Source organism: Paenibacillus sp. FSL W7-1332 (assembly GCF_037969785.1).
Taxonomy (GTDB): domain Bacteria; phylum Bacillota; class Bacilli; order Paenibacillales; family Paenibacillaceae; genus Paenibacillus_AQ.
Window position 1 is genome coordinate 3,660,889 of sequence record NZ_CP150209.1, and the last position, 461,373, is coordinate 4,122,261.

General features: G+C 47.1%; 396 protein-coding genes, 16 pseudogenes and 1 riboswitch (1 of these 413 only partly in view). Of the genes and pseudogenes, 80 read left to right on the forward strand and 332 right to left on the reverse strand.

What is annotated here, in order from left to right; all coding sequences use genetic code 11:
• Nucleotides 1-533, forward strand: the 3' portion of a protein-coding gene (locus MKX98_RS16305; RefSeq protein WP_113061840.1) for an SDR family oxidoreductase. It extends 223 nt beyond the left edge of the window; 533 of the gene's 756 nt are visible here — the last part of the coding sequence; the start codon falls outside the window, past its left edge; it ends in the stop codon at nt 531-533.
• Between the two features lie 293 nt (nt 534-826).
• Here MKX98_RS16305 and MKX98_RS16310 read toward each other — a convergent pair whose 3' ends face one another.
• Entirely contained in the window at nt 827-1,735 is a 909-nt protein-coding gene (locus MKX98_RS16310) for a DMT family transporter (RefSeq protein ID WP_074961910.1), read from the reverse strand.
• Between the two features lie 101 nt (nt 1,736-1,836).
• Between MKX98_RS16310 and MKX98_RS16315 the strand changes: the two genes are divergently transcribed.
• Nucleotides 1,837-2,727 (forward strand): LysR family transcriptional regulator, encoded by an 891-nt coding sequence (locus MKX98_RS16315; protein WP_113061842.1) that lies wholly within the window; start codon nt 1,837-1,839, stop codon nt 2,725-2,727.
• 477 nt (nt 2,728-3,204) lie between these two features.
• Here MKX98_RS16315 and MKX98_RS16320 read toward each other — a convergent pair whose 3' ends face one another.
• On the reverse strand, nt 3,205-3,891 hold the full coding sequence (locus MKX98_RS16320; RefSeq protein WP_194542710.1) for a TetR/AcrR family transcriptional regulator C-terminal domain-containing protein: 687 nt from the start codon (nt 3,889-3,891) through the stop codon (nt 3,205-3,207).
• Between the two features lie 136 nt (nt 3,892-4,027).
• Here MKX98_RS16320 and MKX98_RS16325 point away from each other — a divergent pair, with 136 nt between their 5' ends.
• Nucleotides 4,028-5,380 carry an MATE family efflux transporter gene (locus tag MKX98_RS16325; RefSeq protein WP_339224128.1) on the forward strand — a complete coding sequence of 451 codons (1,353 nt, stop codon included), beginning with the start codon at nt 4,028-4,030 and terminating at the stop codon, nt 5,378-5,380.
• Between the two features lie 409 nt (nt 5,381-5,789).
• Here MKX98_RS16325 and MKX98_RS16330 read toward each other — a convergent pair whose 3' ends face one another.
• The 6 genes from MKX98_RS16330 to MKX98_RS16355 form a co-directional block, all read right to left on the reverse strand.
• Nucleotides 5,790-6,329, reverse strand: coding sequence for a redoxin domain-containing protein (locus MKX98_RS16330; RefSeq protein ID WP_339224130.1), 540 nt, complete (start codon nt 6,327-6,329; stop codon nt 5,790-5,792).
• 68 nt (nt 6,330-6,397) lie between these two features.
• A complete protein-coding gene (locus tag MKX98_RS16335) occupies nt 6,398-7,147 on the reverse strand; it encodes an ABC transporter ATP-binding protein (RefSeq protein ID WP_194542712.1) in 750 nt (249 codons plus the stop codon).
• Nucleotides 7,140-7,961 carry an ABC transporter permease gene (locus MKX98_RS16340; RefSeq protein WP_339224132.1) on the reverse strand — a complete coding sequence of 274 codons (822 nt, stop codon included), beginning with the start codon at nt 7,959-7,961 and terminating at the stop codon, nt 7,140-7,142. The genes MKX98_RS16335 and MKX98_RS16340 overlap by 8 nt, the downstream gene beginning before the upstream one ends.
• Complete coding sequence (locus MKX98_RS16345; RefSeq protein WP_339224134.1) at nt 7,958-8,536, reverse strand: nitrous oxide reductase accessory protein NosL; 579 nt, start codon at nt 8,534-8,536, stop codon at nt 7,958-7,960. Before MKX98_RS16345 ends, MKX98_RS16340 begins: the two co-directional genes overlap by 4 nt.
• Complete coding sequence (locus MKX98_RS16350) at nt 8,533-9,813, reverse strand: NosD domain-containing protein (RefSeq protein ID WP_339224136.1); 1,281 nt, start codon at nt 9,811-9,813, stop codon at nt 8,533-8,535. The genes MKX98_RS16345 and MKX98_RS16350 overlap by 4 nt, the downstream gene beginning before the upstream one ends.
• A 44-nt stretch (nt 9,814-9,857) precedes the next feature.
• Entirely contained in the window at nt 9,858-10,229 is a 372-nt protein-coding gene (locus tag MKX98_RS16355; protein ID WP_113060841.1) for an Ig-like domain repeat protein, read from the reverse strand.
• Between the two features lie 278 nt (nt 10,230-10,507).
• On the opposite strand from MKX98_RS16355, the gene MKX98_RS16360 reads away from it, so the two are divergent.
• Nucleotides 10,508-11,137, forward strand: a complete 630-nt coding sequence (locus MKX98_RS16360; RefSeq protein WP_339224140.1) for an SCO family protein — start codon at nt 10,508-10,510, stop codon at nt 11,135-11,137.
• Between the two features lie 93 nt (nt 11,138-11,230).
• Here MKX98_RS16360 and MKX98_RS16365 read toward each other — a convergent pair whose 3' ends face one another.
• The 4 genes and pseudogenes from MKX98_RS16365 to MKX98_RS16380 form a co-directional block, all read right to left on the reverse strand.
• Nucleotides 11,231-11,554 carry a cytochrome c gene (locus MKX98_RS16365; protein ID WP_339224142.1) on the reverse strand — a complete coding sequence of 108 codons (324 nt, stop codon included), beginning with the start codon at nt 11,552-11,554 and terminating at the stop codon, nt 11,231-11,233.
• A gap of 927 nt (nt 11,555-12,481) precedes the next feature.
• Nucleotides 12,482-13,123 carry an FMN-dependent NADH-azoreductase gene (locus MKX98_RS16370; RefSeq protein WP_339224144.1) on the reverse strand — a complete coding sequence of 214 codons (642 nt, stop codon included), beginning with the start codon at nt 13,121-13,123 and terminating at the stop codon, nt 12,482-12,484.
• Nucleotides 13,124-13,140: 17 nt separating this feature from the next.
• Nucleotides 13,141-13,290, reverse strand: coding sequence for a hypothetical protein (locus tag MKX98_RS16375; RefSeq protein ID WP_009593844.1), 150 nt, complete (start codon nt 13,288-13,290; stop codon nt 13,141-13,143).
• Nucleotides 13,291-13,389: 99 nt separating this feature from the next.
• Nucleotides 13,390-13,587 (reverse strand): annotated as a pseudogene (locus MKX98_RS16380) (carboxymuconolactone decarboxylase family protein); the annotation flags it as partial.
• 224 nt (nt 13,588-13,811) lie between these two features.
• Between MKX98_RS16380 and MKX98_RS16385 the strand changes: the two are divergent.
• Complete coding sequence (locus tag MKX98_RS16385) at nt 13,812-14,678, forward strand: sigma-70 family RNA polymerase sigma factor (protein WP_339224148.1); 867 nt, start codon at nt 13,812-13,814, stop codon at nt 14,676-14,678.
• A 357-nt stretch (nt 14,679-15,035) separates the two neighbouring features.
• Here MKX98_RS16385 and MKX98_RS16390 read toward each other — a convergent pair whose 3' ends face one another.
• Entirely contained in the window at nt 15,036-15,524 is a 489-nt protein-coding gene (locus tag MKX98_RS16390; RefSeq protein ID WP_339224150.1) for a YrvL family regulatory protein, read from the reverse strand.
• A 1,177-nt stretch (nt 15,525-16,701) separates the two neighbouring features.
• Here MKX98_RS16390 and MKX98_RS16395 point away from each other — a divergent pair.
• Nucleotides 16,702-17,415 (forward strand): DUF421 domain-containing protein, encoded by a 714-nt coding sequence (locus tag MKX98_RS16395; protein ID WP_194542720.1) that lies wholly within the window; start codon nt 16,702-16,704, stop codon nt 17,413-17,415.
• 299 nt (nt 17,416-17,714) lie between these two features.
• Here the strand turns inward: MKX98_RS16395 and MKX98_RS16400 are convergent.
• Nucleotides 17,715-18,011 (reverse strand): annotated as a pseudogene (locus tag MKX98_RS16400) (transposase); the annotation flags it as partial.
• 57 nt (nt 18,012-18,068) lie between these two features.
• Here MKX98_RS16400 and MKX98_RS16405 point away from each other — a divergent pair.
• Nucleotides 18,069-18,751, forward strand: a pseudogene (locus MKX98_RS16405) (transposase); the annotation flags it as partial.
• Between the two features lie 188 nt (nt 18,752-18,939).
• Here MKX98_RS16405 and MKX98_RS16410 read toward each other — a convergent pair.
• From MKX98_RS16410 to MKX98_RS16435, 6 genes are read right to left on the reverse strand one after another with little or no spacing between them, the layout of a single operon-like run.
• The gene (locus MKX98_RS16410) at nt 18,940-19,548 is read right to left on the reverse strand and encodes an ATP-binding cassette domain-containing protein (protein WP_339224152.1); all 609 of its coding nucleotides are present in this window, start codon (nt 19,546-19,548) and stop codon (nt 18,940-18,942) included.
• Nucleotides 19,467-19,739 (reverse strand): ATP-binding cassette domain-containing protein, encoded by a 273-nt coding sequence (locus MKX98_RS16415; RefSeq protein WP_339224154.1) that lies wholly within the window; start codon nt 19,737-19,739, stop codon nt 19,467-19,469. The genes MKX98_RS16410 and MKX98_RS16415 overlap by 82 nt, the downstream gene beginning before the upstream one ends.
• A complete protein-coding gene (locus MKX98_RS16420; protein WP_339224156.1) occupies nt 19,732-20,535 on the reverse strand; it encodes an ABC transporter ATP-binding protein in 804 nt (267 codons plus the stop codon). The genes MKX98_RS16415 and MKX98_RS16420 overlap by 8 nt, the downstream gene beginning before the upstream one ends.
• On the reverse strand, nt 20,536-21,321 hold the full coding sequence (locus MKX98_RS16425) for an ABC transporter permease subunit (protein ID WP_194542724.1): 786 nt from the start codon (nt 21,319-21,321) through the stop codon (nt 20,536-20,538). It lies immediately after the preceding gene.
• Between the two features lie 14 nt (nt 21,322-21,335).
• Complete coding sequence (locus MKX98_RS16430) at nt 21,336-22,271, reverse strand: ABC transporter permease (protein WP_339224158.1); 936 nt, start codon at nt 22,269-22,271, stop codon at nt 21,336-21,338.
• Nucleotides 22,272-22,282: 11 nt separating this feature from the next.
• Nucleotides 22,283-23,878, reverse strand: a complete 1,596-nt coding sequence (locus MKX98_RS16435) for an ABC transporter substrate-binding protein (RefSeq protein WP_339224160.1) — start codon at nt 23,876-23,878, stop codon at nt 22,283-22,285.
• A gap of 151 nt (nt 23,879-24,029) precedes the next feature.
• Between MKX98_RS16435 and MKX98_RS16440 the strand changes: the two genes are divergently transcribed.
• Nucleotides 24,030-24,785, forward strand: a complete 756-nt coding sequence (locus tag MKX98_RS16440) for a class I SAM-dependent methyltransferase (RefSeq protein ID WP_339224161.1) — start codon at nt 24,030-24,032, stop codon at nt 24,783-24,785.
• An 866-nt stretch (nt 24,786-25,651) separates the two neighbouring features.
• Here MKX98_RS16440 and MKX98_RS16445 read toward each other — a convergent pair.
• The 6 genes and pseudogenes from MKX98_RS16445 to MKX98_RS16470 form a co-directional block, all read right to left on the reverse strand.
• On the reverse strand, nt 25,652-25,831 hold the full coding sequence (locus MKX98_RS16445) for a DUF2197 domain-containing protein (protein ID WP_108992314.1): 180 nt from the start codon (nt 25,829-25,831) through the stop codon (nt 25,652-25,654).
• Between the two features lie 22 nt (nt 25,832-25,853).
• Nucleotides 25,854-26,483: a TetR/AcrR family transcriptional regulator gene (locus tag MKX98_RS16450; RefSeq protein WP_339224165.1), complete on the reverse strand. Its 630-nt coding sequence runs from the start codon at nt 26,481-26,483 to the stop codon at nt 25,854-25,856.
• A gap of 703 nt (nt 26,484-27,186) precedes the next feature.
• Nucleotides 27,187-27,429, reverse strand: a complete 243-nt coding sequence (locus tag MKX98_RS16455) for a hypothetical protein (RefSeq protein WP_339224167.1) — start codon at nt 27,427-27,429, stop codon at nt 27,187-27,189.
• Nucleotides 27,426-28,286: an aminoglycoside phosphotransferase family protein gene (locus tag MKX98_RS16460; RefSeq protein WP_339224169.1), complete on the reverse strand. Its 861-nt coding sequence runs from the start codon at nt 28,284-28,286 to the stop codon at nt 27,426-27,428. The genes MKX98_RS16455 and MKX98_RS16460 overlap by 4 nt, the downstream gene beginning before the upstream one ends.
• Before the next feature lie 210 nt (nt 28,287-28,496).
• Nucleotides 28,497-28,919, reverse strand: coding sequence for a DoxX family protein (locus MKX98_RS16465; RefSeq protein WP_259445689.1), 423 nt, complete (start codon nt 28,917-28,919; stop codon nt 28,497-28,499).
• Between the two features lie 234 nt (nt 28,920-29,153).
• Nucleotides 29,154-29,539: pseudogene (locus MKX98_RS16470) on the reverse strand (RidA family protein).
• 52 nt (nt 29,540-29,591) lie between these two features.
• Here MKX98_RS16470 and MKX98_RS16475 point away from each other — a divergent pair.
• Nucleotides 29,592-29,738: pseudogene (locus tag MKX98_RS16475) on the forward strand (winged helix-turn-helix transcriptional regulator); the annotation flags it as partial.
• 94 nt (nt 29,739-29,832) lie between these two features.
• Here MKX98_RS16475 and MKX98_RS16480 read toward each other — a convergent pair.
• Nucleotides 29,833-30,282: a MerR family transcriptional regulator gene (locus MKX98_RS16480; RefSeq protein ID WP_220684473.1), complete on the reverse strand. Its 450-nt coding sequence runs from the start codon at nt 30,280-30,282 to the stop codon at nt 29,833-29,835.
• A gap of 175 nt (nt 30,283-30,457) precedes the next feature.
• On the opposite strand from MKX98_RS16480, the gene MKX98_RS16485 reads away from it, so the two are divergent.
• The gene (locus MKX98_RS16485; protein WP_339224173.1) at nt 30,458-31,309 is read left to right on the forward strand and encodes an aldo/keto reductase; all 852 of its coding nucleotides are present in this window, start codon (nt 30,458-30,460) and stop codon (nt 31,307-31,309) included.
• A 438-nt stretch (nt 31,310-31,747) separates the two neighbouring features.
• On the opposite strand, the gene sigJ (MKX98_RS16490) is transcribed toward MKX98_RS16485, so the two are convergent.
• From sigJ (MKX98_RS16490) to MKX98_RS16560, 15 genes are all read right to left on the reverse strand, one after another.
• The gene (sigJ, locus tag MKX98_RS16490; RefSeq protein WP_339224175.1) at nt 31,748-32,560 is read right to left on the reverse strand and encodes an RNA polymerase sigma factor SigJ; all 813 of its coding nucleotides are present in this window, start codon (nt 32,558-32,560) and stop codon (nt 31,748-31,750) included.
• A gap of 40 nt (nt 32,561-32,600) precedes the next feature.
• Nucleotides 32,601-33,917: an FAD-dependent oxidoreductase gene (locus MKX98_RS16495; RefSeq protein WP_339224177.1), complete on the reverse strand. Its 1,317-nt coding sequence runs from the start codon at nt 33,915-33,917 to the stop codon at nt 32,601-32,603.
• A 170-nt stretch (nt 33,918-34,087) separates the two neighbouring features.
• On the reverse strand, nt 34,088-34,846 hold the full coding sequence (locus MKX98_RS16500; protein ID WP_339224179.1) for an ABC transporter permease: 759 nt from the start codon (nt 34,844-34,846) through the stop codon (nt 34,088-34,090).
• Nucleotides 34,843-35,592, reverse strand: a complete 750-nt coding sequence (locus MKX98_RS16505) for an ABC transporter permease (RefSeq protein WP_339224181.1) — start codon at nt 35,590-35,592, stop codon at nt 34,843-34,845. The genes MKX98_RS16500 and MKX98_RS16505 overlap by 4 nt, the downstream gene beginning before the upstream one ends.
• Nucleotides 35,589-36,311, reverse strand: a complete 723-nt coding sequence (locus MKX98_RS16510) for an ATP-binding cassette domain-containing protein (RefSeq protein WP_339224183.1) — start codon at nt 36,309-36,311, stop codon at nt 35,589-35,591. Before MKX98_RS16510 ends, MKX98_RS16505 begins: the two co-directional genes overlap by 4 nt.
• Before the next feature lie 83 nt (nt 36,312-36,394).
• Nucleotides 36,395-37,405 (reverse strand): HAMP domain-containing sensor histidine kinase, encoded by a 1,011-nt coding sequence (locus MKX98_RS16515; RefSeq protein WP_339224184.1) that lies wholly within the window; start codon nt 37,403-37,405, stop codon nt 36,395-36,397.
• Entirely contained in the window at nt 37,402-38,079 is a 678-nt protein-coding gene (locus tag MKX98_RS16520; protein WP_194542751.1) for a response regulator transcription factor, read from the reverse strand. The genes MKX98_RS16515 and MKX98_RS16520 overlap by 4 nt, the downstream gene beginning before the upstream one ends.
• A 565-nt stretch (nt 38,080-38,644) precedes the next feature.
• The gene (locus MKX98_RS16525) at nt 38,645-39,415 is read right to left on the reverse strand and encodes a nucleotidyltransferase domain-containing protein (RefSeq protein ID WP_194542752.1); all 771 of its coding nucleotides are present in this window, start codon (nt 39,413-39,415) and stop codon (nt 38,645-38,647) included.
• Between the two features lie 484 nt (nt 39,416-39,899).
• Complete coding sequence (locus tag MKX98_RS16530; RefSeq protein ID WP_339224186.1) at nt 39,900-42,491, reverse strand: AraC family transcriptional regulator; 2,592 nt, start codon at nt 42,489-42,491, stop codon at nt 39,900-39,902.
• A 144-nt stretch (nt 42,492-42,635) separates the two neighbouring features.
• Nucleotides 42,636-44,150, reverse strand: coding sequence for an extracellular solute-binding protein (locus MKX98_RS16535; protein ID WP_339224188.1), 1,515 nt, complete (start codon nt 44,148-44,150; stop codon nt 42,636-42,638).
• Between the two features lie 52 nt (nt 44,151-44,202).
• Nucleotides 44,203-45,081, reverse strand: coding sequence for a carbohydrate ABC transporter permease (locus MKX98_RS16540; protein ID WP_220685240.1), 879 nt, complete (start codon nt 45,079-45,081; stop codon nt 44,203-44,205).
• Between the two features lie 57 nt (nt 45,082-45,138).
• The gene (locus MKX98_RS16545; RefSeq protein WP_339224470.1) at nt 45,139-46,065 is read right to left on the reverse strand and encodes a sugar ABC transporter permease; all 927 of its coding nucleotides are present in this window, start codon (nt 46,063-46,065) and stop codon (nt 45,139-45,141) included.
• Nucleotides 46,066-46,552: 487 nt separating this feature from the next.
• Nucleotides 46,553-46,774 carry a hypothetical protein gene (locus MKX98_RS16550; protein ID WP_339224191.1) on the reverse strand — a complete coding sequence of 74 codons (222 nt, stop codon included), beginning with the start codon at nt 46,772-46,774 and terminating at the stop codon, nt 46,553-46,555.
• Nucleotides 46,775-46,791: 17 nt separating this feature from the next.
• A complete protein-coding gene (locus MKX98_RS16555) occupies nt 46,792-47,907 on the reverse strand; it encodes a glycoside hydrolase family 88 protein (RefSeq protein WP_339224193.1) in 1,116 nt (371 codons plus the stop codon).
• 30 nt (nt 47,908-47,937) lie between these two features.
• Nucleotides 47,938-49,083 (reverse strand): DUF2264 domain-containing protein, encoded by a 1,146-nt coding sequence (locus tag MKX98_RS16560; protein WP_194544794.1) that lies wholly within the window; start codon nt 49,081-49,083, stop codon nt 47,938-47,940.
• Nucleotides 49,084-49,194: 111 nt separating this feature from the next.
• Here MKX98_RS16560 and MKX98_RS16565 point away from each other — a divergent pair, with 111 nt between their 5' ends.
• Nucleotides 49,195-49,983: an AraC family transcriptional regulator gene (locus MKX98_RS16565; RefSeq protein ID WP_260068920.1), complete on the forward strand. Its 789-nt coding sequence runs from the start codon at nt 49,195-49,197 to the stop codon at nt 49,981-49,983.
• A 592-nt stretch (nt 49,984-50,575) separates the two neighbouring features.
• A pseudogene (locus MKX98_RS16570) lies at nt 50,576-51,934 on the forward strand (IS1182 family transposase).
• A gap of 333 nt (nt 51,935-52,267) precedes the next feature.
• Here the strand turns inward: MKX98_RS16570 and MKX98_RS16575 are convergent.
• The 4 genes from MKX98_RS16575 to MKX98_RS16590 all read right to left on the reverse strand — a co-directional run bounded on the left by MKX98_RS16575 (nt 52,268) and on the right by MKX98_RS16590 (nt 55,363).
• Nucleotides 52,268-52,525: a hypothetical protein gene (locus MKX98_RS16575; protein WP_339224198.1), complete on the reverse strand. Its 258-nt coding sequence runs from the start codon at nt 52,523-52,525 to the stop codon at nt 52,268-52,270.
• A gap of 12 nt (nt 52,526-52,537) precedes the next feature.
• A complete protein-coding gene (pssA, locus tag MKX98_RS16580) occupies nt 52,538-53,059 on the reverse strand; it encodes a CDP-diacylglycerol--serine O-phosphatidyltransferase (protein WP_339224200.1) in 522 nt (173 codons plus the stop codon).
• Between the two features lie 275 nt (nt 53,060-53,334).
• A complete protein-coding gene (locus MKX98_RS16585) occupies nt 53,335-54,663 on the reverse strand; it encodes a HAMP domain-containing sensor histidine kinase (protein WP_339224202.1) in 1,329 nt (442 codons plus the stop codon).
• 7 nt (nt 54,664-54,670) lie between these two features.
• Entirely contained in the window at nt 54,671-55,363 is a 693-nt protein-coding gene (locus tag MKX98_RS16590) for a response regulator transcription factor (RefSeq protein WP_339224204.1), read from the reverse strand.
• Nucleotides 55,364-55,521: 158 nt separating this feature from the next.
• On the opposite strand from MKX98_RS16590, the gene MKX98_RS16595 reads away from it, so the two are divergent.
• The gene (locus tag MKX98_RS16595) at nt 55,522-56,274 is read left to right on the forward strand and encodes a TVP38/TMEM64 family protein (protein WP_339224206.1); all 753 of its coding nucleotides are present in this window, start codon (nt 55,522-55,524) and stop codon (nt 56,272-56,274) included.
• A 79-nt stretch (nt 56,275-56,353) separates the two neighbouring features.
• Nucleotides 56,354-56,902: a GNAT family N-acetyltransferase gene (locus tag MKX98_RS16600; RefSeq protein WP_339224208.1), complete on the forward strand. Its 549-nt coding sequence runs from the start codon at nt 56,354-56,356 to the stop codon at nt 56,900-56,902.
• A 276-nt stretch (nt 56,903-57,178) separates the two neighbouring features.
• Here the strand turns inward: MKX98_RS16600 and MKX98_RS16605 are convergent, their stop codons facing one another.
• Nucleotides 57,179-58,996, reverse strand: coding sequence for an ABC transporter ATP-binding protein (locus tag MKX98_RS16605; protein ID WP_339224209.1), 1,818 nt, complete (start codon nt 58,994-58,996; stop codon nt 57,179-57,181).
• A complete protein-coding gene (locus tag MKX98_RS16610) occupies nt 58,983-60,725 on the reverse strand; it encodes an ABC transporter ATP-binding protein (protein WP_339224210.1) in 1,743 nt (580 codons plus the stop codon). Before MKX98_RS16610 ends, MKX98_RS16605 begins: the two co-directional genes overlap by 14 nt.
• Before the next feature lie 132 nt (nt 60,726-60,857).
• Here MKX98_RS16610 and MKX98_RS16615 point away from each other — a divergent pair, with 132 nt between their 5' ends.
• Complete coding sequence (locus tag MKX98_RS16615; protein WP_339224212.1) at nt 60,858-61,685, forward strand: MerR family transcriptional regulator; 828 nt, start codon at nt 60,858-60,860, stop codon at nt 61,683-61,685.
• Between the two features lie 148 nt (nt 61,686-61,833).
• On the opposite strand, the gene MKX98_RS16620 is transcribed toward MKX98_RS16615, so the two are convergent.
• On the reverse strand, nt 61,834-63,051 hold the full coding sequence (locus tag MKX98_RS16620; protein ID WP_339224214.1) for a MalY/PatB family protein: 1,218 nt from the start codon (nt 63,049-63,051) through the stop codon (nt 61,834-61,836).
• 236 nt (nt 63,052-63,287) lie between these two features.
• On the opposite strand from MKX98_RS16620, the gene MKX98_RS16625 reads away from it, so the two are divergent.
• The gene (locus MKX98_RS16625; RefSeq protein WP_339224216.1) at nt 63,288-63,998 is read left to right on the forward strand and encodes a helix-turn-helix transcriptional regulator; all 711 of its coding nucleotides are present in this window, start codon (nt 63,288-63,290) and stop codon (nt 63,996-63,998) included.
• 68 nt (nt 63,999-64,066) lie between these two features.
• Here the strand turns inward: MKX98_RS16625 and MKX98_RS16630 are convergent, their stop codons facing one another.
• From MKX98_RS16630 to MKX98_RS16650, 5 genes are read right to left on the reverse strand one after another with little or no spacing between them, the layout of a single operon-like run.
• Nucleotides 64,067-66,988 (reverse strand): insulinase family protein, encoded by a 2,922-nt coding sequence (locus tag MKX98_RS16630; protein ID WP_339224218.1) that lies wholly within the window; start codon nt 66,986-66,988, stop codon nt 64,067-64,069.
• A gap of 25 nt (nt 66,989-67,013) precedes the next feature.
• Nucleotides 67,014-67,331 carry a thioredoxin family protein gene (locus MKX98_RS16635; RefSeq protein WP_339224220.1) on the reverse strand — a complete coding sequence of 106 codons (318 nt, stop codon included), beginning with the start codon at nt 67,329-67,331 and terminating at the stop codon, nt 67,014-67,016.
• Complete coding sequence (locus MKX98_RS16640; RefSeq protein ID WP_339224222.1) at nt 67,332-68,279, reverse strand: hypothetical protein; 948 nt, start codon at nt 68,277-68,279, stop codon at nt 67,332-67,334.
• A gap of 14 nt (nt 68,280-68,293) precedes the next feature.
• A complete protein-coding gene (locus MKX98_RS16645; RefSeq protein WP_339224224.1) occupies nt 68,294-70,030 on the reverse strand; it encodes an ABC transporter ATP-binding protein in 1,737 nt (578 codons plus the stop codon).
• 14 nt (nt 70,031-70,044) lie between these two features.
• Nucleotides 70,045-71,763, reverse strand: coding sequence for an ABC transporter ATP-binding protein (locus MKX98_RS16650; protein ID WP_339224225.1), 1,719 nt, complete (start codon nt 71,761-71,763; stop codon nt 70,045-70,047).
• A 494-nt stretch (nt 71,764-72,257) separates the two neighbouring features.
• Between MKX98_RS16650 and MKX98_RS16655 the strand changes: the two genes are divergently transcribed.
• The 3 genes and pseudogenes from MKX98_RS16655 to MKX98_RS16665 all read left to right on the forward strand — a co-directional run.
• Nucleotides 72,258-72,923: a PAS domain-containing protein gene (locus MKX98_RS16655; protein ID WP_339224227.1), complete on the forward strand. Its 666-nt coding sequence runs from the start codon at nt 72,258-72,260 to the stop codon at nt 72,921-72,923.
• Between the two features lie 95 nt (nt 72,924-73,018).
• Nucleotides 73,019-73,213 (forward strand): transposase, encoded by a 195-nt coding sequence (locus MKX98_RS16660; RefSeq protein ID WP_339224229.1) that lies wholly within the window; start codon nt 73,019-73,021, stop codon nt 73,211-73,213.
• A 339-nt stretch (nt 73,214-73,552) separates the two neighbouring features.
• A pseudogene (locus MKX98_RS16665) lies at nt 73,553-73,750 on the forward strand (transposase); the annotation flags it as partial.
• A gap of 509 nt (nt 73,751-74,259) precedes the next feature.
• Here MKX98_RS16665 and MKX98_RS16670 read toward each other — a convergent pair.
• Nucleotides 74,260-74,919 (reverse strand): TetR/AcrR family transcriptional regulator, encoded by a 660-nt coding sequence (locus MKX98_RS16670; RefSeq protein WP_220685227.1) that lies wholly within the window; start codon nt 74,917-74,919, stop codon nt 74,260-74,262.
• A gap of 120 nt (nt 74,920-75,039) precedes the next feature.
• On the opposite strand from MKX98_RS16670, the gene MKX98_RS16675 reads away from it, so the two are divergent.
• From MKX98_RS16675 to MKX98_RS16685, 3 genes are all read left to right on the forward strand, one after another.
• A complete protein-coding gene (locus tag MKX98_RS16675) occupies nt 75,040-76,608 on the forward strand; it encodes an FAD-dependent monooxygenase (protein WP_339224231.1) in 1,569 nt (522 codons plus the stop codon).
• Nucleotides 76,609-76,707: 99 nt separating this feature from the next.
• Nucleotides 76,708-77,634, forward strand: coding sequence for an ABC transporter ATP-binding protein (locus MKX98_RS16680; protein WP_339224233.1), 927 nt, complete (start codon nt 76,708-76,710; stop codon nt 77,632-77,634).
• Complete coding sequence (locus tag MKX98_RS16685) at nt 77,631-78,341, forward strand: ABC transporter permease (protein ID WP_339224234.1); 711 nt, start codon at nt 77,631-77,633, stop codon at nt 78,339-78,341. Before MKX98_RS16680 ends, MKX98_RS16685 begins: the two co-directional genes overlap by 4 nt.
• 85 nt (nt 78,342-78,426) lie before the next feature.
• On the opposite strand, the gene MKX98_RS16690 is transcribed toward MKX98_RS16685, so the two are convergent.
• The 12 genes from MKX98_RS16690 to MKX98_RS16745 form a co-directional block, all read right to left on the reverse strand.
• Nucleotides 78,427-79,143 (reverse strand): hypothetical protein, encoded by a 717-nt coding sequence (locus MKX98_RS16690; RefSeq protein WP_339224236.1) that lies wholly within the window; start codon nt 79,141-79,143, stop codon nt 78,427-78,429.
• Between the two features lie 115 nt (nt 79,144-79,258).
• Nucleotides 79,259-80,641 (reverse strand): HAMP domain-containing sensor histidine kinase, encoded by a 1,383-nt coding sequence (locus MKX98_RS16695; RefSeq protein ID WP_339224237.1) that lies wholly within the window; start codon nt 80,639-80,641, stop codon nt 79,259-79,261.
• Between the two features lie 41 nt (nt 80,642-80,682).
• Nucleotides 80,683-81,390, reverse strand: a complete 708-nt coding sequence (locus MKX98_RS16700; protein WP_113061273.1) for a response regulator transcription factor — start codon at nt 81,388-81,390, stop codon at nt 80,683-80,685.
• Between the two features lie 252 nt (nt 81,391-81,642).
• Nucleotides 81,643-82,809, reverse strand: a complete 1,167-nt coding sequence (locus MKX98_RS16705; RefSeq protein ID WP_339224240.1) for a S41 family peptidase — start codon at nt 82,807-82,809, stop codon at nt 81,643-81,645.
• 309 nt (nt 82,810-83,118) lie between these two features.
• Nucleotides 83,119-83,580, reverse strand: a complete 462-nt coding sequence (locus MKX98_RS16710) for a GNAT family N-acetyltransferase (protein WP_339224242.1) — start codon at nt 83,578-83,580, stop codon at nt 83,119-83,121.
• A gap of 286 nt (nt 83,581-83,866) precedes the next feature.
• Nucleotides 83,867-84,346, reverse strand: coding sequence for a hypothetical protein (locus MKX98_RS16715; RefSeq protein WP_339224244.1), 480 nt, complete (start codon nt 84,344-84,346; stop codon nt 83,867-83,869).
• Between the two features lie 256 nt (nt 84,347-84,602).
• A complete protein-coding gene (locus MKX98_RS16720; RefSeq protein ID WP_339224246.1) occupies nt 84,603-86,924 on the reverse strand; it encodes an S-layer homology domain-containing protein in 2,322 nt (773 codons plus the stop codon).
• Between the two features lie 94 nt (nt 86,925-87,018).
• Nucleotides 87,019-88,110, reverse strand: coding sequence for a DUF4855 domain-containing protein (locus tag MKX98_RS16725; RefSeq protein ID WP_339224248.1), 1,092 nt, complete (start codon nt 88,108-88,110; stop codon nt 87,019-87,021).
• 96 nt (nt 88,111-88,206) lie between these two features.
• Nucleotides 88,207-92,553 (reverse strand): discoidin domain-containing protein, encoded by a 4,347-nt coding sequence (locus MKX98_RS16730; RefSeq protein ID WP_339224250.1) that lies wholly within the window; start codon nt 92,551-92,553, stop codon nt 88,207-88,209.
• Between the two features lie 330 nt (nt 92,554-92,883).
• Nucleotides 92,884-93,315, reverse strand: a complete 432-nt coding sequence (locus tag MKX98_RS16735; RefSeq protein WP_339224252.1) for a universal stress protein — start codon at nt 93,313-93,315, stop codon at nt 92,884-92,886.
• A 5-nt stretch (nt 93,316-93,320) separates the two neighbouring features.
• A complete protein-coding gene (locus MKX98_RS16740; RefSeq protein ID WP_194542768.1) occupies nt 93,321-94,553 on the reverse strand; it encodes an MFS transporter in 1,233 nt (410 codons plus the stop codon).
• A gap of 207 nt (nt 94,554-94,760) precedes the next feature.
• Nucleotides 94,761-95,321, reverse strand: a complete 561-nt coding sequence (locus MKX98_RS16745; protein WP_194542769.1) for an XRE family transcriptional regulator — start codon at nt 95,319-95,321, stop codon at nt 94,761-94,763.
• A gap of 243 nt (nt 95,322-95,564) precedes the next feature.
• Between MKX98_RS16745 and MKX98_RS16750 the strand changes: the two genes are divergently transcribed.
• The gene (locus tag MKX98_RS16750; RefSeq protein WP_063477462.1) at nt 95,565-96,830 is read left to right on the forward strand and encodes an IS110 family transposase; all 1,266 of its coding nucleotides are present in this window, start codon (nt 95,565-95,567) and stop codon (nt 96,828-96,830) included.
• 636 nt (nt 96,831-97,466) lie between these two features.
• Here the strand turns inward: MKX98_RS16750 and tnpA (MKX98_RS16755) are convergent.
• The 5 genes from tnpA (MKX98_RS16755) to MKX98_RS16775 form a co-directional block, all read right to left on the reverse strand.
• Nucleotides 97,467-97,940, reverse strand: a complete 474-nt coding sequence (tnpA, locus tag MKX98_RS16755) for an IS200/IS605 family transposase (protein WP_339217207.1) — start codon at nt 97,938-97,940, stop codon at nt 97,467-97,469.
• Nucleotides 97,941-98,184: 244 nt separating this feature from the next.
• The gene (locus MKX98_RS16760) at nt 98,185-99,630 is read right to left on the reverse strand and encodes an erythromycin esterase family protein (protein ID WP_339217209.1); all 1,446 of its coding nucleotides are present in this window, start codon (nt 99,628-99,630) and stop codon (nt 98,185-98,187) included.
• A gap of 258 nt (nt 99,631-99,888) precedes the next feature.
• Nucleotides 99,889-101,025: a choline esterase gene (locus MKX98_RS16765; RefSeq protein WP_339217211.1), complete on the reverse strand. Its 1,137-nt coding sequence runs from the start codon at nt 101,023-101,025 to the stop codon at nt 99,889-99,891.
• Nucleotides 101,026-101,445: 420 nt separating this feature from the next.
• Nucleotides 101,446-101,640 carry a TetR/AcrR family transcriptional regulator gene (locus MKX98_RS16770; protein ID WP_339217213.1) on the reverse strand — a complete coding sequence of 65 codons (195 nt, stop codon included), beginning with the start codon at nt 101,638-101,640 and terminating at the stop codon, nt 101,446-101,448.
• Nucleotides 101,641-101,848: 208 nt separating this feature from the next.
• Entirely contained in the window at nt 101,849-102,445 is a 597-nt protein-coding gene (locus MKX98_RS16775; RefSeq protein WP_194542783.1) for a TetR/AcrR family transcriptional regulator, read from the reverse strand.
• 318 nt (nt 102,446-102,763) lie between these two features.
• Between MKX98_RS16775 and MKX98_RS16780 the strand changes: the two genes are divergently transcribed.
• Together MKX98_RS16780 and MKX98_RS16785 are read left to right on the forward strand one after the other, a co-directional pair.
• A complete protein-coding gene (locus MKX98_RS16780; protein WP_339217218.1) occupies nt 102,764-103,645 on the forward strand; it encodes an ABC transporter ATP-binding protein in 882 nt (293 codons plus the stop codon).
• A gap of 23 nt (nt 103,646-103,668) precedes the next feature.
• Nucleotides 103,669-105,282, forward strand: coding sequence for a tetronasin resistance protein (locus MKX98_RS16785; protein WP_220685201.1), 1,614 nt, complete (start codon nt 103,669-103,671; stop codon nt 105,280-105,282).
• 435 nt (nt 105,283-105,717) lie between these two features.
• On the opposite strand, the gene MKX98_RS16790 is transcribed toward MKX98_RS16785, so the two are convergent.
• On the reverse strand, nt 105,718-105,897 hold the full coding sequence (locus MKX98_RS16790) for a hypothetical protein (protein ID WP_194542786.1): 180 nt from the start codon (nt 105,895-105,897) through the stop codon (nt 105,718-105,720).
• 219 nt (nt 105,898-106,116) lie between these two features.
• Entirely contained in the window at nt 106,117-107,118 is a 1,002-nt protein-coding gene (gene gap, locus MKX98_RS16795) for a type I glyceraldehyde-3-phosphate dehydrogenase (RefSeq protein ID WP_339224472.1), read from the reverse strand.
• A gap of 107 nt (nt 107,119-107,225) precedes the next feature.
• On the opposite strand from gap, the gene MKX98_RS16800 reads away from it, so the two are divergent.
• The gene (locus MKX98_RS16800; RefSeq protein WP_339217221.1) at nt 107,226-108,080 is read left to right on the forward strand and encodes an AraC family transcriptional regulator; all 855 of its coding nucleotides are present in this window, start codon (nt 107,226-107,228) and stop codon (nt 108,078-108,080) included.
• A 235-nt stretch (nt 108,081-108,315) separates the two neighbouring features.
• Here MKX98_RS16800 and MKX98_RS16805 read toward each other — a convergent pair whose 3' ends face one another.
• Nucleotides 108,316-109,107: a phytoene/squalene synthase family protein gene (locus MKX98_RS16805; protein ID WP_233354940.1), complete on the reverse strand. Its 792-nt coding sequence runs from the start codon at nt 109,105-109,107 to the stop codon at nt 108,316-108,318.
• 598 nt (nt 109,108-109,705) lie between these two features.
• Here MKX98_RS16805 and MKX98_RS16810 point away from each other — a divergent pair.
• Nucleotides 109,706-110,074: an AraC family transcriptional regulator gene (locus MKX98_RS16810; RefSeq protein WP_339217225.1), complete on the forward strand. Its 369-nt coding sequence runs from the start codon at nt 109,706-109,708 to the stop codon at nt 110,072-110,074.
• Between the two features lie 712 nt (nt 110,075-110,786).
• Here MKX98_RS16810 and MKX98_RS16815 read toward each other — a convergent pair.
• The 12 genes from MKX98_RS16815 to MKX98_RS16870 form a co-directional block, all read right to left on the reverse strand.
• A complete protein-coding gene (locus MKX98_RS16815; protein ID WP_339217227.1) occupies nt 110,787-111,491 on the reverse strand; it encodes a hypothetical protein in 705 nt (234 codons plus the stop codon).
• A gap of 173 nt (nt 111,492-111,664) precedes the next feature.
• Nucleotides 111,665-112,135, reverse strand: coding sequence for a hypothetical protein (locus MKX98_RS16820; RefSeq protein ID WP_339217229.1), 471 nt, complete (start codon nt 112,133-112,135; stop codon nt 111,665-111,667).
• A gap of 186 nt (nt 112,136-112,321) precedes the next feature.
• Nucleotides 112,322-113,392, reverse strand: a complete 1,071-nt coding sequence (locus MKX98_RS16825) for a serine hydrolase domain-containing protein (protein ID WP_339217231.1) — start codon at nt 113,390-113,392, stop codon at nt 112,322-112,324.
• 379 nt (nt 113,393-113,771) lie between these two features.
• Nucleotides 113,772-113,993, reverse strand: coding sequence for a copper amine oxidase N-terminal domain-containing protein (locus tag MKX98_RS16830; protein ID WP_233354942.1), 222 nt, complete (start codon nt 113,991-113,993; stop codon nt 113,772-113,774).
• Complete coding sequence (locus tag MKX98_RS16835) at nt 113,942-114,169, reverse strand: stalk domain-containing protein (RefSeq protein WP_339217234.1); 228 nt, start codon at nt 114,167-114,169, stop codon at nt 113,942-113,944. The genes MKX98_RS16830 and MKX98_RS16835 overlap by 52 nt, the downstream gene beginning before the upstream one ends.
• A 113-nt stretch (nt 114,170-114,282) precedes the next feature.
• On the reverse strand, nt 114,283-115,701 hold the full coding sequence (locus MKX98_RS16840) for a stalk domain-containing protein (protein ID WP_339217236.1): 1,419 nt from the start codon (nt 115,699-115,701) through the stop codon (nt 114,283-114,285).
• A 434-nt stretch (nt 115,702-116,135) separates the two neighbouring features.
• A complete protein-coding gene (locus MKX98_RS16845; RefSeq protein WP_339217238.1) occupies nt 116,136-116,795 on the reverse strand; it encodes a hypothetical protein in 660 nt (219 codons plus the stop codon).
• A gap of 729 nt (nt 116,796-117,524) precedes the next feature.
• Nucleotides 117,525-118,007 carry a dihydrofolate reductase family protein gene (locus MKX98_RS16850; protein WP_233354944.1) on the reverse strand — a complete coding sequence of 161 codons (483 nt, stop codon included), beginning with the start codon at nt 118,005-118,007 and terminating at the stop codon, nt 117,525-117,527.
• A 296-nt stretch (nt 118,008-118,303) separates the two neighbouring features.
• Nucleotides 118,304-118,879: a dihydrofolate reductase family protein gene (locus MKX98_RS16855; protein WP_113059855.1), complete on the reverse strand. Its 576-nt coding sequence runs from the start codon at nt 118,877-118,879 to the stop codon at nt 118,304-118,306.
• Between the two features lie 313 nt (nt 118,880-119,192).
• Entirely contained in the window at nt 119,193-119,603 is a 411-nt protein-coding gene (locus tag MKX98_RS16860; RefSeq protein ID WP_194542804.1) for a hypothetical protein, read from the reverse strand.
• A gap of 282 nt (nt 119,604-119,885) precedes the next feature.
• Complete coding sequence (locus MKX98_RS16865) at nt 119,886-120,983, reverse strand: MBL fold metallo-hydrolase (RefSeq protein ID WP_339217244.1); 1,098 nt, start codon at nt 120,981-120,983, stop codon at nt 119,886-119,888.
• 304 nt (nt 120,984-121,287) lie between these two features.
• Nucleotides 121,288-121,989, reverse strand: a complete 702-nt coding sequence (locus tag MKX98_RS16870; RefSeq protein WP_339217246.1) for an NAD(P)-binding oxidoreductase — start codon at nt 121,987-121,989, stop codon at nt 121,288-121,290.
• Between the two features lie 205 nt (nt 121,990-122,194).
• Here MKX98_RS16870 and MKX98_RS16875 point away from each other — a divergent pair, with 205 nt between their 5' ends.
• Complete coding sequence (locus MKX98_RS16875; RefSeq protein ID WP_220685185.1) at nt 122,195-122,806, forward strand: TetR/AcrR family transcriptional regulator; 612 nt, start codon at nt 122,195-122,197, stop codon at nt 122,804-122,806.
• 81 nt (nt 122,807-122,887) lie between these two features.
• On the opposite strand, the pseudogene MKX98_RS16880 reads toward MKX98_RS16875, so the two are convergent.
• Nucleotides 122,888-122,995: pseudogene (locus MKX98_RS16880) on the reverse strand (winged helix-turn-helix transcriptional regulator); the annotation flags it as partial.
• Nucleotides 122,996-123,111: 116 nt separating this feature from the next.
• Between MKX98_RS16880 and MKX98_RS16885 the strand changes: the two are divergent.
• Nucleotides 123,112-123,474: a helix-turn-helix domain-containing protein gene (locus tag MKX98_RS16885; protein ID WP_339217249.1), complete on the forward strand. Its 363-nt coding sequence runs from the start codon at nt 123,112-123,114 to the stop codon at nt 123,472-123,474.
• 106 nt (nt 123,475-123,580) lie between these two features.
• On the opposite strand, the gene MKX98_RS16890 is transcribed toward MKX98_RS16885, so the two are convergent.
• Both MKX98_RS16890 and MKX98_RS16895 read right to left on the reverse strand, forming a co-directional pair.
• Nucleotides 123,581-124,510 (reverse strand): MFS transporter, encoded by a 930-nt coding sequence (locus tag MKX98_RS16890; RefSeq protein WP_339224474.1) that lies wholly within the window; start codon nt 124,508-124,510, stop codon nt 123,581-123,583.
• A 346-nt stretch (nt 124,511-124,856) separates the two neighbouring features.
• Entirely contained in the window at nt 124,857-126,272 is a 1,416-nt protein-coding gene (locus MKX98_RS16895; RefSeq protein WP_339217251.1) for a hypothetical protein, read from the reverse strand.
• Between the two features lie 326 nt (nt 126,273-126,598).
• Here MKX98_RS16895 and MKX98_RS16900 point away from each other — a divergent pair, with 326 nt between their 5' ends.
• From MKX98_RS16900 to MKX98_RS16910, 3 genes are all read left to right on the forward strand, one after another.
• Nucleotides 126,599-127,309, forward strand: coding sequence for a response regulator transcription factor (locus tag MKX98_RS16900; protein ID WP_194542814.1), 711 nt, complete (start codon nt 126,599-126,601; stop codon nt 127,307-127,309).
• A 4-nt stretch (nt 127,310-127,313) separates the two neighbouring features.
• Nucleotides 127,314-128,381, forward strand: coding sequence for a HAMP domain-containing sensor histidine kinase (locus MKX98_RS16905; protein ID WP_339217254.1), 1,068 nt, complete (start codon nt 127,314-127,316; stop codon nt 128,379-128,381).
• Nucleotides 128,382-128,462: 81 nt separating this feature from the next.
• Complete coding sequence (locus MKX98_RS16910) at nt 128,463-129,554, forward strand: hypothetical protein (RefSeq protein WP_339217256.1); 1,092 nt, start codon at nt 128,463-128,465, stop codon at nt 129,552-129,554.
• A 301-nt stretch (nt 129,555-129,855) separates the two neighbouring features.
• Here MKX98_RS16910 and MKX98_RS16915 read toward each other — a convergent pair whose 3' ends face one another.
• The 3 genes from MKX98_RS16915 to MKX98_RS16925 form a co-directional block, all read right to left on the reverse strand.
• Nucleotides 129,856-130,026 (reverse strand): hypothetical protein, encoded by a 171-nt coding sequence (locus MKX98_RS16915; RefSeq protein ID WP_194542817.1) that lies wholly within the window; start codon nt 130,024-130,026, stop codon nt 129,856-129,858.
• Nucleotides 130,027-130,110: 84 nt separating this feature from the next.
• A complete protein-coding gene (locus tag MKX98_RS16920; RefSeq protein WP_339217258.1) occupies nt 130,111-130,308 on the reverse strand; it encodes a hypothetical protein in 198 nt (65 codons plus the stop codon).
• 18 nt (nt 130,309-130,326) lie between these two features.
• A complete protein-coding gene (locus tag MKX98_RS16925) occupies nt 130,327-130,917 on the reverse strand; it encodes a TetR/AcrR family transcriptional regulator (RefSeq protein WP_194542818.1) in 591 nt (196 codons plus the stop codon).
• Nucleotides 130,918-131,634: 717 nt separating this feature from the next.
• On the opposite strand from MKX98_RS16925, the gene MKX98_RS16930 reads away from it, so the two are divergent.
• Nucleotides 131,635-132,819 (forward strand): MFS transporter, encoded by a 1,185-nt coding sequence (locus MKX98_RS16930; protein WP_339217260.1) that lies wholly within the window; start codon nt 131,635-131,637, stop codon nt 132,817-132,819.
• 410 nt (nt 132,820-133,229) lie between these two features.
• On the opposite strand, the gene MKX98_RS16935 is transcribed toward MKX98_RS16930, so the two are convergent.
• Both MKX98_RS16935 and MKX98_RS16940 read right to left on the reverse strand, forming a co-directional pair.
• Nucleotides 133,230-133,637, reverse strand: coding sequence for a peptidase M56 BlaR1 (locus MKX98_RS16935; RefSeq protein WP_339217262.1), 408 nt, complete (start codon nt 133,635-133,637; stop codon nt 133,230-133,232).
• Nucleotides 133,638-134,034: 397 nt separating this feature from the next.
• Nucleotides 134,035-134,892: a serine protease gene (locus MKX98_RS16940; protein ID WP_339217264.1), complete on the reverse strand. Its 858-nt coding sequence runs from the start codon at nt 134,890-134,892 to the stop codon at nt 134,035-134,037.
• Nucleotides 134,893-135,163: 271 nt separating this feature from the next.
• Here MKX98_RS16940 and MKX98_RS16945 point away from each other — a divergent pair, with 271 nt between their 5' ends.
• Nucleotides 135,164-137,140: an ATP-dependent DNA helicase gene (locus MKX98_RS16945; protein ID WP_339217266.1), complete on the forward strand. Its 1,977-nt coding sequence runs from the start codon at nt 135,164-135,166 to the stop codon at nt 137,138-137,140.
• A 330-nt stretch (nt 137,141-137,470) separates the two neighbouring features.
• Here the strand turns inward: MKX98_RS16945 and MKX98_RS16950 are convergent, their stop codons facing one another.
• The 5 genes from MKX98_RS16950 to MKX98_RS16970 form a co-directional block, all read right to left on the reverse strand.
• Nucleotides 137,471-138,133: a DUF998 domain-containing protein gene (locus MKX98_RS16950; RefSeq protein ID WP_220685180.1), complete on the reverse strand. Its 663-nt coding sequence runs from the start codon at nt 138,131-138,133 to the stop codon at nt 137,471-137,473.
• Nucleotides 138,126-138,557: a hypothetical protein gene (locus MKX98_RS16955; protein ID WP_194542822.1), complete on the reverse strand. Its 432-nt coding sequence runs from the start codon at nt 138,555-138,557 to the stop codon at nt 138,126-138,128. Before MKX98_RS16955 ends, MKX98_RS16950 begins: the two co-directional genes overlap by 8 nt.
• Nucleotides 138,554-139,369, reverse strand: a complete 816-nt coding sequence (locus tag MKX98_RS16960) for an alpha/beta hydrolase (RefSeq protein WP_339217270.1) — start codon at nt 139,367-139,369, stop codon at nt 138,554-138,556. The genes MKX98_RS16955 and MKX98_RS16960 overlap by 4 nt, the downstream gene beginning before the upstream one ends.
• A gap of 12 nt (nt 139,370-139,381) precedes the next feature.
• Nucleotides 139,382-139,705: an SRPBCC domain-containing protein gene (locus MKX98_RS16965; RefSeq protein ID WP_339217272.1), complete on the reverse strand. Its 324-nt coding sequence runs from the start codon at nt 139,703-139,705 to the stop codon at nt 139,382-139,384.
• A 302-nt stretch (nt 139,706-140,007) separates the two neighbouring features.
• Nucleotides 140,008-140,772 carry a metalloregulator ArsR/SmtB family transcription factor gene (locus tag MKX98_RS16970; RefSeq protein WP_194542824.1) on the reverse strand — a complete coding sequence of 255 codons (765 nt, stop codon included), beginning with the start codon at nt 140,770-140,772 and terminating at the stop codon, nt 140,008-140,010.
• A 184-nt stretch (nt 140,773-140,956) separates the two neighbouring features.
• Here MKX98_RS16970 and MKX98_RS16975 point away from each other — a divergent pair, with 184 nt between their 5' ends.
• The 5 genes from MKX98_RS16975 to MKX98_RS16995 all read left to right on the forward strand — a co-directional run bounded on the left by MKX98_RS16975 (nt 140,957) and on the right by MKX98_RS16995 (nt 145,417).
• Nucleotides 140,957-141,517: an NADPH-dependent FMN reductase gene (locus tag MKX98_RS16975; RefSeq protein ID WP_339217274.1), complete on the forward strand. Its 561-nt coding sequence runs from the start codon at nt 140,957-140,959 to the stop codon at nt 141,515-141,517.
• A gap of 190 nt (nt 141,518-141,707) precedes the next feature.
• On the forward strand, nt 141,708-142,877 hold the full coding sequence (locus tag MKX98_RS16980; RefSeq protein WP_339224476.1) for an SGNH/GDSL hydrolase family protein: 1,170 nt from the start codon (nt 141,708-141,710) through the stop codon (nt 142,875-142,877).
• Between the two features lie 47 nt (nt 142,878-142,924).
• Complete coding sequence (locus MKX98_RS16985; protein WP_113059839.1) at nt 142,925-143,272, forward strand: ester cyclase; 348 nt, start codon at nt 142,925-142,927, stop codon at nt 143,270-143,272.
• Between the two features lie 70 nt (nt 143,273-143,342).
• Nucleotides 143,343-143,744, forward strand: coding sequence for an ester cyclase (locus MKX98_RS16990; protein WP_194542827.1), 402 nt, complete (start codon nt 143,343-143,345; stop codon nt 143,742-143,744).
• A gap of 407 nt (nt 143,745-144,151) precedes the next feature.
• Nucleotides 144,152-145,417 (forward strand): IS110 family transposase, encoded by a 1,266-nt coding sequence (locus tag MKX98_RS16995; RefSeq protein ID WP_063477462.1) that lies wholly within the window; start codon nt 144,152-144,154, stop codon nt 145,415-145,417.
• A gap of 458 nt (nt 145,418-145,875) precedes the next feature.
• On the opposite strand, the gene MKX98_RS17000 is transcribed toward MKX98_RS16995, so the two are convergent.
• The 7 genes from MKX98_RS17000 to MKX98_RS17030 form a co-directional block, all read right to left on the reverse strand.
• The gene (locus MKX98_RS17000) at nt 145,876-146,763 is read right to left on the reverse strand and encodes a sugar phosphate isomerase/epimerase (protein WP_194542828.1); all 888 of its coding nucleotides are present in this window, start codon (nt 146,761-146,763) and stop codon (nt 145,876-145,878) included.
• A 246-nt stretch (nt 146,764-147,009) separates the two neighbouring features.
• Nucleotides 147,010-148,668 carry an ABC transporter substrate-binding protein gene (locus MKX98_RS17005; protein ID WP_339217280.1) on the reverse strand — a complete coding sequence of 553 codons (1,659 nt, stop codon included), beginning with the start codon at nt 148,666-148,668 and terminating at the stop codon, nt 147,010-147,012.
• A 53-nt stretch (nt 148,669-148,721) separates the two neighbouring features.
• Complete coding sequence (locus MKX98_RS17010) at nt 148,722-149,642, reverse strand: carbohydrate ABC transporter permease (protein ID WP_077566713.1); 921 nt, start codon at nt 149,640-149,642, stop codon at nt 148,722-148,724.
• A 24-nt stretch (nt 149,643-149,666) separates the two neighbouring features.
• Nucleotides 149,667-150,641: an ABC transporter permease subunit gene (locus MKX98_RS17015; protein WP_339224478.1), complete on the reverse strand. Its 975-nt coding sequence runs from the start codon at nt 150,639-150,641 to the stop codon at nt 149,667-149,669.
• A gap of 276 nt (nt 150,642-150,917) precedes the next feature.
• Complete coding sequence (locus tag MKX98_RS17020; RefSeq protein ID WP_339217286.1) at nt 150,918-153,233, reverse strand: helix-turn-helix domain-containing protein; 2,316 nt, start codon at nt 153,231-153,233, stop codon at nt 150,918-150,920.
• A 378-nt stretch (nt 153,234-153,611) separates the two neighbouring features.
• The gene (locus MKX98_RS17025; RefSeq protein WP_339217288.1) at nt 153,612-154,880 is read right to left on the reverse strand and encodes a glucuronoxylanase; all 1,269 of its coding nucleotides are present in this window, start codon (nt 154,878-154,880) and stop codon (nt 153,612-153,614) included.
• A gap of 68 nt (nt 154,881-154,948) precedes the next feature.
• Nucleotides 154,949-155,773 (reverse strand): sugar phosphate isomerase/epimerase family protein, encoded by an 825-nt coding sequence (locus MKX98_RS17030; RefSeq protein ID WP_339217290.1) that lies wholly within the window; start codon nt 155,771-155,773, stop codon nt 154,949-154,951.
• A 134-nt stretch (nt 155,774-155,907) separates the two neighbouring features.
• Here MKX98_RS17030 and MKX98_RS17035 point away from each other — a divergent pair, with 134 nt between their 5' ends.
• The gene (locus MKX98_RS17035; RefSeq protein ID WP_339217292.1) at nt 155,908-156,690 is read left to right on the forward strand and encodes an AraC family transcriptional regulator; all 783 of its coding nucleotides are present in this window, start codon (nt 155,908-155,910) and stop codon (nt 156,688-156,690) included.
• A gap of 89 nt (nt 156,691-156,779) precedes the next feature.
• Here the strand turns inward: MKX98_RS17035 and MKX98_RS17040 are convergent, their stop codons facing one another.
• The 14 genes from MKX98_RS17040 to MKX98_RS17105 all read right to left on the reverse strand — a co-directional run bounded on the left by MKX98_RS17040 (nt 156,780) and on the right by MKX98_RS17105 (nt 177,120).
• Nucleotides 156,780-158,174 (reverse strand): extracellular solute-binding protein, encoded by a 1,395-nt coding sequence (locus MKX98_RS17040; RefSeq protein WP_339217294.1) that lies wholly within the window; start codon nt 158,172-158,174, stop codon nt 156,780-156,782.
• 350 nt (nt 158,175-158,524) lie between these two features.
• Nucleotides 158,525-160,423 (reverse strand): family 43 glycosylhydrolase, encoded by a 1,899-nt coding sequence (locus tag MKX98_RS17045; RefSeq protein ID WP_339217296.1) that lies wholly within the window; start codon nt 160,421-160,423, stop codon nt 158,525-158,527.
• 197 nt (nt 160,424-160,620) lie between these two features.
• On the reverse strand, nt 160,621-162,489 hold the full coding sequence (locus tag MKX98_RS17050) for a beta-L-arabinofuranosidase domain-containing protein (protein WP_339217297.1): 1,869 nt from the start codon (nt 162,487-162,489) through the stop codon (nt 160,621-160,623).
• 37 nt (nt 162,490-162,526) lie between these two features.
• On the reverse strand, nt 162,527-162,886 hold the full coding sequence (locus MKX98_RS17055; RefSeq protein ID WP_339217298.1) for an ABC transporter permease subunit: 360 nt from the start codon (nt 162,884-162,886) through the stop codon (nt 162,527-162,529).
• A gap of 125 nt (nt 162,887-163,011) precedes the next feature.
• The gene (locus tag MKX98_RS17060) at nt 163,012-163,173 is read right to left on the reverse strand and encodes a hypothetical protein (protein WP_339217300.1); all 162 of its coding nucleotides are present in this window, start codon (nt 163,171-163,173) and stop codon (nt 163,012-163,014) included.
• A gap of 418 nt (nt 163,174-163,591) precedes the next feature.
• A complete protein-coding gene (locus MKX98_RS17065; protein WP_339217302.1) occupies nt 163,592-165,805 on the reverse strand; it encodes an ABC transporter ATP-binding protein in 2,214 nt (737 codons plus the stop codon).
• 23 nt (nt 165,806-165,828) lie between these two features.
• A complete protein-coding gene (locus MKX98_RS17070) occupies nt 165,829-166,350 on the reverse strand; it encodes a DUF1854 domain-containing protein (RefSeq protein ID WP_339217304.1) in 522 nt (173 codons plus the stop codon).
• 2 nt (nt 166,351-166,352) lie between these two features.
• Entirely contained in the window at nt 166,353-168,650 is a 2,298-nt protein-coding gene (locus tag MKX98_RS17075; protein ID WP_339217306.1) for an ABC transporter ATP-binding protein, read from the reverse strand.
• 69 nt (nt 168,651-168,719) lie between these two features.
• On the reverse strand, nt 168,720-169,490 hold the full coding sequence (locus MKX98_RS17080; protein WP_339217309.1) for an alpha/beta hydrolase-fold protein: 771 nt from the start codon (nt 169,488-169,490) through the stop codon (nt 168,720-168,722).
• An 87-nt stretch (nt 169,491-169,577) separates the two neighbouring features.
• Complete coding sequence (locus MKX98_RS17085; RefSeq protein ID WP_339217311.1) at nt 169,578-171,320, reverse strand: SGNH/GDSL hydrolase family protein; 1,743 nt, start codon at nt 171,318-171,320, stop codon at nt 169,578-169,580.
• 47 nt (nt 171,321-171,367) lie between these two features.
• On the reverse strand, nt 171,368-173,071 hold the full coding sequence (locus MKX98_RS17090; RefSeq protein WP_339217313.1) for an RICIN domain-containing protein: 1,704 nt from the start codon (nt 173,069-173,071) through the stop codon (nt 171,368-171,370).
• A 36-nt stretch (nt 173,072-173,107) separates the two neighbouring features.
• Nucleotides 173,108-174,631 (reverse strand): glycoside hydrolase 43 family protein, encoded by a 1,524-nt coding sequence (locus tag MKX98_RS17095; RefSeq protein ID WP_339217315.1) that lies wholly within the window; start codon nt 174,629-174,631, stop codon nt 173,108-173,110.
• Nucleotides 174,632-174,675: 44 nt separating this feature from the next.
• On the reverse strand, nt 174,676-175,716 hold the full coding sequence (locus MKX98_RS17100; RefSeq protein WP_339217317.1) for an endo-1,4-beta-xylanase: 1,041 nt from the start codon (nt 175,714-175,716) through the stop codon (nt 174,676-174,678).
• A gap of 99 nt (nt 175,717-175,815) precedes the next feature.
• The gene (locus tag MKX98_RS17105; protein WP_339217318.1) at nt 175,816-177,120 is read right to left on the reverse strand and encodes an endo-1,4-beta-xylanase; all 1,305 of its coding nucleotides are present in this window, start codon (nt 177,118-177,120) and stop codon (nt 175,816-175,818) included.
• 308 nt (nt 177,121-177,428) lie between these two features.
• Here MKX98_RS17105 and MKX98_RS17110 point away from each other — a divergent pair, with 308 nt between their 5' ends.
• The gene (locus MKX98_RS17110) at nt 177,429-178,202 is read left to right on the forward strand and encodes a helix-turn-helix domain-containing protein (protein ID WP_339217320.1); all 774 of its coding nucleotides are present in this window, start codon (nt 177,429-177,431) and stop codon (nt 178,200-178,202) included.
• A gap of 110 nt (nt 178,203-178,312) precedes the next feature.
• Here the strand turns inward: MKX98_RS17110 and MKX98_RS17115 are convergent, their stop codons facing one another.
• The 13 genes from MKX98_RS17115 to MKX98_RS17175 form a co-directional block, all read right to left on the reverse strand.
• A complete protein-coding gene (locus MKX98_RS17115) occupies nt 178,313-179,977 on the reverse strand; it encodes a glycoside hydrolase family 43 protein (RefSeq protein ID WP_339217322.1) in 1,665 nt (554 codons plus the stop codon).
• 171 nt (nt 179,978-180,148) lie between these two features.
• Nucleotides 180,149-181,771 (reverse strand): response regulator, encoded by a 1,623-nt coding sequence (locus MKX98_RS17120; RefSeq protein WP_339217324.1) that lies wholly within the window; start codon nt 181,769-181,771, stop codon nt 180,149-180,151.
• Nucleotides 181,764-183,515 (reverse strand): histidine kinase, encoded by a 1,752-nt coding sequence (locus MKX98_RS17125; RefSeq protein ID WP_339217326.1) that lies wholly within the window; start codon nt 183,513-183,515, stop codon nt 181,764-181,766. Before MKX98_RS17125 ends, MKX98_RS17120 begins: the two co-directional genes overlap by 8 nt.
• Nucleotides 183,516-183,600: 85 nt before the next feature.
• The gene (locus MKX98_RS17130) at nt 183,601-185,286 is read right to left on the reverse strand and encodes an extracellular solute-binding protein (protein ID WP_339217328.1); all 1,686 of its coding nucleotides are present in this window, start codon (nt 185,284-185,286) and stop codon (nt 183,601-183,603) included.
• 164 nt (nt 185,287-185,450) lie between these two features.
• Nucleotides 185,451-186,395, reverse strand: a complete 945-nt coding sequence (locus MKX98_RS17135) for a carbohydrate ABC transporter permease (RefSeq protein ID WP_339217330.1) — start codon at nt 186,393-186,395, stop codon at nt 185,451-185,453.
• Nucleotides 186,396-186,410: 15 nt separating this feature from the next.
• Nucleotides 186,411-187,328, reverse strand: coding sequence for a sugar ABC transporter permease (locus MKX98_RS17140; protein WP_339217332.1), 918 nt, complete (start codon nt 187,326-187,328; stop codon nt 186,411-186,413).
• Entirely contained in the window at nt 187,325-189,883 is a 2,559-nt protein-coding gene (locus MKX98_RS17145; RefSeq protein WP_339217334.1) for a DUF5696 domain-containing protein, read from the reverse strand. The genes MKX98_RS17140 and MKX98_RS17145 overlap by 4 nt, the downstream gene beginning before the upstream one ends.
• Before the next feature lie 12 nt (nt 189,884-189,895).
• The gene (locus MKX98_RS17150) at nt 189,896-190,522 is read right to left on the reverse strand and encodes a Yip1 family protein (protein WP_007130191.1); all 627 of its coding nucleotides are present in this window, start codon (nt 190,520-190,522) and stop codon (nt 189,896-189,898) included.
• Complete coding sequence (locus MKX98_RS17155) at nt 190,519-191,976, reverse strand: NHL repeat-containing protein (RefSeq protein WP_339224480.1); 1,458 nt, start codon at nt 191,974-191,976, stop codon at nt 190,519-190,521. Before MKX98_RS17155 ends, MKX98_RS17150 begins: the two co-directional genes overlap by 4 nt.
• Nucleotides 191,977-191,996: 20 nt before the next feature.
• The gene (locus MKX98_RS17160) at nt 191,997-192,860 is read right to left on the reverse strand and encodes a carbohydrate ABC transporter permease (protein ID WP_181469880.1); all 864 of its coding nucleotides are present in this window, start codon (nt 192,858-192,860) and stop codon (nt 191,997-191,999) included.
• A 14-nt stretch (nt 192,861-192,874) separates the two neighbouring features.
• A complete protein-coding gene (locus MKX98_RS17165; RefSeq protein ID WP_339217339.1) occupies nt 192,875-193,834 on the reverse strand; it encodes a sugar ABC transporter permease in 960 nt (319 codons plus the stop codon).
• 20 nt (nt 193,835-193,854) lie between these two features.
• Nucleotides 193,855-196,746: an extracellular solute-binding protein gene (locus MKX98_RS17170; protein ID WP_339217342.1), complete on the reverse strand. Its 2,892-nt coding sequence runs from the start codon at nt 196,744-196,746 to the stop codon at nt 193,855-193,857.
• Nucleotides 196,747-196,843: 97 nt separating this feature from the next.
• Nucleotides 196,844-198,241: an extracellular solute-binding protein gene (locus MKX98_RS17175; RefSeq protein WP_339217344.1), complete on the reverse strand. Its 1,398-nt coding sequence runs from the start codon at nt 198,239-198,241 to the stop codon at nt 196,844-196,846.
• A 295-nt stretch (nt 198,242-198,536) separates the two neighbouring features.
• Between MKX98_RS17175 and MKX98_RS17180 the strand changes: the two genes are divergently transcribed.
• Entirely contained in the window at nt 198,537-199,232 is a 696-nt protein-coding gene (locus MKX98_RS17180; protein ID WP_339217346.1) for a helix-turn-helix domain-containing protein, read from the forward strand.
• Between the two features lie 74 nt (nt 199,233-199,306).
• On the opposite strand, the gene MKX98_RS17185 is transcribed toward MKX98_RS17180, so the two are convergent.
• The 5 genes from MKX98_RS17185 to MKX98_RS17205 all read right to left on the reverse strand — a co-directional run bounded on the left by MKX98_RS17185 (nt 199,307) and on the right by MKX98_RS17205 (nt 206,421).
• Complete coding sequence (locus tag MKX98_RS17185) at nt 199,307-200,950, reverse strand: response regulator (protein WP_339224482.1); 1,644 nt, start codon at nt 200,948-200,950, stop codon at nt 199,307-199,309.
• On the reverse strand, nt 200,937-202,703 hold the full coding sequence (locus tag MKX98_RS17190) for a histidine kinase (protein ID WP_339224484.1): 1,767 nt from the start codon (nt 202,701-202,703) through the stop codon (nt 200,937-200,939). The genes MKX98_RS17185 and MKX98_RS17190 overlap by 14 nt, the downstream gene beginning before the upstream one ends.
• A gap of 104 nt (nt 202,704-202,807) precedes the next feature.
• Nucleotides 202,808-203,728 (reverse strand): carbohydrate ABC transporter permease, encoded by a 921-nt coding sequence (locus MKX98_RS17195; protein ID WP_339217348.1) that lies wholly within the window; start codon nt 203,726-203,728, stop codon nt 202,808-202,810.
• Between the two features lie 13 nt (nt 203,729-203,741).
• The gene (locus MKX98_RS17200) at nt 203,742-204,641 is read right to left on the reverse strand and encodes an ABC transporter permease subunit (RefSeq protein ID WP_339217350.1); all 900 of its coding nucleotides are present in this window, start codon (nt 204,639-204,641) and stop codon (nt 203,742-203,744) included.
• Between the two features lie 70 nt (nt 204,642-204,711).
• A complete protein-coding gene (locus MKX98_RS17205; protein ID WP_339224486.1) occupies nt 204,712-206,421 on the reverse strand; it encodes an extracellular solute-binding protein in 1,710 nt (569 codons plus the stop codon).
• Nucleotides 206,422-206,952: 531 nt separating this feature from the next.
• Between MKX98_RS17205 and MKX98_RS17210 the strand changes: the two genes are divergently transcribed.
• Nucleotides 206,953-207,162 (forward strand): hypothetical protein, encoded by a 210-nt coding sequence (locus tag MKX98_RS17210; protein WP_071219080.1) that lies wholly within the window; start codon nt 206,953-206,955, stop codon nt 207,160-207,162.
• A 653-nt stretch (nt 207,163-207,815) separates the two neighbouring features.
• On the opposite strand, the gene MKX98_RS17215 is transcribed toward MKX98_RS17210, so the two are convergent.
• The 10 genes from MKX98_RS17215 to MKX98_RS17260 all read right to left on the reverse strand — a co-directional run bounded on the left by MKX98_RS17215 (nt 207,816) and on the right by MKX98_RS17260 (nt 218,947).
• Entirely contained in the window at nt 207,816-208,289 is a 474-nt protein-coding gene (locus tag MKX98_RS17215; RefSeq protein WP_339217353.1) for an HIT family protein, read from the reverse strand.
• A gap of 148 nt (nt 208,290-208,437) precedes the next feature.
• A complete protein-coding gene (locus tag MKX98_RS17220; protein ID WP_339217355.1) occupies nt 208,438-208,914 on the reverse strand; it encodes a GNAT family N-acetyltransferase in 477 nt (158 codons plus the stop codon).
• A gap of 65 nt (nt 208,915-208,979) precedes the next feature.
• Entirely contained in the window at nt 208,980-209,573 is a 594-nt protein-coding gene (locus MKX98_RS17225; RefSeq protein WP_194542861.1) for a GNAT family N-acetyltransferase, read from the reverse strand.
• A 7-nt stretch (nt 209,574-209,580) separates the two neighbouring features.
• The gene (locus MKX98_RS17230) at nt 209,581-210,192 is read right to left on the reverse strand and encodes a TetR/AcrR family transcriptional regulator (RefSeq protein ID WP_339217357.1); all 612 of its coding nucleotides are present in this window, start codon (nt 210,190-210,192) and stop codon (nt 209,581-209,583) included.
• A gap of 388 nt (nt 210,193-210,580) precedes the next feature.
• Nucleotides 210,581-212,455, reverse strand: a complete 1,875-nt coding sequence (locus MKX98_RS17235) for a sensor histidine kinase (protein ID WP_339217359.1) — start codon at nt 212,453-212,455, stop codon at nt 210,581-210,583.
• The gene (locus tag MKX98_RS17240) at nt 212,448-214,088 is read right to left on the reverse strand and encodes a response regulator (protein ID WP_339217361.1); all 1,641 of its coding nucleotides are present in this window, start codon (nt 214,086-214,088) and stop codon (nt 212,448-212,450) included. The genes MKX98_RS17235 and MKX98_RS17240 overlap by 8 nt, the downstream gene beginning before the upstream one ends.
• 25 nt (nt 214,089-214,113) lie before the next feature.
• The gene (locus MKX98_RS17245) at nt 214,114-215,370 is read right to left on the reverse strand and encodes an FAD-dependent oxidoreductase (protein WP_113059797.1); all 1,257 of its coding nucleotides are present in this window, start codon (nt 215,368-215,370) and stop codon (nt 214,114-214,116) included.
• Nucleotides 215,371-215,439: 69 nt separating this feature from the next.
• Complete coding sequence (locus tag MKX98_RS17250) at nt 215,440-216,954, reverse strand: extracellular solute-binding protein (RefSeq protein ID WP_339217363.1); 1,515 nt, start codon at nt 216,952-216,954, stop codon at nt 215,440-215,442.
• Between the two features lie 156 nt (nt 216,955-217,110).
• Nucleotides 217,111-217,986 (reverse strand): carbohydrate ABC transporter permease, encoded by an 876-nt coding sequence (locus MKX98_RS17255; RefSeq protein ID WP_113059795.1) that lies wholly within the window; start codon nt 217,984-217,986, stop codon nt 217,111-217,113.
• A 13-nt stretch (nt 217,987-217,999) separates the two neighbouring features.
• Nucleotides 218,000-218,947, reverse strand: coding sequence for an ABC transporter permease subunit (locus MKX98_RS17260; protein ID WP_339217366.1), 948 nt, complete (start codon nt 218,945-218,947; stop codon nt 218,000-218,002).
• A gap of 215 nt (nt 218,948-219,162) precedes the next feature.
• On the opposite strand from MKX98_RS17260, the gene MKX98_RS17265 reads away from it, so the two are divergent.
• The 4 genes from MKX98_RS17265 (at nt 219,163) to MKX98_RS17280 (ending at nt 220,665) form a co-directional block, all read left to right on the forward strand.
• Entirely contained in the window at nt 219,163-219,375 is a 213-nt protein-coding gene (locus MKX98_RS17265) for a helix-turn-helix domain-containing protein (protein WP_339217368.1), read from the forward strand.
• A 130-nt stretch (nt 219,376-219,505) separates the two neighbouring features.
• A complete protein-coding gene (locus tag MKX98_RS17270) occupies nt 219,506-219,838 on the forward strand; it encodes an IS3 family transposase (protein WP_339224488.1) in 333 nt (110 codons plus the stop codon).
• 13 nt (nt 219,839-219,851) lie between these two features.
• Nucleotides 219,852-220,127 carry an MBL fold metallo-hydrolase gene (locus MKX98_RS17275; protein WP_339217370.1) on the forward strand — a complete coding sequence of 92 codons (276 nt, stop codon included), beginning with the start codon at nt 219,852-219,854 and terminating at the stop codon, nt 220,125-220,127.
• Between the two features lie 154 nt (nt 220,128-220,281).
• A complete protein-coding gene (locus MKX98_RS17280) occupies nt 220,282-220,665 on the forward strand; it encodes an MBL fold metallo-hydrolase (RefSeq protein WP_339224490.1) in 384 nt (127 codons plus the stop codon).
• A gap of 155 nt (nt 220,666-220,820) precedes the next feature.
• On the opposite strand, the gene rarD is transcribed toward MKX98_RS17280, so the two are convergent.
• The 6 genes from rarD to MKX98_RS17310 form a co-directional block, all read right to left on the reverse strand.
• Nucleotides 220,821-221,699 carry an EamA family transporter RarD gene (rarD, locus tag MKX98_RS17285; RefSeq protein ID WP_339217372.1) on the reverse strand — a complete coding sequence of 293 codons (879 nt, stop codon included), beginning with the start codon at nt 221,697-221,699 and terminating at the stop codon, nt 220,821-220,823.
• Nucleotides 221,700-221,910: 211 nt separating this feature from the next.
• Complete coding sequence (gene sigJ / locus MKX98_RS17290) at nt 221,911-222,765, reverse strand: RNA polymerase sigma factor SigJ (RefSeq protein WP_339217374.1); 855 nt, start codon at nt 222,763-222,765, stop codon at nt 221,911-221,913.
• 82 nt (nt 222,766-222,847) lie between these two features.
• Nucleotides 222,848-223,672, reverse strand: coding sequence for an SDR family oxidoreductase (locus tag MKX98_RS17295; RefSeq protein WP_339217376.1), 825 nt, complete (start codon nt 223,670-223,672; stop codon nt 222,848-222,850).
• A gap of 93 nt (nt 223,673-223,765) precedes the next feature.
• Nucleotides 223,766-224,386: an FMN-dependent NADH-azoreductase gene (locus MKX98_RS17300; RefSeq protein WP_113059788.1), complete on the reverse strand. Its 621-nt coding sequence runs from the start codon at nt 224,384-224,386 to the stop codon at nt 223,766-223,768.
• Nucleotides 224,387-224,724: 338 nt separating this feature from the next.
• Nucleotides 224,725-225,369, reverse strand: a complete 645-nt coding sequence (locus MKX98_RS17305; RefSeq protein ID WP_113059787.1) for a LysE family translocator — start codon at nt 225,367-225,369, stop codon at nt 224,725-224,727.
• Nucleotides 225,370-225,425: 56 nt separating this feature from the next.
• Complete coding sequence (locus MKX98_RS17310) at nt 225,426-225,758, reverse strand: antibiotic biosynthesis monooxygenase (protein ID WP_113059786.1); 333 nt, start codon at nt 225,756-225,758, stop codon at nt 225,426-225,428.
• Nucleotides 225,759-225,872: 114 nt separating this feature from the next.
• On the opposite strand from MKX98_RS17310, the gene MKX98_RS17315 reads away from it, so the two are divergent.
• Complete coding sequence (locus MKX98_RS17315) at nt 225,873-226,754, forward strand: LysR substrate-binding domain-containing protein (RefSeq protein ID WP_339217380.1); 882 nt, start codon at nt 225,873-225,875, stop codon at nt 226,752-226,754.
• 5 nt (nt 226,755-226,759) lie between these two features.
• On the opposite strand, the gene MKX98_RS17320 is transcribed toward MKX98_RS17315, so the two are convergent.
• The 6 genes from MKX98_RS17320 to MKX98_RS17345 form a co-directional block, all read right to left on the reverse strand.
• Complete coding sequence (locus tag MKX98_RS17320) at nt 226,760-227,188, reverse strand: hypothetical protein (protein WP_339217382.1); 429 nt, start codon at nt 227,186-227,188, stop codon at nt 226,760-226,762.
• A 45-nt stretch (nt 227,189-227,233) separates the two neighbouring features.
• Nucleotides 227,234-227,572 carry a hypothetical protein gene (locus tag MKX98_RS17325; RefSeq protein ID WP_339217384.1) on the reverse strand — a complete coding sequence of 113 codons (339 nt, stop codon included), beginning with the start codon at nt 227,570-227,572 and terminating at the stop codon, nt 227,234-227,236.
• Nucleotides 227,573-227,856: 284 nt separating this feature from the next.
• Nucleotides 227,857-228,225, reverse strand: a complete 369-nt coding sequence (locus tag MKX98_RS17330) for a DoxX family protein (RefSeq protein ID WP_194542876.1) — start codon at nt 228,223-228,225, stop codon at nt 227,857-227,859.
• A 296-nt stretch (nt 228,226-228,521) separates the two neighbouring features.
• On the reverse strand, nt 228,522-229,388 hold the full coding sequence (locus MKX98_RS17335) for an AraC family transcriptional regulator (RefSeq protein WP_199341199.1): 867 nt from the start codon (nt 229,386-229,388) through the stop codon (nt 228,522-228,524).
• Between the two features lie 425 nt (nt 229,389-229,813).
• A complete protein-coding gene (locus MKX98_RS17340; RefSeq protein WP_194542877.1) occupies nt 229,814-230,047 on the reverse strand; it encodes an XRE family transcriptional regulator in 234 nt (77 codons plus the stop codon).
• Between the two features lie 105 nt (nt 230,048-230,152).
• The gene (locus tag MKX98_RS17345) at nt 230,153-230,641 is read right to left on the reverse strand and encodes a DUF6022 family protein (RefSeq protein WP_220685132.1); all 489 of its coding nucleotides are present in this window, start codon (nt 230,639-230,641) and stop codon (nt 230,153-230,155) included.
• A gap of 154 nt (nt 230,642-230,795) precedes the next feature.
• Here MKX98_RS17345 and MKX98_RS17350 point away from each other — a divergent pair, with 154 nt between their 5' ends.
• Entirely contained in the window at nt 230,796-231,494 is a 699-nt protein-coding gene (locus MKX98_RS17350) for a MerR family transcriptional regulator (RefSeq protein ID WP_220685131.1), read from the forward strand.
• A 109-nt stretch (nt 231,495-231,603) separates the two neighbouring features.
• On the opposite strand, the gene MKX98_RS17355 is transcribed toward MKX98_RS17350, so the two are convergent.
• The 7 genes from MKX98_RS17355 to MKX98_RS17385 form a co-directional block, all read right to left on the reverse strand.
• Nucleotides 231,604-231,951, reverse strand: a complete 348-nt coding sequence (locus tag MKX98_RS17355; protein WP_339217391.1) for a hypothetical protein — start codon at nt 231,949-231,951, stop codon at nt 231,604-231,606.
• A 44-nt stretch (nt 231,952-231,995) separates the two neighbouring features.
• Nucleotides 231,996-233,270 (reverse strand): Gfo/Idh/MocA family oxidoreductase, encoded by a 1,275-nt coding sequence (locus tag MKX98_RS17360; protein WP_339217393.1) that lies wholly within the window; start codon nt 233,268-233,270, stop codon nt 231,996-231,998.
• Nucleotides 233,271-233,366: 96 nt separating this feature from the next.
• The gene (locus tag MKX98_RS17365) at nt 233,367-235,049 is read right to left on the reverse strand and encodes a response regulator (RefSeq protein ID WP_339217395.1); all 1,683 of its coding nucleotides are present in this window, start codon (nt 235,047-235,049) and stop codon (nt 233,367-233,369) included.
• 12 nt (nt 235,050-235,061) lie between these two features.
• Entirely contained in the window at nt 235,062-236,792 is a 1,731-nt protein-coding gene (locus MKX98_RS17370; protein WP_339217398.1) for a histidine kinase, read from the reverse strand.
• 40 nt (nt 236,793-236,832) lie between these two features.
• On the reverse strand, nt 236,833-237,717 hold the full coding sequence (locus MKX98_RS17375; RefSeq protein ID WP_009590106.1) for a carbohydrate ABC transporter permease: 885 nt from the start codon (nt 237,715-237,717) through the stop codon (nt 236,833-236,835).
• Between the two features lie 37 nt (nt 237,718-237,754).
• The gene (locus MKX98_RS17380) at nt 237,755-238,660 is read right to left on the reverse strand and encodes an ABC transporter permease subunit (protein ID WP_009590100.1); all 906 of its coding nucleotides are present in this window, start codon (nt 238,658-238,660) and stop codon (nt 237,755-237,757) included.
• 116 nt (nt 238,661-238,776) lie between these two features.
• Nucleotides 238,777-240,441, reverse strand: a complete 1,665-nt coding sequence (locus MKX98_RS17385; protein ID WP_339217403.1) for an extracellular solute-binding protein — start codon at nt 240,439-240,441, stop codon at nt 238,777-238,779.
• Nucleotides 240,442-240,749: 308 nt separating this feature from the next.
• On the opposite strand from MKX98_RS17385, the gene MKX98_RS17390 reads away from it, so the two are divergent.
• Both MKX98_RS17390 and MKX98_RS17395 read left to right on the forward strand, forming a co-directional pair.
• Nucleotides 240,750-241,610, forward strand: a complete 861-nt coding sequence (locus tag MKX98_RS17390) for an AraC family transcriptional regulator (RefSeq protein WP_339217405.1) — start codon at nt 240,750-240,752, stop codon at nt 241,608-241,610.
• Between the two features lie 95 nt (nt 241,611-241,705).
• Complete coding sequence (locus MKX98_RS17395) at nt 241,706-243,088, forward strand: ADP-ribosylglycohydrolase family protein (protein ID WP_339217407.1); 1,383 nt, start codon at nt 241,706-241,708, stop codon at nt 243,086-243,088.
• 218 nt (nt 243,089-243,306) lie between these two features.
• On the opposite strand, the gene MKX98_RS17400 is transcribed toward MKX98_RS17395, so the two are convergent.
• Complete coding sequence (locus tag MKX98_RS17400; RefSeq protein ID WP_339217409.1) at nt 243,307-243,870, reverse strand: histidine phosphatase family protein; 564 nt, start codon at nt 243,868-243,870, stop codon at nt 243,307-243,309.
• 446 nt (nt 243,871-244,316) lie between these two features.
• Between MKX98_RS17400 and MKX98_RS17405 the strand changes: the two genes are divergently transcribed.
• Both MKX98_RS17405 and MKX98_RS17410 read left to right on the forward strand, forming a co-directional pair.
• Complete coding sequence (locus tag MKX98_RS17405) at nt 244,317-245,165, forward strand: helix-turn-helix domain-containing protein (protein WP_339217411.1); 849 nt, start codon at nt 244,317-244,319, stop codon at nt 245,163-245,165.
• Nucleotides 245,166-245,177: 12 nt separating this feature from the next.
• Nucleotides 245,178-246,116, forward strand: coding sequence for a hypothetical protein (locus MKX98_RS17410; protein ID WP_339217413.1), 939 nt, complete (start codon nt 245,178-245,180; stop codon nt 246,114-246,116).
• Nucleotides 246,117-246,208: 92 nt separating this feature from the next.
• Here the strand turns inward: MKX98_RS17410 and MKX98_RS17415 are convergent, their stop codons facing one another.
• Both MKX98_RS17415 and MKX98_RS17420 read right to left on the reverse strand, forming a co-directional pair.
• Complete coding sequence (locus MKX98_RS17415) at nt 246,209-247,183, reverse strand: NADP-dependent oxidoreductase (RefSeq protein ID WP_339217415.1); 975 nt, start codon at nt 247,181-247,183, stop codon at nt 246,209-246,211.
• 197 nt (nt 247,184-247,380) lie between these two features.
• Entirely contained in the window at nt 247,381-248,088 is a 708-nt protein-coding gene (locus MKX98_RS17420) for a DNA alkylation repair protein (RefSeq protein WP_339217417.1), read from the reverse strand.
• A gap of 266 nt (nt 248,089-248,354) precedes the next feature.
• Here MKX98_RS17420 and MKX98_RS17425 point away from each other — a divergent pair, with 266 nt between their 5' ends.
• Genes MKX98_RS17425 through MKX98_RS17440 form a run of 4 tightly spaced genes read left to right on the forward strand, consistent with a single transcriptional unit; the run spans nt 248,355 to nt 250,886 of the window.
• Nucleotides 248,355-248,813 (forward strand): LytTR family DNA-binding domain-containing protein, encoded by a 459-nt coding sequence (locus MKX98_RS17425; RefSeq protein ID WP_071219056.1) that lies wholly within the window; start codon nt 248,355-248,357, stop codon nt 248,811-248,813.
• Nucleotides 248,810-249,220 (forward strand): DUF3021 domain-containing protein, encoded by a 411-nt coding sequence (locus tag MKX98_RS17430; RefSeq protein WP_220685116.1) that lies wholly within the window; start codon nt 248,810-248,812, stop codon nt 249,218-249,220. The genes MKX98_RS17425 and MKX98_RS17430 overlap by 4 nt, the downstream gene beginning before the upstream one ends.
• 17 nt (nt 249,221-249,237) lie before the next feature.
• The gene (locus tag MKX98_RS17435) at nt 249,238-250,149 is read left to right on the forward strand and encodes an ABC transporter ATP-binding protein (protein ID WP_339217422.1); all 912 of its coding nucleotides are present in this window, start codon (nt 249,238-249,240) and stop codon (nt 250,147-250,149) included.
• Nucleotides 250,146-250,886 (forward strand): ABC transporter permease, encoded by a 741-nt coding sequence (locus tag MKX98_RS17440; RefSeq protein ID WP_339217424.1) that lies wholly within the window; start codon nt 250,146-250,148, stop codon nt 250,884-250,886. The genes MKX98_RS17435 and MKX98_RS17440 overlap by 4 nt, the downstream gene beginning before the upstream one ends.
• A gap of 95 nt (nt 250,887-250,981) precedes the next feature.
• Here MKX98_RS17440 and MKX98_RS17445 read toward each other — a convergent pair whose 3' ends face one another.
• The 6 genes from MKX98_RS17445 to MKX98_RS17470 form a co-directional block, all read right to left on the reverse strand.
• Entirely contained in the window at nt 250,982-251,530 is a 549-nt protein-coding gene (locus MKX98_RS17445) for a GNAT family protein (protein ID WP_339217426.1), read from the reverse strand.
• Between the two features lie 298 nt (nt 251,531-251,828).
• Nucleotides 251,829-252,725 carry an AraC family transcriptional regulator gene (locus MKX98_RS17450; RefSeq protein ID WP_339217428.1) on the reverse strand — a complete coding sequence of 299 codons (897 nt, stop codon included), beginning with the start codon at nt 252,723-252,725 and terminating at the stop codon, nt 251,829-251,831.
• A gap of 1,315 nt (nt 252,726-254,040) precedes the next feature.
• Nucleotides 254,041-254,316, reverse strand: coding sequence for a hypothetical protein (locus MKX98_RS17455; RefSeq protein WP_339217430.1), 276 nt, complete (start codon nt 254,314-254,316; stop codon nt 254,041-254,043).
• A gap of 17 nt (nt 254,317-254,333) precedes the next feature.
• On the reverse strand, nt 254,334-254,537 hold the full coding sequence (locus MKX98_RS17460) for a hypothetical protein (protein ID WP_339217432.1): 204 nt from the start codon (nt 254,535-254,537) through the stop codon (nt 254,334-254,336).
• Between the two features lie 2 nt (nt 254,538-254,539).
• Nucleotides 254,540-255,967: a response regulator gene (locus MKX98_RS17465; RefSeq protein ID WP_339217434.1), complete on the reverse strand. Its 1,428-nt coding sequence runs from the start codon at nt 255,965-255,967 to the stop codon at nt 254,540-254,542.
• A gap of 5 nt (nt 255,968-255,972) precedes the next feature.
• A complete protein-coding gene (locus tag MKX98_RS17470) occupies nt 255,973-257,724 on the reverse strand; it encodes a histidine kinase (RefSeq protein WP_339217437.1) in 1,752 nt (583 codons plus the stop codon).
• A 348-nt stretch (nt 257,725-258,072) separates the two neighbouring features.
• Between MKX98_RS17470 and MKX98_RS17475 the strand changes: the two genes are divergently transcribed.
• From MKX98_RS17475 to MKX98_RS17485, 3 genes are all read left to right on the forward strand, one after another.
• Nucleotides 258,073-259,773, forward strand: a complete 1,701-nt coding sequence (locus MKX98_RS17475) for an extracellular solute-binding protein (RefSeq protein WP_194542899.1) — start codon at nt 258,073-258,075, stop codon at nt 259,771-259,773.
• A 96-nt stretch (nt 259,774-259,869) separates the two neighbouring features.
• On the forward strand, nt 259,870-260,760 hold the full coding sequence (locus MKX98_RS17480; protein WP_339217440.1) for an ABC transporter permease subunit: 891 nt from the start codon (nt 259,870-259,872) through the stop codon (nt 260,758-260,760).
• A gap of 64 nt (nt 260,761-260,824) precedes the next feature.
• Nucleotides 260,825-261,715, forward strand: coding sequence for a carbohydrate ABC transporter permease (locus MKX98_RS17485; RefSeq protein ID WP_194542900.1), 891 nt, complete (start codon nt 260,825-260,827; stop codon nt 261,713-261,715).
• Nucleotides 261,716-262,017: 302 nt separating this feature from the next.
• Here the strand turns inward: MKX98_RS17485 and MKX98_RS17490 are convergent, their stop codons facing one another.
• The 53 genes from MKX98_RS17490 to MKX98_RS17750 form a co-directional block, all read right to left on the reverse strand.
• Nucleotides 262,018-262,398, reverse strand: a complete 381-nt coding sequence (locus MKX98_RS17490) for a RidA family protein (RefSeq protein WP_216533372.1) — start codon at nt 262,396-262,398, stop codon at nt 262,018-262,020.
• 57 nt (nt 262,399-262,455) lie between these two features.
• A complete protein-coding gene (locus MKX98_RS17495; protein ID WP_339217445.1) occupies nt 262,456-263,352 on the reverse strand; it encodes an effector binding domain-containing protein in 897 nt (298 codons plus the stop codon).
• A gap of 290 nt (nt 263,353-263,642) precedes the next feature.
• A complete protein-coding gene (locus MKX98_RS17500; protein WP_339217447.1) occupies nt 263,643-265,385 on the reverse strand; it encodes an ABC transporter substrate-binding protein in 1,743 nt (580 codons plus the stop codon).
• A 90-nt stretch (nt 265,386-265,475) separates the two neighbouring features.
• Nucleotides 265,476-266,378: a carbohydrate ABC transporter permease gene (locus MKX98_RS17505; RefSeq protein WP_339217449.1), complete on the reverse strand. Its 903-nt coding sequence runs from the start codon at nt 266,376-266,378 to the stop codon at nt 265,476-265,478.
• Nucleotides 266,379-266,449: 71 nt separating this feature from the next.
• Complete coding sequence (locus tag MKX98_RS17510) at nt 266,450-267,430, reverse strand: ABC transporter permease subunit (protein WP_339217451.1); 981 nt, start codon at nt 267,428-267,430, stop codon at nt 266,450-266,452.
• A 205-nt stretch (nt 267,431-267,635) separates the two neighbouring features.
• Nucleotides 267,636-269,876: an AraC family transcriptional regulator gene (locus MKX98_RS17515; protein ID WP_339217453.1), complete on the reverse strand. Its 2,241-nt coding sequence runs from the start codon at nt 269,874-269,876 to the stop codon at nt 267,636-267,638.
• 403 nt (nt 269,877-270,279) lie between these two features.
• Complete coding sequence (locus MKX98_RS17520) at nt 270,280-272,439, reverse strand: amino acid adenylation domain-containing protein (protein ID WP_339217455.1); 2,160 nt, start codon at nt 272,437-272,439, stop codon at nt 270,280-270,282.
• A gap of 205 nt (nt 272,440-272,644) precedes the next feature.
• Nucleotides 272,645-272,739: riboswitch (cyclic di-GMP riboswitch) on the reverse strand.
• A 574-nt stretch (nt 272,740-273,313) separates the two neighbouring features.
• On the reverse strand, nt 273,314-276,097 hold the full coding sequence (locus MKX98_RS17525) for a hypothetical protein (protein WP_339217457.1): 2,784 nt from the start codon (nt 276,095-276,097) through the stop codon (nt 273,314-273,316).
• A gap of 478 nt (nt 276,098-276,575) precedes the next feature.
• The gene (locus MKX98_RS17530) at nt 276,576-277,136 is read right to left on the reverse strand and encodes a methyltransferase domain-containing protein (protein WP_194542906.1); all 561 of its coding nucleotides are present in this window, start codon (nt 277,134-277,136) and stop codon (nt 276,576-276,578) included.
• A 7-nt stretch (nt 277,137-277,143) separates the two neighbouring features.
• Nucleotides 277,144-277,344, reverse strand: coding sequence for a hypothetical protein (locus tag MKX98_RS17535; protein ID WP_194542907.1), 201 nt, complete (start codon nt 277,342-277,344; stop codon nt 277,144-277,146).
• 21 nt (nt 277,345-277,365) lie between these two features.
• Entirely contained in the window at nt 277,366-278,598 is a 1,233-nt protein-coding gene (locus MKX98_RS17540; RefSeq protein ID WP_194542908.1) for a glycosyltransferase family 4 protein, read from the reverse strand.
• A complete protein-coding gene (locus MKX98_RS17545) occupies nt 278,595-279,326 on the reverse strand; it encodes a glycosyltransferase (protein ID WP_220685103.1) in 732 nt (243 codons plus the stop codon). The genes MKX98_RS17540 and MKX98_RS17545 overlap by 4 nt, the downstream gene beginning before the upstream one ends.
• Nucleotides 279,327-279,361: 35 nt before the next feature.
• Complete coding sequence (locus MKX98_RS17550) at nt 279,362-279,958, reverse strand: hypothetical protein (protein WP_162487533.1); 597 nt, start codon at nt 279,956-279,958, stop codon at nt 279,362-279,364.
• A gap of 314 nt (nt 279,959-280,272) precedes the next feature.
• Nucleotides 280,273-280,962, reverse strand: a complete 690-nt coding sequence (locus MKX98_RS17555) for an alpha/beta hydrolase (RefSeq protein ID WP_339217462.1) — start codon at nt 280,960-280,962, stop codon at nt 280,273-280,275.
• 271 nt (nt 280,963-281,233) lie between these two features.
• Nucleotides 281,234-281,761 carry a GNAT family N-acetyltransferase gene (locus MKX98_RS17560; RefSeq protein WP_339217464.1) on the reverse strand — a complete coding sequence of 176 codons (528 nt, stop codon included), beginning with the start codon at nt 281,759-281,761 and terminating at the stop codon, nt 281,234-281,236.
• A 23-nt stretch (nt 281,762-281,784) separates the two neighbouring features.
• On the reverse strand, nt 281,785-282,141 hold the full coding sequence (locus MKX98_RS17565) for a hypothetical protein (protein WP_339217465.1): 357 nt from the start codon (nt 282,139-282,141) through the stop codon (nt 281,785-281,787).
• Between the two features lie 374 nt (nt 282,142-282,515).
• Complete coding sequence (locus MKX98_RS17570; RefSeq protein WP_339224492.1) at nt 282,516-283,502, reverse strand: aminoglycoside phosphotransferase family protein; 987 nt, start codon at nt 283,500-283,502, stop codon at nt 282,516-282,518.
• Between the two features lie 380 nt (nt 283,503-283,882).
• Nucleotides 283,883-284,965 (reverse strand): Gfo/Idh/MocA family oxidoreductase, encoded by a 1,083-nt coding sequence (locus MKX98_RS17575; protein WP_260067754.1) that lies wholly within the window; start codon nt 284,963-284,965, stop codon nt 283,883-283,885.
• An 18-nt stretch (nt 284,966-284,983) separates the two neighbouring features.
• Complete coding sequence (locus MKX98_RS17580; protein ID WP_339217469.1) at nt 284,984-285,967, reverse strand: Gfo/Idh/MocA family oxidoreductase; 984 nt, start codon at nt 285,965-285,967, stop codon at nt 284,984-284,986.
• 130 nt (nt 285,968-286,097) lie between these two features.
• The gene (locus tag MKX98_RS17585; RefSeq protein WP_259445249.1) at nt 286,098-287,789 is read right to left on the reverse strand and encodes an extracellular solute-binding protein; all 1,692 of its coding nucleotides are present in this window, start codon (nt 287,787-287,789) and stop codon (nt 286,098-286,100) included.
• A 56-nt stretch (nt 287,790-287,845) separates the two neighbouring features.
• Complete coding sequence (locus MKX98_RS17590) at nt 287,846-288,766, reverse strand: carbohydrate ABC transporter permease (RefSeq protein ID WP_194542918.1); 921 nt, start codon at nt 288,764-288,766, stop codon at nt 287,846-287,848.
• Nucleotides 288,767-288,798: 32 nt separating this feature from the next.
• Nucleotides 288,799-289,749 (reverse strand): ABC transporter permease subunit, encoded by a 951-nt coding sequence (locus MKX98_RS17595; protein ID WP_113059358.1) that lies wholly within the window; start codon nt 289,747-289,749, stop codon nt 288,799-288,801.
• 512 nt (nt 289,750-290,261) lie between these two features.
• Nucleotides 290,262-291,404 carry a GntR family transcriptional regulator gene (locus MKX98_RS17600; RefSeq protein ID WP_194542919.1) on the reverse strand — a complete coding sequence of 381 codons (1,143 nt, stop codon included), beginning with the start codon at nt 291,402-291,404 and terminating at the stop codon, nt 290,262-290,264.
• A 354-nt stretch (nt 291,405-291,758) separates the two neighbouring features.
• Nucleotides 291,759-292,955, reverse strand: coding sequence for a hypothetical protein (locus MKX98_RS17605; RefSeq protein WP_339217476.1), 1,197 nt, complete (start codon nt 292,953-292,955; stop codon nt 291,759-291,761).
• A 98-nt stretch (nt 292,956-293,053) separates the two neighbouring features.
• Nucleotides 293,054-293,980 carry a DUF2268 domain-containing protein gene (locus MKX98_RS17610; RefSeq protein ID WP_220685093.1) on the reverse strand — a complete coding sequence of 309 codons (927 nt, stop codon included), beginning with the start codon at nt 293,978-293,980 and terminating at the stop codon, nt 293,054-293,056.
• A gap of 234 nt (nt 293,981-294,214) precedes the next feature.
• Nucleotides 294,215-295,924 carry an iron ABC transporter permease gene (locus MKX98_RS17615; RefSeq protein ID WP_339217479.1) on the reverse strand — a complete coding sequence of 570 codons (1,710 nt, stop codon included), beginning with the start codon at nt 295,922-295,924 and terminating at the stop codon, nt 294,215-294,217.
• Entirely contained in the window at nt 295,921-296,949 is a 1,029-nt protein-coding gene (locus tag MKX98_RS17620) for an ABC transporter ATP-binding protein (RefSeq protein ID WP_339217481.1), read from the reverse strand. The genes MKX98_RS17615 and MKX98_RS17620 overlap by 4 nt, the downstream gene beginning before the upstream one ends.
• An 87-nt stretch (nt 296,950-297,036) precedes the next feature.
• Nucleotides 297,037-298,155: an extracellular solute-binding protein gene (locus MKX98_RS17625; RefSeq protein WP_220685091.1), complete on the reverse strand. Its 1,119-nt coding sequence runs from the start codon at nt 298,153-298,155 to the stop codon at nt 297,037-297,039.
• A gap of 41 nt (nt 298,156-298,196) precedes the next feature.
• Nucleotides 298,197-299,015, reverse strand: coding sequence for an MBL fold metallo-hydrolase (locus MKX98_RS17630; RefSeq protein WP_339217484.1), 819 nt, complete (start codon nt 299,013-299,015; stop codon nt 298,197-298,199).
• A 39-nt stretch (nt 299,016-299,054) separates the two neighbouring features.
• Nucleotides 299,055-300,206 carry a GntR family transcriptional regulator gene (locus MKX98_RS17635; RefSeq protein ID WP_194542925.1) on the reverse strand — a complete coding sequence of 384 codons (1,152 nt, stop codon included), beginning with the start codon at nt 300,204-300,206 and terminating at the stop codon, nt 299,055-299,057.
• A gap of 372 nt (nt 300,207-300,578) precedes the next feature.
• Nucleotides 300,579-301,373, reverse strand: a complete 795-nt coding sequence (locus tag MKX98_RS17640) for a sugar phosphate isomerase/epimerase (protein ID WP_339217486.1) — start codon at nt 301,371-301,373, stop codon at nt 300,579-300,581.
• Nucleotides 301,374-301,387: 14 nt separating this feature from the next.
• On the reverse strand, nt 301,388-302,386 hold the full coding sequence (locus tag MKX98_RS17645) for a phytanoyl-CoA dioxygenase family protein (RefSeq protein WP_339217487.1): 999 nt from the start codon (nt 302,384-302,386) through the stop codon (nt 301,388-301,390).
• 104 nt (nt 302,387-302,490) lie between these two features.
• Nucleotides 302,491-303,375 (reverse strand): AraC family transcriptional regulator, encoded by an 885-nt coding sequence (locus tag MKX98_RS17650; RefSeq protein ID WP_339217489.1) that lies wholly within the window; start codon nt 303,373-303,375, stop codon nt 302,491-302,493.
• Nucleotides 303,376-303,636: 261 nt separating this feature from the next.
• Nucleotides 303,637-304,866, reverse strand: coding sequence for a serine hydrolase domain-containing protein (locus MKX98_RS17655; protein WP_220687402.1), 1,230 nt, complete (start codon nt 304,864-304,866; stop codon nt 303,637-303,639).
• Between the two features lie 97 nt (nt 304,867-304,963).
• Entirely contained in the window at nt 304,964-305,632 is a 669-nt protein-coding gene (locus MKX98_RS17660; RefSeq protein ID WP_194542928.1) for a pentapeptide repeat-containing protein, read from the reverse strand.
• A gap of 117 nt (nt 305,633-305,749) precedes the next feature.
• Nucleotides 305,750-306,415 (reverse strand): TetR/AcrR family transcriptional regulator, encoded by a 666-nt coding sequence (locus MKX98_RS17665; protein ID WP_220685084.1) that lies wholly within the window; start codon nt 306,413-306,415, stop codon nt 305,750-305,752.
• Nucleotides 306,370-306,747, reverse strand: a complete 378-nt coding sequence (locus MKX98_RS17670; RefSeq protein WP_339217493.1) for a hypothetical protein — start codon at nt 306,745-306,747, stop codon at nt 306,370-306,372. The genes MKX98_RS17665 and MKX98_RS17670 overlap by 46 nt, the downstream gene beginning before the upstream one ends.
• Before the next feature lie 39 nt (nt 306,748-306,786).
• Complete coding sequence (locus MKX98_RS17675; RefSeq protein ID WP_339217494.1) at nt 306,787-307,722, reverse strand: aminoglycoside phosphotransferase family protein; 936 nt, start codon at nt 307,720-307,722, stop codon at nt 306,787-306,789.
• An 88-nt stretch (nt 307,723-307,810) separates the two neighbouring features.
• Nucleotides 307,811-309,097: an FG-GAP-like repeat-containing protein gene (locus tag MKX98_RS17680; RefSeq protein ID WP_339217496.1), complete on the reverse strand. Its 1,287-nt coding sequence runs from the start codon at nt 309,095-309,097 to the stop codon at nt 307,811-307,813.
• A gap of 28 nt (nt 309,098-309,125) precedes the next feature.
• The gene (locus MKX98_RS17685; protein WP_339217498.1) at nt 309,126-309,923 is read right to left on the reverse strand and encodes a polysaccharide deacetylase family protein; all 798 of its coding nucleotides are present in this window, start codon (nt 309,921-309,923) and stop codon (nt 309,126-309,128) included.
• Nucleotides 309,924-310,098: 175 nt separating this feature from the next.
• Entirely contained in the window at nt 310,099-312,366 is a 2,268-nt protein-coding gene (locus MKX98_RS17690) for a rhamnogalacturonan lyase (protein WP_339217499.1), read from the reverse strand.
• A 29-nt stretch (nt 312,367-312,395) separates the two neighbouring features.
• Nucleotides 312,396-313,430, reverse strand: a complete 1,035-nt coding sequence (locus tag MKX98_RS17695; RefSeq protein ID WP_233355112.1) for a glycoside hydrolase family 88 protein — start codon at nt 313,428-313,430, stop codon at nt 312,396-312,398.
• Nucleotides 313,431-313,520: 90 nt separating this feature from the next.
• On the reverse strand, nt 313,521-314,255 hold the full coding sequence (locus tag MKX98_RS17700; RefSeq protein ID WP_194542935.1) for a DUF1961 family protein: 735 nt from the start codon (nt 314,253-314,255) through the stop codon (nt 313,521-313,523).
• Nucleotides 314,256-314,349: 94 nt separating this feature from the next.
• A complete protein-coding gene (locus tag MKX98_RS17705; RefSeq protein WP_339217501.1) occupies nt 314,350-316,926 on the reverse strand; it encodes a hypothetical protein in 2,577 nt (858 codons plus the stop codon).
• Between the two features lie 259 nt (nt 316,927-317,185).
• Nucleotides 317,186-319,510 (reverse strand): helix-turn-helix domain-containing protein, encoded by a 2,325-nt coding sequence (locus MKX98_RS17710; protein ID WP_339217502.1) that lies wholly within the window; start codon nt 319,508-319,510, stop codon nt 317,186-317,188.
• Between the two features lie 333 nt (nt 319,511-319,843).
• Complete coding sequence (locus MKX98_RS17715) at nt 319,844-321,439, reverse strand: extracellular solute-binding protein (protein ID WP_339217503.1); 1,596 nt, start codon at nt 321,437-321,439, stop codon at nt 319,844-319,846.
• Between the two features lie 125 nt (nt 321,440-321,564).
• Nucleotides 321,565-322,449: a carbohydrate ABC transporter permease gene (locus MKX98_RS17720; protein WP_071219006.1), complete on the reverse strand. Its 885-nt coding sequence runs from the start codon at nt 322,447-322,449 to the stop codon at nt 321,565-321,567.
• A gap of 24 nt (nt 322,450-322,473) precedes the next feature.
• A complete protein-coding gene (locus MKX98_RS17725) occupies nt 322,474-323,436 on the reverse strand; it encodes an ABC transporter permease subunit (protein WP_194544812.1) in 963 nt (320 codons plus the stop codon).
• Between the two features lie 255 nt (nt 323,437-323,691).
• Nucleotides 323,692-324,525, reverse strand: coding sequence for a nucleotidyltransferase domain-containing protein (locus tag MKX98_RS17730; protein WP_339224495.1), 834 nt, complete (start codon nt 324,523-324,525; stop codon nt 323,692-323,694).
• A gap of 91 nt (nt 324,526-324,616) precedes the next feature.
• A complete protein-coding gene (locus MKX98_RS17735) occupies nt 324,617-324,940 on the reverse strand; it encodes a hypothetical protein (RefSeq protein ID WP_339217504.1) in 324 nt (107 codons plus the stop codon).
• Nucleotides 324,941-324,955: 15 nt separating this feature from the next.
• Nucleotides 324,956-325,684: an NAD(P)H-binding protein gene (locus tag MKX98_RS17740; RefSeq protein WP_339217506.1), complete on the reverse strand. Its 729-nt coding sequence runs from the start codon at nt 325,682-325,684 to the stop codon at nt 324,956-324,958.
• A 315-nt stretch (nt 325,685-325,999) separates the two neighbouring features.
• Nucleotides 326,000-326,332, reverse strand: coding sequence for a helix-turn-helix domain-containing protein (locus MKX98_RS17745; RefSeq protein ID WP_339217508.1), 333 nt, complete (start codon nt 326,330-326,332; stop codon nt 326,000-326,002).
• A gap of 151 nt (nt 326,333-326,483) precedes the next feature.
• Nucleotides 326,484-326,855, reverse strand: a complete 372-nt coding sequence (locus tag MKX98_RS17750; RefSeq protein ID WP_194542942.1) for a helix-turn-helix domain-containing protein — start codon at nt 326,853-326,855, stop codon at nt 326,484-326,486.
• Between the two features lie 246 nt (nt 326,856-327,101).
• Here MKX98_RS17750 and MKX98_RS17755 point away from each other — a divergent pair, with 246 nt between their 5' ends.
• Nucleotides 327,102-327,680 carry an NAD(P)H oxidoreductase gene (locus MKX98_RS17755; protein WP_339224497.1) on the forward strand — a complete coding sequence of 193 codons (579 nt, stop codon included), beginning with the start codon at nt 327,102-327,104 and terminating at the stop codon, nt 327,678-327,680.
• Between the two features lie 48 nt (nt 327,681-327,728).
• Here the strand turns inward: MKX98_RS17755 and MKX98_RS17760 are convergent, their stop codons facing one another.
• On the reverse strand, nt 327,729-328,325 hold the full coding sequence (locus MKX98_RS17760) for a DUF1349 domain-containing protein (protein ID WP_194542943.1): 597 nt from the start codon (nt 328,323-328,325) through the stop codon (nt 327,729-327,731).
• Between the two features lie 247 nt (nt 328,326-328,572).
• Here MKX98_RS17760 and MKX98_RS17765 point away from each other — a divergent pair, with 247 nt between their 5' ends.
• Nucleotides 328,573-329,031 (forward strand): DinB family protein, encoded by a 459-nt coding sequence (locus MKX98_RS17765; RefSeq protein WP_220685075.1) that lies wholly within the window; start codon nt 328,573-328,575, stop codon nt 329,029-329,031.
• A gap of 156 nt (nt 329,032-329,187) precedes the next feature.
• On the opposite strand, the gene MKX98_RS17770 is transcribed toward MKX98_RS17765, so the two are convergent.
• The 10 genes and pseudogenes from MKX98_RS17770 to MKX98_RS17815 form a co-directional block, all read right to left on the reverse strand.
• Nucleotides 329,188-330,336 carry an enolase C-terminal domain-like protein gene (locus MKX98_RS17770; protein ID WP_339217511.1) on the reverse strand — a complete coding sequence of 383 codons (1,149 nt, stop codon included), beginning with the start codon at nt 330,334-330,336 and terminating at the stop codon, nt 329,188-329,190.
• A 165-nt stretch (nt 330,337-330,501) separates the two neighbouring features.
• Nucleotides 330,502-330,852 carry a DUF1048 domain-containing protein gene (locus MKX98_RS17775; RefSeq protein WP_071218998.1) on the reverse strand — a complete coding sequence of 117 codons (351 nt, stop codon included), beginning with the start codon at nt 330,850-330,852 and terminating at the stop codon, nt 330,502-330,504.
• Between the two features lie 10 nt (nt 330,853-330,862).
• The gene (locus tag MKX98_RS17780) at nt 330,863-331,210 is read right to left on the reverse strand and encodes a DUF1048 domain-containing protein (RefSeq protein ID WP_194542946.1); all 348 of its coding nucleotides are present in this window, start codon (nt 331,208-331,210) and stop codon (nt 330,863-330,865) included.
• Between the two features lie 328 nt (nt 331,211-331,538).
• The gene (locus MKX98_RS17785; RefSeq protein ID WP_339217512.1) at nt 331,539-333,236 is read right to left on the reverse strand and encodes an NPCBM/NEW2 domain-containing protein; all 1,698 of its coding nucleotides are present in this window, start codon (nt 333,234-333,236) and stop codon (nt 331,539-331,541) included.
• 22 nt (nt 333,237-333,258) lie between these two features.
• The gene (locus tag MKX98_RS17790; RefSeq protein WP_220685072.1) at nt 333,259-334,314 is read right to left on the reverse strand and encodes a LacI family DNA-binding transcriptional regulator; all 1,056 of its coding nucleotides are present in this window, start codon (nt 334,312-334,314) and stop codon (nt 333,259-333,261) included.
• Nucleotides 334,315-334,601: 287 nt separating this feature from the next.
• Nucleotides 334,602-334,697: pseudogene (locus MKX98_RS17795) on the reverse strand (acetyltransferase); the annotation flags it as partial.
• A 104-nt stretch (nt 334,698-334,801) separates the two neighbouring features.
• Nucleotides 334,802-335,026 (reverse strand): hypothetical protein, encoded by a 225-nt coding sequence (locus MKX98_RS17800; protein ID WP_194542950.1) that lies wholly within the window; start codon nt 335,024-335,026, stop codon nt 334,802-334,804.
• A gap of 175 nt (nt 335,027-335,201) precedes the next feature.
• On the reverse strand, nt 335,202-335,687 hold the full coding sequence (locus MKX98_RS17805; protein ID WP_194542951.1) for a DinB family protein: 486 nt from the start codon (nt 335,685-335,687) through the stop codon (nt 335,202-335,204).
• A 184-nt stretch (nt 335,688-335,871) separates the two neighbouring features.
• Nucleotides 335,872-336,684 carry an arsenite methyltransferase gene (locus MKX98_RS17810; RefSeq protein ID WP_339217514.1) on the reverse strand — a complete coding sequence of 271 codons (813 nt, stop codon included), beginning with the start codon at nt 336,682-336,684 and terminating at the stop codon, nt 335,872-335,874.
• Nucleotides 336,685-337,054: 370 nt separating this feature from the next.
• Entirely contained in the window at nt 337,055-337,504 is a 450-nt protein-coding gene (locus tag MKX98_RS17815; RefSeq protein WP_194542953.1) for a MarR family winged helix-turn-helix transcriptional regulator, read from the reverse strand.
• Between the two features lie 250 nt (nt 337,505-337,754).
• Between MKX98_RS17815 and MKX98_RS17820 the strand changes: the two genes are divergently transcribed.
• From MKX98_RS17820 to MKX98_RS17835, 4 genes are all read left to right on the forward strand, one after another.
• The gene (locus MKX98_RS17820; protein WP_339217517.1) at nt 337,755-338,708 is read left to right on the forward strand and encodes an ABC transporter ATP-binding protein; all 954 of its coding nucleotides are present in this window, start codon (nt 337,755-337,757) and stop codon (nt 338,706-338,708) included.
• Nucleotides 338,709-338,710: 2 nt separating this feature from the next.
• The gene (locus MKX98_RS17825) at nt 338,711-339,544 is read left to right on the forward strand and encodes an ABC transporter permease (RefSeq protein ID WP_194542955.1); all 834 of its coding nucleotides are present in this window, start codon (nt 338,711-338,713) and stop codon (nt 339,542-339,544) included.
• 292 nt (nt 339,545-339,836) lie between these two features.
• A complete protein-coding gene (locus MKX98_RS17830) occupies nt 339,837-340,271 on the forward strand; it encodes a hypothetical protein (protein WP_339217520.1) in 435 nt (144 codons plus the stop codon).
• A complete protein-coding gene (locus MKX98_RS17835; protein WP_339217522.1) occupies nt 340,192-340,554 on the forward strand; it encodes a GNAT family N-acetyltransferase in 363 nt (120 codons plus the stop codon). The genes MKX98_RS17830 and MKX98_RS17835 overlap by 80 nt, the downstream gene beginning before the upstream one ends.
• A gap of 14 nt (nt 340,555-340,568) precedes the next feature.
• On the opposite strand, the gene MKX98_RS17840 is transcribed toward MKX98_RS17835, so the two are convergent.
• From MKX98_RS17840 to MKX98_RS17935, 20 genes and pseudogenes are all read right to left on the reverse strand, one after another.
• Nucleotides 340,569-340,880 carry a hypothetical protein gene (locus MKX98_RS17840; protein ID WP_339217523.1) on the reverse strand — a complete coding sequence of 104 codons (312 nt, stop codon included), beginning with the start codon at nt 340,878-340,880 and terminating at the stop codon, nt 340,569-340,571.
• A 51-nt stretch (nt 340,881-340,931) separates the two neighbouring features.
• A complete protein-coding gene (locus MKX98_RS17845; protein ID WP_339217525.1) occupies nt 340,932-341,060 on the reverse strand; it encodes a hypothetical protein in 129 nt (42 codons plus the stop codon).
• Nucleotides 341,061-341,106: 46 nt separating this feature from the next.
• Entirely contained in the window at nt 341,107-341,529 is a 423-nt protein-coding gene (locus MKX98_RS17850) for a DoxX family protein (RefSeq protein ID WP_339217527.1), read from the reverse strand.
• Nucleotides 341,522-342,010, reverse strand: coding sequence for a phage tail protein (locus tag MKX98_RS17855; protein WP_339217529.1), 489 nt, complete (start codon nt 342,008-342,010; stop codon nt 341,522-341,524). Before MKX98_RS17855 ends, MKX98_RS17850 begins: the two co-directional genes overlap by 8 nt.
• A gap of 86 nt (nt 342,011-342,096) precedes the next feature.
• Nucleotides 342,097-342,343 (reverse strand): annotated as a pseudogene (locus MKX98_RS17860) (effector binding domain-containing protein); the annotation flags it as partial.
• A 301-nt stretch (nt 342,344-342,644) separates the two neighbouring features.
• Complete coding sequence (gene tnpA, locus MKX98_RS17865) at nt 342,645-343,118, reverse strand: IS200/IS605 family transposase (RefSeq protein ID WP_339217207.1); 474 nt, start codon at nt 343,116-343,118, stop codon at nt 342,645-342,647.
• Nucleotides 343,119-343,302: 184 nt separating this feature from the next.
• Entirely contained in the window at nt 343,303-344,571 is a 1,269-nt protein-coding gene (locus MKX98_RS17870) for a cytosine deaminase (protein WP_339217531.1), read from the reverse strand.
• Nucleotides 344,540-345,817 (reverse strand): cytosine permease, encoded by a 1,278-nt coding sequence (codB, locus tag MKX98_RS17875; RefSeq protein ID WP_194542961.1) that lies wholly within the window; start codon nt 345,815-345,817, stop codon nt 344,540-344,542. The genes MKX98_RS17870 and codB overlap by 32 nt, the downstream gene beginning before the upstream one ends.
• 661 nt (nt 345,818-346,478) lie before the next feature.
• Nucleotides 346,479-347,486, reverse strand: a complete 1,008-nt coding sequence (locus tag MKX98_RS17880; RefSeq protein ID WP_339217534.1) for an SGNH/GDSL hydrolase family protein — start codon at nt 347,484-347,486, stop codon at nt 346,479-346,481.
• The gene (locus tag MKX98_RS17885; RefSeq protein WP_339217536.1) at nt 347,483-348,859 is read right to left on the reverse strand and encodes an FAD-dependent oxidoreductase; all 1,377 of its coding nucleotides are present in this window, start codon (nt 348,857-348,859) and stop codon (nt 347,483-347,485) included. The genes MKX98_RS17880 and MKX98_RS17885 overlap by 4 nt, the downstream gene beginning before the upstream one ends.
• A 39-nt stretch (nt 348,860-348,898) precedes the next feature.
• On the reverse strand, nt 348,899-349,912 hold the full coding sequence (locus MKX98_RS17890; RefSeq protein WP_194542964.1) for a glycoside hydrolase family 130 protein: 1,014 nt from the start codon (nt 349,910-349,912) through the stop codon (nt 348,899-348,901).
• Nucleotides 349,913-349,946: 34 nt separating this feature from the next.
• Complete coding sequence (locus tag MKX98_RS17895; RefSeq protein WP_220685061.1) at nt 349,947-350,849, reverse strand: carbohydrate ABC transporter permease; 903 nt, start codon at nt 350,847-350,849, stop codon at nt 349,947-349,949.
• Nucleotides 350,850-350,991: 142 nt separating this feature from the next.
• Nucleotides 350,992-351,891: a sugar ABC transporter permease gene (locus MKX98_RS17900; RefSeq protein WP_339217539.1), complete on the reverse strand. Its 900-nt coding sequence runs from the start codon at nt 351,889-351,891 to the stop codon at nt 350,992-350,994.
• A 72-nt stretch (nt 351,892-351,963) separates the two neighbouring features.
• Nucleotides 351,964-353,370 (reverse strand): sugar ABC transporter substrate-binding protein, encoded by a 1,407-nt coding sequence (locus MKX98_RS17905; protein ID WP_339217541.1) that lies wholly within the window; start codon nt 353,368-353,370, stop codon nt 351,964-351,966.
• A gap of 130 nt (nt 353,371-353,500) precedes the next feature.
• The gene (locus MKX98_RS17910; RefSeq protein ID WP_339217543.1) at nt 353,501-355,126 is read right to left on the reverse strand and encodes a response regulator; all 1,626 of its coding nucleotides are present in this window, start codon (nt 355,124-355,126) and stop codon (nt 353,501-353,503) included.
• Nucleotides 355,113-356,876, reverse strand: a complete 1,764-nt coding sequence (locus MKX98_RS17915; protein ID WP_339217545.1) for a sensor histidine kinase — start codon at nt 356,874-356,876, stop codon at nt 355,113-355,115. Before MKX98_RS17915 ends, MKX98_RS17910 begins: the two co-directional genes overlap by 14 nt.
• 181 nt (nt 356,877-357,057) lie before the next feature.
• The gene (locus MKX98_RS17920) at nt 357,058-360,132 is read right to left on the reverse strand and encodes a family 16 glycoside hydrolase (protein ID WP_339217547.1); all 3,075 of its coding nucleotides are present in this window, start codon (nt 360,130-360,132) and stop codon (nt 357,058-357,060) included.
• A gap of 348 nt (nt 360,133-360,480) precedes the next feature.
• On the reverse strand, nt 360,481-361,311 hold the full coding sequence (locus MKX98_RS17925; protein WP_339217548.1) for an isocitrate lyase/phosphoenolpyruvate mutase family protein: 831 nt from the start codon (nt 361,309-361,311) through the stop codon (nt 360,481-360,483).
• Nucleotides 361,312-361,501: 190 nt separating this feature from the next.
• Nucleotides 361,502-362,065 (reverse strand): YdeI/OmpD-associated family protein, encoded by a 564-nt coding sequence (locus MKX98_RS17930; protein WP_339217549.1) that lies wholly within the window; start codon nt 362,063-362,065, stop codon nt 361,502-361,504.
• Nucleotides 362,066-362,143: 78 nt separating this feature from the next.
• Nucleotides 362,144-362,608, reverse strand: coding sequence for a VOC family protein (locus MKX98_RS17935; RefSeq protein ID WP_194542971.1), 465 nt, complete (start codon nt 362,606-362,608; stop codon nt 362,144-362,146).
• A 98-nt stretch (nt 362,609-362,706) separates the two neighbouring features.
• Here MKX98_RS17935 and MKX98_RS17940 point away from each other — a divergent pair, with 98 nt between their 5' ends.
• On the forward strand, nt 362,707-363,627 hold the full coding sequence (locus MKX98_RS17940; RefSeq protein WP_339217551.1) for a YafY family protein: 921 nt from the start codon (nt 362,707-362,709) through the stop codon (nt 363,625-363,627).
• A gap of 19 nt (nt 363,628-363,646) precedes the next feature.
• Here the strand turns inward: MKX98_RS17940 and MKX98_RS17945 are convergent, their stop codons facing one another.
• From MKX98_RS17945 to MKX98_RS18030, 18 genes are all read right to left on the reverse strand, one after another.
• On the reverse strand, nt 363,647-364,141 hold the full coding sequence (locus MKX98_RS17945; protein ID WP_339217553.1) for a DUF4358 domain-containing protein: 495 nt from the start codon (nt 364,139-364,141) through the stop codon (nt 363,647-363,649).
• Between the two features lie 4 nt (nt 364,142-364,145).
• Entirely contained in the window at nt 364,146-365,285 is a 1,140-nt protein-coding gene (locus MKX98_RS17950; RefSeq protein WP_339217554.1) for a DHHW family protein, read from the reverse strand.
• Between the two features lie 12 nt (nt 365,286-365,297).
• A complete protein-coding gene (locus MKX98_RS17955; RefSeq protein ID WP_339217556.1) occupies nt 365,298-366,704 on the reverse strand; it encodes an MBOAT family protein in 1,407 nt (468 codons plus the stop codon).
• Nucleotides 366,705-366,739: 35 nt separating this feature from the next.
• Nucleotides 366,740-367,423: a GDSL-type esterase/lipase family protein gene (locus MKX98_RS17960; RefSeq protein WP_339217558.1), complete on the reverse strand. Its 684-nt coding sequence runs from the start codon at nt 367,421-367,423 to the stop codon at nt 366,740-366,742.
• 10 nt (nt 367,424-367,433) lie between these two features.
• A complete protein-coding gene (locus tag MKX98_RS17965) occupies nt 367,434-368,135 on the reverse strand; it encodes an N-acetylmuramoyl-L-alanine amidase (RefSeq protein WP_339217560.1) in 702 nt (233 codons plus the stop codon).
• 180 nt (nt 368,136-368,315) lie between these two features.
• Nucleotides 368,316-370,136: a HAMP domain-containing sensor histidine kinase gene (locus tag MKX98_RS17970; protein WP_339217561.1), complete on the reverse strand. Its 1,821-nt coding sequence runs from the start codon at nt 370,134-370,136 to the stop codon at nt 368,316-368,318.
• Nucleotides 370,133-370,810 (reverse strand): response regulator transcription factor, encoded by a 678-nt coding sequence (locus tag MKX98_RS17975; protein ID WP_113058367.1) that lies wholly within the window; start codon nt 370,808-370,810, stop codon nt 370,133-370,135. Before MKX98_RS17975 ends, MKX98_RS17970 begins: the two co-directional genes overlap by 4 nt.
• 411 nt (nt 370,811-371,221) lie before the next feature.
• On the reverse strand, nt 371,222-372,673 hold the full coding sequence (locus MKX98_RS17980; protein WP_194542980.1) for an extracellular solute-binding protein: 1,452 nt from the start codon (nt 372,671-372,673) through the stop codon (nt 371,222-371,224).
• 92 nt (nt 372,674-372,765) lie between these two features.
• The gene (locus MKX98_RS17985; RefSeq protein ID WP_339217565.1) at nt 372,766-373,794 is read right to left on the reverse strand and encodes an alpha/beta fold hydrolase; all 1,029 of its coding nucleotides are present in this window, start codon (nt 373,792-373,794) and stop codon (nt 372,766-372,768) included.
• Nucleotides 373,781-375,688 carry a hypothetical protein gene (locus MKX98_RS17990; RefSeq protein WP_339217566.1) on the reverse strand — a complete coding sequence of 636 codons (1,908 nt, stop codon included), beginning with the start codon at nt 375,686-375,688 and terminating at the stop codon, nt 373,781-373,783. Before MKX98_RS17990 ends, MKX98_RS17985 begins: the two co-directional genes overlap by 14 nt.
• Nucleotides 375,669-376,907 carry a DegT/DnrJ/EryC1/StrS family aminotransferase gene (locus tag MKX98_RS17995; RefSeq protein WP_194542982.1) on the reverse strand — a complete coding sequence of 413 codons (1,239 nt, stop codon included), beginning with the start codon at nt 376,905-376,907 and terminating at the stop codon, nt 375,669-375,671. Before MKX98_RS17995 ends, MKX98_RS17990 begins: the two co-directional genes overlap by 20 nt.
• A gap of 23 nt (nt 376,908-376,930) precedes the next feature.
• The gene (locus MKX98_RS18000; protein ID WP_339217567.1) at nt 376,931-378,634 is read right to left on the reverse strand and encodes a hypothetical protein; all 1,704 of its coding nucleotides are present in this window, start codon (nt 378,632-378,634) and stop codon (nt 376,931-376,933) included.
• Nucleotides 378,635-378,759: 125 nt separating this feature from the next.
• Entirely contained in the window at nt 378,760-380,355 is a 1,596-nt protein-coding gene (locus tag MKX98_RS18005; protein WP_260067807.1) for an extracellular solute-binding protein, read from the reverse strand.
• Between the two features lie 88 nt (nt 380,356-380,443).
• Entirely contained in the window at nt 380,444-381,319 is an 876-nt protein-coding gene (locus MKX98_RS18010) for a carbohydrate ABC transporter permease (protein WP_339217569.1), read from the reverse strand.
• A 33-nt stretch (nt 381,320-381,352) separates the two neighbouring features.
• Nucleotides 381,353-382,315 (reverse strand): ABC transporter permease subunit, encoded by a 963-nt coding sequence (locus tag MKX98_RS18015; protein WP_220685041.1) that lies wholly within the window; start codon nt 382,313-382,315, stop codon nt 381,353-381,355.
• Complete coding sequence (locus tag MKX98_RS18020) at nt 382,303-384,807, reverse strand: heparinase II/III family protein (RefSeq protein ID WP_339217571.1); 2,505 nt, start codon at nt 384,805-384,807, stop codon at nt 382,303-382,305. Before MKX98_RS18020 ends, MKX98_RS18015 begins: the two co-directional genes overlap by 13 nt.
• 276 nt (nt 384,808-385,083) lie before the next feature.
• Nucleotides 385,084-388,113 carry an Ig-like domain-containing protein gene (locus MKX98_RS18025; protein ID WP_339217572.1) on the reverse strand — a complete coding sequence of 1,010 codons (3,030 nt, stop codon included), beginning with the start codon at nt 388,111-388,113 and terminating at the stop codon, nt 385,084-385,086.
• Between the two features lie 331 nt (nt 388,114-388,444).
• On the reverse strand, nt 388,445-389,353 hold the full coding sequence (locus MKX98_RS18030) for a LysR family transcriptional regulator (RefSeq protein WP_220685038.1): 909 nt from the start codon (nt 389,351-389,353) through the stop codon (nt 388,445-388,447).
• A gap of 152 nt (nt 389,354-389,505) precedes the next feature.
• Between MKX98_RS18030 and MKX98_RS18035 the strand changes: the two genes are divergently transcribed.
• Nucleotides 389,506-390,525 (forward strand): alpha/beta fold hydrolase, encoded by a 1,020-nt coding sequence (locus MKX98_RS18035; RefSeq protein WP_220685037.1) that lies wholly within the window; start codon nt 389,506-389,508, stop codon nt 390,523-390,525.
• A gap of 170 nt (nt 390,526-390,695) precedes the next feature.
• Here the strand turns inward: MKX98_RS18035 and MKX98_RS18040 are convergent, their stop codons facing one another.
• The 4 genes from MKX98_RS18040 to MKX98_RS18055 form a co-directional block, all read right to left on the reverse strand.
• A complete protein-coding gene (locus MKX98_RS18040) occupies nt 390,696-391,055 on the reverse strand; it encodes a DUF6463 family protein (protein WP_194542990.1) in 360 nt (119 codons plus the stop codon).
• A 532-nt stretch (nt 391,056-391,587) separates the two neighbouring features.
• Entirely contained in the window at nt 391,588-391,983 is a 396-nt protein-coding gene (locus tag MKX98_RS18045; protein WP_339217576.1) for a VOC family protein, read from the reverse strand.
• A 23-nt stretch (nt 391,984-392,006) separates the two neighbouring features.
• Nucleotides 392,007-392,402 carry a DinB family protein gene (locus MKX98_RS18050; protein ID WP_339224499.1) on the reverse strand — a complete coding sequence of 132 codons (396 nt, stop codon included), beginning with the start codon at nt 392,400-392,402 and terminating at the stop codon, nt 392,007-392,009.
• A 269-nt stretch (nt 392,403-392,671) separates the two neighbouring features.
• The gene (locus MKX98_RS18055) at nt 392,672-393,562 is read right to left on the reverse strand and encodes a chromosome condensation regulator (protein WP_339217578.1); all 891 of its coding nucleotides are present in this window, start codon (nt 393,560-393,562) and stop codon (nt 392,672-392,674) included.
• Nucleotides 393,563-393,942: 380 nt separating this feature from the next.
• Here MKX98_RS18055 and MKX98_RS18060 point away from each other — a divergent pair.
• From MKX98_RS18060 to MKX98_RS18070, 3 pseudogenes are all read left to right on the forward strand, one after another.
• Nucleotides 393,943-394,029 (forward strand): annotated as a pseudogene (locus MKX98_RS18060) (gamma-carboxymuconolactone decarboxylase); the annotation flags it as partial.
• A gap of 71 nt (nt 394,030-394,100) precedes the next feature.
• Nucleotides 394,101-394,460: pseudogene (locus MKX98_RS18065) on the forward strand (SDR family NAD(P)-dependent oxidoreductase); the annotation flags it as partial.
• Between the two features lie 159 nt (nt 394,461-394,619).
• Nucleotides 394,620-394,883, forward strand: a pseudogene (locus MKX98_RS18070) (LysR family transcriptional regulator); the annotation flags it as partial.
• Between the two features lie 67 nt (nt 394,884-394,950).
• Here MKX98_RS18070 and MKX98_RS18075 read toward each other — a convergent pair.
• Together MKX98_RS18075 and MKX98_RS18080 are read right to left on the reverse strand one after the other, a co-directional pair.
• Complete coding sequence (locus MKX98_RS18075; protein WP_339217580.1) at nt 394,951-395,334, reverse strand: VOC family protein; 384 nt, start codon at nt 395,332-395,334, stop codon at nt 394,951-394,953.
• 300 nt (nt 395,335-395,634) lie between these two features.
• Complete coding sequence (locus MKX98_RS18080; RefSeq protein WP_339224501.1) at nt 395,635-396,549, reverse strand: ArsR family transcriptional regulator; 915 nt, start codon at nt 396,547-396,549, stop codon at nt 395,635-395,637.
• A gap of 170 nt (nt 396,550-396,719) precedes the next feature.
• On the opposite strand from MKX98_RS18080, the gene MKX98_RS18085 reads away from it, so the two are divergent.
• The gene (locus MKX98_RS18085) at nt 396,720-398,210 is read left to right on the forward strand and encodes a glycoside hydrolase family 43 protein (protein ID WP_339217582.1); all 1,491 of its coding nucleotides are present in this window, start codon (nt 396,720-396,722) and stop codon (nt 398,208-398,210) included.
• Between the two features lie 51 nt (nt 398,211-398,261).
• On the opposite strand, the gene MKX98_RS18090 is transcribed toward MKX98_RS18085, so the two are convergent.
• From MKX98_RS18090 to MKX98_RS18115, 6 genes and pseudogenes are all read right to left on the reverse strand, one after another.
• Entirely contained in the window at nt 398,262-399,356 is a 1,095-nt protein-coding gene (locus MKX98_RS18090) for an alpha/beta hydrolase (RefSeq protein WP_339217583.1), read from the reverse strand.
• 140 nt (nt 399,357-399,496) lie between these two features.
• Nucleotides 399,497-399,619: pseudogene (locus tag MKX98_RS18095) on the reverse strand (IS5/IS1182 family transposase); the annotation flags it as partial.
• A gap of 20 nt (nt 399,620-399,639) precedes the next feature.
• Nucleotides 399,640-401,145 carry a dienelactone hydrolase gene (locus tag MKX98_RS18100; protein ID WP_339217584.1) on the reverse strand — a complete coding sequence of 502 codons (1,506 nt, stop codon included), beginning with the start codon at nt 401,143-401,145 and terminating at the stop codon, nt 399,640-399,642.
• Between the two features lie 261 nt (nt 401,146-401,406).
• Complete coding sequence (gene vat(I), locus MKX98_RS18105) at nt 401,407-402,039, reverse strand: streptogramin A O-acetyltransferase Vat(I) (RefSeq protein WP_339217586.1); 633 nt, start codon at nt 402,037-402,039, stop codon at nt 401,407-401,409.
• A 415-nt stretch (nt 402,040-402,454) separates the two neighbouring features.
• Entirely contained in the window at nt 402,455-403,099 is a 645-nt protein-coding gene (locus MKX98_RS18110; protein WP_339217587.1) for an arginine deiminase-related protein, read from the reverse strand.
• The gene (locus MKX98_RS18115; protein WP_259445240.1) at nt 403,062-403,196 is read right to left on the reverse strand and encodes a hypothetical protein; all 135 of its coding nucleotides are present in this window, start codon (nt 403,194-403,196) and stop codon (nt 403,062-403,064) included. The genes MKX98_RS18110 and MKX98_RS18115 overlap by 38 nt, the downstream gene beginning before the upstream one ends.
• A 169-nt stretch (nt 403,197-403,365) precedes the next feature.
• Here MKX98_RS18115 and MKX98_RS18120 point away from each other — a divergent pair, with 169 nt between their 5' ends.
• Nucleotides 403,366-404,274 (forward strand): NAD(P)-dependent oxidoreductase, encoded by a 909-nt coding sequence (locus MKX98_RS18120; RefSeq protein WP_233354965.1) that lies wholly within the window; start codon nt 403,366-403,368, stop codon nt 404,272-404,274.
• A 159-nt stretch (nt 404,275-404,433) separates the two neighbouring features.
• Here MKX98_RS18120 and MKX98_RS18125 read toward each other — a convergent pair whose 3' ends face one another.
• From MKX98_RS18125 to MKX98_RS18160, 8 genes and pseudogenes are all read right to left on the reverse strand, one after another.
• Nucleotides 404,434-405,852 carry an FMN-binding glutamate synthase family protein gene (locus MKX98_RS18125; RefSeq protein WP_339217589.1) on the reverse strand — a complete coding sequence of 473 codons (1,419 nt, stop codon included), beginning with the start codon at nt 405,850-405,852 and terminating at the stop codon, nt 404,434-404,436.
• Between the two features lie 385 nt (nt 405,853-406,237).
• The gene (locus MKX98_RS18130) at nt 406,238-407,041 is read right to left on the reverse strand and encodes an undecaprenyl-diphosphate phosphatase (protein ID WP_220685027.1); all 804 of its coding nucleotides are present in this window, start codon (nt 407,039-407,041) and stop codon (nt 406,238-406,240) included.
• 121 nt (nt 407,042-407,162) lie between these two features.
• Nucleotides 407,163-407,939 carry an NAD(P)-dependent oxidoreductase gene (locus MKX98_RS18135; protein ID WP_339217591.1) on the reverse strand — a complete coding sequence of 259 codons (777 nt, stop codon included), beginning with the start codon at nt 407,937-407,939 and terminating at the stop codon, nt 407,163-407,165.
• Between the two features lie 246 nt (nt 407,940-408,185).
• Nucleotides 408,186-409,553 (reverse strand): annotated as a pseudogene (locus MKX98_RS18140) (FAD-binding oxidoreductase).
• Nucleotides 409,554-409,800: 247 nt separating this feature from the next.
• Nucleotides 409,801-410,220, reverse strand: coding sequence for a VOC family protein (locus MKX98_RS18145; RefSeq protein WP_220685024.1), 420 nt, complete (start codon nt 410,218-410,220; stop codon nt 409,801-409,803).
• Between the two features lie 256 nt (nt 410,221-410,476).
• Nucleotides 410,477-413,134, reverse strand: a complete 2,658-nt coding sequence (gene ppsA / locus MKX98_RS18150) for a phosphoenolpyruvate synthase (RefSeq protein WP_339217594.1) — start codon at nt 413,132-413,134, stop codon at nt 410,477-410,479.
• Nucleotides 413,135-413,642: 508 nt separating this feature from the next.
• Nucleotides 413,643-414,107: a phage tail protein gene (locus MKX98_RS18155; RefSeq protein ID WP_194543003.1), complete on the reverse strand. Its 465-nt coding sequence runs from the start codon at nt 414,105-414,107 to the stop codon at nt 413,643-413,645.
• Nucleotides 414,108-414,183: 76 nt separating this feature from the next.
• Nucleotides 414,184-414,663, reverse strand: a complete 480-nt coding sequence (locus MKX98_RS18160) for a GyrI-like domain-containing protein (protein ID WP_339224503.1) — start codon at nt 414,661-414,663, stop codon at nt 414,184-414,186.
• Between the two features lie 112 nt (nt 414,664-414,775).
• On the opposite strand from MKX98_RS18160, the gene MKX98_RS18165 reads away from it, so the two are divergent.
• A complete protein-coding gene (locus tag MKX98_RS18165; RefSeq protein ID WP_194543004.1) occupies nt 414,776-415,738 on the forward strand; it encodes an HTH domain-containing protein in 963 nt (320 codons plus the stop codon).
• Between the two features lie 25 nt (nt 415,739-415,763).
• Here the strand turns inward: MKX98_RS18165 and MKX98_RS18170 are convergent, their stop codons facing one another.
• The 3 genes from MKX98_RS18170 to MKX98_RS18180 form a co-directional block, all read right to left on the reverse strand.
• On the reverse strand, nt 415,764-416,705 hold the full coding sequence (locus MKX98_RS18170) for a hypothetical protein (protein WP_339217597.1): 942 nt from the start codon (nt 416,703-416,705) through the stop codon (nt 415,764-415,766).
• Between the two features lie 83 nt (nt 416,706-416,788).
• Nucleotides 416,789-417,931: a DNA polymerase III subunit beta gene (gene dnaN / locus MKX98_RS18175; RefSeq protein ID WP_220685021.1), complete on the reverse strand. Its 1,143-nt coding sequence runs from the start codon at nt 417,929-417,931 to the stop codon at nt 416,789-416,791.
• Nucleotides 417,928-418,182: a hypothetical protein gene (locus MKX98_RS18180; protein WP_071218935.1), complete on the reverse strand. Its 255-nt coding sequence runs from the start codon at nt 418,180-418,182 to the stop codon at nt 417,928-417,930. Before MKX98_RS18180 ends, dnaN begins: the two co-directional genes overlap by 4 nt.
• Nucleotides 418,183-418,454: 272 nt before the next feature.
• Here MKX98_RS18180 and MKX98_RS18185 point away from each other — a divergent pair, with 272 nt between their 5' ends.
• Nucleotides 418,455-419,201 carry an EcsC family protein gene (locus tag MKX98_RS18185; RefSeq protein ID WP_194543007.1) on the forward strand — a complete coding sequence of 249 codons (747 nt, stop codon included), beginning with the start codon at nt 418,455-418,457 and terminating at the stop codon, nt 419,199-419,201.
• Nucleotides 419,202-419,348: 147 nt separating this feature from the next.
• Here MKX98_RS18185 and MKX98_RS18190 read toward each other — a convergent pair whose 3' ends face one another.
• The 5 genes from MKX98_RS18190 to MKX98_RS18210 form a co-directional block, all read right to left on the reverse strand.
• Nucleotides 419,349-419,873, reverse strand: coding sequence for an N-acetyltransferase (locus MKX98_RS18190; protein WP_339217602.1), 525 nt, complete (start codon nt 419,871-419,873; stop codon nt 419,349-419,351).
• 24 nt (nt 419,874-419,897) lie between these two features.
• Nucleotides 419,898-420,350, reverse strand: a complete 453-nt coding sequence (locus tag MKX98_RS18195; protein WP_339217604.1) for a MarR family transcriptional regulator — start codon at nt 420,348-420,350, stop codon at nt 419,898-419,900.
• 157 nt (nt 420,351-420,507) lie between these two features.
• Nucleotides 420,508-421,359, reverse strand: a complete 852-nt coding sequence (gene sigJ, locus MKX98_RS18200; RefSeq protein ID WP_339217606.1) for an RNA polymerase sigma factor SigJ — start codon at nt 421,357-421,359, stop codon at nt 420,508-420,510.
• A 45-nt stretch (nt 421,360-421,404) separates the two neighbouring features.
• Nucleotides 421,405-422,595 (reverse strand): FAD-dependent oxidoreductase, encoded by a 1,191-nt coding sequence (locus MKX98_RS18205; protein WP_339224505.1) that lies wholly within the window; start codon nt 422,593-422,595, stop codon nt 421,405-421,407.
• A 122-nt stretch (nt 422,596-422,717) separates the two neighbouring features.
• Complete coding sequence (locus MKX98_RS18210; RefSeq protein ID WP_339224507.1) at nt 422,718-423,401, reverse strand: DUF6273 domain-containing protein; 684 nt, start codon at nt 423,399-423,401, stop codon at nt 422,718-422,720.
• Between the two features lie 319 nt (nt 423,402-423,720).
• Here MKX98_RS18210 and MKX98_RS18215 point away from each other — a divergent pair, with 319 nt between their 5' ends.
• Nucleotides 423,721-424,062 carry an MmcQ/YjbR family DNA-binding protein gene (locus MKX98_RS18215; protein ID WP_220685016.1) on the forward strand — a complete coding sequence of 114 codons (342 nt, stop codon included), beginning with the start codon at nt 423,721-423,723 and terminating at the stop codon, nt 424,060-424,062.
• Here MKX98_RS18215 and MKX98_RS18220 read toward each other — a convergent pair.
• The 3 genes from MKX98_RS18220 to MKX98_RS18230 form a co-directional block, all read right to left on the reverse strand.
• On the reverse strand, nt 424,040-424,627 hold the full coding sequence (locus MKX98_RS18220; protein WP_259445238.1) for a dihydrofolate reductase family protein: 588 nt from the start codon (nt 424,625-424,627) through the stop codon (nt 424,040-424,042). The two genes, MKX98_RS18215 and MKX98_RS18220, sit on opposite strands and share 23 nt — an antisense overlap.
• A gap of 223 nt (nt 424,628-424,850) precedes the next feature.
• Nucleotides 424,851-425,645 (reverse strand): SDR family oxidoreductase, encoded by a 795-nt coding sequence (locus tag MKX98_RS18225; RefSeq protein WP_339217611.1) that lies wholly within the window; start codon nt 425,643-425,645, stop codon nt 424,851-424,853.
• Nucleotides 425,646-426,123: 478 nt separating this feature from the next.
• The gene (locus tag MKX98_RS18230; protein WP_339217613.1) at nt 426,124-432,048 is read right to left on the reverse strand and encodes an S-layer homology domain-containing protein; all 5,925 of its coding nucleotides are present in this window, start codon (nt 432,046-432,048) and stop codon (nt 426,124-426,126) included.
• Between the two features lie 528 nt (nt 432,049-432,576).
• Between MKX98_RS18230 and MKX98_RS18235 the strand changes: the two genes are divergently transcribed.
• Together MKX98_RS18235 and MKX98_RS18240 are read left to right on the forward strand one after the other, a co-directional pair.
• Nucleotides 432,577-433,203 (forward strand): class I SAM-dependent methyltransferase, encoded by a 627-nt coding sequence (locus MKX98_RS18235; protein WP_194543015.1) that lies wholly within the window; start codon nt 432,577-432,579, stop codon nt 433,201-433,203.
• 85 nt (nt 433,204-433,288) lie between these two features.
• On the forward strand, nt 433,289-433,462 hold the full coding sequence (locus tag MKX98_RS18240) for a hypothetical protein (RefSeq protein ID WP_181469777.1): 174 nt from the start codon (nt 433,289-433,291) through the stop codon (nt 433,460-433,462).
• Between the two features lie 102 nt (nt 433,463-433,564).
• Here MKX98_RS18240 and MKX98_RS18245 read toward each other — a convergent pair whose 3' ends face one another.
• The 8 genes from MKX98_RS18245 to MKX98_RS18280 form a co-directional block, all read right to left on the reverse strand.
• Nucleotides 433,565-433,999 (reverse strand): SRPBCC family protein, encoded by a 435-nt coding sequence (locus MKX98_RS18245; RefSeq protein WP_220685013.1) that lies wholly within the window; start codon nt 433,997-433,999, stop codon nt 433,565-433,567.
• Nucleotides 434,000-434,001: 2 nt separating this feature from the next.
• Nucleotides 434,002-434,502 carry a MerR family transcriptional regulator gene (locus tag MKX98_RS18250; protein ID WP_339217617.1) on the reverse strand — a complete coding sequence of 167 codons (501 nt, stop codon included), beginning with the start codon at nt 434,500-434,502 and terminating at the stop codon, nt 434,002-434,004.
• A 244-nt stretch (nt 434,503-434,746) separates the two neighbouring features.
• Nucleotides 434,747-435,340: a YdeI family protein gene (locus tag MKX98_RS18255; RefSeq protein WP_339217619.1), complete on the reverse strand. Its 594-nt coding sequence runs from the start codon at nt 435,338-435,340 to the stop codon at nt 434,747-434,749.
• A gap of 220 nt (nt 435,341-435,560) precedes the next feature.
• Nucleotides 435,561-436,658, reverse strand: a complete 1,098-nt coding sequence (locus MKX98_RS18260; protein WP_339217621.1) for a hypothetical protein — start codon at nt 436,656-436,658, stop codon at nt 435,561-435,563.
• A complete protein-coding gene (locus MKX98_RS18265) occupies nt 436,550-437,110 on the reverse strand; it encodes a pyridoxamine 5'-phosphate oxidase family protein (protein ID WP_194543019.1) in 561 nt (186 codons plus the stop codon). The genes MKX98_RS18260 and MKX98_RS18265 overlap by 109 nt, the downstream gene beginning before the upstream one ends.
• Nucleotides 437,111-437,146: 36 nt before the next feature.
• Nucleotides 437,147-437,278, reverse strand: coding sequence for a hypothetical protein (locus MKX98_RS18270; protein ID WP_339217623.1), 132 nt, complete (start codon nt 437,276-437,278; stop codon nt 437,147-437,149).
• A gap of 273 nt (nt 437,279-437,551) precedes the next feature.
• On the reverse strand, nt 437,552-437,956 hold the full coding sequence (locus MKX98_RS18275; RefSeq protein ID WP_339217624.1) for a nuclear transport factor 2 family protein: 405 nt from the start codon (nt 437,954-437,956) through the stop codon (nt 437,552-437,554).
• 111 nt (nt 437,957-438,067) lie between these two features.
• Entirely contained in the window at nt 438,068-438,538 is a 471-nt protein-coding gene (locus MKX98_RS18280; protein ID WP_339217626.1) for a DinB family protein, read from the reverse strand.
• 193 nt (nt 438,539-438,731) lie between these two features.
• On the opposite strand from MKX98_RS18280, the gene MKX98_RS18285 reads away from it, so the two are divergent.
• Together MKX98_RS18285 and MKX98_RS18290 are read left to right on the forward strand one after the other, a co-directional pair.
• Nucleotides 438,732-439,634: a LysR substrate-binding domain-containing protein gene (locus MKX98_RS18285; protein ID WP_339217628.1), complete on the forward strand. Its 903-nt coding sequence runs from the start codon at nt 438,732-438,734 to the stop codon at nt 439,632-439,634.
• A gap of 173 nt (nt 439,635-439,807) precedes the next feature.
• Nucleotides 439,808-440,731 (forward strand): LD-carboxypeptidase, encoded by a 924-nt coding sequence (locus tag MKX98_RS18290; RefSeq protein WP_339217630.1) that lies wholly within the window; start codon nt 439,808-439,810, stop codon nt 440,729-440,731.
• 333 nt (nt 440,732-441,064) lie between these two features.
• Here MKX98_RS18290 and helD read toward each other — a convergent pair whose 3' ends face one another.
• The 14 genes and pseudogenes from helD to MKX98_RS18360 form a co-directional block, all read right to left on the reverse strand.
• The gene (helD, locus tag MKX98_RS18295; RefSeq protein ID WP_339217632.1) at nt 441,065-443,482 is read right to left on the reverse strand and encodes an RNA polymerase recycling motor HelD; all 2,418 of its coding nucleotides are present in this window, start codon (nt 443,480-443,482) and stop codon (nt 441,065-441,067) included.
• Nucleotides 443,483-443,769: 287 nt separating this feature from the next.
• A pseudogene (locus tag MKX98_RS18300) lies at nt 443,770-444,250 on the reverse strand (aldo/keto reductase); the annotation flags it as partial.
• 60 nt (nt 444,251-444,310) lie between these two features.
• Nucleotides 444,311-444,748: a DUF2269 family protein gene (locus MKX98_RS18305; RefSeq protein WP_339217634.1), complete on the reverse strand. Its 438-nt coding sequence runs from the start codon at nt 444,746-444,748 to the stop codon at nt 444,311-444,313.
• A gap of 42 nt (nt 444,749-444,790) precedes the next feature.
• Nucleotides 444,791-445,405 carry an NAD(P)H-binding protein gene (locus tag MKX98_RS18310; protein ID WP_339217636.1) on the reverse strand — a complete coding sequence of 205 codons (615 nt, stop codon included), beginning with the start codon at nt 445,403-445,405 and terminating at the stop codon, nt 444,791-444,793.
• A 24-nt stretch (nt 445,406-445,429) separates the two neighbouring features.
• A complete protein-coding gene (locus MKX98_RS18315) occupies nt 445,430-445,891 on the reverse strand; it encodes a MarR family transcriptional regulator (protein ID WP_233355114.1) in 462 nt (153 codons plus the stop codon).
• Between the two features lie 311 nt (nt 445,892-446,202).
• Entirely contained in the window at nt 446,203-448,146 is a 1,944-nt protein-coding gene (locus MKX98_RS18320) for a family 20 glycosylhydrolase (protein WP_339217638.1), read from the reverse strand.
• A gap of 100 nt (nt 448,147-448,246) precedes the next feature.
• Nucleotides 448,247-450,472, reverse strand: coding sequence for a glycoside hydrolase family 3 C-terminal domain-containing protein (locus MKX98_RS18325; protein WP_339224510.1), 2,226 nt, complete (start codon nt 450,470-450,472; stop codon nt 448,247-448,249).
• A gap of 35 nt (nt 450,473-450,507) precedes the next feature.
• Nucleotides 450,508-453,054, reverse strand: coding sequence for a beta-glucosidase BglX (bglX, locus tag MKX98_RS18330; RefSeq protein ID WP_339217640.1), 2,547 nt, complete (start codon nt 453,052-453,054; stop codon nt 450,508-450,510).
• A gap of 47 nt (nt 453,055-453,101) precedes the next feature.
• Nucleotides 453,102-453,986, reverse strand: coding sequence for a carbohydrate ABC transporter permease (locus tag MKX98_RS18335; RefSeq protein ID WP_194543030.1), 885 nt, complete (start codon nt 453,984-453,986; stop codon nt 453,102-453,104).
• 12 nt (nt 453,987-453,998) lie between these two features.
• A complete protein-coding gene (locus MKX98_RS18340; protein WP_339224513.1) occupies nt 453,999-454,868 on the reverse strand; it encodes an ABC transporter permease subunit in 870 nt (289 codons plus the stop codon).
• 397 nt (nt 454,869-455,265) lie between these two features.
• Nucleotides 455,266-456,780, reverse strand: coding sequence for an ABC transporter substrate-binding protein (locus MKX98_RS18345; protein WP_339217642.1), 1,515 nt, complete (start codon nt 456,778-456,780; stop codon nt 455,266-455,268).
• 95 nt (nt 456,781-456,875) lie between these two features.
• Nucleotides 456,876-458,495, reverse strand: coding sequence for a response regulator (locus tag MKX98_RS18350; RefSeq protein ID WP_220685002.1), 1,620 nt, complete (start codon nt 458,493-458,495; stop codon nt 456,876-456,878).
• A complete protein-coding gene (locus tag MKX98_RS18355) occupies nt 458,470-460,254 on the reverse strand; it encodes a histidine kinase (protein ID WP_220685001.1) in 1,785 nt (594 codons plus the stop codon). The genes MKX98_RS18350 and MKX98_RS18355 overlap by 26 nt, the downstream gene beginning before the upstream one ends.
• Nucleotides 460,255-460,339: 85 nt before the next feature.
• Nucleotides 460,340-461,338, reverse strand: coding sequence for an alpha/beta hydrolase (locus MKX98_RS18360; protein ID WP_339217645.1), 999 nt, complete (start codon nt 461,336-461,338; stop codon nt 460,340-460,342).
• Between the last annotated feature and the right edge of the window lie 35 nt (nt 461,339-461,373).

Here is a 461,373-nt window from a genome sequence, read left to right on the forward strand (position 1 = left end):
GTTCGACCCTGCGGTCAACGTGGGATAGTGACACTTTCGATCATTTAGTGAATAATGCCGGCCACGGAGAAATGATAGACTATGCCGAAACTACTGAAGCTCAGTTCGACGGCCTGTTCAATGTGCATGTCAAAGGCGTATTTTTCTTGACCCAGGCTCTTCTGCCGCTTCTTGCAGATGGTGGTCGTATCGTGAACTTCTCATCGGGACTCACTCGCGTTTCTTATCCTGGCTTCTCTGCCTATTCCGCCGCAAAGGGTGCGGTCGAGATTCTAACCATCTATTTGGCCAAAGAACTTGGTCACCGAGGTATAACCGCCAATACTATTGCACCTGGTGCAATCGAAACCGATTTTCTAGGAGGTTCTGTACGCGACATACCTGCTTACAATGACACGTTTGCCTCGATGACTGCCCTTGGTCGAGTCGGCGTACCCGAGGACATTGGTCCTGCAGTCGCCAACCTACTTGGATCCGACAATCGCTGGATTAATGCACAGAGAATCGAAGTTTCGGGTGGTCAGAATATCTGATCGCAAGTAATAGCTGCAAAGACAATCCGTGAAACTAGAGCTGTTGCCGAACGAATACGACCATATTGTGTGTCTAAGGATAGTGTCAGCTATGCTTCCTATGATCCACTCTATTCCAACTATTCTATCCTTAGTTCAAGAAGCAAAGGCAGCCGATCTCTTGGTCGACTGCCTTTGCTTCTTTAGGGGTATCTTTTCCTGATAATTCAATAAACCGTAATTCACTTGGTTAAGCCAATAGATCAATAATCAATATCATGAGTAATAACGATTTTGCGTTACCCCTACCTTGCCTACATATCCACCTTTTGCATATTGCCGCGCTTTTGCAGTGATTTCATTTTGAGGTTTACAAGTGCAATACCTATGATAATTAGAATAAGTCCCACCACCATCTTGGTCGTAATCGTTTCTCCCAAAAAGAGAACGCTGATCACGATCGCAATGAGCGGGACCAGAAAATTAAACGATCCGATTTTGCCGGCTTCGCCCGATCTGACAAGCAGAAAGAAAACGAGCCAGGTCAAGGCCGTACAGAAGATTGCAATAACCGATAAAGTCGAGATAAACGTTTGGTTCCAAGCGATATCCGTCCAGTTTTCAACGGTAGTACCCGCTATCAACAATACAATTCCACCAAAAATCATCTGAAGGGTAGTCAACCAGATTGCATCGACTTTAGTAGATGTTTTCTTCATATAAATCGTACCGAATGTCCAAGTAATCGTGCTGGCTAAACCAAGCAAGATACCAACGGTCGAAATATTTCCAGAGCCATCGTTTATGCTGATAACAGCGACTCCTATAAAGCCTAGAACCAAGCCGACTATTTTGAAAGCGTTCATGGATTCGCCTAACCACAACCAAGCTCCGATTCCGAGAAGAACGGGCTGCATGAACACGATCGTCGAAAATAGACCGGCAGGCATCATATTCAATCCGAACGTTTGAAAACCGAAAAAGAGAATGATATTCAGTAATCCGGAGATTAGGTAAATATGCCAAGTATGCTTCAAATTAAGATATCTATAACGCGGCAAAGCGAAAAGAAGCAGAATGAGACCTCCGATCGTGATCCTCAAGCCGGCAAAAAGCAATGGGGGTGCAAACTCGAGTGCATATTTGGACAACGGCCAGTTCACTCCCCACATTGCGACTAAAAAGGTTAACAGGATAACAGTAAGTGTTCGCGAAAGTTGCATTTATCTTCAGCGCTCCTTTGTGTAATGTTGATTACCATGGTACAATAGATCAACTTATAAATAAAATGCATGTTTATTATGAAGGAGATATCATAATTGTTATGACACATTCGCAATTGATGTTGTTTGTGAAAATAGTCGAGACTGGTAGCTTTACCAAAGCCGGTGAGCAATTAAATATGACACAACCTGCCGTCAGCCGAGCCATCTCAACGCTTGAATCGGAATTAGGAGTCACTCTCATGATTCGTGAACGAAAAAGCGGGGTTATCCTCACCGATATCGGCTTGCGCTTGCTTGCCATATTCAGAGAGATTTTGCATGGATACAATAAGGTAGAGCAGGAGGTAACCGCTGAAAAAGGGTTTGAAGTTGGCACCGTTCGTGTCGGGGTGTTCCCGATTGTGTCCGCGCACTTCTTGCCGAAATTATTGCGAATCATTGGGGAGAAGCATCCGGGGCTGACATTTGAACTGTTTGAAGGAACCATCGAAGAGATTAAAAAATGGCTAGAATCCAGAATAATCGATGTCGGTTGGATTATACCGCCGGGCAACGAGCTTGAAACGATTCCGTTCTTTCGAGATGAATTATGCCTGGTCCATCGGGATGATCATCCCTTGCAAAGCCGCCAAACCATTCATATTACGGATCTGGATAATGAACCTATGATTGTGTGCAAAGGCGGGTTTGTAACGCCGATTTTTGAGCTATTTAAGCAATTCCGAACCACGTTGTACGCCAAATATAACGGTCACAACATAAATACGGCGTTGAGCATGATTCAAGAAGGCTTGGGAATCTCGATCGTATCGAAAACTTCTTTGTCGCTATCTACACTGCCACCTAATGTCCGCATCCGGACCATTAATCCGCAGCCCTATAGAGACATTCACTTGGCAGTTCCTTCATTAAAGGAGGCTTCACACGGGGTGAAACTGTTCCTCCAGACTGCAAAGGAGCTTTATTTATCCGGGGATCGGTTCCACTAATGTTCAATTATCGCGCTTGGCAGAAGATTCAGTTCCCCAAATAATTAGTATTTTTAAAATCCTCAGCAATAGTTCTTTCTGTACTAGTTCGATTTCGAATATCAATGCTTAAGACATCTTGTTCTATTAGCATTTTGTTCAGCATTTAAAGGCAAAAGCATAGATGTAGCTGTAGCGATGAGGGGTTCATAGTTGATTACAAAGGCCAAAGTAGATGAAAATTAGAGGAACAAACCGTTTAAACAAGACATTCCCTCCAGCATTTTGTGTATTATACCCTTGTTTTATATTAGCGACTTTCAATGGGAACATGATCCTGTCCCCCGACATAAATCTTTCTCTCCACCCCACTGAACAAAAATTTTGCCCTACTTCTGGTAAGGTTCCCCGTATCATCTATAGCGCAGTTTGGTGCGACTAAACGGTAAGCCTATTCGAAACCGCCCATCCGATCACCGGATGGGCGGTTCTTAGTTCCTACTTCTCCTGCTCCTTTATCACCTGCTCAATCCCGAGCAGAATCAACTTCAAGCCGAACTCGAACGCCTTGTCGGTCCCCATCAGTTCGAACAGCCCGTTCGTGAACATTCTCCGGAACAGTCCCGCATCCGTCTCGCTCATAGAATCCAGAAGGCGAGTCATTTCCTCACCCGGAAGCGCCCCCGCTCCATGGTCCTTAAGAATCGCGGAGACATTGCGCTGGTGCTCATAATCATCCAGAACGAAGTTGAAGACATAATTCATAATCGTAAGTACCGTTTGTATTTTTTGCTCTTGCTCAAGCGGCGTCGATTCCACGCAGAGCAGCATACGGTTGGTGAACCGGATGATGTCCGGTTCGTGGGGCAGCGTCGACATCATGAGCTGCGTGGAGCAGGGATACCGGCTGAGCACGCTTCGGACCGTTACCGCAAGTCCCTTCAGTTGCTCCTTCCAGTCCCCCTCGGAGCGGTACTCATCCAGAATGATTTTTGATACCTGGTTGGCCAGTCGCTGGTAGAGATTCTGCTTGCTCTTAAAGTACCAGTATATAGATGGAGCCTGAATCCCTAGCCTAACGGCCAATCGTCTCATGCTGAATTTCTCGATCCCCTCCTCACCAAGTAACTCCCACGAGGCTTCCAAAATCCTATCCTCCGAAATCTGAGGTTGCTGTTTTTTCATCGTTATCCGCCCTTTATCTAACAGTGTAAGTTTATACTTTACAGGTTCATAGGATCATGATATCATCTAACACTGTAAGGTTCAATCTAACACTGTAAGATTGAACCCAAAATAAATAAAGAAAGTAGTGACCCGCATGGATGCAGAAAACTTCCATTACTTTGAAAAAGCCCCGGTCGCAAAAGCCGTAGCTCATTTCGCTGTACCTATGATGCTAGGCACGTCAATGAGTGTCATCTATTCCATCTTGAATGCCTATTTCCTTGGTACACTTCACAATACCGCCATGTTAACCGCACTCGCGTTAACCTTGCCGTTATTCGCAATTATTATGGCGCTAGGCACCTTGATTGGCATGGGTAGCGGTACATTCATCTCCCGTTTGCTCGGTGAGAAAAAATATGATGATGTAAAGCAAGTATCTTCATTCGCTTTTTACAGCAGTTTGGTTCTCGGTCTAATTGTGATGGCCGTCGGTCTTCCGTTGATCGATCCTATCATTTATGGCCTGGGGGCAACGCTTGACTCCTTTGGATTCACGAAGGACTATGTCACGATTATGCTTATCGGTTCACCAATCGTCGTATTATTCTTCACGCTCGAGAATATCGTGCGCTCGGAGGGTGCAGCGATCACATCGATGATCGGTATGATTCTCAGTGTGGTCGTCAATATTATTCTCGATTCGTTCGTCATCTTCGTGTTTCATTGGGATGTGATTGGCGTTGCGTCTGCTACGGTCATTTCCAACTTGGTTGCGAGTGCATTCTACGCCTTCCATATTGGATACAAGAGCCAGTTCTTAACCGTCTCCGTAAAATGGTTCAAGGCTTCCAAGGAGATTCTGAGCAATGTATTCAAAATCGGAGTTCCCGTCTTTATTATGAGTATCTTTTTGGGTGCAATGTCGCTCATCTTAAATCGTTTTCTTATTGAATATGGAGATCCGGCCGTAGCGGCTTACGGAATTTCATCACGTTTATTGCAATTTCCTGAGTTTGTTTTGATGGGCTTATGCGAGGGAGTCGTGCCGCTCATTGCCTTTTCCTTTACAGCGAATAAATTACGGATGAAGCAAACCATTGGATTTACAATCAAAACGATTGTGGCGTTAGCCATCGTATTCGGTGTCATCGTCTATCTGATTTCCGACCACTTAATCGGTTTATTTGCGAATGACCCGCAATTAATTGAAATGGGCAGCTACATTTTGCATGTGACATTCTTATCCTTATTCATTACAGGAATGACCACGTTGTTTACGGGGATTTTCCAAGCAACAGCGCAAGGAACGGCCGCGTTTATTATGTCCGTTATTCAAGGAGTTACTCTGATTCCTGTGCTCTATATCGCCAATTGGATGAACGGCTTCCACGGGGTGATCTGGTCGCTCGTCATTGCAGATGCCGTCGCATTCCTTGTCGGCGCCATCATGCTGTATGTTTTGCGGAACAAATTGCAGCCGGATTTGGATCGTTTAGTACAGTAAATCCAATACCTTAACACGCAAGAAGGCAGGATAAAGGCAACTCATGCTCCTGCCTTTTCTGGATAAGGTGAAGCAGAAAGTTTCGCCTTCACATGTAGTAAAGCTCAACGAGTTTGATCTTCAATTATCCTGCCCGTTAGCTTAATGAAATTGCATGTGAACATAGTTAGATACTTATCTAATCGGTAATAGGCTCATGTTCTTGTCCATTACGGCAATCGGTACAAGCTCTTGTCTTTGGCGAACCTTAGCCTAGCAAAGGTTTTTCCTTTTCTTTCATGATTTTATATCAGCTTCCAATTCTAAGATGTTTTACATTCTACTGCCCCTATGGTTGCTCTATATGTTTCAACACAACCCAAAATTCCGCTAAGAAGCTATGCTTGATAATCTACAGGTTTTTGTTACCTTACTCCTGTTTGATCCGATTCATTAAATTCAAAATATCCTCCATTTCGGTCAGTTCACCTTCATGTCTGTCAATAATTGTACCCTCCTCATCGATCAGCAGTGTTAGCGGCATGCCGACCACTTGATATGCTTGTTTAATTTTGAGGTCGCTGTCCATGACGATAGGAAATTCGAGTTCATAACGTTCAACGAATTTTTGAACTGCTCCTGATTTCTCACCAACGTTAACTGCAAGCATATCAACGCCTGCAAGCTTATATGCCTCGTTCAGTAGCGGCAGTTCATTGACACAAGGATTACACCAAGATGCCCAGAAATTGATTAATACGCGTTTACCTTTATAATCCGTTAATCGTACTTGTTTCCCCTCAAGATCCATTGAGGAAAACGGCGGTGCGATATCCCCCACACCGGCATGACTTTGGGGAGCGTCTTGGAATCGGAATACTGCATATACTCCACCGAGTAGGATAACAACCAATAACAAATACTGAATGATTCTGCGTATTATAATATTCAATATAAACTCCTCGCCCACTATGTAGACAAACTCCTTGAACTTTTATCTCCTAATATAAAGCCTTAGAAAAAGTGGAATTGTCACTACTATAATTTTTCTTCGTGTCTGGAGAATCCTCCAGAGATCCCAAACAACTCTCTAAATACTTCCTGCATCCCCTCGGTTTCGTTTGTTAGGTGGATGTCATCCCTCTTTCTGTCTAGAATCACGTTCCCATCCCGTAAAAAAACGATGCGATCCGCCAATGCTTCCGCAATTTCCAATTGATGCGTTGAAAAGAGAAGCGTTTGCCCATTAGATACTGCTTGACGCACAAGCGTTATGAAGGTGTTCATCCAGTAAGGGTCCAGACCGTTGGTGGGTTCATCCAGAACCACCAGTGGTGGTTCTGCTAACAGCGCTTGTGCAAACAACACCCGCTGCCTCATGCCCTTGGAGAAGGAAGCTACGGGTTTACTGCCTGTATCCGATAAGCCGACCATCGAGAGCACCTCTTTGGCGCGAGTATTCCCAAGACCGCGAAGCCTTGCCCAAAACAGCATAGTCTCCATGGCTGTTAATCCTGGACTAAACCGATAATCATCCGGCATATATCCAATTTGCCGAGCATAATTTTGTCTGTTTTCCTGCCAATCGTGACCGTTTACGGAGATGGATCCCCTCGTCGGACGTAGAATACCGGCCACCATGCGAAGCAACGTGCTTTTTCCCGCACCGTTCCCCCCGCACAGAGCAACGGCCTCCCCTTGTCTGATATGCAGCTGTAAATCCTCAATGACCGTCTTTCCCTTAAACGATTTGTGAACCCCATCGAACCGAACCAGATGATTATCCACGACTTCTTCCCCTTTCCCATAATCCAAAAGAGATGGTCAACATGGTGCCGATCCAGAGCAACATCACGCCAATAAACACCGGGGTACCCCAAGTGGAACGAATCCATACCATCCAATCGTAATACTCCGGCCCGTGCGTCGAGCCTCCACCTAATTTGACGACGGTAAACAGACGCGTCAATTCTGCAGGATTAAGAAATGTCAATGTAGTGACGGCCGGTTTGATCCAGGGGTATGGCATCATGCCGAGCAATGCAATGAGAATAGATGGCCATGCAATGATGGCAAAAAACCAGACACCCACCGCGATCGTAAGTGCTTGCCAACGATTGCGGGCGAGTGTACCGATCAGCATGGCCAATCCGAGGAAAAACAGGGATAAACCTATTGAAAAGACCAGAAGCTGCTGATAAGTCAAAAAATCAAAACCACTACCCGAAAGCCAGCTGGCTGCTCCCGACAATCCAAATCCAAAGGAAACAATGGATAACAAGACGATGGAAAGCCCGATATACTTGCCAGCCAGAAAAGACCAGGTACCCAGCGGATAAGTTGAGAGAAGCTCCCAGTTGCCCTCTTCCTTCTCGCCTGTTAAGGAAAAAGAGCCCAACATCAGCGCCATCAAAGGAAGCAAATATAAGGCCAGGTTTAACATGGTGCCGCTAGTGCCGGAATATCCGCTTACATAACCTTGCGAGTTAATAATCAATAAACTTACCATAAACATGGCGAAAAGGGCCATGAATGAATAGGCCCATGGATTTCGAAAGCCAATTTTCATTTCTCTTACAGCTACATAACCCATTTCACTCACAAGCCGTGTCCTCCGGTTGCTGGTTGCTCATCGGCGCTGTGGTCAGGCATATCATCACCAGGCTCCTGATCCGGTGCATGATCATGACCGTGCTCCCCTCCCATATCCATCATATCCCGATTGACTTCCCACGAGTGATTGGCGAGATCTTCTGCCGTCATGAGTTTACCTTTGCCTTGTTCTTCAATATAAGCTGTGGCATCCGCCTCTTGTTCAAACGAGACGATTCCATAAGCCATTGGTGTTTGATATGAAGGATCATAGGCATAGTATGCTTTTTCATAACGGAGCCATTGTTTGCTGTTAAAATCTCGGACGAATTCTGCGCCGATCGTATCGGTTCCGTTCTCTTTCTTCCACGTATTTAAACAGCCGATATCATCAAATTTGAGAGATTGACCGTCCTTTGTTATAATCTGAGTCGCATATTGGTCGTCTTTGACGGCCATCTTGCAGATGACACATACATCCGTATTTTCGTTGATAGCCTGCGGCTCATACTTCTCTCTTCCGCAAGCAGATAGTATCATCAAGATAGCAACCATAATTAAGGTTAGTTGAATCCCTTTTCTCATGTATTTCGTCTCCTCATCGATAAAATTAAAATGGCTGTACAGCCTAGCAGTATGAACCCCATAAGTCCGGTCTTTATTAAACCTACCTGGTCTCCGCCTCGATCATCGTTACCGGGCGGAACCATTAGCGGGGCCTTATCCATAGTCCAGCGATCTCGATCCGTCTGGTAGAGTCCTTCCAGGAATACCATGCCCGGTGATTGAAAAAACAATTGAAATGCTGGTCGCTTTTTTGTGAGTCCCTGGAAAAACGGATTCATTCCATATGTTATATCGCTGATCCCGTCTCCATCCGCATCGATACCCCGAAAATTGTCCCAATAATTCTCTGTAATCCGATTTTCCTCACTGCCTCGTGCCTGTGCATCCGACACATTACTAATAAATTGGTTGCCTTTGATAGAATTGGCACTTGACTCCAGCAACTGCATACCGACAAAATTGTAACTTACTCTGTTGTTCTTCAAGATATTTCCGGTTGATAGTTCCACATACAGGCCAACCCGATTGCCCTCAACCGTATTATTTGTCACGGTCGTCTCGTGTGTGTCATATAGCAGAATTCCTTGCGAATTTACGTTCTGGCTTTGCTTCGTGAACACATTCCCGACAACAGATACTTGCCGAGCAGTCATCACCATGGCCCCTGTCACATTTAGGTTGCCTATGTTCCGCTCGATGATGGTCCGATTTGTGTACATGCAGTGAACGCCATAACGAGAGCGTTCGATTACATTACCTGAGACGAGGATATCATCGCTGCTTTCCATATAAATGCCGTCATGTACATCACGAATCGTATTGTCGGTTATTTTCCAACGATGCCCATTGAATATATCTACGCCATTGCCTTTGTCGGCCATTTTCACGCCATCTGCCATCCAATCGATTGTATTATTCGTCAAGCTACCTTCGTTTGCGTCACGTACTGATATTCCATCTCCACCAGTCTGGATATGCAGCCTATCCACGACAGCTCGATGACCCTTGACGAGCACAGTCGGCGTTTCCTTGACCATGACATCGGTGATGCGGAGTCCGGCAATCGTTGTATTGTCAGCTTCTATCGTGATGGCCGGTAGGTCACTCATATTACTCAGTTCTATCGTGCCACCTTCTTCCGGTCGTATCGTCAACTGCTTGTTAATGGTAATCGGGCCATGGTAATTGCCGGATTTCAATATAAGCGTATCTCCTGGCTTGGCTTGGTCCAATAAAGCTTGCAAATTAAGCCATTTGTCTTCTGCTCTTACTGGACTGCTATTCAATAACGCCAAAAAAAACCAGAGTAAAAAAAGGGGCATCATGTTTCTTCTGACTGTCATTGCACTTCTACCTGTTTCTTCTTAGTAATATGGATATCGTCCTCATACAAGTGTATAAAAATCGTCTGGTTCCCCTTTTCAGCAAAAGTAAACGAACCGCTAAATACACCATCCCCTTCATTCACAGCTTCAATGAGTATCGGTTTATCCCCAATCCGGAAATCAAAGGTAGCCTGTGCCTTGCCAGATACATTCATTCCAGTGAACAAAGCTTGTAAATCGACCTGGCTTCCCGCTATAACGGTTTCAGGTTTTGTAGACAGCTCTACTTCTACAGCTTCCAAATCGACGGATTCCTCGCCTGAACATGCCGTTACGATACCCAAAAGGATAACCACTGCCATAAATGAAACCAATTTTTGCTTCATTCCATCACTCCCTCCAACCCGGTTGTCAGTCTTTCACATTTTAGCAATTCAAATGCTTCTGTCCTATAACTCTATGGAGCCATTTCAAAGGTTGAAAATCGACAGATTTGTGACATGCAGAAGAAAACGAGATATACTCTATGATTGCTGAAGATGTAGAAGTGAAAGATCACGGTAATCAAATGCATGACATAGCTCAATAGAGTCATAGAAACCATCCCTGATATTCGATACAATAAAAACCGCAATTTACCAATATATAAAGAAGGAGAAAAAGTATGATCCCTGTTCGCAATGCTTCAAAGCGCTCTTATATTATTTTAGCTATAATCATTATTATCATTGCCATCGGTTACTGGTTATTTGCCTCCTTTTACAAACCTGCTCTGCCAGTTAAAATGAATTCCCCAGCTTTTTCTTTATCTGATTTACATGGAGAGACTGTAACTGAAGCACAATTTGACGGGAAAATACGATTAACGTCATTTATTTTCACCCGATGTCCGGATATTTGCCCTGCTACAACCGCTAATATGGTTGCACTCCAAAGTGAGCTTCAGAAGCAAGGACAGTTTGGCAATGAAGTCGAGTTCGTTTCCATTACATTTGATCCTGAGAATGATACACCTGAGGTATTGCAACAATATGCGGAGCGGATGGGAATTGATCAGAGCGGATGGACGTTGCTGCGAGGAGATGAAAACAAAGTAAAGGATTTGGCTTCTCAGTATAATCTATCGATTGTGCGCCTCGATGATGGATTGTTTGCGCATTCCATCACCTCATTGCTGTTAATCGATGGTAAGCAGCGTGTGCGCCAGATCTACCGGATGGGTGAAGATATGGAGAATGAACAGATTATCACAGATATCAAGACATTATTAAAAGAACAGCAGCGGGATTCCTAAGTCCTGCTGCTGTTCTTATTTATTTATGAAGTTTCCTACGACATTCCTTTAGCTGGAGCGGGTGATGGAAGAATATCATTAAGCTACTTCCTTTTATTTTTGTTCCGACAACCATACAGAAATGGATGCAATCTCGTCTTCATCTAAACGCTTACCGAAGGCTGGCATGCCTCCTTGCCCCTTGGAAATAATGGTCGTGATTTCTTCCTCGGTAAGTTGGCTTCCTACTGTTTGCAAACTGGGTCCGTACTTTCCTTCGAGCTGGCTTCCGTGGCAGGACAAACAGTTTTGTTTGTAAACCGATGTTATCGAATTCTCAGTTGTTGCTGAGTGCTCTTTAGTAGTTTCACTGCCACATGCTGTCAGTAATCCAACTAGAATTAATGCGCCCACATATTTACCAAGATTTTTTCTCATCGTGCCCTCCATACCCATACTTTTCAGTTCCAATCGATTGTTTTCTTATTTTCTCTCAATTATAAATAGATTAAAATGCCTCCTTGGGGCTATATGTAAAATAATTAATAGTTCAATTTGGAGCAGCCTTTATAAATTCACTAATCTAATTATCGCTGCTTCAACTTTATTAGATCACTCAACAATAGAGTTTATATTCAATGTGAATTAATAAACTGCCACTTTCCATTCAACCCTTTTTCCTTTTTACCTAAGCACTGGTTTCCCTAAAAAAGTAAGCGAACTTCTATCAAGAAAGTTTAGAAGGACTTTTTAGACGAATCGGAAGTAAACTTGCGTTGAACTGCCCGTTGATTGATCTTTACCACCCGTTGAGGCGGATGGTTTGCACTTGGGATATACCCCCACCACTCATCTTTTAACACTCATAATCCCACAATGTGGCCACTTTTGTGCATTTTTTGATGACACAAATTAATCTGCATAAAAATAAAAAAGCCTGTAAATCAAGCTTTTCTAAAATAATTAATGTAGACGCTTTTGTGTCATTAGACAATGGTCCCAGCTAGGAACACTAGTTTCTTGACTTTTCTTCCCTGCAATACTCAATCACGCCTCCAACCCGTTCAGAGTGAGCAATGAGATCTGGGTGTTGGCTCCCAAAGACATAGTGAACCTCCTTACAGAATTCACATATGTATTTGCCGGTGTAATCCGCTAACCTGCCCGTAAGTTGAGAAAAAGCAGCCGATCATAAAGCCGGCTGCTTCATATAGTCTCATTGAGCTATCGTCCCCCGTTCTCGCTCCTCTAGTATGAACTCTTCTTGAGGATAAGAGTTCGATTTCCTCAAAGGTAAGATATGCTGTCTATCGATGAGAATGTATCAATTCCTGCTGTCTGCTTTATGATATATTTAATACAAACTTAGAAATTTAAAGCGATTTCGCACGCTTGTTGTATCGCCTTTACTTTAATCTCAGGTTCCTGATCGGTTTTTTCAGCCATTCCCTCAACAAAAATCCCCTCAAAACTAGGAATCCCAATGAAATCCATAATGACTTTCAGGTGGCGATGACCCATTTCTAGGTCTGCATCATCTGAGCCTGGTGACAAGAAGCTACCGCTAGCTTGGATATGGACGGCTTTTTTATCACTCAACAAGCCGATCCGGCCAATATCTGGTAAATATTTGAAAGTCTTGCCTGCTATACAAATGGAGTCAATGTATGACTTCATAACGGGTGGATACGAATAATTCCAAACTGGAGTAACAAATACATATTTATCTGCAGCAACAAATTGATCAGCCAATTCATTGATTCGGCTCAGTTTCGTTTTCTCTGCTTCGGTCAATTTTTCAAATGTAGTGCCCGCCTTCAGTTTGTCCCATCCGTTAAAAACATCAGTATCAAGTTGTGGTATATCCATTTTATATAGATCAAGATGAATTACCTCATCATTCAAATTGGCAGATCGATAAGCCTGTACAAACTCATTACCTACTAACATGCTGTATGATTTTTCATGATCGTGAGGATTTGCCGTAATATACAAAACTGTTGCCATGATGACAATACCCTCCTTCAATATTTGCCCTCGGAAACTGTTACGATCTGCCTTGTAGAGACGTTTAGTCTATTCCAGAGATTGGCCGTAGCAATCCCGGCGATCAGCGTGGCCAATGCCTGCACATCGAAGTGTCGGGCTGCCTCGTTAAAGATCTCATCCGACACTGGGTCCACTCGGTCATTGAGTCGGGTAACAGCTTCACTGAGCGCAAGTGTAGAACGCTCGGAGTCATTGAAGTATTGCGTCTCACGCCATGCCGACACTGCCAACAGTCGCTCTACAGATTCACCTGTCGCCAATGCATTACGCGAATGAAGTTCGACGCATACGCTATCCCCATTAATTTGGCTTGCCCGAAGATATCCGAGAAAAAGCGTGCGCTTTGGAATACCTGTTTGCTCTGCGGATACAAACAGCGCTTTGCCAAGGGCTTGTAAGGCTTGAGTCGCATCGGGTACGATATAGCAGGGCTATCCATTCTTGATTTCAAATGAAACACTCCTTTAATTAAGATTAGAACCGGTTTTGGTTCTCCAATATGCTGACGGATCGGACCTTGGGATGTGTGACAATATTTCTTGAGAAATGTAAAAATCAGTTGAATGCGACGTCTTGTCACATTGTTCAGCGTTCATTCGTCAGTACTTATAGTGGTTAATTATTTTAGTACGAGGGAGTTTGAAGAATGAGTGAACAGGATTGGTTGGCAAATACATTCGAAACGCATCGGAAGAACCTTCAAGTTGTTGCTTATCGAATGCTTGGATCATTAAGCGAGGCGGAAGACGCGGTACAGGAGTCTTGGTTGCGTCTTAGTCGCGTGGATGCAAGAGGCATTGAGAACTTGGGAGGATGGTTGACCACCGTTGTTTCGCGTGTATGTCTCGATATGTTACGATCGCGTAAATCTAGGCGCGAAGAATCGATCGAAGCTCATTTGCCCGATTCTTTCAACAGCCAAGAGAATATAAGCGACCCTGAACAAGAGGCCATATTAGCTGATTCTATCGGTGTTGCACTATTAGTCGTGCTCGATAATTTGAAACCTGCGGAACGCATTACGTTCGTGCTGCACGATGTTTTCGCCATGCCTTTTAATGAAATTGCTCCTATTGTAGGAAAATCGGAAGCCGCGACAAGACAGCTTGCGAGCAGGGCACGTCACCGGGTTCGAGGGGTGAAAGCATCGGAAGTCGACATTGCTCATCAACGCAAAGTTGTTCAAGCTTTTCTTGCTGCAGCGCATGCAGGCGATTTCGATACGCTAATAGCTGTGCTTGATCCGGACGTTATACTTCGTGACGATCGTCTAACTGAATCTTCAAGAGTAACGCGTGGAGCGATCGCTTTAGCAAAACAAGTATCGAGACGTGCACAGAAAGCAGCCCAACTAGCCTTGGTGAATGGAACCGTAGGAATCATTGCGGCCCCTCAAGGAAAATTGCTCTATGTACTCAAATTTACGATGAGTCATGGGAAGATTGCCGAGGTCGACCTGATCTCCGATCCAGAACGCGTACGCCAGCTTGATCTGGCGGTGTTGAGAAATTGAGCCTTAAACTCAGCATCGAGGGTGTTAAAGACATAATCCCTCGGATAAAATATAACAGTTATTAAAACCATAACACGCTCAAGCGGCACCCAAAGGGTGCCATTGTCTTTTTAATGTCCTTTTGTATCGCTTATTACATACAGGTTTACATACGAAATCAAACCCAACTTGCAATTCCCTGAATGGTACCATGTTCTTGTCCATTACGGCAATCGGTACAAGTTCTTGTCCTTGGCTCGGGACAAGAACTTGTACCGATACCATAAAAAAGCCGCTAAAATAGCGACTCTTAATGGGAACAAGATCTAGCCCCGCGACAAGTATATATATTTAATTCGTTCAGCTTTTGACAAATCTCTAAAATTCAGACGTACTTCGTTGATCATTTTTCTTAGTCTTCATTGCGCTTTTCACTTTTTTGAGTTCATTACTATCCATGACGAGAGGCTCCCTTTCTCTCTCTTTCAATTTTCTACTGATGAGTCCAGTAATTAACGAGAATATAATAGCTCCTTGCCATGTTATCGAAATATCCCTTATCAAGGCATCAAGTAAAATGATTAAAACAAATTGTAATCCTGTATCCAAAACAATTGGTAACCATCCCTTACTGGTTTTAATTATACCAACAGATCTTAACGCTTTAGGCAAGGCATCTGTTATCAATGAAAGAGGTATTTCCAGAAATAGATACAGAACAAAGAATAATATTAATGCACCCGTTGATTTATAATGTAAACCCAGCAAATGTAACGCAAAAAATTCCAATATGGATATTCCAACTAAGACAATGAGAACAATAACTAAAGGAATAATTATTCTTTTAATTTTTTTTATATGTACCACTTCCTTGACTATCAATTATAGACGAGTACATATATTATATAAGATCACTATTAACTCATTGTAAAAAATAATAAACCTAATTTATGGGGTATTTGAACTATCTGCACGTTAGCTCAATGAAATTGTATGGATACATAGTTAGATACATCGGTAATCGACTCATGTTCTTGTCCTCGACTCGAACGGCCAACTCTGTAAGCCCTTGCTCATGGACCATGATCTTAGTTAGGAAGCGGCCAACCCCTGCGATCCACACTTTACCCGCTGCAGTCACGGAGCTTGAGAAGAAGACAATACTATACAAGAGTGGAGTTATGAAGCATATGCACAGAAACCGGCGTTATTCATAAAAGCCAATTATTGAGTTGAGTTGGTTTCTATAATGGATGTACGACACACGCCAACGTTATGCCCTTTCTCTGCTGTATTCCTGCCCCGTTCCTCTATTCGTCCACGATCAATAAACAACGCCTTAAATGGGCTTAGATTTCGTGGTTTGAGAGTAAAAGAAAAAGCACCCCAATGGATGCTATTTCTCCAATACAGGTCCCATATATTCCGCTTTACATGCATCACATGACCAATAGAATGGATTGGGTTGATCTTGCTTAACTTCACCATCACATTTGTGACACCTGTACGAATTTTCTGAAACCTGAGTTAATTTAACCAGAGTATGTGAGAGACCCTGCCTAAGAGTAAAATGCCGCTCGTGGAACATTTGAGAACCCCCAATCCTACCTGATAATTTTCCTAGAGGATATAGATTGCTCAGAAATAATCAATTTCGACATCAGGGAGGATTTTACCTCTTTATGGCACTTAGGTCGAGAACAAAACTGCTTCGTGCCTGTCCATTTACCCCACTCGCACCAATTACATTTATCCTGCTGTTTCGGCTTATACCGTGGTCGTTGTAGCTTATTACGTTTTCCGGCCATGTCGTCGTTGCTCTCGATTTCGTGGCGAGCTGCCCGATGTCACTTTAACCAACCATTCGCTTTCGAAACGTTGCCTCATGGAATTTTCCTTTTCACTACACAATTCAGTAAGTAACAGAAAAAAAGCGAGATCGCACAGCACAGACCACAGTTTATCTGTCATCCCTATTGGATATAGTAGTATTAAGCTGTTTATAGGCGTCAGAAATCAAATCTAAAAGGCAGGTTGAGCACCGTTGGAATTAGTTAAAGATCTTCTTCTAGTTACAGGACGAATTGTAACCATCTTTCCCCTACTGCTGGCGATAGCACTTTTCATGGGAAAAAGATCGATCGGAGAGCTGCCCGTTTTTGATTTTCTGGTTGTTATTGCCTTAGGTGCCGTTGTTGGTGCTGATATTGCCGATCCAAAGATTGAGCATATTCATACGGGCTTTGCGATCATCTTAATCGGATTCATTCAGAGAATCGTCTCCATATTGGCAATAAAATATAGGAAATTCGGAAAATTGATTACCTTTGAACCAACGGTAGTTGTTTCGAATGGAAACTTACTCGTTCAAAATCTTCGTAAAGTCCGTTATTCCATTGACAACATCCTTCAGATGCTGCGCGAAAAAGACATATTTCATTTGGACGAGGTCGAGCTTGCTGTATTAGAGGCAAACGGCAAGTTGACGGTTTACAAGAACCCCATGAAAACGGCTGTAACCGTGGAGGATCTGGGACTGTCGATACCCCCTAAGGGCATAGCGTACCCCTTGATCCTTGATGGAACTATTTCCGAAAAAGTATTGTCGTACCTTAACAAGGATAAAGCTTGGCTGGAAGATCGTCTGCGTGCCAAAGGAATCAAAAAGGAGGAAATATTTTACGCATCAATAGATGAGAACCTTGAATTGCGGGTTTCTCAACCATCTTCAAATAACATTCCTCCAATTCAGCACTGAGCTATCTATTGAGTTGCTTTATTATTTCGGTATGGCTCCCCCATGTCCACGATTCGAATCGGACCTTGCATCTCTTCCAGAACGAAATAACCATCTTCTCTTTAACAGGTAGCTCTTCTGTTGTTAATTGAGCTCCAAGTCTAGCCAGTATAATTCTAGAAGCGAAAGGGTACAAGCTCTTTTCGCTGTCCGGCAAGTGTATATTCCCTGCTTGAGTGCATCCAGATCCATTACGGGATCAAGTAATAGGGAGGGATTCAGCTCTTGCATTGATCATTTTGCATCCTATTTTGACGTCCTTAGCCCAAAAAAGGGACTAGCCCCCATCTATAACCTTCAAGCTTACGATGCTTCTTTTTGCTCCAATTGTTGCTGAATGGATCTTCATACTCTTTTACACTCAGTTTATCTATCGCTTGGTCATGTGCTTCTTTTTCACGAATGTATTTTGCTACGCTTGCTTCGTTCAAACCCACTGTGCTGACATAATATCCCTCTGCCCAAAATTTTCGATTCCCATATTTATACTTTAATTGCGCATGCTTCTCAAGGATCATTAGCGCACTTTTCCCCTTCAGATATCCCATGAAGGATGATGGAAATTTTGAGTGGGGTACCATGTTCTTGTCCCTCGACAATTCCCGTCCAGGTCTGGTCTTAGCCAACTGCTAGATGTCGTTTCAACTGTACAGGATACAGCAGACAAAGCCCCAGTTGTGATTCTGGAATCGACAGGACATTACCATCAAGCTGTAATTCAGTTTCTAGAAGAACACGGTATCCTATTCTTAGTTGTGAATCCTCTCATTTCACACCAAGCCAAAAAGTCAAGTCTACAGAAAGTGAAACAGATTCAGTCGATGCCTATCGGCTCTGCAAGCTGTACTACAAAGCTTGAATTTGAAGACCATATGCAACGAGGGGTTCAACTACTAATTCTTAGGCATCTAACGCGTCAGTTTGACTTGCTCACACAAATGTATGTACAGGTTAAGCTTCAGTTTCAGGCCGTTCTAGATCTAGTCTTTCCGGATTATAGAGGTATTTTCGGTGACCTTTATTCAAAAGTTTCGTTGCTGCGCTGATAGCTTTCGCAGGAATTGACCCTAGCGTCTACTCTTCTGGTAAGCTGGTAAGTTCACAGCGACAACCAATCGCATTGCCAAACGCGGGTCTAAGAAGCTGCGTCATGCCCTATATCTCGCTGTACTATCGGGACTAAAAAAGACCGGAAAACAAGAGGTTACGTGAATATTACGATAAGTAACGCGAAGCCGGAAAGCCTTACCCGGTTGCCCTCGTTGCCTGCGTCAACAAGCTCCTTCACTGGATTTAAGCCCTTCTAGTGAAGCAAGAAAGGTTTGTCGATTTAGATTAGTTAACACATTTTTCATCCGGAAGTATAGCCTTCCAGCATGTACAGAGAAGGTTATTTATTGCAACTTGAATATGATCAAAGAAGATGTTTTTAGACAATCACACCAAAGAGTTGTTTTCTTTACTGCAAACCATAGCTCAACGAAATTAAGTCTCTTGTAACTTCAAATTCCATTCCATCGACCTATTCGTCCATGCTGTTTCAAACATCTTACTTGAGTTTAATAACGTAACGGTATATGGATCCCTCTCTGCTTCGTCATAGAGCGCAGAAGTACTGAAAAGTTCAACCTGTTTTCCCTCTTTCAAAACCATAATATTCGAACATAGTCCTGGTAACAGCGTGAGGTCATGAGTAATGAACAGAAGAGTTAAGCCTTGTTCCTTCTGAATGGATATGAGCAGCTCAATCATCTGCTGTTGTAATAAGACGTCGAGGTTGGAGACTATTTCGTCACAGATTAACAGTTTGGGACGAGTTAACAAAGCTTTGGCGAGACAAGCTCTTTGATACTGCCCACCACTCAGTTTTCCGGGGCGATTTCGAAGAAGGTTCTCATTCAGGCCTACTTTTCCCCAATATTCAAGGACTTTATGCTTGCGCTCGGCTCTATTATAACGGGTAAAATTAATTAAAGGTTCTTCCAGGCACTGAAACAAGCTCATTGCGGGATTTAATGTGGAGCCAGTATTCTGAAAAACAATCTGTATATCGCGATACCATTCTCTATATGATAATATTCCTTTGTTGGGCAAGGGCCGCCGTCAAAGAAAATATGGCCGGAGGTTGGTTGTTTTAAAGCCATGATAAGCTGGGCAAGCGTGGATTTACCACTACCACTCTCCCCCACAATGGCCAGAGATCCTCCATCTTCTATTTCAAAATGAATATCTTCCAGAATGGGTCTTCCGTGAATTTCCTTATACAGTCGCTGGATTTCAAGCATAAGATATCTCTCCTTTTCCAAGCAACCTTTGAGAGCAATGCCTGCATAACTCTTGGGTGTATTTATGTTCAGGTGCGCTTAAAATGTTCTCCTTACTGCCCTGCTCTATTATTTTCCCTTCCCGCATAACACCAATCGTGTCCGCAAGATAGCCGGATATAAGTATGTCGTGGGTAATAAACAACATGCTCATATCCGTGTCCAGGATGAGCTCTTTCAAAAGGAATATGATCTCAGCCTGTGTTTTGACATCAAGTGCACTCGTTGGCTCGTCGGCTATCAGGATTTTCGGCTTTAACAGAAGCGCCATCGCAATCATGACTCGTTGATTCATTCCACCGCTTAACTCATGAGCATAACTGCTCATCACATGGGACGTGTCCTTTAAGAGAACTTGGGACAACATTTTTTTTGCTTGCTTCTCAGCCTCATGTCTTGAAACAGGCAAGTGACTGCGCATCAGATCAACGAATTGCCTGCCAATCGGAATCGATGGATGCACGGCCTGTTCCGGATGCTGGAAGATGGCACCGATCTGGCCCCCTCTGATGCTGCGCCAGCGCTTCCTTGATAATTGCTGCAGATGTTCACCCTGTAACACGATGTCACCTGACATGTGCAGATGAGCAGGCAGCATACCCAAGATAGCCTTACTTGTCAGCGTTTTACCGCTGCCGCTTTCTCCAATCAATGCATATGTTTTCCCAGTGTCGAGAGAAAAGCTGCTATCATGCACAAGCGATTGACCTTCCTTATTTCTGATATTTAGATTTTTGACTTCGAGCAAAGTCGTCATCTAGCGTTCCCTCCTCAGTCGCTCACCTATAATTTGGAACGAAGCAGCAGTCAGAAATATCATAAAGCCTGGAAAGAAGCCCATCCATGGGGCGACCTGCAAATAATTCTTTCCGTCCAATAGCATGACACCCCATTCTGGAGAAGGAGGCTGTGCACCAATACCCAAAAAGGATAAACCGGATAAAGTCAGGATCACCTTACTCACGTCCAGAATGAGCATCGTTCCAATCTGAGGCGTGATATTCGGAATCATATGTCTGGTTATTATTCTAAGTCCAAATGCCCCGCTTACCCTGCTGGCGGTAATATAAGGTTCCTTTTTCACATCATGAATTAGCCCTCTGATGATTCGTACGTACTTGGCCCACCAGGAGAGGATCACCGCAAAATATACATTTTCCATGCCAAAGCCAAGGAAGCCAACGACCACAATGGTAAGTAGCATACTCGGTAATGCTGTGAAAATGTCGGTTAGGCTCATCATAAGCATGTCCAGCTTGTTCCCCAAAAAAGCACTCCATGTCCCCACCAGAAGACCAATCAACATCACAACACTAAGTACAATAAAAACAGGAAATACCGATTCACTAATCCCGTGTATGACCCGGCTTAACAGGTCTCTTCCCAAATAATCCGTTCCAAATGGATGAGCAACGCTGGGAGGAAGAAGCTTCTGTTGATGATTCGTATCGAACGGATCATAAGGTGAAATCCACGGGGCCGCAAGTCCTGTAATAATAAGTAGGATGATATATAACAACGCTGCCGTTGGCAGTTTATTCACTCGGATGATACTGATCAAACTTCCCACCTCTGTTTGTCAAGATGAACACGCGGGTCCGCAAGGAAATACAACAGGTCGGTCATAAAATTAAAAATAAAAATAAATGCTGCCACGAAGAGTGCGCTCCCTTGAATGACTGGAAAATCACGGCGAAAAATAGCTTCAAGCATGTATTTACTGAATCCCGGAAAACTGAAAATCGTCTCGGTGATAATCGAAGCCCCAAAAAAGCTGGGTAGACTCGTCGTGATTAATGTCAGGATTGGGATGAACATGGAGCGCAGTAAATAAGAGGGATAAAAGATGCTCGGCCGCAATCCCCTAGCTTTTGCAGCCTCAATGTACGAGAACTTGCTGTACTGGATCGTATAGGATCGAACCATCCGAATAAAGTAAACACTTTGCACCAGCGTCATGGCTGTTACCGGCAAAATATAATGCCGTGTGGTCGAACTGCCTACAACAGGCAGGACGGGCCATATCACCCCTAAGGCATACATAAGAAGAATAGCAAGCCAATATAAAGGGATCGACAACCCCAAAATGGTCATTGAATAAACCACTCGATCTGCCATTGTGCCTTCATTCAATCCCATCCAGATTCCAATCGGTATGGATATGAAGAGGGTTAATAAAAAAGAGCTTGCAATGAGTTTCGACGTTGAGCCTAAACGTTCAATCATTTCACTTAATACGGGTTCTCCGGAAGAAAAGGAATGCCCTAACTCTCCTTGAAATACGTGATGTGCCCATGCTAAATATTGCTGAATGAACGATTGATCCAGTCCCCATTGTTTCTGTAAATCAGCTACGATGGATTGCTCCGGTACGGCTCCGATTTCCAGTAGCAGCATCGACGCCGGATCACCCGGCGCCAAACGCATTAATGTAAAAACAAACAAGGAAAATAAAACAAACGTGACTATCAACATGAACAGACGATGAATCATAGAGCGGAGCATTACTTCGCTTCTTTCTTCAGGTAATGCCACTTCAACGGGTCGTCCTCAATAGCATTGAACCTAAAATCAACCACTTGGCTTGAATGAACAAAGGTTTGCTTGGGGTAGTATATCGGAACAGACATGGCTTCCTCATGCATACGGAGGAACACCTGATTGAACAGCTTTTGCTGCTGCTGAGTGGAAACCGTAGCCGCGATTTGATCCAGCAAATCGGATAAAGGCTTGTCCTGATACGCAACTCCCGGTGAGGATGGCGAATCATAGAATAAGGAGGACAGGAATCGATAAGGTAATTGAGCATCAGTGTATGTCCGATACATAAGCAGATCATATTCCTTCGTGCTCCACAGGGTATCGTAGTAAGCTGCCCGTTCCTGATTCACAATATGGATTTGAATGCCGATCTGTTTCATGTTGTCTTGAAAAATTTCAGCCATCTCTTTCCATTCCGGATATTCCTCAGATTGAATGACCAGACGAAGTTGCAATACTTGTCCATCTTTTTCATAGAGCTGCTTGTTCTTATTCCATTGGTAGCCCGACGCTTCAATCAGCTGTTTGGCTTTTTCGGGATTATACGGATAGGAAGGCTGATTACTGTCGGATATAAATGCAACCTTCTCTTGGAACAATCCTCTGACTGGCTCCCCGCTACCGCCTGCATACTTGCTCGTATCATTGCCATAATTGATAGCTTGGCGGATATTCTTATCAGCTAGAGAAGTATTGTGTTGGTTGATAACCATAAAGTAGGACATTGTACTGCTTCCGGTTTCGATTACGTAGTTGTCGTTGTTCTGAAATACAGGGAGACTTTCCATGGGGATATTACCAAGTTCCCCACCCGCGAGATCCACCTCTCCAGATTGCAATGCCATTACCCTCGCCTGAGGATCTGTAATGACTTTGAAAACAAGTGAATAGTCGGATGGTTGTTCTAACCAGTAATGATCATTCGGGATTAGAACAGTCTGAATCCCTGGTTGATACTCTCCTATTTTCCAGGCACCCGTTCCGATCGCTTTTTGAAAAGTACCATTCACATCTCCCTTAGGGGTTACCGAGTTCGGACTCATAATCCGATATGGTCTTGCCTGACTAAGCTCGTACAACACTTGCGTTGCTGTATCCTTAAAGGAAAGTACGACTGTTTGATCATCAGGTGCTTCAACTTTTTGCAATAAACGGGATATTTCAAGCGAAGCATTCTCGTCCCTGCTTACCGCTCTTTCTAAAGAAAACTTCACGGCTGCTGAATTCAGTGGACTGCCATCCGAGAACATGACCTGATTTTGCAGATGTAAAATGTAAGTCCTGCCATCATCAGATATCTCCCATGACTCCGCCAGGCTGGGCGCAAATTCACCTTTTCCTTTATAGTCTACAAGGGCATCATATATAGCCGCATGCGTATGTCTGGAACCATTGTAAGTCGAGGCGTCAAGTTTGTCTGCTTCAGTATCCTGCGTGACTGCGACCACAATGTTCTTGTCCTCCTCTGCTGCAGAGGGTGAGCTCACATGTTGTGAACACCCCATAACGAACAACAATAAGACAACAGCAATTACTCCAAATCCAGATCTTCCAAACATCCCTACTCCTCCTATTCCTCTTTTAAGCTGTTTATGATTGCATAGCTGTTATTCTCATGAATACTTGCTAGATGAACAATCTTTGTATATTATTAATCGTAATCATTACGTTTAGCAAGGAAATTTTTTATATAACAAGGAGTCGATGTTAGTGAGTAAGCATAAACTTGTACAACAATATCGGGATTATTGGGACAAAGGAGCAGCTGTCTATGATGAAATTGTGGATGCCGAATTTACGTCCAACCGATATGATCAATGGAAGGGAATTCTGAGTCATTTTTTGTCCGGGAAAAGTAATTTAAAAGTGCTCGATGTAGGTACGGGGCCTGGTTTCTTTGCGGTTCTGCTCAGCCAGATGGGGCATCAGGTTACTGCTATTGATTCTTCTCCGGAGATGGTGGCAAAGGCTAATCAAAACGCCCATAAATATAATTGCAGTGTCCAGGTTATTGAGACAGATATTATAGAATATAAGACAGAAGAAAAATATGATATCATCATTTCACGAAATGTGACCTGGTTCCTGTACAATCCTGTAGCTACATATCAAAATTGGCATGGAATGCTTAATGACGGAGGCCAGGTTATTATTTTTGATGCGAATTGGAATTTATTTTTAACTGATCCGAAGGAGGCAGAGCTTTTTCAAAAAGACAAGGAGGAGGCTGCCGCAAAAGGGTACATGCCGTACCGCTCAGAGAAGGATGTCGAAGAAGGAGACCAACTGGCGCTTACTTTGCCATTGAGCTATGTAAGAAGACCTGAATGGGACAGCGAAATGCTTCGTTCAATTGGCTTTGCCCAAATCCAAATTCATCAAGGATTCGATGTGGAACTGTATCATATAGGTGAACAAGTTCTGAATCGACACAGACCGATGTTTGCGATCGTTGCCAATAAATAACTCAACATTCGCAGCCTCGAACACTTTATAACTCCGTTTATGCGGGCATCAGCTTTACGCACTCGGTTCTTCTTTCGACCCTGCTCCGCCACGTATTATAAAATGTTAAAAACTACATTTGTAATGAGTTCCTTACCAACCACGGTTAATCATATATGTTCATGTCTTTTTCGGCAAACGATGTATGTTCTTGTCATCTTGCATTAATTCAATTTGCGATGTTCAACCAAAATGCTTCTCCTGTCGGCTCCAACATACGATGAAGTGTGGGAGTGACGACAAACAATCCGCCTTCAAAATCTATCAGGCTGATAAGTGAATCCACTGTTATCATTAAAAGCGTACGAATATGATTTTCTTTGAACTAACCTGCCCGTTAGCTTAATGAAATTGCATGGGTACATAGTTAGATACTTATCTAATCGGGAATCGGCTCAAGTTCTTGTCCTTTACGATAAAACAAAAAAGCCGCTGATAGCAGCTTTTCCATATGGTTAAGACCGTTACCTATTAACTTTTGGTTCAAAAAAATTATTTAGTTTCCATATACCATAGAGAATCAGAAATATTGATGTGAACAATCCAACAAAATTTTTTTTTTAATATTTCACGCCCCCATCCCTACTGATATTAAAGTAACGCGGTCATTAAGATAATAAACAGATAATACCACATATTGGAACTAAACTGCTTGAACAAAGGCAGCCGATAACAATGACCGGCTGCCTTATTGTCTTTATTCAACTAATGTTTCCCGTTAGCTTAATCCCTCATAAGAAAAATTCGTAAAGACGGAGTTACTCGGTTTAATTGTGCCGCGACGTTTTAGTGCAATATTTGAAGATAATCGTTGAGAAAATCAAAAATTAAAAACGATTAATCCCGCGCATAAAATTCAAAATTGCTTCAATGCGTATTTTATCAGCACAATCTTCGCAACAAAAAATCTTAACCTTTCTTTCCTTAGCTTGTTTATATTTTAGTGAACCTTCGTATACCCTGAATGTTTTTTTACAATTATAGCAAAGTACATCATAGTAAAACATTGGCAACCTCCTTGGTGACACATCAATTCTTAGTTGATATATCGAAGATTGTAACCAGTTCTCTCGTATATTCCTGAACATCTAAATGAGGCTTTCTCATTAATTCAATGGTGAACCCGTCAATGGCATTTCTTATTGTTAGCGCCATCACCCTTGCCGATGGCTTGGTAAATTCTCGGAAAATTCCTTCTTGCATCCCTAGGGTCAGAATATTTTCAATTGGAAGTAAAACAGCTTCATCATGGTCTGCTGCAAACTGAAGTTTACCATCAGCAGTTATCCTATTAGAAAGCAATTCAATAACAGCGAAAACATGCTGCCGATTTTCATCTACGAATGTAAGATTGGATTCAATATACACTCGAAGCATTTCTTTAGGAGATTTTTGAGCTTCTATTCGTGGAGCAATATATGATTGCCAAGCCATATAGTATTCGATAGCTACTTGCTCCAATAATTCCTCTTTATTTTCAAAGTGATAAGAAATAACCCCCTTACTGATTTTCGCACGTTTTGCAATCTCTCCTAAAGAGGCTTTAGTGTAACCTACTTCTGCGATTGTCTCAATCGCACATTCCACTATTTGAGCTCTACGGGCTTTTTCGATGAATGACATTTGTTTTTGGTTAGTTGGTTTATTTTTTTTACTCATGTTCTTATTTTAGTACAGTCGTACAAAAAATTCAAACAAAAAAACCATAGATGAATATGAATATTATCTAAATGGTTTTTGAACCCCATAATAGAAACTAACCTGCCCGTTAGCTTTTAATGAAGTAGCATTGGGATTACTTAGATATTCTTCTAATCGGTAATCGGACTAAGTTCTTGTCCTTAACGGCAATCGGTACAAGTTCTTGTCTTTGGCTCGGAACAAGAACTTGTACCGTTAAAACAAAAATAGCCGCTATTAGCGACTTTCAAAGGAACATGTTCTTGTCCCCCGACATTTAATAATGTAGCGTTAGCTCGACGAACATCCTTGAATAAAGCCATCCACCATTCAAGATAGTGTAAACGAAGATATTCAGTAATCTGGCTTTTGGAGAGAAGATCAGCCTCCTTCCACTCCTTTTTGGATCTTTGGAAGTTATTATAATCATTTCTCTTGACCCACCGAATTGTGGTCTCGACCATTCCTTTACTGTTATTATCATAGGAGTATTTAACATACGTCTTCTCACATTCCGGACAGTGAAGAATTACCTCATTCTCCCATCGTCCCCAATCATCAGATCGGCTAACCGAATGCACATAACCCTGACCACAAGGGCATGGTTTTCGGTGATCTCGGACTGTCTCCCAACTCATCCTACGTCATCCTTTTATGACTAAAAGATACTTATCCCCTAGGGTTATTTCAATGCTTCTCTATAATCTTCTATCATCTGCGTGAGGTCTTCAATCCATTCCATGACATTGTATCCACTTAGAATATAGTGGTCTAATAAATCTAAATCTTTAGCTGCTAAAAGCCCCCCAAAAAGGATGTCTCCTAATCGAGACATCCTTTTTTGCTTACCTTTATAATTATTCAACTCTCGGATTCGATCTCCATGACACCATTGATACTTAACAGCAAGATTATCAAGCATCATTCTGACAATACTAGGTTGAGCCAGGATTTCGCCTCATGGTACAGAACTGGATTGTTTTCTGGCGTGTAGTAAGCCAGCACTGCCACCGCCTGCGATACGACCCATCCGCGGGCTCTTGCCCAAGTAGCGTCATCCGTAGGAAGATATTTGCGGAACGCGTCACGTGCTGCCGGCGAGTGTAACTTCCATGCGACCATGACATCGCATGCAGGATCGCCAACGCCCATTGTATCCCAATCAATCACACCGGTGATTCTTTTATTTCGCACAAGCCAGTTACGCATGTCAAGGTCGCCGTGATGCCAAACAGGTGGGCCGCTCCACGGAGGCGCGGCAAGTGCCGATTCCCATACATCAGACACCGCAGCAACATCGCCATCGAACTGTGCCAACCAGTATCGGAACCCCTCATCCCTTTGAGCCAATGGAATGCCGCGTCCCTGCGGCCCACCCGATGAATCGATTTGTTGCAGCGCTGCAACGAACTCCGCAAGATCACGAGCGGCCTGAATCGCGTCAATCTCCTCTATCGGCACCGTCTCGCCCTCAACCCATGTGTGTATATACCAAAACCACGGATATTCGCTATTCGGGTGCCCTAGAGCGACTGGTACAGGAGCTTCAAGCGGAACCAATGGAGCAAGCTTAGGCAGCCAAGTAAACTCACGACTTTCTGGTGTCGTAGGCCCTTCCCGCCGCGCGAGCCGAACTGAATATTCGTTGCCTAGCCGAAAGATGGCGTTCACTGTGCCAGCCGGCTCGATCCGTCGCAGGGATAGATCCGCCCAATGGGGAAACTGGGCAACAAGCAGACGACGAACGAGCGCTTCATCAAGTTCCTTTTCGTCGACGTGCATTTTCTTAACCATGAGTCGCTACCTCCTCGGTGTTACCATCACATATTTAACAGGGTATCAAAGAAATAATGGAATAGACAGATAATACCTAATTATAGTTAAAGTATACCGCTAATCAGCGGTATCATTGGCACGTAAACCAGCTAGTTCTACTACTTCAATCAACATTTTATAGAATATTATCATATCGCCTCTAATCTCTTTATGCCATCAGAGTCTGCGGCTTTTCGGACGCAACGCCCAGGAAGCGATGCCAAGCGCAGCATAGACAAGCGGAAGAATGATATGGAATCCGTAATCGCCGTAATCATTAGCAAACGCATGAGATAAAGCCGCACCCGTCATGAGAAAAAAGATACCGCTATAGGCCCATTCCTTAAGCCGGGGCAAACCTGGCATTATAATCGCAATGACTCCAAGCAACTTCCAAGCTCCAAGAATGTTCGTGACATATAACGGGAAACCAATATTGGTCACTAAATCAACATTTCCCCCATAGCGCATCAGCTGTCCGATCCCGCTTAATGCCATTGAGAATGCAAGTATAATGGTAACAGTCCAATAAGCGGCCTTCCGTCCAATAGAGCGGGATTCTACCTTCTTGTTTTTTTCATTTCCAATGGTCGCACTCATTTTCATCATAAACACTCCTTTTTTGATTTGGTCAAATGCCTCTTCCTATTTGATGTGTTTATCATAATCACTAATCATGTCAATTTATGATACTGTTTTAGGAAAACAACACCATCACAAAAAATCCCCCTAGAATCCATCTCTAAGGGGATAAATATATACGGTATCTTTCTCCGCTATCCGAACAATTCTCTCACCTCTCAAGCAGGCTCAATCCGTCAGCGTTGACCTCGTTCATTCGTTCGTGTGAGCGACAGCGCTGATTTCAATCAATTGCTCAGGGGACGCCAGCGCTGTCACGCCAATGAGACTGCCGGCGGTGCGGTGCTGTCCCATATATTCTTTAAACAACTGGATGCAAGGCTCGAAATGCTCCTTTACGTCTGTCAGGTAAATCTCAACATATGCAAGGTTTGACTTCGTGACACCGAACCCCGCCAGTACGCGATCTAGATATTCAAGCATCTACCCAGTTTGCGCCTCGATGTCTCCCGCACCGACGATTGATCGAGGGAAAATTGACCCGAGACATAGATCGTGCCGTTAATCGAATAACCCTGGGATATGCCGCTCCCTTCCTCCCTTGCAACACCGTGATCAAACGTTTTTGCTACCCTCATTTTTATTCTCATTTTCAAAATATGGTTATAAGATAATGGCAAACAATAAAGGGTCGAACGGAAAGAATATCCCCAAATCCCCCCTAAGGTTGAGTACCGACTTACAGATAAAGCTAAAGCCTTACTCCCTATTCTAGAAGGATTATGTGAGTGGGGAGCGCAACACCGATCTCCCAATATAATAAAAGAAGACATATGACAATGGTCTGTCATACATCTTCATTTCAATCAGGTCAGATGAGCACCTGTCCGTTATACATGTTCTTTCTACTCCATCACCCATTGTATTTCCCTCAAACTTTCCGAATAGATGGCGAATAAAATACGTCACTATGCATATGCAGAATTCTGTCCCAGTTGCCGGGATTCGTTGTGTCTGGAGAGCGGTGTTCTAGAATGTCCTGATATAGGGTTGTTTTTTCCTCCAAATGGGCAACGTGCAGTTTCGCTTCCTCGAGCTTAGCAAGCGCCGCCTCTTTATGCTCCATCATGAGTTTGTAGCGCTGAGGAATGGTCGAATCCCCTTCGAGGCATAAATCGACGTACCTTTTAATGAGTTCAATTGGCATTCCGGATTGCTTGAGGCATTTAATGCCATGCAGCCAGTTAATCGATTCTTCATCGAACATCCGGATATTATTCTGATTGCGCTGTACGCTTGGCACCAGACCTTTATCTGTGTAAAAGCGCACGGCATGCTCGGTAAGTCCTGTTATCTGGGCGGCTTCTTTAACCGTATGCATGTGAAATCCTCCTAGAAAAATAATTGTTAAAAAGACAGCTTGACTTCGTGTAACACGAAGGTTATAAGCTGATTGTAATGCAATTCGGCTATAAACGGAATCTCCGTTCTGCAGTACCGTCCCCGGGATTCGCAGCCATTTGCTGTTATTCATTTGAACAATAGGAGGAATCACAATGCAAACCGTAACGTTGAACAACGGAGTGAAAATGCCGATCATCGGCTTTGGTGTCTACCAGATTCCTGATGCCGAGGAATGCGAGCGCGCAGTATATGAAGCACTAATGAACGGTTACCGCCTGATCGACACGGCCGCCGGTTATCTGAACGAGGAAGCGGTCGGACGCGCGATTAAGCGCAGCGGCGTACCGCGTGAGGAGCTGTTCATCACGACCAAACTTTGGGTTCAGGATGCCAGCTACGAGAGTGCCAAGCTGGCGTTTGCTAAATCCTTGAAGAAGCTGCAACTCGACTATCTCGATCTGTACCTTATTCATCAGCCGTTCGGCGATTACTATGGTGCTTGGCGCGCAATGGAAGAGCTGTACCGCGAAGGGAAAATTAAAGCTATCGGGGTCAGCAACTTCCTGCCCGACCGTCTGATGGACCTCATCGTGCATAATGAAATCGTGCCCGCCGTCAACCAGATTGAAACGCACCCATTCTACCAGCAGATGGAAACCACCGCTTTTATGAAAGAGCAGGGAGTTCAACACCAGTCGTGGGCGCCGTTCGCTGAAGGACGGGGCAACATGTTCGACAACAAACTGCTGACCTCAATTGCTGTTAAACACAACAAGTCCGTCGCCCAAGTCGTGTTGCGCTGGCTTGTTCAGCGCGAAGTCGTTGTCATTCCAAAATCGGTACGCAAAGAGCGGATCGTAGAAAACTTTGATATTTTCGACTTTGAGTTAAGCACGGACGACATGGAACAAATTTCGACCCTCGATACTCGGGAAAGCCTCTTCTTATCGTACCGCGACCCAGAAGTCGCCAAGATGATGGGCAACTGGAGAGTCGATCTGTAAACCTCCGCTGAAACACAATCATTAGGCGTATATCTCCATCTATTAAGAAAGTATAGGGCTGACGCCCTGTACTTTCTTGGATTATATAACGAATTAGCTCTACTACTTCAATCAACGATATAGAACATTTTCATCTCGCCTCTGGTCCATTAGAGTCTGTGGCTTTTCGGACGTAACGCCATGGAAAATCCCTCTAGAATCCATCTCTAGGGGATAATCATATGCAGTATCTTTGTCCGCCTGCTAACAGAAAAACTTCGCCCTATCACTTACAGTAGCAGAAGCCGTCGTGATCCTGGTTCGCATGCTGCATGACAAACCATAAAACCATATCAAAATAGAAAGCTAAACGCCCCGGGGCTATCTAACTTTTAAAGGTTAGCCCTGAGGCGTTTTTATGCGTTATTCTCTTTTAGCATCAATTGCCTTGAAGATCGATTACTTCATCCTATTAAAATGCGACAGCTTTTCCGGATTCATCACGACATAAACGTTTGAAAGCTGATTCTGCAAATAATCAAATGTAACCACTGCAAAAGTCATTTCACCTATTACTAGCCGTATTCCAGGCATACCGTTGATTTCACAAGTTACACATCGATATCCAGGCGGAAATTCGGGTGCAACGGCGACAAAAAAACGGATAATTAAGTCTGAACCCTTTATTGGCCGGAGTGCAGCTTTTACTTTGCCGCCTCCATCCTGGTATAGTACAGTTTCCGACGATAAAAGTTCAATAAGCAATTCAATATTTGCGGTCATGAGCGCCTCGGCAAATCGTTCAGCTAGTGCCGCTTTTTTCTCAATGACTTCCGGGCTTCGTTCAGGCAAATTGCCGAGGCTCTTCTTCGCTCGGTGAAAAATTTGACGGCAATTCACCGTACTTTTGTCGACGATCTCGGCTATTTCATCAAAACGGTAATGAAACACTTCATGAAGCAGGAATACAATTCGCTCAATCGCGGAGAGCTGCTGCAGTAATAACAAGCCAGCTGTTGAAAGGGATTCTTTCCATACGATACTCTCCATTGGATCGTACTCTTGAACATAGGTTGTATCAATGGGCTCGGGCAGCCATGGCCCGACGTATCTTTCCCGGTCTCTACGGGGCGATCGAATATAATCAACACAGCGATTATGAACCATCTTGCACAAATAGGCTTTGGCATCGCATACTTGATGCGGCGGTTTCTCTTCCCACGAGAGGAACACATCGTGAACAATATCTTCCGCTTCAGCGATGCTTCCCATCGTATGATATGCTAATGACACAAGCAAAGGTTTCAATTCGTTATATAACGTTCCCCTGTCCAACATTCTCCCCCTTAAACGAATATTGCTTGGTTATGATCGCTTGCGCCGCTCGCTTGGCGCTGGCAAATGCAGCATCAGCTAATAATTCGCCATGTCCCGTCCAATCTCCCGCTACATAAAGTCCTTTTATTCCCTGAACCGAGGGGCCGGGGAAATTGCCACTTTTGTCCACCGTGATAAAATCATGTGCGACGGTCAAGTTAGGTAAAAACTGTCTGGCTATTTCCTCTTTCCGCCAGCCGGGTTGAACGAGATCCATGGCTTTTTCCAACTGCAACAGATCCGTCTCGGGGCGACTTTCATTCATTCCTAGGTGTTTGACCAGATGAATGACGACAGAGCCATCTTCACTGAGCTTTGTTACAGTGGACGGTGAGTTATAGAAGATCGGTTGATCCAGCCAAAATCCTGCAATGAAATCGGAGCCGCCATCAGGAAGTCGGCGCAGGATGAGATCAAGACACGCTGCGTGAATCGGTTTTATGTTATCGTTCCATTTTTCAAGAGATGTGCTATCCAAATTCTTGACCAGATCGTATGCTTCTTTCGGACCCGCAGCGATCACGGCATTAGGAGCGTCAATAAGCTCGCCATCTTTAAGGCGGATACGTCGAACCGTTCCGTCATGTACGATTTCGACCGCTTTTTTCTGATTCATTATCGTGACGCCTGCGCGAATAGCCTGATCTCTTAAATCGTCGATTAGCCTGCCCCATCCCCCCTCGATGTAGAAGGCTTTTCCGCTAAATGTTCTTTGAAGCTGCCGTACTGCCGGACCCGCAAGATGAAGCTCTGAGTGAGGAACGAAAGAATTCGCTCGGCTCACCGAATATATAACGTGTCTAAGCATCGGATGGCGAATTTCCCGCTCTGCCCACTCCTTTAAACTGATTCGTTCGATTCGATTGGCGTCGATCTTGCCCAGATTGAGTATGAACCGGGTAAGCTCCATCTTTTCCGAAAATGAAAACAGTTTGGATGCGATCAGTTGAAATGGTTTTGTCGGCAGCGTATAAATCCGGTCATTCCACATCACACCTGCCGAGGCAGGCGGGTTAGCGCCTTTCGGCCTCACGCCCAATTCGCGCAAAATTCCCTCCGCTGCCCCGTCTTGATAAAACGCATGTACACCCAGATTGAGTGATACTCCCTTTTTGTTAACAGACTGCGCACGACCGCCAAGTTGATTTGCCTTATCCAATACAATGACCGATAGGCCTGCTCTTGCCAAACAAATCGACGCGGTTAATCCGGTAAGTCCGCCGCCGATGATGGCGACATCGTAATGTCCCATGTTAGCCACCTCACCTCATGTTATTTACGAACAAGACGTTTTCGGAGCGTAAAACGTGACACTTTAACATCTATAGAGAGAAATCAAAAAGGCACCCCCATCAGGTGCCATTCTTCTTTGATGCATCTTTACTCGCTTAAGATTATATGTTTGAATGATGAAACCTAAACTCAGGCATCTCGTTTACGGTAAAATACAATAGCTACTGTAATAAAAATCAGTGTCCATATCATTATAATCCCTGTCCCTTGCATTGGTGTAAGGACAGTTATTTCATCAGAGGAAGGCGGCGTATACATATAATATCCTGCCGTATCGGGAAAATAATTTTTAATACCAGGTAGAAAATCTCTCGACAATGGACTGACAATGAAATAATAACCAAGCAGTACCACTAAAGCAGGAGTGGTTCGTCTAAATAAAGCACCAATAGCTGCACTCAGAAGTGTGGTTAACGTTAGATAGCCTGTTGCACCTGCTAATGCTTCTATCGTTGTGTCTATATCAATCACTGCTGCTGTGTCTCTCATCATCATAAAAGTATATAGTACACCTGATGCAGCAATAATAAAGGCCGCGGGAACGGTTATGATTGCCAATGCCAAATGCTTCATGGATAATTGAATCCCACGCCAAGGTATCGTAACTAACGTCGTTCGAATCTGTCCACCGGTATACTCCGAACAAGTAGCTATGATCCCAAGAATAATGAATCCTGCTTGAAGATATCCCATAGAAGCTAGCCCTATATTCAGTATACTTTGGTTCCCTGCTGCCCCTTGTAGACCAATAGAAGTAAAAGCTGCGGCTAATAGTAAATTAAGAATGAATGTACCCATAAGGGTGAGCCATATCAATGGTAATGTTACTAATTTATCCAGTTCAGCACGAAGGATTTGTGTAGTCTTTCTACTAGAAGGGACACTCATCCTGCAACATCCCTCCTATGGAATACAATAGCTGCAGCAATGAAAAAAACGACTACCCAGGCAGACATGACTAAGCCGCCTGTGAACGGGGTGAGAAATCTGTCGCTCAGAAACATAAACATTTCAAGGCCAGCCCGATCCGGTAAGTATAACGCTAACTTTGTAACCTTAGAAAGCAAGAAACTAAATGATACAACGGATGTATTTATGATGAGCACGGCAAGCGGAATAGTGCCATTCTTAGTTAGAACAGTAATCCCAAATGCTAAAAGAGCAGTGAATGTCCAGTAACAAACTGCACCGAGCAGTTTAGACCATTCAAATGCAGGGGTATACTGACCAAGAACAAGATGCGTGGCTGACACAGTTGTCATTATAGCAACAATACAAAGCAGTATACTGATTACTGTCACAGCGCCTGCTTTTGCCAGCAAAAAATGCAGCCTTGATGAAATAACCGTTAAACTTGTTGTAATCTGTTGTCCTCCACCAGATTCACTGCTCTCTGTCAAATACTCGCTACTGACAGCAAGCACACCAAGAATGATGACACCTTGTACACCAAGAGCTAATCCAATATAGCCAACTTCCAATAGCCGTGTGCTAATTCCAGCTATAATATCCTCTTTTTGTGCTATGCTGTCTAAGGCAGCTATGACCGCAGGGGCAAATGCTCCAATAAGAAAGGCAAGCCAAATGCCCGGCAGGGAGAACAATTTAGATAGTTCCGCGTTGAATGCTCTCATACAACATCACCTGCATGTTCAGATGTCCGGGCAAAAAAAGCTTTCTCCAGCGTGGAATGGTTACCTATTACTTCATCCAATGTTCCATCTGCAACGATTGTTCCATGCTTAATAATGACCACATCATCAACCGTCTCTGCAAGCTCTCCTATTAGATGACTGGATAGTAACACCGTGTTACCTGACTCAGCACGTTCACGTAAAAATGTCCGGATCCAACGAATTCCTTCGGGGTCGAGCCCATTTACGGGTTCATCTAGAACCAATATTGGGGGATTACCCAGTAGTGCAGCCGCCATTCCAAGTCTTCTCCCCATACCAAGCGAATAATTCCCAACTCTTTTGTCAGCTGCATTACTAAGACCTACGATTTCCAGAACTTCCTCAACACGTGAACGAGGCAATCCTGCGGCACGAGCAATCCAACGTAAATGGGCCCTTCCTGTTCGCCTGCGATGAGCTCCAGATCCATCCAGTGCGGCACCTACTGTTGCTAGAGGATTATGTAATTCTGCGAATGGCTTGCCATTAATGAGTGCACTCCCTGAGGTGGCACGATCTAATCCAAGCAGGATGCGTAGTGTAGAACTTTTCCCAGCCCCATTCGGACCTAAAAAACCAGTCACTCTACCAGGTCTTGCTTTAAAACTGATACCTGTTAAGATTTGTTGAGTTCCGCGATATTTGACTAAGTTATTAATGGTAAGCAACCATAACACTTCCTTTCTGTTATGGTTCCAATTATATAGAAGCAAAGTTACATCACAGATATCATGTGGTTTAATTCTGGATTACCTTTAGGTTAAGCCCTAGCAATAGCTACTCTTGTGCCATTTTCATTTGATGTAAAGTTCGCTTTCAGATTCATTTTTTTCAACATATAATGACAAGTCGATAAACCAATCCCCGCCCCACGCTCATAGGAAGAGTGATCCAAACCGGGACCTCTGTCTGCAACAATGATCTGTTCTTTTTCTACATCAACTACAATGTTTGCATATTTCCCCTCTGCTGCATGGCGAAGAATATTCTGAAATAAATTATCCAAAACCCGTGTTATCCAATTAGGATCTGCTTGCCAATAAAAAGTCTCCTCTGCCGGTAAATCAACATCGAGCTGAATTTCTTTTTCTTCAAACACAGGATACCACGCAGCAACAGATGCTCTTACTAAACGTACAATATCTGTTGAAACGGGCCCAAAAGGATGTTTCCCTGATGTAAGCAATGTATAGGACAGTAAATCATCCATTAGATCTCCGACTCTTGTAATCGTATGGTTGATCTCTGTTAACGAGTGTTGTCCTTCTAAACTCATGGACTCTTTATTTAAACGGGTGACATGTCCTCTCAAAATGGTAAGTGGCGTTCGTAAGTCGTGTGATAAATTCGCAATGAGTCGATGTCGTAATAACTCTTCTTCAAATGTTCGCTTGCGACTGTCTTCAAGCTGCTGAATCATCCAATTAAAAGACATTCCTAACTGGTCTATCTCATCCATACGATCCGATTGAACAGATATGGGTTTAGGAAATGAATTATTTTTAGCTGAAAATGACATGGCTTCCTGTAAGCGGGCGAGACGTTTTTGAAGTTTCAAGAAGAACAGCCAAGATAAAATAACAAATGCGACAATAATAAACCCAAACAATAGCACGGTAACGTAAAACAGATTTAACGCATTCAGATTTTTTCCATTGTTATCTGAAATCCCAAAAAACGCACTGACGAAAACAAGCACAATGGGAGGTAAAAAGATAAATAGAAAATGCACTTTTAGAAAGCGACGAAATAATGACCTAGTCTGCTTCATAGTTTCACCCGATAGCCTATTCCCTTCAACGTTTCAATAATCTCTGGGGAATCCGGATGACGTTCCAGCTTTTGACGCAGTCGATGGATATGCACCATTAATGTTTTATCACCTGTTATATAAGCTTCTTCCCAAATAGCTTCATAAATTTGTTCTTTTGGTAAAACTTGATTAGGGTGGCGTAAGAAGTACATTAAGATTTGATGCTGTTTCCCTGTTAATATAATTTCTTCTCCAGTGCGTTTGTCAAATATCATTTGACCTTCTGGATCTACTTCAATCTGATTTCCTAATGAAATGCGTTCGGATTTTGTTCCACCATTACGACGGAATAATACTTCTAATCTCGCAACTAATTCATCCGTATGGAATGGTTTCGTTAAGTAGTCATCAGCAAATTGTAAACCATCTACTTTATCATCTATCGATGTTCGAGCAGTTAACAGCAAAATAGGAATAGCAGGAGCTGCCTTCTTTAATCGTCTTCCCACAGTAAATCCGTCTAAACCGGGTAACATGATATCCAAAATAACGATTTCATGCTGATTCACTTCTCTTTCGGCTCCTTCACCAGTTAGCAGCCACTGAACTGAAAACCCTCGCTGTTCCAATTCTTCTTTTACCCAACTGCCAATTTTCTCATTGTCTTCAATGTAGAGTACGTTTCTTTTCAAGTAACATCCCTCTCTCTAAATGGAGTTCACTATTAGACAGATTAACACAATATAAAAATTAGTTTCCAATTAATACAATTTTATCGTTCGTAAATAGAGTTTTATATAAAAGAGGCCGGTCTAACTGATTGGCTCTTTCTGTTCCTAAATAAATTAATCATGAATACCTCCTAACACTGAGAAACTAATATAATATACACCGAAAGCAAATAAACCCCCTCCTACTTCGCTCCAGGATATTCCCCTTCTCAAGAAATAAACCGTCTTCCAGCTCATTCGAAAAAAGGTAACTAAACAACAAACAAATAATATCAGGTTTCACTGCGTCCTGCCCGTTACCTTAATGAAATTGTATGGAAATCTAATTAGATACTTATCTAATAGGTAATCGGTACAAGTTCTTGTCCTCTTCTCGGGACAAGAACTTGTACCGATAAAACAAAAAAGCCGCTGAATTAGCGACTTTCAATGGGACCATGATCTTGTTCCTCGACAGATGTCCCCCATTTGGTAAAAAAGAGACAGCTTTTATGCTGTCTCCGATATTCAACTAACGTACCTGGTGTTAGCCGGAGGAAGTTCTGGAAGCAGCCATTGCATTTAAGGTGTTCTCAAAATAGCTATATACTTCATCTGCAATTCCCAGAAACTCTTCAACAAGTACATTATTACCATCCAAGTAACAAGCATACAGATAATCAACTAAAGCGGAGTCAATCTCACAATAGTTTAATATGGCATTCTTCATCTTAATAATGTCATCTTGCCATACACCTGTATCTTCTAAAACCAAAGAGTATAATGCACGAATTAATCTCTTAGAGTAACCTTTAATATATCTAGTTTTCATTGTGTTATCACTAGCATTAGAAAGTAAACGATATATACGATCTACTTCCTCCTTGGTCTCTGTATTTAAGTCTAAAATGAACGCTGGAGAAATAATTATCGGTGGTACTTTTTCACCAACGTCATCACCATATATGCAAACACAAATTATCTTAACCCAAAAACCCCACTCATTTGGTTTACTTAATACATCGTCAATCGAGCAAATTGTCGTATCAATCTTAGTTAATACTGGATATTCTTTTAAAAGCCTGTCTTTAATATTTGACAATCTTTCGTAATCAATATCTTTGGGATTTACACATACAATAGTAAAGTCTGCATCTGACTTAAAAGGTTTAGCCGTTCCTTTTGGAATCGAGCCACACATATAAATGCTATGAATCTTACCTTTAAATTCGGTAAGTATATTATCTATATACTTATCAACAAAATCCTTATATTCACTTTGTATTACAATTCTATTTATAACTTTTTCTAATATCATTTAGACTCCTCCTAAACTAAGAACTTCTTTCGACTGACGTCTTATCTACGAACTTCGTAAATAACTTCATATGTAGAGTATTCGCGAAATCAATAAACTCCCCTGCCTGTTAGCTTAATAAATTTAATTAATAGTTCAATGCTTATCTAATCGGTAATCGGTACAAGTTCTTGTCCTCGACTCGGTACAAGAACTTGTACCGATAAAACAAAAAAGCCGCTAAATTAGCGACTTTCTATGGGGCCGAGTTCTTGTCCCTCGACACAAATTGCTCCATCTATTGCCTCTTACATTCTCATATACTTTTCGTATGTATACTAGATATTTATAGTATTTTAATGGTATTTCATTTGCTCGCCTACATGAAAAGAAATAGACCGCCCGCACTAAGGTAACGGTCTTATTTCTCGTACTAACTTCTGTGGCCGACTGCTCTTTATGCAGTTATTCTGCTTAGGAGTCGTGTTCCAGCACGACGCTTTACTTATCCGTTTTTCTTCATTCGGTATTGCCCGGGCGTCATGCCTTTCTGCTTGCGGAATAGCCGGATAAAATACGAGGGATGATAACCGACCGACTCGGCGATCTCGTTCACTTTGAGATCGGTCGTGCACAGCAGCTCACAGCCCCGTTCAAGACGAAGTTCCATGACATAATCGACGAAGTTTTTCCCGTGGGCTTGCTTGAATGAGCGGCTGAGCGTATAAGAACTGACGCCAAAACGTTCCGCACAGCTCTCCAGAGAGAAATCTGCCGTATAATCACGTTCGATCTCCTCCTTGACTCTTTCGGCGAGACGATCAGTATACAGCCGATCGCTACCATCGATCTCGCGGCCATAAGGTTCCAATACCTGTGTACGCATAAAGGCGGCCATTGCTTTGGGCTGGCGTATAGTGGCAAGACGTTCATACAGACCCATAAAGTCGACGTGCTCGGATGGAGCACCGTTCTCCATCATCGTGTGGAGCAGACTGCCGAGCAGATGCAAAGTCAGATTACGCATTTCTGGCTTCGAGGCCGCTCGGCGTGCCAGCTCATCGATAAATTCATCCGTCAGCCGGGCCGCTTCCTCGATTTGGCCAAGCTTGACACTGCGGAGAAGCTCACGTTCGAGCTCGAATGGATAAGTGCTCTGCTCATCAAGATCCGGCATCCATTCATCCAGATGCAGAACCCGACAATCTTCGTCATGCTGAATATGACGCAGCGCAGCTCGCAGAGAATGAAGCAGCTCCGGCACTTCCAGAATTCCGGAAGCACTGCCTGTGCACACTAGGGTCTGCAGCCGCAGCACAGAGCGTATCGTACCTGCCAACTCTCCCGCCAGCGCTTTCCCCAGTACGTTCAACCGCTGTACAGCGCCCTCTTCATTTGCAGTATCACCTTGGATCTTATCGGCTGAACTTTGCAAATCGTACGTACGTTCTCGATCCGTCTCGGCTGTCACGCCGCTTTCACCCATGGAATAAGGAATCAGCACGGCAGCGGTCGAATCCTGAAAATTTACAACGATTGCCCGTTTTGTATGCTGCTCCACAAATTCACGGGCTACGTTGGCGGCAGCGAACGTCATCAGAAGTTCATCTTCTTCGCGGAACTTCGATTCCGGCGGCGATAGCACGCCGACCTGCAGCAAGAAAACTAACATCCGCTCGTCGGGATGGATCGACCATCCGAATCTTTCCATTCGCGACAGCAGTTCTCGCTCGCTCAATGTCTGATAATGTCCCTGCATCAGCTGCATCAAAAAGGCCGATCTCAATTCGGGATACGTGTGTTCGAGCCGGGCTTCGGCTTCTCTTTTGGCATCGGATAGACCGCGCCAACTCGTCTCGATATAGTCCAGCTCGTCGTAGGGATGCATATTGTTCTCTATTCCGGTACCGTCAGGTCCGTTTTTGGAACGCTGGCTTATGCTGATTTTCCGCAGCAGTCCGCTCAGGCCTTTTTCTTGTTCAGGTGTTTCTGCCGTCCCGACGGCCCTGTCCCCTGAAGGCTGACCGAGCGCCGGTGAAAACTGGCTGCCTAGGATTTGTACCAATCGACCTATCGGCCGGTGCAATCGATGCGAAGCCAACCAGGCGATCAGCAGCGCCAGCAGCATACCGGCCAAACTCACGGCGAGCAGCGAACGTGAGAGCAGCACGACAGGACGAGTTAGCGTTTCTAAAGGCGACACCGTCACATAAGTCCATTCGACCCCCGGACGATGTAATTGGCTATGGGAAACGGAGTAGGTTTTGCCCTGCCATTTGAACAGATAAGAGTCCGGTGTGTCCGAGACCTGAGTTCGAAGCTCCTCACGCAGCGCGGATTCGAAAGTCGGGGTTCGCATCGGATCATCCGACGGCACATCCGACATGCGGATTATGGGTGGTCCGGAACTTGCATATAGAAACGAAGCGCCTTTATCATCGAACGATACCTGGCGCATCCGTTCTTCAATTTTATCTCTGTCCATGTTCAATAGAAGAGCTCCATAAGGATCTCCGTAAGCAGGCAGCTTCCGGACTAATACGACCTCTCCGTTCTCGGAAGCCGTCCACCGAAAATTATCCAGCCAATACAAAGCGGACGGGGCATCAACAATACTCTGAAACCGCTTACTATCTTCTGCGATCGAGATTTTCCTTAACCCTTCCGTATCCGACAGCAAAAGCGGTTCGTTACGAGCAAGCAGCAGCTTTGCGTCTTTCAGCTCCGGATAAGACGCTTTCATCAGTCCCAGAAAGCGATACAGCTCCTGGGTTCTCTGGTATTCCATACGAAGATTTGCTCTTCTAAGATCACCGTCAAGTCTCGGATCTAGCGCCCAACGGGCCGCAGACTGTTCCACCTGCACGAACAGTTCGTCCATGCTTTCTGCCGAGCGTTTAACGAGTGCCCGGTGGCTGCTCATCACCTCGCGTTCGATGTGCTGCGTACCGAGCACATAAGACGAGAAGCCGATAACCGCTGTTGGAATACTCGACATGCACAGTGCCAGGATCAGGCTGTAACGATAAAAGCGTCCTCTTCCTTCCCGGCTTCGACTCGTCCACCGAAAATTTAGCCAGCTTCGAATATCAGTCACTCCTGCTCCCCCTTTTCTCTATACACTATTAACAGTCTACATACTACATCATTTTATAAGAAAGGGAACATATACAATAGAGCCCCCGCTTCCGGAGACTCCCCTGTTTACATGCACCTTTTTCGGAATAATTCAGCCAGCCGCTTATTGCTCCGCTTGACGGTCGGCATAAGCCTGATTCAGCTCGTCCGTAATTTTTTGCAGATCTGAATCATTTTTCAATTTCTCAACAAATTGGTCCCAGTCCGACAGCGACAGCTTGCCGAGTATAATCTTGGTTTTCATATCCTGAATATTCTTCGCCAGCTCAGGTCCCACCGAAATATTCGTTTCCGAATACAATCCAATCGCTCTGTCAGGAACACTTATTTCTGCACGATCGTCGATGATCTTTTTGTTCCGCTCAAAAATCTCCAGCGGCATACCGCCCCGATACGCGCGCATATATTTGTCATAATTCATGAAGATTTGACCAAGCGCCTGCGAGCCGACGATATCGGTCTTGGCCTTATCCGTCGCCATCTTGATTCCGTTCTCTTCCGTATAATGAACACCTTCCAGACCGTAGCTGGCCAGCGTTCCGCCTTCTTCCGACGCGCCATAGTCCATCAATTCAAGCAGTTTTTTCATTTTTTCTTCCGATACCGTTTTGGGAATCACAAACATCCCGAAGAATCCGCCGTCTTTGTTGGTCCAGCCGTTCATGGAGACAAGCGGCAGAAAATCCGCGTCCGGGTTGCTCTTCAGATTCGCTTCCATTGGCTCCCACGCCGCTTCGACCGTGTTAACGGCGGCGCCTGCACGGCCCGCATTCAGCTGATCCTTGGTCTGGCTCTCTTTCAGAACAGCGAGATCTTCCGAGATCAACCCTTCAGCATAAGCTTTGCTTAACCATTCCAGAGCATCGCGCATTTCCGGCAACAGGTTAACGTTGACCAGCTTGCCGTCGACATCTTTCCAATCTCCGGTATTTTGCGTGAATGCGCTGACGATTGCCCCATAGCTGCCCATATTACTTTGATTGACCAATCCTGTGAATCCGATCGTATCGTCTTTACCATTGCCGTCCGGGTCGTTTTTCGTAAATGCTTTGAGCACTTCGTAAAATTCGTCTGTCGTTTCCGGAATCTCCATGCCCAGATTGTCTAGCCAGTCTTTACGTAGGAACAGGAATGGGCCTCCTTCGACCGGACGCACCCGAGGAATCCCATAATTTTTGCCGTCGGCCTGCTTGGTGTTGATCCAGGACTCTTTCGGAAACCCAGACAGGTTAGGGTAGTCTTGAAGATAAGGCGTCAGATCCCAGAACGCACCCTGCTTCACCATAGTACGTACCTGAGCCGAGAAAGGATCATCGACCAGCATCAGATCGGGAATCTCACCCGACGCCAGCGTAACGTTTACCTTGTCGCCATAGCTGTTTGGTGATACCCACGTGATATTGAGATCGGTATTCGTTCTCTTTTCGATCTCTTGAATGATCACATTGTCTTCTCCGGGCGGTTCAGGTGTAAAATACATCGACATGATACTGACCGGCATCGGCTTTCCATCTTCCGGCACACCGTTTTCCGCGTTTTGACTGCTGCAGGCCGCTGTAACCAGAGACAGAGCCATAATGGATGCAAACCCCAATTTCGCTCCTATTTTTTTTCTCACTTGAATCTCCCCTTTTATTCGGATATATAAATCAGCTTGCCTGTACCTGCGCTTACTCTTTCACCGAACCGACCATCGCGCCTTTTGCGAAATGTTTTTGCAAAAATGGATATACCATGAGGATCGGAACAGTTGCGATTACAACGGCGGCCATTTTCAATGTTTCCGACGGAATCTGCTGCTCCGCGGTTATCTCGACCGCTGCCGTTCCTCCTGAAGCCGTCGACGAGTCGATCAGCATGTTTTGCAGTAGGACTTGAAGAGGCTGCTTGTTGAAATCGTTGATATAGAGCAGCGCGGTGAAGAAGGTGTTCCAGTACGCTACAGCGTAAAACAGGCCAAATGCCGCCAGCGACGGCAGTGACAGCGGCAAAATGATACGCCACCAGACTCCGATATCGTTGCAGCCGTCAATACGGGCCGCTTCTTCCAGGCTGGACGGGATACTGTCAAAGAAACCTTTCATCAATAATACATACCATCCGCTCGTTAGCACCGGCAGAATCAACGACCAGGTACTGTTGATCAAATGGAGATCGCGGATTAACAGGTACGGTGGAATAATACCGGGATTGAAGAGCGTTGTCAGCAGAATCAGCAGCAGCATCACCCGCCGTCCCTGCAGTCGTCTCCGAGACAGGGCATAAGAAAGACAGGATGTTACAAATAAGCTGAGCATTGTGCCGACGGTAGCCAGAAACGCACTGTTGCCCATTGCACGCATAAAAGAATTGGTGGACAACAAATACCGGTAAGAATCGAGACTCCACTTTTTCGGGAAAAGCGTCGCTTTGTTGCGAATGAATTCTGCCGGGTCGCTGAACGACACGACCAGCACGTAATACAAAGGAAACAACGTGACCAGACCGATTACAGTTAGAAAAAACAGATTAGTTGCATTGAATAGACGATCCATTTTGGACTGGAGCATAGGAAACCCGCCCTCCTTTCTTTTCTTTACTCCGGTTGAAACCTATGAACCTTCCTTTTAATAAACACCGTCTTCGCCGAATTTCTTGGCTAGCTTGTTCGCTCCGATAACGAGGATCAGGCCTACCAACGATTTGAACACGCCGACGGCAGTACTGAAACTGAGTTGTCCCTGCTTGATACCTAGCCTATACACATAAGTATCGAATACATCTGCGACTTCGGATACGGCACCGTTCATCATCAGGAAGACTTGCTCGAAGCCGACGTCCATAATATGTCCAATCCGCAGAATAAGAAGGATGATGACGACCGAACGGATGCCCGGCAGAGTAATATGCCAGAACTGCCGCAAGCGTCCCGCTCCGTCCATCTTCGCTGCTTCGTTCAACTGCGGATCGATCCCGGCCATCGCGGCAAGGAACAATACCGTACCCCAGCCTGCATCTTTCCATATCGACTGGACGGTCAACAGAACCCAGAAGTAATTGGGATTGGTCAAAAAGTCGATCTTGTTCAGACCGGCTGCCACTAGAAGCTGATTGACGATGCCTTCGCCGGTAGACAGAAGAAGAAACGTAATACCGACGATAATGACCCAAGACAGAAAATGCGGCAGATAAACAATCGACTGAATCGTTTTGCGGAACTTGTTGCCGCGCAGCTCATTCATCATGACCGATAACAAAATGGGCAGCGGGAAGAAAAAGATGAGTGACAGCAAATTGATCGCCATCGTGTTTCGGAACAAGATCAGAAAGTCGGGATTCGAAAAGAAACGGATGTAATGTTCGAAACCGATCCACGGACTTGCCCACATCCCCTGATAAGGCGAATAATCTTGAAACGAGATCAAGATTCCCCACATTGGCACATACTTAAATAGGATAAAGAACACGATGCCCGGTAGCGCAAGCAGATACAAAAAGCGATCGCGCTTTACGCCTTTCCAGATACTTCGTCTTCGTTCCGTAGCCTGGCTCATCTTGTAATCGCTTTCTATTTTTCTATGGCCGGCTGTGTCCATTCGGGAAGCCATCCCCCACACCTCCATCTGCTGGTTTACCGTTCACCCGGATCATCCGTGTTCCGGTCTGCTCGGGAGCGGTTAATGTCAGCATAGGGGCTGGGGCAATTTCCGGCAATCAACGCTTTTTGCAGCAATCTATTTAACGAAGTAAAGGCGTATCATATGTTGTGTGCGCTAAAGAAAACCAAGAAGGAAAAGTTCAAAAAATAAGCTGACCCTGATAAGAATTTCCGGGAATTGACTTTTCTTGCAAGCGCAATCAATTCGCTCAACGACGCGGATTACGGCATCTTTTCACCTCTAAGGTGCCCATATAAAGTTTTTGGCTTTCTTCATTTAAGTGACAGCACGAAGCCAGTACTCATTGACGCGGTAAACGTTACGACAGGCATCGGGAATAAAATTCTAGCATTATCTTTCATCATGTAAGCCAGTCTGAAATTCACAGCAGATTCTTCCGCGGCCATACGAATGGCCGGCTGCGTTTGACTAACGGCATGAACAGTAGCGTCATTACGAGATGCTCAGGAACAACGACAGGACCGAAAGCGCCGGTAGTTAGCGGTGCGGCCTTAACGGGCCAGTAGAACGGGAACTTCTCGATGATCGAAAATGAGCAATAAAAAAACTCATGTTGGCTTTGCTTCTCAGCAGAAACCAACACAAGCCTATTTATTTGCTTTACCAGAAGCGATCTCGGTTACCCATCAATAAGGAGATTCCTTCCGTAAAGTAATAATCTCCGTAAATCAATGGGACATCGACATTTTGTTTTTCGGGGTAATGACTCGTTCCATGTAAAATAAGACCTTCCTCCGTTTTCGATTCCCAGGCTCCATAATTTGTATACAATGAATGCAGTATTTTTTTCGCGCTTTCCCTATAGATCCTTGCCTCATCTCCGTCAACCTGTTCTGCTAAAAGCAGAAGCCCACAAGCTGCGCAGGCTCCAGCCGATGAGTCACGGACCGTACGGCCCTCTTCAGACGAACGGAAATCCCAAACAGGAACATAATCTTGTGGTAGATTGGCTAAGAAAAATTGAGCTGTTTTTTTGGCGCCATTCAAGTATTGTTGGTTGCCTGTGTAATGGTAGCTCAGGCTCATTCCATAGATCGCCCATGCTGCTCCACGTGACCATGCTGATTCAGGTGAGTAGCCTTGTCCTCCCTTCACTTCAAGCTTTTCTCCGGTTTCAGGGTCAAAAGATACAATATGGGCAACCGATCCATCAGTCCGATAAAAATGCTTTAACACGGTATCCGCATGATTGGTTGCGACGTGCTTGTATCGCGGATCTCGTGTTGTGTTTGACGCCCAATACAGCAGTGGCAGATTCATCAGACAGTCGATAATGGCCCAACCTGCAACATCTTTACCATTCCACGCACGGATGAATTTCCCTTGGACGTTAAAACGCGCAGCGAGAAGGTTGGCGGCAAGTAAAGCCCTTCGTTTCGAATCATCTGATCCTAAAATTTTATATCTTGCTACGCTTGTTAAAGTCCACATGAAACCAATATCGTGATCTATTTTATTCGAATCGGTTAATAATACATCCAGCTGGCGTTCGCATGATTCTGCGGATGCTTTCAAATCCTCATCTTGCGTATCCTGATAAATAAGCCACAGCAATCCAGGCCAGAAGCCAGCAGTCCACCAGGAGGCTGGTTCCAATCGGTATTCTCCATTTTGACTTGCATGTGGGAATCCATCTCCGATACGCTGATGAACATGCTTCACTTTTGCCTTCGTTTGATTCCATGCTTCTTGCACCCAATTTGATTCGACCGTCATCCTTAATCTCTCCCCTCCTATTGTAAACGCCTACATTTCTCCCGAGATTGCTTTATCTATTTGAATTGTTCCACCAGACCATGCTTTCAGCGCAGTCCACTCTGCCTCTCCTTGCCAGAATTCAGCTTCCGGTGATAGCCCCAACGCTAGAAATACCGTCGTACACAGATATAAACTGCCTGTCGAAATATACCCTTCTCCAATTTCAGGTTGACTGCCGGCAAAGCCAATGCGAAGCCAGCCGGAATCATCGAATGTACCCGGCATCTGAATCTGCTTCCTGATGACGGCCGTAAGTGCGCAACGGACTTGAGCTGGTAACAGTCCTTCCGGGAGCTCCTCCCTAAGAGACATTAAAGACAGATGCTGGAATGCCCCGAAACGATAAGCAAGTGATCTGCCCAGTGGCGGGAAGGTCCCTTCAGGTGATATTAACCGTTCCAAAATGGCTGCATAACGTACTGCTCTTTTCAACACCTTGACTTGTAGTGCAGCCCAATCTTCAAATTGATCTCCTATTGCATCCAATATATCGACCAACATGGGTTGAATGACAAAGCTGTTGTAATAATCCCAGTGGAACGAAGGCCCATCTCCGTACATACCGTCCCCTTTGTACCATTGCTGATGTTGTCTTAAAGCATAATCTACACGCATACGATCCCAATCTTCTACGCCCATTCGGAACAGAGCGGCTTCAATCATGGCACTAAATAAGAGCCAATTGCTAAAAACCGGACGGATCACACGCGTAGATCTCAAAGCTGAAATCAGATTTGCTTTCACTTTATCATCAAGCACTGCATACAGTTCGTTTGGAGCACGGAGAACGGCGTTGGCAAGGAAGGCTGCGTCAACTAAAGGCTGTCCACCTTTTGTGAAATTCATATAATCCGGGGAAGTTGGATCCGTAGCCGCCTCGATGGCTTGCCTCGCCATAACGGCCATGTTAGATCGAATTTCTCCTTCCTCTCCAGAACGTGTTCCACGTTCGAGCCATGGTGCCATTCCGGCTAAGGTACGTCCTAATGCTTCCAAGTATGTGTAATTGGACCGATCACCTTCTCTCGCTTCGATAGGCATATCCAACACCATCCGACGTTCCGATAATGAATGTAGAACAGGCTGCGTAATTCGAACTAAGGTATCCACCCAATACTTCCTATCGTCCCCCATGTGTTCCCCTTTCATCAAGATGTAGTTTATATTAGTATAGGTCGTTGTATAATCCCCCACAATAAACTATAATCATCAAAAACTGACCTATTGTGCTGGGAGCGTGAACGGATGCTGAAATTAATTTCATGCGGTTTTCATACCATCCACCATGAAGGAATTATTAGAAATCGTCCGAAAGGTTCTGGTCATTACACTTTTGTATTCTTTAATAGCAATGCAGAGTTGAAGTTGAATGGGCAAACGATGATCGTCGAAAAGAATACTTTTGTCTTTTTTCAACCCGAGACTCCCCATGCTTACTGCGAAATAAAGAGCCCTTTCATTAATGACTGGTTTCATTGTTATGGCGAAAATATGAATGAATTTCTTACAGAACTAAACTTCCCTCTGGACACTCCAATTGAAGCATCTGATCCGCTACTGATTTCCAGGTCCATCAAGGAACTACAGAATGTGAACCGGCTTAACGGAACGTTGCGTGAGCGTATCATAGACTGCGATCTTCGGTCCTTTTTCATGAAATTAAGTGATTTGCGGGAACGAACGGCTCCTCATCAACTGAATCATTATTACATCCGATTTAACGAATTACGTAATGAACTCTATCGCTCTCCTCACCAGAACGTTTCTGTAACTGAACTGGCTGCACGTTTAAGTTTGAGTAAATCTTATTTCCAACATATCTACAAGCAGTTATTTGGTTGCTCTGTAATGACCGATATGATTAACGGGAGGCTAGAGCACGCCAAATATCTTTTAGATCACAGCGAGATGTCAATAAATCAAATTGCTAGTACCTGTGGTTACGAAAATGACACTCACTTCATGCGCCAATTCAAAAAGTTTGTTGGCATTACACCAAGGCAATATCGATTTAGAGATGTCCCTGTCAAGTAGATTCTCAGACTCTGTAACTGGGCCTGGCGTACCGGCCCTGACACATCGTTTGCAATATACGATTTGCTTGGTGCCAAGTATGTGCAGGGCTCGATATGTTTGACCGAGCCACTGTCACGTATCATATCGGCTTGTCTTGTGAGGCCAAGGATCTTGTCCAAATCACGCAGGAGGCGCTAATGTAATGCCAGTTGTTTGAGGCCGAGAAGCCCGTCATCCGTACCGACAACGGACCGCAGTTTATTAGCCACAAATTCGCAGATGCCTGAGAGCAATTTAGAGCAAATGAAAAGCAGCACCAACAACTAAAACGGTACCTTCTTGTAGTTGATTGGCATTTCGATATTCGGAAGATTACATCAAGCATTGTCGTCTCCTCCTGTTAAGTAGCTTATTTTGCTGAGAACCCTGCTTTTATAGGTGTCACCTGTTAGCGTTACTTGAATTCACTTTAAAAAAAGCCGCATATAATGCGGCTTTCCAGGCTGTCGAGAAAGTCTCGACAGCTATTTTTTTGTGTATTTAATTCAACACGACACCGCGTTAATATTATATAAAATTAGTAAGTAAACCGTTCGGAAGGGTGTTAAATATGTTGCGTTCTAACCGAGAAAAACAGCAGGCTTACGAGTTTGTTTCGATTGAAGAATTGGTTCCTCAAGATCATCTGCTCCGTAAAGTGGACAAGTATATCGATTTCTCTTTCATCGACGAAAAGGTCCGTCCGCTTTACTGTGCTGATAATGGGCGACCAGCCATCGATCCTGTCGTGTTATTTAAGATGATTTTCCTCGGTTATTTTTACGGCATCCGTTCAGGTCAACTGGAACGCGAAATTCAGACGAATCTGGCATACCGTTGGTTTCTTGGTTTGGGATTGACAGACAAAGTTCCGGACCATACCACCATTAGCTGGAACTGACGGACTCGTTTCAAAGACACTAATATCTTTCAAGATATCTTCGATGAGATTGTGCTGCAGGCAATCCAGCATCGCATGGTCGGCGGACGAGTCCTGGTTTCGGATTCCACGCATGTGAAGGCCAATGCGAACAAGCACCAGTACACCAAGCAGCAGGTTTTACATAACACACGAGATTACATGGACGAACTCAACGGTGCGGTAGAAGCCGACCGGAAGGCGCATGGAAAAAAGCTTTAAAATCCAGAGAGGATGTGGTCGAGAAGAAAGAAATCAAAGTGAGTAAAACCGACCCGGATAGCGGTTATATGATTCGCGATGGCAAACCGGAAGGATTCCTTTATTTAGATCACCGGACCGTTGATTTGAAGTACAATCTGATTACCGATGTCCACGTCACGCCGGGAAACGTTCATGATTCTGTACCGTATTTGTCGCGTTTGAATCGCCAACGAGAGCGATTTGGTTTTGAAGTTGAAGCCGTTGCCCCTGGATTCAGGCTATTTAACAACCCCCATCTGCAAAGGATTGCAGGAACGGGGGATCTTTGGCGTGATTGCTCACCGGAGATTTCATCCGACCCAAGGCTTGTTTCCGAAGTGGAAGTTTACCTATGATGCCGAGCGTAACCGTTATATTTGTACGCTCCAGCATGAATTGTTGTATCGCACCACGAATCGAGAAGGATACCGGCAATATGCCTCGGATCCGAGGCACTGCAAGACTTGCCCGAAGCTGGAGCAATGTACCCGTTCACGGAATCACCGCAAGATCGTCATGCGCCATGTCTGGGAGGACAGCAAGGAATGGGTGCGAAACAACCGGCTCAGCCGATCCGGCAAGTATTTATACCGAAAACGAAAAGAAACGATTGAGCGAAGCTTCGCGGATGCCAAAGAGCTCCATGGGTTTCGCTATTGCCGGTTGCGCGGGTTGCAAAACGTCAGGGAACAAGCTCTGATGACAGCAACCTTGCAGAATATGAAGAAGATGGCGATCCACTTGGATCGCCTGGAAAACAGGGGGTAATCCCCCCATTTCCCCTCTTGAAGTGACCACTTAAAAAGGGAGAAACCCTGTACTTTGAAAAAATGCAGGGTTTCTCGACAATCTGAACCCTTGAATTCTCAAGGGTTTTTCTTCGTATGGAGCCTAGGGGGAATGAACCCCCGATCTCATCGCTGCCAGCGATGGATAACGCTTGGGATCAAGTGGTTTCATGAGATCTGCAGAGCGATAGCGATTAAAAAAACGCATTGGCAGCTAAAGCATCTTTCCCCAAAACTGCTTACGAACTTCATTGACCATGTTATTTCTAACATAAGCTAACAGATAGTATGAAACCCCACTCGATACAGCTTGCTAAATAAAGATTAGAATAAGCTGTATAATCCTTATTCCACTCAATAATTCCAAACGAAATGGATCAATCATATTTCCCGTAACTAACGGAACAATTAATCCAGATAAAGAGCTGACAATACTTAAAATAAGGGCTATACATAGAACCAGCTTAGGAACTCCAGTTGAAAATAAAAGCTTCGCTAAATAGAGTAAGCCAGTTTTATTTAAAGGTTTATCACAGTCTTGATTATTTGTATAATAATGTGGATTACTCATAATTACTCCTTATTATATTTTTTTGAATTTTATATTTGATACCATTAAATAGGATAGAGTTAGCAATGTAATTACGGATATAAGTGATAAACTATTCGTGCTTGGAGCGATCACCGAGCATGTGGAGAGAATCAAACCTGCCACGGTTATTGGAATTCCACTGAAGGTACCTTCAAATTTTTTTATATTAAAAAGCGCTAACCTATACGAACCACTAATGATATAGAACAATAGAGCAACTATACTCACAAGCTTCATCAAGCCAAGATCAGCAAAATTGAATTTAACATAAACAAGCAGTGCTGGAGCAATACCAAAGGAAACCAAATCGGCTAAGGAATCCAGTTCTTTTCCGAATTCACTGCAAACATCTAATCGTCTAGCGATTCTTCCATCGTATCTATCTATAAATGCTGCAATAATGATATACATTGCACTTGCGAAGTAATTTTGATTAAATACCTCGACAATTGAAAGTACTCCGAAAGACAAATTTACAAAGGTAAGCAAATTGGGAATATTCTTTATTAACATATTTTCTCCTCACTAATATTGAATTTCAGTATTATTCATATTGTTAAATTGTTGTTTTTTGCTCTGTACTCTACCCTCTCCTGTTTGCTTATGATTTATAAGATTAAGTGAGATTTCTTAAGATGGGGGGTACATATATCTTAAGAATTCTTAAGTCGCATAGTATACTGCAATTTATGGGTAACTAATTTAGTAATGGTAAAACTAAAAAAGCCGCTAATAGCGACTTTTTTTGCGTGCATCTTGGTTTCTTTGACTAGTTGGAGGCCAAAATATCATTCAAAAGCCTGTACTGTTTTATTTAAAATGACAGGTAACGTAATCTGAAGTGAAAAAGTATCTTTACGTACCGATACGGCCAATGTCCCGTTGTGCTGCTGTATTATTTTCTGGCAACTAACGAGTCCAATTTTGTTGCTATCTTCCTTTTCAGCCTCACGTAAAATCTTATTCTCGACCCCAAGTTCGACCCATTGTTGTTTCAAAGAAATCTGAATACGAACGGGATGCGTTGGATCTGCATACTTTCGAATATTTGAAAATATGTTATCGAATACACGGCGTATAGCGACCAAATTGATTTCCAGCAAAAATTTCTCATGGTTTGGATCCGCCTGAACTTGAACATCTACATTTTCCAAAACCACCAGTTGCTCATCAATGAGTTGATCGATAAGCGCTCTGCCCTCATAAATTTCAAATTCCACTTCCTCTTCTTCAGCGGCAGAGGATACCGTGAAATATTCGAATAGTTTGTCCGATAGTGCTTTGATTTGATAGGCCTTCTCCCGGCTATTATGGATATACTGCAGCAAATCCTCATGGGTCTTATACTTGTTCAGCTCTATGATATCCATATAGCCTAAAAGAATGGTGAGTGGAGTACGCAAATCATGTGATATTGCCGTGATTAATTCACGATTAGCCATCCTCACCCTTTCCTCACTGCCGAGTCGCTCAACAAATGATTTCCTCATCTCATCAATACTCTGTGCCAACGATGATAGTTCATCTTTTCCAGATATCGTAATGGAATAATCCAAATTTCCACCTTCAAGTATCTTGATCTCTTGTTCAAGCACGCCAATATAAGATGTCTTCTTATTAATTATCAGTAAAAAGGAAACAATGAAGGTAGCGGCTGCTATGAAAACACTGATAACCAAAATGAGATTGTAGTATTGATACTCATAGAAGCCTACCAAGTAGATCTGGGCATCCTGATCTGCAAAATGGATGGTGGTGATGGGTATTTCCGAAGGCACAAATTGAGTTAATAGCTCTTCGTTAATAGCAGGATCAACCTCTGTATTTGAGGAGAAAATCAATTTTTCTTTTGCAAAAATATACAGATTCAAGTATCGTTCATGACTTATCCATGCAGATAATTGCTCATAATCACGAGTAGACACGTTTTGACTATTCACGAACTCTTCGAATTGTTTAAGCGCGTCTTGCTGCCTATTTTCCACATAAGCGGATTTGCTTAAATAATTATTTAACACAGTCTCGCCTAAGACTTGTAAAATGACGAATACACTTATAGAAATAACTAAAGAAATTAATACGGCAAGAATCAGCTTAACCTTCAGCTTTTTCCCCATTAGTAATCTATTCAATTTTGTACCCCTTCCCCCAAACTGTCTTTACATATTTAGGGTTTTGTGGGTCATCTTCGAGTTTGCTTCTCAAATTACGAATATGGACCATGACCGTGTTATTACAGGTATAAAAGTAAGGTTGCCCCCAGACACTTTCATATATGTTTTCAGCCGAAAACACCTTACGTCGTTTCTTAGCCAACAGCAGCAAAATCTGGTATTCAATTTCAGTCAAAGCGAGTTCCTTCTCCCCAACAAATACAGTTTTTGCATCCTGGTGAATCGTAAGATCTTTAATGATAATATGCTCCGTTTCCTCAGTCTTCTCTTTGCCACGATAGACATAATACCTCCGCAGTAAAGCCTTCACTCTCGAAACGAGTTCTGTGTAAGAAAAAGGTTTGGACAAAAAGTCATCACTGCCTGAAGAGAAGGCCAATTGTTTGTCAGAATCCTGCGATTTCGCAGTAAGGAACAGAATCGGTGCACTTGTTTTTTCACGAATCTCCAAACACGCCTTCAATCCTGATTTATTAGGCATCATCATATCTAAAATAATGAGATCCGTCTCTTCATTTACTTTATCAATCGCATCTTGACCATCTATCGCTTCAATCACTTCATAACTCTCGCTCTCTAATAAAATTCTTACAATTTCACGAATTTCACTGTTATCGTCAGCAATTAAGATTCGCTTGTTCATCTGATCACCCCATCTAACACCAGTATAATAAGTGTTTTGTGCAACTACCAGTAAATACAGTCGACTTAAGAATTCTTCAGAAGTTATGTAGGTAACTCTTAATTTGTCCAATCTATACTACAAACATGTAGAGATCATTGTATAAAGGAGTTTTAGCTATGCCACAACTTTCGAAAAAAACAGTCGTAAACATACTATTAGGTCTAACCCTCCTATTGTCTATTGGTTTACTGATCTATTATTCCCCTGCCCTTATTGAGATTATGTCGTCCATGGACCATTTTAGCGCATATATTCGCTCAACAGATCATTGGGGTCCAGTTATGTTTATACTATTCCAGATTCTTCAGATAGTAGTTGCGCCTATTCCAGGAGAAGTCGTACAAATTGCAGGCGGTTATATTTACGGGGTTACACTTGGGTCCTTGTATACTACACTAGGGTTAATATTAGGCTCAGCGATTGCTTTTTATTTCACTCGGTTTATCGGCCGCGATTATATCTCAAAGATACTCCAAAAGAAAAAGTATAAGTGGATGACGTTCATTTATGATGAGAAAAAGTTTTCAGTTTTTCTATTTATCTTTTTCGTGATTCCAGGTTTACCGAAAGATTTGCTTGTATTTGTTGCTGCTCTTACATCCATGGGTTCGTTCAGATTTTTCTTGATCCTCATCGTTGGTCGTCTGCCGTGGATCATCGCATCTGCCGCTGTGGGGTCAACCATTCAAATGCAGCAATACAGCATAGCGATTATTATATCTGTTATTGCTGTTATCGGTTTTGTGCTCGGATATATCTATAAAGATAAATTGATAAAATGGTTCTCCGCTGTGGAGAAAACAAAAGGGAGAGCTCATTCCGCCAAACCCAAACCCAAGGTAAACCACAACCTTAATACTAAAGATTAGCGTTTATTAACACAAAAAGGTAGATATATTTATATATGAAACGATTGTTCTTTAAAGTTCAACATTGGAGGTATTACTCATGCAAACACTTGAAACAAACCGCTTGATATTAAGAAATTTTGTCGCAACGGATGCACCCGATTTATTCGAATACACTGCCAATCCAAGAGTGAACTGCTTTCTGGACCACAATGTCTCGACATTGGAGGACGCTGTAATAGAGATTGAGAAACGCAGCATTGCAGACGAGTATATCGCAGTCTGTCTGAAAGAGAGCAACAAACTTATAGGAGAGCTGTTTAATATGAAGGAAGAACCGGATACTTATAGTATCGGGTGGAATTTTAATGCCAGATATGAAGGGAAAGGCTATGCAGGTGAGAGCGCGAAGGCCTTCATGGAGTATCTCTATATGAAGCAAGAGGCCAGAAGATTGTATGCGTACGTCGAGGATGATAACTTCCGCTCGCAGAAGCTGTGTGAGAAATTAGGCATGCGCCAGGAAGGCCTATTCAAAGAGTTTATTTCCTTTACCAAACATGAGAACGGAACACCTAAATATGAAAATACATTTCAATATGCATTATTGAAAAAAGAATGGCTCGCGCAACGTGCAAACCAGAAATGATCTTATCATCACATCTGTTCTAACAAAAAACAGTCGATCGCTAGTGACAACTGCCGTCTCCTGGTCGCTGAATGGCTTCCTATACTCTTACACGGGCAGTGGTGGAGAAATTAGAGCACTCAAATGTGCACATGAATCAGACAATAAAGAGCCATGCAAATATGCACGGCTCTTTATTGTCTCACTTGTTTTGTTACTTACTCCTCTTTATCGTTGCATTGATGTGTTGGATGAATTTGATGCATTGATGCATGAGTTGATACTTGAATCTGTCCGTTAATCCCACTCAAAGGCACCTGTGTACAATTGATAATAAATCCCTTTAGCTGCCAGAAGTTGCTCGTGATCACCGCGTTCCTTGATGTGGCCTTTTTCAAGAACCAAAATGGCATCGGAATTTCGTACGGTAGATAAACGGTGGGCGATCACAAACACGGTTCGGCCCTCCATCAGGTTATCCATCCCCTTCTGGACCAGCGCTTCTGTTCGTGTATCGATGGATGAGGTTGCTTCATCCAGAATCATGACGGGCGGATTGGCAATCGCTGCTCTGGCAATCGCCAGCAGTTGACTCTGTCCCTGTGACAGTCCATTGCCGTTGCCGTCAAGCCGGGTTTCATACCCGTCAGGCAAACGTTCAATAAAACTCGCCGCATACGACAGCTTCGCAGCCTGAATTACCTCATCGTCACTGGCTTCCAGCCTTCCATATCGAATGTTCTCAGCTACCGTACCCGAGAACAGATGGGTATCCTGCAGGACAATCCCCAACGAACGCCGCAAATCAGCTTTTCGAATACGTTGAATGTTAATGCCATCATAGATGATCTCGCCTTCTGTAATATCGTAGAAACGATTGAGCAGGTTGGATACGGTAGTTTTGCCCGCACCCGTTGCACCTACGAACGCGAGTTTCTGTCCGGGCATGGCATACAACGTAATATTCTGGAGCACTTGTTTCTTTTCATCATACGTAAAGCTGACGTCCTTAAACTCCACTTTTCCTTTCAGAACAACGCTTGTTCCGTCTTCCAGTTTCCAGACCCATCCGGCCTGATCCTGATTTTTCTCCAAGGTCACACGACCTTCATCTGCTTCAGGCTGTTCATCCATCATGTTAAATATCCGCTGAGCCCCTGCAAGAGCTACGACAAACATGTTGACCTGCGAGGAAATCTCGGCAATGGGCATTGTGAAATTACGGGACAAGCTCAGAAAAGCTGCGATAATTCCCAGACTCAGACCGGCGTTCCAGCCCGATATGGACATAGCTCCACCTGCAATGGCCACAAGCACGTAGATTAATGTGGCCAGATTCGCATTGATCGGCATCAGAATATTGGAATATTTATTGGCTGTCGCCGAGTTATCAAACAATTTATCATTCAGATGTGCAAATTGTTCCATCGCTTTTTGCTCGCGACCAAACACCTGCACCACCTTTTGTCCATGAATGATCTCTTCGATATATCCATCCACTACCCCGATGGACTCTTGCTGCTGAAAAAAGTGCTCGGTTGCCTTGGTGCCCACGATTTTGGTAATCCAAAGCATGACGAGTGCACCTAGCACAACCACGATCGTTAACGGCACATCCAGATATAACATCGTACCGAGAACGACCACCACTGTCACCGCGGTGGACAACAGCTGCGGCAATCCATCCGTCAGCATCATGTTCAGCGTATCCACATCGTTCGTGTAATGACTCATAATATCCCCGTGGGCTTTACGGTCAAAATATTTAATCGGCAGCTTCTGCATGTGATCGAATAAGCGGTCACGAATCCTTTTCATAATCTGCTGTGAGACGGTAATCATCAGCCGTTTCGAGACAAATGTACTGATGACTCCAGCAGCGTAGATTACAGCCAGAATGATTAATGCCTGTAACAAGGCGTCAAACACTGGATTCTGATTTCCAAGTAGCGGTGTAATAAAGTCGTCGATCAGCAATCGCAGAAAGGCCGCTGAAGCGACAGAGACGGCGGAACTAACCAGAACCAGAGTTAGCGCCAATGCTGTTCTGAATTTGTAATATTTAAAATAGGCTAGCAGACGTTTTATCGTCTGACCATAATTAATGTGTTCCATCCAGTGCTTCACCGCCTTTCGTCTGTGTATTATAAGCCTCTTGATAAATGGTATTTCTGCCCAGCAGTTCCTGATGAGTTCCGATATCTACCATTTTGCCTTCATCCAGCACGACAATCTGATCCGCATCTTCAACAGATGCAATACGCTGGGCAATAATAATTTTGGTTGTATCCGGTATGCTTTCTTTGAAAACGTTGCGGATTAACGCGTCGGTCCGTGTATCTACAGCGCTGGTGGAATCGTCCAGAATCAGAATCTTCGGTTTTTTGAGCAAAGCTCTGGCAATACATAGTCTCTGCTTCTGACCTCCCGAAACGTTCGTACCGCCTTGTGCCAAATGAGTGTCATATCCATCCGGAAACGTGGAAATAAACTCATGTGCCTGCGCTGCTTTGCACGCTTCAAGCAACTCTTCATCGGTCGCATGTTCATTGCCCCAACGCAGGTTCTCCTTAATCGTGCCTTCAAACAGGACATTTTTTTGCAATACCATCGCAACCTGGCTGCGAAGCAAACTTAGATCGTAATCCTTCACATTGACCCCACTGACAAGCACTTCACCCTCACTGGCATCATACAGACGTGGAATCAGCTGTACCAAGGTGGATTTTGCACTGCCCGCAGCTCCAATAATACCGATTGTCTGTCCCGAAGCTATCCGCAGATTAATGTCAGACAGGGCATAATTCTCGGCTTTATTAGAGTAACGGAAGGATACATTACGGAATTCAATCTCTCCATTCTGCAGCTCTGTAACTGGCGATTCGGGGCTGGTAATGTCCGGCTGTTCACTTAACAGCTCATGAATCCGTCCCGCCGAAGCACGAGCAATGGCAACCATAATGACAACAATGCCCAGGGTCATCAAACTCATTAGAATTTGCATCGAATACGCGAATACACTCGTAAGCTCACCGGTAGTCATGCTTCCACCCACAACCAGTTTGGCGCCAATCCATGAGATGATCAGCATCACGGCATACAGCACAATTTGCATCAGAGGAAGTTCGTACGACAGAATGCGTTCTGCCTTAACCATCTGTGCAAATATCCGCTGGGATACGGCCTGAAACTTGGATACCTCACGCTCTTCTCGCACATAGGATTTCACGACCCGAATGCCGCGTACATTTTCCTGAACAACTTTATTCAGATCATCGTAACTGCCAAAGGCTCGCTCAAAAATCGGAAAAGAATACTTCATGATGATGATCATGCCAATGGCCAGCACAGGGATAACAATCATGAACCAAGAAGCAATGGACGGGCTGATGCGATACGTCATAATCGTCGCAAAAATCATCATCACCGGACTGCGAAAGGCAATCCGGATAATCATGAGAAATGCATTTTGCACATGCGTAATATCCGTCGTCAGCCTGGTGACGATACCTGAGGTTGAGAATTTATCCATATTGGAATACGACAGCTGCTGCACATGACGGAACAGGTCATAACGCAAATTTTTACCAAACCCCGACATGGCAATCGCAGAATGCTTACCCGCCAGCGCCCCAAAGACCAGAGACACAAGGGCAAACAACACCAGAATCAAGCCGTACTTCATCACCTGATTCATCTGCCCCCCCGTGATCCCCTGATCAATTAATTCGGCCATAAACAGCGGGATAATGACTTCCATGGCAACTTCACCAAGTAAAAACAAAGGCGTCAGCCACGTATCTTTTTTATATTCCCGTACACTTTTCAGTAATTTCCTTACCATAAGCATTCTCCTCATCTAGAAATAAACACACTGATCTGCGATCTAAAAGCAGACTGGCGATCAGAACAGATGCTATTATAAACTGTATAGTAACTATACAGTCAATTCACTTTTTTTGACCTGGGGGTACTTATGCATCCAAATGAAATGTTGTCCATTAGTGCTTTTTCCAAGCTGTCCGAGCTTTCGCGTAAAACCCTCATTTATTACGACCGCATCGGTCTATTGAAACCTGCCTATGTGGCGGATAACGGTTATCGCTATTACAGCCACAGCCAGTTTGAAACGATCGGCGTTATTCATATTTTCAAAGAGCTGGGCATGTCCCTGGAGGAAATTCAGCAGCATCTCGGTGAACGTTCACCGGAAACTACCCTTCAACTGCTGCGTAAACAGGAGGAAAATCTGCAGCTGCAGATTGCCAAACTGACTCAGGCGAAACAAATGATTATACAGCGTGCAGAAAATATTGAGCAATCCATGCATCTGGACACCAGCCAAATGCATGTCATCTGGCAACCCAAAACCCCGTTGCTGCTGAGCCGCCGCATTTACTCATCCAAAAAGGAGTTTCCTGAGGAACTTTGGGAGGATTTTCGAGTGCGTTTGAACAAGGAACATGCACCACTCGGTTATCCCGGCGGCGTCATCATTCCCAAAGCTGATCTGCTGCGAAAGGATGGAGATATGATTTCTCATATGTACAGCTACATGACTACAGAGCATCATGAACAGGCATATATGCCGGAGGGATTTTATCTCGTGTCTTATGCCCGGGCAGATTATGGGGATACCGATAAGATCTATACACAAATCTTTGAATATATCAAGAAGAAACGGTACGTCATTAAGGGGGATGCTTACGAGGATTACATGCAGGATGAGATCGTGTTGCAACATGCAGAGGATTATCTGGTTCGGGTAATGGTGCATATTGAGGAACCGGTAGATGAAAACTAAACTCATTGTATAGTTGCTTTAAGGTAACTTCCTACTTCATCCTATCAAGGGAATCCATTATGGGTACTAACCTGCCCTCTAGTTGGAACTAGGCAGCCAATCCTGTGGATTTGCTGCCTCTTTGATTATATAGAGCTATCGTTTCCCGTTAGTTGAATCTCAAATTCGCATAATAGCTGTTCAGGAATGCAGCGATTCGCTCCAGCCCCTCCTTCAAAATCGCTCTCGGGCATGCCAGATTAAGACGGATATACCCCTGGCCGTTATCCACGAACATGCTTCCATCCTCCAGAAGCACACCTGCTTGGGAAGCGAAAAGGCCCTTTACGTCTTCCTCTCCCGAAATGTATTTACTAATATTGATCCACGCCAGATAAGTGGCCTCAGGGATTGTAAATTCAGCTTCAGGCAAGTGTTTACGTAGAAACTCAGCCGTAAACTTGAAGTTTCCGTCCAGATATTTTAACAATTCCTGATGCCATTGCTGACCATGCTCATAGGCTGCTTGAGTGGCCGCAATGCTCAACGGATTTTTGAAGGAATAGTGACGACGAAGCCATAATTCCCGAAGCTCCTGGTTAGGAATAATAACATTAGAGAACATCAGACCCGCCATGTTAAACGTTTTGCTAGGAGCCATGCAGGTAACAATGCGATCCGATTGCGGAAACAATTTGGCAAATGGCGTATGAGAAAGGCCGCTCCGGAGCAAATCGCAATGGATTTCGTCCGAAATGATCCAGACCTTGTTTCTTAGACAGATTTCGCCGACTTTCCGCAGTTCCTCTTCTTTCCAGAGCCGACCCGTTGGGTTATGCGGATTACAGAAGATGCATAACGTGACCTTCGGATCCTTCGCTTTGGCTTCAAGATCGTCATAGTCTATCGTATAATGCCCGTTTTCAATTTTAAGTTTTGAACAAACCAATTCCAGGTTATTAAATCCCGCAGCGGATTGGAAAAAGGCGTAAGAAGGCGTTAAAATTAATACTTTTTCATCCGGTTTGCAAATGTACTCACACAACTCATACAGGGCAGGGATAATGCCTGGAGAGGTTACCAGTTGTTCCTTGGGGAACGTCCAATCGTACATACGCTCTGTCCAATTCGATAGGGCCGCATAATAATTAGGATCAAATACTTGGCTATAGCCGAAGATGCGCCGATCAAGCCTTTTCTGTATCGCCTCAATAATTTCGGGAGGAGTCGCAAAATCCATATCCGCGATCCACATCCGTATCAATTCGTCATCCTTGTAAGGAAAACTCAAGTTCTCCCTCCCTTTGAACATGTACTCACGAAAGCCGTCCGTATTCATCGAGTTCGTATTTTTGCGATCAATGATTTCATCAAAATTATACTTCATGACGTCGATCCTCTCTTCTTTCCACGATGTTCAAGCGTTCCTTTTTTGTATTATTTCACATGGAAAGTAATCCGCTCAAAACGGCAATATTCTCGTCAAACGAAACATGATGTTTAATTTGTTTCGTAATAATAAATTTTTAATTCGAATTATGCTATAATTATGACAAACACAATCAAATTGACTTGTTATCACCGCTTTGTCTATTCGTAAGAAACATCCGAAGGAGAGATCACGTGGCATCTTCAATCAGCCGGGAAGTGGGCAAAAAAATCCGAAGCATACGTAAATATAAGGGGATATCCGTGGAAGAGCTGGGGAAGATCATTTACAAAAGCAAAGCCACCATTTCAAAATATGAAACCGGAGATATCGCACTCGATATCGATACCCTTTATGCCATCGCGCTTGCATTAAACGTACAGGTAGAGCAATTATTATACTCCGAGCCTATCAAACCGTCGCCATTATTGGAGAACATGCCCAATACCTTTTTCAAGAACTCCAACCGCTTCTACTCCTATTTTTACGATGGCAGAATCAACAAGCTGATCCGATGCGTCGTTGATATTTTCCCTCAAACCCAGGACGCCGGCTACAAAACGATGCTATATATGAACGTTCGGGATTTCGACCAATACTGGCAATGCGAAAATTCGTATTCGGGCCATACCGAGCATTATGACACACTGACCACCCTTATTTTAACGAATCAAGCTACGCCGCTTGAAAAATTGACGATCAATATTCTGGCCTCTTTCCTTGAATCGGAACAAAAGTGGGGATTGATGTCCGGAGTTTCTTTTCGCCCGTTTATGCCGATCGCTCTCAAAATGTTGTTCTCCAGATGTCCGTTAACCGAAAATCAGGAGCTCATCAATGAACTCAAAATATCCAGGGACGACATACGGAGAATGAAAATGTACAATATGTTTGCGATTACTTAAGTTAGGTTCAGCACGAAAAAAGGCCGGGGTCGAATGACTTCGATCCCGGCCGTCTTACAAAAACCATTTTATAAGTCCACAAGTTCATGGAACAAACCTTTGTCGCTTTGGAGTTTCCCTTCATTCCCTACTACGCAAATGTATCGGTCTTCCAACATGGCTTCCACCATGGAAGCCAGGCTCACGATTTCTTCCGCGCTGGCAGATAAAATTTCACTCCGTTCTCGTTGCACATCCTCATTCGAGAACCTGCACAGATAACGCGCCATCGCTTCATAGCCGGCATCTGCCGGACTTCTCGGAACATCCAGTTCACGAATGGATCCAATGATATAACGTGTCATATTCTGCTCGTCGGCGTGGAACTGACGGATAAAATTCGGTATATTCATAAACACATCGTAACTTGCTTTCAGGTTCGGATCGCGATACGTCGATAAGGTCATGTCGCCGTTTCTTTGAAAATTGCTGTTCGTCCCGTATGCTCCGCCCTTCACGCGGATTTCATGCCACAGATACTCATACGTCAGTATCGTCTTAAGCACTTTTAGCGCTCCATGGTAAGCATATCCTTTGGACAGGAAATTACTTGACTGCGCAACGTATTGAACCTGTGTTGCAGCCACCAATCCTTCATTTTTTTGCGCTGGTGTAAATCCAATTACTCGATCCTCTGCTGAAGCATCGACATGCAAACCCGATTTTATGCGCTGCACACGGGATTCCAGTAAGGTAAAGCCTTCCGCATCTGAAGTATAGCTGATCATCATGTTCTCAGGTCGGAAAATAGCCTTGCAAAGCTCCTGCAATTTGCTGATTAGTAAGTCTTTGCTCTCCTCAAAATCGGTTTCCAGTTGACTTACCAGTTGGTAATGGGCAACTCCACTAATTAAATCTCGGAAATAACCTGACTTGGAATGATAAGAAAGCGCCCGATTCTGAGCGGTGATATGGCCTGAAGACACGAAATACATCTGCATATCGGATTTCATTTCCCGTATAATCTCGTATAAACGCTCAGAATCGTTCAGTTTGGAGCGCAGCATCATTTCTTCAATCATATCGAAAGCAAAATCCAGCTTATCGTATAAGATTTTCGCCGAAAACTCAAAGGCAGGCTTGAATGCATCCACCTGTTTCGTGCTTGCATATACGGCTAAGCCGGTGTAAATCCCTCCGGAATGAATGCCAACCTGGTTGGACAACGTGCTATACTCATAATTTTCGGTATCCACATGACCAAGCGCATGTTTCAAAATGCCGGCATATTTCAACAGTTCCTCCGGGATATTCCCCAGGTCGAACAATATTCGCAGGTATCCGATCCCGTTCGTATACAGTTCCTGATGCAGAACCAATGTGTTATCCACGAAATGTTCGTGCTGGTTGATGTAACTTGTATGGGTTGCGATCTCATCCCTGGTCAACATAGGGATTTTGTCCAACTGCTCTTTCGTTGACGGAGTATTTTTATACTCTTTTAATGCCTCCGTCCGCTCGATAAGACGTTGAATTTCATGATCACTCAAGCTTTGTTGGTAGTCACGCGTTTTGGCTTTCAATGCTTCCTCTTGAATTTGGCCAAGTCCTCTTCGCGGTTTGAGCACGACAACCGATGAATGCGGGTTATTCAGGAGATACTGTTCAATAAGTTCTTCGAAATAACGTGTAGACAATCTGGCACGTAAGCGTTCAAATATTTGATTGGTTTCCACACTAATAAACGGGTTGTCTCCTTCATGAATCAGGCTATTCATGATTTGGATACCGTAGTGAAGTCCTTTCGGGAAATGACCAAAGTCAGCTTCACGATAATTAAATTCGTAAGTATTTAGGCCTGCAAGTAAAAAATCGCGATCCATCCCCTCCGTCGTGATTTGACGAAGGGTGTCATGAATTGTATCCATGAACACAGACAATTGCTCCGTGTTGCTCTGCATAGCCGTTATGCTGAATACGGGTTGAAATATACTGTTCATGTAGGTTCCAACCATGTTCTTCGCGATTCCTGTCTTTAGCAGTGCTTGTCGTAACGGAGCCCCTGGAGCCCCGATGAGCGCATAATGGAGAATTTGGAACGAGATGCTGAGTTCCCTGTCCAGATGGGTGCCGATAACGGCATTGTAACTAAGAAAGGCGTTGTCTTCCTCCGATTCGTGCGTATTGATCGAATATTCATTCTCCACGTATGTCTGTTTTCGGAATGCGGGTTGTCGATCGATTCGCGAATCGATGTCCAATCGCTCAAACGCACTCAAGTATTCCCGGTCCAGCCACTCCAATTTTTCCGCCATATCCATGTTCCCGTACAAGAAGATATAGCTGTTCGAAGGATGGTAATATTGGGTATGATAGGCCAGCAAGTCCTCGTATTTCAACTGGAGAATCTCTTCCGGAAGACCGCCGTACTCTTTTGAATAAATGGAATCTGGAAACAGCGAGTTTAATTGTTGTCTGTACAGCACGCGTTCCGGCGAGGAAAACTCGCCTTTCATTTCATTATATACCACTCCGTTATATTGAAGCTCTGCATCGACCGACTCCAAGTAATAGCTCCACCCCTCTTGGCGGAAAATTTCCTCTTTCTGATAAATATTCGGATAGAGCACCGCATCCATATAAATATCCATCAGATTTTGGAAATCTTGGTCGTTCTGGCTGGCAACCGGATAGATCGTTTTTTCGGCAAAGGTCATGGCATTCAGAAATGTATTCAGCGAACCTTTAAGCAGCTGCGAAAACGTATCCTTAGCCGGGAATTTCCGGGAACCGCACAATACGCAATGCTCCAGAATGTGGGCAACACCGGTGTTATCCGAGGGAGGCGTTCTAAACCCGATGCTGAACACTTTATTTTCGTCCTCATTGGATAACAGAACCAGACGTGCGCCGGTCTTCAGATGTTCCAACACGATCCCTTCCGATTTCAGTTCTTCTATGTTTCTAGTTTCAAGAACCCGATAGGACTTCAAATCCGTTAGTGTTTGCATAATACCTCCGCTAATCCAGAAAAATTTAGTACATGTATGATCCGATTTTTTCTTTCAATTGATCGGTTGGAATGACACCGACATGGCGTTCAAGCAGCTCCCCATCTTTATAGAAGAAAGTAGTTGGAGTGGCCATGATTTGATTTCTATCGCCCAGTTCAGGATATTGCGTCGCATTTACTTTCACGATGTTTACGAATGGGAGCTCAAATTCAATGGAATCCAAGATTTTGGAGAATGTCTTGCAAGGGGCGCAGGTCTCCGTATAAAAATCAACAATGACAAATCCTGCTTTAACCAATTCGTCATAGTTATCTGATGTAGCGGTGTGAATGGCCATCATTTAAACCTCCTGTAATTGGGTTGTATAATAAGTTCTAATTTTCTCATTAAAGTATTCTAAGTACTCCTGGCTTGCATAGTTGTCGAAATCAAGGCGCTGTCTGACTTCCTCAATATCGAGTCCCGGGAATGATTCAACCATATTTGCAATATACTCTTTATAACCTTCAGCTGTCGGTGTGAAATGATCTTCTTCGGCATGTTTCATGGCAATTAAGAGAACCGGTAATTTCGTTTGATTCAATGAAATAATCATATTCAAAAACTCTTCATATGACTTCACCGGTATACGCCCCTGAAACTGCTCTTCGGTCATTTCTTCAAGCACCAGACCGTCACTTTGAGCCATAAGTCGAACTCGCTCCAGCTCCATATCGATGAGTAGATCCAGATCCTCTTGAATAAGGTTGTATTTTCCCTTATCGGCCATTTGCCGGTTTACACTTTTGATGAGGTAGAACATATTCGCCGCGACTATGTTGTCTCGCATTTGTTCCTTAAGATGGGCTTTCAATTCTTCCAACGTAGAAACACCGTCAATCCGTTCTTCAGCAGCCATAACATCTGTCCACGGTGGAATAACGCTCCGGACAATGCTGACAATTTGAACATGGACCTTGTGACCTTGGACATGCAAATCAACGGCTTCTTGACTTCTACTTCCAATCAATTGCTCCTCTAATTCTTTACTGAATAATCCTAAACCAATGCTAATCGTCAAATTTTCCCGATTATATTTCTTCTCTTCGCTGGTCAGATTTAACGTAACGCTATCTCCATTCCGGACATCCTCCACTTCAACCAATTGTCTGTGTTTCTTTTGGATTCTTTGCAGTTCTTCTTCTATGGCATGTTGATCAATCGAGTATTGAAGCCAATTCGGATTCACGTCCATTTGTCGAAAATCCGGCTCATTAATAATCGATGATTTGAGTTTTTGTTGTAACATGTAATTCTCCCTTTCTAGCCTTTTTGTAATTCAATAAATGTCTTGAATGATTCGCATTGTTCAAGCAGCTCTTTATAAGTTCCTTGGCTCTCAACGGATCCTTTGTTCATTACGATGATGTGGTCCGCCTGATGGACCAGCTCCATATCATGCATAATCATAATAATGGTGCGGCCTTTCATTGCTTGTAACAATGCTTGCATCACCTCCCTTTGGTTAGCGTTATCCAGATTGCTGGTTGCCTCATCCAGAAGCAGGATATCCGGATTCTTGATGATGGCGCGGGCAATGGCTATCCGTTGTTTTTGACCGCCGGATATATTGGTTTGAGAAATGGAAAGCGGTGTGTCCCACCCATCTTTTAACTCCGTTATGAATTCCAATACGTTGGCTATTCGGGCAGCACGCTCGAGCTCTTCTTCCGATGGTGTAGATACCGCACCGTAGACCACATTTTCGCGCAAGGTACCCGGGATCATCGGGCTATTCTGGGATACATAACCGATTGAATTCCTCCACTCATCCATGTACAGATCCGATAGTCTCTGCTGGCCGTACTTGATCTCTCCTGCACCGGGTTCATAAAAGCGCGAGATCAATTTAAGAATGGAGCTTTTTCCGCTTCCGTTCTCCCCGACGATAGCCGTTACTTTGCCATGCGGAATCGTCATGGAAATATCGCTTAGAACCTGATGCTCTCCATCATAGGTGAACGAAACATGATCGAACTGAATATCGGATGGGTCTTTGTCTGCGGCGAATTTGCCTTTAAGCAATTCATTCTCCATGTTCATCAAAGCAGCGATTTTGTAGGTTCCGCCGTGGGAGCTTTTTATATTTTGCCATTGCGAAACAATCTCGAAAAAGGAAGGCAGCAGGATCATGGAGTAGGAATAGAACTCCACCAGACCCTTGATTTGCATCTCCCCGCTCCGCACATAGGAAGCACCGCCGGCAAAAACAATAATCATGATGGCATATTGAACCGAAAGCCCGATGGGCGTCTGCAGTGTCCCGAGAATGGCATTAAGCACATCTGCCTTGTACTTGATCTGACTCGCCTGAATGCCGCTCTGGTACTCCTCATTTTCAACGTTTGCCGTTTTGATATACTGCATATTGGCCAGACGCTCTGCAAAAAAACTGGTCATCCGGGAGTAAGCTTTATTGATGGCGAAGTTCATCCGGTACTGTAATTTCCCAATGATAAAAATAATGACAAAGGCAAAGGGAATCACGAACAGGATCAGAAAAGCCAGCTTGTCGTATATTTTGCTCATTTCCAGATAGGCCATGACGAGCCCGTAACAGGAAGCAAAAAAGCTCGCTACACTCGTTGGAGCGGAAACAGCGCTTTCCGTATCTGAGGTTATACGCGAAATGAGAGACTGCGGCTGTTCTTTGTCATAAGTGGAGATGGGAAGCCTTAAAATTTTACTCCACAGGTTCCTCTGCGTGTTTCGGATTGCAATGATTCGCACGAAACCGGATACGAGCTGGAACGCAAACGTAACTCCCGCATAGGTTACACTCCACAGGATAAAGCCTTTCAGAAAATTTGCCTCTGTAATACCTCCCTCATAGATTTTAGCCGTATACGGCACAAGCAAGAGGTTGACCTGAGTCATTGAGAAGCTCAAAATCACTGTGGCAATCAACAAGTGCCACGGAAACTTGATTTTTGCATAAAATGTAAGAAACGTCTTCCAGGAGGTCTGCTCCGTTTTTCCCACAGTTACCTTTTGATCCAAACCCATCATCCCCCTTACCGGTTCATCATACTTTGGTAGAATGAATTACTTACCATCATTTCCGAATGCGATCCCGATGACACACTGCGATCTTTGTTAAGCACGATAACATGATCGGTAGGTCGGATTACGGTAGAGTCGTGCGTAACAATAATGACAGTCCGATTTTTTTTCAGGTTTTCCAGCCCATTCAATACCTCTGATTTGGCAATGGCATCTAGGGCTGTTGTTGGCTCATCAAGCACTAATATTTTGGGATTTTGCAAAATAGCCCGTGCGATCGCGATGCGCTGACGCTGCCCTCCCGACAGTTTTGAACCAGATTGTCCAACCTGTGTCTCATATCCGTCAGGCATTTCAGTAATAAATGCGTGTGCATTCGCCAAAGTAGCTGCCACAACAATCTCTTCATTCGAGACTTTGTGTTTCAGCCCGAATAGGATGTTTTCCTTGATCGTTCCGGACAATAAGGGGACCTCTTGGGGTACATAAGCAATGTCCTTGCGCCACCTTCGGATATTGAAATCATGGATGCTGCTCCCGTTCAGAACGATGCTGCCGCTAGTTGGTTCGTACAGACGTTCCAATAATTTAAGGATGGTCGTTTTACCTGCCCCGCTTGGCCCGATAATCACACTCGTTCGCTGGAAAGGAATCGTAAAGGTTGCATCGCTTAGCACCTCCGAACCGTCGTCGTAGCGGAAAGAAACCTTGTTGAAATGAATATCGCCGCTCTCCATTGCCTCTTTGGCATAGGGAACCATGCCTTCTTCCGGACTTTTGAGGACATGCGCTACCCGAAACAAGGAACCCTGCGTCGTTTTAATGGCATCCCATTGTCCACCTTTATTTCCCACCATATTCAACAAATTGATTGCAAACATATAGAAGGCGTACCATGTGGCCACATCCAATCGACCATCCCGCAAGAGAGGAATGCCTATGAGCAATAGAATTACCGTTTGAGTCAAAGTGACGAGACTGTTGATGGGGAATTGAAATAGTCCGATATAAAGCAATTTTTTTTGCGCATCATACAATTGATGAATAGCTTGATTACCACGCTTACTTTCAAGCTCTTCCTTGTTGAACGCCTTGATCACGGGGAAGCTGGAGATCAGTTCGCTTATAAATTGGGTCAGGCCGGCTAACTTATCCTGAACCTGAATCGATGCTTTCATAAACAAGCGGCCAAAAATAAAAGATACGATCATAACTACGGGGATGAGGGCTAAAAGAAGATAGGTCAATGATGGATCATAATTCGAAATTTGTGTTAGGGTAGCGTAAAACACATAGATGCCGAGCAGCTCTGCAACGAGAACTCGTATGATGAAGTTCCTTAGATTCTCGGTGTCCCGCGTTATTCTGCTAATCAAGCTGCTTGCAGGGAATTTGTCAAAATAATCGGGTTTTAGCTTAAGCACTTTATCCCATATGACATTTCTGAAATTTCGGTCAATCCTGGCTTTGGCAAGACTTTCAAATAAGCCGTTAATCTGGCCGATCAGGCTCATGGCAATCTGGGAAACAATAATGACCGTGATGAGCTGTACCGATACATTGCCTGCAAACAGCTCGCCGGTTTTGCTCGGGATCAGAAGATACAATTTCGTGTTAAATATGCTGATTAAACAATAAACGATAATCCAGACATAGGGCAGTTTAGCTTTCAAGCACAATTTCAAAAAAAGCTTCCATATCCCTTGGTTCGGATTTTCAGGTTGTTTCAACCTGGGGCTTAGATTAACCTCTACTTTTCCTTCCATTACATTTCGTTCCCCCTTTTTGCCATCCAAAGCATGATAACTTGATTCTCATGAGGTGCAGTGAACATGAGGTGGTTTTCAAAATTGGGCAATGATCAATTATATAATTATAAAATCTTTTTTGTATTATAATAAATTTTCATCATACAGTCTACACTCTTTTTTCATAACTTCGGAATGAAATTGACATGAGTTGTTAGATAAATGTCAGGAGATGAGGCATTCTACTATATTCCTTTATGCATGCCCTAGTCGATTGTGCTGCCAAGCTTAACAAAAGCCGACTTTATTTTGAATTAACGTCGGCTTTTGTTAAGCTTCAACATATATTGAGGAACAAGTTGTTAACGCTGGTTTTAAACAAAATCTATTTTTTTAAATTAAGGTAGTGAATGAAATCGCAATAAACTATATACTTATATTGGTCTTAGACCATCATATGAAGGGTAGGAGGACTAATGTTGTCTAACAACCAAACGATTCTGAATAAGTATATTTCCATGGTAGATTTCTTGGCCCATATTTTAGGAGAAAACAATGAAATTATGCTTTTTGACGCAACTAACCCTGAGCATTCCATCATGGCAATAAAAAACAATTATATTAGTGGCCGAGAAATTGGTGGGCCAGTGACAGATTTTGTTTTACAAATCTTAAAAGATCATGGGGATAATGCTGACTTTGTGACCAATTACGAGGCCGTATCGAAATCCAAAATTAGATACCATTCTTCAGCATACTTTATTCGCAATGAAAGTAACGAAGTTATTGGGGTACTCTGCATTAATACTGACCTGCAGCCTTATCAAAACATTATGGACGCCGCTCATTATGTTGCTCGACATCTACTTGGAGATCCGAAAAAACATAGTGCCTTGGGTTCGTTTAATGTGGATCCTTTAAACTTGCCTATAGAAGATTTAACGCTGAGCTCCGTTTCACGAGTGATTTCAGCCAAAGGGATCCCGCCGGAACGTATGAATCAAGAGGAAAAAATCGAGGTCGTAAACGAACTAAACAATCTAGGTGTTTTTCTATTAAAAGGAGCTGTTAGCGAAGTAGCCGAACAATTAAAAACATCAGAAGCAACTATATACCGTTACCTTAAAATTGTTCAAAAGTAAGGTATCGTTATAGAGCACAAACGTGCGTTCAGGTATCCTATAATGCTCCCATAGATTGAGACACGTGAGGGGAAAAAATAAGATATAATAAAGCCATGGAAAAATGGAACCGATATACCGCAGAGTTTAAGACAAAAGTCGTGCTGGAAGTGCTCCGCGAGGAGCAGACAGTGAATGTGATTGCCGCTAAATATGAGCCTAGCCCCGTGATGATTAGTCGCTGGAAATCGGAGTTTTTAGAGCGTGCCAACACGGTTTTTGAGGAGAAGACCAGTGAAGTCGAAAAGTAAAAAAGGAGTATGAAAGTAAGCAAGAGCATCTAGAAAAGCTAGTTGGCCAACTCACAGTGGAGGTCGACTGGCTCAAAAAAATTTGGCCTTAAATGAGCCTCTAGAAGCTCGTAAAGGTATGGTCGAGCGAGGCAACGCCGAAATTAATATCAAACGTCAGGCAGATCTTCTAAGCATCAACAGAACAAGCATATACCGTCCTGAAAAGGAGCATTGTGAGAGCGAAGTCAATGTGTAAATCATGCATCAGATCGATGAGATCTACACCAAACACCCTTACTTTGGCTACCGACGAATGACCTGGTTCCTTCGAGAGCTAGGCTATGAAGTCAATCGCAAACGGCATGTTTAGATTATGAGAAATATGACCGTGCAGGCGTAAACTCAGGAAACTCTCGAAACGGCAGCTATACACGCACGCTGCACACCGAATATGGAGATCTGAAACTCAACCCGAGATCGCAACGGAGAGTTTAACAACAAACGGTCGCTCCGTACAAGCGCTCCAATGACACTCTGGAGGCCTTCGTTATTCACAGACTTCCCCGCGCTGCTCCTTCACACTGCCGTGTTCGACGAAGTAATCAGGTATGCCTATGATTTTCACGTTCATACCATGAATTTCTCTTTGAGAGTAAAACTCAAGTACCTGACAAATTGACCGCCGCCTCCTTAATCTGCCTCATAAAAAGCATAATTTTACTTGGGAACAACCTCCAGTAGGCCAGCAATCTTGGCTGACCCTGGTTCGAGCTTAAGCTTTACCAAAACTAACTTTAACTCCATACAAATTACAGCTGCAGGGGCCACAGCAGACACGGCCGCGACAGGCGAGATCTGTATCACCCCACGCTATCGGGTATAAAAAAAAGAGCGATCCCTCCAAATGGGACTTCGCTCTGTTTTTATATTGGATCCGCCAACATTTTCTAAACAATAGCGGTCATTCACTTGGAAAGCAGTTTTGAAATGCCTACACGTCCATAGCGTATATTTACGTTAAATTGGTGGCCCCACCAGTCTTTTATCGTTAAGCAAAATCGCAATCAGTTTGATGGTTGATTTTCGTTTTGAACGGTGTGTTTTCCATAAGCGCAAAGAAAGACGCGTACGCCTTCAATGATGATACGTTTGGTTTGTTCCTCCTCTAATGTCCCGGTTTTTCTCGGTTGATCAAATACCAATAAAAACGTTAAGGCAGCGAAGTGCTTTGTAGCCATTACAGGATCGGGCACATCGAGCAGTCCGGTTTGTCCAAACTCGGTAAACCTCCTGATAATCCCCTCTTCCGTTGCGTTATCCAGCTTTTCTAAAAACGAGGCTGGCAGGTTGGCGGCTTCCATTGTAACGAGACGCATCAGAGCGCTGTAATCGGACGAACCTTTCGCAGAAGTTACGAATTGTTCGCAGAATAAGATGAGCGCCTGCTCCAGATCCTCGAATTCCCAGAGGTAGTCTGATATCCCTTGCTTGATCATGTCCAGAACCGCCCGACTGGTTTCTTCCACAACAGCAAGCAGCAAGTTCTGTTTGTCGCCATAATAATCATAAACGGTCCTTTTGGAAACCCCCGCTTTAGCTGCGACCGCATCGACGCTGGAGCGATCAAACCCATCTGAAAGAAACAGATCCCGTGCCGCTGCAATAATTTTAGCTCGTTTGTCTGAAGAGCCTTTGCGGATTTTTTTGTTTTCCGTATTATCCATGCTTACGTTCCCCCCTACAGGTATACTATCAAAAATGAGTTCCACTTCACAAACTACACTGCACGGTGTAGTATAATCAATGCAACATATCAAAATCCATGATCAAGGAGGATTTTATCCATGAAAACCGTGCAGTCTTTTGTTGATGTTCTCATTGTCGGGGCCGGACCAACAGGGCTTACACTTGCCTGCGACCTTGCCCGTCGAAACGTCGACCATCGTATTATTGAACGAAGCGCCTTATATAACGTTGCATCTCGCGCTAAAGGAATCCAGCCTCGCTCGCTTGAAGTCGTCGATGATTTAGAGGCCGTTCACTACATTATTGACACAGGTGTTGTGGATTTGCCTGTTCGTTATTATACCGCAGATGGCGGGAGTGTGGACAAGCCAGCTATAACCGTTGCAGCCAGCGCCGAACTTGAGACACCCTATCGTGATCCGGTCTGGATTGCTCAATTTGATGTTGAAAAAGCATTGCGCGACCGATATGCAGTGCTTGGCGGTCAAATTGAGTTGGGCATGGAAGCAGTTGGGCTTATTCAGGATTTGGACGGGGTAACGGTAACCGTGAATACACCACATGGAGAAGAGCAGATTCGCGCTCGTTATTTCGTCGGCGCTGACGGGGGCAAAAGCAATATCCGCAAGTTTATTCGCTTGCCGCTGATTGGGGAAACACACGATCATGAGCGATGGTATCTTGGCGATGTACGATTGGAAGGGTTAGATCGTGACCATATCCATATCTGGACATCTTCGGAGGGGATGGTCGGGGTGACACCGCTGCTGAAATCCGATATTTGGCAACTGCAGGCTACAATTCCAACAGACATCGAAGAACCAGAGCAGCCGTCGCTAGAGGCGTATCAAGCCATGTTTGACCGTCGCGCCGGGGCCGGACGTGTTCGGCTCACGGATGCCTCCTGGCTGTCTATCTACCGGGTCAACGTCCGTATGGTTGAATGTTACCGCAACGGCCGGGTTTTCCTTGCCGGCGATGCCGCTCATGTTCATTCGCCAGCCGGCGGCCAAGGCATGAATACGGGGATGCAGGACGCATACAACCTCGGATGGAAGCTGGAAGCCGTCGTACGCGGAGCTGACACCAGCTTGCTCGACACGTACGATGAGGAGCGCCGCCCCGTAGCTCAAGCCGTGCTCGAGGACAGCACGAAAAAAATGGGAGGGGTCGTAGAGACGGCCACTGAACGCGGAGCGTTATCCCAATCCTTGAGCACCATATCCGACGATCTGACGAGCGGGCTTCTCATTTCCTATCGGTCAAGTTCTCTTACCCACCCGTCTGCTCGAACGAATGTTACCCGTTCATTGCCCGGGGATCGTGCTCCTAATGCCGTGGGTCTGCAAGGTACAGGGTTTGCAGGAAGTGTATTTGACCTGTTGCGCGGCCCACACTGGACGCTTTTGGCTTTTGTAAACCGCACAGATCATCTTTCTTTGAAGAACTTCACCTACGACGAACTCCATGTGCATTGCATCCTGCCATCGCATGTGGAGGGAGCGGAAGGCATATTCGACACAGCAGGGAATGCCTATCGAATTTACGATGTGGCAAGCGAAGAAATCGTATTGATTCGTCCCGACGGTTACATCGCACTGCGTACCTCCATTGATGACACCGCATCGATCTTGAAGTACTTGAATTTCATTTATCGCGAAAACTGATTTGGAAAAGCCGTCGGCGATCGTTTACAACATCTCAGGTGACCGCCGGCACTTTTTATGAACTGAGTTTAAATTGATGATACGGGAAGGACTGTTTTTATGGAAGAAATTATTCGAACCGTTAACCTGACAAAGCAATACGGAAATAAAGTCATTGTAGATCGCGTTTCGATTTCCGTTAAAAAAGGAGAAATCTATGGGTTCCTGGGTTTGAATGGCGCAGGGAAAACGACAACCATTCGAGCTCTTCTCGGAATGAGTAAGCCTTCTTCCGGAGAAGTGTATTTGTTTGGTCAGCGCTGGGCGAATGGGAATCCCAATTTGTCGAGACGAGTAGGTTATATGGTGGAAGTTCCTTATGCCTACCCTAACTTTACGGTTAGGGAAAACTTGAGTTTGATGGCCAGGTTGCGAGGATTACCGGTTCCGAGGGCAGTTAACGAAATTATGGAGCAATTGAATCTGACCCAATATGCGGATAGTAAGGCAAGAGATTTGTCACTTGGTAACGCGCAGAAGCTTGGATTGGCCAAAGCGTTAATTCATAAGCCGGACGTTCTGATTCTTGATGAGCCAACCAATGCGCTTGATCCAGCCGGAATTGTCGAGATAAGGGAAATGCTGAAAGCTCTAGCTTCTCAACAAGGGGTTACCGTGTTTATATCGAGCCACATCCTTGAGGAAATGTCCAAAATGGCTTCTCGAATCGGCATTATTCACAAAGGCGTATTGCTTGAAGAACTGACAACAAAAGACTTTGAAACCATCCGTCGAAAGCAGTTGATGATCGGAGCGAAGGATGCTCGGAAGGCTCAAGCTATTCTTTCAGACTCCGGGTATGCGGTACATTCGACTTCGAATAACTGCCTTGCACTACCGGATGATCATGCCGTGAAGCATCCCGAACATATTGCGAAATTGCTTGCTCATCACGAAGTGCCGCTCACCATGCTTAACATTGAAGAAGAGAATTTGGAACATTATTTTCTCAAAGTAATCGAAGCCCAGGAGGGAAAACGAAAATGAGACCATTGTTGACAGCCTGTAGCGTTGAAGTTTATAAATTGCGTCGATCCTTTGTTTTATGGGGCACGCTTCCGTTTATAATGTTTGTCATCACGTTGTTTTTGGGGCAGCCCGATTGGCCTTCTTTTTTTGAACGGACTGCGTTTTTGTATGCATCCGTGTTTGGGCTGCTGGGGTTTGGATTGGTGACAAGCTGGACATTTGGCCGTGAGTATTCTGAGCGGACGCTCAAAGATTTGCTCGTTTTGCCCATATCGCGCGGTAAAATAGCGATTGCCAAATATGTCGCAATTATATTTTGGTGTTTTGTAATGATGTTGATCAGCTTTGCTTATGCCTTAGTACTTGGTTTTGCTATTGGACTTCCTGGCTTTTCGTTTGCGATTGTACAACATTATTTGTTCCTAATACTTATCATTGGCTCTCTTCACCTATTATTAAGTGCCCCTCTTGCCCTACTGGCCTGTATATCGCGCGGTTATCTTGTGCCGATCGGCTTTGCTTTTACAACTTTGATGTTGGCACTGGTATTCGGGCCTACTACCATTGGCACTTATCTGCCCTGGTCTGTACCTGCTTTGCATTTGCAGGAAAACGGCGTCGCATCATTTCCCTTGGCAGGTATCAGTTATTTTCTGGTATTGTTAATTGGCCTAGCAGGTTTCATTGGAACGGTTAAATGGTTGCAAAACAGGGAGCAACGATGATTAACTAGAAAATACCTGCCCCTCTCCCGGGCAGGTACTTAAAGGTGAATCGTATGAATGGCTTACCAACATCGATCACTAAATATTAGTCCAGAAGGCTGTAGATCTGAATGCTCTCCACCTTGGCATCCTTGATATGAAACGACATCACATCCACATAATTGGATGGCTCGTAACGGAAGTCATCCTCCTCATTAGGGGCTCCATCACCAAGCAGTTTCCCCTCAGGGTAGGCGTTTTTGAGTGTATCCAGGCTATCTCCTGCTTTAATGTTTCGCACTGTCGCGTACTTAGGATCTGTAATTTCGATATGAAAGATGGAGTCTTGTTTCCCCTCCGGTATACTGATTGTTTTAATCTCCAGACCAGGATACGTATAAACCTTTTCTGTAAAACCGATTAACGTATCCATGTTTGTTCCATCGCCGGCACTGTACGTATGAGATTTCAGGTTATCCGGTTTGCCCAGCATCTGTTCCATCTGATCTTCATTCGCTGTATCCGAAATCGCAATGGTGTGCTCATTATAGACAAAAGCAAGTTCCTTCAGCACCACATTGCCTTCCTTCTCCATCGAACCTTCCTTAATAGCTTCAGCACTCTGTCCTTCCGAATTTTCTGAAGCAGGCGCAGTAGGATTTGATGCTCCTTCGCCTTTGGCCTGTTCGTCGGGCGTGTTTTTTTCAGCCGAGTTCTGCGCCGCTTCTGGCGTCTTGGCACCATTGGACTGACAGCCCGTCAGTGCCATCGTGAGTAAAATACTCAGCAGGATAACAGCTGTCGCTTTGTTAATCAATTTCATCGTGATCCCTCCATAAATGTGTGATTTCTTCTTATGAAGTGATTATAAAAAAAGCATTTGTTAGTCTCATAACAGAATTGTATTAATCTTGTAACGTAACTATTTACGCGCGTGTTTACGCACGGGGTAACACAATCGTAACGGTCGTTCCTTCCCCGATTTGACTTTCTATGTCGATATATCCATTAAACCGCTCTACAATCTCTTTGCAAATAGAAAGTCCAAGACCTGAACCGTTCGCTGTGCTTGCATTTTTCGCCCGGTAGAAGCGTTCCTGCACTCTCTCCAGCTCATCGCCCGCGATACCGATACCTTGATCACGTATCCGTATAACTACCTCGCTTGGCGTATGTGTAAGCTTCAATTCGATTAGCGATGGACTGCCTGAATATTTGATGGCATTGTCCACAAGGTTGGCGATCGCATGGGACATCAGCATTGGATTCACGTTGGCGTGGACTCTCGTCAGAAGCTTATCCTCCGGTTCCGCTTCCGCCTCCCTGAACATAATCTCGATTCCTTTATCTTTGGCCTTGCCACCCATACTCGTTGCGACTTGCTGAATCAGTTCGTTCATTTCCGTCTTCCGGACTTCCAGTTCGTTAGAATCAGCCTTGTCGAATCGGGATAGCAACAACAGTTCATTAATCAAGCGCGTCAGCCGGTCCGATTCCTGCAGCAGATGAGCATAGATTTTTTGCAGCTCCTTGTTCTCGTTCTCCCCTTCATACAAGTATTGAGAGAAACCACGAATTGCTGCCAGTGGTGTTTTTAACTCATGAGATACGTTGGAGACAAATTGTTTCTGGTACTGAATGTAATCATGAAGCTGCCGCCCCATGGAATCCAGCCCATCTGCCAGCATGCCCAGCTCATCCTTCCGGTTTAGATGAACTCTCCGAAACTCCTGTCTAGAGAAACTTTGCGCAGCCCCAAGCAACAGCTTAATCGGCTTGGTTGTGTTGCGGGCAATCCACAGACTGGATAACGTAATCAGTACAATAAATCCGCCTGCACCCGCAAACAGGATATAACGAATTTGATCCATAATTGCATAAAAGTAGGAAATGTCCTCCACGAACTCATACACATAAGCGTTTTGGTAGTATTGATCCTGAATGGGAGTGGCAAAATAAAGCAGATGATCTTCCGTTACGGTGTAGGCATAACTGCCGCTCAGGGCTTTCTCAATATTCTTTTCAAAAATAAGAGGTTTGCCATCATTAATGATGATGCCATCCGCAGCCAAGCCCAGCAACTGCTTGGAGCTATCATAGATACGTACTTCCTTGCCTGAAGCTTTCAGCTTCTCCAGAGCAAGTCTGACGATTTCTTTTGTCTGCGGCTCTCCTGTCGATGATCTATGCTGTGCCAACACCTCACGGAAGGACAACTCGGACAGATCCGCCTTCTCCCTCATCTGTTTTTCAATGGTAATGAAGCTGTAGTAATCGATGGCTTTATTCACCGCAAAAATAATGATGCCAAAGGACAGCACGGAGAAAAATAAATAATTCAGCAGTAACCGGGTTGCATACTTCAGGCCTCGCCACCTCCAAGTTGATAGCCAAATCCATAGATCGTCCTGACATACTTCGGTTCGTCCGCGTTATCCTCCAGCTTCTTCCGTAATCGCATGATGGTCATATCCACACTGCGACTGTCTCCCATAAAGTCATATCCCCATCCGATCTGCAGCAGCTCATCCCGGGTGAAGATTTTGTCTGGCCTTTTGAGTAACGTTTCCAGAATTTTAAACTCTTTGGCCGTTAAAGACACGGGTACATCGTTTTTCAGCACCCTTCGGCTTTCCAGATCAAATGTCAGCTCTTCATGAATGATGCGTGTAGATTTCACTTCTGTTCCTTCACTTGATTCCTCCTTGCTCTCGTTTCTTCTCAGAATCACCTTGATCCGAGCGAGCAATTCACGATTGTCAAAGGGTTTGGTCATGTAATCTTCCGCCCCTAGCTCTAGTCCCAACACCTTGTCGATTACCTCATTTTTGGCAGAGAGCATGATCACAGGAACGGCACGTTTCCCGGTGATTTCCTTGCACAGGTCATATCCGGAGCAGTCAGGCAGCATCAAGTCAAGCACCACCAGGTCCGGCCCAAAAGCATCCAGCAGCTGCAGGGCTATTTTACCGTTTTCAGCCGTTTGAACGACGTAGTTTTCTCTTCTCAGTACGAGCTCAATTAAATCTCTGATTGCGACTTCATCGTCAATGACAAGTATTTTCTTCAATGTGCACCCCTTCTAGCCTTGTTCCCCAGCTTGAATCATCATTTACCCTCATCTTAGCACAGACACTTGAGATTCCTCCACCAACTGGAAGATGAGGTTTTTTCCACTGAGCCCAACGTTTCTTGTACCGATAAAACAAAAAAGCCGCTAAATTAGCGACTTTCAATGGTTCCATCAAACCGGGTTTAAAAATTCAATTTTTTAACTTATAGTTCAAACGATGAATTTCTTGTCTATGTAGGAGAAAATAGTTTAATAACCATTTTTAATTATTTCAACGGCTTTCTCAACATACTCGTCCCTACCTTCCATAATTCCTTCAATGGTTGGATCAAGACGAATATCAGGCTGCACTCCTATTCTTTGCGTTGGTTTTTTATCTGGATAAAATATACCGATTCCACTTATGCCAGTTTTTATATTTCCTGGGAGAGTAATTCTAAATAAATTGCCATCCGCTCCAGCAGTTGGCCTCCCAAGAACTATTGAATTTTCTGTTTTTCTCAGCAACATCGTTGTAAACTCACCGTTACTCATAGTATGTTCATTGATTAAAATCACAACTTTCCCTTTATAAACCTCGTCATCTGTCCGTGGAGGCTCCCCTGAGGTAAGTGGTTCAAAATAATATTCACCTGGTACTGCACGATTAGGAAGTGACGCTTTGGCAAACTCTTCCTCAGAAGGGATCAGATATTGGGCCAATTTATAGTCAACTGAGCTAGAAGGGTAGTTTCTAAGATCAACAATCAGACCTTTAGTGTCCCACCATCTTTTCATGATGCTATCAATCTCGCCATCTACCGACAGACCGGCATTAATATAGTAGATCTCTCCGTTCTCCATTGCTTGTGATTTCGTATAAACAAAGTAATTAATCTCTTGTAGGCTGCTCGTCGCACTTATGTTCATCGTTTTTCCCTGTCGAATTACAGTAACGTCCATATTCTTTTGATGAGTTCGGAATAATGCATTAAAGAAATGACCAGACGTGTCTTCTCGTGATTGTGAGATGTAATTTCTTCTAGCTTCTAATAATTCATCAATATTATTGTCACCTACTTTTAATACTATGTCTCCGACCTCAAGTCCACATTTGTTATAGACTGTACTTATAACAATCTGATTGTTAATTTCGACAAAGTTTACGGGAAGCCGATATATTCCAAAATACTCAGTAATGGATTCTCTATTTTTGCCACCCAAATAAACATGAGAATCATGTACTCTAGTTGTTAGTTCTGCTAAGGTCATGAAATAGGATTCATAATCAGACCCATCTATCATTTTAGGAATAAACTCTAGAAGCACTTGATCCCAATCCTCTCCTATGACATCTTTATAAGGAAAATAGTATTCGATAATATTCCAATAGCGGAATAAACCAAGCAACCTGTAGCCGGTGTCATCAAATTTCATATTAGTATAAGCGTTGTCCGGTCCTTTTCGTTCATATAATACACCAAATAATGGAAAGTGTACAATTCTGCCCGTTACTTCAACAAAAGCAGCTGATCACATTGATCAGCTGCTTTCTTATTTTGATCGTGCTATCGTTTCCGCTAGTTTAATTGAAAATTCAATTTGCCTTCACTGCTTTGTTTTAATTAAGCATTTCTTAATAGGGCATTATACTACAATAATTGATACCCCGACTTCTTTCGAAATCACTCATAATATTTACACGAAAACCCATTTCCTGAAATATTTAATAGCACAATTTAGGTTTCAGTAATTTGAAGTGTCAAACGAAAAATGAAATGTTTTAGTTTGTTCTCCTCCGATTTTTTTATAGAATTTTATAGCATGTTGATCAACGCTATCCGCTTGAACAAACAATTCCTTAATGGATTTTGATTTGCAATATTCAATCATTTCATATACTAACCTACTACCAATTCCTTTTCTTTGACATTTATTAATGACCGCTAGATCATAAATGTACATCGAAGATCCCTCACGGTCATACATCTCTAATTCGAATCCAGTTAATCCTCCTACAACTTTGCCATCGATGGTTGCCACAAAGCAGACAAAGTTTGGATTTTTCAATAGTTTTTCAATATTATCTAAATTTACATAATTCGGATTCGACGATTCAAACTCTACATTAAACAACAATACTAGCTCATAAAACTTTGAATTGTCTCTAATTTTCAATTTTGTGTACTCTACAACACTCTTATTCATTGAAATTCTCCCCTATCTTTGTCTTGCTTAAAGCACTCTACTATAAATACTTTATTAATTTGTATTTCACATTGCTCTTGAACTCTCGGGGATTTCTGTTAGCGTCTTATTTGCGTACTTCGCAAATCATTCTATATGTAGGGTATTCTCTAAGCTTTTGAACTATCCTGCCCCGTTAGCTTAAAGAGACAACTGATCGCTCTGACCAGCTGCCTTCTCTTCTTTATTCAACTATCGTTTCCAGTTTGTTTAATGCACTAATGCGATTTGGTTTTCACTATGCGTATTACCATCTACATTGCTTTAGGGTTTCCCTTTCTGATACATTGCTTTTTTTTCTAACTTTAATGATTTTTATTTCATTCTCAGGTGTATCGATTAATGTGAAAATGACCCTATCATATGAAGGAGCGTGATGTCCTGAATAGTTTAATGCACTTGCAATAACTAAATGTCTTCGCTTATCGCCTTTAATTCGCTCAACGCTATCTATCCTTGGACACATTATAAAATCAGGAAAATCTTTCTCGATTACAGAAAAGTATCTTGTAAACAATGTTTCCTCCAGAAGTTCTTCTTTAGTTGGTCCAACAGGTTCATACTTCCAGCCTACATTGATCCAATCATAAAGCTCTTGCGAGGTAAATCGGATTTTATTTTTGTTCTTTGTAAGTACAATTTCACCATCAACGGGAGTGCATCTCTTGATAAGACGACCCTTACAGTTATATGCTGGTTCTAAAGTTATTAGATTACCGTTGGTCATGTTTATTTTTAAAAGCAATGGAACTTTATCAGCCTCTAACTCGGTTGCCTGTTCGCTTGGACTTGAAAAACTTGTACCGATAAAACAAAAAAGCCGCTAATAAAGCGACTTTCAATGGGTCTATGTTCTTGTCTACCGACAGAAGTTACTAGTAAGATCCGTCCATTTACGAAGTTTTATTCTGTATCGTCGAAAAAGCACATCCCGGGCGCGTTGCCGCGCTAATCGGAATGTGCTTAAATCAATTGTTCCGCGTCTACTGCTGTTGCCCCTCGATTAATTGAAGAACGCGATACAAGAACGTCGCCGCTTCAGCCCTGCTGGTCGTACTCTTCGGCTTCATGTAGCCGTTAGAGCCCGTAACCAGCCCATACTCGAACATCGTTGCCACGCTGTCCGCAGCATATGGCGCAATCTGGCTCGCATCACGGAAGCCCACAAGCGTTGAACCGGGTGCGGACGGCTTTATTGCCCCCGTCGTTTGCAGCGCTCGGGTCAGCATAACCATAGCATCCTGGCGGCTGATTGAATCTCGAGGAGCGAAGTTAACTTCGTTCACTCCCGAAGCGATTCCCAATTGCTTGGCGATGGATACCGCATCGTAGTAATAATCACTCGGCTTCACATCGGCGAACGTCGAGGCGATTTCGGCACGCAGGTCAAGCATGTTCACCAGCATCAAGATAAAATCAGCTCGCGTTACCTGATTTGCTGGGCTGAAAGTGCCCTTTTCGATCGAGGTGCCTTTGACGATGCCTCTTTCGGCCAGCATCTCGATCGCCTCGCGCGCCCATTCATGCTTGCTAAGGTCGGTAAATGCAGCCGGTTTCTTGCCGCCGATCGCATAGACGCCGACATGGTCGATGGAGAATCGCAGCATATCCTTGTCTTTGTCATACGACGCGCCATTAATTGCCGCCGCGCTGTCTCCCCTCAGTTCGAGAGCTTGCAGATCAACAGCTTGCTCTCCCGCTTGAAGCGAATACGGAATCGCAATCGAAATCGGTGCCTTCGCATTTTTCCAAGACAGAGCTTCACCGTCCAGTTGCAATGCAACTTCCACGATTGGCCTGTTGCCGATCCGCCCGGCCGCTTCGTTACTGCGATACTCGCCCGCATAATCGCTTACGATTACGAGCAGCTTTCCGGCATTCTCCTTGACTCCTGCCAGCATGTCGCCAGTCAAAACAAGCTGAGCGTACGGCGTGGAGATATGCAGAATCAGATTAGAATGGTTCGTCAGTTTAGCCGCCGGAAGCTCCAAAGCATAGCTCCCAGCCGCATTCCACGACTTCAATTCAAGATGAACATGTTTATTACCTTTGCTGTCGGCCACTGCCCTCTGAATGGCGGCATTCAGATCCGACGTCCCCACCGCAGCGGCAGCCTGCTGGCCGTTAATCGTCGGGACAAGCACGGCTTTGACTGAACCGTCCGCCTGCAACGAATACGGATTATGCGCCGGACCGCCTCCACCGTTGCCTCCGCCGTTGCTACCACCGCTGCCACCAGCGTTGCCTCCGCCGCTGCCACCACTGTTGCCACCACCGCCGCCTCCATTGCCTCCACCACTCGTAGGCGGCTTGCGGTATTCGAAGGTGACCAGCTCGGGAGTCGTCATGTGATCCGTTTCAAGCTCGACCGTATACTTCCCTTGCTCTTCTCCGGACAACGTAAAGTCGATGTGGAAGCTTCCATCTTCCTCAGTGCCCGTCTGACCGGTATATTGAATGTTGCCTTTTGGGTCTAGCACTTTCACATACAAATGTTCTTTCTTGCCGTTCATGACCAGGCCGTCAATCGTGACTTTCTTCGTGGAAGCGTCCACAGCGGCTTGTATGCCGTCCAACGTCTTTAGCTCTTGCTGCAGGGCAAGATCGTACACGCCGAATTCATAGAAGGAATAACCGTAAAACGTTGCCCGATTCAATCCCTCAAACTTGATGTATCTTGCCGTCGTTGCCGGGAATACCAGGGTGTTCTTGCCGTCAGCAGCTTTAACCACGCCGTTGTTGCCGACTTTCAAGGGCTCCCACGTTTGCTTATCATCCGAGACGCTCAGACGGTATTGGTCCGCGCGCGCATATTCCCAATCGATGCGGATCGTATCGAAGGTTTGCTGGCTGTCCAGATCAACCTGGAACCAAGCCGTATCGCGCACTTCGCTCGCCCAACGGGTGGCCGGTGCGCCGTCGAGCGCCTTCGCAGGCTCCAGACCTGCGGCCTCCGTCGAGGATGCCTCTGCTTCTTTGTCTTGTGAGATGCTGCCAGCCTCGTAATACACGCCTTCCTTCAGCGCCGTATAAGCGCCTTCCGTTACAAACTCAAGGCCTTTAGCTTCTTCCAGCTTCGCATTGAACGCCAGCAAATAGTCCCTGGCTTGCTCAGGGTCGCTCTCTTGCGTACGCTCCATCATGATCAAGGCGTTGCGCAACGCGCGTTCCGTATCGGCATTGCTTAGCTGCTTGTTGTCCGCGTACTTATCAACAAGAGCCAATAGCCCTTCAGCGCCCAAACGAGCTTCTATTACGAATTTAACCGTCTTGGATTTGGCAGCGGCCACCGTCAGCTCCAGCACATGCTTACCCGGCTTACCCGTCAGATCTACAACAGTTCCTTCCGTATAAGGCTTGCCGTCATACTTGGCCGTAACTTTAACGATCCCGCTCCCGTCATCTCCCGGAATGGTCCAGGTGAATGCGGCCTGTGTCGTCAGGCACGATCGTATGCTCCGAGATCGGCTGCCCGTTCATGAGCGCTACAACATCAGGCGGAGCAGCGTCTTGCTTCTGATAAGTGCCTTTCGAGAATTGATACAGCCAATCGTAAAGCACGCGGGTAGCAGGGTCTGCGCTTTTCGCCGCGTTGTATACTGCGTTGTTGCCTTGATAGTAAGCTTTATATCCTTGCTGCATCAGACCGGTATCCACGCCGCTGTTCAAGTACTCGATGAACCGCTCGCGGAAGACGGCGTCGTTGATCATCCGGTCGTCGAATTCCAGCTCCAGCGACATGCCGTACCGCTTCGCCATATCCGCTGTATCCTCCAGACGCGAAGGGTCCAGTTTCTCGAAGAAATAGTTCGGCTGCAAAGATACGGCATCCATGCCGACATCCTTCCACATGAATGCCTTATAGGCCATAAAATGAGGAATCCAGAACAGCTTTAGGCCTGCGTTATGAACGATGTCGCTCGCTCTCTTGACCATCTCCGGTCCGGTCGCATGCGTGCTGATTTGTTCCTCCAACCAATACATGCCGACGAGCTCCAGGTTCGAGTAGCCCGCAGCCGTCCATCTGTCTTGCACTTCATCGACCCACCACTGAATCGCTTTGGCCCGGTTATCCAGCGAGGCGGCATCGCCGACCGCACCTACATCGAAGTTCAGATCCTCGCCGTCAATGCTGCCGAAGTCGGACTGATACTCGCCCGGTTCTGGAATCATCAGAACAACCTTCGTCTTATGGTCAGGCTCGCCAAGCTTCACGCCTGCCCAGGCCGTCGCCTCGTTCAACGCGCTCATATCGCCGCCAGCGTTAAACGTTTTATCCAAATACCATTCCCATTCCTGTTTTCTGGCTTTGCCGGCCGCTTCTATCGCTCCGAAGCCTCTGCCGTTATCCGATGTCAAGCCCAGATACAGCACGCCGTCGAACAGCCAATCGACAGGCTCTCCCTGCTCGTTCACATAACTGATATTAGGGATAACCCGTTCCTTCGTCCAATTTCCTGTGCCGTCCGCGTAGTGTCCGTTATACAGCAAGCCCAGGTTTTGAATCCCGCCAGTAGCATCTCCAGGCTGCAGGAGGGCATAAGGCTCAGGCTGTACCGGCTGCGCTCCGGCGATTTCTATGCATAATTAGTTCTGCTCCTGTTCCTTCAACTCCGCAAGCGCATCAAGCATATTCAGAATAACGGTCACTGCTTCAGCTCTCGTCGCCGAGGCGGCAGCAGCGAACCGGTTGTCCCCGCGACCGTTCATCACTCCCGCCTCCTGGGCTGCTGCCACGTACGGCTTCGCCCAAGCTGGGATATGATCCGCGTCCGCGTAAGAGAGCTCATGCCCTTCCGCAGTCTTCAGACCCAAGCTGCGAACAATCATTGCTGCCAGTTCTGCTCGACTGATCGAAACCTTTGGTCGGAATGTCCCATCCGCATAGCCGCTGATCAGGCCGGATTCCAAGGCTAGCGCAATATAAGGCTTCGCCCAGGTTTGAATCGAACCTGCGTCCGCGAAGTCTAGCGAACTGTTCGCACCTTGCAGCTTCAACGCTTTGACCAGCATGACGACGAATTCGTCTCTGCTGACCGTCTTATTCGGCTTGAACGTCTTGTCGGTGTAGCCCGCTACGAATCCAAGCTCAACCGCCCGTTTGATGGACGCTTCTGCCCAATGGCTCGCAATATCGTTAAGCCGAACGGTTGTCGATCTGCCGGACTCCCCGCCATTGCCGCTGCCGTTCTCATTGCCGCTGCCGTTCTCATTGCCGCTCCCGTTCTCATGGCCATTGCCTGGATCTCCGCCACCCGGATTTGAACCGCCGTTTTGGCCTTTTTCCGGACCTGGGGTTACTGGAGTCGGAAACCATCCTCCGCCACCGGAGCTAGGCAGCGCTTTGATTTTGATCTTGAACGTTTTCTCCGCGGATGCAGCTCCCTTGCTGATCGTCGCGGTCAGCACGACCTCCATGTCGCCTGACCCGCTTGACGGACGTTTCAACAACTGTCCATTCGCATTCAGGTAGTCGGGTTTTGAACTGCTCCAGACGATGCGCGTACCGAGCTGCCCTTTCTGCGGGAGGTAAAGGTTGGATGTGATACTTCCGTTTACATTAAGCTCGATCAGACCCATTACGTCTTCGATCGTTAGACGATCACGCGCAACGCTCAGCGTTGCATACGCCTGTTCGGCCTCAGGACGAGACAGCTGGGCGGTTTGAATAGCCGCAGTCGCTTGCCCAATCGCTTGCTGAAGCTGTGCCCAGCCCTCGGGAGAGTAATTGTCCTCCACAAGCTTGTCGGCCTCGATAGCCGTCAACAGGTCGATAATCGGCCGTAGATTGCCGAGTTTATATTCCTCGCCGTACACTTCAAATTCCTCAATGGAATAGCCGAACATAGTAGCTCTGGACACGCCTTCGAACTTCACGTATCTGGCTGGAGTGCTCTGGAAGGTAGTCACGACTCGTCCCGGCTTTCCGTTAATCTCCCCATTGTTGTCTTTCACAATGTTCGTCCAGTTCTCCTTGTCCTCGGACACGAGAATGCGGTACTTCGAACCATAAGCCGTTTGCCACAAAATAGATACCGCATCAATGTACTTCACTTCACCTAGATCCACCATGTACCAGGTATCGTCCACCCAATCGCTCGACCATCTGGTATCCCCTCTGCCGTCCACCGCTTTATCCGCCGTGTAGGACGAGGATTCCGGCTCTGAGGATTCAGCTTGCTTATGCAAAGCCAGATTTCCATGCAGGTCCAAGTAGGTGTTCCTTACGATGAGTTCGTCAATCAAGCCTTTAAAAGCATTCGTTTCGCTGCCGATTTTGGCTACCGGCAGAACGAATGTTTCCAGCTTGGAGCCGTCTTTGAGAGTCGCCGTATATTCACTGCCGTTAATGAAGATGGAGGTCCCCGTGTCGTCGCCGATCATAATGACATGGGTCCAGCGATCGGTCGGCAGCTTATAATTGAATTCGCTGACGTAATTTTCTTTGGTGATGGCGATTTTACCGCTGCCCCCAATGTTGTATTTCAGCTGTCCGTCCGGAGATTCCAGCAGCACAACTCCTTGCGGGTTGTCAGCGTCCGGTTTGATCCACATGGACATCGTCCAGCCGAAACCAAGCGTGCGAAGCGGGGTTTCCACGTAGCTGGCCCCGCCGTTTAGCCTCACGGCTTGACCGAAGATTCCCTTCTCTGTGCCTGCATTCACCGCGTTGCCGTCAAAGCCGTTCCCCGAACGGTCCGCGAAGCCTCCGTCGAAGGTATAATCCAGCACGAGATGCCGCTCATTGTCGATTTGAAGCTTGTGTGACTGATGAACACCCGGCGGGTCCACGTACCTTGAGGCATCCGCCTGGAAGCTTGCGAAGTTCCGATCGATGCGGTTGCCTCTCCACAGCTTTTCCGCCAGCACTTGCATGGAAGGCAAGATCCGCTGATGCGAGTCCGCCATGGATACGCCTTTCTCTACGGACACATCGTTCCAGAGCGCGAACATGCCGCCTTTGACCTGCGGATGCGCATAAGGAAGCCTCGTCTCCAGCCAATCGTTAGGCTCCCACTCGTTGTAAATAAAATCGTAATTCAAATAGCTGCGGTACAGCTGCGGAACGATGTAGAGCAAATTCGTATTGGTATTGATAATATTGTAGCCGAGCTCCACGGCCTGCTGAGCGCTTCCGTACGGCTCATACCAGATGTCCATCGTCGCATGGTTGCTGACCGGCGTCGTGCCGTCGTATGCGGACAGACTGCCCCATAGACGGGCGCGTTTGCCTTTGCTGTTAATGTGGTTAAGGAGCATATCCACGTACCTGCGGAACGCTTCCTTGTCGTCGCCGAAATATTCATCCGTGCCGACGTGCACATCCGGGCCGACGAAGGTCGGATTGCTGCCGTCGAGATACTCGTCAAAGAGTGCTTTAATGAAGTCGAGCGTCTCAGGACGATGGATATCCAGCTGATTGTTGCTGCCCAGTCGAGAATCGTACGCGATGAACGCGCCGGAGTGGCCCGGCGTATCAATTTCCGGCACGACGTTTACGCCGTATTCCATCCCAAGCAGCTGCAGGTCTCTGAATTGCTGCTTCGTATAATAGCCGTCCTTGCTCGTCACTCCCGGAAATTTCTCGCTCTCCAGACGGAAATAACCGACATCGCCGACATCATCGTTCAGGTGAATCTGGAACCGGTTCATCTTATAGTAGGACATCAGCTTGACATAGTCCTGCAAAAACTCGATCGTATAAAACTTGCGGCCCACATCGAGCATAAAGCCCCGATCCGGGTATTTAGGATAATCGCGCGATTGCCCCTTAGGCATCGCCTTATGATCGGCAGCGTGGCCGAGCAGCTGCAAAATCGTTCTCGTGCCGAACATGACTCCCGTCTGCTCGGACGCAGCAACAGAAGCATACTCGCCGATATTCAGCTCATATCCCTCTTTCCCTAATCCCGCTTGCGCGGCATCCAGCATCAAATAGATATCTCCCTCTTGAGGAAAACCAACCTTAACGGTCAGTGACAACTTCGTTAAATCCAATAAGTCCTGCTGCAAAATGTCAGCCGTCCCCCGCAGAGCCCCTTCATCATCTGCACGAATGACGATTTTGGATTTGTCCGACAAGCGGAACTCCCCGGTTGCGCCCAGCCACTCACGCAAAGAAGGAATGACACGCGGCTCCGGGTTCCGATCGCTCGTCTGCTCGTAGAGACCGGGTACGGTGACTAGCGCATTATCCGTTAAGAGATATGTCGGATCGCTGTCGCTCTGGATTTGCAGCAGCAGCTGAACCTGAGTATCGACAAGCGGCGCATGAATATTGCCCTGCACGTCGATCACCGGCAAGCTATCCGTGTTCACCAGCGTCAGCGTATAACCTTCCGGTACAGCGGGCAGATTCAGCAGGGTATCCCCTTCGGAGACGACGATGCTGTTTTTCACCGCGTCCATGATTGGCTGCAGTTGCGGTCTGCCTTTGTATACCTCGATTTCCCAGAAGGAGTATCCGTAATAAACGCCCTCAATAGGACGTCGCGTCTCCCCTTGAAACTTGACGTATTGCGCCACTGTCGGCTCGAAATCGATCGTATCTTCACCCGGCCCGGACGCGACGAGCACGCGGTTGTCCGCGAATACGTTCCGCCAGGATACCGCATCGTCGGATACGAGAATTTGATATTGCTCCGCCGGAGTCTGCCAGTTGATGATGACTCTTCCGATTTCAACAGGCTCGCCCAGATCAACGTAAAACCACTGATCGTCCGTTCTTTCCGAAGACCAGCGGCTTGCATTTTCGGTGCCCCCATCGACCGCTTTCTCAGGTCCGAAATAATCCACTTCGTTCGACGACGAATAAGCCGTTTTCCCTAGAGCCAAATTCCCTGTTGCGGCATTGGACATCTCCCAAAGGGTGGTCACCATTATGAAAGCGGTAACAAAAATGACTAAAAAAATAACCCTCTGCCGTAAACCCACGAATATCCCTCCCGTCGTAATTTGCACGAATTACCACAAGCAACTCGCATGACCTTCCATGCTATTTGCTGCGGCAACTTCATTATAAGTAGAGGGCAATCAAGCATCGATATACATGTGTTTACATTCCATATACAAATGTGGACATTTGGCCTTCTACGGTGAATCAAGGCTAAGCATGCCAGCATTTCGATCATATCTGGTGCCGTCAGCATTTGAGCAGCTAAAGGGATATAGAAACAGCGGCATTGTAGGACACAAATATCCTAAAATGCCGCTGCACGTATCCCGTTATTATAACAATGCATCATCTCTGCAGTTCCGAAGGAGTTAATGTACAATGAGGACTGGGCAACTTGATAGCTGTGAAACCTTGTGGCTGACACTACCAAGCATCATTTCTTTTATGCCCGTTAGCCCACGACTTCCGATAATAATAAGTTGCTGTTCGGCATCCCTTGCATACTTTAATATTTCATGTCCAGGATCTCCCTTAAGATGAACTGTTTCCGAGTTAATCCCTGCAGATTGTAATTTAGATTTGGCTTGTTGCAATTGTTCCAAACTCGCTTTCTCCATTTCGTTCAATATATCTTCCAAGAAATTCTCTGGTACATATGTCATGCCATTCGGCACATATTCCTGGATGACATTAACCAAGGTAACTTGAGTTTGTTTGTTTCGGACTATTTCAACGGTTGCATCGAGGAGTTTGGTTGTTATTTCAGCTTTATCAATGGCCACCATAATTTTGTCAAACATATTTATCATCCTTTCCGTGGCAGCTCGTAACTAGTGCGGCTACCTACAAAACGGTTTCTTGCTGCTCCTATACCAACTAAAAAGAGTAAGACCGAAGCGCCAAGCAGAATGAAAAGTGGCAGATTCCAACTATTTGTCGCATCATGCAGATATCCTATGAGGGCAGGACCGATTGCGGCAAGAAGATATCCGATCGATTGGGCCATGCCAGATAGTTCCGCTGCTTGATGCGCATTTTCAGTACGTAACCCGAAAAACATCATCGACAAACTAAAGGCGAAACCTCCACCAATTCCAAGTAGGATGATCCACAACAGAATGATATTGGAGCTTCCGTAAAGAAGTCCGAGCGTTCCCGTCAATAGCAAAATGGTTGTGATGACCACTAACAAACGTTGACTAGACATGCGCCCGGCAATAACGGGAACAATAAAGGTAAATGGAAGCATCGCTAACTGCATGATCGAGAGGTACCATCCTGATTGGTTGGAGTCAATTCCTTGCTGCTTTAAAATTTCAGGCAACCAAGCGATCAACACATAGAAAACCATGGACTGTATACCCATAAACAAGGTTACTTGCCAGGCAAGCGGGGATCGCCAAACATTCACATCGTAGCTGACCATCCTTTGACTTGTCGTGGCTGTTTCCTTCGCTTGATTTCTTAATTGGGGTAGCCAACAGAGGATCGATACAAAGCTTAAAATCCCCCATATTCCCAATGCTCCCTGCCATTTTAGACCTGCGTTCACGGCTAGAGGAACACTGATTCCCGATGCGATTGCTCCACATAAATTCATTGAAATGGAGTAAACACCTGTCATGGAGCCAATTTTATCTGGGAAGTCCCTTTTGATTATACTTGGCAATAATACATTACATACGGCAATTGCGAATCCAAGAACTGCTGTCCCAATAAACAGATTAACTGCGCCAGATAATGAACGTATTACAATACCTGCAGTCAGAAAGATTAGGGCAATCAAAATGATACGCTCTACCCCATATCTTCGTCCTAATTTTGGTACAAGAGACGATAATAAAGCAAAGGCGAGCAAGGGTACCGTTGTGATCAGGCCTGCTAATGTATTTGAAATATGAACGTCATCCCTTATAAGACTCACTAAAGGACCGACTGAGGTTAAGGGAGTACGTAAATTAGCTGCAATAACAATAATGCCGAGAATGATCAGCCCTATAGAGGATTGCACGAATTTTTTATTATGTTTTTTCGGCATTCTTCTTTTCTCCTTCCAGAATTCATACTAATGATTTGTTTCTATATGAGAATAACATCCGCGCGAACAATAAAAGTATATTATGATATATTAAATTTAACAATAAATATTTTAAGATATACTGAAACTTATCCAAACAATAAAAATACAACTCTGAATTCCCACCATGGATTCGGAGTTGTATTTATTAAGTGGATTTTTCGACTGTTAGAAACCATATTTTAAGGATATATGGAGCACTGTTTCGCTATTCGTACGATTGGTATAAGAGTGAGGACAATCTGCACGAAAACTAATCGTATCATATTGATTCAATGTATAAATCTCTTCATTGACTTGAATTTCAATGGAGCCAGTCATTACTGTCGCGATTTCAGTTGTATTCACATGATGACCTTCGGGGTGATACGAACTATTTGGCTGTAGGTATGCCCGACACATTTCAATATCGTTGCTTTTAAAGACTGGTTCAATGACCCAATTTTTTTCATCATTAGAAAACCGTAATCCTTCGCTTGCTCGATACAAACTAACAGGGTTATCTGATCTGAACAAAGCCAATAGCGGTAAAGATATGCCTTTTGAAATTTTCCATATAATTGCCAAAGTCGGATTTGTCTCGCCACGTTCGATATTTCCCAGCGTAAGTTTGCTTACACCAGTTAATTCCGCTAAGTCGTCTAAGGTCATGTTTTTTTCTTTTCTGTACTTTTTCAAGGCACCGCCGATTTGTAATACCATTTGTTTTGATTCATCGACTTCATCCATTTAAAATTCACCTCAACTAATACTTTATAGCTAGTATATTGTTTATTTAGACTCTTTTCCATATGATTAGTATTTGATGGTAGTCTACACTCCTATGCAAAATTCTGACGTCTATGTAATCTGCCCGTTAGAATTCCTGTAATACGAATATTTTGGAGATTGAACAAAAACGAGCGCCTCGGTACGATGGGGTTACACACGAGGTCATTGCCTCAAAAAGCCCATCCAGGAGGTCGCTCTACTATGAAGTTTAAAGCACAAGATAAGCAAAATCAACTCATTGAAAACATTACCGCTCATCATCTGGTCGTCGGAGTAGACATTGCTCAAGATACTCATGTTGCCCGGGCCGTCAGCTTTCGCGGGATTGCTTTAGGTGCACCGCTGGAATTCGGTAACCATCTTGAGGGTTTCAAGCTATTTGGACGCTGGATCCAGGATCTACTCCAAACCTACAAGCTTAACAAAGTCATTATAGGCATGGAACCTACAGGTCATTACTGGCTGAATCTTGCGCGCTGGCTCTCTTCTCAGCGCATTGAAGCCGTTCTCGTTAATCCCCATCTCGTTAAAAAGAATAAGGAGAACCGTGACAACTCGCCATCTAAAAGTGACCGCAAAGATGCTCTTGTCATTGCAGACATGGTCAAAAACGGGTACTACTCCCCTGTTCGTTTTCATCCAGAAGCCTACGAAGAACTGCGAATTCTCATGGCTAACCGAGACACGGTTACAAAACGGCTCAACAGTGCTGTTAACCAAATTCATCGATGGGTTGATATCGTGTTCCCTGAGCTGCGCCAGGTCTTTAAAACCCTTACCTGTACCAGCTCTATTGCTACGCTCAGACTCTTTCCCTTACCGGAGGAAATTAGTAGATTAACCACAGAAGAGGTTCTTACCGGTTGGAAACAATATGTAAAGCGTCATGCTGGAGTTAAACGAGCGGAACAGCTCATTGAACTAGCAAAATGCAGCATTGGCGCCACGCAGGCACTCCAAGCCTACAAGCTTCATCTGAGTCAACTACTAGAGGAATATGACTTGGCTCAGCGCCAACTTGAACAAATTGAGCATGAACTTCATCTCATCTTGAGGCGTATCCCCTATGCACAGAAACTGCTCGATATTCAGGGTTTGAATGCAACGAGCTTGGCTGGCATTCTAGGAGAAGCTGGAGATCTGAGCGGCTATGTACATGGAAATGCTTTATTACGACATGCCGGCCTCAATTTAACTGAAGCCAGTTCCGGAAAGTGGCGTGGTAAAATGGCGCTTAGCAAACGCGGCCGCCCTCGTCTCCGACGTTTTCTCTATCTCATGACGATGTGCATGGTCATGACCAATCCGGATATTAGAGCCCTGCACCACCATAATGTCGATGTGAAAAAACTCAAGAAAATGAAATCTATAATGAAATTGTGCGGTAAAGTCGCCCGTATGCTTGTTGGTCTGGCCAAAAGCAGTGAAGCTTACGACTCGACTAAAGTGTTTCCGCAAGCAGCTTAAGCAGTTTTTCTCACCAGCTCATGCATTCGCAGGATGACAAGAAGCACGAGGTATCGGGAGATATTAAACAAAAGGGCTCGGACCCGTTCCGTTAGAAAGACCGACCTCCACCCCTTAGTTAGATGTGACGAAGGAATGAAAGGGCTAAGACCCGTTGAGACATGGGAGTGAGAATCACTAGGGCAAAGTGGAGACGTGCATGATATGGAACAAAGTGGGTATTGGACACAACACCCTTGTTCCCGCATGCCCTTTCTACTGTCCCCAGCCACCGACTCCCCTGGATTCTCTTCTTTCATGTTTAGCTCAGGGTGAAATCCTGCGAATTCATGAGTTTGAGTGAGGAAATTGAATCACTTCGAGGGAGCTTAATGAAATAGCTGCAGAATTTTAATTAGATATGTATTCATCGGTAAACGGATTAAGTTCGTGTCCCTTTCGGCAATCGGTACAAGTTCTTGTCCTTGGCTTGGGACAAGAACTTGTACCAATAAAATCATGACCACCCGTCCAACGGGTGGTTTGCTCTTGGGGTATAACCCCTTGTTGCCAAACTGCGCCTAAAGACGCTAGCCTGACCATAACTCTGTTCAGGCTCATTGTTATTTGTCACTTTCACTTACCAGTTAAACTGGTTTATTTCTTTTTGCCCCTGTTGCTGTTGAATGGATCTTCGTACTCTTTTACACTCAACTTATCCATGGCTTGATCATGTGCCTCTTGTTCACGAATGTACTTCGCTACTGTTGCTTCATTCAAACCTACTGTACTCACATAATATCCTTCTGCCCAAAATTTTCGATTCCCGTATTTATATTTTAGTTGTGCATGCTTCTCGAAGATCATTAACGAACTTTTCCCCTTTAGATATCCCATGAATGATGAGACTGAAATTTTCGGCGGGATAGCCACCAACATATGGACATGATCGGGCATCATGTGGCCTTCTATAATTTCTACTCCTTTGTACTTACATAAGCGTTTGAAAATTTCTATTAAGTCTCTTCTTACTTGATTATAGATCTCTTTCCGTCTATACTTCGGGGTAAATACAATGTGGTATTTGCACATCCACTTTGTGTGAGCTAGGCTGTAGCTCTTGGTTGCCATTTGAGACCATTCCTTTCTTTGAGCCTGAACATCTCAATTTTATTGGAATGGTCTCAGTGGTCAAACCCTCAATCCCTCCACCCGCATAGCGGGTGGTTTTTTGTTTCGCGCGTTTCACGCACTCAACTGGCTAAAGCCATAACAAAAAAGCCGCTAAATTAGCGACTTTGAATGGTACCATGTTCTTGTTCCTCGACAATAGCTACGGGTTATTAATTGAAGCTGATTTTTCCATTTTTATTAATTACCTTTCATAAGGTGTGAATACGTTTACCTTGCGAAAATGAATTAATGCATCAAATGACTCATCTAAAATCATGCCTGAATAGTAGTTTTCTATCTTACGATGATTTGGATCATTCAAATCAACACCATTCAGGCTACCTACATATGGCATCTTTAACTCATCCTTGGAGATTAGCCGGTTTAACTGCTCATCTTGCTTCGCACGATCAAAATCCAAGAAATAACGATCCGCCGGCAAATCCTTCAATGAATTTAGTAATAAATTATCACTATGAATAGTGAAGGTAGGCGGATTTGGATCCGTTATAATCTTTGAGTCTGCTGCTAATACGCCGTCATTAAAGGATGTTCCGATAGCATAATAAGCATCGCCATAACTTTCCTCCAGAAGCTCACCTATATATGTAAGTTTAAGCATTTTGCTATCTACATTAATATTTTGCTCTTTTGCTGCATTAACAAAACTATCAGCGGCAGCTCTATTCTTTTTCGAAATATGACCATTATGACCTGCAATTAGAATGGGTCCATTCGCCTGGTTTAAAATCCAGTCTACCTTTTCCTTCATGGCTTTATCACGATGGTTTGCGGAAGAAACAAAGTGAAGATACCCATTTCCCTCGCTAAAATCTCGAAGCAAAGAGTCATTCATCACTGAGTAGGTAACATAAATAGACTGGATATTCTGCATTGCGGCCTCATACATTTGTTCATCTGATTTGGCGATAAGAAGATCAGCATTCATCGTCATCCGGTGTATTAATCGTTCAATAAGCTGAATATCCTTTTGGATTAGTGGACTCCATTGTCGTTGCAGCTGTTTATAATCACTTTTAGTCCATGCACGCTCACTGTTTGGAGTAAAGATATTGCCGAGTAACTGATTCGATATTTCCCACAGGTCACTACTGCCGACCTGTAAACGGTTAAGCTCTTTAGAGAGTTCACGATCCACCTCTTTTAAATAATTATCAAGTGCAGGTATCATCAGTTCTGATCGCTGAACATCCATGCCCCAATATTGAAGCTGTTCTTCACTAGATGCGGAACGGTTATATTCTCGCATCCACTCAAATAATTCAGCCATTTCTTGTGTATGGTAGAAGGGAAACCATTTTTCCCATGCTTCTTGCAGCTCGATATCCTCGCCCGATAGATACCGATTCATTAATTCTGAATTAGCAAAATCCTCTTCTAATACGAATGTTCGAACCCCATACTTTTCAACAAGCACCTTAAATACATCAAGCCGTACAGACTGAAATTCACCATTGTTATGAGTTGCTTCGCCTAAACCAATTATTTGGACACCATCGGGTATTGTCAATTGATTAACGGGTACAGCATATTTCTCTAGTGTATTCGTTAGATCAACTGGTTGACTAGAACAAGCAGTAAGTAATATCGATATAACGCTTACCAATACTAAAATAAAGCGCTTCATTGCTGTAACTCTCCTCTCCATAGTAAATAAGTGATTGTAACATAAAATCCCATAAAAGGAATTCTATTATTCTATTGTGTAACCATTCCTGCTAGTTGTACAAAAAGCAGCTGATTATGGGAAAACACCGCTTATCATCTCAAATAGAAAACAATGCCTGAAAAATGAGAGAGCCGATAACCGCGTAATAGGGTTATCGGCTCTGTATCTGTACGGCTAGCTCTTTGACATGCGTTTATCAGCAACCTCTCGGTTATGTCACTTGTTGCTGGTCTTCTTGACCAAGTCCACGCCATCGTATGCCAGACTTTCCACACTTGCAGCCTTCTGCAGTATGTATTGATCAAAAAAGTTCTTCGTATAGTCTGTAACAAGATTTCGCATCTCCATAGCATCCCGTTCGCCTCTGAGTTCCTCATTAACACTGGTAAACACGATGTCGCAGTAATCTAAATGCGCAACACGATCAACAGAGAAATAATAGGTTTGCATGCTATTGTTAGCGCCAATTATCGCATTCATGTTATAGTTAGGTTCACAATAAAGCAGCAAGAAGGGTTTATTAAGGTCGCTGCCCTGAAGGCCGAACGCAGCGCTATCCAGGCCAATCCCGCAGGCAAACCGGTCGTCGTCCCGACAAACAATCGCCGTCGTAGGCCCTCCATAAGAATGTCCGACTATGCCCATGCCGATGTCAAGCAACAATCTGCCCTTGAAGATGGAATTCAGCTCTCCAGAGTCCATTTTGTAAAGATAATCGGCTACATACCTTACATCCTCTGCCTGTAATTCACTATACTCTGTTATCTTGGCAAGTACCGGCAGTGTAAGCACCTTGAGGCACATCTCGATGGCAGTTTCATCGTCAGGCCGCATCTCCATCTTACCAGCCAACGCCACCATCTCCGGATCTTCAGAAAACGCCATAATGACATCCGAAAAACCCTTTGATACATTAAACAGGCGCCCATCCTTACGCTTATACATCGTGCTATTCTGATGGCCGATGCTTACCACGACATATCCCAAACTTGCCAAGTCTGTACTGATCACGGTACCCCATTCTGGAGAACCGCCCCCGCCGCAAACATAGAATAACACCGGATAGCGCTTTTCCTTCCCGGAGAGAGCAAGGTCGTCGTAACACTGGGTCTTGATATCTATGGAGTAAGCATCCTTCAACGCAGTGAGAAGTGGCTGCTCATCAAGCATTTCGTAAACTTCAGGAAACATGTACGTTGATGTAGTCTTACCTTCGCTACTGTCGGACGGATAGTACACAAACGCCGTCAGTTCTCTTTTTGAGTGATCTGATGCCGTATACTCAAAATCCATCTGGGTTCGACCGACAATATAGCTGCCGATTGGTTCTGGAAATGCTTCAAAAGTTTTCATTTTCTTCTTCCCCCTTAATTAATAAAAGTGGCGAATGTGAAATACAGTAAATCATATCTACTCCTTGGCTTTCTTGAGATCGCTACATTTTCAGAATGTATATGATCTTCAAGCAGCCCATGACCCATAAAGTCAGCAAAGTACTTGCTAATCTTATGTTGCAGCTTAGAGTCTTTAATATCGAATTCCCTAAAAAAAACAGGACTAAATTAAACTGCATTGACTCAAACATAAAAAAAATCAGGTCGTCGTCAATATCAGGTCGGAGATATCCTTCAACCCTCATTCGGCGTAAAATGTCCTTGATTAAGGGGAATGACTCGCCCTTTAGCACATTCAGATATATTTTAAGCAAAATGTTCTCAGGAATGTATAAAAGTGTTTCAGTGAGTTTGATTTCCAACTCATTCAGTGGCTCGGTCACAATGCCATTACGTTACCAAATAAGCCAGTAAGGAAAAACTGGAAAAGGGAATCTTCATTACTGTTATTAAAATACGCAGCTCTTTTCTGAGTCACATTACGTATTAAGAGACAATAAAGGTCATCTTTGTCTTCAAAATACCGATAAAATGTTCCGGGGTGCATGGACAGACTATCCATAACCATCTTCATAGTTATATCCTCGTAAAGATTTTCAACGAAAAGATGCACTCAAACCTGGAGTCTCGGCCTCAACTTACGCAGGTCAATTTACTTCCGTACAACGGTATATCCTTTAACCTCCAGCAGCGCCACCGGAAATTAGCAGGCAACATGAAGGTTTTCAATGGTTTGACTGCTAGGATGAAAGATCTCTTTCATGCAGGAATATTTATGTGCTTTATTTGCTTGGCGCAATACCTTTTATCAGCAATTCCGTCCATTGTGCGGTATAAGGGAGAATCTTTGGGTAGATATGCGGGCTGGAGATCCCTTCAACCAGGGCCTGGAAATAAATCAGAAGAAATTCATCCGAATATTTCAGATCAACCTTGCCTTCTTTACGCCCGCGGTGAAACAAATCCAACATAAGACTGTAGCTTTCCTTGACGTATTGCTGCATCATCAGAGATAATCCATCATCATCTTTCTTTGTAAAATAATCCATTAAATCCAAATAAAATTGTTTGTTGATTTTTTCTAGATAATTGATTTTGTTCTGACTCATAGCAATGATCGTTTCTTCGAAAGGTTTATTTTCGGCCATGATTTCTCGGGCGGTTTCCCCCATTTGAGTTAAAAAATACTTAAAAACCTCATGGACCAGGTTTTCTTTGCTCCCAAAATACTTAAAAATCGTCGTTTTACCGACATTGGCATGTCTAGCAATCTCATCGACTGTTACATTTTCGATGCCGATTTCGGTATTAATCAATTTAAAAGTTGCTTCTAGAACTTGATTCTTCTTCTCTTGCGTCCTCTTTTCAAAGCCGTTCATTCCTTATTCCTGCTTTCTAACTTAGTATGACTAAAAAAATATTTTAAGAAGGATTTAGTTCGTATTTTCCCTTCCTATTTATTATATAGCGATAATTATGAATTATCAAACATACATTAGTTCTAAACTTATATATTTTTGCGTTGACTATGCGGATAATCGGGTGTATAACTGAAATTGTAAATGAACTTTGGTTTAAAACAAAGTAAATAGTCAGAACTTACGAACTCTATATCGATTATTAGTTCGCTATTTATCAGCTTTGCTTTAAACTGGAAAGCACGTTACTAAAACTGGTCTAGAAGGAGTTTTAGTGCTATGACAAACATTGTAGAAGTGCAAGGCTTGCAAAAAAGATTCGGGAAATTCAAAGCGCTGCATGACGTGTCATTTGCGGTAAATGCCGGGGAAGTAGTCGGCTTTATCGGACCGAATGGCGCGGGGAAATCCACAACGATTCGCATTTTGCTCGGAATCATCCATCGGGATGCCGGAGATGCAAAAATCTTCGGCAAGGATGTATGGAAAGATAGCCTTGAGATTCATAAACGAATTTCTTATGTACCTGGGGACGTGGCTCTTTGGGGCAGCTTAACAGGCGGCGAAATCATTGATTTATTTATGAAATTGCATGGCGGCGGAGACAATAATAAACGCGACTATTTGATTAAACGGTTTGAATTGGATCCTAAGAAGAAAGCCAAAGGCTATTCCAAAGGAAATCGGCAAAAAGTCGGCTTGATCGCGGCTTTATCCGTTGACTCCGATTTGTATATTTTCGACGAACCGACTTCCGGCCTTGATCCGTTAATGGAAGCCGTCTTCCAGGATGAGGTCGAAAAAATCAAGCTTGCGGGAAAAGCCATCTTGCTGTCCTCTCATATTTTAAGCGAAGTGGAACGACTGGCCGATAAAGTAGTTATCATTCGCCAAGGCAAAGTGGTTGAAACCGGAACATTGGATGAGCTGCGTCATTTAACGCGTTCTACAGTAACTATAGTAACGCAAGGCAATGTGGCTATAATGGCATCCGTTAACGGTGTTCATGATTTCAAGCAATCCGGCAATCAAGCGACATTCTTTGCGGATAACGAATTTATCAATGAGATTTTGTCCGAAGCGGCAAAATTGGGGGTCAAGAAGTTTGAGTCCGTGCCGCCTACGCTAGAAGACTTATTCATGCGTCATTATGAAGTCTAAGAGCGGAAACGGAGGAGATTATAATGCAAGAAAAATTTGCGCGTTCGCGAGTACTATTCGTCCAATACCTGAAACGTGATTGGAAAAAAATCATCATCTGGGTTTTAGGTTTAGGCTTGTTTTCAGCCGGATTTGTTCCGGCTTTTGAAGAAATGGGCAAGGGCCAAGGTTTGCAGGGAATGTATGAAACCTTGCAAAATCCTGCTATGATTTCCATGGTTGGTCCTACACCGATTGAGAACGCAGCGGATTATACTTTGGGTGCAATGTATGCGCACGAAATGTTGTTATTCTGCGGTTTGTTTGCGATGATTATCGCTGCTTTGCATGTGGTAAGCCATACTCGCAAAGAAGAAGATCTTGGGCTTACTGAACTCGTACGCTCCTTTCAAGTAGGCCGTCAAGCCAATTCGCTTGCGGTGATTGCCGAAGTCGTCATGATCAATATTCTATTAGCCCTCGTTATTGGCGGAATGATGACTAGCTTTGGCGTAGATACGATTTCGGCCGAAGGATCCTTTTTGTTTGGCGCATCCATTGGAATGGCCGGGATCTTGGGAGCCGTAATTGCCTTAGTTATGGCGCAAATTATGCCGACTTCATCCGGTGCAACCGGTTCATCGCTCGGAATTGTAGGCTTGCTCTATATTGTCCGAGCCGGAACGGATGTGTCGAATGTTGATTTTTCCATGATCAATCCGATGGGTTGGACTTATCTGACTTATCCATTTACAGAAAACAATGGGGTCCCCCTGATTTTGGCTATAGTCTTCAGCGTTATTGTCGTGATCATCGCTTTTGTCCTTGAAGGCGGTCGAGATATGGGTGCCGGTTATTTACCAGAAAGAGATGGCCGGGAGTCGGCAAAAAAATCATTGCTGTCCGTACCCGGCCTGTTTACAAAGCTGAACAAAGGCGTAATGATCAGTTGGTTGATTGCTTTCGTCGTCATGGGAGCAGCCTATGGTTCGATTTATGGAGATATGCAGACGTTCCTTGAAAGCAATGAAATCATGAGTCAAATGTTTACGATATCCGGCGTTTCCATCGAAGAAGCCTTCACCGGGACCATTATGATGGTCATGATTGGATTGGTTTCCATTTTGCCGATTGCGATCGTGAACAAACTTTTCTCGGAAGAAGCGCGACAGCATTTAAGCCAGCTTTATGCAACAAAAGTGACTCGAGCTCAGCTCTATTGGACGAGTGTCATTTTGGCGATTGTTGCTGGAATCGTTGGCATTTTGCTAGCTTCAAGCGGACTTGGCGGGACGGCCATTTCTGCCCTGGGTGACGGCTCGTCCATGAATATGAGGGATTTTTTGGCCGCTGGCTATAACTTCCTGCCTTCCGTGTTGTTCTTTATTGCACTTGCCGCTTTGGCTTTAGGTTGGGCACCAAGACTAGGCAAAGCCGTATATGCGTATCTTGGCTATTCTTTTGCATTAAACTATTTCGGCGGCATTCTCGATTTGCCGGAATGGTTCTCGAAAACAGCCGTTCAAAGTTGGATTCCGCGGATGCCGGTAGATTCGTTTGATGCAGCAACCTTTATTACGATCTCAGTGATCAGTGTTGCTTTGATGATTATGGGCTATTTGGGATATCGCAGACGGGATATGGTGGAAGGAGCTTAGCAGGAAAAAAGATTCGTGATTTACATTATACTTTGAAATGATAAGCAAAAAACGGGCTGAAAGGTATAATTTCGGCCCGTTTTTCTGCATTTTATAGATGGCCACTCACCGGTTTGGTGTCTAATCAAAACGAACTTATGCATGTCTCTCCCATCTTTGATATGAAAATGCTCATGATCAACCGCATTCATCCCAACCAACTTACCTCTCTTTTTGTGATAATATGTGAAGTTATGATTTAGCGGAATTCGAAGCAATTGATAATTGTGGTCTCTTGGCAAGCCCTTGATTTCATTCACGGCTAACTCACGAATGACATATACACCTATTGATCATCTTAAATAATAAAACTGAACACTGATTTATTTCTAATTTAATCAGTAGGTTCGATAGAGCCAAGATTTCTGATTGCATAGTTCATAGCTGTATGCCTATTTACACACTCACTGATATAATTGATCCAACCCTCTGAAGAATCAACAATCCGTTATCGATACTCTCAATGAAGTACTTCTTATCATCTAAAACCACAACATCACTTTCCTTCAATTTGACTTCGCTTTTAAAATAAATGAAGTTATCTGATCCAGGTACTGCTCCTTTGTAGTAATTCATGCTGTTCTCAACTCCTAATAAAACTTTTACCGAGTATAGTCTCCTAATATTTTATCATGGATTAGTCATGTAACCTTTGGATGAAAGGCAAATATAAAAATAAAGAATGGCAAGCTCTCTCCCATTCTTTATTTGTTGAAATATTTCTATGTTTTCGATGTTATGTTATGTTCCCAGTCATGCGAACAATTTGCGGACAGCCCCTTTTCCCGTAAAACCTTATAATTTTGCTAGGTACTTTGCGGTGCGTATTAACTGGCTGGTAAAGGAGTTCTCGTTATCATACCACGCAGCAATTTTCACTAATGTATCTGTTCCTAGCTCTGTTACCTTTGTCTGTGTGGCGTCAAACAAACTGCTGTAAGTCATGCCGATAATATCAGACGAAACAAGCTGTTCATCTGTATACCCATATTCTTTCGACTGGGACTGTTCCATCTTCTTGTTGACCTGCTCTACTGTCACGGAGCCGCCTACCACTGCGGTTAATTCTGTCAGTGAGCCCGCCATGACCGGCACTCTTTGCGATGTTCCATCCAGCTTGCCATCCAAGGACGGGATCACTAGCCCGATTGCTTTTGCTGCTCCGGTCGAGGTCGGGATGATGTTGCCCGCCGCAGAACGCGCCCGCCGCAGGTCGATCTTAGGATGGGGTCCATCCAAGGTGTTCTGGTCGTTTGTGTAAGCGTGTATGGTGGTCATAAAGCCCTTTTTGAGTGGTGCAAGCTCGTTCAAGAAATACGCCATTGGCGCGAGGCAGTTCGTCGTACAGGAAGCTGCCGAAACAATGGTATCGTTCTTAGCCAACGTATGTTCATTGATACCGAAAACAATAGTGGGAACATCCTTCCCGGCTGTGGTGGAGATCAGCACCTTTTTGGCACCTGCTTCAATATGTGCTGCTGACGCTTTTTTCGATGCGAAGAAGCCAGTGCATTCCAGAACAACGTCAATTTGCAGTTCTTTCCACGGGAGCTTTCCTGGGTCTTTTTCGGCATAGATCGGAATATCCACACCGTTCACGTTCAAGCTGTTTTCGCTATAACCAATCTTGGCATCATAACGTCCTTGCGTGGTGTCGTGCTTCAGCAGGTGCGCAAGCATCTGCGGACTTGTAAGATCATTGATGGCTGCAACTCTATATCCATCAGTATCAAAAAGCTGCCGAAATGCAAGTCTGCCAATTCTGCCAAAACCGTTAATTGCGATGTTGATTGCCATCATCATAACCACCTTTCTTTGTCAACATCCAAATTATATCCCTTGAAATTTTGTGATACACTGTCATAAGTGAAGCATTTAACTATACTATCTGTCAGGTGAGTACCATGCCACAAATTGACCGCCATAAAAACAGAACGGTACATATCGAATTTGTAGCTTTCGAGGATTTTGCACAATTCCCCTACCCAGAGCGTTATACTCTTGTTTTTGTTACGAGTGGAAGTATAAAAGGGATATTGAACGAACGCCCAGTCACCATTTCAGCACCAGCAATTCTTTGTTTGTCTGCAGAGGATACGATACAAGTATTAGAAAAGCACAACGCTTCTGCATCATCATTTTGTTTTCATCCGGATTTTCTTAACTCAACTCCTCATGCTGAAACAGCAGATTACTTTCCGACCGATTTGAAAATACAAACAGGTCTTTCGCTGTTTCGTAAGTCTCCTGAACGAACGGGCATACCTCGCATAACCGAGAAGGCATATCCACAATTATTGGAGTGGTTTTTTGTGCTTGGCACGGAAGTGTATGCGCAAAGCGATGCACTCTGGGCATGTAGAATAAAAAAATATTTTATTCAAATCATGGGAGTGCTTGAAGATTTAAACCGTCACAGTGAACAATCACCTGTGGATTTGGTTCTGGAATATATACACACCAATTATTCGAACAAAATCACCCTGGAAGATTTAACAAAGTGCGCGTACTTGAACCGCGTTTCGCTCAATAAGATGTTTCAGGAAAGATGCGGGTCCACAGCGATGGGCTACTTAATGTCGCACCGCTTGAAGGTTGCGGGGAATCTTCTGACTCATACCGACATGAGCTTAAATGAAATTGCACGAGCTACCGGATTTGAGTATGACACTTACTTCATTAAACAATTTACGGCTAAAAAAGGCATGTCACCAACAGCATATCGGGAAATTTCCCGCAAGTTCTCTGCTGCCCAATAATGAAGGAAACTTTGACTGGCTTGGGCGCATAATTCAGCTGCTTGCTGAGGCTGTAGGTGAGAAAAAATAAATGAGTGCCAGGATCAGGTAATGCTCCCAAATGCGGTAATATTGCCCGGACATCGCTGAACTTGTACCGATAAAACAAAAAAGCCGCTAAATTAGCGACTTTCAATGGGACCATGATCGTATCGCCCGACAAACGATGAACAGTAATAAATATGGACAATTAAATTTATCCAGTCACACGATTCACAATTTTTAGAACCGCATCCCTCGTTAATTTATTTCCACCTGAAGCGATGAGGTTGACTGTAGCATGGGCTAACGCTAATGGAATCTTGCAAAACTTTAATGCTGGGCCATCCTTCAGCTCTGCGATATAAGAGTCGGCAATCTGTAGATTGCGGTGTGTGTACTGTTGCATCTCCTTATATCCCCAACCATCAGGAAAGAAGTCAACGCCACGTTTAAGATCCTCTTCTCTATTACGGAGGATATTTACCGCTTGTAGACCTCGTCCGAAAGCAATCGCTTTCGTTAGATCTGATCGAGTTCCGTCATACCAATACCAAAGCTCCGATAACATCTCTCCAACCATACCTGCCACGCTATAGGTATATCGGTCCAGATCCTCTTCTGTATGAATGCTCCACCCGTTTTGAACCCATTCAGCCATATGTAACGCCATCTTTGAGATGTACCGATATACGATATCGGCACTGGAAGACGGACATAGAAGGGCCCATTTACCTATTTGCATCGTAACTGCTGGTAATACCGTCCGATGAGGAGATAGTATGAATTGGGTTTCCATAACATCCTGAGTTTTAAATGTTTCATAAATCTCAAGAAGTAGTTCCACCTTCAGTTCGTCAGCGAGTTCATTGTGGTCCTCGATTTCATCTATGGCCCGCATACATAAATAGCCTGATGCAACAGCTTCCCTTAATCCTGAATCCAAATAACTTATTGGTATAAAAAAAGTGCGGCTCGTTTTCTTTAACATGGACATTGCTTCTTTCATTGCGATGTTATTAATGAGTGCTCCCTCCAAATAGTATCTCAGCTTTAAATGACGTATTGCTTTACTGCGATAATAACATACTCTACCGCATTTTAACCAAAAAGTATCCCACAGTAACGGATGTGTTGAAAAAACACCCTTATGAATCCACATAAAGATTGGGCATCTAAAGGTCATACTTCACAAAAAAATGGCTGCCAATCTACTCAACGGCTGGTGAGATATTCTAACATGGATCGAATTTTATTTTAGGATTCATTCATTAAATCCATACGAATGTAACATTATTATTAGGTATTTTATATCGCTTAACTTAATCATCTAAAGGGAGAAGCCAGTACAAAATCATCCTCTTCTCCGATTATACAAAGATGAACATCAGGGATTTCTTCACTTACAGAGCTTTTCGGCAATGAGGTCTACTTCCGATAGGTTCCTGATGAACTCATTCCTCGCATTCCACTTATTTATGTCTTGAAAAATGATCTTGGATCTTTTTCAGTCTTTCAAGGTGTGGTTTCAACTTCCCTAGCATCAACGCTTTATAATTCTCCGCTAGATAAAACATGTGAGCTGCGTCGATATTTGGCTGTTTTGTTTGCAGTCGATAGCGGCCGGCGTGGTTGACGAAGACAAAGAACCTGCCGATCCTCTGATGGAACAGGCACGGCTCTATATCCAGCAGAACGCCTATAAGGACATGAGCATGCTGGTGCTTGCGAACGAGCTGGGCATCAGTCCCGTTCAGCTCACCCGCAGATTCTCCCGAATCGTGGGGATGACTCCTTCGCGCTATTTAAGCCATATTAGGCTGGAGCAAGCAAAGTCCTTGCTCGTCGATACCCAGCTGAATTTAGAGCAGATCGCATTGGCTTGCGGCTTCAACAATGGCTTCTACCTCAGCCGCGTGTTCACAAAGCTAATGAAAGTCAGTCCTTCCGCTTACCGGAAAACGAACCGGGTCTAATGCCTGCCACAATCCCCTCTATACAATAGTCGGAAGCGAAAGAACAAATACGCTTCCTTGTTCCGAGCTTCCCCTAAGCGTTAGCTGCCTGCCTTAAGCTTGCGCCAGCAACCTGCTGAACGTATGGCCAAGGCCAGGCCGCGATGTGCTTCTTGTTATCGCTGCGGATGAACCGCTCGAAGATGATCTTCCTGTTCCGGCAGTGGTAGGCCTGGCCTTGTCGGACACCACGAATTGTCTCTCTCGCTTAGGGAGACGGGGATGCTAAGCGGCCGATCCGGATGACGGGACCGTACGATATTATTGAGTAAATTCATCATAATTTGTACATATCAATGATGTTTTGTTTGTATTTTAAAATCTCTTTACTGTTCAATTGTAAATTCATAGAATATATTAGAAAAACAACTAGAATTATAACTACAACTGCTATTATAGTTATGATATTTTTAGATTTATTCAGGTCCTCTACTTTATGCTCTATTCAGCTTTCGGCTAACGTTCAGGCATTCACGAACCCTCACTACCCTTAAGTGACCAAAGGGAGCAGCCGCGATGCGGTTAGGTGGTGCGGGTGTGTCCGGCTGATTCCGCTTCCCTGCAACTGAAATACCTCTCTGAATCCGCTACTAACTTCGTGCCGGACCGAGGGCGAATGTCCGATGCGTGAACATGGTGTTATAAGATGTCCCCGCCTTCGAAGCCTTACTCACTAGTTCTTTCGTTTTGTAAATTGTAACGGTGTTCCTTCGGTTTGCATCTTGTCGTCATCAATGTGTCTAATTTCTTGTGCAATATATTTCCCCTCGCGAAAAGCATACTCCACTTCCAAATAACCGGCATATTGTTCTGTTCTGCCATCACCAATTCTCATACCACCAATTAACTTCCTATCGACCACTTTATAGTTTATCCAAGCGTCATAATATGCCTTTAAGTCACCATACTTTGATGATTCATATATCAAGCTATCTCCTAAATAAACTTTTCTTCCTGAAAATGTTACATTCTCTTTGATAATATCTTGTATAGGTTCAACGATGGCTTCGACCGAATTGATTGATATTACATGCGCTTCCGAAAGTATAATTCCAGTTCCATGATCTAAAATGTTGATAAAGACGATTTCATTTTGATTATCTTGATTAATATCTTCAATGTAAATTATCGGATCTCTCAACGAACTTTGGATCCATTGAAACGGGCCAACTTCACCCTTATTATATCTAATAACAAAATCTGAAATCTTATCACCATGTTCTGATAATCTCCCATAAACATAAATATCATGGTCATCGTTAATGAATTCAATTGTTTTGCTCTCTTTAGTCACTTGTTCAGGTTCAAATGTTTCTCCATTACATCCAACTAGAATAAGAAGAATTAAAAGTACAAATAGAAATTTATTATTCCCCATTCAAATAATCACTCTCATCGATTTGGTTTTTTTTGTTTTGCGGTGATTTCTTATAACGTTCCTGTATTCACGACCCCGCGAATGCTGGGTGTCCGGCGAACGCTGGACCGAGGACGAATGTCCGACGCGTGAATATTGTGTTAGGCGAAGGGTATAGACTTCCACGAGTACACTCACGAATGCTTTCTAAATAAAATAGTCTCATCATTTTTTGAATCAATCCCTATATCTTCATATCCAATAATTTCAGTCATTTTTATAGGTACTATTAATCTTTCATATTTGTACCGGTCATTAATCAACATATAGAAAGCCATTAAAACTCCTTTTGTCATGTTACTGTCCTTTGGTTCTCGAATTAACAATTCAGTTACGACAACCTCTTTATCATACCTAGAACTGTTTACAGCAACGTGGTAATCCCAAAATGGAATTGCACTTTTACTTCCTGATTTGCACACTATAGGATAGTCTGAGCCAATGAATTTATCGAGTAGATCGTCCAGTTTTTCGAATTCAAATCTCTCAGCTATACTATTTATATTTGCTATACCGCTATGAATTACATAATGATATTCAGTGTTGATGAGATGCTCTTTAAACTTATTTATTAATTCACCTCTTAGAAATACCGGGCCAATCATGTTTTGACCTCCTTTTATGAAAATTTCTATACTTTCGCCTAACGTCTTATTCACGAACTTCGTAAATAAACCATATGTAGGGTATTCGCGAAAACCATTGAACTACCCTGCCCGTTAATTGAGGAAAAAGCAGCCGGCTTTGGGGTCGGCTGCCTTCAAATGTCTTCATTAAGCTAACGTTTCCCGTTACTTTAATGACTTTTCTCTACACATGATTGCTTCAAATATTTTTTTACCTGTAGAGTCTATCATAGTTCCCTGAGAAGGCTCTTTTTTAGTAATCCATTTTATGAATTGAGCAAAATAATAATCCATAAGAGAATTCGAGAAAAAAGAATAATTTGATAGCAATACAACTCCTACACGGAGTTCCTTGTTGAAAGCCAGATAACTATTAAAACCAGCTGAACCCCCGTTATGCCAGAGGATACCTTTATCTAGAAGTTTATCCTCACCCCAGCCAAAATAATGGTTTGAATTTCCGTTCCATATAGGGAGATGACTTTTTTGTAGCGTAGAGGCTATCGGATTATCATCATATAGATTGGCTTGGACAAATAAACTCAAATCGCTAACAGATGACTTAATACCCCCAGCTCCTTCATGTATAGAAAGATCCCAATGAGGGACTCTTTTACCAGTTGAAGCATGTCCATTCAGAAACCTGCCATCCTGTTCTGAATCAAGCATAACGGCTGTCTCATTCATCTTTAATGGGCTCGTAATATATTTTTTTAATAGTTCGTCATACTTGCTTCCTGACACCTTACATAGAATGTTTCCCAGTAAGGCCACACCGATATTGGAATACCCAAACGAACCAATGCTATCCGTGTAGTCAGCATCAGATAAAAAAGCAGTTAGATCTTCCTCGGTATACATTGAATATGGATTCGATCTTTTTTTAGCTAATATGTGGTTTGTTGCCAATATAGGTAATCCTGAGGTATGAGTAGCAAGACTTTTCAAGGTAATCTTATTCAAATAATCGTTTTCAACGTTTTGCACGAACTTACCAACCATGTCATCCGAGGAAAGCAGTTTTTCCCGTTCCATTTCTAATAGAAGTATGGATGTGAAAACTTTGGTTATGGAGCCGATTTCAAACAACATATTTTCAGGAGGGATCATACTTTTCTTTTTATTATTACTAAATGAATGGTATTCAATATCTTTCTCCCTAATAATCCCGATAACAAGATGTAAATGTTTCTTATCTTTCGTGTAATCTGAAACAATAATTTCTAAATCCTCCATTGTAAAAGTTACTCCTTTTAAATTTATGATTCATACATTATTCGAATGTAAAATCACATTCAATTAACATGTTTTGGAAATTATGTAATCGTTTCCAATTCTCAATAGTCCGGCCCGTTATATCAATGAGAAGCAGCAGCTGAGCATTATGGCAGCCTACCGTAGTGTCCAGCTTTTACACTATCGCCTGCCAATACAATATGTGTAGGAAACGACATTTCTTAACCTCCTAATAATGATAATTTGTATATTTATTCCACGCATTTCATTTACTTCCCTGCTTTCATGAATTTATATGCTTGTAATTTGAAATCGGCAGCATTTTGTTTTTTGTTCATTTCAGCATCTAAAGGAAAAAGCATTGGTGTAGCTGTCCGTATTATGGCTCTATAATTTGTCTGCCCACGCCGGACCACAGTGCTGTTCCGCCAAAAGCTTCAGCAAAAACACGTGCGGGTACATAAGTTGTTCCATTATCGATTTTTGCTGGCACATCAAGGCTGAAAGCGGCGTTATTTAATAAAGCTGTTCGAGAATTCACACGCAGCACTAGCTCTCGTTTGCCACGAATAATCGTAATGCTTTTTTTGCCTGGTTCCAAGTTACTTCTGAATTGAATCTCTCTGAAACAGCACGTAATGGAATCAGCATTCGTCCATTTTCGATTTTTCCATTGTCAATCGTATTCGAAACATTATTGGCGAAGCTTATCGCTGGACTACCGATTAGTAAGGTGCACACTAAAGAACGAGTTAGTGCGATTATTGTTTTTTTCATAGATGATTCCTCCCGCGGTTCGATTATATCCTTGACCTAACTCAATCCTTGTTTTTTTAAAATAAAACCCTCCAGCAAATGATGCCGGAGGGATCACGCAGTACGTAATGAAGCTATTTTTGCTCAAATATGAGTACCGTTTTGGGATTCGCCATGTATTCTACGGGAGATCCTAACAGCTCGGACACGAAGCGTACGGGTATAAACGAACTATTCTTCTTCAACAGTAACGGCGCATCAAATGAAACGGTTCTTCCATTCACGATTGCCTTCTTATCATTCACTTTCCAACGGATCGTCGTGTTGTCTTTGCTGATCGTTACCTCTTGTTTGCTTTGGTTCCACCCTACCTTCGAACCCAATCGCTCGGATACAAATCGAAATGGGACATAAGTGCGGCTCGATGCAATAAACGGGGCTTCGCTTAACTTAAAGGAACTATCTCCTACGTAAGCAGTTCTACTCCCTATCACTAATTGCTGGGCTTTCAGTTGGTGGGATCCATCTCCACCGAGCTTATTGAGAAGTTGATACGTTTGGGTCGTACTTCTTAAATCCAAATAGTTACCGCTTAAATCCAACGCGTATCTAATTGCTCCCGTGTCAAAATGAGGAGGATCGAACGTATGATTTCGAATGGGATCCAAATTCCATACACGGTTATCCGCTAGATGTAAATAATGAAGTTCGCTTAGGGATTTCAAAGGTTCAAGATTGTAAACCAAATTAGAGTTTAAATTCAAGGAAGACAGGTTAGACATTTTTTTCAATGGATCTAGTTTCTTGATCTGATTGTTTTCCGCGGAAAGAGCCCTCATTAGCGTCATCCCTTCAAGCGCACGGAGATCCGAAATTCGATTGCTTCCGATGTTAAGGCTCATTAAACTTTTGGCCAGCGGCTTAAGTGGGCTCAGATCCGAGAATCGATTGCTCGCTAGTTCCAAATTCTTTAGCTTGGGTAATCTGCTCAAGGGCTGAATTTTCGCGATCTGGTTCCCGTTCAGTTGTAACCATGTTAATTCTGTGGCCGACGATAATGGCGTAATGTTCGAGATTTGATTATCGTTCGCTTCGAATGTATGCAGACGCCCAAGCTGCTTGATCACATCAATCGACGAAATTTGGTTCCGGTTTACGATCAACATTTCCAAATCCGTCATGGCGGACAAATCCTGAATTGAAGCGATCTGATTGTCCGCAATATCAAGTTCGCGAATCTTAGTCAATGGCTTGAGTGGCATAATATCGTCAATTTCATTATTGGACAAGTCAAGATATTTCACATTGGAAGCATATTGCAAGCCTTGAATGCTTTTAATTCCTCGATTTGAAAGATCAACCAAGGTTAATGATTGCATATCTTTCTGTGTAACGGCTGCACTTTCATCCTTTTTTAAAATCTGCTTTATTGCTTTCTCCAACTGCTCGTCCTGAAAGCTTACATCCAGGGGAGCCTGCTCCATATATGCTTTTCCTGGCAAGCTAATCATCATTACCAAAACTAATACTAGCCCAGGTAAAACCTTATTCATTTTGTTTCTATCCCCTCTTCTACTGGTGTCAAATGATAATTACGCTTATAACTGATACAAAGTTGCGCTCCCATTTTTTTCTCTGTTACGACTCTAAATGAATAAGTGATACTTCCATGGACGCAGAGTTGCTGATGAAAATTAATTAGATTTCTGTCTAATCGGCTATCGGACCAAGAACTTGTCCTTGACTTGGGACAAAGAACTTGTACTGATAAAACAAAAAAAGCCGCTAATAGCGACTTTCAAAGCGTCCATGTTCTTGTCGCCCGACATTTTAGAAAAGGACACGTTTTGCATCGACGTGTCCTTATTGTCGTACAAGCTCGATTGGACGTGTGATTGCGAGGTGGTGAAAAAAGAATATATATTTGTTCTCTACTTACAGTAGATACGTAAACCTCCACACGGAAGAACTCTCATGGGGAGCATGTTCAGAGAGCTAGTCTCTTTGCAAAGAATCTAAAAGATTTCTCAGAGCAAATTTCGGACAATTCCGATTTCAACCGAATCCTCGCATCATCGACGAGCACATCGTCACTTCTTGCCTGAATCGAGCTCAACCATAATTCCGAAGGTTGGTAGCACATACTGTTCCAGCCTGAATCATCTTCATTTTGTTTTGCTGCTCCAGTGATGACGACATCACCATAATTCTGTAGTTCAACCAGTGACTTTTCGTATTCTTTTTTGTTCTCTTTTTTATCCAAACCGATCAATTTCCGCAAATTCCGCGAATCGATATTTCCATGCTCGCACAAGACATTATAGATATGATACGCAGTTCTTGATATCTGACCGTCATTATATCGTACCTCAATGGTTTTGCCGGATGACAGGATGAACCTGACTGTGGGAAAAAAATCGGTTTGAATGAAACAGGCCTTATCACTAAAAAACTTTCCATATGCAGCAACACCGTCTTGGACAATCCGAATGCGCCACAACCACGGATCCGAACCGGTTCCTGAATGCCAATCGTTATTATCTGCTGCAGTTGTCAGCGATGGATAATCTGGTATAAACGCTGCGAACGGAAGAATCTTATATTTTTCTACTAATTGGACAAATTCTTCATAATTTATAGTACTCATTCAATACACCCCCTACTCCATTGGAATTTCATTATACAACTCGATTAAGTTTCCTGCTGGATCTCAGAAAATTTATGCTTCTAATCCCATATTACCTTTTTCGAAATAAAGCGGAAATAAATCCCTTTTTCCCATTCACTCCATTATTTTAGTTATGGGTAGTAAGATGAACGAGAATCTAAAATTATTATAGATTATGATAGTGACAACTTCCGTCATAGTTATTATGTTACGGAAGATTAATGAGCCTGTAAACGTTATTCCGCCTATCGCCGTGCCGGTACCGCACTTAATGATCCCAAAGAGGGACTCTTTTCCCAGTAGAAGTGTGTCCGTTCAATAATCTGCTTTTCTGTACCAAGGATAACGGCTGTCTCACCCATCTTTAATGGGCTCGTTATATATAAACGAATCAATGCTATCCGTGTAGTCAGCATAAGATAAAAAGGCAGATAAATCATCCCCAGTAAAATTTGAATAAGTATTGTATCTGTTGTTAGACGAAATGTGAATTGTTGCCAATATCGGTAATCCTGAGGTATGAGTTGCAAGATTTTTCGTTGTTGATATGACGCCGTTATAGAGTTGGAAAGTCGTCAGCATTTAAAAAATAAGTTCTAGACTAACACACAGTAACCCAAACAGCGGCAAGAATGAAAAAATAAAGTCATTGATTGCCACTGTTTTATTGAACTATCGCCCCTTTAGGTCGCTGGGTCAACCGCAAAACTAGGCTGGAACGTAGGTCAACCTGATCACCTGCTCGCCAATTCGATCGCTTGCCACGAGTCGCAGTGGCGGCCGTGGACCGACGAATAACGGCTTGCCGTCACCCAGCACGACTGGATGGAGATAGAGTCGATACTCATCAACGAGACCGAGCTCCGTTAGACTGTGCGCCAACTCTGGCCCGGCAACTTCAATCTCCCCTTCATGCTGAGCCTTCAGCCCACGTATGGCCGCCGAGAGGTCGCCCTCGATCAGAGAAGCGTTCGGACCGACGGACTTTAACGTCCTCGACACCACCCACTTTGGTTTGCTTTGCCACGCAGCTGCGTATTCCCGTTCCGGCTCATCCCATTCAAAATGGTCTCCGTCCCCGTCCCAATACCGCATGGTCTCGTACATGCGGCGCCCGTACAGGCAACCCGTTAGACCGCGCACGTCTTCGATGAAATGACGGAATAGCACGGGGTCGGGCTGAAATGCCATATGGTCGACGAACCCGTCCAGAGACTGGTTTAACGCAAAAACAATCTTTGCCATGCGACTGACTCTCCTTCCTGGTTTTCTCGCACATTCATCATCAGAATTATACGTTTCATATGCAGCCTCCTCTAGGTCTACATTTTATCATCCAACAGCATGACCGGTTTCTCATGGATTGCTAATGTGCACAACCCGATAGAATACAACGAAAAAAGCAGCCGATTTGAGGTCGGCTGCCTTCAAAGTTTTTGTCTCCAAAAGTAGATTGTGCTAAGGGGACACGATATCTAAATGAAAGGTCATCTAACCGTCTGGTAAACGAGGCCTATGGCTCCAGAATCAAAGGTCTTGTTTTCGATAAGTTTTAGATTGATCTTCTCCTTGAGACCTTGGAATAACGGCAACCCGCTGCCGATTAGGACGGGAGAAACCGTAATTTTATACTCATCTATTAAATCAAGCTGCATAAGGTAGTGTGCGAATCTAGGACTACCGAGGATGACCATATCCGCGCCTGGCTGCTGTTTGAGGTTCTTGATCTCTTCCTCGACATCTTCTTTCACCAGTCTGGAATTGTTCCATTCGACTTTCTCCAGCGTCGTGGAAAAAACGATTTTGGCTGTCTTTTCGATCCACTCGGCATGATTCCGTTCATGCTGCGAAGCTGATGGGTTCGAAGGCACAGATGGCCAGTAACTGTGCATCATCTGATAAGTCCCACGGCCCCAAATGACAGTGTCGGCAGTACTCAGAATTTCTTTTGCGTGTTTCTCCAAATCAGCATCGTAGGAAACCCAGCCAATGTCCATTTCACCGTTAGGCCCTTCTACAAAGCCGTCAAGCGATGCGTGCAAAAATAGAACGAGTTTTCTCATCTTTAGTACTCCTTTGTTCATAAGAGATATCTACATTAACTACATTATAGGACATTTCTACATGGGTTGTTTCTTACGGATTGCTAATCACGATGTCATTAATGCAGAGGGATTTCTATTAATGTTTTTCCAACTTATAAAGAACAGGGGAATACTTCGAGTCGAGGTGTATTTGCTTATTTTACTGTTACTTATGATAGAATTCCAAGAGGGAATCTAGCTGACTATAAATTAATATTTCACTGTCTAATACAACCTATGTGTAGGTGAATCTGGTAAATCTTTTCGAAATTGCCCTTTATTATGTATAATGCTAGCCAATTGGTTTCAAAAGTATATTTTCTTCGTACTCATTTCCTCTTGAATCGTTCCAAATAATATTAACTGTTTGTGGTTCATTACTAGTCACAGAACTCTTTGTTCGATTCATTGGAATTTCTATTGTTCTGGTTGTAAGCCCTGTTTCTTCTAATATTACTTTACCATCATTAATGTCGATCTTATATACTTGAACATCATCCCAGTCTTCATCTTTATAAAACAAGGTATACATTCCTGATTCGTCTTGACCTGTTATACTTGAGTTTAACTCGCCTTTCCAGTGAATGCTTTCTCCTTTTAGCGTTATTTTAGTGTTCTTGTCTACACATCCTGTCGAAATCATTATAAACACCACCAGGATAAACATCGCAACAAACTTGAAAACATTTGGATTTTTATACATTGTTGCCTCCGTCTTTTTTGCTGTGATTATACAATAAAAAATTCGATTTTTTATATTATTTAGCAATTTATTGTATAAATTCCTCTGCCATCGTGAAACGAACAGTAAAATAGGCCAACCAGTAAACACTGGTTGACCTATAATAATGCCTTAAAGAAATTGTCGTTTGAGGGGGTGCGACTTTCCGCACTGACAACGTAACATTGATCGCCCCTACTTCATTTTTAACCGACTGCAACAGAAGTTGGTGCGACATCCGTCGATCGGCAAAGTCTCCTCAACTTAACTTCCCCACCAAGCTGAAAAAGGAACAGTAACCTCTCCAGTTAATGAAACAGTTTCGCCAATTTTAGGAGTAATTAAATTAACATTTGCTTCGTTTGCCTTTTGTAATGCTCGTTCCACCGGTTCAGTCCAAGCATGATAAGCAAGGGTAAAAGCCCCCCAATGAATTAACATCATATTTTTCCCATTTACGTCTAAATGAGCCTGAACAGCTTCTTCTGGTGTCATATGTACCCAAGCCCATCGTTTGTCATATTGACCGCCTTCAATTAAGGTCATATGAAATGGTCCGTATTTCTTGCCTATCTCCTTAAAATGTGAATCGTATCCTCCATCTCCGCTGGTATAGACCCGTGTGTTCTTCCCAAGAATAACCCATCCACCCCATAAGGTAGTATCGCGATTGAAAATTCCTCTACCGGAGAAATGTTTCGAAGGAGTTAAAGCAACCGTTAAACCTTGAAACGCAATCTCATCCCACCAATTGAGTTCTATAACTTTTTCCTTTGCAACTCCCCATCGATTAAGATGGGCACCTACTCCATGAGGAACAAAAAAATGACCTACCTTACTTTTCAGTCTTTGGATGGAAGAATAATCCAAATGATCATAATGGTCATGTGTAATAAAAACAGCGTCTAAAAATGTCATTTCATCAATAATATGCAGCATATTATTTCCGTATCGTTTGCTGCCCGCGAAGGAAACCGGTGAAGCAACGGGTCCTAACATAGGGTCCACCAATAACTTTTTATTATCAATACTCAATAGGAAAGCAGAGTGCCCGAACCACGTTAAACTATCTTTTTCGCTGTTTATTTTGTTCCAATCCATGACTGATTCCTGAATGGGCCCGCTAGGGCTACGATCTTTTCTTCCAGCAATAAAATCCTTTATCATGGAGAGGAGATCCATAGCACTCATGCTCATCTTTGTAGGAACCTGATTGACAAATTTCCCATTGGAAAAATTATCAAACTTACTATACGCCGTTTTTTGTTTTTTCATTGCGTTGCCGCCAAAGGTTGGGTGTATGCCTATAAACAATAAAACGATAAGAGTGACGACGACGAAAAAGAGGAACAAATAAAACATGATTTTTTCATTCCTTCCTGAGGTGTAAAAGCATTACTTGCTGAACAGTAAACTACAATCCGTATGAAAAACTGCGAATAAGTGCACGAAGAATGGAGAGGCCGCCTTCCGATGCTGGTTTTGAAGTTAAAGGCGTTAATATTCGGCGAAAAAAAATCCACCGCTTCTTTGTACCCGACCACTCTGGTTGGGGATATGATCATAGGTCCATTCCCTTTTCTGCCATAATCATTCCTCCTTATTCGTATTAGATTCGCATTCAGCTCCAAGCTATGCTGCCCATGCTTCTAATCCAATCAACATGTCATCGTCCAACATTGACGATCTTCCTGACCCATGCTTGCTCACTCGTCGCCGCCCGCAATAGGCAGTCGGCACAGTCCATAAAGGGTAGCGGCTGGAGTGGGGCGATGCGAGCTGATGGGCCTGCTGTATATTTTAGAGTGCCGTCTGCGTATTTAAGCACTGACGCTCGTACAATGACCCAATCCAGTTCGCTCTGTATTACCGCATGCTCAGCAATCGCCTTATCCTCGATCGCTTTCCAATAGATGCGGCGCATCATGCTTACTGCCCAGCGATTTACAACAGAAAGTTCTTTTCCATTGCTCAAATTAATGCCGCTCTGCATGACTAGACGCTTAATGCCAGTCCGCTGACAGGCCGCAAGGATATTCGGAATTCCCTCCGACATGACGGTACCCGGTGAGAAGTTTGCCGCCATGACACTCTTTGCTGCCATGATATTCAGGAATCCCTTCTTTGCGGTACCCGGCGAGAAGTTACTGGGTGGACCGATACAGCTGATTACCGCATCTGTATCGGCAATGGCTTTAGCCATCCCAGGCGCGTCGAATACATCCCCCTTCCGGATGATTAGACGCTCTGCAGGGGGAATGACATCCGGCCGGCGAGCCACGGCTACAACCACATGTCCCAATTCTAGCGCCCGCTCCATAACTTTCCTTCCAGTTCCCCCTGTGGCTCCAATAATCGCAATTTTCATTAAATGGTCCCCTTCGACTGATGATCATGATTGACTTCATCCTCATAAACGCACAAAATTGCACAATAGTATACTAAGAAACAACTATGTATAATTGTAAACAGAAGTTGAAAGTCTACAATTATTAAAAAGGCAGGTTCCGTGCATTAGTTCACAAATCCTTTAGAATTGTGTATTTATTTTTCAGAGAAGCTGGTGATGCTCATTGTTAAAGCTGGATCGAAGGATACGAAAAACCCAAGAAGCCATAAAAATGGCTGTAATTGAACTGATGATCGAAAAAGAATTTGATCAGATTACGATCCAAGATATTTCCGACAGGGCAGATGTTAGCCGAAGAACGATCTATCTTCACTACATGGACAAATTTGATCTTCTGGATAAGCTTATTGAGGAGCATATTGATGATCTGCGGAATATCTGCGAATCGACAGACGATGACGCCGATTATAGGGATGCGGGGTTGTTATGGTTCGAGTATTTCGAGAACCATTCTTTATTCTTCTCCGCATTGCTCGCGAGTAAGGGGACCCTTTTTTTCCGCAATCGATTCCTTGCGTTTTTTATCCAAGAGTTAGAGAAAGAGAACAATATGTCTGAAGTGAGCAATCAAGGGTTAGCGGACGGTGTGAATGTTGATATTCAATTTCTAGGAGCGGCTATCGTAGGGGTAGTGGAATGGTGGTTCAAGAATGGAAGGCCTCTCCCTCCTTCCTTTATGGCGTGGCGGGTCGGGGCATTGCTTGAACGGAATCTTAATGCTGATATACGCTTGACTGAAGGAGACTTCCACCAAACAACATCGTGTAATCAATGAATACATTAGATAAATAACCTCAACCCTTCCGGTATAAGGATAATCCGGCGTCCATGGAGCGGTTAGAACGCAGCCGCTTTATTACGTCTTTCTGACGTAGGATTGCTCTGCGTAATTCCCTCCCCAATCACAAAGCGATCTTAAAATGGGTTCAAGTGATTGACCCAGTTCCCGAAGTGTTCGATCCACAAGTTCTTGACAAACGATCAAGATTAGAATTAATATATGGAATAATCGATCCATAATTCTTCATAAGTTAGAGACGAACTGGTCTCCTATATTACGGATAGGGATGTGTTTAAAAGATGATAACGTTTAGAGACAAAACATATCGTTGCACCTCCGAAATTGTTCTCAGTTTAGTTAGCGGCAAGTGGAAAATAGCTATTTTAAACCAGTTGGCAAAGGGTCCGATCCGATTTAATGAGCTGCAGCGGCTCCTTCCGGACACGACACAACGAATGCTTACGATGCAGCTAAGAACGCTTGAACAAGACGGACTCATTAGTCGCAAAGTTTATCCAGTTTCACCGCCTAAAGTGGAATACGATTTATCCGAGTTGGGCGAACAGTTGGCTCCCATGCTCCTGATGTTATGTGATTTTGGCTCGACTTATATCGAGAGCTTTCCCAATGAAGTATCGTACACCAATCAAAAGCATGCATGAGAAAAAATGAGCTGAACACAACTCGCTGTCCTTTAATCGTTACACGCCATAAATAGAACATTAAGAGGTACCCAAAAAGGGTACCTCTTAGCTTTGTATTTCGTATTCACAAGCTTCCTTCGTACTGGCCGTGCTGTCCATTTTCCTCTTTTAACGTGCTGCTGCGGGCCCCACGTTCCAGTCCATAGTTGATCAAAGCCAGCACCGCAGCTAATACGGCTACAATCCCTCCTGCCCAAGAAATATCAATGAGCTCCATGTTCGTCGTGACATATCCGCCCAAGGCGGATCCCATCGCAATACCAACATTGACGGATACAGAGGTTAAGGACGAAGCGAGGTCTCTTGCTTCCGGAACATGCTGATCTGCCCAATCAATGAAATACAGCTGCATCGTCGAGTTCATAAGGTAAACAACAAGAGCCATGAATGAGATGCTGACGAGTCCCCCTACAAGCGATCCGGAGGTAAAGTAAAGTGATGCTAAAATGACGGCCTGAGCCAGAAATACATAGCGAATTTTTCCCATCCCGTCATAGACAGCCAGCTTACCTCCTATTAATGTGCTGAAGATGGACACGATGCCATACAGTAAAAAGACAAGACTAATGTAGCGTGCCGGAACAAAAAGCACATTTTCAAGTAAAGGAGCTAAATACGTATAGACGCTATAGGTTGCTGCAATGCTTAACGCAGGAATAAAGAAAGCAAGCACAATTCTAGGATAGGCGAATAATTTGAGTTGTTTTTTTAGTGAACTCCGCGTCCCCTTTAGTCCTCTTGGAATGGTTGCGAAGCTAGCTATTAGTGAAACGATCCCCAGTGTCGTGGTAAACCAATAAGCCATAGACCACCCACCCCATTGTCCGATGAAAGTGCCAAGGGGGACGCCGAGCACGCTGGCCACGGTGAAACCCGTAAAAATAATGGAGATCACCGGACCTCTTTTATCAATAGGCATCGTTTCGCTGGCCACCGCCATTGCAAGTGCAATCAAGACACCGGTAACCACGGCCGTGATCACTCTGGACACCATAAGCAAAACCATACGATCCTGATATAGCCGTGATTATATTTCCAACAATAAATACGCCGATCAAAGTGAGAATGAGCGGATACTTAGAAAATCGACTGAATAACGCCGTGAAAACCGGAGTACCTATGGCAAAAGACAGAGCGAAAAACGTCACAAGGGAGCCTGCGGCCGATATGGTAATCTTCATATCCAAGGCCACTTCGGATAATAAGCCGACCATCACAAATTCACTGGTTCCCAGGACAAAAGTCAATAAAAATAAATTCATAGTCAGAAACTTGTGTTGTTTAGTCAATATATTTCTCTTTCCTCTCCTATTCAGAATGTAAATCTCATTTCTTACGACTTACAGCAATAAAAATTGTGTACCGTAGCCTTTGCCTGAAACATAAGCCGCTTCCAGCTCCTCCGGATCCCCTTTGTCCAATAAAACCGCATTTTCGGGATACAGTTTGCCTAACAAAGCCCATAAGACCAGTTCATTTCCGCCGGTTGCAATGAAATGGATGTCGTCTTTATTCGTCACCAATCCAGAGTGGGAGAGGATGTCTGCTGCAAAGTGCGAGCTGATGGTATTCCTCTGCGGAAATGAATTGCCTGCATTGCCGCTTCTATGCGGCCGATACATAAAGCGCTGCCCCCTAAAAAGCTGACCGAGATCTACCGAAAACTCGTGTTCATCCATTTCTATGCTGAATCGCAGGGTCGTTCTATCGGTACCGTAATTTGGCAGCAACCGGGCAATGATAGGTTCATCGTAATTCTCCCCAGAAAACGAAAATATGTCCTCTTTTAACGGTGTACCCTTACCTGCTTCGACACGCGGCGCAGCATAATAGTCGTCATATTCATAATCGAACGAGACCGCAATCACATCTTGTGTTTCATTTGCGGCTATCGTTTGTACCGGATGCCCCTTCAGCAGATAAAGGGCCGCCGTCCGGGCCGATTCACCCAAGCCTGCCGGCAAGACGGTTCCCAGACGGTATTGGAAGCCGTAACCGACTACGTTCAAACCCGAGCTGACCATACCTTGCGCATACTGAACAATCGATTTGTGCGTGAGTTTTTTTCCGAGTAGCTTTGTTAAAAATACCTCCCGGATCGGCTCCAGAAAACGCAGCCCTTTAAACTCCGAATATTCCTTGACTTCAAACGGAACCTCCTCCCAATTTGCGAACGGAAGCAAAGCGTCCCGCAGCAAAACGAATTGGTGCAAGTATTCATTATAAATTTGCATGATCCTCGGGCCGCCATATGGTCCCCATACTTGAGCGGTAGCTTCCGGGATCAGGGGATGACCATAACAATGGCTTCGAAATTCCAGCTTGCCAAGGGCTTCTGAAGCAAGCGCCCGCTTTTCTGAATTTATATCCCTCGCCCAGCTTACCAATTGTTCGCCTATACGCACCGCTTGAGCTGTGAGCTCAAGGCCGGCTTTATCTTCTAGCGCCAGGGGGCCAAGCGGGAGGGCTGACACACGTCCGGTAATCGCCAAGTTGGCCTGAAGGCTGTTCAACAGCACTGTCGGATCACCGTTTACCGGTTCCCCAAGCTGGACCAGCATCGCTTCAAGCATTTTGTCTAGCTCCATAACGATATCCTTTGCCCGATATATACCGGCAGGCAAATTCCAATCCAATGCCTCGTTCGTGCCCAATCTGATGGAGTCGTTCGGATACTTGCCAATAAGAGGCTCAATATCGATTGCCTTCCCCCATACGATTTGCTTATCCTTTAAATCGAGTTGATATTTATTCATTTTCTCGCACCTCTCCTAACCATTTTTTAAACGATCGTAACGCTCATTGAAATATGGAATGATCGTTCTATATGTAGGTTATCAGGTTCTTTTATGCTTGAGTAGTACGCACTTTATTGTTTGATCCGATCAATTTTGTAAGGTAGGATACTTTTTGATACTGGGACTATGAGGAGTAAAAAAACCTTCATTTCCTTATGAGCAGCTTCTATGTCATCAGGCAATACACTTTTCCGAGCATGCAGGATATTTATCTAGATTGCCGTACTTAATATAGGTCGGATTGATAATCCAACGGCATCACTATTTAAAAGGAGACCTACGATATGCGGAGCGAAGCTATATTGTTAGTGGATGATGAGGAAGGTATTTTGGTCATGCTTGAAAATCTGCTTCAAAAAGAAGGATTTATCGATATCGTAAAAGCCGGTTCCGCAGCTGAAGCGCTCCATGCCGTGCAAACAAGACGATTCGATATGATCGTTCTTGACGTCATGCTTCCGGACATGGATGGATTTTCGCTGTGCACGGAATTGCGCAAAACCATCACGACTCCGGTTTTGTTTCTGACTGCCCGTTCCAGCGACCTGGATAAACTTCGTGGCCTGTTCTTGGGCGGGGACGATTATGTAACCAAACCATTTAACCCTCTAGAGGTTATCGCGCGGATTCAGGCACATTTAAGGCGGAGTATGATGGTTGAATCCAATCATCAAAACGCCGAAGAACTTTATCGATTCAAGACGTTTACCGTGAACCGGTCAACGGGCCAACTCATTATCAATCAAAAGGATACGCCTTGTCCGGCAAAGGAATTTGAACTTCTCCTCTATTTCTGCAAGCACCCCAACCGAGTATTTACAGCCCAGCAGCTATACGAGCAAATATGGGGCTCGATGGTTCATGGTGATGAGAAGACCGTTGTCATTCATATTTCAAGATTACGCAAGAAGCTGGAAGTCGATCCGTCTACTCCTAAGGTTATCGTTACGTTAAGAGGAATCGGATACAAGTTCGTTCCGCCGTCGGGAGGCTAATATCATGAATTTTATGCTACGCATCGCTCTTCAGCTGCTGGCGGCTTTCGTTTTTCTATTGATTTGTATTCAAGTGATCATCATCGGGGTTGCCTGGTTATTCTGGCCGGATCTGATGCGGACCGGTAGCACTTCGAATCATTACGAAATCTTCGTGGTCGTCTTGTGCAGCGTTCTCTTTGTTGTTACCTTGCTTTTGATCGGATGGTATCTAGGGAAGCCGATTTACATCATGATCGTCTGGATCAGGCGCCTGGTTAGTGGACGGTTCGATCCGCCCCCGGGCTGGAAAGACCTCCGCTCCGATCACAAAGGCACGCTGAAAATTCCGTATTCGATTTACAAGGAAGTGTTCGAGCACCTACGAATGCTTGGCAGCACGCTCCAAAACAACGAGAAGGCGCTCCGCGAAGCGGAACAATCGAAGCAGGAATGGATTCGAGGGATCTCTCACGATTTGAAAACACCGTTAACCTATATCTCCGGTTATTCCGCGATGTTGGTTCACCCTGATTATCGGTGGAGCGAAACGGAGAAAAGCGATTTTCTTTCGGTCATTCAGCAGAAGGCCGCGCACCTGCAAGAACTGGTTGAGGACCTTAATGAAACGGTTAATGGTCCGATTCCTCTAAATGCAGAGCATACGGATATCGTTGAACTTGTGCGCAGAACGGTAGCGGATGTCAGCAGTGCTCCTTGGGCTGTCGGATATGCATTTGTCATGGAGTCGGAACCAGAACAATTATCGATAAGCTGCGACCCGAAACTCATGACACGTGCTATTCGGAATTTGCTTGTCAATGCCGTCGTCCATAATCCGGAAAATACCCAGATTGAGGTTCGAATTAAGCTGCTCGATCCTCGGATTGCGGAGATTCGCATCAAAGATAACGGGGTCGGATTCAACCAGCTTGCGGAGCGTGATACGATTCAATCAACAAACGAACATGCGGGGCTTGGATTATCGATCGCTAAGAAATTTATCGAGGCGAACGGCGGGAAAATAACTGTCCAAAGCTCTCTTGGTGAAGGGACTTCCATTATGATCAGGCTGCAGGCAGAGCACATTTAGGGTGAAGTTGTGTTCCCGTTTACCTCATGTTTACCCAGCCTTCTTATACTGAACGTAACGATGTATAAGGAGGCGTGATCTATGAATCCCGCAAATGAAAAGAATGTATCCTCAGCCTTGCCGGATCAATCGGAAACTCCAACGCTGCATTGGTGGAAGCGTTGGCCGGAGTGGGTCCCTTACGCGACGTTTATTTGGACGATCACTTACGGCGCGCTTGGACTATATTGGTGGGCAGGGGGCCCGGGCTTCCCGCTAGGCTCGGTTAATGATCCAGGTGCGGCTCACTCCCTGTTCCGGCAGGCAGCAGCCGCAAACGGCGGGCTGTTCATCGCTTGCCTGTGTTTACTGGGAGCAGGGACTATACTCTTATTAAATCGGAAACCCCGCGGGATCACCCGAGCAATCATGCTGCTATACGCTTGGAGCGCAGCCATCGTCCTTTGCTTTGCGATCCCGGATCCCCGCGCACTGATGGGGATGGCATATGCCCCAGTATCCTTGATCGGAGCCTTATTCGGACAGTCATTAAACTATCTCGATTTCTTCACATGGCCGGTCGTGAACCAATATATCTGTCTCATCGGTGGTTTGTTATGGGCCGCAACGGCTTTGACCTACCAGCGCCACACCCGCGATGCTTGCAGGTATTGCGGACGAATCAAGGGTCATACGTTACGGCGGATGAACGCAGTGGCTCGTTTGGGAAGATGGGCAACCTATGCAGCGATTCTAGCCCCACTTTATTATGATATCACTCGTATAGCTTGGCTGTTCGGAATTCCTTTTGGAATCACCAATGAAATGCTATACAGCCTGCAGGCTTCTGGGGCGGATTGGGCCGGAGCTGGACTTGCCTTGGTCTCGGTCGGAGGTGCCTTTCTCACACATGGACTTATCAAGCCTTGGGGGGAAAGCTTCCCCCGTTGGTTTCCGATTTTGGGTGGTCAACGTGTCCCTCCTGCTTTAGCCGTCCTACCTGCCGGATTCGTTGCGATCCTGTTAACGGTTACCGGCATCCAAGTCACTCTTGAGTTTACGATGAGCGGTGATTTTCAGAATTGGGGAGGCACAACGCCGCTTCTACTTATGCCAATCTGGGGGATTGCTCTGGGGGTAGCAACCATTTGCTACTATTACCGGAGACAAGGGAAATGCCGTCAATGCACATGATACGGGGTATCCCGTGATTCGGGTTGCTCGGTCCGCACCTATCTAGAGCTTGCCGGAGATTTATGCCCTTTGTAAGCAAACGGCTGATACGGATGTAAGTAACACGGCTATAATGAAACTGGCGACATATAGAAAGAGTTTTAGACACTTTGTTTTTTGTTTCACTCACCTGCCCGATAGCTCAATAAAAAACAGCCGAGCATTCTCGCCGGCTGCCTTATTGAGTTGTTGTTTCCCGTTGAAAATGTAGATTATTGTGTCGATTCCTACAACATGGTAATTTCATGTCATTTGACAGTCGTCATCCAAATTTATTTTCATTATGCTCTATCATATAACGAAAATCTTCCTCAGTATCGGTCGAAAAAATAACCGGTACTTGTTTTTTGCAATTGTCGAAATGTTCATTGCGGTGACACCCTCCGTTACGACCGATATAGTCCCCCTTCTTCTCCATAACCCGTTTGTCCATGCAACATTTTCTCCGTCAGAATATTCATCGGTAAAATTATGCGTCCTTAGCAGCAAGCACTTAAAGATAGAAGCAAGCATCCGATCAAATAAAGTCCTGCGCATCCACTTCATTTAACCGTTTGAGAAGGAGCCCATAATGATTCTGATGCACGGCATTTTCAAACATCGCTTCAAACTGCTTATCTCCCGGGGTACTACATTGTTGTAACCGCAAAAGAAAATCGAACATGGTTTGATTAAGGACTCGCAACTTCTCCGCATTGTATCTTGTTTCATTCACAGCAGATAGTGACAAGACCTATCCCAGCAATTCTTTGGCTCCGTTCATCACTAAGGGCATAGTCTGTTTAACGAATGATTCCGCACTTATGAGTCGCCCCTCATTGTTCCAAACGTAAGCAGCCCCATACATCCCCCAACTTAGCATGATAGAAGCTGTATTTATTAAGAATTGCGCGTTTGGAGTCGATAGCATCTTTTCTTTGTCTATAAAGGAAAGCAGTATCGTTTGAATTTTTTCCTTTATTTGAAGTTCGAATACAGCTCCAAGTGAGGTATACCTTCTTTTGCACATAGTGCTTAGACCCTTGTGAAAATCGCATATACCTAGAAAAATACTCTGAATGGTTTCTTCATTTAATACTTCGTGACCGCTTATTCTACGATTTATGATTGTCATAAAGGATTCCATTAGTCTGGCCTCAAGAATTTCGAATTTATCTACAAAGTGCGCATAAAAAGTCGCTCTGTTAACAGTAGCCCTCTCTGCAATATCCCTAACGGTTATCGATTCAAAGTCTTTTTCTTGAATTAATGAAGCAAAAGCGTCTTGAAGGAGTCGCCGTGTACGTATCACACGAGGATCAGCTTCATTCTTTTTGATTGTCATGGTTAAAATCTCCCCTATAAAACGACATTATAGAAATCGTGTTGTCTATACAACGGTTTATGGTTATTGATGATTGCACACCATTCGGTTGGTATTATAGCATATTAATACAACAAGTGTTGTTCAAACAACTAACGTTGTATTGCAAAATGCAGAACGCCACATTTCTAGAAGGAGGAGAGAACCCATGACGATTTTACACCATCACTAATGATGGAGCACCAATTTTTTTTGATGTATTCGAGAGCTCCGGTCGGCGGATCCCGAGCTCAAGATTTCGCTGAAGGAATTGACCGAAACATTACGGCAAATCACGCTGGCTCCTTCAGCCGCTACTAACTTCCGATTATGCTGATGGCCATTAGCAAGGCGGCAAAGTCGGTGCATTCCACGGGTGAGGCTGGCAGTCGATGATGTAACTTTCATTAATGAAATGCCTAAGGATAACAAAATGTAAAAGATTGTGGGACCCGAATAAACAGCGGCGAGCTAAGATCTTTTCAGGTTATAAACATCAGATTCTATCAAGGCGTCGTACAGCTATATTAGAGTCAGTCAACAAGCTGGGGGGTTCTTTGATTGATGAATACAAATAATTAATATATGAGTGATTGATCATATATGCACGAATTTCGGAGTTTTACATATGTATCCAAACTGACCGATCATAGTACTTTGTTTTATTGATTTATATTTATAACATCAGGAGAGTGAATTATGAAGAGCACATGGAAAGTTTACGTTCTAGCCTTGGTCAGCTTTTTAGTTGGAACATCCAATTACATCATTTCCGGGATATTGGACCGGATCGCAGAGACGTTGGGAACAAGCGTTGCGGCAGCAGGCCAGCTCATTACGGTTTATTCTCTGGCCTATGCGGTCGGCACGCCTATTTTTATGGCGCTGACGGCCAAAATGGACCGGCGTAAGCTCCTCCTTTATTCACTGGGTCTCTTTATTGCCGCAAATCTACTGACATTTATATTGTCCGGCTTCGGTCTCTTCATTGCCGCGAGAATCATTACGGCGTTAGGCGCGGGGGTGGTCACCGTTAACGCACTCAGCATCGCCTCCAAAATCGCTTCGCCAGGCAAGCAGGCTAGCGCCATCGCCAACGTTACCATGGGCATTACCGCATCGCTCATCATCGGCGTCCCCCTCGGCAGAATGGTAGCCTCGACTTTTGGCTGGAAAGCGGTATTTCTGGCCATCGCCATTGTCGGTGTCATCGCCATGCTTGTCATTGCTGCGGTTTTTCCACGTATACAGGGCGACAAGCCTGTCCCTTTGATCAAACAATTTGCTTTGTTAAAAAAACCTCAGGTTTTAGTTGCTTTAGCGATTACTTTTTTCTGGTTGGGAGGATATTCCCTCGCCTATACCTACATCTCTCCTTTTCTGCTAGAGGTGACTCATTTAAATGATTCATTGATTAGCGCAGCACTGTTCGTGTTCGGCATTGCCAGTTTGATTGGCTCGAAAGTCGGGGGCTACAGCGCTGATAAACGGGGCATTAAATACACGCTCGTTTCAGGGATGGTGCTTCACGTCATTTCGTTGATTTTACTATCCTTAGTCGGACAGTCGGTCATTGCCGTATTCGCATTTTTGATCCTCTGGTCTTTTGCCGCCTGGTCATCCGCTCCGGCGCAGCAATTTAACTTGGTTTCGCTTGTTCCTGAATCTTCGGGCGTCATGCTGAGCTTGAACAGTTCCATGATGCAACTTGCCATGGCTGTCGGCGCAGGAAGCGGCGGGCTGATCGTTAACCGTGTTTCTTTGGCATCCATTACCTGGTTCGGGGTACTCGGCGTACTCATTGCCATCATTGCCGTGTTTGTATTGTCCAGCATGGCATCACGGCATTCGGCGGTGAAGGCCTCCACTGACCAATCATGCTAATAACCTGTCCATAACATTAGACACTCATCTAATCGGCAAGCGGTACAAGTTCTTGTCCTCGACTCGGGATAAGAACTTGTACCGCTAATACAAAAAAAGCCGCTAAATTAGCGACTTTCAATGGGACCATGATCTTGTCCCCCGACACTTCCTACTACTGTTATTATAGCTCCTAATGGAGTCGGAAAAGATCTTTGATAATTTCCATATAAATAAATATACCTACCAAAGCAATAAGTACTGCTATTCCGATTATTCTACTTCTCATGATCTCTTCCTCAGTTAAATAGGATTTGCAAAAATTTAGTATAACGTCTTTTCTACCAACTTCGTAAATAATTCCATATGTAGAGTATTCGTAAATTATAGAACTCCCCTGCCCTTAGTTTAACACTGGGCATACTTTATTGTTATTTTCCTCCAACATGAAACACACCAATTACGGTTGTACCTTCAACATCATAAAGAGGGATATCACGACCATCTGATGATCTATTGTTCTGTATCGCGATGGCATCCTGGGGTGACTTTGGTTGTTCACCGTCTAAATCTTTTTTCAGCACATATCCTGTAGTGCCATCTATGCCTATTGCGCTAATTAATTCGGGTTCTGTTTCTGGAGAAGCAGCATCTGAGGATGAACCGTATGTCTGCCCGTTTTCATTTTCAGGATAGTTAGGAGAATGTTCGGAGCTTTGATTGTTCGTGCTTTTAGCAAATGAGCTTTGGTACCCCAGTACACCTCCTACTACACAAACAATAATAACCAGACCAATCAATTTTCTGATGCCTTTAGAATACACCCTCACATTTTTCACTCCTTTCTCACACTTACTCTGTAATCGTTCCGTCCCTTTCTTTCCACTTTCTTGTTTCCTTCAACTTAGTAAACACTAATAAAGGAAACAAAGTTACATAAAAAAAATTGAATCAGATAACATGCCCATGGCCACTATTATCTCCAATTGTTGTGGAGTCATAGATAACTATCTAATCGGTAATCGGATCATCTTCTTGTCCTTTACGGCAATCGGTATAATTTCCTGTCTTCGGCTCGGGATACAAAAATGTACCGATAAAATAAAAAAAAGCCGCTATAACAGCGACTGGACTGACCTAATGGTTACATTTTGTAAATCGTTATCCTTTTGTTATCGCAGCAAGATCATTCTCTATCCTTTAAACAGCCGATCCATATGGATCGGCTGCCTACTACTATTGAAACATAATCTTTTCATATTTCTCCAAATAATCGATTGGAATAGCAAGACCTATGGGGATAGAGAGGCCTCCCTGTGATGTAGTTGTTGTGGCATACACAACTGCAATCACATTTCCCTTATTGTTAATAACAGGGCTGCCGCTGTTTCCGTTATGAATTGGAGCCTGTATCATGAGCATGGGGAGCTGTGGACTCTCTAATGGGGTAAATCCTAGCACTGTGCCTTCAGTGGCGATTCGAGAGAATGCTAGCGGATTTCCGATGACATGAATAGGTTCGCCTTCTTGATAGGCTATCTCTGTTTCCAATTGGAGTGTAGGTAGGTTGTTCGCATTGTCTCTAATTTTTAGTATGGAGATATCGATCTCGCTGTCACTTACGATAACATCTGCCAAATATGTTTTTCCATTAAAGAATTGGATGATGCAAGCCTTGTCATTATCCATAACATGTTGATTCGTTATAATGAGTCCGTTTGGAGCGATATTAAACCCTGTACCTTTCCGACCATCAATACTAACGTTGACAACGGCTTGCTTATATTGCTGGATCTGTTCATCTTGTGATAACTGTGAATCCTTTTTCAAAAACCGTAGTGTCGGTAGATTATAAATCTGTGGTATAAAAGCAATTAGATTACCGAGTAGAAGAATGGCCAACATAATAATAATTGTTTTTTTGATCCATGTTCTTTTGGGTGGTGGATTCAACTCATCTTCTTCATTGTCATCTTCCAGGTTCCAAAATTCTTCTTCCCATTCAAGTGGGATATCAGTATCATTTACCGGATCGGCGGATGTTTTGGTATCATTCGGCTCATCGTTACGGATGGAAAATACCTCCCTGCTCAAGAGAAATAGAATAAAAACACGGATTTAAGATAATTATACCAAACCTTGGCAGACCGCGATCGGAAACGATTGGATAAAACGTATAATACAAGTAAAACAAGCTACAATCTCATTGAAATGCAGCTTTGTTTTTTTAATTATTATCGTTTTGGACATAGTGTTCACTTCCTGTCTCTTTGAAACGATGAGAAAAACAGGTTGCCAAACCTCGTCAATCATGAGATAATTTTAGTTTTCCTAATAAGAATATGATCATGTCGGAGGCGTAAGCGTGCAGCGATATCCTTTCTCCTATGATCCGTCAGAACCGTTCGTCAAGCAGGTCGGCGATTGGGTTGCGGATGTTTTTTATGATGTGTTGCCTGAACATGGATTTGATGTCCGGGATGAACAAATATTTATGGCTTACCAATTGGAAAGAGCCTATGCCAGTAAGAAAACAATTTTCGCTGAAGCTGGGGTAGGTACGGGAAAAACACTCGTGTATCTGCTTTATGCAGTTAACTATGCAAGATATACACGCAAGCCTGCAGTGATTGCCTGTGCAGATGAGTCGCTCATTGAGCAACTTGTAAAACAGGAAGGAGACATAGCTAAGCTTGCCCGTTATTTGGACTTACAAATTGATGCGAGGCTCGGTAAATCCCCTGATCAATATTTATGTCTTAAAAAAATAGACGGCGTTCGTCTTCAAGATGAAGATGCAGCGGTTATTGAAGACGTGTATGAAAATCTTCCTGATTTTGTTCATTCCCCAGGAACGATGCAATCTTTTTACCCTTACGGGGATCGTAAGGAATACCCTCATCTGAATGATGAACAGTGGAATAAGATCAACTGGGATTCATTTCAGGATTGTTTTGTATGTGATCAAAGACATCGCTGCGGCATGACCTTATCTCGGGACCATTATCGAAAATCTACAGATCTTATTATCTGTTCCCATGATTACTACATGGAACATGTGTGGACCTATGAGGGAAGAAAAAGAGAAGGTCAGCTTCCACTGCTCCCGGAACATAGTTCAGTCGTCTTTGACGAAGGACATTTACTCGAATCGGCAGCACAACATGCCCTCAGTTATAAGCTGAAGCATAGTGCATATGAAGAGATTATTACTCGTCTTCTAGATGGAGAGATCAGGGAAACGCTAGCCGAACGAATTGAAGATTCCATTGATCAGAGTCAGCTTGTGTTTTCTCTGGTAGCGGAGCAAAGTACTGCGATACCCGGTTCTGATCGAAAACAAATCCGAATGGATGAGAAGCTTCTTCAAGAACTGAATCGCTGGAAAGGTACGATCGAAGCTATTGATGAAGAGCTGGTCTTTGAGAGTGGCTTGCATACGCTTGATGAATATAAGCTGCGTATCGTTGAGGAGAATCTGGAGATGATCCAAACGGCTCTTCATCTGTTCCGTGATCCAGATACTTTCATTTGCTGGGCGGAAGAAAATGAGGATGGGGCTGCAACACTTGCCATTATGCCGCAAACGGTCAAGGAAGTGCTGAAGGAACGGGTATTCGGGCTTCAGATGCCGATTGTATTCTCATCAGCAACCTTGTCGGTAGATGGATCTTTTGATTATGTAGCAGGAAGTCTCGGAATTAGCGAATTTTTATCTTTTTCCGTGAACTCTCCGTACGATTACGAGAAGCAGATGAAGCTTTTAGCACCGCGTGAACTTTTGCAAGATGGAGAGATTCGGAGTGAGGTTGCTGCTGCGAAGAAGCTGGCCCTGGCGGCCAAGCTGATCAAACGTACCGAAGGACGAGCTTTATTGTTATTTAGAACTATGAATGAGCTTCGCGAGTTTAAGCAAGCCGCTTCGCACCATCCAGATTTCGCATCCTATACCATGCTGTATGAAGGTGACCGTGAGATTAGCAGCCTCATAGCTGAGTTCCAAAATACAGAGGAAAGCGTGCTCTGTGCGGCAAGCCTATGGGAGGGGTTGGATGTTCCGGGACCTTCATTATCCAATGTTATGATTTGGTCACTGCCTTATCCCCCGGAAGATCCTGTATTTATGGCTAAACGGGAAGCCGCTGATTCAGCATTTGAAGAAGTAGACCTGCCATATATGCTGCTTCGCTTACGGCAAGGATTAGGTAGACTCATTCGCTCATCGACGGATCAAGGGATTGCAGCCATCTTGGATGCGGAAATTTTGCTCAATCAGCATGTCAGAGATAGAGTTGAAGCCGTATTGCCGCCTGGAGCTATACTTCAAGTAGAATCGTTGTAGTTAATCCTTCGAAATCGTATTTTAAGTAAGCTCGGAAAAAACCTGTTCTGTAACGCAATTCAAGTCATAAAGCAGACCTGAAGCGTATCAGAACAGGTGTTTTTATACTGTATTATGTGTGGGAATGTTACTCATAGACACTATTTTGAGATGTAATCAATATAATTGGAACGTAAAAATTCAAGCAATTTTCTGGATTGTCCGGTGTTCTCGAACAACCACTCCAATAATTATAAGATCGGACTCTCTTCTCTCCAATCATGGCATCTCTGTTTTTCCCCTGCAATAACAATACATGTATTTTTTCTTCTGCGTTTACCTCGATTACATTTACTTAGAAGCTCCGAGCTTGGCTCCATGAATCCCTACAATAATCAGCCACGTAATCTCCGCCAAGATTAAGAACCGTCCGAACATACCGGCCAAAACCTCCGGTCCGAATTGCCCGTCTCGCGGAATTTGAAACACAAATACCAGCATCGCGACGATTGCAATACTCGCACTTGTGAGCAGCACTCTCTTCACAGGACGCCAAACATCAAGTCGACATAATGAAAGACTAATCAGTAATGCGGCTACCGGCGTGTAGTCCAGCATCGCTCCAAATGAGTGCATGCTGCCGCTAAACGTTGCATCATCCGGACTAACGGAGATGGGATCGGTCACGAAAATGCCTGCGATTATTACGCCTATTGCACTGATTCCAAGAATTACAAGTCCGATGTAACCCGTAACCGTACGTGTATGCGGGAATATCGTAATTGCTACGCTGATTTGAGCAAATGCCAGCAATCCAAAAGCCAGGTGCATCATCCAACCAAAGTCGCCAAGTGCATATTCGCTGATAAAACGCCATGTCGGATCAAATTCGGGCTGCAGCAGATGCAGGCTGCATAGGAGAAGCACGAACAATGCACCTGAGAAAATTGACGCTAGCGCGAATCTGGAAGCCGTCACCGTTAAAGGTTTTGCTATAACCAACTGCTTAACCAATACCCATCCCTCCTGCTGGCGAGACTCTCGTCATCATCGTTTCATAACCTCCCCCGCCGGGGTAATGCCATGCCCCCGAATGGGTATCTCCGTCAGAGCGGAATGCCCCTTTATAATAGGAAGGCGATCCTTTGTCTCCAGCCCAAATGACGAGAGAGTCCCCTTCCAATTCATACACATAATCGAAGGTATTGCCTAACGTATCATAATAACGGGACCGAATATCCGGACTCTTGCTTTCGCCGAAGGGTTTTAAATGCCCAATCATCTCGATCCCTTTCACTTCTTGTCCGTTCTGGGAAAGATGGACGTGCTGTATCAAAAAGTGCCCGCCTTCCATCCACTCGTAGGTTACCGTTCCTTCTGCTCCGCCGCTGATTTGCCAAGTACCAACTAGTCGGTCCAACGTTTGAATATTCGTCATGCTCCCACTCTCCTAACTTGTTCGGAATCCGCTATGGCTTTTGCTACAACATCAGGAGCCATGATAACAGCGGAATGATCTTGACCGGCAAGCGAATGTGCAGCAGCCTTTGGAAGAAGTTCGACAAGTGCGCGTGCCGCGTCATGGAAAAGCGGTTCGCTGTTTTCCCCTGTCATAACCAAAGTAGGAATCGTAACGTTCCATCTGCCGGTTGGCAGCGGGTTCCCGGATTGCGTCGTTCCCATAATGATGCCATCATAAGCAAGAGTATGCGCCAGGGACTCCATCTTGTTCCAAGAAGGATCGGCTTTCATATAGTCGATATATTCCCCGGGAATGCCTAGAGCCTCGGATGCGAAATATTCGACTGCTTCAGACCTTTTCTCGGCTTTGATTAGTCCATTCAAATGTTCGACGTAATCACTAGGTACCGGCTTACGGCTGTCGTTAATTATGAATGGCGGTTCATACAAGAAGAGCTTTGCGACTGAATCTCCTAACAAGTTTGCGGCCTCAAGCGCCAACACGGCCCCGGATGAGCTTCCGAACAAGTAAGCTTGCCCTCCGGCGACTGTAATTAAAGCCTCAATGTCTTCCACTTCACGTGCGATCTCGTAAGGTGAGGTATCCGTACTGCGGCCTCGACCGCGACGATCGTAATTGTATACGGTGAAGTTGACCGACAAGTGCTCGGCTAACGGAGAAGCATCCTGATAATCAGCCGCTGCCGATGATATGAGGATGATTGCAGGGCCAGTCCCTTGTTTGGTATAAGCGATTTGTGTCCCATCTTTTGAAATAACGGTTTCCATTGTGTTTTTGCCTCACATTAACGTTTCTAAGTATTCTTCCAGTCGATCATAAGCATCGGTGAATCCTTCAATCATGCCTATCGCTTCAGCGCGGTCCAATTGTTCGTTGGTAGCGAATCGCGTCACGATGCTAATCCGCGTCCCCCCGCTTTTCTCCTCGAACAACACGGTTGTGTACATTTCGCTATCCGAAACGATATTCCAATCGCTGTCGGAAAAAGTGTCTAAGTACACTAGTTTGCCCGATGCCTCTACTACGTCATATGTGGCTCTGCCTCTAGATAAAACTGTTGATACCTGCCATAAGTCCTCCTTCTTATTCTTGTAGTCCAGCATTTACTCCTCGAGTTTGTCGAGACGCTCTTCCAATAGAATTCTGAAAGAATCAAACCATTCATCCGGCTCCTGGAACGGTCCGGCATCGAGGCTTTAACTGAATTGTTGCTGATCTCATGAACTCAATATACACAATGACGTATATACATGTCAACATATATAAAAAAATAACTCAAATCAAAACCCGTAAACACGAAGAGACAGCCCCGCATAAATTTAAAGCTTTACGAGGCTGCCTCTTTTGTATTGGCATCAATGGATGAGTACTTTCCTATGCCCTTATATTTTGCGAGTACCTTCTTTTATTCGCCAGCGAGCGCTTCCCCGGTTTCAAGCAACGTCTTCATACCTGAAAGAACAATCGGCAACCCATTTTCAAGAATCTTTGCAGTGCTCATTGCTTTTTCGAATTCATCATGTACCACCGTTACAAGAGTCACACCATGGAGCTCGGTATGCGAACCGATCTCCCACGTAATGCGCGACGGGGTGTCCATCTCCGTGCCCGGAAACGAAACAAACCGCCAGCTCATCATAAGTTTTTTTGGAGGATCCATCTCAAGAATGATCCCTTCTGCTTTCTTCTCTTCCCCGTTCCATAGTTCGAATGGAGATTCGATTTCCCAGGTGGTGCGGATGGCGCAGTTGAACCAAAACTTCGACGTTTTGGCCGGGTCCGTGAGAGCTTGCCACACTTGTTCTGGCTTTGCTTTAATCGCTATCTGGTTTATATTCCGGGGTTTCATATCCATATTTGTATCACGCTCCAATTCGTTTTGAAGAGATGTTAATCCGATCACCCATGGTTCGGCGTATTTACTCACCCATCGCTCATAAATATGACGAATGGGCACCGCATTCAAGTAATGAAGCTTTTCACGACCTACTTTTCTCGTTGTAATGAGTCCGGCTTCCTCCAATATATTCAGATGCTTCATGACGCCGAACCGGGACATGTCGAGGGGCTCGCAGAGATCACTCAGAGTCCGCCCGTTAGAAGCGTGAAGCAAATCTAAAAGCTTACGGCGGCTGGGATCCGCAAGCGCTTTGAATATGTCAATCTCCATCAAAACACCGCCTTCCTGTCGATTTGAAAAAAATTTCATTTGTACCGCTTGACACGTTACCTTATGGTAACGTATTATAAAAACATAACATGTGACTTAATGGTCACATGATATCACAAACGGATCTGTTTGTCAGCCGGTGACTTGCATATCCATTCTGACAACCATTTGAAAATGAAAGGTGATGTTGAAGATGAAAGTAACCTTGATTGCAGGCAGTAACCGCACAAACGCAAGCAGTACGAACCTACTTCGGTATATTGACAGCCTTTTAGAAGCCCAGAACATATCAGTCCAATTCGTTGATTTATCGGAGCTGCAGCTGCCACTTTTTTCACCCGACAACTGGGAATTCCATCCTAACGTTAAGCATGTATTGGAAGCAATCGCAGAGGCAGACGGTTTGATCCTTGCAACGCCGGAATACCATGGCTCCGTATCAGGAGCGCTTAAAAACGCCCTAGACTATATAACCGGAAACCAGGTTGCGGGCAAGGCAGTGCTTTCCGTAAGTTCCGCAGGCGGTCCGCTCGGAGTTAGCTCGCTGTCGCATTTGCAGACTATTGTACGCAATTTGCACGGAATTAACTGTTCGCAGTGGATTTCGATCGGATATGGATCGAACACGTTTGGTCCCGACGGCGCTCCGATAGATGAGGGTATGAAAGACCGGGTACGAGATGCGGTGAGCAGTTTCGTGGATCTGACCCGTAAGCTAACACCGATAGCAGCGGCAGCAAACTAACAGCACAATCCCTTTTTTAAGAGATCAGAAAGTATAAACTTCCGTAGTTTAACACCCACCCTTATCTCGCAAGAAAAGCTACAGCTTAACGCGGTGTGTCTTCTTTGAAGTATGTCGATAGACGTTTTTCTTATCATCATTAGGTTACCAAATGGTAACATGATACCAAAGGAGATGTTTCTTCTTGATAATGAATGAACATAAGTATTCTGACGGCCATTGGATGGGATCTTGGTTTGCAAGTCAAACGTACTTTGATGGGAACTTTGCCGAAGAGCGATTCGAGGATCAGACCATCCGAATGATTATACATCCGCATGCCTTCGGTTCAAAGATCCGCCTGAAGTTTTCAAATCTTTACGGTTCCGAACCTGCGGTATTCGGCACAGTAACAGCAGCATTAGCCGCAAAAGATGGGGAAACCGTTCCCGGTACTAGTCGGCAAGTTGCCTTGAATGGTCAATTCTCCATCGTCATTCCTGCAGGGGAAGAAGTTTATTCGGACCCTGTCGATCTCCAAGTAAATGAACATGTTGACGTAGCTGTCAGCGTTTATGTTCCTGAGTCACGAACCTCGACATGGCATTTTTCGCCTCCTAGGTCGACTTATGTCGCCGAGGGGAATCATGCCGACGATAGTAGCGCGGATTTTTTTCGAAAGAAAATTCATTCTTATTACTGGTTATCCGGTATGGAGGTTTTAACACAAGGTGAGCCTTTACGTGTCATTGTCGCACTTGGTGATTCCATTACAGAGGGGAGTACATCTACTCCAGATGCTAACCATCGTTGGCCGGATATTTTCTTTGAACGACTCCGCCTGGAACATCCCTCCTATCCGATCTCCGTTCTCAATGCGGGAATCGTTGGCAATCAAATATTGAAAAAGGGGCCAGCGGTTGGTCTGCCAATAGGTGGAGAAAGCGTGCTTTCTCGCCTGGATCGTGACCTGTTTTCACATTCAGGAGTTACCGATGTGATCTTTCTCGAAGGAATCAATGATATTGGACTCGGAAATGCGACCGCAAATCAGATTATTGACGGAATGAGGGAATTGGCAGCCCAAGTACATGAGAACGGACTGCGCATTTTTGCTGCTACCCTCCCACCGTTTGGCGGCGCTCCGTACTACTCCAATGAGAAGGAGCTCATCCGGCAAGAAGTGAACCGCTGGATCCTGACCAACGAAGTATTTGACGGTATTATCGACTTTAACACTGCGCTGGCTGATCCGGAGCATCCCGAACAGCTGCTTCCCGTCTATGATTTCGGCGATCATCTTCATCCTAGCGATGCCGGATTCAAAGCATTAGCCGAGTGTATTCCATTGTCCCTGTTTATAAAATCTGATTTGGTTTGACCCAGTACAACTGGTTTCAATAAACATTAAAAAAGGAGATGTTTTATATGAAAACGATGGAACAAAAAAATGCAGAAGTGGTAACCGCGTTTATCGAGGACATTGCAAATCAGGGCATGTTGGAAAAGACCGATCAATTCTTTGCCCCGCAAATCGTGGAGGCTTTTACGGATCGGCGGTTTACCGTGGAAGAAATCCTGGCCCAAGGCGAGAAGGTCATCGCTAGAATTTTCATGACGGCTGTGCATGCTGGCCATTTTGCCGGAAATGCACCTACGGGAAAAAACGTGAAGGTAACACAGTTCCGCGAATTCCGGGTCATCGACGGAGACATCGCAGATCACCGCGGCTGGTTCGATACGGCTACGCTTTTGCCTCAAATCCAGACTCAATAACCGCTGTTAAAGCACGACATTTCGCCGTTAACTAATTCCTAATAACCCATTCATAAGGAGATGTTTGAGAATGAAAACGATGGAACAAAAAAATGTGGAAACAGTAAACCAATTTATCGAGGCATTTTGGAATCAGAGTGAATTGGACTCCGTAGATCGATTTCTGTCCAACGATTATCAAGAGTTTTCTTACCAATCCAAGGAAGGTCTGAAAAAATTCGCAGCAACGATCTTGGAGGCATTTCCCGATAAACAATATACGGTGGAAGAGATCATCGGTCAAGGGGATAAGGTGCTCGTGAGAATGACTGTGAAAGGCACACATGAAGGCATGTTCTTTGGAACCGCGCCCACGGGCAATACGATTGATGTCACGCTGTACCGTCAATATCGTGTGGAGGACGGCAAGATCGCCGAGCATCGAGGCTGGATCGACATGGTGACCATGTGGAGCCAAATTCGAGGTAGCTAACTTCCCATAAATACATCACGTACTACCGATCCAACACTTGGGTCGGTAGTATGTTTGTAAGAAACTTATCGAATCGGCAATAGGTACATGTTGCAAAAGCAGATTTCTTCGGCCGGGCGGTGTCTTTCACTACAGCCAGAAACCTTCTGACGGCGACATCATCTGGGTTAAATTTGTATACAGTGAAATTGTTGCGTCGGAGAAAATCGTTTACGCCAGTTTCAATTTTATATAGCCGACACTAAAAAACACCAACCACAGGTGATTTTTTGTTTATAACTATCCTGCCCGTTAGAATTCCTGTAATACGAATATTTTGGAGATTGAACAAAAACGAGCGCCTCGGTACGATGGGGTTACACACGAGGTCATTGCCTCAAAAAGCCCATCCAGGAGGTCGCTCTACTATGAAGTTTAAAGCACAAGATAAGCAAAATCAACTCATTGAAAACATTACCGCTCATCATCTGGTCGTCGGAGTAGACATTGCTCAAGATACTCATGTTGCCCGGGCCGTCAGCTTTCGCGGGATTGCTTTAGGTGCACCGCTGGAATTCGGTAACCATCTTGAGGGTTTCAAGCTATTTGGACGCTGGATCCAGGATCTACTCCAAACCTACAAGCTTAACAAAGTCATTATAGGCATGGAACCTACAGGTCATTACTGGCTGAATCTTGCGCGCTGGCTCTCTTCTCAGCGCATTGAAGCCGTTCTCGTTAATCCCCATCTCGTTAAAAAGAATAAGGAGAACCGTGACAACTCGCCATCTAAAAGTGACCGCAAAGATGCTCTTGTCATTGCAGACATGGTCAAAAACGGGTACTACTCCCCTGTTCGTTTTCATCCAGAAGCCTACGAAGAACTGCGAATTCTCATGGCTAACCGAGACACGGTTACAAAACGGCTCAACAGTGCTGTTAACCAAATTCATCGATGGGTTGATATCGTGTTCCCTGAGCTGCGCCAGGTCTTTAAAACCCTTACCTGTACCAGCTCTATTGCTACGCTCAGACTCTTTCCCTTACCGGAGGAAATTAGTAGATTAACCACAGAAGAGGTTCTTACCGGTTGGAAACAATATGTAAAGCGTCATGCTGGAGTTAAACGAGCGGAACAGCTCATTGAACTAGCAAAATGCAGCATTGGCGCCACGCAGGCACTCCAAGCCTACAAGCTTCATCTGAGTCAACTACTAGAGGAATATGACTTGGCTCAGCGCCAACTTGAACAAATTGAGCATGAACTTCATCTCATCTTGAGGCGTATCCCCTATGCACAGAAACTGCTCGATATTCAGGGTTTGAATGCAACGAGCTTGGCTGGCATTCTAGGAGAAGCTGGAGATCTGAGCGGCTATGTACATGGAAATGCTTTATTACGACATGCCGGCCTCAATTTAACTGAAGCCAGTTCCGGAAAGTGGCGTGGTAAAATGGCGCTTAGCAAACGCGGCCGCCCTCGTCTCCGACGTTTTCTCTATCTCATGACGATGTGCATGGTCATGACCAATCCGGATATTAGAGCCCTGCACCACCATAATGTCGATGTGAAAAAACTCAAGAAAATGAAATCTATAATGAAATTGTGCGGTAAAGTCGCCCGTATGCTTGTTGGTCTGGCCAAAAGCAGTGAAGCTTACGACTCGACTAAAGTGTTTCCGCAAGCAGCTTAAGCAGTTTTTCTCACCAGCTCATGCATTCGCAGGATGACAAGAAGCACGAGGTATCGGGAGATATTAAACAAAAGGGCTCGGACCCGTTCCGTTAGAAAGACCGACCTCCACCCCTTAGTTAGATGTGACGAAGGAATGAAAGGGCTAAGACCCGTTGAGACATGGGAGTGAGAATCACTAGGGCAAAGTGGAGACGTGCATGATATGGAACAAAGTGGGTATTGGACACAACACCCTTGTTCCCGCATGCCCTTTCTACTGTCCCCAGCCACCGACTCCCCTGGATTCTCTTCTTTCATGTTTAGCTCAGGGTGAAATCCTGCGAATTCATGAGTTTGAGTGAGGAAATTGAATCACTTCGAGGGAGTTTAATGATAGGACGTCTACCGCCGGCGAAGAAATCATATCGAGAATGTTACAATGTTTTTGTCACCCGACAAAAATTAAAGTAGTAGAAATCATACCGGATTCGGTATGTAATCTCCACCTCGACATCGCTTCAAATAATGAAGCGCATGAACCTGTCCCGTCATCTCAAGCTCCCCGTTATATACGGGATCATGCCAGCCTTCAATATCGATCGTTCCCTCATAGTTGCCCTGCCGCAAAATCGTGATGATGTCGGTCCAGTCGATGTCGCCGAATCCGGGCGTACGGTGCCATACATAAGGCTTCGGCCCGTGAATACCATATTCCCTCACGATGTCCCAAGCAATCGTCGCATCCTTGCCATGGACGTGGAATACTTTATCCACCCATTTTCGCAGCTGCGGAATCGGATCGATCAAAGAGACCATCTGGTGGCAAGGCTCCCACTGCAGACCGATATGGTCCGACGGGATGGCGTTGAACATCATCTCCCATGCCGTCGGATTATGGGCAATGTTCCAATCCCCCGTCTCCCATGTCCCGCCCATATCGCAGTTCTCGAACGCAATGCGGACGCCTTGATCTGCCGCTCTTTTGGACAGCTCGCCGAACACCTTCGCATATTGCGGAATCGAGGCGTCGATGGATTCGCCCGTCAATCGTCCGGTAAAACCGGAAATGATATCGGTGCCGAACAGATGGGCATGATCGATCAGACGCTCCCAGCTCGCCAAAGTATCAGCATTACCGCCTTCTCCGGTCAGCGGATTGCCGAAGATCCCAAGCGTTGACACGATAAAACCGTGTTCAGCTTGCAGCTCACGAACTCGCTTGGCCGTCTCCACAAGATCGGTAGCACCGGTCGTCTGCCAGAAGGTAAGGCTGAACGATTCAAAGCCGTGAGGCGCAATCTGAGGAATTACGCGTGCAGCATCCCCGCCGCCAACCAGCGTTCCGATGCGCAATAAATTCGCCATGTAATTTACCACTCCCAATTTAATGTTAGTATGCGTATGCAAGTTCAGTATAACTAGATTTCCCTCCTTTTTCTCGTCCTATCTTGTGCTTCACTAGTTCAATATTGCGGGAGTTTCTAGACTTGACTCCTCCAGCACCACCAAAGCCTTGATCTTCTTCGATTCCGGCAGGAGCCAGCTGTGTTCACTCCGCTTCCTGCGCGCTGGACCCCTGCCCCCAAGAATCCGAGCTTACCGCGCCGCAGCCTACTTCGATATCGTCGATGAATCGTAGGCAGCCTGCATGATTTCTAGATAACGCTGTATGTTCAAACCCTCCAGTCCTTTCACGTAATCCTCCCAATCTTTATCCAGACTCTTGGCGCCGGTAATGAACAGCAGAGCGTTCTGGTCGACATAGTCTTTGATGTTGGTCTGCATCATGCTGGCTTCATCGGCGACCAACGGGTCGACCCATAGCGCCCAGTGAGGGAATATTTCTTTCGGCTCATTGCCTTCCATCAGTAACGTTGCCTCGTACAGGCGGCGTTCGTAACCATCGTTCGCGTAAATATCCGTGCCCTGAACCTCGGCATCGCGGTATGCCCGGTGATGGTTATATTGGGTGAGTGCTCCCCAGCTGTCATTGCGGGGCTGCTCCCCGGATTCGAGCGGGATCGATTTATAGAGAGGCTCTACTTTATCGTTGAGTGCAATTTCCCCATCCTGCGGCTTGCGCCAGCTCTTGCCCTCTTCACCGAGATAAGAGAGCATTGCCCCTTCTTGCGTATAGAAATAATCCAGCATTTTAATGGCGGCGATCTGCGTCTCTTTGCTCGCTTTATTCGTCAGAACGAAGGATGCGCCCGGATCGATCGGATAGTTGAACGTTGCATAATTGGCGTGCGATCCTTGCAGAGGCGCAAGCGGGTTGTAGTCCTTGCTGTAGGGTGCATCTTCTCCTGTGGTTAAGAATAGCGCGGGATGCATGCCTGCTCCGGCACCCAAAAGCTGAGCGTCGGCGTTATCCCCGATTTTTTTGTACGCACCCGCATTTTGCGTAAACGCCCCCGGGTCAATGAGTCCGCCGTCATACAGCGATTTGATGTAGGCCAGCGCTTCCCGCCATTCCGGTTTGTTCGCCGCGGTGTCGATCTTGCTCTCCTTCATGATGAGATACGTTCTGTCGTCGTTGTAAATAAAGCCGTTCATGAGATACGGAATCACGTGAACGCCGAAATTTTCGACGGATCCGCTGAGCGGCACTTCGTCCGCCTTGCCGTTTCCGTTCGGATCCTGCGTCTTGAAGGCTTCAAGGACCGCTTTGAATTCTTCCGGCGTCGTCGGTTTGGCAAGTCCGAGCTGATCAAGCCACTTTGTATTGATCCACATTTTATTCGGGTATGAGCAGTGGAAGCATTCGTTTAAGCCGGTCAATCCGTAAATCTTGCCGTCAGGAGCCGTGTTCATGGCTTTATAATATTCGTTGTTCTCCAGTACTTCCTTAATGTGGGGAGCATGCTCTTCGATCAGGTCGTTAAGCGGAACGATCACCCCCTGCTGCCCGAACTTCAGCAAGTCCGTCTGCGAGAAACGGTCCACCCAAGGAATAAGCATATACAAATCCGGATAGTCGCCGGACGCAAGCGAAATTTGACGTTTTTCGGCCGCACCATCGAACGGAACGGTTGTCCAGTTGAACTTGATGCCGAATTGCTCTTCCATTTTTTTCGTAAACTTATTGGTTTTCAAATCCACATCCGAGCTTTGATGGGCAAATACGTTGATCGTAACCTTCTCACCGGAATCCTGTAAGCCGCCTTCTGTCCCTTCGCTTCCTTCGTTGTCGTTTCCGCCGGAGCATCCGGCAAGCACCAAACCAAGCATCAGTATGAGTACAAGCAGACGGGTTCCTGTTTTTCTCAAATCAATCTCCTCCTCACGAATTGGTCAAGCAACACAATGAGAACAGCCCGGGATCAGCCCTTCACGGAGCCAATCAGCATGCCCTGCACAAAATAACGCTGTACGAACGGATAGATCACCAGCACCGGGAGGCTTGCCACCACAATGAGCGAGTATTTCATCAGCTCGGCCATTTGCTGCTGCTTCACCATCTCCCCGGCGTCCATGTTGCCCGTTCCGCTGCCCAAGATGAGAATGCTGCGGAGAATGAGCTGAAGCGGATAGAGCGATTGCGATTTCAAGTAAATCAGGGCATCGAAATAAGCGTTCCACTGCCCCACCGCGTACATAAGCGAGAGCACGGCGATGATCGGTTTGGCAAGCGGAAGAACGACGCTGAAAATGTATCGGATGTCGCTGCACCCGTCGATATCCGCCGCTTCGGAGAGCTCATCCGGGATCGAGGTCTGAAAGAAGGTTCTGGCGATAATGACCTGCCACACCCACACGGCATTCGGAATGAGCAGCGCCCAGCGCGTATCGATCATGCCCATCGATTTGACGACCAGATAGGTCGGGATCAATCCACCGGAGAACAGCATGGTGAAAGTAATGAATACCATAAGCGGCGTGCGGCCGAAAAACGACTTCTTCGACAGCGGGTATGCAACCATGATCGTCAGGGATACGCTGATGAACGTGCCTGCAACGGTATAAAACAGCGAATTGGCATAACCCGTCAGCACCTGGCCGTTTCGGAACACCGCCTCGTACCCTGCAAAGGATACGTCGACCGGCCACAGCCATACCTTGCCTGCAGAGACGGCGCTCGGACTGCTCAGTGATGAGCTTACGATGTAAATAAGCGGATACAGGACGGCAATTAGAACCAAGGTCAGCAAGATATAGGTCACGGTCAGAAAGATGCGGTCTCCCAGCGACTCCTTGATCCTCACGCTCCGGCGGCTTCCGGAACTGGACCGCAATGCGTTCATGTCACTCACTCCCTTTTTTCATATCTACCAAAGGCTGGTATTGGAAGCCCGCTTGGCAATGGCGTTGACGACAAGGAGCAGCACCAGATTGATCAAAGAATTGAACAATCCGACCGCCGTGGCGAAGCTGTAGTTCGCGTTCAGCAATCCGATTTTGTACACATACGTGGAAATGATCTCGGACGTGGACAGGTTCAGCGGATTCTGCAGCAAGTACATTTTTTCGAAGCCGAGCGCCATGATGTTGCCTACGCTGAGAATCAGAATGATGACCGCTGCCGGCAAGATCCCAGGAAGATCGACATTCAGGATCTTCTGGAACCGATTGGCGCCGTCCACCTTAGCCGCTTCATATAAGGACGGGTCCACGCCCGCCAGGGCAGCAAGATAAATGACGGCGGAGTAGCCCATGGTTTGCCATACGTCGGACAGCACGTAGATCGTGCGGAACATGCCAGGCTCTCCAAGATAATTGACCGCTTCAAAACCAAGCGCGCCAGTAATCGTATTCACGATCCCAAGACGCGGGGACAAGAACAGCATGATGATGGACACCATGACCACCGTGGAGATGAAATATGGCGCATAGGTGACCATCTGCACGGTTTTTTTGAACCTTGCACTCTTCACCTCGTTCAAGGCCAGCGCTAGCAGAATCGGGATCGGAAACCCGACGATCAATTGATAGAACGAAATGTACAGCGTATTTTTGATCAGCGTCGCGAACGCCGGGTTGCGAAAAAACATCTCGAAGTACTGCGTGCCGACCCATGGGCTGCCCCATATCCCTTTCACCACGTTATAATTTTTGAAGGCAAGCACGGCGTTTGCCATAGGCAAGTACTTGAAGATGATGAAATATAAGACCGGCGGAATGACCAGCAGATACAGCTGCCAATGTCTTCTGAAGCTTCGGGAGGCAAATCTCCCGATTTCCGAGCGTGTATTGCTCGGGGCTCTGACCGTTTTGGACTTGGAAAATAGCGTACTCAGTTCCATCCCTCCTTCAATGGGCAGCTGCCAATGAAGCCAGAACTTATTTGGCAGCGCTTTCTTGTGCGTAATCATAAAATTGCAAGCTCGGCTTCGTAAAGGCACACTTTCTCCCTTACCGTACAATTTCGGAAACAGATGCTCTCCAGGCCTGGATTTCGCTCGGTTTTTCATTAGGCGGGTTCGATTAAAAAACATCCGCCAAGACGTTCGATCCATTCGTTTAAGCAGGCGGCTGACCATCCTCTTTTCCACAAAAAGATTGGCGAACCCGCTGTCTCCTTAATCGGCCATTTGCCGAAATGTGCTCGGCGACACGCCGCGAACCCGCTTGAAGGCCCTCCGGAACGAATGCGCGCTGTTATACCCCACCTGCGCGGCGATCTCGTCAATCGTCAATAGCTTCTCCTGCAGCAGCTCGGCCGCCTTGCCGATCCTCACCAGTTCAACGTAGTCCGAAGGATTCGTTCCCGTGTGCTCCTTGAACATTTGGGAGATATATTTCTCGGGCTTCCCAATATGCTCCGCGATACGATAAAGCGTCAGCTCCGCGTCGGAATAACGCTCGTGGATGTAGCGGATAATCTCGCCCACCGTTTCGGCGTGCATGTCGCATTTTTTCTTCCGGACATCCATGCAGATCTCATGAATGAGCTGCCCGAATCGCTCCCTGAGCTGATCGACCCCGTCCGTCGTCGAAACGGCAGCGATCTGCTCTTTGATATGGTCGGTAAGCGGCTCGTCGTGGAATATTCTTTGTTCGGCCAGCTTCAGAAAGGTTCCCTTGAGCTCCATTACGAACTGCTGCGTCATATCGTACGACAGCTCCCTCTCTTCAAAGTTCCGGCTGAACAGCTGGTCAAGAAGGCGGCTTGTTTCCTCAAGTTCACCCGCCTTAAGCGTATTGAGCAAGCGTTGTTCGGATTCAATCGGATAATAGTACAGCTCCGTAGCCTTCATCGCGTCCTCAAACCGGGTGATGCCGACTGCCCCGGTGTGAACGGCATATTCCAGCGCTTGCTGCGCTTCGTTGAAAGAGTCGGCCACGCCGTTCCACGCTTCGAACGCCGAACCCAGCCCGATCGTGATCGACAATCGATGATGCCGATATACGGTATCGATCAGTTCAAGCAAACCGGCATCCAGGCGACGAGTAAAGACGTCCAGCGCCTCTTCTGCAATCGGATGCACGAAAGCGATCTGGTCCGAACCCCAGTCCGTAACCAGCACATCGGGTTCCAGCCGGCTCAAAGCCTGCCGGACGATCAACCGGGCAACGCTGAGTTCCTGGATGATTTCTTCGCTGTCGGCACTGCCATATCCGGCGACTTTCAGAATGCCTGCGCGTCCTTGCTCGCCGCGGAGCGGGACTCCCGTCTGACTGGAGACCGCTTCGAGTTCGCGCAGCGTATAGAAGTCGCCAGTCAGCAACCGTTTGATAAACGCATCCCTAAGCAGCGGGAGCTGATCGTTCAGTGAGGACTCCAGCAATTTGTTGTTAGCGATCAAAGCCGCGATATTGCCAGCCAGGAAATCGTACTCGTTGCCGATCTTCTCCCGGGAAATGTGGTTTTGTTCGCGAAACACGGACAGGAGCGACTGGACCTTTGCACTGTGCCGGTAAGCGAGGACAAGTCCAATCAACAAGCCAATGAACAGCGCAGTCAGCGTAAACGTCGTCGTGACCTGCTGAATTATATCGGCCTTCGTCATCAGCGCCTGCTCCGGTATTCCGGCCATATAAGTCCAGCCGTTCAGATCGGACCGGATGGAGATCAACAGCCGTCCGTCTCCCGTGGGGATGACCTCGCCGTTCTCATCGGAAGAAGCTTCGGTGAAGCGCTTGGCCTCCTCTTCTCCGATGCCCTTGGACAAGATCAAGCTGCCTTCCCGGTCAGCAACCAACGCCCAGCCCCCGTATTGGTCCACGATATTTTGCAGCAGGCTGCCCATATGATCTTCATCGATCAGCACGCCGATCATCGCCTGCGGGTTGTTAAAGCTGTTAAGCGGGATCGATTGCAGAAACGTGACGGCCGGCGTCTCGACAAACACCGTGTCGCGGATTTCCCGCCTATATTTCTTAAGCGGCATCATCTCGTTTAGATGCGGTTTCTTCAATACGGCCTCCTCCCACTCCTCGAACGTCAACCCTTCAAGCCGATTCGCCTCGTAATAATGCTCGGGCCGGTAATAGACGGTATTCGGCGTAATAATGGCGTTGTAATTACGTATGTAGATGAAGAAATCGGAGAGGTAATCATTCGTGCTGCTGTACATGGACAGGCTGCGCTGCATGCGTCCCAAGCCGTAAACGTTGTTGCTGTCGAGCGGCTTGGGATCAGCGATCAGACGATATAGATCCTGATTGATCGCAAGCTGCTTCGTGAAGGTTTCCACCTCCACCAGATGACGCTCGATGATCTCTTTTCCCAGATTCAAGGAACTCAGACTGTTTTCAATTGAGCTTGCTTTCGCCACTTCAATCGAAGTCCTGTACGATGCATAGCCCGCAATTTGGGGGATCAAGAGAACAATCAAGTAGGAAATCAGAAATCTGCGGAACACCGGGGAGAACTTGGACCATAAACGCTGCATACGTACCCTCCTCAATAGAAAGCGTTCTCAAAGTAAGGCAATACGATGATACACTTGACTGTTCGCAAGAAAAAGGTACAATTCCTTCCTCGGGGTACAATTTGCTTACGATATGGCTAACGGCTAGGAGAAGAATGGCCGCAAAACTCCTTTACAAGGCAATAATAGGATAAACCGGAGTAATCGCCTAGGGCATAGGGGGAACCCAGGACTGCGCTTTGCTCCCTTTCATCCATCCAACTATAATCAGCTGAAATTTCGGATCAATTCCAGCCCAAAACAAAGAGCTGCCCTTCCAAGTCGCCTGTATGACCTGGAGACAGCTCTTTGTTAAAATGATTTACCTTTGTGATAACTACCAGTACCGTTGACGGTGAGTTACCGCCCGAGTTCGCCTACAAAGGTCGTAACGCTCTGCGCGGGAAGATGGGCCCAGTAGTTGCTCCCCGTTACATTGAGTGTCGTTCCGGGTTGAAGATTGCTGCTGCTGCTCGTGATCCACCTTGATACCTGCGAAACCGATCCGTTTTGCAGCACAAAGTTCTGATTGACCCCGGCGCTGCTCCGGTTAATCGCAACGATAACGATTTTGTAATCACCTTTATAGGCTGATACGTAAACGTTGGATTCAGGATTTTTCGTGGCATCCACCCTGACATAGCCGGGGCGGACAAATTTGGAGAATTGAGCCATATTGTAGCCGCGTTTGCTGATCGTGCCGTCCTCCTTCATCGGACCGTAAGATCTGCGGATATACCACCATACGTAAGCTTGAAAATCTCCCTCTACCATCGCGTTGTGGATATGGTAAGACACATCCAGAGCTTCGGGCCAGCGATCCGCCGAGTTGTTGTCGCTGTTCGGATAGTATACTTCCGTCATCCAGAGATCCTTTCCCGCTCCTTTTTGTTTGAATAGCGGATAAGCGAAATTGCTAATCTGCGTGCCATACAGATGGGCTCCGAGAATATCCATATTTACAAGCGCCTGAGGATCATTCAAAATCGGATCCGACATATTTTTCAGATACTGGAACGACTCCGGCGCGATGACTCTCGTGTTGATCGATCCGGCATTTTCTTTCATAAACCGAAGCATTTCCTGCGGTGTCCACCACGTCCAGTCATGTGCATAATCGGGCTCGTTTTGGACGGATATCGCATACAGATCGACGCCATTGTTTCTCATGTACGTCACGAAATCGTTAAGATGCTGGGCATACGCGGCATATTTGTCGTAACGAAGCCGCTTTGCCGACGTATCGCCGTTATGGTTGAAGGTCTCGACCATATCGGCCGGCGGATTCCATGGGGAAGCAAATACGATGGCTCCAAGGGCAATGGCCCGTTTGGCCGTCTCCACCTCACGATGCCACTGATTTCGGTCTTCATGCACGTAGATTCTTAATATTGAGAAACCTAACTGATTCGCCCCGTTTCCGAATGCGGTATCTCTCTGTGCTGCCGTCAAATCGCCGATCCATGCCGGGTGGTTGATGCCTCCGAAGCCGCGAATCACTTGCTTCTCCGAGGAAACATTGATGACGGCATCGCTGGCTGCTGCAATATTGCCAGGTGCAACCAGAATGGACAAAGCGATGGCAAGAGACAAACATACGCATAAGAATTTCTTAAATCGTAAATTCATGAGACTGCTCCTCTCGAATTTTTTGGCTCCTCAAACCAAGGTCACGCGTTGAATCAATATTCAGCCGGTCAATTCCATTCCATTGCTTGCTCCGCTAACAATCGCTTTATCGCTTTGGATGCCGCAACGAAAAGCCCCGGATTCGTGAATCCCTCGAATTTTCCGACGGCGCGCAGATGCGGCTCCAACGACATAAACCCTGAAAATCGCCTGCGGCTGAGCTCATGAATGAGCTCGCGGAGCTCACCGTCGCCATCCCCTGCAGGTACGACTGTCCCCTTCCCCATGATGGCGTCTTTCACATGAACATACGACGTATAGTCGCCTATCAGTGGATAGGCCTCATTGACGGGCTTCACGCCGCACTGCACGAAATTCGCCGGATCAAAGGCTGCCCGCAAATGGCAGGATGAAACCGTTTGAAGCAGATCCAAACATCGCTCGCCGGTGTCTCCATAAATATGGCTTTCATTCTCATGAAGCAGAACCACGCCTTCGCGTTCAGCCAATTGAGCGAGTCGTTGCATGCGCCGTAACACCTCAGGCCGATGCTTCTCGTAGTCCCCGTCCGGAATGTAAAAGGAGAACACGCGTACAAAAGGCGCATGGAAAAACTTAGCTAGACGAACGGCACGCCGAGCGTCTTCGAGATGGGTTTCAAAGTCGTCGGTGATTTGGATTTTCCCGATCGGCGATCCGATCGAGGAGACTCCGACCCTCCGCTCCGCCAATCGTTCTTTCACGGTCAACGCTTCCTTTTTCGTCAGCTGCAGCACATTTTTCCCCCAAACGCCTCGAAGCTCAAGATAACGGATGCTTTCGGATTCTAGGACATCCAGCTGTACATCCAAATCCGGGGATATCTCGTCTGCAAATCCGGTTAACGTAATCATTGGACCCTTCCTTTCTTAACGACGGATGATTTCACATGATCAAGCGGCGATACATTGGGAAAAGACCATCCAACCACAGGTTGTAAATGTTCATGAGAACATTACAATTTGTTTAAAAAGGAGGCGATATCCGCATGGAGCTCGAGTATCACCCTCATCTCGTACCGAATATTTTTCTGTTCGTGGACCGTAGATGTTATCCGGATTGGAGAATTCAGAAGGCCCACATCGGATTTCACGATTTGACGTTCGTCGTTGATGGCCGGGCAAACTACTACATTGACGGCAAAAAATTTGCAGTTGAGGCGGGCGACCTGGTCTACGTTCCGGGGGGAAGCGTACGGGAAGCCCATACGTGCAAGGAATCTCCCATGCATGCGTATCCGTTCAATTTTTTCTGGGCCGAGCCGCACAATCATATCCGGCTTCCGTTTGGCGTTGTAACGAAGAAATTGATCACCAAGGAGATACTTGCCTACATCCGGGAGTTCAACCACGTGTGGATGAATAAACAACCGTTTTATAGGATCCATGCCCGTGCATTGTTCGAACTCATTCTCCACCGGCTGCTTCACGGCATGCATCGCCAAACGATCATGCATATGGACCCGCGGATCAAGAAGTTGACCGCCATCATCGAAGAACACTATGCGGAAGACTTGTCGTTTAACGACTTCGCCGAGCAGTTCAACCTCCATCCCGTTTATTTAGGGAAACTATTCAAAAAGAATACCGGTTCGACCTACAAGGAATACCTGCAGCGGATACGCGTGAATAACGCTGAAATCATGCTGATGGCCGGCGGCGTTACCGTGACGGAAGCCGCCGAATCCAGCGGCTTTCAAGACCTTTCCTATTTCAGCAAAGTGTTCAAGGAAGCGAAAGGCTATCCACCGTCTGCCGTTAAGAAGCATTGACTTGAAATCGCTTCCATATGTAACGCCGTACCTGACTCATCCCTTCAAAATGACGGGAGGACTGGCTGAGATTCCTTTTGGAACCACGGTTACTTTTTCCAAACCGCATCAATCGCTGCCTGGAACGGCCCTTTGTATTTCTCGACGACCGTCGATACCGGGATGCCTTCCATGATTTCCCCTATAAATTCGTAATATGGCATCGATGGGTATCCGCTCTCGGTATCGATCACTTTAATGCTCTCACCGGCCATCTTGGCATTCTGAATATCGTCCTCGTTGCTGAATAAAGTCTCCAGCGTAGATTGTTTCGGATAGTCGTAGATCGAGTCGATATCGTTGATTTTCTCGTAAATATAAACCAGGCGTTCGGGATGCTCCACGGCGCTTGGAATCGTCAGGTAATTCGGGATCGTATTATGCGAATGATAACTTGATGCGCTTGGCCCTTTCGGAAATGGGAGAAATCCGATATCGTAATCCGGCATGTCCTGTTTGAAGTTTTCCATTTCATAATCGCTGCCTGCAACCATCATTGTGTTGCCTTGACGGAAAAATTGGCCCGGCTCGGTCCAGTCTCCCCCTTCCGTTGGTCTCCCAACCGACTCGGTAGCGAGGCGCGACAAGAAGTTCAGCACCTCCAAGGTTTTGGGATCCTCAAGACCTTGCTTATCGAGAATGACCAGATTCGCTTCGTTCGAGGCCATTGCGGGAACCAGCAAGGAAGCGGATGCAAGCCCCCAAATATCCAATTTGCCGTCGTTATTGGAATCTTTGTTCGCTTCTTTCGCGACCTGAATGAACGTATCCCAGTTCCAGTTGTCCTCGTTGACGTATTCCTGCAATGGCTTCATGCCAAATTGGCTCATTAACGTGCGGTTATAGAAAATGCCGGATGACGCGCCGTTGATGCCCGTCCTGAACCCGTAGCCCCTTCCTTCGTATTGGGAGTACTCGTTCGTGTACTGCTGGATGAATACCTTCTCGTTCTTCGTGTATTCATCCACCGGCGCGAACAGACCTTGGTTGACCAGCGTCGGAATCATCCATGGCCTCGCTACCCGGATAATGTCGCCGATCGGTTCGCCCGCCACCAGCGAGGCTGTCACCTTATCCTGGTACTCGCCGAAATCCACGATCACGTATTCCATTTTAAAATTATGTTTTTTCATCAGCTCTTCCAAATTCTGTTTCCGTTTAATGTTGTCAGGATTGTCTTCCTGGATCGACTCATCATACCAGGACACCCATTTGATGGTGCGTCCGCCCATATCAAAATCCAATTCCGGCGTGCCGGTTGTTTCTTCCTGGCCGTTTGATTCGTCTGCCGGCTCCTCGTTTTTTGCTTCCGCAGGCGCGTTGACGGCTTCATTCACTTTGCCGGGCTCGACGGTCTTCACGTCGCTGCCCGAGCCGCTGCTGCATGCTGTCATGATCACTAGAATCAGACTGCAGAACAGCAGGCTGATCTTTCGCATCCACATGCGTTATTTCCCCCCTTAATTTTTGGCTGCATGAATATGCAGCGCTTTCATTTTGATGCTCACCAAGATCATATAACTGCTTGCGAAAACGAACCATAGAGAAACTAAACACGATTTGTAATTACTAAAAGTGTTGATGCTCTGGGCAACGCAAAGGGCCGGAAAGTGGAAAGCGCATGAGCGTCGGCTATACGGTGTGCCAATCTGAATCCATCATTGGAAAGGATTAACCTCGGGTTCACGTCGTCAAAACGCAAAAGAAGCGCTGCGTACCCGCACACGGGAACACGGCGCTTCTTTTGTTCTTCATGTTCAACAATTCGCACAAACCCAGAAAAGTTGTTGTTCCGTCAGCCTTCCACCAATGCTTCCACCTGCACATTCAGGTGTACGGACGCAAGCGCTGGATTCAGGTCCTTCTCTTCCGTCAAGCCCAGCATCGGTTCACCGTCAACGTCGAAATGTACGCGACGGAGACCCGAGCAGCGGGGCTCTCCGATGCCTGGACGAGCGTGATATACGCTCCAGATCGTTCCTTCCTCGTCCTTCACATAAGAATTGTGTCCTGGCCCGTATTCGCCCGGCACGCTTCTGGAGGTTAGCAGCGGGTAATTTCGCTTCGTCCATTGGTTCGGGTCAAGCAAATCAGCGTCAGAATTGACGCTGAGCATGCCGACGCAATACGTGGCATCGACCAGAGCTCCGGATATCGTCACGAAGATCTTCCGGTCTGTCATGAGTGCAAAGGGCCCTTCCTCCACGAACGTTTGATTGTTCGCCCAGCCGTAATCGGGCTTGGACAGCAGGACAGGCTCCGATATCAGTCTCCACGGTTCCCTCGGATCCGCCTCGGCGATATAGATCCACGAGCCCAAGTCATGCGGTACCAATTCCCTTTGCGCCCAGAGCACATATAAACGGCCTTTCCGCTCTAATACGGTCATGTCCAGCGTTATGCCGGCTTGAAACAGCGGGCTTCCGTCATGCCTGGCGACCCGGATCGGGGTCCCCCAATCCGCAGCCATTCTCGGATTGCCGCCATTCTTTAACCGCATAACATGCGATTGAATGTCTTTGAATTCGCCGCTGCTGCCGGCAAGAAAAATATACAGATCGCCGCCGATGCCATGAAGTTCAGGCGCCCACAGAAATCGCTTCAGATGATCATGCATGCCTGTATCCAGGATTTTGGTTTCTTCTGCCGAGACCAGACCGAATATGGAATCCGCCTCCCGGATCGATATCGTATGGTTGCCGTCGGCATCATTGGTTGCGACAAAATAATACCTTCCGTCCCACTGCGCAATGCAAGGGTCGGCACGGTTCGTCGCCATCGGAAACGTATAGCGATCCTGCCGAATGCTTCCAGAAATGCGATAAGTTCCGGGACGGCTCCAATCGATCTCGGACGCATCCCACTCAATCGGCTTGATCGCGGTGGTGCCGTCACTGTATATCGCCGTCACTTTAACCGCTTGTAACTGTTCTTTGGACGAAACGGCCACACGCTCCGGGAGTTCATTACGCACATGAACCGGTACCGTAAGCTTATGAATCAGCCTCTGAGCCACACCTCGCGATACACGTATCGCATTGCGGGGCACTGCTCCTTCAATGTCGACGCGTCTCGGGCTTAGCGTGAAAGCTTCGCACGGATTCGGCTTGGCAGCGTCGTCCGGGCATGTCACGTCCGCCATTTCCCTTTGATAATACCTTCCGTCTTCTTCACGCCAACGAAGGATATACCTTCGGGAAGCATGTTCATATTCGCACATGATATCTTGTACACGAAGCCCTTTCGTTAGGTTCAACAGACCGAGCTCCCGATACTGCAGCAAGTCCGGGGAAGTGAACAAAAGCACCGAGCCCTTGCTCTGCTGATCGGGAGAACCGTCCGCTTCCGTCCGAATGGCCAGTACGCCAAAGTTTCCGTCAGCCATGTGGAACAGGTACGAATTCTTCAAACTCTTGGCGGACAGCGTGCCGTTTGAGAGCTCGGCGGCTTTAGCGAACAGCACCCCCGAGTTGTGATTAAGCTCCCGATAACTCATCCCCTCATCGGTGTAAGCGAGATGCATACTATATGCAAGCTTCGGGGAATAGATTTCCGGTTCAAGCGGTTCTCTCGTATAGCAGAGAACGCTGTGAAATTCATTATCCATACGCTGCTTCTTCCCTCCTAACGGATAAGGCTTTTCAAGAATAATCTCTTCCAGCTTTGCACTCGGCTTCGAGTAATGAATATTCACTCCGATCGTCCCGCCGAACAGGAACGTTATATGAGACCTCCGACAGCTTACATCTCTCAAATCTCCATTACGGAAATGGCAATTTTGCCGATCTCAGTATCCGCCTGTTTGATCGTACTAGTCCTCAGCCTAGATCTATCGCAGGAATGGATATGTTGATCGGCTGGACACACAGAATATTTATTTTTCTCTCTTCACTATAATTTTGTACGCGTTACTTTGAAGTAAATTTGATAAGGTTCGTACCCGATATCCCGAATTCGTTTGAACGTGATGGCAGGTTCCTGGTTGACTGTCTTGAAGAAATACCGCCAACTCCCCCATTCACGTTCATTTTCGTTCTCGATAGCGGACGCAATATCCTCATCCCTCATATAGAGCTGCTGTTCTGATTCGCACAAGCCTGCCAGCACTTCTGGCCCGTATCGGAAGGCACCTGTTCGTTCGTCGTCCGGTAGCGGAACAAACCGAATGCCGATTGGCAGCATAATCGAGACGGTATCGCCTTCCTTCCATGCTCTGTGAATGTCATAGAAGTTCTCGCTGTCCAGAGTCGTCCCCTGCAGAACGTCATTGACGTACACGGATGCTCCCGCCATGATCCACTCAGGTATGCGTAAGCGGAGCGTGAACGTTGTCGGTGCGGCAGCAGATACAATGAAATCGTATTTGCGAAAAGCAGGTATATTTTCATTTGTCGACGCTGTATCATTAATAGCTTGGTACCCGGCCGTGTTAGACGAGGATAGGAGGCTCCCGCTCATTTTGTCCTGCGTCTGTACGATCCGTATGAGGGTTCCAGCGATACTTGTGTGCAACTCGGAATCGAAATATTGACTGATATAGACGATATCCCCGTCCTGATAATAAATTCCCATGTTCCAGGCCGCATTCGCCTGAACCATCGTGCCGTGGCAGCAGAAGAAGCTGTCGGTTTCCGTGCTCCACTCCTTGCGCAGACCGGCCTTCATGGGGAGGAAATAGGTCAGCAGGCCGGTTCTGGGATAGTTATGCTGACTACCAGTCAAACCATATTCCTGATAATAGGCTTGCGCCATAATGCCATTGTATAGATTGTACTCGATATATTGCGCGTAGGTAGGGTCGCCAGATTGACGAAATAAGAAATCTGCTAGTCGGATCATGTTATAGACAGTACAATGCTCCTGATTTTTGTCACCTAGGCGGGCCTTCATCTTCATCTTCGGCATCCAGACCTCTCCAGCGGTTTGACCGCCTGTCGCAAGGCTTCCCCTTTCCGTTACAGCGCAATTCCAATACGCTTGGACGATGGACAGCCACCTGTCGTCTCCGGTAACCTCATAAGCTCTCGCACAGCCGAGCACTTCCGGTATCGTAGTGTTAGCATGCATATTCGTAAGCGGATCCTTGCCCTCCAGCAAGGGTTGAAACAGCCGACTGCGATAATACCGGTCTAACAGCACACGATATTTGTCCGCTCCGGTTATGTGCAACAGATCGGCCCAAACCTCAAGCATTCCGCCTGTCTCCACATCGAGAATATCGTCGAATTGCTCTCTTGTGAATGTGCCGCTCCATTCGACAAACCAGTCCGCGAACCGATCCACGATATCCAGGGCCTGCCGATTACCGGCATATTGCCAGGCATCGACCAACCCCATTAATATTTTGTGCAAATTGTATTGGGGCGCCCAGATGCTTTTTCCGCTTGCAATCCAGTGCAGATATTTTTCGGGAATCGGACCGACCCACTGACCGCCGTTATCGCGTTGGCATTCATGCAATTCATGGACAATAGCATCCAGTTTGGCCTTTAATTCGATGTCGCCGCTTTCTTCATAATGCAACGCCGCACCAGACAACCAATGACCAAGAAAATGGCCGCGCAATTGGCAGACCGGCGTTTCCCAACCGCCGTGCGCACCTTCGGGAATCGTTCTTCCATGAAATCTTCCGGCCTCCAAATGATAATTAAACAACAGATGACCGCTGTCCAGCTTCATCAGATAGCTTCTGTTCGCTCGTTCCCTGCGAATCAGTTCTTGCTCTTTCAAAATGACCTGTTTGCCTCTCAATGCTTTCATTGAGTTCCTCCTTTCGATATGTCGGCAGAACGAGCTATTAATCTTTCAGCCCGGATACCGCAATGCCTTTAATAAAGTATTTTGTCCTAATATAAACAGCATAATAGGCGGAAAGAGAACCATCGTGGCCGCCGCCATCAACAACTCCCATTGAGCTGTGTAATAGCCAATAAATTGCGCCAAGCGCCAGCGTGAACTTAGATTCCTTGTTGATGTAAACAAGCGGGCCCAAAAAATCGTTCCACACACCCAGAAACTGAAACAGCGCAACCACAATGACAGCCGATTTGGATAAAGGAAAAATAACATGCGTGACAATGTAAAAATAACCTTCTCCGTCAACAAGAGCTGCTTCGTCAAGTGATTTGGGGATCGTTCTATGAACTGCCCTATTCATAAAATGTTAAACGCTGCTGGCAAAATCAAGGGCAAATAACTGTTGGATTCGACCACCATTTGCCAACCGGGAAAAGTCGGGATAAGCGTGACAGCAGCCCTCTAACTTCCCCATCGCTCCAGCTGTTACGCAAAGCGGACAGCAGACGGATCAAACCAGCGTGGAGTGAGCATCGCTCTTACGTCTTCGTAAGCTTTGTCGGCATCCAACGGTTGTACCCAGAAGTTGATGAACCACGCTCGGCTCCAGCCGGTATGTCTGACGCCGTTAGCCAGCCTGCGATCCATGTCGTTCGAGCCGCTGCAATCAGCTCTGGCGTGGAATTCACGTTAATACCTTCGCCCGGATAAAACGCAAACAAATGGGAAATGTGCGATGACCCGGCACCACTTTCTCATAATCATCCAACCACTCCCGGCTGGCTGGAGGTAATAAGTAAATATCGGCCGAATTGAAAATAGGTTCAATCAGCCCGTTATCCTCTCAGCCTCCCTTAAACCGTTTCAGCCTGTCTCCGGTCGACAGCGTGTTTTTTCCCAGGCTATCTTGCAGACTTAGGGGCACCCGGATGAACAGTTCAGTGTAATCTTTACAATGTCGGGCAGCAGCTCAGAATAGGAAACTTGGCTCAATTTCTCCAGCGTTCATAAAGATCCATCTTTGTGTTTTCCATATCGTCTATTTCACAGTAAGCATCTGGCGGCGTCATACCACCGCGGAAGGATCGCTCTTGCGGGACATGCCGCGCTGGGCGGAGATCAGATTGTAGTAGATCCCCTGCTTTTTCATCAATTCTCGATGCGTGCCGATTTCGGCGATCCGCCCCTTGTCGAGAACGACGAGTCGATCGGCATTGCGCAGCGTAGAGAGACGATGCGCGATAGCGATCGTCGTGCGATTCTTCGTCACCCGTTTCAGTGCCTCCTGGATGGCCGCTTCCGTCTCGATATCAAGCGAAGCCGTCGCCTCGTCCAGGATGAGGATTCGCGGATCGTTCAGAACGGCCCTCGCGATGGCGATCCGCTGACGCTCGCCTCCCGACAGATTGTTCCCGTTCTCTTCCAGCCTCGTGTCGTAACCGTCAGGCAAGCTGATGATAAAATCGTGCGCGTTGGCGATTTTGGCCGCCTCAATAACCTCTTCCGGCTTCGCGCCCGGCTTCGAGTATTGAATATTCTCCGCGATCGTCCCGCTGAACAGGAACGTCTCCTGCAGCACGACGCCGATTTGCGAGCGCAAATCCTCCTGCTGGATCTTCCGGATATCGATGCCGTCAATCCGAATCTCCCCTTCGTTCGCATCATAGAAACGGGAAATCAGATTGATCGTCGTCGATTTGCCCGATCCGGAATGGCCGACGAGTCCGATCATTTCCCCCGGCTTCACGGTGAGGTTGATCTCCTTCAGAACAGGCTCATAAGATCGATAACCAAAAAAAACGTCGCGGAACTCGATCAAGCCCCGGATCCGGTGGCCCACCGCGTTGTTTGCATCCATGACTTCCGGCTGCTCGTCGATTACCGAGAATACGCGATGCATCGAAATGACCGCATTCGCGATCCAGCGCGGCATGAACATCAGCCAGGAAATCGGCCCGAAAATCATGGCGGCATAAGCGCTGAACTGGATCAGCTCGCCTACGTTCATCTCCCGGCCGATAATCATGTAGCAGCCGATCAGGAGTACGAGATATTGGCCGATCTGAATCAAATAATTCGAGATCGGCGATAAAATGCTGTACAACTTCTCGCTTTTCAACGCAGCAGCAGCGAATTCGCCGTTATATGTCCGGAATCTGCGAATCTCCCGCTCTTCCTGGCCGAAAGCCTTCACGACCCGAATGCCGCTGAGGACATCGTGTAGAAACGAGTTTGCTTTGTCGGAGATGCGCCACTGCTTGTGAAAAAGCCTGTTTAGGACATGCCTCCAAATATAGTAGTGCAAATAACCAACGAATGGAGCCGGAAGCAGCACGATCAGCGCCAGCCGCCAATCGGCGGAAAAAAGCAGCGTCGCTGAAGCGATCAGAATGAGCAGTTGGTGGATGGCCGTCGTGCACATTTCCTGAATCAAGTGGCGGATGCGGTCCGTATCGGCCGTCACTCTGTTCATCAGGTCTCCCGCTCGCTGGGACGTCAAAAATCCGAGCGACATGCTCTGAATCCGATCGAACACCGTTTTGCGCAGGTCGGCCGCAATGCCCGTACTGACGCTGGCCATGATCCGGTTTCTGGCAATGCCGAGCAGCTCCCCGAAAGCCAGGGTGAACAGCATCCCAAGGAGTGCGAGCCAAAATACCCTTACGCTGGCCTCTTGCCCGGCAGGGGGGAGCAGCGCCGCGTTGACCAGCAGCTTCTGGAAGTAAGGCCCGGTCATCGCCAGCGCCGAGGCAGCGATAAGGACGCCTAGTCCAAGCATCAAGCATCGCCAGTGTCTTTTGGATATGAGAAGCAGTCGTTTGAATGCAGCTGCCTTACTCATGCATCTGGGACACACCCGCGTACCCGGGACGAGCGCGCTTCCGCATTCCGCGCAAACCGGATCCCCTTCGTCACGATAAATCCGGACGGGGCGATTGGCGGCCATATCGTTCAGGATTTGGGTGATATAGCCGTACCTGGACGCATGCTGCATCGTCACCCTGACGATGATTCGTTTCGTCCCGTTCTCCGTGGCTTCAAGCACCGCATTGCCAACGAACGGCACCAGATGATAATCGCAGGCGTCCGCGATGTTCCCGTGATCCCGCACTTGGCCGTCCCGCACATGCGCCCACCTGCCGCTGCCGATCGCCAGGTATCCCTCCACCCGCCGCCCATCCAGCGACAGGTCGGCAGGGACGCAATAGTCGATCTCCTCTCCGATGACTTGCCGTGCTGCCGCGAAATTCTGCTCCGAAAGCGTGAAGTTTAAATTCATCGATATTCCTCCGTTATCGCCATCTACAATCTCGTTTCGATCATTCGGTATTCCTTGTCGCTAAGCTGATCCACCTGCGGGATGACGAACCGGTTCCCGTCGACGTCGATGATCAGCAGGCGGTTCTCCGCTGCAAACTTGACGCTGCCGCTGCCGTTTCGCACCGTGAACCGGCACCGTCCGGCAGTCGTTTCAACTTCCCAATAGGAATAGCCGAACTCCTCGCTTACGGCAATCACCTTGGTAATTTCCGGGGTAAAATAACGGATCTTCAGCTGCCTTTCAATGATAGAAGCCGTGCTTTGCGGAAAAACGTCAAGATAGCGGATCATACCGATCTCCTTGTTGTCCGCCGTTCGAATCGACAGGAAGGAGCGCTGGTTCGTATGCGGGAAGGAGCAATGAACGTAAACCGGCGAGTGCACCTCGCCTTTGGTCCAGACGGACAGCAGATGGCCCGTCGTCTCCGCAAATTCCGAATTGCTCGGTGTCAAATAACGGATGCCCGCGGCATCCGCCAGCTCCATTCCCTGGTGCTCTTCCATCCTCATGCGATGATTTCCCCTTTCATTTTAAGCGCTTCATCATGTTTGCGAACGAGCTCCCGGTAGACGCCCTCCATCGCCATCAGCTGGTCATGCGTGCCCGCTTCAACGACGGCGCCCTTGTCCATCACGACCAGATAATCGGCTTGCCTTAGCGTGGACAGCCGGTGGGCGATCGCGATCGTGGTCCGTCCTTTGACGAGCGAATCGAGCGCCTCCTGGATTTGCAGCTCCGTCTCGGTATCAAGCGAAGCGGTTGCCTCGTCGAGAATGAGCACCTTCGGGTTGTGCAGCACGGCCCGCGCGATCGACAGCCGCTGCTTCTCCCCGCCGGACAAGCTGTAGCCGCCCGAGCCGATCTCCGTATCGTAGCCGTCCGGCAGCTTTTGAATAAAATCGTGCGCGTTCGCGATTTTGGCCGCATGCAGAATGTCTTCCATCCGGCAATCGGGATCGGCGTACGCGATATTTTCTGCGATGCTGCCTGTAAATACATAGATATCCTGAGAGACGATGCCGATATGACGACGCAGTGAAGCAATCGAAAGCTCCTTGACATTGACGCCGTCGATCCGGATCTCTCCCTCGGTTACGTCGTACAATCGTGACACGAGATTGACCAGCGTCGACTTCCCCGCTCCTGAATGGCCGACGACGCCGATCATTTGCCCGGGTCTCGCGCGCAGGGACACCTGCTTCAAAATCGGTTTGTTCGGCTCATAGCCGAACGAAACGTTGTCGATCTCGATGTCGCCTTTCATTGTCACTAATGAAACGGCTCCGGGACGCTCTGCTACGCTAGGTACGGCGTCCTGGATCTCGAAGATACGCTGCGCAGCCGCCATGCAATTGGACCACCAGCCGATAATATTATTCATGAACTGAATCGGCCCGTACAGCATCATCATATAGTTGACGAACGTAAGCACTGAGCCAAAAGACATCCGGCCTTGCATCACGTACCAACCGCCGAACGCCCAGATCAATATTCCGCCCGCCTGCGTTAGAAAATTAAGAATCGGAAACACGGTTCCGCTCCATTTATTAAAGCGCTGCTCGGCACCGGAGAATGCATCGTTTGCCTGCTGAAAGCGGCCGATCTCTACCTGTTCTTTACCGAATGCCTTGACGACCCGCGAGCCGCGAACCGAATCGCTGATGATCGAATTCAGAGCGCTTACCTTGCGGTGCCTCCGCCATGACAAACGCCACAGCTTCGGGAACGCAGTCCGGACAAGCCAGAAGACCAGCGGCATCGGCAGCAGGCAGATCAGCGTAAGCCGCCAATCCATCCATAGGAGCACGGCAATGATGCCGATGATGTTCATCGCATTCACGATGAAGTAAGAAAGCCCGTCAACAAAAAAATATTGCAATTCCTGTGCGTCGTTGTTCACGCGGGTCATAAGATGGCCGGTCTGCCTGCGCATAAAAAAATCGAGCGACAACCGCTGCAACGAGGTAAATACCGCCGCTTTCAAATCGAAGGCAACCTTTGCCGCCAGCTTTGCGATGATGGTGCCGAACAAGATGCCGAACAACAGCGACAGCGTTCGGAATGCGAGGATGATCACGATGACCAGACCGATCCGCCCCGCAAAAGCGCCATTGCCGGCAAGCGCCTGGTCAAACAGCACGGTGCCCTGGAAATAAGGAATGACGAGACCGGTCGCCGAGTTCAGCAGCATAAACAACACGATAAAAAAGATGGACAGCCTATACTTGCCCGCAAATGACAGCAAACGTGCGAATACCGCATGCCTCTTCATGCATTTCGGACAGAATGGCCTGCCTTCTTCGGGGTACATCAATCCGCATGTCGGGCATGAGGCCCCGTCCGATTTTCCGTCAATTTCGAAGGCTTCAAACGGCTCGTTGTTCTTCAATTTATCGAAGGCTTGCGCAAACCGGACGGCCTGATTCATATGGCCGCTTGTGAATGCACCGATCACTCGCTCCTCCTTCTCCTTGGCAACAACCATGCCGGAAGCGACCAGATTAACGATGGTCACGGCTTCGAGCCGTTCGAGGGGAATGCGTTCCCAAGCCCAATCGCCGGAACCCTCTTGCTCCGGCTTGCCGGCAGCTTTGCGCCGGCCGGCTGCATAACCCGAAAACGTCTTCTCCTTCGTAACGCCGCTGCTGCGAAAGATGTGGAGGTGTTTTCGGGACAATACGAGATAGCTTTCTGAAAAACCGCCGTCCGGCAGCCGGTCACACTCCATCCCGTGCAGGAGATCAGCAGCTTTTATACCGTTTTGGTCCAAAATGGACACAATGTCCTTCGGCAATAACGTCATGATTTTACCCTTTCGTTTTTGGCTGAAAGTAAAAAGCCCGGCCAACATGGCGCAAGGCTTCCTTCAACATCAGTTATCTTTAAAAAGAAGCTGGGAAAAATGATACAAATCGTTCTTCCATACGGGCCAATCGTGTCCTCCGCTTTCCTCATACCAAACGTGAGGAACCCGATGCTCCGACAAATACGCGTGCGTCCGGTCGCTTATCTGCTTCAAATTGTCCTCGTCGCCGCATGACAGCCACAGCAATTTGAGCCGTGCCGACGTTTCTTCCGGATTCAGGACGAGCTGCTCCGGAGATTTCGTATTCGGAGCCGGGGAAAAAGCGCCAATCCATGCGAAGCGGTCGAGATGCTTCAAGCCGATATTCAGGGATTGCCCCCCGCCCATGGACAGCCCCGCAATCGCACGGTTTTCCCGGCCTGTCGATACCGAGTATCGTGACTCGATAAAGGGAATCAGATCGCTTAGCAGATCGATTTCGAACGTCTCGAACGCTTTTATTTTGTCCGGAGCAAACAGGTCCCCTTCCGCCCGATCATTTGGCATCGCACGGCCATTCGGAAACACGACGACCATGGGCGCGAGTTTCCCGTCCGCATATAGATTATCTAGTATCGTCTGCGGATCGCCATGACGGTGCCATTCCGATTCATCACCTCCGATGCCATGCAGCAAATAAAGAACGTTGTACACGTTGTCTTCCGCATATCCCGGAGGCGTGTAAATCATCGCCTTTCGATCATTGCCTACCGTTTCGGATGCATATTCCACCGTTTCGATTTTCCCCCTGGCGATCTCCCGCGGAACGTCGTATCCAGCCGGTGCCGTCTCCTTCATCTTCCTCTCCCCTTCATCTTTTTGATTGAGCGCCGCTTGATGTCCAATCAAACTTACCCATGGAGCGTGAAGCTATCTAATGCAATTTTATGGGACGTAACCGAAGCCCAGGATCGTAAATCGCTTATCCTCGTGGCCTTCCGCCATCTGGATCTCTACCGCATGTTCTCCTGACTTCGACTCATTGTACAAAATCACGGCGCTGCAGTGCGTCCAATTGACTTCATGCGGATCGGCGGTCTTCTTCAGCTTCCCGTCTACCCATATCTTCGCGGTCCCGAATGCCCGGCTTCCCGAATCTTTATAAACAAGGATAAGACGCTTGCTCCGGATGTTCATCTTAAAGCTGTGCTCGCCGGAATCGGCCGTATGCATCCAGTTGTGCGGAAATTGCGGCGTCCCGTATGCATGATCGTCCAGCTCCGCCATTTGCAGATCCGTGTCGGTGTCCGAAAAACCGCCGGGATCAATGCGGGCGATGCGATCGCCATTCCTGCGATCGAGCAGCTGCGTTCCGAAGAAGTCATTTCCGATCAGCGGAGGCTGTTCATCCGCCAGGTCCTCCTCGTGGAGGGGGGAACGATCGGTTACTTCGAATAACCAGTCCAAACAATCGGCCATCACCCGATGGCCCGCATTGGTTGGATGATAAATGTCGTAGAAAAACTGTCTTTTCGTTATCACGGTCCCTTGCTCCTTGGTCCATCGGAACTGTTCCGTGACCGCATCCTTCACGCTGACCATCGGAAGATTGTAATGCCAGCCGACCGGGGCCAGACGGTCTTGAAGATTCCAGTCGTTCACGAATACGCTGAACAGCAAAATCACCGCGGGTTTGTGATCGGCGCAAAGAGCCTTGAGTACCAGGCTCTCGTAACAATTTCCTTTCGTTTCGTCGCCTGCGTCGTTGACGGCAAACTCAACGATCACGATATCCGGCCGTACCTCCCCTTCTCGAAGCACATCCCGCTCATAGCGGACGATGCCGAGCTCAGACGGCGTACCGCCTACGCCAGCTTTGACAAGACGAATCGGGCTGTCGCCGGCGGGTGCAAACCTTCGCTTGAACAGGTCATAGGATTGGTATGCGTAGCATTGGGAATGGAGAGGGACAGCGCCGGCCCCTTGGGTAATGGAACCGCCGATGTAGGCGATGGTTACGGGCTCGCCCCGCTTCGCTTTTTCGATTGCCGCCTTTAATCGTTTGTTATGACCCGGGCTTATGAGCGATTTCTTAATCATGTCTTGATATGCTTGTGATTCCACATCGACCGGGGGGTCGACTGCAGCCTCGGGGATTTGGTAACCGTCACGAAGATAGAATACGATGCTGACCGTTGCCAACACGCCCTCTCGTTCAAACTCGAAGACGAATTTGCCTGGAACATCGTCATCCGGATATCGATCTTCGTCGTTATCCAGAACCAAGAGCGTTTCCGTGCCGTTCGCTCGACAGGTTATACTCTGCCGGGATCCCGTTTCGTATGGATTCGCATTTCCCCAATTCCAAAATGTGAACAGAACGCTCGATACGTCCCGTTCATGCGCATGAACGGATATTCCGATACTGTCCACCAGCCGGCGAAGACCCCTGCTGCTCTTTAGCAGCTCAAGAATGGCTTCATCCGTCACACCCCCGGTAAATCGGGCTTTATCGACGAGCTGACTCCCGTCCAGGTATATCTCTTGCGCGTACTTCCCATCGGGACGAGTCGTCGCTTCGATGATCGCCTCATACAGGATGTACAGTCCGCTGCGTTTGACTGCAGGATCCTGCGGCGCCACTGGACCTTCCGTTTCATTTCCCGCTGGCGTAAAATGGCCTGCCATCGTTCTTCATCCTCCTCACCTTGCCGCTCTCCACCTGTACGGCAGCGTCAATTTACGTTGATCAACTGCCATTGCTGATGCAAATCCCCTCGATAAGGATTCTGCTGGAGCTTCGCTCCGTCCGCGGACGAACCATCCGCCACTTCGACGGCTTTATTGCTGTTCGCGTTAAGGATGCTCCAGTATCCGTTGCTTAGCTTGATCAGGCGGAATCGCTGTGCTTGATTCCCATAATCCTGCATGAGCTGTATTGCTTCCCCGTTGTTTGTGGAACCGTTTCTAACATCCATCACCTTGCCGTCGCTCGAACTGACGCTGCGAAGCCGGTATACATTGTTGTATGCTCCCATATCGTCCGCAACCCATCGCTGGGCCGTGGCGTTATTGTCCGGCCATTGCTGCAGCTGCAGCGAATTGCTGTTTTGTCCGCCCGGGACGTCGATCACCTTCCCTGAGGCACGGTTCACGATTTTATAGGTTTCTCCCGATAAAATACCGTTCCATATGCCGTTCCATGGATGAAGCTGCGCACGTTCGTAATACCATTCGAAGATGAAGCGGGCCATGCCGTCCCGTGCCGGATCACCGTCGAAGAGCAGCCCTGCCGTCGGATCGGCAAACGTGCTTCTTGCCCCCGGCTGCAGAAGAAAACCGTTCATGTGGACCGCGATGCTGACGTTCCCGGCTGCCGTAAATATGGCTTTGGTGTTTTTGCCAAAGCCTTCATTCGAGCCGTTGAACAGCTCCCAGTACTCCGAGTCTCCCGGCAGCCGTTTGAACCAGGTCGTTTCCGTAATATTGATCGGATAATTGTCCGCGCAAGGCTTAATGTTGGTATCCCATTGCTGCTGGAGTATCGAGCCGTTATCCTTTGCTCCATAGCCCGGGTACCAATGCACGGCATATCCGAAGTTGTTCAGCGGATCGGTTAGCGGACGCGTGGCGCATAACTGATAATATTGATCCCATCCAAGGCCGGCGGCCCATATCACGTTATCTGCCCCTTGACTGCGGATCGTGGAAATGATGGAATTTTGAAAATTGCGCAGCGAGTCCCAAAACGCCGGAAATTCGGGATCGGACGGGTGTCCTCCCCAGCGACCGTTCGCATAAGACAGCACCGGTTCATTGATGATCTCGAACATGACGTTGTCCGCGCTTTTGATCGCAGGTTGTGCCGCAAGATATCCCCAGATTTGATTAAATTTCTCGAGATTGGCTTGCGTCGTTGCCTGATTATCCTGGAGCGTGAAGTCGAGGCCTAGCGTAACGTAGATTCCCTTGGTCTTGGCATACTGGATATAAGGCACGACGACGTTCTGCGTAAAGGACTGGAGACCGGCAAAATTATACGTTCCGGCCGCCACGTCGCCCATGTCTTCACGGTCGATAAAGAGCCTGACCTGGTTCATATACCAGCCGTGACTGTTGCCGTACTTCGGAGAGGTATCGGAAAATGTGTCGGTAATATCCTTTAAATACGCCAAAATGGCAGCATGACGATTCCCCCCGCTCCGGTTCAGGTAGTAATCGCTTCCCTGATACGTCCAGTACGAGCCTCCGGGCTGGTGCCACCCGCTGAGGACAACGGGCTGCCCCTCGCTGTTTACCAGCTGATTGCCGCTGACGCGAAGCTTGGACATCGGCATGCCCGACCATGCGTCGGCTGCACCATTATGGAGGCCCAGCGTAGCGGGCAGCAGGAGCAGCACGGCCAATAGCAGCTTGAGCGTCCATCCTGTTTTTTTCATACATCGATCAGCTCCTCTTCTCTTCGGTTACGCGCTCTAACGCTCGGCTTTTTCGTAACGAAAATAATCGAAGTCGGCATGGCCGCCGGTTTGCCTGGTCGCATAATAATAAAGCCCGATGCGATAACCCATAAAGTGATCCAAGGTATACCGCATGTTCAGCTCACCGCCGATCGGCATCCAATCAGCCCCGTCGACAGAATAATGAAAGGAGGCCACATCTTTGCTGTTCTCAAAATCAAAATCAATTCTCAAATGCACTTCCCTGCCGGGATACCGAACCGTTTCCAGCTCCTTCTCCCTGCCGCTCCCATCGTTTACGCTCATCGCTATGAACTTGTCGCCGTTCTCCGCGACCTTGACGCCGACAGTGCCGAAATGGCTTTGCAGAGCAACAAGCCCTGCATGATCGCCGGGCTTCATATGCCCCGTGTCCAATAAGACAGTCCCCGTGCATGCCGGCCCTTCCGTGCGCTGCGTCAGCGTATTCCGGGCCTGCAGCACGCCCGCCGGTGACAGGCTTCCTGTTGTCAGCCTTAGGAAACCGGGACGTTCAGTCACGGACCATAACCGATAATCCGGGTTGTGGTTCCATTGCCAATTCAGAGCCAGCTTATTCGATTCGTATTCGAATTCATCGCTGATCACGAGCGGCTTCGCAACGGCTTGCGGCAAGTCGACCTCAAACCGTTCCGGCACCTTGCCTTCGATGCCGAAGACGGGCCAATCCTCCTCCCAGGCTACCGGGACCAGGCAAGGGATTCTCCCGACGGCATCATGATCCTGGAACAGCATCGCGTACCACTTGCCATCCGGCGTATCGAACATCCCGCCTTGCGCGATTCCCTTGTTATGGTAGCCGAGATCGTCATCCAATACGATTTTTCGTTCATAAGGGCCCAGCAATTCCCGTGACCGGTAACAGATTTGTCTGCGCCGGCCGCTGCCGAACCCTGCCTTCGGCCATTCAATGAACAGCAAATAATAGTAACCGTTGATTCGATAGGCATGGCAGCCTTCGCAGCGCAAGCCGATGCCCTCCGTTTCCGTTTCAAAGAGCCGTTGGTGAATTCCGTTCGGCATAAGGGCGTCTGCATCGGCGGTCAGCTCGGTGATGTAAATGTCCCCGTTGCCGTAGATCACGAATACCCGGTCATTCTCAAAAAGCAGGCCCGGATCATGCCGCAGTCCATCAATGACGGATCTTTGCCACGGCCCATGAATGACATCGTCCGTGCGGTACACATAAAACCGTCCGGTATCGTTGCTGGAAAAGCAAACATAAAATTTCCCCCGATGATGGCGGAGGCTGGCCGCCCAAGAACCTTGCCTGTAGATATTGCTGCCGCCTTCCAGACGATGGGCCTCGTTGTCTTCGAACGTATCGTATACGTAACTAACGATCTCCCAATGCATCAAATCCTCGGACCTCATAATTGGACAGCCCGGCATGGAATGCATGCTGGTGCTGACCATATAATAGACGTCCCCTACCCGGATGGCATCCACATCCGGCACGTCCGCCCAAATGACCGGATTCTTGACCTGCGTCTTGTTCATCTGATGAATTCTCCTTTCAACCAATGGCGACAGCTGGAAACGACTTACGAACGTACATCCTGGAATGTTCTTTCAGGCTCAGCTTCCTTGAGCAGATTCCAATAGGATTCCTTCGGAAGATGATTCTCGTCAAAGACGAACGGCCAATTTTTACGGCCCCTTACCGGAAAATGATCCAGCCAGGTAAAATCGTCCGCCGCTCCCCAGAAGGTCACGGAAGCGATGCTGCCGCTGTACTCCTTAAGCAGCCGGAACAATTGCCCGTAACGCTCCGCCTGGCGCTCAAGCATTTCTGCCGTCGGCGCCGCCAGATCGGTCCGCTTATCCTCAAGCGCAAACACGGATACGTCAAGCTCCGTTACATGCAGTAACATGCCGAGGCTTGCATATCTCTCGATTGCCCTGCGGATATCGTCAAGAGACGGAAACTCCAAATTCCAGTGGGCCTGAAGCCCGACGCCGTGAATCGGCACATCCTGCTCCTTCAACGACTTGAGGAGCGCGTAAATCTTCTCCCGCTTCTCGGGCACGGATTCGTTGTAATCGTTATAAAACAGCAGTGCTTGCGGATCTGCCTCGTGCGCGTATTCGAAAGCCTTTGCGATAAAATCCTCCCCGATCGACGCAAGCCACGGGGAGGAACGAAGCAGATCGCTTCCACTGTCGGCAACGGCTTCGTTTACGACATCCCAAGCATAGATATCTCCGCGATAACGGCCAACGACCTCATCGATGTGCGATTTCATCCGAGCGAGCAGCAGCTCGCGGCCGGCTGTCCGGCCGGAACTGTCTTGAAACACCCATTCCGGCGTCTGATTATGCCATACGAGGGTATGTCCTCTCACCGACATTCCGTTCGATTTGGCAAACGATACGAACTGGTCGGCTTGCTCGAATGTATACACCTCTTCCGATGGGTGCAATCGCTCGAATTTCATTTCATTTTCTGCCGTAACGCTGTTGAAGTGGTGTGCCAATAAATCCTTTTGGGTCACCATCGTGATCGGATTCACGGCAGCTCCGATCTTGAAACTATTGCCGTAAGCTTCATGGAGCTTGGGCAGCCGTTCCATGCTTCTTCTCATCACTCGGTCTCTCCTTATCAACGTTATTTCGTAAGCGACTTAAAGCTATGGGCATTAAATCCATAAATGTTAGCCCGGCTATACGGAGATGTCCGTTTATCACTCCGTCCTTGCCGCCTTAACAACAGCCCAAAACGCCGGTTTGGGCTGATGCTGTCGGTCGAACAGCAAAGGCGCATTGGTACGTGCGACCGGAAAACCATGAAGCCAGGTATGGTCGTCGGCGATGCCCCAAAAAACGACGCCGCTGAGGATGTCCTTGTTTTGACGGAATGCCTTGAACAACTCGCCATACCGATCGGCTTGCAGGTTCAGGATTTCATGCGGAAGATCTTGGCCGTAATCACTGCGGTCATTCCACGCATAAATGCTCATATCGAGCTCGGTGACAAGATTGTCGAGGCCCAGCTCCGCGAATTTTCGCATCGAGGCGATGATGGAATCCACCGATGGGCCATAAATGTCAATATGCGTCTGATGTCCAACCCCGTCGATCGGAACACCTTGCTCCAGCAAATCTTTCACCAGCTGAAACAAAAGGTCCCTTTTCACAGGGTTATCCGTGCCGTAATCGTTAATATATAGCTTTGCTTCGGGTCCTCCGGCTTCCCGAGCCGCTCGAAATGCCGTTGCGATGTAATCGGTACCGGCTATTTTATACCATTCGCTCGCGCGCATTCCGTCCGGATCCCCCGGTTCAATGACTTCATTCACTACGTCCCAAGACGTAATCTCGCCCTTATATCGGCCGGCGATCGTCCTTACGTGGGTATCCAGGCGTTCAAGCAGCAATTTTTTGTTCGCTTCCTGGCGCTTGGGATCTGTCTCATCCACCATCGGCTTGCCTTCCGCATCTTGGAAAAACCATGCCCCGACTTGGGTATGCCAGACCAGCGTGTGGAAACGGACCTGCATGTTGTTCTCCTTGGCAAATTCCACGATCCGGTCGGCATTTGTCCATATAAATTGGCCTTCCGACGGCTGGATCGCATCCGGCTTCATGACATTCTCCGCCACCAGCCAGCGGACATGCTTCTTCAGCAATTCCGATGTTGGACCGTTGGTCTGATTCGGTTCGATCGCGGCGCCGATCGGAAAATCCTCCTCAAAGAGTTCATGCAGCGAGGGAATATCTTGCGATGCGGACGGCTGTGCCTGCGGCTCAGTTGACGCCGTTTGATTAGTGCCGGCAGGGGGTTCGGCATTCAGTTTTCCGTTCGACGCATCCGAATCCCCTGTTATCTCCACTGCTCCTTCCTCCGGTTTTCCTGGGGCCTGACTTTCGGCGGGGGGCTTGTCACGGCTGCCCATTTGGGGCAGGATTAACAGGACAACGACGGACGCTGCTACCGCAGCTGCCACTGCCGTGGCCGCCCATCGGCCACGTTTAGGCATTCGAAGCAAAGCATGACCTCCTTTCCACTTCGAGCAAGTGATAGGGATCCCGCTATGGGACCCGGCCCGAATAAATCATAACTCCATATTAGCGCTTACATTTTGTTGAAACAACCTGCCAAATTTGGGATCGTTCACCCGTCCAATCTCGGGTTGCCAATGTTTCTTCCGCGTACACAGGCCCCTTATATTTCTATAAGAAGTAAATATCGGTTAGAAATATAAAAATCGGCACATTGTGATTCGGGTTTCCATTCCCCATAATGTTATCAAACCGTATGAAAGCGTTATTACAACGAAGTTGGGGGGAAGCTTTTGTGCACGATGTTCTGTTTGTTGATCTGGAATCCCATGATGAAGCAACACTGGGAATCCGGCCGGATTGGAATGAGTTGAGATGCTCGCGGCTCCGCTGCGTCAGGTCCTCCTCGTCCGCCATGCAATTCATTGCTTTGGAGCCATACACCTTGGTGATTATCCATGCGCTTGGTTCAGATTCCGAAGGTATGGAGTTATGCGCAAACATCCGGCGCGTAAGCCAAGTTCCCATCATTGTTACCGGAGGCAGCACGGATTTTTATTGGACCCGGAAAGCCTTGCAGCTGCAAGTTCATGATTATCTGCCTGCACCGTTCACGGTCGAAGACCTCAACACTTGCTTGCGGATGATCTCGCCGGCAACCCATTCCGGTGACGGGTTTCCGGATAATAGATTGTCCCATGTCCATGCGGAAAAGGAGGATCAGGTCATTCAAGAGGTCAAGGAATACTTGAAGGATTCGATGTACCAAAACATCACCTTAAAAGAAATTGCCGAGCGGATGCATTTCAACTATTCCTACTTGGTGCAGAAGTTCAAGTTCCACGAGAAAATGACGTTTAACGAATATCTGCTGCAGCAGCGAATGGAGAAAGCGAAATTCTTGCTGACGCATACCGACATGAAGATATACGAAATCGCTGACGCGGTGGGATACAACGATATGGATTGGTTCTATAAAAAATTCAAGACTTATGTCGGCGTAAGCGCTAACATGTATAGAAAATTGCATGGATCCCGTACGGTTCCCGTTGCCTCTGGCCAGCACTAACTTGTACGTACATTTTTACCTAGAGCACCTAAAAAGGCGCTGCTTGACTCGCGAGCGCCTTTTTAGCTTGCCATCTTCACGTTATGAATGGACGGGCTGTATATATGCAATCACAGTTCAAATTGCCATGCTTCGAAATCAAATAACTTCTGATCCTGCTTTCCGGTAAATACGAGGTAAAGATGATGGATGCCGGATGCGCCTGAAACTTCAATGGATATTTCCTGACGCTGCTTCGCACCGGATGCTGGCGGTACGTTCACTGTGCCGATCCGTTCTCCTTCCGGATGATCCAGCCGAAGCTCCAGGCTTCCTCCTCCTTCCACTCCCGAGACCCAAGCCGTAAACGCGGATGCTCCTTTTCCGAAATCAACATCGGCCACTGCGATCCAATCCCGGTCGTGGATGTCCGTGACCGCCAATATCGGGCTGTCCTGCAAGTCTTCAGCAGCAGTAGACGGATTGACTTGAATTCCGGCATTCCATGCCATCGTTACTGCCTCCGTTCGCTGAAAGGGATTGTGCGGCTGGACCCCCTTCACGCCTTCCATGTCAGCGTCTATCTCCCGGATGCTACCGTCCGTCTCGAAATAAACGCGGTTCAGATGGGTTGAGCGATAGCCTTTCGGAACTCCCATGGATTTTGACAACGTTTGGGCGTGATAGGCAATATACCAGTTTTGTTGGAACTGAAAGATGGCGTGATGATTATTCCCTCCGACCCCGAAGAAATGCCCGGGATTTTTCAATATGGTCCCTTGATACGTCCATGGGCCCATCGGATGCTCACTGACCATATAGGCGATTTCGCCGGGAGGGGGGCTGTTCTCCGGCCTCATTCCTTCCGAGAAATTGGAGCAGTACGTATAGTAATACTTTCCGTCAAATTTGTTAATCCCTGAATCCTCGAACATATAAGGAGCCGGAATCGTGACGGCTTCGCCAAGCACGCTGATCATATCGTCGCCAAGCTGCATGACGCGAGCCGTATTCGGCATTTCGGCTTCGCCTTCCGGAATGCCGCCGCCAAAGTAGATATAAGCTTTCCCGTCGTCGTCAACGAGCACGGCGGGATCAAACAGCCACGTGACACCTTCCACGCCCGGCGTGTTTCTTGTGATCAGCGGCTTTCCGATCGGATCCGTCCACGGGCCAACAGGGCTGTCGCTCGTCAGCACGCCGATGCCGCTGGCATTGTTGGCAAAATACAAGAAGAAGCGGTCCTCGCCGTCAATCACCTTATGCGCGGCCGCTGGCGCCCACGATTGCGTTGCCCATGCGGCAGCGCCGGTCGGTCCCGCGACCTGGATTGCTCCGTGATCGGTCCAGTTGACCAGGTCCGATGAAGAGATGACGGACAGCTTGTTGATCGTGCTGTAGCTGTTGTCCTTGACATTCCCGCCACCGTCATACTCCAATGCGTCGTACGTGTTATATAAATAAACACGTCCGTCAACTGCCAGCGCATAGGGATCCGCGCCGAATTTATGGGAGACCACCGGATTCCCGTTCGGCGGAATCTTGCCGATTGCGGCCGCAGCCTCCCTGCGGGTGCTGTCAGCATCCCGACTCGCAACATTGCCTCTGCTTCCCTGGCCCATCATTTCAGTTCCTGTTTTGCCGGCTTTGATTTCATCACTCATCTTGTCACTCAGCTCCTGGTTAAACATTTTTGGATCGTCTTGGCCACGACTCGCTAGGTTTGCAAAAACAACAATTATGCAAACGAAAGCAAATACGGTAGGTATGACCAGTAACGGCTTTCCGGGCTTCATCCCTGAACACGCCCTCCTTCATCGTTACTTGGTGACCTGTCATTCCGATCTGGTCAGTCCCAATGCGGGTCGACATGAACGGAATTGTTCGTAAAAAGTGTACCTTTTGGTAAGCAAGACAACAACCGGACATTCCATCTGAAAACACCGGGCAAATGATAGGTCGCCTGCCTATTTTACAAGATGGTCCCGGTATTCCTGCGGCGTTAAACCCGTCGCCTTTTTGAAGAAGCGGGTGAAGGAATGGGCGGCATCGTATCCGACTAGAGGCGCCACGTCCCTTACCTTCAAATCCCCTTCCTTAAGCAGCTCCTTTGCTCTCCGTATTCGGCACTTTTCGATATATTCCGAGAGATTGATTCCCCGTTCCTGCTTGAATAAACGCGAGAGATAGGAGGGATTAAAAAAATAGCGTTCGGCTAGATGCACAAGGGTGATGTCCTGATCCAGATGCTCCTCGATATACTGGCATACCCGATCAATGACATGCGCCGTTTTGCCTCGTTCATCCATGCGCTTGAAATCGAATATATCTTCGGCCGTTCGCCTCAAATACCGAAAAGCTTCCTTCATGGAATCATGACCTTCCAAGTCCAGCAGCTTCCCCCGTTCACCGGTGGGGTCTTGAAGCCCAAGCCGGGTCAGCTTAGCATACAGCACGAGAGCGATAGAATAATAGGCTTGTGCAGCATGCTGATGATGATCGTCTCCGTTCAGCACGAATTCCGACAATTGCTCCAATTCACTCATGAAATCGCTCTCCCTTCCGGCCTCCAAATGGGCTTCCAAGACGCCTGCCTTATGGCTCGTCTCCACTCCTTCCTTGCAGTGAGACGCCTGGGAAGAGTCGACTTGATCCTTCAGGATCATCGGAATGCCGTCGCCCATCTTTAACTGCTGGAGTCTCCGCAGCCTTTCATATTGAGGGGTTACATCCTCCCACCGGCAGGGGAAGCCGCTTATGGTGAACGATACGGCAAGTCCCAGAGAATCCAGGCAGGCTTCCTGGATCAGTTCAAGCGTCCCTTCCAAATAAAGAACAAGACGATCACCGGATGGATTTTCGGACCGCGGCTGAAGCATCCATAATAAATCCCCATGTTTGTCCAGGACTCCGATGCTTCGGACATGCTCATCCATAAAAGAATTCCAAATCAGCCTTACCGAGCGATGGCTGTTTTTCTTTTCTGCATACGCTTTGCCTGCTGAGTATGCTACGCGGCCAAGAGCCAGCAGCACAGGGAGTTTCGGATCCAATCCGATGTTCAAGGTCCGGAAATCGCTCAGCATGGCTTCCTTGTCCTGTCCAAGCAGGCTGCTGTCCGCGACGAATTGCCGGAAGTATTCTCCCTGCTCCATCCATTCCAGCGCTTCAATCTGCACGCGGGACTGCATGAGCCATTCATTCATGCGATTGCCGCTCTCGATTTCATGAATGACTTCCTTCACGACCTCCATGACCTTATCGAAGCCTTCCGTCTTCAACAAATAGCGGACATTGGGCATCTGAATCGCTTGATAGGCGTAATCGAAATCGCTGTAACCGGTCAGAAAGATAATTCTGCACCTTGGCCAGAGAGCCCGGATGCTCTCCGTCAATTCCAATCCGCTCATGCCCGGCATGCGTATATCCGTCAGGACGATGTCGATTCTCGTGCGCGACATCCAATTCAGCGCTTCCTTGCCGGAGTATGCCCGGCAAACGTCAAGCTTCTCGGGCATCCACTGATGAAATACTTCGTACAAACTGTTCGTAATAATCTCTTCATCGTCGACGACCAGCAGTCTATACATGTTCATTCCCCTCCGTCAGCCTGATTCGAATTTGGACCCGCAGTCCATTCAATGGACTCCTTGAAAGGACTAATCCGCTGCTTTCCCCGTACGTCAGGGCAATTCGCCGATGGATATTGATAAGCCCCGTCACTTCAGGGGATTCGGCGGATTCGGCTGTGCGTTCAAGCCGCTTATTTAGCATGTCGATATCGTTATCCGTCAGCCCGTTCCCGTTCTCTTCAATCACGATGGAAGCTTCTTGGTCATCCAGATGAAACGACACACGCAGCAAGCCTTCATCCTGCATCTTTTCGAGGCTGTGCTCATAGGCATTTTCGATAATGGGCTGAATGATCAATCGCGGTACTTTGATCGCCTCCATTTCCTTCGGCAGCTCGCCGAATTCTACGCGAATGCGCCTTGAAAATCTGAGCTTTTGAATCTCGGTATAAATGCGGGAATGCCTCGTCTCTTCCAGCAATGGAACGTTGTCCGCATCATTGCGGGTTATGAATCGAAAGTATTCTCCCAGCATGTTCGTGAACAACTCGATTTGCGTGACATCCCCCGTTTTGGCCAGGGAGCTCAGGATGAAGAAGCTGTTATATAAAAAGTGGGGATTGATTTGGGATTGGAGCTGTTTCAGCTCCGCCCTTTGCATCATGAGCTTGTGCCTGAAATCCTGGTCAATCAGATGCTGCAGCTTGATGAGCATCTGATTGAATCGATCGTACAAATAGCCGAACTCGTCCTTTTGTCCGTGCTTGATCCGGATATTAAACATGCCATCCTCCATTTTTCTGAAGCTCTGGACAAGCAGAAGCAGCGGTTTATGAACCAATTTGTACGTCGAAACTGCGTAGATGGCAATCGCCAAGAGGGTCGTGCCTGCAAACAGCCATGCCCAGACATAAAATTTACTTAACGGCCGTTTCACCGCCTCAGTGGGCAAGTACGTGAACACGGATAGGTCCAGCTTGTCGGAATACGCCTTGTCGATCAAATACCTGCCTGTGCCGATATTCAGAATTTGACGATTCGCATGTTGGATGGCCTGCACGGCCTCTTTCATTAAACGATCCGCCTCCTCATGGCTGGCCAGGGCAAAGCCGGACGGCTCGGAGACGATAAAAGCCCCGCTTTCCGGATATACGCTGATTTGCATCAGGGATTCCCTGAGTTTGCTCTCATCCAGTTCGATCTGAACGATCAGAAGCGGCTCTTCCCCTTTTCTAGCTCCGTATTTGGCCGCCACAAGATGGAAAGTATCGTCGATCTGCAGCAGTCTTTGATTGCCGTTCGCCTCTCCTGCATAGACATCGTTATACCGTCTCGAGTCGAATGCATTCATCGCGGTCATGGCCGAAATCGTTTTATCCATGCTGCGGATATGAATGAATACGTCTTTTATGTAGACACTGCTGTTTTTGATGGAGACCAGCCGCGGCAGCAAATAATGCAGGCTTGCTTTTCTTTCGACCGTGCTCATCATATCCCATGTCAGCACCATTTTGTTCAGTTCCTCATCCTGCAAAATATCGTATTGCTGGATTTCCAACCATTCGATTTCTCGGTTCAACCCATCCAGGTAAGCCGAAAGCTGCGCCTGCGAATTTTTGGATACTTCCTGGCTAGCGTATTGGTAACTCCAGTTATACAGATAAATACCGAGAATGATAAGCGGAAGAATGACGAAGAGATAGGTAGCGACCAGTCGAATAAAAATGGTATTACGAATGGAATTCACGGGTAACTTAAGCAATTAAACTCCTCCGATGTGTGTGAATATGCGTGTTAATCGGCCGCCTGCCGGCCTTTAAAGCCAATCGTGCGGGTGCGGCACATTTTTATGGACGGCTTTTTTTGTCCTCATGCCACTGATTCACTTCAGCCGTAATGTCAGCACCGCCAAGCCGATACCATTCCTCCACGAACCGGTCGAATTGTTCTACGGATTCGCCGAGGATGATATTGACAAAATAATCATGCTGAAGATTGTCCAGAATCGTTTGTTTTTCAATCATCGTTTCAGTCGGCGCGCCGGCAAAAGCATCGAACAACAACTGATGGTTATCCTCGTATTGGTCGAGAATACTCATCGCACCGGAAGGCCCGTAGATCTTCTCCCAACCCCAGCCGGATTCGCCGTCTTCTGTCTTATCCAGATATCGATCGATTCGCCCTTGTATGAATCCGGGCTCGCCCTGTAACTGAGATGTCGTGCCCTGACGACGCGCTTCGGTGATTTGCCGGTAAGCCTTGAGGTTCTTATCAGCCGGGAAAGGAGTCACGGGAGACAGTCCCCACACAGGCATGACATTGTTGTAGTAAGTTTCGTACTCTGCCGTTTCGCCCCAATTTTTTTCAAGATGCAGATTGAACATCTTCAGAATTGCTTCCGGGTAAGCAAAATTCTTTCTTACGGCGTAAAAAGAACTTGTGGTAAATTTAAGCGGAACCTTTGGCGCTATGCCCGAGTCAGTAACAATGGGAAAAGCCTGCCACTCCGCATCCGGATCGCCGCTGCGGCTGGACTGAAGCAAGAATGCTCCCCATTGCTCGCCATAGACCATGCCGATCTTCCCATCGGCAACAAGCTGTTTGGCTTTGCTTCCGTTTTTAAAAATGAATTCACTGTCGATTTCATGATGACGATACATATCCTGAAGCTCCTTGAGCGCCTGTTTCACTTCAGGCTGAATGCCTCCGTATACGAGCTTGCCGCTCCCGTCTTCAAGCCATATGTTCGGGTAAGCTCCATAACCGGCCATGAATCCGGTTAAGCCCATGACGGGGTCCCACAAATATTGGGTAGCCGCTATCCCATAGGTGTCTTGTTGGCCATTTCCGTCAGGATCCTCCTCTGTAAACGCTTTCGAAATTGCAAGAACGTCATCCATCGTTTTCGGTGGCAACAGCTCCAATCGGTCCAGCCAATCCGTTCGAATCCACAGAAACATCGCCTTTTCAATGGAGGAATCGGTCTCCGGGATGCCCATCAGCTTGCCGTCGATCATGCCGGATTCCAAGGTACCGCTCCCTTCTTGGCGGTGAACTTGCTGTGTCAACGGTGAAGCATATTCCTTGTAAACCTGCGTCAGATCTTGAATCAAACCGGCGTGGCTCAACTGCCTAAGCTGCTGGGCATTGACCTTGACGATATCCGGAATGTCCCCTGAAGCCAGCATAATATCCAGCTTTTTGTGGTATTGTTCGCTTCTCACAGCCCATTTGTATTTGATTTGAATGCCCAGAACTTGTTCGTACAACTGACTCCAGCGATTGTCCTCCAGCGTTTCATCAGGCAATGCCTTCAGAATATCTTCCAAGCCGTCGCCGATTTCTCTCACAAACGTGACTTCGATCGGCGGATGATAAGCGCGTAATGACTTATCGCTGTATACGCCCTCCCCGCGTGTTTCCGGCCCTCGATTGTGGTCGATACCGCTGCTTTGGTGACATGACGCCAGTGTTGAACCAAACAGTAAAGCGCTTAGCATGACTTTGGAGAAGTTCTTTACGATGATCAGCAACAGAAAACACCCTTTCCTATCGATTAATTGTATTATTATACTTTAAAGGCCCCGGCCCACAATAAACATTTTTTTACTTCCTATCCCGTTATTTACGTGTTGCTCGTATGCAAACAAAAACCGCCACCCCCTAGATTCGGGGTGGCGGTCTTCAGCTTGAAATGTTAACCTACGATGCCCGTACGCTCGATACTTTCCACGAAATAGCGCTGAACGAACAAATAGATAACGATCAAGGGAAGGATGGCCAGCAAAATGCCGGTATCCTGCACCATACTCAAATAAAAAGGGTCCGCCTTCGATGGATCGCCGCCCAGCATAATGGACAGGTTGTACGGCAGCGACGACAGCTGGGTGGACATGACTTTGCTTGAAGTCAGATACGTCGTTGTGTAGAAGCTGTCGTTCCACTGCCAGACGAAGGAGAACAACGTCGTGGTAATGATGGCAGGAATCGCGTTCGGCATCATGATCCGGGTAAAGGTGGTTCCGACGCCCGCGCCGTCAATATAAGCCGCCTCCTCCACTTCCTTCGGAATGCCGCGGAAGAACTGCCGGAATATAAAAATGTACAAACCGGCTTTAAGCGAATTGGCGGTCAGCGAAGTCAGAATGAACGGCCAATAGCTGTTCAACAGGTTGACGGACTTGCCGGTGAGGAGCGGAATCAGGCCCATCAGCGTAAAGTCTTTCAGATTCAAGTAAATGGGAATGAGGATCGTGGTTGGAGGCACCAGAATCGTCAGGACGACACAGGCGAATAAAAGCTGGCTGCCCTTGAATTTCAAACGGGCAAAGCCGTAACCCGCCAGTGCGCAAGAAGCGGCCGTCAAGACCGTCGTCGTTGCCGACAACGCAAACGTGTTGAACAGCGTTTCCCAGTAATCCATGATGCGGATCGCATCAAGGAAATTGCTCATTGTGAAATTTTCCGGAATCCATACAACGACCGGTGAATAAAGATCGGCCTTGTCTTTGATGGCGGTCGAGATTTTTTGCAGAATCGGATACAGAATGACAAAGGACAAGCCAGCGATCAATGTTAAACGTATGCAAGACCAGAGCCATCGTTTCCAGTTTTCGAGCGATAGCCACCGAGAAACCGACATTGCATTCACCTTCTTCTATTCATGGTAAAAGACCTTCCTGGATACAAAGTACGTGCTGATCAACAGGATGATGGAGATGGCCAGGAAGTAAATCCAGGCCATTGCTGAGCTAAGGCCGAAATCGAATTGGACGAAGCCCGTGGTCTTGATTAAGTCTGTCAGCTCATTTCGGGAGAACGAGTCGATAATCGTATATATCATGTTGACCAGAATCAGCGGGCTGACCATCGGAAACGTGATTTTCCAGAAGGCTTCATACCCCGTAGCTCCTTCCATTTTGGACGCTTCGTACAGCTGGGGGGATATCGTCTGTATGCCTGCCAGGAAAATAAGGATCTGTACGCCGGATTGGCTAACGATCTCATAAATACGATCCACGGCTCCCGTTAAATAGTTTACGATCGTCTCGCTTACGCCGGCCTGAAGCATTAATCGCTCAAGTTCAAAGCTTCCCAATGCGTTAATCAGCCCCCCGGAATCGGCATTCTGATCATTGATCGCCTGAACAAGACTGCTGCTTTCCAGGGTCAGAATGACCCCGGAAGCAAGAATGACGGGCAGGAAGAATATCGATCGGGCAAAGGAACGGCCAAGGAACTTCTGATTCAGGACGACGGCCAAAAACAGACTGAAGATAACGATCAGGGGCACGTTCACCGCCATGTTCACGATCGCCTCGGTCAGCATTCGGTTAAAGCTGGTGTTGACCGTAAAGGCAGTCACGTAATTTTTCATCCCCATAAACGTAATGCCGATTCCTTCGGAATTTGCCGTTACGGTGCTAAAACTGTAGATCAGGGAAGTCAGCAAAGGGATCAGGAAGAAAAAGATAAAACCGAGCAGCCAAGGCATCACATAAGCAATGCCCCATAATGCCTTCTGTTTCCCATAGCTTCGCTGCTTTCGCCCCAATCGCTGGGTTATGGATTTCATGGCGCTTCACCACCCGTCACATAGCTTTCGGCTTCAATGGTTACGCCGTCTATCGTCACCGGTGCACGATTGTAATTCACGATGACGTAAACGCCGCTCTCGTATGTCGTCTTGAACACGCCGTCAGCCAATTCGTCATGCCCGACGATCCGCTCATGGCGAACCTTTTTCAGAAATGCATTGACTTCCTCATAGATGCGGGCGGCCTCGTCGATCCATAACGCGTAGTTGGCAGAGAACAGTTCGTTATGCTCTGTGTCCTTTATTTTGTGATTAGGTTCATAGAACCATTGAAAATACACGCCAGCACCGTACTCCAGGCACTTCAAAATATAAGGTTTGGCATCGGTATACGCGGACAGATTGTAAGGCGCTCCCGTGTAATCGATATGCCCGCGGACAACCATTTGATAGAACGGAATTTCCGCGTCTTCGATTTTAAAGCTGCTGCTAGACATCGGCGCATGGGTGATATCGGTCAAGAAAGGCAGCGCATAAGCGTTTCCTCCGTCAGCCATGACCTGAAGATTGGTTTCTGAAACCTTGTTCAGCGCATCCAGAGACAACTGTTCGGACTCCGTACGGTCAATTTGACGATGCTTGCGAAAATCGCTGTCCAGCTCGGCGGCAAGATCACTCAGCGACACGCCAATAGCGCCGTATTTTCCATAATCCTTTAAGAAAGCTTCCGTATAGCCACCTATGAACCGCGGCGATATGACATAGGCGGGCGAACCGGTCCGATGACGCCGGTTCAGCGCCGGATTGAAGGAATAGATCTCTGCGGGGATGCCTCGCAGCGTTCTGGACGCCTCCTTCGCCTCGTTGAACCCGGAACCGGACAGCGCGGTAAGGATGGCGACATCCGGATACAGCTTTACCCCATTCTCGTTCGCATAGGATAGCAGACGCCGAAGTCCCTTCTCTCCTCCTACCTGTTGATCAACGGAGACGCTGCCTGGAACCTCATGATCCAGCCCTTTGTTGAACCAGCCGCTATATTTCAATTTGATGTCATGGATGCCTCGCTTGCCCATCTCTGTCAGAATGCTTTGCGCTTGTTCGAACGTTGTGAGCGGCTCCAGCGCCCGATACGGAATTCCTGCAAAATGCTTTTTCTTATAAATGCTTCCTACAAGCTGAAGATAGAACGGCATATTCTCTTCATTCCTATCGGCAATTGCCGGGAGCCCTCCCTGTTGCTCCAAGTAATTCCTGTAATAGGCGGCGAGTCCCGGATAGGAAGCCGACTGCTTGCCCACAAACGCATACCGAACCGAAAAATCGCTTCGCATCGGATTCTCCTGGAACTTCGGGAGCGAGCGTTGCTGGCCGTTCGCATCCAGGCTTAAGTCGCCTTTGTTGATTACCATGAACGTCGGGTAGACGTAGTTATAGCTGTTCAGCCTGCCGCTGACGTCGGCATTGATCGTCGCGGCCGGAGCCCCTTCCTCGATGATGCCGATAAATGCCCCGCCTTCACGGATGATGCCGAACACCGGCAGCCTGACGTCCTGGCTGCTGTCCGCCGTTTCGATTCCGCTCATCGTTCGGTCCATTCCGTACACGCTCTGCTGGTAGGAAGGGTACTGCGTCTTGCCGTTATTAAAATGGATCAGCGCTCCCGATCCGTCCGGAACGAGGATTGAGCCCTTATCCTCCGCCCCCCCTGCACCGAAGAAGCTCAGGAACGAGATCGTGTTCACCGGATATTCAGCGGGGAAATCAATGCTGGAAACCGGAAGCTTGGCGATCAGACTGTCGCCGTCCAGCGTATATTCGATCGAGGCGTGAAATACCCGCGGTTCAGGCTTGGTCTGATCCAAATGGTTCTCCTCGATGTCCACCAGCAAATCGTCCTCGGTATATCCGGCATCCTCAAAGGCTTTAAGCGCACGCTCCAGCTGCAGACCTTTGAGCGCGCCGTCGGACCGGACATACACCCCTTGCTCGGCATCTTCCGTGTACGCGATTTTCAGCGTTCGCTGGCCGGCGCTGTCCAGCTTGCTTAACAGGTTCTGTTCAAAGCGGGACTTGCTGATCTTCTTGGGCATGTCGTCAATCGTTTTTTTGTCCGTGCCGAACCGGTAGTTAACGCGAACGCCGTTTGGGATTTCCTCCATGCCGATTTGCTTGTAAGCCGCGCTGTCGGCGTACGAATTGACCGAATTTATCTGTCCGAAGCTGTTATAAAAGTCAAGCTTCAACTGAGAGGACAACAAGCTTTTGTTCACGCCCGCGGCCAGCGGATCCGACTGATGGCCGGGGGGATTGCTGTGCCAAATTTCGCCGCTTGCCTTATGCACGACGGCGATCGCCCCCGTCTGATCGTCCGCTAGCAGCTGGAGCTGATCGTTCTCGACAATGCCTTTCATGCCTTTGACGTTCGGATTGACGAACGATGACTTGAGAACTGCTCCCGGCGTAAAGCTGTTGGCGGGCCCGTTGCCTTCATCGCCAGCTGCCTTTTCCAGTCCTTTATCCGTACAACCGGCCATAATCAGCGCTGTCAGCACACTGGCAGCAAGCAGCATGTATTTAGCGAAATTGCCCATCCTTCCTCCTCCTTAAGTTCTCATGACCAATTCTTGATAGATGACGGAAATAAAGGCCACGATCTGTTGGACCAAGCTGAAAAACAGCAAACTGATAAAAGCCATAAACCCCATGGCGACCAGGGTCAGCATCATAATTCCGATCGTTTTGGACGGGGAAAACTGATGCACCGTCATATTGCCGACAAACAGCAGGTAAACGAACCAGAGAACCGCAACGGAGTTTGAAAAATAATAAAATGCGGTCTCTTGCAGCGACACGAGATTGCTGAGCCAGATCCATGGAAACTGTATGATCACGAGCGGCAGGAGCGCGAAGCAGGTCGACGTAAAAATTTCGACGAATTTGCCCTCGCCGTCCATCAAGGTCGTAAGCGACCAGTTAGCCACGCACCAGAACAAGATCGGCACGATCACATATACGATTTCCATGACGCTGTTCATGCTCTCGGGATTGTACACATGGACTAGAAAACCGCTGTACTGGCTCCCCAAAATGTTCGTAACGGCAACCAGAAACAATACGCAAAACGAGATGATCAACGTGAATTTTCGATTGCGATCGTATTTCAGGTCCCAATAGCCCTCAAAGGGATGAACCATGAGATTTAGGGGAAACCGAATCCATTCCCTGCTCATGCGGAAGCCCCCTTTCTTCGTTCCTTCACTTTCCGAAGCCTGGATGCGGCAAATATCCCGATTCCGGCCAAGAACAGCATGGTCATGATCAACGGAAAATGTTCCCTCATGACCGCTTTGCGGTATAGCAGGAATGCTTTCGAATAGTTTTTCTGATCCAAGCTGCGTTTGAAATGCATCATGGCACCCTTATAATCGCCTTGACGAAGCAAGGCTTTGCCGATCCCCGCATAGGCGAATTCCAGATTGGCATTCATGGCGATCGTTCGATTAAACAACGCAAAAGCGGTCTCTTCCTCGCCACGATAGTAGCTTTTGACGGCTTCATTCAGCGTTCGACCGTATTCGGTCGTTCGGAAGACGGTAATTTCGCCAAGCGCTTTATCCAATACAAGAAAATCCTCGCCGATTCGGTCGATGGCGGCCGGCGTATGAAATTGGCCCATTTGGTTCCCCAGCCCGCCGAATACGTACATCAGATGTCCGTCCCCGTTGTAAGTGAACACCCGTCCCCGCTTGCCATCGAGAGTGGAGTATATCTCGCTGTCGGTAACATCGATGTCGATCAGCTTAGAAGGACCTTCGCTGCTGAGGTAAAGAATGTCGCCCTGCGGGTCGGAATACCCCGTTCTTCTTAAAATATCGCTGCCTTGCGCATTAAGCTTCTTTATGTTATTTCCCCACTGGTCCCCGTTCGTGGCATAGATGAACCCTTCCGAGTCAATATCCAGATTCGTAAACTCCGTAGGCGTAAACATGACCATCTGACTGCGCTGCGCCTTGGTCGAGATTTGCTTCCAGAAATATTCGATCGGATCGATATAAACGCGATTCGCGCCGATGAAGGTAGTAAACGCCCCTTCGGCATCGAATTCCATGAAACCGTCAAACACGCCGGCAGCCATGATGTAAGTTCGCTGCGCATGGTCCATGACGACCCGGACGGGTTCGAATTTAAACGAATCCTGCAGTAGCTCCGACTCCGGCGAATCGATGATCTTGATCAGTTGAAAATCCGAATCCAAGTGAACCACCCGTTTGTTTCCAGTGTCCGCTACGAGCACCTCGCCGTCATCGGTCACGAAGATTCCTTGCGGTTGTAGAAATGTATCCGGCTCGCCCTCTCTTGTGAAGGAATCCACGGTGGTTACCAGCTTTAGATCATGGTCCAGCACAACGATCCGATTGTTTCCGGAATCCAGCACGTATACGCGATTGTCGGCGGTGACGTGAAGATCGCTCGGCTCTTGGAAAGCACCCGTCCCCAGATCCGAGCCGCTTATCCATTCAGTCGCCACATAAGCGGCCGGCGCTGCTGCAGCATCGCCCCAATAAGAATAAATATAGGAGTCCGAGGCGCTCTCGGCGCTTACGTTCCCCGCTCCTGCCCCAACCCCCAATAAGCAGCAGATCATGATGAGGAGAGGCGTTTTCAGTTTGCGCAAGCTGTTCATCAATCTGACATGCCTCCTTTCTAGTCCTTCATCCCTGAAGTGGCCATCGTCTGCATGACACTGCTCTGGGAGATGATAAAGAGCGTAATGGGAACGATCATCAGGAGCAGTGCAACAGCCGCGCCGACGCCGGCTCTTGCGATTCCGCCTTCCGTGATCTGTCCGAGCGCGAAATGTAACGTCTTCAGATGCTCGCTGTAAATGAAACTGCCCCCATCGCTGCCCCAAAGTGCCGGAAATTGTAAAATCATTAGCGTCAGCCAGGCAGGCTTCACGTTCGGCATCACAATGGACCAGTAAATCCGATATTCGCTGGCCCCGTCGATTTTGGCTGCCTCAAGCAGGGCATCGGGAATCTGCTCCATGAATTGCTTCATCAGAAACAGCCCAAGCGGAAATGCCAAGGAAGGCACGATGATGGAGGCATGCGTATTGATCCAACCCAGCCAAGACATGACCATATAGTTGGGGATCGCCGTAACATGGGGCGAAAACATCAAGGCGAGCACCACAATCGAAAACAGCGCCCTTGAGCCGGGAAACCGGTATTTGGCCAGCGGATAGGCTGCTGCAGACGCCAGCAGGATATGTCCAGCCGTGCCAATGATGGTGATCAACAGCGTGTTTGCGAAATAACGCGATAAGGGTACCCACGAATTCCCCATTAACACCATCAAATCCAGGAAATTATCCATCGTCGGATTGTTCACGAAGAACCGCGGAGGGAATATGAACAATTCGTCCAGCGGTTTGAATGCGTTGTTCACCGCGTAAATCAAGGGCAATGCCATGAAGGCTCCGAACAAGGCGAGCAGCGCAAACAGCAAAATGCTAACGGGCAAAGAACGGTTCAGCGTTCTCGGCAGCCGGAAATATCGAATCATTTTCGCAGCCAACGTTACTCACCTATCCTTCTCAACATTTTTTGCGTTAATTTGTTGGTTCCGACCATCAGCAAGAACAGGAACGTCGCAATGGCCGATGCGTAGCCGAGTTCGAAGCGGATCGTGCCGAAGTCCATCAGATGGGTGACAATGGTGTGCGCCGCATAGTTAACGCTCGGAAACCCGGCGAGCGCGATGGAGATATCCGCGACCGCGAATGCGGTTGTGATCTGCATCACGGCCCCGAACATCAGCTGCGGCCTCATGGACGGCAGCGTAATATACCAGAGCTCCTGCCAGCGATTCTTGATGCCGTCCATCGCCCCCGCTTCGATCAGCGACTTGTCGATCGTTTGCAGGCCGGCGATAAACGCCAAAAAGCTGGTGCCCAGGCTCAGCCAAAGCTGTACGATAATCACGATCCATAGAATATAGTTTTCATTCAGGAGCCATTGAATCGGTTCCAGGATAAAGCCGGCCTTCATCAGAAACCCGTTTAAATACCCATAGCTGTCACCTGAGAAGATGATGAGCCAAATGAAGTAAACGTTGCCCGATATCGATGGCGCATAAAAGACCAACGTCATGAACGCCCGCACTCTGGGCGACAATTCATTAATGATCCATGCGAATACAAAACAGGCGATATAACTGACGGGACCGGTAATGACGGCGAACATCAGCGTATTCTTCAAGGCGATCATAAAGATATCATCATTCAGAAACAGCCTCGAATAATTTTGCCAACCGACGAATCTCGGAAATTCCAGCATGTTGAAATAGAAGAAACTTAGGGCAAAGGAAAAGACCACCGGAATGACCGTAAACAAAAAGAAAATAATCATATACGGACTCATCAGCAAATAATAGTGCTTGCTTCGCTTCAACTCTTTTATGAAAGAGACCCAACGGCTGTTCTTCTGCACATTCGCTTTGGGGCTCTTTACGGTTTGAATTACTGGTTCTCCTTGCATTGACTACCGCACCTCCCCTGTTAATATGGCAAATTGAACTCCTTCCGCTTGATCTCAATTTCATCGTTAATGTACAAAATATAATCGGATAAGGCTTCGCGCGGATTTTCGCTGGCATTTACCACTTTCCTGAAAGCATTGTCCAAATGCCGGCCCGTGAAATATCCTCCGGGCACCTGCGGAATGCCTCGTACCCACCGCCATTGGTTATCCAAATTCCGATAATCCTTCACCGGCCATGGCAGCTCCTCCAGCGCTTCGATGTTGGCCGTCGGATAGCGGGCAGCCTCTCCCATCAAACCTTCCATCTCTCGGCCATACGCAATTTGCGTCTCCTTGTCGGTCCACCACTTCAGAAATTCCCAAGCGGCCGCTTTACTCTTCGAATTTTGAAGCAGCATGACGGCGGTCGTATGGCTGGCAACTTCGTGGTTCACGGTGCCGTCCTCGCGTTCAGTCCCCGGCACAATCGTGAAATCCCACAGCCCCTTAATCTCGGGGGCCATGACCGTCAGCATGTTGTACGTCGTGTAATCCGCAATCCCGATCGGCATTTCCCCGGTCCGGAAACGGTTCGGGAAGTCCGCCTGCAGCGGGAACTTGTAGCTGGTATAGAACTGCGTCCACTTCTTGAATGCCTCCATGGAGATGTCCGAGTCGAGTGCACTCTTCGTATCGTTATCGCGGTAAAACTGCCCGCCGTTCTGGTACAGCAGCATCGCGAACGTCGCATTCGGGACCAGGCTTGCGTTGGTGGCTTCCAGCGGCAAATAAAATTGCATGTTGTGCTTCTGAAGCACGGAAATCATGTCATAGATTTCTTGCCAGGTCGCTGGCGGCTTCAAGCCGAGCTCCTCCAAAATATCCTTGCGATAGAACAACATCGGGAAGGTCTGCTGTTCAGGCAAGGCGTACACCCCGCCGTTATATTTGTAAGGCTCCAGCCCGCTGTCGCGGAATCGGGTGACCACCTCTTCGAAATCATCGAATTTCGTTAAATCGGCTGCAGCCCCCCTCATCGCGTAGTTGACCGGCACGTCCTCGCCGATTTGCATGGCGACATCCGGACCTTCACCGGCAAGCGTGGCTGGCAGAAGGATGTTTCCCGGAACAAGCCGGAGATGCACCGGAATACCCGACTCAGGCGTAAACGTGTCGTCGATCAATGCTTTCAGTACTTGCGCCTGATCGCGTCCGGTCGTTATCCACACGGTAATGGCATCTTCTTCATCGCCGGCGTTCCCGATGGTGTCATAATCTTCCGTATACGAAGCTGCGTAAGCGCCTAACTCATGGCCCGCGACCTCGAAAAACGACGCGTCCGGTTTAGGCAGCTTGCGATCCGGCGAATGAACGATCAGATAATCAAGCGAGATAGGCTGCTCTTTAATCTGCAGCATCCAGGTTCCGAGACCGCCCACGTTCACCTTATACGTGTCCAAGCGCTTGGCGACGGTTTCGGGATTTTCGGCGAGCTCGTTCAGCTGGTGCACCATTGAATGCAGAACGGCCACCTTGTCGCTTCGCTCGCCTGTCGCTTCTTCCAGGTAATCGGCCACGCTTTGAATGATTTCGGCCTGCTCAGTGAACACCTCCACCATATCCGGAATCCGCTTCTCCAATTGATAATCCCGGAACGGATCCGGCGTATTGGAGGTGATCATTAGTATTTTGCGGTACATTTCGTTCAGTTCCAACACGCTGGATTCAATCGTCTGCAAGAGCGGCGCGATCTCCCCGAGAGACACCATCATTCGGATCCGATGCGTCCCTTTGGTGAAATGGAATAAATAAGGTTCTTCCTCGCCCAGCACGTTCATTTGCCAATCGCGGTCATAATGAAAGCGGATTCGTTTCATTTCCTCAAAGGGAAACTCCCCGTCGATCATAAGGCTACGTGTGGCAAATACGCCCCGGAGCTGGTCCTGCTTCTGCTTCAAGGCGATTTGGTACAAACCGTCTTCTTCCACCTCGAACTCCCATTCGATCCATTGCCCCGGCAGCTTCCAGTTAACGCCTCCGATGGTGTTGATTCTGATTTTGGAAACGTCGTACGGCTCAACGGTCGGGCTGGATCTGTCGGATGTAGGATACAAGGTCGGCGACGATTTGCGCTTGGCATCCTCCGCCTGAATCAGAATGTACTGATCCCGGGTCGGTTCCAAGCCCCCGGACTCATATTCATTCGCCAGCTCCTCGTATGTTTTCAAGGTATGATCCTGGTACAGCTCGATATAATCAATGGCCATCGGCTCCCGCAAGGATGTTAGCATAAGCTTCTGCTTGCCCTTGTCAAAATAAAAGGAATACGGCTCATCATAGTAGCCGTACCGATCCGAGAGCGGCGCAAGCTGCCAGGAAGGCTGCTCGATCTGCCTTGGCCGCAGATCGTTTCCGCGGTTATCCTGCCTGATTTCCTCGTCCCGGTTTCCCCATACTCTATCGAATAGCACGATGTCCGCTCCCTTGAAGGGCACCTTGTCATTGATAGAGAATTGCCTTTCGATCGCCGAGCTCTTCCCTTCAATCGGATAATATCGGATCCGGACATGGTATAAGCCCGGTTCTTCCACGTTCACGTCCCATGAGATGGAGCCTGCCTCTGGCGTGATCACGGATTTCCCTTCGGAGCCGTGTAATTTCTCCGCGATCTCGAATCCCTCCCCGGAGGCTGATACAAAGGACTCGCCTTCGATGCGGACGATGCGGTCCGGGCGGCTGGCCGATGCATGGGCGTCTAAATACTGGCTGTACCCGTCCTGCCCTTCCGTTTCAATGACCGCTTCAAAGTCGGAGATCGCTTGAACGAAGCCTTGGTTTGTCGATTTCGAAGGGTAGAAGGCCCATAGAGACAAAAAAAATAGGACGATGACAAGTATGGCGCTACCGAAACGCTTCTTCCTGGTGTTCAATTTCTCTCCCTCCCATACGGTTAATCCATCCAATGACAGTCCCTGCCGCAGCAATGCGCTGCGCAGGGACGATCGGTTCTTCGGCTAATGTTCAAGGTTACTTACCATATACTTCGTCGATAGCCGCTTGGAACGTTGACTTGTATTTCTCAACAACGGTGGAAACGGATATCCCCTCATTCAGCTCGCCGACGAAATCGTAGTACTTCAAATTAGGGAATGTATGGTGGTCAAGAATCATCATGTTTGGCGCCACCATTTTGGCGTTATTCAAGTCGTCTTCGATCGAAAATAACGTTTCGTACGAGGCTTGGTCCGGATAGTCGTAAACGGAATCAATGTCGTTGATTTTCTCCCAGATATAAAGCAGCTGTTCCGGATTTTCGACTGCTTTCGGAATGGTAAGCGCCTGGAAGAGTGCTTCGGCAGAGTGGTACTCTGTTGCATTCGGCCCTTTTGGAAAAGGTACGAAACCGATGTCGTAATCCGGCATATCCGTCTGCATGCCGCTCATCTCATGGAGGGCACCTGCGTACATTAATGTATTGCCTTGACGGAAAAATTGGCCTGGCTCCGTCCAGTCGCCGCCCTCGGTCGGTCTTGCTATTTTCTCGGTAGCAATACGGGAAATGAAATTAAGTGCATCCAGTGTTGCAGGATCATCGAGATTTTGCTTATCTTCTTTGGTCAGACCCGTATTGTTGGAATACAAGGCATGATCCATAAGCGAGGAGTTTGCTAGCCCCCAAGTGTCCAGCTTGCCATCGTTGTTCGTATCTTTGTTGGCTTCTTTAGCCACTTGTATGAATGTTTCCCAATTCCAGTTATCTTCGTTCACGTACTCTTGAAGCGGCTTTAAGCCAAGCTGGTTCATAAGTGTTCGATTGTAAAAGATGCCTTGAACCAGATTTGCTTGATTTTCGGTGAATCCGTACCCCCTGCCTTCATACGTGTAGTATTCGTTCGTAACCTTTTGGTTAAAGGCAACGGGATTTTTGGTGTATTCGTCAATCGGCCAGAGCAGATCCTGTTTAACCAAGGTAGGCACCGTATAGGTTTTGCCAAGGCGAACGATATCACCGATCGGCTCGCCAGCGAGCAGGGAAGCGGTAACTTTCTCTTGGTACTCGCCGTAGTCGATGGCCACGTACTCCACTTTAAAATTATGCTTTTGCATCAGGTCTTCAAGGTTCTTCTTGCGCTGGATATTGTCCGGGGTATCCTCCGGAATCGTCATATCCCACCAAGAGACGATTTTAATCGTCTTACCCCCTAAATCGAAATCCATTTCCGGCGTTCTGTAAACTTCCTCTTCCTCCACTCCGCTGTTTTCCGTCCCACCAGGTTCCTTCAACGTACCTTTGTCGGTGCCGCTATTCGTCTCCGATTCCACGGTTTCTTGGGTGCCGCTGCTCGGGTTGCCCGAGCCACCGCTGCAGGCTGCAAGCAGCAGAACCAATCCTAATAACAGAACCATTAATTTGCGAACACGCATCTTTAATCCCCCTCAACGTTTGATGTTTGGTCCAGATTCATCCAAAGTTTAGCGCTTACATTTCCATGCAACAACCTGGGGAAATCGGGATATTCTACCCCTGAAACGCTAGAAGGACGCCTCCTGCAACGGCTTGTCCGCCGATCTTTTTCAACCCAAGCTTTGCAAGAAGTAAAGAACGGTTAGCAATGCAAAGAAAAGCACCTTGTGGAAAAGGTGCGCCGGACAACATAATGTAAGCGTAACCATTTTGATGGATATTCCGCTTATCGCAATATATGGGGAGGGAGTCATCATGTCTAAGTTACTGTATATCAATCTGAGCTGCTGCTCCGATGACATGCTTCGCCTGCAGGATTGGGGCAAATGCGGGATGAACATGGAAATCTGCGATGATGATTCTGAGTCATCGCTGCATCGGTTTGAGGAGAACGGCTATTCACTGGCGGTTATCAACATGAACGGCAGCCCCAAGAAAGGGCTGGAGCTGTGCGGTCTGATCCGGAGGATAAGCCGTTTGCCCATCATTGTTGTCGAGGATACCATGGAATTTGCCTTCATCCGCAAAGCGCTGCACCTGCAGGTAAGCGATTATGTACCCAGCACGTTGCCGGCTGAGGAACTGGTGAAGAGCGTAGCTGCTGTTAACGCGAACCATCGCCGCACTGAGGATGACGTGATTCACAGAGTCAAGCAATATGTGGAAAAAAAGCTGCACGAAAATATTACGCTCAAAGACATTTCAAGCAAATTCCATTTCAACCGCTCCTATCTTGGTCAAAAGTTCAAAAACCATGAAAATATGAGCTTTAACGAGTATTTGTTCATTCAGCGCATGGAAAGAGCGAAAATGCTGCTGGAGCAAACGGATCTGAAGATTTACGAAATTGCGAATGAGGTGGGCTATACCGAAATCGACTGGTTTTATAAGCGATTTAAATCCTATACTGGCGTAAGCGCGAACGAATATCGTAAGATGGTCGCCTCCTAATATGCCAGCCCAATGCAAATAAGTCCTTGGGTTATCCAAGGACTGCTGCCTGGCCATACGCCTGGTCGCTGCACTTATTGCGCTCCATCGCGGCTTAGCCTGACGGTTCGGTATTCCTGCGGCGTCATGCCGGTCCATTTTTTAAAAAAACGGGTAAACGATTGCGGCATTTCGTATCCGATCAAACCACCGACCTCGGCTATCTTCAGTTCTTCCCTCTTCAGAAGCTCCTTCGCTTTGCGGATCCTGAGTTCGTCCATATAGTCCGATAGATTGACGCCCCTTTCCTGCTTGAACAGCCTTGATAAGTAAGATGGATTGAAATGAAATTCATCCGCCAGCCTGACAAGGGACAGATCCTCGCTGAGGTTTTGTTCAATGAATGAACAAATTTTTTCAATGACGCCGGCAGCCCTCTTCTGCTCTCCGCTTTTCCGGAGGGAAAACAAAACGTCAGCAACGCCTTTCAAATAACCGAAGGCTTCCCTCCACGAACGATAGTCTTCCAGTTTCATCAAGCCGAACGAACCGATCTCACGGATTTCCCACCGATTGATGTAAGACAGAAGCACAAGCGCAACCGTATAGCAAAGCTCCGTCATATTGGGGTCTCCCCGCTCGAGTTCGTAAGCTGCCGGTTCGGTCAAGTCATCGAACAGCCCCATGAACTCCTCTTTTCTGCCTGCTTCCAAATGGACGGCCAGCGCCTCGAACTTATCGCGCAAGGATCTGTTAAGGATCATAGCGGACGGCGCGGATTCCTTGCTTGGAAACACCTTCTGGACCATCCGCGTTCCGTCACCGGTCCGATCATGCTGGTACCGTCTCATTTTATCGTACATGGCAGGCAGTCCTTCCCAGGCGAATGCCTCACCGCATAGTGTCACGGCAACCGACGCGTCAAGCGATTCCAGGCAGGATTGCTGAATCAGCTCAAACGTTCCCTCCAGAAACATGACTGTCTGTGCGAAAGCGTCCGTCCATTCCGATCCGCTCCACCGCTTGGGCTGGATGAGCCAGATCAGATCCCCGTATCGATCGATGAATCCAATGCTGCTCGTCCGCTCTGCCAGGAAAGCCTCTGCCAGAAACTTAACCGCAAGCGCCGTCTCCCGACGGTCGACATACGTGGGGGATCTTCCCGCGGACCCGCCAGACGTTACGCTGCCCAGCCCGATCAGAATCGGCATGGACGCATCCAGCGGAATTTGCAGGCGCCTGAAGTCTTCCTCCAATTCCCGTTCGAAGAGCACGTCGTGGAATAACAAATTTCGAAAATAGTCCCCGTGGGCAAGCGTCTCCAGCGTATCCAGCTGCTCTTTCGACCGCCGGATCAGATCATTCGCCCGCAGCGTCTCTTCCAGTTCCTTGAGCGCTCGCTCGACGGCCGCGATCAATTTCGGGTAGCCTTCGTTTTTGAGCACGTATTGCACGTCCGGCGCTTGAATCGCTTGATAGACATAATTGAAGTCGTTATGCCCTGTCAGGAACACGATTTTGCACTGCGGCCAATTGAGACGTATCGTTTCCATCAGCTCCAGGCCATCCATGCCTGGCATGCAGATGTCGGATAGTACGACATCGACCCGCGTCCGGTTCAACAGTTCCAGCGCCTCTTGCCCCGAATAGGCTTTGTAGATGTCCAGGTCAAGGTTCAATTTCCCGAAAATATCCGCCAGCCCATCGGTGATAATTTCTTCGTCGTCAACGATCAACATTCTGTACACTTGACGGTTCACCTCCATCGCCAAGAAGAATCGTTACGGAAAGCCCCCCAAGCTCGCTACGTTCTGTCCGTAATCCGGCATGCTCCCCGAATGTGATGCGGATCCGGCGATGAATGTTCACCATCCCTGTCGTTTCGGCCTGGTCCTGTTCCTCGTACAAGGACTTCCGGATCAGCTCCAGCGCCTCGTCCGTCAACCGGTCTCCGTTATCCTCCACGATGACGCGAGCCTGGCCGTCCGCCCCTTCGAATCGCACCACAATCAAACCATTCTTCGTCTTTTTTTCTAGGCTGTGCTTGAAGGCGTTTTCAATGATCGGTTGAACGATCAACCGCGGCACGCGAAGTTGCCGCAGCTCATCCGGCAGCGGATCGAAGCGTACCTGAATCCTTCTCGAAAAACGTAACTCCTGAATTTCCGCATACATTCTCGCATGATGAACTTCCTGTTCCAATGCAACCAAATCCGATGCATTCCTCGTCACGAATTCGAAATACTCCCCGAGCAGCGTCGTAAACTGTTCGATCCGTTCCGTATCTCCCGTCTTGGCCATCGTATTCAGGATAAAAAAGCTGTTGTATAAAAAGTGCGGGTTGATTTGCGATTGCAGCTGCTTCAGCTCCGCTCGCTGCGTCATGATTTTCTGCTTGTAGACTTGATCGATCAAAGAGCGCAAATTGTCCACCATCTGGTTAAACCTGCCGTATAAGTACCTGAACTCGTCTTTGGATTCATGGGCGATATGGATGCTCAGATCCCCGTGCTCGATCCTTCTGAAGCCTTTAACTAAAGCCAGCATAGGTTTGTGGATGAATTTATAGGTAGACAGCGCAAAAACGCCAAATATCCCCAGCGCGGCTGCGGCAAATCCCCATGCCCATTTATAGAACTTGCTAAGCGGTTTCTGTACGACCTTCTCGGGAATGAAACGATAGATCGACAGCGCTAGCTCCGGGGAGTGCGCCTGCACGGCATAGTACTGGTTCCCATTTACCGTCAGCCGCGAAGGAGTGTCCTTCAGGAGCCCCGGGATTTCCCGCAGGAAGAGGGGGAGGCTGACGTTAGCCAGCTCCCCTGTCCCGTTCGCGACGGCAACCTTGGCGCTGTCCGACAGGAGCAGCGTTCCGCTGCCGGGGTACGTATTGAATTGAGCGAGCGCTTCCTGCAGCCGCTGCTCGTCCAGCTCGATCTCGACCGTGAACAGCGGCTCTGCCCCTTTGATTCCCCGCTGTTTCATGGCGCCAAGGAACAAGCCTCCGTTCCATTCAATGAGCTGAGAGCCGCTGCCAAAGACGGAACGGATTTCCCGGAATCGTTCGGTCCTGAATTCACGCACCCCATCTCCGGCTGAAATCGTGCGGCCGATCGCCGCGATATGAACACTGACATCCTTGATATACATGCTGCTGTTCTGAACGGTATACAGCCGCTTGATCAACGAATTCATGTTCTCCGTACGGGCGATCGTCGCCATCGTCTCCCAGGTCAGGACCAGTTCATTCAGGTTATCATCCTCCAGCAGACTGTACTGCAGCATTTTCATGCGTTCGATTTCGTTTTCCAGATCGGTCAGGTAGAATTCGGATTGCGCGGCTGCCGTCTTGGTAATGTCGGAGCTGGCCGTTTGCACGTTCCAATGGTAAAGATAAACGGCAAATAATAGAATCGGCACCATAATGAGCAGAAACGTCACGATCAACCGGAGAAATATCGTATTGCGCAGCGAAAAGTCCCGTCGGAACATCAATGGCATTGCCCCCAGCATTTTTTATTCGATTATAGCCTACATCTCGTCAGGGCAGCCAGACTTATGTCGGGCAACATCGACTTGCGCTGTGTCCTTAGCCCTTAGCCCTTCACGCTTCCGAGAACGATGCCCTTTACGAAATATTTCTGCAAGAACGGGTATGCCAAAATAATCGGAAGCGAGCCGAGAAAGATCTGCGACGATTTCAGCGTCCGATCGGAGATCAGCGCCAAATTCAGCATATCGTCCCTCGACATATTCGACAGGTTTTGCTGGATCACGATCGTTTGAATATAGCTTTGCAGCGGATAATTGGACGGATCCCCCATCAGCAGCAGTCCGTCGAACCAGCTGTTCCAGTGCTCAACCATGGAAAACAAAGCAAGCGTGGCAAGCGCAGGCTTGGATATCGGGACAAAAATCGACCACATCGTCCGCCAGTGGCTTGCTCCGTCGATGAGCGCCGCTTCTTCAAGCTCCTTCGGAATTTCCCTGAAAAAATTAAGCAGCAGAACGACGCTGAACACGGGAACCGCGCTCGGCAAAATCAATGCCCATATCGTATCCAGCATGCCGTATTCTTTTATCGTCGAATACCAAGGAATCAGGCCGCCATTAAACAGCATCGTGATGAAAAAGATCCAAGCGTACGCGCTCCGAAGCCGAAAAGAACGTGTCTCTTTCGATAACGGGTAGGCAATCAACACGGTCAGCAGCAAATTAAGCGGAGTCCCCAAACCGATCCGGGTGAGCGACACCAGCATCGAATCCCAAAACTCGTGACGGCTTGCCGTATACATATAGGAAGCCAGCGTCACGTCGACAGGCCACAGCTTCACATATCCCGCCGAAGCCGCCACGCTGGAACTAAAAGAAACCGCAATGATGTGAATCAAAGGAAGAACGCAAATCAGCGAGATCAAAATCAAGAAAATGGCATTGATCAGGGAAAACCACTCAAACCGCCTTTTTTGCCGGATACGGCCCCCTTCAGCCGAAGATGGCACCAATCGTTGCTGCATCGTTTCCCCCCCCTTAAAATATCCGGTATTTCGCAAACCGATAAGCCAAAAAGTAGGAGCCCGATATCAGCGTGAGCGATATGACCGATTTAAAAAATCCGACCGCCGTCGCCACCCCGTACTGGGCATCAAGCAAACCGATCCGATACACGAACGTATCCAGAATGTCTCCGCTTTCGTACACTTGCGGGCTGTATAAATTAAACACCTGATCGAAGCCGGCATTCAGCAGCTGTCCCAGGCTTAACACCGACAACAGGACGATTACCATGCGCATGCCCGGAATCGTGATATGCCATATTTTTCGCCAGCGGTTCGCCCCGTCGATCGTTGCCGCCTCGTATAACCCCGGATCGATCCCCGTAATCGCGGCCAAGTACACGATCGTGCCGTACCCGAAGTTTTTCCACACGTCGGATGCAATGAGCGTGAACGGAAACCATTCGTTATCGCCCAGGAAAAAGATCTTGGGGATGCCAAGCAGGCCGAGAAACCCGTTGACGATGCCTCCCGACGGGGAAAGGATATCGATCAGGATGCCGCCAAGCACGACCCAGGACAGGAAATAAGGCAAGTAAATGGCCGTTTGGACCGATCGCTTGATCGTATTGTTTTTGAGTTCGTTCAACAGGACGGCAAACACGATTGGAACGATGAGCCCCAGAATGAGCTTGAAGCTCGAAATAAACAGCGTATTCCATAAAACCTGCGTAAAATTCGGCAGGCTCATCACATACTCGAAATTGTCCCAGCCGACCCATTGCTGATCGCCGAAGAGGCCTTTGGCAGGGATAAACCTCTGAAACGCGATCGTGATGCCGGCCATCGGAATGTACGAAAATAAAACGATCAAAATCAATCCCGGCAATATCATCACATGGAGCGGCAGCTCTCTTCGCCATTTCGCTTTCATTCGTGAACCTCCAATTCGTAGGTAACAGGTTCGGAGGGAGTAACGACAAGGTTCTCCCCTCCGGCCCGGATTATCGCTTCGCCTGTTCGTACCACTCGTTGACTTCTTGCGTGATTTCATCCCCGCCAAGCTTTTTCCAATCCTCTACGAACCGGTCGAAGGTGTCAATGGATTCGCCTAAAATAATCTTGACGAAAACCTCGTTTTGCATTTTTTCGAGCGTCGTCTTGCGCTCGACCATCGTCGGGGTCGGAGCGCCGACGAATTTTTCCTGCAGGAATTGGTCGTTTTTATCGTATTGGTCGGCGATTCCCATGGAGCCCTGTTCCCCGTAAATCCGTTCCCAGCCCCATAGCGCAAAGCCTTCGGATGAGCCCGATTCGTAAGCCTCCAGTTTTTCCTGGATCGTCTTGGCCTCTCCGGTTAACTTCGAGAAGTCGCCGGCCTTGCGCGCAGCATCGATTTCCCGGAACGCATCCACGTTCTTCATGACCGGATACGGCGTAACGGGGGACAGCTGCCATACGCTTTCGGCTTCCGGCGGCGCAAAGTATTTATCGAATTCGGCGGTTTTCCCCCAGTTTTTCTCGAGATGCAGATTGAACATTTTGATGACGGCTTCCGGATGGGCCGCATCCTTCTTGACGGCGAAGAAACGGGTGGTGCTGAATTTGAGCGGCACCTTCGGTGCTTCACCCGATTCGGATACGATCGGGAACGCTTGCCACTGCGCATTCGGATCGTTATCGCGGTTCAGCTGAAGCGGCCAGATGGAATTCCACTGCTCGCCGTACTCCATGCCGATCTTGCCGGCCGAGATTTGCTCCGAAACCTTGCCTCCGTCTTTGATGCCGAACTCTTGGTCGATCTGTCCGTTTTTGGACATCTCTTGCAAAACCTGAAGCGCCTTTTTCACTTCCGGCTGGATGCTCCCAAAGACGAGCTTGCCGGAGTCATCCTCAATCCAAATGTTAGGGTAGGCATTATAGCCGGCCATAAATCCCTCAAGCCCCATCGCGCCCCCCCATAAATCCTTGGTAACGCCAAGTCCGTACGTATCCTGCACACCATTCCCGTCCGGATCGTTCTCCGTAAACGCTTTCGATATGGCCAGTACGTCAGCCATTGTCTTCGGAGGCTCAAGTCCCAGCTTCTCCAGCCAGTCCGTCCGGATCCAGATGTACATCGACCGCTCGATTGAGGATTCCAGTTGAGGAATTGCCATCAGTTTCCCGTCGAACGTCGCGGCGTCAAAAGCACTCGTCCCTTCTTGAAGCAGCACTTCCTTCGTCATCGGGGAAGCGTACGTTTCGTAAAGTTCCGTCATATCCATGATTTGGTCCGAATCCGCCAATTGCTTGAGCTGGGTGGCGTTGACCGGAATCACGTCCGGAAGGTCGCCCGAAGCCAGCGTCACGTTAATTTTCTGCAGGTATTGGTCGGAGGTTGGACTGCCTTTGACCACCCATTTGTACTTGACTTTGATGCCAAGCTGTTCCTCATACAATTGCGTCCATCGATTGTTGTCGATCGTTTCGTCTTTAAGCACGCCCAGCACGTTATTTTCCACGACGTCGCTAAGATCCCTTACGAACAATACCTCGATTGGCGGATCATATTTGCCGAAAGGGCCGTCATTTGCTACGGTGCTTGGATCGGTCTCGGCCGTTTCGTTCGAGCTGCCACTGCCGGACCCGCTGCCTCCGCAGGCCGAGAGCAGGAGTGACGCCATGAATAATACGGATATCGCTCTCCGCCATACTGAATTCCTTTTTTGCATTTGCATCCCCCGTTCCAATGGATTCATCATCTGTACTTGGTTACGCTTTCATTATCACCGACCTCCCTTTGTTCCAACAAGCCTCAACTCTTTACATCACTTCTCCGCTGTTTACCCTTATGCAATTTTGTACATGACAAAGCCCCGACTTCATGATTGAGGTCGAGGCTTCGCTGATCCGTAAAATATTTTATATTTTCAGTTCTCAACTTGAATGTTTGTTGACGCGTCAATAGGTCTTCCCATATTCCTCCAGAGGATATGGTTACCATCATGTATTCGTCCACATAGTCGTATTCCCATTCCATAAATAAAAAAGCAATCCGATAACCTATTAATAAAAAGAATAATATGACAATAGGCTGCCATATATAATCTTCTTTTTAGATATGAATAGAGCCTCTAATCGCCATTTAAGTTATTCGCATTGAAAATGGTTTAAATACAATTAATACAATATAATGATTATGAACTTTCATAAGAGGATTTAATTTCAAGGGTTGTTCATGTTAAGGGTGGTGAAAAATAGCTATGCGTAAAAAAGATAGGAACGTAACAGGTATTCTATTGGCCATAATTTACTGTGTTGTTCTTTTTGAGATTTTAATTGATGCACCCCCTGGTGAAGCTCCAAATAATCCGCCTTGGGCTTACGCAATGATTCCACTTGGAGCTGTTGTAATCACTTCTCTTTTTGATTTTGTGATCAAATTCGATTTCTTCAAAAAAAAGAAAAAGTGAATGGAGTGCACATGTATTGGATCTCACAACTTCTCCGACAGGGCCGGCCGCGATGCGGTTAGTCGGAGCGGATGCGTCCGCCTAATCCTGCTCCACTACCTATCTCCTTTTATTTTTAATGATAAATGATATGAAAATCTCTATCTCTTGTTCGGGATTGAACATATAATTCTAAAATGGTCCTTTCGGTAAAACGATTGGATCGTTTTTTTACCATTTCTTTTTCTTATTTCCAAATAGGGCTAGCTTCAGCAAATAGGCTCCGTCTTTTTTGATAAAAGGAATGGTTGCAATTCCTAATACGACGATATAAATAGATGCAATCGTAAAACAAGTTGAGGTAATTTTAGAGTATTGGAACAAACTCGGAGTATCCGTAAAGTAGCAAATCAATTTCAAGATAGATATGTTCAAGGCTATGGAGACCAAAGCCACAAACCCTGAGAGTGTACGTTTTCCCTCATTTTCAAGTTTTTGGGCACGAAATATCATCGACCAGAATAAGGATGTCCATATATAATACAGAATAACAATCAAAAACCAAATAAACCATAAAAATGCTAAGATTAACAATAGTATGTTCCCCAACTCCTTCGGTGAAATCGTTGACAGGTTCATCTCCTACTAGGGTTATCATCCGCTACTCCTAAACCTTAAGTGTTTTTCTTTATCCAAGAACGCAACTTATCTGCATAGAAAGAGCGTTCATCTGGATCGGACTGAGAACCCATTGTCAGATAAAGTTGATCATTCTCATATCTAGGGTAAACATGGAGATGATAATGCCACACGTCTTGATTGCCAGCAGGTTCATTATGTTGCCGCGTAGATATTCCATCACATCCATATGTACTTTTCATTGCAAATGCTGTAAGCTGAGCCGCGCGGTGAATTTCCACAGCGTAATCCATAGGAAGTTCAAAGATGTTCTCGAAATGTTGATTAGGAACAACAAGAACATGCCCTTTATTGTTTGGCCACCATTTGCTCGCGATAAATGCCGTTACCTTTTCATTCTGATAGATGATTTCCCTTTGTTTTGTTCCCTGATTAGGTCGCTCGATACCCCAAATACGACAAAATGGACATTCGTATCCTTCGGGCTTATGTGAAAATGATGCTGTCATCTTTCTCACTCAACTCCTTTCATTTTTCTCCAAACAGCTATTAGACGCAGGCAGCTTCTGTCCGTTGCGTTATTGTTAGCAAAACGCGGCTTCCGATCCATCCGGCAGCCGCGTTATAGTTATTTATCAAGCTAAGGTCACCCGTCCGTTAGTTCAACCTAAACTCCATTTTTCTACTCTTCGTTGTCATTCCAAATGATGTATAAAACGAATATGCAGAAGCATTGTTCTCCGATACCCCTAATTCAATACTATCGACTTTCAGGCTTCCTCCGAAATCAATAACATATTGCATAAGTCTCTTTCCCACGCCCTTATTTCTATACGTTTCGGAAACACACAAACTATTTACATATAATAGCTTTCTCGCATTTACAAATGAATTTTCCGTTATGTCTTCTTCCTTCGTCACTACTAGTCCGATTATCTCTAAGCCTATGGTAGCAACAAAAATATGCTGTTTGTGATCAATTAGCTGGCTTAAGAAAAATTCCTTCCCGACTGGAGTTGAGTTTTCTTTATACAAATCGGGTCTTTCAAAAACGTGGAGATCATGAACCTGCCTAAACAAAGGTAACAAAGACTCGTAGTCATCTTGGTGAGCGTTTCGGATAGATATATCCATATTTCTGGCCTCCAATATTTTAACATATTATATCATGATTTATTTTCGGCTTTTTCTAATCTGCATTATTTCGAATATTTCAATGATATAAGGTAGTTGATCCCGATCTTCTTTGCCCTTTTCATAGGTATTTGCCTGCGTTTATATTCTTCAAAACCTAATTTAGAATAGAGTTTCATGGCTGGGATATTGGTATCAGCAACTTCTTCAATCAAGTAAGCCTCATAAGGTGTATCCTCAAGGATATGACGAATCATTTGAGAAGCAATACCTTGCCCCCTGAATTCGGCAGCTGTTCCTACGAATTCGATTGAACCTACACCAGGTGAAGGATTAACAAAGGGAGTTTCAAATTCTTTTTTCAGGAAAATACCAGCTAAACTTCCTTTATAAATGCCTAAATGTTTGCGAAGCTCCTTTGTATCAAGTTTAACCGAGAGTGAAGTTCCATCCGTGCAAGAAGCCATCCCGATCACTTGTCCCTTGTATAAAGCCACATAAAATTGATCCAGAGCGAACATATGAGCGAACGCTGCAGCAATCTTCTTAGGATCCTTGGAGAAAAACCCTAGCCATTGTGTGAATCCCTCTGCGAATATTTCAGATATCCCTCGCCTCACATCAAACTCGGCCTGATCAGCTTTAACCACGTTAATCATGGTTTGGTCACTCCCTTTCCTTAAATAGAAATGCGGTGAGGATAGATGGAGAGGGCATGGTAAAGTTGCTCTTTAGTAATACTTTCATCTGAGCCAATCCCTGAATTGACGCATAAAAAAGAGCTGCCATTTCCTGCGCATCACCTGAGTGAAATTCTCCGCGCTCTTGCCCCTTTCGAATGAGCTGTGCCGTAGAATCAAGCAGCCTGGCATTTACCTGGAGGATCTCTTCATAATGTTTCGAGGCTGTGGCGGCTCCAGCTAATAGAGATTGATTAATAAGGATCAGTAGATGGGTTAGTTCCTCCCCGCTGATCATGTCCGTGTAGACTTCGTCGACAAACTGTGCCATCAACTTTTTAGGGGATTGGTCGGATTCAAAGAATGTAATATTGCGTTTCAATCCTGCAACCGCGTAAGCAACCAACTCGTTAAATAACTGATCCTTGTTTTTGTAATGACGATACAGCAGCCCAATGCTAATGCCAGCTGTATCCGCAATATCTTGAACATTCGTCGAGCCAAAACCTTGATTAACAAATAACTGCATCGCGGCTGAATGGATTTTTTTCCTAGTAACATTGCGCATTTCTTCAAACTGTTCCTTGCTGCGTGGCAAACAGTTCCCCCCTTTTTTTAATGAATGAAATTTCACTCATTATATAATATTGAGAGCGAAACAACAACATTCAACTCCAAATTAGCGAAATCAACTTTTACTTATCTATCCGGTAACCGGCCTTTACGGCAATCGGGACAAGAACTTATAACGATAAAACAAAAAAGCCGCTAAAATAGCGACTTTCAAAAGGACCATGTTTATGTACACCGACATCACAATTAGTCCATATTGAGCCGAACATAATAAAAATCAGTCCAAAAATTAATACGGAATGGCTCCGAACCAGCTTTCTACATCTCTACTAGTATCAATCTCGTAAGTCATTTTCATAGCGACTTCATGATTCAGCCTCTTTTTAGCCTGGGATACTTTGTGCAGCTAAACTTCATGAATTCCGAGAGGTCGCAAGCTCTGCTTTCATCCGGACGGTAACGGAGGTACCTACACAGAGCTTCGACGAGACGCTCAGGCCATACCCCTCGCCAGAGTACAGCTTGATCCGCTCGTTCACGTTAAACAAGCCGTAGGAGCTTCCGTTGCCCGAATGATCGCCAGAGCCGACTCGCTCCTCCGTCAGCAGACGGCGGGACAGCTCCTCGTCCATGCCGATGCCGTTATCCGAAATCACGAAAACGATGTCACCTTGATCCAACTCCACAGTAATATTGATAAGTCCCTTCCGGTCCTTCGCCTTACGTATGCCGTGCAGCAATGCGTTCTCGACAATCGGCTGCAAAATAAGCTTAGGCATACGATATGCTTCCAACTCATCCCCCGCTGCCACTTTGAAGTCGAACGAGCCGAAGAAGCGGCTCTGCTGAATTTCGAGATATACCTCTGCCAGCCTTAGCTCGTCCGTCACGCTTACGATGGTATTGCCTTTATTGAGACTCAGGCGGAAATACTTCGCGAGACTGTCAATCATCATGCTGATGTCGGTCGCGCCCTTACCGATGGCGATCCAGTTGATCGTATCCAGCGTATTGTAAAGGAAGTGTGGGTTGATCTGCGCCTGCAGCGCCGACAGTTGGGCTTCCCGTTCGCGAATCTCGGCTGTGTAGTTTTCTTCGACGAGCGTACGCACACGCAGGATCAGGTGGTCGACGCTTCGCTCCAACATATGGAAGTCACCATTAACCGCCGGTAACTCATGTAGACCGTCAATCGCATCCTTGCCCTCCTTGCCTTCCTTCCGGATGACAGTGATCACGTGGTTGACGCGCCGATTCATTCCCCTCACGATAATCGCCAGAAGGACAAACGGAAGGATCAGGAACAACGCGACATATTCGATCAGCGAGCGCCACTCTGACCGCTTTGTCAGTCGCTGCGTAGCCGGCGACAGCTGGGATTCCGTTCCCTGGGCGACAAGCTTCCAGCCCGTCGGGTCAAGCGTCGTATACAACACATCGCTTTGTACATTGTTCAGCAGAAGCGACTCTGTTCCTTCCGCCCCCTCGTTCAGCGCATCCAGCATGTGAGGTTCAACCGCCGTGCCGATAAGCGCCGCATCAGGGTGATAAACGATTGCGCCATCCTCAGCAACAAGGTATACCGCTGTGCCCGGGGCGAACTGCAGCTCAGATAGAATAGTGGAGAGGATGTCTTGACGGACGTCGATCATGAGCACACCGGACACTTTGTCATAATCATCGGGATCCCGCAGCATACGCGCAGCAGATAATATCGTCTCATTGGGCGCACCGAGATACGACTCCTCATAAACGCCCGTCCATACGATTCCACCATTTCCATCGATGATGGAATGAAACCACGGTCTAACCATCAAGCTATCCAGCGTGAAGAAATTGATTCTCTCTTCCGCATACAGCTTAGATTTGTCCACGAACACCCGAACATGGAACACATCAGCATTAGACTGTACGGTCTCGACCAAATACCTCAAATCCTCAATCACCTTGATCTGTGTACCGATGGACTGATCATCCGAATTAATCGATAAGTACGAATGCAGGTTTGCGTTCATGAAAGCGGCGTCGCTTATATCCTCGATGCGCTCCAGCCGGTAGGAGAGATTGCTCCCGGCCTGCTTAAGCGCTTGCTGCATCGTCCGGATGACCTCGCCCCTCAGAATATCCGCAGAACGCGCGTAATAGCCATACAAGAAAATGCCCGCCGGAAGCACAATGAGCAGCAGATACGCGATTAACCAAGAACGGGGGATCGAGAAACGGCGAATCGCCGCTGGCTGGCACAGCGGCGAAAGCAGGCCTGTTACAACGTTCCAGGCTCTACGCATGAGAATCCCGGTACGCGCTAGGTGTAACACCCGTCACCTTTTTGAACAGCTTTGTGAAGTAACTGGGGTCAGTATATCCGATAGCATAGCAAATATCATAGAACTTGTACTGCGGATCGCGCAGCAGATTCTTCGCTTTGTCCACTCGCACCTGGGTTAAATATTCGCCGACGGTTTGTCCCGTCTCTTGCTTAAACAGGAGACTGACGTACGTGGAAGACAAATAGACCGCCTTGCCGATATCGGCCACGGTAAGCCCGCCGTTAGCGTAGTTCTGATCGATATACCCGCGTACTCGCTCAATGACGTTTGCCACCTTGCCAGTCCGCTTCTCCCGGATGTGTTCGCTGACAGTCGCCAGATACGATTCGATGAGCCTCCGCAAATCCTTTAACGTCTCCTTCGCGTACAACGCCTCCGTTAGCTCTGCTTCCATGATTTCCAGATCGGGGTCCCCCGCGCCAAGCTCCATGAGCAGCTGTCCAATCCCAAGCACCAGCTGCATGCACAGATTGCGGCCGTACTTCAGGCCGTCCGGGCGGGTGTAGGACAAGCTGGCAAAAATCATCTCCACGGCTTCTCTAATCTTGTCCTCATCGTCCGCCTTAAGTGCGGAGATCAGCTTCTCGTTAAGCTCAAAATCGTATCTGCGCATGGCGCCGTCCTCCGGCCCCGCCCCCTCCAGACTGTCCATTGTGATGATACGGTTTTTGCCGAGGTACCACTTGTAATCGGCCGCTTCGCGGGCTTGCTTGTAAGCTGGCGCCAGTCCGGATAAGCCGCCTGCCAGATCGCTAATGCCGATCGTCACGCCGATCTTGAGCCAGCGCTCCAGATTGGAGCGAAGATCGCCGGCCAGCGCAAACAATGCCTCCGCCGCTTCGGTTGCTGAATCGGCGCCGGGCTCCGATCCCTGCAGCACGCCTACAAATTCGCCGGTACGATGCTCGAAGGCATACCCTCGCATATGCGTATCCAGCAGCTCCTCGTAGACGTTCAGCACCGAATACCACAGCAGCTGGCGGTCGCGCTCGGAACGGCTGGCCATCACATCGGCAAGATCATCCACGGAGACAACCATCACCCAATAGGAAGCGTCCACGGGCAAGTTCAGTCCCAGAAACGACACCCGCTCCGCCAATTCCGACTTCGGCGCACCCTCACTGATCATGGAGAGCAGGAACTTCTCACGCAGGAGCGGCATACCTTCCTTTAGTTTAACAAGCAGCTCCTGCTTATGAATCCGTTCGGAGCTCTCCACGTCCAGATCGGCAACGACGCGTTCAATGACCGTACTCAGCTCCTGCAAATTAACCGGCTTGAATATATAGTCGACCGCGCTGACCTTCATTGCCGACTTGAGATAATCGGCGTCGTCGTGCCCGCTGACGAATATGATCTTAATGGAAGGATATTCGGCCGAGATACACTGCGACATTGTAATGCCGTCCATAGTCGGCATCCGGACATCCGTGAGTATAAGATCGGGCTGATCGCGGGTGATCATCTCGAGAGCCACGTCTCCGTCATCCGCTTCGCCCGCCACTTCGATTCCGTAAGCAGCCCAATCGAAATAAGTGCGCAGGCCCGCCCGGACCGCCGGTTCGTCATCCACGATAAGCAATCGATACATCGCCCGCCATCTCCCTTCTCCTAATTTATCGGCCTAACAGTCTAGCGTCTTGATTGGCAAGCTCGGCTTGCACCTTGTCGATGTCTACTTCGCGAACGGACACGCCGTCTTCGAGGGAGATCGCGGCCGCTATGCCCGCCGCTTGACCCAGCGCGTAACAAGTCGCTTGGACGCGCATCGAGGACATGGCGACATGCGTTGCGGAGATCGATCTGCCCGCAACGAGCAGGTTATCGATATCGCCTACAGGCACCATCGTGCGATACGGTATATCGTAGCCGTCGACGCGGCGCTCGTCGGTTGTCTTGCCCGCGTCCGGGCTATGAATATCGATCTCGTAATTTGTCTGGGCGACCACATCCGGGAAACGCGTACCGCTTACAACATCTTGTTCGGTCAACGTGTATAACCCTTCGATTTGATTGGTCTCCCTAACACCTGTCTGCGGAGCGATGTGTGCGATGGCGTATGTCTCGAAGCCCGTTCTCTGCAAATAATGCGCAATGGAGAACACCTGCTTAAGCGCTTCGGTCTCCGCGTAATTGACTTGCTCCATATCGGCTCCGTTCGCCTTGACGCGCGACATGTTAATGAGCAACACGCCGTCGTCGCGCTGCTTCCAATATAACCTTCGCCCCTGCGGCAGGTCGGATACCTCCTCGTAATAATAACAGCCTTCCGGAAGTATCTTCTCTACTGGCTTTCCCGTATCCTGCATCGTAAACATAAGTGTCATCGGCTGCGTGAGTCCATCAGACTCGCGGCCCGAGCGGTAAGGCACACCCGCGTCGATGGCTACTCGCGCGTCGCCCGTGCAATCGATGATGACATCACCTTCTATCGCTCTTAGGCCTTCGCGCGTCGATACGATAACCGCACCGATCCCGCTGCCGCTGCGTATCGTGCCAACGAATTCACAATGGAAGTAGACCGATACGCCTTCCTTTTTCATTTTGTCATTCAAGTATTGGCGTAGCAAAAATGGCGAATATTGCGGCGCGATCGATTCGTCGTGGCCGGCGGGCAGATAGTCGGCCAGCATCTCCTTGACGATCTCGCGGTAGATGCCGGTCACATTGCCGACAGGCATAAACACGCTTACGTTGGCAAGCGTCCCCATCCCGCCGAGCTGAGCGGACTTCTCCAGCAAGATCACTTGTTTGCCGCGTCTGGCCGCGCCAATGGCAGCGGCTGTCCCCGCAGGTCCGCCACCGATGACGACGACGTCCGCCTTGGTATGGGTTTTCACGTGACGTTCGAACGAATACACTGCATTATTCATAATGATCTCTCCCTTAGATAGAAGAAGCGGTGTATGCAAAAAATAGGATCACCGCCGCTTATCCTGTTATTATTTAGTCGTTGCGTACCAGTCGTTAATTTCCTTGGAAGCCGCTTCCCCGCCCGCTGACATAAATTTGGATTGAAAGTCGGCAAGGCCGTCGATGGACTCCGCGCCGGCAATCAGTTTGACCGTGTAGTCGCCAACCATGGTGCTCAATTGCTGATTCGTCTTCGAATATTGCTGCATGTACGGAGCAAGACCCAGAACGTTTTTGATTTTCACTTCGGCAGGCTGCTCGTTGTTGAGGAAGTTAAACGCTTCGAACATAACCGGGTTTTTGCGAACGCGCGCTTGCCAGTATTGCGGATAGTTTTCTTCATCCGTGCCCGCCATATAGTTATTAGCCAGGTTGCGCTCGTCGGTGAAGATCGGCTGGATTGGCTCGTATGCTCCGTCTACTATTTTATAATGCGTGCCTTCCACGCCGATCGCCATATTTTTGAACGTTTCCGGCTCCAGGCTTGCATTGATCCATTTGATCGCATCTTCCGGATGCGTTGATGCGTTCGGGATGAACGTCAGACGGTCAAATCCGGCGTTTGCCGCGAAGCCGGCTTCACCGTTAGGGCCCTTAAGCGCCGGCACGAAAGCGAATTTGGCCTCCGGCTTGGTCTTCGCAAGCGAATCCGAGATGGCCGGGATGTCTGCCCAGTGAACGACAATGGCGCCAGCCACGCCGCTTGCGAATTTCTCCTTCGCCGTAGCGTCCTTGTTGGCTACGAATTCTCGGTCGATCAATCCTTTCTCATACAGGTTGCCTACGTAAGCGACATAATCCTTAAATGCCGGGTCCATGACACGCGGCACGAACTTGCCGTCTACGTCGTTCCATGTGTTGGCGATGCCGAACGCGCCTACGAGGTTGTCAATCATCGATTGGTCGCCCTTGATCGTAAGCGGCACATTGCGGTCGCCGTTGCCGCCTGGGTCCTTCTCCTTGAACTGCGTTAGAACGTTCGTCAGCTCTTCGGTCGTCGTCGGCATGGACAGACCCAGCTTGTCGAGCCAATCCGTACGGATGAGAATGGAGCTGTTGATATCGTACGTCACGGTTACCGGGAGTGCATATAGCTTGCCATTTACCTTAAGCGCTTCCAATGATTCCGGCTTTATAGCCGCCTTAATATTTGGGCCGAATTCGTCGATGAGCGGCGTCAGGTCGACGAGCGCACCCTTCTGCGCATAATCCGAATACAAGGCCATGTCGTTATAGGAAGTGACGATGTCATACGCTTCGCCGGAGGACATGATCAGGTTCAGCTTCTCCGCCCACTTGTCTTGAGGCAGCATATCGTATTGCACTTTGTAGCCCGTTTTTTCTTCGAGCAGCTTGGCTACCGGGTATGCATTGTATTCTTCGTTCTGCCATACGTTCAGTCGCTTTAAGACTGGCTTCTCCGCATCCGGTTTGGTCGTCGCTTCGTTGCCCGTGTTCGTTCCGTTGCCGGAACAAGCAGCCATCGTCATAACCAGAAGCGCAGACATGGCCATGACAGTCATAAGTTTCAATGCTTTTTTCATAATGAGACCCTCCTGCAATTAGTATAATCTATATCATTAATCTCCCCACAACGTCCCGATGACGGGGCGATACTCCGGTACCTGAAGTCATGCCATGACGTGCATCGCATTGCGGGTAAAGTTAATGCCTTCGGAAGCTGCCTTACATGGCCGCAATCAACCTTTAACGGAACCGATGAGCACGCCTTTGATAAAATATTTCTGCAGGAACGGATATACGAGCAGAATCGGGATCGTGGATGCGATGACCGTTGCTGACCGGACGCCTTCCGCGGGCACGTTCATCAGATCGTCGGCCGTCTTATCAAGCGCCGAAGATGTATCGGCGTTCATGACGATGTCCTGCAGGTACAATTGCAACGGCTTCAGCGACGAGCTGTTGATGTACAGCATCGGGTTGAAGTAGTCGTTCCAATAATAAACGGCATAAAACAGACCAATCGTCGCAAGCACGGGACCGCTTAGCGGCAAAATGATACGGAACAGAACCGTCAAATTGCTCGCGCCTTCGATCTTGGCGGATTCCTCCAGGCTGGCCGGCAAGCTCTCGAAATAACTCTTGATGACCAGCATGTTGAATACGCTGATGAGCGCCGGCAAAATGAGTGAGCCTAAATGGTTAATGAGGCCCAGCTCGCGGATGAGCAGATAGTTGGGGATGATTCCCCCGTTAAACATCATCGTGAAGATGAACAAAATGATAATGATGCCCATGCCGGGAAGCTCGCGCTTCGACAACGGGTAAGCGGTCAGCGCCGTAATGAGCAACGACGCGAGGGTACCGATGACCGTAATCAGCACCGATATCCACAGCGAGTTTAGAAACTGGCTGTTCGTGACAACGAATTTCATCGTGTCGAGCTGAAAGCCGACAGGGAAAATTCCGACCTGGCCCGACAGGATGGCCCACTCCTCGCTGATCGACTTGGAAAATACGTTTACAAACGGAAGCAGTGTAATAAGCCCCATCGCAATAAGCACAACGTAGATAGAGCCATCCAGCATAACATCTTTGACGGTTTTCCTATACATGGTCGTTCCTCCTTTACCAGATGCTGCGATTCAGGAAATTGCGGCTGAGCATGTTGCCGATGACGATTAGCAGGAATCCGACCGCTGAATTGAATAGGCCAACCGCCGTACTGAAGCTGTAATCCTGCTGGCCGAGTCCCATCCGGTACACATAGGTGCCGATGACGTCCCCGGTCTCGTACACGAGCGGATTATACATGGTCAAAATCTGTTCCGTCCCCGCCTCCAGCAGGCTGCCGATCCGCAGGATGAACATCAACACGATGGTTGGCAGCATGCCCGGCAGCGAGATCGACCACATCTGTCTGATCCGCCCCGCTCCGTCGATGGCTGCGGCTTCGTATTGCTCCTGCTCGATGCCCGCGATCGCGGCGATAAATACGATAGCGTTCCAGCCGATTTCCTTCCACCCGGCCGTGAAGACAACCAAGCTGCGGAACAGGCTGTTGTCAGTAAAAAACGAGATCGGCTCTCCGCCGAACGAACGGATGATTTCGTTCACGATGCCGCCGCTTGGTGACAGGATGTTGAGGAACAACCCCGAAATAATGACCCAGGAAAGAAAATGCGGCAAATAAATGATCGTCTGGATTGTCCGCTTGAAGAACATGCGCCGTACTTCATTGAGCATAAGCGCGATGGCGATCGGAATCGGGAATAAAATCGTTATTTTGTACAAGCTGATTAGCAGCGTATTAACTAGCACTTGCAGGAATTCATCCGATTGCAGCAACCTTTCGAACTGCGCCATCCCTACCCACTCGCTGCCGGATATGCCGCCGAAGATGTTGAAATCCTGGAAGGCAATGATGATCCCGTACATCGGCGTGTATTTGAACAATAACAAAAACATCAGACCCGGTATAAGCAGCAAATACATATCCAAGTTGCCTCTAATCAGCTTCCAACGCCGTCGGCCGGCGTCTAGGAGGGTTCCTTCTCCTCCGCTGCGTTTGTTCACGATCTCCACCTACTTTTCTCTGTCTTGTCTCTTATTGTAGGGAAGGCGGCCCAGAGGGAGTAGAGGTCGATCCTTTTATTTCTGGTCTTTTTCGACACAGTTTGGGAATGGACCAGGGACTTTAGCGGACACCGGCAGCTTCGCGTGTCACTTATGAGACGAAGTTAGTGGCGGTACGCCTTCACCTAGTGGAAGGGTGTACCTATCGCAAGATCATGGAGCGGTTTGGGATTGCTGACAGACATCGTCTAAAAGTATGGATGAAGAAGTATAAGGAACTGGGCGAGTTTGGACTTGTGGATCAGCGGGGGCGACGTAAGGAATATATCGACCAGAACAGATACGTACAAGCGCTCGAACGGGAGATCAAAATATTACAAAAGTGCTTGGAAATCTGGATGCAGGAGATGAAACGTATAGATATCTAACGATAGAGAAGGCTGCCAAAGACTACCCGGTCAGCACACTCTGTAAGATCTTTGGTGTCTCCAGAAGTGGCTACTACGCTTTTTTAAGCGAAAGAAACTAGATCGCGATCGAGAAGATAAAGCGCTCGTGATGAAGGTTTATAAGCACTACAATGGTGTTTACGGTTACCGCCAGCTCCAGTTATTCTTGCTGCAAGACCAAGGGGTCTGGATGAATCATATGAAAGTGCTTCGGCTCATGCAGGTGTCAGGTATACGCTCTCGTATTCGACGGAAGCATCGTTGTAACTACGTTTTTTCTACTGAAGGACGCGTAGCTAAAAATTTATTGAAACGGGATTTCCAAGCAGAGGCGCCCAACCAGAAATGGGTTACCGATATCACGCAATACCGTGTAGGGGAATTCTGGCTGTATCTGTCCGCCATAAAAGATTTGTTCAATAATGAAATTATTGCCTACTAAACAAGTTATCGAAATGACAATGAGCTGGTACTCCAAACGTTCCAACAGTTGGGACCATCGGGAGGTTGTCTTGATCGACGCCGGTATTCCCTACCGGCTGCCCGTTTTTCAAGAAGCAATGGCTCAAGCCGGGATCCCCTTGGACAAACTCAAAAAAATCATTTTAACCCACCATGACTTGGATCATATCGGAGGGTTGACGGAGCTTCTGAACGCCATACCGCACAAAATCGACATACTCGCAATGAAGAGGAAAAACCTTATATCCAGGGAGAGAAGCCGCATCTGAAGATAACCCCTGCACTCATCGACCGGTTTCGCGCCGCTCTGCTAATAGAAAGACGGGATGCAGTCCTTCATTTATTAGAACATCCGCCGACAGCCAAAGTGGATCAATCGTAACCGACGGGGAGGAACTCCCCTTATTTGGAGGGATCGAGGTCATTCATACGCCGGGACATACCCCCGGACATATCAGCCTCTATCTGAAGCAGCACAAGCTTCTTATTGCCGGAGACGCCATGATGATCGATAACGGGCGTTTTGTGGAACCCGACAACTGCGTAGATGTGGATTTGGCAAAATCCTCGCTGAAAAAATTACTCCCTTATGACATCCAGACCGTCATCTGTTTGCTCCGGCTGCTTGACCGCTGCCGTATTGATCCCGATCTTATCCGCTCCCGCCCGCAGAATCCGCTCCAATCAGCTTTTCGAATTACAAAATCGTCAAACATCGCAAAAACTAGTATTAAACTAACGGCAAAACAGAAACAGCGGCAGCTTTGGACGAGAAAATTAAGTCCTAAAACTGCCGCTGTTTTATGAGGCTATCGTTGCACGTTAGCTAAATTCAATATAGGTATGGCCGCAAAAAAGTTGTTGAGCTCAAGTATGCCAGATTACACCTCAAACGGATAACGGCCATTTCCGTCGCATTGAACGGAAATGGCCTGTATGATGGTACCGAGGTACTTGTGCCGTCAGCTTGCCTTCGCAATTTTTGTGCTGCGAACCGATGCCGTAGCGTATACGACGAGCGCTGTCCAAATGAGTACGAAGCCGATGAGTAAAACCGGCGAGACCGATTCCTTGAACACGAATATGCTCAGTAACAGCATGATCGTCGGCCCGATGTACTGTACGAAGCCAAGCGTGGACAGCGTCATCCGGGCGGCCGCCCGCGCAAAGAAGAGCAGCGGCAGTGCCGTAACCACGCCGGAGAGAAGCAGCTCGACGAACATAGGCGCAGGCAGCGTCCATGCCGTCGTCTTTCCCACGACGGCCAAATAGATCCAGTAGCCGAGCGCGACGGGCAGGACTACTGCCGTCTCTGACAACAAGCCCACAGAAGCGTCTTGCGCGATCTTCTTCTTCGCGAGACCGTACAAGCCAAACGACACGGCCAGCGAAATAGCGACCCACGGGAACCGACCGTAGTCGATGGCGATGATGAGCACCGCGGCACCAGCGATGGCAATCGCTAACCATTGGCCGCGGTTTGGCTTCTCACGAAGAAAAACGACCGCTAATAGTACGTTGAGCAACGGGTTCAAATAATAGCCGAGACTTGTCTCGACAACATGGCCGTTGTTGACCGCCCAGATGAAGATGAGCCAATTAGCAGCGATCAGTAGTCCGCTGGCGGCAAGCGACATCAAGAGCGAACGACTAGCCGCAATCCTCTTTATGTCACCCCAGCGGCGCTGGAGGGCGACGAGAATACCCATGAAGACGAATGACCAGACAACCCGATGTGATAGAATTTCGCCTGCCGGCACATCGTCAAACAACTTCCAATAAAGCGGGAGAACTCCCCACATGATATACGCGATAATAGCGTTAACCAACCCACTGTTCATAATTAGTTCCCCTCTTCTCACTCCGATGCCTTATCGAATTATACGCCTCGATCCTCGCTTAAGTAAAGGAAATAATGGGCCAGCTTGCAGGCATTCACGCTCTTGTCCGGCTGCCGTTGTATTAGCTATAGTCCTCCCGTTAGCTTAGTTAAGCCGCATAGAGTGCGACTTTCAAGGATTGTTATATTATCTCCGCAGACACAGCTACCGGCTAAACATGCGTAAGCTTATCCGGGTTTCTAACGACATAGATTCTGTCAAACTTTCCACGTCGGTGTTGTAAAAATATAACGGCTGCTGTTCTGCCCTCAGCGCGTAGTACGATACCTGTCTCACCGTTCAAAGGGCTAAACTCGGCGTGTACGCTGCCCTGAGACTTTAGCGCATGGAGCGCCCCGGCTAAGATTAGGGCCACTTGATCGCGAGTCTGTATTGGAGAAGTAGCCGCGACTACCTTTCCACCTCCGTCGGTAACGAGGATGACATCTTCACTCAGTAGGGACAGTACGTGATCGACGTTCCCTTGCTCAAGGGATGTGAGGAATCGGCTAACCCAATCCAAATCGACTGCTTCGGCGGCGATCTGCTCTTCCTCGGATATTCCCAACTTGCTTCTTGCCCGGCTCACCAGCATACGGCAATTCGTTACTCGCTTGCCGAGTAGTTCGGCTATTTCGGGATATTCGAATCCAAGTGCCTCACGCAAGACGAACGCCGCCCGTTCCGTCGGAGTCAACCGCTCAAGCAATACTAGCATGGCGTACGATAGCATATCGCGACGGACGACCTTATCGACCATATCCTCCTCCGGTGTCCGAATCGGTTCGGGAAGCCAGGGGCCGACGTACACTTCCCTCTTTCTCCGAGCCGACTTCTGCAGATCAAGACAGCGATTGGTTACCATTTTGCACAAATACGCTCTCGGCTCCTTCAATCGCTCGGGCTGAATGTCGCACGCCTTAAAAAACACATCCTGCACCGCATCCTCAGCATCTGCTGTAGAACCTGTCAATTGATACGCCAGCGTGAACAGAAGCGCTTTATATTGATCAAACAATTCCTCCATACACATTCTCACCTTTTCCGGATTGTAAATAATAATGCCCGCTTCCCATGCAACATTGCTGAATTTTCTCGCAGGCTCACCACTACAGGAAAGCTTCGGAGTGATCGGTCACCCACTGTTGGAAGGTGCGAGGTGCCCGGCCGGTTACTTCTTCCATTGTAGGAAGCACTTTAGAGAATCGTTGACCTTGTTTAGACAGATCAAAGAGAGCTTCCACCATTTCCGGAGGCATATGTCGAAGTAACTGTTCACGTGCGAGATCGTCTGTGATCAATTCAAACCCGATTTCTCGCCCCAAAACCTCGCCAAGTATTCGCATTTGTTGCCGACGAGTTAGCGATTCTGGTCCGGTTAACGTATAAACCTTCCCTTCATGTCCGTCAGTGCTTAGCGCTTTTGCGGCGACGGCAGCAGTGTCCCGCGAATCGATCACTGGAATGCTGAGGTCGCCAAACGGTACCCGGACAACCCCCTCGGACCTGATCGAATCTGTCCATCGGAGCGTATCGGTCATGAAGCCGCTCGGCCGCAGGATTGTCCAGGATGCGCCCGATTCCCGGACTGCCTGCTCGGCATTTAAGTGAAGTCGCGCAATGGCATTTTGTACCCCAACTTCAACGGTTGCCGCTGAGAGCAATACGATATGCCGAACCCCGGACTGCCGGGCGATCCGCGGGAAGTTAAAGTCGGCGGCTAGCGGTAACATCCAAAATACCTTTTCCACGCCGTCAAATGCGGATAAAAGTGACTCCGGCTTCGTTAGATCTCCGGCCACCCCCTCAACTTCTACAGGAAAATTCGCCTTCTCGGGATCACGGCTGACCGCCCGCACCCTATAACCGTCCTGGTGCAGCAACCGCACCACTTCACGGCCTACAGAGCCTGTGGCACCTGTAACTAAGATCATATATATTTCTCATCCTTTGCTATTCTTTGTAGGTTAGGTCGATAGATCACTATACCGCCTGAGATGGCGGTATAGTGTGATGCTTGTAGTGCATTAAAATCCAGATGCTACTTTTGCTGCTTCAGTCAATCCGGTTTCAATGATTTGCTGGGCGCGGTCTTGGAATTGATTGTGGCCTTCTACGACAACCGTTTCAATCGTTGTGATTCCCCAAAAACCGAGCATGCTTTTTACGTAATTAACCGACATCTCCTTTTCAGCCAGCGGGCCTTCAGAGTAAACGCTGCCACGTGCGTTAAGGAGCACCACTTTCTTTTCACTTTGCAATCCTACCGGACCTTGTGCTGTGTACTTGAATGTTTTCCGCGGTTGGCTAAGATAAGACAGGTAGGTGAGCAATTGAGCCGGAATCGTAAAATTCCAAAGCGGGAACGCGATTACGACTTTATCTGCTGCGATAAATTGATCTGTGTAGCGATTAGCGATTTGGACTGCTTTTTGTTCCTCGGCCGTTAGTTCACCGCCGCTGGCAAGCTTGATAATGCCCGAAAACATTTCGCCATTGTAATAAGGCAGCTCCACTTCGAACAGGTCCAATTCCGTAATATTGTCGCCCGGGTTTTTCGCCCGGTAAGCATTTACGAAAGCGTCGTAGAGCTTTATGCTGACGGATTGATCACGATCATTAGCTTTAATGAATAGTACATCTGCCATTTATATTCCCTCCTGGTTTTTCTGGAAAATTTTCCCGCTCTTGAAATTAGGATGATGACAGTATCAAGGTAAGAGATGCTAGCTCTCTCCGAAATCAACTCATGTCAAACCGCTCATTCTTCCTCAACTCCCTGTTCCGTTATGCACATATAACGATGCAGGACTCTGATTTGTAACATCGAGATCGAATCACTTATGAGCAATCTCGACGTTTATGACTGCAAATTCTTGTCTCCATTTCGGGGCTCAAATAAGCGACAGACGTGGATTCAGCTAGACTAACAGTCATCGAATAATCTGTAATTGAGCGGGATTTTGCTATTTTTTTCTGCCACCTTCTACTTATTCATTTTACCTTCTAGTGCTAGCCATGTACCTAATCCAAGCAGTGTAACTCCACTTATTGTTTGCTGCCACCAAAGAGCAACTTTGTTTCTGGATAAAAAATTACCGAACAAACTTGCAATGAGTGCTACTGAAATATCAACCGTTAGTCCAATAATGCCTAATATTATGCCTAAAATGATAAATTGACTATTTATATTAGAAGTATCCGGATTTATAAATTGTGGAATGAATGTTAAGAAGAATAAAGCCACTTTAGGATTAAAAATATCCGTTAACGCTCCTTCCCAAAATGCTTTATATATACTAACTCTTATATTATTTGATGTAACATGAATTCCCTCTCTATTTCTCAGCGTTTGAATGCCCAAATAGAGTAAATAAATTGCACCCATGTACTTAATTATTAAGAAGGCCCAAACTGATGTCATTAATATCGCTGAGAGGCCAAGAACCGCTAAAAGGATATGTACTAACGTTCCCATTTGAATACCAATTGCTGTTGCAATCCCATGCCTGCGCCCCTGTGAAATACTCCGGCTGATAACAAATGCCATATCCGGACCCGGGGTGATACAAACTATAAATGCCGCTAATATAAATGCAGGCAAAAGAGAATAGTCTAGAAAATCAAACAAATTCGCACATCCTTTAAAAAGTTAATTAAATACTTGCCAATGTAATTATACGAGAGTCAAATATTCATATAGTCGTCTCTTTCGACCTTACTCACCCGCAAGCCGAACCTTGCATACCACTCGCTCTTTCCTTTGTCTTGAGCCACCCTGTGCAGGGAGTTCTCCTTCCATGCCTTGATCGCCTCGAGCGATTCCCAATAAGAGACAGTAATCCCAACTCCATCCGTACCCCGAACGCTTTCGACTCCAAGAAAACCCGGCTGCTTCGAAGCCAGATCGACCATTTTATCTCCCATCTTCCCGTACCCTCTGTTCTCGCCTTCGGACATTTCTGAAGTGAAAATGACCGCATAATACGGCGGTGCCGGTGTCTTTGCAATAGCTCCCATCCTTGTTCCCCCTTATCATGAATTCAATTTGAATTATATCGAGCCTCTTACAATAAATAAAATGAATGTTTAAAATGGTTATAATGATTATTTCTCATGACAGGAGTGCTCAACATGACCTTAGCGAAATACGAAATTCTCGGGAAAGTGGTCGAGACCGGGAATCTGACCAGAGCGGCGGAGCATCTGAACTTAACCCAGTCGGCGGTGAGCCGTGCCATCATTAGTCTGGAGCAGGAATTGGGTATCAAAATCCTCGCCCGGGGCCGGTCAGGCGTCCGGCTGTCCCATGATGGAGAACGGCTGTGGGGATATATGAAGGAAATGCTTCATTTACAGAAAAAAATGCTGCAGGAAGCGGATCAGATCAAGGGGCTGATGAGTGGTACGGTTACGATCGGCACGTTTACGAGCATATTTCATTGGCTGCCGGATATTCTTAACCGTTTTCAGCAGAAGTACCCATTAATAGAAATCAGGCTGCTTGACGGGCATTATCATGATATCGAGCGCTGGATCGCCGATGGGACTGCAGATTTTGGATTCGTGAATATGCCTTGTTCACATGGCCTGGAAACCACAATGCTCATAAGGGATCAGATGATGTGCATCTTACCGGCTGGTCATGAATACAGCATGAAATCAGCGATATCGCTGCAGGATATTGTGGATGAACCGTTTATTATGCCCGCTAAAGGATGCGATACAGTTGTGAGAGCATGGTTTGACGGACAACGCGCGGTTCCCCACGTACGGTTCGAGATTGAGGACGATCACGCCATTATGGCGATCGTGCGAAGCGGACTCGGCGTCAGCATCCTGCCGGAGACGATCCTTGCCTCGGCTCCTTCAGGTCTGGTCGCCCGTCCGCTATCCCCGGAAGCTTCGAGGTCGATTGCTTTAGCCGCAGTTTCCTTTAAGAAATGTTCCCCCGCGGCAGCGAAGGCGATATCTTGTATTGTGGAGATGATGGGGACGCATTCCGCGTCTTACTAGTAAAGTCAAAAAGTCCGTTCGCTGTGATCCCAGGTTAGGGATGTCATGGCCTTAAAATATTCGTTGTTCTCCAGCGCTTCCTTAATGTGGGGGGTTGCTCTTCGATCAGGTTGTACTGCGTGATGATCACCCCCTGCTGTCCGAACCTCAGCAAGTCCGGCTGCGAGAAACGGTCTACCCATGGAATAAGCCTTGTACAAGTCCGGATCGTCGCTCGGCGTAAGTGAGATTTGTCGATTTTTGGCCGAGCCGGTGGCCTGTTGTAGGTATTTTTGAACCATGCGCTCTTTACCTCGTTCAAGGCTAACGCCAGCAGAATCAGGATCGGAAAACCGACGATCAATTGATAGAACGAAATAATACAAAAAAGCCGCTAAAATAGCGACTTTCAATGGAACTATGAAGCTGATTCTCTCCTCGAAGCCTTCTGCCATATAATACCAAAATGGTGCCTTTCGTTAGATCGACCGGGTAGCTTTTTACCATTCTCTTTTCTTCCTATTTCCAAATAGGGCCAGCTTCAGCAAATAGGTACCGTCTCTTTTGATAAAAGGAATGGTTGTAATTCCTACTACAACGATATAAATAAATGCCGCCGTAAAACAAGCTGAGGTAATTTCAGAGTATTTGAACAATCTCGGAGTATCCGTAAAGCAGCATATGATCTTCAAGATAAATATGTTCAGGGGTGTGGAGACCATGAAGACAAAACCTGAGTGAGTACGTCTCCCCTCATTTTCAAGTTTTTGGTCACGAAATATCAACGACCACACTTCTGTATGAATATTAACGGCTTCTATGGTCTTTTTCAAATTCATAATTATCCTTAGTTTCTTTCAACATTATCCATCCTACTAATCTTTTTTCGCTATACTGCCCTAATCTCTTGTCGTTTCACTAAAGCAAAAAGCGATAAGAAATAATACCTCATCGCTTTATTAGTATAATCTCGTGTAAACAAAACCCACCAACTATGGTGGGTTTAATGCTTGGTTCATTGCAATATCAGCCTCATAGATGCCAGCGAATGCGCTCTCCCGCCACTACCGTCTTCACTACCACAAAACTCTTTTTCAGAAGCTTACAATATGGGATGATGATTTTATACAAAGGAAAGCAAAAGATTGTCTGCATTCAACATGGTTAATATGATGATGAACACAAGAAACACAACGGGTGTCACCGTTTTGCCGAACTGATCTTTAACCCTTATATGCGCAAGGACCGCTACCAACATCGTAATTCCAAGCCAAATCCCGGCCCATGCGACCGCCCCCTCAACCCAGTAGCCGATGATAAGCACGATGGCACCTACTAACTGGACTAATCCGGCGACGATACGAAACCACTGAGGCAGCCTAAGCGTGTTGAAAATATCGATCCAATATTTTGCGCCTATGACTTTTGCAAAGCCTGAAAAGAGGTAGTACAGGATCAATAAACTTTGAAGTACAATCGAAAATATGGTCATGAGGTACCCTCCCTTTATTTTACCGGTCTATCAACAGTTTTTTGAGCTGTCCGACCATGTTCACCAACCATAAACCACTCCTTTAACTCCCGAAAAAAGGGATCAAAAATGTTCTCATACGATCAACTCCTGAATTGTTTTGTGTGATACAATTTGGCCACCTGTTGAAAGTATAGTGGAAATGCGGATTGCGGGATTGTAAGATTCGAACATCTTTTTGTACATAATTGCCATCCTGTAACTCGTAGAAAAAGAAAAAAACCACAACGAATTGTGGTTAATGATCCTTAAACTATTCAAGTTGACATGTATTCTCTTGGAGAAAACCCTGTAATTCGCTTAAAATGACGATTCAGATGGCTTTGGTCGGTAAATCCGAGCATCACTGCAACCTCTCCTACTGTAAATTCACGGCTCTTGATTAACGTCTTAGCTTTATCAATCCTTAAGTGTAAGAAGTATTGATAAGGACTTAGTCCCGTCGTTTGTTTAAACATTCGAATCAAATGTGTCTGACTTAAATTGACCAGTTTAGCCAATTCTTCAAGCGAAATATCCCGATCAAAATGGACATTCATATACTCAATGGCTCTTGCCAGCTGTTGTTCCGATAATTTTCTCGAAACATAAAGCTGCTTATGAGGGGAAGTTTTATTCATCTCCAACAGGTGAAGGGCCATCAGATTGGATAATGATTCGACGTATAACTTCCCTCTTGCTCCGTTGTTAGTGATTTCATCTTCTAACCATTGACTTAATTGAAATAGTTTCGAATCATATAAAGATATTTTGTTTGTTAATTCATCTTGACCTACAAATTCCAAGTCAGCTTGAGTTGCCACTTGATGAACCAATGAAGGAGACAGCATAATACAACTAAAAGAAGCCTCCACTTTCTCCAACCTAAAGTATTCTAAATTGCCTGGTATGAATAAAGCGGTCTCACCCACTCTCGCCACTCTCTCGTTGTCACGCCCTTCGAAACGAGACACCGCCTTAATTGGTTCTGGGGTTGAATTTACGGTAATCAAATAATAAGGCATGGATTCAACGTAGCTTTCCTGAGGGGCAACTTTATTCCACTTAACGTATTGAATGTGTTTCCATTCCAGATGATGGCTATTTAATACCGGCATGCCATCTATCATATAACTTACCGTCATGTCGATTCCCCTTCTCAATGGCTCAGCCAATCCAGGATTTACTACAATTATAACCCATTGCTGAAAAGTTGAGTACTCGATTTCCTATCATGACTTTGGGACTAACATTGGAGTTGTTCAATGGATATTCGCAGCTTTATGCCGGCGTTGGGAAGATTTGTGCCGCTCCTGGTTTTAGATCGGCAGCCACTTCGTAAGTTGCAGATGATATCCCTTAGTTTGGTCCCCTGATAGGGTTACTCGATAGCTGCACCGGTTCCCCGGTATTCTACAGGTTCTAGGCGCATTCCACGTTTCGTTTTAGCTGCCCACAGCCCAAAAAAGCCGCGAATAGCGACTTTTAATGGGACCTTGCTTATGTCCATCGGCATCATTTTATTGGCATTTTCACCTCACAGCCTCAATGCCACCTACCATTTATTCCGTTATTCTCTTTTTGCTTCATGTTCGTTCGGAATTAATTCATACAAGGCACCTACTTCACAACCGATGGAATCAGCGATCGATATGGCAATTTTGAGTGGCATCACTCTTTTGTTTTCGATAAAGTCGTAAACTCGTTCCGGTTTAATAAGCAAGTCTTTGGCAAGCCATTCCGCTGACTTTCCGGATTCCATCAATCGTTCATTCAGCAAGCAACGTCCAAATTCAAATTTCAAGAAGCGATGTCCTCCCGCGTAAGATTATGCACTATTTAACCTTAAGCCTTGTCCATTGGCGGTATGAATATACTTTATAAAGGGAACCAAACGATGAAGGTAAAATTATTCTTTGATTCGTCGAATCCCTCGCGCAATTTGTTCCCTCTCATGCTCGCTCAGCGAATATAATACAGGTGCCCTAGGAATGTCGAATATCAGATGAGAATGAGGGATTTCCGTCAATAGAGTTCCGATGGGTTGTTGACCATTCGTACTACGGATAACGTTCCAGAAAATTCTGGACCTATCTTCCTCGGTTCCCCATTTTTCAAGCGAATTGCGAAATAACAAACATTTCCCGATGACGAAATCATGCTCCTTGAGGGGCTCCGTTGCTTCGAACCCGGCGTCTTTAAGGCTATCAAATAGTGCGGGCATCAACTGGTCCAAATAAAGCCCATAGGCAGCATCCTCGATTTCACGAAAAGCGATCGTTAACTCATCAAACATCGAATCGTATAATGTTTTCCACACCGATTCGATATACTGATTACCTGCCACGCCAATCTCCTCAATGGTCATGTCGTACCGAAATACTGGTTTTAACGTCATATAAACTCCTCCTTGAACTGGATTACCTCCATCATACAACATGAAAGCCAATTGGAAGGTTTGGGAGATGAAGATGAAGGTAATCAACAAAATATCTAGAATAACATTACAATGGATTTAATGTTTGCGCATTTTTTTATGAAGGTGGGTTAACATGGACTTTCGACCGAAAAAACTGGCAGAAAAGTACGGGGTAAGCAGCAGCACCCTGCGGAACTACGAAGCGAAGGGATTGATACCTCCTGCTGAACGATCTTCAAATGGATATCGTATGTATACAGAACACCATGAAGCTTATCTGGCATGTATTCAAGCCATGTCTGCTGCATTCGGTATGGAAGTAACGAGCGAGGTAATGCATTGTCTTGGACGAAACGAGTTAGATGACGCATTGTGGATCGTCAGGGATCGAGAGGTCATGCTGCATCGGGAAAAAGCAAGTTTGGATCAACTGGTACGGGAGTTGAAATCGTATTCTGAAGGTAGCCGAGCTCACGATTTTAACCAATATTTCAGCATCCACGAGGTCTCCAGACGGACGGGGGTTCCTAAATCGGCTATCCGCTACTGGGAGCAAAGCGGCCTATTCACGACTAAGCGAGACCCTGATAACGAATACCGTCTTTATAATGAAGCGCATCTCTTTAAAATTAGGATGATTCAGGTACTTCAGAGCTCTGTTTATTCCGAGGAAACCGTGTACTTAAAACAATCCATTGCGGGCTTAGAACTAGAGAACATCGAGCATGCGATGAAGCTTACTGAACGTATTCAGGCTTACCTGCACAAAACGATCAAACTTCAGATGCGAGCGCTCTATTTTCTATATCGCTTGATTAAAGACTACTGTTAGTGATGAGATGATTACAAAATAACATCGACACCGATTTAAAAGCAAAAGCCATAGGTCTCAGCGTGCAAATAACGCTAAGCCCATGGCTTTTATTGGAAATTACAAGTTATCATGCATCCCGTTTGTTATCGAATTGCCGCTTGCCCGAGAAATCTTTTATAACGCCATCGTTCAACAAAATATCAAGTTTCGCGTTAAATCCTCTCAGACTCTTGTCGAATTGTGTCGCATCTGTTCCTTCGTAGCGTTTCATCAGCTCTAGATAATTGTTCAAAGAACGTGGCGCTTCGGCATTCGTATATTGATTTTGTTCTACAAATCGGTTTACTAATGTTTTCATGCTGTCTGTGCTCGCGAAATGTTTTTGAAGATCAGTCCGACGGTAAACCATTTGCCGGCAGATCATCATCTGCAGCGGCAATGGCGCCGTCCACCGTCGCAGGTTCATTCGACCCATACGGCGAGTTTGCGGTTTAAATCAAATTCTGCAGATTTCTACAGTTAAACGCCCGCTTCTTCCTTCTGATACATGTCTGTCAGCTTTATGCTTCTACCTTGCTGCAAACGGGATCGTTCGGAAGCAAAGGCAATCAAATGGCTTTGCAAGGAAGCTGTAGCCGATGTAAGCCCTTGAGACGGGTTGCGGTCGACCTTATGTACATTTTTGAGGAAAGAGCTCACCATGCGCTCATCGCCTCCGCCGTGGCCGTCTCCCTGCACGCTGCATCTAATTTCAATCTCTTCGCCCGTCGCATAGCGGTACAGCATAAATGAGCCTTTATCCATGTCGCCAATGATCTCTCCCTGCGTGCCCATAATCTGCACACGGCGAGTTGCGCTCTGGGTCAATCCCGACATAATAAAGTTCGCGTTGGCGCCGCTGGCAAATTCCATATTGACGACCTGATGGTCGACAACATTGTTATCGCAGCGATAGACGCAGCGGCCGAACGGTCCTTCCTTAAGCGCACGGATAATGCCTTCCTGTGATAAATCGTGCGTCATATAGCGCGCCCAATGATCGGCAGGCTGCTCCAAATACATTTTAATCGCTGAAAAGGCACATTCCCTCTCGGCTTCGCAACCATCGATGCAGCGGTCCGTTGCACCCTCCGGCGCGTTCTCGGCTTTAAAATGCAGCAATGAGCCAAAGGAGCTAACCGCTGTGCACGGTTCATCCATCAGCCAGGAGATGAGGTCCAGATCATGGCAGGATTTGGCCAAAATCATCGGGCTGGTTTCCTCGGAATTGCGCCAATTGCCGCGTACGTAGCTATGAACCATATGGTGATAGCCGACGTTCTCGGTCAGCTGAATGGTGCCGATGGCACCCAGCTCCCCATCCTCGATGCATCTCTTGATGCCCGACCAGAACGGGGAATAGCGAAGCACATGCGTGACCACCAGCAAACGCTTATGCTTAAGGGAAGCTTGCTCCAATTCTATGCATTCCCGCACATTCGGCGACATCGGTTTCTCCAGCATGACATGGTAGCCAAGCTCCAGCGCTTTCATTGCCGGTATATAATGCATCCGATCAAGCGTGCAGATGATCATCACGTCGGCTATTTTCCCCTGCTCGAATGCTTGTTCCCAAGAATGATAAACCTGCTCTTCAGCGATTTGATGAATCTCTGCAAAACGTTGTCTGCGTTCATCGTCCGGCTCGGCTACAGCAACAAACTTCAATTCATTCGGAAATTTTTCCGCATACGGTCCATAGATGTATCTTCCTCTACTGCCTGCGCCTAATAGTACAGCCGTTAATGTTCTCAATGTTAGTCCCCCTTGCATGTACAATTGCATCCTAATTTCATTGTAAGGGGTGACTCCGCGCATCAAAATAGATCATTGCTTACATTCCATATACAATTATTGACCTTGCTGCATCGTTTCGGTGCGGGCCGTCCGAAAATCCTGCGGCGTCATATCATTTTGCTTCTTGAATAAGCGGATAAAGGCAAGCGCTGAATTGTAGCCGAGCTTGGCGGCGATTTCATTGACCTTCATGGATGTATTGAGCAGCATGTCTTTTGCAATGACATTACGGTAATCATTTACGTATTTAGAGAGTCCGATTCCGGTTATCTGCTTGTAAAGCCTTGATAAATAGGATGGATTCAAGCTGACATAATCCCCAAGAGCGGTTAGGGATATATCATCCTCAATATGCTCCTCTATATAGCGATGCACCTTACCCACGACCTCCGCCGGCAGCTCTGTTCCTCGAATCGCATTCCATTCAAAAAAGCAGTCCGCCATTTGCCAATAGTATGGAATGAGCTCCGTCCATGAAGCGGTCATCTCCTGGCGGAACAGTTTATCCAAATTAATCTGGGTATTCATATAATCACGCAAATCTTTATTTTTGTGCAAATGCGCCAGAAATACCGCAGATAGGAAATGGTACAACTCAACCTTGCGCTCATAAGGAGTATTCGCATCGTTCCAGATGTCTGTCAATTCAACAAACAGATGATTAAACTGCTCGCGGTGATTATTCTCAAGACAGCTCATCAGCAGCTGTACGCGAGCGTGAAAAAAGCTGTCATGATAGCTTTTCGCCTTCTCATTTTCTTCGGACTTCTGAATATCTTTATCTGTCATGATGACCTCATGGAACAAGCCATGGCCCTGCATAAGACCGTATTTCATCCCATGAAAACGATCCGACAGCCGATTCCATGGGACAGCCTCGCTGCCAATAAGAAAAGATACGGAGAGGCTCAGCAGCTTTCTGCTGGTCGCCTGGATCGTCTCCAAATTGCCGCTCACATAGCGGTATGCCCGGGTCCATTCCATCGTACCGGTATCCGTCGTTAACTCCGGGCTGGCTTTTGGCTGAAAGATCCATACCATTTTGTTCATCTCAAATACGACGGAGAAGCAGCGCACATGCGCAGATAAATACTCATCGCTGATATTTTGAAGAGCGTAAGCGAGCAAAGCCTTGTCCGGCGCCGTGAACATTTCCTTCCAGGCATCGATCCGGCCTATCAGTAAATAGACAGGCAGCGATGCGTCGAGCGGAATGTCCATTTCCGCAAAAGCGTCCCGAAGCTGCTGCCCCGTCATCGTCTTGCCTTGACATAAGCCCCAAATATATTCCTTCTGCAAGGAAGGCATCGCAATTCTCATTTTGGATTGGGCACGCAGGATCATTTGAGCCTGATCCTGTTCCTCTTCGATTTCCTCTATCGCCCGTTCAACGGTATGAATGATCTTCTCGTCGCTTTCCACTTTTAGCAAATAATCAAAAGCGCCAAACGTAAGGGCGTTCTTTGCATAGTGAAAATCATTGTACCCTGTCAATAAAATAACTTTGCACTTCGGCCACTGCGATTTGATTTCCTGCAGCAGCTCAATGCCCTCTATTCCGGACATCTTAATGTCCGAAATCACAATATCCATCCGGTGATGTGACAGCACCTCAAGCGCCTCTTCGCCGGAATAGGCCTTCATGACTTCAAGCTGCAAGCGCTCCGTCTTCTCGAACAACTCCAGAAGACCATCTACGATAATCGGCAGATCATCCACGATTAAAAGCCTGTACATGGCGATTCCTCCTTAGCTCATGCTCAGTTTAATAATAGCTTGAAGCCCGCCAAGCTCAGAGCGGGATACGGTAATCCCATACGCTTCTCCATAACGAAGCTGAATTCTGCGATGAACATTCAGCAGGCCGGTTGTCTCCTCCATCTGGTTCGTTGAATAACGAAGCCTCTTTCCAAGCGCATCGATCTCCTCGTCCGTCATGAACTCGCCGTTATCTTCTACATAAATGTAAAAAGCATCGTTTCGCAGCTTGCTGTGCACCCAAAGCTCGCCCGTGCCGCGCATATTGCCGAGGGCATGCTTATAAGCATTTTCAATGATAGGCTGCAAAATCAATCGGGGGACTTCAATCGGCTGGGCTTCGACTTCAAACAGCACTTGGATTCGTTCCCCGTAACAGATCGACTGCATCTCCACATAAGTGCGGGAATGCTCAAGCTCCATATCCAGCAGAATGTCGTCATCATGATGGCGAGTAATGAACTGAAAATATTGCCCGATGTACAAACAGAACTGGTAGGCTTTTTCCTTCTGCGTATCGGATTTAATCAAGCGGCAAAGCACGAAAAAGCAATTATATAAAAAATGAGGATTAATTTGCGATTGCAATCGTTTCAGCTCCGAACGCTGATTGCGAATTTGCTGCTCATAATTTTCCTCAATCAATGTCTTCAAAGATTTCACGGTATCGTTAAAAGCCTGGTATAAATAGCCGAACTCATCCTGCCTGCGATCGATCAAAATCGGTTCCAGCTCGTTTTGCTGCATGCGGCGGAAGGAACGCACCAGCTTTAACAACGGACGGTATATTAACCGGATTATAAAATAGGTAAAGAATAAAAAAATAAAAACAGCAAGCGCGCAAGCCCACCAAAACAAAGTTTTATATACCTGCAATGAACCGAGAATCATCTCTTCCGGTATACTCGTTACCGTGTATGAATTCCAGAGGCTGGAATACTTGAATACGGTAAGAAAACGCTTGTTTTTATAATGAATCGTATCATAGCCTTCATCTAATTTCGCTGCCTGCTTCTCAAAAGCCAGCTGCTTCATCAGATCACGCAATTCAAGGTCTGAGCCGCTATGGATTTCCCAGCCGCGCTCCAGATTAAACAATACGGTCTGACCACCCCTGCTATTGCCGATTTGCGCTAATGTTTCTTTAATTTTGCCGGTTGAGAGCTCTACGCCTACCACATAGAGCGGGTTCTTTTTGCTTGCAGGGTACTGCATCGTAATAAACAGCCGGTCCTGCCAGTAAATAAAGGGCTCCGTATAAAGCTTCTTGTCCGGCTGCATCGCTTCATATTCTTCCGCATTCAGCTTGGTTTCAAAGCTGTTACTCAGCACCGTGCGCTCGATCAGCGGAATGTACGCCTTCGCCTCGCGAATGAAGGGACTGGAATTTTTCATTAAATCCAGACGGTGCTGAATATCCAATATTTTATACGACCGCTCATAGGAGTTCATCTGCTCGCCAGTCGCCGCCACTTCCATTAAATCCCTGTCCATGACATAGTTAGGCAAATATCGGCTGATCCGGTCTGCTTCCTGATCCAGGGAGTCTAAATAAAACCGCGTCGTATTCAGTATCGAATCGGATATTTCACTGCGGATATGATCGGCCCCTTGTTCATTCATCATCCAGGTAATCGCCATAAGCGGCAGTAAGGCTGCCAAAAAGGCAGCCATTATTTTTTTGAATATGGAGGAATCCTGTAATAAGAATATACTTTTCATCGTTTGTTCTCCTGTGCCCGAGATCTACGACCTTCTTTGTCTATTCTTTTACACTTCCCATCACAATGCCTTTGATAAAAAACCGCTGCAAGAATGGATAGACAATAAGAATCGGGAAAGCCGCAACAAAGATTTGTGCCGCCCTGCTTGTACGGTCAGACAGCTGCAGCATGAGTTCCACATTTTCTGATTTAAGAAATCGGAAATCCATCTTAATAATAACGGTTTGCAAGAAGGTTTGCAGCGGGTAATTTTCCGGATGATTCATATAAAGCATGCCATCGAACCAGCTATTCCAATGCCCTACCATCGTAAACAGCCCCGTTGTTGCCAGTGCGGGCAACGATAGCGGAACATATATTTTCCAAAGTGTTGAAAAATGCCCGGCTCCGTCAATCCGTGAAGCATCCTCAAGCTCCCTGGGCAGATTGCGATAAAAGTTCAATAGCAGGATGACGTTGAACACGTTAATTGCCATAGGTAGCACCAACGCTCCGAGAGTATCAATAAGTCCCAAGCTTTTAATTGTCAAATAGGTAGGAATGAGTCCGCCGTTGAACAAAATCGTGAAAACAAATATCCATGCATAGACGGTTCTTAGACGAAACGTATTGCGATCCTTGGATAAGGGATAAGCTGTAATAATCGTTAACAACATACTTAATACCGTCCCGACAACAACCCGTTGAATCGAAATGCCAAAGGCTCTTACATACTCAGGCTTGCCGAACACGTTATCATAAGCCGCCGTTGTAAACTCTACAGGCCACAGCGCAACCTTGCCGGCTGCCGCCGCCGAACCCGAGCTAAACGAAATCGCCAAAATATGAAGGATCGGCATTAAGCATAAAAAAGATATAAACGCTAGAAAGACTAGGTTGCAAACTAGAAAAGCCCTTCTTCCGAATGACGGTTTAATAACCACGGTCAGTCTCCTTTCTGAATCACCGACTTTTCCGCTACTAGAAAATACGGTAATTCGCTAGTCGGTAGGCGAGTACGTAGGATACGGAAATGAAAATAAAGGATACGACGGATTTCAATAAGCCGACAGCTGTGGCAAATCCGAACTGGGCTTGCTGGATCCCCATACGGTAGACAAAAGTATCAATGATATCGGCACTTTCATAAACCGGTGCGCTGTACAGGTTAAAGATTTGATCAAATCCTGCATTCAGGACATTGCCGATATTAAGCGTCAGCATAAGAACGATGATCGGCATCATTCCCGGCAGCGTCACGTGAAGCGTTTGTTTCCAGCGGCCCGCGCCATCGATTTGAGCGGCTTCATAAAGCGTAGGATTAATTCCTGTCAGTGCGGCCAAATAAACAATGGTACCAAATCCAAATTCTTTCCATACATCGGAAATAACCATGACATAAGGGAACCAGTTATTATCGCCAAGAAAGAAAATCGGCTTCATGCCGAACCATCCAAGCAACTGGTTCAATATGCCGGAGGAAGGAGACAAAATATCGACCAAAATCCCGCTCAGCAGCACCCAGGATAGAAAATGGGGCAGATAGACCAGGGTTTGGAACGTTCTTTTCATCCATTCTCTACGCAATTCATTAAGCAAAATTGCTATCGTGATTGGCACGAACAAACCGGCAACGATTTTCATTACAGCAATGTATACCGTATTAAAGAAGATGCGGCCGATATCCGGATAATCCATTAACAGCTGGAAGTTCCTCCATCCGATAAACGGGGAGCCGAACAACCCTTTATTCGGCACATATTTTTGAAAAGCCATCATGATTCCTGTCATAGGAATGTAACTAAAAATAACAATCATAGCTAAACCCGGCAGCAGCATCAAATGAAGCGGCCATTCCTTCTTCCACATGCGCGTCAGACTATTCATATCTTCACCTCGCTGATTCACTTTTCATGTTGTGCGCATTCCTTGCTCAAGAACCTGATTGTTCTTGAAAAAAGGAGGGATTGCATAGATTCAATCCCTCCTTTGCGCTACAGATCCTATTTCATCGATTGATACCACTCGTTAACTTCTTTCGTGATTTCATCGCCGCCAAGCTTCTTCCACTCTTCAACGAATGTATCGAATTCGTCTACGGATACTTGGTTCATTATGATTTTGATGAATATTTCATCACGTTTCTTCGTTAAAATTTCTTGACGGTCTGCCATCGTCGGCGTAGGTGCGCCGTAGAATTTGTTTTGAAGGTATTGCTTGTTCTTTTGAATTTCTGGAATATGCGAAAAGGCTCCATTAGGACCAGAGATTATATACTCCCACCACATGCTTGTATCGCCTTCAACGTATTGCATGGCGCGTGCATAACGCGTTTTTTGGTCTACAGTCTCAAGGATGCTTTCGTCCTTGTTTTCAATGGCTTTAGGCAGGATTTCGCCGTTATTGTCAAACTGTTTGCCTACACGAAGCGGGTTAAGCAGCCAGTAGTTGTTGCCTTTTTCCACAGGGTCTTTGCCATACGTGTATACCTTCTGCTCTTCTGTCGGATGATTGTCAACAACGATCCATTGGTTCAGCAAACCGATTACGCCTTCCGGATGCTTGGCTTTTTTAGAGATCACATAGTACTCGTCAACGCCAAGGCCAATTTGATTCAATGTAGGTTTGTTATCGATTGAAGGGATAGGGAACACGCCCCATTCTTGAACCACCTTGCCATCTTTCACAGCCCCTTGAACAAGCTGTGCCGGTGTCCAGGAAGCGCCAAATACCATGCCGATGCTGCCGTCGTAGATGAGCTCTGCGGCTTTTTCCGAATCTTTAACCGCAAACTCTGGATCGATCAACCCCTTTTTGAACATGTCTTGCAGCGCTGCAAGAGCTTGTTTCATTTCGGGCTGAATATCACTGTTCATCAAACCGCCGTTTCCGTCTTCCATCCAAATGTTTTCATAAGCATGATAGCCGTTCAAGAACGCTCTCAGACCGGTAACGCCTGTTTCTGTACTAAAAGGATTCTTGCTGACCGCAATACCGTAAGCTTGTTTTGTACCGCCAGGATTCTTCGCTTTGAACGCTTCGGCAATTTCAATGAAATCCTCCATTGTTTTTGGCTCCGGCAAGCCAAGTTCTTTCAGCCAGTCGGTACGAACGAACAAGAATTGATAGTTGAACGGGTTGTAGGAGCTTGGAATCCCCATCATTTTCCCGTCAATCATCGCTGTTTTCATTTGCATGCCGCCGTCCATGGTCAGAAACTTTTTTGTCTCTTCCGTAGCATGCTGATCATAAATCTCTGTCAAATCCATAATCATATCCGCCTCCGTTAGCTCTTTAAGCTGTGCAGCGTTTACAAGCAAGAAATCCGGAAGATCGTTGGATGCGATCGCAATTTTTACTCTCTCTTTAAATTGGCTTACATCTGCAATCCACTTGTTTGTAATTTTGACACCGATATCTTTTTCATAAGCGTCATAAACGGAGTTTTTGTCGAAGTCTTCACCTTCGTCAAATTTCAAGTAAGGATCGCTTGGCGAAACCGTTGAAACCTCAATAACATCCTTGCTGTTTCCAGTGCCTGTCGTCTGGATCGGCTCCTTGGAATTTCCAGGTGGCTGGTTTGGCTCAGACGACGTTTTGAAGCCGCAGCCTGTAATCGCCAATGCAAGCGTCAAGGAGATCATGACAAGTGCTTTTTTGCTCTTCAAATTTACCCCTCCGTGTATATTTCGTTTAGTTTTTGCTGCAAATTGTACTGCAGTCTTTCATATTTCCAGTATAGAAAGAAGCCCCCCGCTGTTCTATATACTAGTCTTTACTTTCGTATACACCTCTTGACACCAGGCAAAAAGTAAATAATTACCGTGAATTGACATATACAACGGAGCGTTTACTTTTCAATGAGTAACACCTCAAAAAGTATGTATGAACGTAAATAACAGTATCTGGTTGAAGGCATCCCTTGTCTATATACTTAGCATATAAACTCATGATTGACTGGAGGCATTGGATCATAATGAAACTTCATATTGCTTATGACCATCCCATTCCTATCAATGCTTTCGAATGGACCCCTTCCACGTATCGGCAGCCGCCTCATATGCACGCGAGTCTGGAGATCGGCCTCTGTTTAACAGGCAAAGGCTATTTTTTCTTTGGCAACAAACAATATGCAGCGAATCCTGGCGACCTATTCCTGGTCAATAATGAAGAACGGCATATTGCCCAATCTGCCCCAGACGACCCGAGCCGCTATCTTTTTGTTAACTTTGATCCCGCGCTGCTGCTAGCGGAGGAGCCCGGTCTGCTGCTGCCGTTTTCCTATCGCTCCACTCATTTTTGCAATCATATTATGGGCGGCTCGTCCCTCGCCAAACAGCTTACGCCTTGGGTGCTGGCTATAGCGGAAGAGCTGCGGGAGAGGTCCCCAGGTTATTTAGCAATGGCCAAAAGCGCGCTCATTCAGCTGTGCGGCCGTCTTCTTCGACATTACGACGGTTTGCTGACCGATAAAGAGCGTCATCATATGGTACACTCCGTTCGCCAGGTGCAATCACTGGCCGCTTTGGTCGAGCATCGTTACCGCGAGCCGGTTAGCTTAGGGGAATTGGCTGATGAACTTGGTTTAAGCATCTCGCGCGTGAGTCGGGCGTTTCTGGAAACGACCGGTTATCGTTTCTCGGAATATGTTTCCTTGCTGCGTGTCCAGGCTGCCAAGCGTGAATTGGCAGGTACGGACAAAGCTGTTGCTGGTATTGCATTCGAATGCGGCTTTCAAAGTTTGCCGACCTTTTACCGCGTTTTTAAAGAGACTGTCGGTCTGTCTCCGGTCCGTTATCGGCAATCTATAGGGGCTACGAAAATGAGCAAAAAATGAGAATAACGCGTTCATGTTTTGAGAAGCCATTGTCGTCATGACTGGTTATAATCAAGGCATATTTAGATTACATGGATTTCAGGAGGGCAACCGTTATGACGAAATGGATTGGACTGAGGGAATTAGTTCGTGACGAAATAAAACAGCGTGGAGAAGAAGGTTGTTATGTTGAGGGGATGACCGAAGGTCTCGAAGCAGCCGGAACAGACGAAGCAAAGTTAATGGAAGTATATCAGGCTTTAATGGCTCTTGAACCTCGTGCGGATTTCAGGTATTTCGAGCCGTCGGAATTGGAAGCCATTCGCGCCGAACGTCCGGATGGACCGAGAATCCTGCCCGGAAACGGGGATGAACTCAAATGGCAGGATAAATTTCATGGTGCGTGGCTTGGCCGTTCGGCTGGTTGTGCGCTCGGAAAACCTCTCGAAGCTCCTTCCTTCATGCAAGGCTCCGGCGGAAGGCCCGGCTGGCACAATATCAAGCTGTGGTTCGAAGGCGCAGGGCAATGGCCGATTTGCCACTATACACCGGGGGATTCAACTGCAAAAGCCGAGTACGGTATCGAGATCGCAAGGTGGAGCAGCTTGGCCAGCTGCCGGGATAACATTCGCTTTATGGAAACAGACGATGATATTCGTTATACCGTTCTTGGCCTGCTCATGCTTGAGGAGCGAGGACTTGATTTCAACTCCTGGGATGTGGGCAAGCTGTGGCATCGTCATTTGTCCTTCGGGCAGGTATTCACGGCTGAAGCGCAGTCCTATCTTAATTTCGCTCGTGTCACTTCACATATTAGCGGCGATCAGCCAGATGACTGGGAGAAACATATCCATTGGGGTCGTTCTTATTTGAATCCTTACCGCGAATGGATCGGCGCCCAAATCCGTGTGGACGGATATGCATACGGTGCTGCCGGCCAGCCCCAGCTTGCTGCTGAGCTTGCTTGGCGGGACGCTTCCTTCTCTCATGTGAAGAATGGTATTTACGGCGCCATGTTTTGCTCGGCTATGATTGCCGCCGCATTCGTTGAACGTGATATGAAGCGAATTGTTGAGATCGGATTGAGTGAAATTCCGAAACACAGCCGCCTTGCAGAAGATATCGCATTAGCGGCCAACATTGCTGAGGAAACGGAAGACACATTAGATTTAGTGAGTAAAATATGGGAAGCATTTAAGCACTATCACCCTGTTCATACCAATAATAATGCTGCATTATGCGCGGCTGCGCTCATTCATTCCGGAGGCGATTTTGAAAAAGGCATTACGACAGCCGTACTTGGAGGCTGGGACACCGATTGCAATGGGGCCACCGTCGGTTCCATTCTTGGCGCATCGCTTGGAGCTGCAGCACTTCCTGCGAAGTGGATCTCGCCGCTAAACGATACGTTGTATGCCGATGTCAGTGGCTTCCACCCCATTGCCATCTCCGAATGCGCGCAAAGAAGCTATCGCGTCTTCCGAAAATTGCAGCATTAACATGATTAAGGATGAATCCAGTTGGAGGGGGCGGCTAGCTCCCTTCCTCTCCGTCGAGTAGCCAAATGGAGTTTCTCTTTTAGACTCTCACGGAACCTTACGTGAGCCTCTCAACTCTTTTACATATCGACCGTTTGATTAGTCTTCGGTTCAGACAGTCAAGGGTTTACTTTGGGATTATGGATCAATAGTTTCCCGTTAACCTAGTGACCAACTGACTAGAACTTCATTCGATATACCCCAGCCTCACCGAGAAAATCTTCTCGGGTCAATTCTTTTTCTCCAAGCAATATCCGATAATTCGTTATCGTGCCATCATGTGAAATCATGATTACTTTTTTATAGCTCTCCCCGATCCAATCTAATAACCGCTTAGCATACCCTTCAAAAGTATCTTGTTCGATCCTATTAATCCCTTCTTTCCAGCAATCCAAATTGAAATCAAGAATTTTAGTATCTCCATATAGATTTGTGATTTCAGTTTTAGAAAGGATGTGATCACAAGCAAAAAAAGGAAGTTCGAGGTTCTGAGGAAACATTCTCGGACCAACCAATGGAGAAATAATGAAGTCCATATCATTTTTTATAATAGTTGCCGTCTCAATTGTACGTTTAGTTGGACTTACAAGAACTAAATCATCAGGATCAATTATAATTTCATTTCGTAGCTGCGTTACTTGAAATTTTCCGTATTCTGTAAGACTAGGATGCAGAGTATTTAACCGATTTGGATAATCGTTGAGATGTTCTCCATGACCATGGCGAATAAATATGAATTCCATGTCCACCCTCCCTTATCTCATTCCGCTATTCGGCGTGATCCCATGAAGCGACTGAAATGCCCACGCAAATGAAACCGAAGACTCGTAGCCGTATTTATGGCGATATCGACACTCTAATCGCTTCGTTATTTTGCAATTCGAGCGCGGCAAGAGTAAGTTTTCTACGCATTCCTCCTCTCGACAAAAGTATACAATCCCGTCAATAGTTGCGTCTTCTTTTCTTGAGCACCTAGATTATGGCGTTCTCCGACCAGGCTGACTGTCTGTTTAATTTTAGCTTGGACCTGTTATCCATACAACTCTGGTAGTTTCGAGGTTCCAAAAATTGTTATGCATAAAGAGTGACAGGCATCCCAAAGCACGACACGGTCAAACATAGCAATTACGATCAAAAAACTCCTGATAAATTTTGCTATAATGACGTTAACCACTTAAGGGGGAGCAAGATGGAATCCTACGATACTAGTATCTTAAAGGTAACTGAATATATCGAACGTCGAATAAATCAAAAGATAACATTGGAAGAACTTTCGCGTGAGGCAGCATTTTCAAAGTATCATTTCATGCGAATTTTTAAAGCCTTAACTAAGGAAACACTTAATGAATACGTTAGGAAGCGACGGCTGACATTGGCTGCGAAAGAATTGATAGAAAGTGATACATCTCTTATTCAAATAGCACTCAAGTATGGCTACGCCTCGCAAGAAGCATTCAGTCGAACTTTTTCATCTTACATGGGAACTTCGCCATTAAGTTATCGAAAAAAAGGTGCACATCATTATAACTTATATAAGGATGTTTTATCCGAGGAAATTTTACGGACAAGGAAGCACCCTGTTCGTCATGAAACATGCATAATCGAAATCTCAGGATTTTATATTGGAGGAATTGTTTTAGAAAAGAATGTCAATAACCACACCATATCAAAGCATTGGAATCAGTTTTATGATGAATTAATCAAGCTTTCTATCGACCCCCATACAAAAAAATGCTTTGGTTATGAATCTTTGGATCAAGATAACGAGCCTTACTATATTGCGGCGGTTGAAGTAGATAGTTTAGAAGAATTGCCTAAAAGCTGGATAGGGAAATACATACCGCCGCATAAGTATGCAGCAATTCCATTGGATAATGTAATTGAAAATATTCCATTTGCTATGGAAGAAATCTATCGAAATGAGTTACCTGCACTTCATGTTAAACCAGTGCTAAATTTCAGCCTGGAGTATTATGATGAAGATTTCACAGCCAATGAACCAACACATATGCTTCAATATTTAATACCCATCGAATAGGAGGAGATTGTATTGTATATTGGAAACGGAGCTTATTGTTATGCGAATTCGGCAAGTATGTTAATGAAAAGCGTTGGGGAGGATGTTCATCCTTCATTGCTCGAAGTTCTATCAGGAGTTGGTCTAGGGGTAACGATGTATGGTAATGGAAGTCTATTTTTACATAACAATACGGCAGATCCAGATGTTGCAATATCTAAAGCCATGGAGATTGCTGGATTTGCTTTCACAGAAGTATTTTCCAAAGCGGATGCTGAATGTCCAATTGATGAGATGAAAAAGCATATAGAAAAGTCACCTGCTATGCTTGGACCAATTGATATGGGATATTTAACCTATTCGCCAAATCATCAATTTCAACAAGGTGCTGACCATTATGTATTAGCTTATCGCATGGATGACAAGTATGTTTACGTTCATGATCCAGCAAACTTCCCGTATGTGCGACTACCTATTGAAATGCTCAAGAAGGCATGGAAAGCTGAGAATATTGCATATGGTCGAGGCAGATATCAATACTGGCACTCCATTAGAAGAGTAAGTAATCCTTCCATGGATGAGATTTATGATGCTTCCATTCGTTTTTTCCAAAATATTTATGAAAATACAGGGGAAATCGGAAAACAAATTGGAGCAAAAACTGGAAAGGCAGCAATTGAAGTCTTCGTTGAAAAATTACGCAGCAATGAAATCTCTGATGATGCAATTGGCAACCTTAAATTTTTCGTTTTCCAACTGGGAGCAAAGCGTGCCAATGATTTTGCTAATTATTTTGAGAACCGAAACGAAACCCTATCTCAACTAAAAAGACAACAAGCCGAACTCCTTGGATTATGTCATTCGCTAACCATGGAAGGCGATTGGAAAGAGCTTGCTTCTGTGCTTGAGAAGTTCGGAATATTGGAAGAAGCTTTTGAAGGAGAAATTCGTGGATTACATGTACATTCCTGATTAAAAAAACATCCGCCTAATTTTAATTAGGCGGATATTTTCGTCTAAAATCTAAGATTGTTATTGTTTGGATCATTTGGAAATAGGAATCGTTATGGATTCACTCTCAGACAAATTTTCCCCAAATAATGATTTTGGAGAGCCTCATGAGCCTTATTGGCGTCCTTCAGATCAAAAATATGACTGATATGAACGGTTAACCTATACTGTGAAATATGACGTTGAAGTCGGGCTATAATCTCGGGCTCGGGTTCGCCGTTATATCCTGTAGCCTTGATTCCTACGGGTATCCGTAAATCTGGTTGTATCCCGTGAGGGTATACGAGTCGTCCATCTTTACGGAGACAGTTGACAGCAGTATTAGCCGCATCTCCCCCTGCGGTAATTATGGCTGCATCGAATCCAGACGGCGCAAATTTCCTTGCCATCGAAGAGATATCCTTATCTTTGCCGTTTACAGTGGCATCGCAGCCAAGTTTCTTCATTATGGCAACTCCGTCTTCACCTGAAGCAATCGCAAATACACGGGCTCCCATTCCCTTCGCCAACTGCACGGCGATATGTCCAACCCCGCCGCTGGCTCCAAAAATCAGAATAGACTCCCCTTGTCGTAGTTGCAGTACACCCTCCAGCCCGCGCATTGCGGTAATTCCGACTCCAGAAATAACCGCCGCCTCCTGCATGGTTAATCCATCCGGAATACGGGAGACATACTTGGCATTGATGGCCGCATATTCCGCATAGAAGCCGCCATTAGGATTCAGAAAGGCTGGTGCATAGACCTGATCTCCCAAATCTACATTAAACACCTTCTCACCCCGCGCAATCACGATTCCTGAACCTTCCGAACCGAGAATATAAGGGAATTCTGGATTCATGTTTAACATTTCTGCATATCCGCCTTGTCGTTCGAATGCATCCCACTCTCCAACACCCGCATAGGCAACTTCAATCAATACATCTTCGGGGCCGATTTCAGGCACACCAATCTCCCGATGTATCAGTTCTTCTGGACCGCCAAACCGATCAAGCACTGCAGCCCTCATAGTATTTGGATGTTTAGTCATGGTTACCCCTCCAATAAACAAGTCTCTCCTTGCTAAGACCAACTTATCATATAAACATGTCAATAGTTGGCATGTTTATATCGATGGATCTTTGTATCCAAGGCTAAACAACCGATGTTGGAACTTAACATCTATTTTAATGCATACTATTTTGGAACTTCTTGAGCCTAGATCGCACACCAGCCTCCGCTATTTGGCTAACAAATGCAGGTCTTTTTCTTGCTTCCGATTCGGCCCATCGCCTCGATTTTGCCGATATATTCCGTTGCAAGCGGCACTTTGCATGCCGTATTGCCGACATCCACATGCACTTTGCCGACCGCCTCCGCGACTGCCTTCGCTTCCTCCGTTAATGGCTCAACGTATGCACCGACCGAAATAACGAAATTATTCATAACATAGCGGACCCAGTTGCGCTCGCCGTGGATGGTGTCGCGCACTCTTGTCAAATAACTGCGTAATTCCTCCATGTCGAGTGCTTCATCTGGCGCAACCGATACATAATTGGCATATGTACTCCATCCGCTTACGGCGACCAGTTCCTCCGGCGAATCAATCCACTCCACCGCCAGGTCATGCGCGTGCGGACTTTCTGCGGCTACTCTCGCTACCGTATACTCGGCAGGCGAATGCCAATTGGCTCCTGCCACCCAATGCTGCAACTGTTCTTTGGTGATGGTCTTCGGATTGATGCTAAGCCCCGCCAGGTACATCGCATCGTAGTTGCCGGATTCATAGAGCTGCAGAGCGAGATCTTGGTCTTTTTTCACATGCTTAACGAGCTTCTTCATGTCCCCGATTTTAACGCCGAAGAACGGCTCTTTCGCACCATGGCGAATATAAGTGCTTCTCGTCTGCTCACTGCCCATGCCAGCCAATGCCTGCATGATTTCTTCATAGGTCATCTATTAATCACGCTCCTAAACATATATTTAGCCGTCCAATTTAGTTATCGTGTGCATAGGATTAGCATACTTACTATATGGTCGTCATGCAATCACAATTGCCTCCCCCCTCGAGGTCAAAAGCCGCTTGTTATCCTGCAGGACGGACGCCGATACATGCATCTTACTGTCCGCGTCCTGCGGGTCGCCTTTGTTCTAATGACAATTGAAAAATCGCCATCTATACTAAACTCATAAAGCGTATGGAATGGAGGAGCCGTCTTTACATGAAAATCCTACTCGACATCAACCCGCGCAACGAAGAAACCACGGTGACGATACACTGCAAAGAAATGACCCCAGCCATCCAGGAGATCCTCGAGTACCTCAATAAGAATGACACTGATTTGATCGTCGGAAAAGATGGAGAGAACCAGCACTTAATTAAGCACGAGGATATACACTACTTTCGTACAGAAGGCGATGTGGTCACAGCCGCCACCTCAGAAGGAATCTTTAAAGTGAAAGAAAAATTATATGAGCTCGAAAACTCCCTTCCCTCCCACCGCTTTATCAGGATCTCAAAGTCCGTCATTGCAAACCTGTATGCAATGAGCCATTTCGAACCATCATTTAACGGGACCCTTTGTGTTCACTTTAAATCAGGTGAGAAAGAATATGTTTCGCGTCATTACATTAGCCGAATTAAAGAAGTTTTAAAAATGAACCGGAGGGAAACGAAATGAATGCATTTATTTTCAGAAGCATCATCGGCATATTCTTCGGGGCTTTTATTGCTGTTATGACTACAAGTGCGCTTATTTATTTTGGTGGACAATCGACAATAGACGGGCTGCTTTTTATTAAAGATGCATTTGGCTATATTTTTTGCGGCTGGCTGTTTACTGTCACACCACTCTATTTTAAGATCCGCTCACTTCGCCTGCCCATGCAGACAGCCCTGCACTTTCTAACAGTCACCATCGTCTACTTTATATTAGGCCTATGGATTGGCTGGATTCAGATTAGTGTAAGGAACTTTTTGATATACCTGGTCATCTCTATTTTCGGTTATGCCATCGGATGGATTGGGTTTTATCTTTATTTTAAAAATGAATCGAAAAAGCTGAACAAAGATCTTAGAAGGCATTGAATGTTAGGAGGATCAGCATGGAGAGTGTTATTACAGTTAAAAATCTATCGAAAAACTTTGGCGGGACCCAGGCAGTAAAGAATCTTTCCTTTGATGTTTACAGAGGTGAGATCTTCGGGATTATCGGGCCGAACGGCGCGGGGAAAACGACCACCCTCGAAATTCTGGAAGGAATCTCTGATCCAAGCCATGGAGCGGTTGAAGTTCTTGGACTTGTTCCCAATAAGCAGCTTCGTGAGTTAAACAAGAGAATTGGAGTCCAGTTTCAGGCCACTTCGATACAGAAAAAAATGAAAGTAAAAGAAGCGCTGGATCTCTTTTCTTCATTTTACGATAACGCCACGCAAAAAGATTATTTAGTAGAATTGCTTGGCTTACGCGAAAAGCTGAACGTAAAGTTCGATGACTTATCCGGCGGATGGAAACAGCGGGTAACTCTTGCTTTAGCCACTCTGCATGAGCCTGAAATCTTATTTCTTGATGAGCCGAGCATGGGGCTTGATCCCTCAGCAAGACGGGACATGTGGTCATTGATCCGACTGTTATGGGACCGTGGAAGTACCATTGTGATAACCACGCATTATATGGAAGAAGCTGAACAGCTGTGCGACAGGGTAGCGATGATTTACAGCGGCCAATTGCAAGCTTTGAACTCCCCTCGTGAATTATTAAACGAAGGTGCTTCTGGCTGTCTTGCCTTTATCAGCGAAGAACTCGGTCCCGAATATTTAAGCTCGCTTCCCGGTGTTGAGCGCGTTGACAAGAATCAAGCCGAATTCAAAGTGTTTTGTGATGACCAGCAGACAACGGCATATCACATTTTCAGTTACTGTCAGGAAAAAGGCATCCCATTGTCCAGCTTCAGGTTTGAGAAAGGCTCTCTCGATGATTTATTTGTTCAGTACCTAGAAAAGGAGAAGATCCGATGAACGCAATCGTAAAACTCGCCAGTTTAGAAACAAAAATGTTCTTTAGAGACCGTTTAAGCATGTTTTGGACGTTCCTCTTTCCAGTAGTGATGATTGGGCTGTTTGGTTCCATGTTTGTTGGAGATAACATGAGCCAACAGGCTTTTGCGGAATATTTTGTTCCTTCGTGGATTGGCGTCAATATCGTAACCACTTCCTTTTTCACACTGGGCACTGTTTTAACCAATTACCGGGAAACGGGCGTATTAAGAAGATATCAATCAACACCGCTCCAGCCATGGAAAATCCTCGCCGCCCATACCTTTCAAGGGACCGTCATCTTTGCTATCTCCGCCATGCTTCTTATGGTCTTTGGCATGCTGCTCTATGATTTAACCCTGCCGGCCTATATCGGAAGCACTCTGCTTTCATTGCTTATTAGCATCCTGGCCTTTTTCCCGTTTGCTTTATTTCTGACTTCCTTAGCAAAAAACACTCAGGCTGCTTCCGCAATCAGTTCATTATTTCTAAACCTGATGCTGTTCCTGTCAGGTGCGACTTTTCCGCTGGAGTTGATGCCGACGGTTCTTCAATATGCAGCGAAAATACTCCCGCTCTATTACGTCATTCAGTTGCTGCGGGGGACGTGGACAGAAGCGCCTATTACGGAATATGGCTTTGAAGCTGCTGTTTTGATCGGCATTGCAATTGTATCTATAGTGCTTGCTACACGGTTTTTCCGGTGGAGCGGGAAGTAGGAATAGTATAAGGAGAACGTCTTCAAAGTGAAGGCCCTTTGAGTTTCCCCTTAGCGTAATGTGTTTGAGTCTGTTTCTTATAGTGTCCTTACTACTTAACGAAATTTATACTCTTTCTTAAGCAATGCATATAGGACATTATCAACAAACCGATTCCTCCAATAAAAATGCTCCTTTAATATCCCTTCTTCCGTAAACCCAACTTTCTCAAGCACCTTTCTTGACCCCATATTCTCTGGTTCTACAAATGCTTCAATTCGGTTTAATCCAAGATTGTTAAATCCGAATTCAATTATCTTCGGAATCACCTCAGTCATAATACCTTGCCGCCAATATTCTGGTGTTAGTTCATACCCGATTTCAATCTTGCAATGATTTTTCGCCCAACCATGAAATCCACAAGTTCCAATTACACAGTCTTCCGACCGCAAGGTGATTCCCCAGCGGATTCCTTGATTATTTTCAAATCTCTGATTCCATCTGCGAATTAGTTCTTCTGCTTGTTCAATATTCGTAAAACTCTCCAAATCATAAAATTTTGTGACTTCATCCATTGAAAAATATTGAAATATTTCTTGTGAATCATCTTGTTTAATCTGTCTAAGTATAAATCTTTCCGTTTCTAAAGTAGGGAATTGAGACATGTTTTTGTCCTTTCATGGTTTGATATTCTATTTAACTAGTGAATCTGCGATCTCATTTATCAAACTATTCTAAAGATATCATTTAGAGTATTCTTAATCTAGAAATTCCCATAGTATTCCCCTGTCATGTTTGCCTCTACTGCCCTTTAGCCAAGTTAAGGCAGCTGATCAAATTGGTCGGCTGCCTTCTCGTCTTTATTCAACTAACGTGTCCCTTACTTCCATGTTCCTTCATACCGAACCAAAGATGATATTTATCCCTCTATGGATGATCCAGCGCTCTGTATGTCTTCATCATTCAGGAGGTTTTTCGTACCGCGAACCACAATTCTACAAAATTAAGGCCATTTCTGCCTCCATAGACTTCGAATTCCATTCCATCCACCTGCTCGTATCCTGCTGTTGGAAGCCATTCTGAATAAAAGCGGTGGTATAAAGACTCGATGGAATCATTAAATTGATCCCATGTAAACAGCTCTGATGGGAATATTGCCCAAGTGAGTGAAGGGATCGTTATTTCCAAGTATCCATCTGTTTTACTGGAATCGCTCTTAAATGAACACAGCATATACGGAAACGTATCATTTTCGGTTTTTCGATAACTGCACACTGCATGCACTTTATACATATCCTTACTCAGATATACAGGCAATTCACCCGCATTGGCAGTAAGTCTCTCTACTTCGCCATTGGCATGGCATTGTTGCCATAATCCCCCTGGTGTACTCGGTCCATCGCCATCACCGCTTGTTTGAAACACTCTTTCAATGCCAAATACTTGGAAAGATTCCTTGGTTTCGATCCGATAATTCATCGCCTCAACCCCTTTGATTGAAATAAGAAAGGTAAGCCGTGGATATGCTTTCAACGCGACACCTTCTTGACGAGCCGTGGTTGGATTGACACCATGCATCGATTGAAAAGCTCTTGCGAAAGAAACCGGTGAATCGTAGCCATACTTAATGGCGATATCAATCACTTTCGTATCGCTATTCAACAAATCAATTGCTGCAAGAGTAAGCCGTCTGCGTCGTATATATTCCGCCAGTGTAACATCCGTAACGAAGGAGAACATTCTTTGAAACTGATAAGACGAACAGCAAGCTTGGCTTGCTGTCTTCGTCAGGTCGATTTCTCCAGATAAATTTGTTTCAATATAATCCAATGCCCGATTCATCCTCGTAAGCCAATCCATTTCTTTCCCTCCTCTCAATCGAAGTATAGAATATCAGCGACTTTGTATCGCAACTTTTTATGCTCAAGTAAGTTGGTATTATCACCTCTCCATCATTCAGCAGGGACAGATACAGTGGCTTTCTTCTTCACTTCGACCAGATCGTTGACTCTTGTTTACAATGCAAAAAACCTCCAAGGTTGTCTCCATATCTTACGACATGGTTGCATTCTCTTGAAGGTATTTTTAATTTGTCTCACGTTATGGGGTCAGTCCCATTACTGTTTACTCTCGTACTGCTTTTTTACTTGCCACATATCCTATAAAAGAACCAGCCAAACTGAAAGCATAGACTATTATTACAGAGATGTATCCAAATGCTTCATATGAAACTGAGGGGAAGAAGTACCTTAACCCATACGCCGGTCCTATAATAAATATTCCAACTGGTATTGAAAAAAGTATTGCATCTATAAGATACATTACAAAAACACATGCAACAGAGACGAGACAGTAAAAAGAGCTGAACTTAAGAAAGCGCATGCTCCGTTTGTCCCTATAATTAGTGTAACCTCCCCATGACATCCACAAAATTAAAAAGAGAATAGTGCTCACTAAATTCATAGTTGAAGGTGTGTTGCCTTTTAGGTATGCACCGAAATTTATAATCGTAAACGGTATACTAAGAAGTAAAGCAAAGAATGATTTCAAAATCATGGCTTATTGAGGATTATAGTCATGCTCAAAGTCATGGCTTTTATATATTTAGACATCTCCACTTCTCCTTCGATTTTTTAATTTCTGTAGTGTAACCCTATGTACTTGCACTTCTCGAAATGATGGATGATCCCCTTTCTTGCATGGGGGTTATTTCCCTCAACTTAGTAAACACCCAAAAAAGCAAAAAAGTTACATAAAAAAACTGAATCAGATGAAATTCCTCAATAGAACCTCACATTGTTTCAAATCCATCACTTACAGGCTTCACTTCTTTTACTCCTCCTGCATCGGGTTAGCTCCACTCATCATACTCGGCTAAAAAAGCAGATAATTTTCAATTTCTGCCAATCTAGGGTGATTGCTGTTAGAGTAAAATCTATAATGTAATAATTAATTCAGGATTTTTTAGGAAAACAGTCTTTAAGTTCAGTCAATATTTTATTATTCTTAATGGGATTTATGCTGATTTTCCAAGGAATAAAACGAAAAAAATCAAAGTAAGGTTCGTCTGGAAATAGAATTATCCTCAATGTGACAGTATCGGTCTAGAATTCTTTCCAACATTCAAGAGGCAGCTGATCTCAATGTGATCGGCTGCCTATCGTTTCCCGTTATTTCAAGCGTATTGGTGAACCCACTCTTTTATCCGAGAGGCAACCTCGGTTACATCAGTAACCGTTGTATCAATAGTAGGCATAGGTGGGTTATAGACCTCATCGGCAATTTCAAGCAATCGTTTTGCAAAGTTTTTGTGGTTTTGAATCTCTTCCTCCGCCCAATTTCTTTCACGTAGACGTTTTTCGCGCGTTTCCTCATCACAATGCAGGTTTAGGTAATATACATGCTTAAAAAAAGGAAAGTCCGCACATTTTTCAATATCCCACGGCATCATTGTTCCGCATATTATAGTCATGCGTCCATTTTCAGCGATATTGCGTGCAACCCGCGCCAAATATTTCGCATTTTCTCCCAATCGTGCCCGATAAATTCAATAAGACTATCAGGGTCAAAAATATCAAAATCAGGCATCAATCTCCGCAATTCCTTGATAACATATGTTTTCCCAGACCCACTTGCACCTGTTACGATAAATAAAGGAAATTTACTTTCCATTGTTATAACCTCGACTTATACTGCTGTCTATATTCGCTCGGGAGCATACCTGTCTGCTCTCGAAAAGTTCTGCTGAAATATTTCTCATCTTCGTATCCGGTTTGCTTGGCAATCCAGACAATTGGCCTGGCCGTCTGCTCCAGATATTCCCGCGCTTTATCGATTCGTACCTTGCGCAGATATTCATTGAAGGAAAAGCCTACGATTTCTTTGAAACATTGATAAAAGTAGCTTCGGCTTAGATTGACCCGCTTCGCGACATCGATGGCGTATAACGGAAACTCCAGTTCATCGTGCACGATCTTTACCGCGTTCATAATGCTGCCGCTCACTTCCGGGCTCAGCTGCAGGCTGCCTGAGCGCGTAATCCCATTTTCCCTGAAATGTTTCAGCCAGTCCGTAACCTCCCGCCAGCACGTAAATGTGTCAGGGAGCTTAATATCATCAGGTTGTATCGCTCTATAGAGCCGGTTCCAGTCAACCATAAAGCCGTAGATCCATTGCATTAGCTTGGGGACGGGTATACGCAGTTCTTTTAATCGACTACAAAGCTTATCAAAGGCTTCATCGTCATGGACCCAAGTGAAGGCGTGTAGTAAATTCTTCACAGTGTCCGTCTCCTCTTCTCCCGGTTCAGGATGTTCTGCCAGCAGCTCCATGACAGACTTCTCAATCGGATAGGGCTCATTGCCGTCGAAGTCGTAAAAAAAATCTCTGCTCCTGTAAGCCCGTATCCGTTGGTGCAGATCGGATGGAGATAAACCGGCTGTATGCCGTAACCGCACCATATGCCATCCGGAGCTGCGCGTTCCGTTTGGAAGCGGCGGCAACGGGTCTTCTTCGTAATGTCCTTGAGGCTGAACCTCCTTGGCAAGATCCGTCAACCACATCAGAATAGATCCTTCCGATTCGGCTATCCAGCCCAAGGAAACACAATCCGCAACCATACTGCTTGTTAATGGCTCATCCGGGAATGTCAATAGCGCATAGGCCGTATCGGAAGAACAAACCTCTGCTATCGTATGCGACTCATTCTTGTGCTTCTGCTTCTCTTCCACAATGCGCGAGTGGATGCGACGAAACACCTCTTCGAACTGGTCTTTTTCTAGCTCTACCTTGGCAATGTAATCAATGGCACCCAGTCGCAGCGCTTCCTGAATGTATTCAAAATCCTGATGAAGCGTCAACACGGCGATCGCGATATGCGGATATAACTTGCGTACAACCCGAATTAATTCGATGCCCGACATCACGGGCATGGCCAGATCGGTCATTAACAGGTCTACCCGATTCGCCTTCAGAAAATCGAGCGCCTTCTCCCCGTTGGCAGCTTCGCCTACAACTCTCATTCCGAACGATTCCCAGGGTAAAAAGGACATCAGTCCCTTACGTACAAGCTTGTCGTCGTCTACGATGAGAACATGGATCATTTCGTTTAATCTCCCTCCCCAATTTGTATCGAAATGATGATGCGGGTACCATTGCCAAGCTCGCTTGTTACCGTCAGACTCGCTTTCCCTTCATAGTGAAATGCTAACATTCGTTTGACATAATTCAGTCCGATTCCCATCCCCACTCGATGGTGTTCAGTCTGTTCTTGCTCAAGCAACGCCTCAATTGTTTCTTCAGGGATCCCCCCACCGTTATCTCGAATTTCAATCTCTAGTCTGTCATTCTTTCTAACCTCCACCTCGATCCTGCCGTTGTCATCCAGCCCGTGATATAGCGAATTTTCAACCAACGGCTGCAGAATGAACCTAGGGACTGTCACTTCGAGCAATGCATCGTCTACGTGAATATTGACATCGAACTGAAAATTGTATCGAATCTGCTGGAGAATAAGATATTGTTTCAGTGAATCAATCTCATCCCTGATTGTCGCGACACTGTTGCCTTTGCGGAGATTGTAGTAGAGCAGTTTGTTCAACGAAGTGACAAGCCTGTCGATCTCCTCCTGACCGTTCATAACGGCAAGCCAGTGAGCGGTATCCAGCGTATTCATCAGAAAATGCGGATTGATCTGATACTGCAGCTTCTCGATCTCCAGATCCGCTCTGCGCTTCTCCTTGGCCTTGATTTCAGAATACAGCTGCGTAATCTGAACCTTCATATGTTGAAATTGGTTTAACAGCATTTCAAATTCCGGGATGCTCGATTGCGTGGCAGCCGCATTAAAATTGCTGCCCGCAATCGATTTGATCTCCTTATGGAAGCGCGACAGCGGCCGGTACACCATTTTCCATAAAAGCCAGCCAATCGTCAGACTAACTACGGCGAACAACAGTGCCAGCCCCAGCATCTGCATCATCCAGCGATTTTTCTCGCGGTTGTAGTCGGATTGCGCAATTAGCGAGACCACGCTCCAGCCCTGATTGCTGACTTGTCGATACCAATAATAATCGGAAGTCATGCCTGTTACCAGGGACGGCGATAATGAGTCCGAAAAAAATGAATTTTCAGGAAAGATATCTTGAAGTTCGCTGTATGAAATTCTTCCGTCGTTGTCCAGAATTAAATGATTGGTATGCTTGCTGACTTCATCCAAATCAAGAATGCTCTGCGTCAGCTTGAAACCGGACTCAATGTAGACATAGGCATCCTCCCTTTCCGGCAAATCCACCTTTCGCAACGCGGAAAGCACATATTGATTGTTGAATCGATCTTGACTGATATGCGGTCCAAAATAGGTGATGCCATAATACTCTGCGAGGATTGGAAGGTTATCGACATTGAATGGTTGTTTCATGCCTGTATTCTCAAAAAGAGTGGTCTGATCGTCGCGTAAATAATACAGCGTTAATCCGACATTGGGATTCGTGAATGTGATGAGATTCAGTTGATTTTTGATTTCGTCCGTCAGATAACTCCGGTCATACGGCTGCTTCGCCATCAAAAACATCTCAAGCTGCCTACCGACATTCCCTTTAAAGGACAGTTGTTGGGATACGTGATTCAGATTGTTCAGCGTGTTCTCAAGCGACAATCTGACCTGCTTTAAATTGCTTTGAATGCCGGATTGCAGCTTCGTATTCAGAATGGATGTAATGGTGTTGTATGAAAGATAACAGGTGCAGATGAAAGGGATCAATGTTGCTGCGGCGAACAGTAAAAGAATTCTATTTTTCAAGGTCAATCGCTTCAGGCGGGACTTCCAATTCTTTTCCGGTTTCAACGCTAGCATCCCCATCGATTATTGACTCCTCCTCTCTTCGAATCAGGTCTAAGACGTGCATAAATAGAAACAGGTGGGAAAAATCTTTCTAGAATATAACACAAGTAAAAATGATTATTGAGCAAAGATTTCAATAATTCAGATGCCTGATCTGTTATCTTTCAGTTGAAAAAAACAGGGTAGACAAATGTCTTCTCCTTAGTGGGTGAAATGTCCAGCCACCCGGAACAGCCGTCAATTTTTGTACATATGACCCCCTCATTTAGAAACCACCTTCTATCCTTGAAGGCGGTTTCATTGTGTTACAGTTAAATGGTCCATAGGGATAGTTATTCCATTCAATCTGATAGAAGGGGTGTAATTATGAAAAACAAGTCAAAAACGTTAGCGCTATTACTTGCCTGCTTTCTCGTTCTGGGTGCTTGCAGCAATACAACTAATAACACGCCGGCTGCACCGGAGAAAAGCGCGGAATCAAGCGAACCCGCTGATCCATTTGGCCGCTACGAAGAACCTGTCCAGATCAGCATCAGTATTGAAATCGATCCCACCGATAATGAATTGCCGCCTGGCGACACGCCGCTGGACAATCAATATACTCGTCAGATTAAGGAAGCGCTTAATGTGGACGTCGATCATCAATTCGCTGCCTCCGGCCAGAATCTTCGCCAGAGAATTAGTCTCGCCATTGCAAGTAACGATTTGCCGGATGCTATGGTCGTCAATGCCGTTGAGCTGCGCCAACTGGTCGAAGCCGACCAAATTGCCGATCTTACTGAGGTGTATGAGCAATATGCATCCCCGGAGATAAAGACCATCATTGAAAACACCAACGGTGCTGCCTTGGAGGCAGTTACATTCGACGGCAAAATCATGGCCCTTCCGGGTGTGCAGGCAAATGCCGACGGCATTCACCTCCTGTGGATCCGTCAGGACTGGCTGGATAAGCTGAACCTTGAACCGCCAACCACGATGGCAGAACTTGAGGCCGTCGCCCGTGCTTTCGTCGAAGATGATCCGGATAGCAACGGTCAGCGCGATACGATTGGGATCACTGGTCCGGAGAGTGGCGGTAAGCTGTATGCGAACTTCCTGGAGTCGAAGAACAATTTGTACGGTTTTGATGCCATTTTCTCCGCACACGACTCGTTCCCTGGATACTGGCTCGAGGGCGAGGATGGCAGCCCTGTGTACGGCTCAATTCTGCCGGAGACTCGCGAGGCGTTAGCTAGTTTAAGAGATTTGTATTCCAAGGGACTTATTGATCCTGAGATGGGTGTTCGTAACAAAGCGGATGAGCCCATTATCGCCGGAAAATCCGGAATGTTCTTTGCACCATGGTGGATGGCTTACGGCCCGCTAACCAATGCCGTTAAAAATGATCCCGAAGCCAACTGGCAAGCTTATGCCCTGCCTTTGAATCAAAATGGCGAATTTAGACCACATGCTGCTACACCTTCAACTGAGTTTGTGGTGGTTCGGAAAGATTACGAACATCCGGAAGTTCCGATGAAATTGCTAAACAATTTGTTTAAAAACGAACAAGAGAACACCTTTGACCCAAGCAAAGGCGGTCCTGGTTACTATCCGCTCCGCGTGGTGTACGCTCCATCCGATGAAATTGAATTTACAGTCAGAGCCCTCCGTGATGTGCTGGCTGGAAATAAAACCGCAGAGGATTTTGCGGATAACAAAGCTTACAAATTGCTGCCTTCGGATATCGCAAGCATCAAGACGATCAAAAACGAGCCTTACGATTCTATGGATCTTTCAACATGGAACCCTGAAGCGAACTGGGGAGCATGGACACGAGCGTACTCCATGATGGTGGGCGGAAGGCCGCTGGTTGATACCGAGTTTGAGGAGGTGCCCAGTCTTCTGTATGAGCAGACGCCATTAATGGAGAGCCGTTGGGTGAATCTGCGAAAGTTAGAGGATGAGACCTTCCTGCGCATCATTATGGGCGCGGCTCCACTGGAGACATTCGACTCCTTCGTCGAGAACTGGAAACGTCAAGGCGGCGACCAGATTACCCAGGAGGTTAAGGACGCACTTGTGAAGTAATCTTAAGGCATATTACGAACCATATAACCAGAGCTCCCAGCACCTGTCAGGAGCTCTGGAACATTCGAAGTAGGATTCGGGGAAAGGAGTGCTGTCATGCGAATGAGAGGTTTCGCCAAACATTATTATCTGATGCTGATCCCGGGATTTCTATGGTTGCTCGTCTTCAGCATCGTTCCGATGTTCGGTATCATCATTTCGTTCCAATATTTTAATCCAGGCAAAGGAATCCTGGGCTCGGATTGGGCGGGACTTGAGCACTTCAAGTATATGTTTTTGCTGAAGGATACACAGGAAGTCTTCATGAATACGCTTGTCATCGCGTCCATGAAGATTGTCGCCAATCTGATTGCGCCTCTGCTGTTTGCACTGATGCTCAATGAGCTGCGTCTGATGATTCTCAGACGCTGGATTCAGACCATTGTCTATCTGCCTCACTTTTTATCCTGGGTTATTCTGGGGGGCATTGTACTAGATCTATTCTCCTATAATGGACCCGTTAATCAACTGACTGCTTTGTTCGGATTCCAGCCCAAACTGTTCTTTGCCGATTCCCAGCTGTTTCCGTTCCTCGTAGTCGGCAGTGACGTCTGGAAGGAATTCGGTTTTGGTACCATTATCTATCTTGCCGCGCTTACCGGTATCAACCCGGCACTGTACGAAGCTGCCAACATCGATGGCGCAGGACGCTGGAGAAGTCTCTGGCATATCACGCTGCCCGGGATCCGCACGACAGCCGTATTGCTTACGGTACTCAGCTTGGGTAATGTGCTTAACGCGGGCTTCGACCAGATCTTCAATCTGTACAACCCGCTCGTCTATTCTACAGGTGATATTATTGACACCTGGGTCTATCGTACAGGTTTGCTCAACCTCCAATATGAACTTGCGACCGCCGTCGGCCTGTTGAAGTCCGTTGTGGGCTTCCTGCTGATATCCGTCTCGTATTATCTGGCTTACCGTTTTGTTAACTATCGCATATTCTAAGGATTCATCCTGATGAAAGCTATGTAAACTCATACCATTCCAACTAGAGTAGGAGGTGCTGACCGTGGTCAGAGACCGGACGTTCGGCAACCGTGTGACGGATATTATACTGATTGTAGTCCTGATAGGCATTACTTTGTCATGCGTCCTGCCGATCTGGTACACGCTCTCCCTTTCGCTTAGCTCCAACTCTGCCGCTGCGGCCGGTAAGGTCTGGCTATGGCCAGTCGATTTCAATCTCAACGCATATAACCAGATTCTCAATGACAATCAGTTCTTCCGGTCCTTCTGGACATCGACCGAGCGAGTGCTGCTGGGGGTTATTCTCAATTTTATCATGGTTGTGCTCATGTCTTACCCGCTCTCGCGGACAGCGAGAGAATTCAAGGGGCGCAATGTGTTCATGTGGATTCTCATTTTCACGATGTTGTTCAACGGCGGTCTGATCCCCCTATATCTGACGGTCAAAGAGCTCAACATGCTGAACAGCATCTGGGCACTTGTCCTGGTAGGCGGCGCGCAGACACTCGTCTTCAATGTTATCCTCACGATGAACTTCTTCCGCAACCTGCCCAAGGAGCTGGATGAAGCCGCCCTTGTCGACGGCGCGGGACCATGGTACATCCTGTTCAAGATCTACATCCCTCTGGCCGTGCCGGTGCTGGCGACCGTCTCGCTGTTCAGTATCGTGTATCACTGGAATGAATTCTTGTACGGTCTGATCTTCATGTCCCGTGAGCAATTCTATCCACTCCAGACGTATATCCAGCAGCTCGTCGTCTCGGTCGATCCATCGACGATGTCCGAGGACCAGTACCGTCGCTTGTCGGAGTTGTCCAACCGGACACTCGATGCCGCCAAAATCTTCATCGCGATGCTGCCCGTCCTTATCGTTTATCCCTTCCTTCAGCGCTTCTTCATCCACGGGATTACGCTGGGGTCGGTTAAAGAGTAAATCACCCACCAGGGCAACAAGTTTCAGAGATCTATACCATTTTCTTAACCTTTATATTAAAACATCTTGCAAAAAGGGGCCGTCCCAAATGATCTTAGATCTTGAGAAACGGCCCCTTTTTACTGTTGCTTCGTCTATAAAAAACTCTAATATAATGGAACCATGAGCTCGTCTGCCTTCCTCTTTAACACGCATGCCGTATTGATGGGTTAAGGCATATGGTGTTATCTAAAGGAGTCTGTTCTCTGTTCCCTGGTTACATCCTTCCCCGTAGCTTGGGTATCAAATGTATAGTAACAAACTTACTTCGCTGCAACGGCTTCGATCTCAACTAGCAAATCAGGCGATGCAAGGGCTTTGACAATAACTAACGTCGTCGCCGGGGGAGGAGTCGGCAAGGCCCCTGCTCCAGCCTCCATGAAGGCACCCAGTTGATTTTCATCGGTTAAATAGATTGTGGATTTCACGATGTCGTTGGCATCCATATTCGCACCTGCAAGAACTTTGTATAAATTATGGATCGCCATTTCCGTTTGTTGCCGAATACCTATACCGGGAATTCCATCCGGACCTACACCTACTTGACCTGAGATGAACAGCATTTGTTGGAATGATGTAACCTCTACTCCGTGGTGATAAATGTCCGAGGAAACCACACCTGGAGGGTTGAATTTTCTTAGCATCTTTCCCATCTCCTTTATTAGCATATCGGGATTCGTGTTCAAAGTCGGATGCAGGCATTAGATTTTCCTAACGGCGAACCACAGTTCAACAGTGTGAAGGCCGCCTCTTTCGCCGCAAACTTGCATTTCCATTTCATCCACCTGCTCATTGCCTGACGTCGGGAGCCATTCCGCATAAAATCGTCGATACAACGTCTCAATGGTTTCACCAAATGCATCCGAAGCAATCGGTTCGGAGGGGAAGATGGCCCATGTTTGTGCGGGAATCGTTATGGTTGAATACCCTTTTGTGTTGCTGGTTGCGCTCTTAAAGGAACACAACATATAAGGGAACGTGTCGTTTCCTGTTTTTTTATAACTGCAAATTCCATGTACTTTGTTTGAATCTTGGCTTACAAAACGGGGCAAGTCGCCGGCGTTACAAGCAAGTCTCTCAACTTCGCCATTGGCGTGGGATTGCTGCCAGAATTGTGCCGGCGTGCTCGGTGCATCACCACTTTCATCACTTTGAAAAACTCGTTCAATACCGAAAACTTCGAATGATTCCTTCGTTTCAATACGATAATTCACCGCATCCACCCCCTTAATCGTAATCAGGAATGAGAGGCGTGGATAGGCTTTAAGAGCAATTCCGTCTTGGCGAGCCATTGCCGGCGTGATCCCATGAAGCGATTGAAATGCCCGCGCGAATGAAACCGGAGACTCGTAACCGTATTTTATGGCGATATCGATCACTCTAATTGCTTTGTTATTTTGCAATTCGAGCGCGGCAAGAGTGAGCTTTCTACGCCGAATATACTCTGCCAGCGTTACATTAGTAATGAATGAGAACATCCTCTGGAACTGATGAGATGAGCAGCATGCTCTACGAGCAACTTCACTCAGTTCAATCTCTCCAGCTAAGTTTAATTCGATATAGTCCATCGCCCGATTCATCCGTTCAAGCCATTCCATCAGATTCCTCCTCTCGACAAAAGTATAATATCCCGTCAATTTCGTACCGCAACTATTTGTGCACAAATTAGTTGCGTCTTCTTGGACAATGTTAATGTACATTCATTGTAGTACAAAGCCGAGCATGGACAGCGCCATCAAGGGAGCCGTTACAAATATTTTCGTTTAATACTCGCATTATCCTGCCCGTTAGCTTAATGAAATGTCTGGCGCCGAAATGCTATCTCACAAGAAAAAAAGGGCCCCGCTCGGCATAGCCGACTGCGGAGAACCCCCTAACGATTCAGCATTTACTTTTTCGCTTCCAAAGCTTTTTGGTAGATTTCAAGGTATTGGGTTAGTTGGAGTCCGTCTAATCCCTTGACGTAGGCGTCCCATTCCTTATTGATGTCTTTAGATCCGGTAATAAATTGAGCCATGTTGGACTTTACGTAATCGATCAACGCAGTCTTGATTTGCGCCGCGATCTCCGCGTCTTCCAGCGCAATAAAAACTCCATTTGGGTATTGCTCCTTGGAATGGAACGGCTCATATTCCTTGGATACCTGATTCAGCCGCGTCCCATATCCATCCGGTGCCAGCGGATCTTGCGGTGCGGTCCAGGAAGCTCGATACGCATAAGTTCTTAAAGAAGGCCCGATCTGTTCCCATCCGTCATTATGCGTTGGCTTTTTGTCCGTTTTCGGAATCGACGTATATTTCGCTTGATTTCCGTTAATATCCAGCTCTCCGTCTTGTGCCTTTCGCCAACCTTTGCCTTCCGGGCCGTTCTCCTGCAGCAGAATTGCTTCTTCGGTGTAAAGGTAGTCCGCGAGGCGGATCGCTGCAATCTGCTGGTCGTTGGTCGCTTTATTCGTAATGGCAAACTGGGAATTACCAATGCCGGCAAAATTCAGGGTTTGCTGAACGCCGCCGGGCCCTTTTAGAGGTGGAACCACGACGTAATCCTTATGCCGCGGCGCTTTATCATCCATGCTGTAGGCATAACTGATCAGCGCGGTAGACAAAGCTCCCATAACGTTGTCTGGTTCCCGGTTGGCCATTTGCTGAACCGCGTCAGCGTTTTGTGTAAAGGCCGCCGGATCAATCAATCCCTCTTTGTATAACTTGTTTAAGTAAATCAACCCTTGCTTCCATTCATCCTTATTTGCCGTAAAATCAACCTTGCCGTCAATGACCCTTAGGAAGGTGCCCGCATTCTTCTCGGTATAATCATCTAAAATAAAGGAGTTCATCAGAAATGCCGAAACGTTTCCCGCCCACATCTCATCTGATCCCGAAAGCGGGAGTTCGTCGACCTTGCCGTTTCCATTCGGATCCTTTTCCTTAAAAGCCTTCAGGACATTGTAAAACTCTTCTGTGGTGGTAGGAACGGATAGTCCCAGCTGATCGAGCCATTTCTTGTTGATCCACATTTTCAATGCGTTATCGCAGTGATAACATTCATTTACTTGAGGAAGGGCGTAAATATTGCCATCGGGGGCCGTTATCGAATCCTTCATATATGGGATATCCTGCATTGCCTTCTTTATATTCGGCGCGTATTGTTCGATCAGGTCGTTCAACGGGATAAACACGCCTTGCGATCCATACTTCATCTGTTCTTCCTTGGAGAGGTCCCCATGCAGGATGACTTCCGGGTAGTCTCCACTGGCGAGCATTAGCTGTTTGCGATCCTTCAAGGCATTGTTCGGAACCAGATCCCAATCGATTTTGATGTTCGTTTTCTCTTCCAGGAACACGGTAAAGGCATTGGTTTTCATATCCTCGATGGTCGGAAACTGCGGCGCAAACATTCTTATCGTCATCGGCTGCTTCACAATCGGATAGGTGCCGACCTCTGTAAACAATTCACTTTGTTCGGGAGGCGATTCCGCCCCTGTCTCACCAGCAGCAGCGTCCGGGTTCTCCGGATTGGAGGATCCTCCACAGGCACTCAGCAGCATCGTCAAGGTCAACAGACAGATTAACAACGCGATTAAAGACTTCGTCCACCCTTTGCGCATCAAAACAACTCCCCCATTCTTTTTCATGTTATTCCTGATCACAATCAGTAAACTTCCAATCACCCGTATCTTCCTTGAATAAAAGACCGCACCACCTCCCTTAAGCTGGTTTCCCACTTATCCTTTCAAGGAACCGATCATGACTCCTTTGACAAAGTGCTTCTGAACAAACGGATAAATGATCAGTACCGGTGCACTCGCGACCACGATCAGCGAATATTTTAATAGATCCTTCAGTCCTTGCTGCGCCTGCACCTGATCCACATTGGCCATCATCGACGGATCCACCGTGTTCAGAATCAAGACGTTGCGTAGAATGATTTGCAGCGGGAACAAGTCCGGAGATCTCAGGAAGATCAAGGCGTCAAAATATGCATTCCAATGTCCAACTGCGTACATGAGCGTCATGACGGCAATAATCGGTTTGGACAGAGGCAGGACGATGCTGAGAATGAACCGGATATCGCTGCATCCGTCCAGCTCCGCCGCTTCGGACAGTTCATCCGGGATGGTCGTCTGGAAGAAGGTGCGGGCAACGATAACCTGGATCACGCCCATGGCTCCCGGCAGAATCATCGCCCAACGGGTGTCGAGTAACTGAAGATCCTTCACCAGGAGATAGTACGGTATCAAGCCCCCGTCGAACATCATGGTAATAACCAGCACAATCATAAAGAAATGTCGGCCGTACAGCGTCCGCTTGGCAAGCGGATATCCAAACATGATTGTCAGTGACACGTTGATCGCCGTCCCTACGACCGTGTAGAACAAGGAGTTCATATAGCCGACGCCGATCTGCGGGTTCTGAAATACCGCCTTGTATCCATCCAATGTAAAATCGACTGGGAAGAGCCATACCTTTCCGGACACGACGGCCTGCGGCGAGCTTACGGATGAGCTGAGAATATAAATCAATGGCACGGCCACGATGATAAGAATCAAGGTCAGGAAAGCATAGATCAAAGCGACAAATATGCGGTCCCCCCGGGATTCCCGAATTACGGTTGTTGTTTTGGGCATTTTGTTCCCTCCTTGGCACCTTTTTCATTTAGGTATGGTTTCAGTCGGCCTCGGCGATGAATTCATTCGACTCACCACAGACTGCTGCTCGACAGCTTTCGGGCGATGTAATTCACGGCGATCAACAGGAGCAAATTCACCACCGAGTTGAAGAAGCCGATCGCCGCCGAGAAGCTGAAGCTCGACCCAAGCAGACCTACTTTATACACATAAGTAGATATGACTTCGGAAGAGGCGAGATTGAGAGGGTTTTGCATTAGATAGATTTTTTCGAAACCCAGCTTCATAATGTTACCAAGATTCAGGATCAGCATGATCACTGACACGGGAATCAGGCTGGGGATATCAATCTTGAGGATCTTCTGGATGCGGGAAGCCCCATCCACCTTGGCCGACTCATAAAGCTCAGGATTTACTCCGGCGAGCGCAGCGATATAGATGATCGCCCCGTATCCGGTGTACTGCCACACATCGGACCAGACATAAATGGATTTGAACAGATCAGGCATACCCATAAAATTCGTATTGGTTACTCCCATCATTTCGAACAGCTTGCTGACCATGCCCACTTGGGGCGTCAAATTGACGATAATGATCGATACCATGATAACCGTCGATATAAAGTAAGGAGCGTAAGTTATCATTTGTACGCTCTTCTTGAACAGCCCATTTCGGATTTCGTTCAGGGCGAGCGCCAGAATAATCGGTGCCGGAAACCCGACGGCCAGACCATAGAAACTGATCCCAAGCGTGTTTTTGATGTAGAGCCAGAAGTTTGGGGATTCAAAAAATTGTTCAAAGTATTTGAATCCAGCCCAAGGGCTTCCCCAAATCCCTTTAATGACGCTGTAGTCCTTGAATGCAATCACGATCCCGGCCATCGGCACATATTTGAATACAATCAAGTAAAGAAAGGGGAGCAGGAGAACCAGATACAGCTGCCAGTGACGCCTGATCCGGATCCACGTCGTTTGCGGGCGGGAGCGGGTGCCGACCTGAGCAGGACCGGGTAGCCCGGGACCGCCATGTAACTTATTGTTGAGACTTCGCATCAGCATGAACTCCTTCCGTTATATGTTGCGGATATCATTAGCGCCCTTTTGGATGCGGCGGAATGTATTGCCATTGTAAACGCCCGATCTTACGATCAACAAGAAACAAGAATAAACGGGTTAACCATTTTCGCCTGCATGATTTATAACGAAAAAGGCAGCGATGAGCTCGCCACCTTAACCGTTTTCTACAAAGAAACCGTTTTCAACCGTTCGTTTTGCGGAGCTGATTGCTGCGGTATTCGCCCGGTGCCGTTCCCATAATCCGTTTAAATACTCGCGTTAACGAGATGGCGTGGGTATAGCCAACCCGCTCCGCAATCTCTTGTACAGAGGCATCCGTCTCCAACAACAGCTTCACTGCTTCACGCATCCGTACCTGGATAAGGAAATCGACGAACCTCTGTCCGGTATGTCCCTTGAACAACTTGCTTATATATTTGGGATTCAGCTGAAAACGATCCCCGAGCATCTCCAGCGACAAATCCGGGTTGGCATAGTCCTGTTCGATCAGCTTGCAGATCTCCCGGATAAGCGCTGCGTACTGCCTGCCTTCTTGTAGCTGACCCACGGATTCGAACAAACTGGTCATGACTTGCTTGATTTCAATCCGCAGCTGCTCCAGTGAACTGCCATGGTCCAGCATTTCCGTAAGTAGGGGAAGCCGTACCTGGGACCACTCGCGGTAGACATCCTTATTCATGTCCGAAAGCTCCCGGCCGACGTTGTACAGTAAATAATTCATAAGGTTAAATATCTCTTCATTGGTAAGAAGGCTGCCCTTTAACTGTGCGAACCATGCCTCATATGCCTCCTCCCACCCTATGTTCAGCATTCGGTAGGATTGAATAATCGAGCTGATTTCTCCTAGGTGAGCGTACACTTCGGCATGGCTGGTGCCGGCGATATCCTCGCAACGAATCAGACGGTTTTCCCCGAGTACGATTTTGTATTTAAGCGCTTGGGCTGCGCTTTTATACGACTTGGACAGGTCTTGGATCCGATAAACCTCCTCGCCGCTTCCAATCGTAACGGTAAATTTCAAATTTTGCTCGGTCCAGCCCCGCATTTTCGCGCCAAAACGGGATAAAGCTTCTCCCTCTCTCTCCTCTGTCTCGTCCCCCTCAAAGTAAATGACGGCAAGGCAGGAGGGCGACGTCCATTCCGACCACAAACGAATACTCTCCTTCATCGCAATCTCGTTCACCACGTTCCGGAGGACGAATTTCAGCAGATTCTGATCACTCGCCGTATACTTCCGGCAGAACTCTCCGTAGTTGTCCATTTCAATGATGAGTAACCTAAACCGGTCCAGCGGCTCGGGTAAATTCAGTATGGCGGCTTCCTCCTGCCACTCTTCCAGACTCATATCGGTTTGTCCCTCAATCAGCTGATGGAACAGATACCTTGTCCGCAGATGAAGATCTTCCTGGTATTTTTCCTGGTATTGCCTGGACTGCTCCAGGATATGATCGAACGCCGACTCAATAAATGCGAACTCATCGGGACTGCCTTTCCATAAGCCCGCGCCCCTTACAGGCAGGGAATAGTCGCTGAATCGCTCGGCGATCCGCTCGATCGGTCTGGCATTGCGCCGAGTCACATAGATCATCCAGATGAATCCGGCGGCGATCATGAGGAGTCCGATCACAAACCACAGATTATAGAGTTCTGAAATCGTGTTGACATATCCGCCATTGATGAGACCGCTTCCATATTTCCAACCGGTGTAGTCCGAGGTATATTCCGAGAAGAGCTCGGATTCTTTAACTTTCGCCTCACTCCCGAACAACAGCTGACCGGAAGCATCTTTAACCTGGATGAAGCTGACCTTGGATTCGTACATATTCTCCGTCAATTTTTTCAGCGAATCCGCCGAAACGTTAACCACGATCATGCCGAGATTATTTTTCATGTATGGCGATCCCCGCACCAGACTGACCACCTGTTTACCGCCAATCATTTTGAATTGCTCGAAACTGCGCCCACCGGTCCACTTTGGAGTCTTCGACACCTGATATTCTTCGATAAATTTGCGGTCAGGATATGAACCGATATAAGCGTTGGTTGCATCACTCAACACATATCCGTCCGAATATCGCACCAAGTAAATGGAATCGATCAAAGGATAGTAATTGATCAATTCCTTAAGCTTCTGCACGGCCCTGATGTTGATGTAGGCATCACTTCCTGAGTTTGCTTTAAAAAAATTGTTCAAAGACTCGCTGTTGATACTCTCGAGGACGATCATATTATCGATCACTTTGAGCGACGTATCCACGATCCGCATCGCCTGTAGGGACAGCGTCTTATTGGCATTCAGCGCCTCGCGACGGCTTTGCTCACTGAACATTTGAAAGAAAACAAAGAAAATAAACGTGATGACAATCATAAATACCGGCATGTAGGACAATAGTAGTCGTTTAAACCATGATTTGCGCATCATAACCCCGCCCCTATGTAATGTGGACATGCTTTTGTATTAATGAATTATACAACGGGGGGCAATCCCCTGTCGGTTGAAGTAACTTTAGAATAATTTTAATGACAATCCGACAGTGGCGGAAGGAGCAGCAAGTTTAAACTCCTCACAAAAGAAAAAGCAGTCAACCTTGTTTTAGGGTGACTGCTTGCCGTCATCATACTTTAGCCTTGACTTCACTTTATCTGTTTTGTTCACTTTTTTCCTTCCTTGCTCCCTACCCAAATTAGTGTGCTCCCATCCATCATTGGTGATGACTGGACGATAAACATCGATAGATCGGGTCAAATGCGGTCTCGATTTGCTCCACATCCTTGTACAGCCAGATCTTTTTAAGCATTTGCTGCGTTTCGTTTAGCGGTTCGTCTCAGTTGACGAGCATCGGACGAAGAAGATCAGGGTCCGGCAGAGCTTTTTTATCGACTTTCCCGTTAGGGGTAAGCGGCAAACTTTCCATCTGCACCACAAGTGAAGGCAGGAAATATTCAGGCAAATTCCGGGCTAAATACGCCTTGACTTCCGTTTCGGACAACACCTGTTTCGCAACAAAATACGCACATATTATCGGATTTCCACTTCCGTCTGCTTTGACGGCTACCGCGGCTTTCGAGATTGCGTTGTGTTCCAATAGCCGGGTCTCGATTTCTCCCGGTTCCACTCGATACCCTCGGATCTTTACTTGATCGTCGATTCGCCCGATCATTTCGATATTGCCATCCGGCAGCCACAGGGCCAAATCCCCCGTTCGATATAACCTTTCCCCGAGGAGCGGATGTTCCACAAACTTGGCTTCTGTCAATTCCAGCTGATTCACATACCCCCGCGCGATACCGTCTCCTCCGACGCAAAGCTCTCCTACTACTCCGAACGGCTGAAGCTTCAACTGTTTATCAAGAATATAAGCGGATGAATTGCATATTGGTCTGCCAATTGGAATGGTCGATATGAAATCACGTTCGATCGGGAAATAAGTGGAGAACGTCGTGTTTTCCGTTGGACCGTACATATTGATCATCCGCAGATCGGGGCACCTCTTCCTTACGGCATTTACGTGCTTCGGCGATAACGCTTCTCCGCCGATTAGCAAGGTGTCTAACGTACGAAAGGCGTCTGGGTCCTGTTCGGCCAGATTATGGAATTGAGCCGTAGTCAGAAACCAAGCCGTAATGCGGTGGCCGATGATGGTTTCCTTCAATTTGTAAAGGTCAAATAGGTCCGTGTCCTTCATCAAATACAAAGTAGATCCGTTCAAAAGGGATCCCCAAATTTCAAAGGTCGACGCATCGAATGTTATTGTACCGGTTTGCAAAATTCGATGCTCCTTGGAAAAGTTGAAATAATTGGTATTCTTGACCAGTCTTACGATGTTACGATGCTCAACCATTACTCCTTTCGGTGTCCCAATTGATCCGGAAGTATAGATGATATAGGCTAGACTTTGCGAGGTTGCTGCAGATATCGTATGGGGACAGCTGTCAAGGCTTAGCTGCGCGTTGTCCCAATAAATTACTTTTCCCTCAAATGCTATGTCAGGCTTCCAACTGGAAGGAGCCAGTAAAAATCCCGCTCGACTGTCCTTGAGCATATATTCGATTCTTTCGCACGGAAAATCGGCTTCGATGGGCATATAAGCGCCGCCAGCTTTCAATTTGGCTGTAAGCCCGACAATCATATTGACAGACCGATCCGCGACAATGCCAACGACGCTCTCCGGCTTAACGCCGTGATCCTGCAGTGCTTTTGCAAGCTGATTCGCGCGTTCGTTCAATTCCCGATAGGACATCTGATGGTCCTCGATCATGACCGCCGGGCGATCGGGGGTTAAACGGACCTGTTCCTCAAACAAGTAATGGACCGTTTGGCTGGAAGGATAGTCCGTCTTAGATCCGCTGAAAGCCTGAATCTGTCTCTCCTCTTCTTCCGACATCATACGTATGTCGGCAATCACCTTCTCGGGGAAATCAACTACTTCATGCACGATTCGGCTCAAGTGGCCGCTCATCTGCTCGATCGTTTCTTTTCTGTAGGAGCGGGCCGAATATTCAAGGTGTATCATGATAAATTCCTTCTTAAAAGCCGTCAAAGCAAGCTCAAACGTCCCCAGCTGATCGGATTCATAAGGAGTGGCATTGGCGTTTTGCCAAGTAAACGCCGCTTTGATGAACGGGTTGCCGCTCAAATTCTTTCGCATATTCCGATCTTCGAGTGCTTGCATCGTGGTATGCTTGACTTCTATCAGAAACTTACCTAATGGCTTATGTACAGTAGGAGAGTAACGTATAGGAAACATCTGTCTTTCCAACAGATACCCAATTACAGGATCATCCTCGCCGGTATATTTGGCAAGCAGGATCGAATAACAAGCCATAAGTGCCATATCCACAGTTATTCCGAAATTGAACGCAAGTTCATGGAGTTTTCGGGTCGTTGCAAAATCAAGGGAAAAACGAACCTGGTTTCCTTCATCGTCGGCCCATCCCCCCCTCGGCAATTCGTCAATTGATACATCACAAGTCGTTTGTTCCATGACCATCAACCTCCCGGATAATCGATTCATTAATGTCTGATTGTTAACGAACAGAAAAATCCTCTTCGCATTCTGCGATCAAGTAATGTCCCCCTTCAACCCCAAACTAGTTTTTTATAGCGAAGCCACCGTTGTTTTTTGGAACGTCAAAAAAACCCCTTTCTTCAATTCAAAATAATGAATAAAACGGAGGTTTCCCGTTGTATTCGGCAACTGGCTGGCATTGCGGTCGCAGTAGATCCCGCATTAGCCCCTATAGCTTTGCGTCGCCACCTTTCGGTGGGTTTGCTATTGTCGTACAAAAATAGTATTTAAATTGTAAACCATGATTATATTATGTATTCGATTTACAATTACTGTATCTTGTTTCCAAATGAAAATCGATAGGTCTTTTGTTCAATATTGTCTTTCAAGAATGGTTTTGATGATATTGATAACCCTCATGAAACACTAGGTCGCGATAGTTAATCTTTACTAATTTTTTCCACTCCTCGACTTCACTACACTTCACTTAACTATGTATTAAAGCTATTCTGTTCAAAAGAAAGGCTGCGATTTTCTGTAATTACTTGGATATTAGATGATGGCTGATCAAGAAAATAGTTCTATTTTTTAACTTCACTCCTATATCCATTGACCTAATTGCGACAGCAGAAATCATAAAACCCTATAACTTTTGCCTCTTGTCAAACGGGACTAAATTACCGTCTTTAACTGGTAAGGACATCTCGCTTCCGATCAGAAAACTTTCATAAGTTCAACCCACTTGGTAATTCCATCCTTCAAGTTCCCGGTCTAATGGATCACTGGATAATAAAATAAAGAGCCGTTGTCCAGGACAACGGCCTCATATTGCTATATGTCATGAACAGTTTTACAAAGGTCCGGTTATTTTCACCTTGATTTTATTGGATTCAACCGTTACCCCGTTCAATGTAATTCGAATCGACAACTCGGCTTGCCCCGGATGCTTGGCGATAATCTTTCCTTTGGGGTCGATCGCCGCCTTATCCGGACGGCTGCTCAAATACTCAATGTGAGCGCCGGATAACTCCTTAGTCGTTCTTCCTCTCTCAAGGAAGACTTCGTAGGAATAACCGACCTCATCTCCCGGGTGAAGCTGGAGCGATTCAGCCTCGAGCTGTACTTTGTCTAGCGGCATGACCAGATTCGGGTCGCTATACTTCATTAGCTCGCTGCCATATTTGAAATAGAAATTGCCAAAGTCGTCCTGCGCCAGCTTTTCCGCATTGCTCTCCAACAAGATGGACAGCGATTTGCTTGCTGTGTCAATCTTAAACATCTTGCTCGTATAAGTATGGTCAGCAACATATCCCGTATAAATGGTACCGTACACATTGCCGTCCGTTCCAATGGTCAATCGAGGATTGCTGTGTGCATAATCTGCTGTAGGAAACATATCCTCACTGTAAATAATCTCTTGGCGTTCCGTATCATAGATGAACAGAGCCCCCAGCGCCATTCCCCATATGTTACCGTCCGGGCCCCATATCAAAGAGGTTACTGCTTTTTTGCCCGGAACAGGTACCTGTTCCAGCTCTACTCGGCCTGATGCTGTATCGAAAATGGCAAGTTTCCCCTCTCCGCCGGTCATCGCGCCGGTGGCCATAAACAGCTTTCCATTTTGGTAAAGCAACGAATTGATCGAATGACCGGATATAATGTCGCGCTTCACATCAAACTTTCCGGTAACAGGATTGTAGACGGTAAGTGCCCCGCCTGTTTTGCCTGCAATTGGATAGGAACCGATGTATAACAGGTTTTCTTCCTCGACCCCGAGCATGGCTACGGGCCGGTCTTGCTCCGAACCCAACTGACCCAGCCGCAGCGGGTTATTCGGTTCTGATGGGTCCGTCCGGTTCCAAGGTTTGGCTGGATCGTATTCAAAGAGGGTCGCTCTAGGATAAACGCCGAGATACATCTTTCCGTTCAATGAACCGAACCCTTCGACTTGACCGATTTGAGGATAATGCTTGGTCTCGTTACGGGTCGGCGAGTAAATTCCCATTCCCCCGCCTGAAATGAAGCCCGAAGACAGAATCTGCCCGTCTGTGCTCTTCCCGATATTAAACAATTCCACAAACTGTGCCGGAAACGGAAGCTCCGGCGTCTCAATCAAACCGGTTTCCAGGTTGTAATAAAATGCCCTGCCGCTATTTCCGGCCAATCCGACCAAGGTCCAGCCCGGATACTTTGCCTGATCCAGCTGAACATAACCAAAAGCGACGCCTGCTCCTTTGACATCCACGCCCAGCGAGCCGTAAACCCCCGTATTCACATCATACGAATAAAGCGACCACTGCTGCCCGCCTCCCGGGAGAGTCTCATAATAGGTGTAGAACACCGTTTTGCCGTCTGGCGATATTGGTGAGAATCCCCGGGCATTATAGGCCGTATTTTTATTTACGATCCAGCTGGAGGTATCGGGATCATAGACACACATAACGGGTCCTGGATCCACGCGCACGAAAAGTTTGCCCCCTGCATACCGGAGATCATAAACCGAAGTCATGCCGTTAAATTCAGGCGGATGAAGCGCGGTGGATGTTCCGCTTGCGAGATTGTATTGATAAAGCTTGGCGACATCGGCTCCCCCCACATAGATCACTTGACGATCGGAATCGTAAGCAAGGCTGCGGATATGAGACTCTTTCGAAGAAGTCTTGAAGGATTTAAGGATTCTGGTCTGGTCGGATGCGGGATCATATTCAAACAGCGTTTGGGAATATCCCGTTCCTCCATATACTTTGCCATCTTCCCCGGCTACAAGCGTCCAGATCACGGTATCGGTAGGAACCGGTTTGCCGATCGCCCGCAATGTATCCTCTGCCGGATCATATTGAAACAACGTCCCGTTCGGCGTGCTGCCGATGTATACCTTTCCATCGGAGGCTGTCACAATCGCCCAAGCTGCCGATACGTTGCTTCCGTCAAGCGCAACCAGTGGATGAGTGGATTTCACTTCTTTCGAAGCAACATCCATTACGATGAATTGTGCCGGATCACCCTGTGCGACCGTAAACAAAGCATCCTGGCCATTCTTGTCTTTACCGAAGGCTGCAGTCATCAGGGTTAGACTCGACGATTGCGGTCCCAAATTCGTTAAGTACGGTGAGGACGCATGCGTTTGCAATGTGACGCTGTCAACGAAATACCTGCCGGTTTGATCGCCATTAAACTTGAAGGCGACTTTGACCTCTGCAGCATTTTTAGGTGCCGCAGCAGCCACTCTTAAACTCTGCCATTGGCCTGATGGTTCATCGACCAGGCCGCTCACCATGGAGACAAGCTTTCCGTCTGCATCATAAAACCTGAGGTCTGCTTTGCCGCCTTGACCTTCATCCGAGAGCACACTTGCTGTCATGATGACATTGCCGAATGGCTGGACGGCGTATGCATCGCTGACCGCTCCGGAGCCTGCATCGGGCGACAGGCGTTCCACCTGAAGACTTCGTTTCCCGTCTGCGTACACGGACTCACTTACGGTAATGGCAGCTGTGTCTTCATCGGGCTGCCAGCCCGGCAAACGTCCATTTACTTCAGAATCCTCGAAGCCGCCGTTGATCATAACGTTGGTCAATTCTTCATCTGCGGCATACGTGATCGGCATGGCCCAAGGGGTAATTGCGAACATCATGATAACCGTTAGGACTGCGGCAACTCGACTCTTCCACTTGCTTCTCACTAAACTCTCCCCTTTACGAATAAATTTTTTCCCGGTTAGTAAACGCTTTCAATACGATCTCATCTTATCATATCCCTTTATTTGTATACAAGTAAAATACATGTAAATAACATGTGGACTCACTAGTCCCTTATGAGATTTAGAAATGTTATCATGGTGGTTCCTGCCTCTGATTGCAATATGGATATGCTCTGGCGGCAGCGGTCGAGCTGAGCCTGACCGACAGCAGCGTCAAAATACGGTTGGCAGCCGTTCATGGTCTAACGCCAGTCGGCTCCGTCCTCTGGCGCCGTCATGAATTGAATACAAAAACAGCCGGGAATAACCCCGGCTGCTGCATTTGCTGGACACCCCAACCATTATTGTCTCTACGCCTGTCGATGGAAATGAATGCCTAATGCAAACATTTGTTATTCCATCGAAACCCTTATCACTCCGAAGAAAATAAATACGTTGAAAAATCCCGGTTAATATAGTCTTTAAAATGCCTTTTGGCTTTAACGGGGAAAGCATCAAGCTCCTCGGTAGTCCAGATGCTGCGGTGGGTCTCGAATTCATTGCCGTACACCGTGCCTTGCGGCCATTCCGATCCGATGGGAATGTTAAGCAGAACGTGCTTGCCTCTAGCAATGCTGGCATTCAACAGGGTAAGCGCCTTATCCTTATCGAAATGCTCCAGAACATCGCCCATAATCATGACGTCATATTCTCCGGGCGAAGTTGACGGAATAAATTCAAAAGCATCAGCGATGTGAATTTTATCGTAGAAATACGCATGGTAACGGTCAATGTTTTTGGGGAATATTTCAATTCCCTCCACCCTTACCTTCCAATCCTTACGAAATACCCGCCCTGACCACACATCGAGGAATTCGCGGCATAACATGCCCCAGCGGCCAAATCCAACGCCGACATCAAGTACCGAGGACGGCGATATCTGCCGGAGCAGTTCCACGCAATACGAAATATTTTGCCAATTGGATGTCCCCATATTGTTCTTACCACCCCACTTCTCGTTGAGGCGATGGTTCATCATTCATCATGAGATTGATGATGCGAAAATCTGGAATGGCGTACTCTTGAGGAAGTTTGGCGGCAATCTGATCCCATACCTGTCGGTTGACAACTATATGCGGCTGGGAAAGCTGGGTTAAAAACAACCCGTTGTATCTATCCCCGGGAACGTGATGCATGTTCATAACAAACACCGCCTTTTTAAATTAGGATTGTTTTTTTAGAGACAACTGCTCCGAATAAACCCCTGTCAAATGTTTGATCATCGTATGAAGTGACCGGTTTTTTAAGGCCCACTCCAGCGCATTGTCCCCAAGCCTACGCCGGAAGGAAGGATCCGACAGCAGCTGACCCAAATGCAGATAAAGTACATGCGCGTCTCCCGGAGGAGACAGCAATCCGTCAACATTATGCCGTACCGCTTCTTTTAATCCGCCTGCACTGGAAGATACGATGGGCAGACCTGCTAACTGAGCTTCCATAACGGAGTAGGACAGGGTTTCCATCAAACTGGGCATTGCGAAAATTTCGGCCTGACTCAGCAAATAGGGGACGTCCTCCCGGCTTCCGAGGAAACGAACCGCCGACTGAATACCCATCTGGCGACATAACTCCTCGTATTCATATCGTTTATCACCGTCTCCGACCAACCAGCATTCCCAATCCTGGCGGTCCACGTGCAGCCTGCACAAGGCATTCAACAAGACGTGAATCCCCTTCTCGTAGCTAAGACGCGATGTGCTGATGATCACGGTTTTATCCTTGGGCTTCATGATCGGATTTCCGGAAACCTTACGCATGCTGCTTTGAAAAAAAGGGATGTCGAGGGCGTAAGGAATAAGGACAATTCGATCGGAAGGAGCCCTAAATTGATGGACCATCACTTCTTTAAGCCATTCGGAAGCAAGAAGGACTTTATCGCTTACCGAACTTCCCAAGTATTCCATAGATTTATAGTATTTCCAGACCAAGGAGCTAGTGGGGTCTTCCGAAGAAGTTTTGTTGTTCTCAAGCATATCCCGTACTGTAAGAGCTGCAGAAGCGTGAATGGAGGTCACTAACGGTATTTGTCCTGGTTTTATGCGTTTTATGGCAGCGGCGGCAAGAACGTCTTGCGCGTGTATGATATCGTATTGATCAAGACCGATAAAGGCGAGTGATAACTCCATGCAATACCTGTCGGTCTCCGCTTCCCTGACCCAGGGATGCTCCGCAATCAAAGGCGCGGTGGCAGGGGTTATCTTGTAATCGAACATTTCCTTGAAATGAACCTTCGGAACCTCCTGGTTACTGTTGAAAATATAAAACCGATCCAGTCCGTTCCCAAAAAGATCCACCTGATGTCCCTCTCGTTCAAGCCCCTGCTTCACCTGCAACATATATTTCCATAATCCACCGACGTACGGGATTTGAAAAAAGGTAGCCAGCAAGATTTTCAAGGCTGCCACCCTCCTGTCAGTAATACCTGTCTCCGCTGCTCCAGTCTGTCGCCGTATATGGCCTGAAGGGTCCCGATTTCCCGCTTAAGGGCGTCTTTGTGCTTTAAGGTTCCCATGTTCGGATGATATCGGTAATGCAGAAGAATATCATGCAAATAATGAAATTCGTACCCGGCGAGCACGACCCGGCACCACATGTCGTAGTCCTGCGTGTATTTAATCTCTTCATTGAACATGCCGACATGTTCAAGGAGCTGCCGCTTCATCATGATCGTACAGCCATTAATTGGACATTCCCTCTTCAATCGATCAAGCAGCTCCAGATTCGAAGTAAACGAAAAATTCGGGGCTTCCATGAGCACTAAGTTCCGATCGTTGACGAAGTTGAAGTTTGTACTGCTGATCCATGCCCCACGTTCCAGCATAAACGACATTTGTCTTGCTGTTTTGTTGGGAAGATAAAAGTCGTCCGAACTGAGCCAAGCAATATAATCCCCTTTAGCTTCTCGAATACCGGCGTTAAGGGCGGAAGCCGTTCCCCCGTTGATCTTTCGGATATACCGGATGCGGTCAACATAAGGATTCAGGAGATCCATATGTTCGGTAGACCCGTCATCGACCACAATGACCTCTATCTCGGGATAGGTTTGCGCCAAAGCACTCTCTACGGCCTGTTGAACATAAACACAGTTGTAGAAAGGGATAATAACCGTTACCTTCGGTATCATGTTATCTTAACCTCCTACCCGCGTATTGACCCCGGTTAGGAAAGTACCGGTTTTCCTATCGGACTTTTTATAAATTCATTCTGGGTTAGATAGATCAGCTGATGTACGCTCCATTGAAAGAAGGAAAAAACGGAGGGACCTTCCACTTTTCGCAGCGTTCGCCGTTCGCCGTAATAAATATGACCGCTCGGGGAGCTGTACAGGCGTCCGTTAAGCACCGGGTACTGAAGAAAAAAAGAGGCGTCGATGGTGTGTCCAATCTGCAAAGATTGAACCAAAGAATCCGGGACATGCACGATTTCGTCCATTTGACACCGCAAACGTTGGAAGACTTCTCCAGACTGGATCGGGAATAAACAATTGTCCATCCACAAAAAGATCCCGGATCCACCCCCCTTTACGAATAGCGTCGCCGGGGCGCACTTCGCCCACTGTCCCGTAACCGTCACGCCTTCTCCAAGGGGATACAGGTTAAGCAGCATATCCTCAAGCGGTATGATTTTCCTGGCCATCAGTTTGTAAAAATAAAAAGAATCGATATCCATAATGGGCCGTTTTTGGCCGTGTTCAATCAAAAATACAGCCGAGCCCGAATCGCGGACAAGCGTTCCATCCGGGATCTTGGTAATCATGTTCTGGACATGGTTATTGTAGATAACAATCCCTCCCTTCACCAATCTTTAATAATATACTCTTTGTCTTAGCGGCCTGAGCCGACGCGTGACTATATCTTCAAAAAAAGACTCTTTGCAAGAGTGACTTGCAAGAGTCTTTTCCTTTCAGGAAATCGCATCCATGAAAAGTTATTCGTCTAGACTCGGGACACAAACTTGTACCGAAAAAACAAAAAAGCCGCTAAAATAGCGACTTTCAATATCACAACGCTAATTTCCCCCGACAGTCTCCTATCCGCTATAGCCATATCGGATGTGAAGCGTTCGGAAACTTACAAATCAAGGAACTTTTTTACGGCAGACAAGAAAGCTGGTAAATTATCATCATGCACAAAGTGCCCAGCATCCTGTATCATTACCAACTCGCAATTCGGAATAAGCTCAGAAACTTCCTGCAATTTGTTTTGAGGAATATGACTGGACCCACCGCCTATAATAAGAGTCGGCATGATGATGTCGTTAAGACGCAGCCACCATTCGGGATTAGGTTCATTAAGTTGCCGTAAAATCGAAGGCACTACCAGCCAATCAAACGGCATAGGATCAGAAGGTTCGGCAGGAACTTCGATCGGCTTATCCGGAAAGGGAGGTGGAGTGTCTTCAACGATCAACTTTTCTATCCTCGAAGGATATGTTTCCGAGAAAAGGTAGGATACTGTTCCCCCCATGGAATGCCCAAGAAGCGTAAATCGTTCCAAATTCATAGCATTTGCAAAATGAAACAAGTCATCGCACATCAGTTCAAAAGTGTATTTACCTATTTTTGCGCTCCCACCGTGACCCCGTTGATCTAAAGCTAAAACGCGGTATTTTTCTCCTAATGCAACTGCGACTTGATCCCATGATTCTGCGCTTTTTCCCAGCGCGTGAAGTGCAACAATCGGCGGTGCAGAAGGTTCCCCACTCTCTCGATATTGAAAAGTGCGTCCATTCAATTCTATTTGATTCACACGTGTTTCCATCTCTGATCATCCTCAAACCAATTTGGCCCAATAATAGAAGGCGCCTACTGGAATTTTTAGTATTATTTTATTATTGAATGAACATTTAGTCAATATAAAAATGAGGACTGCATCATATCAGCTGCATTCCTTATCATTTTGCTCGTTACCTAAATAAAGCTGTTGTAAGGAACTTGACTGCTTATAACAAAAAAAGGGTATCCCTCCGTCATCTACTGATGAATTTCGAGACAGCCCCATCTATTTTCATTATTGAGCGTTCGTTTCCCGTTTAGTTAATCAAACTTTTTTGCATATAAATCACAACTTCTGTTCCAATTCCTTTATTTCCATTTTCGTCAATCTGTTCCCAACTGATTAAAAAATCCCCGTGCCCCCAATCCACATAGCCTAATTTTTCATAAAGTCGTTTGGCTTCCGGATTATTTATTCCCACCTCTAATCCTATACACGTACAACCCTTTTCTTTTGCTAAACGTTCGGCTTCTTGGATTATGGCCGTTGCAATACCTTGTCTCCGATATTCATATACTGTTAACCCAGCCTCTAAGAAAGCGCTTTGGGTAATATCCACTAATTTAGTTACAGGTTCATCATTAGGACCACTCCAGCGTAATAAGAAATGGCCAACAGGGGTGTTATGATGCCAAGCGATTAAGTATAGTCCCTCACCTCTCTTTTGTGTAGCATATCGGTTGTACTGAAACATAGGATTACCAGGTGAAAACTGAGAAACAAGGAAACTCAACTGGGATTCTTCTGCTTCTTTTATTTCCAAACATAATTTGTCTTTATTCATTTCATCTTCCTCTATCCCTATTCTTATACGCCTCTACGTCCCCAGCCAAAGACTTTGACGTGCACGATGGCTTTGGTTACCCAATGCGAGAGCACATACAACACGATGAACAGGATTAACAAAGGCCTAAATAAGAGCACTGCCACAACCCAAGTGAGCAGAATCTGCCAATTCTTCATTTTCCGCAAAAATTTCACTGGCCACAAAAATATTTTAAATAACATTTCGTTATGTTGAAGCGCCTCTAGAAATTCATCCTGGTACTGTTTGTCTTCTGGATCTAAGCGAACGGCATTCCGTATATACGTCTCTTTCAGCTTGTATTCCCCACGCTGGCCAGCCGCCAAGCCGAGAAAAAAATATACTTCGGACGATTCCATATTATGCTTGAGGGAGAGTCTTTCCAGCCTAGCAGAATCCTCAAAGTTTCTCAGCAACGCTTCCGTATAGCTTAACACAGCCAAATATAATGGTGATTCCGGACGCAGTTCAAGTGCATGCGAAAGTGCCGTCTTCGCTTGATTGGCCTGCCCTTCTTGTTCAGCATATTGGCTTGCAGATAATAATAAAAAGGCTCATATGGATCTATTCGTAAGGCCTCTTGCAGAGCTTCTTCGAAAGCCCGATCCTTATCCGTGGCGTAATAAACGCTGACCCGCACATACCAGGCCAGCTCTTGCTGCGGCTCCCGTCTAAGCGCCTGGTTCGACCAATGAAGTGCTTTTGTTGTCCTACGACATTTTTGTCGGAGGAATCACTGTTCATTCCTTATCTCAAAGATTTTTTGCAGGGTATGGATGTGCAGTGTTCTTTCATCGTCCGTTTCTTGGAGTTTGTTATCTGATCCTGCGTCCATATACCACTCTACAAGCCTGTACCCGAACATAAGTAGGATCAACTCATAAACGCAGTTATCCGTTATGTGTGAAATATCCGCATATTCCGAAAAGCCCTTGTAATACGCCGGGATACATCTACGGTAGTATTCAACCATGTCTTCAACATCGGCTTCGTCTGCGATAAGGCTTGCCATATCTTCACCTAAATAGCCCCACCCCGCGGTATCCCAGTCCATGAGTATGGTTTTGCCGTCTGAATAGAATATGTTTGCTACCCAAAAATCCCTGTGGCACAGCACGATGGGGAGCTTTTCAATACGGCTCCATATTTCGTCTGCGTTTTCATCAATATCGATGAGCATTTGGCATAGGTATTTCGGGATTTTGCAATCGTCGGAGCGTATATAATCGTACACTCTATTCCATGACCGATAATGAAGATAGAAATTTTTCATATAATCCGCTTTGCTCAGGTTGGTCAAGCTCTGTAAAACAGCTGGCTGTTCGGCATATAACTTGCCTTGGAACCGTCCTAATTCCTCGGCTGCGCGTTCATACATATCGCCGGTCAAATCTAAACCTGATATGCCGTCGATATATTCCATCCATATCTGCGTTTCGTTTTCTTCTTCGTTCATTTCGACGTGATAGCATTCAGGCCAACGGAATGATTCAGAGAACAGCGCGCCGAAATTGGATTTATACAAATCATATTCCCTACGCCATGAATCGGGATCGTTGTAGCGTTCCCATTTCTTCTGCGTTTTTAATACGATTTTATAGGGTAATGTCTCACCGTCAGTGGTTTTGACATTACCCGTAACAAGCTGTACATTACCCACTGTACCGCCATGTAACGGTTTGGTTTGGAAATCGGTGCAGATTATTTTTGTACCGAGCATTTTGTTTAAAACCTGTGTTAGAGTTTCAGCTTTTATTTCGTTCAATACGAAGTCCTCCAATCGTTTTTTTAACATGGGAACGCCTATGCATAATCATCATATTGGAAAAGAAGCCAACGATGAAAGGTGGACTATGGATTTATTCATTTATTACCTCTTCCTGCCAGCTAGCTTAATGAAATCGCGATTGGAGAATGGTTAGATATCGTCTATCCGGTATTCGGAACATGTTCTCGTCCTTTTCGGGATAAAACAAAAAAGCCGCTTAATTAGCGACTTTCAATGGGAATATGTTTTTGTCCCCCGACAGATGGACTCTTTTTTTCACTATCTATCATGAAGGGAAAGCACCACGGAAAAGTGCTCTTTATTTCACATCCTCAATCCTTATCAAAATAAACGGTTTTTCCTGTATCTGCGGATATATACACCGCCTCTAATATTTGTGAAACAATCATCGCTTCTCTTGGTTTAACCAAGGGTTCGGTATTGTTCACGATACTGTGAATCCATTGTTTGGCTTCATATTCGAAATCGGTCATCTCTTCTCCCCTGAAAAGTTCTCTCGCATTCGCATTCACCTCGATTTTATTCAGGAACAAACTCCCGTCCCGCTCGCCATTGATCCGCAGTTCATTTTTAGCAAAATCCGCTCCGCCCTTCGTTCCGCACAGCAGGTTGCCGCCACCTTCCGCAATGTTAAGGGCCCAACTGGTTTCAATGATGACCGTCGCTCCGTTTTTAAATTTCACATACCCGAACGCCGAATCTTCTACCTCGAATTCGTTTGGATCCCAAGCTCCCCATTCGTTTGCGGCATTTTCGGTAAACTTCAGCTTATGGAAGACACTGCCGACGACACTCTCCGGTTCATAGTTATCCATCAACCATAGGATCAGATCCAAGGAGTGGGTTCCAATATCGATCATAGGACCGCCTCCCTGCTTCTCTTTATCCAGAAACACGCCCCATGTCGGCACGCCTCGTCTTCGGGTAGCGACCGCTTTTGCAAAATAGATATCTCCAAGCTCCCCATCGGCGATCATCTTTTTTAGCAGTTGACTCTTGGCGTTGGAGCGATTCTGGTACCCGACGGTTAGCTTCTTGCCTGTTCGCAAGTGGGCTTCGTACATCGCTTTGGCCTCCGCACCTGTGACGGCCATTGGTTTTTCGCACATGACATGTTTGCCGCTTTCAAGCGCATCAATGGAAATCGCTGCGTGCGAGCTGTTTGGTGTTAGCACATGGACGACCTCAATCTCTTCCATGGCAAGCAGATCCTTATAATTTGTAAATACCTTTGCGTCTGGCGTGCCGTACTTTTGGGCGGCTTCTTCGGCTCGTTCCGGCTTCAAATCGCAGAAGGCCACCATCTGTACGTTATCTAACTTGGACAAACACGGCATATGCTTCCCGCCCGCAATCATCCCGCAACCGATAATCCCTACTTTTACGGTCCTCATCGTATTCCCTCCCCCGCGTTATTTGAACTCTACCGTTCGATTTTCCTTATGCGCGATGTATGCCGCTTCCAATAGCTCCGTCAATTTCGTCCCGTCCTCCAGTCCGAAGGGCATCGGCTTGTCATGAATCAATGCATCTGCCCACTGGATAATCGGAAGGGGCTGCTCTTTAGGGAGTTGAGCGGGTGAGATCCATCCGGAAAAAGGTAACTCGAGCTTCTTCGAGATGACTCGAACGGTATCGTCTGAGATCATCAAAGTGCCCTCCGTACCGTAAATCTCAAGGGCAGAAGGGGTTCTGTACGTCACAAGGCTGGTTTCGACCAGAGCGACCGCATTGTTGACGAACTCAATGGAGCATTGTGCGTTATCCTCCACTGCCCGATTGGTGAAGTAATGAAACATGGATGTGATTCTTTTGGGTTTACCGAGCAGCCAACTGGCGATGTACATCGGATGACAGCCCAAATCCATCATGGCTCCGCCCCCGGTTTGCTTCTCATCATACCAGTAATCGGGGAGCCAATTATTCAAAGCACCGTCGTGACCGTTACGAATACGCAGCAGCGTAATGTCCCCTAATACATGGTCATCGATCAGCTGCTTCGCAAACAATTGATGCGGCCTTGTACGGGCGGGAAAAGAAATGCAGAACTTGACGCCTGCTTTGCGTACCGCCGCAGAGATCCGATCGCATTCTTCAACAGTAAGAGCCATGGCTTTCTCGGTAAAGATGTGTTTGCCGGCCTCAGCGGCAGCCACCATGACGTCTGCGTGCATGCTTGTAGGGGCATCCACCACGACGCCATCAATGTCTTCCCGCTGCAGCAGCGTATCCAAATCTGCTTCAAAATCCACTCCCAAGCGGGCAGCCCATTCGCTTCCGCGTTCAGGCTGTTCGTCCCAGACGGCCATGAGCTTCACGTTACCGTGAGATTGCAGCTTTCTTGCGTAATCCTCTGCATGCACATGCCACTTACTTAGCATCGCAACGTTCAACATGCGTCTTCCCTCCAACGTTTATATTTTTCACTAGATATGAGTTCTCTTCAAAGGGAGGTGGGTAAAAATAAGGTTAGAAATGAATGGGGATGGAGTGACATCACCCACACCATCCCACAAACTTCCTTCACTAGAACCCTACATCATCCCGTTCTGCAGCTTTTTGAGCCACGAACTCCGCCATTTCCTCCACGCCGGCCGCTCTAAATTTTTCTTGAACACTATGAAGCATATTTAGAGCCTCTTCGTCGGACGCTGCAAAAAATGCTTTCTTAAATTCTTCATCGAAATTCAAACTGCTGGTTTTATCGATATATTCCTGATATTTAGGCCACTCTCTGGCAAGGTAGCTTGCGCTTACTTTGTCTATGATTTTGATCGGCATTCTTGCAGAGAAACTCTCCTCCAGCTTTTGCCACTCCGTTTTTTGATCTTCAGGCGTAGGCCAGGTGACTTCAGACGAGAAGGCGCCGATGAACCTCCCCGGAAGATAATTGAGTCCTGCGTCTCTTTTCAGATCCGGGTTGTCATCAAATTGTTTTTTTACATCAGCAATCCACTGGGGTATCCCGTTTTCCATGTTGTAGTGTGTTCCTTCGATCCCGAAATTCGCAAGCAATCGGCCTTCTTCGCTGTTGACATAATCAATGTACCGCAATGCCGCATCCGGATCTTTGATGTCCGCGCTTAAGAATAGGACAGGGAAACCGGAACGACCGGGCTTTTCCACTTGCGTTCGAATGTTTCCGCTCTTATTCTTCATCGGCCCGAGCAGTTCATATTGCATTTCCGGATTCGTCTTATACAGCGTTTTTTGTAAATCAGCTAACATCGGCTGGGCTCCGAATACGGCAAGCTTGCCCGTCGTCAGCTTTTCATTCGCTGTTGTACTCGTATTGTTGAAGGCTTCAAGATCAAACAAACCTTCCGTTAATAACTTCCTCATGTATAACAACCGGTCTTCATGATCCTTCGTTTGCGTCCAGTGAATCAGTTTTCCATCCACTTCACGGAAGTCCGAAATCGTGTAATCCGTCCACCCGGCAAGGAATTGGCCGTAATCCCATCCATTCCACATGGTTCCGGCCGGGATGACCGGCTTTCCGCCAATATCCTTGAAACCGCCGTCTCGGATCTTGACCAATAGATCATATAATTCTTCTTGCGTATCAATATCCTCCGCTTTTACATTTAAAGCTTTCAGGATATCTCCCCTGGCAAAAAGGCCGTAATTCCAATTATGAATGCTCTCCGGGGTTCCGTCCGGGGTTTCTGTAGGAATGAGATAAGTCTTGCCTTCAAATTCGGGACTATTGAGATCGAACTCGGCAAAATCCTTCGCAATCCCGGTCGTCACAAGTCTTTTAACATTCGGGTATTTATCGAGATAAGGGGTTAAATCCAGAAGCTGTCCTTCCGTGGCCGCCTTCTTGATGACTTGTCCTTCTCCTCCTGTCGTAGACCAGAAAGGTGCATTAACGATATCCGGAACCGTACCGGAAGCAAATATGGTGTTTAGTTTTTCTACTTCGCTTGTTGTGATGGATTCGAGTTTTAACGTGACCCCGGTTTTCTCCCTGATCTGCCCGGCTACGGGATTATTCTCCTGGTCCTGCGGGAAACCGGCTCCGCCGCCGTTCCACGCACTGAGAAAAGTCAAGGTTACCGGTTTTATTTCTTCAGTACCTGACTCCTTCGGACCCGTGTCAACCGTGCCTGCCTCCTTTTCTCCGCCTGTTCCCGTGCATGCCGTCATGGTCACGAAAAGCAGCAAAGCGATTAGTATCATGCCAAGAACACTCCTGCGCTTGTTCTTCCTCATCCTACAATCCCCTTCCATTGGAAGTTTTATATAAGAGGCTTAGCCTTTTATACCAACTACTCCTTCAGAGAACCTACCAATACGCCTTTTACAAAATACTTCTGAAGAAATGGATACACACAGATGATCGGGGTCGTAATAATAATAACGAACGTCATCCTCAAGGCTTCCGGCGTTACGCCTCGCAGCTCCATCTGCGTCTCGGTCATGTTTTGAATCGCAGAACCGCTATTACCCGACGATGACGTCATCGACTGGAAGGACGCTTCGCTGATCATCTTGTTCAGGAACGTGGCTGCAGGCTGCAGGTTCTCATTCTGTATGAAAAACTGACCGGTAAACCAGTCATTCCACACGCCCACCCCGACAAACAAGGCAATGGTAGCAAGCACCGGCATCGAAAGAGGCAGGATGATTCTTGCAAATACCGACAACTCGCTGGCTCCGTCGATTCGGGCCGATTCCGACAGACCTTCAGGGATCCCGTCGAAAAAGGTTTTCATGATAATCGCATTGAAGAAATTGTATAGGGACGGCAGCACCAACACCCAAAACGTATCCAGAATGTGGATTTGCCGGAACAGGATAAATGTAGGAATAAGTCCTCCGCTGAACAACGTGGTAAAGAAAAAGAAGAATACGATATATTTTCTTCCGGGCAGCCCTTTCCGCGAAAGCGCGTAGGCTAATAAGGCCGTCAAAAATACGGAGGCAACCGTAACGACAAGGGTTCGGGTTACGGAAATATAAAACGAATTTAAGATCAATGAGTTGCTAAAAGCTTTTGCATAGTTTTCTAGTGTAAACACTCTAGGAAAAAAATAGATTCCACCCTTCATCGCATCGTAGCCGTCATTAAAAGAAAGGGCTAGAAAATAGATAAATGGATAAAGTGCCGTAGCGCAGAATAAAAGCAGCACCGAATAGTTGAGCGTCATATACAATTTATCTGCTGGCGTCAGCCTTCTCGCATCCATACACACACCTCCTCATCTTGAGTGCCAGCTGATTACCATAACGATACGTTACTCACACGCCTGGATATATTATTGACAGCAACAATGAGCAGCAGCGAAATCGCTGACTTGAATAATCCAATGGCCGTGGAATAGGCTAATTGCCCCTGTTGGAGGCCTGTTTTTAAGACATAGGTGTCCAAGATCTCCGAGACGCTTAATGTTGCTGGGGACTGCATCAGCCAGATTTGATCAAAGCCCGCGTTCAGGATTCCGCTGAGGGAGAAGATAAGCAATATGCCGATCGTTGGAGTAAGGCATGGAAGCGTGATCTTAAATAGTTTGCTCCACCTTCCAGCCCCGTCGATTTCGGCTGCCTCATACAAATGCGGATCGATATTCGTTAACGCGGCTAAATAAATGATCGAACCCCAGCCTACCCCTTTCCAGATGTCGGAAATGATGACCAATGGATAGAATAATTCCGGTTTTCCCATGAAAAAGATCGGATCCAAACCCATTTGGTACCGAATGTCATTGATAAGCCCTACGTTCGGAGACAGGATTTTTTGAAGCAAGGTCACGACAACGACCCACGACACGAAGTGCGGCAGATAGGAAATCGTCTGAAACACTCTTTTGATTCTCTTGTGCATGACGGCATTGAGCATTAAGGCCAGGATCAATGGAGCTGGAAATCCGAAAATTAGTTTCAGGGCGCTGATGGATAACGTATTTCGGAGCACATCGTAAAAGCTGGAATCGTTTAAAAACTGTTCGAAATATTTAAAGCCTGCCCACGGACTCCCCAAGATCCCCAGATTGAATTTGAAATCTTTGAATGCGATTAATATGCCGTACATCGGATAGTAAGCAAACACCAGAAACCAGATGATCGCAGGAAGCAAAAATAAATATATATGTCTAAATTGCCATATCTTCGTTAATTTCTTATTCTTTTTTAACTGCTCAAATCCAGGGATAACAACACCTTTTGGTACCATTCTCCGAACACCTCCTCCATCATCGTCGGATCGGATTTTTACGAATCCATACCCGATAGCCTAGGTACAGAGCCATTGCCAACGGTTTTCGATTTTCGACGATATATATCGACTGCCTCCCCCTCCTTACTGCAAGCGGTTTCATTAAGATAGTTTAAATATATTCAATATACTGTAGGAATCATTCCATAATTTCTTCATTTGGATAAAAGTAATCTTCGGGTCAAAAAAAGTATTGGTGATTTCTTTAAAATAATGAATCGGGGGTACATGAAAAAGAAAGCTGCTGTTAGCCTAGGGGAGGCTCATGTTCTTTAGGTTATAAATGAACGGGGTAAGCCCCCTTCTCCCGCCCATATTTTTGAGGCGTTTATTCCTTGGCGAGGATACATTATATTCAATATATATTTATACAATGGTTTGAAGAGCCTCTACTGAATTTCGTTATGGATGTAGGACCTAATTACGGGAGGATTTCATGAGAGAAAGTTGCGGTAAGCGGGTGTGGAATATCATGAAGTGAAGAGAACGTTTTTTCCCGTCGTCTCGCCAATCACCAATTCCGGCTCCACGAGGGTTTTAAAGTATTTTCCGTCTTGTCCGTCATCACTGTTAATGACTTCAAGCAGCGTGTACGCCGCGCGGTAGCCCATGTCCCGTTCAAACTGTTTAACATGCGTAAACGTGCTGTAGCCTTCGATGATGGAAGTCGGATCATCAAAACTGATGATGGAAATGTCCTCAGGCACCTTCAATCCAGCTTGACGCGCAATCTGGTAGATTTTCACGCCAAGACTTCCATTTAGCGTGATATAGGCGGTTGCCATTCGATTTTGGATATAGCGGTACAGGGGATGGGTTTCAGCTTGCTCCAAACTTCCGATTTCAAAATCGGTCACGATGTGGGCAGGATTAATGAGGGATCCCTTTTCCTTGAAGGCATTCATATATCCGTCGATCCGCTCTTGAACGGTAACGGTTTGTATGGGGGAATCGGAGCATATGGCGATTTCGCGATGCCCCAGCTCCCACAGGTAATTTACAGCCATGTTAACGCCAAGCCTGCCGTCTGATGCGATATAATGCGTTTCGACCCCTGGAAGGTAACGGTCGATGAGTACGAACGGAAACCCCGCAAATTTCATGCTTAGAATTTCCTCGTTGAATAATTCCTCGTCAACCGGGAAAATCAGTAACCCTTCCACTCCGATTTTACAACATGTCTTGATTGCCTCTTTTTCCTTATCAAGGCTGCCCTCCGATAAATAGATGACGCAGCGGTAATCGTTCTCGTTGAGTGCCTGCTGAATACCTTGTATAAGCCGAATCGTAAAATAATCATAAATGCTGGGCAGAATCAGGCCTATTAACCGTGTCCCCATTTCTCCGCCAGCTTTATGAATAGACTTTACGGCGTTTATAGGAGAAGTCGCCGACATTTCAGATTCAGGTTCACTTACAAAAGTCCCCTTTCCGGGCACTCTGGTTATGATTTTTTCGTTAACCAAGCCGGCCAGGGCATTAACGACCGTAATCTTGCTGACTCCGAAACGCTCCATGAGTTCTTTTTCCGTAGGAATACGGTCTCCAACCTTCAATACTTGCGACGATATCAAGTCGCGTATATACTCTTGAACCCTCTGATACAACGGCATTCTTTCCGTAGAGCTCAACCGAATCACCACATTTCATTCAATATGTTTAATATATACATTACGAATGGCGCAAGCGCTTTATTCCATATCCTTTCTTTGTTTTTGTAGAGCCGGGAGAATGCATCGGATGTGTTCTCCCAGCTCCTCCATTACTTAAAATAAAAAAATGCTTGCTTGCAGTTGTTATGGTCTATATGTTCTTGTCAAAATATATACAGCGTAAAGAGAAGCCGCATATTGACGATCGTCCATGCGGGGCGCACAAAATAAACGGACAGTCGAGATCTGCTCAACTGTCCGTCCATTAAATCAAGCTGTCATGAGAATGACTTACACCATACAAACGACAAGTAATCAAATTCTGCTTACATAAAATGATTCGAAATCAGCAACTGAGTCGAACTGGTTCAAAGATACACCTTCTGTTCTTAGATGATTCTCTAATTGTTCGATCAGCTGCAGGACAGCTATTCGCAATGGTTCAAAATCCTCGGGATCCAGAAGCGCAGTGAGATCCGGATAGCTGAAGCGATGATAATATTCCCGATACTCCCCCAAATCGAAAATGGCAGGCCAGCGTCCTGTTTCGGCTGCGTACAAAATACGTGCCAAACCATCTTGTAGACCTGTAGCAACGAAAAACGCGGTTTCATAGTGGCCTTTTTCGCAAGCGGTTAGGAGCTTGTTAAGCATTCCTTTTTCCTCTTCATAGTATCCCTTCATCCAATTATGGTATGAACGTAATCCTTTGAGCTTGTTTCTTCGTTCTGAAATTAAATGAAGGGTGTCTACAGTCAGTTTCTCGCAAGCAGTCTTGATTTCATCTTTAGAATGGCTGAACATCATTGTATCAAGGTAGAGATCCAGTTGGTCTGGCTTAATTGGGAGATTGTTGACTTGCTCGCGATAATGGCCCCAACTGCGTGTATAGTACGTTTGGTTTAACAACGCAAGAGATTTAAAAATGGTAGCGGCAATTTCTTGCGCCAGTATCCGACAAAAGGATAAATCCATGGAGTCTCCGGCAAAACGAAGCTTTATCAAGCTAGTAAAACAATCACGCACGACAACCTCAGCTCTATTGATCAATGTTAACGTGTTGGACGGCTCCCCCATGGAAGAGATGGTCTCACGGAGTTTCATGAATTTCGCCAGGTCTTCATCGGAACGCACATACAATAGTTCACAATCCGCAATAATGGTCGTACTCCAATCTTCGGAAGCTGACATTCTTTCAGCACGATCCCATCCAATTGGCCAAAAATCAAAACTGATACCGTCGATTATAAACTGTAATTCCACTTGTTTTCCTCTAGGTGTGGCCGGAATGAAGAAAAAGTCTAAGTCCGATCGCTCTGTCGCCCTCCCCTGCAAATAGGATCCGTAATATCCGACAATCGCAACATCTTGCGGGTAATGGGTCTTAATATGTTTGACAATGACATCGGCTACAGCAAAAACATCAACCATCAAATCCCCCCCTCCTACATACATCCTCTTGATCACGTATTGGAAATACGAATCATGGCATAGGCTGATCGTATCGCTCATTCTAGTGGCTGATCTCTCAACCATTCATCCTGATACGGACAGTTGCATGGGATAACGAATTGTATTGAAGCTAAATGCTAAAATTTTGAACAATATCTTTAACAGCTAATCATGGTTTCTTCATTCCAAAATTCTTTTACTTCGTCTAGGATTTGAGCAGCAGGCGTTATTGTGGCCTCGAAAATCGTTCTTCCTGTTCTTCGTAAATAATATTGGATTAAATGATATCCGCAAGCGTATCCGGCGCTATAAGGCATGTTGACCGGTGTAAAGTTTTGAAGTTTTGCGATCTCGTCACCGTAAAGATAAGGAGCAAATTGATCAAACCCCGTTAATTGCAATTTCTCTCTAAGCACAGGCTTTATGCGTGTGTTAAGCGTTTCTGCGTTAGTTTTCGTTACCCAGGGACCGAGCAATTCTTCTCCAAACATGAACGTAGCATAGTTCTCAGCTAATCCTTCACTTACAATGAGCTCGCCCAAATTAACGGTGTGATCCCACTGAATAAATTGATAACGCACATTATGGTTGCATTCGTGCGCCAGCGAAGCCTTCATTCGAGGAATCGTGTACTCGTTTGGCAAGAGTGTACCCCAGATAAACCCGGGAATGCCCCCAAAGCCGCTATATCCTTCGTTTATTACTAAAGCACGGCTTTCCGGATTCCCTAGTTGAATCGTAAACAAATAGTCGGTTACAGGGAGATTAATTTCATGCTCTGCGAATAGATGCAGGCTTTTCTTCACAGCATGCTCACACTCTAACCAAAATGATTCGGACGAAATCAGCTCGATCTCTGCCGAAATTTGAGGGGTAATCTGATCTGGGGATCGATGCATCATACTATTAAACGTAATAACGTCAAAACCATTCGCCTCTTCAGCTTTAAAAGGAATCTGTTGAATCTGCCATTGTTTCATAAAGGGAGCCATCATTTCGTTTCTGAACATTTCAAGCTTTTCCTCGGGCGAAGCTTGAGCAACTTTTTGATAAATATGATCTGAGCGCAGTGATTTAATATTCATTTCTCACACTCCTAGTTATGTATTCGTAGAGATAATACACAAACATCATATTTGAAAAGAAGACAACGATGATACACCAACTATAGATATATTCATTTATTACCCTCTTACCTCTAATGGAAAAGGGAGCAGCTGCCGCGGCATCATCTGCTCCCAAGTCATTCAACTCGATCCTTGTTTATTTTTGGTAATGCAAGCCGGGCATGTCCCTATGTGGCATGTTAACCCGGCAACTCAAGATCTGCTGTTTCTTCCATATACGAAATATAAAGTAACGGATGACATGATCATCAATATCACCGAATAAACCAATGTCAACGCTTTGGTATCTGCTAGCGCCTGAGCATCCGTGCTGTTCTTAATGACGATTCCTAACGGCTGATACAAAGGATGATAGAGGAACACGGTTACGTCATAATCGGCCAAAATTCCGTTGAAATTCAAGGCAAGAACAGCTAGCGTCGATGGCAGAATGATCGGCAGCAATACTTTTCTGAACGTATAAAACGGTTTGGCACCCAAATTCCTTGCAGCGTCTTCCAAATTGCTGTCCAAGCTGAAGAAGGAGGCCTTGACCATTCGCAGGGTAAAAGGAATATGGATGATGACATACGCAATCAGAAGCATCCAGACCGTGCCAACCAACACCGTATTCCCGATCATCAGCTTCGGCGTGTTAAAGGTTACGATCAGTCCGATCGCAATCAGCGTTGACGGCAGAATCCACGGAATCAGCAATGCGTATTCCAGGGCAAGCGCCCACTTGTTCTTATATTTATGCAATATCCTTGACGCAACCAGCGCCAATGCGACAACAATGACCGAGGCAGCTGTGGCATATAGAATACTTACGAGATAAGGCTTGAATGCCGACATGGATGAAAATACTCGAATGTAATTATCCAACGTGAAGCTGTTCAAATTCAACGTGGCGGTAGAGATACTGGCCGCATCGGTGAACGAAAAGATGATGATCAGCACAACCGGAACGATGTAGAGAACAAACAGGCCGTAAGCCAAAATATGAGCGGCTAAATTCCCGGATTTGCTGCGGATTTTTTGTTTGACCAGCTCCGATTTGACTTTGGAGACCGACATGAAGTTACCTTTACGTTCGAACCGGATCATCACGGTCAACAACACCAGTGTGGCCACTCCGAGAATAAGGGCCAGCAGCGCAGCCAAATCTCTTGACGTCATGCTTCTCGAGAACGTCAGAATCATCGGCGTAATCGTCTGGAATTCCTTGCCTCCGAGGATAAGCGGCGCGGACGTGGCAGCCAGGCCGGTGAGAAAAGTCAGAATCGTCAGCGCATAGATCGTAGGTTTCAGGACCGGGAGCACGACCCGCCGGAGGATATACCAAGTAGACGCCCCCATATTTCTCGCGGCCTCCACCGTTTGAAAGTCGATTTTGCGAATCGCATTGCTCAGGAACAGGAAGTGGTTGGACGTGCAGGCGAACGTCATGACGAATAGAACCGCCCAGTAGCCGTGAAACCATGTCGTATTAAAAGAAGGGAATAATTGAACCAGGAGCTTGGTCATAAACCCCTCTTCGCCATAGACGAATTTATAGCCGGACACCAGCACGACTCCGCTGTAAATCAGGGTCGTAAAATAACCCAATCGCAAAATCTTCGCGCCTTTGATATCGAAATACTCCGAAATCAAAACCAGCGTAATCCCCACCACATTTACCGTAATAACAAGGGAAAAAGCGAGAATAAAGCTGTTATATAAACTTCGCATCGCGCGTTCGGACGACAGCAGCTTCTCTGCCGCTTCCAGCGTAAATTTGCCGTCCTTCATGAAAATTTCGCCGTAAATATTCAAGTTCGGATAAATCAGAAAGGCAATGACAAACCAGACAATCAACCCGTATAAAAGGATCGAGACAGGGTTTATGGAAGCCAGCCGGGTGCTCAGGTTCCGGGCATTCATGCTTCGCCCTCCCTCATCGGATATTGCAAAATATCGCGGGTCGGGAGGTAGATGTCTACATCGTCGCCGACCTCATGATGGACGAGCCTGCTTTCTATTTCGATGGTCTTTAACCGTCCGCCGCCGGCAATCTCCAATACGTACTTGCTGTATAAACCGTAAAATTCCCGGTCCGCGATCTTGCCTTTCAATTGGACCGTATCGATACCCTGCAGGGGCTGCAGACTTACCTTCTCGTTGCGGATATAGGCGATATTCCCCGGCTGAACAACATCATTCAACCGGCTGTTCTCTACCATCCGCGGATCGATCCGGTTAATATCTCCGATGAAATTGCACACAAACTCCGTTTGGGATTGATTGTAAACTTCCATGGGCGTGCCCACTTGCTCCAGGACTCCATGATTGAATACTCCGATCCGGTCGGACAGCGTTAACGCTTCTTCCTGGTCGTGCGTGACATATATCGTTGTGATCCCGAATTTTTTCTGCAATTGTTTCAGCTCATTGCGCAGCTGTACCCGCAGCTTGGCGTCCAAGTTGGATAAAGGTTCGTCCAGTACCAAGATGCTCGGCTTCAAAACCAGCGCCCTGGCAATCGCAACGCGCTGCTGCTGGCCGCCGGATAGTTCCGATACCTTCTTGAACAGCTGATCATCTTTCAAATCAACCTTCCGGGCAATGTCCCGAACCTTCTGATCCAATTCCGCCTTGGGTAATTTCTTGACTCGCAAGCCAAAAGCGATATTCTCGTACACATTCATCGTTGGAAAGAGCGCATAGCTTTGAAATACCATCCCGATCTCTCTTTTTTCGATCGGCAAACGGGTAATGTCGGCGTCTTTCAGCAGGATCTGTCCGCTCGTAGGCATAATAAACCCGACCAGACTGCGAAGGGTCGTCGTCTTCCCGCAACCCGAAGGACCAAGGAACGTGAAGAATTCCCCCTCCCGAATATGCAAATTAAGGTTTTTGACCGCATGATATTCACCGAATTTAATATCAACGTTCTGGAATGTAATCATATTATTCTCTTCCTTTTTGTTGTACTTGAATGAACGGCTGCATATTGGCATCCCCAACATGCAGCCGGCTTGACTCCATTCCGTTACTTAATGCATAATCTCCAACTCGATTTTCTCCGCCCACAGATCCATGTTTTCAGCAATAAAAGCCCATTCGAAATCTTGTGGTTTTAACGAAGTAAACAGTTCCTTGACGGACTCATTGGCTTGCTCAACCGCTTTCGTATTTGCCGGCATGGCATTGAACTCAGCCGCAAATCCTCCTTGAACTTCGCTGGATCCGAGCCATTCCACGAACCGCTCCGCCGTTGCCTGCTTCTTCGTTCCGTTGACGATTGCCGCATGTTCCACGACCATAGGTACGCCGATTTCCGGACTGACAATGCCTGCTTTCACGTTATATTGCTCTTCCTTCTGCTGCAGGGTTCCGGAGACGAGCGCTCCTAGCGGCGTTTTACCGCTGGCCAAATTGGCATAGAAATCTTCGCCCTCGACTGCGCTGACGCCGTTGTCATACAATTGCTGAATTTCATTCCAGCCTTCCTCGGATATGCCGAGATCACCATTCGGATCTTGGAAGCGGGTCAGAATCCCCGCTACAATAAGGCGAGGCGTATTTTGTCCAAGCAGCGTAGGAGCTTCGTACTTCCCTTTGTACGCATCGTTCTTATAAAGATCCGTCCAGTCTTTTGGCGCGGTATCGGCCGTGAATTCGTTCGGGTTATAACCAAGGAGAATCGCTTGCTTCACAAGACCATGATAGTAGCCTTCCGGATCGTTTAAACCCTGCTCAACGTCACCGGCCCAGCTTGGAACAAACTTAGCCAGAGCGTCTTCCTTTTTCAAATTCTCATAAAGCATATTATTCAAGCCGTATACGACGTCCGCGATCGGGTTGTTCTTCTCGGCAATCAAGCGGTTCGTCAAGTCGGCGCCGCCCGCTCCGACAATTTCGATGTCAAATCCAGCACCTTTCGCTTTCTCGATCAGCCATTCGCCGCGGCCGTCAGAGTTCGCGTTCGTGTACACGATCAGCTTTTCATTCTGGTCTGATTCCGTAGACGACGATTCCGTTGAAGCCGGTGTTCCGGCCGGCGCTCCGGACTCCGAAGTGCCACCGTTTGCATTGCCGGCATTGCTGCCGCCTCCGCAAGCCGAAACAATCACACACATAATGAGAAGTAGTGCCATTGAAAGTTTTCTCATGATTCCCTTAACTCTCCTTTGATCGTGTCATTTTGTTTGGTTTAAATGTTGATGATCAACCCGTCATATGCCGGTAGAATTCCGGCGGGGCTGAAGATACGGACAAAATCCTCATGTAGCAGCTTGGAATTATGGCTGAAATGTGTGACGACGATTTGGCCTTCAGGCTTCAGGATATTTTCTTTTTGGAACTCGCGCTGGACTTCCAGCACCGTTTCCACGCACATATGATTGCGGTCGCGGGCATTCCCTGTATATCCATGCGTGCAGTCGAGGATGGCGCAATCCAGGTTTTTGCCCTTTAACCATGCCCAAGTCGCATCCGGGAACCAGCCCGAATCATGCCCGTACAGCAGTTTTTTTCCTTCCTTTTCGATCACGTATAATAGACAGGTTTCCATCCGGTCATGATCGGCCAGCAATGGCGTTACCCTTGCATCGCCCATAGCAAAGGTCTCATACGGGCGCAACAAATGGAATTGATACCTTTGACCTTCAAAGCGGCCGATGGCGGCACGCGTGTGATGCATCACGGTACCATTCCCATAGATGTGCATCGGATGCTGGAGGCCGTGCGCAATCCCTTCCCTGCGGCATTCCAGATCCGCAGCATTGAAATGGTCCGAATGCGAATGCGTGACGAGCAGGTGCTCGATTGCCCCCAGATCGATATTGTCCCGCAGCGCCTGCATATAGGAATCCGGGGAATAGTCAAATTTGATTACATCGTCCATGATAGCCGAAGTTCGTGTACGGATATTTTTTCCACCAAGCTCCCGTGCCTTGGTACAATGCTCGCAGCGGCAAAATGCATTGGGAAAGCCCTCTGCGGCTGCGGTTCCTAGAAAGTGAATTTTCAAAGTCATTTCTCCTTGCCATGCAAACTGTAGTGATCCATTTTAGGTCCTGGACAGAACGGATTGTCGTTCTACAATCGATGTTTGAATTTTAATGGTGATTGGATTCTCGTTGGAGTTGCCAACGCGTTTCATCAGCAAATCAACGGCCGATCGGGCAAGCTTCTCGGTATCTTGTCGAACCGTCGTAAGCGGGGTTGGAATATATGCCGCTAACTGGATATCGGAGAAGCCGACGATGGACAGCTTTTCAGGAACCGGAATATCCATCTGCAGTGCGGTATGAATGGTCGAGATGGCGACATGGTCATCCCCGCACATGATGGCCGTCATCCGGGGGTTGTCCTGAATAAACCGCTCCTGCTCCGGATCGAGCTCATTAATGCGTCTGGTATCGCAAGCGACGCTTCGAAAATGAATGTTCTGGTACTTGACCGGAATTTTATGGTCGAGCAGCGCTTGGATATAGCCTTGGTACCGCTCCTTCCTGCTTGTGATATGATCGATCGCGTTCGAAGTGTATCCGACTTCCCGGTGCCCCTTCTCGATCAAATACTTGGTCATTTGATAAGAGCCCATATAGTGGTCGTGATACACGCAATCGATCTCCACTTCATGAAAAATACGGTCGATGATCACCAGCGGCAGTTTGCGAAGCTTTAATCGCAATACTTGATCGCTGCAGGTCTTCCGCCCCTGGGGAAACAGAATGATACCGGTAATTCCTCCTTCGGCCAACCTCTCCAGACAGAGATCCTCATCGTCGCAATCCTTCGTCATTTTCAGAATGAGGTCGCACCCGTGCTTTCGCACTTCAGCCTCGGCGGCGGCGATAATCCTGGAAGTGTAATCGGACAAATGGGGCAAGATGAGCGCGATCTGTCCGAACGGCCTCTCCACGTCCGGCGCCGCCACGGTGCCCTGGGTAGAAATCCCTGAATCGACCATCAATCCTTCTTGAGGCTGGGCAAGGAAGGTCCCTCTTCGGGGCAGGCGGTACACCAATCCCTGTTCGGCCAGCTTTTGAAGCGCCAGCTTGCTTGTCATTCGGCTCACGCCGAACAGCTTGGCAAGCTCTCCTTCGGATGGAACCGGATCATGGGGCCGCAGCCTGCGGCTCTTAATGATCTCGATCACCTGATCAGCCACCCGGTGATATAATTGATTCTGTTTAATCAAACGTACATCTTTCATCAAATTATCCCTCAAATCATTGAGTCGACTCGTATCCGCAAGGGATCTAATTTGACGTTAAGTTATGTCACTGACATATTCAATGATATATATGTAAAATTCTCGTAAATTCTATGTTAAATCGCAATTCTGCGTTCCTATATCAAGAAATACATATCAGTGATATATTATTCGCTTCACATAAAGCTTTACATCCGTGATCGCTCCATAATCGTTAGCAAATGCATGGGATAATGCCGCACCCCAAGCAAAAATGTCAAATGACACACAAAATAGCCGCCAGTCTAAACCTGGCGGCTATTTTTAACCTGATCCCCGTTCACGCACTGCCCATTAAAGTCTCAAAGTTCTCTGACTGCATAATCCCTTGGTCTAGCTGTATTTCTGCCTAAAGCGGTCCGCGATCCAGTGATTGATCTCAAACAAATCGGCCACAGGTTCTCCTGTAAATGGAATGCGAGGCATGTAGCTGACCGGACCGAACTCAGGGGTTACCGTGAAGTACGGCTTGCCTGCTTGGCTGCAATGCGCCCAAATCTGTTCCCACCAGCCTTCGAATCTTGCCAGTTCCTCCCCATATTCAGGTGCTGCCGGATGAGGAACCTGAGGACCGTTAACATATCCCACTCTTCCATGAGTATGCAGGGTACGCCTAATCATAAAGGCCATATCCTCTTCTTGATCATGCAGCAATGATTCGCAGACACAGGTAAAGTGGCTGAAATCCGCCGTGATTTTCAATTCCGGGAATTTTTTCAGCAGCTTCACGGTTGCACGAGGAGTGAACATGGCGCGTCCTCTATGGGTTTCATGCGCCACGTCAACGCCCAGCTTCTTTTCCATGCTCAAAGCGAACTCAAAAAGTGAATCTTGTTCTTCCTCAGAAAAGTAATCTTTACCGGTATGGGAGTTTACGAAGATCGGCGAAAACTCCAATGCACTTTCCAATTGCTCGTGATAAACCTCCTTATGATTTCCATAAGTGAATATCTGAGGGATATATAACAGCTTGAACTCTTGCAGCAGCTCCATAAATTCATTCTTGTCAGCATCATTCGGAAGCCCTGTTTCAATACCTTGATAGCCGTTCATATAAGCTCGCTCGAATTTCTCTCTTAATGTCCCCTCCATGCCCCAAAAAGCATGAAATAATTGCAGCTCCATCATAATCCTCCCTAGATTTAATCGTCCTTCGTCATCCCCATCGGCATCATCATGCCATTGTCCATTCCCATCATGGTCACGCTATTCGATTCTACTTCCTCATCAGACAGAAACACCTCGGTACCGAATACAGGCTCGGCATATGGCAGATGCGTGCTTCCGCGCGCCAGAATTTGACGGTAATTACCCGAGTTTCCTTCGAATCCGTCATGATCCCAAGGAACCCATGACCGGGCGTTGCAGTAATGACACACATAAGATCGGCGGTAACGGTCCGAAGTTCGATTAGGAAAAGAACGGTGGAACAGATGTGAATGGAAAAACAGCACGTCTCCCGGGCTCAAAATAACAGGAATTGGCGACGGATAGCCGGCGACTACCTTTGAAAGCGTATTCACATTATCGTCTGTATGGCTGACGTTCTGGACGCTGTTTAAATCCTCAAACGCATCCACTGCATGAACGTTCCCTCCACCGATTCCATCAGGCGGATACACAGGTTCGTGGTTCGAACCCGGAACGACCCATAAGCAGCCATTCTCTTCATCCACTTCCTCCAGTGCAATCCACGCTCCAATCAGTGTGTCGGGGTGCGTCTTGATATAACAGGAATCCTGGTGCCAGCCCTGTCCTCCCTTCCCGGGCGGGTTCAGGAAGAGCATGGACTGAAGAGCATAGACGTCGGGGCCGATCAGTGCTTCAGTCACATCGAGAATACGTGGATGGAGCATACCTCGCTCAGCCGCCACATTCACCCGGGAAAGCATATGAATCCGTGTCGCCTTCGCGAATTCTTCCTTGAGCGGATCCGTGCTGTCAGCATCCGCCGTCTTGTCCGGCTGAAGACGGTTGAGCCTAGAATCCTCCGCCAGCTCAAACAGTTCGGCGATATCATCCTTTGACAACAAGCCTCTAACAATAAGATAGCCTTCCTTGTGATAGTTCGTATACTCCTTCACACTAACCAAATAACGATTGTCCCTTGCGCGTGATTTCGGGACATAAAATGTACCCATTATTTGAATCCCTCCGTCATTAAGAATGTCTGCACATTCATTGTACCCGCGCTGGAATCGTGCTCTCAATGGCCTGAAACCGGAAAACGATGTGTTTATTTGATCTAGGGTTTGACTAAGATATATCGATTAACCGGGTATGGCGTGCGCGAATCCAAAAGGTCGGCCGTATGACGAAATAATGGATCATTGCAGCGTTTAAGATAATCAGAGGCCGTAATCCCCCGAATCCGTTTATACATTTTGGAGAAATGGTGTTCATCCCCAAAGCCAACCGAAAAGGCAATTTGTTTGACCGAACCTGCTCCCCTCATCATCAAAAACTCTGCGCGGCGCAGCCGTCTTTCCAGCAGCATTCGTTTCGGAGTCATACCCAGGGACACAACGAACACGCGGGTGAAATGCTCATGCGACCATCCGGATCGTGCCGCGATTTCTTCGATGGTTATGGGCTCCGCCAGATGCTCCTCCATGAATTCCAGTGCCCGTTGAATCGGGACTGGCAAGGAGAGTACGCTCCCTTCATCTGTATATCCAGAATGAGACGACAATTCTTCAAGCGAAGCGGCAACAAGCACAGCCAGCCGTCTCCGCCAATAAGAAGATTGGTGATTCGCAATCCAAAGCATCTTCTGCATCATACCAGCAACAAGCGTATGCTGGTTGGAGAGAAACCGATTGCCCTGGCTAAAAAGAGGTTCGAACCTTTCATTCTCTTCCTGAAGGGCTGCGTAGTCAAAGTGGACGAACATATGCCGCACATTTTTCTCCGAGCAGAAACGATATGAATGCTGTTCTCCTGGACGAGTGAAGATGAAACAAGGCTCATCTAATAGAAAGGCTTGACCGCCTATCTCATAGACTGTTCCAGAACCGTCGGGGAAGTAAACCAGTTCGTAATCGTTAATGGTTCTCGCACCGAGTATGAAACCGGCCTGGATAATAATGTCGCCGACGTTATGAACTACCGGCCATTCTTGCTCAGTCATTCCTCTCTACCGCCTTCCTCCCTGCTTTTGTCTGTTGTTGTTACGATTGTACCAAAGGTCTATGGTTAACCATATATCTTCTTATCATTTTCGACTAAGTGTATATGGGTTTTAACAAGAACATGTATCGTTAAAGCACAAAAAGCCGCAGCTTCGCGGCTTTTAAGCGAGTTTATTTTTGTGAAATGGTGGAAACATCGACGGTTCGGCCACCAGGGCGGCTGAGCGTTAGATGTCGTGGGTTGATGGCAGACGTACTAGTCAGTCTTCGATTGCCTGATAGACCATAGTCCAGAAGTCGTGGATAAGATGCGCCGAATCCGGGGTGGACATTCCGACTTGAGTGAGCAGGATTCCGGTAAGCTGTTTGTCCGGGTCGGCGTACGCCGAGGTGCCGCTTCCGCCGTCCCAGCCAAATTGGCCGATGGAAGCATAGTCGCCGCGGTAGGTGCGTACCGCCATTCCGAAACCCCAACCACCGTGCTGCCCTTGGCCATGCGACAAATGGACATTGTTTTTGGCCAAGTCGTCTCGGAATGCTTGCTGCTCGGGCGTAAGGCGGTTCGTGGTCATCAGCTGGACAGCAGGCCGGGACAGGATTCGTTCGGTCCCGTGCATCCCTTGGTTTAGCAGCATCTGTAAATACGCATGATAGTCGTCTACGGTTGACAGCAACCCACCGCCGCCTGCTTGGAACGCTGGCGGCTTACTGTAGCGTCCGCCTGCCGCCTCATCCCATACCATGAACTCGCCGGTCTGCGGATCGGGAACGTAGGCCGGAGGCAGCCGGTCAATTTTGCTTTCGGGCACGTAGAAGCCGGTATCTTTCATCCCCAGCGGTTCAAAGATGCGTTCACGCAGGAACGTCTCGAATGTCTGACCGGTAACCCTCGCAACGAGTACGCCGAGCACTTCGTTGCTCATGTGGTACTGCCATCGTTCTCCGGGCTGGTAGCATAGCGGGAGCGTACCCAAGCGGCGCATCCACTCATCCGGCTCCGGCATCTCCTGCCCTGGCGTGTCAAATAAACCATTCTCGAAGATCGCGTTTTGGATCGGAGAGCCCATTAACGTCATATCCACTCCGAGCCCGAACGTAGAGGTCAACAAGTCCCGGACGGTGATAGGCCGCCGTGCCGGCACCGTGTCGTCCAGCGGGCCGTCGGGTCGCTTCAGCACCTGCCGGTTGGCAAGTTCGGGCAGCCATGTGTCTACTGGGTCGTCGAGATGCAGCTTACACTCGTCGAGCAGGACCATCACCGGCGCGGCCCCAACCATCTTGGTAGTGGATGCCATCCGGAAGATCGTGTCCCGACTCATAGGAGCGCCACCGTCATGGCGCATCGTGCCAATCGCTTCGACGTGCGTCTCACCGTTCCGGCTGACTAGGGCGACGAGCCCTGGAATCTTTCCGGAATCGACATGCCTTGCCAGCACGTCGTGCATTTTGCGCAACCCTTTTTCAGTGAATCCTTTGTTGCTATGTCCCATTGCAATCTTATTCATTTGATATCCCTCACTTTAATTTTTTTGTAAATCCCATTGTTTTAAACTACACTTTCGCCCGGCTTTGCGTTTTCCATTTGTCTTAAATAACCGTAACCTTGGACAAATCGGCCTCCAGGCCTTTAAGCGCCGCATAGGTCAGCTTATCCATCGTTGCGCCGTCAAAGCAGATGGTTTTGATGGCACGGTAATACTTCTTGGACAACAAAGGTCCTTGGAAAGACGAATTCTTGATTACCGCGCCCTTGAACGAAACGCCGTTCAACCCTGCTTTGTCAAACTTGACGCCGATGAAGGTTTGGCTGTCAAACACCAGCCCAGTCAGATCGCTATTTGTGAAATCTACCCCGTCGAACATACAATTTTCAAAGACGGTGTTTCTAAGATCGGTCATCGTCAGATTGACGTCGGTCAGTTTGGCGCCCAAGAATTTTGCGCCGGCCAACCTCGACTTACTGAAGTTGGTGCGCACAAGGACCGTTTTATTGAAGCTTGCATGGGCCAGGTCAAGGGTGGACAGGTTGCAGTCCGTCAGATTCGTGCCGTCAAAATGGGCACCGTGTACGTCGCTGCTCTTAAACGAACTTCCGGTCAAATCAGCGCCCGAAAAGTCGGAACCGGAGAGCGAGCTGCTTTTAAACTGTCCATTATGGGCCGTAACGCCTGCAAAGTCGCTTTTCGTCAGATTGCTTGCGTTAAAGTTTGTCACTACTTGCCGTTCCTGCGAGTTAGAGGTTTTGGTTTGATTCATAAATATTCACGTCTCCCTTATAATTAGTTTTCTAACACCATTACTTTGAATCCGGATCACCTATTCATACCAACCGTTGGTATGAATAGGTGTAAAAATAAGCTGCCTCTCGGCAGTTTAGTTTTCTTTGCTGACATCTCTCGCTGACACTCGAAACAATTCCTCGTATCGTTGATACATTTGCTCATCGAACAGATCAAGCCCCAGGCCTTTCAATATTTCATCGAAAAATCTTACCTTATGAAGCATCATCTCGGGCGAAGCCTCAATGACCTCCGGGTTTAGCCAAATATTGGTGAGAATCACCAGGACTTCGCTAAGCTCCCTTGGGTAGTCGGTTCGAATCGAGCCATCTCGCATTCCCTGTTCGATGATGGGCTGGATATAGACGGGTACGGCTTTTTCGAGGATGTTCTCGATCTGGGCCGCCAGCAGCTTCGGATTGCGCAAGAGGTTCGGCGCCACCGATGCCAGTTCGTTGTGAGCAGCATTGTCGAGAGAGAGTTGGGAAATCTTCCGTAGCTTCTCCAGGCCGTTCAGCCCATTGTCATCCCGGATGCCGGAGAGCATCTCGTCAACGCCTTTGAACGCGTGATCGATGACGGCCTGCCAAATCTCTTCCTTTGACTTGAAGTGGTGATAAATCGCGCCTTTTGTCAGCCCGCCCAGTTCATTGATGATATCCTGAATGGAGGTCTGCTCGTATCCTTTTTGCATGAACAGATTAAGCGCCACGGTTAGAATTTGGTTGATGGTTTCTTCCGGATATTTATTTCTTGCCATTCGCCCGCAGCTCCTTTCATACATTCGGTTGGTATGTAACAAATATATCCAATCATCCGTATGATGTCAACCCCCTTTTTGAAGTTTATTGATTTTCGTTTTTCATTGCCAGAGTTATTGGCTTCTGTATTCAATAGAAGGCGCGGATACGCGGCTATACCACCATCCCCAGGCAAAAAAAAAACCACACCAAAGTAGGGGCGAGGTTTCTGATTGATATCCACTTCCTTTATTTCAAGGTGAATCATCTGGTCTAGCAGTCCTGTACCATCCGGCAAACTGCTCCGATATGTTAAACTAACGTTTCCCGTTAATCCAATCATTTTCTTCACCTTGTTTAACTGAGATACATAAGCATCGTTCAATCTCTGCTAGTCCATCATCATATCAACAACTTTTTTTGCAAACGCAGCATAGGATTCGATCAGATCCGGATTTCGATCAATGGCCCATCGAAGGTTATCGAACGCGCTTAATAGCTGCAAATGTCTCATATCAGCTAGGTTTTCTGCACTTATGCCGTACCCGTCTTGAAATGCTTTGAATTCTTCCGTATTCGGATTTCCGTCTAGCATTTGGCACCGCATCAGCCAAATCATATCCCCATGCGGTACCGTTCTTACTTCTGCATTGCCCCAATCCAATAATATGACTTGTCCCGACTGATTGATAATCGTATTCTTCAATGAAAAGTCTCCATGGTTTAAACCGAAACGGAACCTTTCTTTCTTCAAATTCTCAAACAGTTTTCGCACTCTCTGCGATTTCGTATGATTGATTACTCCGAGCTCAATCAATCGATCATTCTCCGTCAAACTATTGATATTATACTGTACATATCCTAGCCAACTGCCGTCCGATCCTGCATGAGAAGGGGAATGAAACTCACCATGGACCGGATCTATTAGATTTTCCCCATATCCCTTCACTGGGATCGAATGAATAAGTTTGGCATATTTGCCAAGCTGCCTCCAAACATCGGTCTTGAGAGCCGTACTATCTACCCCGTTGTCTCCCTCAACGAAAGCTTGAATCATATATGCGGTTTCATCAATTACACCAATGGTCAACACCTCAGGTCCGGGAATACCAATCGCGGCAGCTTGTTCAATACACCATTTTTCTTTCACATAGCTTGGAAATGCAGCTGAGTCGTTCATGCGAACTACGACTTTACGACTCTTGGTTTCAACTACGAAAACCTGATTTACGATGCCTTTTCCTATGATCTGGTAAGATGTTTTTATTTCTTCATGAAGAAAATCGCTTGCAATTCGTTCTGCTTGCGTAGCTACAGACTCTCCCACAGTTTATCACCCTCTAAAGTGTCGTATTTCGAATAGATTACCACACTTTTTTTGGAAAGTACGTTTATAACTAAACTATCCTTGTGCGTTAACTTAATGAGATAGCTGGGGGAACCTCCCCGCCCGGATACAATGTCGAGCAGGACAAGCGTTTCGGCTGCGACAGCGGAATACCCGAAGGGATCTCGCTCAGATCCGCAGGCATGCTCGAATATATGGACGCGGTTTCACTGCTGTATATAATGACTTGCTCCGTATGGCTGCCCCATAGGTCAGCATGGACGGCATAGCCCTCGGAAGGAAACTCCACGACCGCGTTCATATGACCGTCATACAATGTTGGGAAGATGCCCCCACCGCGCCGGTATGCCAAAATATAGTCTGGTGCGCCAACCGCCCACCCGCTCAAAGGCTCGATAATCGTAAGCCAGCCGGGTGTCTTTCGGTCTTCCTTCCACACCTCTTGTCCGCTGCTGTCAAGCAGGAACAAGGCGTCCTTGCCAATTAAGCCCTTACCGTCGTCCTCTCTCACGAGTCGATCCAGCCCGGCAATTTGCATTCCCGGCAAGTCGCTTCGGAAGCGCCCGAGCGCTATATGCTGTGACTCGATTGACCCTTCGTAGCGCCATAATTCCTTGCCGTAACGGTCATACATGACCGTTACGCTCCCTCCGATCACAAGCTCAGGCTCTCCGTCGCCGTTCACATCACCGATCCAAATGCAATCGGCGTGATCATCCAATTCACGGCAGCTCCATAACGGCGTGCCGTCATGGTCCAGCAGCGTATAACCGGCCATCACTTCGTCGTATCCATCACGGTCCAAATCATATGCCCAAGGGAAATGGCCGGGGTTGCCCTCGTGCGTCCAGAGCAAATTGAAGTTCCGGTCCATAGCCCACATGCGATGATAACGATCCTTAAGAATGAAATCTCGCCCATTCGGGTTGCCTGTCAAATTCGCAATGATAATGCAGTCGTGCGCCTCAGGGTCCGGAAGCTCATGGGACGACCTAACGCTTCCGTCGTGCCCGTTGATGACGATGAGCCGGCTATCCATAACGCACAGCACCTCCAACCGGCCGTCTCCGTCGATATCGACAATTTGTGCCGGATAGTCCGACCCTTGGCTGCCTGCTCCCGGATCCGGCTTCCCCGTTTGCCAGAGCAGATTCCCCTCTAGATCAAACGCAGTGAGGCACTGCACCTGATGGGGAATATAACGCACGTCTTGGCGGTTGTCGGGCTGCACGAGCAGCATCTCCATCCGGCCGTCTCCGTTTAAGTCGCCGAGCAGCATTTTACAGCGTGGACCTGCCGCCCGTATATCCAGCTTGCCGATGAGTATAGGTTCTTTGGTCATCCCTTGGTTCATCCTACTTTCCTCCATTCCTCTCTTCGTATTAAAACTTGATTAACTCGCCGCCTTTCACTTCGACGATCTCTCCGTCCACGTTCAACCAGACGTTTAACGCTGAAGGGTTGTAAACAAAATCCAAGTCAGCTGCAAACTTCAGCCTTTCGAATGCCTTGGCGTAATCGACAAGCTCAATGTTGGTACAATACCAAATGTCCGGATTGCCCCCAATATAGGCACCAAACTCTTCCATAAGTTCCCAATTATCGTCGTTATCGAACTCGTAGCTGTGGCCCCATACGTACATCAGATACAGATATTGCTTTTTGTGCAAGCTGACGAAGGTTTCCGCATGCTTCATCAGGTCACGATTATGGTGGCATGTCGGCTTCCATTCCAGAAAATCGTCCGGCATTCCGAAATGTCCAGTGCTGTCAACGACTCTGGCATACTCCATGCCGAGACCTGGCAGCATTTCTTTGATTCTGTGGTTGTAAGAGCCGTTCGGATACGACATCCCACGCACCGTATAACCCACGATACGTTCCAGATTTCGCCGATCTTCCATGATTTCGTGCACGATTTGCTCGTTCGGGCAGCGAGCGATCGTAGGGTGAGTCAGCGTATGTGCCGACACCTCGTGACCTGTATAGAGCGTTTTGACATCATCTGCACCCACCTTGTCATGCGTTCCGACCAGTCCGGAATTGATATGAAAAGTTCCTTTAAGCCCATTTCGGTTAAACGTGTCTACCAGCCGCCGATCGGCGAATCGGCCGTCGTCGTAGCTCATCGTTAACGCTTTGTGCCGCCCTTCCGGAAAGCACATCAAAATTTTCGCCATCCTGTTTCCTCCTTAGCGTATATACTCCACAGCAGACGTACTGCAAATTCCCTTCGTCAATGAGCGGAGCGCAACTGACGGATAACCTGGTTTCACTGAGAAGCAGCCAGTACTAAACTGATCATTTGCCCCAATTAAAAAAGTCAACAAACATGGATGGCCACCCGCGGAAACATCAGTTGCGATCATGTATGCATACACGAGGTAAATATAGATTTGGGGTAGGGACCTTCGCCCAATCGATATCGGAAGCAAAATAAAAGCTTGTGTAGCAGGGCTGGTTATAGACCACATTCTGCCATGCGACACCGGTTCTGTACTGGGCATCATGCATTAACGTATACAATTTTCGGTCGGTTACCTCGGTGCTCAGGTAGATCCGAATCGCCGAGCTATCCTTTGTTCGTACTAGCAGCTCTTCTCTCCAATCTCCGAAAACATCAGCGACAAGGCAAGGATTTCCCTTCGTTCCGTTATTGGAAACTGCACCTTCTGCCGTAAGCAGCCTGCCTTGTTTCCAATCGTCGATTGTAACAGGCTCGTCGAAACTTCCGTTGATCACCTGTGTTGTCATGTTGGCCGACCACTTGATGCTCATGTTCGTGCCCGGAATCTGTTTTGCCATTTGGTCTCCTCTACATGTCATCAAGCCGAATGCTTCATCGCTTTCATAACCCTCGCTGCACCATATTTGAAGCCCCTTTTGGTTCGGATCAACCTGTCCGATCATCCCGCGCCCTACATCATCGACGGCGAAACCGCCGTGCAATACCTCGCCAGTGGCCGCGTCGCGCAGAGTGAATCCGTAAGGTCCCGAGTCACCGCTTTCATGCACCATGAAAATCTCCAATCCCTGCCGGTCTGGATCAATGTTCGCTACATGAAGGGCATCGCCGTGACCCAGCTTGGCGATTTTTCCAGGTGCCTTGCTTTCCGGTGGCATTACACCTCGGGAGCTGTATAACATGGATCCGTCATGATCGATGGTCGCCGACCCGTAAATAATTTCATGGCAGCCGTCTCCGTCTACATCTGCAATGCTTAAGGAATGCGCCCCTTGTTTAGCGAGGCTGCCAAAGTTCTCATTCCGGCCGTCCTCCAGACGGAGCGTATCATGAAAAGGATTATTCATCGAAACCCAACCGCTGTCAACGAACCAGTGCTCCTTAAGGTGCGTTCCGTCCCAGGAATAAGCTGCGACGGCAGCCCGGGTATAATAACCTCGAGCAAAGATCGCAAACGGTTTTTTCCCGTCCAAATAGGCAACTCCTGCCAGGAATCGATCCACGCGGTTTCCGGGCTCGATGCGATTCCAAGCATAATCCCCCCACATCAGACCGTCATCATGCCGCCCCGGCTTATAGGGGATCGTCTCCAATTCTTCGCCTGTTTGTCCTTGGAAAACAGTTAAATATTCTGGCCCTTCAAGAATAAAGCCCTCGAATGATCGCAAGTTGTTGCGCCCGCTCCGGCTGGGAGCATAGACGTCAAGAAAATAATCGGCCAGCCGCTCCGCATCCTCCTTTAGCAAAGGATAACTGTAACGACGATCGATTCCGAAGCATTCTTCCAGTGTAGAGGGCCAACGACCGGTCAATACCTCTTCATGCGAGTGCCAGCTCATAAACATATGGACAATATGCCTATAGTAGTCCGCGCTGCACATTCGATAGTCGTCCTGATGACTATACCCCGCAGCCACATCCTCCGGAGGCATGGTTATATAGGCTTCGGAGGACATTATACCTTCCTGATCGTACCTTATGACCTTCGTACCGGGCGCTGTCTTGAACATCAGCTCAGCTTTCCCGTCTCCGTCAAAATCATAGACCAGAAATTGTGTATAGTGAGCTCCCGCCCGAATGTTCACACCAAGCTCAATCCGGTAGAGGAGAGTTCCGTCCAGCTTATAGCAGTCGATATATACCGGACCGGTGTAGCCGGAATGCGATACATCCTTGGCATTGGACGGATCCCATTTTACAAAGTACTCGTACTCACCGTCGCCATCTACATCCCCGACGCTCATATCATTTGCCGCGTATGTATAGATTTGGCCAGTTGGCGTGACGCCGTCCGCCGGTTTTCGAAGAGGTAATTCATAGTACGGACCGACCCAGGGAGTGACATCGGCACATCGGTCGACTTCCTGTCCGTCCACAACGGCACAAACATAATAAACCGATGTTAATGTCCCGCTGGGGTCCAAATAGTTGGTGGTGTCGTGGACAGCTGCGATAAAGTCGCCACTACGATACAGGTTGAAATTGGTGCCGATCATTCCGTTACCGCTATAACCGGTCACTTCATTCCCGAGCAATCTCCAGCTGAGAAAAATTCCTTCTGTTGTCGCTGCTGCAACCAACCCCCGGTCCAGAAATTCCATCTGTACCCCGGATGTCTTCTGTGCATCAAACTTGTGCTGCTCATGGACGGTTTTCATAAATCGACACCCCTCCTTAATATGAACATCTATCCGTTATCCTGTTCTCCCGTGTTGTTCATTTCGATAACTGCGGAAAGTAAGGCAAGCGCAAGTCCCTGCCCCCAGCCCTGGGCCCATTTTTTATCCACTTCGAGATAACCCCTGATGTCGTTCATGACGGCGGTTCCACCGGATACGTTAAGCACCCGTCCTCGTTCGGAAATATTAGCCAGCACGCCCTTTAACGCCCGCTCTACATGTTTGGCATGAAGCGGATTATTCTGCATCACCATTGCCGCGGCAATGCCAGCCGTGGCTGACACCTCGCCATAAGCTTCCGGGTAGTCGAGCACGGTGCCCCAGAGGCCGTCATCCTTCTGCAGCTTTTTGATGGCGGCAAGCTGGTCTCGCAGCGAGCTTATAATATGCATAAATGGTGGGTACAGGTAAGCTTGCGGCAGCACATGTCCCACGCGTGACATCGTATAGGCCGCCCAAGCGTTGGCGCGTGCCCAATACATTCCTGACATATGATCCTTATTAAGGTGGTTATATCCGTGATACCACAGGCTGGTATTCTCGTCCTGCAAATAATTAATATGCCAATAAAACTGATGAAGTGCATCGTCAATAAGCTGCTTCTCCCCAAGCACCACGCCTGCGCGTAATAGGAAATATCCCGCCATAAACAGAGTGTCCGCCCAGCATTGCTCCGGAAAATCGTTTTTAGCCGACACCGTGTGCTGGAGCACACCGTCACCGAAACGCAGGGCGTTGTTCTCCAGATAGTCCACCTTGCTCATGATGATATCGAGGTATTTCTGATCCTTCGTCTGTTCGTAAAGGGTGAGCAGCATATGTCCCATCGAGCATGTGTTGACCGTCCATCCCGGAAGTCCTGCTTCGATATATTCATCGCACCACTCTATCATCCGTTCCAAATATGCTTGCTCGCCAGTCACTTCAAAGGCACGGCTGATCCCGTAATAGGCGACGCCGCAAGGCCAGTCCCAAGTGAGATCCATGCCGAAGGTGTAGTCTGCAACGCACCCGACAACCTGCTTAAGATCGGCATTAGCAATAGTTAACTTCAATTTGCAAAGCCTCCTTGGTCAAAGCCTCTACTGAGATGGAAGAGGCTTTGACAGTAATTATGGAATTAACGGTGTTTACTACGATTTACTTTCGGCATATACGGTTAAATTCGCGTATTCTCCAATCAGAGGCGCCATCTGGCGGAAACCGAGCTTTCCGCCAGCGATTGGAAGCCCGTACGTGACGCCGTCGTCTTCCCACGAGAAAAGCGGAAGATTGTTAACGGCAAACGTAATGCGATGTCCGCTCTTAACGATCAGCATCCGGTATGGTCCGACTGCGTCCATGACACCCGGAATCGGGTCGGCACCTTGCGCGACCAGGTGGAAACCGTAGCTTTTACGCAAATTGCATGTATGAAACTTCCGCTCCTCCGCCCACTTCCTCCGGAAGTAAGAAACGTGGAAAGCGTTCATTTCGCCGTGATGATACTGGTCGTATTCACCAGTCCGTGGCTTGATGGAAGAATCGAGCAAATCCCGGCCTTCCGTGCCGCTTGCGCTAAAAAACATAATCGCCAGGCCCGGCTCGCGTACCGGCCAAAAATCCCATGAGACGGCGGCGTCCGCCGGAAAGTTCTCCGGGCACCACAATACGAAATTGGCTCGCTGCCCCTCCGCCTCGTCGCGGACGCTTTCGAGCCGCATACGTCCCAAAGGAAACGTGATGGCTCCTTCTCCCTCCATTCGAAAATCCGCGACATGCTCGGGCTTGGAGAGTGGGTTTGCATAAATCGCACGCCAACTTTCGGGAATCAGCGGGCTTTTAGCAGTATGCACGACCCCTGTTTCGGTTGGTTGATCTGTTGTCATCGTATTCACGCTCCTTTCTTCCCATGTCTGGGTTACCGCGCATGGGCGACGAGCGATAACCGAGCTGCATTACACATTAGCTTCCTGGCGGGCCTTAGTCTACATGGTCAGGTAAAGAATCTGGGATCAGTTCCAGGCTGATGATCGTGTTCAAAGACCATTGCGACGCCTCATTCGTATTCATCCAGTCAATCTCCTTCAGCTTGTCGACGTACGTAACGTCAACGGCATCTTTTTCCAGGTCTGTGGTTGCAAAAGGGTGTCCCAGCAGCGTCGACCAGGCAACATCGGCTGTACGCCTGTCCTTACGGTACCACGCGCCGTAAGCGACGAGGGCCAGCGTCAGAACTGGATGCTCAAACCGCTTTGTGCTGATGGCGCCGCCTGTGATTTGATCCTTTTCTTCCTGCGAAAGATTATAGAAAACACCGAAATCGGCCATCATGTCGTCCCACTGTTTATCCTTCAGCATGCCGGACAGCTCGAACCATACCTGCGGCGCGCCCATGCATAACGCCAGATGGCGCCCCCAGTTGTCGTCACCCATCGACGTCAGCAAGCCGGTATTCGGATCATAACCGTAAGTCGGACCGGAGATCAGACCGTAATTCGCCTGTTTAATGCATTGAATGCCGGTAAGCAGTTTATCGCGGTAAAACATATCCTCTTTGCGCTCCCAGCGGGTCATCCAGTTGGAGCTGAAAGCCGCCCAATCCGGGCCGACCCGGATATGGGTCTTATGCTCGTCCTTGGGAAAATAGGCGCGCATCGGATCGATATGGACGGTCGTATAGTCGGCATCCTTCGCCTCGTCCATCATATCCCCGATCCGCTCGTCCCCCGTTAAATAATAATAGTAGCGATGGAGTCCGGCCATGCCGATCCGTGCCTCCTTGCAGCCGCAGCCCCAATGGACGACGTTATGCCGCGAACCGAGCCCGGCGTATTCACCGAAATGATAGACGTCGACCTCGCTCGTATGGCGCGTCATCGCCTCCGCCATCCGGAAAATGTCTTCGCGTCCCGAGCGCAAAAACATCAGCCACAGCCACATGTTCGGGACCAGCTCCGTATTTTGCCAAGCACAGCCGCCGAGGTCATAATTCCAGACATGGCGCGCAGGGTCGTAGCTGTGCATGAAATCGCCGTAATCCCAGAAGCCGTACCAGCGCCTCTGCTCCACCTCCCTTTGGTAAAAGGCGATGATCCCGTTCAGCTTCTCTTCGAGGCGGGATTTGGCGGGCGTTCCCCTGTCCGGCAAGCTCCAAATGCCAAAAGCGCCTTGGCTCCGCAAATAAGCCGGCTCGCATACAAGCTGCGGAGGCGAGTCGTTATAGCTCGCGTAAGCCTCCAGCTCAACTGGCGACGGCGTAAACGCCCGGCACCAAATCGTCAGCTCGCTCGTATTGCCGACGCCGTACGGAGTTGCCCGCAGCTCTTCCGCGCCTTCGTAGGAAGATTCAACATGCGTTAACGTATCGTAATGGCGCATGTCCATGGCCGGCGCTTCCGGGGACCAGAACCAGGCGATCAGCTGCGCCTGGTCCTCTGTGAGGCCGTGCGCCTCCATGCCCGAAGGATGCTTTTGCCAGAAATTGCGCATCGCAAGAGCCAGTCCGCCGCCGGGCCCACCGACATATGCAACACCGCGCGCTCTCCGGCCTTCTCCGGATTTGATCCAGCTGCAGCCTGCCCTGGTCCGCTTGGCCATCAGATAATGGTCGGCTGAGAACTGCGTCACCTTAAAGCCGTCCCAGCTTGCGGAGTCGTGCAGCAGATTCATAAAGTACTCGTCGTCCATTTCTTCGTCGGTCAGTGTTTCCCCATTGAGCTGACGCTTGAACAGCTCCAAATATCTGCCTTTTGTGCGCCGCGAATGAAGCGTTTTGGGCGATTCGCTTAAATAACCGGTATCACCGGCAAACCGGACGTGGCGGTTGTACAGCGGCCCACGGATCGGCAGGATGAAACGGATGCCGAGTCCCTTCACGAAATCCTGGTTCGGATTGCCGTCATAAAAAAACGTATGCACCATCCGGATCGACTCCAGACCCGCGTAAGCGTACAGGCGAAGCGAAAAAGGAAGCCATTCACCAGTTCCGTTCACGGCACGGTGGCGGCCCGTCAGCTTGACGACCGCTCGTACCGGACCTGCTTGCTCCACCTTCGCTTCGTAGATTTGGGATTGATAACGTTCCTCCCGGATCGTTCGGCTCCCGGTCAGCTCGCTTACGCTTTCCTTGATAGCGATCAACTCGCCATAAGAGCTTATACTGACACCGTTTCGTAGAACATCGGCAATCATTTGGCTACCTGTTTTCGGTACCCGAAAGGAAATGACGCCCGTGTCGATGGTAAAGCCATCCTCTGCTTCACGTACGGACACTGAACCCGCTGTTGGTGAATGTTTGGAATCTCCCTTCACGATGGTATACCCATGAGGGGCACCAGTCGGAAATGCGGCGGCATGCGCCGTCCATTTGACGCTGCCGTCCGGCCAATATGCAGTCGGCCAGCTTTGCAGTGCAGGGGCAGTCCCGCCCTCCAAGTGCAGCGACAGCCGGTCGTCCCGTGAAAGCTCCCCCTCCTTCCACGGCATTCCCCAAGTCAGCCCGGCCGGAATATCAGCGGCTGCCTTTAACCAACGCAGTGATACTCGCGTGTCGTTCATGGCATCATCTCCTAAACGTTTTCTTGGCTTCCGTTCTTTCAACGCCCTCATTGTAGACAGCTGCGGCTTTCCCGGCAATGGCACTTTCTTGATGGCATCCGCCGGGCTAAATTGCACGATTTCGCGAGAATTGCACTTTATTGCACGTTAAGGTTTTTCTGGTGCTTCGCAGCCCTGCGCATCACAATAAAGCCGGCAGCGGTCACATCATGAACCGCTGCCGGCTGCTTCTTTCGATCTGTTTATCGCAGCTTACTTCCTAATCTGCCCGGCTAAGTTCACGATAACGGGTAGGAGTCATGCCCTCGAGCTTTTTAAAGATCCGATTAAAATAGCTGTGCCGATATCCGACTTGTTCGGCAACCGTGTTAATTTTCATCTCCGATTCCCGAAGAAGCTCCTTCGCTTTTTCCATACGCAGCTCGGTCAAATAATCGATAAAGTTTTTGCCGGTGACCAGTTTGAATGATTTGCTCAGGAAAAACGGGTTCGTGCCGATGTGGTCGGCGCAATTGTCGAGCGAAATGTCGTGCATATAGTTTTGCTGCATATAGATCATGGCATGCTCAATCAGCCGTTTGACCTGGCCATCCGTTCGGGTCGTCAGCTCCTTCATGAAAGGGGCGATCACCTTCACTTGGAACCATTCCCTGGCGCCGGCAGGTTCTTTAATCTGCGAAAGCTGCTCATACAGGTTGGCGCCCTTGAACAAACGATTCGGCTGAATACCGGATACGAGAATCGCATGCTGGACGGAACCCAGCAAATGAAGCATCCCCTGCTGGACATCTATCGCTTTTGCCTCCTGCACGGACAGCGCATTCTGGAATTCAACGAGCAAGGCGTTGGCGTCCGCTTCCTGTCCGGTTCGAAGCGCCTGAAGAAATTCTCTTTCCAGCGTAAAGGGATACTGCGGTTCGGACGAATCCTCGAAATTCAGCTGCTCCATTTCGATAATCTGGTTATCGTTATCGAATTTGCGGAAGCTGGCTGCGTGTTTCACGCCTTCAAATGCGAGCGGTATGTCGCTTACACGGCCGGTAGCCCGGCTGATCGCCACCGTCACCACCATGTTCAGCAACCGGTTAACCGTCTGCGCAAGCTTTTCGCAAAACGATTTGATCGTTTCTGTACATGGCTCCCCTTCCGGCAAGATGAGCAGCACCCCTGATCCAAGATCATGGAAATTGATCGTGCTGCTTTGCTCGAAATACGAATCCGCCAGCTCTTCGATCATGTTGACGGATGCGAAGGTAACCAGTCCCTCGTCGCCAAACTTGAATTTCCCTTCCATGCTGGCGATCCCGGTAAGCTGTACGTACAGCACGACAAATTGCTTGCCGCACACCTGCCATTTATACCGTTCCATCCGTGACCGCAGGTCCTCCTCCGTATAGGCGTACAAATAGCCCTGAAGGAGCTGATGGAGAAAGCTTTCCTTTACATGCGGCAGCTGCTCGAGCCACTTGGCGTTCAGCTCCCGACTCTCCCTGCTTAAATGCTGCCATTGCCGCTCGATTAGCGTAAACTCGTCCTCCCGGCCTCCGCCCGATAAGGAGGCGCTTGGCAGCAAATCCTTCATTAGCCTTTTTACAGGTAAGTACATTCGGATCGATGCAAGCCAAGCAAGCCCTATTGCCAGCAAGAGAGCGCTCAAGCTGACCGTCAAAATGACTTTGGATATAAAAACGACCGGTGCAGTTATATTGGTGATCGGCGAAGCCGACACGTACAGCCAGTTATCCATGATTCGTGCGAAATAACCGTACGTGACCGCATAGGTCTTGTCGTTCCATTCATAAAGAAACGAGCCTTCCTTATTCACGTTTGACTCGACCTCGCTTCTGACTGCCTTTACGAACGTCGAATCTATCGAGCTCCCGTTGGCGGATACGAATAGATGACTGCTCGGCTCCGTTAGAAAATTTTCGCCGTCGGCATAAGGGGTAATGGTCTGCAGCGCTTCCGCGACTTGATCGCTGTCCAAGCGGACGATCAAGGCTCCAATCGGTTTTTGGCTGCCACCGGGAACGAGATGTACAAACGTCAATTCCCGTTTTCCCGGCTGATCGGGATCCAGCGTTAGCTGTGTCCAATACGTCGTTTTTCCTGCGTCAAGCAGTTGGTCGTATAGCTTGATGACACTTGCATCATGTAAAGCGGAATATTCCGGATAAAACAATACCGGCTGGCTTCCGCGCAAATAGAGGCTGACGTTACGAATCATCGTATTGGAGCCCTGCATGACGAGCAGCGTATTCGTAATATCGCGGGTCTTCTCAAAATCACGCACGAAGTCGCGTTCGCCGAGCGAATAATCGAAGCTCGTATCGAACGCCCAATGCGCCAGCATCATTTCGAGATTGGACAGCTGTTTATTCAGGTTCTGCGACCGCTGCTCAATCTGGTTGTTATGGAGCTTCAGCAGCTCCTTTTCCAGCTTACCACCGGCCATCGAATATACGAGAACCCCGGTAATAATGCCGGGAATTCCGGCAACAAACAGGAACATGATTAAGCTTTTCCTATAGAAGCTGCCAGATCTGCCGGATAAGCGGGCCAATAACATTTTCCATCCATTCATCGTCAGCTCACCAACCATATCTAAAATTAGTTTTGCCTTCCTTTGTTAGGCGGTCCTTTGCCTTTCAGATATGTAAGCGTATTCAAATATAGCAACAGTGAAATAAAATCGACTGTCTTAATTAGCATAACGCGGTCCTACTAATAAAACCTGCATATTTTCAGAGTAAATTGTTTAAAAAACAGAGGAATTCCAAAAACCGGCCATCGTGGAGTCTTGGCTACAGAGCAGCTACCGTCACTTTGTGGGGACTCTCGGAAGAAAAATTCGGATAGAGAAAAAAGAGGCAGTTGCCTCTTTTTTCCGCTGAATATCACTGCTAATTGACTTCGTCTAGGATTTGGACGCTGCGTACAGCTCGTTGATTTCCTTCACGTAATCGTTGCCCCCGGATTTTTTCCACAGTTCGATTGCATCGCGCCAGCCTTGCTCGTCGATTTGGCCGACGATGAATTTAATGCGGGCATCATTAATAATATTGCCAAGCTGTTGTCCTTTTTGCGAATACACCTCAGAAATAAACGGCTCCGCCGGATTGGCGACGATGGTTTCCCGGTTTTTTATTTGAACCTCTGTTTGTTTTAAGCGAAGCGGTGTCTGGGCCACTTGCAGCCCTTTTCCTTCAGGAATGTAAGGTACCATCTGGTTAAGACCTTCGACTTCAGACTCGAGCAGCACGGAATCCGTACTTCTTTCCAGCGTTGTATCGTCGATCTTGGTATAATGCACGCCTTCAAGGCCGAAGCTGGTCAGCGTTTGCAGGTCAGGCTCGTTCAGCTGGTCTAGAAATTTCAGAATGCGGTGGACTTCCTCCTCAGTCTTCACACTCGACTTCGGAATGGCCAATAGGCCGGCAAAACCGGAAGTAGGCAGCGTGCGAATTTGACCATCCGCACCGGTTACTGCACCGAACACATCCATGTAATGCTCCCTTGAATCATTGCCCGCCGCCGCGTTCGCCGCCTTGATTTTGTCGTCGACTCGAGCCGCTCCGTCGACGACGTCGATAATCACGCCGGCTTGCCCGTTAACAAGCGGATCCGTCCACTTCGCCGAGTCCATGACGGCAAAATCTTGGTTGACGAGTTTTTCGTCATACAGCTTTTTCATGAACTTGAGCGCTTCGAGATATTCATCGTATTCGAACTCCGGTACGAGCTGGCCATCCCTTTCACCCCAAACGTTAGGTGCACCAAACCACAGTTTGATCTGGTCGAAGCCCGCTCCCCAGCCGGCCGTCCATTTGACCATAACCAGTCCGTACGTGTCGTCTTTACCGTTGCCGTCCGGATCCTTCTCTTTGAACGCTTTCAGCATGTTGTAAAAATCGTCGATCGTTTTCGGTTGCTCAAGTCCGACGTTCTCCAGCCAATCCTGGCGGTAATAAACGCCGTTGCGGCCAAGCTCGCGCCCGCGATATACGCCGTACGTTTTGCCGTTAATCGAGGAGTTGTTCAGAATGATTTCGCTGGCCTGGCTGAGGTTCGGATAATTTTTGAGTTTGTCGGTCAAATCCCAGAACGCCCCCGATTTTACCGCACTAACGAAACTCGGGCCCTTTGAGTCCGGCACGTAAATGATTTTCGGCAAATTGCCCGATGCAAGCGTAATGTTGAATTTATCCGCATAGGAAGCGTTAGGCACCCATTCGAAATGAATGTCCGTGCCGGTCAGCTTCTCGAGTTCAGCCGCTACGGGACTGTCGTCCTTCGGATAGTTCGTTTTAAAAATCGGGAGCATGATGTTCAGCTTAAACGCTTCTTGCGTATCTGCGGAAGCGCTTGCAGGGGGAGCCGCCGTCGAATTGTTGGAAGAGTCTGTGCCACCGTTGTTTTTACCGGACGAGCAGCTTGCCATCAGTACGATACAAACCGTGCCTAGAATTAGAAATGTGGAAGCACGTTTCGCCTTCATTGTCTTTTTCTTCATTAAATAGCCTCCCTTTATCATTAAGATCATATTGCAAACCGCATGAGCTCCAAGCAAATCAATCAGCGTGTCTCGGGTATTAACAACAGAGCCTAAGCGGAATCACACATTTGGAATAACAAACTTTAGCCTTTGACCGAGCCAAGCAGGACGCCTTTGGCAAAATGCTTTTGCAGGAACGGATACACACACAAGATCGGAACCGTGCCGACAACGATCACGGCCATTTTGATCGATTGATCCGGCGGCTGCACGAAATTAGGGTCCATCGAGTTCAAATCGCCTGCAGCCGCTTGCGACAGCAGAACGATCTGGCGCAGCATGACCTGCAGCGGCCATTTTTCCGGATCGTTAATATACAGCAGTGCCGCAAAGAAATCGTTCCAATGCCCGACGGCGTAAAACAACGTAAACGTAGCGAGGACGGGCATTGAAAGCGGCAGCACGATCCGCCCTAAGAGGCCAAGCTCGGAGCAGCCGTCGATGCGGCCGGCCTCCTCGATCTCCTTCGGAATTTCCTGAAAAAAGTTTTTGACGATGATCAGATTAAACGCGCTGATCGCCCCTGGCAGCATGAGAGCCCAGAGCGAATCGAGCAGGTTCAGCTCCTTCACGACCAGATAAGTCGGAATCATGCCACCGCCAAACAGCATGGAGAAGATGACGAGATTCAGCACCAGATTCCGGCCGTACAACCCTCTCTTGGCTAAGGAATAGGCCATCGTAACCGTGAAAAACAGGTTGACGAGCGTGCCGATGACCGTTATGTAGACGGAGACGCCGATGCTTCTCATAATCGTATCTGTCGAAAAAATAAACTTATAAGCGTTTAATGTAAATGTTTTGGGTATGAAAAATACCGCTCTTGACGTAAGCTCCGCGTCCGAGGCAAAAGAGCCCGCAATCACGTAGACGAAAGGGAGCACGGCAGCCAGCCCGAACAACGATAGCACGATGTAGTTGGCAGCATCGAACGTGACACCGGCCGCGGATTTGTATTGCTTGGCCATAGATTGATTCCCCTTTCTTGCTTATCAGTAAAGCCCGGATTGGCCGAACTTTTTCGCCAGCCAGTTCGTGCCGAGCACCAGCGTTACGCCAACAATCGATTTAAACAGCCCGACAGCCGTACTGTAGCTAAAAGCGCCTTGTGTAATGCCCATCGCGTATACGTATGTGTCGAACACTTCGCCTACCGAGCGGTTAAGCGGATTCAACATCAGATAAATCTGTTCGAAGCCGTTGTCCAGCACGCTGCCCATCCGCAAAATCAAAAGAATTACGATCGTGCTGCGGATCGCCGGCAGTGTTATGTGCCAGATTTGCCTCCAACGGTTTGCCCCGTCAATCGTCGCCGCTTCGTACTGTTCCACATCGACGGCCGCCAGCGCCGCCAGGAATATAATCGTTCCCCAGCCGCATTCCTTCCAGATCGTCTGCAAAATAATCACGGGGCGGAACCAAGACGGATCGGACAGAAATTGGATTTTGTTCCCCGTATATTGGAATAGCAGTTCGTTGACGGTGCCGCCTTCCGTGGTTAGGAACACGTACGTCAGGCTTGCCACGATTACCATCGATATAAAATGTGGAACGTAAATCATCGTTTGAATCGTGCGCTTAAAGAACGAAAGCCTTACTTCGTTTAACAAGAGTGCCAGTATAATCGGAGCGGGAAAAAAGAAGATGAGATTATAGAACGATAGCAACAGCGTATTACGCAGCAGCATTAAAAACTCTGGATTGTTAAAAAATAGCCGAAAATGCTCGAAGCCTACCCATTCGCTTTTCAAAAAGCCGGTAAACGGCTGATAGTTTTGGAATGCCAGCATGACCCCCCACATCGGCACGTATTTAAAAACCAAAAAATAAAGCAAGCCTGGGAGCAGCAGCAGGTAGAGCCATTTGTCCCTGCGAAGCCTCGCCGCGAAGCTCGTGCGGTGCTCCACCTGCTTGGACGTTTGCGGGAAATCCCTTTGAGCCGTAGCTTGCTTCATCATTCTCCACCTCCATATGTCGTTCATCACCTCGCGAGCGGTGTGGCCTTATTATGCGGCAGCGCTTTCTTTTCCCGCAATGAGACATTTTTGAAGAGTAAAAAAGCCTCGTTTTTCGGCATTTTTAAAGAAAGTGCAAAGTCGGCAAACGAGTGGTAAGACGCGTATAGCCCTGTATAAACAAGCACTTCTCGCAGAAACAAAAAAATAAAACCTCCAAGTATCTGGAAGTTTTATTGTGTAGTATTGTCTTATTCAACTAAAGCCCCCGTTAGCTTTATAAGGAATGTTGGCTTCATTTGTAAAGTTAGCGCCAGCCCATTCCCCCTCAATCTTAAACAACTCATACACAGCCTTATGGTCTGTAGGCGGTTCATCTATCCAATTTAGCAGAGTGCGAATGATTGATTCTTTTTCTGGAAAGTGATGAAGAAAGACTTCAGACTGTTCGTGAAGTCGTGTCGTCCAAATCTGAGAACGCTCCATCACCATTGAATAATATGTTCTAATGAGTTTACGAGCGAAGCTTTGTGTAATTGTTTTAAAATCTTCTCCAGAAGCTGTTGTTAACCTTGTTAACGTCCGATTAAGAACTTCATTAATATCACCATTAAAACGGATGGCTATCTCTGATGTAAGTTGATAAGGACCAAATCGTTCTCCTAGATCCTCTCCATATACACAAACACAGAGTTCCTTAAGAAATGCATTTTCGTAATAATTTGAGGGGTCAAGCGTATAGTCATAATAGGCTACAGCTATACCAACATCCCGAACTATAAAACGATAATTATTAGATAGTTCTCCAGCAAGTTTCTTTAATTCAGCTAACTTATCAGAACTTAATTTGGTATTGAACATAGCGATAAGGTCTAAATCTGATTTAATTGCAATCGCTTCTCCTCTGGCTACGCTACCGTACACATAAACACTATGCAAATGTTGATGAAATAAATGTTTAAGGCTCTCGATCGATTCATGAATGCAAGTCGCATAGACATCCGCAATTTTGTCTTTACTCACATCGCTTACAATAAAGCCATTTTGGTCTAAACCATAACCCGCTTTTAAAATCCCTATTTCAATCACCAACTTTCCTTTTACCCAGCATTTTCCTAATTATAGCACCACAACCACAATCATGTGACTAAAAGCGGGTTAGGACGCTCCATCGGCTTCTTTAAAATGGCTTAAAGACCATGAGCACCAATATGGCAATCATCAACAGCTGTGCTGCCGTCTCGATGGGTACGATCTTTTTGATCAGCTGGCCGAACTCGGCGGGTATATCATTACCCTGCTCTTGACTTTCAGATAGGATCTTAACAAGTACGAATCCGCCAATTTTTGGCATGATGGCAAGCTTGGTCGATATACCAAAAGTAAAGTGCAGCTGGCCGACGGTTCTTGCTGATCTTCGAATGATGGGCATCACGAAAGCGGGGCCAATAATGGCGATCGAAGCTAATATATGCAAAACGAGCAGTAATCCAAACAAATCCATGACCCACCCTTCTTCTCAGCTTACCGATATCTTGCTTTGATAGGCTAGACCGACCCTTTTCCCCTTAAACGCTCCTCCGAGCACAAGATGGTCCAACATACACATTACGACATCGTCATAAGCAACATTCAGCTCTTGAAATCGGCTGAACAAGTGACCGGCTATTTCTGCCTCGGAATATGCCTTAATCGTCTCCGGCATCGGAACGGGCAAGGTATCCGTTGTTACATGAAGATGAACCGGCTCTGGATGCTCGCTTGAATCCATCATGGTTCCTGGACACATCATGGACCAATCGAGCCCAGTCCGTTGCAGCCTTTCGAAATTCCGGTTGTGATTTTTATACTCAGGTGGGAACCCCGGTAAATTGTTGCCGATAAGTTCGGTATATGGAATATCCAGTGAACCAGCACCTCCCATGACCCATACCCGCCCAGAGAAACTAGGCTCCAATTCACATTGGCTTATAATGTTATCGACGATACGAACAAACTCTTCTCCCTGGCCTGCATGGCCTGCTGCAATCATAGCGGCGTCTTGATTCACGAGCGCCTGACGGACACTTACCGGGTTCATTATATCGTCCACGATCACCTTCACATGCTTTGCGGAATGCTCACCTAATTGATCATATAGCTTCTCGGAATTCCTCACAAATGCGGTCATTCCATGGCCCATTTTTATCCCTTGTGCCAGCACTCTTTTCCCTGTATTCCCTGTCGCTCCAAAAACAATAATTCTCATTGTTCGTTCCTCCTCTTTTAGGGTCCCAAATTTTGGATAACTCAAGCTTAGCATCGCTTCAAAATGATGTTAAGAACCCACTTTAAAGTAGGGTGCTTACTTAAAAGTAAGCATGCAGAAAGGGATACATATTAGCGGAGGTTGGGAGGAAGGGGGAATTTTAGACAGTTTGGCGACAATTCTACTGTAATAGGAGTTTTGTTATCCATTCATATCAGGATTGTGCACTGTAGGTAAACAAAAAGCTGCCCGGAATTCCGAGGCAGCTTTTTGTTTGAGTTGATTGAATTCGTGTACAAGTTCAATGAACCGGCTTTATGACGCTGGCTCTTCATATTTCCGCTTATTATGATTTTCTCCCCATGAACACATAATTTCTGCAACAGGAATCAATGTTCTGCCGTATTCACTAAGAGAATATTCCACTTTTGGAGGGATAACCGGGTGAAACGTTCTATCAACTATGCCTTCTCGTTCCAAATCTCGGAGATGTTGTGAAAGCATTTTTTGTGAAGCATCAGGTATAAGCTTTTCCAGATCGTTGAACCTCTTCTTGGATTCAATCAAGTGCCATAAAATCATGGGTTTCCATTTACCGCCTAAAACATCAATGAGTGTCTCAATTGGACATTCGCGCTGATGAATCATTATTGAATCATCCCCTTACTTTTAAGTAAGTGCATTACCTATAATTGACATAACAAAATTTTACGATAGCTCTACAATCAAGTCAATCATTGAAGCTTAAAAGGATAAATGCCCATTCTTTTAGGTGTATGAATTGCCTGTGTGTATTGCCTTAAAACTCCTCCAAAACCTTGGATTTATCACCATAAATCTTTTCCAGGTGATCTTCTCCCCAATAGCATAAATGGTCTAATGCGGGTTTTAATCCCCAGCCGTAGACCGTTAACTCATACTCCACTTTAGGTGGGATCTCTTTATAAACCTTTCGTGCAACAATTCCGTCCTTTTCCAGGCCTCTTAGTTGAGTGGTCAGCATTTTTTGCGTGATGTCGGGCATTAACCGTCGAAGCTCAGACGTCCGTTTCCGTCCTGTCATCAAATGATAGATGATTAAAGGCTTCCATTTCCCCCCCATTACTTCTAATGCCGCCTCCACTCCGACTTTATACTTCTTTTGAACGTTATTTTCCCTCTTCTCAGTCATCTCTCATTCCCCCGTTAAAAGCCTGGTTTTTCTAGGAACATAAGATTCATTTCAGTCCGTTACTCAGGTAAGTTTCTAGGGCAACTGTCTAGGGCACTTCGATGTTTCTAGGGCACCTGTATCATCCTATAGAACTTGAAAGTGCGTACTTCCTGATAATTTTATTACTGTTTATAATAGCATCAGCCATTGATCGTGGCTATAAGATAGCTGTTGAGAAATGAGAAAGGTAGTGAAGAGACAAGTATGAGAGTATTATGCGTTGTTTCCCACCCAAGAAAAGATTCCCTGACCTTTAAGGTTGCCGATCATTTCGTAAAAGGTCTTACTGCGGCGGGCCACGACTATGAGATCTTGGATTTACACGAGATTGGTTTTGACCCTGTTTTAAAAGGAGTAGATGAACCTGACTGGTCAACAGAGGAACAGTCCTTTTCCCCTGAAGTAGAACTGGAAATAAGGCGAATGAAGAAGCACGATGCCTTGGCATTTATTTTTCCAATTTGGTGGTGGCATTTGCCTGCCATGCTAAAAGGTTATATAGACCGTGTATGGAACAATGGGTTTGCGTACGGTTCGAACCAGCTTCATCATCAGCATGTCTTGTGGATTGGTTTGGCGGGCGTTTCGAAAGAACAGATGAAAAAGCGTAACTATGATGAAATGATGACTCATTTGCTCAATGTGGGAATTACAGATTATTGCGGTGTATCCAATTCCAAGGTTGAATTTTTATACGAGACCTTGGAATCCAATCCCAAGCATTATGAGACGCTGCTTAACCATGCTCATCACTTAGGGTTGAATTATGCGAAGGAACAGTAAGCTTTAGATTAAGTCTGAACTGTCTGATTGCTTTATTATGCGTTTACTTTAAAACCTGCTTCTTTCATCAGATTCGGATAAAACCAAAGACAGAAATTCGACTCGACAACCTGCTCCCTTCGGTGATTGGGCTACCACACCCGCTGTAAACGGTGCTGAGGTGTTCATTCCAAAGTATCGAATCAATTTCCAAGCTTCACCATCTGATGAGTAATAAAAAGAAATAAGTTGATCATTCTTCGTTATTTTTAAATAAGGATTGCTTACTAATACACGCTCAGAGTTACAATCATCGGACAAACCGTTCTGCGTAACAACAGACACGATCGTAGCATACTCACCGTTGAACTCAAAACAAAGCTTAGCCCAATTGTTCTCATCTGCCATCAACATCAGACACCCGGAATCATACAATTCGTTCATGTCTACCTGAAGCTGCGTTATAAGCTGAAATGTTGAATTCACCTGGATGTGCAGATAGGGTGCAGAATGAGCAACATGTTTACCTCCGGGGTCTTTGAAAAAGTCAGCATTCGTTGGAGCATCAATGATTAGCCTGCCATCTGCTGTAAACTCCCAATGTTCAGGTTCATTTAACCACATTAAATTCTTTCTTGTTTCTGGCTGAAATAAATTCTTAATCATAACTCATTCTCCTCTATTGAATTAACTTTTATTTCTTAAGATGGGATGTTCAACAAAAACCCATCTTTCCCCTTCTAAATATATCATTTATAAAACAATTTTGTGATATTTGACATCTCTACCCAGCACGAATACTCTAGCGCTTTGCCCCAAACTTAATCGTCAGTTGTTCCCATCTCTAAAAATAAGTTACAATGACACATGGTAGTAAATACCTGTAACAACTCTATTTTTCTTGGAGGATTTTATGAAGCTCACTACCTTTTTTCCTTATCGAAACGATGCAAGAAAGATATTGATCCCTTATTTAAATCAATTGACTGAGGAACAGTGGCATGCAAGGCATCCGGATCATCCGAATTCGATCGCTTGGATCGTTGAGCACATCGCGCGCAGCGAAGACGAATGGATTAACGTGATCGTACTTAAGGGAGAGCGACGACTTCAACGAGTCTTGGATCGTCCTCAGCATATTTTGCAGGCATATATCGACATTCGAGACCATACAGACCATAAACTCGACTTTATGGAATACGATGAACGCGAGCCAGTTGTAGAGCTCCCTCGTTTTTCAGACGGTTGGGAACCGCCTTCGCCGCCGACGCTACGATGGATTATCCATCATGTTTTCGATCATGAGTCGTACCATGTCGGTCAAATCGGCGTCATAGCACGTTTAAACGGATTCGCCGGCCCCCTATTCTGAACGTAATGACTCGATAGCTAATCGTATAAGTTATGTCCATTTCGGTAATCGGTACAGTTCCTTGTCCCCGGCTCGAGACAAGAAATTGTACCGATAAAATAAAAAAGCCGCTAAAATAGCGACTTTCAATAAAAACCATGCAGTTGTACCTCGACATCAGGACCAGCCGGATCGCTTTATAAGGTTAGTTACAAGTTCATCGTCGAAGACGATTCCGAAACCCGGCGTGGCCGGAATATGAATCTCTCCGTTTTCGATTCGATAGCCTGATACATCCATTCCTTCGATTGTAATGTCGTCATATTCCACAAATTCGAAGTTCTGCACCGCGGCTGACAAATGTCCAGACGCGTAAATACCATAGGCATTTCCGTAACAATGAGGCGCAGTCCGCAAACCATGGGCATCCAGTTTCTCGCCTAATTCCATCCAATGCGTGAAACCGGGCCTGATGATATCGTACTGCAGCACATCGACAAGGCCGCGTGTCGCCCACTCAATTAGATGCGGTGAGGCAAGCCCTTCCCCATCCGCGATAAGCACATTCTGCCCACGTTGCCGGAGCCACTCCTTCAGATCCTCGTACAAGGCATCATCCTCATGGAACGCTTCTTCCAGCCAATACAGATTTACATCCGCTAAAGCCCCCAAGACCTCTTTGGTTAAGTTCAAATTATATGCATTATTCGCATCGATCATGATCTTACCTGTGGGACCTGCCACTTCCGAGATCCCCCGAACAATTGCGATATCTCGTTTCGTCCCTTCCCAGAGTGGCATATGGCGTCCGCCACGGCCAACTTTAATCTTAAAATGACGTTGACCCTTCGCATATCCTTGCATCGCTTCTTCCTGCATTAACGCGACTGCGGTCCTCTCATCGGACAAATGCAAATCGTCGAAGTACAGTGAGGTATCATAGCAGGGAACAACCAATGGGACTCCTCTTTCCATGTGGCCACCGGACACCAAGTCATACACGGGTTTGTCTTGTCTCTTTCCTAACCAATCGAGCATTGGGTATTCCAATTGCAAACGATACGCTTCGAGCAGTCTGCCCCGGTCATCGAATAAGTCAAGCAATCGGCGGCCTATGATGTCTTGGGCCCATTCCGGCGTCATATGAATCGAGCTACCGTACCCTGTTTGTCCATCGATCGTTATTCTGGCGATATCCACTGTGCAGCTTTTGCCATGAATGCCGATCCTGCCATTGGCCCCCGCGCTTCTGGCTCGTTCTCCCGTTAACTTGGCGAATTCGATCTTTTCCACTTTCCAATCAGATTGTATACCCGTAATATTCATAGAATCCTCCTTCACCGACTCGACGGTTTCATGTCCCGATGTGATTCGTAAGCAGAACACCATATTATAGAATTATACTGTTAGAAGATAAGAACATTCTTCTTCCGTTGGAAATCTGTAAATGACCTTTCACTTCAATTGCTGTTTCCAGCCTGATATCCCACTTTACTTTGTTTTATCCGTATCCTTCTTTATGGCTTTGTTACCCTCTTGATCCAGAGATTCTTGATAGATGTCAGCGTAAGTTTTTGAATCTTTGATTAGATCGTCGCAGAAAGCCGCTACGTCACTGCCCGTCACTTCGAGCACGCCTTTCCTTAAGGCCGCACCCTCTTCAAAAAGATCAATTATCCCCGAAAGCAAACCCGTCCCGTCCGTTAGCTCAACAGGACCGACCTTAAAGAGATATTTTTGAATCTCTTTATAAACAATCTGATAATCTTTCGGGAGCGCTTTGACACGCGCCACGTGCGCCCGCCACTCTTTTTTGCCTTCAATGATATCTTGAATTCTCATTTTCATCCTCCTATTTACCTAATTTTTTAGCGATATTGTCGTTGAGTTGCTTGCGCCACTTGTCGCGAAAAGATTTTGCCTCATCGATGCCGGCCAGCGCTGAACAGAAGCCTTTGATATCGTCACCCAAAACCTCTTCGATACTCTGTCCGTCTGCCGCCGTTTCTTCGAGCAGGCCAAGCACACCGTCAAGAATGGGCATGAGGTTGCGACCGGTGAAATCTGAGTGCGGCCAAAGATGCGCATTAATTTTTTCCCATGCCGCTTGATAATCAGGTGGTAACTTTTTGGCTCTCAATTCAAAAGCTTTCATTTCCTTAGTCATGTCGCTGCCGGTGATTTTCTCCCAAAAATTCATTATTTTATCTCCTTTAACTCGTTAATTTTTTCCCGTTGCTATTCTGTATCACTGGTATAAAGTAATACATACTACAGCTATAAAGTAACACGCAGTAGATGGATTGTCAATAGCGTTTGTTCTGATACGGATTGTACGTTTTCAACTATCCTGCCGTTAGTCCATGGGGACAAGAACTTGCACCCTTAAAGGAAAAAAGCCGCTAAATTAGCGACTTTCAACGGGAGCATGTTTTGTATCCGGCAATTATAGTCAGATCCTTGTTATCCGTTGTTCAAATTCAAATATGTTTTGCACTAAGCCTTTGTAAAAGCGGTTATTAGCCTTCCTAACGGTTTACATCGGATCTAGCAATATGAGCATTTGCCCAATCCGCATGGTCGTAGCCAGTTCCGTCTCCGCCATCAGTAACGACCAGCTTCAGTACGTTTGCACCGGAGATATCCGCATGAACTTTTTTGACGGAATCAGATCCGATAATAAGCCCGCTGTCATATACTTTCTCGTCGTCTGCCCAAATTTGAAATACGACCGACCCTCTATTCCCCACTTCATCATCGATTCCGATATCAGCGGCAAACGTTGAGAAGTTGCCGCCTATATAATAAGCAATCTCAGCATTCGCATGTACACCTAAGCCTTTCGTATATTTTTCACCGCCAATGGTTATGGTTTTTCCGTCGTCTTTTGCTTTTTCACCGTTACTCTGATCCCGTTCTACGGGCCCCCAATGATTAGCGGAATGAATCCATTCCACATCACTTACATAAGAATCTTCAGTTGGGAGCCGTTCTGGTATCCAGACTATGGAGTCGGCACTCCACTCTGATTGCTTATTATTTTCCCCATATTCAAATGAAACGGTGGCATTTAAATTTGCGAATCCAGGCTCAGCAGTATCTGGGGGCGTCACACGCCAATCCGTTTCAATCGAACTTCCAGGCGAAAGATTCGTGACCAGAGGATCATTTACTGCCTCTACGCTCCAACCATCAGGGGCCGTTAAGTCCAATTGAATGGCCTCGATCGTGTTTTGTCCATAATTTGTAAAGGTTGAGGTTAATAGGGTAGTTTCACCCGGAATAACATAGTTATTACGATAAGAAAAAGTTGTTGCCGATTGAACATCAATCGTGTAATGCACTTCGGGAATCCATTGCTTACGGTAAAAGTCGCGTCCTTGGACAACGACCCTGTCATCGTAAATTTGCACATACAATCCTTGGCTTTCATCCCAGTTTACTGTTGGTGCGAAGGTTGTATAATAAACAGAAGCTGTATTGATACTCGTAAATTTATTCTGCGTTAGGTTAATATTTGGAAGTCGCATATCCCGATGAGTATGGCCAGTGAATAAAATAACTTGCGGATACTTCGAGAAGAGATCAGTTAGACGCTTTTCTGCTGTTTCATGTACGGCGGAAAGAGGCTGATGAAGAAAAACAAACATAGGCTTCTCGCTATTACTGCGCTTCTCCAAAGTATCTTCCAGCCAATTCAACTGCTCGTCGCTCAGATAGGCATGGTCTTTGGTGGGAGAATCGACGGGCCCCCAGCTTTCAGAGCCTAGAAATATAAAAGGATAGCCTTTCACGATTTTCTCGTAGTACACATGCTCCTCTTCGATAAAGTCTGCGAACCGACTGGTGTTCACTTCATTTCCTTCTCCATTAAAAAACTCATGATTCCCAATGGTCATATACAGATTCTTCGGTTTAGGAGATTGATCAAGAAGTTCGCGAGCCTTCGCATATTCTTCGGGAAAACCGTTATTCGTTATATCTCCGTTGATGACCATAGCATCTACCAGCGGATCAGCGGAATGAAGATCTTGAAGCGCTTTCAATAGTTTGTTATGAGAGAACGATGTATCCCTAATATGCAGGTCACTGATCACTTGAAAGGTTGCTTTTGGTTTTTTTTCATATGCATTTGTGTCCCCTTGTGCTGATTGTGCGTGCGCTGGAGCAACCAGGGGGATAAGCATACAAGCGGCTAAACCGAGACAAGCCATTATTTTTTTCATTATTATACCCTCCTCAAAACCTTCATATATTTTTCAGTTCGCTTTTCTCGGTACAGCTACTGCGGACAATAAGTTTTGTCGGCAAATAGCTGATCAATGGCAAAGGTATCCCCCCTTCCATGCGCTGAAGCAGTAATTTGACTGCGATTCTCCCCATTTCCTCCTTGTGTACCTGTACCGTTGTTAACGGAGGGTTAATGAATTCTGACATTTCGACATTATCAAAAGAAACAACAGATATATCATGGGGAATCGATAGCCCATATTCACCAATTGCCTTATACGCCCCGAATGCCATTTTGTCGCTAGCTGTAAATACGGCCGAAGGCGGACTCTGCGTGTTTAAAATTTTTTTCATGGCTTCATAGCTCTTGGTCAGATCAAAGCAGCCGTCTTGAACCCACTCCGGAACAATTTTAAGATGGTTCAACTCCATCGCTTCTTTATAACCATAGAAACGTTCTTCTTGGTCAATCGGCATTCCAACTTGTGAGCTTCCGCCAATAAATGCAATATTTCGATGACCGAGATCTACCAAATATTGAACTGCTTGCATTGCCGCATGACGAAAATCCACCGTAACGTAATCCATTTCCAACTTAGGTATTCCGCCCACCGATATAACAAATGGAACCCGCTTATTCAGCTCATTTATAAAATCATGCTTAAGCGGTCCGATACAAATAACTCCTAAGTCACTCTCGTTCATATCCCCAAATAAATTGAAATTGAAAATATCCTGCACCTCAAATGTAAAGTCCAATATACATTCTTGATCAAGTAATTCACTTTCGATTCCGTATATAATTTCTGAAAAATATGGATCCTGGTATTTAGCTTTTACATCATATAAAACAAGTCCCACTCTCTTTGGGACCTTTTCATTCTCTGAAAATTTTTCGTTTTTTTGCAGTTTATTTTTAAACTTATAGTAACCCAGGTCCTTGGCAACTTGAATAATTCGCAGACGCGTTTGGTCGTTTACAAGTGCTGGCGAGTTTGCGTTGTTTAAAGCCCTCGAAACCGAAGAAATAGATACATTGGCATGCTCTGCAATGTCTTTTAAAGTTATTTTCATATCGGCATAACACCTGTCTGTTATAGTTTTGGAAAGCGCTTACCTCCCCTTTGTTGAAATCTTATACTGATTTAACAAATTATTCAATCTTTTTTTGCGCAATTTTTCACTTTTTGCTGCAAATCATTTCTGCGATTGCCCACATGATCACTTGAGTAAGCCCTCTACTTCTGCCAGCTAGCCTCTGAACAAAATCTTGTACCTTCAATGCAAAAAAAGCCGCTAATATAGCGACTTTCAATGGGACAATGTACTTGTCCCTCGACCTTACTACTATCTTTTATACTTCAATCTTTAATCACTTTCGCTGGATTACCACCAACAACCATCATGTTGTCCGGCACATCCTTAGTCACCACGGCTCCTGAGGCGATAATGACGTGGATGAACCTTTCATTTTGATGAAGCACTGCAGTTCATATTATACTCGGAAGATGTCTATTTGAAGAAGGAACCGCGGCAGCCCCTGTTTATCATGGTTAAGCTCTTAATCCTGGGATGGATCCTCATCCATGCCAACGGCAGAATCAAAAACACTGTCTTGCGGAACGCGCGTGAGATCCAGCTTTTGCTTCACCTGATCGTTGATATCCCCATACCAGGCCTCAAAGGAGTCATCCAACTGCTCTTCTCGATTACGATCCTCGTTCACATCCGAATCCACTTCGATTTTATTGCCTAATACCCCATAGTCGTCTTTGGGATGGATCATACTCTTTACTTCAGCTCCTTCGCATACGGATTGAATTAAATTTCCCTGGAAAAGCAATTCTATACATATCTGCTTTTCCAACTCCGGCGCACAAACATCGTTACCATAAAAAAAGCCGCTAAATTAGCGACTTTGCATGGTATTTTATTCTTGTATAGCGACATGTTTCTACATTCTACCGCGACTTATCGAATAACCCTCTACGAATCAAGTTTGCTGTAACCGGCGTCTTTCCGATTTCTCGAGACCATATTGACAATTGACCGATATGGTGAATTTCGTGGGCAATCACGTGTCGCATCACTTCACCGAATGTAAAGCTTTCCTGCTCTCCGTTTTGGTTTGTATCATACATGATGCGGTCTTCCAAGCTATCATTCCAAGCGTAGATGAAGGGTGCAATTTCCGCATGGCATCGTGCCGAATAATCTCTTAATCCCTGTACGCTGGCACAATCCTCGAACGAAGGGATGTCCAGCTCTTTTCCTTGTAAATCCCCGCACAACCAGGCATATTCAACGGTCACGATGTGATAGAGTGTATAGAGAATGCTTCCTATGCCCCCGGTCCGTCTTTTCAACAGTTCTTCCTCACTCACCGTATCGCACCAGTCAAACCAATCTTTGCGAACTTGCCAGTTATACTCGAACAGTTTCAACATGTTACAGCCTCCTGTAATACAACTTTGTTGCTTCTACCATGATTCGCCATAAAATCTTGTTATCCTCCAATCTGTGAAGATCCCTGATCCCGCACATATGGATAACAAAATATAACCCCTAGGATAATTGATGCGGATACGGCCTGTTACGGGGGGCTTAAGATACTCATAACCGCACCCTAATTTAAGGCTTAATTGCCTTGATTACCGCTGAAACGATGTAATCCTCGATATTGGATCCCTTAATCCAATCTTTAATAAAAGCTTTGGACTCATCCTTCGGTTCAACGGAGATATCTGTAAATCCACTTTGACAGAGCATGGCCTCAATTTCGTCGATTGATGATGCCCCTGAAATGCAGCCAGAATACAGTTCATTCAAATCGTCCTTTATTTCTGGAGGAAGCTCTGCTGTCGTTACAATATCAGATATCGCTAATCGGCCGCCTTTTTTAAGAACGCGAAAGGAATCCTGAAATACCTGCTGCTTATCCGGCGAGAGATTCACTACACAATTCGAGATGATGACGTCCACCATGTTATCGGCAACCGGAAGATGCTCAATTTCCCCTAAACGAAAATCTGTATTCACGAAATTCCCCTTAGTTGCATTGCTACGAGCCCGGCTAACCATTTCAGGCGTCATGTCCACACCGATCACTGACCCTGTCTCCCCCACCTGCCGGGACGCTAAAAAGCAGTCAAACCCACCACCGCTGCCTAAGTCCAGTACCACCTCACCAGGCTTCAACGATGCAATAGCTTGGGGATTGCCGCACCCTAACCCCAGATTTGCACCATCAGGTACCGAGTCTAATTCTTCATTTGAGTAACCTAATTCGCTTGAAATTGTATTAAAATCAGAAGATGTAGTGCAGCAACTGGTTGCTTGTATATTGGGATGGCAACACGATTCAGCACTAGCTTCTTGAACGGCCACTTGCTTATATCGGCTTCGTACATTCTGGCGGATTTCATCATTCGTTAACTTTGTCATGGTAGACACTCCTTAGGATTGGTTTCGATACAAGCAGCATTCATTGCGGATTTAGCAGCAAGCCTGAAGTGATTGCGTACAGCACGGTATTGCTTCTGGTTGGCGAAAACCGGTTAAGATACGATGCCGTTTAGAATCGGACTTACCGGTAGACCATTTCCATGCTTCTCGAGCGTTCTTTTGTATCTCTATCTCTTGTGCCTTCATCATGTACTCAGCATAGTAATAATTGTAATTCATCCGGATCCTCCTTCATTCAAAATTGTTTATGTTAATGACTCACAGCGAATCGCTGATGCGCCAATTGACATTATTTTAAGCAAGTCCCCCTATTTATTTGTATTTTGCAAGTAATTGAGAAGAAAATTTTTTACCCGATTATTGGTTTGCAACAATGATCCGATTTAGCCATGGCTTCATTCATCAACCTGATTGAGCGCAGGACGGTTTCTTTCTCAAACTCAGTCATTGACGAAAAAATATCGTCAAAATAAGCATTCATCTGGTGATCAATCGTTGTAGCAACGTATTTCCCTTCAGCAGTTAAGGAAAGTGTATAAACTCGGCGATCGGTCGGATCTGGTGTCTTTTTAATTAGATTCATTTTGATTAACGCCTGTACCTGCCTGCTAAAAGTGGTAATATCCGTCCCCAATGTGTCTGCGATTTGTTGAATGGAAGGATGATGTTGACGATCGACTTCGAATAAGATATGGCTTTGAACCGGCGTAATGTCATTACCGCCTACGGTGCAGCAATTTTTGTTCAATAAGCCGAAGCGGCGTGTCATAATCTGAAATAGTTCACGTGTACTTTCCATTTGTTCTCTTCACCTCTTCCTTCAGTTATACACTTATTATTTGCAAAACGCAAATGTTATTTGTGTAATTATTTCCCTTCACTTTTTATTATCAGATCTGATTTTCCGCCGATCGAAGCCCTGGATACGGGAGCTCAGCATGCTGTCTCCGTCCTGAGACGGAGACGAAAACCATTCTGCCGCCCGTCACTCCTTAGCAGAGCTATGCGATATCTTTAAACCAAAGTACGAACAGAAAGGGGCAAGAAGAATGAAGCTGATTTATCAATTAGAGCATGTGAATAAAACATACAAAAAAGGAAAGGTTGTTGCCAATCATGACATAAGCTTTGATGTGCAAGAAGGTGAAATTCTCGGTTTGCTCGGTCCGAATGGAGCAGGCAAATCCACGCTAATCAAGCAGATGGTAGGACACCTTGCTCCCACCTCAGGTACAGTACGCTATAAAGGAACCAGCGTGAAGACCCAAACCAAGCGAGTTGCCCAGGAGGTAGCCTACTACTCGCAAGAGCCTCACGCCCTGACCAGTTTAAAAACGTGGGAAGCTTTGTATTTTACGGGAAGGTTGCGGGGGTTGACGAAAGAGTCCGCCGTAAAGCAAACAGAGGAATTGTTGGAACGCTTTGGAATGCAGGACCTTCGTCATAAGCTGCTGAAGAACGTTTCCGGTGGACAGAAGCGTTTAATCGGAATAGGAACTTGCTTGATCGGCTTTTCCCCCGTCATGATCCTAGATGAACCGACCAATGAGTTGGACCCGAAAAAGAGAAGACTCGTATGGGATCTGATTCAAGAACGGAATCGGCAAGGAGTAACCGTAATCTTGGTGACACACAACGTGCTGGAGGCCGAACAGGTCGTGGACAGAGTAGCTGTCGTAAATCACGGCAAGCTGCTCGCCATCGATCATGTCAGCGTATTAAAACAAAGGGTCGATCAGCGGATGAAGCTGGAAATTACGACTTCCTTTGGTGAAAGCGATCATGTATGCCGAAGCTTAATCGCGCTGGGACAGTGGACCAAAACGGGAGAAAACCGTATCCGGGCACTGATCGAGAAGCAAGACGCCAGCTACGCGATTGACTTCATAACCAAGCAGCATTTACCGATTGAAGAATATTCCTTAGTCCCGCCGAATCTTGAAGATGTCTATTTTCATATCGATGACGAACAGGATAAGCCTGACAAAACGGAGGTGATCTAAACATGGAAAATACTCAACCATCTATGCAAAGCAAAGACTTGCAACTGCAAGAAGCGGTCTTTCTTCAAGAGCACGAGCAGCAGAGCGTAATCCATCGCAGAATAACAGAATGGCTGATCCTGGCCCGCATTCAATTCACGATCATCCGCGAGGCATGGGTTTGGATTTTTATCATGGCATGCATGTTTCCATTAACGACGCTGCTGTTTCTCAAATTCTTTACGGTCGACCCAACGCCGGCTGTCATGACCCGTATTATTACGGGGAATATGCTCTTCGGCTTAATTGTCATGGGACTCAATTCCATGGCTCAGGAGATATCTTATCAGAAGCACCAAGGGCACTTCACGTACTATTCGTCCCTACCGATTGCGAAGGTAAACTTCATCTTTGCCAATCTGCTGCGCGGTTTGATCATGAGCGCCCCCTCTTTTATCATCTTGGCGATGATAGGTCAGCTGGCTTACGGCATTCAATTCCACTACAGCTGGGGACTTGTCCCTGTACTGTTGCTTACCGTCTTCAGCGTGGTTGGCGCAGGTGTGCTGATCGGCTTCTGGTCACCTAGCCACCAATTGACAAACATGCTGGTCCAGGCGCTGATGATGTTCATCTCGTTTTTGACGCCAGTCATGGTGGATATGGATCAATTGCCTGCGATCCTGCAGTGGTTCTCTTATCTCTTCCCAACCACTTACGCCGCCGAGGCCATGCGGGAGGTGCTGATTTCGGGCTGGTCCGGGTCTGTCGCCTGGAACACGCTTGTACTCTTGCTCTTTTCGCTGATTTCCATCATATTGATCTTAAAAAAGGTAGATTGGCGTGTTGAGAAGTAGGGATATGTTCTGCCCTGTCCTTCGATTAGTCGATGGAAGAGTGCTCTTTCCCTCCTTCTATGCTTATTAGGCGCAGTATTCTCCCACATGTTTAATCCTCCCATTGATCAAGCGGCTCGCGGCTTTTACCTGTGAGTCGGTGTTATGCATAAAACAATTATCAATTGGATTATACATTTTATTCATCTGATGCCATCCCTATAATGATGTCTAAAGGCAATTATAAACGGGATGGTCAGCTTGAGTATCTCGCGCATGAAAATGACCATATTGCGAGTTGGAGGATTTTTATATGTGGAAAGAAACGGAGTTAAAAAAAGCAATTGATTTTTTTGTTCGAGGTGAATATACCTGTAGTCGCCAACCTGCATCCCAAGTATATGATTACGATTCTATAAAACATCTTGCTTTTGGTGTACATGTTGATGGCAGAACGGACGAGTTTGTCGTATATAATTCTAACTTTGCACACGTTATGGATACCGTAAATAAACTAGATGTAAAAAAAGACTATTGGCTTACCGTGTTTTCAGATGAAGAACATCGTATTTATGAGGCAGAGGGATATAACATCAAAAGTTCAGAGTTTCTTATGATTTTATATCTGGATAACTGGTCTCTTGAACCAGATAACAAGATCATCAAGTGTGTCAAAACGGAGGAAGAAGCTCGACGTATCAATCATTTTTTCAATAAGGCTGTTATCGATCTCAAGAAAATTCAATGATCCAAATCTGCATTTTTACGTTGCTGAGGAAAACGGGTATCCTGCATCTTTTGGAAGCTATGCACTGCTAGATAAAACCGCATTTTTGAATAATGTCTTTACACCAAAAGAACATAGAGGTAAAGGATTAGCGAAAACACTTTGCCGAAAAATGCTTTGTGATGCCCAGCAGGAAGGCGCTGTCCAGAGCGTTCTTGTTGCTAGTCAAATGGGACATCCTTTATATCTAAAAATGGGTTATCGAGATGTATCAAAAATGTGGGTGTTTACAAAGCAAGCCTAAGGGCAAAGGATGAATCAAAATGATAAGATGATGGCAAGGATAAAAACAACGATGATGGCAATGGATAGAACCGCAATTCGGATGCCGATCCGGACCAGCCAAAACTTTTGCGCAATCCGTTCATTGATCGACTCCATATAATAAGCTCCACCTGCAAGGAGAAAGAACAGCAAATTAAAAGTGTAATCTCCAGCCGTTTTTGGCTCGGAGGTGTAAGCTTGGAATCCGATGGTATTTCTCATGCTTTCATCCCTAGCGAAAACCGCCATGATGGCAGCCATGATGATGTGTAATACCAAAAAACAAATGATAATCGTCCCGACCATCGATATGCCCCCTATAATGAAAAGAATCGATTTTCAGTAGAAATTTCCTTTTTAAATATAGAGGAAGAGCAGCTGCCAGGGCAAGCTGCTCTCATCGATGTCGAGACACAGTCGAATTCCCAACGGACAACGAAATTCTCCTGGTACGTCAATAACGGCAGCCGATCCGGCTGCCGTCATAGACTTTTCTACTTCCAGAATAATGACGCCGTCATTTTCTGTAATCTTATAAGCGGCTCTTCGATGGCCGCAGCCCCCACGAAAAGATGTTTAACGCAGCGTATGAAAGCGGGAGGATCAGATTAAACCCGTAGTCACCGTAATCGTTAGCAAATGCATGGGATAATGCCGCACCCGTCATTAAAAAGAAGATACCAGCGTAAACCCATTCTTTAAGTCGAGGTAAACCTGGCACGACGAGAGCGATGGCTCCAAGCACTTTCCAAATCCCGAGAATGGTCAGGACGTATAATGGGTAGCCCAGATTCGTCACCAACTCGAGGTTTCCTCCAAATTGCATCAGTTGTCCGATACCACTTAACATAATAGCTGCCGCAAGCAGCAATGTGACTGTCCAATAAGTTACCTTTTTTCCAACAGGACGGTCATTTACTTTCATAGTTGTTTCCACACTGGTCATTTTATTCATGGGTTCCCACCTCATCAGTATAATTTTTCTTAATTACAAAGAACGAGCCCCGAATGGTTCCGGCTAATTTTGACTTCTGCCTAGCAAACTTAAACTTCCCTTCTAATTCTTCTGGTACCTCCATCCCCTCCGAAAGCTTAAAACCAACGGCTCGCTTCTTAGGGTCATCAACCGTATACATGACATTGAGTCCAAGACCATTCTCATAAAAGACATAGGCAAATTGGATGTTATCCACTTGAAAACGCGACGTTTCTAAAGGTTTAGCCGCAAACTCAATATGTCGTTCTTCTTTCAATATTCGATTCACATATTCAAGGGTCTCCTTGCTCTCGCTGGCGGGTACAACCGTAAATTCATGCTTATACTTGTTCATAAAGTAACGGGCTTCATTCGCTCGTAAACCAGCAAGCGCTTCTGCTACGGGTGAAGATTCTAAACCAACGGTAGATACATTTTTAAAATCAATGATATTGGACATTGTTATCCCTCCTGAATGTTTTGTGAGCTATAATTCTATGATGCTACTTCGTGCAAAACATGCTTCGAAAGCATCCGCTAATCTCTTTATTTCCTGACAACGGGAATCCACATTTCACCAAAAACTAGGTCGTCTCGCAGACCCATCTCAACCGTTGCATTTGGCCCGCTAAACATAGGCGAAATTCTTGGCTTTCGGCAATACTTGACCAAAGGCAACACCAGCAAGCATATTCCTCAACTCATCAGCCGTCTTCCCTTCCCCTTTTACTACGAGGTATTCACCTTTAGGAAACTGAATACCTCGGGTTGCTTCGGGCACCGATTTCTCTGTCGACTTCTTAAATTTTCTTTTTACTTGATGGGTTTATCATATTCTTTAATCATGTCAAAAAGTGATACTGTTTAGGGAGCGGTGAAAATATCATAAATAGGCCGCCGATTTATTGCTGTCGGCAGCCTTCTTCAGATGATATAGATCTAAAGTTTCTAAAATCATGACCACCCGTCCAACGGGTGGTTTGCTCTTGGGGTATAACCCCTTGTTGCCAAACTGCGCCTAAAGACGCTAGCCTGACCATAACTCTGTTCAGGCTCATTGTTATTTGTCACTTTCACTTACCAGTTAAACTGGTTTATTTCTTTTTGCCCCTGTTGCTGTTGAATGGATCTTCGTACTCTTTTACACTCAACTTATCCATGGCTTGATCATGTGCCTCTTGTTCACGAATGTACTTCGCTACTGTTGCTTCATTCAAACCTACTGTACTCACATAATATCCTTCTGCCCAAAATTTTCGATTCCCGTATTTATATTTTAGTTGTGCATGCTTCTCGAAGATCATTAACGAACTTTTCCCCTTTAGATATCCCATGAATGATGAGACTGAAATTTTCGGCGGGATAGCCACCAACATATGGACATGATCGGGCATCATGTGGCCTTCTATAATTTCTACTCCTTTGTACTTACATAAGCGTTTGAAAATTTCTATTAAGTCTCTTCTTACTTGATTATAGATCTCTTTCCGTCTATACTTCGGGGTAAATACAATGTGGTATTTGCACATCCACTTTGTGTGAGCTAGGCTGTAGCTCTTGGTTGCCATTTGAGACCATTCCTTTCTTTGAGCCTGAACATCTCAATTTTATTGGAATGGTCTCAGTGGTCAAACCCTCAATCCCTCCACCCGCATAGCGGGTGGTTTTTTGTTTCGCGCGTTTCACGCACTCAACTGGCTAAAGCCATAAACAAAAAAATCCGCGAATTCCGCGGATTTAATGCATAATAGACTATTTATTGAAAGTGACCTGCTCTGAACCGCCCTCAAAAACGATCGACGTGTCCCGCGGCTTCGTTTCGGCGATTTTGCGGCCGCCTCTGAACGAATAAAGCGCTGCGGCTTGTTTGCGAATGGCCTCATATTCGTTCTCTGCTTCAAGAACGATGAAGTTGGCAGGCTTGCCTTCTTCAATACCGTACACATCCTCGATATGCAGCGTTCTTGCACTGTTTTTCGTAATGAGATCAATCGAGTTCACGATCTGATCGTAACCGAGCAACTGCGAAGCATGGATGCCCATGTGCAGCACTTGAAGCATGTTGCCCGTGCCTAGCGGATACCATGGATCAAAGATGTCATCGTGACCGAAGCACACATTAAGACCGGCTTCCTGCAGCTCTTTGACGCGAGTCAGCCCTCTTCTTTTCGGATACGTGTCGAAGCGTCCCTGCAGGTGGATGTTGACCAAAGGGTTGGAGACGAAATTGAGGTCCGCCATCTTCAGCAATCTGAACAATTTGTACGTATATGCATCATTGTATGAACCCATCGCCGTCGTGTGGCTTGCCGTCGTGCGGGAGCCCAGCCCGCGTTCGTATGCTTCTTTGGCGACGACTTCCACGAAACGGGATTGCTCGTCGTCGATTTCATCGCAATGGATATCGATGAGACGGTCGTATTTTTCGGCGAGGTCAAACGCAACCTTCATCGAATCGACGCCATACTCCCTCGTGAATTCGAAGTGAGGAATACCGCCGACCACGTCAACACCCATTTTCAGCGACTCTTCCAGCAATTCCGCACCGTTCGGGTAGGAGTGAATGCCTTCCTGTGGAAATGCTACAAGCTGGATGTCGATGTACGGTGCCATTTCTTCTTTCACTTCCAGCATCGCTTTAACTGCGGTCAAGCTTGGATCGGTGACGTCCACATGCGTGCGCACATGCTGGATGCCCTGCGCCATCTGCCACTTCAGTGCAGTTTTAGAGCGCGTTTTGACGTCTTCATGCGTCAGGAACGCCTTGCGTTCGGACCAACGCTGGATGCCTTCGAACAACGTTCCGCTCAAATTCCACTCCGGCTCGCCCGCCGTTAATGTTGTGTCCAGGTGAATGTGAGGTTCAATGAACGGTGGCAGGACCAGCGAGCCCCCCACATCAATGACTTCCTCATTCGCAGTTGTTTCCAGAGACTGCGTGATTTGCCCAAACTTCCCGTCTTTCACGACGATATTCCATAAACCTTCTTTACCCCGCAATTTTGCGTTCTGTATAATCATTTGATTTCCCCATTTCATTGGATTCTTTGGCAGGAACGATCAGCATTAACACGATGTAGGCCACTGCCGTACCGATCAGTGCGTTCAATGGCGTTATTCCCGGAGCCAGCTGGGCAAAAGCAACGCCGATAGCCCAAGCCGCCATCGCTATCCAGTTTACCTTCTTGAAAGTCATGTCGGCAAACGGTTTATAGTTTCTGCGCTTCACAAAGAAGTAGTCCGCGATGATGATGGCTCCGATGGACGGGATCGCCGCACCCAGCACATTCAGGAAACCAACGAAATTGTTGTACATCCACATGGCCAATACGGTACCCACGATGCCGTTTACGATGACGAAGAATTTCTTTGAAATTTTAGTAATGTTGGCAAAGCCCAGTCCTGAAGCATAAAGCGCATTATCGTTGGTCGTCCAAATGTTCAGCCCGAGTACGATGATCGCGGGAATCATCAAGCCTTGCAGGAACATGACCTCCGAGATATCTGCCAGGTTGTACGCCATTGCGCCGACTGCGCCGAACAGGAACATGAGCGAGTTTCCAAGAAAGAAGGCAAGGACCGTCGCGGTCACCGCCTGCCGGGACGACTGGGAGAACCGTGCAAAATCCGGCGTCAAGGTCCCGCCGCTAATGAATGAGCCGATACAAATGGTCAGTGCTGCTGCCGCTGTGAGGCTCTGTTCCGGCGTGTAATCGAGTAAGCCTTGAAGGCCGCCAAGCGAGCCTGCGCCTTCGAACATGGAATAACTGCCGAGAATGGCAATGGCCGGAACCGCAATATAACTCAGAATGACAAGCGACTTCATGCCGTAGATGGCTGATGCCGTCATGGCGAGACCAAACAAGAAGATCAACAGGTAAACGTTCCAACCCATCGCTTTGGCGACGGGTATCGCGAACATGGCTACTCCGACGCCGAACCATCCGACCTGCGTGAAGCCAAGAAGGAACGATGGCAGGTACGACCCTTTCTCACCGAACGCATATTTTGCCAGCAAATGCGTGGAGAGGCCTGTTTTGGCAGCGATATGCGCCAGCGCTCCTGTATAGATGCCGAGTGCCAAATTGCCCGCGAGCACGATTCCAATGAACTCCATGAACGTTAAGCCGACTCCGAGCGTCCCCCCTGCCAGCATGCTTGCCGAAAAGAATGTGAACCCTAACATGACGGATAACGTCTTCCAAAAATGGTTTCTCTGCGTGTTCGGCACCGCTTGCCACGAAAACTCTTGATCTTGTTTGCTCATCAGAATACCTCCAGGTTAAAGTGTTCTGATACCAAAGAAGCAGAAAAAAGAGGCTACTCGTCAAGTCTTAACTGACAAGTAGCCTCTTCTTCACATCATAACCCGCGCGAAGACGCAGAGCATCCCTTGACGGAATACACACTGATCCTCGCGTGATTATAAAAAATCCGCTGCCCTTGCCAGCCTCTCTGGACTGAATTAAAGGTACCAGTATTCAATTACATTCTATTATTTTGGAAAAACCTACAGATGTCAATGTTATAATTATCCAATGGTTAAAATCCGACAGCTCTCCCCAGACTATAAATTCATTTTTTCTATCTGGTATCTAGGAGTATTTAATAGCTGCTATATGAAGTCGCTAATTTACGCGTATAATAGTTCATATTACAGTCGAAAAAATAGTTTAGCATACCAATTCATCAACCTTAAATAAATCATATATTCCATAAAGGTGCGTCCGTTGCTAAATAAGTTGTAAAGGCACCTGACAGTAGTTAATCTTTTAATCAGTGCAGTGAAGAATTTATATACTTCATACCAAAAAAGCCGCATAGGATGCGGCTTTAAGGTCTTCAAGTTCTTTTCGTCCAATCAAAACAAAGTCCAAAAATGATCCGCCATGATTCCCATTGGTAATCCCAAATTTTATAGAAACCCGTCACTCGGCGTTTCGATGTACAGCCCGTAACGCAAATTCCTGAAGATTGCGGAAACGCTGCCCTAGCAGCTCATATCCCTCGGCTCCAGGGTGCAGACCATCCGTCAGAAAGGCTTCATCCTCCGGACCGAACCACTTCAAGCCATCCTGATAGTATAACTGGCGATCGCCCCGATCCCTTAGCAGCTCCACGGTCTCGCGGATGAATTCGCGCATGACGGGCAGGGTGAAGCCCAGCGAGTTGAGCTGCCTTTCGCGGACGGTGCCATAAATCGGAGAAATGACAAGCAGCGGGGTATCCCTGTGTTTGTCGCGTATCGTCGCCAGCAGGCCAATCAGCAGCGGCTTGAACATGCGAGGGCTTATGGTGCCCCCGCCATAGATGTTCACGCCAACACATATCGAGATAAAATCGGCCGGCAAGTCGCGAATCAGACGCCCGATCATAGGTTCCATGTGGCAGTTGCCGGAGAAGCCGAGATTGGTCAAGCTGAAGCCGCAGGCTTCGGCGGCAATGGCAGGCCAAGCGCGGGAGGGGCTGGAAGCCCCGACGCACTGGGTAATGGAGCTCCCGTACGTAATCCAGCGGGGACGGGTATCCTGCAGTGTGACTCCGACGGCATGGGCATCAATCCGTAGGCCGGAGACGGTTATTCCTATATTTTGAGGGAGCCAAATCTCCAAATCCTTGATTCCGTCCTTAAGTCCGCTGAACAAGGCTTCTGTGGCTCCAACGGGCAGGCTGAGCGTCTGGCATAATTCCCCGTCTGCCATGCAATCCATGGCGGCGGCGTCCGAAAGCGGTGCAAAAGAAACTGCCACCTCGGTGGAGTCCGTCCGCAGCCGCAGGCGAACACCGGCACATATCTCGGCTTTGCCATCGATTCCCGCAGGCGGGTACAGCTCGTAATCCATGTAAGGAATCCGCCATGGCTTGATACCATCCTTCCGGTGCTCGAGCGACGCGGCACCGTGGAACCACTCATCCGTTAATGGAAGCTGCCTCACGATGCACCCCCTTCCTTCTGCTTCTCAGCCGGAATGAAATCTTCTCCCAGCCATACATCCTGCTCCAGCAGCCGCTGCTGAAGCTCGGTTACGGAAATGCCGCGAGAACCGGTGCCGTCCCGCAGCGCCAATGCCGCTGCCGTTCCCGAGGCCTGGCCCATGGAGAAGCAGTTCGGCATCACCCGAAGGGAGCCTTGCACTGCTCGGTCCGAGGATACGCAGCGTCCGGCAACCCAAAGATTGTCGATGCCAACCGGCAGCATGATCCGGTACGGTACGCCGTGTGAAACCCCGGGCGGCAGATGGTTAAAGGTCATCTCGCTTTTGCTGTTGGCGAGATGAATATCGATGTAGTATGCGTTGCGGGCAATGTCGTCCGGGAAGGAACGCGCAGCAAGGAAGTCATCGACCGTCAGGATATAGTCTCCTTCAATCCGCCGCGTCTCCCGGATGCCGAGCTGCTCACCGCTCGCTACCATATGGGCGCGCTCAAAGCCGGGCACATAGCGGCGGAAAAACTGCAACTGGCGTTCCGCTGTGCGGCGTCCTTCAATCGCCCCCCGCGTCAAATCCTCGGCACGGGTGCCGTCCACGCCGAATACATGGCCGAAGTTGACGCCTACCAAATCGTCGCTGACCCAGGCAAGGCCGGAGATCGACTTACGGCCCTCCGGCAGCGCACCGTCCTCGATCGCCAGCTCCACCGTCTTGTGCAGTTGGCCCGTATCCCCGCTCTCCTCCAGGTAACGTCTGAACGTTGGACGGTCCACATTCGCAAGCAGATAGCACATGCTGCCGGGCTGAAGTTCGCCCGCTTCCCCGCCCTTCTGAAAAGGAACTCCCGCCAGTGCAGCAATATCCCCATCTCCCGAGCAATCGATAATATACCTGCAGGGGATGAAAGAACGTCCTGTTTTGTTAACAATAACGACACCTTCAACCTTCCGGCGATCCTCAGACCGGACAACATCATAAACAAAGGTGTGATACAGCGGCGTCACACCGCTTTCCAGAATGGCATCGTCATAAACCCGTTTCAGCACTTCGGGATCGATCGGCACCCAATCCAGCATTTCTTGATATTCCTCACGGTACTGAGGATCGCATGCCTGCTTCATCCGTTCCATCAATTGAAGGCCGAGACCGCGGATAATCGGCTTCCGCTTATCCGTAAAGGGACAGAAAGCCGGAACGAGCGCAACCGTACCCATACCGCCGAGGAACCCTCGCTGCTCCACCAGCATCGTTTGCGCTCCACCTTTCGCAGCGGCAATGGCCGCGGCGATGCCGGAAGCGCCTCCGCCGATGACAAGCACATCCACCTCGCGGGCAACTGGAATACTAGCAGATGGCAACGTAATATGTCCTTTCATAGAAACCTCCCCATTCTGTATAGCTTTAACATGTCATCATTACGTATGGACTGTGCCTTTCAGACAAAGATGCAGCAATTCATCTACATGCGCAGTTGCCAGGCATTCTACGGTATCGGCAGCGCCGTAGTATATTTTGACCTCCCCGGTATCTTCCAAAATCATGCCCCCAGGAAAAATAACATGATTGCGGAAGCCCCCATCGGTCTCATAATCGGCTTCCGGGGCAAGCAGCGGCGTCTCGGCTCTGCCGATGATCCGACTGGGATCGGCAAGATCCAGCAGTAAAATGCCGGACGTATAACGCTTCTTCCAGCTGTCCTCCCAGCCGTTCTTGCCTCTGCTGGGATCGATGTCCACGGCATGGAACAGGGTCAGCCAGCCTTTGTCCGTTTTGACGGGGGGAGCGCCTGGGCCTACCTTGTCATTGGCATAAGCTACATCTTCAACCGCCAGCAGCAGCTTGGAGTTTCCCCAGTATTTCAGGTCAGGCGAGTCGCTCATCCACATGTCGAAGCGGTCTATCCCGCCCCGGCTGTATACAGGCATCGGACGCTCCAGCCGGACGTACTTGCCCCCGATCCGCTCCGGGAACAATACCATGTTGCGGTTATCCGGCAGCGATAGGCTTAGCACCTCGAAGGATCTGAAATCTTCGGTGACGGCGATGCCGCCGCGGAGCCCGTGCTTGGTGTCGACCGCAAAGCACATATAACATTGTTCGCCGATTACCGTTAGACGCGGGTCATACACGCGGATGACCTCTTCATCATGCCAGAACCAGCACGGTTCCGGCTGCACATCCCACTTTATGCCGTCATCGCTGAAGGCCAGCCCAAGATTCGTTGTATGATGAGGGGCAACAATCCCTTTAAGTTCATCACCGTAGTCATTGCGAAAAACCATCACATATTTGCCTTTAAATTTGGTGACTCCGGCATTAAAGACCATCGCCGGACCGTAGGGCACATCACCCGGAGTCAGAATCGGATTCGCGGAATGCCGGGTCATGATCGGGTTGGAAAACAATGGTCCCACTATAATATCGCTCATATGCATCAAACTCCTTATATATGGAATTATGAAATTAACCTTTGACTGAACCCGCCGTCACTTGAATAAAGGATTTGTTCGCCACAATATAAGCGAGAAGCATCGGCAAAATCGACAGGCATGCTCCCGCCATCATCAAATGGATCTGCATGGCCGCGGAAGAACCGTAACGGAGATTCGCCAGCCCGACGGTGAGCGTCTGCAGCTGCGGATTCGTCATCGTGAACACCAGCGGCAGAATGTATTCGTTCCAGGCATGGCGGAAAGCAAACAGCCCGGCCACGCCAAGCCCTGGAGTCAGGAGCGGGAGAATAATCCGGAAGAAGGTTCGGACAAAGCCGGAGCCGTCCACCATGGCCGCTTCGTCAAGCTCTCGGGGAATCGCTTTGAAGAAACCCAGCAGCATAAAAAATGTGCTGGAATGGGCGCTGATCAGAATCAGGATCACGCCCCACAGCGTGGTATTCAGGTTCAGCGCGACCATCAAATCAAATTGCGGGCGCAGCACGATAGCACCGACAGATATAAACATCATCGACGCCTGCGTCGTCACATACAGGGATTTGCCTCGAAATTGGCGACGGTCCACCACATAAGCCGCCATGGCAGCTACCAGCAGGGTGCCAGCGGTAACCATAATGCTGACAAAAGCGCTGTTCCAGGTATAGCGGGCAAAATTAGCCTGCTTCCAGGCTTCGGCGTAATTGACGAACTGCAGCTTGGCCGGCAGCAGGCTGCCGCCGGTCATCATTTCGGCGCCGGTCTTGAGCGAACCGGACAATGTCATCAACAGCGGAAATAATGTCAGTATCGCCGTAATCAATAAGAACAGCCACATCACCGTACGGCCCACAATTCTGCCTGTGTGACCGGAAGGCGGGCGAGCGGTGATTTTGCCGCGCGCATCCGGCTGTTCGGGTAATACCTGTTCGTTCATCTTCTGAGCCTCCTGCACGCCTAATGATCAATCGATCTACGGCGTTGTTGTCAAATCTTAAGGGCCTTCGCTAAATTGGCGTCGAATGTTGCTTATAATACATGTTCACAAACCACGTGAAGTGGGCTTTTTTATAGAAACTCTAATAAAGCTTGTTCATTTTACGGCTTAATAAGAAATACAGGCCCGTAATCGCACCCACAATAACAGCGGTTGCGAAGCCTACCGCGCTGCCGTATCCAAGCTGCTGCTCCACTGGAGAACCCGTGGATACCGGGAACAACAGTTTGTATAGATAGAGATACATGACCTCGGTTTTGCCGATCGGTCCGCCTTCCGTGATGAGCATAATGCTCTCATAGCCTTTCAGGGATGCGATAATCGCGAGCATAATGACCAACTGGGCAGCCGGAGCCAGCATCGGAAGCGTAATGCTCCAGAACCGTCTTCCGGCATTCGCGCCGTCCATGGCCGCACTTTCGTACAAATCCTGCGGTATGCTCTGCAATCCAGCCAGAAACAGCAGCATATAGTTACCAACCGCGCCCCATACCGCCACAAGAATGACCGTAAGCATCGCATGCTTTGGCCCGAGCCAGTCGATGGGCTGCGAGACTAGATGCAGCTTCATCAGTACGGTGTTTACCATCCCGTTATAGGAATTGAAGATCGTATAGAATACGACGGAGATAACCGCAGTGCTGATGATCGTGGGCATAAAATAGATCCCGCGCAGCAGTGTTCCGCCCCGCAGCTTGCCGTTCAGGATGACTGCGAGCAGCAGGGACAATGGCAGCGTCAGCAGCAGCTTGCCTCCGGCGTAGACAAAGGTATTGCCAACCGATTCCCAGAACAGCGCATCGCGCATCAGCCGACGGAAATTGTCCAGCCCAACGAACAGCGCATCACCATACCCGGCATAATCATAAAACATATAGCGCAGCATCCATAACAAGGGGTAGATGCCCAGAGCCACCGTCAAAATGATGCTCGGGGACAGAAACAGAGCATGTTCCCCAAGCCGTTTCCATTTAATACTCACGATTGCTTCCTCCTTCGGGGAAAGAAAAGGGGCATCCGCCAAAAAAGCGTGCGGCAGCCCCATCCTTGTCTGTTATTCTCCCTGCGGTTTCGTTGGATCAAAGGCAGGGTTCGGCGTTACTTTGACCTCGCCTTTCTCCACCGCTTTGGACAATGCGGCGTTGTATCTTGTGTTTAAATCCTCCGTAATCGCTTTCAGGTCTTCATCGGAAAGCATATATTTAAAGAAAGCGTCCGCATAGGTGGATCCCTCCGGAGTAACGTTTGGCGAAGCAGGCCAGAGCGAGTCGTGTTCCCCGACCAGGAAGCCTTCCATGCCATTGATCTCCGGATCTTTTGCCTGTTCTACAATGCTGGGCACAATGGCAATACCGAAGCCTTTTTCATGATAGGTCTTCAGAACCTCATCGCCGTACATATACTGCATGAACTTCCAAGCCGCTTCCTTATTGGCCGATTGGGCACTGATGCCGAGCCACGTTCCGGCTGACACAATTTCGGAAGTTCCCTTAATCTGACCATCCAGCGTTGGAGCCAACGCGCCCCCCCAGTTGATTTCGGTCGGGAATTGGTCCATGTACACGCCTGGCTCCGTCGAGAAGGATAGATACATCCCGATTTTGCCTGCGGCGAATTGTGCGCGCAGCGGGTCGATGTCCAGCGCTTCCGCGCCAGGTAGAATGCTTCCGTCTTTATGCATTTGCTTGAAATATTCAATGACCTGCGAGTAAGGTTCAAAATCGAATTGGCCTGTTTTCAGATCAAAGCCTAGTCCCTGATGACCGCTCAAAGAAAGAATCTCCCGGACGGAACGGTCAAATGCTTGCTTCGGATTTTTGAAGTTCAGCGCAAAACCATAGATGCCCTCGGCCTTGCCGACTTCTGTAATTTTCTTGGCATCCTCCACCATTTCCTGCAGCGACTTCGGAGGATTCTCGATGCCCGCTTTGGCAAAGAGATCCTTGTTGTAGACCAGGCGCATGGTGAGGCCGGTATTGGCGAGCGAGTACACCTTGCCATCAAAACGGTTGACATCGTCGATCAGCAGGCTGCCGAACTTCGCTTTCAAGTCATCGGTAAAATACTCGTCAATCGGCGCGAGATACCCTTTTTTGACAAATCCGGATGTATTGGCGCTCTTTAGACGCAGCACATCCGGCGCCTGGTTGCTGGAAAATGCAATGTCGACGCTTTGCGCGTAATTCTCGGACATGACCGTCAATTCCACCTGGATGTTATCGCCGTTAGTTTCATTGAACTTGTTGATTAATTCCTTGATATACTCCTGGTCATGACGGTCGTCAGTCCAGTATTTAAGCTGTACGGGTTGGCCCGTCTCGGTTGATGGTGCTGCCGTTCCTCCGTCAGACTTGCCATTCGTCGTACCGCCATTGCCATTGTTGTTGTCGCTCCCGCCGCAGCCTGCGATTCCGGCGGCCAGAATGAGGCTCAAGCCGAGACTTAACCATTTTTTTCGCATACATTCTACCCCTTTGATTAACGTTTGTATTGTGAGCTCGTTTTTAATTATAGAATCCCGTTCTCGGAAAAGGAGTGAGGCAAATTCACTCTCAAGGGATAGAATTCTATGGTCTCCTGCAGCACTCGCCTCATGCCTCCGGCCGGTCCATGTGATAGCCCGCCCTGAAATCCGACGGTGTCTGGCCGGTGATCTTCTTAAACATCTCGCTGAAATATCTGCGCTCCTCATACCCTACCGCCGCAGCCACCTCCTGCACCTGAGCTCCCTCCACCAGCAGCAGTCTCGCTTTTTGAATGCGTTCCGAGGTGATAAACTGCGTGACCGTCATCCCTGTCACTTGCTTGAATAAGCTGGAAAAGTAGCTGGCACTGAGATGCACATACGCGGCACATTCGCCAACGGTAATATCCTCGGACAAGCGGCCCTTGATATAGCCTATGGCATTATAGATAACCTTCTGTCCTTCGGATAAGCTGTTCCGGCGAACCAGCTCGGCTCCCTCCGTGCACAAGGCATGCAGATGACGCTGCAAAGAGGCCAGCGGCAGCCCCGCCGTCCCTTGTACCGTTCTGAATTTCTGAATCATCGGCTGTATCTCCGAATATGGAACCATTTCGTAAAGCGTGCGGATTGCTGAAGCGGCCAGCTCATCGTACAGGCTGAGGAGATAATCCGGATTTTGCCGGGAGATCCGTTTCTGCAGCGCTTCCGAAATCTCGGACAGAATCGCGTCCGTCCGGACAGCATTGCCGGAACGAAGAGCCAGCAGGAGCTCGTCCTTGTACTCCAATGCCAGCGGCTCCTGTCTTCCGCTCTGATGGATATCGTCATGCATAATGGCAGCATTGCCTTCGGTGAACAGGTGATGGGAGAGCGCTCGATGAGCCTGGCGATAGGAATCCGGGAGCCCGCTGATCTCCTCCACTCTGCCGCCGACCCCGATCGAGACCGTAAACTTGGTGAATCGTTCAATATTCCGGCAGCACTGCTCGGCAATTTCGATCGGACTGGACGGTCCTGAAACGTTCAGTACGGCCAGGTACTGATCATGACGGGCACGGAAAAGAACGCTGTGCGCATAATGGGCAAGCGTCTCCTGCATAATATTCAACAGCGAGAACCGGATCAGCTCCATCTCTTTCACGGACTGCTCGGCAACCTGCTCCCGAAAACGATCAATTTCAATCAGCATCACCACGAAGCCGTGCGGATCAAGCTCAATATTCAGAAACTCCCATCGTTCCGATGCCTCTTCCCATGAAGTGCGGTGGCTTACGAGCAGCGTAAAGTATTCCTGCCGCAGCGCCGGCATGCTCTCGCGAAGCTTGTTCTCCATTTCCCTCAAACTTATCTGTTTGGACCTCTCTTCCATAACCTCTGCTTTGGCTCGCAGAACAGCCGACATCATATCTTCTTCGGTGAAGGGCTTCACCACAAAATCAAACGCCCCCAGCTGCACCGCCTGCTGCGCATATTCAAAGTCGGCGTAGCCACTAATCAGAATGACCTTGCAGTTGGGGTTCTCTTCCAGCAACAAACGCAGCATGCTCAACCCGTCCATGATCGGCATCCGGATATCGGTAATAACCAGATCCGGAAGCAACCCGTTGATCAGCTTAAGCCCCTCTTCCCCATTGCTCGATACACCTGCAACCCGAATCCCCTGCTCTTCCCAGTTCATCGCGGTCAACCCGTCAACCACGCTTTTAATGTCGTCGATAATGCAAAGACTGATCGCTTCAGGATTGCTCATTCAAATGCTCCCCTATCTTGGGCAATGAAATCCGTATTTCGGTTCCGCTTTCCGGCGCACTGTCTACGTGAAACTCCGCACCGTCCCCATAATAGAGCCTGAGCCGCCGAATCAAATTGGACACCGCATATCCCTTCTTCGACTCCAGCAAAAAGAGTGCGCGCACTTGGGTCTCATCCATGCCCCTGCCGTTATCACGTACGGTAATCGTCCAGCATTTCTCATCCCCGCTAATTTTAATTTCGATTAGGCCGCCGTTCTTCAGGTCGCGAAAACCGTGCAAAATGCTGTTCTCCACCAGCGGCTGCAAAATGATTCGCGGAATCGAAAGCGATGACACCTCCGGTTCGCGTACATGGATCTCATAAGTGAATAAGTCTTCATAGCAGCTTAACTGCAGTTCCAAATACTGGCGCACATGTTCCAGCTCTTTCGACATTATCGTGATTTCCTGTCCATTGTTCAGCCCGAGTTGGAACAGGCGGGAGAGCGACATGACCATTTGCTGCGACGGTTCGATCTGCTTCAATTTCAATTTCCAGTAGATGGTGTTGAGCGTGTTGTACAGAAAATGCGGGTCCATCTGCGCTGACAGCGCCTTGATCTCTGCCGTTCGCTTATGCGTCTGCGCTTCCGTTACCTCATCAATCAACACCACAATCTGTTCCAGCATCCGGTTAAACCGATATCCCACTTGAGCCAGTTCATCTCCGCTGCCACTCTCAAAACGGGCGGTCAGATCGTTGTTCTCGACCCGCTTCATCACCTTCAGAAGCCCTTGCAGCGGCTTTAGCAAATAGCGTGAAAATGCGCCCGAAATCAACGTGGTCACGGTAAAAGCAGCCAGCGTAACCCCGGCGATCAGCCATTTGACGAATACCATGTCCTGGAGAACGTCAGCCCGGGAACGGATGGTGGTCATCGTCCAATCCGCTATGCCGAGACGGGCATAATTAAGCAGATAGGTTTGGCCGTCCAGATCAAAAGCCTGACTTCCCTCCGAGCGGTTCATCATGCCATTCAAATCTCCCGTCTCCACCGCCTGCCTGATCAGCTGTTCCTTCACGGGGTAAACCGTCTCTCCATCATCGTTAAGCAAGAAGCTGGACGCTCCTTCCGCGGTGTTTCCCTGCACGAGCTTGCGGAAGCCGTCCTCCCGGATATTCACGACAATATAAACACCGCTGACCGGTGTGTCAAAGATCGGCTCCAGAATGAGCGAAATGACGCGTTCCTTCCCGGAGAAGAGCATATCCTCGTGACCTTCCACCCACAGGTTCTTTTTCTCCTGTTCGATGCGCTCATATAGAACGGTATCCTCGAATGCGGTGAGCCGATTGCGGTTCATGGAAGAAGGATAAAATTCGCCAATCGGCGTAAATACGTAGATCGATTGGATAAGCGGCTCGGCGATCCGCGCCTGCGAGAAAACGTTATCAAGATCATTCAGATGCGTATAATATCTGCTGGCATCCCCGGAGGCGGCATCTTTCAGCATGTCGTAGAAAGGCTGGCTGATCATAAACGTCATCATAATCAGCATCAGTTTATTCAGCTTCTCATCCACGATCTGTGCGGACCTGACCACCGTGTCCTGAGTGAGCTTCAGCGCATTCTTTTCCAGTGTGGCAGCCGAGATATAATAAGACAATCCTCCGGTCATCAGGACAGAAAGCACGATGACAGCCAGAAAAGCGATCTTGAGTTTGTTGCGGAACGATTGCCTGCGGAGATACTCCAAGCTTTTCACGCCTTCCGTTACATTCTATTCTTTGATTATGTCACTGCATCCCCTGTACGACAATGCAAAAAAACGAAGCTGTCCCAAAGCAGCCATTCATGGCTTTAGGGGCAGCTCCTTCGTATGATCCCATTATCGCTGACCGACCTGTGGATCGGCTCTTATTGACATGGTACGGGGGCCGTACTAGTTAGATCGGACCAGGTGCCAGTACCACAGCATCATCAAAAGCTACGCCTGCCGAAGTGGTCCGAAATCCTATTTTTCCTGCTGTCAATTCCGTCTCGGGATTGGTCCATTCCACTTTTAATTCTCCATCCACATAACCTTTTATTGTGTTCCTTTCAATGGAAGCCTTCATCGTATACCACTGGTTCGCCTGAGCTGTAAACGGAGTACTGGATACAAGAGTCATGACGTTGTCCACGGATTTGTACAACTCCAGCTTTTGGACTGCGGAATGGATTCGGAACATATAGAAATTACCCGCATCCTGTACCCTGAAGAGAATGCCTGCGTTGGCATTGGTGATGGGCATTTTCGCTTTGGCTTCGTACGTATAATCCGTCCAGGAATCGCCGGCAGCAATGACTGCAGTGGCAGCTTGATTCTGAATCAAGGTTTTTGTGCCGTCCGTTGTTACATCCCAGGAACCTGAAGCAGACGTCCATCCTCCGGCATTTCCATCTTCGAAATCGTCGCTGAATCGGATGACCGTAGGATCCGGATTCACGGGTGATTCATTCACGTCCGTGACTTGGATCGTAAAGGTCTTCTCAACATACAGCCCGCCTGAGTCTGTACTCCTTACCCGGATGCTGTAGTTATCCTTAGCTTCGTAATCAGGCGTTACGGCTAGATACAACTTATTGTCCGAAATGCTGAAGCTGTTGTTGTCCATATCCCCTGCCCCTGCTATCAGCATGTAAGCAAATGTTTCCTCCGCATCAGGGTCGCTGGTGGAAAAGGTTCCGACCACACCTCCCGCCGTCGTGGTTTCAACAACACTGTTGTGTGAAAGGGCAATCTCCTCAGGCGCTTTATTGAGGAGACTAACCACGGCATCGTCAAAGTGGACGCCCGCTGAAGTGGTCCGGAATCCGATCCCCCCAGCCGTCAATTCGGTGACAGGATTGGTCCATTCCATCTTTAATTCTCCATCCACGTAACAGGAAATCGTGTTCCCTTGTATAACCGCCTTAACCTTATACCACTGTTTCTCAATGGCCGTGAAGGGTGTACTGTTTACAAGTGTCAATTGTCCATTCACGGATTTGTACAACTCCAGCTGTTGATTCGATGAATGAATGCGATACATATAATAATTGTTTGCATTCTGCACCCTGAAGGCCAAGCCCGCGTTGGCATTGGTGATGGGCATTCTCAATCTGGCTTCATAAACGTAATCCGTCCATGAACCCCCGCTGTTAGCGGTAATCAGGGAGGTGGTTGTCTGGTTCCCGCTGGACAGCACGTGATTCGTGCCGACTGTCGGGACGGTCCAGCCACCGGACATCGACGTCCAGCCCGCCGTGTTACCGTCTTCGAAATTGTCGCTGAATAGCGGAGGTTTTGAATTGGAAAAAACGATACCATTTACATTGTTATTGACGGTAACATTCAAGTCGTCCAGGGTTGTTGCAAGCTTGCCTCCGACATAAACATCCGTGAACGTGACGCCGTTAACCCTTCCGCCTTTCGTGGCATTCCCGGAAATTCTGGATTTCTGGGTGCCGGTCTCGCGAACATTGATGTTCTTGACTACAACATTGCTTACATCGCCGGAAGTGCTGGTGGACACTCCAAGCCAATAGTTCCCGAATTGATTGATACCGACGCGTTCGATATCGATATTCTCAAACGTAATATTTTGGGCGTAACCTTCCTCCGGGAGCGTATTCAGTTGGTATCCATGATCAATAAGCAATGCTCTGGCGCTTTGATACACATACGAATTTCGGATGGTTACGCCGATTTGCGGCTGGGCTACACCCATGCCAATCTTGAAAGCCGCGCATCTTGTCCATGCAAAAGCGTCATCAAAGACCACGTTCTCCAAATGTTCAAGCTCGCCCGGCCAGTCTTTGGACATCCCCGTTTGCAGCCAGGTTTTAGTGGAATACGTGTCATCATCCGAGATGGCAATCGAATGTTGAACAAGCACGTTCTGACTTTCATTAATATCGATAACGTCATTCTCGATTTTGTATAAATCCTGGAATCCCTTAAGGTTGTTTATGGTCACATTGTCGGAACGAACCACCATAAACGACCAGAAACCGCCATCCCGCAATATTAAACCGTCAAAAGTAAAATTGGATGTTGCGATCGGAACGAGCAGGTTATTGAGGAACCCTTCATTCTTATTCGGCGCCGGCATCTTTCGCTCTCGCATCGCAATGCCTTTTCCATCAATGGTTCCCCGTCCCCGTATTGTAATATTGGTGGAATCTACGGCAGTACGAATAAAATACGTTCCATCCGCGTTTCGTGAATCCTTGCGAAAATCAATCACGTAGTCTTCCCCCTTGCCCGTGCCGACAATGACGGCGCCGCCGGCCAGGTAAAAGGTTACGTTGCTTTTTAATGTCAGGTTCCCGCTCTTATAAACACCTGCCGGAATGAATACAACGCCGCCGCCGGCTTCATGGGCGTCATCGATCGCCTGCTGAATCGGACCCGATGCCAGCGATGTGCCCGTGTTATCCGCATGGTAGGGCGACTGCGTCACATTATAAATCCCGGCACCTGTGGACGGGGGAATATCCGTCTCCAAGGGATCTGCCGCGATGACCATCTTTTTCCTCTGGTCATTGATTTTCACGATCACATAGGTTGAGGATGAAAGCAAGAAGGTTAGCTTGTTCCCGTTGACCGTGCCTTCGATGTTTTTGGCCTGAGGACTGATGGAGAATGATGTAATCGGCACATTGTTGGTAACTTCGATACGGACCGTCCCGGAAAAAGAAAATTGAGCATAATCATAATCAGCCAGATAACTGATTACAGGAATCGCTTCGTTATTCGCTTTCAATGAAAACACGCTGGATGCTGTATAGATGGATGGCATCGGGTAATTTTGGATCGTGGCCGGATCAGCGGCGGTCTGTGCCAAAGATGCCGGATCAGCGGCATCCATCATATCCATTGAAGAAATGGAATAGCTATCGATTTCTGCGGCACCCGCAGTTCGGGGTGAGAATCCTGTGATCATTACGGCAAGCACCACCAACAGACTAACTGCTTTTCTTGTAATGGTAAGCATAAATACCTCCTCAAGATTATCTATCCACCCCATGATAATAAGGCGGCGCAACTTCTGTTCGCCCGGTTGTATTCTTGCTTAGTTTTTTTGTGAAGGCGCTAACATTTTACCGGAAGCAAGCAGCCCGCTTTCTGACGTTCACTCCCCCCTCCATCCAGACTTTTCTCTGTCACGATGGATTATAATCCCTGCCCATAAAAAAAGGAGTGGGGCAAGCCCACTCTCCAGGGATACATTTTAACTGTTCTCCATCGCTCTGCCGTTTTACCAGCAGCCATAGCGTTGCGGGAATGAAGATCTGTGTGTGAGACGCTACCTTCGTTGATTGTTACCAAAGCTAATTTTCCATTAAGGTGTTTCAGTATTGGATAAATCATCGTAAGAAAGGACTCTCGAAGTCATATGCTCAAAAGTTCCCTTCTCCAGAATTTCTTGGCCCATGCGATGCAGCAGCGATAGTGCGGCGCGAAAAGGTCCTGAACCGGTGCTGATGCGCTGAATCCCTAGTGCTTCAAGTTCATTTGCGGAAGGCATTCCCGGCCCGGCCAATACATTGATCGGACAGCTTATTTCATGACGCAATGTTTGGATGTCGGAGATATCCTGGATTCCGGGAACAAAAATACAATCTGCCCCGGCTTCCTGGTAGGCATGAGCCCGCCTGATCGTCTCTTCAAGCCTCCTAGCAGGCGGCATAGACTTGATCCAGTAAGAATCGATCCGGGCATTGATAAAGAGAGGATAAGCCATGGCGTTCCCCAGCTCCCGGATGACGGCTATTTTTTTTTGCTGGACCGGAATATCAAGCAGCGGCGCTTGTCGGTCCATTCTGCTGTCTTCAATGTTAATTCCCGTCGCGCCTGCCTTGATCACCTGCTTAACCGACTCTGCGACTTCATCGGGTGTTTGTCCATATCCGTCTTCCATGTCCACGGTAACCGGAATATCCACGGTTTGCACGATCCTGCGTACCGTATCCAGCATCCTGTCAAAGGGCATATTCCGATCCGCATACCCATGGGAAACCGCAATGCCTGCACTTGTCGTGCCAATGGCCTTGAAGCCGCACTTCTCGAAAGTTTTCGCGCTTGCAGCATCCCATGCATTAGGCAAAATAAAGAAATCGGAATGAAGCTTTTTAAAGGCGGCAAGCTGTTCAAGCTGTTTTGTCATGTCCATACCATAACCCTCCCCATCTACATTCTGGTGTACTTTTGTATATAGTATAAACCGAGTACTATTCGATACACATCGAAATATGGAATGCACATTACGCTTCACAAGGATACGGTAAAGTCTGACAAGAATAATAATCAAAAGCTATAAGAAATTGAGTGAATACGGTTGTTGGCCTTCGACCCAGGAAATATTAATAATCTAACAGACGGCCATTATCGTTCCATTGACCGTACATCTTGTTTTCTCTCGTGTTGGTTATGAATTTGTCTAATCTGCTCATAAATAATTCCGGCTGATTCTTATAGCTTTGTATCGTGTCGATCCGAACTCTTTTATAAAGATCCGGAAATGCCATGAAATTCTCATATACTTGCTTTTCCTCTTTAAGCCTTTGTTCGATGATCCCATCTATTCTGAAAGAACCGGGATCCATGTCAGGAAGAACCCTCCTGCCTTTGTCACTCATGAACCCCAACTTTTCGAGGCGGCGGACACGTTCTTTATTTAATTCGGTCCATGAGCTTTTTTTACTTCTAGGAGACAGTCTCTGGGCCAGCCCGGTTTCAGACACTTTCTTTTTGACTCCGTCAATCCATCCAAAGCATAAGGCTTCCTCAACGACGTCCAAATATAACAACATATCAGGGGTTGGCGTCATACTTACCAAGACCCAGCAAGACTTCTCGGCATGGTTCTGCAGCCAAATTCTTAAATCCTCTCTCGTTTTTGCTGGAATGACATTCTCAATTTTCATAGCTATAACCCCCCCTCCTCCTTTCTAATGAGAATATTAAAACATGGCCTTTCATTGGAAGGCCATGTTTTGAATGAGTTACTGTTTGTTGGAAATGACACGATCAAGAAACTTATCTGCGTCGCTATTAAATTTCCAGGCAATTCCGAACTGATCAACCAGCATTCCAAAGCACGAAGACCAAGGGGTATTGGATAACGGCATTACGACATGACCGCCAACAGACAATTGGCTAAAGTAGTCTTCCAATGTTTGTTTATCATCCATGACTACACTAATAAGTACGTTATTTCCTTTTACCAACTCGCCCGTTACCGCCTTCATGGAAGGCAAAATATCCGACATCATGATTTTTCCGCCTGCAAATTCTATTGAAGACTCCATGATCATATTTAATTCATTTTCTGGCAATGGATAATTTGGATCCTGCGGAAAATCCCTAAATTTCACTTTTTTTACCTCGTTCGCATTGAGAGCCTCCGAATAAAATTCAATCGCTTTTTCGGCGATTCCATCAAAATTCAAATATGCTATAGCTGACATAAAGTTGTACCTCCTTCTTTTGATAAATGAAGTATAATTTATTAGTGGTGACAGACGCATGTCACCATTTAAAAATTTGTACCAAAAGAGGGGCAGCTATGGAGAAGGTTGAAAGATTAATATCGATTATCATGATACTGCTAAAAAAAGATATCGTTTCAACAAAAGAATTCGCACAATTATTTAACGTTTCCAAAAGAACGATTCTTCGCGATATGGAAACACTGAGCTTATCCAACATCCCCATCTATTCTGTTCATGGAATTCATGGCGGATACGGGATTATGGATGAATACAAGGTGGATAAACGTCTTTTAAGCAGCTCCGACTTGGAGAATATTTTGACTGCGCTCGGCGGATTGGAACAAATTCTAATTAGCGAAGAAGTTGAAGTAACTATTAAAAAGATAGAAGCCATGGTTAGCCCATTGTCACTGAAAGGTTCAGTCCGACTGTCATTTTATGATTGGGAGGGTCGGTCCGAGATTCTTCAAACCTTGAAGACATGCCAGGAATCGATCTTAGGGAAAAAGTTAATTTCATTTGATTATATAGATAAAAATGGCATGATAACGAATCGAATCGTCGAGCCGTATCAGCTTCATTATAGCGAGACGAGTTGGTATCTGAAGGGATTCTGTTTACATCGTCAGAGCTATAGAGCATTTAAATTATCCAGGATCGATAATCTCAATATGAATGAAGATACCTTTAAACCGAGAGATTATGCATTAGAACAAGAAACAACCCGTTATCAACCGCAACTAGTCGCTATAAAGGCATTGATTTCGCCAAGCATAAAAGATCAATTCATTGAAAGGTACGGTCGAAAGAGTATTTCAATCTATAATTCTGAATATTTCTTGGCAACCATTTATGTACCTCAAAACCATATTGGATTTCAGTTTTTAGCAGGTTTCGGCACGAATCTGGAAATCGTAGAACCTGAATCATACGTGGAAGAGTTTCGAAATTATTTATATAAAATGGTGGAGAAATATTCTTATTTGGAAAATTAGGATTTGAGCTGGGCTTCTGTTAAAAAGCGCTGTCAAACGTGCGTTCCATTGATTCGGCGTCTTTAGAAACCGCGAAGAAAATAAATCGCCCCTTCGTCTTTAACACGTGATTATCGACCAGAAAATATTCATCGGGGCGATAGTCCTTGAATTTTATTTTCTGTGCTTCGATTCGTTGCTCCATATTCTCTTTGACGCTTTCTGCCTGACTCTCATCCTTTAGCTTGATAATGGCCAATTCATCAGCTTTTACATTCGATGTAGACGTATAAAGAATAAAATCATCCATGCTGTCTGTATCCATCTTATACAATTTCTGCAGCTTATTCAGATCCTGCTTTTTCATGTCTTTTAGGCTAACTGCCTGTTCGATACTTTTTCCGATTTCGGTGGCAGTCAATTGTTCTGAAGTCTTGTCATCCTTGCCTGCGCAACCGGACAATACGCCAATTACGACGATGAATGCAAGCATAACGGGGTAAAAACTCCTTTTCCCGCTCCATTGTTTCTTCATTTAATCACTCCGTTACATTTTTGATGGATGGGTCCTCGAAAAACGTATTCGCATTATAAAGCAATAGCATGTCCTGGATCCCCTGCTCGTTCACGAAAGACGCTAAATCCTCATCATAATACCGAAGGTCTACCACATGTATTTCGCTAAAATGCTTTATTAAGAAAGGAATCAGGCTGTTAGCGTACGAATCTTTGACCACCAGCAGCTTTCTACCGCTCGGATTAGCCGTTTTAATATGGATTCGTGCATGGTTACCGTTAAGAAACACCGCATATTTATCCTTCCTGAGCAGTTGCTCCATCGCATACAATGAATCCGTAGTTTTCTCTTCATCGACATACGTTACGGTGTAATTCTCCTGGTCCTTTGGCAAATAAAGCTCCAAACGATCGGACTGTACATGTCTGAACCCGCTTTTTGAATAAAGCGAACCGAAAAATATATCGGTTACTTGCTGGATGTTAAACTCTTCCTCTTCCTGTGGTGTCAGCCTCATTTGTCTGCAAAGTTCCAGGTAAGCGATATAAGCGCCTTTCGTCGTCCAATGATGATCGGTTTTATAATATATAGGTTGATCACGCGCAGCATATAAACTTGGAAAAACATCGATAAAACGTATATTGGGATTCAGCCATTGCTTTACTTTTTTCAAGTATGCTTCTTGATCGCCGATGATCGCATATTTCGGGAGCTTGTCTTTATATAGAGCGGCTGCCGTTGGTACCAGCATCACATATTTATTCATTTCCGGCGTGGCCTGGTCAAACGAATGAATGGCTTCGATCTTCTCCCTCAAATCCTCTTCCGCCGGGGGAATGACATCCTGAATCAGATACCCGTCTGTTCCCAGGTAAACTCCGTTGCTCTCCTTTTTTCCCAAGAGCCGGTCCGCATCGGTTTTTGTCCCGATCCAAAAGTCTCTGAAAACAAATTGGTCGGACACATATTTTTCGAAATCCGCAGTGAAATCTCCTGACAGCAATGCTTTCAGCGAGAAGTGCGGCAGCTGCTTCAGCATCCGGTTTTCTGACTCCGAAAATGAACGATCCACCGCCAAAAGATGAAGAACTGCGATTACGCTAATAAATAGGAGCAGCAATAAGGCAAGCAAGTTACTTTTGAAATTTTTGTAATATCCCATGGCTGTCCCCTTTTAAAATCGAAAATATAAAAACGGATTGTAGGTTTCATTGACCAAATAAGCCGTCGACAGGATCATGAATAAAAAATAGATAAGCGGAACGGTAATCACGCCGGCGATTCTCCATTTTTCCCTCATGCAGGATAACATCTTTCCTGGAAGCGGAGTAACACAAATTGCCAACACGACAAACAATACACCATTCGTAGACAAATCATAGAGCGCCCGCTGATCCGCAAAAGCATGCCCGCCGAAACCGAACATCACGCCGATGAAACGCCAAGCGGAAGCCAGTTGCTCCATTTCGAACAATACCCAACCGATCACAACGACCAGAAGCGTGTAGACATGGCCGACAAAAGCGGGTAAACGTCCAAGACTTTGCAAAAGAAATCGTTTCTCGATGATCACAAAGAATCCGAAATACAAACCCCACACGATAAAGTTCCAGCTGGCTCCATGCCATAATCCGGTTAAAAACCATACGACCAGTAAATTCCGGAGCTGCTTCATAAGGCCTGACCTATTACCGCCAAGCGGTATATAAACGTACTCCCGAAACCAGCTGCCGAGCGAAATATGCCATCTGCGCCAAAATTCGGTTACGCTTTTTGAGATGTAGGGGTATCGGAAATTTTCCATGAAATCAAATCCGAACATTTTCCCTAGTCCCCGTGCCATGTCAGAGTAACCACTGAAATCAAAATAGATTTGCAGAGTAAATGCGGTAATGCCAAGCCAGGCGGAGAGTACGCTCAATTCCTCGATCGGCGTCGCTTTAACACTCGCCCACAATAATCCGATATTATTGGCCAACAGCACTTTTTTGGCAAGTCCCCTGATGAACAGCTCCGCCCCTTCGCCAAAACGGTCCAGCGACACCTTACGGGAAACGAGCTGTTCCGCGATATCGCCGTATTTGACGATGGGACCCGCTACAAGCTGCGGGAACATGGTCACATATGCCCCAAAGGAGATGAAATTCTTCTGCACCGATACTTTATCCAAGTATACGTCAACGACATAAGACATCGTTTGAAAGGTATAGAAAGATATGCCAACAGGCAGCGGCAAATCGGTCGCTTGGATATTCATATGAAACAACAGATTGATGTTGTCCACAACAAAATCCGCATATTTGAAAAATCCGAGAATACCCAGACTGCCGACCATCGAGCCGATAAAAATCGATCTGGCCATCAGCTTCCGATGTCTATACTTATCGATCAGCAGCCCGTTGATATAATCGAAGACCGTGGAGAAAATCATGATGAAAATGTATATGGGCTCTCCCCATGCATAAAAAATCAGGCTGACAACAAGGAGGACAGCATTTCTAAAATTCATCGGAGAAACGTAATAGATCAGAATGGTGACCGGCAGAAAGAGGAACAGGAATATTAGGCTGCTAAAGACCAATACTCACACCTCCATGTTGATTGATCCATAACATGTTATTCCACTTGATCTTTTACCAGGTCCAGCATGCTTGCGTAAAACTCCGGTTTAAAATGAATCCCGTCCGAATCGTACAGATTATTTGAGCCGTTTGAAAATATCGGGGACAAATCAACATATCCAATATTCTCTTTCTCCGCCAACTCTTTTAAGCCTTGGTTATAATCATTGATATTTTTATATCTTGGTTCCAGCTCTTCCGCTTCTGCCGTTACCGGGGTTACCGATAAAAGAGTTATTTTCGCTTGCGGAAGCTTTTCCTTGATTATACCGATCAACTTCGCATAGTTTTTCAAGGAATAGGTTTTGGGGTTATCCGTTGGCCATAAAATGTCATCCGATCCCAAGTGGATAAAGACATGTTCCGGATCCCGCTTAGTCAACTCAGCCATATCTTGAAGTGCAAACTCCGCCGTTTTTCCGGCGCCTGCCAGAACATTCTCCTCTTTAAGCACATCATGAAATGATAAACCCTCCGTAATGGAATCCCCCACAAAAACGCTGTTCTGGAAAAGTGCTTGATACTCGGTTTCTACGGAGCCTTTTGATTCCGTTGCCTGTCCTTGGTTTTGAGTGGTCGGTTGCTGCGGACTCGAGCTTGAGGATTCGTTTCCGCATGCTGCCAAGGCAAGTGCAATACTCCCAAGGAGTAGGGTTGCAACTATTTTTTTCATGTTCATGTTCCTCTCTTTAATTTAAATTTAAAGCTTCTTTAATTCCGTCCAGAATGGAGCTTGCCATCCGGTATTGGAAATCTTCCGTCAGCATTTCATTCTCTTCTTGCGGATTCGTTAAATAACCCATTTCGATTAGAGCCGCCGGCATGTTCGAATCCTTCAAGACAAAGAAATCCTCTTTTTTTACTCCCCGGTCCCGAAATCCGCTGGTCTGAACCAAATGCTTTTGCATAATTTCCGCCAAGAACTGGGAATCTTCATGATAATAGTAGGTTTCTGTACCCGAAACACTAGCGTCTTCGTACGTATTTCCGTGAATGGATATGAATATATCCGCACCCAGTCGATTGGCGATTTCCGGCCGTTCCCGGTCAATCGAAGATATAAAGCGATCCTCTGATCGAGTGAGAACCACTTCAATCTGCGGCTCTTGTTTTGCCAGTTCTTCTACCTTTAGCGCTAGCTGCAGCGTAAAATCCTTCTCAAAACTACCACTGGCTCCCGTTGCGCCGTTATCCTTACCGCCATGTCCTGAATCAATCACGACCTTATAAGGCGTTTCTGACCGGTATTCTAGCGTTCTTATCTTATCCGAGCGGACATCCATGCCGGCTTTGCGGTCGCTTGGCGTCCCTTCCCTCGAAACAAGTTGACACAGCAGAACGATCACCAGCGCAGACATAAGAGTGATTATAATCGAGCTGCCTTTTCTCATACGTTCTCTCCTCCTCCTGATAAAAGTGTAGTAGCCCGAGATCAAGATAAGGTGCAGATGATATCAAACTTTCATAGAGTAATAGGCTTTGGCGATGGCAAACAAAAAAGAGCTGTTCCTGACAGGTCCATAAGAACCTTCAAGAACAACTCTTTAATTAAAAAAGCGCAGAACCGGGTTCTACGCTTTCTTATTCAAATGAAAATAGAATAGGACTCCATCAGGAGTGTTGGTTACACCATATGAGACACCATGCATCTCCAGAATCTTTTGGGAGATAGAAAGGCCCAGCCCGGTCCCTCCAGTCGACCGTTTTCGGGAAGGCTCGCCGCGATAAAACCGATCCCAGATCTTCTCAAGCTGTTCGCTTTGAATGTGGGCTCCTTTATTTTCGATGCATACTTTAACGGTGTCCCCATCTTCCAAGATACTGACGAGAATGGACTCCTGCTCCGGCGTATAGCGAATCGCGTTGCTGAGGAAATTGACAACGACCTGCTCCATTCGCCGCTCATTTGCCAGCACTTCGACTGGCTTCAGTGACATATCAAGATGTAACTGCTTTGTTTCGATGTCCGCAGCCAATTTTGTACATACCCGCTCGATAACGGTGTCGATATAAAAGGAATCCATGTCCATGGTATACGTTCCAGATTCGTATTTGGCCAATTCCAGCATATCCACGATCAGCAGATCCATTCTCCTAACTTCGTCCTCCATCGCCTTAAAGTAATAATCCCTTTTATGGCTTGCCACCCCGTCCTTCATAATGGCCAGACAGCTTTGAATAACACTTAACGGAGTTTTCAGCTCGTGGGACACGCCGGATATAAATTCTTTTCTCGTATTCTCCAGCTGCTTTTCTTTCTCGATGTCCTGCTCAAGCCGAAGAATATGAGAGTGCAGACGCTCGGAGAGCTCATTAATGTTGCGTGATAAGTCCCCGATTTCATCCTTCGTTGTAATGGGGATTTTCTCCGAAAAATCAAGGTCTGCCATTTGCCGTGTGGTACGGTTGATGCGCAGCAGCGGCCGAGTGATCTGACGAGAATAATAGAACGATGCCAGCACCACGAGAAGCAGAGTGGCAATAATGATGTACACATAGTATTCTTTGATCATCCCTGCGGCTTCATTAACCGGCTGGAGTGACGCCATCGCGAACAGATATGCGGGATTTCCGTCGCGATCTTGGATGCGATTCACGAAAATTTTGTAATTCACGTCATTTTCTTTATAATCTACGATCTGATTGGGGTTCCTGCTATCCTTCCAGTCGCCGTACAATAAATCCGCTTGGAAAGCCTTGATGCGGTCCAGCAACAAGTGATTGGTATAACGCGAGACCCCTGCGCCTTCCGGTAACTGGACCTTCATAATGGTTCCCTCGACCAGAAATGTGGGATATTTCTCAAAGTATTGGTTCGGACTCGCAAATCGAGTGACGACCTCGTACTCTTTTCTTATCATCTGCGAATTTTCCAGCCTGCTTTCGTCTCTTAGGTTAGAATTACCCCTTCCCATCCGCTGGATCACCGGCTGGCCATTCATAATCAAACCTTCCATGGCGATCTCTTCCCCTTCTTTAATCCAAGGCGTGAGGAACGGATTATCACTGCTGAAGTCCTCTACGTCGATCACACTATACAGAGGAATGGTCATCGTTTTATTGGAAAACATGGTTTCATCCGAATGTCTTAGCTTGACTTCCATGAAGAAATCATCGGTGTACTTTAAATTACCTTGGGTGTCCACAGTCGTAACCCAGATGTTATGCTTTTGATAAAAATCTTGCTCCAGCTTTGCCGTCTCCTGCGTGTCCGTTGTTTGATTCAGGTAGTCTTGTTCGTAAGCCTGAAGCGCCGCGCTCACGTCCTTCACTTTCTGATGAACATAATACTGTTTGAAAAATACGGTCTGCAAGGTAAAGATAATAGCTAGAATAAATAAGCATAATCCCGTCGTAAATAGAAACAGCTTAAGAACAATGCCTTGTTTCATAACTTGTCCTCGAACTTGTAACCTGATCGAACGATCGTAGCAATATGCTTGGCGTGCTCTCCCAGCTTGGAACGCAGATTGCGGATATGACTGTTGACCGTACGCTCATCACCGACAAAATCATACCCCCAGATTTTTGTAATCAGCTGTTCTCTGGTTATAATAATTCCTTTGTTTTTCATCAGATAAGCCAAAATTTCAAATTCCGTATGCGTCAAACTGCAGTTTTCCCCATCCACCGCCACCGTTCGGGATGGAAAGTGGATGGAAATCCCGTTGCTGGACAATGTATCGTCTTCTTGTTCCCGAGTCTGTCTGCTCTCCAAAAGCCGCTTCGCCCGTGCCAGCAAGATTGGAGGGCTGTACGGTTTGGTTACGTAGTCGTCGGCTCCCAGTTCAAAACCCATCAAGGTATCATCCTCATCCGAACGGGCCGTCAGCATGATAATCGGAACGTTAGATACTTTTCGGATGCGTTTGCATACGGACCATCCGTCCAATTCAGGGAGCATGATATCCAGAATGATCAGATCCAGCTCATGTTCCTGGAAAAGTGCTAAAGCTTTTCTGCCATCATCCGCTTCGAGCACTTCATAACCTTCTTCAAGCAAATAATCTTTTATGATTTCTCGTAAAATATGCTCATCTTCTACAATCATTATTGTTTTAGACATGTGACAACCTCTCAAGTTTATATGAGCATGAACATTAGCCATTCAAACTCACCAGTGTGTACTTCAGTTGGATCGTAACACTTTTTAAAATACTAAACAAACGTAGTCATCTGAGACACAACTCTAATCTATATTGGGACTAATCATAGAATAGAGAAATCAAGATCGGGTGCAGACAAGATCAATATGGAGTGATTATGTAACAAGCTTCGTCTTAAGCTCTTGTCGTTCAATTAGGAAAAAAGCTGATACTACAAACTGAAAAAAGCCGCAATTTATGCGGCTTTCAAAATCCATATGTCATTGTCATCTGAGTCATCTGACAATTTCGGCATCCTGCCATGAAGTTCCTTCATACATTTAATTACCGCTCAAACTACCTGACGTAATGAGACGGAATAAGAGTTTCGTTCACTTCTCCATTCCCGTACCGGCGCCCGTCAGGCCCAGTCGGCTGTTGAATAGCTGCTCAATTCGGGTGCAGGTATCCGCCGGGGTTTCCATGCCGGCCCACAGCAGATTCAGCTCATCCAGGAGCGTCGATATTTCAGATTGGCTCAGGTTGAGGGTATGAAGCGGATAAGCGTGAGGCAGCACCTCCAGAAAACGGTTATAGTGCTGCGGATGAATGTCCGGATTCAGCAGACGGTCATCTTCGGCCACCGACCGCAAAGCCGGAATGGTGCAGCCGTGCTTCTTCAACAGCGTCTGCGCCTCCTCACCTGTCATAAAATCCACGAGTTTCTCAGCGATATTCCGATGACTGCTCGCAGCGTTGATCGACAGCCCCCCTCCAAGCAGCATCGTTGCGGGCTTGGTGCCGTTCGGCAGGGTCATTACATCCCAGTCGATGGAATGATCGCGGAATTCATTCATGAAGTAATAGGTGGACATGATCATGGCAACCCGTTCCTTCATAAAGAGGCTCTCGGCTAAATGGCTGCTGCCATGGGAGAAAATCGGCGACACATGCTCCTTGTACATAAGCGATACGCAAAACTCCAAAGCTTCGATATTCCGCTGATCCGCCATCGTGCTCCGGCTGCGGTCTGCAGCCATAATGCTGCCGTCATTTTGAAGCAGGAAGACCGGCCAGCGGTTCGGAGACGAGGAGAAGCAGAAGCCGTAATGATCGGTCATTCCGTCTTCGTCCGGGGCCGATGTGCAGGCTTTGGCCGCCGCCAGCAGCTCCTTCCAGTCGCCAAGACTGATAGGGTAAGGCAGGCCGTGCTGACGGAAGATCGAACGGTTGTAGCAGATGACCACCGGAGAGAACACAAACGGCGCCGCAAGCATGCTGCCCTCATCGTTGAACAGGTCGAACACCCTCGGATAGCTGACCCCTTCCTCCATGAGACGAGGAGGAACATATCCTGTCAGCAGATTCGTTCGCCCGCTTTCGGTCCATTCCCGGAAATGCTGATCCGACATAATAAACAGATCGGGGCCCTGACCGTCATCAATGGACCGAATGATGGTCTCGGTGTAGAAGTCCTCGGCGTACAGCACCATTTCCACCTGAACGAACGGATGCTTCCGTTCGAACGCTTCGATCATTTTCTCGATAATCGGAATTTCATAGGAGGAGGAGAACCAGGCGAGTTTCAGCACGACAGGCGTTCTGTCCTCATCCGGCTCCTTCACACGGTTGCCCTTGCCCGCAATCTTCTCGATCAGTCCTTCGTTCACCAGCTCATCCAGCGCCTTCCGGATCGATACCCGGCTCATTTCATACTTCTGGCTAAGCGTATTTTCCGGCAAAATAAATTCACCCGGCTGAAGAACGCCGGAGACGATTTCATTTCTCAATTCCTGGACAAAGCGTTCATAACGCTCATGAAATTCATTTCTTCTACGCAACAATATATACCGCTCCTATACATGTCTATAACAATCAGTATATCATGAGGAACATCAGGATTCCATGCACTCCGCTTAAAGAACGCGTATATATTTTACTCTGCAAGCTTCTTCTCAAGAAAAGCATAGGTACGCTGCCGGATATCCCTCGGGAAGTCATGCCCTTCATGACCGATCCAGCACTCGAAAGCAGATGAAGCGCCCAGAAAATCATACAAGCCATCCAGTTCCCCAAGACCCGATGCAATCTCACGCCAGTTCGGAAAAATCGGATCTCGCGTCCCGCACCACATAAACATGGGCACCGGGGCCGCAAGCGCCGCGATTTCATGCCACTCGAACGGAAGGGAGCCGTTACTCAGGCTGTCCGTTATGGAAGGGATATGGGAAAACCACTCCCGCTGCCCCCAGCGGTTCGGCTCCGGATCACCGCGGAACATCGTAAACCCGCAGCTCGAGACGACAGCCTTGATGCGTTTATCCATTCCGGCCAGAAACCAGCCGTTGTAGCCGCCCAGCGAATGGCCGATGACGCCGATCCGGTGGGAGTTTACCTGCGGCAGCGAGGACAGCACATCGACCGCCGTGATGTGATCGGAGAGCATTTTACCAACCGCAGTCCACGCGGGGTGCTCTTGATAGAACGGAGCGGTTTGAAAAGGCTCTTCCCCTGGGTAGACCCGGTCGCCGAACGTGATGGAGTCCGGTGCCAGCACGGCAAATCCGCGCTGAACCAGCTCCAGACCATACCGCCGATTCTCCCGACCGGAAGGCAGACATACATCGTCTTTTCCGTTCTCGGTTGTCGGATGAAGAGCCAGAACAGCGGGATAACCTCCCTCAGCTGGCTTTCCATGTGGAAGCAGAAGATAAGCGTGGATCGGATCCCCTTCCGGGGAAGGGTAAACGATCTTAAGTCTTGTGTGATCTTCCTCGTCATGCTCTGATATCACCCGGAAGCCACCACTGTTTGCGGCCGCACTCGGCTTGTAATCAACCGGCCCCGGGGGCTCCCCCAGCAGCTGCAGCCAGCGCTCTCGCAGTCTGGACTCCCTCTCCATCCAAGCATCAAGGGTATGTATTCCCTCTAACAGCGGCATCATGTCCCCATTAAACCGATTCATAAAAGTAATTCCCCTCCTCTTCCAACCGATACCGCCACAGCTCAGCAAAGGAACCGAAATACACGTCTCCGTTCAGGCAGGCGATCCCGCTGGTCGCTTCGGCCGGAAGCCGGTCCAGCAGCTCTGGCTGCATGTTTACAGGATTCACGGTGAACAAAGCCCTGCTCAGCAGACCCAAGAGGAATGGACGGCCCTCCCGCTCGGTCATGAGCAGCCCCTGCCGGACAATACGGCCCCATGAAGAAAGATCGCTTCGGTGAACCACTTGTTGCAGATCAGCATCATAAACGAAAAATATCGATTCCGAGGTCAGTCCATACAGGACGCCGTTCACGCCGGGAGCCAGCTGGGCAATCTCTTTGGCTCCTTGGATCGGCACCCAGCGCCGAATCACTTTCCGGTCAGGCCAACTCAACTCATACATCGCCGCTTCCCCCGCCTTGCTGATCCCACCGCCAGGAGTTTCAATGCTGGTGCCCCCGAATACCCTGCCGTCCGGCAGTGCCGCCAGTGAAATCGTGCTCTGCCCGCTGACAATTTCCTGGTGCTCTAGCATCTCCACCTGACCGGCCTGCACATCCACGATGCCGAGCCCGCCGCCTGCGGCACCATAACCGGGAAATCCGCCATACAGAACATGACGGCCGTCCGGATGCGCGGCCGCACATCTCGGCCTGTGGACAGCGGCATTTTCATAGATCAGCCTAGGATTCCGGCAGGGTCCTTCTTCCGTATTCCAATCTTTTGCCGTATCCAGCAGATGGACCATGCCGCCTGCATATGCCGCACCCACGATGATGTTCCCTTGAGCCGCATAAGCGGCGATATTGCCGCCGCCTCCCCGCTCCACGATATCGCCTCCCCAATCGGTCAGACGCCCGGCTGTGGTATCATAAGTGAACAAATGCAGCGGGTGATTGGAGGTGCCGTACAGAATGCCGTCCGGGCCTCCGTACAGCGGGGAGAGCGATGTTCCGCCTCCCTTGTAGGAAAGCGGAATCCGGCTCAAGCTCCCGTCCGCTTCCATGATGACGACCTGTCTGTCGGACAGCTGCCATTTCAGCAGTGTTCGGCCACCGTCAAGGTCCAGATGCAGCTTGTTGTAACCTGCTCCCTTATACAGGGATGGACCGACTTCCTCCGCCGACACTGGCTCCGCCCCGTGCTCGCCCAGCCGGTACCATCGTCCGTCTCCATTCTCTCCTGAAGGCAGCCAGCCGTAGACAGAGCTGTTGCAGCCCTGGAGAACGGCAGCGCTCCCGGGCATATCCGGGGGGCCCTCGAGCAATATCTCCAGCTCGCCGGTTTCCTCATGGAAGCAGACGATGGCCGACGATGTCGTGCCTAGTCCGGCATAGATCTTCCCGTCGCTTCCGCATGCAAGCGTCATGGCATACTTCCTCTCGGAATCCAGCCTGCATAAGGTACATGATGAATCTGACGAAGCGTCGAGCTCAACCAGATAGCTTCCCGGGTACGTTGTGGCGTAAACCCGTCCATCCCCTTTAACGGCAAACGCAAATCCCGCTTCCTCTTCCCCTTCAGGAATCCGGTGCTGTCCAACAAATGCTGGAGTGAACGGATCTACAATATAAAAATAGCGGCCTGCTCCCGTATAGAACCACCCCCGGGGATCACTGGCCGACGCGAACGGATACTGGCCCTCGCCCCCCGGAAAATAAAGCTGGCTGCAGCTTCCCGTCTCGGGATCCACAATCAGCACGTATCCCCGGGCAGCGATTACGATGCGTTCGGCTCCGTCGTCTCTACGACAGACCGCCGCTGACCGGCTCTCATCCACGTCCGCGGGAACGCCGATCCGCTCAAAAGCCCCCATCCTCTCCGGGATCTTACCGCCGCCCGCTTTATCCGTATTACTCATCGCTTTTGGCATAACAAGCACCCACCTTGGCAACCGCGTGAATAATATCCTCAATATCCTCCAGCGAGTAGAATTCGTTCAGTGGAATCTGAACCGCCGTGACCAGAATCTCCTCCGCTACCGGACACAGGCCAGGTTTATAGGAAACGCTGCTGCCGTCAAACGGAAAATGGCTTCCCGGATAAGCCTGTCGCTTCTGGAACAGCGGCTGCAAATAGCACACCTGTGGGATATAGCCGGCACGGTTCGGGATGCCTTCCGCCTCCAGCGCTCTGCAAAACTCTTCGCGGCTGCAGGTCAATTGATCCAGGTCAAGCCGCAGCATGTAGAACCAGTATGTACAGTTATGCTCCGGGTCAACCTGCGGCGGAATGACACCCTGGATTCCCTGCAATCCTTCATTGAGCCGGTCGCCGTATTGCTTACGCCGCTCGCATATCCAGGGCAGCTTCTTCAGCTGGGCGATTCCGACGGCTCCCTGCAGCTCGGTCATCCGGTAATTCGGTGCAATATAACTCGTTCCTCGGTCAACCGTGGTGCCTAGACGGCGATAGTTTTTGTCCGCAAAGGCGTGAGCGGTTTCGTAATCCTCGCGCGCTCCCGAATTGATCAGCACCATACCGCCGTCCCCGGTGGAAATATGCTTGAAATCATTCGTGCTGAAACAGCCGTAATCTCCGATGGTCCCGGTCAGCCTGCCCTTGTACCGGGTCAAATAGGCCTGTGCGCAATCCTCGATAACCTTGATGCCATGCTTCTTCGCGATCTTCATAATCGGATCCATATCGCACGGATATCCCGCGAGATGGACGACGATAATGGCCTTGGTTCTCGGTGTGATGCGCGCCTCAACCGAAGCCGGATCCAAATTGTAAGTGTGCGGCTCCAGATCGGCAAACACCGGGATGGCATTCTGATACAGAATGCCGATCAGCGTTCCCTGGTCCGTAATCGGGCTTGTTATGACCTCATCCCCTACGGAGACGCCAGCCGCACCAAGCGCGACATGAAGGGCTGCGGTGCCGGAGGATGTCGCCACACTGTATTCCCGGCCGTACATCGCATTGAAATCGGCCAAAAACTGTTTAACCTTGGAGCCGAAATGATAAAACAGCGTGTTTTGCTCCAGCGCCTCAAGCAGCTGCGCGGCCTCCTCATCCCCGAATCTTTTACCTGTGCCAAAAGGACCGGTCTTGACTGGCGCTCCGCCATGAATCGCTAACGTTTCCACGATCTGATTCCTCCTCATCGTCGTTATTCAGCTGCTGTTTTCACGCTGCTCGATGCTTCTGCACACGGGCGCCCAAAGCGAATTTCCGTCCGTGAAGCTGACGGGTCCGCCTCCGCATTCAAAGGCTGACGCAATACCGCTCCCTGCGGAAGATTCTCGGCGATCAGGATTCCGTCAGCGCCGACCCGCAGTACCGCAGATCTTCTGGCCTGCTCCCATCGAGTGATCTCCTCGCTCGTCCAGAACGCATAACCAAGACGCTTCGCGGTTTCGACGGCAAGCGAAAGCGCATGCCGGACCTGCTCCAGGTTATGGATATGCTGCTGGTGAAACAGAAAGTGAGCGACGCCGCGGACCTCCGCCACCTTTTCGAGAAACGGGGCAATCACCGACACATCCGAAAGTGTGGGATGCTCCAGATCCTGGGTCAGAAAGCCGATCTGCAGCACCCGGTAAAGCCGATTTCGCTCATGAGAACGAGCGATAGGATAATAGGGGTGGCAGGTACCGAACGGAAAGCCGACATTTCCTTTTTTGCTCGGCCCCCGGGTCTGATCCGCTTCAATGCCGTTCAACTCGCACCATTCATAGAGCTCTCCCCAGCCCTCAAACCGGGTATAGTGGTTCTTGTTCGATACGATTGGCGATCCGCTGGTGCTCCGGATCACGCTCAGTTGACGTGTGAATTCTTCGGCGCTCCATATGCCATTCTCCTGCTCCAAAGCATTGAAGTGAAAAGCCAGCTCATGCCCGGCTGCCTGAATTTCCTTGTACAACGAAGGAGAGTAACCCGGCTCGATCATGCACCAGGTCGATCGGACGCCGTTATTCTGAAGCACGCTCAACGTCGTTCGGGCCGCCTCCTCAACGTTGAAGTCGCTGTCGTGCGAAATCATGGCCACCTGATGGACGCCTTCCGGCCAATAATCCAGAAACGGAAGCGACAATCCAAGCGCATCCGCTTCCTCCATTAGCTGGCGGACAATCACCTCGCGCCACCAGTCTGCATACGGCGTATCAAAATAAGGCATCCCGGTCTCTGTCACCGAGCGGTCCTCATTCCAGTCCAGCTCACACCGGTCATCCGCCTTCAGAATGCCTTCGTCCACCGCTCCTGTTCCGTCCGGAGCAGGTATGCCGTCCTGCACGACCGGCCCTCCGCCCTGCTGCAGCATGACGATGTTCGCAGGAATGTCCACGTTCCAGCGGATCAGCCGTCCGCCGCCGAGCGGGAACTTGATGACGGCCGCGGACGCCTCGGCACCATCTTTCCGTAGCCGGCGCAGAACGCCGTCTGCTTCAACCGGCATGACAGATGTCTGCGATACCATCCACGGATCACTGATTACCGCCCTCAGAACCGGAATGCCTTGCGCATATTTTAACCCCGACAGATCGCCATACACCGCATCCCGGATGGCGAACCGGGTACAGCCCAGCCGGCCGGCCATACGATTCAATCCACCGTAGCTGATGAGCGTCGCACCCTGTCGGGCCCACTGCTCCATTCGGTTCAGATCCTCTTCCTTCTCTCCAGCGTGCAGCACGACGATGATATCGGGATGATAGGACTCCAGGGTATCGGCATCATCAAACCTTGTATAAGGAATGCCGGCATGCCCAAGCACCTCCTCCAGATAAAGCTGAAACTGGTCCTGGCCGTGTCTCCAGAGGTACTCCGCCGACCGCTTGTTAAACCATAAACCGATTTTGGCTGTCTTTCTCATGATACATCTCTCCCCCTTCCCCTGCTCGCATTCGCATAGGTGCCTGTCATCCAATGCAGAACAGGGGCAAAATGATTTGCCCCGCCGTTCTACAGATCATTTATAAAGCGTCACTTTAACCAATCTCACTTAAAAAGTGCTTTAGGATCCTTCTCTTTTATATTCGCGTTGTATTCCTGGACGATCTGGGCTCCGCCTTTGTCCATGTACTCCTGAACCAGTTTATCCCAATCGGACACCGGACGGGTGCCTGCAATCATTTTCACCTGCTCATCCATGACATACTTTTTCAGTTCTGCGCCTTTCTCGTTGTCCGTCGGCGACTCCAATCCATTGATCGGGTTGATATAAAGCTTCATATCCTTGTACATCGTTTCAATGGCGGCTACAAGATCCACCAGCTGTTTGGTCTGATACGTAATGGAATATACATTGTCCGAGTCCTGCGGTACCCAAGATGAATTATCAACATAATACGTTGAAGGACCCAGGCCGTCTCTGCCGAAGTTCTCGTTGAAGACAGGCACGCCGTCTTGCATAACGTAACCTGAACCGACTTTGCCTGACCACCAGTCAAAATCGGCGTTCTTCTCATTCTTCTGATCCTGCGGATAGAATTTGCGGCCGAAATCGATCATTTCCAGCACTTTCTTCAGCTTTTCCGGCTCATCTTCAAGTTTGGCGCTCAGCACGGTAAGGCCGTTATACCCTGCTCCAGCCGTCAGTCCCTTGTTTCCGTATGGGTCCTCGAACGGCTCCAGGTGTATAAACTCGGCTTCGGGATGTATCGCCAGCAGCCCGTTCATATAGTCCTGCGACATGCCGCGCGGCGTTCCGATGAAGATGCCTGCCTTGCCGGAATAAAATTCCTTGTTCGTGTCTCCCCAGTTCAGGATCGCGTAGTCCTTCGTCATGGCTCCCTGCTTGTAAAGCTCGGACAGCATCGTAATAAACTCCCGGCGGCCTTCACCGATTATGCCCGGGATGTAGTTGCCCTGCGCATCCTGATGGTACCAGGCATCCGGGTCCCAATAGGGTCCCTGGTTAAAGTTTGGATTAATATCCTGGCCGATGGCAATCCCGTACGTGTCCTTTTTGCTGTTGCCGTCCGGATCTCCGTTCGTAAACGCCAGCGCCACCTCCTTTAGCTCCTCATAATTGGTCGGTGGTTTCAGGCCAAGCTTATCAAGCCAATCCTTGCGGATCACCGGTACCACCTGATACTTCGGGGCATATTGTGGAATCGCATAAATTTTGCCGTTTACTCGCATGGAGTCCCATATGTAATCGGGCACGGCCTTCAAGGTCGGATAATCGTTGATGTACGGCTCGAGGTCCAAAAACGCACCCTGCTTCGCAAACTTGTTGTAGCGGTTTTTCAAGTCGGTCGACATTAAACCGATCATATCCGGAATCTGACCTGATGCGAATACAGCGTTGATCTTTTCATCAAAAGCGGTGTTCGGTACAAAAACAGGCTTGTAGTCCACATTGAATTTCTCGTTGATCATGTCAATGCCGGGACTTGAAGTCGGCGGCGGATCGCCATACCGGAAATCGATTGCGGTAATCGAAAACTTTGGATCCGCCTGCGCCGGGCTCTTATCTCCCGAAGCCGGGGCTTTCGGCTGCTCCTCCGCTTTCGGCTGGCCGCCGCATGCAGCCAGGCTGATAGAGAGCAAGGCCGCCATTACTGCGGTAAGTCTGCGTTTCTTTAACATGAGCTTTCCCCCATTCATATCAATGTCGGAGTGTGACCTCCATCTATGATTCATTCGACAGCCGCCATGGTCCGGCCGTGCGAAGTCATCAACCTTTAACGGCGCCCAGCATGACGCCCTTGGCGAAGTGCTTCTGCAGGAACGGATACACGATCAGGATCGGCAGCGTCGCCATCAGAATGGCGGCCATCTGAATCGTCTCGGGCGGAGGCGGATTTTCGAGGAACATATTATCCCCCCCGAGCGTGCCTGTCGTTTCCCCCACCACCACAATCTGTCTCAGCACCACCTGAATCGTCCATTTGGACGGATCATTGATGTACAGAATCGGCGCAAAATAGTTGTTCCAGTGCGTAACTGCATAAAACAGGCTGAATGCCGCCAGTGCAGGTTTCGAGAGCGGCAGGATGATACGTCCGAAAATCTGCAGATCATTCGCGCCATCCACAATGCCTGCCTCGATCATGTCGCTTGGGATGTTCATGAAAAATTGGCGGATGACAATCAGGTTGAAGGGCGCAATGGCCACCGGCAGAATAAGCGACCAGATGGAATTAAGCAGTCCTGTTTCCTGCACGACCAGATAGGTCGGAATCATGCCGGCCGAGAACAGGAGCGCAAATACGACCATAAACATAACGGTACGCTGACCAACGATCGGACGGGACAAGGCGTATGCCATCGTCGCCGTAAAAAACAGATTGACGATGGTGCCAAGCACGGTAACCACCGAGGTGTTCAGCAGCGCCTGCCGGAACGTCCTGGAGGCCCAAATATATTCATAGGCGTCGGTCGTCCATTTAGACGGCCATAGCAGCAACTTGCTGCCCAAAAAATCCTCGAACGAGGAAAATGAAACCGAGAACAAATATACAAACGGAAACAGCATGACCGCGGATATGACAAGCAGCAGACTGATATTCACACCGTTAAACAAATGGTCCGCGATGGATTTTTGCTTCATGTGTCGATCTCCTCTCTGAAAGAATCGAATCGCTTAATATACGCCCTGCTCGCCAAAGCGCTTGGACAGCCTGTTGGCGGCCATAACCAGCACGAGACCAACCAGTCCCTTGAAAACGCCAACCGCGGTGGAGAAGCTGTAGTCCGACTGTTGAATACCCTTGTAATACACAAAGGTGTCGAGCGTATTGCCGATATGCATGTTAAAGGCGTTCAGCTGAAGGAACACCTGCTCGAAGCCGATCTCCAGCACGTCACCGAGTCGTATGATCAGCATGATAATGATTGTGCTGCGGATGGCGGGCAGCGTAATATGCCAGATTTGGCGGAAGCGTCCAGCGCCGTCCATGACGGCTGCCTCGTACAGAGCCGGGTTAACGCCTGCGAGCGCCGCCAGGAAGATAATCGTCCCCCAGCCGGCTTCCTTCCATATGACCTCCAGCACCAGAAAGGCACGGAAATAATCGGGTTCGGTCAGAAAAGGAATCGTCTGCTGCAGACCGAACAGCTCGCGGAGCACATCGTTGACCAGACCTTCATTGCGGAAAAAGATCGTCACGATGCCGACCACCACGACCCAGGACAGAAAATGCGGCATGTAAACGATGGATTGCAGCCCTCTTTTCAGGAGCGGATTGGCCACCTCGTTCAGCATGATAGCCAGAAAGATCGGTGCCGGAAATGCGAACGCGATTTGCAGGAAGGAGATGGTCAGGGTATTCCAGATCACCTGGATCACCTCGGAGCTTTCGAAAATACGGGCAAAGTTCGCGAATCCGACCCAAGGACTCTCCGCAAATCCCCGGAACGGACTGTATTCTTTAAAGGCAAGTGATATGCCCAGCATGGGCAGATACCGGTACACGATAAAATAGAGCAGGCCCGGCAGCAGCAAGAGGTACAAATAACGGTCCCTCCACATACGAGTTTGGATTCGTTTCCATGCGCTCGCTTTGGCAGGAGCCGGTTTATTGATTTTCGAAGTCACGGTTTCCACATAGCTTCTCTCCCTTCCGCCTGACCACCTCTGCCGATGTTCATAAGATTCCATTCATAATAGCCGGGTGGCGTGGTTTGTTCGACTTCCACGCCGGCAGTTATCAGCTTCAGCTTGAAGAGAACTTCTACCGGATGGGGATTATGCACGAAGCAGGTTGAATCGCGGGCATCGGTGTATATGCTTAGAGGCAGTTCCGCCTCGAAAGCGATGTCCCCGCCGGACAGACGCTCCGCCTTCCACAAATGAAGCTTGCCGGCACCGGAGATGTGGGCGGTATCTCCCAGGAAGGTAATGCCCCGGTAGCGTGCTTCAGCCGCGTCAGCGCAGAACAGCCAGATATCCTCCGCCCTATTCTGCCTTACCACCGTAAAACCGTAGGTAAGGCTGCCGGCATTCTGTTCCTTTTGACGGATTTCCAGCCTTTCACCATATTGGAATCGCGGGTTGATCAGCGTGAGAAACCGCCGTCTTTTTCCCGTCGCGCCACCGACAGCAACATAAGGACCGTAGCTCTCCGCCCCTGGGTATTCACGGAGGGAAAGCATCTTCTCCTCGGGAAAGGGGAACATGAGCTGCAGAGCGGCCTTCTCCCCCTGGAATACAATGGAGTCACTTTCCAGGTTCTCGCCCGGGGCCTTGGGCTCATCACCGTCCAAGACCGCCGAGGTCGTATGAAACAGCAGTTCCGCCTCATCTGAATCCTGATGCAGTTCCACATCATCCACGACGACGTAATAAGCCGAATCGATATGTATGACAGATCGCTGGTAGCCTTTCAGCAGCCCTCCATAACTTTCGGTAGCGTCCCCGACAACCGCCTCAAATGACGGTAGCAGCAGTTCCTCCCGAAGATCGCCTCCTCCCAGGTGGAGCTGTCCCTGACCCTTGACGAGCAGCGAATTGTGTCCTACCGTGCCGATAGTGTAATCCGCCTTCGGACCGGGTACATAATCCTGATAGCCAGGATTGGTCAGCAGCCATTCTCCGCCGACATTGATCACCAGATTGTTCTGGTCTCTGTGATTATGGTCCTTCGCCGAGCTGCTTGAGGTAAAGCACAGCAGATGATCTTCATCCCCCCATCCTGACCGCAGAGCGGCCCAGCCTACGCTCCGGAAGACCGCTGAAGCACATGCGCCGTACAGCTCCGACGGGCTCTTCGGGGAGGTCTCTTTCCGCAAATAAAGAAGCGAATTGTAATGTGCCGCTGCATGCTTCTGCAAGTACCACACCGCTGCCGGATGGCCGTAATGGGTAGCTGTCATGGCCATGAGGTATGTGATATCGAGCTTGGAAAACGAATCCGACAGATTCGGGAACGAGCTCTCCTCCCCCGGCGCCATCAGCCGAAAAAAACGCTCGGGAAGCTCTTCCCGTAAATACGGGTCCTGTACCAGGCTGTCATCGCCGCTGATTCTCCGGTAAAGATCCGCCGCCATCCAAGCATGTCGTGCTGCCACATTGTCGTACAGCAGCCCCTCTGTTTCGCCGGACACCCGTTTTCGTTCCAGATAGCTTCGAAGATAAGTAAGTCCGGCGTTTAAATATTTGGCGGCAAACGAGATCTCATCCATGATAGCCGCCGCACCGTACACCATCGCCACCTGCTTGGCTGCGACAATATTGTGCATATCGCTGCTTCCGATATCGATGGCCAGCGGCTGCAGTCCTTTTTCCAGAATGGCTTGGCGAATGGATCGCCGCTCATCCTCCGTTAGAAGACGGTGAATCGCATCATAGGCACTCGAAACGCCAAGCAGCAGGTGGGCGTTGCTCAGATTTCCTTCTGCACCCCGCTCGTCAAACTCATACCATTTACCGAAGGAAGTCAGGGACAACAGATGCTCCTTCACTCGCTCCGCATATTTTCTTTCATTCGTCACTAGGAAGGACGTGGACATGACGACCAGCCGATCCTCAATCGCTCTGGCATACATCGTCCAGAAGGGGAAGAAGGTATGTCCTTGCGGTTCGGGCGCCCGCTTCGGCTCTGTCAGAGGCAGCTCAACCTTCCACTGCTCCGATATGGACGGATACAGCACCTCGAAGCTTTCTTCCTCCACATAGGCGTCCGCTTTTGCCAAATATTCCTCCCATAGCCGAGATGCATCGATGATCCTCGAAGAACGGCCCTCGCCCGGCTTAATCCGTTCCCGAAATGCCTTGAGTTCTTCTTCCGAAAACAATATTCTCGGATGGTCCTGCAGCTTCATGACTGAATCCATACCTGCCGGCTGTACCCGCACCTTCCAGCTGCACGCTGATGGGCTATCGCCCTGGGAATATACGGATACCTCCGTCTCGCCCGGCTTCAGCCCGGTTATCAGACTTCCGTTCACCCCAAGTGTCTCCGGATCGCTGCAGGTAATTCTATACGCTGAATCCGATTGGGGTTCTAGTCTCCCGCAGGGCTCCGCTAGCATGAAGCTCAGCCGGTGCTCTTCCCCCGTCTCCAGCAGCGAGGGCTTTATAAATTCCGTTCGAAGCATTAATCTCAGCTCCTCCGTTAATAAGTGAGTTTCATACTGTACAACCGACCAAGAAAACGCTGTCATAATTTAATGGCGAACAATACCCAATGGAGGTCAATCTGCGTTTATACCCTTCTGGGCAACTCGCTTACTTTCGGCCTCTCATTTACATACATGTATATTACTTGTATTTTAAATGATCTGTCAATTCAAATTTTTGTCGTATTTACTCCATTGCGAAGGTGAAGCAGCACCAAATGTTCCAATTGGTGCTGCTTCTTTTGCAGTTCCGAACTAATTAACGGTAACTACGCATTCCGCCGTCTTGCTGCCGTCTAAAGTTGTAACCCTAATAACCGTCGTTCCCGGCTGCAGGCCTTTGACGACTCCGGTAGCGCTGACAGAGGCAACGGCGCTATTGCTGGAGGTCCACGTGACGTTCTTTACTGTTGCAAATGATGGATGAACCTCCGCTATTAATTCGGCCGTTTGATCAACGGACAACTCCAGCGTGCTCGCGCTCAGACGCACCTCGGTAACCGCAGCTCTGTTATCCTCGATCACATGGCGCCAAAGCTCATTATTGGTCACAAAGTACAGGTTGCCCATGTTATCCCGCGACAACCAGGCAGCCTGGTTTCTCATGACGGTTAATGTTTTGTCGTCAGGATGGATGGAGAACAGCTTACCGCTCATCGTTCCATAGACGAGGCCGTCTTTCCCGATAACGAGGCTTGCATCTCTCCACTGTCCGCCCGCATCCGGAAACTTCTCGTCCTGATATATCACCTCTCCTGACGACGGATCATAGATGAACAACGTTCCCATGGCAAAGCCCCAGATGTTCCCGTCCGGACCTTCTATCAGCGAGGTGATAGCTCCTTTTCCTGGAACTGGCACGATCTCTTTTTCCTTTATTCCTCTCGCTATATCCCATACAAATAACTTCGCTTCATTTTCGGTCGGTGTGCTGCCGAGGCCTCCCCGGATGGAGCTGCCTGCATAAATCTTTCCATCCTTGTAGGCCAGGGATACGATGCTCTGATTCGGCACGATCTGCGTATGAACCGACAAATTCTTGGTGGCCGGGTCATAAACACTGAAGGCTCCACCTAGCTTCCCGTAGTCCGGAACTGTGCCGATGAACAGCATGTTTTCCGCTCCTAGCATGGCAAATGGACGATCCTGCAGATGCTCGGTTTTCAAATCAAACAGCTTGTTCACGGTTCGGTTGGTACCGGAGCTTCTCCACGGCTTGTTGGTATCATATTCAAAAATATTTGCGCCCGGATAGGTACCGAAGTACATTTTGTCTCCAATGGAAGTCATCCCTTCAGTCTGCCCGATCGAGTTGTTGGTGGAAAGGCCTGTGTCCGGATCATAAATGCCCATACCGCCGGGAAGGAATCCGCCGGCATAGATTTTGCCGTCCGGCCCCTGCCCGGTAATATGCAAATCGATCGGTTGCTTTGGCAGCGGCATGATGGCCTGTTTCAGCGTGCCACGCTCCAAATTGTATTTGATTACTTTGGCCGAATTATTTCCGGCAACGCCGATCAGCGTCGGACCAGGATAATCGGGATCATCAATCATAGCTGAGCCCCAGCCAATCACGTTGGAGACAAAATTGATTACTTCACTGCCTGTGTATATCTCTTCCACTTGGTTGGTCGACAGATCATAGCTTTTTAGAATGCCGCCGTAGGTAAAGTATACCTTCCCTTCGTGCGGCTCGGACACACCTCTGGAGTGGATAAGCTCATCGTCTTTAATCACCGCACCGGTGATTTTGTCCAACACGATCATCTTGTAGCCTGGGTCCATCTTCAGGAACAGCTTATCGCCGGCGATGTTCAGATCATAGGTGCTCGTCAGATTATACTGTGCCGGCATGATGTTGGTCTTCTGATCGGTGTTCAGATCATGGCGAATGAGGTAGTTTTTCGTTCCGCCGCCTCCGACGTACAACATGTTCTCTTCCTTGTCGTATGCCACGCTCCGCGGATAAATCTGGCCAGGCACAGGGTTGCCGAAATTCGTAAAGCCTTTTACCGGGTCATATTCAAACACCGAACCTGACGGATAGACACCGCCGTAGATTTTGCCGTCCACTCCCGGGGTCAGCTCGAAAAACTGAGTGGTTGGGCTGGCCGTGCCCTCGGCCGGGTCTCCCAGATTGACGATCGTATCGGTAGACGGATCATACCGGTAAAGTGAAGCGGTGCCGTAGGAACCGAGATAAACCATGCCGTCCGTAGCTACGGCCATCCCCCAGGCTCCGGTTGCCCCCGGCAGATCGATCGCCTGTATCGTCTCCTCGGTCTGAATATCGACGACAACGAGCTGGGCCGGATCGCCGACCTGAACCATATAAGCGACATCGCGTCCGTTTTCTTTTCCGAATACAGCCCGCATGACATAGTTGTTATACACCTGGATGCCCAGATTTTGATAGGCAGGAACGACTTCCACCGATTCCTCGTCTTCAGCCAGCACATCACCGCTTTCGCTGTCGATCAGCCGGTAGCTGAAGGTGTACGAACCGATTTTCGAAAATTTGACGCTCCAATCCTTGGTGGAATGGTAATCTGCTGGCAGCTCGAAGCCCGGCCTGCCGTACTCCCCGTTGTTCAGTATCGACTGATAGTGTCCCTCTTCGTCCTGAACGGTGAAGATCATATCTCCTTCTCCTTGGGTCTTGGAAACCTGCAGATAGGCACGCTTAATGCCTTCTGTTTCGCGGGCTTTCGTGGAGATCGTGACGGGCATAGACAGGTTTTCCCCTACGCCAGCCTGATCCAGATCCATGATCTCGATCTGATACTGCGATTGGCCCGAGGTCACATTGACCTTCTTCGCCGTGGCAGCAACCACCGTTCCATTTCGGCTGATGACTTTATAGGACACGACATATTCTCCCGGCTGATCGAACTCTACCGTCCAGTTCGAGGTGTTAGAATATTGCGGAGGCAGTCGGAATCCCTCTTTATGCAATTTCGAACGGTCAGTGAAGGATACCTCCCCAGCTCCTGGAACCTCGGCAGAACTATAAACCGCGTGCCCCGGCCCGCTTGTATCCACTTCAAAATAAACATTTCCATAGGTTGCAGAGGCCGTCTCATAAGTGGCAAGCGTCACGGTGTAATCAACCAGGTTACCTACATCAACCGTGTCCGGCAGCGTTAGGTCCAGACCGTACGACGAGTGTGCGGGCTTAGTGCTCCCCTCAGCATCGGCGCCCGCCGGCATAAACAGCTGGGGAAAAATCATTGCGAAAGCAAGGGTCCACGTCCAACCTTTGGATCGAAACAATCTGAGCTTCATTTCATCAATTCTCTCCTTTGGGTAAATAAAATGGTAGCGCTTTCAATCCTGAAAACATAACTTTACTTTCTGCTCTCCTGATATGTATGTGCTATCCCCCTCCTTATCGAATACATGTATTTAACATGTATTTTATGATCATAAGTTACCACGTATCAAGGGGCAGCGTCAACGCCTGATTCGCTGCTTTTCCTTTCATCCCAATATGGTTATCTCTTTCTATTTACCTCATTTTCAGGACGAGGACTTGGTTTCAAAAACAAAAAGCCGCTAATTTAGCGACTTTCGAATGATATTTGGTTCGTTCTTGTCTCTCGACAGCTACTTTAAGCTATACGGTTTTCTCCTCCTCCTCTACAGCAATTACCTCCCTTGCTGCTTCTATGAAAGATAATATGATAGGTGAAAGCCACTTATCTTTATGCCATGACATTTGTGTATACACGTGCAAGTCCGGAATTTGCCATGGAAGGGCAACAAGTACGCCCCGTTCAACTTCGGCTTCCGCGACGATCTCAGGAAGAAAGGCAATGCCGATTCCCGTAATTGCGCATTGTTTAATGGCTTCGGCACTTTGAAACTCTAAATAAGTAATACTATCAATGCCCTCTTTCTCAAACGACCGGTCAAACATGGTTCGATAGGGACAACCCTTTTCATTCGTCAGAAACACTTCTCCGTGAAAATCTTCCAGCTGCAGCACAGTGCGTTTTGCAAGCGGGTGGTTCGGAGCGGCGAATAATCGGAAAGTTTCTTCCACCAACGGCTCCACCGCAAGTCCGCTTGAGCGAATAGGTTCGTCCAACATAAAGACGACATCCGCGGTTCCCTCAAAGAGCGTTTGCTTGAGTTCCTGATTGGGAACGGAGCGGAAGATGAGGCGCACGCCCGGATGGCGCGAACGAAAACGTTGAAAGACAACGGGAAGCCGATAGGCGCAAAGAACTTCGTTAGCGCTAATCGTTAGAGTGCCGCTTAAGTTATCATTGTCATGTACGACGCTGCGTGCTTCGTCCAATTTGTTTAGCACCCCTTCGACTTGAGTCAAAAAACGCTTACCCGCAGTCGTCAGAACGAGCTGCTTGCCCAAGCGGTCAAAGAGACGAACACCAAGTTCATCCTCCAATGCTTTCATTTGCATCGTGACGTTGGAGGGGACATAGTTCAGCACTTCCGCAGCCCGACTAAAATTTAAAGTTGTGGCAACCGTGCGGAACGTGTTCAGTTGGCGCAATTCCATCATACGATCCCCCTTTTACCTTTTTACCTTCAAAATTATTGAATATTGCTTTGAAATCCATTCACTTTTATTGAGAGTATCACGGAACTATACTAACAACAAGAACTACATTTTAAATATATGGTTTCATTTTGAAGGGAGTACACAATACGATGGATTATGAGATTTTTAATTTGGGTGACGTTACCTTGCAATCCGGAGTGACGTTACCGAACGCTTTTCTTGCTTATAAGACTTATGGACAATTGAATGAGAAGAAAGATAATGTCATCGTCTATCCAACGGCTTTTGGCGACCACCATGTTCAGAATGAGTGGTTGATTGGAAACGATATGGCGCTAGATCCGAGAGAATACTTCATTATCGTACCAAATCTGCTGGGCAACGGATTATCTTCGTCACCCAGCAACACGCCTCCCCCATTCGACCGGGTTAATTTTCCGCAGGTAACCATCTATGACAACGTTAAGTTCCAGCATCGGCTGGTCACCGAAAAATTCGGCATTCATAAGATTGCACTCGTCGTTGGATGGTCCATGGGAGGCATTCAAGCATTCCAGTGGGGAGCAAGTTATCCAGACATGGTGGAACGAATTGCCCCCTTCGCCGGTGTTGCAAAGACTTGGCCTCAAACGTATGTCGTCTTGGAAGGGATGAAAGCTGCACTCTTATCTGCAGTCGGCTCCAATTCAAGTAAACTAGACCAGTTGACTTCTGCTGACATGCGTGCCGTTGGTCGTGTCTATGCGGGATGGGGGGTATCCCATGCGTTTTACAGAAAGGAACTTTATCGTGAGCTGGGATTTGACGCATTGCCGGATTTTGTGGCTGGTTTTTGGGAGGAAAGCTTTATGCAGATGGATCCGCACAATGTCCTGGCCATGTTATGGACAGGGCAGCATGCAGATATTAGTGCAAACCCCTCTTATAACGGAGATTTCGATAAGGCGCTCAGAAGCATCAAAGCACTTGCGTGTGTGATGCCAGGGAGCACGGATCTTTTCTGCACGGCGGACGATAACGAATACGAGGCTAAGCTTATTCCTCATGCTGTGTTTAATCCGATCGAGTCGATCTGGGGACATTTTGCTGGTCGCGGTATCAACCAAGCCGATAATAAATGTATTGATGACAACCTTAAACGCTTGTTGGCGCTTAGTACAAACGGATAGATCATCACTCGATGCTACAAAATATCAATTCATTTCTCAAACTTTATTTTCTAAGTATGGTTGAAACATGGCTCTCGTCTGTCATAACTCTCATGAAGTAACGACCCTGCACGATCGTAATATGAGGTCACCAGAACTTGCTGGTTGACCTCTTTTTTTGTAGTGTCCTTTCACGTTCGTAATAAAAGCCATGCCTGAGGCAGGCCAAGCCAAAAACCCGAAGCTGGCATTACGATAGCGCCGATTAAGCAGACACTTAGCAGCATCCAACCGAGAACTGCGGGAGGAACGATCCCCTTCTTTTTAATCAGCCAATCCACCATATAGCCAAGCAACATTAGCAGAAATCCAAACATCGTGAACCAGAACGCGGTTCCACGATCCCACTGATCATCCGCCACTGTACCCCACAAGCCTTCAGTGATGAGGGGGTGTAATTGACTTGCGTATGCAAAAAGTCCATAAATCACATGCAGTAACCCGGTTAACATAAGCATCAGGCCAACATGGCGCTTTGCCCCACTTACCATATTGTTCCCTCCTTTTCTTCATAGCGATCAAGGCGCTGACGCCGAGGATCCAGTCGATGTGCTGAACTGTATGAATCCCGGCACGATCCGTCTGATTTCTGCGTCAGGGAATAGTGATCTCCTAATTCGCAAACGGCCTGACCAACGTCCGTTGGGTCAGAATGCCATGAATCAACGGCTCTCCGATTCCTATGATCCGCGCCACTATTAATGCTATGTCATGCCAATTCACCTCAATACGTATCAGCAGCCGCAGCGGTCATTGCATATTTAGTACGATTTCGTAATAAATAATAAAAATAAAGTGTCGAACTGGAAAAAAGTCACTGCTAGATCTTGGAATTTACCCGATGATAGCTCTCGATACCGGTCCTCGAACGTAGCGGCGCCCCCATTCCATCCGGCGACTTCTTTTTAGTACGAACTCGTAGTAAGTGACTGCATCAAATTTAATACGTTTTCGTAGCAATGTCAAGATGCAAATGCCGTAGTTATTTTGTGAATAATCTCTTTGCGACCATTTCATTCGTCTCTAGGTTAATTGCTGCGCTATCTCCCAGACATGTCCTGCCGGATCCATGAAGGCAGCAGTGCGTACTCCCCAAGGCCGGTCCATTGGACCGTTAAGTAGAGTTACGCCATGTGGTTTCAATTCATCACACACTGCATCTACATCATCCACCCGGATAGTAAACTGGAAACGAGATCCGGAATCTCGGTTTGCGACTGTTCCAGGATGGATCAGACCATATGCTTCAGAAATATCCAGGAGATTTATGCTCATATTTCCGAAGTTGAATACCGCAGAAACAGCGTCTTCATATACGACGGATAATCCGAATACTTCTTGATAGAACGCCCTCACTCTTTGCAAATCCTCTACAAATAAAGTTATCACATCCATATTCAAGGATCCTAAAGTTTTCATACATAGCCCCCTTCACATTAAAATTAAAACTCAAGTTTTAGATCCAGTTCGACCTTCTGCCGTAAGTGATGGCGGAAATGCATACCGACCAAATCGAACCACTCCCGTGCGTTGAGCCACCCAAATCCCTCATGTCTGACTTTATAATTTGGGTTTATTGCATTTAAGTTTTCCTCCCATTCATACATTCTCTGAAGCACCGTATCGAGTCCGCGAATGAGATCATCCACGGTTTCCGAATTACTTGGGGTATTCTCAGGCCCATCCGGTAATCTGATTTTTATCGGAGGAAATGAACCGGCGCAAAACAATTGATAACCAGCCTCTGTCTTTCCTTGCAGTTGCTCTTCACTCATGGACGCACATCTTTGCACTTGGTCAAGGTAATCGAGAGCAGTGAGGATCATATGGTCATACATTTGGCCGAGTGACCATACGCCTCGATCAGATACATGTCTTAATTGGTCGATGGAATACTGCTGCAGATTGATCTTGTATAAATCGATTAGTTCCGAATAATTCAATTGCCTCACCTTTCCATCATGTCAAATCAACTCATTCTCATCCTATTACAGTAGATTATTGGATATTTCTTTTTATTTGCTATTTTGTCTTACTTTTCAGAGTCAAGCAATTTCACAATTCAGGCATGGCTCATAATAGTATATGTATCCTTTAATATTGGAAATTAGTTACTGGGCAGTTGGATGTCATGCCAACCGCTTACATCACATTGGCCATATTCATTATCGCCTACAGCCACCACCGTGCCGTCCGATTTTACGCCGAGAGTATGAACGCACCCCGCAGCAATTGACACAATATCGCGCCAGCCGCTTACATTACATTGGCCATGCTCATTCCAACCCACAGCCGTCACCGTACCGTCCGATCTTAGGCCGATGGTGTGATGACTACCCGCCGCTATCGCCAGAATATCGCGCCAGCCGCTTACATCGCATTGGCCATGCTTATTCAAACCCACAGCCACCACCGTGCCGTCCGACATAAGCCCGACAGTATGAAGGTACCCCGCCTCTGCAGCCACAATGTCGCGCCAGCCGCTTACATTACATTGGCCATAACGATTGTTACCCACAGTTGTCAGCATTCCATTCGATTTAAGCCCGACGGTATGCCAGTCACCAGCCGCAACCGCAACCATATCACGCCAGCCGCTTACATTGCATTGGCCTTCATGATTTCGACCCACAGCCACCACCGTGCCATCCGATTTAAGCCCGACGGTTCGACGCCAACCCGCCGCAACCGCCACGATGTCACGCCAGCCATTTACATTGCATTGGTCATGCTTGTTCCAACCCACAGCTGCCACGGTGCCGTCCGATCTAAGCCCGACGGTATGAGCATTACCTGTGTTCGTCGCCATATGAACATTCCCCGCCGCTACCGCCACCATATCTCGCCAGCCGCTTACATCACATTGGCCATATTTATTATCCCCTACAGCTGTTACCGTACCGTCCGAATTAAGTCCTACGGTATGACGGCAACCCGCTGCTATGATATCTTTCGGAATTGTCCATACCTTGCTAAACCCAAGTTCACCCTTTTCCATTAAGCTCTCCTCCTCGTTTGTTCTTGCTAACTTCGATCATACAACATTCATGCAAGTACTCGTTTGATATACCCATAATCCTTGTGGGGATGGCTGTAAATCTCATAATGTTGTCATCATACTTCAGAGTTTGACTTTAAGGAAGGTGTAGCCAATGGGACAAAATACCTTTATACCGTAACCAATTTCCAAAGGACTTCTCGTTAGCACCACCGCATTGAGAAAATATGAAGATCTAAGTTTGGTGCCGGGCGTACCTCGTACAAACAGTAATAGAAGATATTATACACCTTAGCTCCCGAACTGAATTGCTTGCGTTAGAGATGACTTTAAGGTTTATACTTATTCCTCACCATGAAATGATTGGAGGAATAAATGATATGGCAGAAAAACAAACGGCTGGACGTAATTTACTCGGTGAGTTTGCACCCAAATTCGCTCAACTCAATGATGACGTCTTATTTGGAGGAAGTTGCGGAGATCATTACCGATCTGTCATTCTATGCAGTATGGCCTAAGGCTTGGTCAGCATTTAACATCGCAAAAGCCTGGACATATTATCACTCCTTCATCCGTGGCCGGACTCAAAGCTTACCCAGGCGGTGCGGTTTATGGCGCAACAAAGTGGGCTGTTCGGGATTTGATGTAAGTGCTGCGCATGGAATCAGCCCAAGAAGGTACGAACATCCGCACAGCAACGATATATCCCGCAGCAATTAACACGGAATTGCTGGATACGATTACGGATAAGAATATTTCTGAAGGAATGACTGCGTTGTACGAACAATATGGTATTACACCCGACCGGGTTGCCAATGTTGTCGCATTCGCGATTGATCAGCCAGAAGATACGAACGTTAATGAATTTACAATTGGACCGACAAAGCAACCTTGGTAATACTCACAAGATAAAGCGAAGAGCTATTCAGCTACTAAAGATCAAGCTGTCGAGAAGACCTCGGCAGCCTGATTATATGTTCATAATAAAAAGACCCTCAAAGAGAGCCTTTTTAGGTCAGTGCTAAGAATATTGATTAAGGGTGATTCCGCTGATGGTTTTGATAAAATAAACGTCGTAATAACATATAACCTTGCACATAATGCTGCCATTATGGTTGAAGAAGGCATTTGTTATGCAATAACGCTTGATAAAATAGTGAATACTTCTAGTGATAGCAGCCTTTGCTTTAGACCGCTAGAGCCAAAACTTGAATCAGGCTTAAATATGGTTTGGAAAAAACATCAGGTCTTTTCATCAGCTGCCGAATTGTTTTTAAAAGAAATTCAAGCGAAATTCAGAAATTTATTATCAGATGCGTAGAAAGACCTTTCTCGGGAAGGCAGATTACTGCCCTCCCTTCACATTACTTGAGAATTTGTCGTGAAAGTCACTTCTCCACAATCTGAATTAAGTTACCGCAGGTATCGTCGAAGACTGCTATTGTAAGCTCGCCCATTTTTGTCGGCTCCATAGTAAACTTTACGCCTTGTTCCAATAATCGTTTATACTCTTTATTGATATCTGCAACGCCAAACATGGTTGCTGGGATGCCATCGGCAAATATCTTCTTTTGATACTCCTTGGCTGCAGGGTGGTTATTCGGTTCGAGTAAAAGCTCGGTACCATCCTGCTCATCGGGCGAAACAAGCGTTATCCACCTAAATTCTCCCACGGGAACGTCCTCCTTTTTTACAAAACCAAGCTTTTCTGAATAAAACTCCAGTGCCTTGTCTTGATCTTCCACGAATATACTGATAACCAATATTTTCATACTGTTATTGCCTCCTTTGATATTTGCGACGTTGGTGCTCTGTTAACAATCTGACTCTAAATAGAAAAAACCATACATTCGTCAGAAGAAAAAGGCTGTTCTTGAGACAGCCTTTTTCTTGTAGCTTATATATGGAGCGATTTTCATGCATCGCCTCGTCCTTTGCCAAGTAAGGGTTTCGAAACGCAAAAAACGTGGTCGATTTCCAGTATCTCTCTGCAATAAGACTGATCTCAATTTCATTAAGTCTCCACGAGATTATCCAGCAATAACTCCCATCTTTATCCTTCTGATGCCTAATTATTGCTCGTCGTTAAGGTATGCGCGGATGACAATGTCTTGGTCGTGATTGCCGAATCCGGCACCATAAAGCGTCAATCCCCCTGCGTTAACCGCATGCTCATCAACCGCGAAACGAATCGTCCAGAACGGTTCCCACAGCTTGATATCCCCGAGGGTCACCTCCGACATTCGTTCATTATCCATGTATGTACCCGATGCATCAATCCGGATCGTCTTCAACAACCCGTATTGATTCACGTTTCGATGCCACCAATCAGGTGTAAATCTCCCTCGCGCCGCTCTTCCGAAATCAGCCGGACTTGTCCATGTCCCAAGAGGGATCCCGTTGAATGTAAAATCAATATCCGATGGCCAATGGTCTCTTAAACCTGGAGCTTCCGAAGCAATTTCCATGGCGATTTCAATGTATTCAGCGGATTGATCGGCTAGTAAAAAGTTAGGCATTTTGTACTCAACATAGCCCCACCCAAACCACAGAATGGCGGCGTGTACCCGTTCGGAGTCGAGAAAGTACCGCGGGTCGTCCCACACTCCGATTTCTTTCTCGCGCGTACCAAGCCCGCAAGTCGGATGGATCTCAAAAGCGGTGTAATGACCGACTGAAATACGCTGCTCCCTAATCTTCACGGGTTGGCTGGCAAAAGGCAGCTCAATCTCGATGGTTTTTGGTTTGAGGAAACACATTTTGTGCGTGCCCCCGCCCTGCCGCACCCTGCGACTTCCGATGAGTCCGGCTTGTTCGAGTTTCCGGATGTGCATCGTGACGATCGATGGACTGAGCTCCAATCGATTGGCAATATCCTTCACATTCATTTCCTGATCGGCAACGAGACGCATGATGTTCCATCTGACCTCGCTGGCTAACGCTTCGTATAACGGCATGAATTTCGGTTCCCCGTTTGCTTTGATGATCATCATAATCTCCTCGTATCTGCTGAAATCACATATATATTAATTTAATGGAATTAACATGAATCTTCAAACCAAATCCATTGCAAGACTTTAACCCATGGTGTTTAATTTCCTTAGCTGCTAATCACTTTAGATTTATATACATATGAATTTATGAAAGAGGTGGATCGATGAAATACCATAACCCGGTCATTAAAGGATTTTATCCTGACCCCAGTGTATGCAAAGTAGAAGATACTTATTATTTAGTATGCAGTTCCTTTCAGTACTTCCCTGGTGTTCCGATTTTTGAGAGCAAAGACCTGATTAACTGGAAGCAAATCGGTCATTGCCTAACCAGAGAGAGTCAGATTCAGCTCGGCAAGGTAAGCAGTTCCGGCGGGGTTTTCGCCCCCACGATACGGCACCACAACGGGAGATTCTACATGACCACGACCAACGACACCACGCGTCAAAATTTCTATGTATGGACGGACGATATTTACGGTGAATGGTCCGAACCGATTGATGTGGATCAAGGGGGGATCGATCCCGATTTGTATTTTGAAGACGGAAAAGTCTTCTTTATGAGCAACGGAAAAGACGATAACGGGATTGGCGGCATTGTGCAGTGTGAAATTGCCATTGAAACGGGCGACAAGCTGTCGCCAAGTCGTTCCATATGGCAAGGAACGGGCGGACGATATTTGGAAAGCCCTCATATGTATAAAATCAATGGCCGGTACTACCTTATGGCGGCTGAAGGCGGTACGGAATATGGACATATGGTCACTTATGCACGGGGGGATTCGATCTCCGGCCCGTTCGAAGCCTATCCGAACAATCCCGTATTGACCAATCGCAATCTGGGCGGTTATGAGCTGCAAGGCGTTGGTCATGGCGATCTGATCCAAGATAACGGCGGCAATTGGTGGATGCTCCATCTGGGTTTCCGTCAAATTGGCCAATGGCTTACCTACCATCATCTTGGTCGCGAAGTTTTCCTTACACCGGTAACTTTTAACAAGGATGGCTGGTTTACGGCAGGACATAACGGCACCGTCCTCACGAGTTTTGAGACCGATCGGATCTCAAATCATGTCGTCCAGCAGGAGAAAAAAACCTTTACGTTCGAGAACACGGACTGGAATCTGGACTGGTGCTTCCTCCGCCATCCTGCTGCAGAGAACTATCGGTTAGAAATCGATAAGGCACAGCTTAAAGGGACCGGAGTGAGCTTGGATATGCCGGGGTCGCCCACATTTATCGGCATTCGCCAAAGAGACTTCAACGCGGAAATCTCATGTGACGTGCAGCTTACGAGCGGAGAAGCCGGCATCACGCTTTATTTGGATGAACATCATCATTATGATTTAGCCATACGTAAAGAGGAGACCGGTTTTAAAGTGATCGAGCGCCTGAATATCGGTGACATTAAATCCATTGAATCTGAAGTAGAACTGGGGAATGTCAATCATGCGACCTTAAAGATACGGGCAAGTCATGAGCGCTACAGCTTCTTCATTCACGATAACGGCAAGGACATACTCCTGGGCACGGCACAAACCAGATACCTTTCCTCTGAGGTTGCGGGAGGATTTACAGGCGTACTCATCGGTTTATATGCCTTTGGAGAAGGCTCAATGGCTGAGTTTTCAAAGTTTACGTGCGATTATTTTTAAAAAATTTCCCTGAACGGGTTATCAAAAAAATAAAAAGCCGGTTACTCAGGATTATCCTGGGTACCGGCTTTCATTGTAACCATGTTTTTTTATTTTCTTCAAAAAATCAACCATGATCCTAATAAATTCATCCGGCTTTTCAAAATGAATATCATGCCCGGATTTAATCGTGTTCATCTCATTTCCTTTTAAAAGGCTGTGTACCTTTTCAGCATCCTCATCACGGTTTGCCGCATAAAGCACTCCATCTTCGCCAAATTGTGTGGCTGCCTTAATATATACAGAAGGAGCGTTTATTCTGGACAAGGTTTCCTCCTGATTAAATCCTTTAAACCAATCACCTGTATAAAAAGTCTCAGCAAAATCGAGGTCAAACTGGTCTAAATAATGTGTGCCATGTATCCATTTATAGGGGACGTACCATAATTTCAACGGCTCACCGGGATGTGCTTTCCGGTACCCTCTTGTACTCCTTGCAATAAGTTTTCTTAAATCGCCAAACTTTCCCCATAAATAACTGTTTTCCATATAGTACACGACATAATCATCTTCAACGGTTTGATTCTTAAAGTTATGGATGAGTTCAAAACTATCAAGCCAGACAAATGTTTTCTGCATTTCATGCGGCTCCACACTAAAAAACGGCGGGTCCTCCAAAACAATGCCTTGCACGGCTTCGGGTGCATTAGCTGCAATCCATGCTGCTAAAATACCGCCGGAAGAATGGCCTGATACCACGGCTGGTTCACCTATGACATTTTCAATAAACCAAACAAAATCCTTTCCCATAGCAACAGCTGTATATTTTGAAGCATCATGACTAGACTCTCCATGCCCGTGACAATCAACTGCAAATACATGATAATATTGAGCGAGCTCCGGAAGTACTCTAGCATAATCTTCCCACAGCATGGACTGCCCGTGTATTAACAGAAGAGCCGGTCCATGAGCTGGTCCTTCAGCGTAATTTAATATCGTTCCATCATCAAGAGTCACCTGTTTTTCTATGTAGCCGGCACGATATGTTTGCTCTAACGGTTTTTTATCATAATTCATAATTTGATAAGCATAAATGACTAGGGTAATTGCGACAATTACACCGATGATTGCAAGTACCAGTAAAATTACTCCTTCACTATGTATCACTCCCTCTACTCCTCCTCCGAGAATACTTCAGCTTGGATTACCTTCACCAAAAGCCAGTAACCTATTTCGCATTATACTATTCTCATTCGGATTATCTACCAATCATCGGTAACATGAATTGTTATTTTGAGTTATCATTCCATTGCGTCGACCACGGCATGAATCTTGGTCGTCAATCCGCCCCGTGATGTCCGATCGCTTGCTTGGTCCCCTTTTGGGCTGGCCCCATGCTGGTGGACTCGGACAATCGTTGTATCAATAAGGGAGCATGTTGTTCCATCATTTATAATAGCGAGGTTGCGAACTTCATCTCGGGAAAGCGGGTATCCGGTCCATTCATTAAGTTTCCACCTTGATTTTTCAGATACATGTCGAAGAAATCCAGCATATAGGCATTAATAACGGAGCTCGCTCTTTCAGGTGCAATTTTTCCTGTAATGCCCAGTATTTTGAAAATGGGAGAAATGAACTGGACATCGGCAAAATTCAAATGCTCCGTATGTTCAATATAGAGGACTTGTCCCCCTTCGCCGACCGTTTCGCGCATCCGTTTAAGCTCCAGCTTTTTATCTTCCGTTACTTGATCCATCCACTCTCGTGTTGAGCCCATACGGTCAAGCTCCGCATCCGTGTAAACTCGGTTTTCCCTCACCATTTGTAATTGTTCAAATCCGCTTTCCGAGTGGATGAATAAAAACGGCTTTTGCAGACCCTCTCTGTCACGCAGTCGGTAAAGCCCTCCGTCCAAGTCAATTCCAGCCGTGATTCGCGGATCGTATGAAGCGTCATAGGCCGTCGCTCCGCCGATGGAATGACCAAACACCCCGACATGTTTGAGATCAATCTTCCCTTTAAAACGACTTGGAATCTGCCCCGATTGGATAAGCTCGAACTGGTCCAGCGCAAAAGCCACATCATCTGTTAAAACTTTTCCCAATATGTCGCGATTTCCGCTTTCGGTCCGATAATCGTGGTCGGGCGAAAATAAGTCGTTGGTTGTGCTGGTCGTGATTTGACTGTCCGGAAACTCAGTTGCAAATGTATTGAAGGTGTGGTCGATCACGGCCACGATATATCCGTGACTCGCGAGATTTTCGGCTTGCGACGTATGGAGGAACCTGGAAGAGCCGAAGCCGGGATTCGCAAGGATCAGCGGGTATGAAGTCTGTGCTGAAGAGACTTCGGCCCCAGAATAAGCATGACTGGATACGTACTTCAAGTGTTGAAAAGTAAACCCGGGAAGGCCATAGTTCGCAGCCATATAACGTAAAATTCGGGTATCGGGAATAAAGGGAGCATACTTGCCGGAGCCAGCTTGGGCCGGATACCATACCTGAACCATCAATTCCCTCTTGCCTGTCGCGGTTGTGCCAAATGTCTCCTCCCGGCTTGAATCGATGAAATGAAAGACTTGTGTACTTACCTTCAGCTCGCCAGTTGGCTCCGGAAAGTTGAATACGGGAAACACATAGAGGAAGCATCCCGTTGCGATTAACCCAAATCCGATAAAAAGGCGGCCCAGCACCCTACGGATTCGCGAAGCAGTCTGAACGACTGCCGGTGTTTTGAAAGCGTCTATCAGTGAAAGAATAAGCATCAGGAGCGTAAATCCATATAAAAATAAAAGCTGAACCCTGTATCCTTCGACAAGCAAATGGATCACCAAAAAAATGGATCCTGCTCCGCTTGTCAGGAGCAAAGCTGATCTTCGGATACGCTGATTAGCAATGAACTGGAATGCCAACAAACACGCACTCGAAAAGAATAGCAGCATTTCAAAAAACCTCACGTCAACTCCCCCTTAAAAATAATCCTATCAAGGGAGTATTTTAGAGGAGCAGCCAGGTTGGCACCATTGATTTAGATGACAATTACCTTACACGCTTGTAAGGTTGCACGATGATGGGTGCAAGGCCCGGATCATCCAAGGAAAAAAATGACCGGCGGTTCGACCGGTCATTTACCTCTAAACCCCTATGACAACATAAGTCTATACATTTCGCCCATGACGTTCATCATATCAGATGGCCATTTTTCAATAAAAAGGACTCTAATTTTGTCTCATTTTTCTAAGCAAGTCCATATCTCCGCTTACAATTGCGCCAATATATTGATGGATGACTTCGATATCGCAATCCCACCATTTAATATCCAATAACTCTTGAATGACTTCGGGGGAATATCGCTTGCGGATTTCCATCGCAGGGTTGCCTCCAACGATCGTATAAGGCTCCACATCCTTTACAACGACAGCTTCAGCGGCAATAATAGCCCCGTCGCCAATCCTTACACCCGACATGATCGTTGCACGCCTTCCGATCCATACGTCATTTCCAATGATCGTATCCCCCTTGATCGGCAATTGATCCAAAGATGGAGTGAATTTCTCCCAGCCGTTTCCAAAGATATTAAATGGAAAGGTTGATCCGTCCATCCGATGGTTCCCTCCATCCATCATAAATCTGACCTCGGAAGCAATGGAACAAAACTTGCCGATCATTAATTTAGTTCCAATGAATTCATAATGATACAATACTTGATCCTCAAATGATTCTCCGTTTAAGGCATAGTAGTATGAATAATCCCCTGCGATAATATTAGGCTTTGTAATCGTGTTCTTGATAAACTGAAGATTGTTATCTCCGGGTATAGGATATCTCTCATTTGGATTCGGTCCTGTCATTGTTACATCATCCCTCTCTTCGCATTTTATCTGGCTGATACGATAACTTCGTTCACACAACTATCGGCCACACAAAAAAGCCTCCTTTCCGGTCATCGGATAGGAGGCACACATACAAACAAAAAGACGCACTGCTATACAAAAAACAGTCGCACTTTATGTTAATATATAAAAAGCCCGCACGAATCCTATCCTGAAAACCTGGAAATATAGTTTTCTTTGGTGGATAGGATTAGTAGATCATCGGCTTTTGGTCACCCTTTCATTACTGAATAAGATAAATTTACCATATTCCCCATATGGAATCAACCGATTGTGTGTTTTACCGAGGAATCACGCCGCCAATTTCTATGCAGCTTTCAAACCCTCTTGGTCTCAGACATTACATACGGAGGCTGTTTTATTATCGGGACGATTATTCAAAATCACTTCTCAACAGAGGTTGAGTGCTGCATCGGAAAGATCCCCCGAAACTTCTTGATATTTTAAAATCTACATACTCTACTTTAACTCCTCTTTTTTCTAACTCATCTCCAATAAATTTAAATTCATGATCTGTAATATATACATTTTCATTCACAGGAAGACCATTTGTTGCAAGTCTGGAAGTGTCTTCTAATGTTACATGTATTTTATCCCAATCTTTAAACTGTTCAGGTATTCCATCTAACAATGCTTCTTCGCATACTATCATTAGCCCTTCTCTAACCAGGCTAATCGCACAGTCAAGATGAAGGATGGTATGGTGAAGTGGTACCTCGACTACCTTATATCCAAAATTACTCATTAAATTTCTCAGCCATCTAATACCATTTCCATTGGATGCAAGCCCGGACCTGCCTACAAATAAAGTTTTATCCAGGACTAAAACATCTCCTCCTTCCAAAAATGGCCCCTCTTCTGAGTAATGCCCTTTTGATATATCTGGCTTAAGAATAGATAAGTATAAGCATTTATTATTGTCTGACTCCATTGCTAATATATTTCTAACGGGTAGTATCTCATTTCTTCTATGTGGAAATCTAAGAGAACCTTCTATTAACAGATAAAAACTCCTCATCACCTGAATCTTCCTTCGATGGAAATGCAAACTCAGATTGAGCCATCACAACTCTTTTCAAAGGAGCAAACTCACTTTTTACAAAAACATTACTCATACAAATACCTCCTTGTATTTAATATTGCAAACGATTTCCACTCACCACAGACGACGAACTTGATCGCATGTCGTGAAACTGCAGAGTAATAAAACCATAAAGTAACGGGAAGTCTAACAGCGATCTAAGGTCAACTTGCTGTGCCGGAAATATGAATAAGGGGTGGGAAATGATGAAAGTAGTGGTGACAGGAGCAGCCGGAAAAATCGGCCGCTGGACAGTAAGAACCATATTGGAAGCTGGCCATGATGTTATAGCCACAGATCGATTACTACGGGAAGAATCAGCATCAAAAAATTTTATACAAGCAGAGCTGCGTGATTATGGTCAAGTCTGTCAGCTTTTAATGGGAAGTGATGCCGTTGTCCATCTTGGGAATATCCCAACTGATGTAAGGAATACACCCCAAGCGATATTCGAGAATAATATGCTCGTTAATTTTAACATTCTAGAAGCATGTAAAGATTTTAAAATTCCCAAGCTGGTATGGGCTTCAAGTGAAACGGTTTTGGGTTATCCGTTTGTACCGGAGCAACTGGATTACCTCCCTGTTGATGAAGAGCATCCAACTACCGCGAAGTCATCCTATGCCATGGCGAAACTGCTGACGGAACACCTAACAGGCATGTATCATAAACTTACGAATCAACAGCTCGTCTCGCTTCGCTTCGCAAATATGTATGAACCGGATGAGTATGAAAAAATCCCTATCATGCATTGGAATGATGAACAAAAGGATATTCAAAAGAAAAACGCCTGGGCCTATTGCGATGTTAGAGATGCTGCCAAAGCCTGTCTTCTTGCAATTGAGAAGGATAATTTAGGTAATCAAGTATTCCATATCACAGCCCCGGACACCATCATGCCGGATCTTAGCCAGGATTTGGTCAAACGATTTTTTCCCAATGTGTCCTTAAAGAGAGAGGTACAGGGACATGAGACGCTGATGGCAATTGATAAGGCAAGAGATATACTTGGATATGAACCGCGGTATTCATGGCGTAGTGTTCTTCATAACGATGGTTCATCGAAGGCGCTGCCTGAAGATCAGCTTGCTTTATCGAAAACAAACATATAAGCCACTACACATATATTCATGTTCGAAAAATACACCAAAAAGAAAATGAGCTCAGGCAATGAAGGCCTAGCTCATTTTTCTTTGACTTGGGATAGAACCAGATGCTAATCAGGTTTAGTTTAATCAACTATGGTGGGCGCCCCCAATGAATAAGGGAGTTTACTGTAGAGACAGAGGTTCATCCGGATCGTTCATTTCCATTACGTCCGGAATAACGTTAGATGCTGTGGATGGTTTTGGCTTTCCTGGAGGGAAACCGGCATAATCGATCCGCAGTACTTGGGCTAAATCCCGGTCCACTGTAACCAGATCCCTTTTGTTGATTTGTGCCAAATCCGTTTTCCCAAGGGTATACGCGACTAATTTCATTTCCTCGACAGACGATTTGAGGAATTTAGCCAAATGTTCCGCGCCCTTATCAACATCCAAACCTTCTTTGAACTTACGCCAATCGATAGGAACTTGCTGCGGTTGTTCGGTCGCCAGCGTCTTAGCCGCTTGCGTCTGTAGGGCTATCAAGGCGATTGAACCGATATAGACCGCGTCCGCCCCTAACGCCATTGCCTTTAGGAAATGCCCCGGCGTCGTTAACCCCCCACTAGCGATGACGGAAATGCTTTGTTTAACCCTGCGTTCTTCCAAATACTGAACCGTTCTTGCGAGCGCAAATAACGTTGGGAGCCCGACGTCATCCAGAAGTGTCGGCGGACCTCCCTGCGTTCCTGCTTCCGCACCGTCCACGACAAAATAATCCACTCCCGCTTGAATGGCGACCTCCAACTCCCGTTCCATAAAATGAGTCGCACAGATTTTAATCCCAACCGGCACTCCGTATTTATTTTTCAAGTCCTGCACCAGAGTAATCATGTCCTCCGTTTTGTTTACTCCCGAGATACGGGAATGAATCGAGGCATTTTCGCCGGGTTTCAGTTTTTTGGCAATCCGCAAATCCTCCTCAATCTGCTCCGACGCCATCGACATCGGAGCGGCTGCGAGGGCCCCTTGACCGAGCTGGATTTCTATAGCATCCAATTGCCGGAGAGATTCATCGTCGTTCATCCACCCGCCGCGATGAAACTGGCCGATGAACAACTTGGCTTCCCTTCGTTCCTCATCGACTAAAGGCGCTTCTCCTGAATTGGTTGCCGTACCTGCCATACTTGCACCACGAGCCAAAGCGACCTTTACCTTCAAACTTAATGCTCCACCATATGACATACCGCTAATGAGAATAGGAATTTCTAGATTTAGTGGCTTTTTCGCTTGAGGACCAATCGTGACGCCTGTTTGGATTTGCACGCTGTCTTCTGTGGGCAGGCGGAACATATGTACGGGGTTAAGCAAAATTTTATGCCAGTCGGACAATACCATCGGACTCCCCAAAGTGCGTTCGATTGCTTTTCCGCTTTCCGCTCGCATCCCGGCTTCAATGATTGCTCGCGGCGTCAGCTTTTGCATTGTGGTAAACATGGAAAACGCATGTTCCGTATATGGATCTTGTAACATACGCTTCATATAATGGTCCACAATCTCGTCCATTACACCGTTCGTCATCTTGCGAATCATCCAACGAAACAAACTAATCCCCCTCTTGTATGCTAATGGCTATTACCGATTCTATGATGAAGGAAATTACTAATATTGATCTGACGTTTTCAAGAGCATTCATTCCCTACTCAAGGCAGTTGTTTACGAAGGTAACTCACGCTGTCATTAATTTACTTATTATTTGTTAACCGTCTCATCCTATTCATGGGATTACCGTATAGCTCTACACTTTAACAATTGATGAAAGGCTAATGGAAAGTTCAACATCATGTAAGTTGCATCCAGACCGATGAAGTGGATCATAAATAATAAACTTGCCCATGCTGCGCTTCATCTTGCTATGCTTCAGATACTCCCTCAACCACCACGCGCTCCCTCATTTCGTGTGTTTTGACTGAATGATAGTGAATAGGGGTTACCGCAAGATGATCAAATAGAAGAGAGCCGCTAAGACAAAACGATATAGAGCAAACCATTCCAACCGAAGTCGCTTAATCAGTTTGATAAACGTCACGACGGCAATCATGGCGACAAGAAAGGATGTTGCAAAGCCAATAAACATTAGGACGAAATCATCAGAACTCAGCAAATCCCGACTATCATATAAATCTAGCAAGCTTGCACCAAACATAACAGGCACGGAGATTAGGAACGTAAAATCCGCGGCGGCTTTTTGGCTGGTGCCAAGTAAAAGTCCGCCTGAAATCGTCGAACCCGATCTCGAGAATCCCGGCCATAAAGCCAAACACTGAAACAGGCCAATCCCGAAGGCTTGTTTATAATCAATCCGATCCATTGTATCAGCGGTTTCGGTTCTCCTACTCCGTGCTGCAATGATCATTAACACGCCACCGGCCACTAGCCCGATTAAGACTGGGATTGGCCCGAATAATTGGCTTTTTATTGTGTCCTTGAGCAGAAGATATACAATTAATGCCGGTAACATAGCCAAAATCATATGTATAACATTTAATCCTCGACTACGGGAAAAGTCCATTCGAATCAGGTTAGTCCCAATCGCCAAATACCTTTTCCAGTACAGAATGAGAACGGCCATTACTGCACCCAACTGGATAACAATTTTAAAAGTTATGGCAGCGTCTCCCTCAAAGCTTAGCAAATGGCCCGCTAAAATTAAATGTCCAGTAGACGATACCGGTAAAAATTCGGTTAAGCCTTCTATTATGCCGAGTATGATTGCTTTAATTACATCCGTCATTAGTGGATATCCCCCTTTGGAAATCTAACATTTCCAGTATAAGGGGGACATCTATATATTCCCATCGATTCATATAACATTATTTCATTCCAAGTGACAACATTGTCACATTGTTCAATTGCTACTGTTCCTGTCCCCCCTGATAGATCGTTTCATCCTGACGCACTTTGCGTCCCGCTGCCTTGGCCAGCTCAAGGAGCTTTGTCGCATCATCCTGAGGTTTGTATCCGATCATATCCTCCAGATAATCGATATTGTAGTAGTTATCACTGTTAGCAGAGGTGCCGTACAAATTCAAAAATTTCAGTTCGTCATCTGCCTCAATGCAACAAACGATCAATTGGAGCATATCGCGTTCGGATATCCAGATATGCCCCGCACGTTCTGAATGAGGACGATTGTCCCCGGGAAAGTTGCCAATACGAATATTGAACGATGAGATCTTGCCTTGGTCCGAATACAGTCGGCCCAGCAGCTCGATATAACATTTGCTGAGTCCGTAAAAGCTATCTGGACGATATGGATCTTGGGGCCCTACCATCTCATTTGTCTTGTAATACCCGGTTGCATGATTCGAGCTGGCGAATATGATACGGCGCACGCCATTGTGCACCGCCGCCTCAAATAACTTGTAGGCACCGCTCACATTTCCCGCAAGCACTTTGCCAAGAAAATCCCCCTTGTCCTTGATCCATGCAAAATGAAGCACCGTATCAACTCCTTGCGTCAGCTTCGTCAGCCTCGTTTCGTCTCCGATGTCCATTTGTACAATGCCCAGCTTCTCGTCCGCCTGTATATCCGCTCCAACAACCTCATACCGGTTGTCTTTGAGCAGCCCGTTGTAAATGACATTTCCTATGGTGCCTGCCGCTCCCGTTATTAACAATTTACGTTTCATTTGTCGATCCCCTTTCCCGCTTCATAGTCACACGATTGGTGTGCTGTTAGTAATTTAATTACCCGGAACGAGAAGGATATATACGAAAATCCGGATTAGGTGAATAGGTAAGGGAAACCCCAAAAGCAAGCCGAGTGATTTTTCGGCTTGCTTTTGGGGTTTGGGATCATTTATTTGGTATAAACCATGGTTAACTACTTCAAAAATGCGACTGCAATAGCACATATATCGACTACTTTGTTTTGATTAAGCTGGCGGAATGCTTTGCGGGTTGTTAAATACATTACTCGGATCGTATTTCGCCTTTACTTTCCTCAATCTGGCGTAGTTCTTTCCATAATAGACCGATCCTGAATTTTTTATGCCCTGATCCGGAACGTTAATGTAGGACCCCACGATATAAGGCTGCAGCTTCTTCCTGGTGTTCCGGGCTAAGGCAATATTTCTAGCCGCATGGGATGGCTTCGCCCATGAGCTGTTCCATTCGACATAGAACTTCGCTTTTCGCCAGTAGAATGCGGTGGATTTAGGTGCGATACGACTTATGGCGCCACCCCAGTTGAGGAAGAAAAATCCGGCTGGAGTCCCTCCTTCTGCTTTTTCTAGAAACTCGCGCATGATTTTAAAGGCTTTATCCGGGAATGGGCGTCTGCCGAAGCTGCTGGAGAACTGATTGCTATATCTTTGAGTAAGAACTGGATCGGGAGCCAGCAGAAATTTCGTAGCTTCCGTGTATGGTAGGAATCGGATGGTTTTTTGAGTAGGTGTCCCCACGCTAAGAATAGGTTCCAACTGGCGAAGGGCTTCGCTTTTTGATCCAAGGTACAGTCCCAACATACTGACGTTTCCGCCTTTTTTGGGACCGACGTTTAATTCGCTGCCCAACTTGGTGCTGGCGTTAGGAGCCCATATTTGCCATTTTTTCACGACTTTTCCAAATCGTGCCCAAGGCCAGGTGATGCTGAATACGGTAGCTTTGGCTGGTGCTCGCAATACTTTGAATTTATATTTGGTGTATACACCGAAGTTGCCGCCACCGCCGCCGCGGGAAGCCCATAGGAGATCGGAGTTTCGTTTTTTGTTTGCCCGAATGATTCTTCCCTTAGCGTCAACCATCTCAAGCTCGAGTAAATTATCGCTGATGAGGCCAATCGTCCTTTGCAGCGGGCCAATTCCCCCGCCAAGCGTAATTCCGCCGATGCCAACCGTCGGACTGTCACCAAATGGTGCAATATAGCCTTGGCGCGCCAGCGTATCAACGATCCTACCTACCCGATTCCCTGTTTCGACGACAACGGTGCCGCTTTTTTTATTCAGCTTGATTTTCTTCATCTCGCTTACGTCGATGACTATGCCTCCATTGACCTGTGAAAGGTTGCTCTCTAGGGCATGCCTTCCGCTTCGCGGGCGAATAGGGACATTATTTTTCCGGGCCCATCTTATGGCGTTTGCTACATCCTGCGTTCTTTAAGCGAACACAAAAACTTTGGGAAATCTGTCCGTATGAGGATCCCAATTCTTGCGAGCCGACTCATAACCTGGATCCCCCCTAAAAATCACTCGCCCTGTAAGCTTAATGTCTGATTTCACCGAGCTATCCAACTCCTTAATCATTAGTGGGCATTCTTTGCTGCAACAAATTAGGCAGGTACCATATAACGTATGAGGAAGCTCAATGTCCCGTATGGGCTGGAGCTGATAAGGCTTTTAAATACTGTTCTACATCCTGCTCTATCGAAATCTGCATTAAAAAAAAAGCCTGGTGAACCAGGCTCTTCTAAGAATTCTATATAGCCGCTTACTCCATGTTACGCCCCGACATGTACCGGAAGATTGAAAGCAGGCCAGCTCTTTATTTGTGTTACCTTGTAGTGAAAATCTGAAAGGTAATTCCGAACTTATCCGTAACCATTGCGTAAGCTGGGCTAAAATACATTTCTTGCAGTGGCGTAATCACTTGACCTCCTTGTTGTAAAGCCTCATAAAAGTGTTCTGATTTTTCAATATCGTTTGTCGTAATACAAATGCTCAACCGATCTCCCGGCTGCGTTTGCTGACCAGGTTCCGTATCGGCTACAAACATTTCAATTTCCCCGATCCTTAAGACGGAGTGAGCCACTCTATCCTTTACATCTGACGGCATGGCGTTCTGGATACTCTCAGGTGCCTGTCCAAATGTTTGCTTTGACAAGACTTTAGCATCCAATGCTTTTTCGTAAAATGCAATCGCTTCATTGGCGTTTCCGTTCAGCATAATGTAGGGAATGAATTGTAACTTCATTTCTAAACAGCTCCTTTAGCTTCATTTTTTGGATTCTACTTACTTCCTCTTGTAGCTTCATTTAACATGCCTAAGCGCATTTAGGCTTTGAACCTATTATGATTGATAATAGTGACAGTTATTGTCATAAATATAAAAAATGCCGGGACGTTTACAGCTTCCAGCGTAAAATGAAAAAAAGCCGCGGATTCCGCGACTTCTTTTGCATATTGTTGATTGTGGTCTTGTGACAAATGCCTCCACTTGTCGTATTGAGCTATGACAATATTTCAATATAGCCTTCGGACCCATGTACGCGAATGCGCTGCCCGTCCTTTATCCGTTTGGTAGCATTCTCCACGCCGACAACGGCCGGTAAGCCATATTCACGCGCGATAACGGCTCCATGGGTCATCAGGCCGCCCACTTCGGTGACCAGCCCTTTGATGGATACGAACAATGGCGTCCAGCTAGGGTCTGTAAAGGAGGTGACTAAAATATCCCCCTCATCCAGATCGGCGTCTTCCATGTTTAAGATGACGCGTGCGCGTCCCTCGATAACGCCGGAGGAAACGGCTAGACCTGCAATTGCTCCGACAGGAAGATTTTCTCGGTTGTAGGCCCCTGTGATGATTTCACCCTCCGATGTGATGAGACGCGGCGGCGTTAATTTTTCATATACTTTGTACTCGTCTTTTCGTTTGCTGATCATCTGTCTGGTCGCAAGCTTCGCTTGCTGCTCGACCATGGAACCCGGATTATCCAGTTTATTTGTGCGTACGACCTCGTAAAGCTCTTCAAAAGTGAGATAATATATATCTTCCTTATCATGAATAACGCCCGCTTGCACGAGCCGTTCAGCTTCTTTCAGCAAAGCCTGCTTATAAACGAAGTACCGACTCACCATGCCGTATTTGGGATATTCGCGGTAGCCGATGAAATTCCGGATGAGGTCGATCTTTCGTTTGGTTTCTTTGGCTTTTTGTTCACCATCCGGCAATTGTTTCAATCGCTCTAATAGTTCTTCTTCTTTTTTCAAAGCTTCCTGTTGCCCATTCTCAAACTTCCGAACACTTTCATTCGGTTCAAAGTTTTTGATGTTGCCCAGGATCAAAGGGATAAGCGTACTTGGTTTTTCACTCCAACGAGTTCTGGTGATATCAATTTCTCCCGCACATCGCATGCCATATTTGTCGAGAAAATCAAGGATCGCGTAAAGGGATTCCTGTCCACCATCCAACTTAACCAGTTCATCCAAAAAGTTGTCATCTTTGACATGCTGTAAGTAATCAATGACTTTCGGATGAGGACGGACTGCATCTGCGACATCGAGCAGCGCTAAACCCATTTCCGAAGTAATATTATGGGGCACAGATTGAGAAAGCGTGTCGGCAGCGTTTTTTTCACCTAACCACTCGTTCATTTTTTCATTGATCCATGATGAAGCATTCATGGCAGCCATAAACACAGACGAACTTTGGGGGTCAAATAAGATCTTCTTCAGTTCCTGGATATCTTCCAATATAAAATCAAATAAATCGGATCCGGATTTCGTTTGGATGGTTTGTTTCAACACTTCGATCGATGATTGAGTGCGTTTCATTAAATCAGAAACGATTGTCGGATCGTTTTCGAATTGTGGTTGAGCACCGGCAGGCGGCATAACTTTATTGCTCTTACTGGGACTCGTTTCTTTTTTATCGTTTGGTAATGGTTTTATGAAATCTCGATCTATTATGGTCATAAGTGCGTCTTTTAAGAGCGGATCGTGTTGTCCCATGCCATTCAGTAAAGATTCTCTGCTCTCAGGTGATGCCAGATGATGTGTGACATCAACAAACAACCTTCCGCCGGCTGTACGCATGGGTGCAGGAGTCGTTAGCAGGAAAAAAGACAATCCCAGTGGTTTCATGGGATCCGTCATCATTTGTTGATGACCAACAGAGATATAGACGTGGTTTTCTTGATCGCTCGCTTCAGGAATCGGATATAAAGTCGTGATTGGCCGACTCTGAACGATATAAAAGGTATCCTGGGCCAAACACCATTCGATATCTTGGGGCTGGCCAAAATGAGCCTCAATCTGTCTTCCGATGCGTGCCAGTTGTAAAATTTGCTCATCCGTAAGAGTTTGTGACGTTTGCTGATCGGGATCGATTTGCTTTGTTTCTGTTCCGCCTTCTTTTCGTCCGTAGATTGCCAATGTTTTAGCGGCTATCCGCTTCTCGATGATTTCTCCTTCCCGTACTTTGTAACCATCGGCAGATACCAAGCCAGAGACCAGCGCTTCTCCAAGTCCGAAACCGGCATCGATGGATAGCAGATTTCGGTTAGAAGTCATCGGATCTGCGGTGAATAATATCCCTGAAGCCTCTGGGAAAACCATCCTTTGAACGACTACGGATAAATAAACTTGACGATGGTCAAATCCGTTTTGCATACGATAGATCACCGCGCGATCTGTAAACAAGGAAGCCCAGCATTTGCTGATATGCTGCATGATGGCATCGACGCCGATGATGTTTAGATAGGTGTCTTGTTGACCCGCAAAAGAGGCATGCGGTAAATCTTCAGCAGTTGCACTGGATCGAACGGCATATGCCTGTTCCTCGCCAAACCTGGAGAGATAGCGAGTTACTGCTGTCACTACATCGGATGGAATTTCTAACTCCATGATGGTTTGTCTGATCTTCCTGCTAATTTCAACAATTTGATCTCGATCCTCTGCTGATAGCATGGTTAGTCGATTGAGCATAGATTGATACGTTTCGTTTTGTTCGATGGCTCGTTGATATCCTATGGTTGTCACGCAAAATCCTTCGGGAACTCGTATTCCTGCAATTTTTGATAATTCCCCTAAGTGGAGCCCTTTTCCGCCAACGAGCCCAAGCTGCTTTTTGTCCATTTCCTGAAAATCGAGAACCAACGAACGCATTCAACATCTCTCCTAACCATTAATTTGAGAAAAAACATTTGACAAGAGTTTCTCAGCATGATACACTTAGATTGTAAGATAAGATAATTATGTACATACATCAAATCTCAGTCGTGATCTGATTATATCATCGCGTCTGTTTATATGCAATAAAAAAGAATCTGATGAAACTGCCAGGTTCTTTTTTTAGTTTCGCTACTATTGTTCTTGTCATCAGGCTAAGATGTCTCGCTTCTTCCGACCCAGCTACATCTTGCCCAAAGTTTAAAAGGTCAGGTAAGCCGCTGGCATGTTAGCTACTTAGATCTAAAAGCGCTTCTCGGCACGTGGAGTACATCTCACAGCACTACTGAGGTTGATTCTAATCGATGCATTGGCCGCAGCTTGCAATCTTAGCGCCACCCATTTTCGTCGCACGTTTCAGGCAAATAAAAAGAGCTGCGTATTATCGCTGCTCTTTTTATGTATTAAAATTGGCTGGAATCCTCCACTTGCGCTTTTGCTTACTTCAGTATTCCCCTTTTATGACAAAGAACGAACCCCGAATGGTTCCAGCTAGTTTAGACTTCTGCCTAGCAAATTTAAACTTCCCTTCTAACTCCTGCGGTACCTCCATCCCCTCAGAAAGCTTAAAACCGACGGCACGCTTCTTCGGGTCATCAATCGTATACATGACATTGACCGCAAGACCATCCTCATAAAATACGAAAGCCCATTTGATATTTTCCACTTGGAAACGAGATGTTTCTAATGGGTTGGCCGCAAACTCGATATCACGTTCTTCTTTCAAAATCCGGTTCACATAGTCGAGGGTTTCCTGGCTTTCGTCGGCTGGTACGACGGTGAATTCATGCTTATATTTGTTCATAAAGTAACGGGCTTCATTCGCTCGTAAACCAGCAAGAGCTTCTACTACGGGTGAAGACTCTAAACCCACCGTAGACACCGTTTTAAAATCAACGATATTGGACATGTTCATCCCTCCTAAAAGTTTGGTGAGCGTTAGTTCATGGACCTACTTCGAGCAAAGATTACATCGAAACATTCACTCATTTCCTGACAACAGGGATCCACAACTCACCAAATACCAACCCGTCTCGCTGCCCCATCTCTACCGTTGCGTTTGGCCCGCCTACATAGGCAAAATTCTGAGCTTCCGGCAAGACTTGTCCGAAGGCAATGCCAGTAAGTTTATTACTCAACTCATCTGCCGTGTTCCCTTCCCCTTTTACTACGAGGTATTCCCCTTTAGGAAACTGAATAACCCTAGTTGCCTCGGGTAGAGATGTCTCTGTCATGACGCCAGCATAATACATCATCTTGTTATTCACCGCTTCGTTTACGGCAAAAATGTAGTCATTTGCGGCAACAGCCTTAAACGTATCAAGGCTTCCATCTTGTTTCACTGCTTCCCAAAAGTCTGCCTTCTCCTTGTTTATGCCAGCATAGTCTGTGTAATCGCTCTGAAGCTCAGTCCCAATTCCCAAAACGATAAAGCTGTCTTTTTCCTCAAGCGTATAATTTGTCATATTCAATCCCTACCTCTTTTTTTATTTTTATCAAATGATTTGTCTTTTCACTTGATGGGTTTATAATAACCTTAAATCATGTCAAAAAATGATACTGTTTAAAGGAGAACCGATGAAAAAAGTTGAACGGATCAATATCATTATGCGGTATATCAACAACCGTGCCCACTTTACCATTTCTGAAATCATGCAGGAATTTAACATTTCTCGTTCGACAGCGATTCGAGATATTAGAGAAATTGAAGCCATGGGGATGCCGCTTGTCGCTGAAGTTGGGAGGGATGGGGGTTATTTTGTCATGAACAACTCTGTCCTGCCCACAGTCCGCTTTACCGATAATGAAATTAAAGCTCTGTTTATAGCCTTTATGGCCACAAGAAATCAACAACTCCCTTATCTGAAGAGTCGTCAATCTTTAGCAGAAAAATTGCTAGGTCTCATCTCGGAAAACCAGCAAGATGACCTTGTTCTGTTAAATCAAATTTTGCTTTTTGAAGGGACTAACCCTCATAATCCAGACCTGCTTGATCTGTCTGACCTGCCCCACCCGATGTTAGAAAAACTCATCCAGATCCTTCTGGTGGACCGGTATCTATTGGTTTCCGTCAAGGAAGAGAAGATCATAAAGTCTTATCCCATTTATCTCTTGCATCTTTATCGTGAAAAAAGCCTATGGCAAATCGAAGGTTTTGACTTAGAGGATGGGAAGAGGCGGATTATTCCTGTCGACAATCTCACCGACGTACAACCATACCCCGTGAAGAAAAGAATAAGTAAGAAAAAGATTCTAGAGCAACTAAGTAAGCAGGAAGAGATCATCAATCTTGTCCTTGATCTTGGCCCAAAGGCGATTGCTCAGTTCAAAAAATACCATCCTTTAAAAGTTTCAATTTCTTATACGAATCCATACCAAACCACCGCCACTTTAAAGACATTTATCAATGTTCTTCATTCGGAAGAATTAACCGAAATGACCAATTGGCTGCTTTTCCTAGGTGGAGATATTAAGATCAGGGAAATACCGGATGAAGTCGTTTCAGGTTTAAAAGAACGATTAAGCCACTACTGTCCGTAGGTTTTGCCTTTGGAAACATCCACTACTAAGGTACTCTTCCCATTGTCTTTGATCGTAAGGTATATTCCGGTCCCAGCCGTTCGATTACTCGATCCAATTGTCTGGTTAGATTAGGCGAAACGACACCAATGCCGGCCGTTGCTTCTAACAAGGAAAAAGTTTGCCCACCCCACGGGCCTTGTGGATCAAAGACTTGTCTACCGATTCGCAAACCATCTGCTGCCATTGATGTATTCAAGCGTTCCAATCCTTCATGAATTAACCCAACCGGAAGCAGTTTGTTCCTACGCCGAGACCATTCTGCTAAGAAGGACATGCCGCGCAATATATCATATTCAAAAAACCTCGGAAAGCAAGGTTTCAGCCAATCGGTATCGATGACATTCCCATTTTGTTTAGAACAAACAAGTCGATGCTCAATTAAATAACGTGCACCTTCGTCTAAGAAAACAGCTTCCTGTTCAGTGAATTCCCGATCAGTATGCCATAAGATAGCTTCAAGCGGAGGCAATGTTGAGACAATAGAGCTTTTTTTAGAATGAGTATAAGCATCAGGATCGCAATTCAGTCCGCCATCAGGAAGCTGATGCTTTAAGAGCCATTCACGAATCCAAGGCAGTTCCTTGTCCAAATCACAGCCATACCCCATTAGAATCATATAGAATACGGCAAGTTCACAATGGCAGCAATCCAACTTCATCTTATCACTTTCACTTGTTGGATGATCATCGGCGGATATAATAAAAGTTGGCCAGACCTGGGTTTTGAGAAGGTGTATCGCTCTTTCAATAGCGGACTGGGGGATTCGTTTCACTTCTCCCATTTCATAAAGAGCAGCCATATGCCACCAAGCTCCATCCCATTTTCGACGAGTGTACTCGCCGTGAGCCATCGTAAAATGCGGTGCAAATTCAAGAAACTGAATAGATTCTTCAATGGCCAAACGAATAGTTTGATTATTTTCCATCTAGTATCTCCTTTTTTTAGACTTCGCATCGTAATGTACCGCCCATCGGATTGACTGCCCCAGTCATCCCCTAACTATATCGTTTATCTTGTCATGACAGGACTTAACAAGAACAGACATGCTCTATCTTCCAAGGCTGGAAGCAATACAATGGGACTTTTTCGACCAGCAAACCGTACTCGGATACTATCTGACTCGATGCACCGCAACGTACTTATGAGATATTTCACATTAATCGTAATGCTAAAATTGTCTCCGATCTTATCTTCCAAAAGCAGCACATCACTTACGTCACCAATTTCGGGCGTACTGGATGTAAGCTCCAATTTGTTTTCTGTTACATGCATCGTAACTAAGTGATAGTCAGCCAATACAGATACGCGGTCAACCATTTGTCTTAATGATTTGATGTTAAGGACAATCTCGGAAACATGAGAAGCAGGAACAAGATTTCTAGTTGAAGGGTACATACCTTCGATTAACACCGAATTAATAAGCAGATTCTGCGTCATAAATCTGATCTCATGATGATTAAGCTCTATAGTTACCTTTGTTAGGCCATCATCAGCCAGTATTTTGGCTATCTCCATTAAATTTCCACCAGGTATTACAACGCTTCCATAGACCCCTCCTTCGTTCTCAATACAGATTGATAAAGCAGCCATTCGTATAACCCCGTCTGTAGCAATCAAATTAAGCTGGTTCCCTTGAATCTCCAGCGATACTCCTGTCAGTATCGGCTTTGCCTCAGATGTTGAAGCTGCTCCTGCTACCTGGTTAATCACAGATATGAATAAGTTGCACGATACATTTATGTAATTAGCTGATTGATGATAATATGGTGGCCGGATGAAAGGGTATTCAATAGGAGACATTCCACTCAGGCAAACTCGTGTGTTCTCAGAACTAATACTTAGCACAAGGTGCTCATTGACCTCCAAGGTCACATTCCCATCCTCTAATTTACGAATGATCTCAAATAGGTACTTGCCTGGGCAGACGACACTCCCCTTGTTAAGGATACGAACTTTACTATCCGTTATACAAACCTTATATTGAACCGTAAGACTTGTATTACTGCCACTAAAAAATACCCCTTCTCTTCCGGCTTGTATGTATAGCCCGGACAATCTAGATACCGGACTATTACTCGATACAGCTTTATAGACATGTTGAACAGCCTTAGCAAGTAAATCCCTTGATATGTGCACTAACAACTTATTCACCTGTCTTTCTTATTAGCGGCGGCGTAATAGGACTCCATAATATTTCTAAAGAATGAAGACCGAGAGATCGCTCGTTCTTCACACTCACGATCAATTTCTTCCCAAATATCTTTTGTCAGAGTCAAGGATATCTTCTTTGTTATGCCGATTCCCTTTCTTCCTGCCCCCTCGCGAGGCCCTCCACGATCAAAGACGAAGCCGAGCTGACCGTCTTTTTTAGAAAGACCGATCTTGAATTGTTCATCCTCCACTGCCAAGTCACCCCATTGAATTGAGTTACTTAAATCAATAATACATATTCATATTTTATCATAGATTTCTATTTACTGCCAATTAGAAATATCAAAATAGTTGTCTTCTAACAAGCTGCTGGATACCGAAATCATCAGGAATAACCCTTGATAAATCATAAAATCAATGTGAAACTGGACTTTAGTCGAGGTCCCCTCCCTTCCGCAGTCTGTTTCGAATCACGGAGTTAATCGTTACAATATAGCTAAGTATTTTTGAGGAGCGAATGATCATGAATTACGAACATAAAGTACAAAGGGAAATTGCCGACTGGGAACAGAAAATGTTCAAACCGCCGGGATGGCTGGAAAAGACATCGAAAACCATTGGCAATCGAATCAATCATTTGATTCCCCCGAAGGTGCACAGCATTATTACGACCACCATACGATCGATCGTGCGCACAGCGTTGTTCGGTGCGGAATATACGCCTAGCCGTCCGGTTCAGCATACGCTGGAACTGGAGACTGCCGATCAAGAAGCGAAAGAGTTATTTGCCCTGTACCAGAAAATTGCGGTTGCCGAAGGCGCTGGAACGGGTGCTGGCGGCATTATGTTTAGCATGGTAGACTTTCCAGCTTTAATTGCGATCAAAATGAAATTTTTGTTCGAGCTGGCCCATGTTTACGGTTACGACACCAAACACTTCTCCGAACGGGTGTTCATTCTCAAGGTATTTCAAATGACCTTTTCAGGGCAGGAAAACCGTGCGAGGTTGCTCCATTCCATCAAACATTGGCATATGGAAAAGGAACAATGGCTCTCTGACGCAGAATACGCCCAGAATATGGACTGGGAGACATTTCAGATCGAGTATCGCGACGCCATGGACTTTCGGAAGATGCTGCAGATGGTTCCTGGGATCGGCGCTGTCGCGGGCGCGTGGGCCAATTACACCATTCTCGAGGAGCTGCGCGAATCCGCCATGAACGCTTATCGCCTCCGCAGATTGCACGATGATTTCGTGGATTTGGGTTAATCCTCTCTATATCGCCATATGCATATCCAAGAACGTTGCTTGAACAAAAACAAAGGCAGTTAATCCGCAGATTAGCTGCCTTTAGGTTTGCCTTGAACCCACATCCGATATCACGAACCCAATACCCGTTTTTAGCTAAAATTCTTTTTAGTGCTCTATGCATGTTTTGGTCATGATAAGGTCCTTCTGTTCTTCATCACCCATATAGAAAGAATGGGTTCCTGTTTGAACAAACCCCCTATTCTTATAAAAAGCAATGGCATTTTCATTTCGTTCCCAAACGCCTAGCCAGACCCTCTTTTTATTTCGTTCCATCGCGATCTCCATGGCTTTATTCAGCAGGAACTTGCCAAGCCCAAATTTTTGATATATGCCCTTAATATATATCCTCTCGATTTCAAGCGAATCATTGCCCATCATTTCAGTTTGGGCATCATGGGTGTTGATCTTTAAATACCCGGCGATTTCCCCACTAGAATAAATAAAATAGAACTCCGAAGAGCTATTGCAAATCTCTTTTTCTAATTGGTTTAAGTTAAATGCTCTTTCTAAATAGGCTTTCATATTTTCAGGTGAATTTTGACCTTTAAATGTCTCATTAAACGTCTCAACACTAATGTCTTGAAGTAAGCATAAGTCCTCTAACGTGCACTTTCTTATTTTTAGAGTCAATGGGTTTATCCTCCATTTAGTAATTCAATACAATCTCTTATTGCCCTTTTTTACAAACTCCCAGTCTTTTTCAACGTTCTTTCTGACTCTTTGTAGCAGATTAAACATGACTTCTGCTTCTCTTTCGGAAAATCCCTCTAATGCAACCGTATTGGAGTAATCATGTTCTCTTTTTATAAAAGGATACACATGTTTTCCTTTCTCCGTTGGAAAGAGTTTTTTGATTTTTCTATTATGTTGATCTTCTTTCTTCTCAATAAAGCCATGAAGTTCAAGCTTTTTGATAGCACGGGCTGCAGTTGTTCGATCTACTTTTATCATCTCAGCTAACTTCTCTTGAATGATTCCTGGGTTTTCACATACTCGCACAAGGTACAGATACTGTCCTTTCGTCAGGTCATATTCTTTAAATTCAATATTGCTTATCGAATCTAATGCCCTTGCGATCATTCCAATTTCACGAAGAATTCCTTTCATACATTGACTCCCTCGTTTTCATTTATATTGTAAATGCAATAAAACGTATGTTTATTTTAATATAACAATGTTGTATTTGCAATAAAACAAATGACCACTTCAATGAAATGTCCTGATTCATCGAAATGGTCATTAGATTGAAGCTGCATTCAAGGACCTAAACCCGAGCAAGCTTATCCGGGTTCCGTACGGCATACATTCTGGCAAGCTTTCCGTGCCGGAGTTGTATGCATATCGCCGCCAAAATTTCGTTCCCCGAACGGATGACGAAGCCGGTCTCACCGTTAAGAGGTGCGGGCTCGAGGTGAAGTTTCCCCTGTATGCTTTGGAACCCGTCGAGCAAGACTCGGGCCACATAATCGCGCGTTTGTATGGGGCGCTTGTACGCCAGGGCTTTGCCGCCTCCGTCGGCAACGAACATGACGTCTTCGGTAAGCAGAGACAACAAATGATCGATATTCCCTTGATCGAGGGACACGAGGAAACGGTTTATCCATTCCTTTTCATCTGCGTCGTTCTTTACGGGCTCCTTCTCGGAAACCCCCATCTTGCTTCTTGCCCGACTCATCATCTTCCGGCAATTCGCCTCTCGCTTCCCGATCAGATCGGCAATTTCTGCATATTCGAAGCCAAGTGCTTCACGCAAAACGAAAACCGCCCGCTCTGTCGGGGACAGCCGCTCGAGCAGTACGAGCATGGCGTAAGATAGCAGATCGAAGCGGACAACGGTTGTTTCGATGGTATCCGCCTCAGGCGTCCGAATCGGTTCAGGGAGCCAGGGACCAACGTAAATTTCGCGTCTCTTCCGTGCTGATTTTTGCTGATTAAGGCAGTGGTTGGTTACCATTCTGCACAAATATGCCTTCGGCTCCTCCAAACGCTCGGGATGTACGTCGTGCGCCTTAACAAACACGTCCTGCACCGCATCTTCCGCATCTGCCACAGAGCCTGTTAATTGATAGGCCAGCGTGAATAGGAGCGCTTTATATTGATCGTACAGTTCTTCCACTTCGTCTTCTCACCTTCTCTTATCTGCAAGCTAGATCTCTTCTTTCTATAGAAGTTTACTGCCTGCTTTCCATGCAATATTCCTGAATTTCCATGCAAGTTTTCCGGTTATAATCAGGTTGACCCCCCTTTTGCGTCCCCACACCAACCCGCGGTTTTTCCCAAGTCCAATGCAGAAAAAATCTAAGGGAACCTTCTTGTGAACCGGAGCGGGGCGTCCCTCCAAATCGGCCATAACGATTTTCCCCAATCGTTCTCCCTGTAGGCCGCCTTCTTTGCACGTCATTTGATCTGCGATGTCGTTTCTCGGATCGACGATTCTCGTACAGTCGCCGATGCTGTATACACCCGTTGCCCCTTGCACGCGATAGGATCCATCCACTAGAACTTGACCGTCCGGAGTAAGCGGCAAGCCCATACTGCGAAGGTCCGGATTCGGAATCAGACCAATCGTCCATATACATAGGCCAACCGGCAGACGATCACCATTGCTGACCGTCACCACGCCTGCTTCCTCTCTTAGCGCCTTACGATTATGAAGCACGGTCACTCCGCATTTGTTAAGCGTCAATTCCAGCTTATGTCCCACTTTCTCGGGTGCTTCTGGGAATAACCGCTCCTGCGCATTCAGTAAATAGACAGCGACTTCGGACGAATGAAGTCCCAGTAAAGCTGCTTCCTTCTGCATCTCTAGCGCCAGCTCAGCCGATGTCTCAATGCCACTGATACCCGCTCCCGCAACTGCGACGCTCATCAGTCGCTTACGTTCCTTAACATCTGTCTCGTGAACAGCTTGCCGTAGATTGGCGCGCCAGCGTTCCCGGATGACTGCTGCGGTTTGCTGATCGGTTAAAGAAATGCCTCCCCGATCAGGATCAGGGCGCCGAACGACGCTACCGACCGCTACAACTAAAAGATCATAAGGAATCCAGGCCTCATCTCCATGCGCATCCTTATATTGAATCTGCTTCCCCCCGCTATCCACGGACGTAACCGTTCCTTGCACGAATTCGACTCCTTCTGAAAAACTATAATGCGTCCAAGGAATCATAATCACTTCCTCACCTACGGCCGGACGGAACAACAGTATTTTGCGCACATGACCGGGCTGCTTGTCAAACAGAACAAACCGAATCCGCCGTCCATTCGTCATGTTCCGGGTTGTTTCTTTTATCGCTTTAAGCGCTGAAAGCCCTGCATGGCCGCCTCCAATAATGATGCATGTCAAGTCGTTCATCATTCCTCAGCTCCTTTGCATTTTGCACATAAAACAATATAGGGGGCTGATTTGTGACATTTCCGACGGCGATTCTTTAAGATCCGGGTTAGAGCGCCTCCCCAATCTGGGAAAGCCCCGTTCTATTTCAGAGTAAGTTTTAAAGCGGGACGAACGCCGTCACGGGAGAGACTGACATTCGCATAGCTGCGAATACTGCAGCTTGGACCGACAAAAAACGCACGCGAAGGCTTGTTTCCTTGTGTTCGCAGCCACCACCAGGAACAGCCGACTTCTTCGCCGTTTCTGATGATGTAGTTATCCTGGTTTGTTTTATCGTATACATATAAGCTGCATCCATCGTATTTTTTCGATTTGGCAAAATCCGTTCCAACGGCACGCCGTAACTCCTTTCCGTGAATCTCCGATAACTCCTTGATCTCTGTAACGCTAAGCAAAAAAACTTTATCCTCCGTATCCGGGCTGCCATCTCCGTTGTCCGAACAATGCGACGTCTTTATGAATTTTTTTTCTGTCGCATTAAATGCGGTGTTGTAGAATTCATCGTTCAGCCACTTGCGCAAATCACAATCATGCCACGTAATATCCACGCTATCACGCCACTTCGTATCCACGCTTTCGCCGTGATACCGCCTGCAGTCCAAAATGTACTCGCTCAACAGGAACAGCTCTCTTCCTGAATTTTGCAGCACCCTCCACAGGATCGGGGAATTGTCTGCACCGTCAGAAGACTGCGGGTAAGTGCCGAAGGTAATGAAGCCGCCAGCCTTTGCGCTTCGGGACGGGGTGGAAGCAAAATGATCCATTCTCAAAAAGATCTCCTCCTTTACGTATCTAGTTGGATTGTACAACATGGATGCAAGTGCTAAGTTAAAGTCGGCACACCCTTGATCCTTCCCATTTCAATTTATAATAGCTTAGCTAGGTACTTTAATGTTTGTTTCTAAGGCTTGTGGGCGTTGAATTTGTTTGATGCCCATGAATTCCACCTCAGTTATGGCTTGTCCTCCGACAATCCTATTTGTTATGGTATACGTAGTCCTACGCTTGATGTTGATTAGGAGAGCACAAAAATGCCGTTAAACTTACGGCATTTTTATATGTTATAGGTTGGAGGAGTTAGGGATGAGAAGTAGACAGGAAGCCATCGATTACTGCTTGAGCTTGGACCATTCGTATGAGGATCAACCATTTCGTGATAAAAATTGGACCGTGGTTCGACATAAAGATACAAATAAAGTTTTTGCGTGGATTTTTGAAAAAGAGGATCATATTTGGATCAATGTAAAGTGTGAATCCGGCATGATGGAGTTCTTACGGCAGGCATACACTGCAGTAGTCCCGGCCTTTCATCTTAATAAAGACCATTGGAATTCGATTATTCTTGACGGCACCGTACCTGAAGAAGAAATCCGTGAAATGATCAAACAAAGCTATGTTTTAACTAAGGCGTCTTCTCGAGGTTAACATCGTTAACTGCATTCCTATCCAAATGATAAATGAGCTGCACGACCCCGGAGGAGAACGTTTTTGTATTCACCATCTTTAAATTCAACCTTTGCTTGATATCCATAAACAACGGTTTTCCTTCTCCCAGGATGACAGGGTGAACCGATAATCTGAATTCATCAACCAGCCCTAACTGAATAAAGGTTGTAATAAGGCTTGCTCCCCCATATAACCAGATGTCTTTACCCGGCTTATTCTTTAATGCATTTACTTCTTCAAGGATATGATCATTGATGTATGTCGCTTTATGATCGCTCCCTGTTTGCGTCCTGGAGAACACATATTTTTCTTTACTGTGAACGTTTGACCATAATTCTTGCTCAGCATCCGACGGATCCATATCCGGCGTGAACCGCCCCCATAAATCATAACTTTTTCTTCCATACATTATCGTATCGATTTGATTTAAAAAATCCGCAAACCCCATCTCAGGGTCCATAATGCACCAATCTACTTCCCCATTCTTCCCTTCAATAAAACCATCCAACGTAACGGCTAAATCTAAAATGATTTTACGTTTCACGATTTGTAGCTCCTTTCGGGATATATCACTCAGTGTAAATTATAATTATGTCATCTTATGTCTTATATCATAAATGTATTTTATCTGCCGTTAGCTTAAAAAAGACAACCGATCATAATGATCGGCTGCCTTCTTCTGTCATGATTAAACTTTGGTTCTCTGATAATACAATGACAGCTCGTAACTCGTACGTTACAATGCTAGACGGTAAAGTAAATCCACTTTAGAAACCGCCTCTGGAATGAATAATTTGTCCGGTAATCCATTGTGAATCTTCACTTGCTAGAAAAGCGATCAGACGGGCCGCATCTTCGGGAAGACCAATCCTCCCCATCGGAAATCTCGGAAGCAGGGCTGTTTTCACCTCTTCGGACATCCAGCCCGAATCGGTAGGACCGGGATCGATAGCGTTCACAGTGATATGAAGCGGAGCCAGCTCTGCAGCCAATGATTCGGTAAAAACGGAGATGGCTCCTTTCGTTGCAGCATAGATGAGATTACCGGGCATTGGGCCTTTTCCTTGTCCAGAGGTAAGATTAATGATTCTTCCGCCGGGTAACCCGTCGTTATGTGCACGTTGCTCTGACTCAAGCATACGAGCGAATTCGGCACATAGCATGAAAGTCCCTCTAATGTTTACAGCACAATGGGCATCGATAAGAGCTTCATTTAATTGACGAAAATCGGCATCGACGCTATACGTAGCATTATTGACAAGGATTGTCGGAAGACCGATCGTAGTTCGGACTTCTTGCAGCAGTTTGACAGCCGAACCGGAATCGGCTAAGTCCAAATTCATATGTGCGGCTTGAACGCCCAACTGGCGAAGTTCGTCGGCAAATAAATTTGGCCAACTCTTGTCTGCGTCATTTGGATATATTGTTTTATCATAGTCATATAGATGAGTGTAGAATAAATCGGCACCTTCGCGAGCCAATGTCCGGCATATCGCGGCTCCGATTCCCCCCGGACGGCTTACGCCAGTTACGATGGCAATTTTCCCTTGCAGTCTCTTCATGATTAGAAATACCTCCTACGGTTAAGAGAAGACAAGAGAATCGTTCATCATGGGAGATGAATTGCTTCCGCTGCCTTAACCAAAAAAAGCGGATACATCAAGTATTCGCGCAGCGGATGAAATAAACGGTCTCTCGCATCCCTCGAAATGGTTGAGGATGGCATGATTCACCAAACCTATGGCAATTAGCCAAGGTCGAATCACGCGATCACCTACAATCAAACCATTACAAGGAAGTCCACATTGGAATACGAGTCCCCTTTCCTTCATCTCCAAAAACAGATTACAAAATATAACCAGAACAAGTCAAGGAAGATATCCAAAGTATAGTACCTTAATTGAACGTATCTGACAGTTAGTTTAACAACAGCCTGAAATCACAGCCGCAACCGAACGGCAACAAAAAGAGCGGGAGGCTCCTCCCGCTCTAACTACGATAATCCATGAACATGATACTAACTCGTCTTTAATCTAATTCTTAAGAAGCTTCCCGGCTTTTGACCAGGTAGTTGTACATCAGCTCTGCTGCCATTGCCCGATCGGTAACGGACTTCGGTGACAGCTTGCCTCCACCTGTGCCTTGAATCAATTCGGCATCCAGCATGAAGTCCATCGCTTCCTTCGCATAACCGGATACGTCTTTCGCATCGGTATAGCGTTCGATGTTATCATCTCCGCCCGGCAACTCGCTACCGGCCGATTCCATGATCGCATGGAGCATGACGACCATATCCTGACGCGTGATCGAGTCCTCCGGTCTGAACCGGTTATCTCCCGTTCCATGGACCAGTCCCAGCTTCTTCGCTGCGGATAAATACGGTGTATAGTACCGGCTACCCGCGTCGGCAAAATTACTGTCATCATCTGTATTCTCCGGTTTGATGCCGAAGGCGTTCATCGCCATGACCAGGAAATCGGCCCGGCTGATCTCCTTCTGCGGGAGATACCGACCTCCCCCTGTGCCCTTAACAATGTCACGGGCAGAGAGGAAATGTATAGCATCTGCATACCAGCTCCCAGGGTCTACATCCCGATAGGATACTTGCTTATACGCGACTGCATACGTGCCAAGCTTGTCCGTCTCGAAAGTCAAGGTACGAGTATCGGCATTGTAATATCCGTTCAGCACAGCAGATACGGAGCCCATCGCATCGACTTCCCACGCGACCAGCTGATCCGCTCGTTCGTCAGCCTTGACTCCATAATGGAGCGATACCGCTACAGGGGTGCCGCTTCCTGGCCACTCCACCGTCTTACCATCGATTTGCAGCAGCAATTCGACGACCGGTCTGTTCCCGATTCCGTTAAGTTGTTCCACGGAAAGCCCGCTTCGCTTACCCGGTCGAATTACGAGGCTCGTCAACTGCCCTGCTTCCGGCAGACGGTTCAGCATATTGGATGGCAGCTTCATAGTTGCCTGCGGAGTAGCAATCTCAATCCGTTCCCGCACGTGATTGCGGTTCAAGTAAGCTGACGGAACCTGGATGACGATTTCGCCGTTGAACGACTGGGCACTTTCGTCCAGTTGAATTGTCACGGTCTTGATTCCGCGCGCGTTTGCTGCGACGCTGTCGAAGGCACGGCTGAGCTCTGCTTCGCTGATCGCTGCCTGAGCCCTCTGACCATTGATGGCAACTTTCGCCGTAATCATTCCCGGTCTGGAAGGTCCGGTGGTCGGCGGCGTTCCTCCTGGCTTGCTTTGACCCGGATGATTACTGCTGCCTCCGTTATTGCCGTTGTTTCCGTTGTTGCCATTGTTGCCGTTATTTCCGTTATTTCCGTTGTTGCCGCCGCCCCCATTGTTTCCGCCTCCGTCGTTCCCGCCGCCCGGAGGAGACGTTTTCTTCGAGGTCGTAAAGCGATAGATTGGGCTAAGCTGCTTGGCGCCGAATTCGTCGGTAATATCCATATACCAGTAATACGTCTCACCGGCTTCGCGTCCATTCCATACGGTAGAGGCGATTTCCCCGGACTTCACGTCCTTTTGCTCGCCAATCAGTGTATCTTTGTACACGTTAACCGCAAAATAATCGGTTGCCACCCGTTTTTGAATGTCCCTGAACGCAAACGGCTCGGTAAAATCCTCGATGGCATCATCAAAGAAATTATAATCGTCTAAGTAAGGTGAATACGTATCCACGTCCAGCGTACCGGAGGTTGGATCGAATTTCAGCAGGCGCAGATACCCGTTGCCTCCGTTCGGTCCTCCCTGATAGTCCGCCAGCATTTCGATGACCTGCCTTGTCGATCCGTCCGGATGCGTCACCGTCTTCACGACCCGGTTCGCAGCATGATAATGTCCGCTTAGCACCAGCTGTACGTTTTTGTTCGGCGCGATGACCTGGTCATAAACGCTCTGCGCCATATTGGACAAGGTGCCGTTGCTCTCCAGATATGCATGCATGCCGACGATCGCAATGCGGTCCGCATGCTTCTTCAGCGCCTCGTTGGCCCAAGCGATCGTCTCTGGCGTGTCCTCTAGTCCAAAGCCGATATACAGGAAAATAAAGTCATGGCCTCCAAACGACACGAGGTCGTAATGGTTGCGGTTGTTATCCATTTCCCCGCCATACCAAGGATTGTTCTTATACCGGTCGGCCCCGACATACTTACCGTAGTAGGAGTAATCCACACCATCAATGATGACGTCGTGATTGCCCGCGAGTACACCATACGGTACGCCCGCTTCATCCAGCTTCTTCAAGTTGCGGTCGGCTACCACCCACTGCTTCTCGTCGTCAGCCACGTTCACAATGTCGCCGGTATGGATCACATAACTGAACAAGCCCTTCTTATATTCTTCTGCGATCCAATCGCCCAGTTTATCGAATATGTCCGGGTACGATTCCGCGTAATACTGCGTGTCCGTAAACCACAAAATGTTGAACGGCGCATTCGCGCTCTTCACTTCATCCTGAACCATGGCCTGGATTTTGTCGTTTCGCACGTAACGCTTAGGATCCACTTCTGCTGTCAGGGTAATGTCGGATTCGGCTTCATCACCGGTGGCCGACTTTAGCGCGGTCCACTTGCCCGTCTCATAATCCCATGCATACAGCGTCACGATGCGTCCAGAAAGCGTACGTCCTTGCCAGTGCAGCTCTACCGTATCCTGTTCCGACCATGCTTCGTCCAGTTGGACTTCGAATCGATGATATGGGAAGCCGGATTCCGTATCCGTAACAAGATACTCCCCGTCAGGGTAAGCAACTTTGTCGGCCTCCTCCTTGCCGATTCCCTTTTCGCCGTCCGGCGCCAGTACAAGCGGCGGCTCCCGGTCTGCAACGTTGATATGGCCTTTGATCCCGTCTTCACGTGCAAAATCGTATTTATCCCCTTCCAAGAAGCGAACGCCCATCGAGTCCCCGCTCGGATCGCTGAGTCGCGCTCTCAGGCTCGGATTCAACCCTGTGTTCTCCGCGAAATCGGCTGGGGAAACTTCGCCAGGAAGAAGAGGTATCTCGTCTTCAATTATGAAGTTACGGGAGATGTCCGCCGAATTGCCTGCTCCGTCGAGTACGGTCACTTTTAGAATATGCTCGCCCGGTGCAAGCAGCGCGGAAGACGTTTCGTAAGGAAGTGAGATTGGCTCGCCATCAAGCTCCGCCGTAATGTCGGTCACGCCGCTTAGATGGTCCGATGCGACCACATCCAGCGTGAACGCCCCTTTGAGCTGCATGGCGTCGGTCAACAACTGCCCTTCCCCATACGATATTCCTTCAATCTCGGGAGCGGTATTGTCCACAGTCACGTCGATGGACTGGAAGGCTTGTCCGTTCATTGACATGCTTAGAGGATACACCCCATCCTTTACGGAAGCGGTGTCGAGCTCAGCATATCTTGCCGTGAACTTGTCCTCCGGAATCGGAAAATGGAAATCGCTGATCATCGGCTTGTTCGGGTTGCTGCCGTAATCCGCATCTCCGAAACCGTAATACGTATCCTCCCGGTAATTCACGGTCGACTGTCCGAGATTGCCCAGGTAGTTCAGCACCTTATCCGGTTTGACTACCGAACCGTCCGGGAGCACGAGATGGAGATTCATCACTTCGAAATCGTCATGATTGTTCTTGCCGAATACCTTGTCGTGATCTTTGAGTTGATACGGCGCATTCTCATTCCCGGTATGGACGGAAACAGTCGTTCCGGTCACGAAGAGGTCGGGAGCCATATCGAACATCGACCATGCGCCGTCGATATATTTGGGCAGTATGCGCCCGAAAAATTCCGTCTCTCCGCTTGCATTGAGTGCGCTTGCCGACGCTTGATAGATCTGATCGATCCCCCGGGTCTGCATGCCCAGCTTTACCTTGCCCGACAGCGCCTTGCGAAGCGGCAGCGGATTGCCGTCGAAGCGAACTTCGATATCGTCCTCGGCGCGGGAGCCGTAAGCGTAGAAGGATGCCTTCCCGCTCAGCATGCTCCCTTTGGCTAAGGATAACCCCGGATCCGGCAGCTCCGTCCCCGTGCTTTCTTCGTTAACTGTCAGAAGCCCGCCTCTGGAGTTATATGGGACCCGCGTGCGGTTGCCGTTTCCGTCGACTGCATCGATGATATAACGATAGGCTCCGATTTCATTCAGCGTGATCGAGCCTTGGTAGACATAACGTCCATTATCCTGGGACGCAAGCGTCAGCGCATGTTTATCCGTAAAAGCCGTTGGCTCCTCGGAGGCTGCTCCAATCAACACCTCGGCGGAAGCAAGTGACTCGTCGCTAGTGACGGTAACTGCATATGGCTGACCCTTGCCCAAATTATAGGCGGTCTGCTCATGCTCGAGCGTCGGGGCTATCATGTCGACGCCTGTTACCGGCGGCACCTGCCCCGGATCAATGCTGCCGGGATTGGCGTACATCCGGTTATCCAATCTTCTCATGGTCGTCCCTGCATCCGGATAGGCATATCGAACGACTGCATTACGTACGTCGTTGACCAGCCTGTCCGGGCTGTCCGGCGTGCTGGGATCATACCAGGCCTGTACGATGTACGAATGGGCTTGTCCCGGCGCGGACAGAGCAAGCCCGCGATGCAGGGAATTCGGAAGATTGAAATCCGAAGCTTTCGAATTATCGTAGAAAATAATGTCGTTATCGTTCAGTGTGCTGTTAAAGTGCAGGTTGAAGTCGGCCGTCGTTGTGTATCCTTTGCCGTTGGCCACGGCTTCCTTCGCGAACCAGATGACGGCCGAGCTGTAAGGCTCGATTGCGGTATGATCCGGGATCATCCAACTCTTAGGTGCCGTCTGACTCGGGTACAGATACCAGAGCGTATAATCCTTAAGGTCCAATACCTGATTCGAATTATTGTAGATTTCAACGTATTCGTACTGGTTGCCGCTTCCCCACCGGTAATCCCCGGCCGGATTCGGCAGAAGTTCAGTAATCAGGATGCGCGGAACGGTCCCGCCGGCAGCTCCTCCGGTTAAAGCCGTTTCATAATCGGCGGATCTCGCCTGCTGAATTCCATCCGCTGCCTCGATATAATACTGCAGCTTCTCCCCGATCAACTGATCGGCCGGAATGACCGCATCAAATTGATCACTGCCGCGACCGACCATGTCGATCATGCTGTAGGGGCTGCTGACGGCCGTTTTGTAATACAGCTTTACTTTTAGCGCATCGCCGTCTGCGTCATAGACACTTGAGCTTACGGTCAGCGGCTGCGTCCGATCGGCCGAAGTAACCGGCGTGTGACTGATATCAGGTACACGATTGTCAGGCGGCGATAGCTGCCCCGGATCGATGATTCCGGCGGAAGGCGCAGCTTCCCGGGCGTAAGGAATCATTCCTGTACCGCCGGCAGGCGGCTGAAGATGCACGCTCTTGCCGTCGCCGACATCCTCGGCGGTATAATAGAAGCCGCTGATCACGGCGGCGTCATCGCCTTTTCGGGTTATGTATAAGCCCCGGTCCGTGTTGTTGAGGCCGTCCTGTCCCCGAAGCTTGAATACCGGCACATGGCCGGGAACCGAGTGATACTGACGAAAATCGGATTCGGTCAATGCGGCGGCCGCCCCGGTAATGGACGAGCTTGTCCGTTCCACCCAGAGCACAGCCGGGCTGTCTGCCGGGATGACCACCCCATCCGGATTGCCGTAGACCGTGTCCGTCACCGTCAACGTCTTCACGCCCGTATTATAGTCGTAACGAATGTTGAACTCGTCATTAAACGAGATCGGTGCTCCCGAATGATTATAAAGCTCAACATATTCGAACAGATCGGCCCCGCCCGCGCCCTCGATTGTTTGCTGATTCGACCGGTCATCGGGATACACTTCCGAGATAAATACGGGCATCGCTCCCGATGGCGCAGCATAGGCCGGGGTACTTGCAAGTGCAAGCTCAAATAAGCTGCTGCCGATCAGTATGCCGGATAATAAGCCGGCGATCCATTTTCGCTTCATGTGCTCCTCCTTTATGCTTTTATCCTCTAAAATCCTAAAGCATAAAGGTCAAGCGGATATCAAACGAAATCGCATGTTTCGTAAACGAAAGTAAGGGGAACGTTTAATCATACATGGAAACAAATTGCAGCATCATTATACCCATCCTTTTTCTGAATGAAGAGTTCATAACGTACCCATAATACGATGGTTCGGAGCTCGAACAAATATTTCAGATGAAGGAGTGAATGAAATGCAGCGGATGATCCCTTTCAAAATCAATAATCAGAAAACCGTTATATCTTTATTGGCTGTTGGGGTGGGTGCTACACTGATTGGAATGGCATATAGACGCAGGCTCAACGGAAATGCATGGAGTCGTATGCTCAGGTCTATTCGATAATTTTCCTGAAGAGTGAACTTAATAAAGCAGTCGGATGACAAACTCCGGCTGCTTTATTTATATAAATAGTTTATTTGCCTTTATCGATGGGAATCGGTTAATTTTTCTACGTATAAGGAATGGGACGATGAGTCAGATTAACCTTTGTGCTATATAAAAAGGGTGGTGACTTGTTAGAAATGCCTCTGTCTCCGCGTTTGTATCACTGGTTTGTCCGTCCCCAATGGATTACCAAAAAATATATCCATGACCATATTCAGAAGCACTTCCAATTGGAGAATAAGTTCATCCTTGATTTTGGTTCGGGTACCGGAGCAAATTGCTCTATTTGTCATTCAGATCGGTATCTTGGCATTGAGCCCAATATGGATCGGGTTCGTCTGGCCAAAAGACTGTACCCCAACCATACATTTGAAATATTTGATGAACGCCAGATCCCTATAGAAAACAACTCCATTGACTATATCTTTGTCGTTGCTGTTCTTCACCATATATCAGATGAGCAGATTCGTTCATATTTGGTCGAGTTTGAACGCATTTTGAAACCAGGTGGCAAGGTTATCGTCATGGAGCCGTATTTTTGTATGAAAAGAAGATTTAACAATCGATTTATGAACTGGTACGATGATGGAAAGTATATCCGCAGCGAAAACAGCTACCTAGATTTATTCCAAAACGGGCAATACCGATGTGAGGTACTTAAGAAGTTTACAAAGTGCATGGTATATAACGAGATTTACTTCACGGCGGAACCAACCAGGCAACTAAATTAGAGTCCTCGAGCCGCCAATCTGCATAAATCTGGTCTCAATACACATTCTATGTTGTACATCTTAGAGAAAAGGGTGGTATGCGAAAATGGCAAATAACAGGAACTATAATCATAATCAGCATGATCGTACGGATAATAATGGTCAGCGCCAGAACAAGGTTCATGGTGGTGAGTACCGCAATGGACGTCTTAGCCAAATTAAAAACAATAACCCGGAAGGTGAAGATATTCCGAATGAGTTTATAAGTCGGAAAGAGTAATAGATATCTATTTAACAATTCTTCACTCTAGCCTCTATTATCCAGGTTGTGGTTAAACCCCACTGATTTTTTTAACAGTGGGGTTTAACATGCTGGAAGCCGCTATTCGAGTGTCTTTCCAAGTGCATTAAGCATCTCATTTGTCCCATGCTCACGCACTTCAGGCGTATCATACCCGTCTAAGAATGCCCCCTGCTCCGTGAAGACCAGCTTTGTGCCATCCTCGGTCGGGATGAGCTCGACCGTTGTGATTGAAACGGAGATACGTTTGTCATCCGAATCCAGGGTATAGCTGTAGACGATGCGCTCTTCCGGCACAATCTCTTGGTAGCACGCGTCAAACGTAAAGACGGGCCCCTCTGGCGGGCCACCGCTGCTATATTCGCGTCCCCCCACATGAAACTCGAAAATATCGGGTTTTGAGAACCACTTTGCTTTGGCAGCCGGATCGGCCCAAGCTTGATAGACCCTCGCAGGCGAAGCTGCATAAGATCGTTCGACGACGAAGGTGGCATGTTTAACAAATCGTTCGTTCATAATTAATCCTCCCTAGATTTCGATTTTTTCTCTTCCTCGGCAATAAAATTACCCAATACATCCAGATGGTGTTCCCAGCTCGTTCTCCGCTCGATGACTAACTTCTCATGGCTCTTTTTAATCGCTTGCATGAGGTCAGTGAAGTCTTCAACCGCTAATGGCGCCATCCCCTGCATCGACTTGGATAGATGATGAAGCTGTTCAAGAAGCTGCTGCTGCACCTTGATTTGTTCCTTGATTCGGGCTATTTGCAGCCTGACGATCTCTAGTGGGCTGATCTGCTCGTCCTTCAGGATGAGCTTTACATCCTCCAAAGATAAGCCTAATTCTTTAAGCGATATAATCTGCTGCAGGCGTGACAGGTCGGATTCGTCGTACAGCCTATGACCGGACTCCGTCTTGTCCGATGGAGAGAACAAACCAATTTGATCGTAAAATCGCAAAGTCCGCACGGTGAGCCCCGTTTGTTTGGCAAGCTCCCCTACCTTCCAATTTCGTTTCATAAGAGCTCCTTTAGTTAGCGCTAACTATGTACCGGTAGTTTTAGTATAAAAGATGACGTTACGTTAGGTTCAACCGAAATTTATTTTTTTGTTGAAATTTGTTTGGATTGCTCTCTTATCTAAAGCAGTGAGCCATAGGATAAGGAAGCCACCCCAATAACGATTAATTGCAAACAAAAAACTCCGCGTTTAACGCGGAGTTTAATCTATGTATGTTCTCTTCCTCCCACAAAGATAACATAATTTAATCATTTAATCCCTTCCCATCCAGGATATGCGCAATATATTTTTCAATCCTTGACTCTCGGGTTTTGGATTGCTTGGGTGTAGAAAAATGTAGAATATATGCTCTTTGTCGTCCCGGTGTCAATGCTTCAAAAGCCGCTTTTAAATCGGGCATGTCCACGAATTTGCTTTCTAATTCTTCCGGTATGGTGTATTCCGTATTCTTTTTATAGTTCACTTGCAAACCGGCTTTCTCAACTTCGATGGCTTCATCAATATATGTTTTCAAGATAAGTTGCATTTCATCGATCACTTGAACATTGGTGAACCGAATCTGACGCGCCGCCTGAACATTCGCGGTTTGTTGGATTAGAATCCCATGGGGATCTTTTAACAACGCCCCTTTGTGAAACAGAAGCGCACAGTAATCCTTAAATCCATGAATCAAAACGATGTTTTTATCGTCAAGCGTGTAACATGGGTGCATCCACTTAAAATCCTCGGTCAACCCGCAGTCAAGAGCGATTTCTCTCAGCAGCTTAAATTCTTCCTTCCACTTCTTAAGTTTGTTAAAATAGGGATCTATCTTTGAATTCCTTTCACCGTTTACCATCGAGGTCCCCCCTCAAGTTTTTTATGCAGCAATTCCAATCCATTCTCGAGCTCCAGAGCGGTTGCAATTAAGTATAGGACACTGTTTGGTGTCGTGTCAACGGAATCCGCGACCCTCGTATGCGTAGATGAAGTTTTTGCTGCCGATCGCAGATTCAGTTCAGTTTAGCAGCAGTTCAATCGAATTGAATCGAATTCGATTTTGATTGAAACTGACTCGTTCATTGAATCATTCCGGTGATCAACTGTAAATCCATGCCCGTCCCGCTAATCAACAATCGTTCCTTCTTGTTCCCGAGCAATTGCTGGGTCCAATCCACGAAACCGCCATCTACTATATTCACTCCATTCACATTCACTTCGAAGTTCAGGCCTTTATAATACTGGTTGCTGCTCTCTACCCTATCTTCGATAAATAAGTAGGAGGGAAACTCTACATTCAAATGATCGACCATTCTGTCCAGGAAACCTTCTGAATCGGTATAGCCCTTGCGCATATGAAGAAATACCTTTGTCTCCTGACCAAGCTTCCCACCATAATAATTGAGATAGAATGCGATGTGCCGGGTCAGTGTATCTTTCTCGAAGCGATATGAACCGGTATCTTTTCCTGAACTAACCAAGGTAAATAAACCGAAATGAGGCAGGACGTTGGCCTGTTTATACCATTGCCCTCGAGTGACTCTGCTGGCTGCGCAAACATGCACATCGTTGATGCTGTTGTTTATTGATTTGTTCTTTATGCCATTCGCCAGATAAATCGCAAGCATATTGGTGCTGTCCGACATCAATTCAACGCCTCTTGTTGCTGATATCACCTTGTTTTGATCAACCTTTGCAATCACTGAACAGCTTCCCAACGGACTAGCTGGAGAAAGCTCCAATGAGGTAAATCCGCTATTTTCGGCCAATTCGAGCATATCAAGCTCTATTTTCTTCAGTTTAATTGGACTGAGTTCGGAAGGCTTCACAAAACGATTCGTGGCATATTTGCTTAACAAGTCGACGGGAGAACTTTGAGCCGTCATTTCTTGTGAAAGCGCGAGAAGAAGCGTAGTCATCTCCGATTGCGACAATTTTGTTGTCAGTTCCGTAATCAAACGTTCATTTCCTAATTTTGCAAGGATTGTATGTACGATTTGGGAATGTTCCACCTTCAACCTCCTCAAAGTTACTCTTGTCCCATCGTCCAGCCGCGAGATACCAACCGCTATGTTCTTATACGTTTTCCAAGAGACGTCGGCAATCCGTCGAGGCTGCTCAAATTCTTTTCCTGCCAGTAACTGTGCAAGCCTTCTTCGCCTTTTTGCTCCGCCCACCGCTGGAGCGTCTCTCGCTCCTTCTCGTACGACATGAATGGAACCGCATAGCCGCAGGATGTCTGGACTTTATGTATGTCGACCATAATTATCTGCCGGACTCCAGGCAGCGGCTCGAACATTTCGTACAGCTGCTCCCACTCGTTGTCCTCCGGGAGAATCACTGTTCCGGTCCCGTATAGGCGCAGGATGTTCGGCGGCCCCTGGAATGCGCAGAACATCATCGTGATACGACCATTCTCTTCGATATGAGAGCTGGTCTCATTGCCGCTTCCGGTCAAATCCAAATACGCAACCTTACGATCGGACAATATCCGAAACGTGTCATATCCCTTCGGCGACAGATTGACATGCCCATCCCTCGACATGGGCGCCGTTCCGACAAAGAACAGCTGCTGCTTTCGGATGAAGGCCATATGCTCGGGGAGCATGGCCGGAAACTGTTTTCCCATTCGAATCCCCTCCGATAAACTTGTAGTTGGTTTGATTCACCCGTGAACACCGGCCAAGTCGCGTTCTAAGGCGGGCCGGATCGCTGCTTCAGGCTTGATCTCGTGCTTGGCTATACATACATTGTATTCGAAGACGGCCCATAAATATAATATATTCTTAACAAGCATAGATACACTTCGGTTATGAATGAGACAACGAGCTCTTCGCGGGAGGCAAGCAACAAGAACTCGGTAGTACCGCCTGAAGCGGCATGATGGTTTTTGGTGGTAATGCGGGGGATGTTTTTAGAATTAATCTGAAGGATAAGTAGAATTGCAGCTCGTAAAGCATACTGGACAAGGCCGAAAGCGTTTAATTGAGCGTGTACGTCTGGAACATGTATTGGAAGCCTGATCCGAATGGAGTCTGGCTTCCAATATACACTGCAGCTTTTATATCTATTATGGGTTCTCGTAGTTTTTTAACGGCATACCTACATATTCGCCGAAGGAGCGGATCCGCCCTGCCTCAAATTCAAAGACGATTGCAAGCTCATTACGAAAAGGCCGCCCATTCAACAAGCCTTCCGAGCGAAATACCACCATCCCGTTGTCCTCATTCTCAAGAACGATGAGCGGAGTCAGCTGCATCTGAAATACGGAGCGCTCGAACCTGATCAATTCCTCAAACCGCTCTTTGCCTTGCTGTTCATGATTCCACCCCTCTAGCGGGAGCGGAACAGAGAAATGAAAGTCTTCCGTAACCTTATTAAGAAAATCAGCTGTATCCCCCGTTTCCAACGCATGCCTAAAGGCATCAAACCCTTCGCATGTTCGGGATTGGACTGAGTCTAGAGATTTCTCCATAGAAAATTCCTCCTCATTACGGTTTATTGTTTGCTTCAAATATAATTGAGTTTTCATTGAGTCGTTTTGAATGGTGAGACGTCTTGAAATAGGAATCTTGCTTAACATTGGTTAACTCGCCGAAAGAACCTTTAACTGGCTCGAAATCGTTCCAAGGTGAAAAGCTTCGTGAATCAGGATAAAGTTTAACAGCTCACCAGAGGTGTTGAAATGGAACGGTCCCAAGTCAAACGGAGCCGAAAGCTCCTCGCCCAGCATTTCAGGCTTCAACTCAGTGATACGGGAAAGCTGCGCCGTTAACATCTCGACCATCGCTTCCTTCGATGGTGGAGCAACCGTCCAATCCAAGGGCTTTGTGCCAGAGTTAAACAGCGTTTCATAAGAGCCCGGTACGATAGGCGTGGAGTCGAAGATCAAGGGAGAATACTTATCCATCCAATAAATCATATGGCCGACATTCCAACGGACCGTATTGTTGAAACCAGCCGGTTGGATATCGAACAGTTCCTCCGGGATCGCCTGCACCTGCTGCTGCAGCACTTGACGTGCGGTTGTTGCCGTATTGATAATCATTTCAGACATGCTAATTCCTCCTTTATCGTGAGAACCGCTTGATATGTTCCCATTTTATGTCTTACGGAACTAACCATCAATGCAGTGGGCGTTACCGGAACGTTAAGTATCAGTTAACGATTATTCGTTGACAGAAGAAGAAGTCGGAGCAACAATAAGGATTGAGCATGATACACGATGCATTAGAAAGCAGGTGCGAGCATTGGAGTTAAAACAACTGCAATATTTCATGGCCATTTGTGAAGAGCTTCATTTCACGAGAGCTGCCGAAAAAATGGGAGTCAGCGCACCCAACATTAGCCAGCAGATAAGAAGATTGGAAGAAGAACTCGGAGTTCTGCTGTTCGATCGTGTGGGAAAAACCATTGTCCTTACAGACGCTGGAGCCATTCTTCGCGAACACGGTGCTGCCGTTTTCAGGCATCTGCAGCAAGCGGGCGACGCCATTGCAGATCTGAAACAAATGCAAGGCGGCTCCCTTTCCATCGGGGTCTTGCCCGGTGACGCGGATCTCATGTTCAATGCCATGCTATTAAACTTCCATCAGACCTACCCCACCCTCTCACTGTCCCTTTTGGAAACCACGAAAGTAACCGAACAAGTCCTGGACCGAAGCATCGATGTGGGCGTAACCATTGGACCTGTTATCGATGAACGTCTCACGACAATTCCCCTGTTTCATGAGGAGTTCTCATTGGCTGTAAGTAGGAATGATCCCCTTGCCACGGAGAATTTCATCCCCTTGAACAGGCTGCAAGGCTTAAAGATGGTCATGTTCCCAGGAGACCACCAATGCCGCAAGGTGATTGACCGCTTTTGCATGGACAACGGGTTTACACTTCAGTCGAATTTGGTGACGACAACGTTATCTTCCCTCCTTCAGATGGTACAGAGCGGAGTCGGCGCTTGTGTTCTGCCGCGACTTCTATTGGAGAATCTTCACAATCCGGACATCAAGGTCGTGCACCTCAGGAACCCTACGCCTTCTCAGGACATTTGTCTGATCTACCGCAGCGACAGGTATGTCGGATACGCCATGCGTACGTTTATCAAGACCTTGAGAGCCTACATCGACACAGCTATCCATCAATCGAAGTCTTCGTAGAAGGTAGCACCACCAGTAACAAACCCGCTCAAGCCTTCTCCCTTCCCCTATCTCAACTAAGAATACAAACTTTTCAAAATTCTTTTTTAGTACTGCATTGCGAATCTAGCCAATATATTCTAAAGACATGATCACGATGGCTTCTTCTATTCTCAGGAAGGGAAGAAAAGAATATGCCGATACCTCCGCCAATCTTGCAGAGGGGCGATACCGTTGGAATCGTTACCTTGGGCAGCCCGCTCGCTGCAGGCATCATTAATGCACGAATCGAATATTTGAGAGCAATGGAGCTTAATGTTGTATTGGGTCAATATGTATATGCGCAAAACGGGTTTCTTGCCGGCACAGACGAGCAGCGAGCCTCCGATTTAATGATGATGTTTCGAGATGAGCAGGTAAAAATGATACTGCCTACCAGAGGCGGTACAGGCGTGGCCGGAATTCTTCCCTACCTGGATTACGACGAGATACGAAGTAACCCAAAAATCGTCACGGGGTACAGCGACATCACGGTACTATTAAATGTTCTGCATCAATATGTAGATTTAATAACATTCCATAGTCTGATGCTTATTGACTTCAAACCCGAAACGCCCGCTTATAATTTCGATCAGTTTTTTTCCGCGACATCCGTGTATTCATTAACCCGGCCAATCTTGAATCCGCCGGGGATGCCGTTGATAAGCCGTATTCCGGGCAACGTGACGGGGCAGCTTGTGGGCGGTAATCTCACATCGTTTGTCGATACGCTGGGCACGCCATTCGAAATCGATACACAGGGTAAAATTCTCGTTCTTGAAGAAACGCATGAACCCACCAATACCGTCTACAGATACTTGAACGATTTGAAGCTTGCCGGTAAATTTAATGACTGCATCGGCATTATTATGGGGGAATGCTCAGGCTGCCAGGCAGCTTATGGCATATCCTATGAAGATTTAATCAACGAATTTGTTGTACCTCTCGGTAAGCCGCTTATAACGAATCTTGCTACAGGACATGGGATGTATAAAGCCGCCTTGCCGATTGGCGCAACAGTACAACTCGATTCCGTCAATAATAGAATAACGACGGTTGAACCTACAGTCAGCATTTAACTTCGGCTAAGACGATAAAAGGTCATGTCTATCGACAAGACCCACAATTCTGGGCCGGAAAGGAAAGTCCCCTGCCCTTGCAATGAATGACGTAGAGTTCAGACTAATAAGCGCAAAAAAACAGCCTTGGCCGAATAACGGCAAAGGCTGTTTACATGTTTTCATACAAGCGAGTCAGCGCCTTTGTTTGCATAGGAGCTGACATGATCCCTGCTTTTTTTCTCCTCGAGCTGTGAATGGATAAAAATCACCTCGAGGACAAACTGATCTGTTCTCGAAGGTTGGCTGAATCATGAGCAGCAGCTTATGGCGGAGGGCCTCATCAGCGATCCTTCAGTATGCCGCTTTCTCATATAAATCAGCTGGCAATGCCTGCACGAACAGTGACCAATCGTCCGTTGTGTATACATGAAGTCGGTGCATGGCCCGCGTACATGCTGTATACAGAAGTTTGCGATCGTTTTCCAGGCTGTAAGCTTGAGGTGATGCCTCATAAATCAGAACGGCATCAAACTCAACACCCTTGGCGAGATATACGGGGATAACCATTACTCCTTTTTCAAAGGTGACCGTCTCCTTCGTAATGAGCTGCAATCCTTCGCTTCCTTGCTCCCTTAAAGATTCAAAGGCTGTGCGGCTTTCAGCCGCAGACTTCGTAATGACGGCAATAGAGTCTAAGCCCTCGGCTCTAAGTGCTGCGATGTCTTTCAGTATTCGTGCATCGCGCATTTCTTCGTCATCTAACTTCACAAGAAGCGGCTTATGTCCGCTCCTGTCAAAGGGGACGATTTCCAACTCAGCAGAGAGCAGCGTTTTCGTAAATTCCACAATCTCCCGTGTTGAACGATAGCTGCGCACAAGGCGGATCAAGCAGGTTTCGGCTTCACCATAAAGTCGAGTAAGCAGCGAATCGGACTCATGCAGCTTGGTAGACTGCGTAAAGATCGCCTGCCCGAAATCACCGAGTACCGTCATGCGGGCACGCGGAAATAGTTTTTTGAGATACTCATATTGAAACGCCGAATAATCCTGCCCCTCATCGACGAACACATGCCGAATCTCCGTGTTCGTTCGAACGCCTTCGATCAGTTCTTTTAAATACAGATACGGAGTCGCATCCTCATAGAATAATTCGAGCCGGTCCAGCTTTTCTTTGGTTTGCCTACAAATTTCAGACCATAGAACAGGGATCTCGGTCTCATTCGTCTTCTCTTGATAAGCAGCTTCATCATCAAACAATTGGACGTATAAGCTTTGGACATCGATAAACGAAAATCGCTTCACGCCTTGCCTTAGCGGTTTGAAGCTCATCTTCACAATCCTTTGGCTGAGGATGTCTTCCTCCCGCTCGGCGAAGTCAAAGTCACCTTCATCTCCTCTGCGCTTATTGCTTATTTTCTCGTAAACAACGGCATAACGCTCGGCGATATCAAACACTTCCCTATCCTTATGCAGCTCGCTGAAAACTTCCGCATATTGCTCGTTGTCGAGGTATTGAAGCTCTTCCTCAACCCAGGAGGCCTTCCGCTCTTTGCGCTCTAATAATGAAAGTTCCTTCAGAAGCCACTTTTGTAGGAGATCAACACGATTGGCTAAGCTCAAGGAAGGATCGTAGCTGTAAAATTGGGTTCTCATTTGCTCCGACGTTATCAGAACACGATCCCGAAACCGAATGCCTTTGAACAGCATGCCTTCCCGCCCCAGCCACTTCGCATAGTTCTGCAGGGCCCTCATGAAAGCTTCAGATGCCTTGTACTTCATCCCTTGAAGACGAGCCTCGTAATTCGGAGTTGATTGTGCGGTCAGCACATATTCGATCTGATTGAAGGGATCCTCGACATGGAAGGATGAACCCAGCCAATATTCGAGATATTCCTGAAAAGTCGTCTGCTGCATGTTCTCCTCGCCGAGCTCGGGAAGAACAGTGGATACATAACTGTTGAACATTTGATTTGGCGAGAAAAGAACGATCTGGTCTGCCTTAAGCGAATCGCGGTTTTTGTATAGCAAATACGCCACACGTTGCAAGGCTGCGGAGGTCTTCCCACTGCCAGCCGCCCCCTGCACGATAAGCAGCCGGCTAAAATCGTTTCGGATGATGGCGTTTTGTTCCTTCTGGATGGTTGATACGATACTCTTCATTTGGGAGTCCGCGCCTTTGGCCAGCATTTGCTGGAGCAGCTCGTCGCCGATCGTTACGTTCGCATCAAACATATGACGGATTTGTCCATCGTGAATCTGATACTGCCGTTTCAACTCCATCATACCCGTGATCTGCCCGACCGGCGTGACATAAGAGGACGCACCGGGGGAATGGTCGTAGTAAAGACTCGCGATGGGACTGCGCCAATCATATACCAGGAAGCTCAATTCATCTTCATCGACGAAGGATGATACGCCGATATAAATCTGCTCGCTCACATTCAAGCCGTCCTCTAGAAAATCAACACGCCCAAAATAAGGAGACGGCAGCAGCCGATGTAAGCTCCTCCATTGCTGCGTCAGAAGCCGGTGACGACGCTCTCTTTCGGATAACACCGCAGCCTGTTGTTTAATCGTATAAAATGTTTCTTCAAACTCTTCGTCCGAGCTCGTGTTGACCGTAACCTCTTCCCAGAATCGCCTGCGAATCTCAGCAGCCTGATCGCGCATCCCGGTAACGCTTGGTTCCAACTGGTCGATCCTCGCCTTCATCTTTCCCCTTACCTGATCCAGCCGTTCTTGTTCTAACTGCCATTCCTTCGCTTCCATGTTTTCTGAACACACTCCTTCTCAATCTGGTCCGAAAAAAGTGCATTGACAAATCAGGATCACCGATGTACAATTAGATTAGGATAAGAAATTATAATATCGGTTTTTTCATGACTTTTCAATTGCGCTACTGATTATAGCATAGCGCTTTTTTGTGTTCAATTGTTTTTTGTACTCCTTGGCGCATCTGCCAAGTTTTTTTATTTTCCCATAAAATCAAAAAAACCGCGTTGTAGGAAGAGGTCCCGCAACCCCGTTTTATCCAATGTAAGTCCGCTGGCGTTTAACATGGCTGAAGCTCCGATATAGCGGGCCTTTCCGGCTTTCACCACATCATGAAGAGCCTCCATTGTTTCTTCGATAGGCGTATCATAATCCCATCGATGGATCTGGTACAGATCAACATAATCGGTACCCAAGCGCTTGAGGCTTTTGTCGATTTCACTCATAATTGCTTTCCGGGACAGACCCATACCGTTAGGACCTTCGTGCATACGGAAGTGAACTTTGGTCGCAAGGACGATTTCATCCCGATTGGCATAATCCTTCAATGCGCGGCCCACAATCTCCTCACTTGTACCGTCTGAGTACACATTCGCCGTATCGAAGAAGTTGATGCCTGGCTCCAATGACTTTTTAATTAGGACGACTGTTCTCCTCATCAAGCACCCATTGATGCACCCACCGCTCTGCTGCGCCAAATCCCATGCATCCAAGACAGATGCGGGATACGTCGAGCCCGGTATTCCCTAGTTTCACATATTCCATGAAGATCCCTCCTTGCATTTAAGTCTATCACCTAGAGTTAACTCTAGATCAATCCTTATTTCATAAAATTGCGGGCTTAATTACCATAAGGAGAATAATCATGACTGCTATTAGGTTTGCCACCGTATCTCGGGATTGCTTTCTTTGAAATAACGTCTTATATTCTGAGGAAATCTCGTTAGGCCCTGACGTATTCGACGCGATTCCTTGCATTTGTTTCAGGATGGGTTCAACCGCAAAGATCGCATACATGCCTGAGATAAAAAACAACACTAGCGAAGCGATGTACCATTCCGTTTGAAACAAGTAAGGGTTTATCCAGCCCATCAATAATCCTGATATGAGGATAATACCAAAGGAAACATTGGCATTTCGGTTCAATTTTTCAACGATATGATGAGCATATCTCAACTGTTCCACCGACTTCGCCCGCTTCAAAATCATATTGAACAGAAACACCGGCCCAACTCCAAAAATTGCGGATAGAATATGGAACACTAACAGTGAAGTATACAGGTAATACATCTCATCATCCCCTCTCTATTCCTTGCTCCAAGTAACACAATATATTTTCCTGAAGTTCGCATTGTTATCAAGAGCATCAACTAATACCTTGGCCAAGTCTGCTCTAGAAATTTGATATGGACCGGAAGCAAAACCATGACGTTGTTCCTGAACTCTTATCTTTCCGGTTGAAGGGTTATTATTTAATTGAGCTGGTCGGTAGATACTCCAATCAAGGTCACACTCCTGGATGATTTTCTCGGCTTTATCAAGTTCCGTCAATTCGTGACGAAAGATCCATCTTGCGAATGAAGCGAAGATTCTGGGGCGTTTGGCTTCGAGTAAATAAGAGCTGACAAAAATGAGACGCCGGGTTTTTCTTTCCTGCATCGATCTAATAATTGTTTCCGTAACGCCGGCTATATCGGTTTTGCCGCCGATAATCGCAATTACAGCATCACTTCCGTCAATCGCATGAAGAACGTCAGATTTATGAAGTCCATCTCCAGTTACGATCTTGTCAAAGCTCTGATCCATACTTAACAACTGCGGGCGTCTTGTAAACGCAATAAGCTCGTGCCCACGCGTCTTACCGTACTTTAGAACCTCCAGTCCTGTCGGACTCGTTGAACCTATGACGGTTATTCTCATATCCATCTCCCCTGCTCATTAGAATCACTGACGAGTTGAAGTTTGTACATGTTTGTTCAAATTGTTTAATATGATTTTTAACAACCTTATTAATTCCAGGTACTCTTCTGCTGAGATCCCTTCTGTTCCAATCTCCATTACTTCTGCTAGCGCTTCCTCAATCTTCGGAACGACAGCCCTTCCGGAATCGGTTAGATATATCTTTTGGTTCCGTAGATCGATGGGGTCAATTTCTTTGCGAATATAACCCTCAGATTCAAGCTTCCGGATCGCCTTTGCCGTCGTTGTCTTGTCGACCATCAATTGCTCGCTTAGTGTTTTCTGATTCACCTCCTCTTTCATTGAAAGCATTAGCAAAAACATGTGTTGCCCAAATCCCAAGCGAAGCGGGGCTAGACGCGGAGTAAGCAGCATATGCAAATGTCGATTGATTGCGGTTATTTCTTTTCCGTACGATTCGTTCTGGAATTCAATCCTTTTCATCATATTCAACCCCAATAGTATTATTAACCAACTATATACAGTTTAATTGAATTTAGTTGGTTATTGCAACCAAATTCAACGAATTTCTGTTTGTTTACCATTCCAAGCTCCCGCTTTCGAATATTTTCTATCCATTTAGATAATAAATAGCGATCCTCCATAAAAAAAAGCCGCGATTATCGCGACTTTAAATGCTATGAGTATATCCTCGTAGAAATGAAATTTTCTCCTGTAACTCACCAAACATGACTCCAGACTACCTCTCTCTCTCAATTTATGGGGTTTGAATATGTTGCAGGCTGCTGTTCTAAAACCTATTCTTGAGTTTGCCGAATCCCTTCGTATTGGTCAAGCAGTGTATACATCGCTCGGGTGCTGGTTGTAAGACCGCCTTCCTTATTGCGGATCCGCCATAATCGATTAAATTCTTCAATAACCAGCTTGAGCTGAGATTCCAGATCAATGATGCAATTGACCTCATCTTGTGCATCAGACATATCGATCCGGCACATATATCGGTGAATGCCAACTGCCTGTTCAATCAATCGCAGGGTATTACGCAGTTCGTCTGTAATGACGTCGGCATCGCGAACTTGAAGATCAACTCTTCCCAGCTGTTCTTTACGCTTCTTCAGCCACGCCAGCATGTCATGATATTGAAAATTCAGCTGAAACGAATCGACTGTCGTGCCGTTAAGCTCTGCAAATATCCGCAAAAACAAGCTAAGTTCTTTCTCCAGCTGCTCCCGGCTCTTTAATCCGCGGGTCAGCAAAGCACTCAGATAGGTGCCGTTATCAAGCGAGCTGTTCTCCAAATGGTAGTATCGTCCCAATTCCATCAGGAAATGCCCGATCTCACCGCTGGCGTCTTTAAATACGTACTCCGACAGATAGCTTTTCAGTTCATCTTCCCGATGCAGGTTGCCTTCCGTGCACCAGCTTAACCCCGCTGCATACGCATACCCTGGATAGCTGATGACCGGAACCTGCCAATGTCCGTTATCTCCCCAGTCGGTCACGATAAGTCCTCCGGCTCCGTATTTCTGACCTTGGACCGCTGCGTCCGCGATATTGTCCAGCATATTGTCGGTCCGCCCGGACAGGGAGGACCAAGAGCTGGTACCCGGACAGACGAAATACGATATTCCGTGCTTTTGCAGCATGCTGCAGTGCTCAGCAAAAGAAATGCTGCTGTCATAATTCCAGTCGAGGATCGTCACATCGTCCGGGATCCGTTCGGCCACTTCCGGATGGCGGGTCAATACATCTCCCCACATCATCGCTTTCTTTCCGTGGCTTCGAACGATATCCGTCACGCCCTCTGCATACTCCATATACAGCGGGCCCAATCCGATCGCATCGCAGCGCTCCTTGCTTTTGCCGGATCCAAGACCAAACGGCTCATCCATATTGATGTTCACCCAATCGGATGTGAACGCGGGCAGCAATTCGTCGAACATCCCCCGGATCAAATCTAGAGAACGCGGGTCCACAGGATTCAAGGTGGTGGGAGGGATTGTCAATGGATACGGACCATCAATCGGCATTCCATCCGGATGCTCCGCAAGGTCACGGTATGCCGGTTTACTGAGCCAATCTCCCATGTGGCCCAGACAATTCTGATTCGGCACCAGATCGATAAATCGGCTTGCGGCGTATGCGTCCAATCTCCGGAAATCTTCCGCAGTCATTGGCGTGCTTTCAGGGAACGCCGTCTTATGCTGCGTATATTCGAAGCAGTATCCCTCCATATACAGCTGCAGATGATTCAGCTTTAAACTCTCCATCTGGTCTAGCAGCTGGAACAGCTCGGTCAGCTTCGGAATTTTGCTCCGTCCGATATCCAGCATTAAGCCGCGTACCGGGTAATCGGGCTCATCTTCTATTCGGAAGCAACTCCAAGTAAGGCCTTGGCGAGAGAGTAGCTGCTCCAAGGTAACCACTGCATAATTCAACCCGGCCGGTTGACTGTATTCGATATGGAGACCTGCTTCATCCCATTGTAAGACATAGCCTTCCGGATGCAGCCTCTCCTGTAAAGAGACCGATATCGGAATGGACGAATCTGTTGAAGGATCATCCCGAAAAGAACCAGACAACGCCTGCTCCAATCGAGTTTTCAGTCTCACCTGCTCCACGGCTGGGACTTCTCTTTCCTGAATTTCATACGAAACGCTGCCCGACCAGTTCTTCTCTCCACCCAGCCATTTCACAAGTCGCGGCCGTGGATACAACGGCATGGGTTGCTCCTGTTTCATTGAATAGACACTTCCTTTCCCTGATCCGACACATGAAGAATTTTTTCATATCATGATTGTGGTAATGTTTGAATCAGCTATTCTTAGCGACTCATTCCAGTCAGTTATTCAAATAGTCAATCAAGTCACTCAGCTGCTTCTCTGTCGTTTTGCCGCCGCTGAACGACAACAAGCCGCGCAATGGCATGGCGTCCAGGAACGCCCGAAACATTTCCGCATGGGAACTGTCTTCAATCGCTGATGCAAACGGGAGCTTGCCGATAAAATCCTCTACAAAAGCCGCGCCTTTGACGGTCATTTTCAAATCCGATACGGTGGAGTTGCGATGGAATACAATCTCCCGCACCGTTGTGGACTGCACCTCAACGATCTCCGTAAGCACGATGTCCCGGGAGGACTTGCCGATTCGAAGTTCAAATTCGCCGCTCTCGACGACCCAGTCCTTCAGCTCAACGTCATAATAGGCGAAGCTTCTGTGATCCAACTCGAACGTAATGGTCTTGGCTTCCCCCGGAGCCAATTCCACCTTGTCAAAGCCCTTCAGCTCCTGTTCAGGCCGAATCACGCTGCTCTCCATATCATGAACATAGAGCTGAACGATCTCCTTGCCAGGTCGGGCCCCCGTATTCATCACATCGACGGAAACGGTGAGCTTCTCATTATCTTTTAGCCGCTTCTTATCCACGGTCAGATTGGAGTATTCGAATCTGGTGTAGCTCAGCCCGTGACCGAAAGGAAACAGGGGAGCCAGCTTTTTCGAATCATAATAGCGGTACCCGACAAACAAACCTTCGCGGTATTCGACGCGGTCGCCTTCCCCGGGAAAAAACAAGTACGAGGGATTGTCGCTTAGCTTAACCGGGAACGTCTCGGCCAGCTTTCCGGACGGATTCGCGTCACCGAATAGAATGTCGGCTATTGCTCCGCCAAGCGCCTGTCCGCCAAGATACGCTTCCAGCACCGCCTTGGCTTCTCCAAGCCACGGCATTTCCACCGGTGCGCCGTTGCTGAGCACCACTGCCAGATTCGGCTGCACCTTCGCTATCGCTTCGATCAGAGCGATCTGATGCGGCGGAATCCGCAGATGCTTCCGGTCAAAGCCTTCCGATTCATAACGGTTTGGCAACCCGGCAAAAACAACGGCAACGGTAGCCTCGGATGCGAGGGCAATCGCTTCCTGAAGCAGCTGCGGGTCAATGTCCTCTTCGTTCAGTTTATAGCCGGGGGCGTAATGGACCTTCGCATCGCCGGCCGATGCCTCTAATTCCTCTAAGATATCGTCCAGCCGGGTCGGACGAATCTTGGAGCTGCCACTGCCCTGATAGCGCGGCTCTTTAGCTAATTCGCCGATGACGGCAATGCGGCCGCTTCGGGCCAAAGGCAGCAGTCCGCCTTCATTTTTAAGCAGCACCATACTCTCTTGAGCCACCTCGCGAGCCAGACGGTGATGCTCCGCCTGATCGAAGGCCGCATCAGGCTTTCGCTGATTTACGGCCTTGAAGATCACGGCAAGCAGACGCTCCACCGCAGCGTCCAGCTTGGATTCGGGCAGCTGGCCGTTTCTTACGGCCTCTACAATTTTTGCATCCCCCTCGCCGTGACTTGACGGCATCTCCAGCTCCATTCCGGCCGCGAGCGCCTTGGCCCGCTCATTAACCGCACCCCAATCCGAAATGACAAAGCCTTCATGGCCCCATTCGTTTTTCAAAATATCGGTCAGCAGCGTCTCATTCTCGGAAGCAAATTCCCCGTTCACTTTATTGTAGGAGCACATCACCGTCCACGGCTGTGCTTGCTTGACGGCGCCTTCAAAACTGGCCAAATAAATTTCACGCAGCGTCCGCTCGTCGACCACAGAGTCCGACGTCATCCGCCGATGCTCCTGGTTGTTGGCCGCGAAATGCTTGAGCGAGGTCCCTACCCCCTGAGTCTGTACCCCTTGGATATGATGGGTCGCCATCTCGGTTGATAAGTAAGGATCTTCAGAGAAATACTCAAAGTTGCGCCCGCATAAGGGAGAACGCTTGATATTAGCTCCAGGCCCCAGCAATACAGCTACGTTCTCCGCCTGGCATTCTCTGCCGAGCGCTTCGCCCATCCGGTAGATCAAATCACGGTTCCATGAGCTCGCTACGCCCGCCGCCGACGGAAAACATGTTGCAGGCACGCTGTCGAACAAGCCCAGATGGTCAGCCGAGGCCCGCTGCTTGCGAAGCCCGTGCGGTCCGTCCGTCACCATAACGGATGGAATGCCCAGCCGCTCGATCCCTTTCGTATGCCAATTGTCCTTACCGGAGCAAAGGCTCGCCTTCTCCTCCAAGGTCATCTGCGAAACCAGTGCTTTCAAATCCCGCTGATCGGTCAATTCAATTCCTCCCCGTTATGATTCAATTCATCCAGCAATTCAAACTCTATCCCATCCGATAGATCCCGGCTGCTGGAACCGATGTACACCTTGAATGTGCCGGGCTCAGCCGCGTAGCCGGAAGCCGGCGACCAGAACGTCAATGCCTCGACTTTAATCGTAAACGTAACCTCCCGGCTCTCTCCCGGTTCCAGCCATACTTTCCGAAAGCCCTTCAGCTCTTTAACCGGTCTTACAATACTCCCGCAGCAGTCCTGAATGTACATCTGAACGGTTTCCTCCCCGGAAACACCGCCCGTATTCGTCACCTTCAACGTTACCGTAATCGTATCGTCCGCCGTCATTTCGCGGCGGTCCAGGGTGATCGCCGATATATCAAAAGTCGTATAACTCAGCCCATATCCGAATGGATATAACGGGTCATTCGGTCCGTCCAAGTATTTGGATATGAATTTATCCTTTCCATTCGTATCAGTTACCGGTCTGCCGGTGTTAAAACTGTTGTAGTATACCGGCACCTGCCCGATGCGGGCAGGAAAGCTCATCGTCAGCTTCCCTGACGGGTTGTAATCTCCTGTCAACACGTCTGCGATCGCGTGACCTGCCTGCGAGCCTAAGAACCAGGTTTCCAGAATGGCATCGACATGCCGGTCATACCAGTCCAGGACCAGCGGACGTCCGTTCGTCAGGACAAGAACCGTCGGTTTGCCTTCCGCGATCACGGCTTCCGCCAGCCGCTGCTGCGCCTCGGGAATGACGACATCCATGCGGGAAGCCGCTTCACCCGACATATCGCTGCTCTCACCCAGCGCCAGAACGACGATATCGGCCTCTCTCGCCTGCAAGATTGCAGCCTCGATTCCGCCGTCAATCGCTTTATTCACGCCGCTGCCTTGAGCGTAGAGGAGGCGTTCCGCAGGGATGCCTTTCTCCAGAAGCCCTTCGTACAGGGTCACCGTTTCATGGCCGTACCGGGAGAACTGCCACGGTCCGAGCAGATCCTTGCTATCGGCAAACGGACCTATCAGCGCGATTTTGCCGGCATCCTTTGCCAGCGGGAGCACGCCGTCATTTTTGAGCAGAACGGCCGATTTGCGCGCCAACTCCAAACTCGCCTGCAGATGCGCTTCGTTAAAGTGATATTCGATTTCTTTCTCAGGGCGAATATATCGATATGGGTCGTCCATTATACCGGTTTTGTACTTCACGTATAAAATGCGGCGAACAGCATCATCGATTTGCCGTTCGCTCACCTTGCCTTCCTTAACGAGCGCGGGAAGATGATCGAAAGCGCGCGTCACCATTTCGATGTCCATCGTGGCATGAACAGCTTTAAGCGCAGCCTCCTTCGTATCCTTTGCGTGTCCGTGAATCCGAATCTCGTCAACAGAGCCGTAATCGGAAATCAGGATTCCGTCAAAGCCCAGCTCTTCCCGCAGCAGCTCTTTCAGTACGAACATATTAGCCGCAACCGGGACACCCTGATAAATATTAAAGGCATTCATCACCGAGTCGGCTCCCGCTTCCAGTGCAGCCTTAAACGGCGGAAGGTACACGTTTCGCAGCGTGCCCTCCGAGATGTCCACACTGTTATAATCCCTGCCGGCTTCTGCTGCACCATAGGCAATGAAGTGCTTCAGGCAGGCGACCAGCGTCTCTTCGTTATGCAGAGACGCTCCTTGGTACCCTGCAACTTGAGCTTTGGCAATTAACGCCCCTAAAAACGGATCCTCGCCGGCTCCTTCCGATACTCTGCCCCAGCGGGCATCACGGGTAATGTCGATCATCGGGCCGTGATTGAATATCGTTCCGGAAGCGCTGGCCTCCTTAGCGGCGATCGCGCACGCTTCTTGGATCGCTTCCATGTCCCAGCTGCAGGACCATGCCAGCGGAATTGGGAAAATAGTCTGCGAGCCGTGGATGACGTCCGCATGAAACAGCAGCGGAATGCCGTGCGGCGATTGCTCGACGGCTATTCTCTGCAATTCGAATACTCTTGTGATGTCAAAGGCTCCCAGTACCGACCCTGCCCTGCCCTCGGCAATCAGCTTCTCGGGCGGGTCGGATTCCACGGCATTCCCGAAGGAGAAATTGGAGGCCTGGCACTGGCACATTTGACCAACCTTCTCCTCCAGCGACATGTCGGCAAGCAACGCTTCTACAGCCTCTGCAATCTCTTCGTCCGTACGCTCCCGTACCCCGCTCTTTCGATGCTCCGCTGCTCCCTCCAGCAAGGATTGTGCTAGATAGGGCCCCCGCCCCCTTTCACCTTGAAGGGGGAAGCTCCCGAAGGAGGGGATGCGAAGCTCGCCGGTGAACGAGTCCCCGTCGAACGACAGCTGGACGGAAAGATCCTCATCCGGCTTCCAAAACACTTTACCCAGTCCCCGTAGTTGGCTGCCCTGCACCGTAACGTCGGGGAATGAGAGCGGAACCGGAAGGGGCTCCATGACGGCATCGAGGGTGTAGTCTGCTTTTTTGCTGATTTTAAACTGTATTTTCATTCGCGGTTTGTCGATGATGCAATGCCAATTTCCTATCATTTCGACTTCACTCCTGTCCTTGGTCATCTTGTTTTATACGTTCTGGTTTAGCCCTTTACCGCACCGATCGTCATGCCTTTAACAAAGTATTTCTGGAAGAACGGATAGGCGACGAGGATCGGCAGGACGCCAATGACGGCCACGGCCATCCGGAATGTCTCGCTTGGCAGCTGCTCCAGTGCATTCCCTGAATTCATGCTGCTGTTGCGGGTCAAATACTGGATATCGCTCATGATCCGGTTCAGAAGATTTTGCAGGCTGAACAGCTCCGGATCCGTTACAAAGACCAATCCGTTATTCCAGTCGTTCCAGTATGCCAGCCCTTGGAACATGCCGACCGTTGCCATAATCGGCAGCGACAGCGGCAGAATGATCTTGTAATACATTCTGAACTCCCCGGCACCGTCCATGCTGGCCGATTCCAGCACCGCCGAAGGGATCGTGGTGGCAAAGAAGGTCCGCATCAGCAGCACATTGAAGCCATTCATGAGCAGCCAGGGGATCAACAGAGCTAGCAGCGTGTTTTTCATATCGAACAGCTGGGTATAGACCAGATAGGTCGGAACCAGTCCCCCGTTAAACAGCAGCGTAAAGAACACGATGAACGACAGCACGACGCCGCCGGGAAGATCCTTGCGGGATAGCGGATAGGCCAGCAGCGAAGTGATGACAAGGCTTGCGCTCGTGCCGATCACTGTGATCAGGATCGTGATCCCGTACGCATGGAAGATCTGTGCCGATTCTCTCCATAGATATTCATATGCGCCCAGGCTGAGCTTGGAGGGGAAGAAGGAATAGCCCTCCACGGCAATCGTGTGATCGTCCGTGATCGATGAGATGAACAGCAGGATGAACGGAAGAATGCACGCCAGGGAAAAAACAATCATGATAATGTGCGCTGCCCATTGCAGACCGCGAGATTCGTTTTTCATATGGTTCGCTCCTTAGAACAAAGCATTGTTTTTATCAATTTTCCGCACGACATAATTGGAGACCAGCACGAGAACGAAGCCGACCAGCGACTGATAGAATCCTGCCGCCGAGGACATCCCGATATCACCGAGCTGCGTCAACCCGCGGAATACATAGGTGTCTATCACATTGGTGGTCGAGAACAGTGCGCCGGAATCCATCGGCACCTGGTAGAACAATCCGAAATCCGAATAGAAGATGCGCCCGATACCGAGCAGAGTCAGAATGGTGATCACCGGCGTAATCATCGGAAGCGTGATCTTGCGGATCTGCATCCATTTGGAGGCCCCGTCCAGCTTTGCAGCCTCGTAGTATTCGGGATCGATGCCGATGATGGCTGCCAAATAAACGATGCAGGAATACCCCGCTGCCTTCCAAATATGCACGACCGTCAGAATGAAGGGCCAATATTTCGGCTCCGTATACCATGAGATAGGATCCAGCCCAAGTGCCGGAAGCAGCGTCTTGTTCACCATTCCCGTATTCACGCTGAACATGGCGTAAACCAGGTAGCTGACGATAATGATGGAGATAAGGAACGGCAGAATGATGACGCTTTGATAAAAGCGTGATGCCACTTTGTTTCGGATCTCGTTCAGCAATATCGCGACACCAACCGAAACGATCAAGCCGAGAACGATAAACGCAGCATTGTAAAGAATCGTGTTACGCGTAATGATAAATGCATCATCCGTTTTGAACAGATACTCAAAGTTTTTGAAGCCGATCCAGTCACTGTCCCATATCCCTTTGCTGTAGTTCACGTCTTTAAAAGCGATGCTTAGACCGAACAGCGGCAAATAATTGTTGATGAGCAGGTAGATAAGCCCCGGCAACATCATAATGTATAGCGGGACGTACTTCCGAAGAGATCTCCGTCCCTTACGGCGTGTTGTACTTGTCACCGCACTTCCCCCCTTTGCGGCTTTATAGCCGAATCTATATCTTCATTTTAAAGAGCAAGCACACGGGCCACTACCGCTTAAACGACTTCACATTTGTGCTTTCCCGACTTCAGCGCCAGTAGAGTAGAACCTAGGACAGAAAACGCGCTGGATCATCCCAATTCCCTTGGAGGCGCTATGTCAACAAGAAAAAAGCAGGCTGCCAAGGATATAGCCTTGTGCAGCCTGCCGTTCATGCTTCACTTGATCGATGAGCTTAAACTTTAAACATTTCCTCTTCACTATACAAAATAGAAACAGTCACGGGGTAACCCGTGACTGTTCACATGATGCTTTACTTCACGCCGTTGGTTTTAGCCCATTCATCCAATTGCTTCTGTTTCTCCGCAATAATCTTATCGATTCCGGCCGATTTCAATTTGGAGATGAACTCCGGCAAAATTTGTTCCGGGTCTACACTGCCTGTCTCCAGCGGCATTTTATATTGCGTAATGACGTTGCTTACGGCTGCATACTCGGTCTTCACCGGAGAAGCATCAAACAGGAAGCCCATCGCTTTGGAGCGCTTGGAGCTCTTGTTGAATTCATCCATCTTGGACCAAATTTCCGGATCGTCGCCATTTATGACATAAGACAAGAACTGATTCCCGAACAGCCAGCCAAGCGGCATTTTATAACCCACCGAGTTGTAATCAACACCCTCCGGATAATCGATCACATTGTCAAAGCCGTCCACCTTTACATAATGGGTGCCTTCGATCCCCCAGTCATACAGGTTCACGATATCCTTGTCGGTGTACATCAGATTTAAAAATTCCATCGCTTTCTCAGGAGTTTCGGAATTGACCGGAATGCCCCACATCGCTCCCGTTACCGTGCTCGTCGTAGCTACAGGAGGTACGAGTTCTGCAGTGACCAGCTCAAGCCCGGACAGCTTCTTCTCGCTCTCCGCAAAGCCGGGTTTTTGCATAGCCATATAGGCAAAGGCTTTGCCAGCCTTGATCATGTCAAACCGCGTTGCCTGCGTTGTAGCCATATCCTGTGGAATCAGCCCGTCCTGATACCAGCCGCGAATCTTGTTGACAAAGTCGGCATATTCCTTCGTCTCGTAATAATTGACAATCTTGAGGCCATTGTCATAGCTCGGAAGAACACCGATCGTGTCGTTCAGACTATCGTAGTTGACATAATTCTCTCGGAAGGATTGCCCCGCTGCACCGGTAACCAGCGGTGTCATGGTAGGACCCTCTCCTTCCTTTACCTTCCGCAGCACGGCCTCCACATCATCAAGCGTCTCGATCGAGGCAACATCGATCTTGTATTTATCAACCAAGTCTTTGCTCATGGTCAGCCCATAGCTGGCCGCCAAATCCCGTACCGTCGGCGTTCCATATATCTCGCCTCCGATGCGCGTAGCTTGCAAATAATCTTTACCCAAGGCGTCGGCGATCCCCTGACCATGCTGCTCAAGCAATTGATCCAGAGGCTTCAGCTGACCTTTCGCAACGATGTTGCTGAAGTTATAACCGGATAAGTACAGCAGATCCATTTTCTCACCGCTTGCAAACATCAGATTCGTTTGCTGCTCCCAGTCTCCGACAGAAATATGCTCAAATTCGACCTTGGCCTGTATTTTCTCGGCCGCGATCTTGTTGATGGCGTCCTCCACTTGCTGCATATCCTTCGGTATGGAGCCTGCCACCGGAAGCACGACCGTCAGCTCCGTGAGAGCTTTTTGTTCACTTGCCGGCTCATTGTCTTGGTCGGCTGCTTTCCCTCCTCCGCAGGCCGACAATAGTATGACGGCGCTCAAAAGCATCGTAGATAGTCGTGCGAATGATTTTTTCATCTGTTCCCCCGCCTTTGTGATTGATGTATTTCTAGCTATATTGTAAGAGGGGACGTGATTGTGCACTGCTCTTGTAACGACTTTTCACTGTCACTTTACCGACTTTCCCCGGAGCTGGTGATGCCGGCATGCTCTTGCCGGTACTCGACCGGGCTCATATTCATATATTTTTTGAACATGCGGGAAAAGTGAGAGAAGTTGGCGTAGCCGATTCGCGTCGCAATCGAACTGACGGACAGCTCGGTATTTGCGAGCAGCCCGGCCGCCATGCTCAATCGCTGCTGGAGCAGGTAATCCGAGATCGACATGCCGGTCCCTTTTTTGAAGATTCGGGTCAAATAATCCGGATTCAAAAACACATGACTCGCGATATCCTCCCTCGACAGATCCTCGGATAGATGCTCGCGGATATAAGCCTTTACTTTCTCTACGATGCTTGGCGAATGCTCCACCGATGATGCAAAATCCATCGCCCGTTGAACGATATGATGAATCCAGGCCAACGCATCCGTAGCCGAGCGCACCGATCTGGCATATAACTCCAAGGAACGGCTGTCCCTGAGAGGCTGATGCGCCTGGATCCCCTTCAGATGAAGCACATAATAGAGCATTTGCTGAAAATCCTGAATGAATTGATTCAGTAAATCCGAAGTGAGTGAGTTACCTTCGATCTGAGACCTGATGTAAGCCTCCGCCTCCTTCAGGACCTGTCCGCTCGCGCCCTCCTTTAGCAGAATCGCCCACATGCTCATATCCGGAAGCATCTGCTGGAGGGCAGCCGACGGCTTCTCTTCCTTCAGCAAAAAGACTTGCTGATCATAAGCCACATTCATTTCGTTCATCCGATCCAATTGAATATACATCGAAGGGACTTCATGTCCGTGACCCGGCTCCCCGATATAACAGGCGACGCCCGCATAGAAATATTTCCTGCAAGCATCGATATACCTCTCACACATATCCTTGTATGCATCATCATCCACCGATGCCGTATCCCTGTTGATCAAGGCGAGCCAGCGCCCTTTCTCCACCGGCACCAGCATACCATGCTCGGCCCTCTCTTGGATGTGCTCCTCGGCGGATTTGCGTATCGCATATTCAATGATTTTTTCGTCCCGCAGCGTGACTTCCTTATACCATCTCCGAACTTGAATCAGTATCGGAGTAAAGATCATATCCTCCGAATACGGAATATTGCGATTCTCCGCCTGCTCCTTGATTGCAGCGGAGCGGCTTGGAATCGTTTGATTCAGGATATCCAGCCAGAATCGTTCAACCAACAGGGGCTGATGCTGCATCCAAAACTTCCCATATTGACTGAACTCTGATTGCTCGCGCTCCTGGTCCAGCTTCTCGATCGCTTTACTTACAACGGATTCAAGATCGGCAAAAGGGACCGGTTTCAGTAAATAATCAAAGCTGCCCAGCTGAATGGCCTGCTTGGCATAGTGAAAGTCGGCATGACAGGTAAGGAATATCGCAACGATATCCGGATGATATCCCCGTACCCATTCCAATAGATCCAAGCCGGACCCATGCGGCATTTCAATATCGCATAACAGAAGATCCACGCGCTCCCGCCGGATGATCTCCATCGCCTGGCTGGCGCTATGGGCGGTAAATACAGCGGAAACACCCAGCCGATCCCAGTCCACGCCATGTTTCAGTCCCTCTACAGCAATAACCTCATCATCCACGATCAGTACATGACGCATTGGCGTCCTCCTTTCCATCTTGTCCAGGGCTTAACGGAATGAAGAGTTCGACGACCGCCCCGTGCGGATCGTCGTTATAGCAATCCATTACGGCCCCATTCCCATACTGCAGACGCAGACGTTCCCGTACATTCCACAAGCCAATATGCGCTCGCCCGGCGTTTGCACCTTGTCCGCCGCAGCGGATCGCCTCCAATACCTCATCCGAAAATCCATCTCCGGTATCACGTACGGTCAAGCAAACGGTCGGCTCTTCCGCCAGATCGTCGAGGATCGCTTCAATGACCAGCATCGTCCGAACATCTGCCCTTACGGCATGCTTGATCGTATTTTCTACAATCGTCTGAAGCATTAGCGGAGGAACTGGGGTCTCCAGCAGATAATCCGGAACATGAATCTCGCTTTCGAATTGATTGGGAAGCCGCAGCTGCTGAATCCGCAAATAATTTCTCGTATGCTGCAGCTCATCCTTTAATAGAACCAAAGCCTGGTTATTGCTCTGGAACATATATCTGAAGTATTGAACCAGGCAAATCGTCATCTCCTGGATCAATTCATATCGCTTCACCTGTGCCAAATGGTACAAAATATTCAGGGAATTCATGAAAAAATGCGGGTTGATCTGGAGCTGCAGTTGCTTCAGCTCCGCCTGCTGCTTGCTCAATTGCTCTTCATAGACGTCAATCTTCAGCTTTTCAATTTGCGACACCATCTGATCTAAGGTGCGATATACCAGCTGAAACTCCTCGGGAGCGGTCGGTACTTTCTCGATTCGCAAATTGAAGTTCCCTTCCCCGATTCTTCGCATTAATTGAACGATCTTCTGCAGCGGGCGAAGCAGCACTTTCCGCAGGAACCACAAGCTGACCGGCAGCAGCAGAACAGCGAATGCCGACAGGATGGCAGCCGTCTTTTTGAGATATGGCAGATTTTCGAGCGTCAGCTTGTCCGGAATGACGGCGACCATGCTGATGTCCGCTTTCTTCGAAGTCTCCCCCACGATGAGATAGTCCTTGTCCTTGCCTGACATGTAATAGCTGTTGAAACCATGGGTGAAATCCAACGTTTCATCCTGCAGGGGCTTCGTGTTATAAAGCGGCTTCCCCTGGGCGTCGACGAACAGCATTGCTCCGGTTTCACCCGTGTTCAGAACCGACATCGGCGACATCAAGGTTTTGAGGGATACCCATGACCCGATGCTGATATTGTCATCCCTGAGCACCTTGATCGCGTAATAGGACCCTTCAATCTCTTGCAGCTGCCAGTTCGCCTCCATTCCATAGAAACGGTTCTGGCTCGTGCTGCTTTCCTGCAGGTAATCTCGCATTTTCAATAATCCGTTATAGGTCATCGACCCTTTGTAGGCTTCAACAAAATCATGCCGCGGCAATGAATATACGAAAAGTCCGTCAATATAAGGATAAACCGATAGATCGGAGGACAGCTTCCGGGAAACATCGCTTTTGGCCATCATATACGTATTGTCCGGCACTGCGTCTTTCATCGTCAGCACACTGACTTCCGATCTGGACAGATTCACCAGATGCCGTTCGATCTCCGCGAGCTGGTTATCGATCTGTCTCATTTGGATGGAGATCATATTTTTATTGGAGACCGCCACCTGATTATGAATGACGTTCACACTGTAATAGCTCATATAGATCAGTAAGGCGATTAGAGGGATTGCCACGCCCAAAAGGCCAAGCACCAGCTTGACGCGAATCGAATTCCAAGGAATTGCCTTGATATGGCTGTACATGATGAGACTCCTCTCCCTGGTATTGAGCTATCCCCATTTTACTACTTCTCCCGATAAAAGTTGAAGCACCAGTCTTTGTCATTGTTTATCCCCGCTCTTGCAATTGCTCTTCCAAAAAGGATAACGTCATCTCAAAGCACTCCATGGCCTCTTTAGTGTTAAGCTGAAATTGATATTCGTGCTGCACGACGCCATGGGACAGCGGGTAAAACAATGACTTCACGGGCACGTTTGCCTCTTTGAGCCGCGCCTCCAATTCCTTGCCGTGTTTTTCAAAAGAACCCGTGTTGCCGTCCGTTATAAAGATGGGCGGGAAATCAGTTGTCACATGGTTTGTCGTTGAAGCTTCTTCTGCTTCGGTCCCATCCTTCCAGTTCCGTGTTCCAATATAAGCCCACCCCAGCTGATTCAGGAAGAACTTCTCTAATCTGCCGGTAACGCTCGCCAGCTGTTTGACGTTATACGGACCGCAATACAGCAGCGCCGCTTGTATGGATTCCTCCGGAACCGCTTGTTCAATCCCTGTCCGCTGCGCCAAGTCGGCATTCGTCTGAATTGCGATGAATTGGGATGCAATTTGGGCGCCGGCTGAGTCTCCGCCGACAATTAGACGGTCCAAGTCCAAGGACGGGAAATCCGAAAGCTCCTTCAGATGCTGATAGACCTCAGTCATCTGAAGGACTGGTGCCGGATATCGTGCCTCGGGAGCCACCTCGTAATTCATGCTGACGACCGCATAACCTTTGCTGGCCATCATCGTACACCAATAGGCGGTGCCCGATTTATCTCCTGACACAAAAGCGCCGCCGTGAACCCATAGGATCGTAGGCAGTTTGCCCGCACGGTCTTTGGGGAGGTACAGGTCCATTTCGTTGGATTTGAATGTCGAAGGATACTTGAGGTCTTTATGAACCTCTACCACCTGCCTAAGCTCCGCCCAATTCGAAGGTGCTGCAGGCGCTGCTTCCGGCTGGCTGCGCAGCCAATGGATAAATGGAACAGGCGTTAAATTTACAAGCAGAAGCCCCCCTATGATAACAAGAACAATGACGGACAGCATCCATTTTATAATCTTCAGAATCAATATGCTTCTCTCCTTAATGCTTCTTTGGTGACGAC

Coding starts and splice junctions, on each gene's coding strand:
- MKX98_RS16310 (WP_074961910.1), bottom strand. CDS start 1,735: ATGCAACTTTCGCGAACACTTACTGTTATCCTGTTAACCTTTTTAGTC.
- MKX98_RS16315 (WP_113061842.1), top strand. CDS start 1,837: ATGACACATTCGCAATTGATGTTGTTTGTGAAAATAGTCGAGACTGGT.
- MKX98_RS16320 (WP_194542710.1), bottom strand. CDS start 3,891: ATGAAAAAACAGCAACCTCAGATTTCGGAGGATAGGATTTTGGAAGCC.
- MKX98_RS16325 (WP_339224128.1), top strand. CDS start 4,028: ATGGATGCAGAAAACTTCCATTACTTTGAAAAAGCCCCGGTCGCAAAA.
- MKX98_RS16345 (WP_339224134.1), bottom strand. CDS start 8,536: ATGAGAAAAGGGATTCAACTAACCTTAATTATGGTTGCTATCTTGATG.
- MKX98_RS16355 (WP_113060841.1), bottom strand. CDS start 10,229: ATGAAGCAAAAATTGGTTTCATTTATGGCAGTGGTTATCCTTTTGGGT.
- MKX98_RS16360 (WP_339224140.1), top strand. CDS start 10,508: ATGATCCCTGTTCGCAATGCTTCAAAGCGCTCTTATATTATTTTAGCT.
- MKX98_RS16365 (WP_339224142.1), bottom strand. CDS start 11,554: ATGAGAAAAAATCTTGGTAAATATGTGGGCGCATTAATTCTAGTTGGA.
- MKX98_RS16370 (WP_339224144.1), bottom strand. CDS start 13,123: ATGGCAACAGTTTTGTATATTACGGCAAATCCTCACGATCATGAAAAA.
- MKX98_RS16385 (WP_339224148.1), top strand. CDS start 13,812: ATGAGTGAACAGGATTGGTTGGCAAATACATTCGAAACGCATCGGAAG.
- MKX98_RS16415 (WP_339224154.1), bottom strand. CDS start 19,739: ATGCTTGAAATCCAGCGACTGTATAAGGAAATTCACGGAAGACCCATT.
- MKX98_RS16420 (WP_339224156.1), bottom strand. CDS start 20,535: ATGACGACTTTGCTCGAAGTCAAAAATCTAAATATCAGAAATAAGGAA.
- MKX98_RS16430 (WP_339224158.1), bottom strand. CDS start 22,271: ATGATTCATCGTCTGTTCATGTTGATAGTCACGTTTGTTTTATTTTCC.
- MKX98_RS16435 (WP_339224160.1), bottom strand. CDS start 23,878: ATGTTTGGAAGATCTGGATTTGGAGTAATTGCTGTTGTCTTATTGTTG.
- MKX98_RS16445 (WP_108992314.1), bottom strand. CDS start 25,831: ATGTTTTACTATGATGTACTTTGCTATAATTGTAAAAAAACATTCAGG.
- MKX98_RS16450 (WP_339224165.1), bottom strand. CDS start 26,483: ATGAGTAAAAAAAATAAACCAACTAACCAAAAACAAATGTCATTCATC.
- MKX98_RS16455 (WP_339224167.1), bottom strand. CDS start 27,429: ATGATGCTTGATAATCTTGCTGTTAAGTATCAATGGTGTCATGGAGAT.
- MKX98_RS16460 (WP_339224169.1), bottom strand. CDS start 28,286: ATGCACGTCGACGAAAAGGAACTTGATGAAGCGCTCGTTCGTCGTCTG.
- MKX98_RS16465 (WP_259445689.1), bottom strand. CDS start 28,919: ATGAGTGCGACCATTGGAAATGAAAAAAACAAGAAGGTAGAATCCCGC.
- MKX98_RS16480 (WP_220684473.1), bottom strand. CDS start 30,282: ATGCATACGGTTAAAGAAGCCGCCCAGATAACAGGACTTACCGAGCAT.
- MKX98_RS16485 (WP_339224173.1), top strand. CDS start 30,458: ATGCAAACCGTAACGTTGAACAACGGAGTGAAAATGCCGATCATCGGC.
- sigJ (WP_339224175.1), bottom strand. CDS start 32,560: ATGGGAAGCATCGCTGAAGCGGAAGATATTGTTCACGATGTGTTCCTC.
- MKX98_RS16495 (WP_339224177.1), bottom strand. CDS start 33,917: ATGGGACATTACGATGTCGCCATCATCGGCGGCGGACTTACCGGATTA.
- MKX98_RS16500 (WP_339224179.1), bottom strand. CDS start 34,846: ATGAGTGTCCCTTCTAGTAGAAAGACTACACAAATCCTTCGTGCTGAA.
- MKX98_RS16505 (WP_339224181.1), bottom strand. CDS start 35,592: ATGAGAGCATTCAACGCGGAACTATCTAAATTGTTCTCCCTGCCGGGC.
- MKX98_RS16515 (WP_339224184.1), bottom strand. CDS start 37,405: ATGAAGCAGACTAGGTCATTATTTCGTCGCTTTCTAAAAGTGCATTTT.
- MKX98_RS16525 (WP_194542752.1), bottom strand. CDS start 39,415: ATGATATTAGAAAAAGTTATAAATAGAATTGTAATACAAAGTGAATAT.
- MKX98_RS16540 (WP_220685240.1), bottom strand. CDS start 45,081: ATGCTCCAGTCCAAAATGGATCGTCTATTCAATGCAACTAATCTGTTT.
- MKX98_RS16545 (WP_339224470.1), bottom strand. CDS start 46,065: ATGAGCCAGGCTACGGAACGAAGACGAAGTATCTGGAAAGGCGTAAAG.
- MKX98_RS16555 (WP_339224193.1), bottom strand. CDS start 47,907: ATGACGGTCGAATCAAATTGGGTGCAAGAAGCATGGAATCAAACGAAG.
- MKX98_RS16560 (WP_194544794.1), bottom strand. CDS start 49,083: ATGGGGGACGATAGGAAGTATTGGGTGGATACCTTAGTTCGAATTACG.
- MKX98_RS16565 (WP_260068920.1), top strand. CDS start 49,195: ATGCTGAAATTAATTTCATGCGGTTTTCATACCATCCACCATGAAGGA.
- MKX98_RS16575 (WP_339224198.1), bottom strand. CDS start 52,525: ATGAGTAATCCACATTATTATACAAATAATCAAGACTGTGATAAACCT.
- pssA (WP_339224200.1), bottom strand. CDS start 53,059: ATGTTAATAAAGAATATTCCCAATTTGCTTACCTTTGTAAATTTGTCT.
- MKX98_RS16585 (WP_339224202.1), bottom strand. CDS start 54,663: ATGGGGAAAAAGCTGAAGGTTAAGCTGATTCTTGCCGTATTAATTTCT.
- MKX98_RS16590 (WP_339224204.1), bottom strand. CDS start 55,363: ATGAACAAGCGAATCTTAATTGCTGACGATAACAGTGAAATTCGTGAA.
- MKX98_RS16595 (WP_339224206.1), top strand. CDS start 55,522: ATGCCACAACTTTCGAAAAAAACAGTCGTAAACATACTATTAGGTCTA.
- MKX98_RS16600 (WP_339224208.1), top strand. CDS start 56,354: ATGCAAACACTTGAAACAAACCGCTTGATATTAAGAAATTTTGTCGCA.
- MKX98_RS16605 (WP_339224209.1), bottom strand. CDS start 58,996: ATGGAACACATTAATTATGGTCAGACGATAAAACGTCTGCTAGCCTAT.
- MKX98_RS16610 (WP_339224210.1), bottom strand. CDS start 60,725: ATGGTAAGGAAATTACTGAAAAGTGTACGGGAATATAAAAAAGATACG.
- MKX98_RS16615 (WP_339224212.1), top strand. CDS start 60,858: ATGCATCCAAATGAAATGTTGTCCATTAGTGCTTTTTCCAAGCTGTCC.
- MKX98_RS16620 (WP_339224214.1), bottom strand. CDS start 63,051: ATGAAGTATAATTTTGATGAAATCATTGATCGCAAAAATACGAACTCG.
- MKX98_RS16630 (WP_339224218.1), bottom strand. CDS start 66,988: ATGCAAACACTAACGGATTTGAAGTCCTATCGGGTTCTTGAAACTAGA.
- MKX98_RS16635 (WP_339224220.1), bottom strand. CDS start 67,331: ATGATGGCCATTCACACCGCTACATCAGATAACTATGACGAATTGGTT.
- MKX98_RS16640 (WP_339224222.1), bottom strand. CDS start 68,279: ATGTTACAACAAAAACTCAAATCATCGATTATTAATGAGCCGGATTTT.
- MKX98_RS16655 (WP_339224227.1), top strand. CDS start 72,258: ATGTTGTCTAACAACCAAACGATTCTGAATAAGTATATTTCCATGGTA.
- MKX98_RS16660 (WP_339224229.1), top strand. CDS start 73,019: ATGGAAAAATGGAACCGATATACCGCAGAGTTTAAGACAAAAGTCGTG.
- MKX98_RS16670 (WP_220685227.1), bottom strand. CDS start 74,919: ATGGATAATACGGAAAACAAAAAAATCCGCAAAGGCTCTTCAGACAAA.
- MKX98_RS16675 (WP_339224231.1), top strand. CDS start 75,040: ATGAAAACCGTGCAGTCTTTTGTTGATGTTCTCATTGTCGGGGCCGGA.
- MKX98_RS16680 (WP_339224233.1), top strand. CDS start 76,708: ATGGAAGAAATTATTCGAACCGTTAACCTGACAAAGCAATACGGAAAT.
- MKX98_RS16685 (WP_339224234.1), top strand. CDS start 77,631: ATGAGACCATTGTTGACAGCCTGTAGCGTTGAAGTTTATAAATTGCGT.
- MKX98_RS16690 (WP_339224236.1), bottom strand. CDS start 79,143: ATGAAATTGATTAACAAAGCGACAGCTGTTATCCTGCTGAGTATTTTA.
- MKX98_RS16705 (WP_339224240.1), bottom strand. CDS start 82,809: ATGAAATTTGATGACACCGGCTACAGGTTGCTTGGTTTATTCCGCTAT.
- MKX98_RS16710 (WP_339224242.1), bottom strand. CDS start 83,580: ATGAATAAGAGTGTTGTAGAGTACACAAAATTGAAAATTAGAGACAAT.
- MKX98_RS16715 (WP_339224244.1), bottom strand. CDS start 84,346: ATGACCAACGGTAATCTAATAACTTTAGAACCAGCATATAACTGTAAG.
- MKX98_RS16735 (WP_339224252.1), bottom strand. CDS start 93,315: ATGTTTGACAAAATTATGGTGGCCATTGATAAAGCTGAAATAACAACC.
- MKX98_RS16740 (WP_194542768.1), bottom strand. CDS start 94,553: ATGCCGAAAAAACATAATAAAAAATTCGTGCAATCCTCTATAGGGCTG.
- MKX98_RS16745 (WP_194542769.1), bottom strand. CDS start 95,321: ATGGATGAAGTCGATGAATCAAAACAAATGGTATTACAAATCGGCGGT.
- MKX98_RS16750 (WP_063477462.1), top strand. CDS start 95,565: ATGAAGTTTAAAGCACAAGATAAGCAAAATCAACTCATTGAAAACATT.
- tnpA (WP_339217207.1), bottom strand. CDS start 97,940: ATGGCAACCAAGAGCTACAGCCTAGCTCACACAAAGTGGATGTGCAAA.
- MKX98_RS16760 (WP_339217209.1), bottom strand. CDS start 99,630: ATGAAGCGCTTTATTTTAGTATTGGTAAGCGTTATATCGATATTACTT.
- MKX98_RS16765 (WP_339217211.1), bottom strand. CDS start 101,025: ATGAAAACTTTTGAAGCATTTCCAGAACCAATCGGCAGCTATATTGTC.
- MKX98_RS16770 (WP_339217213.1), bottom strand. CDS start 101,640: ATGAAGATGGTTATGGATAGTCTGTCCATGCACCCCGGAACATTTTAT.
- MKX98_RS16775 (WP_194542783.1), bottom strand. CDS start 102,445: ATGAACGGCTTTGAAAAGAGGACGCAAGAGAAGAAGAATCAAGTTCTA.
- MKX98_RS16780 (WP_339217218.1), top strand. CDS start 102,764: ATGACAAACATTGTAGAAGTGCAAGGCTTGCAAAAAAGATTCGGGAAA.
- MKX98_RS16785 (WP_220685201.1), top strand. CDS start 103,669: ATGCAAGAAAAATTTGCGCGTTCGCGAGTACTATTCGTCCAATACCTG.
- MKX98_RS16790 (WP_194542786.1), bottom strand. CDS start 105,897: ATGAATTACTACAAAGGAGCAGTACCTGGATCAGATAACTTCATTTAT.
- gap (WP_339224472.1), bottom strand. CDS start 107,118: ATGGCAATCAACATCGCAATTAACGGTTTTGGCAGAATTGGCAGACTT.
- MKX98_RS16800 (WP_339217221.1), top strand. CDS start 107,226: ATGCCACAAATTGACCGCCATAAAAACAGAACGGTACATATCGAATTT.
- MKX98_RS16805 (WP_233354940.1), bottom strand. CDS start 109,107: ATGAAAGAAGCAATGTCCATGTTAAAGAAAACGAGCCGCACTTTTTTT.
- MKX98_RS16815 (WP_339217227.1), bottom strand. CDS start 111,491: ATGGGGAATAATAAATTTCTATTTGTACTTTTAATTCTTCTTATTCTA.
- MKX98_RS16820 (WP_339217229.1), bottom strand. CDS start 112,135: ATGATTGGCCCGGTATTTCTAAGAGGTGAATTAATAAATAAGTTTAAA.
- MKX98_RS16825 (WP_339217231.1), bottom strand. CDS start 113,392: ATGGAGGATTTAGAAATTATTGTTTCAGATTACACGAAAGATAAGAAA.
- MKX98_RS16835 (WP_339217234.1), bottom strand. CDS start 114,169: ATGAAAAAAACAATAATCGCACTAACTCGTTCTTTAGTGTGCACCTTA.
- MKX98_RS16840 (WP_339217236.1), bottom strand. CDS start 115,701: ATGAATAAGGTTTTACCTGGGCTAGTATTAGTTTTGGTAATGATGATT.
- MKX98_RS16845 (WP_339217238.1), bottom strand. CDS start 116,795: ATGAGTACTATAAATTATGAAGAATTTGTCCAATTAGTAGAAAAATAT.
- MKX98_RS16850 (WP_233354944.1), bottom strand. CDS start 118,007: ATGGCATTTCAGCCCGACCCCGTGCTATTCCGTCATTTCATCGAAGAC.
- MKX98_RS16855 (WP_113059855.1), bottom strand. CDS start 118,879: ATGAGAAAACTCGTTCTATTTTTGCACGCATCGCTTGACGGCTTTGTA.
- MKX98_RS16860 (WP_194542804.1), bottom strand. CDS start 119,603: ATGTATAAAAATCCAAATGTTTTCAAGTTTGTTGCGATGTTTATCCTG.
- MKX98_RS16865 (WP_339217244.1), bottom strand. CDS start 120,983: ATGTTTTATTTGTTCCTCTTTTTCGTCGTCGTCACTCTTATCGTTTTA.
- MKX98_RS16870 (WP_339217246.1), bottom strand. CDS start 121,989: ATGAAAATTGCGATTATTGGAGCCACAGGGGGAACTGGAAGGAAAGTT.
- MKX98_RS16885 (WP_339217249.1), top strand. CDS start 123,112: ATGATAACGTTTAGAGACAAAACATATCGTTGCACCTCCGAAATTGTT.
- MKX98_RS16890 (WP_339224474.1), bottom strand. CDS start 124,510: ATGGTGTCCAGAGTGATCACGGCCGTGGTTACCGGTGTCTTGATTGCA.
- MKX98_RS16895 (WP_339217251.1), bottom strand. CDS start 126,272: ATGAATAAATATCAACTCGATTTAAAGGATAAGCAAATCGTATGGGGG.
- MKX98_RS16900 (WP_194542814.1), top strand. CDS start 126,599: ATGCGGAGCGAAGCTATATTGTTAGTGGATGATGAGGAAGGTATTTTG.
- MKX98_RS16905 (WP_339217254.1), top strand. CDS start 127,314: ATGAATTTTATGCTACGCATCGCTCTTCAGCTGCTGGCGGCTTTCGTT.
- MKX98_RS16910 (WP_339217256.1), top strand. CDS start 128,463: ATGAATCCCGCAAATGAAAAGAATGTATCCTCAGCCTTGCCGGATCAA.
- MKX98_RS16915 (WP_194542817.1), bottom strand. CDS start 130,026: ATGGACAAACGGGTTATGGAGAAGAAGGGGGACTATATCGGTCGTAAC.
- MKX98_RS16925 (WP_194542818.1), bottom strand. CDS start 130,917: ATGACAATCAAAAAGAATGAAGCTGATCCTCGTGTGATACGTACACGG.
- MKX98_RS16930 (WP_339217260.1), top strand. CDS start 131,635: ATGAAGAGCACATGGAAAGTTTACGTTCTAGCCTTGGTCAGCTTTTTA.
- MKX98_RS16955 (WP_194542822.1), bottom strand. CDS start 138,557: ATGACGAATATTCAAACGTTGGACCGACTAGTTGGTACTTGGCAAATC.
- MKX98_RS16960 (WP_339217270.1), bottom strand. CDS start 139,369: ATGGAAACCGTTATTTCAAAAGATGGGACACAAATCGCTTATACCAAA.
- MKX98_RS16965 (WP_339217272.1), bottom strand. CDS start 139,705: ATGCTGGACTACAAGAATAAGAAGGAGGACTTATGGCAGGTATCAACA.
- MKX98_RS16970 (WP_194542824.1), bottom strand. CDS start 140,772: ATGGAGATTGACATATTCAAAGCGCTTGCGGATCCCAGCCGCCGTAAG.
- MKX98_RS16975 (WP_339217274.1), top strand. CDS start 140,957: ATGTTGAAGATGAAAGTAACCTTGATTGCAGGCAGTAACCGCACAAAC.
- MKX98_RS16980 (WP_339224476.1), top strand. CDS start 141,708: ATGAATGAACATAAGTATTCTGACGGCCATTGGATGGGATCTTGGTTT.
- MKX98_RS16985 (WP_113059839.1), top strand. CDS start 142,925: ATGAAAACGATGGAACAAAAAAATGCAGAAGTGGTAACCGCGTTTATC.
- MKX98_RS16990 (WP_194542827.1), top strand. CDS start 143,343: ATGAAAACGATGGAACAAAAAAATGTGGAAACAGTAAACCAATTTATC.
- MKX98_RS16995 (WP_063477462.1), top strand. CDS start 144,152: ATGAAGTTTAAAGCACAAGATAAGCAAAATCAACTCATTGAAAACATT.
- MKX98_RS17000 (WP_194542828.1), bottom strand. CDS start 146,763: ATGGCGAATTTATTGCGCATCGGAACGCTGGTTGGCGGCGGGGATGCT.
- MKX98_RS17010 (WP_077566713.1), bottom strand. CDS start 149,642: ATGAACGCATTGCGGTCCAGTTCCGGAAGCCGCCGGAGCGTGAGGATC.
- MKX98_RS17015 (WP_339224478.1), bottom strand. CDS start 150,641: ATGGAACTGAGTACGCTATTTTCCAAGTCCAAAACGGTCAGAGCCCCG.
- MKX98_RS17020 (WP_339217286.1), bottom strand. CDS start 153,233: ATGCAGCGTTTATGGTCCAAGTTCTCCCCGGTGTTCCGCAGATTTCTG.
- MKX98_RS17025 (WP_339217288.1), bottom strand. CDS start 154,880: ATGAATTTACGATTTAAGAAATTCTTATGCGTATGTTTGTCTCTTGCC.
- MKX98_RS17030 (WP_339217290.1), bottom strand. CDS start 155,773: ATGATTACGTTAACCGGATTTGCAGACGAGATATCCCCGGATTTGGAT.
- MKX98_RS17035 (WP_339217292.1), top strand. CDS start 155,908: ATGGAGCTCGAGTATCACCCTCATCTCGTACCGAATATTTTTCTGTTC.
- MKX98_RS17040 (WP_339217294.1), bottom strand. CDS start 158,174: ATGTGGATGCGAAAGATCAGCCTGCTGTTCTGCAGTCTGATTCTAGTG.
- MKX98_RS17050 (WP_339217297.1), bottom strand. CDS start 162,489: ATGAAAGCATTGAGAGGCAAACAGGTCATTTTGAAAGAGCAAGAACTG.
- MKX98_RS17055 (WP_339217298.1), bottom strand. CDS start 162,886: ATGAATAGGGCAGTTCATAGAACGATCCCCAAATCACTTGACGAAGCA.
- MKX98_RS17060 (WP_339217300.1), bottom strand. CDS start 163,173: ATGGATCGCAGGCTGGCTAACGGCGTCAGACATACCGGCTGGAGCCGA.
- MKX98_RS17065 (WP_339217302.1), bottom strand. CDS start 165,805: ATGAATTTAAACTTCACGCTTTCGGAGCAGAATTTCGCGGCAGCACGG.
- MKX98_RS17070 (WP_339217304.1), bottom strand. CDS start 166,350: ATGGAAGAGCACCAGGGAATGGAGCTGGCGGATGCCGCGGGCATCCGT.
- MKX98_RS17075 (WP_339217306.1), bottom strand. CDS start 168,650: ATGACGTTATTGCCGAAGGACATTGTGTCCATTTTGGACCAAAACGGT.
- MKX98_RS17080 (WP_339217309.1), bottom strand. CDS start 169,490: ATGAAGGAGACGGCACCGGCTGGATACGACGTTCCGCGGGAGATCGCC.
- MKX98_RS17085 (WP_339217311.1), bottom strand. CDS start 171,320: ATGGCAGGCCATTTTACGCCAGCGGGAAATGAAACGGAAGGTCCAGTG.
- MKX98_RS17090 (WP_339217313.1), bottom strand. CDS start 173,071: ATGAAAAAAACAGGATGGACGCTCAAGCTGCTATTGGCCGTGCTGCTC.
- MKX98_RS17095 (WP_339217315.1), bottom strand. CDS start 174,631: ATGAACAAGACGCAGGTCAAGAATCCGGTCATTTGGGCGGACGTGCCG.
- MKX98_RS17100 (WP_339217317.1), bottom strand. CDS start 175,716: ATGAGAAGAAGCATGGAACGGCTGCCCAAGCTCCATGAAGCTTACGGC.
- MKX98_RS17115 (WP_339217322.1), bottom strand. CDS start 179,977: ATGAAGCCCGGAAAGCCGTTACTGGTCATACCTACCGTATTTGCTTTC.
- MKX98_RS17120 (WP_339217324.1), bottom strand. CDS start 181,771: ATGTATAGACTGCTGGTCGTCGACGATGAAGAGATTATTACGAACAGT.
- MKX98_RS17135 (WP_339217330.1), bottom strand. CDS start 186,395: ATGTCGGTTTCTCGGTGGCTATCGCTCGAAAACTGGAAACGATGGCTC.
- MKX98_RS17140 (WP_339217332.1), bottom strand. CDS start 187,328: ATGAAATCCATAACCCAGCGATTGGGGCGAAAGCAGCGAAGCTATGGG.
- MKX98_RS17145 (WP_339217334.1), bottom strand. CDS start 189,883: ATGGGCAATTTCGCTAAATACATGCTGCTTGCTGCCAGTGTGCTGACA.
- MKX98_RS17150 (WP_007130191.1), bottom strand. CDS start 190,522: ATGAGCAGGGAATGGATTCGGTTTCCCCTAAATCTCATGGTTCATCCC.
- MKX98_RS17155 (WP_339224480.1), bottom strand. CDS start 191,976: ATGAACAGCTTGCGCAAACTGAAAACGCCTCTCCTCATCATGATCTGC.
- MKX98_RS17160 (WP_181469880.1), bottom strand. CDS start 192,860: ATGATTCGATATTTCCGGCTGCCGAGAACGCTGAACCGTTCTTTGCCC.
- MKX98_RS17165 (WP_339217339.1), bottom strand. CDS start 193,834: ATGCAAGGAGAACCAGTAATTCAAACCGTAAAGAGCCCCAAAGCGAAT.
- MKX98_RS17175 (WP_339217344.1), bottom strand. CDS start 198,241: ATGCGTGTTCGCAAATTAATGGTTCTGTTATTAGGATTGGTTCTGCTG.
- MKX98_RS17180 (WP_339217346.1), top strand. CDS start 198,537: ATGTCTAAGTTACTGTATATCAATCTGAGCTGCTGCTCCGATGACATG.
- MKX98_RS17185 (WP_339224482.1), bottom strand. CDS start 200,950: ATGTTGATCGTTGACGACGAAGAAATTATCACCGATGGGCTGGCGGAT.
- MKX98_RS17190 (WP_339224484.1), bottom strand. CDS start 202,703: ATGTTCCGACGGGACTTTTCGCTGCGCAATACGATATTTCTCCGGTTG.
- MKX98_RS17195 (WP_339217348.1), bottom strand. CDS start 203,728: ATGCAGCAACGATTGGTGCCATCTTCGGCTGAAGGGGGCCGTATCCGG.
- MKX98_RS17200 (WP_339217350.1), bottom strand. CDS start 204,641: ATGAAAGCGAAATGGCGAAGAGAGCTGCCGCTCCATGTGATGATATTG.
- MKX98_RS17205 (WP_339224486.1), bottom strand. CDS start 206,421: ATGCAAAAAAGGAATTCAGTATGGCGGAGAGCGATATCCGTATTATTC.
- MKX98_RS17210 (WP_071219080.1), top strand. CDS start 206,953: ATGCGTAAAAAAGATAGGAACGTAACAGGTATTCTATTGGCCATAATT.
- MKX98_RS17215 (WP_339217353.1), bottom strand. CDS start 208,289: ATGACAGCATCATTTTCACATAAGCCCGAAGGATACGAATGTCCATTT.
- MKX98_RS17220 (WP_339217355.1), bottom strand. CDS start 208,914: ATGGATATATCTATCCGAAACGCTCACCAAGATGACTACGAGTCTTTG.
- MKX98_RS17225 (WP_194542861.1), bottom strand. CDS start 209,573: ATGATTAACGTGGTTAAAGCTGATCAGGCCGAGTTTGATGTGAGGCGA.
- MKX98_RS17235 (WP_339217359.1), bottom strand. CDS start 212,455: ATGCGTAGAGCCTGGAACGTTGTAACAGGCCTGCTTTCGCCGCTGTGC.
- MKX98_RS17240 (WP_339217361.1), bottom strand. CDS start 214,088: ATGTATCGATTGCTTATCGTGGATGACGAACCGGCGGTCCGGGCGGGC.
- MKX98_RS17245 (WP_113059797.1), bottom strand. CDS start 215,370: ATGAATAATGCAGTGTATTCGTTCGAACGTCACGTGAAAACCCATACC.
- MKX98_RS17250 (WP_339217363.1), bottom strand. CDS start 216,954: ATGAAAAAAGCATTGAAACTTATGACTGTCATGGCCATGTCTGCGCTT.
- MKX98_RS17255 (WP_113059795.1), bottom strand. CDS start 217,986: ATGTATAGGAAAACCGTCAAAGATGTTATGCTGGATGGCTCTATCTAC.
- MKX98_RS17265 (WP_339217368.1), top strand. CDS start 219,163: ATGGAGCGGTTTGGGATTGCTGACAGACATCGTCTAAAAGTATGGATG.
- MKX98_RS17270 (WP_339224488.1), top strand. CDS start 219,506: ATGAAGGTTTATAAGCACTACAATGGTGTTTACGGTTACCGCCAGCTC.
- MKX98_RS17275 (WP_339217370.1), top strand. CDS start 219,852: ATGACAATGAGCTGGTACTCCAAACGTTCCAACAGTTGGGACCATCGG.
- rarD (WP_339217372.1), bottom strand. CDS start 221,699: ATGAACAGTGGGTTGGTTAACGCTATTATCGCGTATATCATGTGGGGA.
- sigJ (WP_339217374.1), bottom strand. CDS start 222,765: ATGGAGGAATTGTTTGATCAATATAAAGCGCTTCTGTTCACGCTGGCG.
- MKX98_RS17295 (WP_339217376.1), bottom strand. CDS start 223,672: ATGATCTTAGTTACAGGTGCCACAGGCTCTGTAGGCCGTGAAGTGGTG.
- MKX98_RS17300 (WP_113059788.1), bottom strand. CDS start 224,386: ATGGCAGATGTACTATTCATTAAAGCTAATGATCGTGATCAATCCGTC.
- MKX98_RS17310 (WP_113059786.1), bottom strand. CDS start 225,758: ATGGGAGCTATTGCAAAGACACCGGCACCGCCGTATTATGCGGTCATT.
- MKX98_RS17315 (WP_339217380.1), top strand. CDS start 225,873: ATGACCTTAGCGAAATACGAAATTCTCGGGAAAGTGGTCGAGACCGGG.
- MKX98_RS17320 (WP_339217382.1), bottom strand. CDS start 227,188: ATGGCAGAAGGCTTCGAGGAGAGAATCAGCTTCATAGTTCCATTGAAA.
- MKX98_RS17325 (WP_339217384.1), bottom strand. CDS start 227,572: ATGAATTTGAAAAAGACCATAGAAGCCGTTAATATTCATACAGAAGTG.
- MKX98_RS17330 (WP_194542876.1), bottom strand. CDS start 228,225: ATGACCATATTTTCGATTGTACTTCAAAGTTTATTGATCCTGTACTAC.
- MKX98_RS17335 (WP_199341199.1), bottom strand. CDS start 229,388: ATGACGGTAAGTTATATGATAGATGGCATGCCGGTATTAAATAGCCAT.
- MKX98_RS17345 (WP_220685132.1), bottom strand. CDS start 230,641: ATGACGTTAAAACCAGTATTTCGGTACGACATGACCATTGAGGAGATT.
- MKX98_RS17350 (WP_220685131.1), top strand. CDS start 230,796: ATGGACTTTCGACCGAAAAAACTGGCAGAAAAGTACGGGGTAAGCAGC.
- MKX98_RS17355 (WP_339217391.1), bottom strand. CDS start 231,951: ATGGGTCGAATGAACCTGCGACGGTGGACGGCGCCATTGCCGCTGCAG.
- MKX98_RS17365 (WP_339217395.1), bottom strand. CDS start 235,049: ATGTACAGGCTTTTAATCGTGGATGATCTGCCGATTATCGTAGATGGT.
- MKX98_RS17370 (WP_339217398.1), bottom strand. CDS start 236,792: ATGAAAAGTATATTCTTATTACAGGATTCCTCCATATTCAAAAAAATA.
- MKX98_RS17380 (WP_009590100.1), bottom strand. CDS start 238,660: ATGAATAGTCTGACGCGCATGTGGAAGAAGGAATGGCCGCTTCATTTG.
- MKX98_RS17390 (WP_339217405.1), top strand. CDS start 240,750: ATGAAACTTCATATTGCTTATGACCATCCCATTCCTATCAATGCTTTC.
- MKX98_RS17395 (WP_339217407.1), top strand. CDS start 241,706: ATGACGAAATGGATTGGACTGAGGGAATTAGTTCGTGACGAAATAAAA.
- MKX98_RS17400 (WP_339217409.1), bottom strand. CDS start 243,870: ATGGAATTCATATTTATTCGCCATGGTCATGGAGAACATCTCAACGAT.
- MKX98_RS17405 (WP_339217411.1), top strand. CDS start 244,317: ATGGAATCCTACGATACTAGTATCTTAAAGGTAACTGAATATATCGAA.
- MKX98_RS17415 (WP_339217415.1), bottom strand. CDS start 247,183: ATGACTAAACATCCAAATACTATGAGGGCTGCAGTGCTTGATCGGTTT.
- MKX98_RS17420 (WP_339217417.1), bottom strand. CDS start 248,088: ATGACCTATGAAGAAATCATGCAGGCATTGGCTGGCATGGGCAGTGAG.
- MKX98_RS17425 (WP_071219056.1), top strand. CDS start 248,355: ATGAAAATCCTACTCGACATCAACCCGCGCAACGAAGAAACCACGGTG.
- MKX98_RS17430 (WP_220685116.1), top strand. CDS start 248,810: ATGAATGCATTTATTTTCAGAAGCATCATCGGCATATTCTTCGGGGCT.
- MKX98_RS17435 (WP_339217422.1), top strand. CDS start 249,238: ATGGAGAGTGTTATTACAGTTAAAAATCTATCGAAAAACTTTGGCGGG.
- MKX98_RS17440 (WP_339217424.1), top strand. CDS start 250,146: ATGAACGCAATCGTAAAACTCGCCAGTTTAGAAACAAAAATGTTCTTT.
- MKX98_RS17445 (WP_339217426.1), bottom strand. CDS start 251,530: ATGTCTCAATTCCCTACTTTAGAAACGGAAAGATTTATACTTAGACAG.
- MKX98_RS17450 (WP_339217428.1), bottom strand. CDS start 252,725: ATGGATTGGCTTACGAGGATGAATCGGGCATTGGATTATATTGAAACA.
- MKX98_RS17455 (WP_339217430.1), bottom strand. CDS start 254,316: ATGATGCCGTGGGATATTGAAAAATGTGCGGACTTTCCTTTTTTTAAG.
- MKX98_RS17460 (WP_339217432.1), bottom strand. CDS start 254,537: ATGGAAAGTAAATTTCCTTTATTTATCGTAACAGGTGCAAGTGGGTCT.
- MKX98_RS17465 (WP_339217434.1), bottom strand. CDS start 255,967: ATGATCCATGTTCTCATCGTAGACGACGACAAGCTTGTACGTAAGGGA.
- MKX98_RS17470 (WP_339217437.1), bottom strand. CDS start 257,724: ATGGGGATGCTAGCGTTGAAACCGGAAAAGAATTGGAAGTCCCGCCTG.
- MKX98_RS17475 (WP_194542899.1), top strand. CDS start 258,073: ATGAAAAACAAGTCAAAAACGTTAGCGCTATTACTTGCCTGCTTTCTC.
- MKX98_RS17480 (WP_339217440.1), top strand. CDS start 259,870: ATGCGAATGAGAGGTTTCGCCAAACATTATTATCTGATGCTGATCCCG.
- MKX98_RS17490 (WP_216533372.1), bottom strand. CDS start 262,398: ATGCTAAGAAAATTCAACCCTCCAGGTGTGGTTTCCTCGGACATTTAT.
- MKX98_RS17495 (WP_339217445.1), bottom strand. CDS start 263,352: ATGGAATGGCTTGAACGGATGAATCGGGCGATGGACTATATCGAATTA.
- MKX98_RS17500 (WP_339217447.1), bottom strand. CDS start 265,385: ATGAAAAAGAATGGGGGAGTTGTTTTGATGCGCAAAGGGTGGACGAAG.
- MKX98_RS17505 (WP_339217449.1), bottom strand. CDS start 266,378: ATGCCCAAAACAACAACCGTAATTCGGGAATCCCGGGGGGACCGCATA.
- MKX98_RS17510 (WP_339217451.1), bottom strand. CDS start 267,430: ATGCGAAGTCTCAACAATAAGTTACATGGCGGTCCCGGGCTACCCGGT.
- MKX98_RS17515 (WP_339217453.1), bottom strand. CDS start 269,876: ATGATGCGCAAATCATGGTTTAAACGACTACTATTGTCCTACATGCCG.
- MKX98_RS17520 (WP_339217455.1), bottom strand. CDS start 272,439: ATGGAACAAACGACTTGTGATGTATCAATTGACGAATTGCCGAGGGGG.
- MKX98_RS17525 (WP_339217457.1), bottom strand. CDS start 276,097: ATGATGTTCGCAATTACCCCTTGGGCCATGCCGATCACGTATGCCGCA.
- MKX98_RS17530 (WP_194542906.1), bottom strand. CDS start 277,136: ATGGGGACATCCAATTGGCAAAATATTTCGTATTGCGTGGAACTGCTC.
- MKX98_RS17535 (WP_194542907.1), bottom strand. CDS start 277,344: ATGAACATGCATCACGTTCCCGGGGATAGATACAACGGGTTGTTTTTA.
- MKX98_RS17545 (WP_220685103.1), bottom strand. CDS start 279,326: ATGATACCGAAGGTAACGGTTATTATCCCTTTCTACAACTGTGTTTAT.
- MKX98_RS17550 (WP_162487533.1), bottom strand. CDS start 279,958: ATGATTACCAAGATCCCGGATGGAACGCTTGTCCGCGATTCGGGCTCG.
- MKX98_RS17555 (WP_339217462.1), bottom strand. CDS start 280,962: ATGGAAACACGTGTGAATCAAATAGAATTGAATGGACGCACTTTTCAA.
- MKX98_RS17560 (WP_339217464.1), bottom strand. CDS start 281,761: ATGAATAAAGACAAATTATGTTTGGAAATAAAAGAAGCAGAAGAATCC.
- MKX98_RS17565 (WP_339217465.1), bottom strand. CDS start 282,141: ATGGAATCGTCCGAAGTATATTTTTTTCTCGGCTTGGCGGCTGGCCAG.
- MKX98_RS17570 (WP_339224492.1), bottom strand. CDS start 283,502: ATGCTCGGTACAAAAATAATCTGCACCGATTTCCAAACCAAACCGTTA.
- MKX98_RS17575 (WP_260067754.1), bottom strand. CDS start 284,965: ATGAGGACCGTAAAAGTAGGGATTATCGGTTGCGGGATGATTGCGGGC.
- MKX98_RS17580 (WP_339217469.1), bottom strand. CDS start 285,967: ATGTTGAACGTTGCGATGCTAAGTAAGTGGCATGTGCATGCAGAGGAT.
- MKX98_RS17585 (WP_259445249.1), bottom strand. CDS start 287,789: ATGAGGAAGAACAAGCGCAGGAGTGTTCTTGGCATGATACTAATCGCT.
- MKX98_RS17590 (WP_194542918.1), bottom strand. CDS start 288,766: ATGGATGCGAGAAGGCTGACGCCAGCAGATAAATTGTATATGACGCTC.
- MKX98_RS17595 (WP_113059358.1), bottom strand. CDS start 289,749: ATGGTACCAAAAGGTGTTGTTATCCCTGGATTTGAGCAGTTAAAAAAG.
- MKX98_RS17600 (WP_194542919.1), bottom strand. CDS start 291,404: ATGCCGTTGTATCAGAGGGTTCAAGAGTATATACGCGACTTGATATCG.
- MKX98_RS17605 (WP_339217476.1), bottom strand. CDS start 292,955: ATGAGCGATACGATCAGCCTATGCCATGATTCGTATTTCCAATACGTG.
- MKX98_RS17610 (WP_220685093.1), bottom strand. CDS start 293,980: ATGAATATTAAATCACTGCGCTCAGATCATATTTATCAAAAAGTTGCT.
- MKX98_RS17615 (WP_339217479.1), bottom strand. CDS start 295,924: ATGAATGCCCGGAACCTGAGCACCCGGCTGGCTTCCATAAACCCTGTC.
- MKX98_RS17620 (WP_339217481.1), bottom strand. CDS start 296,949: ATGATTACATTCCAGAACGTTGATATTAAATTCGGTGAATATCATGCG.
- MKX98_RS17625 (WP_220685091.1), bottom strand. CDS start 298,155: ATGAGAAAACTTTCAATGGCACTACTTCTCATTATGTGTGTGATTGTT.
- MKX98_RS17635 (WP_194542925.1), bottom strand. CDS start 300,206: ATGAAAGATGTACGTTTGATTAAACAGAATCAATTATATCACCGGGTG.
- MKX98_RS17640 (WP_339217486.1), bottom strand. CDS start 301,373: ATGATGGAGCTGCAATTATTTCATGCTTTTTGGGGCATGGAGGGGACA.
- MKX98_RS17645 (WP_339217487.1), bottom strand. CDS start 302,386: ATGGGTACATTTTATGTCCCGAAATCACGCGCAAGGGACAATCGTTAT.
- MKX98_RS17650 (WP_339217489.1), bottom strand. CDS start 303,375: ATGACTGAGCAAGAATGGCCGGTAGTTCATAACGTCGGCGACATTATT.
- MKX98_RS17655 (WP_220687402.1), bottom strand. CDS start 304,866: ATGGGACATAGCAACAAAGGATTCACTGAAAAAGGGTTGCGCAAAATG.
- MKX98_RS17660 (WP_194542928.1), bottom strand. CDS start 305,632: ATGAATCAAACCAAAACCTCTAACTCGCAGGAACGGCAAGTAGTGACA.
- MKX98_RS17665 (WP_220685084.1), bottom strand. CDS start 306,415: ATGGCAAGAAATAAATATCCGGAAGAAACCATCAACCAAATTCTAACC.
- MKX98_RS17680 (WP_339217496.1), bottom strand. CDS start 309,097: ATGAACCAAGGGATGACCAAAGAACCTATACTCATCGGCAAGCTGGAT.
- MKX98_RS17685 (WP_339217498.1), bottom strand. CDS start 309,923: ATGGCGAAAATTTTGATGTGCTTTCCGGAAGGGCGGCACAAAGCGTTA.
- MKX98_RS17690 (WP_339217499.1), bottom strand. CDS start 312,366: ATGAAAACCGTCCATGAGCAGCACAAGTTTGATGCACAGAAGACATCC.
- MKX98_RS17700 (WP_194542935.1), bottom strand. CDS start 314,255: ATGACAACAGATCAACCAACCGAAACAGGGGTCGTGCATACTGCTAAA.
- MKX98_RS17705 (WP_339217501.1), bottom strand. CDS start 316,926: ATGAACGACACGCGAGTATCACTGCGTTGGTTAAAGGCAGCCGCTGAT.
- MKX98_RS17710 (WP_339217502.1), bottom strand. CDS start 319,510: ATGAATGGATGGAAAATGTTATTGGCCCGCTTATCCGGCAGATCTGGC.
- MKX98_RS17715 (WP_339217503.1), bottom strand. CDS start 321,439: ATGAAGAAAAAGACAATGAAGGCGAAACGTGCTTCCACATTTCTAATT.
- MKX98_RS17720 (WP_071219006.1), bottom strand. CDS start 322,449: ATGGCCAAGCAATACAAATCCGCGGCCGGTGTCACGTTCGATGCTGCC.
- MKX98_RS17725 (WP_194544812.1), bottom strand. CDS start 323,436: ATGAAGCAAGCTACGGCTCAAAGGGATTTCCCGCAAACGTCCAAGCAG.
- MKX98_RS17735 (WP_339217504.1), bottom strand. CDS start 324,940: ATGGATTTGTTTGGATTACTGCTCGTTTTGCATATATTAGCTTCGATC.
- MKX98_RS17740 (WP_339217506.1), bottom strand. CDS start 325,684: ATGAGAATTATTGTTTTTGGAGCGACAGGGAATACAGGGAAAAGAGTG.
- MKX98_RS17745 (WP_339217508.1), bottom strand. CDS start 326,332: ATGATTCATCAGCGCGAATGTCCAATTGAGACACTCATTGATGTTTTA.
- MKX98_RS17750 (WP_194542942.1), bottom strand. CDS start 326,855: ATGACTGAGAAGAGGGAAAATAACGTTCAAAAGAAGTATAAAGTCGGA.
- MKX98_RS17755 (WP_339224497.1), top strand. CDS start 327,102: ATGAGAGTATTATGCGTTGTTTCCCACCCAAGAAAAGATTCCCTGACC.
- MKX98_RS17760 (WP_194542943.1), bottom strand. CDS start 328,325: ATGATTAAGAATTTATTTCAGCCAGAAACAAGAAAGAATTTAATGTGG.
- MKX98_RS17765 (WP_220685075.1), top strand. CDS start 328,573: ATGAAGCTCACTACCTTTTTTCCTTATCGAAACGATGCAAGAAAGATA.
- MKX98_RS17770 (WP_339217511.1), bottom strand. CDS start 330,336: ATGAATATTACGGGTATACAATCTGATTGGAAAGTGGAAAAGATCGAA.
- MKX98_RS17775 (WP_071218998.1), bottom strand. CDS start 330,852: ATGAGAATTCAAGATATCATTGAAGGCAAAAAAGAGTGGCGGGCGCAC.
- MKX98_RS17780 (WP_194542946.1), bottom strand. CDS start 331,210: ATGAATTTTTGGGAGAAAATCACCGGCAGCGACATGACTAAGGAAATG.
- MKX98_RS17785 (WP_339217512.1), bottom strand. CDS start 333,236: ATGAAAAAAATAATGGCTTGTCTCGGTTTAGCCGCTTGTATGCTTATC.
- MKX98_RS17790 (WP_220685072.1), bottom strand. CDS start 334,314: ATGAAAATAACTTTAAAAGACATTGCAGAGCATGCCAATGTATCTATT.
- MKX98_RS17800 (WP_194542950.1), bottom strand. CDS start 335,026: ATGATCCATCCCAAAGACGACTATGGGGTATTAGGCAATAAAATCGAA.
- MKX98_RS17805 (WP_194542951.1), bottom strand. CDS start 335,687: ATGTTGAAACTGTTCGAGTATAACTGGCAAGTTCGCAAAGATTGGTTT.
- MKX98_RS17810 (WP_339217514.1), bottom strand. CDS start 336,684: ATGACAAAGTTAACGAATGATGAAATCCGCCAGAATGTACGAAGCCGA.
- MKX98_RS17815 (WP_194542953.1), bottom strand. CDS start 337,504: ATGGAAAGTACACGTGAACTATTTCAGATTATGACACGCCGCTTCGGC.
- MKX98_RS17820 (WP_339217517.1), top strand. CDS start 337,755: ATGAAGCTGATTTATCAATTAGAGCATGTGAATAAAACATACAAAAAA.
- MKX98_RS17825 (WP_194542955.1), top strand. CDS start 338,711: ATGGAAAATACTCAACCATCTATGCAAAGCAAAGACTTGCAACTGCAA.
- MKX98_RS17830 (WP_339217520.1), top strand. CDS start 339,837: ATGTGGAAAGAAACGGAGTTAAAAAAAGCAATTGATTTTTTTGTTCGA.
- MKX98_RS17840 (WP_339217523.1), bottom strand. CDS start 340,880: ATGGTCGGGACGATTATCATTTGTTTTTTGGTATTACACATCATCATG.
- MKX98_RS17845 (WP_339217525.1), bottom strand. CDS start 341,060: ATGACGGCAGCCGGATCGGCTGCCGTTATTGACGTACCAGGAGAATTT.
- MKX98_RS17850 (WP_339217527.1), bottom strand. CDS start 341,529: ATGAATAAAATGACCAGTGTGGAAACAACTATGAAAGTAAATGACCGT.
- MKX98_RS17855 (WP_339217529.1), bottom strand. CDS start 342,010: ATGTCCAATATCATTGATTTTAAAAATGTATCTACCGTTGGTTTAGAA.
- tnpA (WP_339217207.1), bottom strand. CDS start 343,118: ATGGCAACCAAGAGCTACAGCCTAGCTCACACAAAGTGGATGTGCAAA.
- MKX98_RS17870 (WP_339217531.1), bottom strand. CDS start 344,571: ATGATTATACAGAACGCAAAATTGCGGGGTAAAGAAGGTTTATGGAAT.
- codB (WP_194542961.1), bottom strand. CDS start 345,817: ATGAGCAAACAAGATCAAGAGTTTTCGTGGCAAGCGGTGCCGAACACG.
- MKX98_RS17885 (WP_339217536.1), bottom strand. CDS start 348,859: ATGAAAGGACATATTACGTTGCCATCTGCTAGTATTCCAGTTGCCCGC.
- MKX98_RS17890 (WP_194542964.1), bottom strand. CDS start 349,912: ATGAGCGATATTATAGTGGGACCATTGTTTTCCAACCCGATCATGACC.
- MKX98_RS17895 (WP_220685061.1), bottom strand. CDS start 350,849: ATGAACGAACAGGTATTACCCGAACAGCCGGATGCGCGCGGCAAAATC.
- MKX98_RS17905 (WP_339217541.1), bottom strand. CDS start 353,370: ATGCGAAAAAAATGGTTAAGTCTCGGCTTGAGCCTCATTCTGGCCGCC.
- MKX98_RS17910 (WP_339217543.1), bottom strand. CDS start 355,126: ATGAGCAATCCTGAAGCGATCAGTCTTTGCATTATCGACGACATTAAA.
- MKX98_RS17920 (WP_339217547.1), bottom strand. CDS start 360,132: ATGCTTACCATTACAAGAAAAGCAGTTAGTCTGTTGGTGGTGCTTGCC.
- MKX98_RS17925 (WP_339217548.1), bottom strand. CDS start 361,311: ATGGACATGACAAAACAGCTTGAACAGCTTGCCGCCTTTAAAAAGCTT.
- MKX98_RS17930 (WP_339217549.1), bottom strand. CDS start 362,065: ATGAAAATTGAGAATGTCATTCCAGCAAAAACGAGAGAGGATTTAAGA.
- MKX98_RS17935 (WP_194542971.1), bottom strand. CDS start 362,608: ATGTCAGCTATAGCATATTTGAATTTTGATGGAATCGCCGAAAAAGCG.
- MKX98_RS17940 (WP_339217551.1), top strand. CDS start 362,707: ATGGAGAAGGTTGAAAGATTAATATCGATTATCATGATACTGCTAAAA.
- MKX98_RS17945 (WP_339217553.1), bottom strand. CDS start 364,141: ATGAAGAAACAATGGAGCGGGAAAAGGAGTTTTTACCCCGTTATGCTT.
- MKX98_RS17950 (WP_339217554.1), bottom strand. CDS start 365,285: ATGGGATATTACAAAAATTTCAAAAGTAACTTGCTTGCCTTATTGCTG.
- MKX98_RS17960 (WP_339217558.1), bottom strand. CDS start 367,423: ATGAACATGAAAAAAATAGTTGCAACCCTACTCCTTGGGAGTATTGCA.
- MKX98_RS17965 (WP_339217560.1), bottom strand. CDS start 368,135: ATGAGAAAAGGCAGCTCGATTATAATCACTCTTATGTCTGCGCTGGTG.
- MKX98_RS17970 (WP_339217561.1), bottom strand. CDS start 370,136: ATGAAACAAGGCATTGTTCTTAAGCTGTTTCTATTTACGACGGGATTA.
- MKX98_RS17975 (WP_113058367.1), bottom strand. CDS start 370,810: ATGTCTAAAACAATAATGATTGTAGAAGATGAGCATATTTTACGAGAA.
- MKX98_RS17985 (WP_339217565.1), bottom strand. CDS start 373,794: ATGAATCGGTTTAATGGGGACATGATGCCGCTGTTAGAGGGAATACAT.
- MKX98_RS17990 (WP_339217566.1), bottom strand. CDS start 375,688: ATGCCAAAAGCGATGAGTAATACGGATAAAGCGGGCGGCGGTAAGATC.
- MKX98_RS18000 (WP_339217567.1), bottom strand. CDS start 378,634: ATGAGAAAGACAGCCAAAATCGGTTTATGGTTTAACAAGCGGTCGGCG.
- MKX98_RS18005 (WP_260067807.1), bottom strand. CDS start 380,355: ATGTTAAAGAAACGCAGACTTACCGCAGTAATGGCGGCCTTGCTCTCT.
- MKX98_RS18010 (WP_339217569.1), bottom strand. CDS start 381,319: ATGAAGCAAAAATCCATCGCGGACCATTTGTTTAACGGTGTGAATATC.
- MKX98_RS18020 (WP_339217571.1), bottom strand. CDS start 384,807: ATGCTTCGAACGGAATTTATAAAGCCCTCGCTGCTGGAGACGGGGGAA.
- MKX98_RS18025 (WP_339217572.1), bottom strand. CDS start 388,113: ATGAAGCTCAGATTGTTTCGATCCAAAGGTTGGACGTGGACCCTTGCT.
- MKX98_RS18030 (WP_220685038.1), bottom strand. CDS start 389,353: ATGGAATTGCGCCAACTGAACACGTTCCGCACGGTTGCCACAACTTTA.
- MKX98_RS18035 (WP_220685037.1), top strand. CDS start 389,506: ATGGATTATGAGATTTTTAATTTGGGTGACGTTACCTTGCAATCCGGA.
- MKX98_RS18040 (WP_194542990.1), bottom strand. CDS start 391,055: ATGGTAAGTGGGGCAAAGCGCCATGTTGGCCTGATGCTTATGTTAACC.
- MKX98_RS18045 (WP_339217576.1), bottom strand. CDS start 391,983: ATGAAAACTTTAGGATCCTTGAATATGGATGTGATAACTTTATTTGTA.
- MKX98_RS18050 (WP_339224499.1), bottom strand. CDS start 392,402: ATGTATGACCATATGATCCTCACTGCTCTCGATTACCTTGACCAAGTG.
- MKX98_RS18055 (WP_339217578.1), bottom strand. CDS start 393,562: ATGGAAAAGGGTGAACTTGGGTTTAGCAAGGTATGGACAATTCCGAAA.
- MKX98_RS18075 (WP_339217580.1), bottom strand. CDS start 395,334: ATGAAAATATTGGTTATCAGTATATTCGTGGAAGATCAAGACAAGGCA.
- MKX98_RS18085 (WP_339217582.1), top strand. CDS start 396,720: ATGAAATACCATAACCCGGTCATTAAAGGATTTTATCCTGACCCCAGT.
- MKX98_RS18110 (WP_339217587.1), bottom strand. CDS start 403,099: ATGAGGAGTTTTTATCTGTTAATAGAAGGTTCTCTTAGATTTCCACAT.
- MKX98_RS18115 (WP_259445240.1), bottom strand. CDS start 403,196: ATGAGTAATGTTTTTGTAAAAAGTGAGTTTGCTCCTTTGAAAAGAGTT.
- MKX98_RS18120 (WP_233354965.1), top strand. CDS start 403,366: ATGATGAAAGTAGTGGTGACAGGAGCAGCCGGAAAAATCGGCCGCTGG.
- MKX98_RS18130 (WP_220685027.1), bottom strand. CDS start 407,041: ATGACGGATGTAATTAAAGCAATCATACTCGGCATAATAGAAGGCTTA.
- MKX98_RS18135 (WP_339217591.1), bottom strand. CDS start 407,939: ATGAAACGTAAATTGTTAATAACGGGAGCGGCAGGCACCATAGGAAAT.
- MKX98_RS18145 (WP_220685024.1), bottom strand. CDS start 410,220: ATGAAGTTACAATTCATTCCCTACATTATGCTGAACGGAAACGCCAAT.
- ppsA (WP_339217594.1), bottom strand. CDS start 413,134: ATGCGTTCGTTGGTTCTCGATTTTCAGGAAATGGACAAAAAGCAGCTT.
- MKX98_RS18155 (WP_194543003.1), bottom strand. CDS start 414,107: ATGTCCAATATCGTTGATTTTAAAACGGTGTCTACGGTGGGTTTAGAG.
- MKX98_RS18160 (WP_339224503.1), bottom strand. CDS start 414,663: ATGACAAATTATACGCTTGAGGAAAAAGACAGCTTTATCGTTTTGGGA.
- MKX98_RS18165 (WP_194543004.1), top strand. CDS start 414,776: ATGAAAAAAGTTGAACGGATCAATATCATTATGCGGTATATCAACAAC.
- MKX98_RS18170 (WP_339217597.1), bottom strand. CDS start 416,705: ATGGAAAATAATCAAACTATTCGTTTGGCCATTGAAGAATCTATTCAG.
- MKX98_RS18185 (WP_194543007.1), top strand. CDS start 418,455: ATGAATTACGAACATAAAGTACAAAGGGAAATTGCCGACTGGGAACAG.
- MKX98_RS18195 (WP_339217604.1), bottom strand. CDS start 420,350: ATGAAAGGAATTCTTCGTGAAATTGGAATGATCGCAAGGGCATTAGAT.
- MKX98_RS18205 (WP_339224505.1), bottom strand. CDS start 422,595: ATGAACGACTTGACATGCATCATTATTGGAGGCGGCCATGCAGGGCTT.
- MKX98_RS18210 (WP_339224507.1), bottom strand. CDS start 423,401: ATGGATCATTTTGCTTCCACCCCGTCCCGAAGCGCAAAGGCTGGCGGC.
- MKX98_RS18215 (WP_220685016.1), top strand. CDS start 423,721: ATGAGAAGTAGACAGGAAGCCATCGATTACTGCTTGAGCTTGGACCAT.
- MKX98_RS18225 (WP_339217611.1), bottom strand. CDS start 425,645: ATGAAGAGACTGCAAGGGAAAATTGCCATCGTAACTGGCGTAAGCCGT.
- MKX98_RS18230 (WP_339217613.1), bottom strand. CDS start 432,048: ATGAAGCGAAAATGGATCGCCGGCTTATTATCCGGCATACTGATCGGC.
- MKX98_RS18240 (WP_181469777.1), top strand. CDS start 433,289: ATGGCAAATAACAGGAACTATAATCATAATCAGCATGATCGTACGGAT.
- MKX98_RS18245 (WP_220685013.1), bottom strand. CDS start 433,999: ATGAACGAACGATTTGTTAAACATGCCACCTTCGTCGTCGAACGATCT.
- MKX98_RS18250 (WP_339217617.1), bottom strand. CDS start 434,502: ATGAAACGAAATTGGAAGGTAGGGGAGCTTGCCAAACAAACGGGGCTC.
- MKX98_RS18255 (WP_339217619.1), bottom strand. CDS start 435,340: ATGGTAAACGGTGAAAGGAATTCAAAGATAGATCCCTATTTTAACAAA.
- MKX98_RS18265 (WP_194543019.1), bottom strand. CDS start 437,110: ATGGGAAAACAGTTTCCGGCCATGCTCCCCGAGCATATGGCCTTCATC.
- MKX98_RS18270 (WP_339217623.1), bottom strand. CDS start 437,278: ATGCTTGTTAAGAATATATTATATTTATGGGCCGTCTTCGAATACAAT.
- MKX98_RS18275 (WP_339217624.1), bottom strand. CDS start 437,956: ATGGAGAAATCTCTAGACTCAGTCCAATCCCGAACATGCGAAGGGTTT.
- MKX98_RS18280 (WP_339217626.1), bottom strand. CDS start 438,538: ATGTCTGAAATGATTATCAATACGGCAACAACCGCACGTCAAGTGCTG.
- MKX98_RS18290 (WP_339217630.1), top strand. CDS start 439,808: ATGCCGATACCTCCGCCAATCTTGCAGAGGGGCGATACCGTTGGAATC.
- helD (WP_339217632.1), bottom strand. CDS start 443,482: ATGGAAGCGAAGGAATGGCAGTTAGAACAAGAACGGCTGGATCAGGTA.
- MKX98_RS18310 (WP_339217636.1), bottom strand. CDS start 445,405: ATGAGAATAACCGTCATAGGTTCAACGAGTCCGACAGGACTGGAGGTT.
- MKX98_RS18315 (WP_233355114.1), bottom strand. CDS start 445,891: ATGATGAAAAGGATTGAATTCCAGAACGAATCGTACGGAAAAGAAATA.
- MKX98_RS18320 (WP_339217638.1), bottom strand. CDS start 448,146: ATGAAACAGGAGCAACCCATGCCGTTGTATCCACGGCCGCGACTTGTG.
- MKX98_RS18325 (WP_339224510.1), bottom strand. CDS start 450,472: ATGACCTTGGAGGAGAAGGCGAGCCTTTGCTCCGGTAAGGACAATTGG.
- bglX (WP_339217640.1), bottom strand. CDS start 453,054: ATGATAGGAAATTGGCATTGCATCATCGACAAACCGCGAATGAAAATA.
- MKX98_RS18335 (WP_194543030.1), bottom strand. CDS start 453,986: ATGAAAAACGAATCTCGCGGTCTGCAATGGGCAGCGCACATTATCATG.
- MKX98_RS18340 (WP_339224513.1), bottom strand. CDS start 454,868: ATGATGTTGCCGGGGCTTATCTACCTGCTCATCAACAATTATTTGCCG.
- MKX98_RS18345 (WP_339217642.1), bottom strand. CDS start 456,780: ATGAAAAAATCATTCGCACGACTATCTACGATGCTTTTGAGCGCCGTC.
- MKX98_RS18350 (WP_220685002.1), bottom strand. CDS start 458,495: ATGCGTCATGTACTGATCGTGGATGATGAGGTTATTGCTGTAGAGGGA.
- MKX98_RS18355 (WP_220685001.1), bottom strand. CDS start 460,254: ATGTACAGCCATATCAAGGCAATTCCTTGGAATTCGATTCGCGTCAAG.